The 433,324-nt window shown below is 61.3% G+C and carries 370 protein-coding genes, 4 tRNA genes, 6 pseudogenes and 1 riboswitch (1 of these 381 cut by a window edge); of the genes and pseudogenes, 190 read left to right on the forward strand and 190 right to left on the reverse strand.

The annotated features are described in order from the left end of the window. Window positions 1–2 carry a 2-nt sliver of a peptidoglycan-binding protein LysM gene (gene lysM, locus LCU97_RS15360; RefSeq protein WP_232777075.1) on the forward strand. Its footprint begins 448 nt before the window's first position, so a 2-nt sliver of its 450-nt coding sequence is all that appears in the window; its start codon lies off the left edge, out of view; its stop codon straddles the left edge of the window (only 2 of its three bases are visible, at window positions 1–2). A 96-nt stretch (window positions 3–98) separates the two neighbouring features. Here lysM and yrfG read toward each other — a convergent pair whose 3' ends face one another. Continuing rightward, entirely contained in the window at window positions 99–761 is a 663-nt protein-coding gene (yrfG, locus tag LCU97_RS15365) for a GMP/IMP nucleotidase (RefSeq protein ID WP_053147967.1), read from the reverse strand. 88 nt (window positions 762–849) lie between these two features. On the opposite strand from yrfG, the gene nudE reads away from it, so the two are divergent. Then, a complete protein-coding gene (gene nudE / locus LCU97_RS15370; protein WP_053147966.1) occupies window positions 850–1,416 on the forward strand; it encodes an ADP compounds hydrolase NudE in 567 nt (188 codons plus the stop codon). Beyond that, complete coding sequence (gene cysQ, locus LCU97_RS15375; protein WP_053147964.1) at window positions 1,413–2,240, forward strand: 3'(2'),5'-bisphosphate nucleotidase CysQ; 828 nt, start codon at window positions 1,413–1,415, stop codon at window positions 2,238–2,240. Before nudE ends, cysQ begins: the two co-directional genes overlap by 4 nt. A 21-nt stretch (window positions 2,241–2,261) precedes the next feature. Here cysQ and LCU97_RS15380 read toward each other — a convergent pair whose 3' ends face one another. The 7 genes from LCU97_RS15380 to rfbB all read right to left on the reverse strand — a co-directional run bounded on the left by LCU97_RS15380 (window position 2,262) and on the right by rfbB (window position 9,399). Continuing rightward, window positions 2,262–2,717, reverse strand: a complete 456-nt coding sequence (locus LCU97_RS15380) for a thioesterase domain-containing protein (protein WP_232777077.1) — start codon at window positions 2,715–2,717, stop codon at window positions 2,262–2,264. Window positions 2,718–2,753: 36 nt separating this feature from the next. Continuing rightward, window positions 2,754–4,145: a sigma-54-dependent transcriptional regulator gene (locus LCU97_RS15385; protein WP_053147960.1), complete on the reverse strand. Its 1,392-nt coding sequence runs from the start codon at window positions 4,143–4,145 to the stop codon at window positions 2,754–2,756. Further along, window positions 4,142–5,950 (reverse strand): sensor histidine kinase, encoded by a 1,809-nt coding sequence (locus LCU97_RS15390; RefSeq protein WP_232777079.1) that lies wholly within the window; start codon window positions 5,948–5,950, stop codon window positions 4,142–4,144. The genes LCU97_RS15385 and LCU97_RS15390 overlap by 4 nt, the downstream gene beginning before the upstream one ends. 74 nt (window positions 5,951–6,024) lie before the next feature. Continuing rightward, the gene (gene rfbD, locus LCU97_RS15395; protein WP_232777080.1) at window positions 6,025–6,906 is read right to left on the reverse strand and encodes a dTDP-4-dehydrorhamnose reductase; all 882 of its coding nucleotides are present in this window, start codon (window positions 6,904–6,906) and stop codon (window positions 6,025–6,027) included. Further along, a complete protein-coding gene (gene rfbC / locus LCU97_RS15400; RefSeq protein WP_053147955.1) occupies window positions 6,903–7,448 on the reverse strand; it encodes a dTDP-4-dehydrorhamnose 3,5-epimerase in 546 nt (181 codons plus the stop codon). The genes rfbD and rfbC overlap by 4 nt, the downstream gene beginning before the upstream one ends. After that, window positions 7,445–8,320 (reverse strand): glucose-1-phosphate thymidylyltransferase RfbA, encoded by an 876-nt coding sequence (gene rfbA, locus LCU97_RS15405; RefSeq protein ID WP_053147954.1) that lies wholly within the window; start codon window positions 8,318–8,320, stop codon window positions 7,445–7,447. The genes rfbC and rfbA overlap by 4 nt, the downstream gene beginning before the upstream one ends. Then, window positions 8,317–9,399, reverse strand: coding sequence for a dTDP-glucose 4,6-dehydratase (gene rfbB, locus LCU97_RS15410; RefSeq protein ID WP_232777083.1), 1,083 nt, complete (start codon window positions 9,397–9,399; stop codon window positions 8,317–8,319). The genes rfbA and rfbB overlap by 4 nt, the downstream gene beginning before the upstream one ends. Window positions 9,400–9,610: 211 nt before the next feature. Here rfbB and LCU97_RS15415 point away from each other — a divergent pair, with 211 nt between their 5' ends. The 9 genes from LCU97_RS15415 (at window position 9,611) to LCU97_RS15455 (ending at window position 19,403) form a co-directional block, all read left to right on the forward strand. After that, complete coding sequence (locus LCU97_RS15415) at window positions 9,611–12,523, forward strand: aminotransferase (protein ID WP_232777085.1); 2,913 nt, start codon at window positions 9,611–9,613, stop codon at window positions 12,521–12,523. Window positions 12,524–12,829: 306 nt separating this feature from the next. Next, window positions 12,830–13,708 (forward strand): N-carbamoylputrescine amidase, encoded by an 879-nt coding sequence (gene aguB, locus LCU97_RS15420; RefSeq protein ID WP_053147949.1) that lies wholly within the window; start codon window positions 12,830–12,832, stop codon window positions 13,706–13,708. Between the two features lie 3 nt (window positions 13,709–13,711). After that, window positions 13,712–14,818 (forward strand): agmatine deiminase, encoded by a 1,107-nt coding sequence (gene aguA, locus LCU97_RS15425; protein ID WP_232777087.1) that lies wholly within the window; start codon window positions 13,712–13,714, stop codon window positions 14,816–14,818. A gap of 244 nt (window positions 14,819–15,062) precedes the next feature. Then, entirely contained in the window at window positions 15,063–15,263 is a 201-nt protein-coding gene (locus tag LCU97_RS15430) for a hypothetical protein (RefSeq protein WP_053147946.1), read from the forward strand. A 413-nt stretch (window positions 15,264–15,676) separates the two neighbouring features. Beyond that, window positions 15,677–16,963, forward strand: a complete 1,287-nt coding sequence (locus LCU97_RS15435; RefSeq protein WP_053147944.1) for an OprD family porin — start codon at window positions 15,677–15,679, stop codon at window positions 16,961–16,963. A gap of 236 nt (window positions 16,964–17,199) precedes the next feature. Then, a complete protein-coding gene (locus tag LCU97_RS15440) occupies window positions 17,200–17,946 on the forward strand; it encodes a 2OG-Fe dioxygenase family protein (RefSeq protein WP_053147943.1) in 747 nt (248 codons plus the stop codon). A gap of 13 nt (window positions 17,947–17,959) precedes the next feature. Then, window positions 17,960–18,397 carry a GNAT family N-acetyltransferase gene (locus LCU97_RS15445; protein WP_172679594.1) on the forward strand — a complete coding sequence of 146 codons (438 nt, stop codon included), beginning with the start codon at window positions 17,960–17,962 and terminating at the stop codon, window positions 18,395–18,397. Further along, the gene (locus LCU97_RS15450; protein WP_053147941.1) at window positions 18,394–19,107 is read left to right on the forward strand and encodes an AzlC family ABC transporter permease; all 714 of its coding nucleotides are present in this window, start codon (window positions 18,394–18,396) and stop codon (window positions 19,105–19,107) included. The genes LCU97_RS15445 and LCU97_RS15450 overlap by 4 nt, the downstream gene beginning before the upstream one ends. Beyond that, a complete protein-coding gene (locus tag LCU97_RS15455; RefSeq protein WP_053147939.1) occupies window positions 19,086–19,403 on the forward strand; it encodes an AzlD domain-containing protein in 318 nt (105 codons plus the stop codon). Before LCU97_RS15450 ends, LCU97_RS15455 begins: the two co-directional genes overlap by 22 nt. Here LCU97_RS15455 and LCU97_RS15460 read toward each other — a convergent pair. Then, complete coding sequence (locus tag LCU97_RS15460; protein WP_053147937.1) at window positions 19,320–20,246, reverse strand: LysR family transcriptional regulator; 927 nt, start codon at window positions 20,244–20,246, stop codon at window positions 19,320–19,322. The two genes, LCU97_RS15455 and LCU97_RS15460, sit on opposite strands and share 84 nt — an antisense overlap. Before the next feature lie 267 nt (window positions 20,247–20,513). Here LCU97_RS15460 and LCU97_RS15465 point away from each other — a divergent pair, with 267 nt between their 5' ends. Beyond that, window positions 20,514–20,924: an MbcA/ParS/Xre antitoxin family protein gene (locus tag LCU97_RS15465; protein ID WP_053147935.1), complete on the forward strand. Its 411-nt coding sequence runs from the start codon at window positions 20,514–20,516 to the stop codon at window positions 20,922–20,924. Then, window positions 20,924–21,601, forward strand: a complete 678-nt coding sequence (locus tag LCU97_RS15470; protein ID WP_232777088.1) for an RES family NAD+ phosphorylase — start codon at window positions 20,924–20,926, stop codon at window positions 21,599–21,601. Before LCU97_RS15465 ends, LCU97_RS15470 begins: the two co-directional genes overlap by 1 nt. A gap of 76 nt (window positions 21,602–21,677) precedes the next feature. On the opposite strand, the gene LCU97_RS15475 is transcribed toward LCU97_RS15470, so the two are convergent. Continuing rightward, window positions 21,678–23,285, reverse strand: coding sequence for a methyl-accepting chemotaxis protein (locus LCU97_RS15475; RefSeq protein WP_053147931.1), 1,608 nt, complete (start codon window positions 23,283–23,285; stop codon window positions 21,678–21,680). Window positions 23,286–23,613: 328 nt separating this feature from the next. Here LCU97_RS15475 and LCU97_RS15480 point away from each other — a divergent pair, with 328 nt between their 5' ends. Further along, window positions 23,614–24,582 carry an alpha/beta fold hydrolase gene (locus tag LCU97_RS15480; RefSeq protein ID WP_232777089.1) on the forward strand — a complete coding sequence of 323 codons (969 nt, stop codon included), beginning with the start codon at window positions 23,614–23,616 and terminating at the stop codon, window positions 24,580–24,582. Between the two features lie 171 nt (window positions 24,583–24,753). On the opposite strand, the gene LCU97_RS15485 is transcribed toward LCU97_RS15480, so the two are convergent. Both LCU97_RS15485 and LCU97_RS15490 read right to left on the reverse strand, forming a co-directional pair. Next, window positions 24,754–25,032 carry a DUF3077 domain-containing protein gene (locus tag LCU97_RS15485; RefSeq protein WP_232777090.1) on the reverse strand — a complete coding sequence of 93 codons (279 nt, stop codon included), beginning with the start codon at window positions 25,030–25,032 and terminating at the stop codon, window positions 24,754–24,756. A 365-nt stretch (window positions 25,033–25,397) separates the two neighbouring features. Further along, window positions 25,398–26,387 carry an Abi family protein gene (locus LCU97_RS15490; protein ID WP_053147927.1) on the reverse strand — a complete coding sequence of 330 codons (990 nt, stop codon included), beginning with the start codon at window positions 26,385–26,387 and terminating at the stop codon, window positions 25,398–25,400. Between the two features lie 529 nt (window positions 26,388–26,916). On the opposite strand from LCU97_RS15490, the gene LCU97_RS15495 reads away from it, so the two are divergent. Beyond that, window positions 26,917–27,558: a BRCT domain-containing protein gene (locus tag LCU97_RS15495; protein ID WP_232777091.1), complete on the forward strand. Its 642-nt coding sequence runs from the start codon at window positions 26,917–26,919 to the stop codon at window positions 27,556–27,558. Window positions 27,559–27,703: 145 nt separating this feature from the next. Here LCU97_RS15495 and LCU97_RS15500 read toward each other — a convergent pair. From LCU97_RS15500 to LCU97_RS15530, 7 genes are all read right to left on the reverse strand, one after another. Further along, a tRNA-Thr gene (locus LCU97_RS15500) sits at window positions 27,704–27,779 on the reverse strand. A 54-nt stretch (window positions 27,780–27,833) separates the two neighbouring features. After that, on the reverse strand, window positions 27,834–28,679 hold the full coding sequence (locus LCU97_RS15505; protein WP_053147917.1) for an FkbM family methyltransferase: 846 nt from the start codon (window positions 28,677–28,679) through the stop codon (window positions 27,834–27,836). Between the two features lie 312 nt (window positions 28,680–28,991). After that, on the reverse strand, window positions 28,992–30,245 hold the full coding sequence (locus tag LCU97_RS15510; protein ID WP_232777092.1) for a methyltransferase: 1,254 nt from the start codon (window positions 30,243–30,245) through the stop codon (window positions 28,992–28,994). Beyond that, on the reverse strand, window positions 30,226–30,915 hold the full coding sequence (locus LCU97_RS15515) for an ABC transporter permease (RefSeq protein WP_232777093.1): 690 nt from the start codon (window positions 30,913–30,915) through the stop codon (window positions 30,226–30,228). Before LCU97_RS15515 ends, LCU97_RS15510 begins: the two co-directional genes overlap by 20 nt. Beyond that, window positions 30,912–31,607, reverse strand: a complete 696-nt coding sequence (locus LCU97_RS15520) for an ABC transporter permease (protein WP_232777094.1) — start codon at window positions 31,605–31,607, stop codon at window positions 30,912–30,914. Before LCU97_RS15520 ends, LCU97_RS15515 begins: the two co-directional genes overlap by 4 nt. A 75-nt stretch (window positions 31,608–31,682) precedes the next feature. Beyond that, entirely contained in the window at window positions 31,683–32,435 is a 753-nt protein-coding gene (locus tag LCU97_RS15525) for an ABC transporter substrate-binding protein (RefSeq protein ID WP_053147908.1), read from the reverse strand. A 13-nt stretch (window positions 32,436–32,448) separates the two neighbouring features. Further along, entirely contained in the window at window positions 32,449–33,222 is a 774-nt protein-coding gene (locus LCU97_RS15530) for an ABC transporter ATP-binding protein (RefSeq protein ID WP_053147905.1), read from the reverse strand. A 392-nt stretch (window positions 33,223–33,614) separates the two neighbouring features. Here LCU97_RS15530 and LCU97_RS15535 point away from each other — a divergent pair, with 392 nt between their 5' ends. After that, on the forward strand, window positions 33,615–34,064 hold the full coding sequence (locus LCU97_RS15535) for a hypothetical protein (protein WP_053147903.1): 450 nt from the start codon (window positions 33,615–33,617) through the stop codon (window positions 34,062–34,064). A 9-nt stretch (window positions 34,065–34,073) separates the two neighbouring features. On the opposite strand, the gene LCU97_RS15540 is transcribed toward LCU97_RS15535, so the two are convergent. The 11 genes from LCU97_RS15540 to panM all read right to left on the reverse strand — a co-directional run bounded on the left by LCU97_RS15540 (window position 34,074) and on the right by panM (window position 43,919). Beyond that, the gene (locus LCU97_RS15540; protein WP_232777095.1) at window positions 34,074–34,520 is read right to left on the reverse strand and encodes a hypothetical protein; all 447 of its coding nucleotides are present in this window, start codon (window positions 34,518–34,520) and stop codon (window positions 34,074–34,076) included. Between the two features lie 40 nt (window positions 34,521–34,560). Further along, window positions 34,561–36,795, reverse strand: coding sequence for an ATP-binding protein (locus LCU97_RS15545; RefSeq protein ID WP_232777096.1), 2,235 nt, complete (start codon window positions 36,793–36,795; stop codon window positions 34,561–34,563). Then, window positions 36,792–37,397 carry a biliverdin-producing heme oxygenase gene (locus tag LCU97_RS15550; protein ID WP_053147897.1) on the reverse strand — a complete coding sequence of 202 codons (606 nt, stop codon included), beginning with the start codon at window positions 37,395–37,397 and terminating at the stop codon, window positions 36,792–36,794. Before LCU97_RS15550 ends, LCU97_RS15545 begins: the two co-directional genes overlap by 4 nt. Window positions 37,398–37,465: 68 nt before the next feature. Further along, window positions 37,466–38,536: a PDDEXK nuclease domain-containing protein gene (locus LCU97_RS15555; RefSeq protein WP_232777279.1), complete on the reverse strand. Its 1,071-nt coding sequence runs from the start codon at window positions 38,534–38,536 to the stop codon at window positions 37,466–37,468. A 248-nt stretch (window positions 38,537–38,784) separates the two neighbouring features. Beyond that, window positions 38,785–39,186 (reverse strand): hypothetical protein, encoded by a 402-nt coding sequence (locus LCU97_RS15560; protein ID WP_053147895.1) that lies wholly within the window; start codon window positions 39,184–39,186, stop codon window positions 38,785–38,787. A 67-nt stretch (window positions 39,187–39,253) separates the two neighbouring features. After that, window positions 39,254–39,583, reverse strand: coding sequence for a DHCW motif cupin fold protein (locus LCU97_RS15565; RefSeq protein WP_232777098.1), 330 nt, complete (start codon window positions 39,581–39,583; stop codon window positions 39,254–39,256). A 124-nt stretch (window positions 39,584–39,707) separates the two neighbouring features. After that, window positions 39,708–39,783, reverse strand: a tRNA-Phe gene (locus LCU97_RS15570). Window positions 39,784–39,885: 102 nt separating this feature from the next. After that, a complete protein-coding gene (locus tag LCU97_RS15575; protein WP_053147893.1) occupies window positions 39,886–40,158 on the reverse strand; it encodes an oxidative damage protection protein in 273 nt (90 codons plus the stop codon). After that, entirely contained in the window at window positions 40,155–41,222 is a 1,068-nt protein-coding gene (gene mutY, locus LCU97_RS15580) for an A/G-specific adenine glycosylase (RefSeq protein ID WP_053147891.1), read from the reverse strand. The genes LCU97_RS15575 and mutY overlap by 4 nt, the downstream gene beginning before the upstream one ends. Then, window positions 41,219–43,447: an AsmA family protein gene (locus LCU97_RS15585; RefSeq protein WP_232777099.1), complete on the reverse strand. Its 2,229-nt coding sequence runs from the start codon at window positions 43,445–43,447 to the stop codon at window positions 41,219–41,221. The genes mutY and LCU97_RS15585 overlap by 4 nt, the downstream gene beginning before the upstream one ends. A gap of 73 nt (window positions 43,448–43,520) precedes the next feature. Continuing rightward, window positions 43,521–43,919, reverse strand: a complete 399-nt coding sequence (panM, locus tag LCU97_RS15590; protein ID WP_232777101.1) for an aspartate 1-decarboxylase autocleavage activator PanM — start codon at window positions 43,917–43,919, stop codon at window positions 43,521–43,523. A 264-nt stretch (window positions 43,920–44,183) separates the two neighbouring features. Here panM and LCU97_RS15595 point away from each other — a divergent pair, with 264 nt between their 5' ends. From LCU97_RS15595 to hisF, 6 genes are all read left to right on the forward strand, one after another. After that, window positions 44,184–45,845: an OFA family MFS transporter gene (locus tag LCU97_RS15595; RefSeq protein WP_053147884.1), complete on the forward strand. Its 1,662-nt coding sequence runs from the start codon at window positions 44,184–44,186 to the stop codon at window positions 45,843–45,845. A gap of 276 nt (window positions 45,846–46,121) precedes the next feature. Then, a complete protein-coding gene (gene hisB, locus LCU97_RS15600) occupies window positions 46,122–46,715 on the forward strand; it encodes an imidazoleglycerol-phosphate dehydratase HisB (protein ID WP_024778052.1) in 594 nt (197 codons plus the stop codon). Further along, a complete protein-coding gene (gene hisH, locus LCU97_RS15605; protein ID WP_053147882.1) occupies window positions 46,715–47,353 on the forward strand; it encodes an imidazole glycerol phosphate synthase subunit HisH in 639 nt (212 codons plus the stop codon). The genes hisB and hisH overlap by 1 nt, the downstream gene beginning before the upstream one ends. Then, window positions 47,353–47,607 carry a DUF2164 domain-containing protein gene (locus LCU97_RS15610; protein WP_232777103.1) on the forward strand — a complete coding sequence of 85 codons (255 nt, stop codon included), beginning with the start codon at window positions 47,353–47,355 and terminating at the stop codon, window positions 47,605–47,607. Before hisH ends, LCU97_RS15610 begins: the two co-directional genes overlap by 1 nt. A gap of 42 nt (window positions 47,608–47,649) precedes the next feature. After that, on the forward strand, window positions 47,650–48,387 hold the full coding sequence (hisA, locus tag LCU97_RS15615) for a 1-(5-phosphoribosyl)-5-[(5-phosphoribosylamino)methylideneamino]imidazole-4-carboxamide isomerase (protein WP_038605771.1): 738 nt from the start codon (window positions 47,650–47,652) through the stop codon (window positions 48,385–48,387). A gap of 9 nt (window positions 48,388–48,396) precedes the next feature. Then, on the forward strand, window positions 48,397–49,167 hold the full coding sequence (gene hisF, locus LCU97_RS15620; protein ID WP_053147878.1) for an imidazole glycerol phosphate synthase subunit HisF: 771 nt from the start codon (window positions 48,397–48,399) through the stop codon (window positions 49,165–49,167). Between the two features lie 24 nt (window positions 49,168–49,191). Here the strand turns inward: hisF and LCU97_RS15625 are convergent, their stop codons facing one another. Further along, window positions 49,192–50,703, reverse strand: a complete 1,512-nt coding sequence (locus tag LCU97_RS15625) for a trypsin-like serine peptidase (RefSeq protein ID WP_232777104.1) — start codon at window positions 50,701–50,703, stop codon at window positions 49,192–49,194. A gap of 212 nt (window positions 50,704–50,915) precedes the next feature. Between LCU97_RS15625 and LCU97_RS15630 the strand changes: the two genes are divergently transcribed. Further along, the gene (locus LCU97_RS15630; protein ID WP_053147874.1) at window positions 50,916–51,662 is read left to right on the forward strand and encodes a substrate-binding periplasmic protein; all 747 of its coding nucleotides are present in this window, start codon (window positions 50,916–50,918) and stop codon (window positions 51,660–51,662) included. A 9-nt stretch (window positions 51,663–51,671) separates the two neighbouring features. Here the strand turns inward: LCU97_RS15630 and LCU97_RS15635 are convergent, their stop codons facing one another. The 4 genes from LCU97_RS15635 to gpmI form a co-directional block, all read right to left on the reverse strand. Then, window positions 51,672–52,454 (reverse strand): divergent polysaccharide deacetylase family protein, encoded by a 783-nt coding sequence (locus tag LCU97_RS15635; RefSeq protein WP_053147872.1) that lies wholly within the window; start codon window positions 52,452–52,454, stop codon window positions 51,672–51,674. A gap of 1 nt (window position 52,455) precedes the next feature. Continuing rightward, window positions 52,456–53,772 (reverse strand): S41 family peptidase, encoded by a 1,317-nt coding sequence (locus LCU97_RS15640; RefSeq protein ID WP_053147870.1) that lies wholly within the window; start codon window positions 53,770–53,772, stop codon window positions 52,456–52,458. A gap of 32 nt (window positions 53,773–53,804) precedes the next feature. Continuing rightward, window positions 53,805–55,091: a murein hydrolase activator EnvC family protein gene (locus LCU97_RS15645; protein ID WP_232777105.1), complete on the reverse strand. Its 1,287-nt coding sequence runs from the start codon at window positions 55,089–55,091 to the stop codon at window positions 53,805–53,807. Between the two features lie 206 nt (window positions 55,092–55,297). Continuing rightward, window positions 55,298–56,827 carry a 2,3-bisphosphoglycerate-independent phosphoglycerate mutase gene (gpmI, locus tag LCU97_RS15650; protein WP_053147867.1) on the reverse strand — a complete coding sequence of 510 codons (1,530 nt, stop codon included), beginning with the start codon at window positions 56,825–56,827 and terminating at the stop codon, window positions 55,298–55,300. A 152-nt stretch (window positions 56,828–56,979) separates the two neighbouring features. On the opposite strand from gpmI, the gene LCU97_RS15655 reads away from it, so the two are divergent. From LCU97_RS15655 to secB, 3 genes are read left to right on the forward strand one after another with little or no spacing between them, the layout of a single operon-like run. Further along, on the forward strand, window positions 56,980–57,393 hold the full coding sequence (locus LCU97_RS15655) for a rhodanese-like domain-containing protein (protein WP_053147865.1): 414 nt from the start codon (window positions 56,980–56,982) through the stop codon (window positions 57,391–57,393). Window position 57,394: 1 nt separating this feature from the next. Continuing rightward, window positions 57,395–57,649: a glutaredoxin 3 gene (gene grxC / locus LCU97_RS15660; RefSeq protein WP_053147863.1), complete on the forward strand. Its 255-nt coding sequence runs from the start codon at window positions 57,395–57,397 to the stop codon at window positions 57,647–57,649. 37 nt (window positions 57,650–57,686) lie between these two features. Then, window positions 57,687–58,169 (forward strand): protein-export chaperone SecB, encoded by a 483-nt coding sequence (secB, locus tag LCU97_RS15665; protein ID WP_053147861.1) that lies wholly within the window; start codon window positions 57,687–57,689, stop codon window positions 58,167–58,169. A 132-nt stretch (window positions 58,170–58,301) separates the two neighbouring features. Here the strand turns inward: secB and trmL are convergent, their stop codons facing one another. Continuing rightward, window positions 58,302–58,757 carry a tRNA (uridine(34)/cytosine(34)/5-carboxymethylaminomethyluridine(34)-2'-O)-methyltransferase TrmL gene (gene trmL / locus LCU97_RS15670; RefSeq protein ID WP_053147859.1) on the reverse strand — a complete coding sequence of 152 codons (456 nt, stop codon included), beginning with the start codon at window positions 58,755–58,757 and terminating at the stop codon, window positions 58,302–58,304. Here trmL and LCU97_RS15675 point away from each other — a divergent pair. Next, window positions 58,756–59,193: a hypothetical protein gene (locus LCU97_RS15675; RefSeq protein ID WP_053147857.1), complete on the forward strand. Its 438-nt coding sequence runs from the start codon at window positions 58,756–58,758 to the stop codon at window positions 59,191–59,193. The genes trmL and LCU97_RS15675 overlap by 2 nt on opposite strands. A gap of 490 nt (window positions 59,194–59,683) precedes the next feature. Here LCU97_RS15675 and ntrC read toward each other — a convergent pair whose 3' ends face one another. The 6 genes from ntrC to glnA all read right to left on the reverse strand — a co-directional run bounded on the left by ntrC (window position 59,684) and on the right by glnA (window position 65,750). Beyond that, window positions 59,684–61,120: a nitrogen regulation protein NR(I) gene (ntrC, locus tag LCU97_RS15680; protein WP_053147855.1), complete on the reverse strand. Its 1,437-nt coding sequence runs from the start codon at window positions 61,118–61,120 to the stop codon at window positions 59,684–59,686. Beyond that, complete coding sequence (gene glnL, locus LCU97_RS15685; RefSeq protein WP_053147853.1) at window positions 61,117–62,202, reverse strand: nitrogen regulation protein NR(II); 1,086 nt, start codon at window positions 62,200–62,202, stop codon at window positions 61,117–61,119. The genes ntrC and glnL overlap by 4 nt, the downstream gene beginning before the upstream one ends. Before the next feature lie 232 nt (window positions 62,203–62,434). Then, window positions 62,435–63,055 carry a DUF4124 domain-containing protein gene (locus LCU97_RS15690; RefSeq protein ID WP_053147851.1) on the reverse strand — a complete coding sequence of 207 codons (621 nt, stop codon included), beginning with the start codon at window positions 63,053–63,055 and terminating at the stop codon, window positions 62,435–62,437. Further along, complete coding sequence (locus tag LCU97_RS15695) at window positions 63,052–63,570, reverse strand: DUF4124 domain-containing protein (RefSeq protein ID WP_053147848.1); 519 nt, start codon at window positions 63,568–63,570, stop codon at window positions 63,052–63,054. The genes LCU97_RS15690 and LCU97_RS15695 overlap by 4 nt, the downstream gene beginning before the upstream one ends. 98 nt (window positions 63,571–63,668) lie before the next feature. Continuing rightward, window positions 63,669–64,229 carry a chorismate mutase gene (locus LCU97_RS15700; RefSeq protein ID WP_082339663.1) on the reverse strand — a complete coding sequence of 187 codons (561 nt, stop codon included), beginning with the start codon at window positions 64,227–64,229 and terminating at the stop codon, window positions 63,669–63,671. 114 nt (window positions 64,230–64,343) lie between these two features. Then, window positions 64,344–65,750, reverse strand: coding sequence for a glutamate--ammonia ligase (gene glnA / locus LCU97_RS15705; RefSeq protein WP_053147846.1), 1,407 nt, complete (start codon window positions 65,748–65,750; stop codon window positions 64,344–64,346). Between the two features lie 326 nt (window positions 65,751–66,076). On the opposite strand from glnA, the gene thiI reads away from it, so the two are divergent. Together thiI and typA are read left to right on the forward strand one after the other, a co-directional pair. Then, window positions 66,077–67,531, forward strand: a complete 1,455-nt coding sequence (gene thiI, locus LCU97_RS15710; protein ID WP_232777106.1) for a tRNA uracil 4-sulfurtransferase ThiI — start codon at window positions 66,077–66,079, stop codon at window positions 67,529–67,531. A gap of 138 nt (window positions 67,532–67,669) precedes the next feature. Next, a complete protein-coding gene (gene typA, locus LCU97_RS15715; RefSeq protein ID WP_053147843.1) occupies window positions 67,670–69,490 on the forward strand; it encodes a translational GTPase TypA in 1,821 nt (606 codons plus the stop codon). 182 nt (window positions 69,491–69,672) lie between these two features. Here typA and LCU97_RS15720 read toward each other — a convergent pair whose 3' ends face one another. Next, entirely contained in the window at window positions 69,673–70,110 is a 438-nt protein-coding gene (locus LCU97_RS15720) for a YkgJ family cysteine cluster protein (protein ID WP_053147841.1), read from the reverse strand. A 254-nt stretch (window positions 70,111–70,364) separates the two neighbouring features. On the opposite strand from LCU97_RS15720, the gene LCU97_RS15725 reads away from it, so the two are divergent. The 7 genes from LCU97_RS15725 (at window position 70,365) to LCU97_RS15755 (ending at window position 81,774) form a co-directional block, all read left to right on the forward strand. Then, complete coding sequence (locus LCU97_RS15725; protein WP_053147839.1) at window positions 70,365–72,815, forward strand: glycogen/starch/alpha-glucan phosphorylase; 2,451 nt, start codon at window positions 70,365–70,367, stop codon at window positions 72,813–72,815. Between the two features lie 292 nt (window positions 72,816–73,107). Beyond that, on the forward strand, window positions 73,108–76,749 hold the full coding sequence (locus tag LCU97_RS15730) for a DUF2339 domain-containing protein (RefSeq protein ID WP_232777108.1): 3,642 nt from the start codon (window positions 73,108–73,110) through the stop codon (window positions 76,747–76,749). Window positions 76,750–76,808: 59 nt separating this feature from the next. Then, on the forward strand, window positions 76,809–78,116 hold the full coding sequence (locus LCU97_RS15735; protein ID WP_408636404.1) for a DUF3999 domain-containing protein: 1,308 nt from the start codon (window positions 76,809–76,811) through the stop codon (window positions 78,114–78,116). A 213-nt stretch (window positions 78,117–78,329) separates the two neighbouring features. Then, entirely contained in the window at window positions 78,330–79,196 is an 867-nt protein-coding gene (locus tag LCU97_RS15740) for a 2OG-Fe(II) oxygenase family protein (RefSeq protein ID WP_053147833.1), read from the forward strand. After that, entirely contained in the window at window positions 79,193–79,915 is a 723-nt protein-coding gene (locus LCU97_RS15745) for a TylF/MycF/NovP-related O-methyltransferase (protein WP_053147831.1), read from the forward strand. Before LCU97_RS15740 ends, LCU97_RS15745 begins: the two co-directional genes overlap by 4 nt. A 254-nt stretch (window positions 79,916–80,169) precedes the next feature. Continuing rightward, entirely contained in the window at window positions 80,170–81,180 is a 1,011-nt protein-coding gene (locus LCU97_RS15750; protein WP_053147829.1) for a class 1 fructose-bisphosphatase, read from the forward strand. A 3-nt stretch (window positions 81,181–81,183) separates the two neighbouring features. Further along, window positions 81,184–81,774, forward strand: coding sequence for a DUF924 family protein (locus LCU97_RS15755; protein WP_232777112.1), 591 nt, complete (start codon window positions 81,184–81,186; stop codon window positions 81,772–81,774). A 7-nt stretch (window positions 81,775–81,781) separates the two neighbouring features. On the opposite strand, the gene LCU97_RS15760 is transcribed toward LCU97_RS15755, so the two are convergent. From LCU97_RS15760 to LCU97_RS15770, 3 genes are all read right to left on the reverse strand, one after another. Beyond that, window positions 81,782–82,114: a type II toxin-antitoxin system RelE/ParE family toxin gene (locus tag LCU97_RS15760; RefSeq protein ID WP_053147826.1), complete on the reverse strand. Its 333-nt coding sequence runs from the start codon at window positions 82,112–82,114 to the stop codon at window positions 81,782–81,784. After that, window positions 82,111–82,383, reverse strand: coding sequence for a type II toxin-antitoxin system Phd/YefM family antitoxin (locus LCU97_RS15765; RefSeq protein WP_053147824.1), 273 nt, complete (start codon window positions 82,381–82,383; stop codon window positions 82,111–82,113). The genes LCU97_RS15760 and LCU97_RS15765 overlap by 4 nt, the downstream gene beginning before the upstream one ends. Before the next feature lie 137 nt (window positions 82,384–82,520). Continuing rightward, on the reverse strand, window positions 82,521–84,413 hold the full coding sequence (locus tag LCU97_RS15770; RefSeq protein WP_218186699.1) for a methyl-accepting chemotaxis protein: 1,893 nt from the start codon (window positions 84,411–84,413) through the stop codon (window positions 82,521–82,523). A 284-nt stretch (window positions 84,414–84,697) separates the two neighbouring features. On the opposite strand from LCU97_RS15770, the gene bamE reads away from it, so the two are divergent. Both bamE and LCU97_RS15780 read left to right on the forward strand, forming a co-directional pair. Next, window positions 84,698–84,952 carry an outer membrane protein assembly factor BamE domain-containing protein gene (bamE, locus tag LCU97_RS15775; RefSeq protein WP_053147820.1) on the forward strand — a complete coding sequence of 85 codons (255 nt, stop codon included), beginning with the start codon at window positions 84,698–84,700 and terminating at the stop codon, window positions 84,950–84,952. A 31-nt stretch (window positions 84,953–84,983) separates the two neighbouring features. Next, a complete protein-coding gene (locus LCU97_RS15780) occupies window positions 84,984–85,553 on the forward strand; it encodes a lipocalin family protein (protein WP_232777114.1) in 570 nt (189 codons plus the stop codon). 119 nt (window positions 85,554–85,672) lie between these two features. Here the strand turns inward: LCU97_RS15780 and LCU97_RS15785 are convergent, their stop codons facing one another. Continuing rightward, window positions 85,673–87,037, reverse strand: a complete 1,365-nt coding sequence (locus LCU97_RS15785) for a formimidoylglutamate deiminase (protein ID WP_232777116.1) — start codon at window positions 87,035–87,037, stop codon at window positions 85,673–85,675. Window positions 87,038–87,180: 143 nt separating this feature from the next. On the opposite strand from LCU97_RS15785, the gene hutC reads away from it, so the two are divergent. From hutC to mdoH, 15 genes are all read left to right on the forward strand, one after another. Then, window positions 87,181–87,891 carry a histidine utilization repressor gene (hutC, locus tag LCU97_RS15790; RefSeq protein ID WP_232777280.1) on the forward strand — a complete coding sequence of 237 codons (711 nt, stop codon included), beginning with the start codon at window positions 87,181–87,183 and terminating at the stop codon, window positions 87,889–87,891. Further along, entirely contained in the window at window positions 87,888–88,457 is a 570-nt protein-coding gene (locus tag LCU97_RS15795) for a HutD/Ves family protein (RefSeq protein ID WP_232777118.1), read from the forward strand. The genes hutC and LCU97_RS15795 overlap by 4 nt, the downstream gene beginning before the upstream one ends. A gap of 376 nt (window positions 88,458–88,833) precedes the next feature. Beyond that, complete coding sequence (hutU, locus tag LCU97_RS15800; RefSeq protein WP_053147810.1) at window positions 88,834–90,522, forward strand: urocanate hydratase; 1,689 nt, start codon at window positions 88,834–88,836, stop codon at window positions 90,520–90,522. Window positions 90,523–90,669: 147 nt separating this feature from the next. Then, window positions 90,670–92,136, forward strand: coding sequence for a purine-cytosine permease family protein (locus tag LCU97_RS15805; protein WP_232777120.1), 1,467 nt, complete (start codon window positions 90,670–90,672; stop codon window positions 92,134–92,136). A 70-nt stretch (window positions 92,137–92,206) separates the two neighbouring features. Next, window positions 92,207–93,175, forward strand: a complete 969-nt coding sequence (locus LCU97_RS15810) for an ABC transporter substrate-binding protein (protein ID WP_232777121.1) — start codon at window positions 92,207–92,209, stop codon at window positions 93,173–93,175. A gap of 71 nt (window positions 93,176–93,246) precedes the next feature. After that, window positions 93,247–94,098 carry an ABC transporter permease gene (locus tag LCU97_RS15815; RefSeq protein ID WP_053147803.1) on the forward strand — a complete coding sequence of 284 codons (852 nt, stop codon included), beginning with the start codon at window positions 93,247–93,249 and terminating at the stop codon, window positions 94,096–94,098. Further along, entirely contained in the window at window positions 94,095–94,925 is an 831-nt protein-coding gene (locus LCU97_RS15820; RefSeq protein ID WP_232777122.1) for a quaternary amine ABC transporter ATP-binding protein, read from the forward strand. The genes LCU97_RS15815 and LCU97_RS15820 overlap by 4 nt, the downstream gene beginning before the upstream one ends. Window positions 94,926–95,065: 140 nt before the next feature. Then, on the forward strand, window positions 95,066–96,589 hold the full coding sequence (hutH, locus tag LCU97_RS15825) for a histidine ammonia-lyase (protein WP_232777124.1): 1,524 nt from the start codon (window positions 95,066–95,068) through the stop codon (window positions 96,587–96,589). 116 nt (window positions 96,590–96,705) lie between these two features. Beyond that, on the forward strand, window positions 96,706–98,238 hold the full coding sequence (gene hutH, locus LCU97_RS15830) for a histidine ammonia-lyase (RefSeq protein ID WP_232777126.1): 1,533 nt from the start codon (window positions 96,706–96,708) through the stop codon (window positions 98,236–98,238). Between the two features lie 235 nt (window positions 98,239–98,473). Continuing rightward, a complete protein-coding gene (gene hutI, locus LCU97_RS15835; protein ID WP_232777128.1) occupies window positions 98,474–99,676 on the forward strand; it encodes an imidazolonepropionase in 1,203 nt (400 codons plus the stop codon). A gap of 11 nt (window positions 99,677–99,687) precedes the next feature. Continuing rightward, window positions 99,688–100,491: an N-formylglutamate deformylase gene (gene hutG / locus LCU97_RS15840; protein WP_232777129.1), complete on the forward strand. Its 804-nt coding sequence runs from the start codon at window positions 99,688–99,690 to the stop codon at window positions 100,489–100,491. Window positions 100,492–100,647: 156 nt separating this feature from the next. Then, window positions 100,648–101,619 (forward strand): prolyl aminopeptidase, encoded by a 972-nt coding sequence (pip, locus tag LCU97_RS15845; protein WP_053147792.1) that lies wholly within the window; start codon window positions 100,648–100,650, stop codon window positions 101,617–101,619. After that, entirely contained in the window at window positions 101,616–102,053 is a 438-nt protein-coding gene (dtd, locus tag LCU97_RS15850) for a D-aminoacyl-tRNA deacylase (RefSeq protein ID WP_232777131.1), read from the forward strand. Before pip ends, dtd begins: the two co-directional genes overlap by 4 nt. A gap of 350 nt (window positions 102,054–102,403) precedes the next feature. Beyond that, complete coding sequence (locus LCU97_RS15855; RefSeq protein ID WP_172679589.1) at window positions 102,404–104,146, forward strand: glucan biosynthesis protein G; 1,743 nt, start codon at window positions 102,404–102,406, stop codon at window positions 104,144–104,146. Further along, a complete protein-coding gene (gene mdoH, locus LCU97_RS15860) occupies window positions 104,139–106,709 on the forward strand; it encodes a glucans biosynthesis glucosyltransferase MdoH (protein ID WP_232777133.1) in 2,571 nt (856 codons plus the stop codon). The genes LCU97_RS15855 and mdoH overlap by 8 nt, the downstream gene beginning before the upstream one ends. Before the next feature lie 133 nt (window positions 106,710–106,842). Here the strand turns inward: mdoH and LCU97_RS26865 are convergent. From LCU97_RS26865 to ubiE, 11 genes and pseudogenes are all read right to left on the reverse strand, one after another. Beyond that, window positions 106,843–106,929, reverse strand: a pseudogene (locus LCU97_RS26865) (DUF6124 family protein); the annotation flags it as partial. 159 nt (window positions 106,930–107,088) lie between these two features. After that, a complete protein-coding gene (locus tag LCU97_RS15865) occupies window positions 107,089–108,993 on the reverse strand; it encodes a methyl-accepting chemotaxis protein (protein WP_072397957.1) in 1,905 nt (634 codons plus the stop codon). A gap of 99 nt (window positions 108,994–109,092) precedes the next feature. Further along, window positions 109,093–109,800: a 16S rRNA (uracil(1498)-N(3))-methyltransferase gene (locus LCU97_RS15870; RefSeq protein ID WP_053147782.1), complete on the reverse strand. Its 708-nt coding sequence runs from the start codon at window positions 109,798–109,800 to the stop codon at window positions 109,093–109,095. Beyond that, a complete protein-coding gene (tatC, locus tag LCU97_RS15875) occupies window positions 109,797–110,603 on the reverse strand; it encodes a twin-arginine translocase subunit TatC (RefSeq protein ID WP_072397959.1) in 807 nt (268 codons plus the stop codon). The genes LCU97_RS15870 and tatC overlap by 4 nt, the downstream gene beginning before the upstream one ends. Beyond that, window positions 110,600–111,025 carry a Sec-independent protein translocase protein TatB gene (gene tatB / locus LCU97_RS15880; RefSeq protein WP_053147778.1) on the reverse strand — a complete coding sequence of 142 codons (426 nt, stop codon included), beginning with the start codon at window positions 111,023–111,025 and terminating at the stop codon, window positions 110,600–110,602. The genes tatC and tatB overlap by 4 nt, the downstream gene beginning before the upstream one ends. 10 nt (window positions 111,026–111,035) lie before the next feature. Then, window positions 111,036–111,323 carry a twin-arginine translocase TatA/TatE family subunit gene (locus LCU97_RS15885; protein WP_053147776.1) on the reverse strand — a complete coding sequence of 96 codons (288 nt, stop codon included), beginning with the start codon at window positions 111,321–111,323 and terminating at the stop codon, window positions 111,036–111,038. Between the two features lie 24 nt (window positions 111,324–111,347). After that, the gene (locus LCU97_RS15890) at window positions 111,348–111,680 is read right to left on the reverse strand and encodes a phosphoribosyl-ATP diphosphatase (protein ID WP_053147774.1); all 333 of its coding nucleotides are present in this window, start codon (window positions 111,678–111,680) and stop codon (window positions 111,348–111,350) included. After that, window positions 111,673–112,071 carry a phosphoribosyl-AMP cyclohydrolase gene (gene hisI, locus LCU97_RS15895; protein WP_003196931.1) on the reverse strand — a complete coding sequence of 133 codons (399 nt, stop codon included), beginning with the start codon at window positions 112,069–112,071 and terminating at the stop codon, window positions 111,673–111,675. The genes LCU97_RS15890 and hisI overlap by 8 nt, the downstream gene beginning before the upstream one ends. Window positions 112,072–112,152: 81 nt before the next feature. Continuing rightward, window positions 112,153–113,757 (reverse strand): ubiquinone biosynthesis regulatory protein kinase UbiB, encoded by a 1,605-nt coding sequence (gene ubiB / locus LCU97_RS15900; RefSeq protein ID WP_053147770.1) that lies wholly within the window; start codon window positions 113,755–113,757, stop codon window positions 112,153–112,155. Further along, window positions 113,754–114,378 (reverse strand): annotated as a pseudogene (locus LCU97_RS15905) (ubiquinone biosynthesis accessory factor UbiJ). Before LCU97_RS15905 ends, ubiB begins: the two are co-directional and overlap by 4 nt. Next, window positions 114,378–115,148 carry a bifunctional demethylmenaquinone methyltransferase/2-methoxy-6-polyprenyl-1,4-benzoquinol methylase UbiE gene (ubiE, locus tag LCU97_RS15910; RefSeq protein WP_053147769.1) on the reverse strand — a complete coding sequence of 257 codons (771 nt, stop codon included), beginning with the start codon at window positions 115,146–115,148 and terminating at the stop codon, window positions 114,378–114,380. The pseudogene LCU97_RS15905 and the gene ubiE overlap by 1 nt, the downstream one beginning before the upstream one ends. Window positions 115,149–115,289: 141 nt before the next feature. On the opposite strand from ubiE, the gene LCU97_RS15915 reads away from it, so the two are divergent. The 3 genes from LCU97_RS15915 to LCU97_RS15925 all read left to right on the forward strand — a co-directional run bounded on the left by LCU97_RS15915 (window position 115,290) and on the right by LCU97_RS15925 (window position 117,165). Continuing rightward, window positions 115,290–115,565 (forward strand): polyhydroxyalkanoic acid system family protein, encoded by a 276-nt coding sequence (locus LCU97_RS15915; RefSeq protein ID WP_232777135.1) that lies wholly within the window; start codon window positions 115,290–115,292, stop codon window positions 115,563–115,565. Window positions 115,566–115,826: 261 nt separating this feature from the next. Further along, window positions 115,827–116,249, forward strand: coding sequence for a phasin family protein (locus LCU97_RS15920; RefSeq protein WP_053147766.1), 423 nt, complete (start codon window positions 115,827–115,829; stop codon window positions 116,247–116,249). Window positions 116,250–116,259: 10 nt separating this feature from the next. Then, a complete protein-coding gene (locus LCU97_RS15925; protein WP_232777137.1) occupies window positions 116,260–117,165 on the forward strand; it encodes a phasin family protein in 906 nt (301 codons plus the stop codon). A gap of 101 nt (window positions 117,166–117,266) precedes the next feature. On the opposite strand, the gene LCU97_RS15930 is transcribed toward LCU97_RS15925, so the two are convergent. From LCU97_RS15930 to LCU97_RS15975, 10 genes are all read right to left on the reverse strand, one after another. Beyond that, window positions 117,267–117,887, reverse strand: coding sequence for a TetR/AcrR family transcriptional regulator (locus LCU97_RS15930; protein ID WP_053147763.1), 621 nt, complete (start codon window positions 117,885–117,887; stop codon window positions 117,267–117,269). 57 nt (window positions 117,888–117,944) lie between these two features. Then, the gene (phaC, locus tag LCU97_RS15935; RefSeq protein WP_053147762.1) at window positions 117,945–119,627 is read right to left on the reverse strand and encodes a class II poly(R)-hydroxyalkanoic acid synthase; all 1,683 of its coding nucleotides are present in this window, start codon (window positions 119,625–119,627) and stop codon (window positions 117,945–117,947) included. Window positions 119,628–119,733: 106 nt separating this feature from the next. After that, complete coding sequence (phaZ, locus tag LCU97_RS15940) at window positions 119,734–120,591, reverse strand: poly(3-hydroxyalkanoate) depolymerase (protein WP_053147760.1); 858 nt, start codon at window positions 120,589–120,591, stop codon at window positions 119,734–119,736. Between the two features lie 240 nt (window positions 120,592–120,831). Continuing rightward, window positions 120,832–122,511 carry a class II poly(R)-hydroxyalkanoic acid synthase gene (gene phaC, locus LCU97_RS15945; protein ID WP_053147757.1) on the reverse strand — a complete coding sequence of 560 codons (1,680 nt, stop codon included), beginning with the start codon at window positions 122,509–122,511 and terminating at the stop codon, window positions 120,832–120,834. Between the two features lie 274 nt (window positions 122,512–122,785). Continuing rightward, entirely contained in the window at window positions 122,786–123,163 is a 378-nt protein-coding gene (locus LCU97_RS15950) for a gamma-butyrobetaine hydroxylase-like domain-containing protein (RefSeq protein WP_053147756.1), read from the reverse strand. Between the two features lie 123 nt (window positions 123,164–123,286). Then, window positions 123,287–124,624 carry an ATP-dependent protease ATPase subunit HslU gene (gene hslU, locus LCU97_RS15955; RefSeq protein ID WP_232777139.1) on the reverse strand — a complete coding sequence of 446 codons (1,338 nt, stop codon included), beginning with the start codon at window positions 124,622–124,624 and terminating at the stop codon, window positions 123,287–123,289. A 54-nt stretch (window positions 124,625–124,678) separates the two neighbouring features. Continuing rightward, on the reverse strand, window positions 124,679–125,209 hold the full coding sequence (hslV, locus tag LCU97_RS15960) for an ATP-dependent protease subunit HslV (RefSeq protein WP_007968352.1): 531 nt from the start codon (window positions 125,207–125,209) through the stop codon (window positions 124,679–124,681). Between the two features lie 208 nt (window positions 125,210–125,417). Continuing rightward, the gene (locus tag LCU97_RS15965; protein WP_053147752.1) at window positions 125,418–126,122 is read right to left on the reverse strand and encodes an SPOR domain-containing protein; all 705 of its coding nucleotides are present in this window, start codon (window positions 126,120–126,122) and stop codon (window positions 125,418–125,420) included. A gap of 1 nt (window position 126,123) precedes the next feature. Beyond that, complete coding sequence (gene argS, locus LCU97_RS15970) at window positions 126,124–127,860, reverse strand: arginine--tRNA ligase (RefSeq protein WP_232777141.1); 1,737 nt, start codon at window positions 127,858–127,860, stop codon at window positions 126,124–126,126. Window positions 127,861–128,008: 148 nt separating this feature from the next. Further along, entirely contained in the window at window positions 128,009–130,228 is a 2,220-nt protein-coding gene (locus LCU97_RS15975; protein ID WP_232777143.1) for a primosomal protein N', read from the reverse strand. Between the two features lie 204 nt (window positions 130,229–130,432). Between LCU97_RS15975 and rpmE the strand changes: the two genes are divergently transcribed. From rpmE to LCU97_RS15990, 3 genes are all read left to right on the forward strand, one after another. Further along, entirely contained in the window at window positions 130,433–130,654 is a 222-nt protein-coding gene (gene rpmE, locus LCU97_RS15980; RefSeq protein WP_053147746.1) for a 50S ribosomal protein L31, read from the forward strand. Between the two features lie 41 nt (window positions 130,655–130,695). Beyond that, on the forward strand, window positions 130,696–131,481 hold the full coding sequence (locus LCU97_RS15985; RefSeq protein WP_232777144.1) for a thermonuclease family protein: 786 nt from the start codon (window positions 130,696–130,698) through the stop codon (window positions 131,479–131,481). 180 nt (window positions 131,482–131,661) lie between these two features. Then, the gene (locus LCU97_RS15990; protein ID WP_053147743.1) at window positions 131,662–132,930 is read left to right on the forward strand and encodes a malic enzyme-like NAD(P)-binding protein; all 1,269 of its coding nucleotides are present in this window, start codon (window positions 131,662–131,664) and stop codon (window positions 132,928–132,930) included. A gap of 147 nt (window positions 132,931–133,077) precedes the next feature. Here the strand turns inward: LCU97_RS15990 and LCU97_RS15995 are convergent, their stop codons facing one another. Further along, window positions 133,078–135,522, reverse strand: coding sequence for a penicillin-binding protein 1A (locus LCU97_RS15995; RefSeq protein ID WP_232777281.1), 2,445 nt, complete (start codon window positions 135,520–135,522; stop codon window positions 133,078–133,080). Window positions 135,523–135,731: 209 nt separating this feature from the next. On the opposite strand from LCU97_RS15995, the gene LCU97_RS16000 reads away from it, so the two are divergent. The 11 genes from LCU97_RS16000 to hemE all read left to right on the forward strand — a co-directional run bounded on the left by LCU97_RS16000 (window position 135,732) and on the right by hemE (window position 151,554). Continuing rightward, complete coding sequence (locus tag LCU97_RS16000; protein ID WP_053147738.1) at window positions 135,732–136,796, forward strand: pilus assembly protein PilM; 1,065 nt, start codon at window positions 135,732–135,734, stop codon at window positions 136,794–136,796. After that, complete coding sequence (locus LCU97_RS16005; protein WP_053147736.1) at window positions 136,796–137,362, forward strand: PilN domain-containing protein; 567 nt, start codon at window positions 136,796–136,798, stop codon at window positions 137,360–137,362. Before LCU97_RS16000 ends, LCU97_RS16005 begins: the two co-directional genes overlap by 1 nt. Further along, window positions 137,359–137,982 carry a type 4a pilus biogenesis protein PilO gene (pilO, locus tag LCU97_RS16010; protein ID WP_053147734.1) on the forward strand — a complete coding sequence of 208 codons (624 nt, stop codon included), beginning with the start codon at window positions 137,359–137,361 and terminating at the stop codon, window positions 137,980–137,982. Before LCU97_RS16005 ends, pilO begins: the two co-directional genes overlap by 4 nt. Further along, window positions 137,979–138,524, forward strand: a complete 546-nt coding sequence (locus LCU97_RS16015) for a pilus assembly protein PilP (protein ID WP_053147732.1) — start codon at window positions 137,979–137,981, stop codon at window positions 138,522–138,524. The genes pilO and LCU97_RS16015 overlap by 4 nt, the downstream gene beginning before the upstream one ends. Next, on the forward strand, window positions 138,521–140,608 hold the full coding sequence (gene pilQ / locus LCU97_RS16020) for a type IV pilus secretin PilQ (RefSeq protein ID WP_053147730.1): 2,088 nt from the start codon (window positions 138,521–138,523) through the stop codon (window positions 140,606–140,608). Before LCU97_RS16015 ends, pilQ begins: the two co-directional genes overlap by 4 nt. Window positions 140,609–140,612: 4 nt before the next feature. Further along, complete coding sequence (aroK, locus tag LCU97_RS16025; protein ID WP_053147728.1) at window positions 140,613–141,131, forward strand: shikimate kinase AroK; 519 nt, start codon at window positions 140,613–140,615, stop codon at window positions 141,129–141,131. 145 nt (window positions 141,132–141,276) lie between these two features. Beyond that, the gene (aroB, locus tag LCU97_RS16030) at window positions 141,277–142,377 is read left to right on the forward strand and encodes a 3-dehydroquinate synthase (RefSeq protein WP_232777145.1); all 1,101 of its coding nucleotides are present in this window, start codon (window positions 141,277–141,279) and stop codon (window positions 142,375–142,377) included. Window positions 142,378–142,387: 10 nt separating this feature from the next. Continuing rightward, on the forward strand, window positions 142,388–143,983 hold the full coding sequence (locus LCU97_RS16035; protein ID WP_232777146.1) for an AAA family ATPase: 1,596 nt from the start codon (window positions 142,388–142,390) through the stop codon (window positions 143,981–143,983). A gap of 351 nt (window positions 143,984–144,334) precedes the next feature. Continuing rightward, a complete protein-coding gene (gltB, locus tag LCU97_RS16040; RefSeq protein ID WP_232777148.1) occupies window positions 144,335–148,783 on the forward strand; it encodes a glutamate synthase large subunit in 4,449 nt (1,482 codons plus the stop codon). Window positions 148,784–148,816: 33 nt separating this feature from the next. Beyond that, on the forward strand, window positions 148,817–150,235 hold the full coding sequence (locus tag LCU97_RS16045) for an FAD-dependent oxidoreductase (protein ID WP_039592434.1): 1,419 nt from the start codon (window positions 148,817–148,819) through the stop codon (window positions 150,233–150,235). A gap of 251 nt (window positions 150,236–150,486) precedes the next feature. After that, window positions 150,487–151,554 carry a uroporphyrinogen decarboxylase gene (hemE, locus tag LCU97_RS16050; protein ID WP_053147719.1) on the forward strand — a complete coding sequence of 356 codons (1,068 nt, stop codon included), beginning with the start codon at window positions 150,487–150,489 and terminating at the stop codon, window positions 151,552–151,554. Between the two features lie 88 nt (window positions 151,555–151,642). Here the strand turns inward: hemE and LCU97_RS16055 are convergent, their stop codons facing one another. Then, window positions 151,643–152,917, reverse strand: coding sequence for an MFS transporter (locus LCU97_RS16055; RefSeq protein WP_232777149.1), 1,275 nt, complete (start codon window positions 152,915–152,917; stop codon window positions 151,643–151,645). Window positions 152,918–153,036: 119 nt separating this feature from the next. On the opposite strand from LCU97_RS16055, the gene LCU97_RS16060 reads away from it, so the two are divergent. Next, a complete protein-coding gene (locus LCU97_RS16060) occupies window positions 153,037–153,933 on the forward strand; it encodes a LysR family transcriptional regulator (RefSeq protein ID WP_232777150.1) in 897 nt (298 codons plus the stop codon). A gap of 83 nt (window positions 153,934–154,016) precedes the next feature. Here LCU97_RS16060 and LCU97_RS16065 read toward each other — a convergent pair whose 3' ends face one another. From LCU97_RS16065 to LCU97_RS16160, 20 genes are all read right to left on the reverse strand, one after another. Next, window positions 154,017–158,102 (reverse strand): dermonecrotic toxin domain-containing protein, encoded by a 4,086-nt coding sequence (locus LCU97_RS16065; protein WP_232777151.1) that lies wholly within the window; start codon window positions 158,100–158,102, stop codon window positions 154,017–154,019. Window positions 158,103–158,246: 144 nt separating this feature from the next. Then, window positions 158,247–159,473, reverse strand: a complete 1,227-nt coding sequence (locus LCU97_RS16070) for a beta-ketoacyl-ACP synthase (RefSeq protein ID WP_053147709.1) — start codon at window positions 159,471–159,473, stop codon at window positions 158,247–158,249. After that, window positions 159,473–160,201: a 3-oxoacyl-ACP reductase FabG gene (gene fabG, locus LCU97_RS16075; protein ID WP_053147708.1), complete on the reverse strand. Its 729-nt coding sequence runs from the start codon at window positions 160,199–160,201 to the stop codon at window positions 159,473–159,475. The genes LCU97_RS16070 and fabG overlap by 1 nt, the downstream gene beginning before the upstream one ends. After that, a complete protein-coding gene (locus LCU97_RS16080; protein WP_232777152.1) occupies window positions 160,198–160,665 on the reverse strand; it encodes a hotdog family protein in 468 nt (155 codons plus the stop codon). Before LCU97_RS16080 ends, fabG begins: the two co-directional genes overlap by 4 nt. Then, window positions 160,662–161,858, reverse strand: coding sequence for a beta-ketoacyl-[acyl-carrier-protein] synthase family protein (locus LCU97_RS16085; protein ID WP_232777153.1), 1,197 nt, complete (start codon window positions 161,856–161,858; stop codon window positions 160,662–160,664). Before LCU97_RS16085 ends, LCU97_RS16080 begins: the two co-directional genes overlap by 4 nt. Beyond that, window positions 161,855–162,358 (reverse strand): hypothetical protein, encoded by a 504-nt coding sequence (locus LCU97_RS16090; RefSeq protein ID WP_053147701.1) that lies wholly within the window; start codon window positions 162,356–162,358, stop codon window positions 161,855–161,857. The genes LCU97_RS16085 and LCU97_RS16090 overlap by 4 nt, the downstream gene beginning before the upstream one ends. Further along, a complete protein-coding gene (locus tag LCU97_RS16095; RefSeq protein WP_232777154.1) occupies window positions 162,355–163,083 on the reverse strand; it encodes a class I SAM-dependent methyltransferase in 729 nt (242 codons plus the stop codon). Before LCU97_RS16095 ends, LCU97_RS16090 begins: the two co-directional genes overlap by 4 nt. Window positions 163,084–163,093: 10 nt before the next feature. Further along, a complete protein-coding gene (locus LCU97_RS16100; RefSeq protein WP_232777156.1) occupies window positions 163,094–164,341 on the reverse strand; it encodes an NAD(P)/FAD-dependent oxidoreductase in 1,248 nt (415 codons plus the stop codon). A gap of 42 nt (window positions 164,342–164,383) precedes the next feature. Next, window positions 164,384–166,735 (reverse strand): MMPL family transporter, encoded by a 2,352-nt coding sequence (locus LCU97_RS16105; protein ID WP_232777157.1) that lies wholly within the window; start codon window positions 166,733–166,735, stop codon window positions 164,384–164,386. Beyond that, window positions 166,719–167,312, reverse strand: a complete 594-nt coding sequence (locus LCU97_RS16110) for a LolA family protein (protein WP_053147694.1) — start codon at window positions 167,310–167,312, stop codon at window positions 166,719–166,721. The genes LCU97_RS16105 and LCU97_RS16110 overlap by 17 nt, the downstream gene beginning before the upstream one ends. Continuing rightward, on the reverse strand, window positions 167,309–167,734 hold the full coding sequence (locus LCU97_RS16115; protein WP_053147692.1) for an acyl-CoA thioesterase: 426 nt from the start codon (window positions 167,732–167,734) through the stop codon (window positions 167,309–167,311). Before LCU97_RS16115 ends, LCU97_RS16110 begins: the two co-directional genes overlap by 4 nt. Further along, a complete protein-coding gene (locus tag LCU97_RS16120; protein ID WP_232777159.1) occupies window positions 167,727–169,271 on the reverse strand; it encodes an HAL/PAL/TAL family ammonia-lyase in 1,545 nt (514 codons plus the stop codon). Before LCU97_RS16120 ends, LCU97_RS16115 begins: the two co-directional genes overlap by 8 nt. Beyond that, window positions 169,252–170,190, reverse strand: a complete 939-nt coding sequence (locus LCU97_RS16125) for an LpxL/LpxP family acyltransferase (RefSeq protein WP_232777161.1) — start codon at window positions 170,188–170,190, stop codon at window positions 169,252–169,254. The genes LCU97_RS16120 and LCU97_RS16125 overlap by 20 nt, the downstream gene beginning before the upstream one ends. Further along, window positions 170,187–170,921 (reverse strand): glycosyltransferase family 2 protein, encoded by a 735-nt coding sequence (locus LCU97_RS16130; protein WP_053147687.1) that lies wholly within the window; start codon window positions 170,919–170,921, stop codon window positions 170,187–170,189. Before LCU97_RS16130 ends, LCU97_RS16125 begins: the two co-directional genes overlap by 4 nt. Continuing rightward, window positions 170,914–172,593, reverse strand: a complete 1,680-nt coding sequence (locus LCU97_RS16135) for an acyl-CoA synthetase family protein (RefSeq protein ID WP_232777163.1) — start codon at window positions 172,591–172,593, stop codon at window positions 170,914–170,916. Before LCU97_RS16135 ends, LCU97_RS16130 begins: the two co-directional genes overlap by 8 nt. After that, entirely contained in the window at window positions 172,590–173,135 is a 546-nt protein-coding gene (locus LCU97_RS16140; RefSeq protein ID WP_232777165.1) for a COG4648 family protein, read from the reverse strand. The genes LCU97_RS16135 and LCU97_RS16140 overlap by 4 nt, the downstream gene beginning before the upstream one ends. After that, complete coding sequence (locus tag LCU97_RS16145; protein ID WP_053147681.1) at window positions 173,132–173,386, reverse strand: acyl carrier protein; 255 nt, start codon at window positions 173,384–173,386, stop codon at window positions 173,132–173,134. The genes LCU97_RS16140 and LCU97_RS16145 overlap by 4 nt, the downstream gene beginning before the upstream one ends. 9 nt (window positions 173,387–173,395) lie before the next feature. Next, window positions 173,396–173,653, reverse strand: coding sequence for a phosphopantetheine-binding protein (locus LCU97_RS16150; protein WP_053147679.1), 258 nt, complete (start codon window positions 173,651–173,653; stop codon window positions 173,396–173,398). Next, on the reverse strand, window positions 173,634–174,443 hold the full coding sequence (locus LCU97_RS16155) for a lysophospholipid acyltransferase family protein (RefSeq protein WP_053147677.1): 810 nt from the start codon (window positions 174,441–174,443) through the stop codon (window positions 173,634–173,636). The genes LCU97_RS16150 and LCU97_RS16155 overlap by 20 nt, the downstream gene beginning before the upstream one ends. Further along, window positions 174,419–175,147: a beta-ketoacyl synthase chain length factor gene (locus tag LCU97_RS16160; RefSeq protein WP_053147674.1), complete on the reverse strand. Its 729-nt coding sequence runs from the start codon at window positions 175,145–175,147 to the stop codon at window positions 174,419–174,421. Before LCU97_RS16160 ends, LCU97_RS16155 begins: the two co-directional genes overlap by 25 nt. A gap of 346 nt (window positions 175,148–175,493) precedes the next feature. On the opposite strand from LCU97_RS16160, the gene LCU97_RS16165 reads away from it, so the two are divergent. Beyond that, window positions 175,494–176,264: a ParA family protein gene (locus LCU97_RS16165; RefSeq protein WP_053147673.1), complete on the forward strand. Its 771-nt coding sequence runs from the start codon at window positions 175,494–175,496 to the stop codon at window positions 176,262–176,264. A gap of 60 nt (window positions 176,265–176,324) precedes the next feature. Here the strand turns inward: LCU97_RS16165 and trxC are convergent, their stop codons facing one another. Then, window positions 176,325–176,759, reverse strand: coding sequence for a thioredoxin TrxC (gene trxC, locus LCU97_RS16170; RefSeq protein WP_232777166.1), 435 nt, complete (start codon window positions 176,757–176,759; stop codon window positions 176,325–176,327). A 148-nt stretch (window positions 176,760–176,907) separates the two neighbouring features. Between trxC and LCU97_RS16175 the strand changes: the two genes are divergently transcribed. Further along, a complete protein-coding gene (locus tag LCU97_RS16175) occupies window positions 176,908–177,186 on the forward strand; it encodes a hypothetical protein (RefSeq protein ID WP_053147669.1) in 279 nt (92 codons plus the stop codon). A gap of 56 nt (window positions 177,187–177,242) precedes the next feature. Here the strand turns inward: LCU97_RS16175 and selO are convergent, their stop codons facing one another. The 7 genes and pseudogenes from selO to LCU97_RS26885 all read right to left on the reverse strand — a co-directional run. Further along, window positions 177,243–178,706 (reverse strand): protein adenylyltransferase SelO, encoded by a 1,464-nt coding sequence (selO, locus tag LCU97_RS16180; RefSeq protein WP_232777167.1) that lies wholly within the window; start codon window positions 178,704–178,706, stop codon window positions 177,243–177,245. Window positions 178,707–178,744: 38 nt separating this feature from the next. Next, complete coding sequence (mscK, locus tag LCU97_RS16185) at window positions 178,745–182,107, reverse strand: mechanosensitive channel MscK (protein WP_053147665.1); 3,363 nt, start codon at window positions 182,105–182,107, stop codon at window positions 178,745–178,747. 35 nt (window positions 182,108–182,142) lie between these two features. Further along, window positions 182,143–183,885, reverse strand: a complete 1,743-nt coding sequence (locus LCU97_RS16190) for a potassium/proton antiporter (protein WP_053147663.1) — start codon at window positions 183,883–183,885, stop codon at window positions 182,143–182,145. Window positions 183,886–184,097: 212 nt separating this feature from the next. Beyond that, window positions 184,098–184,712, reverse strand: coding sequence for a methyl-accepting chemotaxis protein (locus tag LCU97_RS26870; protein WP_408636405.1), 615 nt, complete (start codon window positions 184,710–184,712; stop codon window positions 184,098–184,100). After that, window positions 184,686–185,453: pseudogene (locus LCU97_RS26875) on the reverse strand (PAS domain-containing protein); the annotation flags it as partial. The pseudogene LCU97_RS26875 and the gene LCU97_RS26870, both read right to left, overlap by 27 nt. 265 nt (window positions 185,454–185,718) lie before the next feature. Further along, entirely contained in the window at window positions 185,719–186,591 is an 873-nt protein-coding gene (locus tag LCU97_RS26880; RefSeq protein ID WP_408636406.1) for a methyl-accepting chemotaxis protein, read from the reverse strand. Window positions 186,592–186,621: 30 nt separating this feature from the next. After that, window positions 186,622–187,344: pseudogene (locus LCU97_RS26885) on the reverse strand (MCP four helix bundle domain-containing protein); the annotation flags it as partial. Between the two features lie 256 nt (window positions 187,345–187,600). On the opposite strand from LCU97_RS26885, the gene LCU97_RS16205 reads away from it, so the two are divergent. Both LCU97_RS16205 and LCU97_RS16210 read left to right on the forward strand, forming a co-directional pair. Further along, complete coding sequence (locus tag LCU97_RS16205) at window positions 187,601–187,831, forward strand: hypothetical protein (RefSeq protein WP_053147657.1); 231 nt, start codon at window positions 187,601–187,603, stop codon at window positions 187,829–187,831. Beyond that, window positions 187,828–188,130, forward strand: a complete 303-nt coding sequence (locus tag LCU97_RS16210) for a cell division protein ZapA (protein WP_232777171.1) — start codon at window positions 187,828–187,830, stop codon at window positions 188,128–188,130. Before LCU97_RS16205 ends, LCU97_RS16210 begins: the two co-directional genes overlap by 4 nt. 202 nt (window positions 188,131–188,332) lie before the next feature. On the opposite strand, the gene LCU97_RS16215 is transcribed toward LCU97_RS16210, so the two are convergent. After that, window positions 188,333–190,135 (reverse strand): acyl-CoA dehydrogenase, encoded by a 1,803-nt coding sequence (locus tag LCU97_RS16215; protein WP_053147654.1) that lies wholly within the window; start codon window positions 190,133–190,135, stop codon window positions 188,333–188,335. Between the two features lie 273 nt (window positions 190,136–190,408). Continuing rightward, a complete protein-coding gene (gene putA / locus LCU97_RS16220; RefSeq protein ID WP_232777172.1) occupies window positions 190,409–194,362 on the reverse strand; it encodes a trifunctional transcriptional regulator/proline dehydrogenase/L-glutamate gamma-semialdehyde dehydrogenase in 3,954 nt (1,317 codons plus the stop codon). A gap of 12 nt (window positions 194,363–194,374) precedes the next feature. On the opposite strand from putA, the gene LCU97_RS16225 reads away from it, so the two are divergent. Together LCU97_RS16225 and putP are read left to right on the forward strand one after the other, a co-directional pair. Continuing rightward, a complete protein-coding gene (locus tag LCU97_RS16225) occupies window positions 194,375–194,650 on the forward strand; it encodes a hypothetical protein (RefSeq protein WP_232777174.1) in 276 nt (91 codons plus the stop codon). A 174-nt stretch (window positions 194,651–194,824) separates the two neighbouring features. Beyond that, complete coding sequence (putP, locus tag LCU97_RS16230; RefSeq protein ID WP_053147651.1) at window positions 194,825–196,309, forward strand: sodium/proline symporter PutP; 1,485 nt, start codon at window positions 194,825–194,827, stop codon at window positions 196,307–196,309. A gap of 95 nt (window positions 196,310–196,404) precedes the next feature. Here the strand turns inward: putP and LCU97_RS16235 are convergent, their stop codons facing one another. Next, window positions 196,405–196,899, reverse strand: coding sequence for a DUF2165 family protein (locus LCU97_RS16235; protein WP_053147649.1), 495 nt, complete (start codon window positions 196,897–196,899; stop codon window positions 196,405–196,407). 271 nt (window positions 196,900–197,170) lie between these two features. Here LCU97_RS16235 and LCU97_RS16240 point away from each other — a divergent pair, with 271 nt between their 5' ends. The 3 genes from LCU97_RS16240 (at window position 197,171) to LCU97_RS16250 (ending at window position 200,862) form a co-directional block, all read left to right on the forward strand. Continuing rightward, the gene (locus LCU97_RS16240) at window positions 197,171–199,198 is read left to right on the forward strand and encodes a type VI secretion system Vgr family protein (protein WP_232777176.1); all 2,028 of its coding nucleotides are present in this window, start codon (window positions 197,171–197,173) and stop codon (window positions 199,196–199,198) included. A gap of 8 nt (window positions 199,199–199,206) precedes the next feature. Beyond that, window positions 199,207–199,926 (forward strand): DUF4123 domain-containing protein, encoded by a 720-nt coding sequence (locus tag LCU97_RS16245; RefSeq protein ID WP_232777178.1) that lies wholly within the window; start codon window positions 199,207–199,209, stop codon window positions 199,924–199,926. Between the two features lie 96 nt (window positions 199,927–200,022). Further along, a complete protein-coding gene (locus tag LCU97_RS16250; protein ID WP_232777180.1) occupies window positions 200,023–200,862 on the forward strand; it encodes a 23S rRNA (adenine(2030)-N(6))-methyltransferase RlmJ in 840 nt (279 codons plus the stop codon). A 149-nt stretch (window positions 200,863–201,011) separates the two neighbouring features. Here the strand turns inward: LCU97_RS16250 and msrA are convergent, their stop codons facing one another. The 5 genes from msrA to aceE all read right to left on the reverse strand — a co-directional run bounded on the left by msrA (window position 201,012) and on the right by aceE (window position 210,629). Then, window positions 201,012–201,659, reverse strand: a complete 648-nt coding sequence (gene msrA / locus LCU97_RS16255; protein ID WP_053148168.1) for a peptide-methionine (S)-S-oxide reductase MsrA — start codon at window positions 201,657–201,659, stop codon at window positions 201,012–201,014. 79 nt (window positions 201,660–201,738) lie between these two features. Continuing rightward, complete coding sequence (locus LCU97_RS16260) at window positions 201,739–204,438, reverse strand: putative bifunctional diguanylate cyclase/phosphodiesterase (protein ID WP_053147640.1); 2,700 nt, start codon at window positions 204,436–204,438, stop codon at window positions 201,739–201,741. A gap of 193 nt (window positions 204,439–204,631) precedes the next feature. Beyond that, entirely contained in the window at window positions 204,632–206,026 is a 1,395-nt protein-coding gene (locus tag LCU97_RS16265; RefSeq protein ID WP_232777182.1) for an alkaline phosphatase D family protein, read from the reverse strand. Window positions 206,027–206,334: 308 nt separating this feature from the next. After that, on the reverse strand, window positions 206,335–207,972 hold the full coding sequence (gene aceF / locus LCU97_RS16270) for a dihydrolipoyllysine-residue acetyltransferase (RefSeq protein ID WP_053147636.1): 1,638 nt from the start codon (window positions 207,970–207,972) through the stop codon (window positions 206,335–206,337). A gap of 11 nt (window positions 207,973–207,983) precedes the next feature. Then, complete coding sequence (gene aceE, locus LCU97_RS16275) at window positions 207,984–210,629, reverse strand: pyruvate dehydrogenase (acetyl-transferring), homodimeric type (protein WP_053147634.1); 2,646 nt, start codon at window positions 210,627–210,629, stop codon at window positions 207,984–207,986. A gap of 382 nt (window positions 210,630–211,011) precedes the next feature. Between aceE and glnE the strand changes: the two genes are divergently transcribed. From glnE to LCU97_RS16350, 15 genes are all read left to right on the forward strand, one after another. Further along, window positions 211,012–213,963: a bifunctional [glutamate--ammonia ligase]-adenylyl-L-tyrosine phosphorylase/[glutamate--ammonia-ligase] adenylyltransferase gene (gene glnE / locus LCU97_RS16280; protein ID WP_408636398.1), complete on the forward strand. Its 2,952-nt coding sequence runs from the start codon at window positions 211,012–211,014 to the stop codon at window positions 213,961–213,963. Window positions 213,964–214,130: 167 nt separating this feature from the next. Beyond that, window positions 214,131–215,165 carry a lipopolysaccharide heptosyltransferase II gene (gene waaF / locus LCU97_RS16285; RefSeq protein ID WP_053147630.1) on the forward strand — a complete coding sequence of 345 codons (1,035 nt, stop codon included), beginning with the start codon at window positions 214,131–214,133 and terminating at the stop codon, window positions 215,163–215,165. A 1-nt stretch (window position 215,166) separates the two neighbouring features. Continuing rightward, window positions 215,167–216,225 (forward strand): lipopolysaccharide heptosyltransferase I, encoded by a 1,059-nt coding sequence (gene waaC / locus LCU97_RS16290; protein WP_053147628.1) that lies wholly within the window; start codon window positions 215,167–215,169, stop codon window positions 216,223–216,225. Then, window positions 216,225–217,349 (forward strand): glycosyltransferase family 4 protein, encoded by a 1,125-nt coding sequence (locus LCU97_RS16295; protein WP_053147626.1) that lies wholly within the window; start codon window positions 216,225–216,227, stop codon window positions 217,347–217,349. Before waaC ends, LCU97_RS16295 begins: the two co-directional genes overlap by 1 nt. Beyond that, the gene (gene rfaP, locus LCU97_RS16300) at window positions 217,346–218,152 is read left to right on the forward strand and encodes a lipopolysaccharide core heptose(I) kinase RfaP (RefSeq protein ID WP_053147623.1); all 807 of its coding nucleotides are present in this window, start codon (window positions 217,346–217,348) and stop codon (window positions 218,150–218,152) included. Before LCU97_RS16295 ends, rfaP begins: the two co-directional genes overlap by 4 nt. Next, entirely contained in the window at window positions 218,152–218,886 is a 735-nt protein-coding gene (locus LCU97_RS16305) for a lipopolysaccharide kinase InaA family protein (RefSeq protein WP_232777183.1), read from the forward strand. Before rfaP ends, LCU97_RS16305 begins: the two co-directional genes overlap by 1 nt. Next, window positions 218,883–219,635, forward strand: a complete 753-nt coding sequence (locus LCU97_RS16310; RefSeq protein WP_232777184.1) for a lipopolysaccharide kinase InaA family protein — start codon at window positions 218,883–218,885, stop codon at window positions 219,633–219,635. Before LCU97_RS16305 ends, LCU97_RS16310 begins: the two co-directional genes overlap by 4 nt. Continuing rightward, window positions 219,635–221,086, forward strand: coding sequence for a lipopolysaccharide kinase InaA family protein (locus LCU97_RS16315; protein WP_232777186.1), 1,452 nt, complete (start codon window positions 219,635–219,637; stop codon window positions 221,084–221,086). The genes LCU97_RS16310 and LCU97_RS16315 overlap by 1 nt, the downstream gene beginning before the upstream one ends. A 216-nt stretch (window positions 221,087–221,302) precedes the next feature. After that, window positions 221,303–223,060 carry a carbamoyltransferase family protein gene (locus LCU97_RS16320; protein ID WP_053147611.1) on the forward strand — a complete coding sequence of 586 codons (1,758 nt, stop codon included), beginning with the start codon at window positions 221,303–221,305 and terminating at the stop codon, window positions 223,058–223,060. Next, on the forward strand, window positions 223,044–224,174 hold the full coding sequence (locus tag LCU97_RS16325; protein ID WP_232777187.1) for a glycosyltransferase: 1,131 nt from the start codon (window positions 223,044–223,046) through the stop codon (window positions 224,172–224,174). Before LCU97_RS16320 ends, LCU97_RS16325 begins: the two co-directional genes overlap by 17 nt. After that, complete coding sequence (locus LCU97_RS16330; RefSeq protein ID WP_232777188.1) at window positions 224,174–225,070, forward strand: antimicrobial resistance protein Mig-14; 897 nt, start codon at window positions 224,174–224,176, stop codon at window positions 225,068–225,070. Before LCU97_RS16325 ends, LCU97_RS16330 begins: the two co-directional genes overlap by 1 nt. Then, window positions 225,067–226,482 carry a PIG-L deacetylase family protein gene (locus LCU97_RS16335; RefSeq protein WP_053147603.1) on the forward strand — a complete coding sequence of 472 codons (1,416 nt, stop codon included), beginning with the start codon at window positions 225,067–225,069 and terminating at the stop codon, window positions 226,480–226,482. Before LCU97_RS16330 ends, LCU97_RS16335 begins: the two co-directional genes overlap by 4 nt. Before the next feature lie 84 nt (window positions 226,483–226,566). Continuing rightward, window positions 226,567–227,523 carry a glycosyltransferase family protein gene (locus tag LCU97_RS16340; protein WP_053147601.1) on the forward strand — a complete coding sequence of 319 codons (957 nt, stop codon included), beginning with the start codon at window positions 226,567–226,569 and terminating at the stop codon, window positions 227,521–227,523. Window positions 227,524–227,579: 56 nt separating this feature from the next. Then, a complete protein-coding gene (locus LCU97_RS16345) occupies window positions 227,580–228,344 on the forward strand; it encodes a glycosyltransferase family protein (protein ID WP_232777189.1) in 765 nt (254 codons plus the stop codon). Window positions 228,345–228,392: 48 nt separating this feature from the next. After that, a complete protein-coding gene (locus LCU97_RS16350) occupies window positions 228,393–229,496 on the forward strand; it encodes a glycosyltransferase (RefSeq protein WP_232777190.1) in 1,104 nt (367 codons plus the stop codon). Here the strand turns inward: LCU97_RS16350 and LCU97_RS16355 are convergent. Next, on the reverse strand, window positions 229,482–230,087 hold the full coding sequence (locus LCU97_RS16355) for a BUD32 family EKC/KEOPS complex subunit (RefSeq protein WP_232777283.1): 606 nt from the start codon (window positions 230,085–230,087) through the stop codon (window positions 229,482–229,484). The genes LCU97_RS16350 and LCU97_RS16355 overlap by 15 nt on opposite strands. Window positions 230,088–230,194: 107 nt before the next feature. Between LCU97_RS16355 and LCU97_RS16360 the strand changes: the two genes are divergently transcribed. From LCU97_RS16360 to hldE, 4 genes are all read left to right on the forward strand, one after another. Continuing rightward, window positions 230,195–231,367 (forward strand): O-antigen ligase family protein, encoded by a 1,173-nt coding sequence (locus tag LCU97_RS16360; RefSeq protein WP_053147595.1) that lies wholly within the window; start codon window positions 230,195–230,197, stop codon window positions 231,365–231,367. A gap of 14 nt (window positions 231,368–231,381) precedes the next feature. Beyond that, entirely contained in the window at window positions 231,382–233,187 is a 1,806-nt protein-coding gene (gene msbA, locus LCU97_RS16365; RefSeq protein ID WP_053147594.1) for a lipid A export permease/ATP-binding protein MsbA, read from the forward strand. A gap of 38 nt (window positions 233,188–233,225) precedes the next feature. Beyond that, window positions 233,226–233,834: an adenylyl-sulfate kinase gene (cysC, locus tag LCU97_RS16370; protein WP_232777191.1), complete on the forward strand. Its 609-nt coding sequence runs from the start codon at window positions 233,226–233,228 to the stop codon at window positions 233,832–233,834. A 91-nt stretch (window positions 233,835–233,925) separates the two neighbouring features. Beyond that, entirely contained in the window at window positions 233,926–235,347 is a 1,422-nt protein-coding gene (gene hldE, locus LCU97_RS16375; RefSeq protein ID WP_053147590.1) for a bifunctional D-glycero-beta-D-manno-heptose-7-phosphate kinase/D-glycero-beta-D-manno-heptose 1-phosphate adenylyltransferase HldE, read from the forward strand. Between the two features lie 51 nt (window positions 235,348–235,398). On the opposite strand, the gene LCU97_RS16380 is transcribed toward hldE, so the two are convergent. From LCU97_RS16380 to LCU97_RS16395, 4 genes are all read right to left on the reverse strand, one after another. Next, window positions 235,399–236,364 carry a hypothetical protein gene (locus LCU97_RS16380; protein WP_053147588.1) on the reverse strand — a complete coding sequence of 322 codons (966 nt, stop codon included), beginning with the start codon at window positions 236,362–236,364 and terminating at the stop codon, window positions 235,399–235,401. Window positions 236,365–236,397: 33 nt separating this feature from the next. Beyond that, window positions 236,398–237,210 (reverse strand): aldo/keto reductase, encoded by an 813-nt coding sequence (locus LCU97_RS16385; protein WP_053147586.1) that lies wholly within the window; start codon window positions 237,208–237,210, stop codon window positions 236,398–236,400. Further along, window positions 237,207–238,382 (reverse strand): NAD(P)/FAD-dependent oxidoreductase, encoded by a 1,176-nt coding sequence (locus LCU97_RS16390; RefSeq protein WP_053147584.1) that lies wholly within the window; start codon window positions 238,380–238,382, stop codon window positions 237,207–237,209. Before LCU97_RS16390 ends, LCU97_RS16385 begins: the two co-directional genes overlap by 4 nt. Before the next feature lie 86 nt (window positions 238,383–238,468). Continuing rightward, window positions 238,469–238,801: a DMT family transporter gene (locus tag LCU97_RS16395; RefSeq protein WP_053147582.1), complete on the reverse strand. Its 333-nt coding sequence runs from the start codon at window positions 238,799–238,801 to the stop codon at window positions 238,469–238,471. Between the two features lie 103 nt (window positions 238,802–238,904). On the opposite strand from LCU97_RS16395, the gene LCU97_RS16400 reads away from it, so the two are divergent. Then, window positions 238,905–239,795 (forward strand): LysR family transcriptional regulator, encoded by an 891-nt coding sequence (locus LCU97_RS16400; RefSeq protein ID WP_232777192.1) that lies wholly within the window; start codon window positions 238,905–238,907, stop codon window positions 239,793–239,795. 22 nt (window positions 239,796–239,817) lie between these two features. Continuing rightward, a complete protein-coding gene (waaA, locus tag LCU97_RS16405) occupies window positions 239,818–241,092 on the forward strand; it encodes a lipid IV(A) 3-deoxy-D-manno-octulosonic acid transferase (RefSeq protein ID WP_232777193.1) in 1,275 nt (424 codons plus the stop codon). A gap of 144 nt (window positions 241,093–241,236) precedes the next feature. Here waaA and LCU97_RS16410 read toward each other — a convergent pair whose 3' ends face one another. Further along, window positions 241,237–242,676, reverse strand: coding sequence for a TolC family outer membrane protein (locus LCU97_RS16410; protein ID WP_053147577.1), 1,440 nt, complete (start codon window positions 242,674–242,676; stop codon window positions 241,237–241,239). 151 nt (window positions 242,677–242,827) lie between these two features. Continuing rightward, a riboswitch (TPP riboswitch) is annotated at window positions 242,828–242,933 on the forward strand. Between the two features lie 160 nt (window positions 242,934–243,093). Between LCU97_RS16410 and thiC the strand changes: the two genes are divergently transcribed. Continuing rightward, on the forward strand, window positions 243,094–244,983 hold the full coding sequence (gene thiC / locus LCU97_RS16415) for a phosphomethylpyrimidine synthase ThiC (protein ID WP_053147575.1): 1,890 nt from the start codon (window positions 243,094–243,096) through the stop codon (window positions 244,981–244,983). Window positions 244,984–245,154: 171 nt separating this feature from the next. Beyond that, on the forward strand, window positions 245,155–246,447 hold the full coding sequence (gene cytX, locus LCU97_RS16420) for a putative hydroxymethylpyrimidine transporter CytX (protein WP_053147573.1): 1,293 nt from the start codon (window positions 245,155–245,157) through the stop codon (window positions 246,445–246,447). Here the strand turns inward: cytX and LCU97_RS16425 are convergent. Next, window positions 246,416–247,162 (reverse strand): RsiV family protein, encoded by a 747-nt coding sequence (locus LCU97_RS16425; protein ID WP_053147571.1) that lies wholly within the window; start codon window positions 247,160–247,162, stop codon window positions 246,416–246,418. The genes cytX and LCU97_RS16425 overlap by 32 nt on opposite strands. A 214-nt stretch (window positions 247,163–247,376) precedes the next feature. On the opposite strand from LCU97_RS16425, the gene LCU97_RS16430 reads away from it, so the two are divergent. The 9 genes from LCU97_RS16430 (at window position 247,377) to LCU97_RS16470 (ending at window position 257,983) form a co-directional block, all read left to right on the forward strand. Then, complete coding sequence (locus LCU97_RS16430) at window positions 247,377–247,994, forward strand: NUDIX domain-containing protein (protein WP_053147569.1); 618 nt, start codon at window positions 247,377–247,379, stop codon at window positions 247,992–247,994. After that, window positions 247,985–248,437 (forward strand): DUF1249 domain-containing protein, encoded by a 453-nt coding sequence (locus LCU97_RS16435; RefSeq protein WP_003186471.1) that lies wholly within the window; start codon window positions 247,985–247,987, stop codon window positions 248,435–248,437. The genes LCU97_RS16430 and LCU97_RS16435 overlap by 10 nt, the downstream gene beginning before the upstream one ends. 114 nt (window positions 248,438–248,551) lie before the next feature. Then, a complete protein-coding gene (cpdA, locus tag LCU97_RS16440; RefSeq protein WP_053147567.1) occupies window positions 248,552–249,367 on the forward strand; it encodes a 3',5'-cyclic-AMP phosphodiesterase in 816 nt (271 codons plus the stop codon). Window positions 249,368–250,147: 780 nt separating this feature from the next. Next, window positions 250,148–250,504 carry a DUF6124 family protein gene (locus LCU97_RS16445; protein WP_053147565.1) on the forward strand — a complete coding sequence of 119 codons (357 nt, stop codon included), beginning with the start codon at window positions 250,148–250,150 and terminating at the stop codon, window positions 250,502–250,504. A 701-nt stretch (window positions 250,505–251,205) separates the two neighbouring features. Further along, window positions 251,206–251,814, forward strand: coding sequence for a YqiA/YcfP family alpha/beta fold hydrolase (locus LCU97_RS16450; RefSeq protein WP_232777195.1), 609 nt, complete (start codon window positions 251,206–251,208; stop codon window positions 251,812–251,814). Between the two features lie 41 nt (window positions 251,815–251,855). Then, window positions 251,856–253,760, forward strand: a complete 1,905-nt coding sequence (gene parE, locus LCU97_RS16455) for a DNA topoisomerase IV subunit B (RefSeq protein ID WP_053155683.1) — start codon at window positions 251,856–251,858, stop codon at window positions 253,758–253,760. Next, window positions 253,760–254,746: an esterase-like activity of phytase family protein gene (locus LCU97_RS16460; protein ID WP_232777196.1), complete on the forward strand. Its 987-nt coding sequence runs from the start codon at window positions 253,760–253,762 to the stop codon at window positions 254,744–254,746. The genes parE and LCU97_RS16460 overlap by 1 nt, the downstream gene beginning before the upstream one ends. 82 nt (window positions 254,747–254,828) lie before the next feature. After that, window positions 254,829–257,099: a DNA topoisomerase IV subunit A gene (parC, locus tag LCU97_RS16465; RefSeq protein ID WP_053155679.1), complete on the forward strand. Its 2,271-nt coding sequence runs from the start codon at window positions 254,829–254,831 to the stop codon at window positions 257,097–257,099. A gap of 173 nt (window positions 257,100–257,272) precedes the next feature. Then, on the forward strand, window positions 257,273–257,983 hold the full coding sequence (locus LCU97_RS16470) for a PqiC family protein (RefSeq protein WP_053155677.1): 711 nt from the start codon (window positions 257,273–257,275) through the stop codon (window positions 257,981–257,983). A gap of 251 nt (window positions 257,984–258,234) precedes the next feature. On the opposite strand, the gene LCU97_RS16475 is transcribed toward LCU97_RS16470, so the two are convergent. Continuing rightward, window positions 258,235–259,740 carry an AhpA/YtjB family protein gene (locus LCU97_RS16475; protein WP_232777197.1) on the reverse strand — a complete coding sequence of 502 codons (1,506 nt, stop codon included), beginning with the start codon at window positions 259,738–259,740 and terminating at the stop codon, window positions 258,235–258,237. A gap of 133 nt (window positions 259,741–259,873) precedes the next feature. Here LCU97_RS16475 and serB point away from each other — a divergent pair, with 133 nt between their 5' ends. Next, entirely contained in the window at window positions 259,874–261,088 is a 1,215-nt protein-coding gene (gene serB / locus LCU97_RS16480) for a phosphoserine phosphatase SerB (RefSeq protein ID WP_053155674.1), read from the forward strand. Window positions 261,089–261,151: 63 nt separating this feature from the next. Here the strand turns inward: serB and LCU97_RS16485 are convergent, their stop codons facing one another. The 4 genes from LCU97_RS16485 to LCU97_RS16500 form a co-directional block, all read right to left on the reverse strand. Beyond that, a complete protein-coding gene (locus tag LCU97_RS16485) occupies window positions 261,152–262,909 on the reverse strand; it encodes a molecular chaperone (protein ID WP_232777199.1) in 1,758 nt (585 codons plus the stop codon). Between the two features lie 135 nt (window positions 262,910–263,044). Continuing rightward, a complete protein-coding gene (gene asd, locus LCU97_RS16490; protein WP_232777201.1) occupies window positions 263,045–263,905 on the reverse strand; it encodes an archaetidylserine decarboxylase in 861 nt (286 codons plus the stop codon). 22 nt (window positions 263,906–263,927) lie between these two features. Continuing rightward, the gene (locus LCU97_RS16495) at window positions 263,928–264,743 is read right to left on the reverse strand and encodes a rhodanese-like domain-containing protein (RefSeq protein ID WP_053155667.1); all 816 of its coding nucleotides are present in this window, start codon (window positions 264,741–264,743) and stop codon (window positions 263,928–263,930) included. A 42-nt stretch (window positions 264,744–264,785) separates the two neighbouring features. Continuing rightward, a complete protein-coding gene (locus LCU97_RS16500; protein ID WP_232777203.1) occupies window positions 264,786–266,324 on the reverse strand; it encodes an HDOD domain-containing protein in 1,539 nt (512 codons plus the stop codon). A 155-nt stretch (window positions 266,325–266,479) separates the two neighbouring features. On the opposite strand from LCU97_RS16500, the gene motA reads away from it, so the two are divergent. Then, the gene (motA, locus tag LCU97_RS16505; protein ID WP_014336292.1) at window positions 266,480–267,331 is read left to right on the forward strand and encodes a flagellar motor stator protein MotA; all 852 of its coding nucleotides are present in this window, start codon (window positions 266,480–266,482) and stop codon (window positions 267,329–267,331) included. 3 nt (window positions 267,332–267,334) lie between these two features. After that, on the forward strand, window positions 267,335–268,378 hold the full coding sequence (gene motB / locus LCU97_RS16510; RefSeq protein ID WP_053155663.1) for a flagellar motor protein MotB: 1,044 nt from the start codon (window positions 267,335–267,337) through the stop codon (window positions 268,376–268,378). Between the two features lie 72 nt (window positions 268,379–268,450). Here motB and rsgA read toward each other — a convergent pair whose 3' ends face one another. Then, on the reverse strand, window positions 268,451–269,482 hold the full coding sequence (gene rsgA / locus LCU97_RS16515; RefSeq protein WP_053155661.1) for a small ribosomal subunit biogenesis GTPase RsgA: 1,032 nt from the start codon (window positions 269,480–269,482) through the stop codon (window positions 268,451–268,453). Between the two features lie 107 nt (window positions 269,483–269,589). Here rsgA and orn point away from each other — a divergent pair, with 107 nt between their 5' ends. Together orn and LCU97_RS16525 are read left to right on the forward strand one after the other, a co-directional pair. After that, the gene (gene orn / locus LCU97_RS16520; RefSeq protein WP_053155659.1) at window positions 269,590–270,132 is read left to right on the forward strand and encodes an oligoribonuclease; all 543 of its coding nucleotides are present in this window, start codon (window positions 269,590–269,592) and stop codon (window positions 270,130–270,132) included. A 151-nt stretch (window positions 270,133–270,283) separates the two neighbouring features. Continuing rightward, window positions 270,284–270,895 carry a trimeric intracellular cation channel family protein gene (locus tag LCU97_RS16525; protein WP_053155657.1) on the forward strand — a complete coding sequence of 204 codons (612 nt, stop codon included), beginning with the start codon at window positions 270,284–270,286 and terminating at the stop codon, window positions 270,893–270,895. On the opposite strand, the gene queG is transcribed toward LCU97_RS16525, so the two are convergent. Further along, window positions 270,877–271,956, reverse strand: a complete 1,080-nt coding sequence (queG, locus tag LCU97_RS16530) for a tRNA epoxyqueuosine(34) reductase QueG (RefSeq protein WP_053155655.1) — start codon at window positions 271,954–271,956, stop codon at window positions 270,877–270,879. The two genes, LCU97_RS16525 and queG, sit on opposite strands and share 19 nt — an antisense overlap. A gap of 63 nt (window positions 271,957–272,019) precedes the next feature. Here queG and LCU97_RS16535 point away from each other — a divergent pair, with 63 nt between their 5' ends. The 13 genes and pseudogenes from LCU97_RS16535 (at window position 272,020) to LCU97_RS26895 (ending at window position 287,005) form a co-directional block, all read left to right on the forward strand. Further along, on the forward strand, window positions 272,020–273,519 hold the full coding sequence (locus tag LCU97_RS16535) for an NAD(P)H-hydrate dehydratase (RefSeq protein WP_053155653.1): 1,500 nt from the start codon (window positions 272,020–272,022) through the stop codon (window positions 273,517–273,519). Further along, window positions 273,507–273,977, forward strand: a complete 471-nt coding sequence (gene tsaE / locus LCU97_RS16540) for a tRNA (adenosine(37)-N6)-threonylcarbamoyltransferase complex ATPase subunit type 1 TsaE (RefSeq protein ID WP_053155651.1) — start codon at window positions 273,507–273,509, stop codon at window positions 273,975–273,977. The genes LCU97_RS16535 and tsaE overlap by 13 nt, the downstream gene beginning before the upstream one ends. Next, on the forward strand, window positions 273,977–275,407 hold the full coding sequence (locus LCU97_RS16545) for an N-acetylmuramoyl-L-alanine amidase (protein WP_269802952.1): 1,431 nt from the start codon (window positions 273,977–273,979) through the stop codon (window positions 275,405–275,407). The genes tsaE and LCU97_RS16545 overlap by 1 nt, the downstream gene beginning before the upstream one ends. Then, on the forward strand, window positions 275,404–277,317 hold the full coding sequence (gene mutL, locus LCU97_RS16550; RefSeq protein WP_053155647.1) for a DNA mismatch repair endonuclease MutL: 1,914 nt from the start codon (window positions 275,404–275,406) through the stop codon (window positions 277,315–277,317). The genes LCU97_RS16545 and mutL overlap by 4 nt, the downstream gene beginning before the upstream one ends. Further along, window positions 277,317–278,288, forward strand: coding sequence for a tRNA (adenosine(37)-N6)-dimethylallyltransferase MiaA (gene miaA / locus LCU97_RS16555; RefSeq protein WP_053155645.1), 972 nt, complete (start codon window positions 277,317–277,319; stop codon window positions 278,286–278,288). The genes mutL and miaA overlap by 1 nt, the downstream gene beginning before the upstream one ends. A gap of 91 nt (window positions 278,289–278,379) precedes the next feature. Beyond that, window positions 278,380–278,640 (forward strand): RNA chaperone Hfq, encoded by a 261-nt coding sequence (gene hfq / locus LCU97_RS16560; protein WP_053155644.1) that lies wholly within the window; start codon window positions 278,380–278,382, stop codon window positions 278,638–278,640. A gap of 12 nt (window positions 278,641–278,652) precedes the next feature. Continuing rightward, window positions 278,653–279,954: a ribosome rescue GTPase HflX gene (gene hflX / locus LCU97_RS16565; protein ID WP_232777204.1), complete on the forward strand. Its 1,302-nt coding sequence runs from the start codon at window positions 278,653–278,655 to the stop codon at window positions 279,952–279,954. A gap of 85 nt (window positions 279,955–280,039) precedes the next feature. Beyond that, the gene (gene hflK / locus LCU97_RS16570) at window positions 280,040–281,203 is read left to right on the forward strand and encodes an FtsH protease activity modulator HflK (protein ID WP_053155640.1); all 1,164 of its coding nucleotides are present in this window, start codon (window positions 280,040–280,042) and stop codon (window positions 281,201–281,203) included. Further along, window positions 281,203–282,072, forward strand: a complete 870-nt coding sequence (gene hflC, locus LCU97_RS16575) for a protease modulator HflC (RefSeq protein WP_053155638.1) — start codon at window positions 281,203–281,205, stop codon at window positions 282,070–282,072. The genes hflK and hflC overlap by 1 nt, the downstream gene beginning before the upstream one ends. Window positions 282,073–282,386: 314 nt before the next feature. Beyond that, the gene (locus LCU97_RS16580; protein ID WP_232777207.1) at window positions 282,387–283,574 is read left to right on the forward strand and encodes an ATP phosphoribosyltransferase regulatory subunit; all 1,188 of its coding nucleotides are present in this window, start codon (window positions 282,387–282,389) and stop codon (window positions 283,572–283,574) included. Window positions 283,575–283,628: 54 nt separating this feature from the next. After that, window positions 283,629–284,921, forward strand: a complete 1,293-nt coding sequence (locus LCU97_RS16585) for an adenylosuccinate synthase (protein ID WP_053155634.1) — start codon at window positions 283,629–283,631, stop codon at window positions 284,919–284,921. A 1,124-nt stretch (window positions 284,922–286,045) separates the two neighbouring features. After that, a pseudogene (locus LCU97_RS26890) lies at window positions 286,046–286,099 on the forward strand (hypothetical protein); the annotation flags it as partial. A gap of 201 nt (window positions 286,100–286,300) precedes the next feature. Further along, window positions 286,301–287,005, forward strand: a complete 705-nt coding sequence (locus tag LCU97_RS26895) for a methyl-accepting chemotaxis protein (RefSeq protein ID WP_408636408.1) — start codon at window positions 286,301–286,303, stop codon at window positions 287,003–287,005. A gap of 192 nt (window positions 287,006–287,197) precedes the next feature. Here the strand turns inward: LCU97_RS26895 and LCU97_RS16595 are convergent. Both LCU97_RS16595 and LCU97_RS16600 read right to left on the reverse strand, forming a co-directional pair. Continuing rightward, window positions 287,198–287,284: transfer RNA gene (locus LCU97_RS16595), tRNA-Leu, on the reverse strand. A 176-nt stretch (window positions 287,285–287,460) separates the two neighbouring features. Further along, window positions 287,461–287,547, reverse strand: a tRNA-Leu gene (locus tag LCU97_RS16600). A gap of 226 nt (window positions 287,548–287,773) precedes the next feature. Here LCU97_RS16600 and rnr point away from each other — a divergent pair. The 12 genes from rnr (at window position 287,774) to LCU97_RS16660 (ending at window position 305,100) form a co-directional block, all read left to right on the forward strand. Then, complete coding sequence (gene rnr / locus LCU97_RS16605; RefSeq protein ID WP_053155632.1) at window positions 287,774–290,389, forward strand: ribonuclease R; 2,616 nt, start codon at window positions 287,774–287,776, stop codon at window positions 290,387–290,389. Then, the gene (gene rlmB, locus LCU97_RS16610; protein WP_053155630.1) at window positions 290,386–291,147 is read left to right on the forward strand and encodes a 23S rRNA (guanosine(2251)-2'-O)-methyltransferase RlmB; all 762 of its coding nucleotides are present in this window, start codon (window positions 290,386–290,388) and stop codon (window positions 291,145–291,147) included. Before rnr ends, rlmB begins: the two co-directional genes overlap by 4 nt. A gap of 213 nt (window positions 291,148–291,360) precedes the next feature. Further along, a complete protein-coding gene (gene rpsF / locus LCU97_RS16615) occupies window positions 291,361–291,789 on the forward strand; it encodes a 30S ribosomal protein S6 (protein WP_053155628.1) in 429 nt (142 codons plus the stop codon). 28 nt (window positions 291,790–291,817) lie between these two features. Next, window positions 291,818–292,048, forward strand: coding sequence for a 30S ribosomal protein S18 (gene rpsR, locus LCU97_RS16620; RefSeq protein ID WP_002551829.1), 231 nt, complete (start codon window positions 291,818–291,820; stop codon window positions 292,046–292,048). A gap of 36 nt (window positions 292,049–292,084) precedes the next feature. Then, window positions 292,085–292,978, forward strand: coding sequence for a YybS family protein (locus LCU97_RS16625; RefSeq protein WP_053155626.1), 894 nt, complete (start codon window positions 292,085–292,087; stop codon window positions 292,976–292,978). 18 nt (window positions 292,979–292,996) lie between these two features. Next, window positions 292,997–293,443 (forward strand): 50S ribosomal protein L9, encoded by a 447-nt coding sequence (gene rplI / locus LCU97_RS16630; RefSeq protein ID WP_003186385.1) that lies wholly within the window; start codon window positions 292,997–292,999, stop codon window positions 293,441–293,443. A gap of 122 nt (window positions 293,444–293,565) precedes the next feature. Next, window positions 293,566–294,963 carry a replicative DNA helicase gene (gene dnaB, locus LCU97_RS16635; RefSeq protein ID WP_053155624.1) on the forward strand — a complete coding sequence of 466 codons (1,398 nt, stop codon included), beginning with the start codon at window positions 293,566–293,568 and terminating at the stop codon, window positions 294,961–294,963. 231 nt (window positions 294,964–295,194) lie between these two features. Further along, entirely contained in the window at window positions 295,195–297,495 is a 2,301-nt protein-coding gene (locus LCU97_RS16640; protein ID WP_053155622.1) for a YgiQ family radical SAM protein, read from the forward strand. A 216-nt stretch (window positions 297,496–297,711) separates the two neighbouring features. After that, window positions 297,712–301,005, forward strand: a complete 3,294-nt coding sequence (locus tag LCU97_RS16645; RefSeq protein ID WP_232777210.1) for a transglutaminase family protein — start codon at window positions 297,712–297,714, stop codon at window positions 301,003–301,005. A gap of 208 nt (window positions 301,006–301,213) precedes the next feature. Beyond that, window positions 301,214–303,700, forward strand: a complete 2,487-nt coding sequence (locus tag LCU97_RS16650; protein ID WP_232777211.1) for a circularly permuted type 2 ATP-grasp protein — start codon at window positions 301,214–301,216, stop codon at window positions 303,698–303,700. Further along, window positions 303,700–304,593, forward strand: coding sequence for a transglutaminase family protein (locus LCU97_RS16655; RefSeq protein WP_053155616.1), 894 nt, complete (start codon window positions 303,700–303,702; stop codon window positions 304,591–304,593). Before LCU97_RS16650 ends, LCU97_RS16655 begins: the two co-directional genes overlap by 1 nt. 129 nt (window positions 304,594–304,722) lie before the next feature. Next, window positions 304,723–305,100: an NUDIX hydrolase gene (locus tag LCU97_RS16660; protein WP_053155614.1), complete on the forward strand. Its 378-nt coding sequence runs from the start codon at window positions 304,723–304,725 to the stop codon at window positions 305,098–305,100. A 24-nt stretch (window positions 305,101–305,124) separates the two neighbouring features. Here the strand turns inward: LCU97_RS16660 and LCU97_RS16665 are convergent, their stop codons facing one another. Beyond that, complete coding sequence (locus LCU97_RS16665) at window positions 305,125–305,712, reverse strand: LOG family protein (RefSeq protein ID WP_232777212.1); 588 nt, start codon at window positions 305,710–305,712, stop codon at window positions 305,125–305,127. A gap of 341 nt (window positions 305,713–306,053) precedes the next feature. Between LCU97_RS16665 and azu the strand changes: the two genes are divergently transcribed. Beyond that, the gene (gene azu / locus LCU97_RS16670; protein WP_053155691.1) at window positions 306,054–306,500 is read left to right on the forward strand and encodes an azurin; all 447 of its coding nucleotides are present in this window, start codon (window positions 306,054–306,056) and stop codon (window positions 306,498–306,500) included. A gap of 120 nt (window positions 306,501–306,620) precedes the next feature. On the opposite strand, the gene nadE is transcribed toward azu, so the two are convergent. From nadE to LCU97_RS16685, 3 genes are all read right to left on the reverse strand, one after another. After that, window positions 306,621–307,448 (reverse strand): ammonia-dependent NAD(+) synthetase, encoded by an 828-nt coding sequence (nadE, locus tag LCU97_RS16675; protein WP_053155610.1) that lies wholly within the window; start codon window positions 307,446–307,448, stop codon window positions 306,621–306,623. Between the two features lie 4 nt (window positions 307,449–307,452). Further along, entirely contained in the window at window positions 307,453–308,679 is a 1,227-nt protein-coding gene (pncB, locus tag LCU97_RS16680; protein WP_053155609.1) for a nicotinate phosphoribosyltransferase, read from the reverse strand. Between the two features lie 147 nt (window positions 308,680–308,826). Further along, window positions 308,827–309,735, reverse strand: coding sequence for a LysR family transcriptional regulator (locus LCU97_RS16685; RefSeq protein WP_053155607.1), 909 nt, complete (start codon window positions 309,733–309,735; stop codon window positions 308,827–308,829). A 177-nt stretch (window positions 309,736–309,912) separates the two neighbouring features. On the opposite strand from LCU97_RS16685, the gene amaB reads away from it, so the two are divergent. From amaB to LCU97_RS16725, 8 genes are all read left to right on the forward strand, one after another. Further along, the gene (gene amaB / locus LCU97_RS16690) at window positions 309,913–311,403 is read left to right on the forward strand and encodes an L-piperidine-6-carboxylate dehydrogenase (protein ID WP_053155604.1); all 1,491 of its coding nucleotides are present in this window, start codon (window positions 309,913–309,915) and stop codon (window positions 311,401–311,403) included. A 150-nt stretch (window positions 311,404–311,553) separates the two neighbouring features. After that, window positions 311,554–312,837 carry an L-pipecolate oxidase gene (amaA, locus tag LCU97_RS16695; RefSeq protein ID WP_232777213.1) on the forward strand — a complete coding sequence of 428 codons (1,284 nt, stop codon included), beginning with the start codon at window positions 311,554–311,556 and terminating at the stop codon, window positions 312,835–312,837. Between the two features lie 365 nt (window positions 312,838–313,202). Then, window positions 313,203–314,339 carry an ABC transporter substrate-binding protein gene (locus LCU97_RS16700; protein WP_232777215.1) on the forward strand — a complete coding sequence of 379 codons (1,137 nt, stop codon included), beginning with the start codon at window positions 313,203–313,205 and terminating at the stop codon, window positions 314,337–314,339. A gap of 195 nt (window positions 314,340–314,534) precedes the next feature. Then, window positions 314,535–315,449: an ABC transporter permease subunit gene (locus LCU97_RS16705; RefSeq protein WP_053155599.1), complete on the forward strand. Its 915-nt coding sequence runs from the start codon at window positions 314,535–314,537 to the stop codon at window positions 315,447–315,449. Between the two features lie 2 nt (window positions 315,450–315,451). Then, complete coding sequence (gene livM, locus LCU97_RS16710; protein ID WP_053155597.1) at window positions 315,452–316,756, forward strand: high-affinity branched-chain amino acid ABC transporter permease LivM; 1,305 nt, start codon at window positions 315,452–315,454, stop codon at window positions 316,754–316,756. Beyond that, window positions 316,749–317,621, forward strand: a complete 873-nt coding sequence (locus tag LCU97_RS16715) for an ATP-binding cassette domain-containing protein (protein WP_053155689.1) — start codon at window positions 316,749–316,751, stop codon at window positions 317,619–317,621. Before livM ends, LCU97_RS16715 begins: the two co-directional genes overlap by 8 nt. Then, complete coding sequence (locus LCU97_RS16720) at window positions 317,618–318,334, forward strand: ABC transporter ATP-binding protein (RefSeq protein WP_053155595.1); 717 nt, start codon at window positions 317,618–317,620, stop codon at window positions 318,332–318,334. Before LCU97_RS16715 ends, LCU97_RS16720 begins: the two co-directional genes overlap by 4 nt. Before the next feature lie 754 nt (window positions 318,335–319,088). Further along, on the forward strand, window positions 319,089–319,856 hold the full coding sequence (locus LCU97_RS16725) for an SDR family oxidoreductase (RefSeq protein WP_053155593.1): 768 nt from the start codon (window positions 319,089–319,091) through the stop codon (window positions 319,854–319,856). Between the two features lie 89 nt (window positions 319,857–319,945). Here LCU97_RS16725 and LCU97_RS16730 read toward each other — a convergent pair whose 3' ends face one another. The 7 genes from LCU97_RS16730 to LCU97_RS16760 form a co-directional block, all read right to left on the reverse strand. After that, a complete protein-coding gene (locus LCU97_RS16730) occupies window positions 319,946–321,085 on the reverse strand; it encodes an AGE family epimerase/isomerase (protein ID WP_232777216.1) in 1,140 nt (379 codons plus the stop codon). A gap of 179 nt (window positions 321,086–321,264) precedes the next feature. Next, window positions 321,265–321,837: a HupE/UreJ family protein gene (locus LCU97_RS16735; RefSeq protein ID WP_232777217.1), complete on the reverse strand. Its 573-nt coding sequence runs from the start codon at window positions 321,835–321,837 to the stop codon at window positions 321,265–321,267. Window positions 321,838–321,879: 42 nt separating this feature from the next. Then, window positions 321,880–322,494: an urease accessory protein UreG gene (gene ureG / locus LCU97_RS16740; protein ID WP_053155587.1), complete on the reverse strand. Its 615-nt coding sequence runs from the start codon at window positions 322,492–322,494 to the stop codon at window positions 321,880–321,882. Between the two features lie 9 nt (window positions 322,495–322,503). Then, window positions 322,504–323,178, reverse strand: coding sequence for an urease accessory protein UreF (locus LCU97_RS16745; protein ID WP_232777218.1), 675 nt, complete (start codon window positions 323,176–323,178; stop codon window positions 322,504–322,506). Next, window positions 323,175–323,675, reverse strand: coding sequence for an urease accessory protein UreE (gene ureE, locus LCU97_RS16750; protein WP_053155584.1), 501 nt, complete (start codon window positions 323,673–323,675; stop codon window positions 323,175–323,177). Before ureE ends, LCU97_RS16745 begins: the two co-directional genes overlap by 4 nt. Before the next feature lie 215 nt (window positions 323,676–323,890). After that, window positions 323,891–324,523, reverse strand: coding sequence for a TetR family transcriptional regulator (locus LCU97_RS16755; protein ID WP_053155582.1), 633 nt, complete (start codon window positions 324,521–324,523; stop codon window positions 323,891–323,893). Window positions 324,524–324,677: 154 nt separating this feature from the next. Continuing rightward, window positions 324,678–325,067, reverse strand: a complete 390-nt coding sequence (locus LCU97_RS16760; RefSeq protein ID WP_053155580.1) for a hypothetical protein — start codon at window positions 325,065–325,067, stop codon at window positions 324,678–324,680. A gap of 356 nt (window positions 325,068–325,423) precedes the next feature. Here LCU97_RS16760 and LCU97_RS16765 point away from each other — a divergent pair, with 356 nt between their 5' ends. Continuing rightward, window positions 325,424–327,499, forward strand: coding sequence for an AsmA family protein (locus tag LCU97_RS16765; protein ID WP_232777219.1), 2,076 nt, complete (start codon window positions 325,424–325,426; stop codon window positions 327,497–327,499). 110 nt (window positions 327,500–327,609) lie between these two features. On the opposite strand, the gene LCU97_RS16770 is transcribed toward LCU97_RS16765, so the two are convergent. Together LCU97_RS16770 and LCU97_RS16775 are read right to left on the reverse strand one after the other, a co-directional pair. Further along, window positions 327,610–328,140 carry a ferritin-like domain-containing protein gene (locus LCU97_RS16770; protein WP_053155577.1) on the reverse strand — a complete coding sequence of 177 codons (531 nt, stop codon included), beginning with the start codon at window positions 328,138–328,140 and terminating at the stop codon, window positions 327,610–327,612. Between the two features lie 88 nt (window positions 328,141–328,228). Beyond that, complete coding sequence (locus tag LCU97_RS16775) at window positions 328,229–329,152, reverse strand: LysR substrate-binding domain-containing protein (RefSeq protein WP_232777220.1); 924 nt, start codon at window positions 329,150–329,152, stop codon at window positions 328,229–328,231. Between the two features lie 136 nt (window positions 329,153–329,288). Between LCU97_RS16775 and LCU97_RS16780 the strand changes: the two genes are divergently transcribed. From LCU97_RS16780 to LCU97_RS16805, 6 genes are all read left to right on the forward strand, one after another. Next, window positions 329,289–329,927, forward strand: coding sequence for an FMN-dependent NADH-azoreductase (locus LCU97_RS16780; protein ID WP_232777221.1), 639 nt, complete (start codon window positions 329,289–329,291; stop codon window positions 329,925–329,927). Continuing rightward, window positions 329,927–330,232 (forward strand): DMT family transporter, encoded by a 306-nt coding sequence (locus tag LCU97_RS16785; protein ID WP_053155571.1) that lies wholly within the window; start codon window positions 329,927–329,929, stop codon window positions 330,230–330,232. The genes LCU97_RS16780 and LCU97_RS16785 overlap by 1 nt, the downstream gene beginning before the upstream one ends. A 69-nt stretch (window positions 330,233–330,301) precedes the next feature. Further along, window positions 330,302–331,192 (forward strand): esterase/lipase family protein, encoded by an 891-nt coding sequence (locus tag LCU97_RS16790; RefSeq protein ID WP_053155570.1) that lies wholly within the window; start codon window positions 330,302–330,304, stop codon window positions 331,190–331,192. 97 nt (window positions 331,193–331,289) lie between these two features. Further along, on the forward strand, window positions 331,290–331,625 hold the full coding sequence (locus LCU97_RS16795; RefSeq protein ID WP_053155568.1) for a PsiF family protein: 336 nt from the start codon (window positions 331,290–331,292) through the stop codon (window positions 331,623–331,625). Between the two features lie 214 nt (window positions 331,626–331,839). Continuing rightward, window positions 331,840–332,853 carry an AI-2E family transporter gene (locus LCU97_RS16800; RefSeq protein WP_232777222.1) on the forward strand — a complete coding sequence of 338 codons (1,014 nt, stop codon included), beginning with the start codon at window positions 331,840–331,842 and terminating at the stop codon, window positions 332,851–332,853. A gap of 115 nt (window positions 332,854–332,968) precedes the next feature. Then, on the forward strand, window positions 332,969–333,304 hold the full coding sequence (locus LCU97_RS16805; RefSeq protein ID WP_232777224.1) for a thioredoxin family protein: 336 nt from the start codon (window positions 332,969–332,971) through the stop codon (window positions 333,302–333,304). 46 nt (window positions 333,305–333,350) lie between these two features. Here the strand turns inward: LCU97_RS16805 and LCU97_RS16810 are convergent, their stop codons facing one another. Beyond that, window positions 333,351–334,616 (reverse strand): Hsp70 family protein, encoded by a 1,266-nt coding sequence (locus tag LCU97_RS16810; RefSeq protein WP_232777225.1) that lies wholly within the window; start codon window positions 334,614–334,616, stop codon window positions 333,351–333,353. Window positions 334,617–334,913: 297 nt separating this feature from the next. Here LCU97_RS16810 and LCU97_RS16815 point away from each other — a divergent pair, with 297 nt between their 5' ends. After that, entirely contained in the window at window positions 334,914–335,852 is a 939-nt protein-coding gene (locus LCU97_RS16815) for a DnaJ C-terminal domain-containing protein (protein ID WP_053155562.1), read from the forward strand. Between the two features lie 48 nt (window positions 335,853–335,900). Continuing rightward, window positions 335,901–336,200: a chaperone modulator CbpM gene (locus tag LCU97_RS16820; protein WP_053155560.1), complete on the forward strand. Its 300-nt coding sequence runs from the start codon at window positions 335,901–335,903 to the stop codon at window positions 336,198–336,200. 172 nt (window positions 336,201–336,372) lie between these two features. Here the strand turns inward: LCU97_RS16820 and ureC are convergent, their stop codons facing one another. From ureC to LCU97_RS16890, 14 genes are all read right to left on the reverse strand, one after another. Beyond that, window positions 336,373–338,073, reverse strand: a complete 1,701-nt coding sequence (gene ureC, locus LCU97_RS16825) for an urease subunit alpha (protein ID WP_232777228.1) — start codon at window positions 338,071–338,073, stop codon at window positions 336,373–336,375. 194 nt (window positions 338,074–338,267) lie between these two features. Then, window positions 338,268–338,573 (reverse strand): urease subunit beta, encoded by a 306-nt coding sequence (locus LCU97_RS16830; protein ID WP_053155556.1) that lies wholly within the window; start codon window positions 338,571–338,573, stop codon window positions 338,268–338,270. After that, window positions 338,570–339,103, reverse strand: a complete 534-nt coding sequence (locus tag LCU97_RS16835) for a GNAT family N-acetyltransferase (protein ID WP_232777229.1) — start codon at window positions 339,101–339,103, stop codon at window positions 338,570–338,572. Before LCU97_RS16835 ends, LCU97_RS16830 begins: the two co-directional genes overlap by 4 nt. A 6-nt stretch (window positions 339,104–339,109) precedes the next feature. Beyond that, window positions 339,110–339,643, reverse strand: a complete 534-nt coding sequence (locus LCU97_RS16840; RefSeq protein ID WP_232777232.1) for a GNAT family N-acetyltransferase — start codon at window positions 339,641–339,643, stop codon at window positions 339,110–339,112. 9 nt (window positions 339,644–339,652) lie between these two features. Then, window positions 339,653–339,955: an urease subunit gamma gene (locus tag LCU97_RS16845; protein ID WP_053155549.1), complete on the reverse strand. Its 303-nt coding sequence runs from the start codon at window positions 339,953–339,955 to the stop codon at window positions 339,653–339,655. 148 nt (window positions 339,956–340,103) lie between these two features. Further along, the gene (locus LCU97_RS16850) at window positions 340,104–340,946 is read right to left on the reverse strand and encodes an urease accessory protein UreD (RefSeq protein WP_232777233.1); all 843 of its coding nucleotides are present in this window, start codon (window positions 340,944–340,946) and stop codon (window positions 340,104–340,106) included. A 30-nt stretch (window positions 340,947–340,976) separates the two neighbouring features. After that, window positions 340,977–341,675, reverse strand: a complete 699-nt coding sequence (gene urtE, locus LCU97_RS16855; protein WP_053155544.1) for an urea ABC transporter ATP-binding subunit UrtE — start codon at window positions 341,673–341,675, stop codon at window positions 340,977–340,979. A 34-nt stretch (window positions 341,676–341,709) separates the two neighbouring features. Next, window positions 341,710–342,579, reverse strand: a complete 870-nt coding sequence (gene urtD, locus LCU97_RS16860; protein WP_053155542.1) for an urea ABC transporter ATP-binding protein UrtD — start codon at window positions 342,577–342,579, stop codon at window positions 341,710–341,712. After that, window positions 342,576–343,655 (reverse strand): urea ABC transporter permease subunit UrtC, encoded by a 1,080-nt coding sequence (gene urtC, locus LCU97_RS16865; protein ID WP_053155540.1) that lies wholly within the window; start codon window positions 343,653–343,655, stop codon window positions 342,576–342,578. The genes urtD and urtC overlap by 4 nt, the downstream gene beginning before the upstream one ends. Then, window positions 343,655–345,157: an urea ABC transporter permease subunit UrtB gene (gene urtB, locus LCU97_RS16870; protein ID WP_053155538.1), complete on the reverse strand. Its 1,503-nt coding sequence runs from the start codon at window positions 345,155–345,157 to the stop codon at window positions 343,655–343,657. Before urtB ends, urtC begins: the two co-directional genes overlap by 1 nt. Before the next feature lie 159 nt (window positions 345,158–345,316). Continuing rightward, a complete protein-coding gene (urtA, locus tag LCU97_RS16875; protein ID WP_232777234.1) occupies window positions 345,317–346,582 on the reverse strand; it encodes an urea ABC transporter substrate-binding protein in 1,266 nt (421 codons plus the stop codon). Between the two features lie 247 nt (window positions 346,583–346,829). Next, window positions 346,830–347,840, reverse strand: coding sequence for a FecCD family ABC transporter permease (locus LCU97_RS16880; RefSeq protein WP_053155535.1), 1,011 nt, complete (start codon window positions 347,838–347,840; stop codon window positions 346,830–346,832). Then, window positions 347,837–348,784 carry an ABC transporter substrate-binding protein gene (locus LCU97_RS16885; RefSeq protein WP_053155533.1) on the reverse strand — a complete coding sequence of 316 codons (948 nt, stop codon included), beginning with the start codon at window positions 348,782–348,784 and terminating at the stop codon, window positions 347,837–347,839. Before LCU97_RS16885 ends, LCU97_RS16880 begins: the two co-directional genes overlap by 4 nt. Continuing rightward, window positions 348,781–349,569, reverse strand: a complete 789-nt coding sequence (locus tag LCU97_RS16890; RefSeq protein WP_232777236.1) for an ABC transporter ATP-binding protein — start codon at window positions 349,567–349,569, stop codon at window positions 348,781–348,783. The genes LCU97_RS16885 and LCU97_RS16890 overlap by 4 nt, the downstream gene beginning before the upstream one ends. A 209-nt stretch (window positions 349,570–349,778) precedes the next feature. Here LCU97_RS16890 and LCU97_RS16895 point away from each other — a divergent pair, with 209 nt between their 5' ends. Continuing rightward, window positions 349,779–350,183 (forward strand): hypothetical protein, encoded by a 405-nt coding sequence (locus LCU97_RS16895; RefSeq protein ID WP_232777238.1) that lies wholly within the window; start codon window positions 349,779–349,781, stop codon window positions 350,181–350,183. 532 nt (window positions 350,184–350,715) lie between these two features. Here the strand turns inward: LCU97_RS16895 and LCU97_RS16900 are convergent. From LCU97_RS16900 to LCU97_RS16945, 10 genes are all read right to left on the reverse strand, one after another. Continuing rightward, complete coding sequence (locus tag LCU97_RS16900; protein ID WP_232777239.1) at window positions 350,716–352,095, reverse strand: PepSY-associated TM helix domain-containing protein; 1,380 nt, start codon at window positions 352,093–352,095, stop codon at window positions 350,716–350,718. Window positions 352,096–352,240: 145 nt separating this feature from the next. After that, window positions 352,241–354,349 (reverse strand): TonB-dependent copper receptor, encoded by a 2,109-nt coding sequence (locus LCU97_RS16905; RefSeq protein ID WP_232777241.1) that lies wholly within the window; start codon window positions 354,347–354,349, stop codon window positions 352,241–352,243. Window positions 354,350–354,433: 84 nt separating this feature from the next. After that, the gene (locus LCU97_RS16910; RefSeq protein WP_053155687.1) at window positions 354,434–354,826 is read right to left on the reverse strand and encodes a DUF2946 domain-containing protein; all 393 of its coding nucleotides are present in this window, start codon (window positions 354,824–354,826) and stop codon (window positions 354,434–354,436) included. A 54-nt stretch (window positions 354,827–354,880) separates the two neighbouring features. Then, entirely contained in the window at window positions 354,881–355,357 is a 477-nt protein-coding gene (locus tag LCU97_RS16915) for a copper chaperone PCu(A)C (RefSeq protein WP_232777242.1), read from the reverse strand. Window positions 355,358–355,403: 46 nt separating this feature from the next. Next, entirely contained in the window at window positions 355,404–355,802 is a 399-nt protein-coding gene (locus LCU97_RS16920) for a DUF2946 domain-containing protein (RefSeq protein WP_232777243.1), read from the reverse strand. 158 nt (window positions 355,803–355,960) lie between these two features. Continuing rightward, window positions 355,961–356,284 carry a helix-turn-helix domain-containing transcriptional regulator gene (locus tag LCU97_RS16925; protein ID WP_232777244.1) on the reverse strand — a complete coding sequence of 108 codons (324 nt, stop codon included), beginning with the start codon at window positions 356,282–356,284 and terminating at the stop codon, window positions 355,961–355,963. A 153-nt stretch (window positions 356,285–356,437) separates the two neighbouring features. Further along, window positions 356,438–357,163: a cobalt-precorrin-6A reductase gene (locus tag LCU97_RS16930; RefSeq protein WP_232777245.1), complete on the reverse strand. Its 726-nt coding sequence runs from the start codon at window positions 357,161–357,163 to the stop codon at window positions 356,438–356,440. Then, window positions 357,160–358,257 (reverse strand): cobalt-precorrin-5B (C(1))-methyltransferase, encoded by a 1,098-nt coding sequence (locus tag LCU97_RS16935; protein ID WP_232777246.1) that lies wholly within the window; start codon window positions 358,255–358,257, stop codon window positions 357,160–357,162. Before LCU97_RS16935 ends, LCU97_RS16930 begins: the two co-directional genes overlap by 4 nt. Further along, entirely contained in the window at window positions 358,250–359,461 is a 1,212-nt protein-coding gene (gene cbiE, locus LCU97_RS16940; RefSeq protein WP_232777247.1) for a precorrin-6y C5,15-methyltransferase (decarboxylating) subunit CbiE, read from the reverse strand. Before cbiE ends, LCU97_RS16935 begins: the two co-directional genes overlap by 8 nt. A gap of 223 nt (window positions 359,462–359,684) precedes the next feature. Further along, window positions 359,685–360,590, reverse strand: coding sequence for a zeta toxin family protein (locus tag LCU97_RS16945; RefSeq protein ID WP_053155515.1), 906 nt, complete (start codon window positions 360,588–360,590; stop codon window positions 359,685–359,687). Between the two features lie 251 nt (window positions 360,591–360,841). Between LCU97_RS16945 and cobG the strand changes: the two genes are divergently transcribed. From cobG to LCU97_RS16970, 5 genes are all read left to right on the forward strand, one after another. Next, entirely contained in the window at window positions 360,842–362,161 is a 1,320-nt protein-coding gene (gene cobG, locus LCU97_RS16950; protein ID WP_232777248.1) for a precorrin-3B synthase, read from the forward strand. Continuing rightward, the gene (locus LCU97_RS16955; protein WP_053155511.1) at window positions 362,154–362,780 is read left to right on the forward strand and encodes a precorrin-8X methylmutase; all 627 of its coding nucleotides are present in this window, start codon (window positions 362,154–362,156) and stop codon (window positions 362,778–362,780) included. Before cobG ends, LCU97_RS16955 begins: the two co-directional genes overlap by 8 nt. Then, complete coding sequence (locus LCU97_RS16960) at window positions 362,780–363,511, forward strand: precorrin-2 C(20)-methyltransferase (RefSeq protein ID WP_053155508.1); 732 nt, start codon at window positions 362,780–362,782, stop codon at window positions 363,509–363,511. Before LCU97_RS16955 ends, LCU97_RS16960 begins: the two co-directional genes overlap by 1 nt. Then, window positions 363,508–365,208, forward strand: coding sequence for a precorrin-3B C(17)-methyltransferase (gene cobJ, locus LCU97_RS16965; RefSeq protein WP_232777249.1), 1,701 nt, complete (start codon window positions 363,508–363,510; stop codon window positions 365,206–365,208). The genes LCU97_RS16960 and cobJ overlap by 4 nt, the downstream gene beginning before the upstream one ends. Window positions 365,209–365,505: 297 nt before the next feature. Further along, window positions 365,506–372,573 carry a TcdA/TcdB pore-forming domain-containing protein gene (locus LCU97_RS16970; protein WP_232777251.1) on the forward strand — a complete coding sequence of 2,356 codons (7,068 nt, stop codon included), beginning with the start codon at window positions 365,506–365,508 and terminating at the stop codon, window positions 372,571–372,573. Between the two features lie 31 nt (window positions 372,574–372,604). Here LCU97_RS16970 and LCU97_RS16975 read toward each other — a convergent pair whose 3' ends face one another. Further along, the gene (locus tag LCU97_RS16975) at window positions 372,605–373,255 is read right to left on the reverse strand and encodes a hypothetical protein (protein WP_232777252.1); all 651 of its coding nucleotides are present in this window, start codon (window positions 373,253–373,255) and stop codon (window positions 372,605–372,607) included. Window positions 373,256–373,468: 213 nt separating this feature from the next. On the opposite strand from LCU97_RS16975, the gene LCU97_RS16980 reads away from it, so the two are divergent. Then, window positions 373,469–374,308 carry a hypothetical protein gene (locus tag LCU97_RS16980; RefSeq protein ID WP_232777254.1) on the forward strand — a complete coding sequence of 280 codons (840 nt, stop codon included), beginning with the start codon at window positions 373,469–373,471 and terminating at the stop codon, window positions 374,306–374,308. A 14-nt stretch (window positions 374,309–374,322) separates the two neighbouring features. Here LCU97_RS16980 and LCU97_RS16985 read toward each other — a convergent pair whose 3' ends face one another. The 8 genes from LCU97_RS16985 to prmA all read right to left on the reverse strand — a co-directional run bounded on the left by LCU97_RS16985 (window position 374,323) and on the right by prmA (window position 384,640). Beyond that, window positions 374,323–374,919, reverse strand: a complete 597-nt coding sequence (locus tag LCU97_RS16985; protein ID WP_047227382.1) for a MarC family protein — start codon at window positions 374,917–374,919, stop codon at window positions 374,323–374,325. A 62-nt stretch (window positions 374,920–374,981) separates the two neighbouring features. Continuing rightward, complete coding sequence (locus LCU97_RS16990; RefSeq protein WP_232777256.1) at window positions 374,982–377,753, reverse strand: hybrid sensor histidine kinase/response regulator; 2,772 nt, start codon at window positions 377,751–377,753, stop codon at window positions 374,982–374,984. A gap of 99 nt (window positions 377,754–377,852) precedes the next feature. Further along, a complete protein-coding gene (gene purD, locus LCU97_RS16995; RefSeq protein ID WP_232777257.1) occupies window positions 377,853–379,148 on the reverse strand; it encodes a phosphoribosylamine--glycine ligase in 1,296 nt (431 codons plus the stop codon). A 153-nt stretch (window positions 379,149–379,301) separates the two neighbouring features. Then, on the reverse strand, window positions 379,302–380,909 hold the full coding sequence (purH, locus tag LCU97_RS17000) for a bifunctional phosphoribosylaminoimidazolecarboxamide formyltransferase/IMP cyclohydrolase (RefSeq protein ID WP_232777258.1): 1,608 nt from the start codon (window positions 380,907–380,909) through the stop codon (window positions 379,302–379,304). Window positions 380,910–380,992: 83 nt separating this feature from the next. Then, on the reverse strand, window positions 380,993–381,313 hold the full coding sequence (fis, locus tag LCU97_RS17005) for a DNA-binding transcriptional regulator Fis (RefSeq protein ID WP_025211617.1): 321 nt from the start codon (window positions 381,311–381,313) through the stop codon (window positions 380,993–380,995). Next, complete coding sequence (dusB, locus tag LCU97_RS17010) at window positions 381,310–382,317, reverse strand: tRNA dihydrouridine synthase DusB (RefSeq protein ID WP_053155491.1); 1,008 nt, start codon at window positions 382,315–382,317, stop codon at window positions 381,310–381,312. Before dusB ends, fis begins: the two co-directional genes overlap by 4 nt. Window positions 382,318–382,501: 184 nt before the next feature. Then, on the reverse strand, window positions 382,502–383,731 hold the full coding sequence (locus LCU97_RS17015) for a DUF3426 domain-containing protein (protein WP_232777259.1): 1,230 nt from the start codon (window positions 383,729–383,731) through the stop codon (window positions 382,502–382,504). A 30-nt stretch (window positions 383,732–383,761) separates the two neighbouring features. Then, the gene (gene prmA, locus LCU97_RS17020) at window positions 383,762–384,640 is read right to left on the reverse strand and encodes a 50S ribosomal protein L11 methyltransferase (protein ID WP_232777260.1); all 879 of its coding nucleotides are present in this window, start codon (window positions 384,638–384,640) and stop codon (window positions 383,762–383,764) included. A 197-nt stretch (window positions 384,641–384,837) separates the two neighbouring features. Here prmA and LCU97_RS17025 point away from each other — a divergent pair, with 197 nt between their 5' ends. Further along, window positions 384,838–388,803 (forward strand): dermonecrotic toxin domain-containing protein, encoded by a 3,966-nt coding sequence (locus tag LCU97_RS17025; protein ID WP_232777261.1) that lies wholly within the window; start codon window positions 384,838–384,840, stop codon window positions 388,801–388,803. Between the two features lie 59 nt (window positions 388,804–388,862). Here the strand turns inward: LCU97_RS17025 and accC are convergent, their stop codons facing one another. The 5 genes from accC to LCU97_RS17050 all read right to left on the reverse strand — a co-directional run bounded on the left by accC (window position 388,863) and on the right by LCU97_RS17050 (window position 395,055). Further along, complete coding sequence (gene accC / locus LCU97_RS17030; protein WP_053155482.1) at window positions 388,863–390,218, reverse strand: acetyl-CoA carboxylase biotin carboxylase subunit; 1,356 nt, start codon at window positions 390,216–390,218, stop codon at window positions 388,863–388,865. A 17-nt stretch (window positions 390,219–390,235) separates the two neighbouring features. Further along, window positions 390,236–390,700: an acetyl-CoA carboxylase biotin carboxyl carrier protein gene (gene accB / locus LCU97_RS17035; protein ID WP_053155480.1), complete on the reverse strand. Its 465-nt coding sequence runs from the start codon at window positions 390,698–390,700 to the stop codon at window positions 390,236–390,238. Between the two features lie 48 nt (window positions 390,701–390,748). Beyond that, window positions 390,749–391,201: a type II 3-dehydroquinate dehydratase gene (aroQ, locus tag LCU97_RS17040; protein ID WP_053155478.1), complete on the reverse strand. Its 453-nt coding sequence runs from the start codon at window positions 391,199–391,201 to the stop codon at window positions 390,749–390,751. Between the two features lie 185 nt (window positions 391,202–391,386). Then, window positions 391,387–393,333: a methyl-accepting chemotaxis protein gene (locus LCU97_RS17045; RefSeq protein WP_053155476.1), complete on the reverse strand. Its 1,947-nt coding sequence runs from the start codon at window positions 393,331–393,333 to the stop codon at window positions 391,387–391,389. A 51-nt stretch (window positions 393,334–393,384) separates the two neighbouring features. Beyond that, window positions 393,385–395,055 (reverse strand): diguanylate cyclase, encoded by a 1,671-nt coding sequence (locus LCU97_RS17050; protein WP_232777262.1) that lies wholly within the window; start codon window positions 395,053–395,055, stop codon window positions 393,385–393,387. 272 nt (window positions 395,056–395,327) lie between these two features. On the opposite strand from LCU97_RS17050, the gene LCU97_RS17055 reads away from it, so the two are divergent. The 6 genes from LCU97_RS17055 to LCU97_RS17080 all read left to right on the forward strand — a co-directional run bounded on the left by LCU97_RS17055 (window position 395,328) and on the right by LCU97_RS17080 (window position 401,888). Then, complete coding sequence (locus LCU97_RS17055) at window positions 395,328–396,395, forward strand: DUF2333 family protein (protein ID WP_053155472.1); 1,068 nt, start codon at window positions 395,328–395,330, stop codon at window positions 396,393–396,395. A 3-nt stretch (window positions 396,396–396,398) separates the two neighbouring features. Beyond that, window positions 396,399–396,956, forward strand: a complete 558-nt coding sequence (locus tag LCU97_RS17060; protein ID WP_232777263.1) for an NUDIX hydrolase — start codon at window positions 396,399–396,401, stop codon at window positions 396,954–396,956. Window positions 396,957–397,126: 170 nt separating this feature from the next. Further along, complete coding sequence (locus LCU97_RS17065) at window positions 397,127–397,498, forward strand: translation initiation factor Sui1 (protein ID WP_053155468.1); 372 nt, start codon at window positions 397,127–397,129, stop codon at window positions 397,496–397,498. Window positions 397,499–397,628: 130 nt separating this feature from the next. Then, complete coding sequence (gene speA, locus LCU97_RS17070) at window positions 397,629–399,542, forward strand: arginine decarboxylase (RefSeq protein ID WP_053155466.1); 1,914 nt, start codon at window positions 397,629–397,631, stop codon at window positions 399,540–399,542. A 244-nt stretch (window positions 399,543–399,786) separates the two neighbouring features. Continuing rightward, a complete protein-coding gene (locus tag LCU97_RS17075) occupies window positions 399,787–401,094 on the forward strand; it encodes a type VI secretion system Vgr family protein (protein WP_232777264.1) in 1,308 nt (435 codons plus the stop codon). After that, window positions 401,091–401,888 carry a DUF4123 domain-containing protein gene (locus LCU97_RS17080; RefSeq protein WP_232777265.1) on the forward strand — a complete coding sequence of 266 codons (798 nt, stop codon included), beginning with the start codon at window positions 401,091–401,093 and terminating at the stop codon, window positions 401,886–401,888. The genes LCU97_RS17075 and LCU97_RS17080 overlap by 4 nt, the downstream gene beginning before the upstream one ends. Window positions 401,889–401,892: 4 nt before the next feature. Here LCU97_RS17080 and LCU97_RS17085 read toward each other — a convergent pair whose 3' ends face one another. Beyond that, window positions 401,893–403,242 carry an MATE family efflux transporter gene (locus tag LCU97_RS17085; protein WP_232777266.1) on the reverse strand — a complete coding sequence of 450 codons (1,350 nt, stop codon included), beginning with the start codon at window positions 403,240–403,242 and terminating at the stop codon, window positions 401,893–401,895. 220 nt (window positions 403,243–403,462) lie between these two features. After that, window positions 403,463–403,756, reverse strand: a complete 294-nt coding sequence (locus LCU97_RS17090; RefSeq protein WP_053155457.1) for a hypothetical protein — start codon at window positions 403,754–403,756, stop codon at window positions 403,463–403,465. A gap of 166 nt (window positions 403,757–403,922) precedes the next feature. On the opposite strand from LCU97_RS17090, the gene LCU97_RS17095 reads away from it, so the two are divergent. The 4 genes from LCU97_RS17095 to LCU97_RS17110 are packed head-to-tail and all read left to right on the forward strand — an operon-like array spanning window position 403,923 to window position 406,193. Then, window positions 403,923–404,228 (forward strand): MazG-like family protein, encoded by a 306-nt coding sequence (locus LCU97_RS17095; RefSeq protein WP_053155455.1) that lies wholly within the window; start codon window positions 403,923–403,925, stop codon window positions 404,226–404,228. After that, window positions 404,225–404,974 (forward strand): methyltransferase domain-containing protein, encoded by a 750-nt coding sequence (locus LCU97_RS17100; RefSeq protein WP_053155453.1) that lies wholly within the window; start codon window positions 404,225–404,227, stop codon window positions 404,972–404,974. Before LCU97_RS17095 ends, LCU97_RS17100 begins: the two co-directional genes overlap by 4 nt. Window positions 404,975–404,997: 23 nt before the next feature. Continuing rightward, on the forward strand, window positions 404,998–405,615 hold the full coding sequence (locus LCU97_RS17105) for a DUF4136 domain-containing protein (RefSeq protein ID WP_053155452.1): 618 nt from the start codon (window positions 404,998–405,000) through the stop codon (window positions 405,613–405,615). Window positions 405,616–405,635: 20 nt separating this feature from the next. Then, window positions 405,636–406,193, forward strand: a complete 558-nt coding sequence (locus LCU97_RS17110; RefSeq protein ID WP_232777267.1) for a DUF4136 domain-containing protein — start codon at window positions 405,636–405,638, stop codon at window positions 406,191–406,193. Between the two features lie 107 nt (window positions 406,194–406,300). Here LCU97_RS17110 and LCU97_RS17115 read toward each other — a convergent pair whose 3' ends face one another. Beyond that, window positions 406,301–407,155 (reverse strand): MaoC family dehydratase, encoded by an 855-nt coding sequence (locus LCU97_RS17115; RefSeq protein WP_232777268.1) that lies wholly within the window; start codon window positions 407,153–407,155, stop codon window positions 406,301–406,303. 2 nt (window positions 407,156–407,157) lie between these two features. Then, the gene (locus LCU97_RS17120; RefSeq protein WP_053155446.1) at window positions 407,158–408,510 is read right to left on the reverse strand and encodes a 3-oxoacyl-ACP reductase; all 1,353 of its coding nucleotides are present in this window, start codon (window positions 408,508–408,510) and stop codon (window positions 407,158–407,160) included. A 167-nt stretch (window positions 408,511–408,677) separates the two neighbouring features. On the opposite strand from LCU97_RS17120, the gene LCU97_RS17125 reads away from it, so the two are divergent. Next, window positions 408,678–409,955, forward strand: coding sequence for an acetyl-CoA C-acetyltransferase (locus LCU97_RS17125; protein WP_232777269.1), 1,278 nt, complete (start codon window positions 408,678–408,680; stop codon window positions 409,953–409,955). Here LCU97_RS17125 and LCU97_RS17130 read toward each other — a convergent pair. Continuing rightward, window positions 409,942–410,970, reverse strand: coding sequence for a bile acid:sodium symporter family protein (locus tag LCU97_RS17130; protein WP_232777270.1), 1,029 nt, complete (start codon window positions 410,968–410,970; stop codon window positions 409,942–409,944). The genes LCU97_RS17125 and LCU97_RS17130 overlap by 14 nt on opposite strands. 78 nt (window positions 410,971–411,048) lie before the next feature. Between LCU97_RS17130 and LCU97_RS17135 the strand changes: the two genes are divergently transcribed. After that, entirely contained in the window at window positions 411,049–411,840 is a 792-nt protein-coding gene (locus LCU97_RS17135; RefSeq protein ID WP_053155440.1) for an AraC family transcriptional regulator, read from the forward strand. A gap of 217 nt (window positions 411,841–412,057) precedes the next feature. Further along, window positions 412,058–412,951 (forward strand): PA4780 family RIO1-like protein kinase, encoded by an 894-nt coding sequence (locus LCU97_RS17140; RefSeq protein ID WP_053155438.1) that lies wholly within the window; start codon window positions 412,058–412,060, stop codon window positions 412,949–412,951. Between the two features lie 101 nt (window positions 412,952–413,052). On the opposite strand, the gene cueR is transcribed toward LCU97_RS17140, so the two are convergent. From cueR to LCU97_RS17155, 3 genes and pseudogenes are all read right to left on the reverse strand, one after another. Continuing rightward, window positions 413,053–413,478 carry a Cu(I)-responsive transcriptional regulator gene (gene cueR / locus LCU97_RS17145; protein ID WP_053155437.1) on the reverse strand — a complete coding sequence of 142 codons (426 nt, stop codon included), beginning with the start codon at window positions 413,476–413,478 and terminating at the stop codon, window positions 413,053–413,055. Then, window positions 413,475–415,637, reverse strand: a pseudogene (locus LCU97_RS17150) (heavy metal translocating P-type ATPase); the annotation flags it as partial. The pseudogene LCU97_RS17150 and the gene cueR, both read right to left, overlap by 4 nt. Window positions 415,638–415,772: 135 nt before the next feature. Next, window positions 415,773–416,153 (reverse strand): hypothetical protein, encoded by a 381-nt coding sequence (locus LCU97_RS17155; RefSeq protein ID WP_053155435.1) that lies wholly within the window; start codon window positions 416,151–416,153, stop codon window positions 415,773–415,775. Window positions 416,154–416,302: 149 nt separating this feature from the next. Between LCU97_RS17155 and LCU97_RS17160 the strand changes: the two genes are divergently transcribed. Both LCU97_RS17160 and LCU97_RS17165 read left to right on the forward strand, forming a co-directional pair. Beyond that, a complete protein-coding gene (locus tag LCU97_RS17160; protein ID WP_053155433.1) occupies window positions 416,303–416,500 on the forward strand; it encodes a heavy-metal-associated domain-containing protein in 198 nt (65 codons plus the stop codon). A 95-nt stretch (window positions 416,501–416,595) separates the two neighbouring features. Continuing rightward, entirely contained in the window at window positions 416,596–417,789 is a 1,194-nt protein-coding gene (locus LCU97_RS17165) for a multidrug effflux MFS transporter (protein ID WP_232777271.1), read from the forward strand. Between the two features lies 1 nt (window position 417,790). On the opposite strand, the gene LCU97_RS17170 is transcribed toward LCU97_RS17165, so the two are convergent. Further along, the gene (locus tag LCU97_RS17170) at window positions 417,791–417,958 is read right to left on the reverse strand and encodes a hypothetical protein (protein ID WP_172679656.1); all 168 of its coding nucleotides are present in this window, start codon (window positions 417,956–417,958) and stop codon (window positions 417,791–417,793) included. Between the two features lie 150 nt (window positions 417,959–418,108). Further along, on the reverse strand, window positions 418,109–419,122 hold the full coding sequence (locus LCU97_RS17175; protein WP_053155430.1) for a zinc-binding alcohol dehydrogenase family protein: 1,014 nt from the start codon (window positions 419,120–419,122) through the stop codon (window positions 418,109–418,111). Window positions 419,123–419,233: 111 nt separating this feature from the next. Between LCU97_RS17175 and LCU97_RS17180 the strand changes: the two genes are divergently transcribed. The 3 genes from LCU97_RS17180 (at window position 419,234) to LCU97_RS17190 (ending at window position 422,607) form a co-directional block, all read left to right on the forward strand. Then, on the forward strand, window positions 419,234–420,163 hold the full coding sequence (locus LCU97_RS17180; protein WP_053155428.1) for a LysR family transcriptional regulator: 930 nt from the start codon (window positions 419,234–419,236) through the stop codon (window positions 420,161–420,163). A gap of 243 nt (window positions 420,164–420,406) precedes the next feature. Then, window positions 420,407–421,141 carry an ArsR/SmtB family transcription factor gene (locus LCU97_RS17185; protein WP_232777272.1) on the forward strand — a complete coding sequence of 245 codons (735 nt, stop codon included), beginning with the start codon at window positions 420,407–420,409 and terminating at the stop codon, window positions 421,139–421,141. Window positions 421,142–421,227: 86 nt separating this feature from the next. After that, window positions 421,228–422,607 (forward strand): MFS transporter, encoded by a 1,380-nt coding sequence (locus LCU97_RS17190; protein ID WP_053155424.1) that lies wholly within the window; start codon window positions 421,228–421,230, stop codon window positions 422,605–422,607. Between the two features lie 117 nt (window positions 422,608–422,724). Here LCU97_RS17190 and LCU97_RS17195 read toward each other — a convergent pair whose 3' ends face one another. Next, entirely contained in the window at window positions 422,725–423,678 is a 954-nt protein-coding gene (locus LCU97_RS17195; protein ID WP_053155423.1) for an adenosine deaminase, read from the reverse strand. Between the two features lie 208 nt (window positions 423,679–423,886). Between LCU97_RS17195 and LCU97_RS17200 the strand changes: the two genes are divergently transcribed. After that, window positions 423,887–424,978, forward strand: a complete 1,092-nt coding sequence (locus tag LCU97_RS17200; RefSeq protein ID WP_053155421.1) for a calcium:proton antiporter — start codon at window positions 423,887–423,889, stop codon at window positions 424,976–424,978. Window positions 424,979–425,068: 90 nt separating this feature from the next. On the opposite strand, the gene LCU97_RS17205 is transcribed toward LCU97_RS17200, so the two are convergent. From LCU97_RS17205 to LCU97_RS17225, 5 genes are all read right to left on the reverse strand, one after another. Further along, window positions 425,069–426,427 carry an 8-oxoguanine deaminase gene (locus tag LCU97_RS17205; protein ID WP_232777273.1) on the reverse strand — a complete coding sequence of 453 codons (1,359 nt, stop codon included), beginning with the start codon at window positions 426,425–426,427 and terminating at the stop codon, window positions 425,069–425,071. A 248-nt stretch (window positions 426,428–426,675) separates the two neighbouring features. After that, window positions 426,676–427,362, reverse strand: a complete 687-nt coding sequence (locus tag LCU97_RS17210) for an SDR family oxidoreductase (RefSeq protein ID WP_232777274.1) — start codon at window positions 427,360–427,362, stop codon at window positions 426,676–426,678. Between the two features lie 421 nt (window positions 427,363–427,783). After that, a complete protein-coding gene (locus LCU97_RS17215; protein ID WP_053155417.1) occupies window positions 427,784–428,365 on the reverse strand; it encodes an IMPACT family protein in 582 nt (193 codons plus the stop codon). 7 nt (window positions 428,366–428,372) lie between these two features. Beyond that, the gene (locus LCU97_RS17220) at window positions 428,373–429,023 is read right to left on the reverse strand and encodes a TetR/AcrR family transcriptional regulator (protein WP_232777275.1); all 651 of its coding nucleotides are present in this window, start codon (window positions 429,021–429,023) and stop codon (window positions 428,373–428,375) included. A gap of 132 nt (window positions 429,024–429,155) precedes the next feature. Beyond that, on the reverse strand, window positions 429,156–430,076 hold the full coding sequence (locus LCU97_RS17225) for a LysR family transcriptional regulator (protein WP_053155413.1): 921 nt from the start codon (window positions 430,074–430,076) through the stop codon (window positions 429,156–429,158). Between the two features lie 121 nt (window positions 430,077–430,197). On the opposite strand from LCU97_RS17225, the gene LCU97_RS17230 reads away from it, so the two are divergent. Beyond that, the gene (locus LCU97_RS17230) at window positions 430,198–431,547 is read left to right on the forward strand and encodes an aspartate aminotransferase family protein (protein WP_053155411.1); all 1,350 of its coding nucleotides are present in this window, start codon (window positions 430,198–430,200) and stop codon (window positions 431,545–431,547) included. 72 nt (window positions 431,548–431,619) lie between these two features. Next, window positions 431,620–433,113, forward strand: coding sequence for a CoA-acylating methylmalonate-semialdehyde dehydrogenase (locus LCU97_RS17235; RefSeq protein ID WP_232777276.1), 1,494 nt, complete (start codon window positions 431,620–431,622; stop codon window positions 433,111–433,113). The last annotated feature ends 211 nt before the right edge of the window (window positions 433,114–433,324 follow it).

A 433,324-nucleotide genomic window follows, 5' to 3' on the forward strand; every position in this document is an offset into this window, starting at 1 on the left:
AGATCCCGGGACCGCGTCGCCTTCATCGCGAGCAAGCCCGTCCCAGGGTTTTTGGGCGTCCAGGGGAGCGAGCCTGCTCGCGACAGAGCGACATCGTTCTAAAGCCCTGCGATCAAATCACGGTAATCCCCCAGCGCCTCGAACTCCCCCGTATCCTTCGGCCCTTTGCGGCTGTCCGGTTCACTGACCGCCAGCAGATGCGCCACGCCGAAATCCCTGGCGCTGCGCAGTACCGGCAAGGTGTCGTCGATAAACAGGCTGCGGGCCGGGTCGAAGTTCAGGTCGGCGTGCAGCGCGTCCCAGAATTGCGGGTTTTCCTTGGGAAACCCGTAATCGTGTGAACTGATCAAGCGCTCGAAATAAGGCGCCAGTTCGATGCGTTCCAGCTTCAGGGATAACGAATCGCGGTGGGCGTTGGTGATCATCACCACGCGTTTACCGGCTCGTTGGATTGCCGCCAGAAATGTATCGGCATCCGGGCGCAAGGCGATCAGGTGCGCGGTTTCCAGTTTCAGCTCACGCACCGGCAGCTTCAGCTCGGTGCTCCAGAAATCCAGGCAGTACCATTGCAATTGCCCGGCGTTGCGCTCGAACAGCGGTTGCAGCTCCATTTCGGCCATGGCCCGGCTCACACCGTGTAGCTCGGCGTAGCGCTGAGGCAGGTGTTCCATCCAGAAATGATTGTCGTAATGCAGGTCCAGCAGGGTGCCGTCCATGTCCAGCAGAACCGTATCGATCTCGTGCCAGGGCAACAAGGCCATAAAACTTCTCCAGCGGTAATCGGATATCCGACACAAACAATCAGAATAGGCCGGGTATAGTAGCTCGCTATCGCCCAGGGAGCCGTTTATGCGCCAGAAGCCCACCATACTCGATCGACGGATCGTCGCCACCAGCCGCCTGTTTTGCGTGGAAGAATTGAAACTGCGTTTTTCCAATGGTGTGGAACGCACCTATGAGCGTTTGGCGGGCAAGGGCACGGGGTACGGGGCGGTAATGATCGTGGCGATGCTCGATACAGAGCATGCGGTGTTGGTGGAAGAGTATTGCGGCGGTACCGATGCCTATGAATTGTCCCTGCCAAAGGGGCTCATCGAACCCGGGGAAGATGTGCTGGCGGCAGCTGAGCGGGAGCTCAAGGAGGAGGCCGGGTTCGGCGCACGGCAATTGGAACACCTGACCGAACTGTCCCTCTCGCCCGGTTACATGAGCCAGAAGATTCAGGTCGTGCTGGCAACCGATTTGTACGAAGAGCGGCTGGAGGGCGACGAGCCAGAGCCGATGCGCGTAGACAAAGTCAATCTGCGCGAACTGTCGGCCCTGGCGCAAAACCCCCAATTCACCGAGGGCCGCGCCCTGGCGGCGCTGTATCTGGCGCGTGACCTGCTGACCCAGCGAGGAGCATTCCTGGCATGAACTACCCCCACCCTTTGATGGCCCCTGTAGTCGAGCTGGCGCTGAAGGCCGGTGAGGCGATTCTGCCGTTCTGGCGGGCCAACGTGCAGGTCGATCACAAGGCCGACGAGTCGCCGGTTACCGCGGCGGACATGGCCGCTCACGATGTCATCGTGGCCGGGCTGAAGGCGCTGGCTCCCGAGATCCCGATCCTCTCCGAAGAGGATGCCGATATTGCCCAGGGCCTGCGTGCAGGTTGGCAACGCTGGTGGCTGGTGGACCCGTTGGACGGGACCAAGGAGTTCATTTCCGGCAGCGAGGAATTCACCGTCAATATCGCCCTGGTCGATCAGGGGCGCGTGGTGTTTGGCGTGGTGTCCATGCCTACCACGGGCCGCTTCTATGTTGGCGGCGCCGGGCTTGGAGCGTGGCGTGGCGACAAGGGGAGCGAGCCGTTATCGATCGGTGTGCGCACTACGCTGGCGCCAGGCGAGACGTTCACGGTGGTGGCCAGCCGTCGACACACCAGTGCGGAACAGGAGCGCCTGTTGAGCGGCTTGAGCGAGAGCCTGGGGCAATTGCAACTGACCAATATCGGCAGTTCGTTGAAATTCTGCCTGGTGGCTGAGGGAGCGGCGGATTGTTACCCACGGTTAGCGCCCACTTCCCAGTGGGATACGGCCGCCGCCCAAGGTGTGCTCGAGGGCGCCGGTGGCGAGGTGCTGGATCTGAGTGGTGAACCGTTCTGTTATCCAGCCCGTGAATCGCTGTTGAATGAATCGTTCCTGGCGTTGCCGGCGAGAGCAGCGTGGCGTGGGAAGCTATTGGCGCTGGCTTGCTCTTGAACCGATCCTGTGGCGAGGTATTCAGCGGTGGAGCACATACTGCCCCTCGAATCGAACCGCCGCTTCATCGCTGGCATCATTCAACACCTGCGTCTGTAAAGTCAGCCGCGCCCGTCCATAACGCCGGTAAGTGCCCAAAAAGCGTTTCCAGACCTGTTCATCAGGCGCGTCGCAGACGACGGTCGCGTCGCCGGTGACCGGCAGCGGATAGCTGATCTGTCCTTCCTGAATCACGATATGTCCATCCTCGATGCCGTCTTCGCGCAGGGCCAGGTGCAACCAGCCCCAGCCGCCCAGTACCGCGCCGCAATACAGGCTGCCGCCGAACATGGTGCTCTTGTGGTTGACGTTGGCCGCAAGTGGCAGGAACAGGCGAAGTTGCCGGGCGTGCCAATCGAGCACCTTGAGACCCATGTCCCGGGTCAATGGGATGTCGTGGTGCAGAATCGATTCCAGGTAACGACTGTCGCGGTTCATTGCAGGCCTCTTGCGTGAAAGAAGGAGGACGATGACTCAATCGGACTCATCGGCCGCGCCCTGACTGCTGTCGCCGAAGGTCAGGCCATGTTTGCGCAGCTTATCGTGCAAGGTCTTGCGCGGAATGCCCAAGGCTTCGGCGAGACTGCGCACCGAGCCGTGGGGACGAGCCAGTTCGGCGGCGATCAGGGTTTTCTCGAAGTTTTCCACCTGCTCGCTCAGGCCGCCGTTGACGATCGCCACGGGCGTGCCCGGGGCGCCGTCCGGCGCACTGTTGTCCAGAGCCAGTTCCAGGCCCAGGGCAAAGCGCTCGGCGGCGTTTTGCAGTTCCCGAACGTTGCCCGGCCAACTGTGGCGCAGCAACAGTGCCCGTTGCGCCGGTTGCAGTTCATGAGGTGGCAGGCCGTGGCGGGCACTGGCTTCGTCGGCGAAGTGCTGGAACAGCATCAGTGCATCCTCGCCTCGCTCGCGCAACGGCGGTATGCGCAGCGGCGCGACATTCAGGCGGTAATACAGGTCGGCACGAAAGCGGCCTTGATCGGCGGCCTGACGCAGGTCTTCCTTGGTGGCGGCAATGACGCGTATATCCAGCGGGATCTGTTGATTGCCTCCCAATCGCTCCACCACCCGTTCCTGCAACAGGCGCAGCAGCTTGACCTGTACATCCAGGCTCATGCTTTCGATTTCATCGAGAAACAGCGTGCCGCCATTGGCGAACTCGAACTTGCCGATGCGGCGTTTTTGCGCACCGGTGAAAGCGCCCGGTTCGTGGCCGAACAGCTCGCTTTCCACCACCGATTCGGCCAGGGCCCCGGCGTTGATCGCCACGAATGGGCCGTTGCGTCGACTCGAGAGGTCATGCAGCGCACGGGCGACCACTTCCTTGCCGGCCCCGGTTTCACCCAGGATCAAAACGTCGGCGCGGGTCGCCGCCAGTGCGCCGATCTGCTCGCGAAGGCGCAGCATCGGCACCGACTGGCCGACCAGCCGGGCACTGAGCTCCTGACGGTCGCTGAGGGCCAGGCGCAGGCTGCGGTTGTCCAGTACCAATCGACGCAGGGCCAGGGCCCGGCGCACGCTGTCGAGCAGGTGATCGCTGGCGAAGGGTTTTTCCAGAAAATCGTAGGCACCGGCGCGCATGGCCTGGACCGCTAGCGGCACATCGCCGTGGCCGGTAATCAACAGTACCGGCAGCTCCGAATCCTGGGCGTGGAGCTGGCTCAGCAGTTCGAGGCCGTCGATGCCCGGCATGCGGATGTCGCTGACCACCACGCCCGGCCAGTCACGTGGCAGCTGTTGCGCAAGATTCCTGGCCTCGGGCAGAGGCAGGACTTTCAGGCCGGCCAGGTCGAGGGTCTGGCTCAGCGCCTGGCGCAGATGGGGATCGTCATCGATCAACACCACCTCAATCCGGTTATCGATGGTCATACGCTACGGTCCTCGGACGGTTGCAGGCTCACTCCGGGCGCGCCGGCGCGCAGCTTGAGGGTGATCAGGGCGCCGCCCTCCTTGTGGTTGGCGAACGACAGTTCGCCGCCGAAGGCGCGCATCAGGGTTTCGCAGATTGCCAGCCCCAGGCCGAGCCCCTGGGTACGGGTCTTGGTGGTGTAGAAGGGTTCGCTGGCGCGGCCCAGGGCTTCCATGCAAAAGCCTGGGCCGTTATCGCGGATATACAGGATGACGCCGGTTTCGGTGGCCTGGGCACTGAGCCAGAGCTTACGCGGCGGACCTTTTTCGGTCAGGGCGTCGAGCGCGTTGGCCAGCAGGTTGCCCAGTACCTGGCGCAAGCGGGTTTCACCGGCTTCGACCCACAGCGTGGCGGCCGGAAGGTCACGGATCAGCTCTACCTCCATGGTGCGCCGGCGTTTGGCAAGCAGCGCCAGGGCGTCGTCGAGCGCCGGCTGCAGGGCGACGCTTTCCGGGGCATGGCGGTCGCGGCGGGCAAAGGCACGCAGGTGGGCGATGATCGAGGCCATGCGCCCGGTCAGCTCGCTGATCTGCTTGAGATTGCCGCGGGCATCCTCGGTACGCTGGTGGTCGAGGAGGATCTCAGCGTTTTCGGCATAGCTTCGAATCGCTGCCAGCGGCTGGTTGAGTTCATGGCTGATGCTGGCCGACATGGTGCCCAGGGCAGAGAGTTTGCCGGCCTGTACCAGGTCGTCCTGGGCGCGGACCAGTTCCTGCTGTGCGTGCTCGCGCTCCAGCACTTCTTGTCTCAGCCGCCGGTTCAGTCCTTCCAGGTCGCTGGTGCGTTCGGCCACGCGGCCCTCCAGCTCATGACGTGCCTTGGCTTCGAACGCGATCCGATCCAGGTAATGACGCCTGCGCTGCATCATCAAACCGAGCAACGACATCAGCACCAATAGTGCCGCGCCGCCGGTGGCGACCACGGTGCGCACCGGGCGGTCGATCAGTGTGCGCGGCGCCAGAATGCTCACACTCCAGCCTGTCTCGTCGATAGACTGGGTTTGTGTCAGCCAGGCGTTGGCATCCAGGTTCAATGGCTGGGGATCTCGGGTCGGGTAAGGCTGCACGGCGCTGATGGCGATGCGTTCCTGATCGTTCAAGGGACGGGTCGCGCGGAATCGCCATTCCTGCCGTGAAGTCAGGATGACCACGCCGTTGTGGTCGGTGACCAACAGTTGCTCCGGCGTCTTGCCCCACAGGCTTTCGGTGTGGTCCAGATCGACCTTGACCACCAGTACGCCGATGACTTTTTCATGGTCGCGCACCGCGGCGGCAAAAAAGTAACCCCGCTTGCCCGACGTGGTGCCCAGGCCGAAGAAGCGGCCCAGGCGGCCGGCCATGGCTTCGATGAAATACGGCCGGAAGGAGAAATTGCGCCCGACGAAGCTGTCGTGCTTGTCCCAGTTCGACGCCGCCAGGGTCTTGCCGGTAGGATCCATCAGATACATCACTTCTGCGCCGCTCTGGCCAGAGATGTTCTTGAGCAACCGATTGGCGTTGCTTTGGGTCACGCTATCGTCTGGAGCCGATAACGCCGCGCGCAGGGCGGGTAGATCACCGAGAATCTGCGGCAGCACTTCATAGCGATGCAGGGTGCCCAGCAGGTTGGCCACATAGAGATCCAGGGTCTGGCGGTTCTGTCCGGCCAGTTCGCTGCGGTAATACCGTTCGGCCAGATGTTCCAGCGGCCATAGCAAGGGTGCCAGGCACAGCGCCAACAGGGCCAGGCTGCGCCAACGGGGTCTGCGGGGAAGAGTGGAATTCATAAACGTGCGCCTGTAGGAACAGGTGCATTATGCCCGGGCTTGTACGAAAAATACCCGCATGCGACGTACAAAGCCTAGGTTTGTCCGGCGAGGCACTGGTGCAGTGCAATTCGCCAGTTCGGTTGACTCACTTTCCATTCCTGGAGCAGGCGTGTGCAATCGAGCCGTGAGTTCAGCGGACGATGGGCCGGCGTCGGATAGGCACTGGAGGGAATGGGGTCGATCACGGCACAAGGCTTTTGCTGCTCGACCAGATGTTCGCCGATGGCCTGGGCGAAGCCGTACCAGGAGGTTTCGCCCCTGGCCGTCAGATGGTAAGTGCCCCAGGCCCCAGGCTGCCCGACCCGCCAGCGTTCGATGAGCTTTGCGGTGCTTTCGGCGATGGTGGCGGCCCAGGTCGGCGCTCCGACCTGGTCGGCCACCACCTGCAGATTTGGTTTTTCCTGCAGCAAGCGCTGCATGGTCAATAGAAAGTTGCGGCCGTGGGTGGAATACACCCAGCTGGTGCGCAGTATCAGGTGCTGACCTGCTGCTCGACGGATGGCTTCTTCACCGGCCAGCTTGCTGCGCCCATAGACACTCAAGGGATTGGGGATGTCCTCCTCGGTGTATGGCTCGCGCTTGTGACCATCGAAGACATAATCGGTGGAGTAATGGATCAACGGGACGCCCAGGGTGACCGCTGTTTCAGCCAGGATCCCAGGGGCGGTGGCGTTGATGGCAAACGCCAGCTCCGGCTCGCTCTCGGCCCGGTCGACGGCCGTATGGGCCGCGGCATTGATGATCAGGTCCGGTCCCAGGAGGGGGATGGCGGAGCGCAGGTCATCCGGGCGTGTGAGGTCGAGCTGGCCACTGCCGCGCACGATCAGCTCAGCGGTGTCCGCCAGGCGCGATTGAAGCGCCTGGGCCAGTTGGCCGTTTTGGCCAATGATCAAGATGCGCAGGGAGGCTTTCATGGAAACAGATCGGCCTCGTTCAGGAATTTTCCGTTCTGGTCTTTGGGCGACAGGGTCGGGGTGCCCTGCAGTTCCCAGTCGATGGCCAGTTGCGGGTCGTCCCAGCGAATACAGCGTTCGGCCGACGGGGCATAGTAGTCAGTGGTCTTGTAGAGAAAATCCGCCGATTCGCTCAGTACGACGAAACCGTGGGCAAACCCTGGCGGAATCCACAATTGCCGTTGGTTCAGCGCTGACAGACGTACGCTGGCCCATTGGCCGAAAGTGGGCGAATGGCGCCGAATATCCACCGCGACGTCCAGCACTTCACCTGCGGTGACCCGCACGAGTTTCCCCTGGGGCTGTTCGATTTGATAATGCAGGCCGCGCAGCACGCCCCGGCTTGATCGCGAATGGTTGTCCTGGACGAACTGCAGGGTGCAGCCTGTGGCATCGGCAAACGCTCGGGCATTGAAGCTCTCGTAAAAGAAGCCGCGATCATCACCGAAGACTTTCGGCTCGATGATCAGCACTTGCGATAATCGCGTGGCGATGACGTTCAACGTGACTCTCCGGCGATTTTGAACAGATATTGGCCATAGCCGGTCTTGCCGAAATATTCGGCGCGCTCAAGGAGATGCTCACGGCTGATCCAGCCCTGTTGATAGGCAATCTCTTCCAGGCACGCTACCTTCAGGCCCTGACGATGCTCGATGGTCTGTACGTACTGCGAGGCTTCCAACAAGCTGTCGTGGGTGCCGGTATCCAGCCAGGCGAAACCCCGGCCGAAACGCTCGACGTGCAGGTCACCGCGTTGCAGATAGGCGTTGTTGACGTCGGTGATTTCAAGCTCGCCTCGTTTGGAGGGTTTGATGCCCTTGGCAATCCGGATCACGTCGTTGTCGTAGAAATACAGGCCGGTCACCGCGTAGCTGGATTTAGGCGTGGTCGGTTTTTCTTCGATGGAAATGGCATGGCCTTCGGCGTCGAAGTCGATCACGCCAAAACGCTCGGGGTCCTTGACCCAATAGCCGAATACGGTCGCGCCACGTGGTCGATTGACGGCGGTTTGCAACTGTTCGCTGAAACGCTGGCCGTGAAAGATGTTATCGCCCAGGATCAGGCACACCGGGTCGTTGCCAATGAATTGTTCACCGATCAGGAACGCCTGGGCGAGCCCGTCCGGCGAAGGTTGCTCGGCATAACTGAACTGCACGCCGAACTGGCTGCCGTCGCCGAGCAGGTTTCGGTATTGCGGCAGGTCCTGCGGCGTGGAAATCACCAGGATCTCCTTTATGCCGGCCAGCATCAGCACCGAGATCGGATAGTAGATCATCGGTTTGTCATAGATCGGCAGGAGCTGCTTGGAAACGCCCAGGGTGATGGGGTGCAGTCGAGTGCCGGAACCGCCCGCCAGAATAATGCCCTTCATCATGCAATCGACTCCTTGCCGTCGAGCGAGCCCAGGCGCTCGCCCTGGTAGCTGCCGTCCTGGACACGTCGGCACCACATCAGGTTTTCAAGGTACCACTGCACGGTTTTACGCAGGCCGGTGGCAAAGGTTTCCTGTGGCGTCCAGCCCAGTTCCCGTTCGATCTTGCTGGCATCGATTGCGTAGCGCAGGTCGTGACCGGGGCGATCCTTGACGAAGGTGATGAGATCGGCATACCGCTCGACGCCTTCGGGCTTGTGTGGCGCAAGTTCTTCCAGCAGCGCGCAGATGTTGCGTACCACATCGATGTTTTTCTGTTCGTTGTGGCCGCCGATGTTGTAGGTCTCGCCGACGCTTCCTTCGGTCACGACCTTCAGCAGCGCCCTGGCATGATCTTCGACGTACAACCAGTCCCGTACCTGTTGTCCATCGCCATACACCGGCAGGGGCTTGCCCGACAGCGCGTTGAGGATCACCAGCGGGATCAGCTTTTCGGGGAAGTGAAACGGGCCATAGTTGTTCGAGCAATTGGTCAGCAGCACAGGCAAACCGTAGGTGCGCTGCCACGCCCGGACCAAATGGTCAGACGCCGCTTTGCTGGCCGAATAGGGCGAGCTGGGGGCATAGGCAGTGGTTTCGGTGAACAGATCGTCCACGCCATGCAGGTCGCCATAGACTTCGTCGGTGGAAATATGATGGAACCGAAATATGCGCTTGCGGGGTTCGGGGAGGGCCTGCCAATAGGCGCGGGTCGCTTCCAGCAGGCTGTAGGTGCCTACGATGTTGGTCTGGATGAAGTCCGCCGGGCCATCGATGGAGCGATCCACGTGGGACTCGGCTGCCAGGTGCATGATTGCGTCAGGCTTGAACCGCTCAAGCACTGCGCTGACAGTCGGTTGATCGACGATATCGGCCTGTACGAATTCATAGCGACTGTCATGATCGATACTGCTCAGCGATTCGAGGTTGCCGGCGTATGTCAGCTTGTCGAGGTTCAGGACGTGATGTCCCGTATCGTGGATCAAATACCGTATAAGGGCCGAGCCGATGAAGCCGGCACCGCCAGTGATGAGAATGCGCATCCGGTTAAGCCTTTTCCATGAGGCGACAAAGCATGGAGCATAGCTTGTCGAGGTGACGTAGGCGATGCCAGCCGGATGATTCGAGTGGTTTCCTTGAGCAGTGGAATCTCTGGAGCCGGTCGGTGCGGCATGTTGTTTGCGCACAGGGGTTGCTTATCCCCTGACTCAATGGCGAGATAGGCATTCAACAAACCACCCCAGGGGTCGTTCTATGCCACTCGCCACGTTGGTTCACCGTGCCAGTTTGCCAAGCCCACAGCTCAGCGCCGATCAGGCGGTGGTGCTGCTGCGCTCGAATTACGGACTCAGCGGTGACCTGCGACCCCTTGGCAGTCAGCAGGACCTCAATTTCCGCGTCGACAGCGAACGCGGGCGATTTGTACTGAAGATTTGTCATGGCGACTATGCCATTCAGGAGTTGCAGGCTCAGCATGCAGCCCTCAAGCAACTGGCCGGACACGGTGCCGTGAAGGTGCCGCAGGTCATTGCCGCCAGCAACAGCCAGGATCTGTTGACGCTCGATGTGGACGGGCAGGCGGTGCATGTCCGGTTACTGGAGTACATTGACGGTCAACCACTGACCCGGCTCAAACACCTCGGGCCTGAGTTGGTAAGCGGCCTGGGGCGCTTGTGTGCGCAAATCGACCTGGCCCTGGCCTCGTTCGACCATCCCGGCCTGGAGCGTACCCTGCAATGGGACCCTCGCCATGCCAGCGCCTTGATCGAGCATTTGTTGCCCGTCATCCCGGATGAGCAACGGCGCAGTCTCGTCGCCGAGGTCGCGCAACAGGCCGAGCGACGCTTGCATCCGCTCAAGGCCCGCCTGCCGGTGCAGGCGATACACATGGACCTCACCGATGACAACGTGGTCTGGCAACGTGATGCCCAGCGCCAATGGCAGGTTCAGGGGGTCATCGATTTCGGCGATCTGATCCGTACCTGGCGCATCACTGACCTGTCCGTGACTTGCGCGGCGTTGCTGCATCACGCTGATGGCGATCCATTCTTCATTCTGCCGGCGGTCCAGGCTTATCACGCGGCCAATCCCCTGCAGCATGAGGAACTGTTGGCACTTTGGCCATTAATCGTGGCGCGTGCGGCTGTGTTGGTGCTCAGTGGTGAACAACAGGCCGCCGTCGATCCGGATAATGTCTACAGTCGCGATAACCTGGAACATGAATGGGAGATCTTCCGGGTTGCTCATTCGGTGCCGTTCGAGCTGATGGAGGCGGCGATCCTGGCTGCCGTTGGCCACAGTTTGCCCCCGGTTGCCAGCGAGGGCTTCGCGCCGCTGTTGCCGACCCTGGTGGGCCGTGAGTTTGCCTTGATCGATCTGGGTGTACTGAGCCCGCACTTCGAGGCCGGGAACTGGGAGGCTCCAGGTATCGACCGACGCCTGCTGAGCGAGGCCGCCACCGTCCATGGGCTGGCCGCCAGCCGTTACGGACAATACCGGTTGTCCCGCACCCGGCCGGACAGTGCTGTGGAACCGGATACCTTTGCGTTGCATGTGGAACTGCATATACCCCAGGGCACGCCGCTGGAATCGCCGTTCGCCGGGGTGGTTCACAAGACCGTCGACGGCATGTTGCAACTGGACAGCGCCCAATTGAGCGTGCGGCTCTGGGGCGTGTCGTCGCCGTTGCATTCGGGCGCCGCCCTGGTGAAGGGGCAGGTGCTGGGTGAAGCGACCGGCCCGTTGCTGGTCCAGTTGTGCCGAGGCGCGCAACTCAATCCGCCGCTTTTTTGCACGCCATCCCGGGCCGCGGCCTGGCAGGCATTGTGCCCGTCGCCCTCGGTGTTGCTGGGGCTGGCGTGCGATGCCGAGGCAGAAGTGGACGCCAAGACGCTGCTGGCCCGTCGCGACGCGAGCTTTGCCCGGACGCAGAAGCACTACTACGTCGATCCACCGCGCATCGAGCGTGGCTGGCGCAACCATCTGATCGACATGCAGGGGCGCTCCTATCTCGACATGCTCAACAACGTCGCGGTACTGGGACATGGCCACCCGCGCATGGCGGCGGTGGCCGCCCGGCAATGGTCGCTGCTCAATACCAACTCGCGTTTTCACTATGCATCGGTCACCGAATTCTCCGAACGCTTGCTAGCGCTGGCGCCGCCGGGCATGGACCGGGTGTTCCTGGTCAACAGCGGCACGGAGGCCAATGACCTGGCGATCCGTCTGGCCTGGGCCTACAGCGGTGGTCGGGACATGCTCAGTGTGTTGGAGGCCTACCATGGCTGGTCGGTTGCGGCCGATGCGGTATCGACATCCATCGCCGATAATCCCAAGGCGCTGAGCAGCCGTCCGGACTGGGTGCACCCGGTCACCGCGCCCAACACCTATCGCGGTGAGTTCCGCGGTCCGGACACCACGCCGGACTACGTGCGTAGCGTCGAGCACAACCTGGCCCGGATCGCCGAGCAGAAGCGTCAATTGGCGGGGTTCATCTGCGAGCCGGTGTACGGCAATGCCGGCGGCATCGCGCTGCCCCCTGGCTATCTAAAACAGGTCTACGCCCTGGTACGCGAACGGGGTGGCGTGTGCATCGCCGACGAGGTACAGGTCGGCTACGGGCGCATGGGCGAGTTTTTCTGGGGCTTCGAAGAGCAGGGCGTAGTGCCGGACATCATCACCATGGCCAAGGGCATGGGCAACGGCCAGCCCTTGGGTGCGGTGATCACCCGGCGGGAAATCGCCGAGGCGCTGGAGGCGGAAGGATATTTCTTCTCGTCAGCCGGTGGCAGCCCGGTGAGTTGCCAGATAGGCATCGCCGTGCTGGACGTCATGGAGGAAGAAAAACTCTGGGAAAACGCCCGGATGGTGGGCCGCCATTTCAAGGCACGGCTGCAAGCCTTGATCGACCGGCATCCCTTGGTGGGCGCTGTGCATGGCTCGGGGTTTTACCTGGGGCTGGAGCTGATCCGCAATCGCGACACCCTGGAGCCGGCCACCGAAGAAACCGCGGCATTGTGCGATCGCCTGCGGGAGCTGGGTATCTTCATGCAACCGACCGGTGACTACCTGAACATCCTCAAGATCAAGCCTCCGATGGTCACCACGCGCCAGAGCGTGGATTTCTTCGTCGATACACTGTCGAAAGTGCTGGACGAAGATCTATGACCGTTCAACAGGGCTGACGCCCGCACCAGGGCTTGCCCGTGACGGCAGCGGACTGATCGATCTTCAGGATCGACGGTCCATTGCCTGCGCGGGCAAGCCCGCTCCCCGAACAATCAAGCTCTTAAGTCGATATTTGTCGATTTAAGTCTGCGGATATAGGTCTCAATTAAAATAATATGCTTCTAAAGCCGATTTTTATCGGCTATAAAGTCTCCCGTGAATCGGTGCCTCTGCTCGCGCCTGGGTTCACTCTTCCATCATCGATCGAAGCCAGACTCGGCCCTGCCTGCCACCAGGAGATGATTCATGAGTCGTATCGTTACCGTTGCCGCCACTCAGATGGCCTGTACCTGGGACCTCGAAGCCAATATCGAAAACGCCGAGAGGCTGGTACGTGAAGCTGCGACCAAAGGTGCCCAGATCATTCTGATCCAGGAACTGTTCGAGACTCCCTACTTTTGCCAGAAGCCGAACCCGGACTATTTGCAACTGGCGACCACGGTGGAAGAGAACGTCGCCATCAGGCATTTCCAGAAGTTGGCGAAGGAGTTGCAGGTCGTGCTGCCCATCAGCTTTTTCGAGCTGGCCGGACGGGCACGCTTTAACAGCATCGCGATCATCGATGCTGACGGTCGGAACCTGGGTATCTACCGCAAGAGCCACATCCCGGACGGCCCTGGCTATCATGAGAAGTATTATTTCAACCCAGGCGATACCGGCTTCAAAGTGTGGAACACCCGTTACGCCAGGATCGGCGTGGGGATCTGCTGGGACCAATGGTTCCCCGAGTGCGCCCGCAGCATGGCGCTGCTGGGTGCGCAAATCCTGTTTTATCCGACAGCCATCGGCAGTGAGCCCCACGATGCCACTATCTCGTCCCGCGACCATTGGCAGCGGGTGCAACAAGGCCATGCCGGCGCCAACCTGATGCCGCTGGTGGCCAGCAATCGTATCGGCAACGAAGAGCAGGATGGCTATGACATCACCTTTTACGGCTCGTCATTCATCGCCAATCAGTTCGGTGAGAAGGTTCAGGAACTGAGCGAAACCGAGGAGGGTGTGCTGGTGCACAGCTTTGACCTCGACGAGCTGGAACACATTCGCAGTGCCTGGGGCACTTTCCGGGATCGCCGGCCGAACCTGTACGGTCCGATCAAAACCCTCGACGGCTCACTGGAGTCCTGATTCATGACAACTTCGCATAGCACGCCCCGCACGGATGGTTTCCATATGCCCGCCGAATGGGCGACCCAGACGCAGGTCTGGATGATCTGGCCCGAACGTCCGGACAATTGGCGCCTGGGTGGCAAGCCTGCGCAGGCTGCTCACGTCGCGGTGGCCAAGGCCATCGCCCGTTTCGAACCGGTCACCGTGGCGGTGTCTGCGGCTCAGTACGAAAATGCCCGGGCGCGCCTCGATGTGCCGAATATCCGTGTGGTGGAAATGTCCAGCGACGACGCCTGGGTCCGGGATACCGGCCCGACGTTCGTCATCAATGACAACGGCGAAGTACGCGGCGTCGACTGGGACTTCAACGCCTGGGGTGGTTTCGACGGTGGCCTGTATTCGCCGTGGAACCGGGACTCGCAAGTGGCCAGCAAGATCCTGGAGATCGAGCGCAGCCCGCGTTATCGCACCGAGGGTTTCGTGCTGGAAGGCGGTTCGATCCACGTCGATGGCGAAGGCACCCTGATCACCACCGAGGAGTGCCTGCTTAATCGCAATCGCAACCCGCACTTGAGCCGCGAGGAGATCGAGGCGGTACTCAGTGCGCAACTGGCGGTGAATAAGATCATCTGGTTGCCCGACGGCCTGTTCAACGACGAAACCGACGGCCATGTGGATAACTTCTGCTGCTACGTGCGTCCGGGTGAAGTCTTGCTCGCCTGGACCGATGATGAGAAGGATCCGAACCATGCCCGTTGCCATGCGGCCATGAAGGTGCTCGAAAACAGCACCGATGCCAAGGGGCGCCCGTTCATAGTGCACAAGATGCCGATTCCGGGGCCGCTCTATGCCACCGAAGAAGAGTGCGCCGGCGTGGATGCGGCGGAAGGCTCCCAGGAACGCAATCCGACGGTGCGACTGGCCGGTTCCTACGTAAACTTCCTGATCGTCAACGGCGGCATCATCGCGCCGAGCTTTGACGACCCTATGGACGCCAGGGCAAAAGAGATCCTGCAGAATCTGTTTACAGAGCACGAAGTGGTCATGGTTCCGGGTCGGGAGTTGTTACTGGGGGGCGGGAATATCCATTGCCTTACTCAACAGCAACCGGCGCCACACACAAAATGAGTGGCGATGTAACAGCTGGGTGATATTCACCTCGCCGGCGCTGCGCCGAGGTTTTTGGATCCATTCCAGCGAGCCCGCGTCCCTATTGGGGGTGCGGGCTTTTTTGTGTCCTGGTGTCGCGGGCGCCGATAGATTGGCATAGCTCTTGTATCTGCACACCGGCAGTTCTGGGGAGCGGAGCTGAGTTGTTTTGTCATAAACCTTGGATAGATTAGCCGCTCATCAACCAGGAGAGGGCGCTGGAATGAATATGATAGGCGAGAGCGCATGCCATCCCTTGGCCGTTAATGGTGAGTCGCTTCAAGTCTTGGCGCAGTGGTTGAAGTCCAATGGAACGCGTCAGATCAGAGAGCCTGATCCGCGTCGGATGATCATGGAGCGCTACCCCGCTGGCCTGTTCAGCGAGGCGGAGCTGGAGGCGTTGTGGGATGTGATGCAAGGATAGGAATTCGACGGATTGATAAGAAGCGCTGGCCGGCATGGCAGCGCTTTTTTTTATGCCGGGTGTCGGGAGCTGCTTTCGCTGATTGGTTGAAACATGCCTTGACGACGCAGGCATCGACCGACGCGTCAGTGGCCTGCGGTCCGGATGGCTGTTCCAGTTAACGTGTTCTTATACTTTTTTTGCCTGATTAAAGACGATTAACGAAATTGACACATTGTTGAGGGCGCGAATAGGATTCGCCCACGCCTGTGGCTAACAGCCATGATTCTTAAATAATAAAAAGGCCCGACACGATCACTCGTGGGCGGGCCTTTTCATTATTTTCCAGGAGCAAGAGTCCGAAAAAAGAGCGCAACAAGCGCCGTTTCGGTTGTCGGTTGCAGTGCGTATCAACCCGCACAAGGAAAATAAATATGTTGAACAAGCGCATCAGTTTGATCGCACTGGGGATTTTGAGCACCACTCACGCCATGGCCAACGACCAGGCAGAGTCCAAGGGTTTCGTTGAGGACAGCAGCCTGAAAGTGCTGTTGCGCAACGCCTACATCAATCGCGACTACAAGGACGGCAACCGGGACAAGGCCGAATGGGGCCAAGGTGTAATTGGTACGTTCTCGTCTGGTTTCACCCAAGGCACCGTGGGGGTGGGCGTGGATGCCTTCGGCCTGTACGCGCTGCGCCTGGACGGCGGCAAAGGTCGCAGCGGTGCGCAAGGCATCGACTTCTTCAAACAAGGTGACAGCGGCAACGCGGCGGATGACCTGTCCAAGTTCGGTGCTGCGGTGAAATTCCGTGTTTCCAATACCGTGCTGGCCTATGGCGACCAGATGCCGGCCCTCCCGGTGTTGAGCTACGACAACTCACGCCTGCTGCCGGAAAGCTATACCGGTACGCTGATCACTTCCAAGGAGATCAAGGGTCTGGAACTGAATGCCGGACGTTTCACCGCCGAATCGCGCAAGAGCGCCGAAGGCCGTGACAGCGGAGGGCTGAAGTCGATCAACGTGTTGGGCGGCAGCTATCAGTTCACCGAGCAGTTCAAGGCGTCGTTGTATGCGTCGGACGTCGAAGACGTGTTGAAAAAACAGTACGTGAACGCCAACTACGTGTTCCCGCTGGCCAAGGATCAGTCCCTGACCCTGGACTTCAACGGCTATCGCACCCAGTTGGATAACAGCTACGTTCGCGAAAACAACGTCACCGGCGATGACAACAAAATCTGGAGCCTGGCTGCGACATTCGCCACCGGGCCACACAGTTTCACCCTCGCCCATCAGCGCAGCACGGGCGACAGTAACCTGGGCTACGCCTATGGCGGCTATCAGCGTGGACAGAACCGTGTAGGCGATGGTGGCAATACAATCTACCTGGCCAACTCCTACTGGTCGGACTTCAACGCCGAGGACGAGCGTAGTTGGCAGTTGGGCTACGGACTGGATTTCACCACCTTCGGCATACCGGGCCTGACCTACAACGTTGCTTACGTGCGCGGCGATAACATCACCACGTCCACCAGCGAAGGCGGGACCGAGCGCGAAATCTTCAACCAATTCAAGTACGTGGTCCAGAGCGGCCCGGCCAAGGACCTGAGCGTCAGGTTGCGCAGTTCGGTGCTGCGTGTTTCGCAGAAATCCAGTGAATACAACGTCAGTGGTAACGAGCTGCGGGTATTCGTGGATTATCCGATCAACGTCTTCTGATAGCAGGTCGCTTCAGTTGGATTGAAAAGACCCCCGAAGCCGATTCGGGGGTCTTTTTGTCTTTTGGCGCCAGAAATATCACTGAAAACGACCATTTTCCCGATAAAAAGATCGTTTCCACGGGCATTCAACCAAGGTTTCAAGCAACGCTTGAAATGCCTCAAATTCTTTCTCATGGACGTAAATTCTGCACCTACTAGATTAGGCCGCTCAATGCAGTGGAGACCTGATAAAAAATGATCGTTCTGAACAGGGAAGTGGGCGAAGCGCTTCGACGTGACAAATACGTTAACGTCCGCGGTGGAGACTTCAATCTCTACGGTCATTTCGGCGATTTTGTCCGGCTGACCAAAAGCTGGGAAAACATGGAGCCCGACAGTTATTACGGCCAGGCCGAGTCAGGCATGCGTTTTCGTCGTTACAGCGACTTCGAATACGACCCGAAGACCCGTGAACTCAAGCAACTCGAACACCGGGCCTACATCCAGTCCAAGGCCAACAACAGTTATGTCGGTGGGTTGGAGCGGCACTTCCAGGACTTTTCCGACGAGGTGATCAACTCGCCGGTGATGCGCAGCCTGATCGACACGGACTTCGAGGTCTACAAGAACGTCCTGCCACAGGAACTGCATGATGAAATCTGGCAGTGCCAGATTCATCAGATCCGCATCGAGATCAAGCCGGGCAAGCAATTGGAGATTACTCCCGAAGGAATCCACTGCGACGGCTACCCGTTCAGTGGCGTGCACTTCTGGGGCCGTCATAACGTGACAGGCGCAGAGAGCCGGTTGTACACCGCCCAGGAAGAGCAACTGGCCGCGATTACTTACGAAGACATTCTCGACACGACGTTCTTCCTGGATCGCGACATGCGCCACTATGTCACCCCTGCCCGCAACGTTCACAGCCATGAAATGGCGTTCAGGCAGATCCTGGCGATCTCCTTCTCGCGGCCCGGGACCGCTTTCGACATTGTTCGCTGAACAGCTGGAAACCATGGACGATCCGGTGCAGCAGGTCCTGCTGCGCCGGGCGATGGTCAGGGACGCCGAACGAATGGAGCAGTTCTTTCGCGGTTTCGACGAAGTGTCGTTCTGCGAATGGCAGGATGCCCGATTTTTGCGTGGAGTACTTCTCCAGGAGACCACCACTGCCTACCTGGCCATCGATGCCCGCGGTGAAGTGGTTGGCGCGGTGATTGGCGGCAGGCTGGGTACCCGCGGCACCATCAACCACCTGGCGGTGAGTCCAGGCTATCGCACCCGAGGCCTGGGTCAGCGTTTGGTGGAAGCGGCATCGGCCGACATGAAACGGGTAGGCGTGCTACGCATGTTCCTGTTCGTCGATGATGCTAACCTGGCCGGCAAGCGTTTCTGGGCGGCACAGGGGTTCTACGAACCCCGGGGTGAAATCACTTTCGAGAGGGATCTATGAGCAAGACTTCCAGCCAGCCGCTGGCGGTCGAACCACAAGCCTCGCGCACCTTCGCTGAAGCCAGTCCGGTGGTAGCGGGTTATTTTACGGTGTCGTTCGTGTTCGGTCTGATGGCGGTCAACGCCGGGTTGCCTTTGTGGCTGCCAGTCGCGATGTGCCTCTTCGTCTATGCGGGCGCTTCGCAGTTCGCCGCGCTGGCGTTGCTTTCCAGCGGGGCGTCGCTGACCACCATCGTGCTCACTACATTCCTGATCAATGCGCGGCACATGCTGATGTCGGTCTACATGGCCAAGGCCCTGCGTGCGCTGGGCCTGAGTCGTTTCGAGCGCTGGTGCTATGCTTCCGGGCTCACGGACGAATCGTTTGCCTTCCACAGCGTCAAGCTCGGTAGCGGGGCACCCGTGAGTGTGCGATACCTCATCGGCTTCAACCTCTTCTGTCACACCTCATGGGTGCTCGGGGGCTTGTTGGGCGCCGTTTGTGCACAGTACGCCGCGCATCTGATCAAGTATCAGCTCGACTATGCGCTGACGGCAATGATGCTCTATGTGCTGGTTTCGTTGTGCAACACCCGCAACAAACTGATCGCGGCCCTGGCAGCCGTTGTCTGCATGGGCGTGTTGAGCCTGTTGGGCAGTTCACCGTTCAACGTCTTTATTGCCACTTTCGTTGGCTGCGGGGTGGGCGTATGCCTGACCAAACGTTCCTGATCCTGGTGGTGGCCCTGATGATGGCCGTGACCTTCCTGCCCCGTGCCTTGCCGTTGCAGGTCAATACGGAACACTGGCCGCCCTTCGTCGCCCGTGCGCTGGAATACCTGCCGGTGGCGATCGTCGCTGCCATCAGCATCACCCCGCTGCTGATCAAGGATCAGCAGATACAACTGGACCGCCCAGAGTTCTATGCCGCGATTCCTACGCTGTTATGTGCGTATTTCAGCCGTAACCTGTTTCTCAGTGTGGCGGTGGGCACGGCGGCGTATATCGCGCTCGGTTCGTTCATGTAGCTTCAGGTCCACAACGTCGTGTAGCGCCTGGCTGGACAGCTCCGGATTGTTCACGGCCAGGCGGACCTCGAGAAAGTCCTCGAAGTCCGGGAAAATTGCCAGGCCGTTATGCAACGCCGCCTCTCTGGAGACCAGTCCCAGCCCATCGAGCTGCGTGATCAAGGACAAGGTCAGCGTTTCACTGCAGGAATACACCATCCGCTGGCTCGAGCCATAGTCGCCCAGGCCGGCATCGAGGAAACGAAGGAAGCTGTGGGAGTACGGACATTCCTGTGCCGGACGTACCTGAAACCTGTCGCCAATCGACCCCAGAGAATCGTCCTCGCCGCCGCAATGAGCGCCTACCACTCGCACTTGTACATCCGGCATCGTGATGCTGGGAAAGCCACTCTGCTGCGGCCCGATCAGGATCGCCAGGTCAAAACCTTCGTTCTTGAGCTTGCTCAGATTCTCCATTGACTCGGCGTAACTGAACTCCAACTGGAATTGAGGAAAAACGGCAATCAACCGATCTATCAGTCGTCGATTGAATTCCGCCGCGAGAGTGGTATTCAGCGCCACTTTAAGTGTGCGTTGCCGAGGTTTCTTGAGTGCGGCGACCTTCTCTTCCAACTGTCGCGTGGCCACCAATACCTGATCCATGAAGGGAGTCAGTTCCGAGCCTTGGCTCGTCAACGTCAACCCCTTGTTCGAACGCCGGAACAATCGAAAACCGAACTGCTCCTCTACCTTGTTCAATTGCGCCGCCAATGCTTGCACCGTGAGGCACGAATGCTCCGCTGCCGCCGACAAAGAGCCGGTCTGCACGATGCGCATAAGGTTGCGTAAGGTTCTGCTATCCATGAGGTAATGCCCTCTGCGTAAGTGGGCTCGCTGTTGTTATGTACCTGACCCGGGTACAGGCTGTACAGGTGGCTATCATCATGCACCTCGCCGCGGTTGTCGCGATTTTGTGGCGAAAAGCCTTGGCAGGCGATGGTTGGAGCTTATGCGCAATTCATTTTTTTTGCCGGTTCGGTACTTTGTTTGTCCGTTTACGAATTAAATATTAAATTATGTCCGTATATGTACTACTCTTGCGGTATCACGGTAACAACGGAGTCTCATCCCATGGCAACGCCCTCCATTACTTTCAATGCACAGCAACAGCTAGAGTCTCCGGATGCCGGTCGGGTCGCCTTGAAGTTTTTCTTCAATCTCATGGCGCTGTGGGGCTGTAGTGTCGAGCAACAGCGCACGTTGCTGGGCAAGGTAGGAAACACGACCTTCTACAAATACAAGCAACTGCCGGCCAACATACGCTTGCCGCGTGACACTCTGGAGCGCATTTCCTATCTCATGGGTATTCACAAGGCATTGAGTATTATCTTCAGCAACAGCCGGGATCGTGCATACCAATGGGTCAGCACGCCCAACACCGCTGCGCCATTCAATGGCCAGTCGGCGTTGTCCTATATGTTGGCCGGACGGGTGGTAGACATTGCAGATGTGCGGCGATACCTCGATGGAGTGCGCGGTTGATGATGCCTCCACTGGCGGACCCGCAATGGACGCGCGCCTATCGCATCGTCAACAGCTGCTTTCCACCGATTACGCTGTTCGAAGACGTGCTGGACCCGGACGATTTGCCAACGGCCTACGCCTTGGAAGCATTGACCAATGACCGGTTGATGGAGGAAGCGGGGGTGCTGTCCCGTGTACGTCCAGAAGATCGTGTTTCCGGGCCGGGTTCCTCGCCGGTCATGGCGGCGTTTACCCACATCGGCAAGAGCAGCCGCTTCAGTGATGGCACTTTCGGCGTCTATTACGCCGCCAGCAGCCAGGAAGCCGCCATTGCCGAAACTTGCTATCACCAGGCGCGATTCCTGGGAGCGACCAACGAACCGGACCTGGAGTTGACCATGCGTACCTACGTCAACCAGGTCATCAAGCCGCTCCATGACATCCGCCATGATTACCCGCACCTGCACAACCCGGACCCCGACGCCTACGGCCCGTCCCAGGTATTTGCCCGGCAATTGCGTGAAAGCCTGTCCTGGGGCCTGCTCTATAACAGCGTTCGCCTGCCTGGCCATGAGTGCGTCGCCGCGTTTCGCCCGCCCGCGGTTTCAATTCCGGTCCAGGGTAAACATATCCGATATGTCTGGAGTGCCCAGAAGCGCGAGATTTCGTTTGTGTTCGAGGTGAACCGGGTGTGAGTCGCCGTTGGCCCTGCGACATCCCGCGGTGGCGAAGAGCGGATGCCCTCGCCACAAGAATCGAGCCAGGCTGCCATCAGATCTTGAATTGCTGCACCGAGGCTTGCATCGATCCAGCCGCATCGTTGAGCTGGTCCGCCGTTTGCGTCAGGTTGTGAATCGAGCGGGTATTTTCCCGTGACTGTTCGGCAATCGATTCCACCCGCTGCGCCATCTCATCACTGGCTTTCGATTGTTCGGCAATGGTCAGGGATATTTCTTCCACCACTTCAGCGGCATGCCGGGCGCCGGTGCGTATTTCGCTGATGGATACGCCAGCCTGCTGAGCCAGGTTTACGCCTTCATCGACGCTGCTTACGCACGCCTGCATATTCGCTACCGCATCCCGCGCGTTGGCCTGGATGCGTTCGATCATCGCGGTGATTTCCTGAGTGGATTGGGTGGTGCGCGCCGCCAGATTTCGTACTTCATCGGCCACCACCGCGAAACCGCGACCGGCTTCGCCAGCGCGGGCGGCTTCGATGGCGGCGTTCAATGCCAGCAGATTGGTTTGCTCGGCGATGCCCTTGATCACCTGGATGATGGAATGAATATCTTCGGACGAAGCATCCAGCGCAGTGATTTTGACGGAGGACTGGTTCACCACCTCGGCAATGCGGCTCATGCCTTCCACTACCCCGAGAATCACCTGCCCGCCGCTGCTGGCAAGGTGTTCGGATTGTGCGGAAATCGTTCGTGCGTTGTCGGCATGTTCATGGATCTGGCTGATATTTGCCATCATCTGTTCCATGCTTGCCGCCATGCTGGTGGCACTCTGGGCCTGGTTGTCTGCGCTGGATACAATCTGCCGCGCGGTATCGCCCAAGGTTCGGGACGTGCCATGCAGTTCATCGCTCTGGCTGCGGATCGTGGCGATCATCTGGCGCAGGTTGGCCTGCATCTGCTCGATCACACCTTGCAATTGTCCCAGCTCGTCGTTGCCATGTGCGCCCATCGACCGCTGCAGGTCCCCTTGGGAAATCGCCTGGGTGTTGAGAATGATCTTGTTCAATGGCGTAAGCACAGCTTTGAGTAAGCTCCATGACAAGAGCACCAGCGCCACGCAGGTGGTCAGCAGTGTCACGATCAACCAGCGTTCCGAGGCATGGATGCTTTGATCCTGATGCTGGCGGGACGAATGGGCCTGGTTTTCGATCAGCTCACTCACGACCTCGTTGCGCTCTTCAAGGGCCGAAAACGCTTGGTCGAACTCCGCCCGTAACGCACGACCATCCTGGGCGCCACTCAAGGCTTTGCCGATGACCTGCCTGGCCCTGTCGATGTAGGTTTCGACCTGGGGCTTCAACTCGACGATCGCTTGCGCCACCTCTTGCGGCAGCTTCGCCTCGGCGTTCTCGGCAATGACCTTGCGCATCCGCGCTGTGTGCTCATCGAACGCTTCGGTGACCTCCCTGGCCGCCCCGGCATCGCCCGGCGCCACGAGCAACGCCGCCAACACATCGGCGCGGATGGCGTCGTGCATCATGTCCGCCTCCATGTGTTTGCGCATGGCGGAAATACTGGTCTCGTTCTGCGCCAGGGCTTCGGTCATGGCGTGATATCCCCACAACCCGATGCCACCGAGCAACAGCGCAAAGAACAGACTGACCAACCCCGAGCCGATGACCTTGGTGCGAATTTTCATCGCCGAATGCTCCTGAGGTGAGGATTTTTGGGCAAGTGTAGTTGAGCGTCAGCGGGGCCTCGTGTTCGGGGCGTGCTGTTATTCCATGGGTATCGGCGGGGAAAATGATTAGCTGAATGCGGTGCGGCATCCTATCGGCGCAGGGACTTACTCCCGGAACGCCAAAAGCCATTCGTCGAGACTGTCATTTCTGACAGTAGCCATCCTGTCGAAAAAGCACTCAGGCTAGAGCAGGAAAATCGAACTTCACGGTTCCCGATTAACCGCAACGTACCTGCTCAGCCTGGGTGCAGCATAGGAATTCAATCGGCCTACGGTGGTGCCAAAAATGAGAAAGCTCATTATCTCCGCTATTTCATTGGCTATCTCGGGAATGTCCGCTCAGTTGCAAGCCGCAACGCCGACAGCTGACCCCCAGAGCGTTGTCATTGATGGCGCAACGTTTAAAAGTGAGTATGCGAACGTGAACGGCATTCGCATGCATTATCTAGTGAGCGGTAATGGCGACAAGCCGGTCTTGTTGGTGCACGGTTTCCCGGGAAGCTGGCGCAGTTGGGAGGCGTTAATGGGGAGGCTGGCGCGCGCTGGCTATACCCCCGTGGTTCCGGACTATCGTGGTGCCGGGGAAACAGAAATTTCGACAAGTGGCTATGACAAAAAAAACATGGCGCTGGATCTGCATGAATTGATTAAAGCGCTGAAGATGAAGCAGGTGGATATTATCGGCCATGATATGGGCTTGATTGTCGCCTATGCCTATGGCGCGCTTTATCCGCAAGAAACCAAGCATATCGTGTTGATGGATGGATTTATCCCGGGAATTCCTGGATGGGAAACTCCTTATAACGGCAACCCTGCGGCCGGCATCCCAAGTAAATGGCATTTCCGCTTCTTTGGACCTACCGCAGTCGCAATGATCCAGGGAAAGGAAAAAATCTACCTGGACATGTTTTTTGATGGTTTCGTCTATAAAGGCAATCCTTCCGTATCCAACGAGGTACGCGAAGCCCTGTTAAAAGATTACTCCCGGCCCGGTCGCATGGAGGCGGCATTCAAGCTCTATTCTGCTTGGGTGGAACATGATGCCAATGACAACCAGGCGTTCGCTGAAAACAAACTGACCATCCCGGTGCTGACCATTGGTGGAGGCAATTCGAGAGGCAAGACGTTATCCGAGCAGGTCCAGCATATTACGACGCAACCTCATTCCCTGATCCTGCAAAACACCGGGCATTGGGTACTTGAGGAAAAAACAGAGGCTACCAGCGAAGCGATTCTGGATTTCTTGCGAAAGTAGCGGGTCGCGATATCGACGGACGAACGACTTTTTACTGAATGCACCGTAACTCCCCGTGGCGAGGGAGCTTGCTCCCGCTGGGGTGCGAAGCAGCCCTTCTTCACCCGCGCTCACAGGACTCTCAGACGCAACGCTGCTCGCCCAACTGAGCAGCGCCGCCCTACCTCGCACCTAAGCGGAGTAACTCCCCGGCGCTTCCAGCACCTTCACCACATCATCAATAACGGCCTTGCTCATGTCCTGCAAATAGCACGACGCCCAGGCATAGCGATCCGTGTCGCGAATCATCGCGGCGTCTTCAGCCAGAAGCTTGGCGACGTGGAGTAGATCGGAGGCATGGGATAGGGCTTCGCCGATAGGGACGCCGCTGTTGACGCGAAAGAGTGGTCGGTCGGAGTGGAACGAGAAGGGGGTTAGGCCTACGGTTTTTAAGTCTTGCGGGTTTGGCATTGTCTGGCTCCTTGACTATGAGAGCCGCAACCGTCCTTTCCTACGGGATTGGGTGGCGGCCATGCACGGGGTAGGAAAACCGGGAATCAAGGTACCCGGCACACCCGAAGGTGTCCCGCGCACAGCCGCCATGAAGCATTATCGCAGACACAAAAAAAGCGCCTGCAATAATAAGCGGGGCGCATTTGCTGCGCCTTGATTACTTCGGGTTTCCTACGCCCGGTCGCTGAATTGGCAGCGACCTCCGAAGCGTAGCGGGCAAGTGGCTAAGCTGCAATCGTGGCGCGATGCTGGCGTGTCCGGTTCAGGTAGTTTGGTGGCTATTGAGATGGGAGAGTGAGAATGAAACCCGCACTTCTAGCTTCTTATTCCAAGCACCATTGTTGCTGGCGTTTCCACTCATTGGGAAATCCCATGAGCCTCAAATAAGCCAGTTCCTGCTGGTCCATGATTTCGGCCAAGCGAAGCTTCCACTGACTGTCTGGACTGATCAAGTCGGTTAGGTAGGCCAACATTGTCAATACGATGTAGAGGCGCTGCTTAGGCTGGGGCCGGCCGACAGGTGCATTTGGGACGACCCACTCTTTGGGCAAGGCTGGTCGAATCGAGAGCTCTCGGTTCCAGAGTCGAGAATGATGGGCGCAGCAATTTCGAATGAAAGTCAAGGTGTGCAGCCAAGAGGCCAATACGTCGAAGGGCAGATTGAATCTGGCGGCGATAGCTTTCTTATCGGCACTTCTACCTATGGCATTGAAGAGAGTAGATACCGTCCCAAGGCTGAGCTCTTCCAGAATCGCCCAAGCAGGCGGCAACTCAGGGTGAGCATAGGTCGCTCCGTAATATCGAAAATAGTTATCGCGCATGCGGTTTTCTATGCGCTGCTGCTGGAGCCCTTCGGCCTGTCGGCCATTTTTTATGCGCTCAATCTCACGCCTCAGTTTGTTGCGCTCCTTATTCAATTGCTCCCGCAAGGGACGCAACAGATCGAGATGGGCGTATGACGAGGAGAAGGCCGACGCGTCAGCAATCCAGTCGGGCCCATATTTAGGGCACATGTGATTGCTGATAGTCGCTCGTATGGCGACTTCGACACGTTCGATGGCATTCATGGTTATGCGTCGCAACGAACCATCGAAGCGGTAGATGTCGACGACTGCTTTGAGCGTGCTGCCGGGCTTGAAGGTATGTTCAGCGTCTGTCTCCTGGAAGGGACGCATGTAGGGGCTCAGACGAAACAGCGTGACCACTTCGAGAAAACGCATGGCCCGTTCGTCGTTGGCGACGTGCAGGCCTCGTTGCTTTAGCAGTTCCAATTGCTGTTCTACGCTGAGAGCCGGCTTGTCGAAGGGCCTCATGTAGTTTTCTCCAGGCAAAAAAAACCCGCACGATTTGAGCTTGCTGACTGGGTCAACCTAGGCTTGGCGGGTGTGTTGGGGTGCATTATAGGTAGCTGAAGAAGGTCGTCAACTTAAGGGTGAGGTGAAATTGTAACGGGTACTGGAGCACGCAGATTTTGGGTGCGGACTGAGCGTGCTCGCAGGGCATTGATCCGGCAAATCATGAGTGGATTTAACGGCCTAATCGCGAGCAGGCTCGCTCCCACAGGTTGGGAGTGCCAGAAACAACGAAGCCCCTGCATTTCTGCAGGGGTTTTGTTTTGTATGGTGGCACCAGACGAACGGTTGTTTGCTGTGAGGCCCCGATTTTGGCGGGACTGGAATTTGGTGGATTTTTCGACGTACCTCAAAGGGTATCTATAAGGAAAAGGGGACGGATTTATTTTGCTGCTTAGAGAGTCGAGTAGCCACGCAAAGGAATGCTAGTTTTGATTACTGCATTTTCACAAAGCATCGAGCCAACCCACCCCCAAAGGACACCCCCGCCATGGACCTGCACAATGAATTCGAAAACAGTAAATTGTTCCACAGCGCCCGTATTGATCGACGTGCCGCCGACGCCTTGGTGGGATTGGCAGCAGGGATTACCGCGGACGGCGTCGTAAACACCTCTGAGGCGATTTTTCTGAAGCAATGGCTGGAGAACAATCTCGCGCATCTCAACGACCCGGTGATCAATCTGCTTTATTCACGTCTGGCGTCCATGCTTCAGGACGACGCTCTGGACCCGGATGAGTCTCTTGAGCTGCTTAACATCCTGCGTAGCTTTTCTGGCGTGGGCATCGAGCGTGCGAAGGCCGGCGAAACGCTCCCCATTGCTTCTACCGACCTTCCATTCAATTCACCGGCCCCTGATCTGGTATGGGACGGCCGGATGTTTGTATTTACCGGTGTCATGGCCTTTGGGCCGCGTAAGGACTGTCAGGCGTTAGTCGAGGAACGGGGTGGTTTGATTGGCGGAGCCGTGAGTAAGAAAGTGCATTACCTAGTGGTTGGCAGCGTGGGTAATGAGCAGTGGCGCCACAGTACCTACGGAACGAAGATTATAAAGGCCGTGGAGCTGCGAGAGGCGGGTTCATCGATTGCCATTGTGGGTGAGGATCATTGGCAAAAGATGTTGTTTGGTTGAGGTTGTGACCTAAGAGGCGCAGCCCTGTCTTGGCCGGCAGATCGTCAGTGAATTTGACGGCCTCATTGTGAGCAGGCTCGTTCCCACAGGTTGGATGTGCCATAAACAACAAAGCCCTCGCATTTCTGCGAGGGCTTGTTTTGTATGGTGCCGGCACCAGGAATCGAACCCGGGACCTACTGATTACAAGTCAGTTGCTCTACCAACTGAGCTATACCGGCGTGTGGGCGACGATTATAGCCATTGGGGGATTTCTGTAAACCCCTGAATTCTGACTATTTTTGCATGAGCCGTGGCAAGGGGTGGGGCAGGAGGTGGCGTAATTTGCGCAGGGCTCGCCAAGTGAGGCTGTTCTGGATGGCTGCCAGTTGGGCTTCGGCCTCCTCGGCGCGTTGCAGGGCGGTGGCGAGTTGCTGTTCGGTGTCGCTTAGGGGATGGCTGAATTTGTGACCTTTGCAAAACCGGAAACCATCGAGGTTGCATGGGGGAATGTCGAAGGCAGGTTTCAGGGCCAGGTGCTCTTCGGCGAGGTAGTAGGTGTTGATGCCGTCGAACAGGATGGACTGATAGCCGGCATCGGTGACGAGGGTTTCCCAGGTCTGGTCGCGGGCCCATGGGGTTTCGATCAGGATGATCCAGGGACGCCAGCGGGTGAAATCCATGCCTCGCAACACGGTTTCTTCGTGGCCTTCGACGTCGATTTTCAGAAAATGGATGGGGCGGTCCGAGGCGTATTGTTCGCAGATCGAGGCCAGGGTACGGGACAGGACGGTCTGTTCGCGCACATCCATGCCTGCGTCGCGGTGTTGCTGGGCGACGCTGGCTTCTACGGTGGATAAGCCCGTGTCGGCAATGGTGTAGAAGGTCAGGCTTTCGGCGTTTTCGCCGGCCACGCATTGCAGGTTGATGTCGTTGGGGCGCTCCTGGCAGAGCGCATCGTAGTAAGCCGACACCGGTTCGATGTTGATCCCACACCAGCCATGGTCATAAAAGGCGCGGGTAACGGAGTCGTCTGTCGGATGGTTGGCGCCGACGTCGAGGTAAAAGCCGTTTTGCACCGACTGAAGGGCGCGCCACAGACGTATGTCTTCGAAATTTTGTGCGTAGGAAATGAACGTCACGACCGGTCCTTGAGTGCGTTGGCATGTGTCAATGAGGATACGTGCGGCTTGTTGTATAGCACGGGCGGGTTGGACGCAATTACTGACGCGGACCAGCACTGAAATCGGCGGTTATGTCGTTTTGCTTGGGCGCTTATGCACAACGGGATGGACGGGTGGGCGGCAACTGGGAGATTTTTGTGACCACTTTCTCATTTCGTCGCAAATGCCTGTTTTCATGGTTTTTTATCCATGTGAACAAAAAATGACCAGCTAAGGAGCGGTCAGGAAAATCGCGGATTTCTTGGATCCATGTTTATTTCATCAACAGAGTTATCCACAGGGTGTTTCGTCTCGGCAACGCTCTGCCAGTAGCATCAGATTCCTCGGTGTCAGCGGCGTTTCGCAGAACGTGCCGAGGCGTACGTCGTAGCCTTTTTGCGTTAGGAAAAGTGCCCGGTCCAGCACCAGCCAAAGCTCAAGCGGCCGTCGGAATAGGCCTCGGACCAGTTCCAGATTACGCACCTCGGCCAGGCGTTGATAGCCAGCTGCTTCCAGCGCAACCCAATCAGGCGAGTCGACTGTGGATAAGTCTTTGAGCGCGGCCAGATCAATGCAGTATTGGGCGAAGGATTTTTCCAGCCAAACGCTGGGTAAGGACGGCGTGGGCAAGTAGTCGACACTGCCGCGAAGTTGACGTTGCAGCAGATCGAAGCCCAGGCGCCAAGCCATGGACTGGTCTCGTTGCCGTCGTACGCGAGCGCCGGCGGTGACGGTTTCGGTCATCGGCAGGCTGAGATCGTCGAGGGACAATTGTAGGGCAGAGCCCTTGGCGGCGTCGGACAGTGCTTGGTAATGCTCGGTGCTGATGCGGTTATAACAGCACGGCGCAATCGCCAGTTGTGCACAGCCGGCGGCATTCGCCAAGTGCATCAGTCGTACATGCAGCTCGCCGCAGGCATGCAGCGCCACCGGCGTGTGTTCAGGTCGGATCGCCTGAACGGCATCCGCCGCCAGGACGTCTCGCTGCAGATGCGTGGCTGGCAACTGATGGCGTTGGCTCAGTTGCTGGCCGCCGGCGACCAGGAACGGGTCGTATTCCAGGCAGGTCAGTTGTTGTTCGCCACGCAGTAGGCGCCGACCGAGGTGGCCTTTGCCCGCGCACCAGTCCAGCCAGTGGGTCGGTTCGCTGGCGAAGTGCAGACGGCTGGCGAAGGCTTCGATCTGCTGCCATTTGCGGCCGGGAACATTGACGTTGAGGCGATGAGCGGGCGCTTCCAGCGTGTTGGCTGGCAGTTCCGCGACCGTACTCAGTGTCCGGGACATGGTCGCCAGTTCGCGGAAGGGCGCTGGCGCGTCCTCAATGAACCATGGCTGATGGTGGTCGTGTTCCGCATCCTCCAGCGAACGCTGGCGTAGCCATTGGGCCAATTCCGGGTAGGCGCTTTCCCAGGGCAGTTGCAGATAAGTGAATGGACGTGGTTTCCACAGTGCCTGATGCGCTGTAAGAAAAGCATCCAGCGCCGTGAAGCGGGCGAGCAGTATCTCGCCCGTCAGAACGCCATTGTCAGCGCCCTTGGCAGGCATCGACGCGCAACCAGCGCTCCAGCTGCTTGAAGCCTTGTACCAGCAGGAATGCCATCAATAGATAAAACATGCCGGCCGCGAAGAAGATCTCCACCGGCAAGTAAGTCCGGGCAATGATCGTGCGGGCCATACCGGTAAGCTCCAGCAGGGTCACAGTGCTTGCCAGGGCGCTGGCCTTGAGCATCAGGATCACCTCGTTGCTGTAGGCCGGCAGGCCGATTCGCGCGGCGCGGGGCAGGATGATGTAGAGCAGCGCCTTGGGCCGCGACATGCCCAGGGCTCGAGCAGCCTCGATCTCGCCACGCGGGATGGCCTGGATTGCACCCCGCAGGATTTCGGCGATGTAGGCGGCAGTGTGCAGCGTCATGGTAGCCGTAGCGCACCAGAACGGGTCCCGCAGGTAAGGCCAGAAAGTGCTGCTGCGCACGGCATCGAATTGCGCCAGTCCGTAGTAGACGAGGAACAGTTGGACCAGCAGCGGCGTGCCTCGGAAAAAGAAGATATAGGCGTAGGGCAGCGCTCGTACGTACCACAGCCGGGAAGAGCGGGCGATGCCCAGCGGAATCGCCAGTAGCAGGCCGGCGAGCACGGCAATGGCCACGAGCTCCAGCGTCAGGGTTGCGCCCTGGGCCAGCTTCGGCAGCCACTTGATGATAACTTCCCAGTTCATTGGGTGCTCCTGGCAAAGCCGCGGGCGGCGCGTCGTTCCAGCAAATGCATGCCGGCCATGGCCAGGATCGTCAGGCCCAGGTACATGAAGGCGGCGACCATGTAGAAGGTGAACGGTTGCTTGGACACGGTCACGCCTATTTGCGTGTGGCGCATGATTTCTTCCAGGCCGATCACCGAGACCAGTGCGGTGTCTTTCATCAGGATCATGAACAGGTTGCCCAGGCCGGGCAGGGCAATGCGCCACATCTGCGGCAGGATCAATCTGGTGAAGATCCGCCATTTCGACAGGCCCAGCGCCACACCCGCTTCACGGTGGCCCTTGGGAATCGCCAGGATAGCGCCGCGAAACACTTCCGTGGCGTAAGCGCCAAAGCACAGCCCCAAGGCAATCACGCCGGCGGCGAAGGCATCGAGGGCGAGGTCGGGATTGCCGAAATGTTCGCCCAATGCACGCATCAGGTTGACGGAGCCGAAATAGATCAGCAGCACCCAGAGCAGCTCCGGGACACCGCGGACCAGTGTCGAGTAAGTGCCGCCCAGCCACTGCAATGGCTTGTACGGGGAAGTCTTGGCCAGGGCGCCGAGCAGGCCGAGCAACAGCCCCAGGCACAGGGCCGAGAGCGCCAGCTTGACGGTCATCAGCGCGCCGGCGGCGAGCGCCGGGCCGAATCCGTAGAGATCGATCATCATGGGTGTGTGTTCATATCGCGGCAGGCTTTGCTAAGGGCCGATGCTGCGGTGCAGCACCGGCCGGGCACGTCAGCATCAATAGATGTTGAACGGGAAGTACTTGTCGTTGATCTTTTTATAGGTGCCGTCGGCCACGATTTCCTTCAATGCGGCATTGAGCTTGTCGCGCAGTGGGTCACCCTTGCGCACGGCGATACCGATCTTGTCACTTTCCACGACAGGATCGCCCTTGAACTCGTAAGCACGGCCGGCGTCGGTCTTGAGCCAGTCGTAGTTGACGTATTTGTCCGCCAGGATCGCGTCGACGCGGCCGGAGGTCAGGTCCAGGTAGGCGTTTTCCTGAGTGTCGTAGAGCTTGGCGGTGATGTCGCTGCCCAGTTCATCTTCCAGCCAGGTGCCAGCCAGGGTGGCTCGCTGTGCGCCAATGATTTTGCCCTTGAGCGAGTCTTTATCGGTTTTGAATTCGACGTTTTTCGGCGCGATGAACTGCAATTTGTTGGAGTAGTACGGGTCGGTGAAGTCCACGGCCTGCTTGCGCTCGTCGGTGATCGACAGTGAGGAGATCAGGAAATCGAACTTCTTGGCGTTCAGGGCAGGGATGATGCCGTCCCAGTCGGAGGTCACCACTTCGCATTCGACTTTCATCTTCGCGCACAAGGCATCGCCGATGTCCTTGTCGAAGCCCACGACCTGGCCGCTGGCGTCCTTGTTGTTGAACGGTGGGTAGGCGGCTTCGATGCCCATGCGCAGCTTTCCATCCGCCATGACGTTAGCCGAGAACACCAGGCCGGCGGCTGCGGCCAGGAGAAACTTCTTGTAGATCTGCATATGTAGTGCTCCGTTAGCGGTTGCTGGACATGAATTGTTTGCAGCGCGCCGAAAGCGGGTTTTCGAAGACCTGCTGTGGCGATCCCTGTTCCTCGACCAGGCCCTGATGAAGGAATACCACTTCGCTGGAAACCTGGCGGGCGAAGCCCATTTCATGGGTCACCAGCAGCATGGTACGGCCTTCCTCGGCCAGGGCGCGGATCACATTGAGTACTTCCTGGACCATTTCCGGATCAAGGGCGGAGGTGGGCTCATCGAATAGAATCACTTTGGGCTGCATCGCCAGGGTACGTGCGATGGCCGCACGCTGCTGCTGGCCGCCGGACAATTCGGCAGGGTAGGCGTGGCGCTTGTCGGCGATGCCGACCTTGGCCAGCAGGGCCTCGGCCACTTCGACGGCTTCGGCCTTGCTCTGGCCGAGCACGCGGCGTGGGGCTTCGATGATGTTGTCGAGCACACTCATGTGCGGCCAGAGATTGAAGTTTTGAAACACAAAACCGATCTCGCTGCGCATACGATTGATCTGTTTGCCGTCGGCGGCCACCAACTCACCGTTTTTCGCAGGCTTGAGTTTGAGCTCTTCCCCAGCCACCAGAATTTGGCCCTGGTTGGGGTTCTCCAGCAAATTGATGCAGCGCAGGAATGTGGACTTACCGGATCCGGACGAACCCAGGATCGAGATCACATCGCCGTCGCGGGCGGTCAGCGAGACGCCCTTGAGCACCTCCAGCTGTCCGTAGCGTTTGTGCAGGTTGCGGATTTCAAGCGCGGGCGTGGCCTGGGCCATGTGCGGTCCTCATGATATGTGCTCCCTTGCTGTTGGCGGCCTTCCTGGCGAGGCGGCCAAGCTAGCATGCGTCCGAATGGTCGCCAACAGCGTTGCGGGTGGTAAACCGATGATGCGTGGCAGGTTGTCGCATCGGCGCAGCAGACTGTCGCGCCATCAACAACCGAACGGTCGTTTGACTCCGTTTACCGACGAAAAAGCCTGGGGGAGTTGCGTAAAAAAAGGCGCGATGGTGCCAGCTTTGGGTTGGGGTGGGAAGGGTTAATCGGATGAGCGTAGCCGCATTAGAAAAACTGGCACTTCTGGTAAGTCCCAATGAATCTAAACCCAGGCACATAACCACAATCAAAAGAGAACTCATGTGAGCCGTTTCCATCACTGGAGTCCTCGCCATGAAGCCCATCCATTTCTTTATATTGCCTCTCATCGCATTGGGCGCGCTGTTGCTGCCCATCACACTCAATGCCACCAACCTCGCGCCCATCGACAACTCAGGCGTGCAAGTCCAACCGCTCCAGCAGAACGGCATTACTTATCTGTCTGGTGGCATCGGTGAGGATGAAGCGCGTGCCATCGGGCAGGCACAGGGTTACAACCTGCACATGACGTTTTCGGTCGGGCCTGAGAGCAAATACATCCCGGACGTGGACGTCACTGTCCAGAATGCGTCGGGACAAACGCTGTTGACGCTTGAGGACGCGGGCCCGCTGGTATATGTGCAGCTACCGCCGGGCAAGTACAAGGTCGTGGCGACGCGTAACGGCGAGGAGCGCCGCGACACCGCTGATGTAGACAGCGGCGCCGTTCGTAACTTGGTGTTTCATTGGGACGGCGACGAATAGCCGAGCGGCTTATTCGCTGGCGGGGCCTTCCATTGACTGGCGATAGCGGTCCAGCGCCTCGCTGAAGTCCTTGATGAATTCCGGGGTGCTGAGCCAGCGCTGGGCCGTTTCACGATCCATATCATCGGCCCACATGCGGTAGTCCACCAGCATGTCGGCGGCCAGGTTGGTGGCTGCCATGCTTTTGTTTTCAGCGTTCTTCAGGTCCAACAGACCTGGACGTTCAGTGATCATCACGCTCAGGGACGACAGCAGTGTGTCGAGCAATTCGCTTCGACCTATAGCCTCGGCTTCGCGCAGTTTGGCGAACAACTCCAACACATAAACGGGTGGCTGTGCGGTGGCGTAGGCCGGATCACCGTACATCGGAATCGCTTTGCGACCGGTCATGCGGATCTGCTTGGCTTTGTCCTTTGCGCGTTTGGCGCGCTTTTGCTGCTTGTTCAATGAGGCCATCGGGCTTCGGTTTCCAATTCGTTAAAAAGTGATGCCTGGCTCAGTTGACTCTCGGCACGGTAAAGCGGAATTCGCTGCCCTTGCCCGGCTGGCTTTCGGCGTGCAGTTTACCGCCATGGGCCTGGACAATCCCTTTGGAAATGTACAACCCCAGTCCGGTGCCGTTGGGGTTGCCTTCCTTGATTGTCCAATAGCGATCAAAAATATGAGGCAACTGCTCCGGCGCGATGCCTTGGCCGGAATCGCGGACGCTGAACACGATTTCATCGCCCATCGACATCGCGCTGATGCCAATGACACCTTCTTGGGGTGTGAACTTGATGGCGTTTCCAATCAAGTTGGACAGCACTTGGAACAATCGCTCGGGGTCAGCCTTGATTTTCAGGTCGGGTTCGGCGTGGAACGAGATATCGATGGCCTTGGCGTTGGCCAGCGGTGTCAGGAGCGAGCAGGCGTCGTCGAATATCTGGCTGACTTCCATCGGCTGGGGATTGATGGTGTAACGCCCGGCGTCAATACGCGAGGTATCGAGCAGGTCCTCCAGCAGCGCGTTCATGCGGCTGGTCGCCTGTTGCATGGTATCGATGGCCGAGGCAATTCGCTTCGAACTGTGGGAGCCGTCGGAGCTGAAGGACTTCTGCATCATGCCGCAGAGCATGGAGATGGCCGTCATCGGACTGCGCAGGTCATGGGAAACCACTGCCACCAGCTCATCGCGAGCTTGCACGGCCTGACGTTCCTTGAGCACCTGCCGGGCCAGATCGTTTTCCAGGGCCGAACGCCGCAGGTCGTTGGCGGCGAAGAGGTCGCCATGGCTCCATTTGGCGCTGATGCCGGCCATTTCGACTTTCCAGATTTCGAAGGACGTCCGGGGTCGCAGGCGCAAGCCGGTGTTGCTGTCTTCCAGGTCCAAGGGTTTTTGCGGATCACCGCTCCAATGGATGGTTTCCTTCACTTCGGGCCGAAACCACAACACGCCGTTTTCCACTGGCTTGGGCAGGTGAATTGCCAGCACACCGCTTGCCACGTCCTGGTAACCCAGGGCTGGCGAGTAAACGCTGCCCAACTGATGGTGGGAGAATACCGGTTGACCGCTTTCAAGAATCCATTGGTGCAGCGCCCGGATCTGCTCCGGTTCAGGACACCGGCCGTGACGGTGCAGCTTGTTGTCTTCGAAAATCGCGACTCCGCTGGCCCCGGTCAGGTCCATCAAGCGATGTGGTTCGTGGGACAAACCGTCGAAGACGTTATCGCTGGACTCGGCCATGGCTTTGGCCAGTATGTCGAGATCGTCAAGCTTGGCGTCTCGTTGGCGGCTCAGCGCCAGGGCCTCCATGGCACTGATCTGCAGCGACAGCACCTGGCCGATGGTCTGGCAGGCTTTGCGCATCTCATGGGGGACAAGCAGGGGCTGACGGTTGCCGCAACTGATCAGCCCCCATAAGCGTTCACCATCCATCAGCGAGATGCTCATGGAGGACAGCACCCCCATGTTCTTCATGTATTGCCGGTGGATCGGCGAAACACTGCGCAGGGTTGCAAAGCTCAAATCCAACGGCGTCTGCGTATCGGGACGCAGCTCGGGAACCAGCGGTACCGGCGTGTACTCGGCGTTGGGGATGATTCGCAACCAGTTGGTGCGATACAGCTCACGGGCCTGCTCGGGAATATCCGATGCCGGGAAGAACAGTCCTTTATAGAGTTCCATCGAGGGTGCGCTGGTTTCGGCAATGACCTGCCCATGGCCTTCTTCTTCGAAGCGATAAATCAGCACGCGATCGTAGCCGGTCATGGCCTGGATTTCCCGAACGCTGATGTCGTACAGGGCCTGGAGGGTTTTCGCGCCTTGCAGACGCTGCAGCATGCGGCCCATGTTGGCCTCCCCGTTGACGCCTTCGGGGCGGTAGTCGCTCAGGTGTTGCTCCATTTCGACGATCAGGACACCCTGATGGCGATGGACCAGGGCGTCGAAACGCTGCTGGTTCACCAGGATTTCCAGAGGGGCGTTGTCGTCTCCTGCCTCGACGCGACAGGCGTCACGGATGGCTTCGGCTTGTTTCGACCCGAACAGTTCGTCCAGCGTCTGCCCCAACAGTCGGTTGGCATCATGGCCCATCAGCTGCGTTACGTTGGCGCTGATCTGGCGGATCACGAAGTCGGGTTCGGACAACATCAACAGCACGCCGTGAGGCTGAATGGCCCCGGGGAAGCGAATCGGTTCGTCTGCGCAATTGGCCAGCAGTTCTTCGAAGGCTTCTTGGTTTTCCGGGTTCATAACAGGACCTCCTGGCTGTCCAGCCAGCGTTCAAAGCAGGTAAATGTCGCCTTGGCGGCGCGTGTGACTTCGAGCGTCTGGGCGCTGCCAAGGTTCCTGTCACCCAGGTAATCGAGAAAATCCTTCCAACGCCGCCCGGTCAGTTCGCCGTACACATCGAGAAACGCCGCACCGCTGGAAGCGTCCAGATCAAGCTGTTCGGCTACCCGGCGCCGCAGGATCTGCCCGCCCAAGGTTGCCCCTTCCAGCACATAGGACACGCCGAGCGCGGCGGTGCGAGACTCTATCTCGGGCAGTAGGTGGCAGGTGGGCAGCGCCTCGATGGCGGCGTCATCCAGGCCCAGCGCCACGAGATCCGCCCGCAGGACGGGGAGCTTGATTCGCAGGGACTGATCCAGTCCGGTCGGTGTCAGCGACAGGACATGCAGGCGTTGTTCCAGCGGCTGGTAAAAACCGTAGTAGGCCGCCATCAAGCGCCGGTAGAACTCAAGATCCAGGCCAGCGGAGAAAAACGGCAGACGTTTTTCCAGGGCGACGTGGAGCTCGGCGGTTTCGGTCCGCAATGCCTGGATCAGAGAGGAAGATGATGCAACCGTTGGCATGCGGAAAAGGACTCTTGAGGTGAGGCGTTGCTGAAAAAGCGCATCAAAGCTTACAGGGGTTTTTAAAGTTAGCGGTCATCAGGCGTCGACTTTCGCCTTTCGTTGTCGTGCCGCTCCCCAAGCCGCGCCCGCTCGCGATCCAGCTCAATGCGCAACTCTTCTTCCGTGGGTAGGACCAGTTTGTATTGGCTGGCGAATAATTGTTCATTGCCTCGCAAGACGGAATAACGCACCACTGACTCATCCTTCTGGGCACAGAGGATGATACCGACGGTGGGTTTGTCGTCGGGGCTGCGCTTCAGGTCGTCGTAGAGGCGCACGTACATATCCATCTGCCCGATGTCCTGGTGGCTCAGTTCGCCGCGCTTGATGTCGACGATCACGAAGCATTTGAGCAGGTAGTTGTAGAAGACCAGGTCCAGGTAGAAGTCCTTGCTATCGGTGCTGATACGTTGCTGACGGGCTATGAAGGCGAAGCCCTTGCCCAGTTCAAGAAGGAAGCCCTGTAGTTGATCGATGAGGGCCTGTTCCAGATCGGTTTCCAACAGGATGCCGGCGTTGGGCAGCCCGAGAAATTCCAGGACGACCGGGTCCCTGACGATATTCCTGGGGCCAAGGTCGAGGGATTTGAGATGGGTGTCGGCCTCCTGCTGCACTGCCGGACGATCGCGGCTCGCCAGCAGGCGTTCGTAGTAAAAGGTGCCAATCTGGCGTTCGAGGGCGCGAGTGGACCAGTTCTGCATGGCCACTTCGTTCATGTACCAATGACGGGCATTGCCATCTTCTATGCGTAAAAGCGTACGGTAATGGGTCCAACTCAATTCGGTACGCACTGCGTTCCAAATCGGAAACTTTTGATAGAAGTCTCTCATGTGGCGCAAGTTGCGCTCATCGAACCCTTTCCCGAACCTCCCCGTTAGCACCTTCGCCAGCGTCGCCAGCAGTCGGGTCCCATAAGCCGCCCGCTCCGCGCCTCCCTGTTCGAATTCAATGATGTGCCGGCCGATCTGCCAGCACGTTTGCACCTGGAGGGTGTCGACGGCGCGCAGGACCTTCTGGCGAGCCTGGCGGATCAGTTCACCGAGTTCGTTGATCAGGGGAGCGAGTTCTGGGTCGTCTTGAGGCAGTAGGGGAGTTATCGAAATGGCAGCCGTAGTGTTGGGCGGCCCAAGAGAATGCTCTAACGGTCGTTTCGATGATGCAGGGCGATGCTGTTTGGCCTGGAGGAATCATTGCAAACTTATGCAGGACCGGGATGACGGGGCGGCCGGGTGGTGAAGTCTGTGTTGTAGGACATAGACCTGGAGAATGTCATCCAGGCGTTCGAGGGGCTGCTGCGCAGCCCAGCGGGGATGAACCCCCTCGCCACAGGACGATATTTGCAGTTTCAGCTGTTCGCCAAGGCTTGGGACGCGGCGACGTAATCAGCCTGGAATTGCGGGCTCTCGACCCAGTCCAGTGCCGTCTGCTCGTCGACACCCGTGGTCATGCGTCGATATTCGATCAAGGCGGTAATGATAAAGTCGGTGGCTTCCTCTTCGCCTTCCTGCTCCAGCACGAGTGCCAGCAAAGGGTGGCCCAGGAAAACTGCGCACATGGCCTGTTGGCTGACCTTTTCGGCAGCGCGCATGACTTGGAACAGCTCCGACAGGTCCACAGTCTCCAAGTCGATGCGCTCATCATTCGGGTCCAGGAAATCGTTCGGCGCAGCGGCGCGCTGGATCCGGTTCTTCTTGGCTTTCGCCTTGGCGCGCTGGTTTCGCTTCTGCTGTTTGTCTGGCGATGACATGGGTCAGATTCCTGCCATGAGAAATAAGGCCACCTATCCTACAGCTTCACGGCGAGGGCTTCGAATCTCAATCCACCACGAACAAGGTGGCCCCCACCGAAGTTGATGAACGATGAGGCTCGGCCTGGTCGGCTACCTGGTAGCTCATGCCGGGCTTGAGCACGAATTGCCGACCGTCTTCCAGCTCGGTGTTCAGCTCCCCTTTGAGGCAAAACAAGATGTGACCTTTGGTACACCAGTGGTCGGCCAGATACCCCGCTGTGTACTCCACCATTCGCACCCGGATGTTCCCGAATTGCCGGGTGCGCCAAAAAGCGCTTCCGGTGACGCCTTTGTGTTCGGTGGGTTCTAGGGTTGACCAGTCGGTGGTGCCGAAGGGGATGCCGGTGATGTCCATGTTGACTCGTCGGGTTGGGAAGGGGAGGCAGTGACGAGAAATGTAGCCGAGTCGATGGAGGGGAGGGAAGAAAACTCCGGACAATAAAAAACCCGATCAATTGCTTGATCGGGTTTTCGGTATTTGGTGCCCAGAGACGGAATCGAACCGCCGACACGGGGATTTTCAATCCCCTGCTCTACCGACTGAGCTATCTGGGCAACGGGGCGCATTAAACGGGTTTTTCGGGGGGGCGTCAAGCACGTTATCGAAAAATATTTAATTATTACCGTCGCTTACGATTCGCCCCGGCGTCGAGCAGCTTATTCGGACGGCGGCACGTAGCCTTCGGCCTTGGCGTATTCTTCGCCGGAAAAGAACTTGTCCATCTCGCCCTGGATGTATTTGCGGTCCTCGGCATTCATCATGTTCAGGCGTTTTTCGTTGATCAGCAGGGTCTGGTGTTTCTGCCAGTCCGCCCAGGCCTTGGCCGAGACATTGTCGTAGATGTCCTGGCCCTTGGCGCCAGGGAACGGAGCACGCTCCAGGGCGGGCAGTTCTTCTTTGTACTTGCGGCACATGATGGTGCGGGTCATGACGATTCTCCTGCATTCAATACGACGGCCGCGCGTTCGAGCAAGGTTTTGACCGGGGCGGCAAGGCCCAGGCGCGGCGGGGTGGCGAGGTTATACCAGAGCCAGTCGGCCTCGGCCACGTGATGGCCGGTTTCCCTGACCCGGACCAGCCAGGGTTCGATCGCCAACTGGAAATGGCTGAAGGTGTGAACCAGGCTCGGCAGTTCCTGTTGCTTGCCCAGCTCCAGCGAATGCTGCAAGGCCAAGTGCTGCAGGTCTTCAAGGTCGTCGAGTTCCGGCAGGCTCCACAAGCCACCCCACAGGCCGGTGGAGGGGCGACGGTAAAGCAGGATCGCGCCTTCACGGTTGGCCAGCATCGGCATCAAGGTACGTTTCCTGGGGACTTCCTTGCGAGGCTTGGGTATCGGGTAGCGGGTTTCCAGGCCCAACATGTGAGCTTCACAGCCGACTTTCAGTGGGCAGAGCAGGCAGCTGGGTTTGCTGCGGGTGCAGAGTGTTGCACCCAGGTCCATCATCGCCTGGGTATAGGCATTGACCCGATCCTGGGGCGTGAAGCGCTCGGCAGTGGCCCACAGTTGTTTCGCTACCTTGGGTTCGCCCGGATAGCCTTCCTGGGCGGTGAAGCGCGCCAGCACCCGTTTGACGTTGCCGTCCAGGATCGGCGCCCGCAAGCCCATACTGATGCTGGCAATGGCACCGGCGGTGGACAGGCCGATCCCCGGCAACTCAGTAAGCTTCTCCACGTCCCGGGGGAATTCGCCGCCGTACTGGTCGACGACGATCCTGGCGGTTTTCTGCAGATTGCGTGCGCGGGTGTAGTAGCCCAGCCCGGTCCACAGGTGCAGCACTTCATCCTCCGGCGCGGCGGCCAGGGCCTGTACCGTGGGCAGCGAGGCCATGAACCGGTCGAAGTAATTGAGCACGGTGCTGACCTGGGTCTGCTGCAACATGATTTCCGAAACCCACACCCGGTATGGGGTGATGTCTTGTTGCCAGGGCAAATCGTGGCGCCCGTGGCGATCGAACCAGTCCAGGACGGCGGTGGAAAACTGCTCGGCTCTCATCGCTTGAACAGTCCCTTGAGCGCATCCTTCAGCTCGGGGCTGACTTTGTCTCCCAGCTTCTCGTCGATCTTGTCGCCGAGACGGTCGCCTGCCAGTTTCGCCGCGACCTTGCCCAGGCCGTCGTTGTCCAGGCGGCAGGCCTTGGCGCCGAGCTCCAGCGGGCCGCGGCAGCGCAACGGCCATTCGACATCGACGTAGCGTTCGTTGACCTGGCAGGCCGGGTCGGGCATGTCGCTCTTGTCGCCTTCGACGATGACGCCAACCCGGTAATCCATGCCCAGCACCCGCAGGTCGATATCGCCGTTGCCGTTCACGGTCATGCCAGGGATGCGGACTTTCAGGTCCGGGTTGCTGGCAACGCCATTGTGGAACACAAGGTTACCGTTGAGCTGCTGGAACGGCGTGTCCTTGCCCCGGGGTTCGCCACTGAGGTTCTTGCGGTTCAGCAGGGCGATGCCTTTGCACAGCTGCTGTTCGAGGTTGGCATTGAGCAGCACGCCATCATTGATGACGAAACCGGCATTGCCGTTGAGGCTTTCGATCAGCGCCTTCTGGCTGTTGCCGCTGGCGGTCACTGCACTGTTGAGCGTCACCAGGCCTTTGACTGGTGGATTCTTGCCTTGGCTCTCGATGATTTTTTCGGCCGGTACCCGATTGATCCGGGTTTGCAGGTTCAATTGCGGCGTGGCCTGGCGTACGTCGAGGGTGCCTTTGGCTTCGAAGTTGCCGCTATACAGATCGCCCCGCAGGTTCTCCAGGGTCAACAGGCCACCCTGGCCGGTAGCCTTGAGGGCGGCATTCTGGATTGGCAGTTTATCCAGCGTCAGTTGGCCAAAGGTCAGGTCGGCATCGATGTCCAGTTTGCTCAAGCGCTCCACCGGAAACAGCCGGTCGTTGCTCCAGGCACCTTGGGTCGGCGAGCTTGGCAGGGGCGTGCTGCCCGCGCCCGCCATGGCACTGGCTTCGGTGTTGTTGACTTCCGCCTCGCGAGCAGCCTTGGCACTGTCGGTCTCGGCGGATTTCGGTGGCAGATAGCGGTCGACGTTGAATGTGTCGGCCTTGAGCTGCGCACGCAAGGACTGCTTGGCGAAATCCTGCACAGCGATGCGGCCGCTGAAGGTGCTGTCGTCGATCTTCAGATTGATGTCATTGAGTTCGACGCTACTGGGCGTACCGGCAATGCGGCTGGCCAGTTCCACTTTGGTCAGACTGCCCTCGGCCATGGTTGGCAGCTTTTGGCCAATGCTGTCGACAAAGTTCGCCAGGTCGAATTGGGCGATCGATACGCCGCCGTTCAGTTGCGGGGTCTTGTCGAGGTCGTTGACCTTCAGTTCGCCCAAGGCACGCAACTGGTTCAGGGACAGCTTGATGCCGGTCCATTCGGCCACGTTGGCGGCCTTGTCCAGGAATAGCTGGCCCTGGGCGTTGAAGTTCAGGGTCTTGCCCTGCAACGGATCCCCCGTGACTTCGCCGGACAATTTGAGGTCTTCGAACTTGTAGCGCTTCAAGGCACGTTCAAAGCGCAGTTCGCCGTTGACTTCGGTGCGCACGCGCACGGCAGGCTGGTTGCTGGAAAGAAAGGCAGTGAGTTTGACCGGAATATTGGTGGAGTCGTGGACCGGCCCGGTGCTCAGCTGGATGCTTTCGGCGCTGAACTGCTTGCCGGTTTGCTCGTCGGTGTATTCGACCCTGGCGTTGTTCACGGTCAGGCTGTCGATGTCCAGCCGGGTCGGCTGCGCAGGTTTTTCCGTCGGGGTGCTGGCGGGCGGGGCGGGTTGGTCGGCCGGTGCAGGAGCGCTCGCCGTCGTGGCGGCCGGTGCCGGCACTTTGCCGATGTCTTCCCAATTGCCGTGGCCACTCTTGTCGCGGTTGAGCCGCAGGTTCAGGCCTTCGACCCGGACATCGCTCATTTGCACTTCTTTGCGCAGCAGAGGAATCACGCGTACCGAAAGGCCGAGCATCTGCAGATCGGCAAAAGGCTGTGTCGGGTTGGCCAGCGTGGCGACGCTGGCGTCGTGCAATTCAAGACCCAGCCATGGAAACAGGCTCCAGCCGATATCGCCATTGAGGGTCAACTCAATGTGGGCCTTGTCGCGGGCAATCTGGCGGATCTCTTCCTTGTAGTCGTTGGGATCAAAGAGGTGGGTCAGGGCAAAGCCCAGGGCCACAATGATCAGCAACAACCCGAGAAGTACCAGACCCAGGATTTTGCCGAACGCTTTCATGGGCGAATCCTTGTAGGTTGAGTTCAAAATTTAGCCTTGGAGTATAACGCCGTGGATTTGTGTTCGGCTTTAGTCAGCACTCATCCAGCGGCAGTTTCAATTTCGCCGCCAGGGCCTGGGCTATCAGATGCCCGGCCGGGGCCCGCAGTCTTAGCTGGGCGCCGTCTTGCAGGGCCAACCTCTGCGCTTCGCTCACGAGTCGTTCAGCCACGCCACGGCGGCGAGTGATGTTTCGTATGCACATCTGAGACAAGTGCCAAGCGTCCTGGTGCCGTTGCAGGCGAGCGGCGCCGAGTAACCGGTCATTGAAGCGTGCCGCGATCAGCGAGCCCTCTTCCAGGCAGGTGTGGATCAATTGGGCGGCGTCGCTGAACGGCTCCAACAACCAGGAGGGGGCATCCTGAAAGATTTTTTGCAGGTCCTGTTGATCCTGACGTGTGGCTTCGCTCACGTGTTCGACGACGATGGGCATGGAAATTCCTGAGAAATAAAAAAGATCTGCGCCCTACAGAAAGCCGACAACGGCGCGATAAGACAGGTGGCATGAAAAAAGGTGATATCACTTTGGTTTTTCTGTCACGAGCAAATGGTAACCTTTACCCGTTCGCCCGTCCTTCTGCGACTTGATGTCGCACCAAAATGGAGCTTCACCGGAAAATACAGTCGTGCCTGCGTGCAATGAAGGCTGAGGGTGATGCGTGGCTGGCGAACCATTCTAACAACTGGGGGATACACAATGAGCACGAGCATTACGGCGGACGGCGTTGCCGACCAGCCAGCATTCCTCTCCAAGGAACGCATTATTGCCAAGCCCGGCTTCAACCGCTGGTTGGTGCCACCGGCCGCACTGGCCATTCACCTGTGCATCGGCATGGCCTATGGCTTTTCGGTGTTCTGGCTGCCACTGTCCAAGGCGCTGGGCATCACCAAGCCCGTGGCCTGCGCGCCGGATATGAGTTTCATCTCGCAAGTCTTTTCGTCCCAATGCGACTGGCCGATCTCGATGCTCGGCTGGATCTACACCTTGTTCTTCATCTTCCTGGGTTGCTCGGCAGCCATCTGGGGCGGCTGGCTGGAACACGCCGGACCGCGCAAGGCAGGTGTCGTGTCGGCCTTGTGCTGGTGCGGCGGACTGCTGATTTCCGCGCTGGGTATTTATACCCACCAGATCTGGCTGATGTGGGTCGGTTCCGGCGTGATCGGTGGTATCGGCCTGGGCCTGGGCTACATCTCGCCCGTCTCCACCCTGATCAAATGGTTCCCGGACAAGCGTGGCATGGCAACCGGCATGGCGATCATGGGTTTCGGTGGCGGCGCGATGGTTGGTGCTCCGTTGGCTGCAGCGCTGATGAACCACTTCGCTTCGCCGACTGACGTGGGCGTTTGGCAAAGCTTCCTGGTCATGGCTGCGATCTATTTCGTGTTCATGATCGGTGGTGCCTTGTCCTACCGCGTTCCGCCGACTGGCTGGAAACCTGAAGGCTGGACCCCAGCCCCGAAAAAAGCCGCCAATGCGATGATCACCCATCGCCATGTTCACGTGAACGTTGCCTGGAAAACCCCGCAGTTCCGTCTGGTATGGCTGGTGCTGTGCCTGAACGTGTCTGCCGGTATCGGTATCCTGGGCATGGCTTCGCCACTGCTGCAGGAAGTGTTTGGCGGCAAATTGCTCGGCAACGACCTGCCCTTTGGTCAACTGGACGCCGCGCAACTGGGCCAGATCGCTGCCATCGCGGCCGGCTTTACCGGTCTGTTGAGTCTGTTCAACATCGGTGGGCGCTTCTTCTGGGCATCCTTCTCGGATTACCTGGGCCGTAAAAACACCTATTTCGTGTTCTTCGCCTTGGGCGTTGCTCTGTATGCGTTGATTCCGAACCTCGGGCACCTGGGCAGCGTCGCGCTGTTCGTGGCGGCGTTCTGCATCATCCTGTCGATGTACGGCGGCGGCTTCGCCACTGTTCCGGCCTACCTGGCCGACCTGTTCGGTACGCAGATGGTGGGCGCGATCCACGGTCGTCTGCTGACCGCCTGGGCCGCGGCAGGCGTGCTGGGTCCGGTACTGGTGAACTACCTGCGTGAATATCAATTGAGCATCGGCGTTGAACGTGCCGCGGCCTACGACATCACGCTGTACATCCTCGCCGGCCTGCTGGTGCTGGGCTTCCTGTGCAACCTGATGGTTCGCCCGGTCGCCGACAAATACTTCATGACCGACGCCGAACTGGCCGCCGAACAGGCGCTGGGTCATGACAAAGGCGCCGACAGCACCACTTCGCTGGAATGGAAAGCCGCACCAGGCACCAAGCCGCTGGCGGTCGCTGCCTGGCTGGTGGTGGGCATTCCGTTGGCGTGGGGTGTGTGGGTGACCCTGCAGAAGACGGCGGTGTTGTTTCACTAACGCATAGCTGAAGCAAACGCTGCGATCCTGTGGGAGCGGGCTTGCTCGCCAAAGCGGTATGTCAGTTAACGATGATGTGGACTGATACACCGCCTTCGCGAGCAAGCCCGCTCCCACATTTGTTTCCGGGTGGTGGCAAAACTGCTTGTATGGACATGTCTATCCCCGACGACGGGGCATCCAGCCCGTCAGCGATATCACCGTTCGTGTTTCTGTTTGCCGCTCGCGCCTCTATAATGGCTGCCTTTTTCGCCCAATGATTTTGCGGAGCTGGTGATGGCCGAACGTAAGGCGTCTGTCGAGCGCGATACTCTGGAAACCCAGATCAAAGCCTCGATCAACCTGGATGGCACCGGTAAGGCCCGGTTTGATATCGGCGTGCCTTTCCTTGAGCACATGCTGGACCAGATCGCCCGTCACGGGCTGATCGACCTGGACATCGTCAGCAAGGGCGACCTGCATATCGACGACCACCACACAGTGGAAGACGTCGGCATCACGCTGGGTCAGGCCTTTACCCAGGCCATCGGCGACAAGAAGGGCATCCGTCGTTACGGTCATGCCTATGTGCCTCTCGATGAGGCGCTGTCGCGTGTGGTCATCGACTTCTCCGGCCGTCCCGGCCTGCAAATGCATGTGCCGTACACCCGTGCCACCGTTGGCGGCTTCGATGTCGACTTGTTCCAGGAGTTCTTCCAGGGCTTCGTCAACCACGCGAATGTCACCCTGCACATCGACAATCTGCGTGGGCACAACACCCACCACCAGATCGAAACCGTGTTCAAGGCGTTCGGCCGCGCACTGCGCATGGCCGTAGAGCTGGATGACCGCATGGCCGGCCAGATGCCTTCCACCAAAGGCGTCCTGTGATGCAGACCGTCGCGGTTATCGACTATGGGATGGGCAACCTGCACTCGGTGGCCAAGGCCCTCGAACACGTGGGTGCCGGCAAGGTACTGATCACCAGCGATGCCGAAGTGATCCGCGAAGCCGACCGGGTGGTCTTCCCCGGCGTCGGTGCGATTCGCGACTGCATGGCCGAGATCCGTCGCCTGGGCTTCGACTCGCTGGTACAGGAGGTCAGCCAGGACCGCCCGTTTCTCGGCATTTGTGTAGGCATGCAAGCCTTGCTGGAGCGCAGCGAAGAGAACTCCGGCGTCGATTGCATCGGCATGTTCCCCGGCCAGGTGAAATTCTTCGGCAAGAACCTGCATGAAGAGGGTGAGGACCTGAAGGTCCCGCACATGGGCTGGAACGAAGTGAAGCAGGCGGTGGACCATCCGCTGTGGCACAACATTCCGGACCTGGCCCGCTTCTACTTCGTACACAGTTACTACATCGCGGCCGGCAATGCGCGGCAGGTGGTGGGCAGCGGTCATTATGGCGTCGATTTCGCCGCCGCCCTGGCTGATGGTTCGCGTTTCGCCGTGCAATTCCATCCCGAGAAGAGCCATACCCATGGCCTGCAGCTGTTGCAGAACTTCGCGGCGTGGGACGGTCGCTGGTAATGGCACGCAAGAAGCCGTCGATCCTCACCCTCACGCCCGAGCAGGAAAGTGAGGCGAACCGCAAGATCCAGCGGTTCATGGAGGAGCGTTTCGAACTGGACCTGGGCTCGTTCGAAGCGGCGGAAATTCTTGACCTGTTTACCCGCGAAATTGCTCCGCACTACTACAACAGGGCGATTTTCGACGTGCAGACGCACCTTAAGGAAAGGTTCGAAAGCATCGAAAGCGACCTGTGGGCGCTCGAGAAAAACTGATTTCCGAGCCAAGCTGAACATTCGTATTTGAAGGTTTGCCAGATGCTGATTATTCCCGCTATCGATCTCAAGGACGGCGCTTGCGTACGTCTGCGTCAGGGCCGGATGGAAGACTCCACGGTGTTCTCCGATGACCCGGTGAGCATGGCTGCCAAGTGGGTGGAGGGCGGTTGCCGTCGTCTGCATCTGGTGGACTTGAACGGCGCTTTCGAAGGGCAACCGGTCAACGGCGAAGTGGTCACGGCCATTGCCAAGCGCTATCCGAACCTGCCTATCCAGATCGGTGGCGGTATTCGCTCGCTGGAAACCATCGAGCACTACGTCAAGGCCGGCGTGAGCTACGTGATTATCGGCACCAAGGCCGTGAAGGAGCCTGAGTTCGTCGCCGAAGCCTGTCGCGCTTTCCCGGGCAAGGTCATCGTTGGCCTGGACGCCAAGGACGGTTTCGTCGCCACCGACGGCTGGGCCGAAGTCAGCAGCGTGCAGGTAATCGACCTGGCCAAGCGTTTCGAGGCCGACGGCGTGTCCGCCATCGTTTACACCGATATCGCCAAAGACGGCATGATGCAGGGCTGCAACGTCCCGTTCACCGCCGCCCTGGCTGCCGCCACGAAGATCCCGGTCATAGCATCCGGCGGCATCCACAACCTGGGCGACATTAAGGCCCTGCTCGACGCCAAGGCGCCTGGCATCATCGGGGCGATCACCGGTCGTGCGATCTACGAAGGCACCCTGGACGTCGCCGAGGCCCAGGCCTTCTGCGATTCCTATAAAGGCTGAGGACTGACCATGGCGCTGGCCAAACGCATCATCCCTTGCCTGGACGTGGACAACGGCCGGGTGGTCAAGGGTGTCAAGTTCGAGAACATCCGTGACGCCGGCGATCCGGTGGAAATTGCCCGTCGCTACGACGAGCAGGGTGCGGACGAGATTACCTTCCTGGACATCACGGCCAGCGTAGACGGCCGCGACACCACGCTGCACACCGTCGAACGCATGGCCAGCCAGGTGTTCATTCCCCTGACCGTGGGCGGTGGCGTGCGCACCGTGCAGGACATCCGCAACCTGCTCAACGCCGGCGCGGACAAGGTGTCGATCAACACCGCCGCGGTGTTCAACCCAGAGTTCGTCGGCGAAGCGGCCCAGCGTTTCGGTTCGCAATGCATCGTCGTGGCCATCGACGCGAAGAAGGTGTCCGGCCCGGGCGAAACCCCGCGCTGGGAGATCTTCACCCACGGTGGCCGCAAGCCCACCGGGCTCGACGCCGTTGAATGGGCGAAGAAGATGGAGGGGCTGGGCGCCGGTGAGATCCTGCTGACCAGCATGGACCAGGACGGTATGAAGAATGGCTTCGACCTGGGCGTCACCCGCGCCATCAGCGATGCCCTGGGTATCCCGGTCATTGCGTCCGGCGGTGTCGGCAACCTGCAGCATTTGGCCGACGGGATCATCGAGGGCCATGCCAGCGCAGTATTGGCGGCGAGCATTTTCCACTTCGGCGAATACACCGTGCCCGAGGCCAAGGCCTATATGGCGCAGCGCGGTATCGTCATTCGTTAGTGCAATCGAACCCGGTTTCCTGCGTCAATGGGCAGCCGGGATCGCATCGCGGGGGGCGCTCGCAGAGCTCAGGATATCGACCCTCGGTTCGGATGGCTGCCCCGAACGGTCATAAGCGATAGTGCAGAATTTCAGCGGCAGTTCTTCATCTATAAACCAGAAGTCCAGGTATGTATGGGTGGCGTACTGGTCTTTTTCTGCGCAATCAGTCTCGTCCACCGAGCCAAACTTGACGGCATAGGTTCGATATTCTTCATTGCGCGCCAGTTCTACTCCAACGCCGGTGCTGATGGCTAATTCAGGCCGCGCCACGGGAAGATCTTCCAGCACTTCGACAGGAAGGGAAAGGGCGTTCTTGATGAGCCCGAATTCAGCTTCCTGGGCGGCGGAATCCACCCCCACGATACACAGGAAGTAAAAGCCGGGCCGGGTGCCAATCGAGGAATCGATAAATGCGTTGCTGGAACTGATTGCATCACTGTAATGATGACCATTTTCGCAGTCCTTCGCGGTGCGAACGGTTTTGTGACGGTAAAAGGCAGTGCTGATGGAAAATCGGTAATCCCATGTCGGGGACTCAATTGTCCCGTCATCCCTTGTTTTAACTCGCTTGTATCTTTCCAGCCCCTTCGAGTCTGCAGTCACGGTAAATGCTGGATAGAGGGGGCAAGAGGCTATCGCGTCACTGGTTATACGGCCCCGTATGAAACAACTATTTAGAAACGCTATCGGGTTGCCATATACATTGTTTGGAATGGCTTTGTAGGCCTCTCCAACCCGCATACAAGGCGCATGCTCCTGGCAGGGTGCGAATCCGCTGGCCAGGTTTCCGGTGTTCACGACGCCAATGATTTCGTTGGAGTGGCGTCCAAGAATCGGTGCTCCCGAACTCCCTCCCGCTATGTCCTGGCAGCGAGTCATCACGTTGTTTCGCCATACCCATGGCCCTTCGACAATTTCTTCGGCCGACTGCAGCGTGCAGGCCGCCATGCGCAATGTGGCGTTTTCGAAACCCAGCGGGGCACTCACAATCAGGACGTCAGTTCCGTTGTCGGGTTTTTGCCGGGCCAATTCCAATGGTTGTATGCCTGCCTTGAGCAGTATCTGCAGGCTGACATCCAATTCAATGATCGCCAGGTCCACGCCTTGCATGCTTCGCCACGCCACTTCCTTCAACGCATAGGTTTTATAAAGGGGCGTGTCGGCGAAGTAGTCGAACTGCATGACTCCACTGAGCCGTTTATGAGTAACGATGTTTCCGTTGCCTTTCTCGATACAGTGCCCTGAAGTGAGTACATAAGCGGGCGTTGGTTCGACTACAGAGGCATCCCTGGTATCCAGAAGCGTTGCGGTGCAGGCGCCGTTGATATAAAGGCGTCCGATACCTCGCCAATGGTTATGGGTTTCACCGGCATTCTCAAGGACCTTGGAAGCCGTGAAGTTTTGCAGCTCTTCACCATAGTCTTTGCTGTAGGCATTGTCTGGCTCGACCAGCGAGCAGAGCGCGGCGATAAGCAGTGAGAGGATCGATTTCATCGAGTGGTTCCTGTAATCAATTAGATAAAAGAGCGTTGTGGCCGACGTCTTTAATTAATCAGGCAGGGACCGAGAGTAGGTGGTAGATAAATACCTCAACTGTGAGGAAGGTGATTCGTATCCTGGACGGTTCAGTGAGAATTCAAAGTGCGGTGGACACGATGGCGTGCTCAAGGCACTCTTGGGTTCACCATGGATTGCGGTAGTCCGACATGTTCAAACGCTTCGTTCTAGCCTTTGCAGGCGCCACGTTGCTGCTCGCAGGTAGTGCCCGCGCCGCCGATACATCATTGGTGCTGCTGACCGAGAACTTCCCGCCGTACAACATGGCGAAGAATGGCAAGAACTTCGCGCAGGACGAAAATATCCACGGTATCGCCGTGGACATCGTCCGCGAGATCTTCAAACGCGCCGATATCAGCTACACCCTGACGCTGCGTTTTCCCTGGGAGCGAATCTACAAGCTCGCCCTGGAAAAACCCGGTTATGGTGTGTTTGTCATGGCGCGATTGCCGGAGCGCGAGAGGCTGTTCAAATGGGTTGGCCCTATTGGCCCGGACGACTGGATCATGCTCGCCAAGGCGGACAGCAAAATTGCCCTGGACTCACTGGAGCAGGCGCGACGCTACAGGATCGGTGCCTACAAGGGCGATGCGATTGCCGAGACGTTGGCCAAGCAAGGGCTGAATCCGATTGTGGTCCTGCGCGACCAGGACAACGCCAGGAAACTGCTCAACGGGCAGATCGACCTGTGGGCCACTGGGGACCCGGCCGGGCGATATCTGGCGCGTCAGGAAGGGGTGAGTGATCTCAAGACCGTATTGCGATTCAACAGCGCGGAGCTGTACCTGGCCTTGAACAAGGATGTATCCGACGAGATCGTTGCCCGCCTCCAGGCGGCCCTGGATGAGCTGCGCAAGGAAGGTAAAGTGGATGCGATCATGGCGCGGTATCTATAAGACCAAGCGCTACCGATAAACCCCATCTTTCCCATGTCCGATCATGGCCCGGTTGCTGCGCAGGCTGATCATCGACTTGATATCGATCCATTCCACCCCCTGAGCCTGGAGTTTGGGTAGCTCGCGTTCGAGCACCGCCAGGGTCTGCGGGTAGGGATGACCGATCATGACGGCCGAGCCCTGTCGCCGGGCCAGATCAATCGCGATTTGTAATTGATGGGCGATGGCGGCTTCGGTGCGTTCATCATCGAGGAACACATCCCGAGACACACTGGCCAGGCCGATTTTCTGCGCTTGGGCGGCTGCAACGGTCTGGGCGCTGGTGCGGCTGTCGACGAAAAACTTGTGGCGCTTTTGCAAGTCGGCCATCAACCACGCCATGGCCTGGGGCTGGGCGGTCATGCGGCTGCCCATGTGGTTGTTGATCCCGCTGGTGTAGGGCACCGCAGCAAACGCAGCGTCGAGACGCTTGCCCAGTTCCTCGATGGATAGCTCCGGATGCCAGGCGAACGGCCCCGTGGCCGGGTCCATCGGCATGTGCAGCATGACGATTTTGCCGGCGCGATGGGCTTCGCGAGCGAACTCGGCCGCGTGGGGCGTATCGGGCATGATCGCCGCGGTCACCGGGCCGGGCAGGGCCAGGACCCGGCGGTCCCGAGGCAGGTTCTGCCCCAGGTCGTCGATGATCAGACTCAGGTAAGCCTTGTGCGGGGAAGTGGGTGGCGTGTCGGGCGCCGCAAGAGCGGCGCCGGCCACACAGCACAACAGGCCAAGGAGGAACCGCAGGCGCATCTCAGCGGCCGGAAGTGATATTCAGTCCCTTGAGCAGGCTCAGGGCCTGGGCCAGCTGATAATCGTCGTCCTGTGGCATCGGCTTCGCCTTGGCGCCGGAGCCGGTCGGTTTATCGGCACCGCCGTTGCCATTGCCCAGGTGACCTTGCAGGTCGGCTTCCTTGAAGTACTCGCTGTCCTGCTCGCTGGTAATCTTGGCCTTGCGCACTTCGATGTCCGGGACAATTCCCTGGGCCTGGATAGAGCGGCCATTGGGCGTGAAGTACAGCGCGGTGGTGATCTTCAGGGCGCGATCGTTATTGAGTGGCAATACGGTCTGCACCGAGCCCTTGCCGAAGCTGGTAGTGCCCATGACAACACCGCGCTTCTGATCCTGCAGGGCACCGGCGACGATTTCCGAGGCCGAAGCGCTGCCGCCGTTGATAAGCACCACCAGCGGCACGGCTTCGCTCAGGTCGTTGCCAGTGGCCGAGAAGCGCAATTCGGAGTTGGCGATACGGCCTTTGGTATAGACGATCAGGCCCTTGGTGATGAAGTGGTCCACCACTTCCACCGCCGCTTGCAGCACGCCGCCGGGGTTGTTGCGCAGGTCCAGGACCAGGCCGTTGAGTTTCTTGCCGTTGTCCTTGCGCAGCTTGGCCAGGGCCTTGGCGACTTCTTCACCGGTCTTGACCTGGAACTGGGTGATGCGGATGTAGCCATAACCCGATTCCAGCAACTGGCTCTTCACGCTTTTGACCTGGATGACCGCTCGCGTCAGGGTGACATCGAACGGCGTGCCGCCGTCGCGAACCAGGGTCAGGGTGATCTTCTGGCCGATCTTGCCGCGCATCTTGTCCACGGCTTCGGTCATGCTCTGGCCGCGGGTGGGTTGGCCGTTGATCTTGACGATGAAGTCGCCGGCCTGGATGCCTGCCTTGGAGGCAGGCGTGTCGTCGATGGGCGAGACCACTTTGACGAAGCCGTCTTCGCTGCCAACTTCGATGCCCAGGCCGCCAAACTCGCCGCTGGTGCTTTCCTGCAACTCGGCAAAGTCCTCCGGCCCGAGGTAGGCCGAGTGCGGATCGAGGTTGCTGAGCATGCCCTTGATGGCGTTTTCCAGCAGCATCTTGTCATCCACCGGCTCGACGTAGGCAGCCTTGATCCGGTCCATGACTTCAGCAAAGGTACGCAATTCGTCCAGCGGCAGCGGGGCCTTGGTGGTGGCAGCCGTAGCTGCGGTGGACGATGGGGCCGGTTCGGCGGCGAACGCCAGGGGCGCGCCGATCACAAGGGCGATCGTCAGGGCCAGCGAGGTGAGGCGGGACAAGTGCAGCATGTCGAACGAACTCCTTAATTGGATGGGCACGCTTATCCTTGCGCACGACACCATTGGGCCGGATCGCTGGGGCGACCCTGCTGACGAATAGCAAAATACAGTGCTGGCGTATCCTGCCCGCCACTGTTGCCGACCGTGGAAATGGACTCGCCGGCTTTTACCACATCGCCGGCGCTCTTGAGCAGCGTCTGATTGTGGCCGTACAGGCTAAGGTAACCGTTGCCGTGATCCAGGATTACCAGCAGGCCTGCGCCGCGCAGCCAGTCGGCGAAGACCACGCGCCCGCCGTGAACGGCATGGACCTGGCTGCCGGCGGAGGCACTGATCATCACGCCGTCCCACTTTGTACGGGTATCGTCGCCGCGGGTTTCACCAAAGCGTGCAAGTAATCGACCATTGACCGGCCATGGAAGTTTGCCTCGGGCGGAAGCGAAAGCGCCGCCGAAGGTTTCTCCTTCACTGGAAACCAATGCGCCAGGGCTTGACCTGGATGGCTTGCGGGGCTCATCGCTGGTGTCGGCCTGTGCCTCACGTAAACGCTTTTTTTCGGCTTCCTGCTGGGCGATCAGCGCTTTCTGACGCGCTTCTTCCGCCTCCCGAGCCTGGCGGGCCAGGGTTTCCTCGATGGTCTTCAATACCTTGGCCAGCTCGGCCTGATCCTGCTCACGGGCCTTGAGCTTGCTATCGCGGGCCTTTACGTCATCGTTGAGCCTGGCCAGGACCACCTGGCGCTCCTTGCGAACCTTGTCGAGTTCCTCGCGCTGGGTGTCGAGGCTGCTTTTCTGCACCAGCAACTGGGCCTGTTGCAGCTCGATCTCCTTTTCGACATTGGCCAGTTGGCGCAGGGTCTCGTTGAAGGTCTTGAGTTGCTCCAGGCGCGCCTGGCTCAGGTAGTCGTAATAGGTGAGGGTACGGGCGAATTTCTCGGGATTCTGCTGGTTGAGCAGCAGCTTGAGGTACTCCTGACGGCCGTTCTGATAAGCCGCCCGGGCCTGGATGGCGATCAGCTTCTGCTGTTCAGTGCGCGCGCTCTGGAGTTTTTTTTTCTCTCCATCGAGTCGCTGCAGCTCGGATTCGCTTTTCTTCAGCTCTTTCTGCAGGGCCTCGACCTGCTTCTCCAGCTTGCCCATTTCCGTTTCAGTGCCGCGCAGGTCTTTCTGCACGCCGGCTTTTTCTTCCTGCAACTTGCCCAGCAGTTTTTTCAGCTCGGCAATGTCCTGGCGCGTTGCCTCCAACTGTTGTTGGGTTTGCGTGCGTTCGTCGGCGAAGGCCGGTTGGAGCAGGCAGGTCAGAACGAGGGCTATCAGGACGCGGAGCATAGGGGCGGGCGGCACCAGGGTAAGGGACGGCTTAGTATGCCCGCCCCACGCTGCAAAAAAAACGCCCATTTGGGGCTGTGTGATAACTGGCCGGAAAAACACTACAAACCCCCTGTGGAAGCGGGCTTGCTCGCGAATGGGGCTGCCAGTCCTATCTGGCCTAGCGCATTCGCGAGCAAGCCCGCTCCCACAGGGGATGTGTTTACTCAAACCAGAATCGAAGTCCCGGTCATTTCCGCCGGTTTTTCCATGCCCAACAGCATCAGCATGGTCGGTGCCACGTCGGCCAGTACACCGCCCTCGCGGACCTTGAAGTCGCGCTTGCCGACATAAATGAACGGGACCGGCTCGGTGGTGTGGGCGGTATGGGCCTGGCCGGTGGATTCGTCGGACATCTGCTCGACGTTACCGTGGTCGGCCGTGATCAGCGCTTCGCCGCCGACCTTTTCCAGAGCATCTACGATGCGACCGACACAGGTGTCCAGGCATTCCACGGCCTTGACCGCCGCCTCGAAGACGCCGCTGTGGCCGACCATGTCGCCGTTGGCGTAGTTGACCACGATCACGTCGTAGCGCTGGTTTTCAATGGCGTCGACGATGCGGTCGGTCACCTCCGGAGCGCTCATCTCCGGTTGCAGGTCGTAGGTGGCGACTTTCGGCGACGGGATCAGGATGCGCTCTTCGCCCGGGAACGGTTCTTCACGGCCGCCGGAGAAGAAGAACGTCACGTGGGCGTATTTCTCGGTTTCGGCGATGCGCAGCTGGGTCTTGCCGTTTTTCGCCAGGTAGTCCCCCAGCACGTTCTCCAGGCTGCCGGCGGCGAAGGCCGACGGGGCCGGGATGCTGGCGGCGTATTGGGTCAGCATCACGAAACCGGCCAGTTTCGGCTGGCGGGCGCGTTCGAACTCCTTGAAATCGTCTTCGACGAAAACACGGGTCAGCTCGCGGGCACGGTCGGCGCGGAAGTTCATGAACACCACCGCGTCGCCGTCCTCGACCTTGACCGGCGCGCCAATGGTGGTGGCCTTGACGAACTCATCGCTTTCGCCGCGCTCGTAGGCGGCCTCCAGGCCTTCCTGGGCGGTGGCGGCGCTGAATTCGGCGTTGCCATCGACGATCAGGTTATAAGCCTGGGCGACGCGATCCCAACGGTTATCGCGGTCCATGGCGTAGTAACGACCGACGATACTGGCGATACGGCCCTTGCCGAGGGATTGGAAGGTGTTGTCCAGCAGCTCGATCGACGAGGCGGCGCTTTTCGGTGGGGTGTCGCGGCCGTCGAGGAAAGCGTGCAGGTAAATGTTCGTGGCGCCACGCTTGGCGGCCAGTTCGGCCATGGCAACCAAGTGATCCTGATGGCTGTGCACGCCGCCATCGGACAGCAGGCCCATGAAATGCACAGCCTTGCCGGCGGCCACGGCTTTATCCACAGCGGCGCATATGGTCGGGTTCTCGAAGAACTCGCCGTCGCGGATCGCTTTGGTCACCCGGGTGAAGTCCTGGTAAACCACGCGACCGGCGCCGAGGTTCATGTGGCCGACTTCAGAGTTGCCCATCTGTCCGTCCGGCAGGCCGACATCCATGCCGCTTCCGGAGATCAGGCCGTTCGGCACGCTGGCCCAGAGGCGGTCCAGCACAGGCTTTCTGGCGGCGTACACGGCGTTGGATTCGTGGCTGTCACTGTGACCGAAGCCGTCGAGAATCATCAGGACCAAAGGTTTAGGCGTGGTAGTCATGGAATCCACTCGTGGCGGGTTGAAAGAAGACGATGCAAAAGGGACGGGCAGTTTAAAGGTAAGTTCCGATGCCGTCACCGCCGGGCGGGGTTTGGCCGGCCTTGCGTGCTGTGTATACTGGCCGACATTTTAACGCCCTGGAACCTCCTTCGATGGTTGCTCACCTGATTCAATTTGCCACTAACCACTATATTCTTGTCGGCATCTTCGTCGTTCTGCTGGCATTGCTGATTGCCCATACAATGCAGGGCGGCGGCCGTAGCCTGAGCACAGGCGAACTGACCGCGCTGGTCAACAAGGATGCGGGCGTGGTGGTGGATATCCGTCCGGGCAAGGATTTTGCCGCTGGCCACATCGTCGGCGCGGTGAATATCCCTCAGGACAAGCTGGCCGCGCGTATCGGCGAGCTGGAAAAACACAAGGCCAAGACCATTATCCTGGTCGATGCCATGGGCCAGACCGCCGGTACCCATGCCCGCGAACTGATGAAGTCCGGCTTCACCGCCGCCAAGCTGTCCGGTGGCGTGGCAAGCTGGAAAGCCGACAACCTGCCCCTGGTGAAGTGAGATGACCCACGTCGTTGTCTATTCCAGCGATTACTGCCCCTATTGTTCCAGGGCCAAGTTCCTGCTTCAGAACAAAGGCGTGGCCTTCGAAGAGATCAAGGTCGACGGCAAGCCGCAACTGCGCGCCGAAATGACCCGCAAGGCCGGACGCACGTCCGTGCCGCAGATCTGGATCGGCAACACCCACGTGGGCGGTTGCGACGATCTGTATGCCCTGGAGCGCGCCGGCAAGCTCGACGCGATGCTCCAGGCTTGAACCCCTACCAAGAACCTGAATGTAAGAAGGATCTGCGATGACTGACCAACAGAACACAGCTGCCAGCGAAGAAGAAGCCGCACCGCAATTCTCCTTGCAGCGCATCTATGTACGCGACCTGTCCTTCGAAGCCCCGAAAAGCCCGGCGATCTTTCGCCAGCAGTGGGAGCCGAGTGTAGGCCTGGACCTGAACACCCGTCAGAAAGCCCTGGAAGAAGACTTCCATGAGGTGGTGCTGACGTTGTCCGTCACGGTCAAGAACGGTGAGGAAGTGGCGTTCATCGCCGAAGTGCAGCAGGCCGGGATCTTCCTGATCAAGAACCTGGACGCAGCTTCGATGAGCCACACTCTGGGCGCGTTCTGCCCGAACATCCTGTTCCCGTACGCTCGCGAAGCCCTGGACAGCCTGGTGACCCGCGGTTCGTTCCCGGCCCTGATGCTGGCGCCGGTGAACTTCGATGCCCTGTACGCGCAAGAATTGCAGCGCATGCAGCAGGAAGGCGGCGCGACCGTTCAGTAATTCCACCCTGAGCGTTTACGCAAGTCCATTGTGGGAGCGGGCTTGCTCGCGAACGCGGAGTGTCAGGCGACATTAATGCCTACTGACACTCCCTATTCGCGAGCAAGCCCGCTCCCACATTAGTTATGAGTGTTACTTGAAACCATTCTGCCGCCAGGCCTCATAGACCGCGACCGCCACGGTGTTGGAAAGGTTCAGGCTGCGGCAGCCTTCGCGCATCGGCAGGCGCAGGCGTTGCTCCGCCGTCAGAGCGTCCAACACTTCAGCCGGCAGCCCCCGGCTTTCCGGACCGAATACGAACGCATCGCCCGGGATGAAGCTGACGTCGTGGAAGGGGCGCGAACCCTTGGTGGTGAAGGCGAAAAGGCGCGGATGCCCGAGGCTTTCCAGGCAACTGGCGAGGTTTGCATGGCGCTGCAAGGTGGCATACTCGTGGTAGTCCAGGCCGGCACGGCGCAGGCGTTTATCGTCCATCTCGAAGCCCAGCGGTTCGATCAGATGCAAATGACAGCCGCTGTTGGCGCAGAGCCTGATGACGTTGCCGGTATTCGGTGGAATTTCCGGTTGAAAAAGGATGACGTGAAACATGCACGGCTCCGCAGATGAAGATGAGCGGCATTCTACGCCGCAAACCGACCGCCGTTCGACGCAAATGCCTCGGGTATTGGCTTCGCTGGCGATTTTCGGCTTGATGATCGGTCTGATGATCGGGCGCCTGACCAATCCCGAGCCAAGCGTGCTGCAGCAGATCGAGGTGGCGGATGGCGTGCTGGTGGCCTGGTTCAGCGACGAAGCCAGGTTGCATGGAGAAATCATTGACGGCTCCGTAGCGCTGCTGTTCGAAGCAGAGGGTCAGGCGCAGAAGGGACAGTTGAAATTCAACGGCAAGGATGTGAACTGGCGTGTTCGGTTGAGTGACAAGGGGCTGTTGCTGACGTTGGTGGCGGCGCGTCCGTTGCGCGCCCAGTGGGCCGGCAGCGAGGTGGATGGCCGCTGGCGGCTGGAGGTCCGTCTCCAGGAGTAATAAAAGAGGGAATCCCCGGCCTGCCTGTACCAAGGACCCCAAAACGGGAGGGCTCGCGGTCGGCGCTCAGCCCTGGGCGTAAAGAAGGGAAACCTTGACCTGCCTGTATCAAGGCCCCCAAAACGTTGGGCTCGATGAGCCCTGAATAAAATGGGGAATCCCCGGCCTGCCTGTACCAAGGTCCCCGAAACTGGGTAGTGATTGGGTTATTGCAGGGGGCGTGCCAGATTTAGATGAACTGCCACAGAAAATTTGGTGTTCAGGCTCAGAGCCCCGTATTACGGGGCTTTTACCTGGTACCGGGCTTTTTTTTCTACATGAGTCTTAGGCGGCTGGCTTAAAGCGCGTGCGCAATTGCGATTCGTAGTGCATTAGAGCGGTGCACGAACCTTGATGTGGGAGCAGGCTTGCTCGCGAAGAGGGTATGTCAGCCGACATCGATGCGAACTGACACGCCGCCTTCGCGAGCAAGCCCGCTCCCACAGGTTCTTCAGCCCTCATCCCCCTCATCATCATCCCCACCATCGACCTTCATCCCCAATTCCTTGATCTTGCGGGTCAAGGTATTGCGGCCCCAGCCCAGCAGCACGGCAGCGTCGCGGCGGCGGCCAGCGGTGTGTTTGAGGGCGGTTTCGATCATGATCCGCTCGAAGCTCGGGACGGCGCTGTCCAGCAGGCTCGACTGGCCACGGGTCAGCGCCTGGTCGGCCCATTGGCGCAAGGCCTGTTCCCAATTGGTCACCGGTGCCGAGTCCTGTGGCAGGCTCAACAGTTCCGGTGGCAGGTCGCCGATGTGCACTTCGCGCCCCGACGCCATGACCGTGATCCAGCGGCAGGTATTCTCCAGCTGGCGCACGTTGCCGGGCCACGGCAGGTTCTTGAGGTATTCCTCGGTCTCGCTCTTGAGCAGCTTGGGCTCCACCGCCAGTTCCTGGGCTGCGCGGCTGAGGAAATGCCTGGCCAGGGTCGGGATGTCTTCGCGACGATCCGCCAGACGCGGGATATGGATGCGAATCACGTTCAGGCGATGGAACAAGTCTTCGCGGAATTTTCCGGCGTGGACCAGGGTTTCCAGGTTCTGGTGGGTCGCGGCGATAATGCGCACATCGACCTTGACCGGCGTGTGGCCGCCCACTCGATAGAACTCTCCGTCGGCCAGCACGCGCAGCAAGCGGGTCTGGGTGTCGGCCGGCATGTCACCGATTTCATCGAGGAACAGCGTGCCGCCGTCGGCCTGCTCGAAGCGCCCGCGACGCAGGTTGGCCGCGCCGGTGAATGCGCCCTTTTCGTGGCCGAACAGTTCGGATTCCATCAAATCCTTGGGAATCGCCGCCATGTTCAGCGCAATGAACGGCGAGGCCGCCCGCGGGCTGTGGCGGTGCAGGGCGTGAGCGACCAGTTCCTTACCCGTGCCCGATTCACCATTGATCAGTACGGTGATGTTGGAGTGGCTCAGGCGGCCGATGGCGCGGAAAACCTCTTGCATCGCTGGCGCTTCGCCAATGATTTCCGGAGTCCGGGCCAAGGCTGGCACTTCTTCCAGACCTTGCTGTTCCTGGGCATGCTGGTTGGCGCGCTTGACCAGCGACACCGCTTCATCGACATCGAACGGCTTGGGCAGGTACTCGAAAGCGCCGCCCTGATAGGACGCAACGGCGCTGTCCAGGTCGGAGTGGGCGGTCATGATGATCACCGGTAGCCGCGGGTGCTGCTCGCGAATCCGGGCCAGCAGGTCCAGGCCACTGGCGCCGGGCATGCGAATGTCGGAGATGATGACGTCCGGCTGCTGACGGGCCAGGCGGCTCATGACTCCATCGGCACTGTCGAAGCTCTGGGTGGTCATGCCTTCCTGTTGCAAGGCTTTTTCCAGGACCCAGCGGATAGAACGGTCGTCATCGACGATCCACACGGTTTCACTACGGCTCATGTCGATGTGGCTCCTTGTTCCAGTGGCAGGAAGATCGAAAAGGTGGTGTGGCCAGGGTGGCTCTCACATTCGATCAGGCCCTGATGCTGACTGATGATGTTCTGGGTAATGGCCAGGCCCAGCCCGGTACCGTCCGGACGGCCGCTGACCATGGGAAAGAAGATGGTTTCCTGCAGCTCCGGGGGGATGCCCGGGCCGTTGTCGATGATTTCGATCTTGGTCACCAGGCGATGGCGCACGTGGCCAATGGTGAACTGGCGCATGGCGCGGGTGCGCAGGCTGATGCGGCCCAGGCGCAGTTCGTTCTGGCTGCTGATGGCCTGCATCGCGTTGCGCACGATATTCAAAACGGCCTGGATCATTTGCTCGCGGTCGATCAGGACGTCGGGAATACTCGGGTCATAGTCGCGCACCAAGGTGATGCAGCCCTGGCTTTCCGCTTCCACGAGGCTGCCAACGCGCTCCAGCACTTCGTGGACGTTGCACATCGCCAGTGAGGGCAGCTTGTTCGAACCGAGCATTCGGTCCACAAGATTTCGCAAGCGGTCCGCTTCCTCGATGATGACGTTGGTGTAGTCCTTGAGGCTTTCTTCCGGCAGCTCCCGGGAAAGCAACTGTGCCGCGCCGCGAATCCCGCCAAGAGGGTTCTTGATTTCATGGGCCAGGCCACGCACAAGCATCTTGCTGGTTTCCTGCTTGGACAGCTGGGCCTCTTCCTTGGTGATGCGCAACAGGCGGTCACGAGGATGGACCTCGAGCAGCAACAGAGTCGCGCCGTTGTTCAGGATCGGTGTCACCGCATAGTCCACGGTCAGGGTCTGGCCGGTCAGGGCGGTGAGCATTGCTTCGCGCTTGGTGAACGGATGGGCTTGCTCTACGGCCTGGCGCAGGGAATTGAGCGCCTCGGCCGACTCAGTGAACAGCTCACTGATAAATTGCCCATGGCTGCGTTGGCCGCTGACGGCCAGGAGCATTTCCGCCGCCGGGTTCATGTACTCGAGGCGCAGTTCGGCGTCGAGCAGGATGGTCGCGGTGGTGAGGTTGTCGAGCAACAAGCGGTGTAGTGCGTCGCTAATGGTCATCAGGACCTCTTTTGAAGCGTAGCAAGCACGCGTATGACGCGCTGGTGCCAAGGAAAATGCAAAAACCAAACCAAGGCTCCGAAAAGAAGCGTTTAGAGCCTTAATGGGCTGGATTTCGCCCAGTTACGTGGCGTTCTGCCAGTTTTTTCGGGTACTTTCGAACCAAAAAGGGCAGGCCGATGGGAAGGCTTGCAACTTTTTGCACCAATATAGTGCGCAAGCTTGATGGGCGCTAAAAGAATGGAAGGATGCTGCTCTTTTCTTCTTCGGGCTTGTCGGCCAGGGGGCATTCCGGACGTTGACCATAATCGGCCATGGCGCAGGGCTTGACGCGGCGCTTCTGCGCCAGGGACATGCGCTGCATGTGGAAAGGCTGGTTGGCGGTACGTTCGACGATACGGTCCTGCTCATCGAGGATTTCCACCGCAAGGTGATGAGTGCCGCGATCAACGTTGCTCAAGGCAAATACCGGGCTTGGTCCGGGTTCGCCCGTGGGTTGGCCGTCCAGCAGCAGGCGGTAGCGGTGGCCTTTTTTCAGTCCCGGTTCGCTGGTAGCCGTGACGATAAGCTCGCCGGCGGTGCTGCGTATCGTGGCGTCCGGCTCGGGAATTAACAGTCGGAGCATCTCGTAATGAAACACGGGCCTGGGCGGCTCGTCGGAGGTCGGTGCCGGTGCGGTGCTGACGGGTGGGGTTGGCATCCGGTTGCCGGGCGGCAGTTGGACTTTTTTCGCGTTGCCGGGGCGCGGTTGATCGGTAAAGACCCGATTACCCTGGGCGTCGATGTAAGTGTAGACCTGTGCGAGCCCCGGCAGGGCGACCAGGGCCAGGCCCAGGAGCATCCAGCGGATCATGGCCGGTGCACCCGTTGTACCGTGAACGTGACGGTTTCGCTTTGTTGCACGACAGTGTCTGCGTCGATGACCTGGACCGCCAGGCTGTGCTCGCCTCGGTCGATATTCACTAATTGCAGCCGCGGCACATTGGTCGGCTGGCCATAGGGCTGGCCGTCCAACAGAAGTCTGAACCGATGTGGGCTTTGCAGGCGTGGCTGGGCTCGGACGCCCACGGTAAAGGTGCCGTTGTTGGCGCGCAGGGCTTCTTCGGTGGGAATGTCTGTCAGCTCCAGCGTTTGGTAGGCGTTGCGCGGCTTTTCGTTGATTGCAGGGGGCGTCGGAGTATCCGGGCTGCTCGGGCCCTGGGGTTCGATGCTGTTGAGCGGTGGCAGCTCGACCGCCTGGGCCGGCACTCCCTCAGGCGGCTGGTTGCTGTAGGCGGTGTTGCCGTTGGCGTCGGTGTATTTGTAGATCTGCGCCGCCGCAGGCAACGCCAACAGCAACAACAGAACGCCTGGAAAACCACGACCCATAAAATCAACCGAGAAATGAAAGTGTTGGATTCCAGCATAGGTCAGGAAGGGCGGTTGGCCCAAGTCGTTGCGCATTGACCCAGAGGGAATGGGTTGGGTCAGGCTTTTGGTGGTGTGATGCACAACTCCGCCGTGGCGCGGATCAGGGCGAGCCGGCGTATCGGGTGCTGCTTGTTATGGTGGGTGGCTCGGGCGATCCATCGCGGGCATTGTGGGTCGGTGCGGTAAGGGGAGAAATCGGCCAGTTGCTGCAGCAGACGTTTTTGCAGGCGGTCGAGTTGCGGGCGGATCTGGTTCACCAGGTCGGCGCGTGGCATGTCCGGGGCCTTGCCCTCCATGGCCCAGTCGGACAAATCGACGTACTGCACGAATTTGTTGGCTTCTATTTGAGCTGCAAAGAACGTCTCCACGGTTTCGGCCGTCAGCTTGTAGACCGGCGCCTGGGCGACAGCGGCGGCGATGACTTCGCGCTCGCGCTGACGGTCTTCCACTGGCTTATGGCTGTCCCATTTGCTCAAGGCCACCTGATCGGCGATGGCGATGCGTTCGCCAATGGCGTTAAGCAGCGGGGTAAGGGCATCGGGGGCTGGGGTGGCGTTGGCGGCGGTGGCCATCAACGCCGCTGAGAGGGCAAGGCAGAGCTTGGAGCGCAAAGTCATGGATGATCTCTCGTTTGCTGGGGGTGACGCATGATGCACGTATATTGCGCCCACAAAAAAGGCCTCCCGAAGGAGGCCTCTCTTGATTCACGCCGCCTGGGCGACGCTACCGGATCAGCAGCTGTAGTACAGCTCATATTCCAGTGGGTGTACGAAGGTGCGAACCTTGATTTCTTCTTCGCTTTTCAGTGCGATGTAAGCGTCGATGAAGTCATCGCTGAATACGCCGCCCTTGGTCAGGAACGCACGGCCCTTGTCCAGCTCTTCCAGGGCTTCTTTCAGGCTACCGCAAACCTGTGGGATTTCCTTGGCCTCTTCAGGCGGCAGGTCATACAGGTTTTTGTCGGCGGCATCGCCAGGGTGGATCTTGTTCTGGATACCGTCCAGACCGGCCATCATCAGTGCAGCGAAGGCCAGGTACGGGTTGGCAGCCGGGTCCGGGAAGCGTGCTTCGATGCGGCGCGCTTTAGGGCTGTTGACGTAAGGAATACGGATCGAGGCGGAACGGTTGCGAGCCGAGTAGGCCAGCATGACCGGAGCTTCGAAGCCAGGAACCAGACGCTTGTAGGAGTTGGTCGACGGGTTGGTGAAGCCGTTCAGGGCCTTACCGTGCTTGATGATACCGCCGATGAAGTACAGGGCAGTGTCCGACAGACCGGCATAGCCTTCGCCTGCGAAGGTGTTCTTGCCGTCCTTGGAGATCGACATGTGAACGTGCATGCCCGAACCGTTGTCGCCGTACAGAGGCTTCGGCATGAAGGTCGCGGTGCGGCCATAAGCGTCGGCAACGTTGTGTACAACGTATTTCAGGGTCTGGACTTCGTCAGCCTTCTTGACCAGCGTGTTGAACTTCACGCCGATTTCGTTCTGGCCGGCAGTCGCCACTTCGTGGTGGTGAACTTCGACGGTCTGGCCCATTTCTTCCAGTGCGTTGCACATGGAGGTACGGATCTCGTGGTCGAAGTCGAACGGTGGAACCGGGAAGTAACCGCCTTTCACGCCTGGACGGTGGCCTTTGTTACCGCCTTCCACGTCCTGGTCGGACATCCACGAACCTTGTTCGGAGAAGATTTTGAACATGGAACCGGAGATGTCGGACTTGAACTTGACCGAGTCGAAGATGAAGAACTCAGGCTCTGGACCGAAGAAAGCGGTGTCGCCGATACCGGTGGACTTCAGGTATTCCTCGGCACGGTGGGCGATGGCGCGTGGGTCGCGGTCATAGCCTTGCATGGTCGAAGGTTCGATGATGTCGCAGACCAGGATCAGGGTCGGTTCTTCGGTGAACGGATCCAGGACCGCGGTTTCGTCGTCCGGCATCAGGATCATGTCGGAAGCTTCAATGCCTTTCCAGCCAGAGATGGAGGAACCGTCGAACATCTTGCCGATTTCGAAGAAATCGTCATCCAGCGCATCACGGGCCGGCATGGTCACGTGATGTTGAGTGCCTTTGGTGTCAGTGAAGCGCAGATCAATCCACTTGACGTCATGATCTTTGATGAGTTGAACCGACTTCGACATATGTCCTCCGGGTGGCTTCGGGCGGTAATGGTGTGCCCTGAATATGAGTGATGCCGGCGCGAATACTCGGCCAAGGCAACCTGCCTCACAAGGGAGCAAATTGCATGCCAGTGCCCCAGCATGGGTTTTTTGCACCAAACCCACGCTTTCAGAGAGCCGAAAACGGGGATTGTCGGACAATCACGCACTGTAATGTGGCGATCATCAGTGTAGGTGATCCATTTTGGTGCATTAAAACCGACTGCATATTAACTGGTTAAACCTTGAGCAATTTCCGCTATAATCCGCGCCCCCCTTTTTCGGCTGGCCGTTCGCGCGCTGTTTTCATGAAACTAATCGTAAAAGTCTTCCCCGAGATCACCATCAAGAGCCGCCCTGTCCGGACGCGTTTTATCCGTCAGTTGGCCAAGAACATTCGCGCCGTGCTCCGTGATCTGGACCCGGTCGTGGTGGTGAACGGCGTGTGGGACAACCTCGAGCTGGAAACGCGCGTCAGCGAACCCAAGGTCTTGAAGGAAATGACCGAACGCCTGAGCTGCATGCCGGGCATCGCGCATTTCCTGCAGGTCGATGAATATCCGCTGGGGGACTTCGACGACATCGTCGCCAAATGCAAGCTTCATTATGGCGATGCGTTGGCCGGCAAGATTTTTTCGGTGCGCTGCAAGCGTGCCGGCAAACACCCGTTCAGTTCCATGGACGTGGAGAAGTACGTCGGCAGCCAGCTGCGCCGGCAATGCGGTGCCGCCGGTATCTCCCTGAAAGAACCGCAGATCGAAGTGCGCATCGAAATTCGCGACCAGCGGTTGTTCGTGATCCACAGCCAGCACGACAGCATCGGCGGCTATCCGCTGGGCGCGCTGGAGCAGACGCTGGTGCTGATGTCCGGTGGCTTCGACTCCACAGTGGCGGCCTACCAGATCATGCGTCGCGGGCTGATGAGCCATTTCTGCTTCTTCAACCTTGGCGGGCGTGCCCATGAACTGGGCGTAATGGAAGTGGCGCACTTTATCTGGAAGAAGTACGGCAGCTCCCAGCGCGTGTTATTTGTGAGTGTGCCGTTCGAGGAAGTCCTGGGCGAGATTCTCGGGAAAGTCGACGACAGTCATATGGGCGTCATTTTGAAGCGTATGATGTTGCGTGCCGCGTCGAGCATCGCTGACCGCCTGCACATCGACGCGCTGGTCACCGGCGAGGCGATTTCCCAGGTGTCGAGCCAGACGCTGCCGAACCTGTCGGTCATCGACTGTGTCACCGAAAAACTGGTGCTGCGCCCACTGATCGCGAGCCACAAGCAGGACATCATCGACACGGCCGAAGCCATCGGCACCGCCGATTTTGCCCGCCACATGCCGGAATATTGCGGGGTCATTTCGGTCAATCCGAAGACGGCTGCCAAGCGCGGGCGCGTGGAGCATGAAGAGAAAGAATTCGACATGGCGGTGCTCGATCGTGCAATCGAAAACGCCAGGCTGGTGCCGATCGATCGGGTGATCGATGAATTGGGCCAGGACATCCAGGTTGAAGAAGTCGGCGAAGCGCTGGCCGGCCAGATCGTCATCGACATCCGTCACCCGGATGAAGCTGAGGATGACCCGCTGAGCGTCGCCGGCGTCGAGGTAAAAACGATGCCGTTCTATGCAGTGAACGCGCGTTTCAAGGAACTGGACCCTACTCGCCAGTACCTGTTGTATTGCGGCAAAGGCGTGATGAGTCGCCTGCATGCTCACCATTTGCTCAGTGAGGGGCATGCCAATGTGCGCGTTTATCGACCGAGCTAAGTGCCCGGGGCTGTTTGCCTGTGGCCTGCGTCACCGGCCCCCCGACGCCGCCGGCAAGCTGTAACGGCTTTGTCGGACTCAACGTAAATCGCTGCCACGACCTGTCAGCACACCGAATCCTCTGATCGAGATACACAAGTGATCGAAAATCTACGCAACATCGCCATCATCGCCCACGTTGACCATGGTAAGACCACCCTGGTTGACAAACTCCTGCGCCAATCCGGCACCCTGGAGCGCAACGAGCTCAACGACGAGCGCGTGATGGACTCCAACGACCAGGAAAAAGAGCGCGGTATTACCATCCTGGCGAAAAACACCGCTATCAACTGGAACGGCTACCACATCAACATCGTGGACACCCCCGGCCACGCCGACTTCGGCGGTGAAGTAGAGCGCGTGATGTCGATGGTCGACTCCGTGCTGCTGCTGGTGGATGCCCAGGACGGCCCTATGCCGCAGACCCGCTTCGTGACCAAGAAGGCTTTCGAAGCCGGCCTCAAGCCGATCGTCGTGATCAACAAGGTCGACCGTCCGGGCGCGCGTCCTGACTGGGTTCTGGACCAGATCTTCGACCTGTTCGACAACCTGGGTGCCACCGACGAACAACTGGACTTCCAGGTCGTCTACGCCTCGGCCCTGAACGGCATTGCCGGCCTGGACCACACCGCCATGGCGGAAGACATGACCCCGCTGTACCAGTCGATCGTCGACAACGTCCCAGCGCCTGCCGTTGACCGTGACGGTCCGTTCCAGATGCAGATCTCGGCCCTGGACTACAACAGCTTCCTGGGTGTGATCGGTGTTGGCCGTATCGCTCGTGGTCGCATCAAGCCAAACACCCCGGTGGTGGCGATCGATGTCGACGGCAAGAAGCGCAACGGCCGTATCCTGAAATTGATGGGTCACCACGGCCTGCACCGCGTGGACGTCGAAGAAGCGGCAGCCGGCGATATCGTCTGCATCAGCGGCTTCGAAGAGCTGTTCATCTCCGACACCCTGTGCGATCCGAACGCTGTCGAGGCGATGAAGCCTCTGACCGTGGACGAGCCGACCGTTTCCATGACCTTCCAGGTCAACGACTCGCCGTTCTGCGGCAAGGAAGGCAAGTTCGTGACCTCCCGCAACATCAAGGAGCGTCTGGACAAGGAGCTGCTGTACAACGTGGCACTGCGCGTTGAAGAAGGCGACTCGGCCGACAAGTTCAAGGTTTCCGGCCGTGGTGAGCTGCACCTCTCGGTACTGATCGAAACCATGCGTCGCGAAGGCTTCGAAATGGCCGTAGGCCGTCCGGAAGTGATCATCCGCGTCGTTGACGGCGTCAAGCAGGAACCGTTCGAGAACGTCACCATCGACATCCCTGAAGAATCCCAGGGCAAGGTGATGGAAGAGATGGGGCTGCGTAAGGGCGACCTGACCAACATGTCCCCGGATGGCAAGGGCCGTGTGCGCCTGGAATACAACATCCCGGCGCGTGGCCTGATCGGCTTCCGTAACCAGTTCCTGACCCTGACCAACGGTGCCGGCATCCTGACCTCGATCTTCGATCGCTACGACACCATGAAGTCCGGCCACATGTCCGGCCGTCAGAACGGTGTTCTGGTATCGGTCGAAACCGGCAAGGCGCTGACCTACTCCCTGGAAACCCTCCAGGCACGTGGCAAGCTGTTCGTCGAGCACGGCCAGGAAATCTACAACGGCCAGATCGTCGGTCTGAACAGCCGTGACAATGACCTGGGCGTCAACCCTACCAAGGGCAAGAAGCTCGACAACATGCGTGCTTCGGGTAAAGACGAAACCATCGCCCTGGTTCCACCTGTTCGCTTCACCCTGGAACAGGCCCTGGAATTCATCCAGGACGACGAACTGTGCGAAGTGACACCGAAGTCCATCCGTCTTCGCAAGAAGATCCTGGACGAAGGCGAGCGTACCCGCGCTGCCAAGAAAGCCAAGGCTTGATCGTTTAGCCCCGGCTGAATGAAAAACGCCCCCGGTCGTGAGATCGGGGGCGTTTTTTTATGCCTGGGGTTTATGCAGTGACCGGCAGGCCGCTTTCGCGAGCAAGCCCGCTCCCACAGGCTCAGCGCTGTCCTTGTGGGAGCGGGCTTGCTCGCGAAGACGGTAGGTCAGGCGCTAAATAGTCAAAACCGATCCAGCGTCCGCGAATTACGCTCGCGCTCCACTTCCTTGGGCTTGTACGCGCAATACCCCGGCCGCGGCCCGATGCGCGGGTGGTTGCGGCAGGTGTCCGGGCGTTTCTCGTAAATGGTGCACAGCCGGCTCTTGCGGTCCAGATAAAGGCAATCGTTGTTGCTCATGCGCTGGAGCGTGAAGATCTCGGACTTCTGGTTGTAGCGTTCGACAATCCCTTCCTTTTGCAGGCGCTTGGCGATGTTTTTCGGCGGGTCGCCCAGCTCGAACTCATCGACGATGCCGATCCGGATCAGGTCCTTGATCTTGACCTCGACCGGCAGCGTGCAGCAGCTCGACACACAGGAGCCGCACATCGGGGCGGAATATTTGGCCCAGGTATCGAGTCGGTCGATCTCCGCGGCGGCGATCAGGTTGGGCTTCATCATCGAGGTTTACCAGCATGCGTCAGGGCGCGCGATCATACCGGGACTGGTGAAATTTTGAACGACCATCCGCCGATTTTTTTTCGATCCCGACCACCCCCTCCAGTAGCGGCACGGCCCCTGCATTCATTCGCCCATCCGGCAATTCCCTGGCGACGATTCTCCGGCGCGTGGGGAAAACCACCGAACCAAGCGCCTGCGCCGTCTGTCAGACCGTCTAGGCTCAGACAATTCCCTGTTCGTTCGAGGTCTTATCCATGACTCAAGAACCGCTTGTTCGCGAAGCTGAAGTGGCCGCATTTCGCGACGCTGTGTTGACCAAACTCACTTATGCCGTCGGCAAGGACCCCGATCATGCGTTTGATCACGATTGGTTCGAAGCCATTGCCCTCGCCGCCCGCGACCATATGGTCGAGCACTGGATGGACCACACGCGGCAGATCTACCGCAAGGGCCAGAAGCGTGTTTATTACCTCTCCCTGGAATTTCTCATCGGGCGCTTGCTTTACGACAGCCTGAGCAACCTCGGCCTGCTGGATACCGCTCGCGAAGCGCTGACGGAGCTGGGCGTGGACCTGGAACGCATCCGCACGCTCGAACCCGATGCCGCGCTGGGCAACGGCGGCCTCGGCCGATTGGCGGCGTGCTTCATGGAAAGCATGTCCACCCTGGGCATCGCCGGGCACGGCTACGGCATCCGCTATGAACACGGCCTGTTCCGCCAGGCCATCGTCGACGGCTGGCAGCAGGAGCAGACCGAGCATTGGCTGGACTTCGGCAACCCGTGGGAGTTCGAACGGCCGGAGGTGGTCTACCCGATCGGCTTCGGCGGCAGTGTCGAGACGGTGACCGACGACACCGGCAAGACCCGACAGGTCTGGACGCCAGGGGAAACCGTGCGGGCCATTGCCTATGACACCCCGGTGGTGGGCTGGCGCGGTGCCAGTGTCAACACCTTGCGTCTGTGGCGCGCCCGGGCCGTGGAAGATCTGCATCTGGAGCGTTTCAATGCCGGCGACCACTTGGGCGCCGTGGCCGAAGTGGCACGGGCCGAAAGTATTTCCCGCGTGCTCTACCCGGCCGACAGCACCGAGGCCGGGCAGGAATTGCGTTTGCGCCAGGAGTATTTCTTTGTCGCCGCCTCGCTGCAGGATCTGCTGCGCCGTCATCGCAACATGCATACCTCGGTGTTGACCCTGGGGGATCACGCAGCGATCCAGCTCAACGACACCCACCCCTCCATCGCCGTGGCCGAGTTGATGCGCCAACTGGTGGACGTCTATGACGTGGCCTGGGACGCCGCCTGGCAGATCACCCAGGACACGCTGTCCTATACCAACCACACGCTGCTGCCCGAAGCATTGGAAACCTGGCCGGTGGGGCTGATGGAGCGCATGCTGCCCCGGCACATGCAGATCATCTACCTGATCAACGCCCAGCACATCGATTCGCTGAGGGCCAAGGGCGTGCATGATTTCGACGTGCTGCGCTCGGTCTCGCTGATTGAAGAAGACAACGGTCGTCGGGTGCGCATGGGCAACCTGGCCTTCCTGGGCTCCCACAGCGTCAACGGTGTGTCCGGACTGCACACGCAGTTGATGCGCAGTACGGTGTTTTCCGAGCTGCACAAGCTCTACCCGGAGCGGATCAACAACAAGACCAACGGCATTACTTTCCGCCGCTGGCTGTTCCAGGCCAACCCGGAACTGACCTCGATGATGGTCGATGCGCTGGGCCCGAGCGTGCTCGACAATCCCGAGGAACGCCTGATCGAACTGGAGCCGTTCGCCGATAAGCCGGCATTCCGCAAACTGTTCGCCGAGCAGCGCCTGCACAGCAAGAAGGCCCTGGCCTACCTGATCCACGAGCGGCTGGGGATTGCCGTAAACCCGGCGGCGATGTTCGACGTACAGGTCAAGCGAATCCACGAGTACAAGCGTCAGTTGCTCAACCTTATGCACACCGTGGCACTGTACCAGGCGATCCGCGCCGAACCGGAGGTGGACTGGGTACCGCGGGTGAAGATCTTCGCCGGCAAGGCCGCCGCCAGTTATCACCAGGCGAAGCTGATCATCAAGTTGACCAATGACATCGCCCGGGTGGTGAACAACGACCCGACCGTGCGTGGTCTGCTCAAAGTGGTGTTCCTGCCCAACTACAACGTCAGCCTGGCCGAGAGCATCATCCCGGCGGCGGACTTGTCGGAGCAGATTTCCACCGCCGGCTTCGAAGCATCCGGTACCAGCAACATGAAGTTCGGCCTCAACGGCGCGCTGACCATCGGTACCATGGACGGCGCCAACGTGGAAATGCATGAGCGCGTGGGCGGCGAGCACATGTTTATCTTCGGCCTGACCGCCGAGCAAGTCGAGGCCCGCAAGCGCAACGGCGAATTCAGCGCCGCGCCGGACATCGCCGCCTCCCATCGCCTCAACGACGTGTTGCAGGCGATCCGTGGCGGGGTGTTTTCCCCGGACGATCCGATGCGCTACACCGGGCTGGTGGATTCGCTGGTGGACTACGACCGCTTCCTGGTCTGCGCCGATTTCGACTCGTACTGGCATGCCCAGGCCAAGGTCGAGGAGCGCTGGCACGACTCCAAGCAATGGTGGCGCTCGGCAGTGCTCAACACGGCGCGCATGGGCTGGTTCTCCTCCGACCGGACCATCCGCGAGTACGCCACCGACATCTGGAAGGCGTTGGAATAGCCTTAGCTGTCAGAAATGTGAGCGAAGCCCAACGACGGTTGGGCTTCGTCGATATACTAGGCGCCAGTTTCGCCGGGCTTTGTGGCGGGATTCAGAGATTGGGGATGCCCCCCATCCATTGTGGGAGCGGGCTTGCTCGCGAAAGCGGTGTGCCAGGCTGAGTTGAAGTCGCCTGACACACCGCTTTCGCGAGCAAGCCCGCTCCCACAGGATTATTGGGTTGTTCCACTAGACTGATCCAGGCACAAATGCCCCGGTCATGCCCGCAACGGGCCGCTTAGGGATATCAACCATGCAATGGATCTTGACGCTGTTGGGCCTGGCTCTTGGCTGGGTGGTGGATGAGTCGCTCGCCGATGCGCTGATAGGCGCGTTGGTGGGGCTTGGCATCGCCCAGGTGTTTCGTATCAGGTACCTGGGATCCGAGGCCGCCCGGCAGCAGGTTTTGCTGCAAGCGGCCCAGCAAGAGCTGATCACGCTGGAGGCGCGTCTGGCGGTGCTGGAGCGCGGCACGTTGTATGCTGCCCCTGATCCCGCGACGGCGCCCCCAGTCACCGCGGCCCAGGTCACCGCGCCCCAGGTCCCCGAGCCTGTCGCCCGCACCGAACCGGAGCCGGAACCCGAGCTGGTCTGGGAACTGCCGCCCGATCTTGCGCCCGAGCCGGCGACGGCCACGCAGGCCAGCCAGCCATTGCCCGACAACGTCTGGACCCCGGCACCTGCTCGCTCCAGGCGCGAGTCCCGTGAATTCGAGCCAGTGGAACCGATTGCCGCGCAACCGGCAGCGCCACGGGGCCCGAATTTCATCGAGCGCGCCATAGCCGGTGCGCGCAACTGGTTGTTTGGCGGCAATACCGTGTTGCGGGTCGGCGTGGTGCTCTTGTTCCTCGGCCTGGCGTTCCTGCTGCGTTATGCCACCGAAGGCATGGTGGTGCCGATCGAGCTGCGTTACGCCGGCGTCGCGGCCAGTGCGCTGGGCCTGTTGGGTCTGGGCTGGTGGCTGCGCCAGCGCAATGGCAGCTATGCGCTGATGCTCCAGGGTACCGGCATTGCGGTGCTGTACCTGACCGTGTTCGCCGCCATGCGTCTGCATCCGCTGCTCGACTCGAAGGCAGCCCTGGGCATGCTGGTGGCGGTCACGGTGTTCTCGGCGATCCTGGCGGTGACCCAGAATGCCTTGGGCCTGGCCGCGGTGGCCGCTCTGGGTGGGTTTGCCGCGCCGATCCTGACCTCCACTGGGAGCGGCAATCACGTTGCGCTGTTCAGCTATTTCATTCTGCTCAACACTGGCATTCTCGCCATTGCCTGGTTCAAGGCCTGGCGCCTGCTCAACCTGATCGGCTTCGTCGGTACTTTCGGTATTGGTGTCGCCTGGGGCCTGCGCTCCTACACGCCGGAGCTGTTTTGGAGCACCGAGCCATTTCTGATCGTATTCTTCGTGATGTACCTGGCGATCGGTCTGCTGTTCACCCGTCGCAAGCTGCTGGAAACCGCGGGGGCGCCCGACGGTGACAGCCGGGAGGCATTGCTGCGCTGGTCGGCGCGCAACGGCGACTATGTGGACGGAACGATGCTGTTCGGGCCACCGCTGGTGGGGTTCGGCCTGCAGTATGCGCTGGTGCAGCACCTGGAGTTTGCCGCGGCGTTCAGTGCCCTGGCCCTGGGCGCGATCTACATGGGTCTGGCGCGGATATTGATGGGGGGGCGAGCCTTGCTGCTGGCCGAAACCTGCCTGGCCCTGGGGGTGATTTTCGCCAGCCTGGCTATTCCCCTCGGCCTCGATGCCCGCTGGACTTCGGCAGCCTGGGCCGTGGAAGGCGCCGGGATTTTCTGGTTGGGGTTGCGTCAACACCGGCCATTGGCACGCGCTTTTGCGCTGTTGTTGCAATTGGGCGCGGCGCGGGCCTTCCTCGGCGAGTTGAGCTTCGGCGAAAGCAGCCTGCTCGATGCCCCTGCGCTGGGCGCCTTGATGATCGGTGGCGCGCTGCTGTTCAGTTTCCTTCAATTGCGCAAGGCTGCGCCCGAGCATACCCATGGCTGGGAGCGTCAGGGGCAGCCGGTTCTGGCGGTGTTGGGCCTGAGTTTCCTCTATCTGCTGGCACCGTTGTTTTTCTTCACCCATGGCACTGCGATCACCTGGGCGCTGGCGGGGTTGGCGACGCTATTCGTCGGCCTGCGCCTGCAATCGCGCAGTTTCCTGTTCACCGCGTTTGCCGTGCAGTTGTTGGGTGGTGCGTTGTTCCTGATGCGCTTGCGCGGTGCCGAGGGCGATTCGGCAGCGGTGTTCGACGCCGGCTGGAGCGGTTTGCTCAGTGCCTCGCTGATCGGCCTGGCGTTGATCGGCGGCATGTTGCTGGCGGCGCGTGACGATATGGTGCGCAAGGACGCACGTTTGCTGCGTGGGTTGTCCGTTGTATTGCTGGCAGGGCTGGTGCTGATCAACCTTGCGGTGCTGTTCGTCCTTCCCTGGCAGACGGCGAGTGGCGTATGGGCCGTCAGTGGCCTGTTTATCATTTGGTTGAGCTTGTACCTGAAGCAGCGCATGAGCTTTGTATTCGGTCTGTTGCTGCAATTGGTGGGCGGTGCGGCATTCCTGCTGGCAGGGCCGGCCTTGCTGGGTACGCTCGATGTCGAAGGCTTGCGGCCCCTGGCGCACAGCGGCTTCTGGACGCCGCTGGTGCTGGGGCTGGTGGCGCTGATCGGTGCGTGGCGACTGCAACGGGGTCAATCGGACACTGTCTTTGACGTATCGAGCTTGCAGCGCTTGTCCGAGTTGTTGCTGGTCTGGGGCGCCGGCTGGTGGGCGCTGGCGTGGCTCAGCGAAGTGCTGCGCTTCGCCCCGGTGAACCTGCAAGGCAGCCTGTTACTGGTGGTCGCGGCGCTCAGTGTGGCGGTGTGGAGCGTCCTGGCCCAGCGTTTGAAATGGCCATCCCTGGGGTTGCTGTGCACTTTGCTGATTCCGGCGGCGGGCTGTGTGTTGGTCGCGACCTGGCACAGCCGTTATCACCCGGCGGCGGATTTCGGCTGGCTCGCTTGGCTGGTGGTGTTCGGCGTGCATTTCCTGTCGCTCAGACGCCTGGCTTCGATGCTGCCGGCCCAGGCCCGTAGCACAGCTCATGTGCTCGGCTGCTGGCTGCTGATCGGTGTGCTGGCGCTGGAGCTGCGTTACGGCTTGCTGCTGTTGTCCGAGCAATACAACGCCTGGCGCTGGTTGGGTTGGGCGATCCTGCCGAGCCTTTACCTGGTGCTGATGGCCGCGCCGCGGGCCTGGCCTTGGCCAATATCGGCGCAGTCGCGGGAATATCGCGTCTACGCGGCGGCGCCCCTGGCCCTGCTGATGCTTGGCTGGTTCTGGCTGGCCAACACCTTCAGCGACGGCACCGCTGAACCCTTGCCCTACGTGCCGCTGCTGAACCCGCTGGAGCTGGGCTTGCTGTTTGCCTTGTTTGGCGTCTACGTATGGGTCCGCAGCGCAGTGGGGCAACTGACGGTCCGTTGGGCGTATGCCGATCAGGTCGCCCAGTTGATCGCCGGCGTGTCGCTGTTCGCGTTTTTCACCGCCGTGGTAATGCGCAGTGCTCACCATTGGATGGGGATACCGTTCGAATTGGATGCGTTGCTTGAATCCATGTTCGTACAGGCTGGGCTGTCCATCGTCTGGACCCTGATTGCCCTGGGCCTGATGATCGGCGGGCATCTGCGGCATCGCCGGGAGGTATGGCTGATCGGCGCGGCGTTGATTGCCGTGGTGGTGGCCAAGCTGTTCTTTGTCGAGTTGAGTAACCGTGGCGGTCTGGCGCGGATCGTGTCGTTCATCGGCGTGGGGGTACTGTTGCTGGTGGTGGGCTACTTCGCGCCGCTGCCGCCCAAGCGTCCGGAAACGGCTTCGCCTACCGAGCCGCCGATGCCTGTCAGTGAGGGAGTGTCATCTTGAGTCGCAAGTTGAGTCGGATCGGACTGGGTGTGGTCGGGTTATGGGTAGCATTGTCGGCCATGGCCCAGGAAAAGCCGGCGGACTTCGCCCACCAAGTGCCGTTGGCCTTGAGCGGTGAAGGGCCTTGGTATCGTCTCCCGTTGCCCCTGGAGGTCCAGCTGCAAGCGCGACAGACCGACCTGAGCGACCTGCGGGTATTCAACGCGGCCGGGCAGGCCCAGGCCTATGCGCTGGTCCGCGAAACGGCCCAGAGTCGCGAAAATCGCACTCTCACCGACGTGAAATGGTTTCCGCTGTACAACGCCGCCGATGACAACGAACGCGCGCCCAGCGTGCGGGTGCAATCGAACGCCAACGGTACGCTGGTGGAGGTCCAGCCATCCAGCCGGCTCGAAGCGGGGGAAGAAGAGCTGCGCGGATGGCTGCTGGATGCCAGCGCGATCAAGGCGCCCTTGCAACAGTTGATTCTGGACTGGACCAGCGAACGCGACGGCTTCCAGCGGTTTACCATCGAAGCCAGCGACGACTTGCAGAACTGGCAGGCGTGGGGCGAAGGCCAAGTGGCACGGCTGACCTTTGCCGATGAGCGGGTCGAGCAACATGAGGTGAGCCTGCCGGGACAATCGGCCCGCTACCTTCGACTGCTGTGGGATTCGCCATCCTCCGCGCCGGTGCTGACCTCGGCGCAGTTGCAAAGCGCCAGTCGCGAAAGCCTGCCGTTGCCGCTGGTCTGGTCACAGCCTTTGGCCGGCACCACCACGAAGGCCGGTGAATACACCTGGCAGTTGCCCATGGGGTTGAATCTCGAACAGGTGCAGGTGGAACTGAGCCAGGCCAACAGCCTGGCCCCGGTAACACTGGCCGGCCGACGTGAGAGCAGCCATTCCTGGCAGCCGATGACCAGTGGCTTGCTGTATCGCCTGACCCAGAACGGCCAGGACGTGGTGCAAAACCAACTGCAGTTGGACGGTCAGACCGTGCAGCAACTGAAGCTGACCGTGGACGAGCGGGGCGGCGGCCTTGGCGACCAGGCCCCGACGCTGCGTTTTGCGGTGCGTCCGAGCCAGGTGGTGTTTCTGGCGCGTGGAGAAGGGCCGTTCAGCCTGGCGCTGGGCAGCGCGACCGTGAAGGCGGCCAGTCTGCCCTTGTCTACACTGGTGCCCGATTACCGGCCGTCGCGGCTGGCGAGCCTGGGCGTAGCAACAGTAAATGGGGCCGCGACTTCGACGCCGGCAACCGAGACGGCACCGGCAGTCGTCGGGACGGACTGGAAGAAAATCGGCCTGTGGGCTGTGCTGGTGCTCAGTGTGCTATTCCTCGGGGCGATGGCATACAGTCTGCTGCGCAAGCCGCCGGTCAAATCCTGACCCGATTTGGCCCCCTCAGGGTCCAGTGTTTTTTCATAGCCAATGGAGTCCGGTAGGCTAAACAGAAATAAGGATCGCTGCCTTGCTTCGCTCGATGCGCCCGGGTCCATACCGGGCGCACGGCTTTTTGGTCGGGCCGATGCGGGACCACACTTCAGTTTGTCCGCATCGTGCCGATTCTTAGGAAGGCTCGATGTATTCAGGAGGGGACCCGTGAATCTGTACATCAATCAGCTTCAGAACAAAGCTGACTTCAAAGAGGCTATTTACGCAGGCGACATCTTCCTGAACACTCAATTGCGCATTGCCAGAGAGTTGTGCGCGTTCGCCCAGGAAAGCATCACTGCCGCCTTCAACGGCGAGACTAATCATCAAGCCTTGCACACATTGATGCCGGTAGAAGAGTTCGTGGCGCTGGTTACACGCCTCAAGGGGCAGTTCACCAACAGCTTGCGCGTTAAAGAGTTGATCCAGGGTTTCATTTATGAAATCGGCGCTGACCCTCGCGAGTTTATTTTCGACGTGCCCCGGATCCGTGTAGTACCCAATTATGACTACCTGCACGCTGGCGTCAGCTATGCCTATAAACCCCACCGTGATACTTGGTACGGTGGGGTCGATTGTCAAATCAACACATGGATGCCGGTACACACCATCAGTGCCGACCAGACCATGATGATCAATGGGGGCTATTTCGATGTCCCTGTGGAAAATACTTCCAAGGACTGGAGCCTGTCTGACTGGATCAGCAACCAGCGTCATCGGGCCAAGGAAAACCTCAAGGAAGAAGCCCGGGTACACCCGGTTCCGCTGGAGCAGATCAATACTTCGTCGGAGCTGCGCGTAGCCGGCAATATGGGCGACATGCTGGTTTTCTCAGGTTCGCACCTGCACGGCACCGTTCCCAACTACACTCAACTAACCCGTTTCAGCGTGGATTTTCGCTTGATGCATCTTGACGATCTCAAGCACAAGCGCGGTGCGATCAACGTAGACAGCGCTTGTCCGGACGTTGGTGCAGGCTTCAAAGATTATTTCCACGCTCACGACTTCTCGAATTTCCAAGGAATCCAGCAATGACCAAGCGCCGCATTACGCCCGCCGAGGCTCAGTACAACGAGACTCGTGCCAATGTCTTGAAACGGGTGGACGCCGAGTATGTGGCCGACGCGCCATTTGTCTTTGCCCATCGCATTGGCGTTACCGCTGCGCTGTCGCGCATGGAACTGTTCAAGAAGGTCGCCGAAATACCGGGGGCGATCATCGAATGCGGCGTGTACAAGGGCAACTCGTTGATGCTCTATATGCACCTTTCAATGATCCTGGAACCCTATGCGATCAATCGCTCGATCATCGGCTTCGACACCTTCGAGGGGTTCCAGAGTATCGACAAGAAAGAAGACCCGGCGGACGTCAATGAAACCATGTTCTCCGACACCGACCAGTCCTTGATCCAGGAAATGATCGATGCCAACGACCTGTTGCGCCCGGTCAACCGCATCCCGCGCTGTGAATTGGTCAAGGGAGACATTGTCAAAACCGTGCCGGAATGGGTCCAGACCCGCCCTGACCTGGTGGTAGCGATGCTGATCCTCGACACCGACCTGTACGAATCAACCAAGGTCGCTCTGGAAACGTTCCTGCCGTATATGCCAAAAGGTGCGATCGTGGTGCTCGACGAAGTTGCCTACCGTAACTTTCCAGGAGAAACCAAAGCCTTGCGCGAAGTGCTCGATCTGAACAAGATCGAACTCAAACGTCTGCCGTTCGATTCGTGTGTGGGTTACTTCCACGTTTGAGAACACTTCGGCCTTTGCTTCGGTCGAGCGGCTTGTGACTTGGGGCATACAGAAGTCGGAGCGGATAGTCTGCAAGCTCCAGCCAGGATCGGGTACCTCCATGTTGATGGGGGTCCGATTTTTCCGTATTGCAACGGATGGCGATTGCCATCTCGTGAACTCAATCCCCCATATCCCGTCTCATAGGAGGAATTAAGTCCCGACTCGCGCTAAACTGCGCAGGTTTTTCCGCCCCCTATTCTTCGGAGCCGTCCATGTCCCGCGTTACCTTGAGTCGCTATTTGATTGAGCAGACCCGCAGCAACAACACCCCTGCCGATCTGCGCTTTTTGATCGAAGTGGTGGCGCGTGCGTGCAAGGAGATCAGCCACGCCGTATCCAAAGGCGCCCTGGGTGGTGTCCTGGGCAGCATGGGCACGGAGAACGTACAGGGCGAAGTGCAGAAGAAGCTCGACGTGCTGTCCAACGAAATCCTGCTCGAAGCCAACGAGTGGGGCGGTCACCTGGCCGGCATGGCGTCCGAGGAAATGGACAATGCCTACCAGATCCCGGGTAAGTACCCCAAGGGCGCCTACCTGCTGGTGTTCGACCCATTGGACGGCTCGTCGAACATCGACATCAACGCACCGGTCGGTACCATTTTCTCGGTACTGCGCTGCCCGAACGAGTACCTGAGCCAGAACGAAGCCCTGAACGAAAAGGCCTTCCTGCAACCAGGCACCGCACAGGTAGCCGCCGGCTACGCGATCTACGGTCCTCAGACCATGCTGGTACTGACCCTGGGCGACGGCGTGAAAGGCTTCACCCTGGATCGCGAGATGGGCAGCTTCGTACTGACTCACGAAGACATCACCATCCCTGAAACCACCCAGGAATTTGCTATCAACATGTCCAACCAGCGTCACTGGGAAGCCCCGGTGCAGCGCTACGTGAGCGAGTTGCTGGCGGGTGAGGAAGGCCCGTTGAAGAAGAACTACAACATGCGTTGGGTCGCCGCGATGGTCGCCGACGTACACCGCATCCTGAACCGTGGCGGCCTCTTCATGTACCCACGCGACAGCCGCGAACCGACCAAGCCGGGCAAGCTGCGCCTGATGTATGAAGCCAACCCGATGTCGTTCCTGGTGGAGCAGGCCGGTGGTGCTTCCACTGACGGCCATCAGCGCATTCTCGACATCCAGCCTGAAGGCCTGCACCAGCGCGTTGCGGTATTCCTGGGATCGAAAGAAGAAGTGGCCCGCGCCACGGCCTACCACAAGGAATAAACCATGGCCCAGCCCTGGCAGCCGTTGCTCGATTGGTGGTTCGGTTCAGCCGAGGCGCCGGACGATATAGCCGCTGAAAAGGGCAAGCTGTGGTTCGGCAAGGGCCATGATCGCCAGGCGCGGGAGCGTTTTGGCGATCAGGTCGAACAGGCGCTGGCCGGCGAATTGACCGACTGGGCGCAACGCCCCGAAGGTTGGCTGGCCCTGGTATTGCTGCTCGACCAATTGCCACGAATGATCTTTCGCGACACCCCCAAAGCCTTTGCCGGGGACCTGCGCGCCCAAGCGCTGGTGGCCCAAGGCATGGCGGCGGGTTTCGACCGACAACTCAAACCCATCCAACGCGTCTTTATCTACCTGGTGCTCGAGCACTGCGAAAACCTGGCCGTGCAGAACGAGGCCGTGTCGCGATTTATCGACCTGGTTCGTGAGCAGCCGGACGCGGCAGTGTTCGAAGACAATCTCGATTATGCCGAACGGCACCAGAAGATCATTGCGCGGTTTGGGCGGTTTCCCCATCGCAACGCGGTGCTAGGAAGGGAATCCACGGCGGAGGAAGTGGAATTCTTGAACAGGCCTGGTTCGCGCTTTTAATGGCGGCTTATGGATGACCTCGAAGCAACCGTTTCATGAGTAACGCGGGCAGGCTTTTGCGGCTATCGGCAATGATATGGATGTAAATCGTTTGGCCTCGCACTTCATAAATGATCCTGTTCATTCCTGACAGGACCTGCCGATACTGACCAAAATTCAGCTTTTCTATTTCGTCCGGGATCGACCCCGCATAAGGGAGTGTCGCCAAATGACGGATCGCAGTCTTAAGACTGGCAAGGGTGCTTTGCCATGTTTGAACAGAAAACCGTTCGGTCAGATAAATACGCAGTTCTTTGAGATCGGTCTCAGCCGATTGAAGGATTACGATCTTCAAACTCATCGTTCGTCGGCCGCGTCCAATTCAGCGAAGACATCCTCGACATCCCGGTACTTACCCTCCTCGATTTCCTTATTACCCATAGCCAACAGCTTTAATAGCGCCATGGTGTCTTCTTGCTCTTCGAAGCTTTTTACATCCATGACCACGAGCTTGGCTTCGCCATTTTGAGTGATGACTAACGGCTCCCTGGTTTCTGTGATGCTCTTTACGACTTCGGCGGTATGGCTTTTCAAATAGCTGATAGGTTTGATTTGGGATGACAACTTCATGATGGGAACCTCTCAAAACTGAGTGGACTGAGTTTAGTCCTAATTCAGTCCTGCGTCAGGTCGTGTTGTCTAAACGGTCCCCAGCGGGATTGGCCCCTATCGCGAGCGAACTCTCGATAGGGGCCAATCCAGGCGCTTTAAATCCGGAAACTCCCCACCAATTGCTTCAACCGCGCCGCCTGCTGTTCCAGGTCGGAACAGGCGCGCAACGTGGCTTGCAGGTTTTCCACGCCTTCCTGGTTCAGCGTGTTGATCTCGCTGATGTCGACGTTGATCGACTCCACCACGGCGGTCTGTTCTTCGGTGGCGGTCGCCACGGACTGGTTCATGCCGTCGATTTCACCGATACGCTGGGTCACGCTGCCCAGCCGTTCGCCGGCCTGGTTGGCGATGTCGACGCTGCCTTCGCTCTGGCGCTGGCTGTCGGTCATGGTCAGTACCGCTTCCCGTGCACCGACCTGCAGTTCTTCGATCATCTTCTGTACTTGCTGCGCTGAATCCTGGGTGCGGTGGGCCAGGTTGCGCACCTCATCGGCCACGACCGCAAAGCCGCGCCCGGCTTCACCGGCCCGGGCTGCCTCGATGGCGGCGTTCAAGGCGAGCAGGTTGGTCTGTTGCGAAATGCTGGTGATCACTTCAAGAATCTGGCCAATGTTCACCGTGTTGCTGTTCAGGGTTTCGATGTTGCCGCAGGAGTCACTGATCTTCGCCGAGAGCTGTTGCATCGCGCTGATGGTTTTGTCCACCACTTGCTGGCCGTCTTCGGCCAGGCTGCGGGCCTCGCTTGAGTGCTGCGAGGCGAGGGCGGCGTTCTGGGCAATTTCCTGGGCGGCGGCGCCGAGCTGGTTGATGGCTGCGGCCACGCTGCTGGTGCGCGAGGCTTGTTGATCAGAGTTGAACATCGATGAATTGGAGGCACTGACTACGCGCAAGGCAACTTCGTTGACCTGGCCGGTGGCCGAAGCCACTTCACGGATCGACGTATGGATACGCTCGACAAAGCGGTTGAAAGATGTGCCCAACGCGCCGAATTCATCGTGGCCGTGGATGGTCAGGCGCCGGGTCAGGTCGCCTTCGCCTTCGGCGATGTCATGCATGGCGCGACCCATGGTCAACAGCGGTTGCATCAACACGCGGATCAACATGCCCAGCAGGGCGATGATGAACACCACGGCAATGGCCATGGCAATCAACGCCGAGGTGCGGAACTCGCTGAGCATCGCCAGCGCCGTGTCCTTGTCGAGCACCAGCGCTACGTACCAGTCGGCGCCCGGCACGCCGTTGACGCGGGTGAAGGACATGAACTGGGTCTTGCCGTCGAGTTCGACTTCCTTCATGCCCGGGCTGACCTGCGGCGTACCGTTGGGGTAGGCCTCGGCCAGTGTCTTGAGCACCCGCTTGCTATCGGGATGGATCAGGATCTTGCCATCGGCGCTGACGATGAACGCATGACCGTGGCCGCCGAAGTTCAGGGAGTTGATGATTGCGCTGATGCTCGACAGGTCGATGTCCGCACCGGCCACGCCGATCATCTGGTTCTGATGTTTCACCGGGGTGGCCACGGTGATGACCAGTTTGCCCGACGAGGCGGCGATGTAGGGTTCGGTGACGATGGTTTGCTGCGCGCCGTTGGCGGCCTTGTACCAGCCTCGGGCGCGAGGATCGTAGTCGGCGGCGCGATTGCCGGCCGGTACCGAGAACATCACGCCGTCGGTGCCGCCGAAATAGCTGAGCTGGAAATTACCCGTGTAGGCCGGCAGGTCGATGGCGCGTTTGAGGCTGGCGGCGCTGCTGCCGTCCGTTGCGATCTGCTGGGCCAGCGATTGCAGCAATTGGATGCGACCTTCTACCCACGTCTGAATGTTTCGGCTGGTCAGGCTGCCGAGTTCCTGCATCGACGTCTCGGTGCTCGAATGCAGGCTCTGGCGCTGACGATAGTCGTTGAACAGGATGAAACAGGCGAATGCAACGGCCACCACGAGGGCGGCAGCCAGCAGAATTTTGTGGCTGAACTTCATGTTTCTGGTCATTAATAACGCTACCGCACTGGAGCTGGTCAGGAAGGGGCGCCAATTTGCCATAACGCAGGGCACAGCGCTGTTCTTTTTATCGGCCTGGAAGCGCCAGGGATCAGGCGCCGGCGGGGCAATCCCGACGAAATGCACGACGGCATCACAAACTGATTGATTTGCCGACGAAATACCCCCTTTTTGTTCAATAAATACAAGGTTCGTCGGGGAACCAGACAAGGGTTTTCTCTTCTAAGCTTCTGGTTGGCACCCTGCCACCTCCCTTCCGCTCCAGGAGTTACCCGATGTCCCTGCGATCTATCGCGTTGTTGTCTTTGTGCGTCTTGTTGGCCGCGTGCAGCAAAGTGAACCAGGAAAACTATTCCAAGCTGTCGGCTGGCATGTCCAAGGCCGAAGTCGAAACGTTACTGGGGAAACCGACCGATTGTTCGGGCGCGCTCGGCATGTCCAGTTGCACCTGGGGCGACCAGAAAAGCTTTATCAGCGTGCAATATGCCGGTGACAAAGTGTTGATGTTTTCCGGCCAAGGCCTGAAGTAAACCGAGGCCATGGGCCTGCGGGAGAAAAATAATGAAGCGGTTATTGTTAGTGCTTTTGGCTGGCCTGGTATTGGCCGGCTGTGCCACTTCTGGCGAAGACCCGTTGGCGCCCAAGACCGTCAACAGTGTCAATTTGAAGCGTTACCAAGGGACTTGGTACGAGTTGGCCCGCCTGCCAATGTATTTCCAGCGCAACTGCGCGCAATCCGAAGCTCATTACACACTCAAGCCTGACGGCGACCTGGGGGTGCTCAATCGCTGCCTGACCTCGGACTGGCAGTGGGAGGAAGCCAAGGGCACCGCCACCCCACAAGTACCTGGCAAGACCGACAAGCTCTGGGTCAGGTTCGATACCTGGTTCTCGCGGATCCTGCCGGGTGTGGCGAAGGGTCAATACTGGGTGCTATACATCAGCGACGATTACAAGACAGCCATCGTAGGCGACCCGAGCCGCCGCTACATGTGGCTGTTGTCCCGTACTCCGACAGTCAAGGTCGACGTGCGTGAAGAGCTGCTGAGCAGGGCGCGTCAGCAGGGCTACGACACGACTCGACTGATCTGGCGTGCGTCGGATCGGCAGATGGCCAAGACGTCGGATTGAGGGCCTGAAAATATCCAATGTGGGAGCGGGCTTGCTCGCGAAGACGGTCTATCCGTTAATGTCTATGTCGACGGATACACCGCATTCGCGAGCAAGCCCGCTCCCACGTTTTTTACGCGTCAACCCAGGAGTTCGCGTAACACCTGGGCAAACGCCCGGGCGCTTTCCTCTTCCCCGGCATGCCGTCCGTCGCATACCACCCACTGCCCGCCGACCATCACGTCGCGCACCTGGCGATCCCCGCCGGCAAACAGCCAACGATTGAGAATTCCATCGCCACTTGCCGTCGCCAGGTACGGGTCGTTGCCATCGAGCACCAGCCAGTCGGCGCGTTTGCCGACGCCGAGTCCGCCGACCGGTTGGCCGAGGGCTTGGGCACCGCCCTCCAGGGCGGCATCGAACAGGGTGCGGCCGACCATCGGTTGATCTGGCCGATATAAGCGGTTGCGTCGCTGATCCCGCAGGCGCTGGCCGTATTCCAGCCACCGCAGCTCTTCCACCACGCTCAACGACACATGACTGTCGGAGCCGATACCCAGGCGTCCGCCCTGGGCCAGGAAATCCACCGCCGGGAAGATGCCGTCGCCAAGGTTGGCTTCAGTCGTGAGGCACAGACCGGCAATCGCCCGGCTTCTGGCCATGAGGCTGACTTCACGAGCGTCGGCATGGGTGGCATGCACCAGGCACCAACGCTGATCGACGTCGACGTTTTCGTATAACCATTGCAGCGGACGGGCGCCGCTCCAGCTCAAGCAGTCGTCGACTTCCTTCTGTTGTTCGGCAATGTGGATGTGCACCGGGCAATCGCGGTCGCTCGCCGTCAAAACCTCATGGATTTGCCCAGGTGTTACGGCGCGCAGGGAATGGAAGCACAGCCCAAGGGCCTGGTTCGGCCGTCCAGCCAGAAGGGGCTGCAAGCGCGACTGAAGCGACAGATAGTTCTCGGTGCTGTTGATGAAACGTCGTTGTCCGTCATTCGGCGCCTGGCCACCAAAACCGGAGTGGCTATAGAGCACCGGCAGCAGCGTCAGGCCGATACCGGCGGTGCTGGCCGCCTGGCTGATGCGCAGCGCCAGTTCCGCGGGGTCGGCGTAAGGCGTGCCGTCGGTATCGTGATGCACGTAATGAAATTCGGCGACCGAGGTGTAACCGGCCTTGAGCATTTCGATGTACAGCTGTCGGGCAATGGTGCCGAGCTGGTCCGGACTGATTTTTCCGACGAGGCGATACATCAGGTCGCGCCAGGTCCAGAAACTGTCGTTGGGGTTGCCCGCGACTTCCGCCAGCCCGGCCATGGCCCGCTGGAATGCATGGGAATGCAGGTTCGGCATGCCCGGCAAGAGCGGCCCCTTCAGCCGTTCGGCGCCGTCTGCGTGGGAATCGGCCTGGACACGAGTCAGAACGCCGTTGGCGTCGACCTCAAGACGTACATCATTGGCCCATCCACTAGGCAGCAGCGCGCGTTCGGCAAAAAAAGCGGGCATGGTCAAACCTCATCGTGTGTAATTTGTATATACATATACAGACGTTTGCCTGGCCGGTAAACTCCGGCAAGCTAGCAATCTTATTTGCAGAACAGGGAACCGCCGTGCCGACTCCGCCTGCCAAACCACCAATCGCCGCGAACATGGGTGACAGTCCGGCGCCCTTGTACGCCCGCGTCAAACAAATGATTACCCAGCAGATCGACAGTGGAAACTGGCCGCCGCATTACCGCGTGCCATCGGAAAGCGAATTGGTCAGCCAGTTGGGCTTCAGTCGCATGACCATCAACCGCGCCCTGCGGGAAATGACTGCCGATGGCCTGCTGGTGCGCATGCAGGGTGTCGGTACGTTCGTGGCCGAACCCAAGAGCCAATCCGCGCTATTCGAAGTGCATAACATCGCCGATGAGATCGCCTCCCGTGGCCATCGCCACACATGCAAGGTCATTACCCTGGAAGAGGAGGCCGCAGGTTCCGAGCGCGCCCTGGCCCTGGAAATGCGCGAAGGCCAGAAGGTGTTCCACTCTCTGATCGTGCATTTCGAGAACGACATTCCGGTGCAGATCGAGGACCGTTTCGTCAACGCACTGGTGGCGCCGGATTACCTCAAGCAGGATTTCACCCTGCAAACGCCTTATGCCTATCTGAACCAGGTGGCGCCATTGACCGAAGGCGAACATGTGGTGGAAGCGATTCTCGCCGAGCCGAGCGAATGCAAGCTGCTGCAAATCGAGCAGGGCGAGCCATGCCTGTTGATCCGCCGTCGTACCTGGTCCGGGCGCCAGCCGGTAACTGCCGCGCGCCTGATCCATCCCGGTTCGCGTCATAGCCTGGAGGGTCGGTTTCACAAATGAGTCAGATGAATATTCTGCGCGCCGCGAATTACCCTCGCATGCCATGGAAGAACGGCGGCGGCAGCACCGAAGAAATCACCCGTGATGCTGGCACTGGCCTGGATGGTTTCGGCTGGCGCTTGTCGATTGCCGATATCGGTGAGTCGGGTGGTTTTTCCACTTTCGCCGGTTATGAACGGGTCATCAGCGTGTTGCAGGGCGACGGCATGACGCTCAATGTCGATGGTCGAACCACGCGACCGCTGCATCCGCTGGACGCCTTTTCATTCAGCGGCGAGAGCCATGTGCATTGCACGCTGCTGGGCGGGCCGATTCGCGACTTCAACCTGATCTATGCACCGCAACGTTACCGCGCGCGGGTGCAATGGATGAAGAATGAGCAGCGTTTTTTCAGCGAGGCGGGGACGGTGCTGGTATTCAGTGCGGATCCGGCGTTGTGCGTCAGGGTCGACGAATTCGACGCGGCACTGGGCCTCTACGATTGTCTGCAATTGAGCGGTAACACCGGACTGCTGGAAATTTCCACGAGCGGGCAGTGCTGCGTGATTGAACTGACAGCCCATTGATATCCGCCGAATAGTTTTGTGGCAAAGGGAGCAGGCTCCTCGCCACAAAAGCTGTGTGTTGTTCCCACTACGCGCACCAACTTGTTACCGAATGCCCCAGCGTGGCGCAAAGCCGCGCTTGTGTGACGCTCATTGTTCCTGCTGAAAACCCCCGCCCGAAATTTTCATTCAGCTCGCCGGCCCAAGCGCCACGGGCCTCGCAGCGATTTCGTGAATCAACCGCGAGCAGCTCCTGAATAAAGTTGGCCGCTTGATTGCATATGCTTGTACATACAAGTAAAGACGTATGTGTATGAGTGCCTGCATTCAGCGCTGCGTCCCAAGAAATAGCTGCCCTGCCCGGGCTGGTCTGGATTGATCGCTGAGGAGTTTTGCTGTGACCGACGCTACCCGCAAACCTGAAAAATACCGTGACGTTGAAATCCGTGCCCCTCGCGGTAATACGCTGACCGCCAAGAGCTGGCTGACCGAAGCGCCGCTGCGCATGTTGATGAACAACCTCGACCCGGAAGTCGCCGAAAATCCCAAGGAACTGGTGGTCTACGGTGGCATTGGCCGTGCGGCACGCAACTGGGAGTGCTACGACAAGATCGTCGAAAGCCTGACCAACCTGAACGACGATGAAACCCTGCTGGTGCAATCCGGCAAGCCGGTAGGCGTCTTCAAGACCCACAGCAACGCGCCTCGCGTCCTGATCGCCAACTCCAACCTGGTCCCTCACTGGGCCACCTGGGAGCACTTCAACGAGCTCGACGCCAAGGGCCTGGCCATGTACGGCCAGATGACCGCCGGCAGCTGGATCTACATCGGCAGCCAGGGCATCGTCCAGGGCACCTACGAAACCTTCGTCGAAGCCGGTCGCCAGCATTATGACTCCAACCTCAAGGGCCGCTGGGTGCTGACCGCCGGCCTTGGCGGCATGGGTGGTGCACAGCCGCTGGCCGCCACGCTGGCCGGCGCTTGCTCGCTGAACATCGAGTGCCAGCAGGTGAGTATCGATTTCCGCCTCAAGACCCGTTATGTCGACGAGCAGGCCACCGACCTGGACGACGCACTGGCCCGTATCGAGAAATACACCGCTGAGGGCAAGGCGATTTCCATTGCGCTCTGTGGCAACGCCGCCGAAATCCTCCCGGAATTGGTCCGTCGCGGTGTGCGTCCGGACATGGTCACCGACCAGACTAGCGCCCACGATCCGCTCAACGGTTACCTGCCGGCCGGCTGGACCTGGGAAGAATACCGTGCCCGCGCCAAGACCGAACCGGCTGCCGTGGTGAAAGCCGCCAAGCAATCCATGGCCGTCCACGTGAAAGCCATGCTGGCCTTTCAGAAAATGGGCGTTCCGACCTTTGACTATGGCAATAACATCCGCCAAATGGCCCAGGAAGAGGGCGTTGAAAACGCCTTCGACTTCCCGGGTTTCGTTCCGGCCTACATCCGTCCGCTGTTCTGCCGTGGCATCGGCCCGTTCCGCTGGGCTGCGCTGTCGGGCGACCCGCAGGACATCTACAAGACCGACGCCAAGGTCAAGGCACTGATCCCCGACGACGCCCACCTGCACAACTGGCTGGACATGGCGCGCGAGCGCATCAGCTTCCAGGGCCTGCCGGCACGGATCTGCTGGGTCGGCCTGGGCCAGCGCGCCAAGCTGGGCCTGGCGTTCAACGAAATGGTGCGCAGCGGTGAGCTGTCGGCCCCGATCGTGATTGGTCGCGATCACCTGGACTCCGGTTCCGTGGCGAGCCCCAACCGCGAAACCGAATCCATGCAGGACGGTTCCGATGCGGTCTCCGATTGGCCGTTGCTCAACGCCTTGCTCAACACTGCCAGCGGCGCGACCTGGGTGTCGCTGCATCACGGTGGCGGCGTCGGCATGGGCTTCTCCCAACACTCGGGCATGGTGATCGTCTGCGACGGTACCGACGAAGCCGCCGAACGTATTGCTCGCGTACTGCACAACGACCCGGGCACCGGGGTGATGCGCCATGCCGATGCCGGTTACCAGATCGCCATCGATTGCGCCAAGGAACAGGGGCTGAACCTGCCGATGATCACTGGCAAATAACCGAACTCCTCTGTGGGAGCGGGCTTGCTCGCGAAGGCGGTTTTACATCCGACGCATGTATTGAATCGCCCACCGTATTCGCGAGCAAGCCCGCTCCCACAGGGGGAGGCGGGTCCACAATCCAGAACAATCCACAGAGGTTGAACCATGGCTGTCAGTAGCACACGCGCAAGCAGCAAGCCGTTGATCGAGAAACGTTCGATCGACTACATCCCGGAAGCGGAGCGACATGGCCGGCTGTTGAGCCAGTTCACCCTTTGGATGGGGGCCAACCTGCAAATCACGGCCATTGTCACCGGTGCGTTGGCGGTGGTGCTGGGCGGCGATGTGTTCTGGTCGTTGATCGGTTTGCTGATCGGCCAAGTGCTCGGTGGTGGCGTCATGGCATTGCATGCGGCGCAAGGCCCCAAGCTTGGCCTGCCGCAGATGATCTCCAGTCGGGTGCAGTTCGGTGTGTATGGCGCGGCCATCCCGATCGTGCTGGTGTGCCTGATGTACCTGGGTTTCACCGCCACGGGCACCGTGCTTTCCGGCCAGGCGCTGGGGCAGTTGTTTGGCGTCAGCGACAGTGTCGGCATCTTCATTTTCGCCAGCGTCATCGTACTGGTCACGGTGCTCGGGTATCGGGTGATTCACTTCATCGGCCGTGTCGCCAGCCTCATTGGCGTGATTGCCTTTGTTTACCTGTTCGCTCGCCTGATCACTCAGGTGGACGTTGGCGCCCTGTTGCAAATCCGTCATTTCAGTTGGAGCAGCTTTTTGCTCGCGGTGTCGCTCGCGGCCTCCTGGCAGATCGCCTTCGGCCCCTATGTGGCGGACTACTCGCGTTACCTGCCGAGCAAGACGTCTTCGGTGAAAACCTTTTTTGCCGCAGGCGCAGGTTCAGTCATTGGCGCACAGGTGGCGATGATCCTCGGCGTGTTTGCCGCCGCCTCGGCCAACGGGCAGTTCGCCGGTCACGAAGTGGCCTACATCGTTGGCCTGGGCGGTACCGGCGCCACCGCTGCGCTGCTGTACTTCAGCATCGCGTTCGGCAAGGTCACGATTTCCACGCTGAACTCCTACGGCAGTTTCATGTGCATCGCGACCATCATCAGCGGCTTTCGTGGCCACCTGAACGTCACGCGCTTGCAGCGTCTGGTCTTCGTGCTGTTCATCGTCGGCGCCGCAACCCTGATCGCGCTGCTCGGCCAGCACTCGTTCCTCGGTGCGTTCAAGTCTTTCATCCTGTTTTTGCTGGCGTTCTTTACGCCTTGGAGCGCCATCAACCTGGTGGACTACTACTGCATCACTCGCGAGCGCTATGACGTACCGGCACTGGCTGATCCGAACGGTCGCTACGGTCGTTGGAACTTCCTCGGGATCAGTGTTTATGCGCTGGGTGTACTGATTCAACTGCCGTTCATCGCCACCAAGTTCTATACCGGTCCGCTGGTGGCCGCGATGGGGGGCGTGGACATTTCCTGGATCATCGGTCTGGTGGTCCCGGCGGTGTTGTATTACGTCGCAGCCAGGAAGTGGCACAGCGCTGTACCCGATCGATTGATCCTGCCGGTCGAGCAGGACGCGGTTGACGCACAACCGAGCAGGGCGGGCCGCATCCAAGCGGTCTGATGGGACGTTGACAGGGCTGGATGCCTCTTGACTGCCGTAAGCCAACTCAAATGATTAGGAGCGTCATACAATGAAATCGAACAAGACCCTGCTGACCACCTTGCTTTCCATGGGCCTGTTGGCCAGTGCTGGCGCCACGCAAGCGGCCGGTTGGTGCGAGTCGGGCAAACCGGTGAAGTTCGCCGGTCTGAACTGGGAAAGCGGCATGCTGCTGACCGACGTCCTGCAAGTGGTGTTGGAAAAAGGCTACGGCTGCAAAACCGACAGCTTGCCGGGTAACTCCATTACCATGGAAAACGCCCTGAGCAGCAATGACATTCAGGTATTCGCCGAAGAATGGGTGGGCCGTAGCGAGGTCTGGAACAAGGCCGAGAAGGCTGGCAAGGTGGTCGGCGTCGGCGCCCCGGTGGTGGGTGCCATCGAAGGCTGGTACGTGCCACGGTATGTGGTCGAAGGCGATGCCAAGCGCAAGCTCGAAGCCAAGGCGCCAGGCCTGAAGAACATCGCCGATCTGGGCCAGTACGCCGCCGTGTTCAAGGACCCGGAAGAGCCGTCCAAGGGCCGCTTCTACAACTGCCCGGCCGGTTGGACCTGCGAGCTGGACAACAGCGAAATGCTCAAGAGCTACGGCTTGGAAAAAACCTACACCAACTTCCGTCCAGGCACCGGCCCGGCCTTGGATGCCGCAGTGTTGTCCAGCTATAAGCGTGGCGAGCCGATCCTGTTCTACTACTGGTCGCCAACGCCACTGATGGGCCAGGTGGACCTGGTGAAGCTGGAAGAAAAGCCGGGCGTGGACAAGAGCGTGACCATCAAGGTCGGTCTGTCCAAGACCTTCCATGACGAGGCTCCGGAGCTGGTGGCGGTGCTGGAAAAGGTCAACCTGCCCATCGATATCCTGAACCAGAACCTGGGCCGCATGGCCAAAGAGCGGATCGAGTCGCCGAAACTGGCGAAGATCTTTCTGAAGGAACATCCTGAAGTCTGGCATGCCTGGGTCAGCGAAGACGCTGCCAGGAAAATCGACGCGGCTCTGTAGGTCGAGCATTGCCCGGCCAACCCGAGGGCTGGCCGGGACGTTCACCGCATCCACCTGATCGAGAGTCTCTTATGTTTCCCGAAAGCTTTACCTTTTCCATCGCCGACTGGGTCAACGGTTGGGTCGACGCCCTGGTGACAAATTATGGCGATGTGTTCCGGCACATCTCCGACACCTTGCTGTGGGCCATCGTCAATCTTGAAGGCTTGCTGCGCCTGGCGCCCTGGTGGCTGATGCTGGCGATTGTCGGTGGCGTTGCCTGGCACGCGACCCGCAAGGTCGTGGCCACGGCGGTGATCGTCGGCCTGCTGTTCCTGGTCGGCGCGGTGGGTCTGTGGGACAAACTGATGCAGACCCTCGCCCTGATGCTGGTGGCGACGCTGATCTCGGTATTGATCGGCATCCCGTTGGGCATTCTGTCGGCGCGCAGCAATCGCCTGCGTTCGGTGCTGATGCCGCTGTTGGACATCATGCAGACCATGCCGAGCTTCGTGTACCTGATTCCGGTGTTGATGCTGTTCGGCCTGGGCAAGGTCCCGGCGATTTTCGCCACGGTGATCTACGCCGCGCCGCCACTGATTCGCCTCACCGACCTGGGCATTCGCCAGGTGGACGGCGAAGTGATGGAAGCCATCAACGCCTTCGGCGCCAACCGCTGGCAGCAGCTGTTCGGCGTGCAACTGCCCCTGGCCCTGCCGAGCATCATGGCCGGGATCAACCAGACCACCATGATGGCCCTGTCGATGGTGGTCATCGCCTCGATGATCGGCGCCCGTGGCCTGGGTGAAGACGTGCTGGTGGGCATCCAGACCCTCAACGTCGGACGCGGCCTGGAAGCCGGTCTGGCTATCGTGATTCTCGCTGTGGTCATCGACCGCATTACCCAGGCCTATGGTCGTCCTCGGCATGAGGTGAGCAAATGAGCAACGCAGCCATCAGCAAGATCGAAGTCAAAAACGTCTTCAAGATTTTTGGTAACCGCTCCACCGAAGCCCTGGAGCTGATCCGCCGGAACAAGACCAAGGACCAGGTCCTGGCCGAAACCGGTTGCGTGGTCGGTGTGAACGACTTGTCGCTGAGCATCGGCACTGGCGAGATCTTTGTGATCATGGGCTTGTCCGGGTCCGGTAAGTCCACTCTGGTGCGGCACTTCAACCGGCTGATCGACCCCACCAGCGGGGTGATCCTGGTGGACGGCGAAGACATCCTGCAACTGGACATGGACGCCTTGCGTGAATTCCGCCGGCACAAGATCAGCATGGTGTTCCAGAGCTTCGGCCTGCTGCCCCACAAGAACGTGCTGGACAACGTCGCCTACGGCTTGAAGGTGCGCGGCGAGAGCAAGCAGGTATGCGCCGAGCGCGCGCTGCACTGGATCAACACCGTGGGCCTGAAAGGCTACGAGAACAAATACCCGCACCAGCTCTCCGGTGGCATGCGCCAGCGCGTGGGCCTGGCCCGGGCCCTGGCGGCGGACACCGACATCATCCTGATGGACGAAGCCTTCAGCGCCCTCGACCCGCTGATCCGCGCAGAGATGCAGGACCAGTTGCTGGAGCTGCAGAAGACCCTGCACAAGACCATCGTCTTCATCACCCACGACCTCGACGAGGCCGTGCGCATCGGCAACCGCATTGCGATTCTCAAGGACGGCAAGCTGATCCAGGTCGGCACGCCAAGAGAGATCCTGCACTCGCCGGCGGATGAGTATGTCGATCGGTTCGTGCAACGCAGGGCTGCGGTGGTTTAGAGAACTCTGGTGACTGGGCGGGCCTCTTCGCGAGCAAGCCCGCTCCCACAGGGGACCACATTCCAATGTGGGAGCGGGCTTGCTCGCGAAGGCGTCAGTAAAGCTGCATCAATGTTCAGGTTGTAAGCATGAGGTTAAAGATGTCCCAGGCTGAAAAAATCATCATCGCCGACACCCCGCTGCGCTGGCAGGACGTAGTCGCCGTCGCCCGCTTCGGGGCCGAGCTCGAGCTGTCGGCACAGGCCTGGGCGCGGATCGACAATGCCCAGGCCATCGTGCAGCGCATCGTTGAAAGCGGCGAGCGCGCCTATGGCGTCAACACTGGCCTGGGGGCTTTGTGCAATGTCTCGCTCAAGGACGAACAACTCAGCCAGCTGTCGCGCAACACGCTGCTTAGCCACGCCTGCGGGGTAGGTGCGCCGTTGGCCGATGAACAGACCCGGGCGATTCTCTGCGCCGCCATTCTCAACTACAGCCAGGGCAAGTCCGGCATTCATCGGCGGGTGGTCGAGGCGTTGCTGGCGCTGCTCAATCGCGGCATCACCCCGCAAGTGCCGTCTCAGGGCTCGGTGGGTTACCTGACCCATATGGCCCACATCAGCATTGCGCTGCTGGGTGTCGGCCAGGTGAGCTATCGCGGGCAAATCGTCCCGGCGCAACAAGCCCTGGCCGCGGAAGGTCTGCAACCGGTGCAACTGGGCGCCAAGGACGGTTTGTGCCTGGTCAACGGCACGCCTTGCATGACCGGGCTCAGTTGCCTGGCCCTGGCCGATGCGACGCGACTGGTGCAATGGGCCGATGTGATCGGTGCCATGAGCTTCGAGGCCCAGCGTGGCCAGATCGCGGCGTTCGACGCCGAGATCATCGCCCTCAAGCCGCACCCTGGCATGCAACAGGTCGGAGTCAATCTGCGGGCCTTGCTCGACGGCAGCGAAGTCATTGCTTCGAGCCTGGGCATTCGCACCCAGGATGCGTTGAGCATTCGCTCGATTCCCCAGGTGCACGGCGCCGCTCGTGATCAGTTGGCCCATGCGCGGCAACAGATCGAAACCGAACTCAACGCCACCACCGACAACCCGCTGTTGCTCGGCACGCCGGACAATTTCCGGGTGATGTCCCAGGCCAATCCCCACGGCCAATCGGTGGCGATGGCTGCCGACCTGCTGACGATTGCCATGGCGGAAATCGGCTCCATCGCCGAGCGCCGGCTTGACCGGCTGATCAACCCACACGTCAGCGGACTGCCGGCGTTCCTGGTGGCCAATCCTGGCGTGAACTCGGGGATGATGATCGTGCAGTATGTCGCCGCCTCGCTGTGCGCGGAAAATCGCCAGTTGGCGCAGCCGGCGGTAGTCGACAACTTCGTCACCTCGGGCTTGCAGGAAGACCACCTGAGCATGGGCACCAATGCCGCGCTGAAACTGCACCGGGCGCTGGAAAACTGTACGCAGATCCTCTCCATCGAGTACCTGCTGGCGGCCCAGGCCTTTGAATTTCTCAAGACGCAACGCTTCGGTGCCGGCACCGACGTTGCCTGGAAGCTGCTGCGCGGGCGCGTCCCGGCCTATGACCAGGATCGTTGGCTGGCTCCGGATATCGCCAGCGCCGCCGCGCTGCTGAAAGACCCGGCCGTGCTGCACAACGCCTTACCGAATTTGAATTGATCAAAAAACCGCCAGCGTGCCAAGGCATCCATCGCCCATGAAGCGAGGATGACGGATAACGGAACATTCCGGAGCGACTGGCGGGTGAATAACAACACTCTCAAAAGGAGCATGAAATGACAGCTTTGAACCTGATCCCCGGCCAACTGAGCCTGGCTCAGTTGCGTGAGATCTATCAGCACCCGGTGACCTTGAGCCTCGATGCCAGCGCTTCGGCGCAGATCGAAGCCAGTGTCGCGTGCGTGGAGCAGATCCTCGCCGAGAATCGCACCGCCTATGGCATCAACACCGGTTTTGGTCTGCTGGCCTCGACCCGCATCGCCAGCGAAGACCTGGAAAATCTGCAACGCTCCCTGGTGTTGTCCCATGCCGCCGGCGTGGGCGAGCCGATCAGCGATGCGCTGGTGCGGTTGATCATGGTGCTCAAGGTCAACAGTCTGAGCCGGGGTTTTTCCGGCATCCGCCGGCAGGTAATCGATGCGCTGATCGCGCTGGTCAATGCCGAGGTTTATCCGCACATTCCGCTCAAGGGCTCGGTGGGTGCATCCGGCGACCTGGCGCCGCTGGCCCACATGTCCCTGGTGTTGCTGGGCGAGGGCAAGGCTCGCTACAAAGGTGAATGGCTGCCGGCCGTCGAGGCGCTGAAAGTCGCTGGCCTCGCACCGCTGACGCTGGCGGCCAAAGAGGGCCTGGCACTGCTCAACGGCACCCAGGTGTCCACCGCGTTCGCCCTGCGCGGCCTGTTCGAAGGCGAGGACCTGTTCGCCGGCGCCCTGGCCCTGGGCAGTCTGACGGTGGAAGCGGTGCTGGGTTCGCGTTCGCCATTCGATGCGCGCATCCACGCTGCCCGCGGTCAGAAAGGCCAGATCGACGCCGCCGCCGCGTATCGCGACCTGTTGGGCGAGCGCAGCGAAGTCTCCGACTCGCACCAGAACTGCGACAAGGTCCAGGACCCATACTCGTTGCGCTGCCAGCCGCAAGTGATGGGCGCCTGCCTGACCCAGTTCCGCCAGGCCGCCGAAGTTCTGGTGATCGAAGCCAACGCCGTGTCGGATAACCCGTTGGTGTTCGCCGCCGAAGGCGACGTGATTTCCGGTGGCAACTTCCACGCCGAGCCGGTGGCGATGGCTGCCGACAACATGGCCCTGGCGATTGCCGAAATCGGCTCCCTGAGCGAGCGCCGCATCTCGTTGATGATGGACAAGCATATGTCGCAACTGCCGCCATTCCTGGTGGGCAATGGCGGGGTGAACTCAGGCTTCATGATCGCCCAGGTCACTGCTGCCGCGCTGGCCAGTGAGAACAAGGCACTGGCCCACCCTCATTCGGTGGACAGTCTGCCGACCTCGGCCAACCAGGAAGACCACGTCTCCATGGCCCCGGCCGCTGGCAAGCGCCTGTGGGAAATGGCGGAAAACACCCGTGGGATCCTGGCGGTGGAATGGCTGGCGGCGTGCCAGGGACTGGACCTGCGCGGCGGCTTGAAAACCTCTGCGAAGCTGGAGCAGGCCCGCAGCCTGCTGCGCAAGGCGGTGCCGTTTTATGAGAAAGACCGCTTCTTTGCGCCGGACATCAATGCCGCCAGCGAGTTATTGGCGAGCCGGTGCCTGAACGAGCTGGTCACAGCACAATTGTTGCCGAGCCTGTAACGGCCTCATCGCGAGCAGGCTCGCTCCCACAAGGATTCGATGTTGAGCCCCATTTTGATTGACACCAGAGAGCCCTGTGGGAGCGGGCTTGCTCGCGAAAGCGCAGGGTCAGCTTGCACCAATGTCGTCTGTGCCACCGTCTTCGCGAGCAAGCCCGCTCCCACAGGTTCCGGGCGGTTCTTGTGGGAGCGAGCCTGCTCGCGATTCGATTTTGAATGAAACGAGGAGACTCGGGATGAAAACCCTCTGGCAGAACTGCCACGCCGCCACCATGGCCCAGGGCGTCTACTCGATCATCGAAGACGCCGCCATTGTCACCCAGGGCGAACATATCCAATGGATCGGCCCCCGTGCCCAGTTGCCGGCCGGCGACTACCCGGCAGTCCACGACCTCAAGGGCGCCTGGGTCACGCCGGGACTGATCGACTGCCACACCCACACGGTGTTCGGCGGCAATCGCAGCGGTGAGTTCGAGCAGCGCCTGCAAGGTGTCAGCTACGCCGAAATTGCGGCCGCCGGCGGGGGCATCGCCAGCACCGTGCGCGCTACCCGCGCCGCCAGCGAAGACGAGCTGTTCGCCAGCGCCGCCAGACGCCTGAAGAGCCTGATGCACGATGGCGTAACCACCGTAGAAATCAAGTCCGGCTACGGTTTGAACCTGGTCAATGAGCGCAAGATGTTGCGGGTGATCCGCCGCCTCGGCGCCGAGCTGCCGGTCAGCGTACGCAGCACTTGCCTGGCGGCTCATGCGTTGCCGCCGGAATACAACGAGCGCGCCGACGATTACATCGAACATATCTGCACCGAGATGCTCCCGGCCCTGGCGGCCGAGGGGCTGGTGGACGCTGTAGATGCTTTTTGTGAGTACCTGGCGTTCTCCCCGGCACAGGTCGAGCGAGTATTCGTCACCGCGCAACGACTGGGCCTACCGGTGAAGCTGCACGCCGAGCAACTGTCGTCGCTGCATGGCTCAAGCCTGGCCGCCCGTTATCAGGCGCTGTCTGCCGATCATCTGGAATTCATGACCGAGGATGACGTCCAGGCCATGGCAGAAGCCGGCACGGTGGCCGTGTTATTGCCGGGGGCGTTTTATTTCCTGCGCGAAACCCAACTGCCGCCGATGGACGCCTTGCGCAAGCACGGCGTGAAAATCGCCGTGGCCAGCGACCTCAACCCCGGCACCTCGCCGGCGCTGTCGTTGCGCTTGATGCTGAACATGGCCTGCACTTGTTTGCGCATGACCCCGGAAGAAGCCCTCGCCGGGGTGACGATTCATGCCGCGCAGGCCTTGGGCATGGCCCGGACCCACGGTTCGCTGGAGGCCGGCAAGGTGGCGGACTTCGTTGCCTGGCACATCGACCGCCCCGCCGACCTTGCGTACTGGCTCGGCGGCGAACTGGAAAAACGCGTCGTGCGTCACGGCGTTGAACTCGATTGAGGAGAACGGTTTTGGAAAAGGTCCTGAATTTCAAGCAAGGGCGCGTGCCGCTGCTGATCAGCATGCCTCACGCGGGCCTGCGCCTGACTCCGGCGGTACAGGCCGGGTTGATTCCCGAGGCCCAGAGCCTGCCGGACACCGACTGGCACATCCCCCGGCTCTATGACTTCGCCGCCGAGCTGGGTGCCAGTACGTTGTCCGCCGAGTATTCCCGGTTCGTCGTCGACCTGAACCGCCCATCGGACGACAAGCCGATGTACGTCGGCGCCACCACCGGTCTGTACCCGGCGACCCTTTTCAACGGCGTGCCGTTGTTTCGCGAAGGGCTGGAACCGTCAGCCGAAGAGCGGGCGACCTATTTGCAGCAGATCTGGATGCCATATCACCAGGCCTTGCAACAGGAACTGGCGCGACTCAGGGCCGAGTTCGGCTATGCGTTGCTGTTCGATGCCCACTCGATCCGCTCGGTGATCCCCCATCTGTTCGAGGGCAAGCTGCCGGACTTCAACCTCGGTACCTTCAACGGCGCCGCCTGCGACCCGTTGCTTGCCGGCCAGCTCGAAGCTATCTGCGCCCGCCACGACGCGTACACCCACGTGCTCAATGGACGGTTCAAGGGCGGACACATCACGCGGCATTACGGCAACCCCGCCGAACACATCCATGCGGTGCAACTGGAACTGTGCCAGAGCACCTACATGGAAGAGTTCGAACCGTTCAACTACCGGCCCGACCTGGCTGAGCCGACCCAGGTGGTGCTCAGGGAACTGCTTGAGGGCTTGTTGGCGTGGGGATGCCAGGCTTACAAGCGCTAACCCGTGGGGGCAGGGCTTGCTCTCCCATGCCTTACCCCTCGACATGTTTTGACTGCCAGGGGACATGCTCATTAAGGTGATTCGGGTTTATGATGCCGGACGGCAGACTAAATAGAAGTCCCCACAGGGATGAATCGACCCCTTACGGAGCGCGCAATGCAGACTTTGTACCCGCAGATCAAACCCTATGCCCGGCACGATCTGGCTGTCGATGACACGCATACGCTCTATGTCGACGAAAGCGGTTCACCGGAAGGTCTTCCGGTGGTGTTCATCCATGGCGGCCCGGGGTCGGGTTGCGATGCGCAGAGCCGTTGCTACTTCGATCCGAACCTTTACCGCATCGTCACCTTCGACCAGCGTGGTTGTGGTCGCTCCACTCCCCATGCCAGCCTGGAAAACAATACGACCTGGGACCTGGTCGAAGACCTGGAGCGCATCCGTAAGCATCTGGGCATCGATAAATGGGTGCTGTTCGGCGGCTCCTGGGGCTCGACCCTGGCCCTGGCCTACGCCCAGACCCATCCGGAACGGGTACACGGCCTGATATTGCGTGGGATCTTTCTCTGCCGTCCGCAGGAAATCGAATGGTTCTATCAGGCCGGCGCCAGCCGCCTGTTTCCCGATTACTGGCAGGACTACATCGCGCCCATTCCCCCGGAGGAGCGCGACGACCTGCTCAGCGCCTTCCACAAACGCCTGACCGGTAACGATCAGATCGCCCAGATGCACGCGGCCAAGGCCTGGTCCATCTGGGAGGGCCGGACGGCGACCCTGCGCCCGAACCCGCTGGTGGTCGACCGTTTCTCCGAACCGCAGCGGGCGTTGTCGATCGCCCGTATCGAATGTCACTACTTCACCAATAACGCGTTCCTCGAGCCCAACCAGCTGATTCGCGACATGGGCAAGATCGCCCATTTGCCAGGGATCATCGTGCACGGTCGCTACGACGTGATCTGCCCGCTGGACAACGCCTGGGAACTGCACCAGAACTGGCCCAACAGCGAGCTCCAGGTCATCCGCGATGCCGGCCATGCCGCTTCGGAGCCGGGCATTACCGATGCGTTGGTGCGCGCCGCCGCGCAGATGGCCCGGCGCCTGCTCGACCTGCCGCCCGAAGAAGCATGAAGGGCCTGTTGCAACGGGTTCGCGGCGCCCGGGTCGAGGTCGGGGCAGAGGTCGTGGGCGCCGTGGATCAGGGCTTGCTGGTGCTGGTGGCGGTCGAGCCCGAGGACACCCGTGTCAGCGCCGACAAGCTTTTGCACAAGCTGCTCAATTATCGGGTGTTCAGTGATGCCGAAGGCAAAATGAACCTGTCCCTGGCGGACGTCGGTGGCGGGTTGCTGCTGGTTTCACAGTTCACCCTGGCGGCGGACACCAAAAGCGGCTTGCGGCCGAGTTTTTCGACGGCTGCACCGCCAGCCTTGGGCGAAGAGTTGTTCAACTATCTCGTCACCCAGGCGAAACAGGTGCATAGCATTGTGGCATCAGGTAGATTCGGCGCCGACATGCAAGTGCATCTGGTCAATGATGGCCCGGTAACCTTTTTGTTACAGGTCTGAAAGCGTTTGAAACACCTTTTCGGTCCGATTTCGAGGCTAAACAGGGAGTTTTCTCGATAAATACTTTGTTGCCCCTGATGCGTTGTCACGCGGCCTGCTAGATAATCGCGCGCTACGGGGGATCGGCGTTCGCCGGTCCATTTGACTTAGGTAGAGACTTGTCCTGGACCGTTTGGGGAATCATTTTGTCCCATCGGAGTCGGAACAATGCTCGCCAACTTGGCAAGAGTGCTTCGCAAGGTCGGTTTTTCAATGCCGTTACCAAGCGGATACCTTAACTGGCCGTTGGTTTTTTGATCTGTTTTCGGCGAGGGTTGCTCGTGATTGTTAGTCCCTGTAATGCACCAAAAATGTCTGCCAAACGGTTTAGAAACGCTCTGGTAGCGGGTTCTGCCCTGTTGTGCCTGCTCGGCGCGGGCCAACTGTGGGCATTCAGCCTGGATGATGTATCGGCGAAGGCTCAGGAACTGGCCGGGCAAAAATTCGAAGTCCCGCGCAGCAACCTGCCAAACGAATTTCGCGATATGAAGTTCGCCGACTATCAGAAAATCCGTTTCCGCACCGAAAAAGCTGAGTGGGCTGACCAAAAGACACCATTCAGGCTGTCGTTCTATCACCAGGGCATGCATTTCGACACACCGGTGAAAATCAACGAGATCACCGCGACTAACGTCGAAGAGATCAAGTATGACCCGACGCGCTTCGATTTCGGTGACGTGCAGTTCGATCCAAAGGCCACCGAACAGCTGGGCTACGCGGGTTTCCGCGTGCTGTACCCCATCAACAAGGCCGACAAGCAAGACGAAATCATGACCATGCTGGGCGCGAGCTATTTCCGCGTCATTGGCAAGGGCCAGACTTATGGCTTGTCCGCTCGTGGCATGGCCATCGACACCGCCTTGCCATCCGGCGAGGAATTCCCGCGTTTCCGTGAGTTCTGGATCCAGCGTCCGAAACCGACCGACAAGCACCTGGTGATCTTTGCCCTGCTGGACTCGCCACGGGCCACCGGCGCCTATCGCCTGACCCTGCGTCCAGGCACCGATACCGTGGTCGATGTGAAGGCACGGATGTTCCTGCGTGATCGTGTCAGCAAGCTGGGCGTTGCCCCGCTCACGAGCATGTTCCTGTTCGGCGCCAACCAGCCGTCCAAGGTGCTCAATTATCGCCGCGAGCTGCACGACTCCAATGGCCTGTCGATCCATGCCGGCAACGGCGAATGGATCTGGCGTCCGCTGAACAACCCGAAACACTTGGCCGTGAGCAACTTCTCGGTAGAAAACCCGCGTGGTTTCGGCCTGCTGCAACGTGGCCGCGACTTCAGCCAATACGAAGACCTGGACGATCGCTACGACAAGCGTCCGAGCGCCTGGATCGAACCCAAAGGCGACTGGGGCAAGGGCACTGTGGATCTGGTAGAGATTCCGACCGCCGATGAAACCAACGACAACATCGTTGCCTTCTGGAGTCCGGAAAAACTGCCTGAGCCTGGTCAGCCGCTGGACTTCTCCTACCGCCTGCACTGGACCCTCGACGAGGCCAGCCTGCATTCGCCGGACAGCGCCTGGGTCAAGCAGACCCTGCGTTCCACCGGTGACGTGAAACAGTCCAACCTGATCCGCCAGCCGGACGGCAGTGTGGCCTACCTGGTGGATTTCGAAGGGCCTTCCCTGCAAGCGCTGCCGGAAGATGCAGAAGTGCGCAGCCAGGTGAGCGTCGGCGACAACGCCGAGGTCGTCGAGAACAACGTTCGCTACAACCCTGAAACCAAGGGCTGGCGCCTGACCTTGCGCCTGAAGGTCAAGGATCCTAAACAGGCTACCGAAATGCGTGCGGCGCTGGTCCGTCCGCTGACGCCTGTCGAAGCCCCTGCCGCGTCGCATGCCGTGACTACGACCCTTGCCAAGGCAGACAAGGTCGCCAAGCAGCAGAGCGAAAAAGAGAAAGAAAAAGAGCAGCAGCAAGCCAAAGAAGAAGCCAAGGCCGTCAAGGCGTCCACCGCCGTAGAGGCGACCCCAACCCCGCAGGAACCGGAACCGACTGAACAAGTCCTGACCGAAACCTGGAGCTATCAGTTGCCAGCCGATGAGTAATACGCCAGTACAGCCAGAGACGCTCAGCGAATACCTGGCCCATTTGCCAATGACCGACGAGCAGCGCGCCGAGCTGGCGGGCTGCTCATCCTTCAGCGAACTGCACCAGCGGCTTTCGTCCTCGACCTTCGATGAGCCCGGCGAAGCGGCGCAGGCTTCAGTGGGGCGTCGTCTGACCTTGAGCACAGCCGAAGAGCTGGAGGACGCCGAAATGCTGGCGCTCGACGCCAGTGGTCGGGTGTGCCTGAAGGCGACACCACCAATTCGACGGACCAAAGTCGTGCCGGAGCCCTGGCGTACCAATATCCTGGTGCGTGCGTGGCGGCGTATTACCGGCCGTACCAACCCGCCGAAGCCACCGAAGGACGCCCGCGTGCTGCCCGAGGCGCGCTGGCGTACCGTGGGCTCGACACGGCGCTACATCCTGTTGCTGCTGATGCTCGGCCAGACCATTGTCGCCGGTTGGTACATGAAAGGCATCATGCCGTATCAGGGCTGGTCGCTCGTGGACCTGGACGAAGTCCTGCACCAGCCGTTGTCGCAAACCGCCACGCAAGTGCTGCCGTATGCGCTGCAGACCAGCATCCTGATCCTGTTCGGTATCCTGTTCTGCTGGGTATCGGCCGGTTTCTGGACCGCCCTGATGGGCTTCCTGGAACTGCTCACCGGACGCGACAAGTACCGTATCTCCGGGGCCAGCGCCGGCAACGAGCCGATCCCCAAGGACGCCCGTACCGCGCTGGTCATGCCGATCTGCAACGAAGATGTGCCTCGGGTGTTTGCCGGTTTGCGGGCAACCTTCGAGTCGGTAGCCGCCACTGGCGACCTGGATCGTTTCGATTTCTTCGTGCTCAGCGACAGTAACGAAACCGACATCTGCGTGGCCGAGCAGCAAGCCTGGCTGGACGTCTGCCGCGAGGCTGGCGGCTTCGGCAAGATCTTCTACCGTCGTCGCCGTCGTCGCGTGAAGCGCAAGAGCGGTAACCTCGACGATTTCTGCCGTCGTTGGGGCAGCGATTACAAGTACATGGTCGTGCTTGATGCCGACAGCGTCATGAGCGGCGAATGCCTGACCAGCCTGGTGCGCCTGATGGAAGCCACGCCGGACGCCGGCATCATCCAGACCGCGCCGAAGGCTTCGGGCATGGACACGCTGTATGCGCGCATGCAGCAATTCGCGACACGGGTCTACGGTCCGCTGTTCACCGCCGGCCTGCACTTCTGGCAGTTGGGCGAATCCCATTACTGGGGACACAATGCGATCATCCGCATGAAGCCCTTCATCGAGCATTGCGCCCTGGCGCCATTGCCCGGCAAAGGTGCCTTCGCCGGTGCGATCCTGTCCCACGACTTCGTCGAAGCAGCACTGATGCGCCGTGCCGGCTGGGGCGTGTGGATTGCCTATGACCTGCCGGGCAGCTATGAGGAATTGCCGCCGAACCTGCTGGACGAACTCAAGCGTGACCGTCGCTGGTGCCACGGCAACCTGATGAACTTCCGGCTCTTCCTGGTCAAGGGCATGCACCCGGTACACCGTGCGGTGTTCCTGACCGGGGTGATGTCCTACCTGTCGGCGCCACTGTGGTTCTTCTTCCTGGTGTTGTCCACCGCGCTGCTGGCGGTCAATACGCTGATGGAGCCGCAGTACTTCCTCGAACCGCGCCAGTTGTATCCGCTATGGCCGCAATGGCATCCGGAGAAGGCCATCGCGCTGTTCTCGACGACCATCGTGCTGCTGTTCCTGCCCAAGCTGCTCAGTGTCGTGCTGATCTGGGCCAAGGGTGCGAAGGAGTTCGGTGGCAAGTTCAAGGTGACGCTGTCGATGTTGCTGGAGATGCTGTTCTCCATGCTGCTGGCACCGGTCCGGATGATCTTCCACACCCGTTTCGTATTGGCCGCGTTCCTCGGCTGGGCCGCCACCTGGAACTCGCCGAAACGTGACGACGACTCGACGCCCTGGAGCGAAGCGGTCAAGCGCCACGGTCCGCAGACCTTGCTGGGCTTCCTCTGGGCGTTGCTGGTGATCTGGCTGAACCCCAGCTTCCTGTGGTGGCTGGTGCCGATCGTCGGCTCGCTGATGCTGTCGATCCCGGTCTCGGTGATCTCCAGCCGCGTGGGCCTGGGCTTGAAGTCGCGCGATGAAAGCCTGTTCCTGATCCCGGAGGAGTACGCTCCGCCGCAGGAACTGTTGTCGACCGACCAGTATGCCCATGAGAACCGCTGGCATGCGCTGAACGACGGTTTCATTCGGGCGGTCGTCGACCCACAGCAAAACGCCTTGGCGTATGCCTTGGCCACATCGCGGCACGGCAAGGCCGAGCCGATCGAATGGCTGCGGGGCGAACGCGTTCGCCATGCCTTGAAGGTTGGTCCGGCCGGCCTCAGCAATGCCGAGCGCCTGGCGCTGTTGAGCGACCCGGTGGCCCTGTCCCGCCTGCATGAGCAGGTCTGGAGCGAGAGCCATCCCGAGTGGCTGGCAGCGTGGCGTGAGTCGGTCAATGCCGATCCTCATGCGCCGTTGCTACCGCTTCAGCCGGTCAGTGCCCAGCCTCAACTGGCCTGATGCACAAAAAGCCCCGCTTCTGAAAGGAAGCGGGGCTTTTTGTTGGGTCCAGGATTTGGAGCGCACCGGTGGATGTGGCGAGGGAAACCATCCCTTCGCCAAATCCGCACCTGGCTTCCCCTGGCCAGTCAGACTATGGTCGAGGGTCGACGCTATCCAGCGCCCGGTTTGCCAGCAAACTACCGAGCTCGATCAGTTGCTGGATGCCCAAGGCAACATGGCATTCACCATACATCCCTGTGGGAGCGGGCTTGCTCGCGAAAGCGGTGGGTCGGTTTGCGGGGGATGTTGGATGTGCCGGCATCTTCACGGGCGAGCACGCTTCCCATAGGAGGAACCGGGCAAGGGCGCCCAGGACGGGCGCCTCGCTACGAGGGGATCAGACCTTGAATCTCCCCACCAGCGTCTGCAAGTGCACGCCCAATCGCGCCAGTTCGGCACTGGAGGCAGCAGTTTCTTCGCTGGACGATGCCGTTTGCTCCGAGACATCGCGCACGTTGAGCACGCTGCGGTTGATCTCCTCGGCCACGGCGCTCTGCTGCTCGGCGGCGGCAGCGATCTGCTGGTTCATCGACTGGATGGCCGAGACCGTGCGGGTAATGTTTTCCAGGGAACCGCCGGCGCGGCGGGTCAGTTCGACGCTGCTGTCGGTCAGGCTGCGGCTGTTGTCCATGATGGTCGCGACCTGCTCGGTGCCGTTCTGCAGCCCCAGGATCAGCTCTTCGATTTCCTCGGTGGACTTCTGGGTGCGCTGGGCCAGGCTGCGGACTTCATCGGCGACCACTGCGAAACCACGTCCGGCTTCACCGGCGCGGGCGGCCTCGATGGCGGCGTTGAGCGCCAGCAGGTTGGTCTGCTGGGCCACGGACTTGATCACGTCCAGCACGCTGCCGATCTTGTCGCTTTCGCGCTTCAAGTCGCCCATGGCGGCGGTGGAGTTGCCGACTTCCAGCGCCAGACGCTCGATCTGGGCGATGGCTTCGCCCACCACCTTGTCGCCTTCACGAGCCTGCTGGTCGGCGGCGACGGCAGCCTCCGAGGCTTCCTCGGCGTTGCGTGCCACTTCCTGCACCGTGGCGGTCATTTCGTGCATGGCGGTGGCAACCTGATCGGTCTCCACTTTCTGGCTGTTGACGCCGGCACTGGTTTGCTCGGTCACGGCCGAAAGCTGTTCGGCGGCGCTGGCGATCTGAGTGACGCCTTCGCCGATGCCCCCGATCAGTTGCCGAAGGCCCACGGTCATGCTTTGCATGGCCCGTTGCAGCTGGCCGAGTTCGTCGCGGCGATCGGAGGTGAGGTTGTGGGTCAGGTCACCGGCGGCCACGCGTTCGGCCACCGTCAGCGTCTGGGCCAGCGGGCCGACGATCTGCCGGGTAATGAAGGTGGCGGCAATCACCCCGAACAGCAACGCCAACGCGGCAGCGGCAATCAGGACGGTCTTGGCCTGGGCCGCGTCGTGGTCACGCACGGCGGTCTGGGATACGGTCAGTTTCTGGCTGGCGTCGATCAACACCTGGCCTTGCTCGGTCATGCGCTGTTGCGCGGCGGCGTTGTCGATCTGCGAGTCGCGGAACTGGGCCACGGCCGCGCGATAGAGATTGAACGAGTCGTTGGCCTGCTGCAGGTTGGCGGCGTGTTCGGCTGGCAACTGATCGGGCAGGCGTGCAAGCAACTTCAGGACGTTATCGATGGCGTCGAGGGCAGGTTGCTGGGCATCGCTCTTGCCACTGTAGGTGTAGCCGCGAACCTGGTAGCGCGCTTGCTGGATCGCTTTGCTCAGGGTGACCACGCTATTGAACTGAGTGACATCGCCAGCTTGCAGCGCCGCTTTCTCCACTTCGGCGACGCGGGCCACGGCGTTGTCGGCGCTGGCGCCCAGCTTGCTGCGTGCATCTTCACGGTTGACGGTGGCGCGGGTCATCAGGGCAAAGGCGCCCTTGTATTCGGCGACGGCGGCCAGTTGCTTGTCGATCAGCGCCACATCGGCCGGTTGTTCGATCAACTGGCGGGCGGTATTGAGCCCGGCTTCCAGCTTGCCAAGCAGGTCGTTGACCTGCTGCGGCCCTTTCTCGCCCCGTGTGGTGTTGTAGTCGATGCTCGCCAGGTTCAGGTCCTTGCTCAAGTCGTTGAGACTGGCAATGAACCCCAGCTTGTCGCCTCGGCTGATGACATTGCCCAGGCTGCTCCAGCCGGTGAAGGCAATCATCAACGTGAGGAACAGCACCAGGCCAAAGCCTGCGCCGAGTTTGCGATTAACGCTTACATTTCCAAGCCATCGGAACATGCTGTCACTCCCCTGGAGCATCGAATTGGTTTTATGGGGACTGTATCGGCGGTTCGGGAGGGATCTGTAGAAATGAACTGAAGATCGTGAAACGGGGGGTCAGAACAGCCGAGCGAGCAGCGCCGTGACCGCCGTCTCGACCCGCAGGATTCGCTCGCCCAACTGCACCGGTTGCAGGCCGGCCTTGGCCAGCAGGTCGACTTCGTAGGGGATCCAGCCGCCTTCCGGGCCGATCGCCAGGGTGATGGGTTCTGCCAGCGCCCGGGGGCAGGGGGGGTAGTTACCCGGATGACCGACCAGGCCCAGGGTGCCATTGGTCAGGGCCGGCAGGCGGTCTTCGACGAAGGGCTTGAAGCGTTTCTCGATGATGACTTCAGGCAGCACGCTGTCCCTGGCCTGCTCCAGGCCGAGGATCAGCTGTTCGCGAATGGCCTCCGGCTCCAGGAACGGGGTCTGCCAGAAGCTTTTTTCCACCCGATAGCTGTTGACCAGGATCACCCGTGGCACGCCCATGGTGGCGACGGTCTGGAATACCCGCCGGAGCATCTTCGGGCGCGGCAGTGCCAGTACCAGCGTCAGTGGCAGCTTGGCCGGTGGCGGCTGGTCCAGAGTGACTTGCAGCTCAGCCTCGCGGGCTTCCAGGCGCAGCACCTGGGCGGAGCCCATCAACCCTCCGATGCGCCCGACCCGTAGGCTGTCGCCAACGGCACTGCGATGGACTTCCTGCATGTGGGTCAATCGACGGTCGCGCAGGACGACCCGGTCCGGCCCGATGAAGTCGGCCTCTTCGAGCAGCAGCAGGTTCACGCTTGGGTCGCTGGCGGCTGGTCGTTATGGTCGTCGGCCGATTGTTCGTCCGCCTCGTCGTCCGGATGCTCGCTGCGCTTGCGCACCAGACCACCGAACAGCACGCCGACCTCGAACAGCAGCCACATCGGGACCGCCAGGAGGGTCTGGGAGAAGATGTCCGGTGGCGTCAGGATCATGCCGACCACGAAGCAGCCGATGATCACGTACGGACGGATCTTCTTCAGGTACGCCACGTCCACCACGCCGATCCAGACCAGCAGCACCACCGCCACGGGAATTTCGAACGCCACGCCGAAGGCGAAGAACAGCGTCATGACGAAATCCAGGTAGCTGGTGATGTCGGTCATCATCTCGACGCCGGACGGGGTCGCGGCGGCGAAGAACTTGAAGATCAGCGGGAACACCAGGAAGTAGGCGAAGGCCATCCCGGTGTAGAACAGCAGGATGCTGGACACCAGCAGCGGTACGGCGATGCGTTTTTCGTGCTTGTACAGGCCTGGCGCAATGAAGCCCCAGATCTGATGCAGGATCACGGGAATCGCCAGGAACAGCGAGACCATCATCGTCAGTTTCAACGGCGTCAGGAACGGCGACGACACGTCGGTGGCGATCATCGTCGCGCCTTCCGGCAGGTACTGGCGCAGCGGCGTGGAGACGAAGGTGTAGATCTGCTGGGTAAAGGCAAACAGCCCGGCGAAGATGATGAATACCGCCGCGACACAGCGCAGCAGGCGGGTGCGCAACTCGGTGAGGTGCGATACCAGCGGCATTGGCTGGTCGTTCTCTGGGATATCGCTCATGGGGCTCGCGGCGGCAAAGTAGGGTCGTTGGGAGCGGCGGACGCTGGCACCGTCGGGGCAGGTTCCGTCGATCTTGCGGGCTCGGCCACTGCCGGCGCGGTGTCACCCACCTGGGGCTGGGCCTGGGGTGCGTTCGCCGGCTCGACTGCCGGCTGGACCGGCGTTGGCTCCTGCTGGGTCGGTGTGAAGATCTTCCGCGCTTCCTGCTCGAGGGACAGAATGTGTTCGTTGTGAAGCTGCCGACGGATGTCGTCGGCACCGATTTCACGCTCAACTTCCTGTTTGATCGCATTGAAGCTGCGCTTCAGGCGGCCGATCCACAGGCCGGCGGTGCGCGCAGCACCCGGCAGGCGCTCGGGGCCCAGCACCAGCAGGGCGACGAGGCCGACGAGCAGCAGTTCAGTGAAGCTGATCCCAAACATTAGTCAGTGCTCACGAGTCTTTGCGGGTCGGCTCTTCGACTTTCTGTGCCTGCACATCGATGGTGTGTGGCGCATTCACCGGCTGGGCCGCCTGGGGGTGTACCGGCTGGGTCGGCTGCACGGGTTGGGCGGGAGCGGCTGTCGGGTCGGCCGGTTTCTCGTCATCGTTCATGGCCTTGCGAAAGCCCTTGATCGACTCACCGACATCGGTGCCGAGGTTCTTCAGTTTCTTGGTGCCGAACACCAGCACCACGACGACCAGGATGACGAGCCAGTGTTTCCAGTCAAAAATACCCATGTGGCTATTCCTCTCAAAAGTTGATCAGGCGGACGGGCGCGAGGCTTTCTCGACATGCCCGGACAGACCGAAGCGACGGTCCAGTTCATCCAGTACGGCCTGCGGGTGCTGCCCCAGTTGGGCCAGCATGACCAGGCTGTGGAACCACAGGTCGGCGGTCTCGTAGATCACATCGCTGCAGTCGCCGCTGATGGCGGCGTCCTTGGCGGCGATGATGGTTTCGACCGATTCCTCGCCGACTTTTTCCAGAATCTTGTTCAGGCCCTTGTGGTACAGGCTGGCGACATAGGAGCTCTCGGCGGCGGCGCCTTTGCGCTCTTCCAGCACCTGGGCCAGGCGGGTCAGGGTGTCACTCATGGGTATGTCCTGAATAAATGGCGTGCGGGTCCTTGAGCACCGGGTCGACGGTTTTCCAGTCGCCGTTCTCGAAGACGCGATAGAAGCAGCTTTGACGGCCGGTGTGGCAGGCAATCTCGCCGACCTGTTCGACCATCAGGATGATGACGTCGCCGTCGCAGTCCAGGCGCATTTCGTGCAAATGCTGCACATGGCCGGATTCTTCACCCTTGCGCCACAGCTTGCCACGGGAACGTGACCAATAGATGGCGCGGTTCTCGGCAGCGGTCAGGGCCAGTGCTTCGCGATTCATCCAGGCCATCATCAGCACGCGCCCGGTCTTGTGATCCTGGGCGATGGCCGGCACCAGACCGTCAGCGTCCCATTTGATCTCGTCCTGCCAGTTTTTCATCTTCGACTCCGACCATGGGCCTCGCGCTTCAAGATGGCGGGCCCAACGTTGAAACAGTGTGCCAGTGCGAGCGGGTGCTGGCTATCGGCGAACGACCAGATACAAACCGACCGCCACCATGATAATCGCGGGCCAATGCCCCAATTCGTTCAATGGCCCCCCAGCGGCTACTGCCGCGCCGCCGCCCAGATGAGCGGCGCCGAGCAGGCGCAGGAACCAGTCGTCCTTGCGCTGTTTCCACGGCGGTGACGGGTCCTGGGCATGGGGCTGGGACATGCGTTCGAGCAGGTCGCGGGTCATGTTGGCCAGGTGCGGGATCTGTTCGAACTGGCTCTGTACGTTGCCCAGCAAGGCTTTGGGGCTGACGCGCTCGCGCATCCAGCGTTCCAGGAAAGGCTGGGCGGTGTTCCACAGGTCCAGGTCCGGGTACAACTGACGACCGAGCCCTTCGATGTTCAGGAGGGTTTTCTGCAACAGTACCAGCTGCGGCTGGACCTCCATGTTGAAGCGACGCGCGGTCTGGAACAGGCGCATCAGCACCTGGCCGAAGGAAATATCTTTTAACGGTTTTTCGAAGATCGGTTCGCACACGGTGCGGATCGCCGCTTCGAATTCGTTGAGCTTGGTCTCGGCCGGCACCCAGCCGGAGTCGATGTGCAATTGCGCGACACGGCGGTAGTCACGCTTGAAGAACGCAAACAGGTTGCGGGCCAGGTAGTCCTGGTCTTCGGGAGTCAGGCTGCCGACGATGCCGCAGTCGATGGCAATGTACTGCGGGCTCCAGGGCTGCACGGTGCTGACAAAGATGTTGCCCGGGTGCATGTCGGCATGGAAGAAGCTGTCACGAAACACCTGGGTGAAGAAAATCTCCACGCCGCGCTCGGCCAGCAGCTTCATGTCGGTGCGCTGGTCGGCCAGGGTGGCCAGGTCGGTGACCTGGATGCCGTAGATGCGCTCCATCACCAGCACTTTCGGCCGGCACCAGTCCCAGTAGACTTGCGGCACATAGAGCATGGGCGAGCCTTCGAAGTTGCGGCGTAACTGGCTGGCGTTGGCCGCCTCACGCAACAGGTCGAGTTCGTCGTAGATGGTTTTCTCGTAGTCCGTGACCACGTCCACCGGATGCAGCAGCCGTGCATCGGCCGATAGCCGCTCGGCGGCGCGGGCGAGGATGAACAGCCATGCCAGGTCTTGGGCGATCACCGGCTTGAGGCCTGGCCGGATGACCTTGACCACGACCTCTTCGCCGCTCTTGAGCTGGGCGGCATGGACCTGGGCCACCGACGCCGAGGCCAGCGGTTCGACGTCGAAGCGGCTGAAGACCTCGCTGATCTTCTTGCCCAGTTGCTCCTCGATCAGCGCCACCGACAGTTTGGAATCGAACGGCGGTACGCGGTCCTGCAACAGCATCAACTCGTCGGCGATGTCTTCGGGCAACAGGTCGCGCCGGGTGGAAAGGATCTGGCCGAACTTGATGAAGATCGGCCCCAGGTCCTGCAAGGCCAGGCGCAGGCGTGCGCCGCGGCTCAGGTCCAGCGTTCGACGAGGGAACCAGCGCCAGGGCAGCACGAAACGCAGTGCCAGCAGAAACCAGGGCAATGGCAGGGCGAACAGCAGGTCATCGAGGCGGTAGCGGATCACGACGCGCTGGATGCGCAACAGACGGCGGACGGCAAGCAGCTTCATGCGTTATCGCTTGGTTTCAAGGGATCGGGAAAGGCGCTCGAAGCGCGCCTCGAGTCGTTCCAGATCGAGTTTGATCCGGTCCAGTTCACTAAAACGAGCTTCGGCTTCGCGTTTGCCCACGAGCGTACGCGATTCTTCGGCCAGGTATTCACTCAAATTCTGTCCCAGGCTGGCAAACCCCTGCCGGTACCAGCGCGTGCGGCTGCGCAGATGACCACTGAGCAACTGGGTGGCCACTGGGCCGAGCCAGCGGGAGAGCTCATATTCCCAGTCCAGTTCCAGATCCTGGAGAATCGCCGCTAGCTCCAGCAGCACGCCGCTGTCGCCGTCCAGTTCCACATCGGGACTGTGCAGCACCGCTGTCTTGTCCTTGCTCAAAGCCAGATTCAGCAGGCTCGATGCCGGGGCGCGCAGCGTGCAGTCCGCTTCGGCTTCCCAGTGGGCGGCGAGCATCAGGCCCTCGTCACTGGGCAGGATGAACAGTCGCAGGGCCGGGCTGCGGCAATCCACGGCAATCACTTTGCCGCTCAGGTGCGTCAGGCGCGCCAGCGCCGTGCTGTCCAGGCGCAATACCCGGTTGATGCCGAGTTCGACACTGGCGAGCAGGCCGGTGAGCAGCATCAGGGCTTGATACCGCGGTGCAGGGCCACGATGCCCGAGGTCATGTTGTGGTAGGTCACACGGTCGAAACCGGCCTCGACCATCATCGACTTCAGGGTTTCCTGGTCCGGGTGCATGCGGATCGATTCGGCCAGGTAGCGATAGCTGTCCGCATCGTTGGTGATCAGTTTGCCCATCAACGGCATGAAGGCGAACGAATAGGCATCGTAGGCCTTGGACATCAGCGCATTGGTCGGCTTGGAGAACTCCAGCACCAACAGGCGGCCACCGGGCTTGAGCACACGCAGCATCGAGCGCAGGGCGTCCTCCTTATGGGTGACGTTGCGCAGGCCGAAGGCGATGGTCACGCAGTCGAAATGGTTGTCGGGGAACGGCAGCTTCTCGGCGTCGGCCTGGACGAACTCGACATTGCCGGCCACACCCAGGTCCAGCAGGCGGTCACGGCCGACCTTGAGCATGGACTCGTTGATGTCGGCGAGTACCACCTGGCCGGTCGGCCCGACGATGTGGGAGAATTTTTTCGTCAGGTCGCCCGTGCCGCCGGCGATGTCCAGCACGCGATTGCCGCTGCGCACGCCCGACAACTCGATCGCGAAACGCTTCCACAGACGATGCATGCCACCCGAGAGCAGGTCGTTCATCAAGTCATATTTGGCGGCTACCGAGTGGAAAACCTCAGCGACTTTTTCCGCCTTCTGGCTTTCCGGCACGTTCTTGAAGCCGAAGTGAGTGGTGGGTTCGGCATCGCTGCCTTTGCGCTGATCAGTCATATCGCTGTCACCAAAAAAGAATGCGGGACATTCTAATCCCCGGTGAAGGGCTTTGTCTTGGCAAGGCTGAAGGTAAGATGGACCACCGCCGGGACGTTTTGACGCAGTCCCGGTAATTGCGGATATATCAGGAGTCAGCAGATGGCCAGAATCAGTGTTGAGCGTGCCCACGACCTGGGCAAGGAAGCGGCCCGCGCGAAGGCCGACCAGTTGGCGCAGAAATTATCCGACAGCTACGGCCTGAAGCCGCGGTGGTCTGGCGACACGCTTGAGTTCAAGGGCTCCGGAGTCGAAGGCCAGGTGGAGGTCGGCGAGGACTTGATTCGCGTCGATGTGAAGCTGGGCCTGCTGATGTCGGCCATGAGCGGCATGATCAAGACGGAAATCGAAAAGGCGCTGGACAAGGCGCTGGCCTGATCGATCGAAGGGCTTGTCGCTGTCTTGAGTTTTCCACTGGACCTTGTGGGAGCCGGCTTGCTCGCGAAGGCGCCGGATCAGTCGGCATCGACATTGAATGATCCACCGCATTCGCGAGCAAGCCCGCTCCCACCGGATATCATTGCACCCGGGAACTGCGTCAGTTGTTAGGGTGTTGTTTCTAAAAATTCTCACTACTTTGTGCCTGAGCCCGTCCGTGTGCGGGCAGTTCCTCCCATCTGTCTTCCCGTGAGGTGCACCATGGCCAAAGTTATTCTGAAGAAAAAAACCGACGTTGAATCCTCCACGCTGAGCGACGTGAAAACCTACGCGCGCAAGATCTGGCTGGCTGGCCTGGGCGCCTATGTCAAGGTGGGCCAGGAAGGCAGCGAGTACTTCCAGGAGCTGGTCAAAGCGGGTGAAGTTGTTGAAACCAAAGGCAAAAAGAAAATTTCCGGCAAACTTGAAGCGGCCAACAGCGAACTGATCGAGGCCAAGGCCGAGGTCAGCACTTTCAAGTCCAGGGTCGAATCACAACTCGATAAAGTCGAGAAGGTATTCGACGCCCGTGTTGCAAGTGCCTTGAATCGTATCGGCATTCCGTCTAAACATGACGTTGAGGCACTCTCTGCCAAGCTCGATGAGCTGACGGCATTGCTCGAACGTGTGGCGCGTAAACATTAAGGAGAACGGGATGGCTGGCAAAAAAAGCACCGAAAAAGAAAGCAGCTCGTGGGCCGGGAAGATTGAAAAATATTCCCGCAAAATCTGGCTTGCTGGTTTAGGCGTGTACTCGAAGATCGACACTGACGGCAGCAAACTCTTCGAGTCCCTGGTTAAGGACGGCGAGAAGGCCGAAAAACTCACCAAAACGGCAGTGGCCAAGCAAGTCGATGCTGCCAAGGACACTGCCGGGTCTGCCAAGTCGCGAATGAGCGGCGTGAAGGAAAGTGCGTTGGGCAAGTGGGGCGAACTGGAAGGGGCTTTCGACAAGCGCCTCAACAGTGCTATCTCTCGCCTGGGCGTGCCCAGCAGCAGTGAAGTCAAGGCGCTGCACAGCAAGGTCGACGCATTGACCAAGCAGATCGAAAAACTCACCGGGGCCAAGGTCACACCGGTGGCGGCCAAGACGGCAGCGGCCAAACCGGCCACCAAGACGGCAGCCAAGCCACTGGTTAAAGCCGCGGCAAAAACCGCTGCTAAACCTGCGGTGAAGGCAGCGGCCAAGCCAGCGGCAAAAACCGCCGCGGCCAAGCCTGCAGCCAAAGCGGCGGCCAAGCCGGTAGCAGCAGCCAAGGCAGCTGCGAAACCTGCCGCCAAGGCAGCCGCGAAACCAGCGGCGAAAACCGCTGCGGCGAAACCTGCAGCGGCCAAACCGGCAGCAAAACCAGCGGCCAAGCCAGCCGCCAAACCTGCCGCCGCGAAAAAACCTGCCGTGAAGAAAGCGGCCACGCCAAAGGCACCGGCGGCAGCGGCCAAACCGGCGACCCCGACGAGCACAGCGAGTGTAGCGAGTACGGCAAACTCCGCCTCGGCTCCGACCCCGGTTGCCACCCCGACTCCAGCGCCGGTTCCATCGACGCCAACCAGTCAGTCCTGATTTTTCAGGGCACACAAGAAAACGCCCGGCCTGTGAAGGTCGGGCGTTTTTGTTCGTGATGCGTGTCCCTGTGGAAGCGAGCCTGCTCGCTCCTACAGGGACTACTCGTCGTCTTCGAGATAGCGCAACGCCAGCCGCTCGGTCGCCACCTTGGCCGCGAGTGGCAGATGCGGAGCCACCAGCATCATGATCTGGTAGACCACCAGCCGGACGTCGGCCTCGCGGTCCAGAACCCGTTGATAGTCCAGCGAGAACAGCAACGTCAGAGTGATCTGCTCCACCAGTTGCCCCAGGGCCTGGGTATCGCTGACCAGCAGTCCACGCGCCTTGAGCTGCGCCAGCAGCGAGGCCAGGGTACGTTTCAGAGCGTTGAGCAATTGGCGGATGCCCTTGGCCAGTTTCGGCAGGCGTCCGGCCAGGTTCGATAAGTCCTGGAACAGGAACCGGTACTGGGCCAGGCGCTCGACGATCAGGTGCAGGAACAGCCAGTAATCCTCCGGCGCCAGATGCGCATCGGCGGGCGGGTCCAGCAGTGGCGACAGCTCGCTCTGGAATCGCTCGAACAACGCGAGAACCAGCGGCTCCTTGCCATGAAAGTGGTAGTAGAGGTTACCCGGGCTGATGCCCATTTCATTGGCGATTTCCAGGGTGGAAACGTTTGGCTCGCCCTTGTCGTTGAACAACTGCAGGGCACACTCAAGAATACGGTCGCGGGTTTTCATCCGATCTTCTTAATGATAGAGACGTGCCACGGTCCTTTCCCCGCCCAGGGCGAGAGGTCAGCGCACACGCACATAGGTGCCGGGCGCCGCTTCCATGGGCGGATAGTTCGCGCTGCCCAGGCTTGTCAGGGTTTCGTTCCGAGCACCGGAGCGCTCCTGAATCCAGCCCAGCCATTGCGGCCACCAACTGCCCTCGACGTGTTTTGCATCGTAGTACCAGGCCCGTGGATCGCCGCTCAGTTTCGGGTTTTCGATGTAGGTGGCCTTGGGGTTGCCCGGCGGGTTGATGATGCTCTGGATATGGCCGCTGTTGGACAGCACGAAGCGTCGGTCACCCCCCAACAGAAGCGTCGAGCGATACACCGCGTCCCAGGGCGTGATGTGGTCGTTGATACCGGCCACGCTGAAGCTGTCCACGGTGACCTTTTGCAGGTCGATCGGCGTGCCGCACACTTCCAGCCCGCCGGGGTGAGTCAATGGGTTGTGCTTGAAGAAATCCAGCAGGTCGCCGTGATAGGCCGCCGGCAGCCGCGTGGAGTCGTTATTCCAGTAGAGGATGTCGAAAGCCGGTGGCTCCTTGCCCAGCAGGTAATTGTTGATGAAGTAGTTCCAGATCAGGTCGTTGGGCCGCATCCAGGCGAAAACCCTGGCCATTTCGCGGCCATCGAGAATGCCTTTCTGGTAGGAGCGGCGCTTGGCGGCTTCGAGGGTCTGTTCGTCGATGAACAGCGTGGCCGGACTGTCGATCTCACTGTCCAGCAGGCTCACCAGGTAGGTGGCGCTGGCGACCCGACGCAGTTGGCGCTTGGCCTGGAGAACGCCTTGCAGGGCCGCAATGATCAGCCCACCGGCACAAGCTCCCATCAGGTTGACATCGCGTGAGCCGGTGATCGCCCGGCAGGCGTTCATGGCTTCTTCCGTTGCCTCGACGTAGCTGGACAGGCCCCATTCGCGGTGGCGCACATCGGGGTTGCGCCAGCTGATGATGAACACCTGCAAATCGTTTTTCAGGGCGTATTGAACCAGGCTATTGGAAGGGCTCAGGTCGAAGACATAGAACTTGTTGATTTGCGGTGGCACGATCAGCAACGGCTTGGCGTATTGCTTTTCGCTCATGGACTTGTATTGGATCAATTCCAGAAACTCGTTGCGAAACACCACCGCGCCAGGCGAGGTCGCCAGGTTTCTGCCGACCTCGAACGCCTGGGGCGTGACCTGTCGTGGCAGGCCATCGTTGTGCAACAGGTCATCCACCAGATGGCTGACGCCGCGAACCAGACTGTTGCCGCCCGTATTGAAGAATTCCTTGATGGCCAGCGGATTGAGCAGGGTATTGGAGGGCGAAACGGCGTCATTGAGCAGGGCGAAGGCGAAGTGAGCGCGAGCACGATCATCGGGGCTCATGTCGCATTCGTCGATCCAGCACTTCACCTGTTTCTGCCAGCTCAGGTAGGCCTGGAGGCTGCGACGATAAAACGGATTCAATTGCCAGGTCGGATCGGCGAAGCGCTTATCGTTGGGGCTGGTGGGGTGCAGGGTCTCGCCCAACAACACACGCCCCAACTGGCTGCCCAGTTTCAATGCATGACGGGCGCTGTGCACCGGGTTGCGCAGGCCGTGGGCGGCTACGCTGCGCAAGGTAGACAGCAGATCCCTGCCTCGCAGGCCAGTGACCGCACTTTGTGCGTTCATGAAGTGGGCAGGGGTGGGCATTGAACCTTTCGCTGGCTTGTCGCGCATGAGTCAACTCCTTTAAACCCTAAAAACAAACACACCGAACCAGACAACATAGTCGCTGTTTCGGAAGTTGCGCGTTCCGGCTTCCTGCCGGGCGCGACGAGCGGCGTCAACCGCTACCCCGCGCGGAGGGATGCGGGTGCATGACCGCCCGCTGACGTTCTTCCTGCAGGAATTTCATGATGATGGGCGCCACGGCCTCGGCGCGGGTAATCAGGAACAGGTGCCCGTCATCGATGATGTGCAATTGGGAATTGGGGATACGCCAGGCCAGCAGGCGCATGTTGATCAGCGGAATCAGCGGATCGTCGTCGCCGGCCAGGATCAGGGTCGGCTGATGGATCTTGTGCAGCCAGTGGATGCTGGTCCAGCCCAGCCCCGCGAACAGTTGCCAGTAATAACCGAGCTTGCCGGCCGAGCGTACCCGGGCCGCATGGCTGGTCGCCAGGTTCGGGTCGCGACGGAACGAGCCGCCGTAGATCAGTGGAGCGATGCGCAGTACGTGCGATGGCTGAACATAGCGACGAGGGCTCGCCATCATCCACAGCACCTTGGGTTTGCCCGGCACCATTACCGCGCCGGCGGCGGTAGCGGCCAATATCAACTTCTTGCAGCGTTCCGGGTAGTCGTGGGCGAACTGCTGGGCCAGGGCGCCGCCCCAGGACACGCCGACCACGCTGACCTGCCCGTAGTCGAGATAATCGAGCATCCGTGCGGCAAGCTTTGCCAGCCCGGGAAAACGATAGGGCCGGCTGGGCGTCGACGAGCCGCCAACGCCGGGCACGTCGAAGGCGATGACCTCCAGGTCCGGGTCCAGGGCCTCGATGAACGGAAATACCAGCTCCAGGTTGGCGCCGATACCGTTGAAGATCAGCAGAGGCGTCAAGTGAGGCTTGCCGGGACGTACCGCGGTGCGCAGGGTCTGGCCATCCAGATCGACGGTACGAAAGATGTACGGTTGCGGCATGCTTCAAGCCCTGTGGGTCATGTCTGGGATACCTGTGTTCGGTCTGAAAGACCGAGTCGCTGCCTTCGCGAGCAAGCCCGCTCCCACAACGGGTTGGTGTGAGCCTGGCCTCCCGGTTCACATCGATCCGACTGTGGGAGCGGGCTTGCTCGCGAAGAGGGCCTTGCATTCAATCTCAATGTCGGCTGCGGGAGTACTTTCGTGAGCAAGCCCACCCCCGCGCCAGACGAGCAGCAGCCCTCACCGCTCATGCACATAAGTACCCGGCGCCGCCTCGCCCGCCACATAGGTCTTGTTGCCCAGCACGGTCGGGGCCTTTTTCAGCTTGCCCGAGCGCTCGGCTTGCCAGGCTTGCCAGTGCAGCCACCAGGAGTCGGTATGCTTGGTGGAGTTTTCCTGCCAATCCTCGGGGTTGGCCGGCAGGTCTTCGCCGGTCATGTAGCGTGACTTGGGATTGCCCGGTGGGTTGAGAATGCTCTGGATATGACCGCTGCTCGACAGCACGAAGTCCACTTTGCCGCCAAACAGCTGTGCCGACTTGTAGCAGGACTTCCAGGGGGTAATGTGGTCGTTGGTGCCGGCCAGGGCAAAGATGTCGCAGGTGACCTGCTTGAGGTCAATCGGCGTGCCGCACACTTCAAGCGCGTTGGGGCGAGTCAACGGGTTGGTCTTGAACATTTCGATAAGGTCGCCGTGGAATGCCGCCGGTAGCCTCGTGGTGTCGTTGTTCCAGAACAGGATATCGAATACCGGCGGTTCGTTGCCCAGCAGGTAGTTGTTGACCCAATAGTTCCAGATCAGGTCGTTGGGCCGCATCCAGGCGAAGACCTTGGCCATGTCGCGGCCTTCGAGCACGCCGGCCTGATAGGAATGACGCTTGGCGGTCTCCAGGGTCTGTTCGTCGACGAACAGCGCTACGTCGGTGTCCAGCGTGGTGTCGAGCACGCTCACCAGCAGGGTCAGGGCGTTGACTTTTTTCTCGCCGAGGGCGGCGTAGTGGCCCAGCAGCGCGGTGCAGGTGATGCCACCCGAGCACGCGCCGAGCATGTTCACATCCTTGCTGCCGGTGATGGCCGTGACCACATCCACCGCTTCCTTGAGCGCCTCGATGTAGGTCGACAGGCCCCACTCGCGCTGTTCCTTGGTGGGGTTGCGCCAACTGACGATGAAAGTCTGCACGTTGCTGCGCAGGCAGAAGCGGGCCAGGCTCTTGTCCGGGCTCAGGTCGAAAACGTAGAACTTGTTGATCTGTGGCGGCACCACCAGCAGCGGTCGTTCGTGGACCTGCTCGGTGATGGGCCGGTACTGGATCAGCTCCAGCACGTCGTTGCGAAACACCACGGCGCCTTCGGTCACGCCCAGGCTTTTGCCCACTTCGAATGCGCCCATATCGACCTGGCTCGGCATTCCGCCGTTGTGCACCAAGTCCTTGGCCAGGTGGGACAGGCCATCGAGCAGGCTCTTGCCACCGGTTTCGAAGAAACGCTTGACGGCCGCCGGGTTGGCCGCGGTATTGGTCGGCGCCATCGCTTCGGTCATGAGGTTGATGACGAAGTGCCCGCGGCTGATGTCCTGGGGCGGGAGATTGCTTTCATCGATCCAGGCGTGCAGCTCCTTGCGCCACGCCAGGTAGGTTTGCAGATAACGCTTGTAGAGAGGGTTCTGGCTCCAGGCCGGATCGGTGAAGCGGCGGTCGTCGCTCGAAGGCTGCAGTTCGGATTTACCGAACAGGACTTTCTTGAGTTCGACGCCAAAATGGGCAACGTGCCTGGCACTGTGCAGCGGTTGCTTGAGGGTCTGGGTCAGCACCATTCGGGCAGAGGCCAGCAGGTCTTTCCTGCGCAAGCCGACGACGGGGTTCAAGCCAAGGGTATTCTCCGAAGCCTGGTTCTTCAGGTCATCGTTGTTCTTGTTGCTCATCTACGACGCTCCATTGTCAGACGAGTACCCGGACCATGCCGTAAAGCCACACAGCCAATACCAGGTACGCTGCTCGGGTGACCGTTAATTCCGCATCGAGATCAATGAGGAAACATGTGCAAAGAAACTCCCCGGTTCCTTTGCAGGGAACTTGCCAGCTCCATTGGTTACCCGAGTTTAATTTTTTTCGCAAGCAGGCCAGTCATTGACGCTGCTGCGCGGGCATTGAAGCAGATGAGTCTAGAAAATTCGCCCTAAAGCGCCAGCCCTTGAGCTAGAGCATCAGCTTGACGACGGACTCGTTGGGATCGCGGGTTTTACCGGCGGCCTTGAGCTCGGCGAGATAATCGTTCCACAGGTCTTCCTGACGCACCGCCAACTGGTACAGATAGTCCCAGGTGAACAGTCCGCTGTCATGGCCGTCGTCGAAGGTCAGTTTCAGTGCGTATTGGCCGGCCGGTTCGATCTTGGTCAGGCCGACGCCAAGCTTGCCGTATTGCAGGATGGGTTTGCCGTGGCCCTGGACCTCGGCGGAAGGCGAGTGCACTCGCAGGAATTCGGCGGGCAGGTGGTACTCCTCGTCCGGCGCGTACTTCAGCGTCAGGGTCCTGGAGGCCTTGTGCAGGTTGATGGCGGTGGGGAGTTTGGTCATGGCCTGTGATCCGTAGGGTATGGCGCGTCCACTTGTCTCCCTGTGGGAGCACGACTTGCCGGCGATGGCGTACTGACAGACGCCATCGCCGGCAAGCCGTGCCCCCACAGAGAAGACGCCGGGTTACAGGATATACCGCGACAGGTCTTCGTTCTGCGCCAATTCACCCAGGTGGCTGTTGACGTACTCGGCGTCGATCCGGATCGGCGTTTCGCTGTGGGCGCTGGCCAGGTCGCCGGCGCTGAACGAGACTTCCTCGAGCAGGCGTTCGAGCAGCGTGTGCAGGCGACGAGCACCGATGTTCTCGGTCTTCTCGTTGACCTGCCAGGCAATCTGCGCCAGACGCTTGATACCTTCCGGTGCAAACTCGATGTCCAGGCCTTCGGTCTTGAGCAGTGCACAGTACTGTTCGGTCAGCGACGCATGGGGCTCGCTCAGGATGCGTTCGAAGTCTTCCGGAGACAGCGCCTTGAGTTCGACACGGATCGGCAGGCGGCCTTGCAGCTCCGGTACCAGGTCGCTCGGCTTGCTCAGGTGGAACGCGCCGGAGGCGATGAACAGGATGTGATCGGTCTTGACCATGCCCAGCTTGGTGTTGACCGTGCAGCCTTCGATCAATGGCAGCAGGTCGCGTTGCACGCCCTCGCGGGATACATCGGCTCCGCCGACGTTGCCACGCTTGGCAACCTTGTCGATTTCGTCGATGAACACGATGCCGTGCTGTTCGACCGCTTCCAGGGCCTTGGCCTTCAACTCTTCTTCATTGACCAGGCGGCTGGCTTCTTCATCGCGCACCAGTTTCAGCGCTTCCTTGACCTTGAGCTTGCGGCTTTTCTTCTTGCCCTTGCCCATATTGGCGAACAGGTTTTGCAGCTGGTTGGTCATTTCTTCCATGCCCGGCGGCGCGGAGATGTCGACGCCGGTCATCTCGGCCACTTCGATCTCGATTTCCTTGTCGTCCAATTGCCCTTCGCGCAGGCGCTTGCGGAACAACTGGCGGGTGTTGGAATCCTGGGTCGCGGCGGTATCGGCGTTGAAACCCATGCGCGCCGGAGGCAGCAGCGCGTCGAGGATGCGCTCTTCGGCGGCGTCTTCGGCGCGGTGGCGTACCTTGGTGATTTCCTGCTCGCGCAGCAACTTGATGGCGGCGTCGGCCAGGTCGCGGATGATCGACTCGACGTCACGGCCGACATAGCCGACTTCGGTGAACTTGGTGGCTTCGACCTTGATGAACGGCGCGTTGGCAAGCTTGGCCAGGCGACGGGCGATTTCGGTCTTGCCGACGCCGGTCGGGCCGATCATCAGGATGTTTTTGGGGGTTACTTCGACGCGCAACTCTTCGGGCAATTGCATCCGGCGCCAGCGGTTACGCAGGGCAATGGCGACGGCGCGCTTGGCATCGTCCTGGCCGATGATGTGGCGGTTGAGTTCGTGGACGATTTCGCGGGGAGTCATGGACATAATAATTGGCGGTCCTCAAACAAGAATGAGCCGTGGCGCTGGGCCTGGACAGGCTTACTCCGCGAGATCCTGCTCCTCAATGGTTTGGGTATGGTTGGTGAAGACGCAGATGTCGCCGGCGATGCCCAGGGCAGTCTCGACGATTTCACGGGCAGACAGGTCGGTTTTTTTCAGCAGGGCGCTGGCCGCGGCCTGGGCGTAGGCGCCGCCGGAACCCATGGCGATCAGGCCGTCTTCGGGCTCAACGACGTCGCCATTGCCGGTGATGATCAGCGAGGCGTCCTTGTTGGCGACCGCGAGCATGGCTTCGAGGCGGCTCAGGGAGCGGTCGGTGCGCCATTCCTTGGCCAGCTCCACGGCGGCGCGAATCAGGTGCCCCTGATGTTTCTCAAGCTGGCCTTCGAAACGCTCGAACAGGGTGAAGGCATCGGCGGTAGCGCCGGCAAAACCGGCGATGACCTGGCCGTGGTACAGGCGACGGACTTTCTTCGCGTTGCCTTTCATCACGGTATTGCCCAGTGAAACCTGGCCGTCGCCGCCCATGACGACTTTGCCATGACGGCGGACTGAAACGATGGTGGTCAAGGGAAGAGTCTCCACGCAGCGGGGCGAAAATGCCCGGATGAAAACTCATATGGGGGTAGTGTGGTTTTTTTCAACTGCGGGGCGGGGGTGCTGACAAGCGGTTCGCCTTACCTGTGGGAGCAAGGCTTGCCCGCGATGAAGTCAAAGCGGTTCGCCCTTGGGGCCGGAGGCGGCTGCATCGCGGGCAAGCCTTGCTCCCACAGTATGTTCAGCGGCTCTGGCGTTGTTGTAACAACAGATTGCTGAAACCGCTGCCGGCCAGTTGCTTCTGGGCCTTGGTCAGCTCCTCGCGATTGCTGAACGGGCCAACCAGCACCCGATACCAGGTTTCGTCCTTCACGGTCCCGGACTCCACCGACACGGATTGGCCCAGCAGGATGATCTGCGCCCGGACCTTGTCGGCATCGGCTTCCTTGCGGAATGAACCGGCTTGCAGGAAGAACTTCGTCACCGGGGCGGCTTTCTGCACGGGTGGGGCCGGTGGCGGCGTGATGCCGGCCAGGGCGGCTTGGGCACGGGCGGTGTCGATCTTCGCCGCTTCAGCCGGAGTGACCGGCGTGGCAGGCACCTGCGGCACTTGCGGTGTCGGCAGGGTTTTCTCCGGTACGGCCTCGGGCGGCACGATGACTTCCGATTCCGGCAACAAGGTATAGAAGTCGTACTTCGGCTTCACCGGTTGTGTGGGGCTCGGCGGGGTCTTGTTGGCCTCGGCAATCCGCGTGGCCTTCTGCTGCTCTTGCTTGACGCGCTTGACGTCATCGCCCTGACCCGGTTCCAGCTTCATCAGGAAAACAATGAAAGCGCCAACCGTCAGGCCGATAGCCATCCACAACCAGCCCGGAATCGGCTTTTTGGCCGGGGGCTGGTAACGACTGGCGCCGCGCTTGGGTGCAGGTTTTTTCTTGGCGGCCAACTTACATGCGCTCCAGGGTTTCCAGGCCCAGCAGTTCCAGGCCCTGCTTGAGCGTGCGCGCAGTCAGCGCGGCAAGGCGCAGGCGGCTTTGCATTTGCTCGGGGGTATCGGCATTGAGGATCGGGCAATTCTCGTAGAAGCTGGAGAACAGGCCGGCCACGTCATACAGATACGCACACAGGGTATGCGGCGTGCCTTTGTCGGCCACGTTATTGAGCACTTCGCCGAACTGCGCCAGTTTCGCCGCCAGTTCCTGCTCCTGGGCCGCTTCGAGCACGATCCGCCCTTCGACTTCATCGAAGCCCTTGCCGAGCTTGCGGAACACGCCGGCCACGCGGGTGTAGGCGTACAACAGGTACGGAGCTGTGTTGCCTTCGAAGTTGAGCATCAGGTCGAAGTTGAAGCTGTAGTCGCTGGTGCGGTGCTTGGACAGGTCGGCATATTTCACCGCATCGATGCCCACGACCTTGGCGATCTGGCGCAGCTCGTCTTCGGCCAGGTCCGGGTTCTTGCCCTTGACCAGCGCATAGGCGCGCTCCTGGGCTTCGGTCAACAGGTCGATCAGCTTCACCGTGCCGCCGTCGCGGGTCTTGAACGGACGGCCGTCGGCGCCGTTCATGGTGCCGAAGCCCATGTGTTCCATTTCCATCGGGCGCGGTACGAAGCCGGCCTGACGGGCCACTTCGAACACTTGCTGGAAGTGCAGGGCCTGACGCTGGTCGACGAAGTACAGGACCCGGTCCGCCTTGAGCACACCGTTGCGATAGCGCACGGCCGCGAGGTCGGTAGTGGCATAGAGATAGCCGCCGTCGGCCTTGACGATGATCACTGGCAGCGGCTCGCCGTCGGCGGTCTTGAACTGGTCGAGGAACACGCACTGGGCGCCGTTGCTCTCCACCAGCATGCCCTTGGCCTTGAGGTCGTTGACCACGTTGATCAGGTCATCGTTATAGGCGCTTTCGCCCATGACGTCGGCCATGGTCAGTTTGACGTTCAGCAACTCGTAGATTTTCTGGCAATGGGACAGCGAGATGTCCTTGAACCGGGTCCACAGCGCCAGGCACTCGGCATCGCCGGCCTGCAACTTGACCACCAGGCCACGGGCACGGTCGGCGAACTCCGGGGATTCGTCAAAGCGCTGCTTGGCGGCGCGGTAGAAGTTCTCCAGGTCCGACAGTTCATCGCTGGTAATCGGGTTTTCCTGGAGATAAGCCATCAGCATGCCGAACTGGGTGCCCCAGTCGCCCACATGGTTCTGACGGATCACGGTGTCGCCAAGGAACTCCAGCACCCGGGCCACGCCGTCGCCGATGATGGTCGAGCGCAGGTGGCCGACGTGCATTTCCTTGGCGAGGTTGGGGGCCGACAGGTCCACCACGGTGCGCTGCAGCGGGCCGGCCTTGCGCACGCCGATGCGCTCGTCGGCCAAGGCCGCGTCCAGGCGCGAGGCCAGGGCCTGAGTGTTCTGGAAGAAATTGATGAACCCGGGGCCGGCGATCTCCGCTTTGGCGACGTTTTCGTCGGCCGGCAGCGCGGCGATGATTTTCTCGGCCAGGTCCCGCGGCTTCATGCCGGCCGGCTTGGCCAGCATCATGGCGATGTTGCTGGCAAAATCGCCGTGGGTCTTGTCGCGGGTGTTTTCGACCTGAATCGCCGGCGACAGGCCTTCTGGCAACACACCTTCAGCGACGAGTTGGGTGATGGCTTGCTGGATGAGCTGGCGAATGGTGTCTTTCATGGTCTTCTCTTTCAACCGCAGGCGCGGCGGCGCTTCGATGCGCTGGTGGAAAAACTGGGCATTATCCGTGGCGAAGGCGGGCTTGCCAACTGTAGCGGGTCGGTTGGGGCTGTGTGGTGATTATTCGGGCCTCATCGCAATTTTGAATTCAATACAAATCCACCGGATCCACATCCAGCGACCAGCGCACCGCCCGCCCACTGGGCATTTGTTCCAGCACCAGCAGCCAGGCACTCAATAGTCGGTGTAGTGACGCCCGGGCATTGGCCTGTAATAACAGCTGCGCCCGATAGCGTCCGGCCCGCCGCTCCATCGGAGCCGGCACTGGGCCCAACAGTTCGATCCCGGTGAGGTTCTGTTCCGCCAGCAAACGCTCGGCCTCGCTGCACGCGTCGTCGAGGAAGCCTTCGGCCTGTCCCGGTTTATGGGCTTCGGCCCGCAACAGTGCCAGGTGGGCAAACGGTGGCAGGCCGGCGCTGCGGCGTTCGCTCAGGGCCTGCTCGGCGAAAGCGAAATAGCCTTCTTCAGACAGTTGTATCAGCAGAGGGTGGTCCGCCAGATGGGTCTGGATGATCACCCTGCCCGGCTCCTCGGCGCGCCCGGCCCGGCCGGCAACCTGGACAATCAACTGCGCCATGCGCTCGCTGGCGCGGAAGTCACCGGAGAACAGCCCTCCGTCGGCGTCGAGGATCGATACCAGCGTCACCCGGGGGAAATGATGTCCCTTGGCGAGCATCTGCGTGCCCACCAGGATGCACGGCTGGCCTTTCTGGATGGTGGCGAACAACTGATTCATCGCGTCTTTGCGCGATGTGCTGTCGCGATCCACCCGCAGCACCGGGTAATCGGGAAACAAGATGCCCAGCCGTTCTTCGGCGCGCTCGGTGCCGGCGCCTACCGGCCGCAAGTCCACTTTGCCGCATTGCGGGCAATGCCTTGGCACGCGTTCGGTGTGTCCGCAATGGTGGCAGCGTAATTCACCGTAGCGTTGATGCACGGTCATCCGGGCGTCGCAGCGCTCGCAGCCGGACATCCAGCCACAGTCGTGACACAACAGGGTCGGGGCGAACCCCCGGCGATTGAGAAACACCAGGACTTGCTGTCCGGCAGCCAGGGTCTGGCCGATGGCTTGTTGCATCGGCCCGGAAATGCCGCTGTCCAGTGGCCGGCTTTTTACGTCCAGGCGCAGGAAGCGCGGTTGTTTGGCGCCGCCGGCCCGTTCGTTCAGGCGTAACAGGCCGTAGCGGCCGGTGTAGGCGTTGTGCAGGCTTTCCAGGGACGGCGTCGCCGAACCGAGGACGATGGGGATGTTCTCCTGGCGGGCGCGTACCAATGCCAGGTCACGGGCGTGATAGCGCAGGCCTTCCTGCTGTTTATAGGAGCCGTCGTGTTCTTCGTCGATGATGATCAGGCCGGGATTTTTCATCGGCGTGAACAGGGCCGAGCGGGTGCCGATGATGATGTCGGCCTCGCCATCCCGTGCCGCGAGCCAGGCTTCGAGGCGCTCGCGGTCGTTGACCGCCGAGTGCACCAGGGCGATCCGGGCGTTGAAGCGTTGTTCGAAACGCGCCAGCGTTTGCGGGCCGAGGTTGATTTCCGGAATCAACACCAGGGCCTGCTTGCCCGCTTCAAGGGTCTGGCGGATCAGCTGCAGGTAGACCTCGGTCTTGCCGCTGCCGGTGACGCCGGCCAGCAGGAAGGCATGGTAGCTGTCGAACCCGGCGCGAATCGCCTCGCAGGCGGCCCGTTGTTCGGCATTGAGCGGCAGTTCCGGCTGGGCCAGCCAATGTTCGTGGCGCACGCCCGGCGCGTGCCGGCGTACCTCTACCTGGACCAGCTCTTTTGCCAGCAGGAGGTCGAGGCTGTCCTTGCTGAGCATCAGCTTGCTCAGCAAGGCGTGGGCCACACCATGGGGATGCTGGGCCAGGGTCGCCAGGGCTTCGCGCTGACGAGGCGCGCGGGCGATGCGCGGGTCGTCCGTCGACGCCCCCGGCGCCACGGACCAGAACCGCTCCTGGCGCGCCTCCGCCGGTTCGCCCTGGCGCAACAGCACCGGCAGCGCCCAGCTCAAGGTGTCGCCCAGGCTGTGCTGGTAATACTGGGCCGTCCACAGGCACAGCTTGAACAGTGACGCCGGCAGCGGTGACGTGGCATCGAGCAGCGCAAGGGCCGGTTTGAGCTTGTCGGCCGGGACCTCGCTATGGTCGGTGACTTCCACCAGGATGCCGATCATTTCGCGTCGACCGAATGGCACCCGCAGGCGCATGCCGGGTTGCAACCGGGCGCGTGGGACCCCGGCCGGAGCGCGGTAGTCGAACAGGCGGCGCAGGGGCGAAGGCAGGGCGAGGCGCAGGATGGCGTCGGGCACGCGGGGGGTTCTCGGTACGGACACGTTCAAAGGCTGGGCACAAATCCCAACACTGGAATGGTGCTTGAGGCGGGGAGCCTAGCAGACGGTTGGTACAAGGCATAGCTTGCGTCATTGTCGATGTCTGGTAGAATCCGCGCCCTAATTACGTGCGGTATTCAACAATAGTGTTGGGTGGCGGCACGCTAGCCTGAGGAAAACATCATGAAAGCCGATATCCATCCAGAATACCCAGCCGTTGCCGTGACCTGCAGCTGCGGCAACAAGTTCGAAACCCGTTCGACCTACGGCAAAGCCCTGGCGATCGACGTTTGCAACGAATGCCACCCGTTCTACACCGGTAAGCAAAAGACTCTGGACACCGGTGGCCGCGTTCAGAAGTTCGCCGACCGTTTCGGTGCTTTCGGCGCTACCAAAAAGGCCTGAGGCTGATCATTTTGGAGGCTCGTTCCGGCGGCTCCAGATTGATGAAAAAGGCGTCCCTGGTGGGCGCCTTTTTTGTGTCTGCGATTTGGCTGAGCGGGGCCGAAGCCTTCTGTCCGGCGCCGGCGGGCCTGGTCCGGGCGAAGGTCCAGCGGGTGGTCGATGGCGACACCCTGCGCCTGGCAGATGGCCGAAGCGTGCGCATGATCGGTCTCAACAGTCCCGAGCTGGGCCGTCAGGGCCGCTCCGACGAGCCCTTCGCCGTTGCGGCCCGGCGTCGTCTCGAAACGCTGGTGGCTGCCGGCGACGGGCAAGTGGGCCTGCTTCCCGGCCGGGAGGGCCGGGATCGCTATGGGCGCACTTTGGCTCACGTCTATGGTGCCGACGGCAAAAACCTCGAAGCGCAACTGCTCGCCGAGGGCCTGGGTTTCCAGGTGGCGGTGGCGCCGAATACCGACTTGGCGGACTGCCAGCGGACCGCCGAGCGTCAGGCCCGTGAAGCGCGCCTAGGGCTCTGGAAGCGTTCGCCGGTGCTCAAGGCGCAGCAGGTCGGGGCGCCTGGTTTCGCAGTGCTCAGCGGTCGCGTGAATTCCGTCAGGCGCAATCGTGGCGGTGTTTGGCTCCAATTGGAGGGGGCGGTTGTACTGCATGTTGCTCCCAATTGGATAAGCCGTTTCGATATGGCTTCGCTTGAGCGTCTGCTGGGGAAGCAGATCGAGGCGCGCGGCTGGGTGGTGGATCGGTCGAGGCATGGGGCGCTCGAACCGGGACGGGATCGCTGGTTATTGCCTTTGACTGATCCGGCGATGCTGGTCGCTCTACCTCGATAAAAATTGTAGACATTTTCCAGTTTAATTGTATGCATCAAGCCCTTGTGTTTAGCGGCTCTTGGCCCAAAGTCGTAGGGCAGGCCGCTTGACAAGGGTGACCGGCCAGTCTTGTAGGGACTTTGCGAGGGGCGTATCCTCGGCGGTCCGTCTGTCCAACACAGTAAAAAGCGGAATGCCCACATGTCTGATCTGAAAACTGCCGCTCTCGAATATCACGCTAATCCTCGTCCAGGAAAGCTGAGTGTCGAGCTCACCAAGGCCACCGCTACTGCCCGCGATCTGTCGCTGGCCTACAGCCCCGGCGTAGCCGAACCCGTACGCGAAATCGCTCGCGACCCGGAACTGGCCTACAGATACACCGGCAAGGGCAATCTGGTTGCAGTCATTTCCGATGGCACCGCGATCCTCGGCCTGGGTGACCTCGGTCCACTGGCTTCCAAACCGGTCATGGAAGGCAAGGGCGTGCTGTTCAAGCGCTTCGCCGGTATCGATGTGTTCGACATTGAAGTCGACTCCGAGAGCCCGCAAGCCTTCATCGACACCGTCAAGCGTATCTCCATCACTTTCGGCGGCATCAACCTGGAAGACATCAAGGCTCCCGAGTGCTTCGAGATCGAGCGCGCTCTGATCGAGCAGTGTGACATTCCGGTGTTCCACGATGACCAGCACGGCACCGCGATCGTGACTGCGGCCGGCATGATCAACGCCCTGGAAATCGCCGGCAAGACTCTGCCGGAAGCCAAGATCGTCTGCCTGGGTGCCGGCGCTGCGGCCATCTCCTGCATGAAATTGCTGGTGAGCATGGGCGCCCGGATCGAAAACATCTTCATGGTCGACCGTACCGGTGTGATCCACTCCGGCCGTACCGACCTGAACCAGTACAAGGCGGTCTTCGCCCACGCCACTGACAAGCGCACCCTGGCTGAGGCGCTGGACGGCGCCGACGTGTTCGTCGGTCTGTCGGGTCCGAACCTGCTGAGCCCGGAAAACCTGTTGCGCATGGCGCCGAACCCGATCGTGTTCGCCTGCTCGAATCCGGACCCGGAAATCTCCCCGGAGCTGGCTCACGCCACCCGCAGCGACGTGATCATGGCCACCGGCCGTTCGGACTATCCGAACCAGGTGAACAACGTGCTGGGCTTCCCGTTCATCTTCCGTGGTGCCTTGGACGTTCGCGCCAAGCGCATCAACGAAGAAATGAAAGTCGCGGCCGCCAACGCTCTGCGCGAGCTGGCCAAGCTGCCGGTTCCCCAGGAAGTGTGCGACGCCTATGGCGGCATCAAGCTGGAATTCGGTCGTGAGTACATCATTCCGAAACCAATGGACGCCCGCCTGATCACCCTGATCTCCGACGCCGTGGCCAAGGCCGCGATCGAGACCGGCGTGGCGACCCTGCCGTATCCGAAGAACTACCCGCTCAAGAGCGTGGATGACGTGTTCAACGGTTAAAAGCAGCCGCCCATAAAAAAACCTGGCCTCGGCCAGGTTTTTTTATGGGCTTCGAGCGGCAAGCTTCAAGCTGCATGAGAAGCGAGGCCTACCGCGCTTGCTTTGGCTTTACTTGAAGCTTGCGGCTTGAAGCTCGCCGCTGCTTCCCTAGAACAAATCAATCGGCGCCGCTTCGTCCGCCGGCAGCGGGCTGCCTGGCGCGACGCCGTTGCCCAGCTCGTTGACCGATGGCGGGGTGTCTTCGCTCTTGAACAGTTCGAAATACGCCCCTGGGGTGCCTGGCGTGGCCGCACGGCCGCTGGCCGGGTCGACCCGCAGGCTGAGGATGCCTTCCGGCTCCGGTTGGGTATGGGGCGGTTTGTCCTTGAGGGCGGCGCCCATGTAACTCATCCAGATCGGCAATGCCACGGTGCCACCGAACTCGCGACGACCGAGGCTTTCCGGTTGATCGAAACCGGTCCAGACAGTGGTCACGTAATCGCCGTTGTAACCCGAGAACCAGGCATCCTTGGATTCATTGGTGGTGCCGGTCTTGCCCGCCAGGTCGGTACGGCCCAGGGCCAATGCACGGCGGCCCGTGCCGAGCTTGATCACGTCCTGCAGCATGCTGTTGAGGATGTAAGTGGTACGGCCATCGACAATACGTTCGGCGATGGCTGGTGCCTGTGGTACCGCCGGGGCGGTCGCGGCTTCACCCGGGGTAGCGTTCACCGTGAACGTTTCTGTGGCTGGCGCCGCAATGCCGTCGCTGGCCTGCTCGCCTGTTGGTACCCGTGGCGGATTGGCAACGAACAGGGTCTCGCCGTTACGGCTTTCGATCTTTTCGATGATGTACGGGGTGACCTTGTACCCGCCATTGGCAAAGGTGCTCCAGCCCGTGGCGATTTCCATCGGCGTCAGGGTCGCCGTGCCCAGGGCCAGGGACAGGTTGCGCGGCAGGTCCTGCTTGTTGAAGCCGAACCGGCTGATGTAATCGATGGTGCGATCCACGCCCAGCGCCTGCAGCAGGCGAATCGACACCAGGTTGCGGGACTTGTACAGCGCTTCGCGCAGACGGATCGGACCGAGGAACGTGTTGGTGTCGTTCTTCGGTCGCCAGACCTTGTCGAGGTACTCGTCGACGAACACGATCGGCGCATCGTTCACCAGGCTGGCGGCGGTGTAGCCGTTATCCAGGGCCGCGCTGTAGACGAACGGCTTGAAGCTCGAGCCGGGCTGGCGCTTGGCCTGCAAGGCGCGGTTGTAGTTACTCTGCTCGAAGGCGAAGCCACCCACCAGCGAGCGGATCGCGCCGTCTTGCGGGTCGAGGGATACCAGTGCGCCCTGGGCCGCCGGGATCTGGCTGAATTTGAGCGCATTGTCCGGTTGGCGTTGCACCCGGATCAGGTCGCCGACCTGGGCAACGTCCGATGGTTGCCGGGGAGCGGCGCCCATGCTGTTGGTGTTGAGAAACGGGCGTGCCCACTTCATCGATTCCCAGCTTACATGCTCTTCCAGCTCGCCGTTGCGGGTCAGGACCTTGATGCCGTCCTTCCCCACCTCGGTGACGATTGCCGGCTCCAGCCCGCTGATGGCGCGTTGCTTGGTCAGTTCCAGGGCCCAGGCTTCGCGAGTCTTGCCCGGCAAGCGCGATTCAGGCCCACGGTAGCCGTGGCGCTGGTCGTAGGTCATCAGGCCTTCGTGCAGCGCGGTGTTGGCCATTTCCTGAAGGTTGCTGGGCACTGTGGTGGTTACGCGAAAACCTTCGGTGTAGGCATCGCTGCCGTAGCGACCGACCATCTCGGCGCGGGCCATTTCGGCGATATAAGGCGCATTCACTTCCGGCGTCGGTACGTGATAGCTGGCGTTCAAGGGCTCGTTGATCGCGGCGGTGTACTCGGCTTCGCTGATCTTGCCGAGCTTGTACATGCGCCCCAGGATCCAGTCGCGACGCTCCTTGCTGCGTGCGGGGTTGGCCAACGGGTTGAAGCGCGACGGCGCCTTGGGCAGGCCGGCAATCATCGCCATCTGCGCCAGGCTCACGTCGCGGATCGACTTGCCGTAGTAGACCTGTGCAGCCGCTTCGATGCCGTAGGCGCGGTTGCCCAGGTAAATCTTGTTCACGTACAGCTCGAGGATCTCGTCCTTGGTCAGCTGTCGCTCGATTTGCAGGGCCAACAAAATCTCAGTGGTCTTGCGCGAGAAGCTGCGCTCGCTGGTCAGGAAGAAATTCTTGGCCACCTGCATGGTGATGGTACTGCCGCCGGACTGGATGTGCCCGCTCTTGACCAATTGGCTCGCGGCCCGCATCAGGCTACCGGGATCGACGCCGTAATGATTGGCGAAGTTGTCGTCTTCAGCACTTAGTAACGCATTGATGAAATTGGGCGGAATGTCGGCGAAACGGATCGGTGTGCGGCGCATTTCGCCAAATTCGGCGATCAGTTTGTTGTCGCTACTGTAGACCCGCAGAGGAATCTGCAACTGAATACTTCTCAGCGCCTCCACAGACGGCAATCCCGGACTAAGGTAAAGAAACGCACCGCTCAGACCCAGGAGCAGTCCGCAGAAAACGGCGACGATGGACCATCCGAAAAATTTCAGCAGACGAATCAAGGCTTTTGGATATCCAGGCAAAGAATGAAAAAGGCGCCAGGTGCAGGGGAAGGACCCGAGCGTGCAACAAAGCGAAAAAAAGCGCTGCGCATTATAAGCATTTTTTTTCGTCGGGAACGCCATCCGGACGTCCGTCGGGCCGGCGTGATTGAACGCAATGCGTATTAGAGAGTCCGTAACTCACGGATAGTCATAGGGAATTGGTAGTGCTGCGACTCTTCAATAAAAAAGCCCATGCGTTGCTGGGGATAGATATCAGCTCCACGTCGGTGAAACTGCTCGAGTTGAGCCGCCAGGGTGACCGATACCGTGTCGAGTCTTACGCGGTCGAGCCGCTACCGGCCAATGCCGTGGTCGAGAAAAACATCGCCGAGCTCGAAGGGGTGGGCCAGGCGCTGTCCCGGGTGGTGGCCAAGGCCAGAACACCCTTGCGCAGCGTGGCGGTGGCCGTGGCGGGATCGGCTGTCATCACCAAGACCATCGAGATGGACGCGGGGCTGTCCGACGATGACATGGAGAACCAGCTCAAGATCGAGGCCGACCAGTACATTCCTTATCCGCTGGATGAAGTGGCCATCGATTTCGAGGTCCTGGGCGTGTCACCGCGTAACGCCGAGCGGGTCGAGGTGCTGCTGGCCGCCTGTCGCAAGGAAAACGTCGAGGTGCGCGAGGCTGCGCTGGCGCTGGCCGGGTTGGCGGCACGGGTGGTTGACGTCGAGGCCTATGCACTGGAGCGTGCCTTCGGCCTGCTGGCTACGCAGTTGGCCGCTTCCCAGGAGCGATTGACGGTGGCGGTGATCGACATTGGCGCCACCATGACCACCCTGAGCGTGCTGCACAACGGTCGAATCATCTACACCCGCGAGCAATTGTTCGGCGGTCGGCAACTGACCGAGGAGATCCAGCGCCGCTACGGCCTGACATTCGAGCAGGCGGGGCTGGCAAAGAAACAAGGGGGGCTGCCCGACGATTATTCCGGTGAGGTACTGCAGCCCTTTCGCGAAGCCTTGGTGCAGCAGGTATCGCGCTCGCTGCAGTTTTTCTTTGCGTCGGGCCAGTACAGCGCGGTTGACCACATTCTGCTGGCAGGCGGCACGGCGTCGATCACGGGGCTGGATCGGCTGATCGAGCAGCGCCTGGGCACGCCTACCCAGGTAGCCAACCCGTTCACCAACATGGCCCTTGGCAGTCGGGTCAACGCCGGAGCCCTGGCCAGCGATGCACCCGCGCTGATGATTGCCTGCGGACTGGCCCTCAGGAGCTTCGACTGATGGCGCGGATCAACCTGCTTCCCTGGCGCGAAGAGCTGCGCGAAGAACGCCGCAAGCGCTTTTTACTGGCGTTGGCGGGGGCGTTTGTCGGCGCGGTGGGCGTGATATTGATCGCTGTCCAGTACCTTGACAGCGCCATCGATTACCAACTGGCCCGTAACAGCCACATCTCGGAGCAGATCGCGGAGCTGGACGAGCGCATCAAGCAGATCAGTGAATTGAAAGCCCGTCGCCAGCAACTGCTGGAGCGCATGCGCATCATTCAGGACTTGCAGGGTAATCGGCCGGTCAGTGGGCGTATCTTCGACCAGCTGGTGCGTACGTTGCCCGATGGGGTGTATTTCACCGAGGTGAAGATGGAAGACCATACGCTCTCCATCAAGGGCGCCGCGCAGTCGAACAACCGGGTCTCTGACCTGATGCGCAACCTGGACGCATCTGACCTCTTCGATGCCCCGAGCCTGACGGAGGTAAAGGCAACCACGGCCGGCCAGCTCGACCAGGCCAATGTGTTCCAGTTGACGGTTCGCCAGACCCGTCCGGTCGACATGGAGGAGGCCCAATGAGACCGGCGGAGTGGTTCGACGCGCTGCGCAAGATCGATATCAGCGACCTGGACACCAACAACATCGGTTCATGGCCAATGCCGGTCAAATGGCTGGCCGGTGTCCTGCTGGTGATCCTGGTTCTGGGCCTGGGCTATAAAATTGCGCTGAGCGACCTGGAAGATCAGCTGCAGCAGGTGCGCGGGGAGGAAGGCACCCTCAAGGCGCAGTTCGCGGGCAAGGCCCATATGGCCGCGAACCTCGAGCGCTACACTGAACAGATGAAGCAGATGGAGGCGTCGTTTGGCGTACTGTTGCGGCAGTTGCCCAGCGACACCGAGGTGCCCGGCCTGTTGGAGGACATCACCCGTACCGGCCTGGGCAGCGGCCTGGAATTCGAAGAGATCAAATTGCTGCCCGAGGCCACCCAGCCGTTCTACATCGAGCTGCCGATCCAGATTACCGTGACCGGGGGTTACCATGACCTGGCGACCTTCGTCAGCGGCGTTGCCGGATTGCCCCGTATCGTCACGCTGCACGATTTCGACATCGCCCCCATGGAGCCCGGCGGGGGAGCGAAACTGCGCATGAGCATCCAGGCCAAGACCTACCGCTACAACGAGCAGGAGGCGCAGCCATGATGTCGCTTCGCTGCTTAGGCCTGTTAGCGGGGCTGGTCGTCCTGGCGGGCTGCAACGGCGGCGATGGCTTCGACGACCTGGACGCCTACATGAACGAGGTGCGCCTGCGCCCGCCCGGCAAGATCGAGCCGATGCCCATATTCAAGCCCTACGAAACCTTCACCTACAGCGCCGCCAACCTGCGCAGCCCGTTTTCCCGGCAGGTCCCGGTGGACCAGGCCGGCAGGCAACAGGGCTCGCGCAATGTCCGACCCGATCCCAACCGGGTCAAGCAATACCTGGAAGGCTTCAATATCGAGCAGTTTGAAATGGTCGGTACGATCGCCAATGCCGGCGGCTCCTTCGCGCTGCTGCGTGGCGCCGGGGGGGTGCATCGGCTCAAGGTCGGTGACTATCTGGGACGCAACGACGGGAGGATCGTCGCCATCAGTGCCACTCAGGTCGATGTGGTCGAGATCGTACCTGACGGTGAGGGGGGCTGGCTGGAGCGACCACGGACCATTCCTTTGAAAGAGCACTCATTAGTGGAATCCCAACAATGAACAGGATTTTGACAGCCTTCGGTATTTCGCTAGGGATAGCGCTGATGTCGCCGATGGTTCTCGCGGCCAGCCTCAAGACGCTGGACGTCGCGGCGTTGCCGGGGGACCGCGTCGAGTTGAAGCTCAGCTTCGACGGGCCGCCGCCGACGCCTCGCGGCTACACCACCGAGCAACCGGCCCGCATTGCCCTGGACTTGCCCGGGGTTACCAATCAACTGGCTCGCAAGACCCATGACCTGGGCGGCGGCAATGCCCGTAGCGCTACTGTGGTCGAGGCGGGGGATCGCACCCGGCTGATCATCGGTCTTACGCAACTGGCGCCCTATAACGCCCGGGTCGAGGGCAACAACCTGTTCGTGGTGGTCGGAAAGGGTGCTGCTCCCAGGACCACCGTCCCCAGAACGGCTGCTCAGCCCCAAGGGACGGCCATGACCAGCGCTGCGCCTGCCAGGCGCAACGCGCCGGTGGGCCGGGCCATTCGTGGCGTGGACTTCCAGCGAGGGACCCAGGGCGAAGGCAATGTCGTGATCGACCTGTCGGATCCATCCATTGCCCCTGACATCCAGGAGCGTGAAGGCAAGATCATCCTCTCATTCGCCAGGACCCAACTGCCCGAACCGCTGAGGGTGCGCCTGGATGTCAAGGATTTCGCCACTCCGGTGCAGTTCGTCAATGCCAGTGCCGGATCGGACCAGGCCACCATCAGCATCGAGCCCGGTGGCACCTATGATTACTCGACCTACCAGACCGACAACCGGCTGACCGTCAGCGTCCGGCCGATGACCGTGGAAGACCTGCAGAAACGCAACAGCGATCGTGCTGCCTATAGCGGAGAGAAGCTGTCCCTCAATTTCCAGGACATCGAGGTGCGTTCGGTCCTGCAGCTGATCGCCGACTTCACCAACCTGAACCTGGTGGCCAGCGACACGGTGCAGGGCGGCATCACCCTGCGCCTGCAGAATGTGCCGTGGGACCAGGCCCTGGACCTGGTGCTCAAGACCAAGGGGCTGGACAAGCGCAAGGTCGGCAATGTGTTGCTGGTGGCCCCTGCCGACGAAATCGCGGCCCGCGAGCGCCAGGAGCTGGAGTCTCAAAAGCAGATCGCCGATCTTGCACCGTTGCGGCGCGAGCTGCTGCAGGTCAACTATGCCAAGGCAGCGGACATCGCCAAACTGTTCCAGTCGGTGACCAGCGCCGAGGCAAAGGCCGATGAGCGCGGTACCATCACGGTCGACGAGCGAACCAACAACATCATTGCCTACCAGACCCAGGACCGGCTCGATGAACTGCGACGAATCGTCGCCCAGCTGGATATCCCGGTGCGCCAGGTGATGATCGAGGCACGTATCGTCGAGGCCAACGTCGATTACGACAAGAGCCTGGGGGTGCGCTGGGGTGGTTCGATACAGAACAAGGGTAACTGGAACGCTTCCGGGGTCAGCACCGGGGACTCCACCACCATCGGCACACCGGGCAGCACCAGCACCAACCAGCCGTTCGTGGACATGGGGGCGTCGGGCAACACATCGGGAATCGGCATCGCGTTCATCACCGACAATGTCCTGCTGGACCTGGAACTGACCGCCATGGAGAAAACCGGAAACGGGGAAATCGTCTCCCAGCCCAAGGTGGTGACATCCGACAAGGAGACGGCGAAAATCCTCAAGGGCACGGAAATTCCCTATCAGGAAGCCAGTTCCAGCGGCGCTACCTCGGTGTCGTTCAAGGAGGCCTCGTTGTCGCTGGAGGTGACACCACAGATCACCCCGGACAATCGCATCATCATGGAGGTCAAGGTCACCAAGGATGAGCCCGACTACCTGAACAAGGTGCAGGAAGTGCCACCCATCAAGAAAAACGAGGTCAACGCCAAGGTGCTGGTCAATGATGGCGAAACCATTGTGATTGGCGGCGTTTTCTCAAATACTCAGAGCAAGGTTGTAGATAAGGTGCCATTTCTTGGCGATGTGCCGTATCTTGGCCGCCTTTTCCGGCGTGATGTGGTTTCGGAGAAAAAATCCGAGCTGCTGGTATTCCTCACTCCGCGTATCATGAACAACCAGGCGATTGCTGTGAGTCGTTGATTCTGTGCGAAATTTGATTCTTGTTGGGCCGATGGGCGCTGGAAAAAGCACCATCGGCCGTTTGCTGGCCAAAGAGCTGCGCCTGCCTTTCAAAGATTCCGACAAGGAAATTGAATTGCGCACGGGCGCCAATATCCCATGGATCTTCGACAAGGAAGGCGAACCGGGCTTTCGTGATCGTGAGCAGGCGATGATCGCCGAGCTGTGCGCATTCGATGGCGTGGTGCTGGCCACCGGTGGGGGCGCGGTGATGCGCGAGGCCAATCGTCGGGCGCTTCACGCGGGCGGACGAGTGGTCTACCTGCATGCTTCCGTCGAACAGCAGGTCGGTCGTACCGCCCGGGATCGCAATCGTCCTCTGTTACGCACCGCCGATCCGGCCAAGACCCTGCGGGACTTGCTGGAACTGCGCGATCCGCTGTATCGCGAGATCGCCGATGTGGTGGTGGAAACCGATGAGCGGCCACCGCGTATGGTGGTGCTGGACATTCTCGAACGCCTGCAGCAGTTGCCCCCCCGTTAATGCTCCACGGGAAATGCGCTATCCTCGGCGTCTCGTCTTGGCTGCCAGGGGCGCGTCGAAGGCCATTGAATGCGTCATGGCGAGCACTGTGGACTTTCGTTAATTGCAGGCAGGACGCCTGATTCCATCTTCAGCGTGGGGAAACATGCAGACACTTAAGGTCGACCTGGGCGAGCGCAGCTACCCGATTCACATTGGCGAAGGCTTGCTGGACCAGCCGCAGTTGCTGGCGCCGCATATCGCCGGGCGGCAGGTGGCGATCATCTCCAATGAAACCGTCGCCCCGTTGTATCTGGAGCGTCTGGCGCGCAGTCTGTCGGCTTTTTCGGTCATTTCCGTCGTACTGCCCGACGGAGAAGCCTTCAAGAACTGGGAAACCCTGCAACTGATCTTCGACGGCCTGCTGACGGCACGACATGACCGTCGCACCACGGTCGTGGCCCTGGGGGGCGGCGTGATCGGCGATATGGCCGGTTTCGCCGCCGCCTGCTACCAGCGTGGGGTCGATTTCATCCAGATTCCCACCACGTTGTTGTCGCAGGTCGACTCCTCGGTGGGTGGCAAGACAGGGATCAACCATCCGCTGGGCAAGAACATGATCGGCGCTTTCTATCAGCCCAACGTGGTGCTGATCGATACCGCGACCCTGAAGACTTTGCCTGCTCGCGAACTGTCTGCAGGACTGGCGGAAGTCATCAAATATGGCCTGATCTGTGACGAGCCATTCCTGGGGTGGCTCGAAGAGAACGTAGACCGCCTGCGTGCGCTGGACCAAACGGCCCTGACGTACGCCATCGAACGCTCCTGCGCCGCCAAGGCCGCCGTGGTAGGCGCCGATGAGCGGGAGTCGGGTGTGCGCGCCACGCTCAACCTGGGCCACACTTTCGGCCACGCCATCGAGACCCATATGGGCTATGGTGTCTGGCTGCACGGCGAGGCGGTCGCAGCCGGCACGGTCATGGCTCTGGAAATGTCCGCGCGCCTGGGCTGGATCAGCCAGCAGGAACGTGATCGCGGCATTCGCCTGTTCCTGAGAGCCGGGCTGCCGGTGGTTCCGCCCGAGGAAATGACCGAAGCCGATTTTCTCGAACATATGTCTGTCGACAAAAAAGTGATCGACGGTCGTCTGCGCCTGGTGCTGCTGCGCCGCATGGGCGAAGCGGTAGTGACCGACGATTATCCGAAAGAGGTTCTACAGGCCACGCTGGGAGCGGATTACCGTGCCCTGGCTCAGCTTAAAGGTTAATAAGATTCCGATGACTAGTTTGCATGCCGACGAGGCTTTCCTCGGCCATTTCCAGTTGAGTCACGACCCTTTCGCTCCACGGGTCCCGGGCTTCAAGTTCTTCCCGGCCCAGCGCAAGCCAGTGCTGGGGCAATTGCATCATCTGGCGCGCTACAGCCAGTTGTTGCTCGTGGTCACCGGTCCCCAGGGCAGTGGCAAGACGTTGCTGCGCCAGGCCCTGGTGGCCAGTACCAACAAGCAATCGGTACAGAGTGTGGTGGTCTCGGCCCGAGGAGCTGGCGACGCCGCTGGCGTGTTGCGTCAGGTGGCTCAGGCGTTGAATGTCGCCCAGGCCGAAATCGGCGCGATTCTCGAGCAGATCGTGCAGTTGGCGCTGACCGGGCAGGAAGTCTATCTGCTGGTGGACGATGCCGAGCAGCTCGACGAGTCCGCCCTCGGGGCCTTGCTCGAGTTGGCGGCCGGCGCGCCGGAAGGTCGTCCCCATGTGTTTCTCTTTGGCGAGCCGTCGCTGATCGCCGGCCTGGAGCAGTTGCAGCTCGAGGAAGAGCGCTTCCACATCATCGAACTGGCGCCCTACACCGAAGAAGAAACCCGCGAATACCTGGCTCAGCGCCTGGAGGGGGCAGGCCGGGGTATCGAACTTTTCACCGCCGATCAGATCTCTGAGATTCACGAAAGCTCCGACGGCTGGCCTGGCAACATCAATCAGGTCGCCCGCGATGCTTTGATCGAAATCATGATTGCCAGCCGCTCAGCGGTGAAGCGTCCAAGTATGGGGTTCAACATGCCGAAGAAACACGTATTGGCGATTTCCGCGGTGGTCGTGGTCGCCATCGCGGCTGCCTGGCTGATGCCGGGGCGCAACAAGGCGCCGTCCACGGGCGCACCGGCCAACGAACAGGCGCAGCTGCCCCTGGGCCAGGGTGCGCCACAACCCAACGGTGGTGCCCCGGCGGTGGAATTTGCCGGAAGTACCCAGCCGATGCCGCTGCCGTTGGTCGGCCAGTCGCAACCGGTGATGCGCGGCCCCCTGGCCGAAGCGGCCGGCGGAATCACCGAGGGCGACGACGGTACTGCGCCACCGATCGACGACAGCAGCGACACGCCGCCCACCGTGACCACCACCGCGCCGCCCGTAGGTGTGCCGGCGGGTCCGGCGCCAACGCCAACGCCAACGCCTGCTCCCGCACCAGCCGCCAAGCCGGCGCCTGCTCCCACCCAGGTAGCTACCGCCAAGCCAGCGCCGGCCCCCACACCCGCTGCCAAGCCCGCACCGACGCCGGCCGCCAAGCCTGCCACTACCGCGGGCAAGGCCACAGGGGGGAACTGGTACGCAGGCCAGGCACCGGGCAACTATGTGGTGCAGATTCTCGGCACCAGCTCCGAATCTGCTGCGCAAAACTTCGTCAAGGAGCAGGGCGGCGAGTACCGTTATTTCAAGAAAGTGCTCAACGGCAAGCCGCTGTATGTCATCACCTACGGCAGCTTCGCCAGCCGCGATGCAGCCGTTTCCGCCATCAAGGCCTTGCCAGCGAAGGTTCAGGCTGGTAAACCTTGGCCTCGCACTGTCGCCAGCGTCCAACAGGAACTGGCAGCAACTCGCTGAAGATTCGGCGGCCTTACCCAGGCCGCCTCTCCCGGCAACCTCAACATTTCCGCAAGGGCGGGCGACCTTTCCAGGCCGCGCGCCTTGTGGTGTCTGCGTCATAGTAGCGTTTGAGTCGCAGCGGTCGAACCCAAAAAAGTTTTGACTAGCACAGCGTATAGCTTTAAACCTTTCACAAATGCGACATGGATTTGCGACAGTTCGTCGTCAAATTTGTGGGCGTCTGTGTCGGCATGTACAATGACCACCCTTTTGCCCCCGCAAAGCCGGCGTACGTTCGGCGCGATATGCAACTGGTTGAATTGAAAAGAAATTTGTCTCGATAAGAGGCAGCCTGGTGAGAAAGTGTCTATGAAAGCAGGTCTGTACCAACCCGATGAGTTCAAGGATAACTGCGGTTTTGGCCTGATAGCCCACATGCAGGGCGAACCCAGCCATACCCTTTTGCAAACCGCCATTGAGGCCCTGACCTGCATGACCCACCGCGGTGGGATCAACGCTGACGGCAAGACCGGCGACGGTTGTGGCTTGCTGATTCAAAAGCCTGACGAGTTCCTGCGTGCCGTTGCCCAGGAAACGTTCGGTGTAACCCTGCCCAAGCAGTACGCCGTGGGCATGGTTTTTTTCAACCAGGATCCGGTGAAGGCCCAGGCGGCTCGCGAAAACATGAATCGTGAGATCCTGGCCGCCGGCCTGCAATTGGTGGGTTGGCGCAAGGTGCCGATCGACACCAGCGTCCTGGGTAGCCTGGCCCTGGCGCGCCTGCCGCAGATCGAGCAAGTGTTCATCGCCGGCGAAGGCCTGAGCGACCAGGAAATGGCGATCAAGCTGTTCAGCTCCCGTCGTCGTTCGTCCGTGGCCAACGCCGCCGACACCGACCACTACATCTGCAGCTTCTCCAACAAGACCATCATCTATAAAGGCCTGATGATGCCGGCGGACCTTACCGCCTTCTATCCGGACCTGAGCGACGAGCGCCTGAAGACCGCGATCTGCGTGTTCCACCAGCGCTTCTCCACCAACACCTTGCCGAAATGGCCGCTGGCCCAGCCGTTCCGCTTCCTCGCCCACAACGGCGAGATCAACACCATCACCGGCAACCGCAACTGGGCCCAGGCCCGTCGCACCAAGTTCGCCAATGACCTGATGCCGGACCTGGACGAACTTGGCCCACTGGTCAATCGCGTAGGTTCGGACTCTTCGAGCATGGATAACATGCTCGAACTGATGGTGACCGGCGGCATCGACCTGTTCCGTGGCGTGCGCATGCTGGTGCCGCCGGCCTGGCAGAACGTCGAGACCATGGACCCGGACCTGCGGGCTTTCTACGAGTACAACTCCATGCACATGGAGCCGTGGGACGGCCCGGCCGGTATCGTGATGACCGACGGTCGCTACGCCGTGTGCCTGCTGGACCGTAACGGTCTGCGCCCGGCGCGCTGGGTCACCACCAGCAACGGTTTCATCACCCTGGCTTCGGAAATCGGTGTCTGGAACTACCAGCCCGAAGACGTCATCGCCAAGGGCCGTGTAGGCCCGGGCCAGATCTTTGCCGTGGACACCGAAACCGGTCAGATCCTCGACACTGACGCTATCGACAACCGCCTCAAGTCCCGTCATCCCTACAAGCAATGGCTGCGCAAGAATGCCCTGCGCATCCAGGCGACCATGGAAGATAACGACCATGGCTCGGCGTTCTACGATGTCGATCAGCTCAAGCAGTACATGAAGATGTACCAGGTCACGTTCGAAGAGCGCGACCAGGTGCTGCGTCCGTTGGGCGAGCAGGGCTACGAAGCGGTCGGCTCCATGGGTGACGACACGCCGATGGCGGTGCTGTCGCAGCGCGTGCGCACGCCGTACGACTACTTCCGCCAGCAGTTCGCCCAGGTGACCAACCCACCGATCGACCCGCTGCGCGAAGCGATCGTCATGTCGCTGGAAATCTGCCTGGGCGCCGAGCGCAACATCTTCCAGGAATCGCCGGAGCATGCCTCGCGGGTGATCCTGAGCTCGCCGGTCATTTCCCCAGCCAAGTGGCGTTCGTTGACCAACCTTGACCGCCCAGGCTTTGCGCGCCAGGTCATCGACCTGAACTACGACGAAAGCGTCGGCCTGGAAGCGGCCATCCGCAATGTCGCCGATCAGGCTGAGGAAGCCGTGCGCGCCGGTCGCACCCAGATCGTGCTCAGCGACCGCCACATCATGCCGGGCAAGCTGCCGATCCACGCTTCGCTGGCCACCGGCGCGGTGCACCATCGCCTGACCGAAAAAGGCCTGCGCTGCGATTCCAACATCCTGGTGGAAACTGCCACCGCTCGCGATCCGCATCATTTCGCGGTGTTGATCGGCTTTGGTGCTTCGGCGGTGTATCCGTTCCTGGCCTATGAAGTACTGGGTGACCTGATCCGTACGGGTGAAGTGCTGGGTGACCTCTATGAGGTGTTCAAGAACTACCGCAGGGGCATCACCAAGGGGCTGCTCAAGATCCTGTCCAAGATGGGTATCTCGACCATCGCGTCGTATCGCGGTGCGCAGTTGTTCGAGGCCATCGGCCTGTCCGAGGAGGTGTGCGAGCTGAGTTTCCGTGGCGTGCCGAGCCGCATCAAAGGCGCGCGTTTCGTCGACATCGAAGCCGAGCAGAAGGCGCTGGCCGCAGAAGCCTGGAGCCCACGCAAGCCGATCCAGCAGGGCGGCCTGCTGAAGTTCGTCCATGGTGGCGAATACCACGCCTACAACCCGGACGTGGTCAACACCCTGCAGGCCGCCGTGCAGCAGGGTGACTACGCCAAGTTCAAGGAATACACGTCGCTGGTGGACAACCGTCCGGTGTCGATGATCCGCGACCTGCTCAAGGTCAAGACCCTGGACACGCCACTGAACATCAGCGAAGTGGAGCCGCTTGAATCGGTGCTCAAGCGCTTCGATTCCGCCGGTATCTCCCTGGGGGCGTTGTCGCCTGAAGCCCACGAAGCCCTGGCCGAAGCCATGAACCGCCTCGGTGCGCGTTCCAACTCCGGCGAAGGCGGTGAGGACCCGGCGCGCTACGGCACCATCAAGAGTTCGAAAATCAAGCAGGTCGCCACCGGCCGCTTCGGTGTGACACCCGAGTACCTGGTCAACGCCGAGGTGCTGCAGATCAAGGTTGCACAAGGGGCCAAGCCCGGCGAGGGTGGCCAGTTGCCGGGCGGTAAGGTCAACGGCTTGATCGCCAAGCTGCGTTATGCCGTGCCTGGCGTGACGCTGATCTCGCCGCCGCCGCATCACGACATCTATTCGATCGAAGACCTGTCGCAACTGATCTTCGACCTCAAGCAGGTGAACCCGAAGGCCCTGGTCTCGGTGAAACTGGTAGCGGAGGCCGGTGTCGGCACCATTGCCGCCGGTGTCGCCAAGGCCTATGCCGACCTGATCACCATCTCCGGCTACGACGGCGGCACCGGTGCTTCGCCGCTGACTTCGATCAAGTATGCCGGTGCGCCGTGGGAGCTGGGCCTGGCGGAAACCCACCAGACCCTGCGCGGCAACGACCTGCGTGGCAAGGTCCGGGTGCAGACCGACGGTGGCTTGAAAACCGGCCTGGACGTGATCAAGGCCGCCATCCTCGGCGCCGAGAGCTTCGGCTTCGGCACCGCGCCGATGATTGCCCTGGGTTGCAAATACCTGCGCATCTGCCACCTGAACAACTGCGCCACCGGCGTGGCGACCCAGAACGAGAAGCTGCGCAAGGACCACTACATCGGCACTGTCGACATGGTGGTGAACTTCTTTACCTACGTGGCCGAAGAAACCCGTGAGTGGCTGGCGAAGCTGGGCGTGCGCTCGCTCGAAGAACTCATCGGCCGTACCGATCTGCTGGAAGTGATCGAGGGCCAGACCGCCAAGCAGCATCATCTGGACCTGACCCCGTTGCTGGGCAGCGAGCATATTCCGGCGGACAAACCACAGTTCTGCCAGGTGGACCGCAACCCGCCGTTCGACAAGGGCGAGCTGGCCGAGAAGATGGTCGCGATGGCCGCTTCGGCGATCAACGACCTGAGCGGTGCCGAGTTCGAACTGGACATCTGCAACTGCGACCGTTCCATCGGCGCGCGGATCTCCGGCGAAATCGCTCGCAAGCATGGCAACCAGGGCATGGCCCAGGCGCCGATCACGTTCCGCTTCAAGGGCACTGCGGGCCAGAGCTTCGGCGTCTGGAACGCCGGTGGCCTGAACCTGTACCTGGAAGGCGACGCCAACGACTATGTTGGCAAGGGCATGACCGGCGGCAAGCTGGTCATCGTTCCGCCCAAAGGCAGCGCCTATAAGACTCAGGACAGTGCCATCATCGGCAACACCTGCCTGTACGGCGCCACCGGCGGCAAGCTGTTCGCCGCCGGCACTGCGGGCGAACGTTTCGCCGTGCGCAACTCCGGGGCCCACACGGTGGTGGAAGGTACAGGTGATCACTGCTGCGAATATATGACCGGTGGTTTTGTCTGTGTACTGGGCAAGACCGGTTATAACTTCGGCTCTGGCATGACCGGCGGTTTCGCCTATGTGCTCGACCAGGACAACACATTCGTTGACCGGGTCAACCACGAACTGGTGGAAATCCAGCGGATCAGCGGCGAGGCCATGGAAGCCTACCGCAGCCACTTGCAACGCGTACTGGACGAGTATGTCGAGGAAACCCAGAGTGAGTGGGGGCGTGAACTCGCCGAAAACCTCGACGACTATGTGCGTCGCTTCTGGCTGGTCAAGCCCAAGGCTGCCAACCTCAAGTCGTTGCTTTCCAGCACCCGTGCCAACCCGCAGTGATATGCGCCTGAAGAGTTTGATGAGGTTTTAATAATGGCTGAACGTCTGAATAACGACTTCCAGTTCATCGATGTCGGGCGCAAGGATCCGAAGAAGAAACTGTTGCGTCAACGCAAGAAAGAGTTCGTGGAAATCTACGAGCCTTTCAAACCCCAACAGTCGGCCGACCAGGCCCACCGTTGCCTGGGTTGCGGTAACCCGTACTGCGAATGGAAGTGCCCGGTGCACAACTTCATTCCCAACTGGTTGAAGCTGGTGGCCGAGGGCAACATCCTCCAGGCCGCCGAGCTGTCTCACCAGACCAACACCCTGCCGGAAGTCTGCGGCCGGGTGTGCCCGCAGGACCGTCTGTGCGAAGGTGCGTGCACCTTGAACGACGGTTTCGGCGCAGTGACCATCGGTTCGGTGGAGAAGTACATCACCGACACCGCGTTCGCCATGGGCTGGCGCCCGGACATGTCGAAGGTCAAGCCGACCGGCAAGCGGGTCGCCATCATCGGTGCCGGCCCGGCGGGCCTGGGCTGTGCCGACGTGCTGGTGCGCGGCGGCGTGACCCCGGTGGTGTTCGACAAGAACCCGGAGATCGGTGGCCTGCTGACCTTCGGCATCCCTGAGTTCAAGCTGGAAAAGACCGTGCTGAGCAATCGTCGCGAAGTCTTCACCGGCATGGGCATCGAGTTCCGCCTGAACACTGAGGTGGGCAAGGACGTGACCATGGAACAACTGCTCGAGGAATACGATGCGGTGTTCATGGGCATGGGCACCTACACCTACATGAAGGGCGGTTTTGCCGGTGAGGACCTGCCGGGCGTGTATGACGCGCTGGACTTCCTGATCGCCAACGTCAACCGCAACTTGGGCTTTGAAAAGTCGCCGGAAGATTTCGTCGACATGAAGGGCAAGAAGGTCGTGGTCCTGGGCGGTGGCGACACGGCGATGGACTGCAACCGGACTTCGATCCGCCAGGGCGCCAAGTCGGTGACCTGCGCCTACCGTCGTGACGAAGCCAACATGCCCGGCTCGCGCAAAGAGGTAAAGAACGCCAAGGAAGAAGGCGTGAAGTTCCTCTACAACCGCCAGCCGATCGCTATCGTCGGTGAAGACAAGGTCGAAGGTGTGAAGGTGGTCGAGACCCGTCTCGGCGAACCGGACGCCCGTGGCCGTCGTAGTCCCGAGCCGATCCCGGGCTCGGAAGAAATCATCCCGGCCGACGCCGTGGTGATCGCCTTCGGCTTCCGCCCGAGCCCGGCGCCGTGGTTCGAGCAGTTCAGCATCCAGACCGACAGCCAGGGCCGCGTCGTGGCACCTGAGCAGGGCCAGTACAAACACCAGACCAGCAATCCGAAGATCTTTGCCGGTGGCGATATGGTGCGTGGTTCGGACCTGGTGGTGACGGCGATTTTCGAAGGCCGTAATGCGGCGGAAGGGATTCTGGATTACCTGGGCGTCTGATTCGCTCCCGGGCTGAAATGCAATACAAATGTGGGAGCGGGCTTGCTCGCGAAAGCAGTAGATCGGTTGATAAATATGTCGCCTGACACACCGCTTTCGCGAGCAAACCCGCTCCCACAAGTGTTTTGTGGTGTTGCGCAGATTGGGTCCCACCGCGACAAATTGCCCCGATAGATAAAAGGCACGGCTCTCGCCGTGCCTTTTGCGTCGCGCTCTGAGAAAATGCCCGCACTTTTTTTCCGGATGCCGACATGACTGCCCTGAAGAACGACCGTTTCCTTCGCGCCCTGCTCAAGCAACCCGTTGACGTCACCCCGGTGTGGATGATGCGCCAGGCCGGTCGCTACCTGCCCGAGTACCGCGCCAGCCGCGCCAAGGCCGGCGACTTCATGAGCCTGTGCATGAACCCGCAGTTCGCTTGCGAGGTCACGCTGCAACCGCTCGATCGCTACCCGCAGCTGGACGCGGCGATCCTGTTCTCGGACATTCTCACCATCCCCGACGCCATGGGCCAGGGCCTGTACTTCGAGACCGGTGAAGGCCCGCGTTTCAAGAAAGTTGTCAGCACCCTGGCTGACATTGAAGCCTTGCCGATCCCCGATCCGCAAAAGGACCTGGGCTACGTCATGGACGCGGTCAGCACCATCCGCCGTGAACTCAACGGTCGCGTGCCATTGATCGGCTTCTCCGGCAGCCCCTGGACCCTGGCGACCTACATGGTCGAGGGCGGTTCGTCCAAGGACTTCCGCAAGACCAAGGCCATGCTCTACGACAACCCGCAAGCCATGCACCTGTTGCTGGACAAGCTGGCGCAGTCGGTCACGTCCTACCTCAACGGCCAGATTCTGGCCGGCGCGCAAGCGGTGCAGATCTTCGATACCTGGGGCGGCAACCTGTCGGCGGCGGCCTACCAGGAGTTTTCCCTGGCTTATATGCGCAAGATCGTCAGCGGCCTGATTCGCGAACATGAAGGGCGCCGGGTACCGGTGATCCTGTTCACCAAGAATGGCGGCCTGTGGCTGGAGAGTATCGCTGACGCCGGCGCCGACGCCCTGGGCCTGGACTGGACCTGTGACATCGGCAATGCCCGTGCGCGGGTTGGCGACAAGGTGGCCCTGCAAGGCAACATGGACCCGACCGTCCTCTACGCCAAGCCTGAAGCCATTCGTGCCGAGGTTGGTCGAATCCTGGCCAGCTACGGCAAGGGCAGCGGCCATGTGTTCAACCTGGGTCACGGCATTACGCCGGAAGTCGACCCGGAACACGCCGGTGCTTTCCTGCGGGCGGTCCATGAATTGTCGGCGCAGTATCACGACTGATTACAACGCCTGGAAAAAGATCGCGGCCTGCGTCCGCTTCTACTCAGAGTGAATCTGTAGAAGCGGACGCAGGCCGCGATCTTTTGTTTCAGGCGCTTATATTTTCCAAGGGTGGCAGCTTCGCCAGTTTCACCGCTACCAGCAACGCCACCATCAGCAGCGTGGCAATGAACAGGCCGATGCCGTTCCAACCGCCAAGGTGCCAGGCCACGCCGCCTGCAGTACCCGCGACGCTCGACCCAGCGTAATAGCTGAACAGATAAAGTGACGAAGCCTGGCCCTTGGCTTTAAGGGCGCGGCGACCGATCCAGCTGCTGGCGACCGAATGTGCACCGAAGAAGCCGAAGGTGAACACCAGCATACCCACGATCACCACCGACAGCTGCGTCACCATGGTCAAGGCGAGGCCAGCCAGCATCAGTGCGATCGTCACCCAGAGCATCTTGCGCCGGCCGACCTTGTCAGCCAGCGCACCGACTTTCGCCGAACTGTAGATTCCCGACAAGTACACCACCGACAGCAACCCGACGAACGCCTGATCCAGATGATAAGGCGCGGCCAGCAGTCGGTAGCCGATGTAGTTGAACAGCGTCACGAAGGCGCCCATCAAGACAAAGGCTTCGAGGAACAACAACGGCAAACCGGCATCGCGAAAGTGCAGGGTGAAACCGTCCAACAGGCTGCGTGGATGCAGCGAGCGTGGGCGGAAGTTGCGCGACTCGGGCAGGATCCGCCAGAACACCGCCGCGGCAATCAGTGCGAGGCCGCCGATCACCAGCATTGCGGTATGCCAGCTGACGAAATCGATCAACACACCAGCGATCAGCCTCCCGCACATGCCGCCGATGGCATTGCCGGCGATATACAGTCCCATCGCCAGGCCGATGTGCCTGGGGTGGATTTCTTCGCTCAGGTAGGTCATCGCGACCGCTGCCAGCCCGCTCAATGACAACCCCACGAGGGCGCGCAATACCAGCACGCCGTGCCAGGTCGGCATCATCGCGCTGGCAATCGTGCACAGCGCCGCAGCGAACAGTGCGGCGACCATCACCGGTTTGCGGCCGATGCGATCGGAAATCGGACCGGTGATCAACAGGCCGATGGCGAGCAGGCCGGTCGCCACCGACAGGATCAGGCTGCTCTGGGCGGCATTGATGGAAAACTCCGCCGACAACAACGGCATCATCGGCTGCACGCAATACAACAGGGCGAAAGTCGCGAAGCCCCCGCAAAACAGCGCGAGTACCGTGTGCATGAACATCGAGGAGCCTTTTTCGATGTAGATGTCTTTCAGTTCGGAAGCGGCTTCGTCCTGTACGCGAGGAGGAATTTCATGGGTCAGCGGAGCGACAACGGTTTTCACGATGAACCTCGGGAGAGCACGGCCAGGCAGGCAATGAAAAAAGCATATAGCCGGCTAATGTTTCTATCCAATATATTGTTCGACCTGTTTAAGACGTTTGGCGACTTATTGGAATGCCTATGGAATTGCGTCATCTGCGTTACTTCATTGCCGTGGCCGAAGAACTGCATTTCGGCCGTGCCGCGCTGGCGCTGGGTATCTCCCAACCACCCTTGAGCCAGCAGATCCAGGCGCTGGAACAGGAGATCGGTGCGCGCTTGTTCGAGCGCACCAATCGTCGGGTCGAGCTGAGCGAGGCTGGGCGGTTGTTCCTTGAAGAGGCGCGTCGTGTGTTGGCCCAGGTCGATAAGGCGGCCGACGTCGCCCGCCGCGCTCAGTTGGGTGAGCTGGGGGAGCTGAAGATCGGCTTCACCTCCTCTGCGCCGTTCAATTCCACCATTCCCCAGGCGATTTTCACCTTCCGCCAACGTTATCCCGCTGTGCATCTGACCCTGCGGGAAATGAGCAGTACCCAAGTGGCCGACGCACTGATGGACGAAACGATCGAGGTCGGCATCATGCGTCCGTTGCCACTGCCCGATAGCCTGGGCGTCATTGAATTAAGTCACGAGCCGTTGGTGGCCGTGCTCAGCGCCAAACATCCACTGGCCCAGGGCAACGAAAAAGGGCTGTTTCTCTCGGCGTTGGCCCAGGAGCCCTTCGTGTTCTTTCCCCGCAGCTACGGCAGCGGCCTGTATGCACAACTTCTGAACCTGGCACGAGACGCCGGTTTCAGTCCGCATTTCGCCCAGGAAGCTGGCGAAGCCATGACCATCATCGGTCTGGTGGCGGCGGGGCTGGGCGTCTCGGTGTTGCCAGCGTCCTACCAGCGGATGCGAATCGATGGCGTGATCTATCTACCGCTGCTCGATCCTGCGGCAGTCTCGGCGGTGTGGTTGGTACAGCGCAAGGACCAGCGTTCGCCGATGGCGAAGGGGTTCGTGGCGTTGTTGACCAGCGATACCGAAACCTCCTGATCTGTCTATATCATCGTCGGAGATCCTCATTCGCCAACAAGCCCCCAGCCTGCAGGGACTTGTGTTTGCTCGCTTATTGTTATTCAACCCTCCCAGACCGTCGCAGGTTTATTGACGTGATAGTCATAAAAACCCTGCAGCGTCCAGGTATCACCCTTGCGTTCGAACGCCGCACGCCACGCACCTCTGCCGCTTCCGGGGGAGAGCTGGGCCATGTCATACCAATAATATTTGTTGATTCGCTTGGTGGTTGCCCTGCCGGCACGAATGTCGTCCATGATCTCCGTGATCTTGGTCTTGGCCGCGTCCGGGAAGCTGTTATAGGACATCTGTGTTTCCGCCAGAGTGCTTGCGCTTACGATGAACTTGTCCTTGACCGGCGATGTTTCCGGCGGGGTTGCAGGCGTGCTGGTGGCCGGGGTCTTGCCAGGCACTTTTTTCGAAGGGACCCGGGTCACCACCTCGATATCGAAGGTGTCGTAGTTCGAGAGCTCTCTTGTAAACCTGGTGATGTCCTCTTGGGTAACCAGTAATGTTTTTCTCAGTGACTTACCTTTTTTGACGATGAGATAGGGAATCTTGTTGTTCCGAATTTCCGTCAGAAGCCCGGGCTTGTGTAGTTTTTTCATCTCTTCCCTGAAGATTTCCAGCTTCTTGCTTTTGTACACCGCAAAGTTTTCAGGCGTTTCCTTGTACTTTATCTTTGCGGCGTCGACTTCAGGTCCTTCCCCGGGGAAGTCGATCCCCAGCTCGGTCCAGACTCTTTGTTCGGCGGCGGCAACCACGTCATGGATATCCGCCTGTATCTTGGTCATCGCGGCTTTCTTCTTGCCCTGTTCGGGAATGATCGTGACGAACAGTGCACCGGTGAGGTTGTCGGGCAGGGATGACATCATCATCTTGAAATTGCCTTCACTGTCGAAAAGCTCGCGCCTGAGCGGCAGTGTCATGTCGAAGATGCGGATTTTCTGGGTCGAGTTGAGTTGCAGGCCTTGGGATTCGAGATCCTTGGTGCAGTAATCGACTGCCTGCCACACGTTGTATTTGTACATCAGATTTTCGTGTGACGTTTTGTGGGGCGTGAAGCTGCGCAGTCCTTTGTTTATGGCGTCGATTCGCGAGCGATAGACGTTTATATCGCTTATGCCCATTTCACTCATGCTCTCGTGCACGATACGCTCGGCCAGTTCGTCGGGCATCGAGTAGATGACTTTCCTCGCTATGGAAACCACGTTGCGGGAGGGCCAGTGATGATCCACCAGAACCCCTTCGACCAAGACGTTGTAGATTTTGCGCTGCGCTGTCTCCGGGGGCCGACTGAACGGATTCTGCAGGTTTCCGCCACCGAGCAGTCGCAGCGGTTCCTGGAGTTGCCAACGACCGTTTTTCCAGGCCACCCTTCGTTGGTTCGACCGATTGCTGGACGCGTAGATAATCTGCTCACCCTCCTGTATCGCTGTCTTGCAATAGTCCTTGCCCAGCTTCAAGTAACCTTGCCCGCTGGCGTCCCGATACCGGTCACGACCTTCGGGCACCCATCCCTTGCGGTTGAAGCCTTTCAGAACGAAGGGTTCCAGCTCGGGGTCCGGCATGCGAGGCAGCGAGGACAGCATCGGGCGCCCCATGCTGTGACGGCGCGCCGCGCCGGCCATGATCAGATCCTGTCCGGCCTCTGCCAATACTTCGCCCAGCCCGCTGATAAAGTCTTGCGCCCACTGGCTGAAGCTGCCGCCTTCATCCTGGACCGCCGATACCGCGGCGCCACCCGCCATGGTCGGCAGGATCGCGCGGCCCAGCACTCCGCCCAGGCGGCCGGCGTAAAACATGGACATTGCGCCGGTCAATAACGCGACACCCTTGCGACGTCCGTCCTGTGCCGCGGCGCTGTCGCGTTCGGCATTGCTCACGGTCAGCGAGCCAGCGGTCTGGAGCGCGTGGGTGATCTGGGTCTCATGCAGTGCCTTGAACAGGTTTTCCTTGACCACGGGCGAATAGACATTCGACGCAAAGTCATCCTGGACCCTGTGTTTTATCCACGAGAAGCTCGGTTGCGTGATCTTCTTGATTTTCTCGTTGAGCGTCAGGTTTTCCGATGCCGGGACCAGGCTGGCCAATTGATCGGCCTGTTCCAGCAGTGGCAGTTGCGATATCAGCCAGCGGGCCATCTCCAGCGTGGCGGTAAGCGTCTGCACCAAGGCTGTTTCCAGCGCTCGATCACTGTTCGCATCGACGTCCCTGAACGTCTTGCCGTCCGGTGCCCCGGGGGTGTACAGCGTCAGCGAGGGGCGGCTCGCCAGTGTCTTGACCCCGAATACAAGGATTTCCTTCAGCACGTTGCGGCCCCATTGAATCTGCCGGACCACCACCTCGTGGCCGTTGACCTGCCTGCGGCCTTGCGGTTCCGGGCTGTCCAGCGCGGTCAGCACCAGGTTGAGTCCGGTCTTGTCCTTGTCATGCCTCAGGTCGCCGGAGATATGGGCGGCCCAAGCCTGGGCGCGCATCTGTTTGGCTTTCAAAGCCATCCATTGCGGCTGGTGGCTGCGCGCTGCCAGTTGCAGTTCGGCCGGCAGCCGGGCGCCCACGTTCGCCCGCTCGATGATATGTACGATCTGCGCGAAGCTCAGTGGTCCTTCTACGGTCACGTGAGCGGCATTGCGTTCGTCCGGGGTCAGATTGGACATTGCCCACTGCGTCATGGAACGGCAGTCATCGACTATGGCTTTGACCTTGTCCAGCGCTACGCCTGAGCCAAATGGCGATTCACCTGTCGGAGCGTGTGGATCGAGGACCTGCTTGCGGATACTCAGGATGATTCGGTCTGGGTCGGCCGGGGCGTGCTTTTCCTTGATGAACCGGGCAAGCAGTTCACGAGTCCGTTCCTGGAGCGCGTCCTGGGTGGCCAGGGTCACCGGGTCCGGTTGTGGCGACACGTCTTCCAGGGTTTTCTGCAGATCCTGTACCGCCCTCCACCACGCCACGCGGTCGCTGCCAGTGACGTTCGGATTGCCATGCAGCCAGTCATCCAGTTTTTTCTGGTTCAGTCGCAGTTCGCGCTCGTCCATGACACCCGCCAGGTCCAGCCTGTCGCCGATGCTCGCCGCGGCGTCCATCCTGGTGACCCATCCGCTGAGTTTTTCGCCTTCGGCCGGGCCGCCCAGCAAAACATCATTCAGGGCTGCCTTCTGGGTCGCCCGCAGGTCCGCGACCAGATGGGCGAGGAAGTTCTCGGCCACAGGGGTGGTGCCCACCCTGTCAGCGGCGCCAGCGTCCTTTTTCAGGCCGGCTTTCAGTGCTGCCAGGTCCCCGTGGATCTCCAGCGGGTCGCCCGGGCTGTACAACACTGCGTGTCCCGGATGGTCGTTGCTGTCGTGTTGGGTCAATGCGATGGCGGAGCTCAGCGGTACGCTGAATCCCCATCCCTCGGGCGTAATGTCCAGCACGTAGACGCCAGGTCGCAGACGCTCCGGGAGGCTGGCGCGAGATGTCGCGTCCGGAGCCGCCAGCCCCAGGTCCGCCACCGCCTTATGCATCTGCGGGCTCAGCGTCCCGTCCAGGAGATGAAGATCGGCCTGGGCCTTGAGTTGTGTACCGAATTGCAGCGCCAGCCAGTCGCCGACGTGACGTCCCTGGCTGAACGCGGCGGGTTTGGACCAGAAGTCATCCAACGCTTGCGCCAGTAGCTGCCCGAAGGAAGCCGTCAGGGTGCTGACCATTCGCCTGAGTGCCTCCTTTGCGCTACGGCTGTTCAGCACTGGCGGCATTTGCGTGGTTTCGCCCTGGTTCACAAGGACATCAATGTCGTCCGGTTCGAGGAAAAATTCGTACGTATCGACCTTGCCGGCGATGGCCCGCCAGACCAGCGTGTCGAGGTCCACCGTGTCCGTCACCCGGCGTGTGGCGGGCCCTTCAGTGGTGCGCTCGGTTGGAGGGATAGCCTCTTCTCGTCGTGTGTAGACTGCCAGTTCATGGACATTCACCTCGTCCGCCAAGGTGGGAAAGGTGTGTTTGAACCAGTAGTCCAGATGCTGCTTCGCTATTTGCGAAGCCCGTGGAATGGCATCGTTCAAGCGGATCATCTGCTGTTGCGATGCCGTGAGTCGGTTCGTCAACGCAGCGCTATCGACCTGGGGCGGGCTGACAGACGGAGTGGATGGATTGTTGTCCTGCATGTGCTCTTCCTGAGTTGTTTTCGGAAGAGCAACCTATTGGAGTGGCGCCACCAGCGTGCGGTATATAGATACCGCACCTGGCGGCGCGAGGCGGCTTAAGAAAGGAATGAACTTTGTCTCCCACAAGTCAAGTCTGACCAGGGTTCAACGCCAACGACGGAAAATCAGCGACGTGTTGACCCCGCCAAAGGCAAAGTTGTTGTTCATCACGTATTCGTGGCTCATCGAGCGGAATTCGTTGCGCAGGTAGTCGAGCTTGCCGCACTGGGGATCGACTTCGTCCAGGTTGAAGGTGTGCACATAGCGGTCGCGGTTCATCATTTCGATGCTGAACCAGGACTCCAGCGCCCCGCAGGCCCCCAGCGTATGGCCGAGAAAGCTTTTCTGCGAGCTGATGGGCATGTGTTCGCCGAACAGGCTGCTGGTGGCCAGGGTTTCGGCGATGTCGCCCTGCTCGGTGGCGGTGCCGTGGCCATTGACGTAGCCGATGGCGGCGGGTGCAAGGCCGGCGTCTTCCAGGGCCAGTTCCATGGCCCGGCGCATGGTGGCCTGTTCAGGGCGGGTGGCGTGCTGGCCGTCGGCGTTGCTGCCGAAGCCGACGACTTCGGCATGAATGCGAGCGCCACGGGCCAGGGCATGTTCCAGTTCTTCAAGGACCAGCATGCCGGCGCCTTCGCCGATCACCAGGCCATCGCGGTCCTTGTCATAGGGGCGCGGGCTGGTGTTGGGCGCATCGTTCTTCAGGCTGGTGGCGTAGAGGGCATCGAAGACCATCGCTTCGGTCGGGCACAGCTCTTCCGCGCCGCCGGCCAGCATCAATGGCAACCGGCCGAACTTGATCGCCTCGTAGGCATAGCCGATGCCATGGCTGCCGCTGGTGCAGGCGCTGGACGTGGGGATCATCCTCCCGGTAAGCCCGAAGAAGATGCTGATATTGGCCGCCGTCGTATGGGGCATCATCCGCACGTAGGAATTGGCGTTCAGCCCTTCGGCCACGCCGTTGAGCAGCATGTTGCCGAATGCCTTGACCTCGTCAGTGCTGCCGGTGGACGAACCGCAGGAAACGCCCATGCGCCCGTCCTTGATCGACTCATCATGCAACAGGCCAGCGTCGGCCAGGGCTTGTTCCGCGGCACTCACCGCCATCCGGGAAACCCGGCCCATGCTGCGCAATTGCTTGCGTGTCCAGTGGGCGGGGACCTGGAAATCATCCACAGGCCCGGCCAGGCGCGTATTCAATTCGGTGAAACGATCCCACTCATGCATGCGCCGGATGCCGCTGCGGTTGGCGGCGAAGTTGGCGGCGATGGTCTCCCAGTCGCTGCCTACGGAGGTGATGCCGGCCATGCCGGTGACGACGACACGCTTCATCAGCACAAGCCTCCGTTGACGGCCAGGACCTGTCGGGTGATGTAGCCGGCCTCGGCGGACATCAGGAAGTTCACCGCGCCGGCCACTTCTTCGGGGGTGCCCATGCGTTGAGCGGGGATCATTTTCATCAATTCATCCACGGGCACGTTTTCATCGAGCATAGCGGTATCGATCAGGCCGGGCGCGACGCAGTTGACGGTGATCTTGCGCTTGCCCAGTTCGATCGCCAACGCCTTGGCCGCGCCGATCAATCCGGCCTTCGAGGCGCTGTAATTGACTTGGCCACGGTTGCCGATCAGCCCCGAGACCGAGGTGATGCAGACGATCCGTCCGGCAGCGCGACGACGGATCATCGGCATCATCACCGGGTGCAGCACGTTGTAGAAACCGTCGAGATTGGTGCGCAGCACGCTGTCCCAGTCCTCTTCGGTCAAGGCAGGGAAGGCTCCGTCGCGGGTCAGGCCGGCGTTGAGTACCACGCCGTAGTAGGCGCCGTGAGTCTCGACATCCGCTTCGAGAATGGCCTTGCAGGCGGTGCGGTCGGAGACGTCGAATTGCAGCACCCGGGCGTTGCGGCCCAAGGCCTGGATTTCAACCTGGACGGCGTCGGCCTCGGCGCGACCGCTGCGGCAATGCAGCACGATGTCATGCCCGGCCTGGGCCAGGCGCAAGGCGATGGCGCGGCCGATACCACGGCTGGAGCCGGTGACCAGTACGGATTCAGTCATGGCTGGTTTCCTGTTGCGGACGGTTCATGAAGATAGTGGGCCGCCTGGGGTGGGCGGAATACGTTCAGCCGGGCGCTGGCATGAATGCCGGGTGCCTCGATATGGCACTCGAATACACCCATGCCGTTGTCGTCTTCCAGGGACCGCATGCCATGGATGCTCAGTTCGCTGCCGGCTGGAAAATATTCGACGTTGCACTCGAACTTACGGGTGCCGAGCAAAAAGCCCAGCGCCACGGTATCGCCACGCTGGCGCGCATGACAACCGGCGAAGGCCGCGACGCTCTGGGCCATCAGCTCGATGCCGACCCAGGCCGGCATTGCGCCATTGTCGAGATTGAACAGACCGCCGTGCTTGACGGTGGCATGGGTAAGGATCTGTTCATCATCGAACGCCACGACGCGGTCGATAAGGATCATGTCACCCGCGTGGGGCAGCAGCTCGGCGAGCGGCCAATCGATCATGGGGCGTCTCCGATAATCAGGCTGACGTTGTTGCCGCCGAAGGCGAACGAATTGCTCATCAGGCGACGGGGCACGGTCGGGTCCAGGCGACTGTGGGCGTCGGTCCAGGCCAGGGGCGGCAGGTCGGGATCGGCCTGGCCGTCCCAGACGTGCGGCGGCAGGGCCCCTGCGGTGTTTTCGGCGCTCAGGCACAACCAGCAGAATGCCGCTTCCAGCGCCCCGGCAGCGCCGAGCGTGTGGCCGGTCATGGGCTTGGTGGAGGAACAGGGCACGCCCGCTGCGAACAGTCCGGCCACTGCGAGGCTTTCCATGGCGTCGTTGTGTTGCGTGGCGGTGCCGTGCAGGTTCAGGTAGTCGATCTGGCTGGCCTCGAGACCTGCGCAGCGCAAGGCTTTTTCCATGGCCTGGCGCGCACCGCGACCGTTGGGTTCCGGGGCGGAAATATGGTGGGCATCGGAGCTGGCACCGTCGCCCAGCAGGGCAATGGGTGCACCTTCGCCTGGCGTCTTGCTCATCAGAAACAATACGGCTGCTTCGCCGATGTTGATGCCGCTGCGGTTCACCGAAAACGGATTGCAGCGTTCCTGGGAGACTGCTTCGAGTGCCGAGAACCCGTTGAGGGTCAACTTGCACAGGCTGTCCACGCCACCGCAGAGCACCGCGTCGCACAGGCCCAGGTCGAGCAGCCGCCGGGCGCTCATCAAGGCTCGGGCGCTGGACGTACAGGCCGTGGAGATCACATAGGAAGGACCGCTCAGGCCAAGCCAGTCGGACAGGAAGTTGGCCGGCGCGCTGAGTTCCTGTTGCTGGTAATCGTAACCAGCGGGAAAGTGTTGCTCGCGCAGGTAATGGGCGATGCCATGGCTGGCTTCGTCGATCCCCGAGGTGCTGGTGCCCAGGACAATGCCGATGCGGGCGCGACCATAGGCCTGGATGGCTCGGTCGATCTCGGGGCGAATCTGCAAACCGGCCTCCAGCAGCAGCTGATTGTTGCGACTGCCATGGGCCGCGAGGACGTGGGGGATTGGCGCCAGTTCACCCGCTACAGCCGCCACCGGCAACGCCCGTTCGGCCACCCAGCCTTCCTCGACCCGCAGGCCCGAGCAATCGCCGGCGAACAGATTGCGGACAACGCTGTGTTTATCGCGGCCCAGGGCACAGATCACACCGAGGGCATTCAAATAGGCGGTCATGGGGTGCTCTCGGTCAACGACGTGATGCGGTAGCGCGGGCCTTGGGGCAGGCTCAGTTCAAAATCCAGCGGCTGCTTGTAGCGCACCTGCCAACGGGAATCCAGGGTTCGTTGCTGTGGTTGTTCCTGTCGCCGGGCCGCGGGGTAATTATCGAACAGTTCGGCTTCGGGCGTCAGGGCAAACAACAGCGCGGCGAACAGTTCCCGGGCCTCGGCATTGGGCGGCAGCAGCCCATCGGCCTGCCACTGGCCATCGACCAGGCGTTGCCGGGCCTGGGGAATCCCCAGCGGGTCCATCATCGACCAGCGAATGCCGGCGCCTTCGCGCTGGATCACCAGCAGCCAATCCTGGCGTTGCCCGGCCAGTTGCCGCTCGATGTGCAATTGCAGCGGCAGGGCCAGGGTTGGCGTGCGCTCAGGCAGAGGCGCGTGGCTGGCGCAGGCGCCGAGCAGCAACAGCCAGCCGAATAACAGGACGTGCAAGAGTGGGGTCCGCTTCATCCGGCAGCCTCTTCGACCGGTTTGCGGGCCACCACGTTGACCAGGGTTTCCTCCCGCTGGCCGAACGGCTTTGGACGACGCAGGCCAACGCGCTCCAGTAAGCCGAAGTCCCTGGCGCGGCTCCACCACAAGTAGGGATAGGACACGTTGCATTCTTCGAACTGGAACCCCTGGCGGCGGATCATTTGCAGGTACTGCGCCGCGCTTTTCTGTACATGCATGGGATGACGGAACAGCCAGCGGATCACCCAGGTATCGATATAGGCCTCGGTGGACTCGGCGAACATCAGGTAGCCGCCGGGCTTGAGCACGCGATGGAACTCGGCAAGGGCTTTTTCCTGCTCCACCAGATGATGGAAAGTCTGGTGACAGAACAACAGGTCGACGCTGGCATCCGGTATCGCCAGCACCGCGCAGTCGCTGCCGATCAGCTCCACGGCCATACCCTGGCGCTCGGCTTCTTCGGCACTCAGGGCGAGGCTATGGGGATCGGCGTCGACCCCGATCAGCCGTTGCGGCGCGAATACCTGGCGCAGGTACTGGAACGACTTGCCCTGTCCGCAACCGGCGTCCAGCAGCACCGGGTTGGCGGGCAATGGATGGTCGAACAGGCTGCGCAAGTCATTGATCGCCACCCGCAACACATGGTGCTGCCAAGTATGGCTGCGCAGGAACCAGAAGCCGAAGCGGGTTTCTTCGACGTAGCTGTCGCTCAGGTAGCTCATGGTCGCGCCCTCATGGCGCCGTGCTCGCACAGATTTGCGAGAGCATGCGCAGCCGGCGCTTGGGTTCGCTGACGAACGGATTGCGCTCATCCCAGGCATAGCCGGCCAGGATCGAACTGATCATGCGACGGATATCCGCCGAGCCTTCGGTGTAATAGATCACGTCCTGGAAGGTGCCGGCGTACCAGCCTTCGACGTAGCAGCGGAAGGTATCGACACCGCGCTTGAGCGGTTCGGCGAACTCGCCTTGCCAGTCCACGCTTTCACCCTGTAGCTGGCGATGAAGCACGCCGGCGGCCATGCTCGCCGAGCGCATGGCGATGGTCACGCCGGAGGAAAACACCGGGTCGAGGAATTCGGCGGCGTTGCCCAACAGGGCAAAGCCTGGACCGTGCAAGGTTTTCACGTTGGCGGAGTAGCCGCCAATGGTCCGCGCCGGGGTGTCCCAGACCGCATGGGCCAGCACACCGGACAGGCTGGGGGTTTCGTCGATGAAGCCGCGCAGGCAGGCATCAAGGTCGTCGGTGCGGCCGGCGAAATGTTCCGCCGCCGCGACCACACCCACCGAGCAGCGCCCGCCGCTGAACGGAATGGTCCAGAACCATATGTCGCGTTTGCTGGGGTGAGTGGTGATCAGGATCTTTTCACGGTCGAACGCCGGAGCATCGATCCGGTCCTCGATGTGCGTGAACACCGCTTGGCGTACCGGGAAATTCGACGGTGCTTCCAGATCCAGCAGGCGCGGCAGGACCCGGCCATAGCCGCTGGCGTCGAGCACGAATTGCGCCTCGACGCGGTACTCGCTGCCGTTCTCGCGCAGCACTCCCAGTTGCGGTTTGGCGAGGGTGAAGTCGGCGCTGGCGATGGCTTCGCCATAACGGATCTCCACCCCTTGCAACGCCGCCTGGTCGGCCAGCAGTTTGTCGAAGTCTGCGCGCTGGACCTGGAAGGTAGTGGGTTTGCCTTCACTGAAAGTGTCACCGAAATCGAACGCGCTGTAGCGCTCGCCCCAGACGAAGGCCGCGCCGTTCTTGCGCTGGAAACCGGCGGCATTCACCGCCTCCAGCATGCCAGCCTCTTCGACGAAGTCCAGGCAATGGGACAACAGGCTCTCGCCGATGGAGAAGCGCGGGAAATGCTGGCGCTCGATCACCAGAACATCGTGGCCCTTGCGCTTGAGCAGCGCGGCGGCGATGGCGCCGGAAGGGCCTGCGCCGATGATGACGACCTGGCGACGTTCCATTTCAATCGTAGACATTTGGACTCCTTGCCGGGGCGGCGATGTTCGAATGAGTAGCCTTCACGGGGTCGATTCCTGCGCGGGCATTCGGTGTGCCTGGCGTGCGGCCCATGGCGCCAGCAGGAAACTGAATGTCAGCCCCAGGCTGACCGCCAGGCCGAAGTTGCTCACCGCCGGTGTGCTGGAAAGCGCCAGCAAGCCGAACGACAGCCAAGTGGTGACCGCCGCCAGCAGCGTGCCCAGCAGACTTACGGCGGCGCCGCCGATCTGTTCGCGCATCAGGATCGCATAGTCGACGCCGATGGCCGTGACCAGCAACAGGCCGAACAGGCTGAACAAGGTCAGCGGCTGTCCCAGCCAGCCGAGGCTCGCCAGGCTGCACAGCGCTGCCAGCAGAGGCAGGGCGACGATGCGCAGGGCTGCGCCGACACCGAAGGGCCAGACCAGCAACAGCGCGATCAGTACGCAGGAGGCCAGCTTCAACTCGGCGGCGCTGATTTGCGTGGCGGCGAACACCCGGTTCAGGTCCCCGAGGCGATCCACCAGCTGTACGCCGGGCAAGTCCACCGCCTGTACCCGCAGCAGCGCAGCATCGTTCAAGCCCTGCAGGCTGACCACTGCAGCCACGCCCTGCTCTGCGTCCAGCCCCGTCGGACCGAGCCAGAGCGTGCGATACGGCTCGGCCAGCGGCCCGCTGAGCGCGGCGTCTATATCGGTAACGGGCAGGGCCTGCAATTGCGCCAGTTCCGCCTGCAACGCGCTGACTGGCACGCCCAGGTCTAGCAGTGGTTGCCAGAACGCCGGCAGTCGGGCCAGGGCTTCACGGACTTTCTGCTGTTCGGCGGGCGCGCTGACCAACTGATTCAGCGACAGGTAGCCCTGGAGTTTTTCCAGGCCGACCAATTGGTCCAGGCGCTCGTTGAGTGCGGTCTGGCGTTCCAGCAGTTGAGCCTGATCCTCGGCGCGGATCAGGAAGAACTGGCTGGTGGGTTGGAAACCGGTGATGCGGGCGATGACCTGGGCTTCCTCGGTCAAGTGTCGAGGTGTGCCGATCCACTGCCGGATATCGTTTTTCGTGGTCAGGTGCCAAAGCCCTCCGGCGCAGAAGATCAGCAGCAGCGCCAGCAGGATCGGTGTGCACACCCGCGCCAGCAGCGCCTGGCGAAGTTCGAGCAGGCGTTCGCAGAGCCGCAACGGCCACTGGGCCGGACGCAGTTCCACACCGTTGAGCAGCGCGGGCAGCAGGCAGACCGCCGTCAGGTAGGCCCCGGCCAACCCGGCGGCGGAAAAGATCGCGATCTGGGTCAGCGCCGGGAACGGTGTCCAGGCCAGGGCCAGGTAACCGATGCAGGTGGTCGCCAGGCTCAGGCTCAGTCCCGGCAGGGTCAGACGCAGGGCCGGCCAGCTGCGCCATGGCTTGAGGCTCCAGCTCTTGGACAGGTAATGCAACGGATAATCCACCGCCACGCCGATCAGGCTGGAGCCCAGCACCAGGGTCATGACATGCATGCGCCCGAACAGCGCCACGCAGGCCACCGCGCCAAACAGCATGCCCACCAGCACGGGCACGAACGCCAGCCAGACCCGCAGGCGACGAAAGGCCAGCAACAGCAGCAACAGGATGCCGACCGTTGCGCCACCGCCGACCCAGGTGATTTCCCGCGAGGCCTGCTGCTGCCCGTTGGCGGCGTACAGCAGGCCACTGGCGGCCAGCAATTGCCCCTGTGCCTGGCCGGCCTGGTCGCGGCTGCGTTGCAACAGCTCGGCCACTTGCAACGGCAGATTCATGTCGAAGGCATTGCCATGGGTGCGGGCCCGCAGCATTACCCAGTGTTTGCCGTCGGCTTCGGCCACCAGTGCACCGCTGGCCACGTCCAATTGCACCGCGCCGCGTTGGGGCTGGCTGTTCTGGATTCGGGTGGTCAGGCCCAGCCAGTCGTCCTGGCTCGGCACCAGGCTGAAGCCGTTGAACGGGTCGAACAGGGCCTGCACCCGTTGCTGGATGAAGGCCTGGGGCTGTTCGATCAATTGCTGCCGGTCTGGCGCCGAGAGCATCGCCAGCCGCCCGTTGAGCAATTGCGTGCGCAACGCCGGCAGATCGGCTTGCAGGGTCCATTGGACCTTGTCGAACAACCCGCTGGCCTGCCATTGCTCGCCGAGGGACTGCGCCAGGGCGATAGCCCGTCGGCGATCACCATGGCCCACCAGCACCAGTACTTCGCGGTTCAGCGGCTCCTGCATACGCTGTTCGGCGATGAGCTCCAAGGCGTCGGGGGAGGTGCCCGGCACCAATTCCATGAGGTTGGCCGACAATGGCGCGCCGTTACGCCACTGCCAGCCGGCCAGAGCCAAAACCGCCAGCAGCAGGATCAGGAACAGCCGCGGCAGCGTGCGTTCACTCGGCAAAATCATGTTGCTCCGCTTCGCTCAAGGGCTGCGCGCTGGTGCTGTCCTGCATGCGCAGCACAGTGCTGTCGCCTTGGGTTTCCAATAATTCGATGCGCTGCACCAGCTCACCGCCGTCGATGTTGATCTGGTTGAAGACTTGTTTGAGCAACACCGAGCGTGGGGTCAGGGTGAGCTTCCATTGCTGCGGCGTACCCGACAGGCTCAGCTCGAAATCCCGTTGCAGGCCACTGCTGTCGCCCTGCAATACGGCCAGGAACAGGCGGTTCTGCTCGGCGCCGGCGCTCTTGTTGGGCAGCATCTGCCAGGTGTTGCCTTCGCGCCGGGCAATACCTTGGGCAGTGATCCGGTAGTCCTGTTGCAGCGGGGTTTGCAAAAGCCATAGCAGGCCGTGCTGTTTGGCCAGGACAAAACGCCCCTTGCTGGTGAGGGGCTGGGGCAGGGCGCGCAGGTGTTTTTCCTGGATGAATTGTCCGTGGATCACCTCCGGACGGGCCAATTGATCGCTCAACTGTTGCAAGTCGAAAGCCTGGGCCAGGGGCGCCAGGCCGCACAGCCACAACCAGAGGGACAGGCGCTTCATGGCAGTTTCCTTTCTACGGCGTCGACAAAGACCCGGGGCGAGGCCAGCAGCATTTCGCGAGTCGCGATGTCCACCGCCACTTGCACCGAACTGGCGCGGGTCAGGCGTTCGCCGGTCGCTGCGTCGCTGATCAGGTAATGGATCTTCAAGCGGTTCTCCCACTCCACCAGGCTGGCGCGCACGGTCAGCACCTGGCCGAACACGGCGCTGCGCACATAGCGCAACTGCAAGTCGATCACGGGCCAGGCATGGCCGGATTCGAGCATGTCGTTGTAGTTGTGGCCGATCAGGTCGAGCAACGCACAACGGGCCACTTCCAGGTATTTGACGTAATGGCCGTGCCAGACCACGTTCATCGAATCGACATCGAAAAACGGCACCACGACCTGGGTATCGACATGCAGCACGCCCTGACTACGCATGCAGCCTCCAATGCTGTCCGGCGATGCGTTGCAGGCATAGACGCAGTTCGCCTTCCAGGGCGCGGTCTTCGATGACGGGCGGGAAATCCTCGGCCAACTGCGCGTGCATGGCGGCCAAGGCGGGTGGCAGCGGTCGGGCGTCTTCGGCGCGGCTGCGCAGCCATACGCCCTGGTTGGCCGCCAGCAGCGTCGCGGCGGCGACCTGCTCGGTCAGCTCCAGCACGCGGATTGCGTCCCGGGCGGCGATGGTGCCCATGCTGACCTTGTCCTGGTTGTGACATTCGGTGGAGCGTGAGAAGACGCTGGCCGGCAGAGTGTTTTTCAAGGCTTCGGCGGTCCAGGCGCTGGCGCCGATCTGCACGGCCTTGAAGCCATGGTTGAGCATCGCCCGCTCGGCGCTGGCGCCGGACAGGTTGCTGGGCAGGCCATGGTTGTAGCGTTCGTCCACCAGCAGGGCGAGCTGGCGGTCCAGCAGGTCGGCAACGTTGGCCACCAGATTCTTGAGGCTGTCCATGGCGAAGGCAATATGCCCGCCATAGAAATGCCCGCCGTGCAGCACACGTTCGGCTTCGGCGTCGATGATCGGGTTGTCGTTGGCGCTGTTGAGTTCGGTCTCGATGAACGACCGCAGCCAGCCCAGGCTGTCGGCCAGCACGCCGAGCACGTGGGGCGCGCAGCGCAGGGAGTAGCGATCCTGCAGACGGTGCAGCGGCGCGGTCGGAGCGTCGATCGCCAGGTCCTGGCGCAGCCACGCGGCCACTTGCGTCTGCCCCGGATGGGGCTTGGCGGCGAACAGGCGCTCGTCGAAGTGTTCCGGGTTGCCTTGCAGGGCGACTACGTTCAGCGCGGTGATGCGGGTGGCCAGTTGCAGCAGGTAGTCGGCCCGGGCGAAGGCTAGGCAGGCCAGGCCGGTCATCACGGCGGTGCCGTTCATCAGCGCCAGGGCTTCCTTGGGGCGCAGCACCAATGGGGTCCAGCCCAGCTCGCGGTGCACGTCGGCGGCCGAGCGGCGCTCGCCACGGAACATCACTTCGCGTTCGCCGGACAGCGTCGCGGCGATGTAGGACAGTGGCGTCAGGTCGCCGCTGGCGCCCACCGAACCTTCTTCGGGGATCAACGGCAGGATGTCATGTTCGAGGAAGCCCTGAAGCCGCTCCAGCAGTTCCACCCGCACCCCGGATACGCCGTGGCACAGCGACTGCAAACGCGCCGCCAGCACCGCGCGCGTGGCCTGGGCGTCCAGCAACTTGCCCAGGCCACAGCCGTGGAACGTGTACAGGTGACGCGGCAGGGCCTCGACGTGGTGCAGTGGCACGGCCACGACGCAGGAGTCGCCATAGCCGGTGGTCACGCCGTAGATCACGCCTTCCTTGTCCAACAAGGAGTCGAGGAACTGCGCGCCCTTGGCGATGCGCTGGCGGAACCCAGGATCGTCCTGCAGTTGCGTCGGCGCCTGACGGTTGGCCAGGGCCAGCACGTCTTCGATGCGCAAGGGGCGTTCGCCGAAGGTTACCGGCTCAAGAGTGGGCATCGTCATCGGTCTTCCAGAAAGGATAAAAGTTGAACCACTGTTGCGGGGCTTCGAGGCAATACCGCGCCAAGCGCTCGGCGTATTGGCCGGCCCAGTGGGCGATCACTTGCTCGCGGTCACCGCGCTTCCACACAACGGCCTCGGCGAACGGTTCGAGGGTGACCCGATAACGCCCCTCGTGCTTGAGGCACATCAGCAGGTTGGCCGGGCATTTCAACAGGCCGGCCAGCAACCAAGGTCCTTGGGGAAACGCGGCGGGAGAGCCCATGAAGTCCACGGTCACGCTACGACCGCCGTGCAGCGGTACGCGGTCTCCGGCGATGGCAAGCCATTCGCCGCGTTCCAGGCGCTCGCTCAGTTGCAGCATGATCACCGGATTCAGCTCGCTGACCTGGATCAGTCGCAGGTGTGTGGCACCGGCCTCGCCCAGCAATCGGTTGAACTGCTCGGCGTGCTTGGTGTGCACCAGCACATTCATGGTCACCTTCTCGCCGAGCTCGGCCAGGGCCCGGCACATTTCGAGGTTGCCCAGGTGAGCCCCCACCAGCATCTGCCCCCGTTCGCCGCGCAGATGGTTGCGCAACAGCGCCGTGTCGACGATTTCGATCTGTTCGATGCCGAGTTTGCCGTTCCAGACGTCGAGCTTGTCCAGCAGGGAATCGGCGAACGCCATGAATTGCCCGAAGACTCGCCAATGTGTCGGACGTAGCTCGGTACGGCCGCTCCAGTCGGCCAGGCGCCGCTGGTACTGCCACGCCGCATGCCGGGCGCTGCGGCCGAAGATGAAGAAGTACAGAACGATGCCGTACAGCAACGGGCTCAACAGTCGGCGGCCCAGTACCCTGGCGGCGAACGCCGTGAACTTCATCAGCCAGAAACTGCCGCGTTCCTGGCGATCGGCCCAGTGCTGCTGGTCGGTACTCATGTCCGCCACCGTCGCCAGAGAATCAGCGGCAGGCGCACCAGCATGCCGAAGAACAGCCGGGTGTGCATGCGGGTAATCAGTACGTTGTCGTGGAACAGGCGGAAATGCGAGACGCCGTCCTGCGGATAGTGAACCCGGGTGCGCAACCAGCGCATCGGCTGCTTGCGCCACGCCAGACGTACCAGGACGTCCGAATCGAAATCCATGCGCTTGCCGATATTCGCCGAGCCAATCAGCGCCAGGGTCGCAGGCAGGGGATACACCCGGAAGCCGCACATGGAGTCGCGGATTTGCAGGGACAGGCTGTTGATCCACACCATGACGTGGGTCAGGTAACGGGCGTACAGGCGGCCTTTGGGCACGCTGGCGTCATACTGAGGATAGCCGCAGATCAGCGCATCGGGGTAAGCGCGGGACTCGTCAATGAAGAGCTTCACGTCGCCCAGGTCATGCTGCCCATCAGCGTCAACCTGCAAGGCGTGGCTGAAACCCAGGCGCGAGGCTTCCCGCAGGCCTGTCATCACCGCGCCGCCCTTGCCCTGGTTGACCGCCAGCCGGACCAGGTAGACCTGCTTATTCTCGGCCAACTGTTCCAGCACCGCAGCGCAGGCCGGGCTGCTGGCGTCATCCACCAGCACACAGGGCAGGTTATTGCCGAGCAAGGCCTGGACCACCGCCGCGATGGCGGTTTCATGGTTGTAGACCGGGATGACGGCGCAGGGGTTATGCATCAGCCACTCCCAACACTATTCGCCCGCTTGAGCAGGTTGCCGTGTCATTGCGGTAAGCGAAATAGAGCTTGCCGCGTTCCCGGTCAAAGCGCAGGTGCAGTTGGACCTCATCGCCGGGGCGAATCAGTTGCTGGAATTTCAGCACTTCCATGCCGACGAAGCGGGGGGGCAGGTCCAGCAGCTGTCGGCCAAGGCTCAGGGCCCAGTCGACCTGGACTACGCCGGGCAACACCGGCGCGGTGGGAAAATGCCCGCTGAAGTACGCCAGGTCCGGGGGAACCGCCAGTTGCAGGCTCCATTCACCGTCGGCTTCAATTTTCTCCAGCACTTCGGCGGCTTTCGGACGTGGCGCCAACAGCAGGGCTTCGACGTCGGCCTGGGGCAGTTTGCCCTGGGCATTGAAGGGCAACTGCCGCAACCAGCGCCAGCGTCGGGGCAGTGCCAGGGGCTCGCAGTGGCCGCTCAGGTGTTGGCGCAAGGCCTCGGTGATGGCGCGTCGTCCCAGGCTACGCAGAGTGTGGAGGCCGGTTTCGTTCAGTACTACCAGGGCGCCGAGAGAAGCACGATTTTCCTGTACCACCCCGAGCCGTGCTTCGCTGACCCATTCGTGGGCTAGCAGGGCCTGTTCAAGCATCGGCAGGGAGATGCGTTTTTCTTCGAGCTTGACGATGCGGTCCAACCGGCCAAGCAGTTCGAAGCGTCCGTCGGCCGCGATCCGTACCGCGTCGGCGGTGTGCTCCACATGGCCGGGCGGCAGATAGGGCGAAGCGATCAACAACGCACCGTCGCGGTCCTGGCTCAGCTCGACGCCGGCAAAGGGCAGCCACCCTTCGTCGCCCTGGCGCCAGGCGATACCACCGGTTTCCGAACTGCCGAATATTTCCGTCGGCCATTGCCCAAGGCGCTGTTGCAGGCGTTGGGCAGCCTCTGTCGGCAACGCGCCGCCGGAAGAAAATACCCGGCGCACGCCGCTCAGGGCTGGCCAATCGAGGTTGTCGCCCATGCGCTTGAGCAGCGCCGGGCTGGCGACCCAGGCGAAGGCCGGGTGCTCACGGCTGGCGCGTTGCAGGTCTTCCGGGAAAGCCACTTGCCGGCGCACGAAAGGGCGACCCGCGCACAACGGCCAGAGCACCCGGAACAGCAAGCCATAGATGTGCTGGGCGGCAACACTGCCAATGATGCAGGCCGGCCCGAGGTCGGCGCCCCAGAGCTGTTCCAGGGCCTGTACTTCCTGGCTCAGCTGTCGCAGGTTTTTCTCGATGCGCTTGGGCTCGCCGCTGGAACCGGAAGTGCACAGGGTCAGCCAGCACAGCTCCGGATCCAGTTCGGCGGGGGGCAGCGGTGCTTGCTGCACATCACGGGGATGGGCGTCGCCGGTTTGGTCGGTCAGCCACAAGTCGACATCCGCTGACCAGCGTTGGCGGGTCTGTGCCTGCAGGTCAGCGGGCAGCAGCACGTGTGCTCCGGCGCGCCAGGCGCCGAGCAGGGCGATGGCCAGGTCGGCGGCATCTTCCAGGTGCACGGCCACATGCCGTACGTCCCTGGCCCGCAGGCCCGAGGCCAGGCGCAGTGCCTCGTCCCGCAATTGCGAGTGATTCATGACCGGATCGACTGCCATGAGGCGTTCCGGTCGAGCGTCGAGCAACATCTGCTCAAGCGTTATCCAATTCATGGGCGGCCTCTTACCCGTTGTCGTATGAGCCATTCAATGGCAAACAGCAGCCCCATCAATCCGTAGGAAATCAGGCCTGTATACAACATCCACCAACTCAGTGGCGCCCAGAGGGTCAGGGCGGCGGCGAATAAACCGTTACACAGGAAAAACACACACCAGACCACCGTGACCTGGCGGGTATAAACCACCGCTTTTGCCGACAACTGCGGCTCGCGCAGGCGGGCGATGCGTTCGATCATCGGCGGGCCGTACTTCAGGCTCAGAATAAACAGCCCGAGCATGAAAGCGCTGATCAGCACCGGGTACCAACGCAGCAGGAGCGGGCTGTCGAACAAGGCGAGCAACACGCAGAACACGATCGCCGTCACCGCCATCCAGCGTGTGCCGGGTCCGCCTTTTCCGAGCACTGAGCGGGCCAGCCAGAGGCTACCCAGCAGCAGGCCGAACTGCCACGGAGCGTAGTGCTCCATGCCGAAATACACCGCAAAGGGGTAAAGCAGGCCTGCCAATAGCAGGCCGAGGCCAATCAACCGGCTCATGCGGCCGGTTGGACCAGTCGATAGACCGCCTCGACCACATCGTTGACGGTGCGCACGGACTTGAATTCTTCGGCGGCGATTTTCTTGCCGGTCTGGCGCTTGATGTGGTCGATCAGATCGACCGCGTCGATGCTGTCGATCTCCAGGTCCTGGTACAGGTTCGCTTCCAGTGTCACACGCTCCGGTTCCAGCTCGAAGAGCTCGACCAGGGCATCGCGCAGGGTGTTGAAAATGTCATCACGAGTTTGCATGGTCCGGTCTCAAGCGCGTTTTGCGGTGACGAAGGCAGCAAGGCTTGCCACATTGCTGAAATGGTTGCGGGTGTCCTTGGCGTCGGCATCAATCTTGATGCCCCACTTTCTCTGGATCGCCAGGCCAAGCTCCAGGGCATCCACCGAGTCCAGGCCCAGGCCTTCGCCAAACAGGGTCTGGTGATCGCCGATATCGTCGACACTGATGTCCTCAAGGCCGAGGGCGTCGATGATCAGCTGTTTGATGTCACGGTGCAGATCGCTCATCTTCGGCGAGCTCCTTGATGTAATAGTGATGCAAAAAATCGTTGAGCCTGCGCGAAGCCTGGGGCGCAGGACCGAGCGCGGCGAATGCCTGTGGATCTATATCGGCCCCCACATGGAAACTGAAGTGCACGCGGCGTTGGGGGATGCGGTACCAGGGTTCGGCTTTGGTCAGGGTGGTGGGGCTGACCTTGATCGTCACGGGCGTGAGAATTTTCGCACCCCGCAGGGCGATGGCCGCTGCGCCCCGATGAAAGGCCGGCGCCTGGCCGGGCTGGGTCCGTGTACCTTCCGGAAACACGATAAGGGTCTGGCCATCCCTCAGGGCATCGCTGGCGGCATCGAGCATGTCCATACTGCCGTCGTTGCTGATGTATTGGGTCGAACGCAACGGGCCACGGGTAAAGGGGTTGTCCCACAGGCTTTTCTTCACCACGCAGTTGGCATCGCGCACCAGCCCGATCAGGAACACCACGTCGATCAGCGACGGGTGGTTGGCAATGATCATCTGCCCGGGGCGGCCAAGCTTTTCCGCGCCGTCGATCCGGTAGGTGAGCACGCCGGTGCGGGCCATGAAGCGGATGAAGAACCAGAACAAGCGTCCAACCGTGCGCCGAGCCCGTTGCCGGTGGGCCTGGGCATCGCCAGGCCAGCGGGCCAGCAGCGGAAACACCAGCAGGCGCAGGCACAGCCCGCCCAACCCGAACAAGGTAAAACTTGCCGCGGTGGCGAGCAGGCGCCAGTAATAGGCGTCGCGGTGTTTTCCTGTCACCGGTTGCGTTGCCAGGTCCATACACGATTCTTCCAGGCATGTTGGCAGGTGGTTTCGTTGTTCAGCAGCGTACGCACCAGATCAAGGGCATGGGGCCATTCGCTGCCTTGCGGTTGGGCGTGCGGGGATGACAAGGTCAGTTGCCAGTCGTCGCCCCGGGTCAGTAAAAGCCCTACCGCATAGGGAAACGGCACATCGTCCACCCAGGGTGAATACACCTGGGGCGGCTGTTCTTCGGCAATGACCAGCAATACTGCCTGCGCGCCTTCATTCAACAGCGCGACGGCTTCCAACACGCCATGTTCCAGCCCGTCGCCGGTCGCGGCCAGGGCGGTCATCTCGCTGGTTTCGCCGCGCATGATCGACCACAGGCCGATCACCGCGTTATGCACCGACAGGCTGAACTGCGTCGGTGACAACGGCTGGTCGATGGCCAGGTCCTTGAGAATCTCAAAAGTGCGTGGGGTTTCACCGTGGCGGGAAATAAAGACCAACGGCAGGTCCGGTCGATTTTCTGCCAGGGGCCAGCCGACACTGAAGGCCATCCGCGCCAGGCGGCTGAGTCGCCGACGCTGCATGGCCGGCAGGAACGAGACGTCAGGGGCGCCGTCGCCTGGGGGCAGCATGACCGGCTGTCGGCTCCACGCCTGCCAGTCGTCCACGCTTTCGAGCCCTGGGGCCCAGGCGCGCCATTGGGCGATGTTGAAATCGATCACAGAATTCATCCCACCCCTGCGGGCTTTTATTGTCACGGTTCAGTGGTTTGACCCGCGTCCAACCCTGCATGATCTTGCGACCCAAGTGGCGCGCATTATCCCGGTGCGGTTGGCTTGTAGCAAATAATGGTTACATTGGCGTGCAGGGAGATTTGAAAGGTCACCCCGGCCTCAGAGACATCATTGTCGCGATTATGACGAGCCTGTCTGTCAGCTGCTTCCGTAAGACTCTGGGCGAATTGACGCCTCCTATTCGGAAAAAGCCACTAACGCGGTAGTCCATCCATTTCGAAGGTAGCGAAGCGAGGGCTTGCCCTACTACACTCGGGAATCTTTGATACACGGAGGTTTTGCCATGCGGCGTGTGGTGTTCAATCAGAAAGGTGGCGTGGGCAAGTCCAGCATCGCCTGCAATCTGGCGGCAGTCAGCGCCAGTGAAGGGTATCGCACGCTGTTGATAGACCTGGATGCCCAAGCCAATTCCACTCAATACCTGACCGGTCTCACCGGCGACGACATTCCCATGGGCATCGCCGATTTCTTCAAGCAGACGCTGTCGTCCGGGCCTTTCTCGAAGAAGAACAAGGTCGACATTTACGAAACGCCGTTCGACAACCTCCATGTCGTCACTGCCACCGCCGAGCTGACGGATTTGCAGCCCAAGCTGGAGGCGAAGCACAAGATCAACAAACTGCGCAAACTGCTCGACGAATTGGACGAGGATTACGACCGGATTTATCTGGATACACCGCCAGCATTGAATTTCTATGCGGTTTCAGCGTTGATCGCCGCCGATCGGGTATTGATCCCCTTCGACTGCGATAGTTTCTCCCGTCAGGCGTTGTATGGTCTGCTGTCGGAAATCGAAGAACTCAAGGATGACCATAACGACAGCCTTGAGATCGAAGGCATCGTCGTCAATCAGTTCCAGGCACGCGCCAGCCTGCCGCAGCAGATGCTGGATGAACTGATCGCCGAAGGCCTGCCGGTACTGCCGGTGTACTTGAGTAGCTCGGTACGCATGCGCGAATCCCACCAGGCAAGCTTGCCGTTGATCCACCTGGACGCGCGGCACAAGCTGACCCAGCAGTTTGTCGAGCTGCATGGGTTGTTGGAAAACGCTTGATTTACGGCCGATGCGGGCCTCTGTGGGAGCGGGCTCGCTCCCACAGGAGCTGGTGTGTTTTCAAATGCCCTGGCTACGCAACCAGCCCATCAGCTGCGGCAAGGGCAACGCGCCGCTCTGGCGCGCAACCTCCCGGCCGTTTCTGAACAGGATCAGGCTGGGAATCGAGCGAATCCCCAATTGCGCCGATAGCTGCTGATTGGCTTCGCTGTCGAGCTTGGCCAAGCGGCATTTACCCATCAGTTGCGCGGCGGCCTGCTCAAACACAGGCGCGAAAGACTTGCAGGGTCCACACCAATCCGCCCATACGTCGACCAACAGCGGCAGGTCGCCTTTGATCTGACTGGCATAGTCGCCTTGTTTGAGTTCGAACGGTTTATCCAATAGCACCGGGGACTTGCAGCGTCCGCACTTGGGCCCGTCTGCCAGACGGTCGGGGGGCAGGCGATTGAGGCCGTTGCACTGGGGACAGGGAATCAGCATAGGGTCAGGCATGACGGGCCTCCAAAAGACGGTGATGAGCCTGATCTGGTGCCGTCGGCGTGGATTATCAAGGGTTGCCATTCATCAGATACGTTGCACGGATGGCGCGCCCGGACCTCAAAAAAACACCGCGTATCCATTCGCAACCCATGGAGGTCCCATGAGTCATCCAAGAAATGATGCCCTTGACGAAGTAAGGGGCAACCCCAACGACGACGGCTTCGTACTTGGCACGGCCGGTCGCGACGAAGACCCGAACGCCGCCCCTGCCTATGCAATTGACCGTCGTCATGAGCGGGACGAGCTTACCCCGGAGGATGCCCGCGGCATGCCGGGCTACCCTGAGAAAAAGCCACCGACCGAGCCGACCGAGAACGATGGCGCCGAGACGGAATCTGGGATCGAGACCCCTGAACAGGGAAACGACAAAGTGGGGTAAGCGACCCCCATCCGGTCACAGCCGCCGATGGTCTGGCTTGATGCCGTGCAGCCTGTTCAGGACGAGCAGCTGATTTCCAGGTGCTTGCCCCACTCGGGCGGACGTTGGGCGTACGCGTCCATGCCCGGTTGCTCTTCGAACGGGTTGCTCAGCACGCTGTGCAAGCGGCGCACTTCGTCGTAGTCGCCAGACTCGGCGGCGTCGATGGCGTTCTGTGCCAGGTAGTTTCGCAGTATGTACAGCGGGTTGACCGCATGCATGCGAGTACGGCGCCGCTCTTGATCGATGGCGCCTTCGCGGTTGACCCGGGCGATGTAAAGCTCACCCCAGGCGTCGAAACCCTTGAGGTCGACGAAGTCATCGCGCAGGGTGGCGATGGCCTGGCCGGGCGCCTGGTCTCCCAGGCGGCGGAAGAACAGGCTGTAGTCGACGCCGCTGTTCTGCATCAACTGCAGGAGCCGTTCAACCAGTTTCTGGTCATCCTCTTCGGCGCGGGTCAGGCCGAGGCGGCGACGCATCAAATCCAGATAGTGGGCCTGGTACAACGGCAAATACAAACCGAGGGTCTCGCGCAGGGCCTCGACGCTGATGAAGGGCGTCAGGGCCTGGGCCAGGGCACTGAGATTCCATTGGCCGATGGGCACCTGGTTGCTGAAGGAGTAGCGGCCCTGGTCATCGGAGTGGTTGCAGATGAAATTGGCGTCGAAATCGTCGAGGAAGGCGAACGGTCCAAAGTCGAAGGTAATGCCCAGAATCGACATGTTGTCGGTGTTCATCACCCCGTGGCAGAAGCCATAGGCTTGCCATTTCGCAATCAGTTCAGCGTTGCGCTCGACGATTTCTCGAAACATTGCCAGGTACGGCTCCGGCTGCTCGCGGCACTCGGGATAGTGCAGGTTCAACACATGCTCGGCGAGCGTCGCATGCAGCTCGGGCTTCTTGGTGTAGTAGAAGTATTCGAAATGGCCAAAACGCACGTGGCTCGGTGCCAGGCGCAGCACCATGGCGGCGCGTTCCTGTTTTTCACGCCACACGGGGGTGTCCGAACCGATCACGCACAACGCCCGCGTAGTGGGGATGCCCAAGGCATGCAGCGCTTCGGAGGCGAGGAACTCGCGGATCGAGGAGCGCAGCACCGCGCGTCCGTCGCCCATCCGCGAAAACGGTGTTTGCCCGGCGCCCTTGAGGTGCAGGTCCCAGTGCTGGCCGGCTTCGTTGTACACCTCTCCCAATAACAGTCCGCGGCCATCGCCCAGTTGCGGGTTGTAATGGCCGAATTGGTGCCCGGAATACACCATCGCCCGTGGCTCGGTTTCGGCCCACAGCTTATGCCCGCCGAACAGCTCGGCGAACAATGGCGCCTGGGCTTCGGCCGGGTCCAGGTCCAACAGCGCCATGGCGGCCGGGCTGGCGACGACCAGTCGGGGGTTGTCGATGGGTTCAGGCAGGACATGGGCCGAGAAACCGTCGCCCAGGCGGGCGAAGCGGTTATCGAAGGTCAGGGTTTCCAGCGTTTTCATGGCCATCTCCGGCGCGATGCCTGCTGGCACCGGCGCGATCAGTCGAGTGTATCGTGCGGCGGTTCCGGCACCGGTTTGATGTTGGCTACGGTCGAGGGCACGGCCGTGATGGTTTTCTTGTCGGGCTCGGCGGGTACCAGTTTGTATTCCTGGCCCTGGAGGTTCTTCAGGTAGATCTCCATCTGCCGGAAGGAGATATTGATGTGCTCCTTCTTGAACTCACGGTTGATGAAGCGGTTGATCTCGTCCAGTACCGGGTTGCGGTCACCGAGGTCGCGCACATGCATGCGCAGCTCATGATCGAGGGTGCTCTCGCCGAAGTTCAGGAAATACACGATCGGTTCCGGCTCCTTCAGCACCCGCGGGTTCTCCCGGGCGGCCTTGAGCAGCAGCTCGCGGACCCGATCCAGGTCGGAGCCATAGTCCACGCCCAGTTTCAGGGTGACCCGGGTGACGGTGTCGGTCAGCGACCAGTTGATCAGTTGCCCGGTGATGAAGGTCTTGTTCGGGACGATGATGTCCTTGCGGTCGAAGTCGGTAATGGTGGTGGCGCGAATGCGGATCTTGCTCACCGTGCCCGACAGGTTGCCGATGGTGATGGTGTCGCCGATCCGCACCGGGCGCTCGAACAGGATCATGATCCCGGAGATGAAGTTGGCGAAGATTTCCTGCATGCCGAAGCCCAGGCCTACCGACAGCGCCGCCACCAGCCATTGCAATTTGTCCCAGCTCACGCCCAGGGTGGACAGGGTGGTGACGAAGCCGACGCCGGCGATTACATAGGACAGCAGCGTGGTGGTGGCATAGGCGCTGCCCTGGGCCAGGTTCAGCTTGGACAGCACGAACACTTCCAGCAGGCCTGGCAGGTTGCGTGCCAGGGCGAAGGTGATACCGATGATGATCAACGCGCCCAGCATGTCGCCGATGCTGATGGGCACCATGCTCATATTGACGCCGGTGCCGCTGGTGTATTCGTAGAGCGTGATATTGTCCAGGTACGAGAACACGCTGATCAGGTCCGACCAGACCCAGTACAGTGCGGCGATGAAACCACCCAGCAGGGCCAGGCGGATCAGGCGCAGGGACTGTTCGTTGACTTTCTCGATATCCAGTGTCGGTTCCTCGACCACTGCTTCGCCGTCGCCGGCTTCCTTGGCCGCCTGGCGCTTGGCCAGGGCCCGCTGATAGGCCAAACGCCGTGCGGCGACCGACAGACCTCGCACGAAGGTCGCCTCGATCACCAGCCAGAACATCAGCAGGTACAGGGTGTTGATCAACCGGTCGCTGAGTTTGAGGGCGGTGTAGTAGTAGCCGAAGCACACCGCCACGAACAAGGCGATCGGCAGGGCGGTGAAAATCACCCCTAGAGCCTTGCGGAACAGTGAGGTATTGCGGTGCGTCGGGCTGCTGAGCAACAGGCGACTGAGCAGCCAGGCCATCAGGGCATAGCAGGTCAGTACCACGGGCATGCCCAGGACGTCGTCGGCCAGGGTCGACGGTTGCAACTCGGCCACAGCCACCACGGCCACCAACGCCAGTACCACCAGACCTAGGCGACGGATCCAGCCCTGGAGAAATTCGACCTGGGGTTTCTCCCAACGGAAATGCAACTCGGCCACGCCACCGGGGGCCAGTATCCGATAGGCGGTGTAGAACACCAGCCAGGCCTGGCCAATCTGCAACAGCGCGGCGCCGAGGTTGGCGTTCTGGCCGCGGGCGTCGATCTGCAAGGCATAGCCACACAAGGCCAGTGCCAGGGCCACCGGCATTGCCAGCAGGATGTTGATCAGGATCGCCTGGGGCGTATGCCACTGGCTGTCGCGCTTGAAGTGGCCAACGTCCTGGTGAACCTTGTTCAGTCGGGCATAAAGATGCTTGCGTCGCCACAGCAGTGCGCCAATCAACAACGCCAGAGGCAGGAACAACAGTGGTCGTTGTGTCAGGCCATCGGCCAGCTCACTGAGGCTCGATGCCCAAGGCAGCGAGTCGATCTGTTTTTCCAGGCGGTTCGGTACGCCGCGCATCCATTCGAAATCCAGGGGTTTGTTGCTGGGTATCCAGAACATCTGTTCTTCGAGGGTCGCCCGCAGGTTTTGCGCGGTGCTGAGCAATTGCTTCTGGTTGAGCTGCAAGGTGATGGATTCGTTGAGCACCGCGCTCAACTCGCGGTTCAGGCGTTCCAGCAGGTCGATTCGGGTCAGGGCCAGGTCCAGCAGGGTCTTGCGCAGCTGCGGCGTAACCTGCTCCGACGGCTGGGATGCCAACAGGCTATCGACGTAGGCGCTCGGATTGTTCAGAAGCTCACGTTGCTGGCTGACTTCGAACTGGTACAGGCGGATATCGGCGATCTGGTCGGCCAGGTTCTGGTCCAGCTTGAGACGCGGCAGCGTCTGGCGTTGTTTGTAGAGAATCTTGGAGAGCAGGAGACTGCCCTTGAGCACGCTGATCTGCTCGTCCAGGGCCGCGTCGGTCTGGGTGACGCTGTCCAGTAGTTGCTTGGTTTGCAGGTTCTGCTGGGTGACTTCATTAAGGCGGTCGGTGCTTTTGAGCAAATAATCGGAAAGCTTGAGGTTGGCCGCGCTTTCGGTGGCCAGCAGGCTACTGCCGCCAGCCTTCTGTGCTTCGATGGATTGCTGGGTCACCGTCTCCTGGGACTGGGCCAGGCGCTTCTGGTTGATCAGGTTCTGCAGGTCCTGGATTTCCTGCTCCATGCGGGCGATTTTTTCCATCAGCAAGTCGTGCTGGCCGTTGCCCAGGTCTTGCAATTGGCTGTTGCCGGCCAGCTCCTGACGCCGCAACGGGATCAGCGCGTTAAGGGCCGCCAGCTCGGCGTTGAGTTGGTCGCGCTGTTCGCTGCTCAGGGTTTTTCCGGCGTCTCTTCCCGCCTTGAGGGTGGCATTGATCTGCTGGATACGGGTCTGGCTGTTGGCGATCTCGGCCTGGGCCCGCTCGGGACGAGTCTGGGCGGTGATGATCAGGCTGTTGGCGTCTGCGAGGGCCTTTTGCAGATCGCTCTGCTGGGTGGAGCGATCCGTCAGCATTTGTTCGAGCTGGGGAATCGGCAGGTTCGCGTAGCGCTGCGCCACGGGCACCACGGGTGTGTTTTTCAGTCGTGCCAGCTCGCGCTGGTTTTCAATGTTCTGCTTGGGAGCGCTGGCCAATTGCTGTTTGAGGGCCTGCAGCTTCTGCTCGTATTCAGCCTTGCTGGCGAGTTGGGCCAGGGTGCCTTGCAGCACCGCTTGCAAGGCCTTTTGGTCGGCCTCCGGCAGTTTACGGTCGGCGATCTTGTCCAGGCTGGCCTGCACCGATTCGCTCGTAGGCGGTTCAGCGGCCTGCAGTGGGCAGATGGAAAGACTCAGGCCCAGCAGGGCAATGGCGAAAAAGGAGCGCAGGGTAGGCATAGAGACCGGTCAAGCAAATAAAGAATGGGAGCAGTTTAGAGGAACAAGCCGGGGCCCGGGCGACTTCCTTCGGGGAATCTGACGCCCACTTTACCGATCTTGTTCCCGTCCATGGCCGCGACAGTCCACAAGGTGTTGTTCCACTCCACCTGGTCGCCGACTACTGGCGCACCGCCAACTTTCTGGGCGATGAAACGTCCCAGGGACATGTCCGGGTCGATGCCGTCGAGTTTCAATCCGTACAGTGCCGCAACCGCGGCCAGCTGGGCGTCTCCTTCGAGTACGAAGTCGCCGAAGAAGCGCAGATCGAGGCCTCGTTGTGGTGCCTGGCTGAACAGTTTTCCAAGGGCCGGCAAGTCGTGTTCATGGCCGATGACACACAGCAAATCATTGACTTCCAGCACCGTACTACCCGACGGATGGAGCAATTGCTGGCCTCGAAACAGTGCCGCGATCCGGGTTCCGTCCGGCATTTTAAGGTCGCGCAAGGGCGAGCCGATGCACCACTTCTCTGCACCGAGCCGATAGATGAACAGTTCCCACTCGCTGGTGACGTGCACTTCCAGCGCGGCGCGGGATATCGGCAGGGGCTCGGGCGGGACGGTGACATGCAGCAGCTTGGCGACCCAGGGCAGGCTCGTACCCTGCACCAACAAGGACACCAGCACGATAAAGAACGCCAGGTTGAAATACAGTTGGGCATGGGGCAGCCCGGCCATCAGCGGGAACACCGCCAGGATGATCGGAACTGCGCCGCGCAGACCGACCCAGGAAATGAAGGCTTTCTCGCGACCGTGGAAAGCCCGGAACGGCATCAGGCCCACCACGACCGACAGGGGCCGTGCAAACAGGATCATCCACAGCGCCAGGCCCAGGGCAGGCAAGGCAATCGGCAACAGGTCATGGGGGGTGACCAGCAGACCCAGCACCAGGAACATGCCGATCTGCGCCAGCCAGGCCATGCCGTCGAGCATGTGCAGGATGCCGTGGCGGCTGCGCACCGGGCGGTTGCCCAGCACCAGGCCGCACAGGTACACCGCCAGGAAGCCACTGCCGTGCAGCGCGTTGGTCAAGGCAAACACGGCCAGCCCGCCGCTGATGACGAGGATCGGGTAGAGGCCGTTGGCCAGGTTGATCCGGTTGACCAGTTGCAGCATCAACCAGCCACCGCCCAGGCCGATCACCGCGCCGATGCCGAACTCGCGCACCAGATGCCCCAAGAGGCTCCAGTGTAGGCCGGTTTCTCCGCTGGCGAGCATGCCGATCAGGGTAACGGTCAGGAACACCGCCATGGGATCGTTGCTGCCGGACTCGATCTCGAGGGTAGCGCTTACCCGCTCGTTCAGGCCTTTGCCGCCCAGCAGCGAAAACACGGCCGCGGCGTCGGTCGAGCCGACAATGGCGCCGATCAGCAGGCCCTGGATCAGATTCAGGTTGAACAGCCACGCGGCTGCGAGTCCCGTCAGCCCGGTGGTGATCAGCACGCCGATGGTGGCCAGCGACAATGCCGGCCACAACGCCACCCGGAAACTGGAGACCCGTGTGCGCAAGCCACCGTCCAGCAGGATGACGGCCAGTGCAAGGTTGCCGACCAGGTAGGCCGTTGCGTAGTTATCGAAAAGAATGCCGGCGCCATCGACCCCGGCCACCATGCCCACGGCCAGAATGATCACCAGGATGGGGATGCCCAGGCGGGATGAAAGGGAACTGACCAGAATGCTCGCACCCACCAGCAACGCGCCGATCAAGAACAGGCTGTTGATGGTCGTCGCAGTCAAAGGCAGTACTCCGGGAAACTGAAAGACGGGCACAGGCTGACCATGCAGCCCGCGTGCCAGCGATTCTAACCTGTTGAAATGCGATGCTGTCAAAAAGGTTTTGTGTCCGTCAGACACGCCTTCAGGATCCCCGCGTCTGATTCTGTATAAGGGAACAGAGCCAGACCGCGTGGATCCCGGCCATCGAGAGCCAAGGAGCCGAACGCTCCTTCTCAGCCAACCCAGCCAACTGCCGTTTTCGGAATGACCTCGGACTCGTCGAGCTTGGATGCAAACATGCTCACGGCTTCGAGTGCGTCTGTCGTCCCGGTGCGGATCTGTACGATGACCGATCCGGCCTGGTCCGCCAGGGTCACACCGCGCAGGGCGCCTTCGTGGGTGACGTTCATGCTGGTGACGGCTTCGCGGGTTTCGGAAAGGATCATGCCGATCATCTCGGCAATCTCCGCTGTCGAGCGGCTTGTACGCCCTGCCAACTGGCGGACTTCATCGGCGACCACCGCGAAGCCCCGGCCCTGGTCACCGGCCCGCGCCGCTTCGATGGCTGCATTGAGGGCCAACAGGTTGGTCTGGTCGGCGATGCCGCGGATGGTGTTGACGATGGCGGTGATCTCCTCCGAGCGCGATCCCAGTTGTCCGACAAGACGCGCGGACGCGCCGATATTGTCGGCGATCTGACGCATTTCCTTGGCTGTCTGGTGGATAACCTCGGCGCCCTGTTCGGCCACCCGCTCGGTCTCGGCGGAGATGTGGTAGGCGCGTGAGGCGCCGCGAGAGTCTTCCTCGAACTTTTCGACTCGTTCGGTGATGTCGCTGGCGAACTTCACGACCTTGCATAACTTGCCTTCGGCATCGTAGACCGGGTTGTAGCTGGCTTCGAGCCAGACGACCTTGCCGTGCTTGCCTAGACGCTTGTATTGACCGCTGAAGAATTCACCCGCATTCAAGCGCCGCCAGAAATCACTGTATTCCTGACTGTTCACCAGGTTTGGCTCACAGAACATCCGGTGATGTTTGCCCTGGAGTTCGGCCAGGGAGTAGTTCATGGTCTTCAGGAAGTTGTCGTTTGCGGTCAGGATGTGGCCGCTGAGGTCGAATTCGATCACCGCCATGGCGCGGTCGAGGGCTGCCAGCTTGCCTCGGATTTCCGCCTCGTTGGCGACCTTGGCAGTGACGTCCAGGGCGTACTTGACCACTTTCACCACGCGATTGTGCTCATCGACCACGGGGTTATAGCTGGCTTCCAGCCATACCATCTGGCCGCGCCCGCTGCGCCGTTGGAAAGTCCCGGAAACGAACTGACCGGCGCGCAACTGGTTCCAGAATTCGCGGTACTCGGCGCTGCCTGCCAGAGCAGGGCTGCAGAAATCGCGGTGTGACAGGCTGGCCAACTGTTCTGCGCGGTAGCCCATGGTTTTCAGGAAATTGTCGTTCGCACGGAGCACTTTGCCGTCGGGACTGAACTCGACCACGGCCATCGACCGTTCCAAGGCGCCTACCAGTCCCTTGTATGTCGTTAATTCGGCTGTCCTAGCCGTCAGTTCACTTTTTAGAGTTGTATTAAACATGACGTACCCTCGGCGAACCCGGAGATGACCGGACCATATCTCGCTATCGACATGCCGATGGCGGAACTGAAGGGGCAGGCGTAATCATGTTTCGGCGTCAAAAAATGCCGAATACAGTGATCAGGTTCTATAGGGGACCCTGGCAAACAAACGAAGGTGTTCCCAGGCTGGGTGCGGGAGCGCCGCCAGGAACGCTCCGCGGGCTGGAAGACAGCCGCGGAGCGAGGCGAGGCATGCCCACGTCAGACGTGGGAATGCTCAAAGGTCAGAGGCTGAAGCGCCCTACCATGCTGTTCAGGTCCACCGCCAGGCGCGACAGTTCGGCGCTGGCAGCGCTGGTCTGATTGGCGCCGGTGGCCGATTGCACCGACAGGTCGCGGATGTTCACCAGGTTGCGGTCGACTTCCCGGGCCACTTGGGCCTGTTCTTCGGCAGCGCTGGCGATCACCAGGTTGCGCTCGTTGATCTCGACGATGGCTGTGTTGATCGTGTCCAGGGACATGCCGGCGCCACGTGCAATATTCAGAGTCGACTCGGCACGTTCGGTGCTGTTGCGCATCGAGTCCACAGCCTGCTCGGTGCCGCTCTGGATGCTGCCGATCATGCGTTCGATTTCGCTGGTCGACTGCTGGGTGCGATGGGCCAGGGCACGGACCTCGTCCGCTACCACGGCGAAACCACGACCGGCCTCACCGGCCCGTGCCGCCTCGATGGCTGCGTTCAGGGCCAGCAGGTTGGTCTGGTCCGCCAGGCCACGAATCACGTCCAGAACCTTGCCGATGTCACGGGACTCGTCGGCCAGGTTGCCGATCAGTGTGGCGGTGCTCTGCACGTCGGCGCTCATGCGTTCGATGGCGCCAACCGTTTCCTGCACCAGATCCCGACCGTCGCCGGCGGAGGTGGTGGCATTTCTCGAGGCTTCGGAGGTGCTGACCGCGTTGCGCGCCACTTCTTCCACGGCGCTGGTCATTTCGTTCACCGCCGTAGCGGCCTGTTCGATTTCGTTGTTCTGCTGGGTCAGGCCCCGAGCGCTTTCGTCGGTGACGCTGTTGAGTTCTTCCGCGGCGGAGGCCAGTTGCGTGGCCGAGCCGGAAATACGCTGCAAGGTGTCCCGCAGTTTTTCCTGCATGGTCGACATCGCCCGCAGCAGGCGACCGGCTTCGTCGCTGCCATCGACAGTGATCGGCCGGGTCAGGTTGCCCTTGGCGATTTCTTCGGCGGCGTCCAGGGCATTGGCGATCGGGCGAGTAATGCTGTTGGTCAGCAGCCAGGCGAACAACAGGGTCAGGCCGGTGGCGATAACCAGCAGCGTGACGACCCAGTTGAATGCCATCGAATATTGCTGCGTTGCGCCTTGGTTCAGGGATTCGGCTTGCAGGTTGTTGATTTCCACCAAGCGGCCGATGGCCGCGTTGACGGCATCGGAATTACTCAGCAGTTCGGTGTTGAGCAAGGCGCGCAAGTCATCGATCTGGTTGTTGCGCGACAGGGTTTTCATCCGATCTTCAAGCTGACGGTACTGGCCCAGCAGTTGTACCAATTGGTCATAGGCGGCGCGTTCATCCGCAGCGCTGATGAGTTTTTCATACGCGGCCTGGGCAGTGTGCAACTGTTGGTTGCGCTGATCGAACAGCTCATAGGTTTTCTGTTGGATGTCCGCTTCACGGTTGACCAACAAGCGATAGGACAGCACTCGCAGGCGCAGCGAGAGCTGGGTGAACTCGTTGAGGGCCTTGATGCTGGGCACGCTGTTCTCGACGATATTCTCGCCGGAGGTGCGGATCTTGCTCATCTGGCTCAGGGCAAATACCCCGAGGGCCAGCATCAGGGCGCCGATCAGGGCAAACCCCAGGAACGCCCGTGGCGCGATATTCATATTACGTAGAGACATGGGAAGTACCGGGAAAAGCGCGTCCGTGCGGAGCTGTGGCGGGTATGTACAGACTTATCGGACATACGAATGAAGTCTTGAGTGGGGTGGGGCCTTTTGTCGCAGAGCATCCCGGCAAAGCGACGAAGGGTAGGAACCAGACTCCTCGTTCACAGTCTTTACGACTCGCCAGCGAAGTACCGCCGCCGCTGGACCGTGGCATTGGCGGTCACTTTTCTTTATCGTACGCGCCCCCTGAAAAAGCCTGGAAATCAATATGTTGGAAACATCCCTCAGCCAGCTGGAGCAACTGGTCAACGACCTGGTGCAACAGAACCGTCATCTCGCCGGCCTGAATGAAACCCTGAGCGCGGAGCTTGCCAGGGCCAAGGACGAAAACGAGAGCCTGCAACTGAGCCTGATGGAACAGGAAGAGCTGCACGGTGCCACCGCCGCCCGTATCCAGGCGCTGATCGAGCGCGCCAGCACCGGCCCTGTCAGCGCATGAAGCAGGGTGTCAATGGGGTGACTGTCATCTCTATCCTGGGAGAGGACTATTCGATCAAGGCCCCGGCCGGGCAGGAGCAGGCTCTGCTGGACGCCGCAGCGATGCTCAAGACGGCCCTGGCCGATACCAAGCGCAAATACCCGACACTGATCGGCGATCGGCTGTTGGTGTTGACGGCCATGAACCTGTGTTCGCAGCAGATTGAAATGCAGAAGCAGCATGAGGCCGAGCTCGACCGTTACCAGGAGCAGGTCAGCGCCACGGTGGATGTCATTGCCAAGACGATCCAGCAGGCCTGAATGGATCGAGAATGACTGTGGGAGCGGTCTTGCTCGCGAAGGCGGTGTGTCAGCAGGCACATATGTAGCTGACACACCGCTTTCGCGAGCAAGCCCGCTCCTACAGTGGATTTGGATGGCCGCTCAATCAGTGTTTACAGCAGAACTACTATGGGAGCGAGCCTGCTCGCGATAGCGATTTGAGTCCGTTGCAAAAGCCGGATCAGAACCACTCATCCCGCATCCCCAGGCACGTATCGTCCCGCGCCTCGAGCAATGCCAGCTCATGGTGGCAACCGGGAACTTCCCAGGTCAGGAAGTACCGCGCCGCTTGCAGCTTGCCTTTATAGAAGTCGCTGTCCGCGGCGTTGCCCCTGGCCAGCCCTTCTACGGCACGAATGGCTTGTTCCAGCCAGCGCCAGCCGATCACCATGTGGCCGAATACCTTGAGGTACAGCGCCGAGTTGGCGAGGCTGCTGTTGACCTTGCCTTGAGCCAGGTCCGTCAGCAGGCCAAGGGTGACCGTTTGCAGGTTCGCCACCAGGGTTTCCAGCGGCTGGCGCAGTGGCGTCAGTGTATCGTATGCCTGGGCGCGTTCGGTGGTGTCGGCTACCAGGCGGATCAGTTGCTTGAGCCCGGCGCCGCCATTCTGCGCCAGCTTGCGCCCCAGAAGGTCCAGGGACTGGATACCATGGGTGCCCTCGTGAATAGGGTTCAGGCGATTGTCGCGGTAATACTGCTCTACCGGGTATTCGCGGGTGTAGCCATGACCGCCGAGAATCTGGATCGCCAGCTCGTTGGCCTTCAGGCAAAACTCCGAGGGCCAGGATTTGACGATTGGAGTCAGCAAGTCCAACAGTTCATGGGCACGCCGGCGTTCGGCATCGCTCTCGAGTGTGGTGGTGTCGTCGAACAGTCGCGCCGCGTACAGGCCCAGGTCGAACGCGCCTTCCACATAGGCTTTCTGGGTCAGCAGCATGCGGCGCACGTCGGCGTGCTGGATGATCGCCACGGGGGCGGTGGTCGGGTCCTTGCTGTCGGGCAACCGACCCTGGGGACGCTCGCGAGCGTATTCCAGTGAATACAGGTAGCCGGCGTACCCCAGCATTACCGCGCCCATGCCGACGCCGATCCGTGCCTCGTTCATCATCTGGAACATGTAGCTCAGGCCATGGTGCGGTTTCCCCACGAGGTAACCGACACAGTCGCCATTGTCGCCGAAGTTCAGTGCTGTGGAGGTGGTGCCGCGCCAGCCCATCTTGTGGAACAACCCGGCCAGCAGCACGTCGTTACGCTTGCCGAGGCTACCGTCGTCGTTGACCAGGAACTTGGGCACGATAAACAGCGAAATCCCTTTAACGCCGGGCGGCGCGTCCGGCAGTTTCGCCAGGACCATGTGCACGATGTTTTCCGACAGCGGATGATCACCGCCGGAGATGAAAATCTTGTTGCCCTTGAGTCGATAAGTGCCGTCGGGTGCGGGTTCGGCACGGGTGCGGATATCCGACAGTGAAGAGCCCGCGTGGGGTTCGGTCAGAGCCATGGTGCCGAAGAAGCGACCGTCGATCATCGGTTGCAGGAAGCGGCGCTTCTGCGCCTCGTCGCCGAAGCTTTCGATCAGGTTCGCCGCGCCCATGGTCAGGAACGGATAAGACGTCGATGCGGCATTGGCCGATTGGAAATGCGCGAAGCAGGCCTGGGACAGCAGCGTCGGCAATTGCATGCCGCCTGCCTCGAAACTGCGCGCAGCGTTGAGGAAGCCTGCCTCCAGGAAGGCGTCCACCGCGGGTTTCACTTCCGGAATCAGGATGGCCTGACCGTCTTCGTAGCGCGGCTCGTTCTCATCGTTCTTGCGGTTGTGCGGCGCGAAATATTTCTCGGCGATGTTGCGGGCCGTACCAATGGCCGCGTCGAAGGTTTCGCGGGTGTGCTCGGCGAACCGCTCGCGCTGGGTCAGACCCTCGGCGTCGAGGACTTCATACAGCTCGAAAGCCAGGTTGCGGGAACTGAGCAGCGTCTCGGACATGGCGGCCTACCTTTCTTTGGAATGGGCCGAGTCTAGGCGGGGGAATAGAGGTTGAACAGGATGATTGACGACAGTGATGCAGCGGTGAGGGTGACACTAATCCAATGTGGGAGCGAGCCTTGTGGGAGCAAGGCTTGCCCGCGATGAAAGCGCCGCAGTCCTCTTGAGTACTGCAGTGCCTGGATCGCGAGCAAGCTTTGCTCCCACAGAGTCCTCCCTACAAGGGGGATTCGATTGCCAGGCACCCTTTGCGGATGCCTGGCTTGCAGTGGTTTAACCGATCGTCATCAAGCTGGCATTACCACCCGCCGCCGCGGTGTTGACGCTCAACGCCCGCTCGATCACCAGGCGCTCCAGCGCAATGCCGGTTTCGCCCTGGGACAAGCCGTGGACCCCGACGATGGCGCCGGCACGCTTGGCCACTTGTTGGCAGACGCTGCGCAACTGGTCCGAGTCGCCGTGATGCAGGACAGCGTCGAACACCACGTCATCCTTGGTCCAATCGGAAACGCGTTGGACACGTGCCTGAATATCCTTGGGCAAGCGTGCGAACAGTGCCTTGGTGGTATCGGTTTCCGGCCACACGACCGAGCCGCCCACGGCCAGTACGGCCGCCAGTTGCGTCAGCAGGTCACCTTCCACCTCGGCCAGGCACAGCACATGTTCGCGCGGCAGAATGGCGTAGCTGTTGCGTTCACCGGTCGGGCCGGTCAGCTGGCGGGTGATACCGCTTTGCGATTGGGCTGCGAACTGCACGCACAGGGCGCTCAGTTCGGCGAGCTTCTGGCTGTCGGCCCAGGCTTGCAGGGCGGTCAGCGGTTTGCTCATGGCCTCGCGCAGGCGCAGGTCCGGCGCGCTGACGGCATCGGCGCGAACGAAGGATTGCTGGATCGCATCGGTAGGACGAGTCGACAGCAGGCGGTACAGGTACAGCGGACCACCGGCCTTGGGCCCGGTGCCCGACAAACCTTCGCCACCGAACGGTTGCACGCCAACCACGGCACCCACGATGTTGCGGTTCACGTAGACGTTGCCGGCATGGACGTTATCGATCACCTTGGCGATGGTTTCATCGATACGGGTATGCACGCCCAGGGTCAGGCCATAGCCGGAGGCGTTGATCTGGTTGATCAACTGATCCAGCTCCTTGCGCTTGTAGCGCACCACGTGCAGCACTGGGCCGAAGATCTCGCGCTGCAGCTCATCGAAGCTTTCCAGCTCGATCAGGGTCGGCATCACGAACGTGCCGCGCTTGCACTCTTCACTGTCGGCAATTGCCATCTGGTAAACGGTGCGACCTTTGTCGCGCATGGCCTGGATATGTTTCTCGATGCCGGCCTTGGCTTCGGCGTCGATCACCGGGCCAATGTCCACCGACAGGCGCTCCGGGTTACCCAGGCGCGATTCGGCCATGGCGCCCTTGAGCATTTCGATGACGCGGTCAGCGGAGTCTTCCTGCAAGCACAGCACGCGCAGGGCCGAGCAGCGCTGGCCTGCGCTGTCGAAGGCCGACGACACCACGTCGATGACCACTTGTTCGGTCAGGGCCGAGGAGTCGACGATCATGGCGTTCTGGCCGCCGGTTTCAGCGATCAGCGGGATCGGACGACCCTGGCTGTCCAGGCGACCGGCAATGTTGCGTTGCAGCAGGCGAGCGACTTCTGTGGAACCGGTGAACATCACCCCCTTGACCCGCTCGTCACCCACCAGGCGGGCGCCGACGGTTTCGCCACGGCCCGGCAGCAGTTGCAGCACACCTTCCGGGATACCGGCTTCGAGCAGCAGGCGCACGGCCTGGGCGGCCACCAATGGCGTCTGTTCGGCTGGCTTGGCCAATACCGGGTTACCGGCGGCCAGGGCAGCGGCTACCTGGCCACTGAAAATGGCCAGGGGGAAGTTCCACGGGCTGATGCAGACCACCGGGCCCAATGGGCGGTGGGCATCGTTGGTGAAGTCATTGCGTGCCTGCACCGCGTAGTAGCGCAGGAAATCCACGGCTTCGCGAACTTCGGCAATGGCGTTGGCGAAGGTCTTGCCGGCTTCACGGGCCAGCAGGCCCATCAATGGCTGGATCTCGCCTTCCATCAGATCGGCGGCGCGCTCCAGGATCGCGGCGCGCTCGGCCGGTGGCGTGGCCTGCCAGATCGGCGCGGCGTTGAGCGCGCACTGAATGGCATTGTCGACATCAGCCACCGTGGCTTCCTGCACATGGCCGACCACGTCGCGGTGATCGGCTGGGTTCAGGACCGGGGTCGGTGTTTCTTCACTGGCGGCGCAACCGAGCATCGGCGCGGCTTTCCAGTCGTTATGGGCGGTCGCCAGCAGGGCGCAGGACAACGAGGCCAGGCGATGTTCGTTCGCCATGTCGATGCCGCTGGAGTTGGCGCGCTCGCTGCCGTACAGGTCGCGTGGCAGGGGAATGCGCGGATGCGGCAGGCCGAAACCACCTTCCAGAGTCGCCATCTGCTCAATGCTGGCGACCGGGTCGGCCACCAGTTCCTGAATGGAAATCGACTGGTCGGCAATGCGGTTGACGAAGGAGGTGTTCGCGCCGTTTTCCAGCAGGCGACGCACCAGGTAAGCCAACAGTGTTTCATGGGTGCCGACTGGAGCGTACACGCGGCACGGACGGTTCAGCTTGCCTTCGGAAACCTTGCCTACAACCTGTTCGTACAGCGGCTCACCCATGCCATGCAGGCACTGGAATTCGTACTGGCCCGGGTAATAGTTCTGACCGGCGATGTGATAAATAGCCGACAGCGTATGGGCGTTGTGCGTGGCGAACTGCGGGTAGATGGCTTCTGGTACCGACAGAAGCTTGCGGGCGCAGGCGATGTAGGACACGTCGGTGTACACCTTGCGGGTGTAGACCGGATAGCCTTCCAGGCCTTCGACCTGGGCGCGTTTGATCTCGCTGTCCCAGTACGCGCCTTTTACCAGGCGGATCATCAGGCGATGGCGACTGCGGCGCGCCAGGTCGATGACGTAGTCGATCACATACGGGCAGCGCTTCTGGTAGGCCTGGATCACGAAACCGATGCCGTTCCAGCCGGTCAGTTGCGGCTCGAAGCACAGGCGCTCCAACAGATCCAGGGACAGTTCGAGGCGGTCGGCTTCTTCGGCGTCGATGTTCAGGCCGATGTCGTATTGCTTGGCCAGCAGGGTCAGCGACAGCAGGCGTGGGTACAGCTCATCCATGACGCGCTCGTACTGGGCGCGGCTGTAACGCGGGTGCAGGGCCGAAAGCTTGATGGAAATGCCAGGGCCTTCATAAATCCCACGACCGTGGGAGGCTTTGCCGATCGAGTGGATGGCTTGTTCATACGAGGCCAGGTACTTCTGAGCGTCGTGCTCGGTGAGTGCGGCTTCACCCAGCATGTCGTAGGAGTAGCGGAAACCCTTGGCTTCGAATTTGCTCGCGTTGGCCAGGGCTTCGGCGATGGTCTCGCCGGTGACGAACTGCTCGCCCATCAGGCGCATGGCCATGTCGACGCCCTTGCGGATCATCGGTTCGCCGCTCTTGCCGATGATGCGGCTCAGGGAGGAGGTCAGGCCTGCTTCATTATGGGTAGCGACCAGCTTGCCGGTCAGCAGCAGGCCCCAGGTCGCGGCGTTGACGAACAGCGACGGGCTGTTGCCCAGGTGTGGCTGCCAATTACCGGTGCTGATCTTGTCGCGGATCAGTGCATCACGGGTACCTTTGTCCGGGATGCGCAGCAGCGCTTCGGCCAGGCACATCAACGCCACGCCTTCCTGGGACGACAGGGAGAATTCCTGCAGCAGGCCCTGGACGATACCGGCGCGACCACCGGCACTCTTCTGGTTACGCAGTTTTTCTGCGATCGAAGCGGCCAGCTTGTTAGTGGCTTCGGCCATCTCCGCCGGCAGGCGAGCCTGTTCGATCAACATCGGTACCACTTCGGGTTCCGGTCGTCGGTAAGCGGCAGTGATGGAGGCACGCAGCACCGATTGCGGCAGGATGCTTTCGGCAAACTCCAGGAAACATTGGTGAGCATGGTCAGGCTGGACATCGCCAGCCTCGTCATTGTCGACGCGGGTCGAACCGTTCAGCTCGGTCAGGGTTGCACCACCCTCGAGTTTTTCCAGGTAATTGAAAATTGCCTGCTTGATCAGCCAGTGCGGCGTGCGATCAATCGAGGTAGCGGCCGCTTTGAGGCGTTCGCGGGTCAGGTCATCGAGTTTGACCCCAAGAGTGGTGGTAGCCATATTTTTATCCTCATGTTTACCACGTATCGCGTGGCATCAGCTGGCGGCAAGATTAGCCCCGAGCTGCATGAGGTGCAACCGGGTGCAACCCTTTTTTTGACGAAACATCAGGCTGCTCATCAGGAAGTGAGCGCTGATCTCGTTGCGCTGCACCGGCTTAGTGCATTGGCTTATAGCGCGACTGTCTCCACTGCACAAAAAGGGAGCAAAAAACACGGTTCGGATGGAAAAACCGATCAGGTGCAACTTATTCGAGCGAAACAGGTTGCACCTTATTTGATTTGTTGAATAGCATTCGCGGCCAAGGTGCAACCGGTTTCGAGCCGAGGGGCATCGGCTGATGGCTTTCCTGGGGAAACATCAGTCATAAATTCGCGGGTCTGCTAATCGTCGCTACAACATCTGTGTTGTCGGCGCTTTCAACTGCCACCGCTACATAAAAACAAAGCCAGGGCGTAACTCATGAGTGTAAGCAATCCCACCCTGATCACCTTCGTGATCTATATCGCAGCCATGGTCCTGATCGGCCTGATGGCTTATCGATCCACCAACAACCTTTCCGATTACATCCTGGGCGGCCGCAGCCTGGGCAGCGTCGTGACCGCATTGTCCGCCGGTGCCTCCGACATGAGCGGCTGGCTGCTGATGGGCCTGCCTGGTGCCATCTACATGTCCGGCCTGTCGGAAAGCTGGATCGCCATCGGCCTGATCGTCGGTGCCTACCTGAACTGGCTGTTCGTGGCTGGTCGCCTGCGGGTCCAGACCGAGCATAACGGCGATGCACTGACCCTGCCGGACTACTTCTCCAGCCGTTTCGAAGACAAGAGCGGTGTGCTGCGTATCATCTCCGCGGTGGTGATCCTGGTGTTCTTCACCATCTATTGCGCCTCCGGCATCGTGGCCGGTGCCCGTCTGTTCGAAAGCACTTTCGGCATGTCCTACGAGACAGCGCTGTGGGCCGGTGCCGCGGCGACCATCGCCTACACCTTCGTGGGTGGTTTCCTGGCCGTGAGCTGGACCGACACCGTACAAGCCACCCTGATGATCTTCGCCCTGATCCTGACGCCGATCATCGTGCTGCTGGCCACCGGCGGCGTGGACACCACGTTCCTGGCCATCGAAGCGAAAGATCCTTCGTCCTTCGACATGCTGAAGAACACCACCTTCATCGGTATCATCTCGCTGATGGGCTGGGGTCTGGGCTATTTCGGCCAGCCTCATATCCTGGCGCGTTTCATGGCGGCGGATTCGGTCAAGTCGATCGCCAATGCCCGTCGTATCTCCATGACCTGGATGATCCTGTGCCTGGGCGGCACCGTGGCCGTGGGCTTCTTTGGCATTGCCTACTTCTCGGCGCATCCCGAGGTGGCCGGTCCCGTGACCGAAAACCCTGAGCGCGTATTCATCGAGCTGGCCAAACTGCTGTTCAACCCATGGCTTGCCGGTGTCCTGCTGTCGGCCATCCTGGCGGCGGTGATGAGTACCCTGAGCTGCCAGTTGCTGGTGTGCTCCAGCGCCCTGACCGAAGACTTCTACAAGACCTTCCTGCGCAAGAATGCTTCGCAGCTGGAACTGGTCTGGGTCGGCCGTGCCATGGTGTTGCTGGTGGCTTTGATCGCCATCGCCATGGCCGCCAACCCGGAAAACCGCGTTCTGGGCCTGGTGAGCTATGCCTGGGCCGGTTTCGGTGCTGCCTTCGGTCCGGTTGTCCTGATCTCCGTCATCTGGAAAGGCATGACCCGTAACGGTGCACTGGCCGGTATCCTGGTGGGTGCACTCACCGTGATCGTCTGGAAGCACTTCGAATTGCTGGGCCTGTATGAAATCATCCCGGGCTTTATCTTCGCCAGCCTGGCCATCTACTTCGTCAGCAAGATGGGCTCGCCTACCGCCGGTATGGTGCAGCGCTTCGAAGCGGCCGAGAAAGATTTCCGCCTGAACAACTAAACAAGGCTTTCGGCGAGGCCTGGACGGCTCGCTCGAAGGTTGGATGAAAAAAACGGCCCGGCTCCAGTGGAGGTGGGCCGTTTTCATTTGCGCGGTCAGTCCACCGTGGCGTCGGGCTGGTTGAGGAAGATCAGTACACCCAGCAGCGCCATGTAGAACCTGAACGCAGCGTCCTGGCCATTCCAGATTTCGGATTGCCACATCAGAAACCATTCCCCTCCGACCACCATGAAGCCAAAGAACCAGACGAGGAATCCCGTCGTCAGGCCGGCGATGCTCCAACGTTTGGCCCGTGTGAATATCGCGCCCTCGGCCTTGCGCGCCTGCCACAGTTTCAGTGCCCCGTAGCCGAGCAGCCCGGCAGTGAACGCTTCGCCGAGGATGATCAGCCAGTAGGCGCCATGCCACAGCCATGGCTGGACGATAGCCCGATAGCGGGCGGCGTTGTCCGGGAAAGTGGTGTCCATGCTCAGCACGTGCTGGACGAAATTGAAGTTGGAGCGGTAGTCGGTGATGTTGTTGAACACGGTCAGGAAAGCGAATGTGGCGAGTGCCAGGGTCATTGCGATTTTTGCGTAGCGAGTCGTCATGCGGTGCGTCCTTTGCTTTTTTTGCGACGAAGGGAACGTTATCACGCCGTGTTGCAGTCCCGAGGCTCGTCAGGTTGTAAGACGCCGCTGATTCAATCGTACGACGGGTTCCGTAGGCTGCTACGCAAAGGATGTCTATCGGAAAATGCAGCACATGCTGCGGCTTTTATCTCCCCAGATGTAAGGCAATTCTGTTTTTCCTGACCTCCAGCCCGCTCTCCATGTGACTCATGCAGAATCGTCCACCTACATTTTTGCAGAGAGACATCGGATGTTCGCGTCTGCCAACCAACCGCGTTTCACGCTGACGCTCGACGACGGACCGAATGAGTTCAAGGTGCTTGAGTTCACGGGCGAGGAGGGCATCAGTCAACCCTATTGCTTCGATGTAGAGCTGGTGAGCGAGCGAGGGGATCTGGCGTTGGAGGCATTGTTGCATCGCCAGGCTTACTTGGGGTTCGACCACTTGGGGCGCGGGATTCATGGCCAGGTTTACAGCGTGGCCCAAGGCGATCCGGGGAAGCGCCTGACTCGTTACCAGATCAGCCTGGTGCCACGCCTGGCTTACCTGCGCCATCGCATCAACCAACGGATTTTCCAGCACCTGAGCGTGCCTTCGATCATCGCCAGGGTGCTGAAGGATCATGGCATCCATGGCGATGGGTTCCAGTTCAGCCTCGGTGGTGAGTACCCCGAACGTGAATACTGCGTGCAATACGGTGAAAGCGATCTGGCCTTTATCGAACGGTTGTGTGCCGAGGTGGGGATCCATTACCACTTCCGGCACAGCCCCGACGGCCACTTGCTGGTATTTGGTGATGACCAGACCGTCTTCCCCCGCCTGCCCGAGCCGACGTTGTATCTGCCGGGCAGCGGCATGGCCGCCGGGGAAGCGGCGATCAAGCGCCTGGCGGTCCGGCTCGAGACACGCACCAACGCGGTGACGCTGCGCGACTACGATTTCCGCCAACCCGGCCTGCTGTTGCAAACCCACCAGGATAGCCAGCAGCAGCCGGCGCTGGAGGAGTATCGCTATCCCGGTCTTTTCTCTGATCGCGAGCATGGCACGCATTTGGCCCGGCGTGCACTGGAGCGCCATGGCGCCGATTCCCGACTGGCCGAAGGCCGCGGTGATCAGTGCGCCCTCGCCAGCGGACATTTCATGCAGATCGCCGGGCATCCACAGGTGCAGTGGAATGATCTATGGCTCCTGACACACCTCACTCATCGGGGCCGTCAGCCGCAGGTGCTGGAAGAGACGGTCACGGATAGCGCGGATGAGTTCCAGGGCTACAGCAATACTTTTTTTGCGACGCCGTGGGACGTATTTTTCCGCCCCTCGCTGCATTACGAAAAACCCTCGGCCCGTGGTTATCACCCCGCGGTGGTGACGGGACCCGTCGACAGCGAGATCCATTGCGACGAGTTCGGACGGGTCAAGGTGCAGATGACTTGGGATCGCGAAGGCCAGCGGAACGAGCATTCCAGCTGCTGGCTGCGGGTGGCCTCGGGATGGGCCCATGATCGCTATGGCGGTGTGATGATTCCCCGGGTCGGCATGGAAGTGCTGGTGGGCTTCATCGACGGGGACGTGGACAAGCCCCTGGTGGTCGGCTGTTTGCCCAACGGAGCCAACCCATTGCCGTTGGATCTGCCAGCGGACAAGACCCGCAGCATATTGCGCAGCCAGAGCAGCCCTGGCGGAGGCGGCTACAACGAATTGCGCATCGAGGATCGCAAGGGGGCCGAAGAAATCTATCTGCGGGCACAACGGAACTGGACCCAGCATGTACTTCATGACCAACGGGTGCAGGTCGATCATGAGCGCAGTGTGGTCGTCGCCGGTACGGCTCGGCATGAGCTCGGGGCCGATGACCTGCACATCGCCCGTGGTCGCCGCCAGGTTGAAATCGGGCACGACGATCACTTGCTGGTCAGCGGTGACCGGCACATCCGGGTGACCAGCCAGACCCTCGGTGCCAGCCAGCATTTCCACGTCAGCGCCGGTCAGCAAGTGGTGCTGGAAGGTGGGGCCAGTGCAACCATCCAGGCGGGCGGGCACTGGATTAACATCGGCGCGGGCGGGATTTTCAGCAGCGTGCCGATCCAGGTCGGTGGGGCGCCTGTGGCCGTGATGAAGGCCGCGCCGGGTTCGCCGGGCAAGGCCGAGACACTGGTGGCCGCGGTGGCGCCCCGGTTGTCCCTCGCGCAGATGCTCAGCCTGCAAGGTCCGGCACCGTTCTGCGAGGAGTGCGAACGTTGCAGGAGCGGTATTTGCGATACCGGGGGATGCTTATGAGCTGCCGCATGTCTCCCTACGAATGGCTTGAGCGGCATCCGTTGCAAACATCCGAGCAGCTCTTCGCGATCTTCGGTAACGCCAGCACCGCCATGTCGTTGGCAGCCTGGAGGCGTTCGACGATGGTCACGCCCAGCCCGATCTGGGCCGATACGCCCTATGCCGGCTGGGAAGCGGTCATGCCTTATGTGGGAGTGGTCCCTGTGGACGGTGAGTTCCTTCGTTGGGTGGCGAACACCGATTCGCTCGATTGGGGCTGGCTGGCGGTGTCCTCCGTCGATCAGCAAACCCTTGCCGAGCATTTGCGCGGGCTCACCCAGGTGCTTTTGCCGGGCGGCAGCCCTGTGTTTTTCCGCTTCTGGGATGGGCGGTTTCTCCAGCCGATCCTTCAATCCGACGAGGTCGATGCCGGCCAGTTATTGCCTGTCGTCAGTCGTTGCCTTATCAACGGCCAAGCCCTGGCGATCATGGGAAATGCCCGGCAGCCGGGACGAGCCTTCCCCTGGTGGGAAGTCCCTGCCGTTCTGTTGAACGCGTTGGCCGAGGGTACGCAAGACTGCCTGCTGGCTAACCTGCTCAGGTGGCTCGACGAAGAGCATCCGTATCTGTTCGAGCGGGTCGATGAGCGGATCCTGCGCCGTAAGATCGAACACTTTTTTGACGAGTATGAGCCGGTCAATGGGCCCAAGGCGCCGTTGCACGCTTATCTGTTACAGGAGCTGGGCTGAGGGTCATTGGGGCGGTCGGCGCTCGTCCGCTCGGCTGCGAACCCCTGACGTCCGATGCGCTTCAAGGTAAACTCGTCGCCCTTCGCAGGAGCCGCCATGAATTATCGCCACGCCTTCCACGCCGGCAATCACGCCGATGTGTTCAAACACCTGACCCTGACCCGCCTCATCGCCCTGATGTCGCGCAAGGAACAGCCGTTCGCCTACGTCGATACCCATGCGGGCATCGGCCTGTACGACCTGCAGGGCGACCAGGCCAATCGGACCGGTGAATACCTGGAGGGCATCGCACGGTTATGGGGGCAGGACGACTTGCCGGCACTGACCGCTGATTACATGAACGTGCTGCACGACATGAACCCGGACGGGCAGTTGCGCTACTACCCGGGGTCTCCGGAGCTGGCACGGCGCCTGACCCGGGCGCAGGATCGGGTGTTGCTCAACGAGAAGCATCCCGAGGACGGTGTGCTGCTCAAGGACAACATGAAAGGTGACCGTCGGGTGGCGGTGCACCTGGGTGAAGGTTGGCATGTGCCCCGGGCGTTGCTGCCAGTGGCGGAGAAACGTGGCCTGATGTTGATTGATCCGCCGTTCGAGAAGCTCGACGAGATGCAGCGCTGTGCCGCCTCCCTCAAGGATGCCATTGGCCGGATGCGCCAGACGGTGGCCGCGATCTGGTACCCGGTGAAGGACCAGCGAATGTTGCGCCGTTTCTACCAGGACCTGGCCGGTACCGGTGCGCCGAAGCTGTTGCGAGTGGAGTTGCTGGTGCATCCGTTGGCCACGCCCAACAGCCTGAACGGCTCTGGCCTGGCGATTGCCAACCCGCCGTGGGGGCTTGAGGAGGAGTTACGGGAGCTGCTGCCTTGGTTGTCGAAGAAACTCGGGCAGACCCAGGGTGGGTGGCAGATGGATTGGTTGATTGCAGAAAGCTGAATGGCAATCAGATGTAATGATGGCATCCGAGGGGGCGCCTTCGCGAGCAAGCCCGCTCCCACAATAGGCCAGTGCTGATCACAAAAATGCGGTCGGACACAAAGCCCATGTGGAAGTGGGCTCGCTCGCGAAGCTCTTCAAGCTTGAAGTCAGATCGGGCAGGTCACGCCCGTGCCACCAATCCCGCAATACCCTTCCGGATTCTTCGCCAGGTATTGCTGGTGATAAGCCTCGGCATAGTAGAACGTCGGCGCTTCGTCGATTTCGGTGGTGATTTCCCCGAGGCCGGCCTTGGTCAGTTCGGCCTGGAAAACTTCCTTGCTCTTTTTCGCCGCTGCCAGCTGTTCTGGCGTGGTGCAGTAGATCACCGAGCGGTACTGGGTGCCGATGTCGTTGCCCTGGCGCATGCCCTGGGTCGGGTTGTGCAGTTCCCAGAACATCGCCAGCAGTTGCTCATAGCTGACTTTCTCCGGCTCATAGACCACCAGCACCACTTCGCTATGGCCGGTCAGGCCCGAGCAGACTTCTTCATAGGTGGGGTTGGGGGTAAAGCCGCCGGCGTAGCCCACAGAAGTGCTGTAGACCCCTTCACGTTGCCAGAAACGCCGTTCCGCGCCCCAGAAGCAGCCCAGGCCAAAGATTGCGAATTCAACATTGCCGGGAAATGGGCCGAGCAGTGGGTTGCCATTGACGAAATGTTCATCCGGAACCTTGATCGGGGTTTCACGGCCAGGCAGGGCTTGTTCTTGAGTAGGCAGCACGTTTTTGTTCACCAGGATTTCCGAGCGCAAGACCATTCATCAGTCCTCTCAGTCAGATTGAGTTGAGCGAAGTTAGATAATAAGACTGTCAGTGTGCCCGAGTGTTACATCGCTGTCAGGCAATTGGGCCGCGCGGATAGCGTTTGAGCTTCTCGACCAGCTCTCCTCCGGGGATTGGCCGGTCGAACAGGTAGCCTTGGCCGACGTCGCAGCGGTGGCGGCGCAGGAACGCCAATTGCTGCGCGGTCTCGATGCCCTCGGCCACGACCTTGAGCTTCAGGTTGTGGGCCATGGCGATCACGGCCGAGGTGATTTCCATGTCGTCCTGATTGTCCGGGATCTCATGGATGAAGCTGCGATCGATCTTGATGATGTCGATCGGGAATTTTTTAAGGTAACTCAGGGATGAATAACCGGTGCCGAAATCATCCATGGCCAGGGTCAGGCCCAGCCGCTTGAGCTGGTCGAGTTGCTGGTGGGTGTCTTCGGTGGCTTCCAGCAGCAGGCCTTCGGTCAGCTCCAGTTCCAGCAGGTGTGCGGGCAGTTGTTCTTCCTTGAGGATACTAGCGATCGAGGCGACCAGGTCCGGGTCGGAGAACTGTTTGGGCGACAGGTTGATTGCCACTTGCAGGTTGCCCAGCCCGGAGGCGGTCAGTTGCTTGCTCATCCGGCAAGCCTGGCGGGCGATCCACTTGCCGATGGGGATGATCAGGCCGGTTTCTTCGGCCACGCTGATGAACTGGTCGGGGCGGATCATGCCCTTTTCCGGATGATTCCAGCGCAGCAGCGCTTCCATGCCCAGCAGGCGGCCGCTACGCAGGCACAGCTTGGGCTGGTAGAACACGTCCAGTTCGTTTTGGGTCAGGGCGCGGCGCAGGTTGTTCTCCACGAACAGCTTGTAGCTGGCCTCGGCATTCAGTGCCTCGGTGAACACCTGGACCTGATGCTTGCCGTTGGCCTTGGCCTTGTGCAGGGCGAGCCCGGCGTTGCGCATCAGGGTCTGGGGGTCGCGGCCGTGCAGCGGCGCACAGGCCAGGCCCACGGAGCCGGTCACGCTGATCAGCTGGTTGTCGACGAACATCGGCTTGTCGAGGGTCATCAGCAGTTGACTGGCGACTTGCTGGCCGGCCTCAAGGTCGGTGTCGTCCAGCAGTACGGCAAATTCATTGCTGGCGAAGCGCGCGAGGCTACCGCCCGGGCTCAGGCTGTTGCGCAGGCGCCGTGCCAGGCTGATCAGCAATTTGTCGCCGGTCTGGTGGCCGAGGCTGTCATTGATGCGCTTGAAGTTATCGATGTCCACCAGCAGCAGGCTGATGGGTGAGTCGCTATCCCGTGCGAAGCGTTCGTCCAGGTTGCGAATGAACGCAGGGCGGTTGCCCAGGTTGGTCAGGTTGTCGGTGTAGGCCAGGCGCTCGATGCGCTGCTGGGCGAGCTTGGCCTGGGTAATGTCTTCGTAGATGCCGATGTAGTGGGTCAGCTCGCGATTATCGCCATACACCTTGGAAATCGACAATTGGCCCCAGTACGGTTCCAGGTTCTTGCGCCGGCTCTTGAATTCGCCTTGCCAGCTGTTGCTTTGCGCCAGGGCCGAGGGCGCGTCGAACAGCAGTTCGCTGAGGTTTTCCAGGGCTGGCAGTTCGGACAGGCGCTGGCCGTGAACCTCTTCGGTGGTGTACTGGGTGATGGCGGTGAAGCTGGGGTTAACGTATTCCACCACGCCGTCGCAGTTGACCAGCAGAAACGCGTTGGCGCTTTGTTCCACGGCACGCTGGAACAGATGCAGGGCGCTGGTGGCAATGCGTCGGTTGTGGTTGTTGATAACCTGGGCGAACTGGTCCGCCAGCTCGCCGGCAAAGGCTATCTCGTCCGACTGCCAGGCGCGGGTGGCGCCCACCTGTTCCAGGCACAGGACGCCCACCACCTGGCCGTCGATCCGCACGCTGGCATCGAGCATGGCGTTGACGTTGCGCGCGCGCAGGTTTTCAGCCATTTCCCGGGTGCGTGGGTCGCGTGTCGCGTTGTGGGCGTCGATGGCGCGGCAGGTCTGCAAGGCCTCCATGTAATTCGGATACTCGTTGGCATCGATTACATCCGGGCGAAAGTATTCCTGGGTTGCGCGGTTATAGGCCGAAATGGGCACCAGCTTGCCGTCTTCCAGATTCCAGATGCTGGCGCAGTCGATCTGGTAAATGTCGCAGGCACTGCGAGTAATGAGTTCGGCGGCTTCCAGCAGGGAATTGTTGGCGCTGTAGCGTTGGCGGGTCAGCAACAGGATCAGGTCCTGCTGTGCGCGTACCCGGTCCAGGTGCTGGAGCTGTTCTTGCTGAGCGCGCTGGTTCAGCTCCAGGGCGATTTGCAGGCGCGAGTTCTGGGTTTCCAGATCCAGGGCCGGCGCCGGAGTCGACGGCTCGCTTTGCAGCAGGTTGTCTACCGCCAGCAGGTAGCCACGCAGCAGATGGCGGTTGTGTTGCTTGTAGGCTTCACCCATCTCCAGCAGGTTCATGGGGCCTTTGGCGGTGTGCAGCGTGTAGCGAACCAGATAATGCGGGGCCTCGGCCAGTTGCTGCTGGATCGCGTCGTGCAATTGATAGCGCGCTTCGGGCTCCATCAGGCTGGCATAGGGTGAACTGACCAGCGAGCAAAGCTCCACGGCCGGTACGCCGAAGTAACGTTCGCAATTGGGATCGAGGAACAGCAGCGCCCAGCTCGCTTCATTCAGCCGTTCGAAACGCAGCATACCGAGCCGCGAGGGCACCGGTAATTGCGTCACTACCTCGGCCGCCATACGGCTGGCGGCATCGGGTTGGCTTTTCATGGGGAAACTCGCTTCGAAAATGCTGATCGCGCCGGGCTGACGCCCTCGTTCTCAAGGATTGCCGCAAGGTTGCATCATTGCGACACTGGCTGACAAGAGAGATGAAGGCCAAGTGCTATAAACCTTATCGGCCAATCGGCGGATTTCTCCAGTCCTCCGGTCGATCAGAGGGCGCCGCAAGAGCAACCGTTTGTCAGCGCAACGGGATGTCGACCGTATGCAGGGGCCCTGCGTCGCCGTCGTAGAACGTGACTTGGACGCTCTGGGCCGCGACCTGCAGGTGGGCGAAGTTATCCTGGCCGATCACAGGGCTGGTCAGCTCATAGCGGTATTCACCGTTTCCGGTTCGGGCCATGGCGTTATCGAAAATAAAATCCGATGCCGACGCGTATGGCAGCAGTTCGCTGTTGTAGAACGGCGAGGAAACGATGGTGTGCACCTCGAAATCGGCATCCTCGCTATGGCCCAGACGACTGGTCATGGAGCCATGTACATCGCCGGACACGAATATCACGTTCCTGATCTTCCGTTTACGAATGTGTTCCAGAAGCCGCAGGCGCTGTTGCGGGAAGGCCTGCCAGGCATCGCCGTCATTACGCTTGCTGTCCGGGTAGAACATGACGCTGGTCACGATGAATTTGACTCGGGCTGTGCTGTTGTTGAGCCATTCAAGCAGTGCCCGCTCCTGTTCTGTATCCAGGATCCGTCGGTCTTGCGGTGACAGATTGCGCTGGGTCCGGCTATCGGTAACGAACCATTCGATATCGCCATGGGCAAGTTCATACCAATAATGCTTCAGCGACCTGTTCAATGCTCCGTCGCTCATTAGTTCATGGGCGGGACTATGACTGACTTGATAAAGTCGATAAGCGCTCATGGCATTCGCGTACAGGATTTCATCGTGGAGTTGTTTGTTGGCGGGCCAGTTATCTTCGATTTCATGGTCGTCGAGAATCATGTAGGTCGGTACGCTGGACATCAACTTTCCGATATGGGGTTGGGAAAACACTGTGCGGTATTTGAACAGAATGTCTTTATAGGTTCGATCCGGCGCGACGATATTCAGGTCGTCGAGATAAACCTGGTCCCCTGTCATCAGGACCCCGCGGATGGGAGGATCGGCCCGGTCCACGACGCGCTGGATTCCGGCAAAGGTCCGGTCCCCCCGTTCAGGGGTCGATGGGGTACCGGCGGTGATTCTCAAATAGCGACACGAACCCACGATATAGCCGTGTAGCGCGCTGTTTTCACGGGGCAGAGTCCGTAGGCAATAGATGTTTTCGGGCCATCGTACTGGCTGTTTCTGAAGAAGTTCCAGGGAAAGGTTCGGACTTTCCGGGGTGAACCAACCCGCTTGATATTGGTAGAGGCTGTCTGCCTGGAGGCCCGTCAATACGATGACATCGGACATGTCACGGTGGGCATGCAGCTGGATAAAGCGGCCTTTTGACCACTCTCTGTCACCCTGAAGCCTGTAACGCAGTCCAGCGTATACCGGATTGTTATTGTATTGATCGCCGCGCAGGAATATCCGTGCATGATCGGTTGTAGTGTGACCAACAATAGGGCCGACAGTGGGTTTGAACATAATTCGAATCCATTCGAAAACAATGTTTGAGGAAGTTTGGTGTTCAGCCGTGCAGAGGCCATGCTAAAGCCCGACGTGGCATTGTTTTTCAAAGGGAAGGGGACAGATGTTGTCGGCCATAACCAACAGGAAACGTAGCCATTTATGTTCTTCAGAGTAGGAAAAGTGGGTAGTGCTTTTCCCGTTGCGCAGTCGAGTGTTTATGGCGCGCAAAAAAAAAGCCCCGCCAAACGGGCGGGGTTGAGGTACGAGCGTGGCGCTCGGAAACAGCGGTCTGGAGGGCCCTCCGGTGAAGGAGGGCCGTCCGGTTACAGCAAGATGGTGCGGATGTCGCCCAGCAGGTCACTCAGGCGCTTGGTGAAGCGTGCAGCGGCGGCGCCGTTGATCACTCGGTGATCGTAGGACAGCGACAGCGGCAGCATCAGCTTGGGCTGGAAGGCCTTGCCGTCCCAGACAGGCTGGATGGTGGCCTTGGAGACGCCCAGGATCGCCACTTCCGGCGCGTTGACGATCGGCGTGAAGCCGGTGCCGCCAATGTGGCCGAGGCTGGAGATGGTGAAGCAGGCGCCCTGCATGTCGTCGGCGGTGAGCTTCTTGTTCCGGGCCTTGTCGGCCAGGGCAGCGGCTTCGCCGGCCAGTTGCAGCAGGCTCTTCTGGTCGACGTTGCGGATGACCGGTACCAGCAGGCCTTCCGGAGTGTCGACGGCAAAACCGATGTGCACGTACTTCTTGCGGATCACAGCCTTGCCGCTCGGGGCCAGGGAACTGTTGAAGTCCGGCAGTTCCTTGAGCAGGTGCGCACATGCCTTGAGCAGCAGCGGCAGCACGGTCAGCTTCACGCCGGCCTTTTCCGCCACGGCTTTCTGCGCGACGCGGAAAGCTTCCAGCTCGGTGATGTCGGCCTGGTCGAACTGGGTCACGTGCGGGATGTTCAGCCAGCTGCGATGCAGGCTCGACGCGCCGATCTGCATCAGGCGGGTCATGGCCACTTCTTCGGTTTCGCCGAAGCGGCTGAAGTCCACCGCCGGGATCGGCGGGATGCCCGCGCCGCCGGTGGCGCCTTCGGCAGGGGCGTTCTTGGCCTTCTGCATCATGGCTTTGACGTGAGCCTGCACGTCTTCCTTCAACACACGACCGTGTGGGCCGCTTGGGCTGACAGCCGACAGCTCGACGCCGAATTCACGGGCCAACTGACGCACGGCAGGACCGGCATGGACTTTGGCACCGCTTGGCGCAGGCGCGGCGGCCGGTGCTGGCGCAGCGTCGACCTTGGCGGCTGGCGCGGCAGCCGGGGCCGGAGCGGCTTCGGTCTTGGCGGCAGCAGGTGCAGGGGCTGGCGCTGGGGTAGCGGGTGCAGCGGCACCGGCTACTTTCAGCTTCAGGATCAGGTCACCGGTGCCGACTTCGTCTTCCAGCTTGATCTCGACGCTTTCCACCACACCGGCGGCCGGCGACGGGATTTCCATGCTGGCCTTGTCGGATTCCAGGGTGATCAGCGACTGGTCGGCTTCGACGGTGTCGCCGGCCTTGACCAGTACTTCGATGATCTTGGCCTTGCCCGACGAACCGATGTCCGGGACATGAATGTCCTGGACAGTAGCGGCAGCCGGCGCGGCGGCCGGGGCAGGTGCCGCCTCGGCAGCCGGTGCAGCGGCAGGCTTCTCAGCCGCCGGGGCAGCAGCGGGTGCGGCCGCCTCAGGCGCCGCAGCGGCGCCCTCGACTTCCAGTTCCAGCAGCTCGTCGCCTTCTTTCAGGCGATCGCCCAGCTTCACTTTCAGGCTCTTGATGACACCGGCCTTCGGCGCAGGCACTTCCATGCTGGCCTTGTCCGATTCAAGCGTCAGGATGCTCTGGTCGGCTTCGATACGGTCGCCGACCTTCACAAACAGTTCGATTACTTCACCTTCACCGCTGCCGATGTCAGGTACGCGAATGAGTTCGCTCACGAAAATTCTCCTCAGCAGTCCAGTGGGTTGCGTTTTTCCGGATCGATGCCGAACTTCGCGATGGCTTCGGCCACCACTTTAGGTTCGATATCGCCACGGTCAGCCAGGGCTTCCAGGGCTGCCAACACAACGAACTTACGGTCGACTTCGAAGAAGTGACGCAGCTTCTTGCGGCTGTCGCTACGGCCGAAACCGTCGGTGCCCAGCACCTTGAATTCCTTGGAAGGAACCCACTGGCGGATCTGCTCGGCGAACAGCTTCATGTAGTCGGTAGAGGCGATGACCGGACCCTTGCGACCGTTCAGGCATTCTTCGACGTAGCTCAGCTTTGGCTTCTGGCCAGGGTGCAGGCGGTTGCTGCGCTCTACGGCCAGGCCGTCGCGACGCAGTTCGTTGAAGCTGGTGACGCTCCAGACGTCGGCGCCGACGTTGAACTCTTCGCGCAGGATCTTCGCCGCTTCACGCACTTCGCGCAGGATGGTGCCGGAGCCCATCAGCTGGACGTGGTGCGCCGCTTCGCGGGTGTCTTCCTCGAGCAGGTACATGCCCTTGACGATGCCTTCCTCGACACCGGCCGGCATGGCTGGCTGCTGGTAGGACTCGTTCATCACGGTGATGTAGTAGAAGACGTCCTGTTGCTCTTCGGTCATCTTCTTCATGCCGTCCTGGATGATCACCGCCAGCTCGTAGCCGTAGGTCGGATCATAGGTGCGGCAGTTCGGGATGGTGCCGGCCAGCATGTGGCTGTGACCGTCCTCGTGCTGCAGGCCTTCGCCGTTCAGCGTGGTGCGGCCGGCGGTACCGCCGATCAGGAAGCCACGGGTGCGGCTGTCGCCGGCGGCCCAGGCCAGGTCGCCGATACGCTGGAAGCCGAACATCGAGTAGAAGATGTAGAACGGCAGCATCGGCTGGTTGTGGCTGGAGTACGAAGTACCGGCGGCAATGAAGGAGCTCATGGCGCCCGCTTCGTTGATGCCTTCTTCGAGGATCTGGCCCTTCTTGTCTTCGCGGTAGAACATCACCTGGTCTTTATCGACTGGCTCGTAGAGCTGGCCGACGGACGAGTAGATGCCCAACTGGCGGAACATGCCTTCCATACCGAAGGTACGGGCTTCGTCCGGGATGATCGGGACGATGCGTGGGCCGATTTCCTTGTCCTTGACCAGTTGCGCGAGGATCCGCACGAAGGCCATGGTGGTGGAGATTTCGCGGTCGCCCGAACCATCCAGGATTGCCTTGAGGGTTTCCAGCGGAGGCGTCGGGACGCTGAAGCTCTTGGCGCGACGCTGCGGCACGAAGCCGCCCAGCGCGGCACGGCGCTCGGCCAGGTAACGGGCTTCGGCGCTGCCTTCTTCGGGCTTGAAGAACGGCAGGTTTTCCAGCTCGCTGTCCTTGACCGGAATGTCGAAGCGGTCGCGGAACAACTTCAGGCTGTCGACATCGACTTTCTTGGTGTTATGCGCGGTGTTCTTCGCTTCGCCGGCACCGGTGCCATAACCCTTGATGGTCTTGGCCAGGATGACGGTTGGCTGCTCTTTGTGGTTGACCGCCTGATGGTACGCCGCGTAGACCTTGTACGGGTCGTGGCCGCCGCGGTTGAGTTTCCAGATCTCGTCGTCGGACAGATCGGCAACCATGGCCTTGAGTTCAGGCGTGTTGAAGAAGTGCTCGCGGACGAACGCGCCGTCCTTGGCCTTGTAGTTCTGGTATTCGCCGTCGATGACTTCGTCCATGCGACGCTGCAGGATACCGTCGACGTCCTTGGCCAGCAGTGGGTCCCAGAAACGGCCCCAGATGACCTTGTTGACGTTCCACTGGGCACCACGGAACACGCCTTCGAGTTCCTGGATGATCTTGCCGTTGCCGCGAACCGGGCCGTCGAGGCGCTGCAGGTTGCAGTTGATGACGAAGATCAGGTTGTCCAGCTTCTCGCGGCCAGCCAGGGAGATCGCACCCAGGGATTCCGGCTCGTCGCACTCGCCGTCGCCCATGAAGCACCAGACCTTTTGCTTGCCCGGCTGGATGAAGCCACGGGCTTCCAGGTACTTCATGAAGCGTGCCTGGTAGATCGCCTGGATCGGGCCCAGGCCCATGGAAACGGTCGGGAATTGCCAGAAGTCAGGCATCAGCCAAGGGTGCGGGTACGAGGACAGGCCGTTGCCGTCCACTTCCTGGCGGAAGTTGTTCATCTGCTCTTCGCTGATGCGACCTTCCATGAACGCACGGGCATAGACGCCTGGCGATGCGTGACCCTGGAAGTAGATCAGGTCGCCGCCGTGTTCGTCGGTCGGGGCCTGGAAGAAATAGTTGAAGCCGATGTCATACAGCGTCGCGCTGGAGGCGAAGCTGGAGATGTGACCGCCCAGGTCAGAATCTTTCAGGTTGGTTCGCATGACCATGGCCAACGCGTTCCAGCGTACCAGCGAGCGAATGCGGCGTTCCATGAACAGGTCGCCAGGCATGCGTGCTTCGTGGGTGACGGGGATCGTGTTGCGGTACGGCGTGGTGATGGCATAGGGCAATTGCGAACCGCTGCGGGTCGCGAGTTCGCCCATGCGGGTCATCAGGTAGTGAGCGCGGTCTTCGCCTTCTTTGTCGAGAACCGATTCCAGGGCGTCCAGCCATTCCTGGGTTTCGACGGGATCGAGGTCTTGCATGGCTTGCTCCAGGGCGGAAAGGCTACCAGAATCGGTTGCCTGAGTTTGCGACTGGCCTTGTGGGCAGACGATATAAATTCTTGGATTGCCGAAGGTTGTCTCGGCGGCGTGTAGTTTTACTACAAATCGTCGGCCGTTTCAGCCATCCGAATGTATATACGAGTAGTAAAACTACACATGAAAGGCTTTTGGCCCCTCGTTTCGTTGTGAGAATAATCGTTACTGTTGGTCTTGAGCTAACTCGAACAGGTAAAAACTTGATGTCGGCTGCCAATAAAATCAGATTTTCAGCTATTTATCATCTTTGTTCGACAGTCGATCAGGTAGTGTCTATGGGAAAAACACTACATCCAGCCTTTCCCGCGCCGATCAAGGATAGACCATGAGCCTGCCTCTGCTTGCCCAAATACCGGAAATGGTGCCGGGAATTCTCCAGTCTTTGGTCAGTCGTGCCGAGCAGTCGTTCCGTGCGGTGGTCGGTTCACTGGATGATGACCATGGGCTGTGTGCCTGGACGCCGGAGCGCTGGATCGAATTCCAGCGCGTCGCGGCCGCCAGCGATTTTGTCATCGAACAGAGTCTTCGTGATCCGATGATGCTGCTGGAGTTGGTGCGCAGCGGCGAGCTGGACCGCAGCCTGGTCGCCGGGGAAATGTGCGCGCAGATCGGCGCCGCGGTCCAGGCCGCCGAGACCGAGGATGAACTCGGTCGGGTCCTGCGCCGCCAGCGCACCCGCCAGCAGGTACGGATCATCTGGCGTGACCTGAATCGCAAGGCGGACCTGGTCCAGACCTGTCGCGACCTCTCGGACATGGCCGACGCCTGCATCGACCAGGCTTACCAATGGCTGTACCAACGCCTCTGCCAGCAGTTCGGCACACCCACCGGACGGCGCAGCGGCGCGCCGCAGCAGATGGTCATCCTGGGCATGGGCAAGCTTGGCGCGGTGGAGCTGAACCTGTCATCGGACATCGACCTGATCTTCGCCTATCCCGAGGGCGGCGAAACCGTCGGCGTGAAGCGAGCGCTGGATAACCAGGAGTTCTTCATCCGCCTGGGCCAGCGCCTGATCAAGGCCCTGGACCCGATGACCGTCGACGGTTTCGTGTTCCGTGTCGACATGCGCCTGCGACCCTACGGCTCGGCCGGTGCCCTGGTGCTGAGTTTCAACGCGCTGGAACAGTATTACCAGGACCAGGGACGAGACTGGGAACGCTACGCGATGATCAAGGCGCGGGTCGTGGCCGGTGATCAGGTGGCCGGTGCGCAACTGCTCGACATGTTGCGCCCATTCGTCTATCGGCGTTACCTGGACTTTTCCGCCATCGAAGCGCTGCGCACCATGAAGCAACTGATCCAGCAGGAAGTGCGGCGCAAGGGCATGGCCGACAACATCAAGCTGGGATCGGGCGGCATCCGCGAAGTGGAATTCATCGCTCAGGCGTTCCAGTTGATCCACGGCGGTCGCGACCTGAGCCTGCAGCAGCGTCCGTTGCTCAAGGTACTGGCGACGCTCGAAGGCCAGGGCTATCTGCCGGCCAAGGTGATCGACGAGCTGCGCCAGGGCTATGAATTCCTTCGTTATACCGAACACGCCATCCAGGCCATTGCCGATCGCCAGACCCAGATGCTCCCGGACAGCCCCCAGGATCAGGCGCGCATAGCGTTCATGTTGGGTTTTGCCGACTGGGCGGCGTTCCATGAGCAGTTGATGTACTGGCGTGGCCGCGTGGCCTGGCATTTTGGTCAGGTCATTGCCGATCCGGATGAAGAGACGGGGAGCGAAAGCGAAGTGGTGGTGGGCGGCGAATGGTTGCCGTTGTGGGAAGACAGCCAGGACGAAGGGGCTGCGTGCCGTCAGTTGGAGGAGGGCGGATTCATCGATGCGCCCAAGGCGTTGAGGGCCTTGGCGATCCTGCGCGGCAGTCCGCAATTACGCGCCATGCAGCGTCTGGGACGCGAGCGTCTGGATGCATTCATCCCGCGTCTGTTGGCCCAGGCGGTTGAGCATGACAATCCCGACCTTGTACTCGAGCGCGTGCTGCCGCTGGTGGAGGCTGTCGCCCGTCGTTCGGCCTATCTGGTACTGCTGACGGAAAACCCGGGAGCCCTGAGACGTTTGCTGACGCTGTGCGCGGCGAGCCCGTGGATCGCCGAGCAGATCACTCGCTTCCCATTGCTGCTCGATGAGTTGCTCAATGAAGGGCGTTTGTTCAAGCCGCCCCTGGCGCCGGAACTGGCGGCGGAGTTGCGCGAGCGTCTGACGCGAATTCCCGAGGACGACCTGGAACAGCAGATGGAAGCCCTGCGGCATTTCAAGCTGGCGCACCGCCTGCGCGTGGCGGCGTCGGAGATTGCCGGCAGCTTGCCGCTGATGAAAGTCAGTGACTATCTGACCTGGCTGGCGGAGGCGATTCTCGAACAGGTATTGGCCCTGGCCTGGCGCCAGACCGTGGCCAAACATGGTGTGCCATTGCGCACCGATGGCAGTTTGTGCGATCCGGGATTCATCATTGTCGGTTATGGAAAAGTCGGCGGCCTGGAGTTGGGGCATGGTTCCGACCTGGATCTGGTGTTCATCCACGACGGCGATCCCCAGGCGGAAACCGACGGACCGAAACCCACCGACGGGGCACAGTTCTTTACCCGGCTTGGCCAGCGCATCATTCACTTGCTGACTGCCCAGACCAACTCCGGGCAGCTTTATGAAGTGGATATGCGCCTGCGACCATCCGGTGCGTCGGGGTTGCTGGTCAGCTCTCTCGGTGCGTTCGCCCGTTATCAGGAGAACGAGGCGTGGACCTGGGAGCATCAGGCGCTGGTTAGGGCCCGGGTGCTGGTGGGTAGCCCGGACGTGGGCCAGGCGTTCGAGAAAGTCCGTGCCCAGGTGCTCGGGCGCAAGCGTGATCTGCCGACGCTGCGCCAGGAGGTCAGCGAGATGCGTGCCAAGATGCGCGATAACCTTGGCAGCAAGGCCACCGCCGCCGGAACCGCGCCAAATGCCTTCGAGGCCACGGCGCCCTTCGACCTCAAGCAGGACGCGGGAGGTATCGTCGATATTGAATTTATGGTGCAATACGCGGCCCTGGCGTGGTCCGAGCAATACCCGTCGCTGCTGCGTTACACCGATAACATTCGCATCCTCGAAGGGTTGCAGGAGGTCGGGCTGATGCCGTCCGAGGACGCCACTTTGTTGCGCGAGGCTTATAAAGCCTACCGCTCCGCCGCTCACCGCCAGGCCTTGCAGAAAGATGCCGGGGTGATCACCGGCGACCAGTTCGTTGAAGAGCGCCGGCAAGTCATGCGCATCTGGCATGAGTTGGGGTTGAATTGAGTACTGATTGAATGTGGGAGCGAGCCTGCTCGCGATGGCGCAATGTCAGGCAACATGGATGTCGGAGGTAATGGCCCTTTCGCAAGCAAGCCCGCTCCCACAACGGGGTTGCAGTGTTTTTTGAGGCGGGGAGGCGTAGGCCTCCCCGTATCGTTTTTGGAAGCCACATGAATATTCTGATCGTTGGGCCCAGTTGGGTCGGTGACATGGTGATGGCACAGACACTGTTCCAGTGTCTCAAGCAGCGCCATCCGCAATGCGAAATCGACGTCCTGGCCCCGGAATGGAGCCGGCCGATCCTTGAACGCATGCCACAGGTGCGCAAGGCCTTGAGCTTTCCGCTCGGCCATGGCGTGCTGGAACTGGCAACCCGTCGGCGTATCGGCAAATCCCTGGCTGGTCAATATGACCAGGCGATCCTGTTGCCCAACTCATTGAAGTCGGCCCTGGTGCCATTCTTCGCCGGTATCCCGAAACGCACTGGCTGGCGTGGCGAGTTCCGCTACGGGCTGCTCAATGATGTGCGCACGCTGGACAAGGACCGCTATCCACTGATGATCGAGCGGTTCATGGCCCTGGCCTACGAGCCGGGGACCGAGCTGCCGAAACCCTATCCGCGCCCAAGCCTGCAAATTGATCCGTTGACCCGAGAAACGGCGTTGACCCGATTCGGCTTGAGCCTTGACCGTCCGGTGCTGGCTTTGTGCCCGGGTGCTGAATTCGGCGAATCCAAGCGCTGGCCGGCGGAGCATTACGCCCAGGTTGCCGAGGCGAAGATCCGTGAAGGCTGGCAAGTCTGGCTGTTCGGTTCGAAAAAGGATCACCCGGTGGGTGAAGACATTCGCTCGCGACTGATTCCCGGCTTGCGAGAGGAGTCGGTGAACCTCAGTGGCGAAACCTCCCTGGCCGAAGCCATCGACCTGCTCTCCTGCGCCGATTCCGTGGTGTCCAACGACTCCGGGCTGATGCACGTGGCGGCGGCCTTGAACCGTCCATTGGTGGCAGTCTATGGCTCCACCTCGCCAGGCTTTACCCCACCGTTGGCCGACAAGGTCGAAGTGGTGCGCCTGGGCATCGAATGCAGCCCGTGCTTCGACCGCACCTGCCGCTTCGGTCATTACAACTGCCTGCGCCAGCTCATGCCACCGGCGGTGAACGATGCCCTGGCGCGTTTGCAGGGCACCCCGGTGGAGGTCCAGTAACTTGCGGGTATTGTTGATCAAGACCTCTTCGCTGGGCGATGTGGTCCACACCCTGCCAGCATTGACCGACGCGGCGCGAGCGATCCCTGGCATCCGGTTCGATTGGGTGGTGGAAGAAGGCTTCGCCGAAATTCCCACCTGGCACCCGGCCGTGGGCAAGGTCATCCCTGTGGCGATCCGTCGTTGGCGCAAGAACCTCTGGCAAACCGTCAAGAGCGGCGAATGGCGACGCTTCAAACACAGCATGCGTGCCGAAAAGTACGATCTGGTGATCGACGCCCAGGGCTTGCTCAAGAGCGCCTGGCTGACCCGCTACGTCAAGGCCCCGGTGGCGGGCCTGGACAGACACTCGGCCCGCGAACCCCTGGCCGCACGCTTTTATTCCCGTCGATTGGCGGTGGCCCGTGGTCAACATGCGGTCGAACGGGTGCGGCAATTGTTCGCGTTGGCGCTGGGGTACGACTTGCCGCAGACCCTGGGCAACTATGGCCTGAGCGTCGATAAGCTGGTGGAACTGCCGCGCCAATATCCTTACGTGGTGTTCCTGCATGGCACCACCTGGGAGTCCAAACACTGGCCGGAGCTTTACTGGCGTCAATTGGCCGAGCGCATGGGCCAGCTCGGCGTGGTAGTGAAGTTGCCATGGGGCAGCGCGCCGGAAAAGGCCAGGGCCGAGCGTATCGCCAAAGGACTGCGCAATGCCCTGGTGCTGCCGAAGCTGAACCTGGGCGGAATGGGCAAGGTACTGGCCGGCGCCCAGGCCTGTGTGGCCGTGGACACCGGATTGGGACACCTGGCCGCCGCCCTGGACGTGCCGACCATTTCCCTGCTCGGCCCCACCAACCCGGTACTGACCGGTGCCTATGGCAAGGGCCAGATCCATCTCGCCAGCGATTTCCCTTGTGCGCCGTGCATGCAGAAACAATGCACCTACCCGCCGACCGCCGAAGATGCGCGTCGGTTCGACCTGAAACGCGAGCAGCCCCTGTGCTTCACGCGTCTGAATCCCGAGCGTGTCGCCAGCCACCTGAGCACGTTATTGGCTGAGGAACCACGCTGATGCAATTGGCTTTTGTCCTTTATAAGTACTTCCCCTTCGGTGGCCTGCAACGCGACTTCATGCGCATTGCGCTGGAGTGTCAGCGGCGCGGGCATCAGATTCGCGTCTACACGCTGATCTGGGAAGGTGACGTCCCACCGGGCTTCGAAGTGCTGGTCGCGCCGGTCAAGGCGCTGTTCAACCACCGTCGCAACGAGAAACTCAGCGCATGGATGGAGGCTGATCTTGCCAAGCGCCCGGTGGACCGCTTGATCGGCTTCAACAAGATGCCCGGCCTGGACGTGTACTACGCCGCCGATGGCTGCTTCGAAGACAAGGCGCAGAACCTGCGTAACTCCTTGTACCGACGCTGGGGCCGCTACCGGCATTTTGCCGAGTACGAGCGGGCCGTGTTCGCCAAGGATGCCAAAACCGACGTACTGATGATTTCCGAAGTCCAGCAGCCGCTGTTCATCAAGCACTACGGCACACCGCTGGAACGCTTTCATCTGCTGCCACCGGGTATCGCCCAGGACCGCCGTCGGCCTGTCGATGCCGACGAGATTCGCGCGGCGTTCCGTGCCGAGTTCGAACTTGCCGAGGATGACCTGCTGCTGGTGCAGATCGGTTCCGGGTTCAAGACCAAGGGGGTGGATCGCAGCCTCAAGGCCCTGGCTGCGCTGCCGCCCGAGCTCAAAAAACGTACCCGGCTGTTTGTAATTGGCCAGGACGACCCCAAGGTATTCCAACTGCAGGGCGCCGCGTTGGGCCTGGGTGACAATGTGCGGTTCCTCAAGGGGCGCAGTGACATCCCTCGGTTCCTGTTGGGCGCCGACCTGTTGATTCACCCGGCGTACAACGAAAACACTGGCACCGTTCTGCTTGAAGCATTGGTGGCCGGGCTGCCGGTGCTGGTCAGTGCGGTGTGCGGGTACGCCCATTACATCGCCGAGGCCGACAGCGGCCTGGTGTTGGACGAGCCGTTCGAACAGGCCCAGCTCACCGGGTACCTGGAGCGAATGCTGAGCGACGCCGAGGCGCGGGCGGCCTGGAGCCGCAACGGTCTGGCGTTCGCCGAAACGGCGGACCTCTACAGCATGCCGCAGCACGCGGCCGACGTGATTCTGGCGGAGCACGCACAATGAAAGTGATGTTGGCCGAACCGTTCAAGAGCCTTTGGGCCGGGCGCGATGCGTTCGCTGAAGTCGAGGCGCTCAAGGGCGAGGTCTACCGTGAACTGGAAGCCCGGCGCACCTTGCGCACCGAGGTGAACGGCCGCGGCTTTTTCGTCAAGATCCACCGGGGCATCGGTTGGGCCGAGATCGTCAAGAATCTGGTCACTGCCAAATTGCCGGTCCTCGGCGCGGGGCAGGAATGGGCCGCCATCCAGCGTTTGCAGGAAGTCGGTGTGCCTACCATGACCGCCGTCGCGTATGGCGAGAAGGGTAGCAATCCGGCGGACCAGCATTCGTTCATCATCACCGAGGAGCTGGCCCCCACCGTCAGCCTCGAGGATTTCAGCATCGACTGGGTCCGCCAGCCGCCGGAGCCTGCCCTCAAACGTGCCCTGATCGCTGAAGTGGCGCGCATGACCGGCATGATGCACCGTGCCGGCGTCAACCATCGCGACTGCTATATCTGTCATTTCCTGCTGCACACTGACAAGCCGGTCACCGCCGCAGATCTCAAATTGTCGGTAATCGACCTGCATCGCGCCCAGACCCGTCCGGCCATCACCCCCCGCTGGCGCAACAAGGACCTGGCGGCGCTGTATTTCTCGGCACTGGACATCGGCTTGACCCGTCGCGACAAGCTGCGTTTTCTCAAGGGTTATTTCCAGCAGCCGCTGCGCCGGATCCTGGCTGACGAAGCGCTGTTGTTGCGCTGGCTCGAAGGCAAGGCCAACAAGCTCTATGCACGCAAGCAGCGATATGGGGATGCGCTCTGATGTCGGGTTGGAATCTGGAGCCTGTCTACGCGGAACTGGCGCAGGATTTCGGCAGCCTCGACGCGGTGTTCGCCCTTGAGGGTGAGCGGCTGACCCGCGATCCGCTGTCGGAGGTGATCCGGGTGCGGCGCAACGGTGTGAACTACTATGTCAAGCGCTACACCGGGGCTGGCAAGGGCTTGCGGCGTTACCTGGGCAAGCCCCGGGTCAAATCCGAATGGCAGAATCTCAAGCGTTTCGCCAAATGGGGAATTCCCACGGCGCAAATCGTCGCCTGGGGGCTGGAGCGACATGGCGCAGCCTATGCCCGTGGCGCGATGATCACCCGTGAATTGCCCCATACCGAAGACCTCTCGGCCCTGGCCGAACGTCACGACCAGCGTTTGACCGATCGCGCATGGGTCGACAAGGTGAGCCTGCAACTGGCCGGATACACGCGGACCATGCATGAACATCGTTTCACCCATAACGATCTGAAATGGCGCAATCTGTTGGTAGACGACCAGTCGCGACTGTTCCTGATCGACTGCCCCAACGGCGATTTCTGGCGTGGCTTCTGGCTCAAATACCGCATCACCAAAGACCTGGCGTGCCTGGATAAGGTGGCCAAGTATCACCTGTCCGCCACCCAGCGCCTGCGCTTTTACCTGCAATATCGCCAGCATGACCGGCTCGATGCGTGCGATAAGAAACGCATCCGCCACGTAGTGAGATTTTTCGAGGGGCGTGAATGACTGATTTTCTGGCCGCCGAAGACCGGCCATTACTGGCGCGTCACGGCCTGGACAGCTTCGAGGCCCTGTGGGCCCGGCAATTGGATGCGGTGGACGAACCCAACACCTCGGGTGGAGGCTGGAGCAGCGTATTCCGGCTCGAACTGGAAGGGCAGGGGTATTACCTCAAGCGCCAGAGCAATTACCTGACCCGGACCTGGTCCCACCCTTTCGGCGAGCCGAGTTTCTCGCGGGAGTTTCGCAATATCAGCCGCTATCGCGAGTTGGGAATCCCTGCCCTGCAAGCGGTGTTCTATGGCCAGCGCAAGGTGGATGGCGACGTACGGGCAATTCTGTTGACCCGCGCCCTCGACGGCTGGGATGACCTGGAATCGCTGTTACAGCGCTGGCCGGCCCTGGCGTCGGCGCAACGTGTCGCCATCCTGAAGGCCTGTGGTTTATTGGCGCGGCGCCTGCATGGCATGCGCCAGATTCACGGTTGTTTCTACCCCAAGCACATCTTTTTGCAGGCGAGCACGAACGGCTATCAAGCACAGTTGATTGACTTGGAGAAGACCCGACCGCTGCTTTTCGGTCAGCGCGACCGGGTCAAGGATCTGGAGCCCTTGCTGCGGCGCGCACCCGTCTGGAATGACAACGAGGTGCGTCAGCTGCTGTCTACCTATCTGGACCAACCGAACGAGGGCGCGCTGGTCGAAAGTTGGATGAACCGCCTTGTCGCCAGGCGCAGTCACAAGGAAGCCCACTGATGCAATTGTCCGAACTCAAAGATGCCGGTCGCAGTCCAGTGCTGCCATTGAGCCTGGAATTGGCGGACGCCGCCGGACCGGCGCAACTGCAACTGCTTTCTCTGCTGCGGGTACTGCCGGGGCAGCGTTATGTCGGCGCCGGTGTGTGGCGCGGCCGACCGGTGCTGGCCAAACTGCTGGTGGGCAGCAAGGCCGCCCGGCACTTCCAGCGTGAACGGCAAGGTGTCCGCCTGCTGGCTGAACAGGGTCTGACCACGCCGCTGCTGCTCGCCGATGGCCTGAAGGACGGCGAGGGCGGCTGGCTGCTGTTCGAGTTGCTCGAAGGGGCCGAGAGCCTGGGCGACGCCTGGAAGCAGGTCGAGCATCTGCCATTGTTGGCCGATGAACAGACAGACGTGCTGGCCGAAGCCTTGGGTGCCATCGCACAACTGCACAGCAAGGGCTTGTGGCAGGAAGACCTTCATCTGGACAATCTGCTGCGCCATGGCGGCAAGCTCTATCTGATCGACGGTGCCGGCATACGCGCCGAAACCCCCGGGCAAGCTTTGTCGCGACAGAAAGTGCTGGAGAACCTCGGGGTGTTTTTTGCCCAACTGCCCAAGGCCATCGAACCGTTCAACGAAGAACTCCTGGTGCATTACCTGCTGAGCAACGCCGAACATGCGCTGCCCATGGAGGCGCTGCAAAAGCAGATCGACAAGGTGTACGGCTGGCGGTTGAAGGACTTTCTGGAAAAGGTCGGGCGCGAGTGCAGCCTGTTCAGCGTGCAGCGCGGCCCGTTTGGTCTGAGAGCAATCCGTCGCGATGAAGAAGTCGCCATGGCACCGGTGCTGGCGCAGGCCGACGCCTTGCTTGACCGGGGGCATCTCTATAAGACCGGGGGCGCGGCGAGCGTCGGCAAGGTCGAGGTGGACGGTCGTCCTCTGGTGATCAAACGCTACAACATCAAGCACTTCGCTCATTGGCTCAAACGCTTCTGGCGCCCCAGTCGCGCCTGGCATTCCTGGCGCGAGGGTAATCGCCTGGCCTTCCTCGGCATCGCCACGCCCAAGCCCCTGGCGTTGCTGGAAAAGCGTTTCCTGTGGCTGCGCCGGAGCGCTTATATGGTGACCGAACATCTGTCGGGGCCGGACATCATCGAGCGCTTTGCTCCTTACGTGGAAAGTGGCGAGGCGCCTGAACCTGAACTGCTTGCCCTGGATCGTTTGTTCGCCGATCTCATCCGCGAACGCATCAGCCATGGTGATCTCAAGGGGCATAACCTGTTCTGGCAACACGACCGCTGGGCGCTGATCGACCTGGATTCCATGTGCCAGCACCGCTCCCACGCGAGTTTCGCCCCGGCTTACGCCCGGGATCGGGCGCGGTTCATGCGCAACTGGCCTGAGGGGAGTGGGTTGTATCGGGTGATTGATGAGCGGTTGCCCAAGGAAATCTCCAGCGAATCCTGAAGCGGACCTGCTCGCGAAGAGGACGTATCAGGCGTCTGGCCCTTCAAGCAAGGCCCGGTTTTACAGGCGCCCAGGTACCAGCCGCTCACCGCTAGCGGCTTACCGCCGCTTTTAAGCTATAATCCCGCCCTTTAGCTGCCCAACGCCCCTGGCGAGCGGCACATCAATTTTTCGAGGCGCTTGTCGCCCGCATGCAGACATAAGAGGCTAGACCCTGTGGCATTGACGATTCTTGGCCTGTCCGGCGCCCTTAGCCATGATCCTTCCGCCGCGCTGTACATCGACGGCAAGCTGATCGCGGCGGCTGAGGAGGAGCGCTTCGTACGCGATAAACATGCAAAGAACCGCATGCCCTACGAGTCGGCGAAGTTCTGCCTGGAGCAGGCAGGCATCAAGCCGTCCGACGTCGACGTGGTGGCGATTCCGTTCGCCCCGATCAGCCTGTTCGGCGAAGCGCGCTGGCACTACGCCAAGCGCTACTGGTACGCACCGGATCGCGCCCTTGATGCGATCCTGATGGGTAACCGTCGCTACAAGCGTTATCGTCGCAAGATCGTCTGGTGCCTGGAACAACTGGGCTTCGACCCGAAAAAAGTCAAGATCGAACCGGTGGAGCACCACCTGGCCCACGCCTCCAGCGCCTACCACTGCTCAGGCTTTCAGGAAAAAACCGCGATCCTGGGCATCGACGGCAAGGGTGAGTACGCCACGACTTTCTTCGGCTACGGCGAAAACGGCAAGATCCACAAGATCAAGGAATTTTACGATCCGGATTCCCTCGGTGGCCTGTACGGTGCGATCACTGAGTTCCTTGGCTTCGAAATGCTCGACGGCGAGTTCAAGGTCATGGGCATGGCGCCTTATGGCGATGCCAGCAAGTACGATTTCTCGCGCCTGGCTTCGTTCGAGAATGGCCAGTTGGTGATCAATACCGACTACGCCAACGTGATCGGCCTGCGTCGCTATAAAGAGAAGGGCAAGGGCTTTTATTTTTCGCCGAAGCTGATCGAGTGGCTGGGCCCGAAACGTGAAGGCGACATCGCCGACGAGCCATATATCCACTACGCGGCCAGCATGCAGGCGCTGTTCGAGAAGCTTGCGTTGCAAATGATCGATCATTACCTGGGCGACATCCTCAAGGAAACCGGCAAGTTGGCGTTCGCCGGCGGCTGCGCCTTGAACGTCAAGCTGAACCAGAAGATCATCGCCCGCGATGACGTCAAGGAACTGTTCGTACAGCCGGCGTCCGGTGATGCCGGCACCGCGGTGGGCGCGGCGGCCTATGTGTCCCATGCCCGTGGCGTGCCCGTGGAGAAGATGGAGCACGTCTACCTCGGCCCGGCCTACAGCAATGAAGATGTGATCGCCGCGTGCGCTCGTCACCCGAGCAAACCGGCCTGGCGCAAGATCGACAACACCCCCGAGCGCATTGCGAAAATCATGGTCGACGGTAACCCGGTGGCCTGGTTCCAGGGACGCATGGAGTTTGGTCCGCGTGCCTTGGGTGGCCGTTCGATCATTGGTTGCCCGAGCGCTACCGGCGTGGCTGACCGCATCAACGAACAGATCAAGTTCCGTGAGCGCTGGAGGCCGTTCTGCCCGTCGATGCTCGACACCGTTGCGCCGCAGATGATCAAGGTCGATCACCCCGCGCCTTTCATGACGTTCACTTTTGAAGTGGCCGAAGAATGGAAAACCCGCGTGCCGGAAGTCGTCCATGAAGATGGCACTTCCCGGGCCCAGGTGCTCAAGCGCGAATACAACCCGCGCTACTACGACATGATGAAGGCGCTCGAGGTGCTGACCGGCAACGGCGTGTCCCTGAACACGTCGCTCAACCGCCGTGGCGAACCGATGATCTGCTCGCCGACCGACGCGTTGAATATGTTCTACGGTTCCGATCTGCAATATCTGATCATGGAAGACATTCTGGTGGTCAAAGACGGCGTGGACGCTTATGACACGCTCGGCTGAGCGACATGTGCTGCAGTTCTGCCACGGTTATGACGGGCCGTTCCTCGACTGCGCCCGTCAATATGCCAGCCTGTTCGCGGGCACTGGCTATCGCGTGACCACCGTGTTTCTCACTGGGGCGGCCGATGCCGAGGTCGCCGCCGGCTGTGCCTCGGACGAGGTGCTGTTCATGGAGTACAGCTCCAGTGCCGTGCGCGGCCTGAAGCTGGGTGCCATCGGCGATCTGCGCAGGATCGCCGCTTCGCGCAACTTCAGTTTCTGCATTGCCCATCGCTTCAAGCCGATCTACATCGCTATGCTCGGTACCGGCCTGCCGGTGATTGGCGTGCACCATGCCTTCGGGGACTACCAGCGGCGTACCCGCCGGTTGTTCGCCCACATTTTTCGCAAGCGCCTGAGTTTGCTCGGGGTCTCCGACGCGGTACGCGACGACATGCGCCGCTGCCTGCCGAAGTGGCCATCCAGCCGGATCCAGACCCTCTACAACCGCATCGATCTCGACGCCACCCAGGCCAGCCTGGTTTCCCGGGAGGAAGCGCGGCAGACCCTCGGGTTGGATTCGAATGCCTGGATCGTCGGCAACGTCGGGCGCCTGCACCCGGACAAGGACCAAGCCACGTTGCTGCGGGGTTTCGCCGCAGCATTGGCTTATCTACCGGGTAACAGCCAATTGGCGATTCTCGGCAAGGGGCGCCTGGAGCGGGATCTTCGCGATCTGGCACTGGAATTGGGCGTTGCAGACCGCGTCCTGTTCCTCGGCCAGGTGCCCGAGGCTCGTCGTTATTTCCGCGCCTTTGATGTGTTCGCCCTGAGTTCCGATCACGAACCATTCGGCATGGTGTTGCTCGAAGCCATGGCGGCCGGCGTGCCCCTGCTGGCTACGGCCTGCGGTGGGGCGAAGGAAGTGGTCGAGGGTGTCGGTATCCTCTTTCCGCTGGGCGACGCCGAGCACTTGGCCCAAGGGCTGCAGCACCTGGCGGCCATGGACGACATGCAGCGTCGCCAATGCGCCGAATTGATGCGTGATCGCCTGCGTGAGCGCTTCTCGGATCGCGCTGTACGCGAGGCTTTCTGGCGCTTGCCCCAAGTCATCGAACTGGCACCGGGGGCCTGATGCTCAATCGATTCCAAGGCTGGCGCGAGCGCGGCTGGACGGCGGTAGACGCTTCGGTTTATGCCCAGGCCTGGCAACGCTTTGGCGGAAGTGTGGCGACCCATCCGTTGGTGGTCGAGCGTCTGGCGGCCCTGGCCGATATTCCCGTGCGCTACCTGGCCTATGAGCATGAGGGTGAGCTCAAGGCCGCAATCCCGACCTGGGGGCGCGACCTGGCCTTGTCCAAGGACGTGCTCAAGCGCAGCGGCAAAAAAGGCTTGTTCGACCTGGGCAATGCTGAGCTGATCCTGCCGGCCGCAGCCGATGCCCAGGCGCCGTTGCGCCATCGCGGACGTTACCTGTCGGCCCTCAATGAGGGGCGTTTCAGTGGCTTGAAGCCGCAACAGGAACAGCTGGCCATGGCGCGTACACCGGAAGAGCTGTCCAAGAAGTTTCGCTATAACCAGCGCCGCGAGTTGCGCTTGCTGGAAGAGGCCGGCGGAGTGGTGCGGCCGGTCGAGACATTCTCCAGCGAGGAACTGGCCGCGATCTACTGTGATCTGTTCCTGCGTCGCTGGGGCTTTGCGGCTACCGGGGCCGAGCGCATGGCCGAGGTGATCGAGCTGCTGCGCGAGCTGCTGATCGGCTCGGTGATCCTGCTCAACGATGCGCCGATTGCCATTCAACTGGTCTATCGCGTTGAAGCGCCCGAGTGGATCAGTGTTGAATACATCAACGGCGGTGTCGACCCGCAGACCCGTGCGTTCAGCCCTGGCAGTGTGTTGAGCTTCCTTAATACGCAAAGCGCCTGGGAACAGGCTCGTGCCATCGGCAAGCCAATGCGCTTTTCCTTCGGCCGGGCGGACCGCGAATACAAGGACCGCTGGTGCAACCCGGTGCCGGTGTTTACCGTATGAATGCCTCCACGAGTCGCAAGCAGCAATTACTCAAGCGCCACCGTCGCAACAAGCGTATCGGACTGATGTTCGCGCTCGTAGTGCTGGTGATGTCGGGGATCGTGGTGGCCTGGTGGCTACCGTTGGTGCTGGCAGTGTTGGGCTGGATTGCCCATGAAGCATGGTTCGCCGATCATCTGTTCTATTCGCCCAGGGACGACTATCAGTACAGCTTCCCGCCGTTCACCCAACAACCCAAGGTGCATCTGAATGCCGGGCGGTTGCGACTGGATGAAGGGGTAATGCTGGACGAGGGGGCAACGCTGGTCCTGGCGCTGCGAATCAAAAGCAACTGGCTGGGGCGCTTCATCGACCCGGTCGTCGAGTTGTCGGGCGGTGAACATCCGGATCGACAGACTTTCGAGCGCGGGGTCAACGGCCTGCGCTATCTCAATCTCAGCGAGCAGGGGGACGTGCTGTCCCGGGGTGAGCTGCGTCTGCGCGGGCGTTTCTGCCGGGTCCAGGGCGAACCGAAGCTGTGGTCCTTTGCGGCGGCGCAGATGAAGCATCAACGGGTCATGGTCATCGCCCCCCATGCCGATGATGCCGAGTTGGCGGCGTTCGGCTTGTATAGCCGGGCCGACGACACCTGGATCGTGACACTGACCGCTGGCGAAATCGAAGCCGAGCATTACCGCAAGATGGGCCTGGACAGCATCGAGGCGGCACGCCTCAAGGGCCGTTTGCGTGCTTGGGACAGCATCGCCGTGCCACGCTGGGCCGGGGTGCCGCAGGCCAATTGTGTGCAATTGGGTTACTTCTGCCTGCAACTGGCAGCCATGCAAGCCGCGCCGGGCCATCCCCAAGGGTCGCGCGAGGCGGACCTGAGCGATACCCGGCTGTTTCGTCAATTGAACCCATTCACCTTGCCTGGCGATGTCGACGGCGCGCCGACCTGGAACAATTTGCTGGCCGACCTGCGCGAGCTGATCATCAGGGCCCGCCCCGACGTCGTGGTCTTGCCGCACCCGACGCTCGATCCGCATCCCGATCATGTCTGCGCCCATGATGCCGTGACCCAGGCCCTCGAGGGCCTGGAGTGGCAGCCCGCGGTCCTGTTGGGCTATGCCAATCACCTGCACGACAATGACCGCTGGCCCATGGGCGATGCGGGTGCCGGTGTTGCACTGCCGCCGTATTTCGATCCGGTCCGGCCGATGCATCCCATCAGCCTTGCATTGGATTTGGCCGGCCAGCGTGACAAGGCCATGGCGCTGGGCATGATGCATGATCTGCAACCGCCAGCGCCGTTCAAGCGACGTCTGCGTCGTCATATCCAGCGGATACTGGCCGGACGCGGGGGGTCGCCGTATGGCGAGAATGAGTTTTTTCGCAAGGCTGTGCGTCGCCATGAACTGTTCTGGCGGCTGTAGAAGGCCACGGCGGGAGAGTGTTGTGTTCCGACGCACAAAGGCTCCCGGTTATTTCTCAAGTCGTTTGGTACCGCAAGGAAGACGATGAAAGTTCTGTTTCTGGTGCAGAAAGAACAGCGGGCCATCCTGGACCGGCTCTATGAAGGCGTGGCCGCTCATTGCGAGTGTGACCTGCGCTGGCTCGATAGCCAGGAGCAACGCAACCTGCGGAGCTATTTCCGACGTCACGTCGATGTATCGCGCTACGACCGGATCGTCTTCTTCCTGCGCTTCAAGCAAGAGATCCGTCAGACCCGGTTCATCCGTACGATCCCCAACCTGGTGATCCTCGAACACGACGCCTACCAGAACTACATCCCATGCAAATACACCGGTAAGTTCAGTGCCCACTATCGCCGCCTGCCTTGGGCGAGGGTGATCAGCTCCGGCTTCATGGTCACGGAACGCCTGCGAAGCGAAGGTTTCGATGCGGTATTCGTGCCAAAGGGCTACGATCAATCCTTGCTGCAGGATCTGGGGCGCGAACGGGATATCGAACTGGCTTTCGTGGGCAGCACCAACAGCGTCGCCTACAGTGGCCGCAAAGCGCTGTTGGACGAGCTGGGGCGTGTCGAGTCATTGGTGGTGACTCGCACCAAGTCTGGCGAAGAATATTGCGAGACTCTCAATCGCATCCGTTTTTTTGTCAGCGCCGATGTGGGCATGGGGGAGTTCATGATCAAGAACTTCGAAGCCATGGCCTGCGGCTGTGTGTTGTTGGCGTTCGATCAAGGGGCTGACGAAGCCCGCGCACTGGGGTTGCAGGATATGCAGAACGTGGTGTTGTATCGCGACATCCCGCAGCTTCAGGAGAAGCTTGCCCAGCTTCGCGCCGATCCTGAACTGGCTCGGAATATCGCGTATAACGGACAGAAGCTGGCGCTGGAGCAATTCAGTTTCGCACGTATAGGCCAGAAGATCGTCGAAGCGCTGGTGCCGCCACTGCGACCCCGTGCGCCGTTGAGCCTGCTGGAAAGATTGCGCCTGAGGCTGGGCGTTTGACAGGAACCGTTCAGCCATCCCACATCGGGATGGCATCTGACTAAGTGGTATTTCAGGTGCAGTTTTCCAACGAGAGTGACATCACCCTGGTGGTAACCAGTTGCGGTCGACTCGATCTGCTCAAGCGGACGCTGGAGAGCTTCGACCGTTTCAATACCGCGCCGATTCGAGAGGTCTTCATCACCGAAGACGCTGGCGATGAAGGCGTGCATGCCGTTATCCCGGTGCACTGGAAAGACCGTTGTACAGTGTTTATCAATCGGCCGAAGCTGGGGCAGTTGGCCTCGATCGATCTGGCCTACGGGCATGTCAAGACGCCTTATATCTTCCATTGCGAGGACGATTGGGAATTCTATCGCCCTGCCTTCGTGGAGGATTCACGCGCGATCCTGGAACAACGACCCGATATTCTCCAGGTGTGGCTGCGTAACTATGTTTACGACTTGTGTGTACACAGTCCTTACATACGCCTGGGCGAGCGTGAGCTCATCCGGGGGGTGGCCTGCTACCCGCTGATCTCCGACAAACCCGAATGGCAAGGCTTTTCCCTCAATCCTGGCCTTCGCCGGCTCAAGGAATACCGGTTGTGTGCTCCATTTGCCGGCTTCGGTGGCGAGAAAGCCCTGTCGCTGCGCTATGCACAACTGAACTTGACGGCGGTCACATTGGAAGGGGATGCTGTTTTGCACACAGGATTCGGCGTCCACGTGGAAGTCCCCGTGGAACGTCAGCGCAAGGAGCGCCGCAGGCGTCGCGAGCAAGCCAAGTTGTCCCTGGTCCTTTTGCTCGGAGTCTGCATTGGTTGGCTTATCAATTATTAGATGCCTCGCAGCACGAATCCTGGAGCGCGATGAAAGGTTTGCTGCTCAATGAGCATTATTAATGTCATGTGGGCGGGCGGTTCGCCGTTCGCTTCGGTACACAAGGTTCACCACCAGATACTTTCGCGGATCGAGCCGTCAATGCCCATCAAGACATGGCTCTTGCAGGGCTCGGGAGCTGCCTGCAAGGTCAATGTGGGACAGGCCAGGGAGTGGCATCTCTCGTCTGCCCGGCTCAAGGGACGGCATATCTGGCGGTTGTTCAAACCCTTGATGCGCAGGCGCTTCCGCCAGGCGTTGCTCGACAGCGATGCACGTGTCGTATTGCTCGACGGCCTTGGCGTCGCCCGTACCTTGTTGCCGGTCCTGAAGGACATGCCACAGATCCGCGTCGTAGTGATCTTCCATGGTGTGACACGACTCAACGCCGAAGGCCGTGAATTGCTGCGCGGGTTCCCTGCCTCGCGCTTGAGCCTGGTGGCGGTCTCACAGACCCTGGCAGCTGCCCTCCGGGATGACCTCGCAATGTCGGTGACGGTGCTGCGCAGCGCTTTCGATCCGAAGGCCTTCCGGTCCGCGCTTGTGCCGCGCGAAGAAGCCTGTGCTCGATTGGGGGTGCCGTTGGCCGATCTGAGGGTCTTTGGCGCCGTCGGGCGACTGGTGGATGACAAGGGGTTCGCATGCCTGCTGGAAGCGTTTGCCCTGGTCGCGCAAAGCCAGCCTGACTGGCGCCTGGTCATCGTTGGGGAAGGGCCGCAGCGCGAGGCGCTGCAGGCGCGAATCGTCCAGCCGGATCTATTGGGCAGGGTGGTGCTGACGGGGCATCTGGATAATGTTGCAACACTTTACACGGCATTCGACTGGGTGCTGATCCCGTCCCTTGATGAAGGCCTGGGCTTGATCCTGCAAGAAGCGGTCATGGCCGGTGTTCCGGTGTTGGCCAGTGAACTGCCGGTGTTCCGTGAACAATTGGGCGATGCAGGTTGGTACGCCCCGGTGAACGACGCCAAAGCCTGGGGGGAAGCGCTCCGGCGGATCTCGCAGGCTTCGGCCGCCGTGGTCGCGTCAGCCCAGTATCAGGCGCTGGCCCCCGATGAGGCCTGGCTGAATTTCAGCCAGACCGCCCGGCAATTGTTCTCAGGCGGGCAATAGAGCGTTTTCCAGCGCCTGCATCGGAAAGCTCCCGTTCAGGTTCTCTCTGGCAATATAACGAGCGAAATGCTGCAAATTGCGGCGTGCCAGGTAGCGCGGCAGCGGAGAGCGCAGGAAACGCATGTCGGCCACATCGATCAGCCCCAGTTCGTTGCCCGGGGTAACCACGATGTTGCCCAGGTGCAGCGAGCGGAAATAAATACCGCTGGCATGCAGGCTGCGGATCAGGTCGACCAGCGCAGGCAGGGTTCGTTGCCAGCTGAAATCTTCCTGGTTCGATAATTGACGCAGGGTTTTTCCGGGAAGCGGCCGATAGAGAACGGCAGTCATGCCGGGCTTTGGCAACTTGTAGAAGGCCAGTACATCGAGGGTCGGTACGCCGAGTTGCTGCAAGCGGGTCGCGTTCTGGATGAATCGAGCCGAATAAGGCCGTAGAAGGGCCGAAGAAAAAAGCCGCTTGCGGCGAAATAACTTGAGAATATTGCCATCCTGTAACAGATAGACTTTTGGGCCGTAGCTGTCGGCCTCCAGAATACTGGCGCCTTCAATCAATTGATTCAAAGCGGCTTGGGGAAGCCGAGTGGATTGCATCGTAGGGAAACCTTGTTGAAAGAGCCGGTACCATGGCGGGCCATGATGCCCAAAACTTTTCGTTTTAACCATGCCGGTTTGGCGGGTGAGCCGTATTAGGAGCGAAGATGCAAGCGAGACGCTGGGCGCAGGGCTGGATGGCTTTTGGCTTATTATGGTTTTTGCTGGCAATCGCCCTGGCACCGACCAACAAGATTTATCAGCAGGGTCTGGTCGTCTTTGTCTGGTTACCGGTAATCGTGCTCGCCTGGCCGGCCCGTGATCGGCTGGCGCAGCTGTGGCATGCCCAACGTCTGATCTATACGACATTGCTTGCGCTGGCGATCTGGGCGCTGATTACCTTGCTCTGGGCTCACGCACCGGAGCCGGCGCGCGAAGCCAAGCGGTTGCTCTATATCCTGGCGTTTCTGCTGTTCTTCCCGATCCTGGCCGACGGGCAGCCAGATCGAGTGATTCGCATCATGCAGTGGGGAGGTGTTGGACTTGCGCTGACAGCCCTGATGGCAATCATTTATTTCTACGGAATCAAAAACAATCCCTGGGTGGCGCGCTTGGGGGGATTGGGCGAACTGGCCCATCCGATTCTGGGTGGCTATGTAATCGGACTGGCGGTGATCTGGATGCTGCACTGGATACCGCGTTCCATCGGATTTCAGATCGTCTATGGGGTGGCCCTCGCGTTGCTGGGCGTATTTGTCGTGATGAGCCAGAGTCGCGGTGCGGCGCTGGCCCTGCTACTCAGCGTACTGGCCATGCCGATCTACTGTCGGGACCGGCGCACCCGCTTTATCGCCGCGACGGCTCTGGTGCTCGCCATGTTGACCTTCTGGCTGCTCGAACCGTTGGTCCTGGCACGCGGTGCTTCCTACCGACCCGAAATCTTCATGTCGAGTCTGCGCATGATTGCCGAGCGCCCATGGGGTGGCCTGGGACTGGCGGGAGACTACCGGGTTTCCGTCGGCCGCATTTCCTTTGAACACGCGCACAACCTGTTCAGCCATGTCGCCATCCAGCTTGGTTTGCCGGGATTGGTGTTGTGGTGCATCGTCTGGTTCGCCGTGCTGCGAGAAGCCTGGCGGGCTCGCGAAACGCTGCTGGGCCGTGGCGTGCTCGGTATGTGGATATTCTCGTTCCTGGCGATGCAGTTCGACGCCGCGAGCCTGACCGGGACTCCGCGCGCCGAATGGTTCATCAGCTGGTTGCCGATTGGTTTGGCCGGCCTTTTGACCTGGACGCGGGTCATGCCGGATGGCTGTGATAAAATTCCGCGTTCTTCCTAACAGTGAGCTCTACGATGAGTGATGCACCGCCCAAAGCGGAACAGGATTCCAGCCTGAAAATCTATTTTCGGCTGCTGGGATACGTCAAACCCTACGTGGGCATCTTTTTGCTGAGTATCGTGGGTTTCGTCATATTTGCTTCCACCCAACCCATGCTGGCCGGGATCCTCAAATATTTCGTCGATGGCTTGAGCAACCCCGATGCGGTGCTCTTTCCCAACGTGGCGTACCTCAAGGACTTGAAATTGCTGATGGCGGTGCCATTGCTGATCATCCTGATCGCCGCCTGGCAGGGCCTGGGGTCGTTCCTGGGGAACTACTACCTGGCCCGGGTTTCCCTGGGGCTGGTACACGACTTGCGGGTGGAGCTGTTCAACAAATTGCTGGTGCTGCCCAACCGCTATTTCGACACCCACAATTCGGGGCATCTGATCTCCCGCATCACATTCAACGTGACCATGGTCACCGGTGCCGCCACCGATGCCATCAAGGTGGTAATCCGCGAAGGCCTCACCGTGGTGTTCCTCTTCGCTTACCTGGTCTGGATGAACTGGAAACTGACTCTGGTGATGCTGGCGATCCTGCCGCTGATCGCCTTCATGGTCAGCAATACCAGCAAGAAATTCCGTAAGCAGAGCAAAAAGATCCAGGTGGCCATGGGCGACGTGACGCACGTGGCGTCCGAAACCATCCAGGGCTACCGCGTCGTGCGCAGCTTCGGTGGCGAGGCCTACGAAGAGCAGCGCTTTGCCCAGGCCAGCCAGGGCAACACCGACAGGCAACTGCGCATGACCCGCACTGGCGCGGTCTATACGCCGATGCTGCAGTTGGTCATCTACACCGCCATGGCGGCCCTGATGTTCCTGGTGCTGTTCCTGCGCGGCGATGCGACGGCCGGCGATCTGGTGGCCTATATCACTGCCGCCGGCCTGCTGCCCAAGCCGATTCGCCAGCTTTCGGAAGTCAGCTCCACGATCCAGAAAGGCGTGGCTGGCGCCGAGAGCATTTTCGAACAACTGGACGTCGAACCGGAAGTCGACAACGGCACGGTCGAGCAGGAGCGCGTCAGTGGTCGCCTCGATGTGCGCAACCTGAGCTTCACCTACCCCGGCGCCGAGCGCGAGGTGCTCAAGGACATCAGCTTTACCGCGGCCCCCGGACAGATGATTGCGCTGGTCGGTCGTTCGGGCAGCGGCAAGTCGACCCTGGCGAGCCTCATCCCGCGCTTCTATCACCATGAAATCGGCCAGATCCTGCTCGACGACGTGGAAATCGAAGACTATCGCCTGCGCAATCTGCGCCGGCATGTTGCCCAGGTAACCCAGCATGTCACGCTGTTCAACGACACGGTGGCCAACAACATCGCCTACGGTGACCTGGCCGGCGCGCCCCGGGCCGACATCGAGAAAGCCGCCCGGGATGCCTATGCCATGGACTTCATCGAGCAGTTGCCCCAAGGGCTGGATACCGAAGTCGGAGAGAACGGTGTGCTGCTCTCCGGCGGACAGCGCCAACGCCTGGCCATCGCCCGGGCATTGCTCAAGAACGCTCCGCTGTTGATTCTGGACGAGGCTACCTCGGCGCTGGACACCGAGTCCGAGCGGCATATCCAGGCCGCGCTGGATCAGGTGATGAAAGGTCGCACGACACTGGTCATTGCCCACCGCCTGTCGACTATTGAAAAGGCTGATCTGATTCTGGTGATGGACCAGGGCCGCATCGTCGAGCGTGGCACCCACGGCGAACTGCTCGCCCAGAATGGCTACTACGCGCGTCTTCACGCCATGGGCCTGGATGCGCCCGCCCAGGATATCGCCTGATACGGAGTGCTGGCCGCGCGACTACGGGAGACTGGCTTATGGATGAGACGTCAAAGGTATCGATGCAACAGGCGCAGATCCGCCCCTGCGCGCTGGCGCTTACGCCCGGGGACCGGGCCACGCTGAAGTCTCAGCGCCCCTGTTGCATCTGGTTGACCGGGTTGTCGGGAGCCGGCAAGTCGACCCTGGCCAATGCGTTGGAAGTGCAGCTCAATCGGCAGGGCTTGCATACCAGTCTGCTTGATGGCGATAACCTGCGCCGGGGGCTGTGTCGGGACCTCGGAATGGACGATGAGGCCCGCAAGGAAAATGTCCGGCGCATTGCCGAAGTGGCACGGCTTATGGTCGATGCGGGCCTGATTGTCATCGTCGCGGCAATTTCGCCGTTCCGTGCCGATCGGGACGCGGCCCGGCGACTGTTTTCCCCGGACGAGTTCGTGGAAGTGTACGTGAGCACGCCTTTCGAGGTCTGCGCCGAGCGAGATCCCAAGGGGCTGTACCGCGAGGCGCGCGCTGGACGTATCAAGAATTTCACAGGGCTCGACAGTCCCTACGAAGCGCCCTTGGCGCCTGAATGCGAAATCAATACCTGCGAAGTGGAGTTGTCCCAGGCCTGTGACCGGCTTGCGGCCTTGCTGCCAACGTAATTAAGGGAGCGGCTTGCGACTGCCATGGACGAGCCTATCTCCACCCTGTGCTAATATCGCGCCCCTGTTCATTTTGTATGTGGGATGCTCCATGAAGTTGTCGATGCCGCGATTCGATCAAGCCCCTGTCCTGGTGGTCGGCGATGTCATGCTCGACCGCTATTGGCATGGCGGTACCTCACGGATTTCTCCCGAGGCACCGGTGCCGGTGGTCAAGGTCGAGCACATCGAGGATCGTCCCGGTGGCGCGGCCAACGTCGCGTTGAACATTGCCGCGCTCGGCGCCCCGGCCTCCCTGGTTGGCGTCACCGGCGACGACGAGGCCGCCGACAGCCTGGCCAATAGCCTCAAAGGCGCTGGCGTGCGGGCGAGATTCCAGCGCGTCGCGCATCAGCCGACTATCGTCAAGCTGCGGGTCATGAGCCGTCACCAGCAACTGCTGCGGATCGATTTCGAAGAACCGTTCGCCACCGATCCCCTGGCCCTGGGGGCCGAGGTCGACCAGATGCTCGACGGCATCAAGGTGCTGGTGTTGTCCGACTACGGCAAAGGCGCGCTGAAAAATCATCAGGCGTTGATCCAGGCCGCCCGTGCCCGTGGTATTCCGGTACTGGCCGATCCCAAGGGCAAGGATTTTTCCATCTACCGTGGCGCGAGCCTGATCACGCCGAATCTCAGTGAGTTCGAAACCATCGTCGGCGGTTGTGTCGATGAGCATGAGCTGGTAAGCAAGGGCGCACAGTTGATGCAGGACCTGGACCTCGGTGCGCTGCTCGTGACCCGTGGCGAGCATGGCATGACCCTGCTGCGTCCCGATCACCCGGCCTTGCACCTACCGGCTCGCGCTCGGGAAGTGTTCGATGTGACGGGTGCTGGCGATACCGTGATTTCTACCCTGGCCGCGGCGATTGCCGCCGGCGAGGAACTGCCTCATGCAGTGGCCCTGGCGAACCTGGCGGCGGGCATCGTCGTCGGCAAGCTCGGTACGGCGGCCATCAGTGCCCCGGAACTGCGTCGCGCCATCCAGCGTGAAGAAGGCTCCGAGCGAGGCGTGCTCGGCCTGGAGCAGTTGCTGCTGGCGGTCGACGATGCGCGTGCCCATAACGAGACCATCGTGTTCACCAACGGCTGCTTCGACATCCTGCATGCCGGCCACGTGACCTACCTCGAGCAGGCCAGGGCTCAGGGCGATCGCTTGATCGTTGCGGTCAATGACGATGCTTCCGTGAGCCGTCTCAAGGGGCCGGGGCGTCCGATCAACAGCGTCGACCGACGCATGGCTGTCCTGGCCGGTCTTGGTGCAGTGGATTGGGTGATCAGCTTCAGCGAAGGCACACCGGAAAACCTGCTGCGCGAGGTCAAGCCGGATGTGCTGGTGAAAGGCGGCGACTACGGGATCGACCAGGTCGTGGGGGCGGACATCGTCACCGCGTACGGCGGTACCGTGAAAGTGCTGGGGTTGGTGGAAAACAGCTCGACGACCGCGATTGTGGAAAAAATCCGCAATAACTGAAGTGCCCCGCAGACGGATCGATGGGAGCGTGGCTCCCACTGATCCATCCTTCTAACGGGCCGCCTTGCGCGGCACGATCTTCTTGAGCAATTGCCGGGCCTTGCCCTTCAATAGCGTCAGCCCGGACTCCTTGCCCACTGGCGTCAGCCCTTGCTGGCGCAGCCAGTCCTTCCAACGAATCCGTTCATCTCGCACCAGCCAGCCGTCCTGCCTGGCAAAACTTTCCGCCAGGTACAGCCCTCGGGTGCTGGCGGGATACAACTGGTCTTTTTTCAGGGTGTACAACTCGGGCAAGGGCTGTCCGTCGTGCAGTGGCATCAGGTAAAGATCGGGGCGCTTGCGATCCAGCCTCGCAACCAGTTGGTCGCCTTCCAGGCGCTCATCGACATGAAACAGGCTCAGCGACTTGGCTTCCCTGGGCACATCCAGGCGCAAATCGTAGATCAGCTGCAGCGATGCCGTTGGCAGATGCACATAGGCCCGTGGCCGCTCGATCAACTGCAGGTTGGCGCTACGCACCGGGCGCGCCGAACCGGACAGCGGGGCCAGGCGGAACGGCAAGGCTTCGCGATAATGCAAGGCGGCGGCGTAGGGGGCCGGCAGCCAAGTGTCGTTGAAGCGTCCGCCAAGCCAACCTTCGGGGGTTTCCAGGAGACACTCCTCCGCCACTTCCTGAATGGCGGTGAGCAGCGGCAGGTTCAGTTCGTGAGCCGGGACGTAGCCGGAAATCAGCTTGAGCACTACATCGCCGCGATCCTGCCGTCGCTGGCGCACCAGCACCCAATAATCACGGTTCTGCCAATGCAGGGTCAGACGCACCGAGACACCCAGGTTTGCCAACTCCAGGGAGAAGCGTTCGGCATCGGCGACCGTTACGGGACGGCGGCGTTGCAAAGTCTGGGCAAAGTTCAGCGGCATCCCGACGCTCTGGTACGTGAGGCCTTCGGGTGTCGCTTCGACGAACAGGGGCAGGGTCTTGAAGTTGCTGGGGTTTTTTCTGATAAGCGTACGCGGCATGTCGGCTCCTGCTTCATACCGCGAAATGCGGTGTCAGTTTTCTCGTAGGACCGTGGCGACGGTCGCGACGTTATGGGCGAGGTGCAGCGGATTGATGGTGCCGACAATAGCACTGGCGACACCCGGATGCGCAAACAAGAGTTCGAAACTGGCGCGGACCGGATCCATCCCCGGGGTCAGGCAGACATGGCCGCTGGCCAATGCCTTTTTCACCAGGATCGCCTTGCCGTGATCGTTAGCGTAGTCAATGACCGCTTTCTCGCTGCGTTCGTTCAAGTTGTAAGTCACCATCGCGCAATCGCCTTGCTCCAGAGCCTTCAGGCCACCGTCGACGGTTTTGCCGGAAAAGCCGAAGCCACCGATCTTGCCCTCGCGCTTGAGGGCCGCGAGGGTCGGGTAGACCTCGCTGTCGTTGAGGATCGCCAGGTCGTTGCCATCGGAATGCACCAGTACCAGGTCGATGTAATCGGTTTCCAGGCGCTGGAGGCTGCGCTCCACCGAAAAGCGGGTGTGGGCGGCGCTGAAATCGTGGCGCGACTGACCGTTGCTGAACTCTTCGCCGACCTTGCTGACAATCACCCAGTCCTGGCGTTGGCCACGCAACAGTGGGCCGAGACGTTCTTCGCTGCGGCCGTAGGCCGGCGCGGTGTCGATCAGGTTGATGCCCAGGTCGCGCGCCAGTTTGAGCAACATGCGCGCTTCGTCATCATCGGGAATCCGGAAACCGTTGGGGTATTTGACGCCTTGATCGCGACCTAGCTTGACAGTGCCCAGGCCCAAGGGCGAAACCATCGGGCCACCATGGCCCAGCGGGCGGTGGAGATCGTGCAGGGTTGGCTGGCTCATGGCAGCAATTGCTCCCAGGCAGGTACGCCCATGGGTGGTTTCGGCAGGTCCGGCAGTGGGGCCGGATGGCTTGGCACGATGCCGTCTCGTTGCAGTGACGCGATCACCCGGTCGGCAAAATCCGGAGCCAGGGCCAGCTTGGTCGGCCAACCCACCAGCAGGCGGTTCTGCTCGGCCAGGAAGGCATTGTCCGGACGGGTCAAGCCCGATTGCAGTGGTTCGGCACGATCCACTCGCAGCGTGGCCCATTGCGCCGTGCTGAGATCGATCCAGGGCAGCAATTGACCGAGCTCCTTCTGGGCCGTGGCGATTTGCGCGGCGGAGTCGCGGGCCACGCCATCGGCTTCGGCAATGTCGCCACCCAGGTACCAGACCCATTGGCCATCAGCGGCCGGGTGCGTGGTGACCGTGATGCGTGGCTTGGGGCCGCCCCCGAGGCAGTGGGCGTAAAGTGGCTTGAGGCTGGGGCCCTTGACCAGGACCATGTGCAGCGGCCGGCGCTGCATGGCCGGCTGATCGAGGCCCAGGGCGGCAAGCAGGTCGGCGGTGCCGGCCCCGGCGCTCAATACGATGCGTTGGGCGCGGATCTCACGGTCGTCAACCATCAGGCCCACCAGTTCGTCGCGTTCGCGCAGCGGTTCGATGCGCTGACCGGCGAGCAGTCCATCGCCGGCCAGTTCTGCCAGGCGCGCGATCAGGCTGGGGACATCCACCACCAGTTCGGCCAGGCGATAGACCTTGCCCTTGAAGCGTTTGTCCTGCAGGGCTTCGGGCAGTTGCTCGCCCTTGACCTGATCGACGCGCCCACGCACGGCCTTACTGGCAAAGAAGCTGGTGAGGTTGCCGGCCAGGGTGCCGGGCGACCACAGGTAATGGGCTTCCGACAGCAGCCGCACGCCCGACAGGTCCAACTCGCCGTCGCCGCTCAGGGCTTGGCGCCAGCGGCGCGGCATGTCGGCGATAGCCTCCGAGGCGCCGGTCAGCGCGCCATGCAGCGCGTACTTGGCGCCGCCATGAATGATGCCCTGGGACTTGACGCTCTGCCCGCCACCCAGGCTGGCGCTTTCCACCAGTACAGTCGAGAAACCCTGGCGGCGCAGGCGTGCGTTCAGCCAGAGGCCGGCGACTCCGGCGCCGACTATCAGCACGTCGGTGGAAATAACGGATGGCATGCAGCGACCTCGGAGCGGATAAAGCTGCAAGTTTCAAGCTTCAAGCTTCAAGTTACAAGCCAGAGCGTCAGCCTGTGCTTGCAGCTTCAATGCCCTGCCGTTTTCGAAAAAAGCTGGATCACCACAACCCCCAACACAATCAGCGCCATTCCCAGCATCGCCGGCACGTCCAGCTTCTGCCCGTAGAGGAACAGGGCGGCGACACTGACCATCACGATACCCAGCCCGGCCCAGACCGCATATGCCACGCCCACCGGAACGGTGCGCACCACCAGGGTGAGCATCCAGAAGGCGGTAGCGTACCCGACGATGACCAGTAACAGCGGCAGCGGCGTGCTCAACCCTTTGATCGCTTTCATGGAAACGGTGGCAATCACTTCGGCGCAGATGGCGATGGCCAGGTAGTAGTAAGCGTTCATGGGCGATTCCTCGTGGTCTGATGCGCTTTCGATGGGATCATTCTAGGGAACGCCCAGATGGGGTAAAGTCATTACCTATCTGTATTCGAGATGGGTTGGGGCAATGAACGTTCAGTGGAACCTGGAGCAATTGCGGCTGTTTGTCGGCGCCGCCGAGAAGCGTTCGTTTTCGGCCGTGGCCCGGGATCAGCGCAAGGCCCAATCGGCTATCAGCAGCGCGATTGCCATGCTGGAAACCGACCTGGGGGTGAGCTTGTTCGAGCGCAGCAGCGGTCGTCAGCCAAAGCTCACCGAAGCCGGGGAGGCGCTGCTGGAAGAGGCGCGGGAAGTGCTGCGCCAGTGCGAGCGCCTCAATGGCCGGGCCCTGGCCCTGATGCGGGGACAGGAAGCACGGCTGCGCCTGGCCCAGGACGAAGCGATGCCTTACCAGCCGGTTATCGACAGCCTGGCGGCCCTGGCCGAGCGATTTCCCACCCTGGAAGTGCAACTGGCCAGCGCCGCCCAAGGTGATGTGGCGCGCAAACTCGTGGAGCGCCGTGCCGACCTTGGGCTGTTGTTTCGTCATGACCAGATTCCCGACGCGCTGGAGCGCCGAGTGCTGGGCAGTGTCGAGATGGTGACGGTGTGCGGGCGCGACCACCCCATGGCGGCGCTCGACTACGTCAGTTGCCTGGAAATGGCCCGGCACCGGCAGTTGCTCATGGCGACCCAGTCCAGTGTTTATCCCGGCAGCGAGCAGGCCAGCCCGCACGTCTGGCGCGCCGACAGTTTCTATGTCCTGGCCGAATGGTTGAGGAGTGGCCTGGGTTGGGCCTGGCTGCCACGCCACGTGGTGCAATACCCGGCGTATCAGGGAGAGATGATCGAACTCAACAGCGAATGGACCCCGCCGGCTCTGGTGGTGGAGCTGGTCTGGCGTCGCGACGAACCCCTGGGCCCGGCCGGACGCTGGCTGGCGGAACGTTTTGCCGTGCAGTTGCAGGCGATCGGCTGAAAACCCGATAAACTCCGCCGCCATGAACAGAACTCTCTATAGCGCATTGTTTTACCTGGGGCTGCCACTGGTAGCGATTCGGCTGTGGCTGCGGGCTCGCAAGGCGCCGGCGTATGCCCGGCGCATCGGCGAGCGATTCTCCTGGGGGCTGCCGGTCATGGTGCCGGGTGGCATCTGGGTCCATGCCGTGTCGGTGGGCGAAAGCATTGCCGCCGCGCCGATGATCCGTGCCTTGCTGCAACGTTATCCACAGTTGCCGATCACCGTCACCTGCATGACGCCTACGGGGTCGGAGCGAATCCAGGCGTTGTTCGCCAACGAGCCGCGTATCCAGCATTGCTATCTGCCTTACGACTTGCCCTGTGCCGCGAAGCGTTTCCTCGACCGGGTTCGCCCGACGCTGGCGGTGATCATGGAGACCGAGTTGTGGCCCAATCACATCCATCAGTGCGCCAGGCGGGGTATTCCCGTGGCCTTGGCCAACGCCCGGTTGTCGGAACGCTCGGCGCGTGGCTACGGGCGCTTTCCGAGGCTTACCCGGCCGATGTTGGCCGAGATGAGCTTGTTCGCCGTCCAGACCGACGCCGAGGCCGAGCGTTTCCGTCAACTGGGTGCCCGTGACGAAACCATCGCGGTGACCGGTTCCATCAAATTCGACCTGACCATCGACCCGCAACTGCTCGAAAGCGCCAGTGCCCTGCGCCGACAATGGCAGGCGACGGAGCGTCCGGTGTGGATTGCCGCAAGCACCCATGAAGGCGAAGACGAAGTGGTGCTGGCCGCCCACCGCCGATTGCTCGCCAGCTATCCCGATGCGTTGCTGATCCTGGTGCCCCGTCATCCCGAGCGTTTCGACTCGGTGTACCGACTCTGTGAAAGCGAAGGCTTTGCCACGATTCGCCGCTCCGGAGCCCAGCCGGTGACTGCGCAGTCCTCGGTGCTGCTGGGCGACACCATGGGCGAGCTGTTGTTTCTTTATGCGCTGGCCGATAGCGCGTTCGTCGGTGGCAGTCTGGTGCCCAACGGCGGACACAATCTGCTGGAGCCGGCGGCGCTGGCCAAGCCTGTGCTGAGTGGCCCACACCTGTTCAACTTTCTTGAAATCGCCGCGCAACTGCGCGCCGCCGGGGCCTTGCAGGAAGTCGAGGATGCCGAAAGCCTGGCCCTGGCTGTGCAACGCCTGTTCGAACTGCCCCGCGATGCCCAGCGTATGGCCGAGGCGGGGCTTGCGGTGATGCGTACCAATCAGGGGGCGCTGCAGCGGTTGCTGGATGGGTTGGGGCTGTTGATCGACTGACGGTCAGTGGGAGCAAGACCTGTGGGAGCAAGGCTTGCCCGCGATGGATGCAACCCGGTCTTTGCTCAAACCGCAGTGTTTGCATCGCGAGCAAGCTTTGCTCCCACAGGCATGGATTCCTCCAGCCTCGTTCCTATAGGTTTTTCACTGAGCCGGCCTTGAGCGCAGTTGCTCCGCCGCTGCCTGCGCCAAGTCCGGTGGCAGGAAGTCCTTGTCCGGGTTGTAATCAGGCTTGAGGTAACGCGACAGGTCCTGCAAGTCGGCCGGGCTCAGGGTGCCGGCGGCTTGCTTGAGGCGCAGGTTATCGAGGATGTAGTCGTAGCGGGCGTTGTTGTAGTTGCGCACCGAGGTGTACAGCTGGCGCTGAGCGTCGAGCACATCGACGATATTGCGCGTGCCCACCTGATAACCGATTTCCGTGGCTTCCACCGCGCTCTGGTTCGAAATGATCGACTGGCGTCGGGCCTGGACCTGCTCAACATCGGTGTTCACCGCTCGATGCAGGTTGCGGGTGTTCTCCACTACCTGCCGGCGTAGGCCTTCGCGCTGCTGTTCGGTCTGGGTCAGTTGCGAGTAGGACTCGCGGACCTGGGAGCTGGTCAGGCCGCCGCTGTAGATGGGGATGTTCAGTTGCAGGGCCAGGGTGCGCTGCTCGACATCGCCACCATACGGCCGGCCAATCGGGTTCGGATTACTGAAGCCCAGCGCATCGTTGTCGCCTTTCTCATATTTCGCCACGGCATCGAGGGTCGGAGCGTGACCGGCCTTGCGCTGGCGCAGGGTGTCTTCGGCGGCGTCGACGGCATGGTTGCTGGCCAGCAGGTTGAGGTTCTGTCTGGCGGCAGTGTCGACCCAGGCTTTGGCGTCGTTCGGGGTCGGTGGCAGGATTGGCAACGTGTGGACGATGCCCTGGATCGAGTTGTACTGACGGTTGGTCAGGGTGATCAGCGCTTCGAACGCATCCTCGACCTGGCGCTGGGCGAGGATCCGGTTGGCCCGCGCGGTATCGTAGCTGGCCTGGGATTGCAGTACGTCGGTCTTGTCCGACAGGCCCACGTCGAAGCGCTCGTTGGACTGGTCGAGCTGGCGCTTGAACGCTGCTTCCTCGGCCTTGGTCGAGGCCAGGTTGTCCTGGCTTCGCAGCACATTGAAATAGCTCTCGGCGCTCTGCAGGATCATGTTCTGTTCGGTGGCGGACAATTGCAGCGCCGCTTGTTCGTTCACCGACTTGGCAGCCTGGAACTGGAACCAGCGGTCGGCACGGAACAGCGGCTGGGACAGCGTCGCCTGGTATGAACGGGCACTGCGGGTAGCGATGGCGGCGGGCTGATCGATATCGGTGCGAACGTTGGCGACTTCTGCGCCGCCGGACAGGTTGGGCAACAACCCGGCGCGGGCCTGGGGCACCACTTCTTTCTGAGCTCCGTACTGGGCACGGGCGGCGGCCAGGTCGGCGTTGTTATCGACTGCTTCCTGGTACACGCTCACCAGATCGGTTCTGGTGGATAAGGGCGCTTCGGCAGCCCAGGCCATTCCGTTGGACGCACAAGACACGGCGAGGGCCAGTGAGAGTTTGCGCAGCATGAGGCGATCCCTAGACAAATGAGTGCGCACAAAAGGCGCGGCGTAGCGAGTGTAGTTGTGCGCACGCACGGCAACAATCCTGTATTTGCGCCATTCATCACGCCTTTTGCCGCGGCGATGGCGTTCTCTCGTGGTTGTGTCTAGACTGGCCGGGTTCTTGTCGGGGTGCCTTGCTATGAGGCTGAGATCGAATAATTTCGGATCCCGTTGAACCTGATCAGGTTAGCGCCTGCGTAGGGAACAAGATTTCTCGTCACCCGGCGAGTCCTCTTGTGCTTCGTCCGGGGTGTTGTTCGACAATCGAACACGTCTTGCATCAAGCACAGCATCCGCACAACCGTGCCGGGATGCGTCCATTCGTAACAGGTTCGCTCCGACAAAAATCCACTGCCTGGATGTGTGTCTGGAGAGCCCGTGATGACGACAAAATCAAAAAACGCGATCAACCTCAGTGATTCGGCCCAGGTCGATCAGCAATCGGTTCAGCCCTTTACCCGCTCGCAAAAAATCTACGTCCAGGGCAGCCGCCCGGACATCCGCGTGCCCATGCGCGAGATCAGCCTCGACGTGACCCCCACCGACTTCGGCGGCGAGATCAACGCGCCAGTGACCGTGTACGACACTTCGGGTCCCTACACTGATCCGAACGTGATCATCGATGTGCGCAAAGGCCTGGCCGACGTGCGCTCGCCGTGGATCGAAGCCCGTGGCGACACCGAGCGCCTGGCGGGCCTGAGCTCCAACTTCGGCCAGCAGCGCCTGGCCGACCCCGAACTGACCAAGCTGCGCTTCGCCCACGTCAATAACCCGCGTCGCGCCAAGCCGGGCGCCAACGTCAGCCAGATGCACTATGCGCGCAAGGGCATCATCACCGCCGAGATGGAATACGTCGCCATCCGCGAAAACATGAAGCTGGAAGTAGCCCGCGCAGCCGGACTGCTGGACCAGCAACACGCCGGCCACAGCTTCGGCGCCAGCATCCCGAAGGTCATCACCCCGGAATTCGTGCGTGACGAAATCGCCCGTGGCCGTGCGATCATCCCGGCCAACATCAACCACACCGAACTGGAACCGATGATCATCGGCCGCAACTTCCTGGTGAAGATCAACGGCAACATCGGCAACAGCGCCCTGGGTTCGTCCATCGAAGAAGAAGTGGCGAAACTGACCTGGGGCATTCGCTGGGGCTCGGACACGGTGATGGACCTGTCCACCGGCAAGCACATCCATGAAACCCGCGAGTGGATCATCCGCAACTCGCCGGTACCCATCGGCACCGTGCCGATCTACCAGGCCCTGGAAAAAGTCGGTGGCGTGGCCGAGGACCTGACCTGGGAGCTGTTCCGCGACACGCTGATCGAACAGGCCGAGCAGGGCGTCGACTACTTCACCATCCATGCCGGCGTGCTGCTGCGCTATGTACCGATGACCGCCAAGCGCGTCACCGGCATCGTCAGCCGTGGCGGTTCGATCATGGCCAAGTGGTGCCTGGCGCACCACAAGGAAAACTTCCTCTACACCCATTTCGAAGACATCTGCGAAATCATGAAGGCCTACGACGTCAGCTTCTCGCTGGGCGATGGCCTGCGTCCGGGCTCGATTGCCGACGCCAATGACGAAGCGCAGTTCGGCGAGCTGGAAACCCTCGGCGAGCTGACCAAGATTGCCTGGAAGCACGACGTGCAATGCATGATCGAAGGCCCGGGCCACGTGCCGATGCAATTGATCAAAGAGAACATGGACAAGCAGCTCGAATGCTGCGACGAGGCGCCGTTCTACACCCTTGGCCCGCTGACCACCGACATCGCGCCGGGCTACGACCACATCACCTCCGGTATCGGCGCGGCAATGATCGGCTGGTTCGGCTGCGCCATGCTCTGCTACGTGACGCCGAAAGAACACCTGGGCCTGCCGAACAAGGATGACGTGAAGACCGGGATCATCACCTACAAGATCGCCGCTCACGCCGCAGACCTCGCCAAAGGTCACCCCGGCGCGCAGATCCGCGACAACGCTCTGAGCAAGGCGCGCTTCGAATTCCGTTGGGAAGACCAGTTCAACCTCGGCCTGGACCCGGACACCGCCCGCTCGTACCACGACGAAACCCTGCCGAAGGACTCGGCCAAGGTGGCGCACTTCTGCTCGATGTGCGGACCGAAGTTCTGCTCGATGAAAATCACCCAGGAAGTCCGGGAGTACGCGGCCAACCAGCGCATCGAAGCGGTGGATGTGGACGTCGCCCAGGGGATGGCCGAGCAGGCCGAGCGGTTCAAGCAGGAAGGCAGTCAGCTTTACAAGAAAGTGTGATGTAGGGCTGAGGGCGGTGGTGATCTCGCCGCCGTCTTCGCGAGCAAGCCCGCTCCCACAGTGGATTGCTGGTGTGCACCGAAGGTGTGTTCACAGCAGGTGCACTGTGGGAGCGGGCTTGCTCGCGAAAGCGATTATCAAAACGACAAATATTCTGCAGAGATAACCCCCTTGAACATCCAACCCAGCACTTACTCCCCAGACACACCAGTCCCCCTGGACAAACGCGTCTTCGGCGCCCGAGATCTGTTCTCCCTCTGGTTTTCCCTGGGCATCGGCCTCATGGTCCTGCAAGTCGGCGCCTTGCTTGCGCCGGGCCTCGGGCTGAGCGGTTCGTTGCTGGCGATTTTCCTCGGCACGTTGGTGGGCGTCCTGCTACTGGCGGCCGTTGGCGTGATCGGCAGCGACACCGGCCTGTCGGCCATGGCCGCCCTCAAACTCAGCCTCGGCAGCAAAGGCGCGAGCGTGCCGGCGGTGTTGAATCTGTTGCAACTGATTGGCTGGGGCTCGTTCGAAATCATCGTCATGCGCGACGCCGCCAGCCTGCTCGGCGCCCGGGCTTTCAGCGAAGACAGCCTGGGCGCGAACCCGTTGCTGTGGACCTTGTTCTTTGGCGCGCTGGCGACCTTGCTTGCCGTGAGTGGACCGCTGACGTTCGTGCGCAAAGTGCTGCGCAAATGGGGTATCTGGTTGCTGTTGGGGGCCTGCCTGTGGCTGACCTGGAACCTGTTCGCCAAGGCCGACCTGGCGGCATTGTGGGCTCGGGCGGGCGACGGCTCGATGTCACTGGCGGTGGGATTCGATATCGCGATTGCCATGCCTTTGTCGTGGTTGCCGCTGATTGCCGACTATTCACGTTTCGGCAAGCGCGCCACAAATGTCTTCGGCGGCACCGCCCTGGGCTTTTTCATCGGTAACTTCTGGCTGATGAGCCTGGGCGTCGCCTACACCCTCGCGTTTGCGCCAAGCGGTGAGGTCAATGCATTGCTGCTGGCCCTGGCGGGCGCCGGATTGGGCATTCCGTTGCTGTTGATTCTGCTGGACGAATCGGAAAACGCCTTTGCCGACATTCATTCGGCGGCGGTGTCCAGCGCAATGCTGTCGGGGGTGAAGGTCGAGCACCTGGCCTTGGCCATTGGTGTCATCTGCACGCTGATCGCCTGCTTCGCGCCGTTGGCGCAGTACCAGAACTTCCTGTTGTTGATCGGCTCAGTGTTCGCGCCGCTGTTCGGGGTGGTGCTGGTGGATCATTTCATCCTGCGCAAGCGCAGCGGCCAAGTGGCTTCGACTGCGTTGCGCTGGCCGGCGCTGCTGGCGTGGTTGGGCGGAGTGAGCACTTATCATCTGCTCGCCAACGTCTATCCGGACGTTGGCGCAACCCTGCCATCGCTGGTCCTGGCAGGGTCGCTGCAACTGGTGCTGGGCCGGGCGTTCAGCTACGGCCGGGAAACAGCTCGGGCTTGAGGATGCCGTTGAGGCGCGGGTAAGGAATCTTCAATTCGATATGACCCAGGGCGTAGGGCGCGATGGTGCTCGTTTCGTACTTGAGGATCACCCCGCCGTAGGTCAGCGCAACGTTCTGGGTTTTCTTGAAGGGCCACTGCTTGATGAACTCGGGCTCCTGATCCAGTTTGGTGCTGATCAGCCAACTGTTGTGGGCGACCTGGACAGCTTTCCAGAAGGCCTCTTCCTGACCCGGTAGCAACATGTCCGACAGGGTCAGCACTTTATGTTGCTGGCGCGAGTAGTTGATGAAACCGCGCCCCGGCGTTCCGTGCTCGCCGCCGGTGGCCAGATAGCTGGAAAGCTCGATGATCACCAGTCCGTCATGTTGCTCCCGTACCTTGGCCTGCAAATAGCTGCTGGTGCCAGGGGCGGCGCTGCGCAGGAATTGCTCGCGGTAGGCTGTCAATGTCGGCGCCACCGGAGCATCGGAAGTGGTACGCGTCATTTCCAGCAGGCGTTTTTCGATGATGCCATCCAGGGCCGGCTCGGCGGGAAAGCGCAGGGTATCGATGTTCACCAGGGGGCAGTCGGTGCTGGCGCAACCGGGTTGCAGCTGCTCGGAGGCATCGCGGGTGCTCTCCAGCGGAGCGCGATAGTTGGGCTGGAACAGGCTTTGACAAGCGCCCAGGGCCAGGGCGACGAGGGCCACTGAAACGAATTTGAAAAGCGACATGGGTGTCCTTCATGAAACTGGGAAAGGCGGAAAGCTCCCCGCTTCGACTGCCAGCAGGGCAATCAGTTCGCCACTAAACTCATTAGAATTCTTTCACCCCCTGCCGTCCATCCCGGTGAGAGGAAAGGGGCTGCATCAAAGGGGGTGGGCGCGTTAGGATGGCGCGAAGCCGAGGTAGGAACCTCGCATCGATCCGCTCCATACGAGGACTGTCATGACTGATTTCGCCAACGCCACACCGACCGCCGTGGACATCGTCAAGCGCGAAAACTGCTATCAGGGTTTCTACAAACTCGATCGCGTCCATCTGCGTCACGAATTGTTCGCTGGCGGCATGAGCCGTGAAATCAACCGTGAACTGTTCGTGCGCCACGATGCGGTGTGCGTATTGCCCTACGATCCGCAGCGCGATGAGGTGGTGCTCATCGAGCAGTTTCGCGTAGGCGCCATGGGCAAGACGGTCAATCCCTGGCTGGTGGAGCTGGTGGCCGGCCTGATCGACAAGGATGAACAGCCGGAAGAAGTTGCTCATCGTGAGGCACAGGAGGAAGCTGGGCTTGTCTTCACCGCGTTGTGGCCCATGACCAAGTATTTTCCATCGCCGGGGGGCAGCAATGAGTTCGTGCATCTCTACCTGGGACGTTGCGACAGTGCTGGGGCGAGTGGCTTGCATGGTCTTGAAGAAGAGGCCGAAGACATCCGCGTGAAGGTCTGGGCCTATGAAGATGCATTGCAGGCGGTACGCGACGGACGTATCTGCAATGCGGCCAGCATCATTGCCTTGCAATGGCTGGCCTTGAACCGCGATGAAGTGAGGGGGCTATGGTCCTGAACAAGCTGCGCGATCGCTATCGCGTCGATCTGGTGGGGTTGCAGGCGGCCTGTGAGGCCAACTACGCCCGCCTGATGCGCTTGTTGCCGGACATGCGTAACGACCCCGCGCCGCGCCGCATCGCCGTGACCCACGGCGACCAGATGCTTGGCGTGCTGGCCCTCGAAGTGTTGCAAACCTGTCCGTACACCACCACGTTGCAGGTGCGCCAGGAGCACAGCCTGCCCTGGTTGCCGGTGCCGCAACTGGAAGTTCAGGTCTACCACGATGCACGCATGGCCGAAGTGGTCAGCGCTGAACATGCACGACGCTTTCGCGGCATCTATCCTTATCCCAATGCCTCGATGCACCAGCCGGACGAGAAGGCCCAGTTGAACCTGTTCCTGGGCGAGTGGCTGAGTCATTGCCTGGCGCTGGGTCATGAGTTCGAAGTGGTTCGCTAGCTTTGCCGGTTGCGGGTTGTGAACCGGTTCCGGTTCGCGGGTTTCCCCTTTCGATCATCCCCAGCATAATTGCGACTTCATCCAATGGCGTGATCGCGCCTGGGAGCGAGCGATTTGCCGAGCGTATCCACCTTGACCACCGCCGATGCGGCGTTGTTGGTCCAACTGTCCGACACCCATTTGTTCGCCGAGGCCGACGGCGAGTTGTTGGGCATGAACACCCGTGACAGCCTGCGGGCCGTGATCGACCTGGTCCTGGGACAACAACCGGACATTGACCTGTTGCTTGCCACGGGTGACTTGTCCCAGGACGGTACGCGGCAATCCTATGAGGCGTTCCGGCAGATGAGCGGGCGGATCGGCGCGCCGGCGCGTTGGCTTCCGGGCAATCATGATGAACCGCGGGTAATGCTGGAAGCTGCGGTCAAGAGCACGTTGCTCGATCCGGTGGTGGACGTTGGCAATTGGCGCGTTACGTTGCTGGACTCTGCGGTGCCAGGTTCGGTGCCGGGGTTTCTGGCCGAGGAACAATTGATTCTGTTGGCCAATGCCTTGAGCGAGGCGCCGGAGCGGCATCATCTGGTGTGTTTGCATCATCATCCGGTGTCGATTGGCTGCCCCTGGATGGAGTCCATCGGGTTACGTAACCCCGAGGCGTTGTTCGCGGTGCTGGATCGGTTTCCTCAGGTGCGGGCTGTGCTTTGGGGGCATGTGCACCAAGAGATCGACCGGGAGCGCAATGGGGTGCGGTTGTTGGCTTCGCCTTCGACCTGTATTCAGTTTGAGCCTGGTTCTGTGGATTTTGCGGTGGATGAGCAGGCGCCGGGGTATCGGTGGTTGCGGCTTTGGCCGGATGGGCGGTTGGAGACGGGGGTTGAGCGGGTGGTTGGGTTTTCGTTTTCTGTTGATTACGAGTCCAACGGGTACTGACCTGCTCGCTCACTGATCAACCTGTGGGAGCGAGCCTGCTCGCGATGGCGGCCTCATCGAGTACATATCCATTTCTGTGGTAACGGCCACCTATGGTTCCGCCCTTACGGCGGGTCACTTTTGGCAAACGCCCCAAAAGTAACCAAAAGGTCTGTGCCCCACCACTGGGCACCTCGCCAAGGCGAGGTGTTCCCTCTCTCCGGCATTACTCCGTGGGCCCGCCGCGAAGGGCCATCCATGGCCCAGCGCGGCTATCCCGGCATCCATGCCGGGATGCCCACTACGCAATGCCTGCGTTCGGCCCTTGTGGTTAATGGGGCGTCTCAGATCAAAAGCCAAAGCAAAGCAAAGCGAGGCGGCCTGATGGCCGACCTGACTCTTCCGGTTCTAACCCAATCAAACTGTGGGAGCGAGCTTGCTCGCGATGGCGGCTTTACAGTCGACCTAAATCTGTGGGAATGGTCGGACACACTTTTGATTCAGGAAGATTTTTCCGACGAGTTCTGGCGGTTGCCGGGTGGGAAGGGCTCTCTTTACTCTCGGGCCGTCGCTGCCAATTCAGCGACCGGGCTTGGAAACCTGACCAGTAAACAGCGCAAATGCGCTCCTCATAACGTAAGCTTGCGTCCGTTTTCGCACGATTCGTTATGGCGGCTGTGCGCGGGAGACCTTCGGGGTCTGCCGGGCTCGTTTACCCTGGTTTTCCAACCTGCGTACGGCTGCCACCCCCTCGCTTGGAAACGAACGTGGCAGCTCCAACCAGTAAACGGAATGCCACATATGATCAAAGTTACTCCCAATCCTCCAGAAACCGCCTCTACCTCAGCCGACGTCGGCTCCGATTCGAAGAAAATCGATGAAGTCACCGAACGCGTCCTGAACCATTACCTCGACCCAAAACCCCAACCCAAGAAAAAACCAATACCCGGCCAGCTGTTCACTGTCGTGGAGGGCCTGGACAGTGAAACGCTCTTGGCTAACCTCAGTGAGACGCTGGCCTCCGCCAACGCCCTGCTCAATGATCTGACCTTTGACCTGGACGGATCACGTCGGCATATCGCCTCGGGTGTCCAGCAGATGATCGAACTCAGTGAGTTATTGGCGAGTCGGGCATTGGATATCGTTGATCCGCGCTGACGTCGAACCATTCGACATTGAAGCAACCTGACCCACCGCTATCGCGAGCAGGCTCGCTCCCACAGTTGGATCGCAGGGCAACCGGGAGAAACAGGCCGGCTGTCAGATCGTCTCGCGAGCAAGCTTTGCTCCCACAGGTGGTGGCTATCGGTACAGGCCGCTTCGCTCTTGCTCTTGCTCTTGCTCTTGCTCTTGCTCTTGCTCTTGCTCTTGCTCTTGCTCTTGCTCTTGCTCTTGCTCTTGCTCTTGCTTTGGCTTTTGATCTTGGACGCCCCGTTAACCACAAGGGCCGAACGCAGGCGTTGCGTAGTGGGCAACCCGGCATGGATGCCGGGTTAGCCGCGCTGGGCCATGGATGGCCCTTCGCGGCGGGCCCACGGAGCAATGCCGGAGTGAGGGAACACCTCGCCTTGGCGAGTGCCCAGTGGTGGGGCAGAGCGCTTTTGGTTACTTTTGGCGCTTTTCCAAAAGTGACCCGCCGTAAGGGCGGAACCCTAAGCAGCCGTTACCGCAGCAATGGATATGTACCCGGTCAAAAAATCCACACAGACCGACACAAAGCCATCGCGAACAGGCTCGCTCCCACAATTGGATCGACGTACAACCGACAGAGATGGGCAGCTATAAGAAGGCAAATCCCCCCAAACCGCCACAAACTCCCTGTAAACTCCGGCCTTTGCCCCCACACACAGGAAGTTGGCATGCCGGCCTCGATCCTCTACATCCACGGCTTCAACAGCGCCCCCGCCTCGACCAAGGCCCGCCAGCTCATCGACGTGATGACCCGCCTGGGCCTGGCCGACCGACTGCAAGTGCCGGCACTGCATCACCACCCCCGCGAAGCCATGGCCCAACTGGAACAGGCGATTGCACAACTGGGCCGTCCACTGCTGGTCGGCAGCTCGCTCGGCGGCTACTATGCGACTCACTTGGCCGAGCGCCACGGCCTCAAAGCCCTGTTGATCAACCCAGCCGTCAGCCCTCATCGGATGTTCGATGGCTACCTGGGCCCGCAGAAGAATTTGTATACCGACGAAACCTGGGAGTTGACCCATGACCACGTCACGGCCCTGGCCGAGCTGGAAGTGCCGGCGCCCCGGGATCCGCAGCAGTTTCAGGTATGGTTGCAAACCGGTGACGAAACGCTGGATTATCGCCACGCCCAGCAGTACTACCGCGCCTGTGCCCTGCGCATCCAGGCCGGTGGCGATCACAGTTTCCAGGGATTTGCCCAACGATTGCCGGCGTTGTTGAGTTTTGCCGGTATTGGCGCCGATCTGTACCAGGCGATCGACTTCACATCGCTGTGAGCCATCGCCCCTTTTTATTTGAACACTGACGACGAGACCCCATGGCCACTCCCAGCGCTAGCTCCTATAACGCAGACGCCATCGAAGTCCTCTCGGGCCTCGACCCGGTGCGCAAGCGCCCCGGCATGTACACCGACACCAGTCGGCCGAACCACCTCGCCCAGGAAGTCATCGACAACAGCGTCGACGAAGCCTTGGCCGGGCACGCCAAATCGGTGCAGGTCATCCTGCACGCCGATCATTCGCTGGAAGTCAGCGACGACGGTCGTGGCATGCCGGTGGATATCCACCCCGAAGAAGGCGTGTCGGGCGTCGAGCTGATCCTCACCAAGCTCCACGCCGGCGGCAAGTTTTCCAACAAGAATTACCAGTTCTCCGGCGGTCTGCACGGGGTGGGTATTTCCGTGGTCAACGCCCTCTCGACCCAGGTCCGGGTGCGGGTCAAGCGCGATGGCAACGAGTACCAGATGACGTTTGCCGATGGCTACAAGGCCACCGAGCTGGAAGTGGTCGGCACCGTCGGCAAGCGCAACACCGGGACCAGCGTGTATTTCGCGCCGGATCCCAAGTATTTCGATTCGCCCAAGTTTTCCGTCACTCGCCTCAAGCACGTCCTCAAGGCCAAGGCTGTGTTGTGTCCGGGATTGCTGGTCAGCTTCGAGGACAAGGCCACGGGCGAAAAGGTCGAGTGGCATTACGAGGACGGCCTGCGCTCCTATCTGGTGGACGCGGTCAGCGGCTTCGAGCGCCTGCCCAACGAGCCGTTCTGCGGTAGCCTGGCCGGCAACAAGGAAGCCGTGGATTGGGCGCTGCTGTGGTTGCCCGAAGGCGGCGAAAGCGTCCAGGAAAGCTACGTCAACCTGATCCCGACGGCCCAGGGCGGCACTCACGTCAACGGGTTGCGCCAGGGGTTGCTGGATGCCATGCGCGAATTCTGCGAGTTCCGCAACCTGCTGCCCCGTGGCGTGAAGCTGGCGCCGGAAGACGTCTGGGAACGCATCGCCTTCGTGCTGTCGATGAAGATGCAGGAGCCGCAGTTCTCCGGCCAGACCAAGGAACGTCTGTCGTCCCGTGAGGCGGCGGCGTTCGTGTCCGGCGTGGTCAAGGACGCCTTCAGCCTGTGGCTCAATGCCAACCCGGAAACCGGCCTGGCCCTGGCGGAGCTGGCGATCAGCAACGCCGGTCGTCGGCTCAAGGCCAGCAAGAAGGTCGAGCGCAAACGCATCACCCAGGGGCCGGCATTGCCGGGCAAGCTCGCCGATTGCGCCGGGCAGGATCCGATGCGTTCCGAGCTGTTCCTGGTGGAAGGTGATTCCGCCGGTGGCTCGGCCAAGCAGGCACGGGACAAGGAATTCCAGGCAATCCTGCCGCTGCGGGGCAAGATCCTCAATACCTGGGAAGTGGACGGCAGCGAAGTGCTGGCGAGCCAGGAAGTGCACAACATTGCCGTCGCCATTGGCGTCGATCCCGGCGCGGAGGACATGAGCCAGCTGCGTTACGGCAAGATCTGCATCCTCGCCGACGCCGACTCCGACGGCCTGCACATCGCAACCTTGCTGTGCGCCTTGTTCGTCCAGCATTTCCGCCCATTGGTGGATGCCGGTCACGTCTACGTCGCGATGCCACCGCTGTACCGTATCGACCTGGGCAAGGATATCTACTACGCCCTGGACGAAGCCGAGCGTGACGGGATTCTCGACCGCCTGGTGGCCGAGAAGAAACGTGGCAAGCCGCAGGTCACCCGATTCAAAGGCCTGGGCGAGATGAACCCGCCGCAACTGCGGGAAACCACCATGGACCCGAACACCCGCCGGCTGGTGCAGCTGACCCTGGATGATTTCGCTGCCACCACGGAGATCATGGACATGCTGCTGGCGAAAAAACGCGCCGGTGACCGCAAGTCCTGGTTGGAGTCCAAGGGTGATCTGGCCGAGGTGCTGGCCTGATGCGCAAGGGGTTCGCCCTGGCGTTGTGGCTGTGGGCGGGGTGGGTTGTCGCCGCGCCAGCGCCTGAGCTGAAGTTGTTGTCCGAGCATGCCGTCGAAGGCATGCTCGGCGGCAATTTGTCTGGATTGACCTTGTGTGGCGACGAGATGTGGACCGTGTCGGATCGCGACGATGACCGCATTTATCGGCTGGACATATCTGATGCAAAGGTCTGGCAGGCCCAGGCGCTGATTCTCGACGTGCCGCCAGTGCCGGACAGCAGCCTGCCCTGGGGGTTGCGTTCGCGGACTTGGGCGGCGTCGTTCCTGCGCGGTGGCGAGCTGGACTTCGAGGGCATCAGTTGCGACAGCGCCGGCAATCGCTATGTGGTCAGCGAGTCTCATGCCGCGGTGCTGCAAGTGCCACCGTCGGGCGACGTCTCCTGGTTGAAGATCGCACCGGCAATGATCCGAGAGGCACGGGCCAGTGGCATGCTGTTGCATTTCAATGCACTGTTCGAAGGCCTGGCGGTCAATCCCGCCGGCGACCGGCTATGGCTGGCCGCAGAGCGCGAGCGCCGCGGCCTTTTACAGATCAAGCGTCAGCAAACGGTGTGGGACTGTGATGGCAATTGCGTGTTGCTGAGTGAGGCGGGGCAGGAAATGCAGCCAACACAATTCCCTGACGCCAAACCGGTTTCGCGGGATTTTGCCGATCTGTCACTGTTTGAGGGCAAGCTCTTTACCTTGGAGCGCAACGCGTATCAGATCTGCCGGCGTAACCCGCAGACCGCCAATGTGGAGCGCTGCTGGTCGTTCGCCGCCGAGGCGTTGCAGGACCATCGTCGTTACGCTCAAGCCTACGGTCTGGCCGAAGCGCTGGTGGTGGACGCCGAAGGCGCCTGGATCGGCCTGGATAATAACGACGGGGCACGGGCCGACGGCGAAGAACGACCGATCGTCTGGCGTTTTGCCGCACCCGAGGGTGGCTGGAGTGCCTCGCCATGAACCGGCACATCCCCTACACATTTGAATTTACCCTGCGCGGCGGCATTCCCGCCGCGCCAGACAATGAACTGATGAGGCCCGCATGAGCGACATTCTTGCAGACAGCTTGGACGGCGTAGAGCGCCGATCGCTGGCTGACTTCACCGAAAATGCCTACCTCAATTACTCCATGTACGTGATCATGGACCGCGCCCTGCCGCACATCGGCGACGGCTTGAAGCCGGTTCAGCGGCGGATCGTCTATGCCATGAGCGAGTTGGGGCTAGACGCCGACGCCAAGCACAAGAAGTCGGCGCGGACTGTCGGCGACGTGCTCGGCAAGTTTCACCCCCATGGCGACTCGGCGTGCTACGAGGCCATGGTGCTGATGGCCCAGCCGTTCAGCTACCGCTACACACTGGTGGACGGCCAGGGTAACTGGGGTGCGCCGGACGATCCGAAGTCCTTCGCCGCGATGCGTTACACCGAGGCGCGGCTGTCGCGTTATTCCGAAGTGCTGCTCAGCGAACTGGGGCAGGGCACGGCGGACTGGGGGCCGAACTTCGACGGTACCCTCGATGAACCCCTGGTGTTACCGGCGCGTTTGCCGAATATCCTGCTCAATGGCACCACGGGCATTGCCGTGGGCATGGCCACTGACGTGCCGCCCCACAACCTGCGGGAAGTCGCCACCGCCTGCGTGCGCCTGCTGGACGAGCCGAAAGCCACGGTGGAGCAGCTGTGCGAGCATATCCAAGGGCCGGACTACCCGACCGAGGCGGAAATCATCACGCCTCGGGCGGATTTGTTGAAAATCTATGAAACCGGTCGTGGTTCGGTGCGTATGCGCGCCGTGTACCACATCGAGGACGGCGACATCATCGTCACCGCGCTGCCGCATCAGGTGTCCGGGGCCAAGGTTCTGGAACAAATTGCCGCGATGATGCAGGCAAAACCATCCAAAGCGCCGCAAGTGGCCGACTTGCGCGACGAGTCCGACCATGAAAATCCGTGCCGCATCGTGATCATTCCGGTCAACAGCCGGGTCGATCATGAGGCGTTGATGCAACATCTCTTCGCCAGTACCGATCTGGAGTCCAGCTACCGGGTCAACATCAACATCATTGGCCTGGACGGCAAGCCGCAACTGAAGAATCTGCGGGCGCTGCTGGTGGAGTGGCTGGAGTTTCGCGTTAAAACAGTGCGCCGCCGCCTGCAATTCCGCCTGGACAAGGTCGAGCGCCGCCTGCATCTGTTGGACGGCTTGCTGATCGCCTATCTCAACCTGGACGAAGTGATCCACATCATTCGTACCGAGGATCAGCCCAAGGCCAGGCTCATCGAGCGTTTTGCCCTGAGCGAAGTCCAGGCCGACTACATCCTGGACACCCGCTTGCGGCAATTGGCACGGCTGGAAGAGATGAAGTTGCGCGCCGAGCAGGATGAGTTGCTCAAGGAGCAGGCCAAGCTGCTCGCCCTGCTGGGCAGCGAAGCCAAGCTCAAGAAGCTGGTGCGCAGCGAGTTGCTCAAGGATGCCGAAACCTACGGTGACGACCGTCGCTCGCCTATCGTCGAGCGCGCCGAAGCCAAGGCGTTGAGCGAACATGACCTGTTGCCAAATGAGAAAGTGACCGTCGTACTGTCGGAGAAAGGCTGGGTGCGCTCCGCCAAGGGTCACGATATTGACGCTGCGGGGCTTTCCTATAAGGCCGGGGATGGTTTCAAGGCCCTGGCGCCTGGGCGCTCGAACCAGTTTGCGGTGTTCATCGACTCGACGGGGCGCAGCTATTCGGTCGCCGCCCATACCCTGCCGTCGGCTCGGGGCCAGGGCGAACCGCTGACCGGTCGATTAACTCCGCCAGCGGGTGCAACTTTTGAATGCGTGCTGATGCCTGATGATAACGGGTTGTACGTTATCGCGTCGGACGCCGGCTACGGTTTCGTGGTCAAGGGCGAGGATCTGCAAGCCAAGAACAAGGCGGGCAAGGCCCTGTTGAGCCTGCCGAACAACGCCAGGGTCATTGCACCGCGATCGGTCGCCGACCGGGATAACGACTGGCTGGCTTCGGTGACGACCGAAGGCCGTTTGCTGGTCTTCAAGATCAGCGACCTGCCACAGCTGGGGAAAGGTAAAGGCAACAAAATAATCGGCATTTCCGGCGAACGGGTTGCGAGCCGTGAGGAATTTGTCACGGATATTGCAGTATTACCGGAGGGTGCCACGCTTGTGCTGCAGGCTGGAAAGCGTACGCTTTCATTGAAAGCGGACGATCTTGAGCATTACAAGGGTGAACGCGGTCGCCGGGGCAACAAGCTTCCGAGGGGTTTCCAGCGAGTGGATGCGCTGCTCGTCGAAAACCTGAATCAGGCGTAACAGAGGCCTCGGTCTGCGATTAAAAGCCGCAGATCGGTGCTTTCGCGCTGGAGTCGGAACGCATATTCACGGATGATAGGCCCTTTCAAGCGCCGGCGTGGCCGAGCGTTCTTCATAATGACCGAGTATTTTTTCACTGTGGTAAGCCTTGTGGCCGCCACCTGGACGGAACGATGACTGCTCTGCGCCTCCCTATTCTCTGGCTCGCCGGTCTGCTTGGCCTGGCGGGCTGCAGCGTCAATCAACCGGTGTCGCTGTATCAACTCGACAGTGGGACCCCGGCCCAGCCTGCGCAAAGCACAGGTATGGCTGTGTTGCTGGGTCCTGTGTTGATCGCTGATTACCTGCAACGCGAAACCTTGCTGCAACGCCAACCCGATGGCAGCCTGCAGGCCGCCACCGACGGTCGCTGGGCCGGAAGTCTTTCCTCGGACATCGACCAGTTGCTGCTGCGTCAGGTAGCCGGGCATCTGGACAGTCAGCGCGTCGTTCTGGCACCAGCTACCCAGGGCTTCACCCCGGATGTCCAGGTGCTGCTGTCAATTACCCGCCTGGACTCAGGCAAGTCGCAACCGGCAGTGCTCGACGCTCAATGGCGGTTGATCGACCGTCGCGGCAAGGTCCGCGAGAACCGTATCGTTCATTTGCAGGAGCAGCATGCCGGTACGACCGCTGCCCAGGTCCAGGCTCAAGGCGTTCTGGTACAACGCCTGGCCGAGCAGCTATCGACGGCGCTCAAGCCTTTGGCCAACCAGCCTCCGATCGTCGAAGCGCCAACGCGCAAGCCAGCTCCGACCCAGGCCAAGCCTGTCGAGCCGGAGAAGTCCCCGAAGATTCCGATGGCCTTGCCGATTCGTACGGATATGGAAGTGTTCAGGTTCTGAGGATTGGACTGGATACATGACAAAGCCCGCGTTGAAGCGGGCTTTGTTGTTTCTGGGTGGTGGATTTCTGATGTCTGTGCCGGCTCTTCGCGAGCAAGCCCGCTCCCACAGAGATCTCCAGTGGACGCGGATTCTGTAACCCCCTTGGATCCCTTGTGGGAGCGAGCCTGCTCGCGATTGGGAGGCCGCAGACAACAAAAAAGCCCGCAGGCAATCACTCATCTGCGGGCTTCGTCGTACCAGCTACTGGATCAGGCCTGGCGCTCGTGCATCCGCGCCAGTTGCCGCTCCAGCAAGGACGGATAGGGTTCCATCAGCCGTTCCACGCAGCAGGCGCCTTCAGGGCTGGCGATAGGACGGATACGGGTGCGCTGGCGGATCAGGGCGTCGTCGTTGATCTTGCGCTCCACCAGCAGCAGGTTGCGGCTGTGCTGTGACAAGGCCAGGGCATCCTGGGCTGTTTCGGTCAGCAACAGATCAATCTGGCTCAGGCCGAACAGCCCCTCGCCCAAAGTCAGGCCCAATTGCAGTTGCAGGGTGATACCACTGTCGGCCACTTCGATCTGCAACTGATGACCCAGCGCCCGCAGCAGTTCTCCGCAGCAGATGGCGTTGGTCAGATAGTCGTCGCCGCTGTCTTCGGTGTGGAACAGCATCAGGGTGCTGCCATCGTTCAGGGTGTGCAACTCACCCTGGTAAAGCGAGGCGGCCTGGTCGAGGCAATCGCGATAGCGTTCGAGCAGTTCTTTCAGGCGCGCCTGGGGCAGGCGGCGCAACTGGTCCTGGGCGCCCAATTGCACGGCCAGTACGGCGCTGTGCTGTGGCTGGTTCGAGGCCACGGCCCGGGCGGCCGGTCGCGGTTCCCCGGCAATCGATTCGTCCCGCAAATCGGCGAAGGCGTCGTCCTCGTCGTCCTCAACCGTGCGCACCACGTGGCGTGGGGCAGCCTTGGCCGCAGGCATTGGCGGGCTTTCGTCGAAGCCGGGATCGCGCAGGTTGCGTACTTCGAAACCGGGCTCGTCATCGTCGAGGTCGATCTCTTCAGGCTCCGGTACGGGCTCGGGCTCCGGTGCGAAGCTGGCGTGCAGCTGTCGGGCGAGGTCGCCGATTTCGTCCTGGCGTTGGGTGGCCGGCGTATGTTCGTCGATGTCCCGCAGCCAGAGGCGCAATTGCAATAACGGCGTGGAAAGGTGCCGTCCCAGGCGCAGGCTCAAGGCCAAGGCCAGGGCCAACAGTATCGCGCTGAGAATGCCCATGCTTTGGAGACTGATGGTCATTGGTTGCTGGAACTGGTCCATGTCCAGGCTGATGCGCAGTTGCCCGGCGGTCACGTCCTGGAAGGTGATCTTGCTCTGGTACATGCCACCGGACTCGCCCAGCAGGCCCGGCTTGGGACGCTGGCCGGCTTCGGCGAGGATGCGGTTGTCCACGCTGTAGATGGCGGCGTGGGCCACCAATTTGTTCTTGGTCAGGTTGTTGAGCAGCACATTGAGGCTGAGGATGTCATTGGACACCAGCAACTCGGTAGCGGACGTGGCGGTCTGGGTGGTCAGGCTCTCACCCAGGGCGTCGGCCTGTTCGTGCATCGCCTGCTTGAACTGCAAGCCCATCACGCAGGCATAGATGACCAGGGCCAGGGCGACCAGGATCACGTTATGGCTGGCGATGCGCAATGCGATCGGCACGCGACGGTGGCGCAGTGCACGGAAGATCAGCAGGAAGAAATTGTCGGTCTTGACTGGCGTGGGCCGGTTCACTGAGCTCGGCTCTTTGTCCGTGAAATTGACGCGCAGTATAGCGACAGGCCCATGACCGGCAAAGCACTGGCGGTGCCCGATGGTCACCGAAAGTGGGTAGAATGCGGTTTTTTTCCACCTGCGGGGGTGCGCCTTGCGCGAAATCGTCCTGATAAACATCACTGGCAGCGACCGTCCGGGTCTGACTGCGGCCATTACCGGCGTCCTGGCCCAAGGTGGTGTAAACATTCTCGACATCGGCCAGGCGGTGATTCACGACACGCTATCTTTTGGCATCCTGGTTGAAATCCCGGACGCCGAACAGGGCAAGTCGGTGCTCAAGGACATCCTGTTCACCGCTTACAAACTCGACCAACAGGTGCGTTTCACGCCGGTATCCGAAGCGGATTACCAGCATTGGGTCGCGGGCCAGGGCAAGCAGCGTCACATCGTCACCCTGCTGACTCGCAAGGTCACCGCCGAGCAATTGCAACGTGTCAGTGCGATCACCGCCAAATATGGCCTGAACATCGACCACATCGACCGACTGTCCGGGCGGATGCCGCTGGACACCCCGGCCGACAGGGGCAAGGGGTGCATCGAGTTTTCCGTGCGCGGCGAGCCGGCCGATCCCCAGGCGCTGCGTGCCGAGTTCCTCAGCGTTGCTCAGGAGCTGAACGTCGATATCGCCTTCCAGGAAGATTCGCTGTTCCGTCGCAATCGCCGCCTGGCGGTGTTCGACATGGATTCGACCTTGATCGAGGCCGAGGTCATCGATGAACTGGCGAAAGCGGCCGGCGTGGGCGACAAGGTGTCGGCCATCACCGAGCGAGCCATGGCCGGTGAGCTGGATTTCCGTGCCAGCTTCAAGGAGCGCCTGGCGTTGCTGCAAGGTCTGGACGTCAGCGTGTTGGACTCCATCGGTGCGTCACTGCGCTTGACCGAAGGCGCCGAGACCCTGTTCGCCGAGCTCAAGCGCCTGGGCTACAAGACAGCGATTCTGTCCGGTGGCTTCACCTATTTCGCCAGGCAGTTGCAGGCCAAGCTTGGCATCGACTACGTGTTCGCCAACGAGCTTGAAGTGGTGGACGGCAAGGTGACCGGCGTGGCTGTGGAGCCGATCGTCGATGCCCAGCGCAAGGCGGACCTGCTGCGCGAACTGGCTGAGAAAGAAGGCCTGCGCCTTGAGCAGACCATCGCCGTGGGCGACGGTGCCAACGATTTGCCGATGCTGGCGATTGCGGGCCTGGGTGTGGCGTTCCGCGCCAAGCCGCTGGTCAAGCAGTCGGCCCGGCAGGCGATCTCGACCCTGGGGCTGGATGGGGTGTTGTATCTGCTGGGCTTCAGGGATCGCGACGGGCAGCTCTAACCGCCCTGCGCATTCCCGTGGGCGAGGGAACAAACTCCCTCGCCACGGGGTATGTGTTCAAGCCTAAAGCGATTTCCACAACGAATCGAAATCCCCCTCGGAGTCACCCTTCCCGGTGGGCTCCGAATCCTCCTGGTGATAGGCGAACTGGTTGAAGCTATGGGTGCTGGTTACCCGGCGGTCCAGTCCGGCCCGGTGTTCCTGGCCATTGGTATTGATCACCACCTTTTGCCCTTCCTGGAAGGGCAGGCGTGGGGCGATCATGGTGGGTGGCAGGTCGATGGCGCTGATCTCCGGCAGCAGCAGGCCCCGTAAATAATGACCTTGCTCATCCGGCTCCCGAACCAGCTGCAAGCCGCAAGGCTGGGCATAGGGTGCGACCAATTCGATGCCCATTTGCATGGCGCCGTTGCGCACCTGGCGGATCCAGCGCACCACGGCAATGCTCCAGGCCTGATCGTTGGCGTCCCGGATGCCGACCATTTCCCCGGCTTGCAATTGTTCCGGTACTTCCTTCGGCCAACCGAGGCAGTAACCCCCGGGGCTATGGTTGATGATCGGCAGCTCGTAGGTTGGGAAATGGTGCCGGTGGTCCGAGCCGCTGCCATCTTCGTCGGACGGGTTGGCCGGATACTCGATTTCTTCGTAGGGCAACAGGTCGCTGTCCCCGGCGGGCGCGGCGTCGAAGGCCTGTTTCCAGGTGTCGTTGGTCTTGCTTGTGGACGCTTCGAATCGGGCCTTGCGTGTGGTGGGGCTCTTTAGAATTTCGCTGAAAGAGCGTTCGCCGCCGAGGTAGTAATGCAGCGCGCTCATGCCCACGCACAATGTCAGCGTGCCATTGCCCTCGGTACGCTGGAAGCTGCGCTCGACGGCCTCGCCCCAGGCCGCCTGCAGGTGTTGCAAGGTATCGGCACTCATTCCGCCAGGTACCGGCAAGGTGTGGTCGGCAGGTTGCTGCAGATGGAGGGCGATGGCGCGTACCAGCGGTTGAGGATCGAACCCCAGCAGGCCTGGCTGTTGCTCGGCCCTGAATTTGGAGCGGTAGCGAGGCCCGACATCGAGTTCCGGTGCGACGGCAAACAAACTGGAGGCCGAGTTGGCCGGGTCCAGCTTGATCGACTGGCTCCACGTTTCAAGCACTTCGGCCAATCGGGCTATCTGACCCTGGCGCAGCTGATTGCTGCGTGATGCGCCCAACAGCAGGGCAACAACATAACTTTGCTCCGGACTCAGTTGCTGGACCTGACTGGCCAGCTCGTCGCTGACGCCCTGATGCTGCAACCGATGCTGGCAGGCGATCCGGTACAACTGGTGCAAGTCGAGCCATAACCCTTCAGGCACCGGGCTGTACAGCTCGGTGGCGCGCATCAGCGGGCCGTTAAGGGCATGTATCGCACGTTGCAGTGCGGTGCTCAGCAGGCGGGCGCGGTCCTTGGTGAATTTCGGTGCGATGCGCGCCACGATCTGTTTGTAGCCCATCGCCAGATGACTTTGCAGGGCCTGGCACAGGTTGACGATTTTGCGCGAACGGTCGTCCAGCACGATAGCTTGCTGCAGGAAGTGCCGCTCCAGGTGCTTGCAGACGTAATACACCTCGGGGCGCAGCAATTCGAGCAACTGCAGGCGGTTTTCGCTGGGTGTGAGCATCAGGTTGAGTTCGCCGATGGCCTGGTATAGCAGGCGGGCCGTTTCGCCGATATTGGCCTTGGGCAGGTTGGCGATCCAGCGTTTGAGGTCGCGCGGTGTGGCATCGCAGAACGACAGGCGTGATTGCGTCGGGGTCAAGACGCGCAATAGCTGGAGAGGGCGGGTCTCATTCATGCCGTGGACGGGCTCCGGCTGAAAACGAAAAGGATGCCTTCAACTCTAGCAGGTGTGGCCGAAAGAGGTGCTCGATCTGTACTGGATAGACCTGTGGGAGCGATCAGGCTCGCCCCCCACAGGGTGGTCGGTGACTCAGGCCTTGGGCAAAGCCAGGCCTTGGCCCATCCGCACCGGCGAACCGGCCACCAGCTCCTCGGCCCATTTCACCTGGCCCGGTCCGAACAGGACGATGGCAGTGGAACCCAGCTTGAAGCGGCCCAGTTCGGCACCTTTTTCCAGATGGATCGGCGCACGGGCGGCTTCGTCGTAGCGGAAGGTCTTGAGCTCGCGCTTGGGGGGCGTGACCAGACCGGCCCAGACGGTTTCGATGGACGCCACGATCATCGCGCCCACCAGCACCACGGCCATGGGGCCGCGCTCGGTGTCGAAGATGCAGGCTACGCGTTCGTTACGGGCGAACAGTTCCGGAACGTTTTCGGCGGTGGTCTGGTTGACCGAAAAGATCCGCCCCGGAATGTAGACCATCTCCCGCAGCGTGCCGGCCAGCGGCATGTGCACGCGGTGATAATCCTTGGGTGACAGGTAGATAGTGGCGAAATCGCCGCCCATGAACGGCGCTGCATTGGCCGAGTCGCCGCCCAGCAGTTCCAGCACGCTGAAGCTGTGGCCCTTGGCCTGGAACACCCGACCGTGCTCGATCGGGCCGAGCTGGCTGACGGCGCCGTCGGCGGGGCTGAGGATCGCGCCAGGCGTTTCGTCCAGCGGGCGGGCGCCGTCCTTCAGGGCGCGGGTGAAGAAGGCGTTGAAATGCTCGTACGCAGTCAGGTCCTCCACCAGGGCTTGGGACATGTCCACTTGATAGCGCTTGGCGAACCACGCGGTGAATGCGTTCTTGAACCAGCGCACGCGGCATTCGGCGATGCAGCCGGCCAGCCGCGACAGCAGGTGGTGAGGCAGCAGGTACTGGGTGAGGATAAACAAGCGGTTTTTCATTAATCGTCCTTTTTGGGAACCTTCAAAGCTCGATAGGGGTATCGGGGTGGTTGCCCCATTCGCCCCAGGAGCCGGCATAGCCTTTGACCCGTGGGTAGCCGAGCGCCTTGGCCACCAGATAGGTGAAGCCGGAGCGGTGGTGAGTCTGGCAATGGGTGATGATTTCTTTGTCCGGTGTGATACCCAGGCGCTCGAGGATCTGGGGCATGTCCCGGCGGATACGCAGGTTGCGTGCCGAGTCCATGCCAGCGGTCCATTCGAAATTGATCGCGCCCGGGATGTGTCCGCCTCTGGCCGCCACGACTTTTTCCCCGGTGTATTCCAGCGGGCCGCGTGCGTCCCAGATCGCCAGGTCGGCGGCGCCGAGACGGCTCTGCAAATATTCGCGGGTGGCGGTGGGCTCGTCGTGCAGCGTGAGCGCCACCGGGCCGCCAGCGCTGGCCGGTACTTCGGTGGTCACCGGCAGGCCTTCGTCCAGCCACGACAGCAGGCCGCCGTCGAGGTAGTGATAGTTCGAGTGGCCGATGACATCCAGCAGCCAGATAAAACGCCCGGCCCAGCCGCCGCCTTCGTCGTCATAGACCACGTAGACCGCATCCGGGTTGTGCCCGAGCTCGCCAAACAGCGTTTCGAGATCGGCCTTTGCCGGCAACAGGCCTGGCGCCGGGGGCTGGCCCAGTTGCGTACGCTTGGGATCGACAAAGCGCGCGCCGGGAATGTGGCCGGTGCTGTAGCGGGCGACGCTGGTCAGGTCCACCAGAATCAGTTCGCGGGCGTCGAGGCGCGCAAGCAGGTCGCTCGGTTCGATCACCAGCGGCAAGCCAGAGAAGTCAGGCATGTGAGGTCTCCTGGAGCGCAAAGGGAAAGGATTGTACCAAGTTCAACGGCCGCGGTTGGTAAAGGTATGCAGGGCCCGCTCGATACATTGCACGGTTTTGCCGAAGGCCTGGACTGTCACGTCCGAAAACGGTCCGCCGCCCTGGTCCACGACCACCAGCATGATGACCCGGCCATTGCAGGTCAGTGAGCGCAACAGCAGGTGCTCGCCCTTGAACAGGCCGCGCAGGACCGGCGGCAACAGTGCCGAAAACTGGGCGTTGTTTTCAGGGTTCAGGCGAACCTGTGCCTGTTGTGCCAGCAGCCGCTGTAAGACCTTGCTCTGGCCGATGGGAAAACTCATGGACGTTGCCTCGCTGGGCAGGCCGGCGGTCTGGTGTACCCGCACATTGGTCTGGCTGCGGTCGGCCATCAGGATCATCACCCGGCGCATGCCGCACGCCGCCAGGGCGTCGCGGGCGGCGGTGGTCAGGTGCATGGCGTTGCTGAAGGGGCTCGGTTCCACCAGCAAGGCGGTGCATTGTTGGCGCCACCGGGCCAGGTCGACGGTGCTGGAGGGGGAAGTCGACGATCGTCCGGAGGGGATGCGGCGGCTGCCGGGGGGCCAGATCAGGGCCGCCGCCGGGTGCCAGAGGTCTGGCATGCTGTGCTGACGGGCGCTGATGGCTGCTTGTTGGTGCAGTTGCTGCTGGATCTCCTCAACAGGAATTTGCAGGTACAAGCCTGTGAGGTATTGCCAGCGTGCGCTGTGGGCGTCGTCCCAGGCATGGTGCGCCGAAAGCGCCAGGCCATTAGCCAGCAGCACGGTGTTGGCCGGTTGATTGAGCCAGCGCCGCAGGGTCGGGTCATCGTCCAGGCGATTTTGCTGACGCAGTGGATGTTCGCTGTCCCGGGCGATGCGCAAGACTTTCACCAGCTCGTGACGTTCGTTGAGCAGCAACCGATAACCCTGTGCTACCCAGATCGGAAGGCGCCAGGCTTCTACCATCGCCAGGCAGATGTTCAACAGGCCGACGCCGAACAGCTCGCGCTCTACCTCGCTGGCCTGCTGGCCCTGATGGAGAACCCGCTGCTCCCATTCCCCCAGCAGGCGCGGATGCGTCAGCGCCATGGGCCAGAGTGGCGAGAGGAACAACAGGCTGCCCCAGTGAATGTCCTGCCACAGCCGCGCCAGGCGACTGGCGAAAAAACCATTGGCTTGTTGGGTGGCGTGTTGGCTTATCAATTGCAGTTGGCGCAGCGCGACGGGAATTTCTCTCTCAGGCAGCGAGGGCAGGCGTACCAGCAGCTCCTCGGTGCGCTTGAGGCCGAGACGGTTGATGGCCACTTCCAGATTTTCCGCGGGCTCGGCGAGGTTGCCATGGGTGTGATGGTTGGCTTCGCGGATGACGCTCAGGGCGAGGGCGGGGCTGTCCTGCATCAGCTCGGCGATATCGCGCAACGAGCGGTTGCTGTCGGCGACGGCCTTGCAGACCAGGTCGTGACTGGCCTGCGGCACCGGCAGATGGACGCCCGCGAGCAGCTTTACCCAGCCTTCGAGCGTGGTCGGTCGCGGAGTTGGAACTTTCGTTTCGTTAGCCATGGCTGGACGTGATCATCCCATGCTGCAACAGGGCAAAATTGGCTTTTCGCCAGAACTGGCTATAGTCTGGCGCAGTTTTGCCGATAAGGAGAAGAAGAGATTTTCCAGCTTCCGAATATGACCTTGAACCCGACTTAAATAAGTACTTTCTATCTATGGCTAAAATTATCGGCATCATTGTCGTGTTCGCGAGCGTGCTCGGCGGATACGTGCTCTCCCATGGCAAGATTGCCGCCCTGATCCAGCCCTTCGAGGTGCTGATCATCGGTGGTGCGGCCCTTGGCGCATTTTTGCAGGCCAACCCCGGCTACATGACCATGCACGTGCTCAAGAAATCCCTGAGCATGTTCGGTTCGCGCTTCAGTCACACTTTCTATCTGGAAGTGCTGGGCCTGATCTACGAGATCCTCAACAAGAGCCGCCGCGAAGGCATGATGGCGATCGAAGGCGACATCGAAGACGCCGCCGCCAGCCCGATCTTCGCCAAGTATCCCTCCGTGCTCAAGGACGCCCGGATGACGGCGTTCATCTGTGACTACCTGCGCATCATGTCGTCCGGCAACATGGCTCCCCATGAGCTGGAAGGCCTGTTCGACATGGAACTGTACAGTCTCAAGGAAGACCTGGAGCACCCGTCCCACGCCGTCAACGGTATCGCCGACGGTATGCCCGGCTTCGGTATCGTCGCTGCGGTATTGGGCATCGTGGTGACCATGGCCTCCCTGGGCGATGGCGACCAGAAGTCCATCGGCCTGCACGTGGGTGCGGCGCTGGTCGGTACCTTCTTCGGTATCCTGGCTGCCTACGGGTTCTTCGGCCCGTTGGCTCATTCCCTGGCCCACGATGCCAAGGAAGAGCTCAACGTCTATGAAGCCATCAAGGCGTCCCTGGTGGCCTCGGCCTCGGGCATGCCGCCATCGTTGGCGGTGGAGTTCGGTCGCAAGGTCCTGTATCCGGCGCACCGTCCAAGCTTCGCCGAGCTGGAACAAGCGGTTCGCGGTCGTTAAGTTATGGAAAATAACCAGCCGATCATCGTAAAACGCGTCAAGCGCATCGCCGGGGGGCATCACGGCGGCGCCTGGAAAATCGCGTTCGCCGACTTCGCGACGGCGATGATGGCGTTCTTCCTGGTGCTGTGGCTGCTGTCCACCGCGACTCCGGAACAGAAGATCGCCATCGCCGGCTACTTCAAGGACCCGGTCGGTTTTTCCGAAAGCGGCACGCCGTACATCATTGACCTGGGCGGTTCTCCGGTCCTGGCGCCGGAAAACACCCTCAACCCCGAAGTCAAATCCCAGCCTCAGCCCGACAAGGCAACGGTCGATGCCAATGAGGCCGAAGGCATGGCCGAGCAGGTCGAGCGCGAGCGTCTGGAGCTGCTTCTCCAGGAATTGCAGAACAAGGTCGAGGAGAACCCCCAGCTACAGAAGTTCAAGGACCAGATCCTGTTCGAGATCACGCCGAACGGCTTGCGCATCCAGATCATGGACGCCGAGAACCGGCCGATGTTCGACTCCGGCAGCGCGCGCCTGAAGCCTTATTTCGAGGACATCCTGCTGGCCATGGCCGACACTATCAAGGCGGTGCCGAACAAGATCAGCATCAGCGGCCATACCGATGCCACGCCTTATATCGGCAAGGGCGACTTCGGTAACTGGGAGTTGTCTGCCAACCGCGCCAACGCGGCCCGTCGTGCGCTGGTGGCTGGCAGTTATCCGGACGAGCAGGTGGCGCGGGTGGTCGGTTATGCCTCGTCGGCGTTGTTCGACCGCAAGGACCCCTTCAACCCGGTGAACCGGCGTATCGACATCGTGGTGCTGACCAAGAAGGCCCAGCAGGCCATCGAAGGCTCCCAGACCGATGAACCGTCGTCAGATCCTGCCCAGGGGCAGGGCGCCCCAGGCGAGGCGCCACCGGCCGCGACGCCGGGTGCGGCGGTTGATCCGAACGCCTTGCCGGCAGATCAGCAGCCGGTACCGGCCCATGAACTGCGCGAGCGTCTGAACCTGTTCGAGGATGCCGCGCCGAAGCCGGCCGCAGCGCCCGCGCAGTGAGCCCAAATAAAAAAGCCGCGATTATTCGCGGCTTTTTTATGGGTGCCCGCCACAGAAAGGCATCCTGCCGGGTCAGTAGCTGCTTTCCGGCAAACTGGCAATGATCGAGCGATAGCTGTTCATCCGCTGCTGCTGCACCCGACCTTCTTCCAATGCCTTGAGCAGGGCGCAACCCGGCTCGCGGTCGTGTTTGCAGTCGCGGAATCGGCAAGTGCCGATCAGGTCATTGAACTCGATGAACCCGGCCTCTACGTCAGCCCGGCTGACATGACCCAGGCCGAATTCGCGAATGCCCGGCGAGTCGATCAGCTCACCACCGCCTGGGAAGTGGAACAGGCGCGCGGTGGTGGTGGTGTGGGTGCCCTGGCCGGACAGTTCGGACAACGGCCCGACACGGGTTTCAACGTCTGGCAGCAGGCTGTTGACCAATGAAGACTTGCCGACACCCGACTGGCCGACGAACACGCTGATGCGCCCGTCCAGTTGCCGTTGCAATTGTTCCATGCCGTTGCCGTGGTGGGCCGAGACCTCCAGTACCGGGTAGCCCAATTGGCGATAGACCGCCAGCAAGGCGTTCAATGCCGGGGCGTTGTGCTCATCGATCAGGTCGAATTTATTGAGCAGCAACAGCGGGCGGATGCCAGCGTGTTCGGCCGCTACCAGGTAACGGTCGATCAGGTTGGCATGGGGTTCGGGCATTGGGGCGAACACGATCACAATCATGTCGACGTTGGCTGCCACCGGCTTGAGCTGGCCGCGGCTGTCGGGACGGCACAGTTCGGTATGGCGCGGCAATTGGGCCACGATCACACCGATACCCTGGTTGCCGGCCCGCCAGACCACCTGATCGCCCGTCACCAGGGCCGGCAGGTTGGCTCGCAGGTGGCAGCGGAACACTTGTCCGGCCAGTTCGCCTTCCTGGGCCTCGACCTCGACTTGTACACCGAAGTGGGCGATCACCAGCCCGGTCTGTTCCGGGCCCAGATCGCCGCCTTCCAGCGCCTGCACCGCGCTGGATTCACGTTTGGCGGCGCGGGCTGCGCGCTCGCCCTGGATCTTTTCGATGCGCCAGTTCTGGCGGCGATTGAGTTGGCGTTTGGCCATGGGTGTTCCGTATCGAAGAATGCAGCTATTGGATAAAACGGCGGCGAGTTTAGCACGCCCAATGGCCTGCCTAGGCTAAACTGCGCAGCTACGCCGAGGAGCCCCCCATGCAAAATCCGCAAAACCTGATCTGGATCGACCTGGAAATGACGGGTCTGAATCCTGATACCGACGTCATCATCGAAATGGCCACTATCGTCACCGACAGTGATCTCAACACCCTGGCCGAAGGTCCGGTGATCGCGATCCACCACAGCGATGAAGTCCTGGCCCGCATGGATGAATGGAACACTCGCCAGCACGGTGGTTCGGGCCTGACCCAACGGGTGCGCGACAGCAAGATCAGCATGGCCGAGGCTGAAGCCCAGACCATCGCCTTCCTTGAGCAGTGGGTGCCCAGAGGCAAGTCGCCGATCTGCGGCAACAGCATCTGCCAGGACCGTCGCTTCCTCTATACCCATATGAAGTCCCTGGAAAGCTACTTCCATTACCGCAATCTGGACGTTTCCACCCTCAAGGAACTGGCCGCCCGCTGGGCGCCACAGGTGCGCGACAGCTTCCAGAAAGGCGGCAGTCACCTGGCACTGGACGACATCCGTGAGTCCATCGCCGAGTTGCAGCATTACCGCAAGCATTTCATCAAGTTCTAAACAGCACCCCAGTGACTGGCGAGATTGCTTTTGTGGCGAGGGAGCTGTCTGGATCAAGGACAGGGGGTTCAGGTAGAGGCCGTTGCCTTGCCCTCTTTTGGTGCTGGCGCTAAATGGCTAGACTGCGCGCCTTCCTGCCAGGACCGCCGCCATGTTGCTGATGCTTTATCTGATCGCCATCACCGCCGAAGCCATGACCGGCGCCCTGTCCGCCGGGCGGCGTGGCATGGACTGGTTTGGCGTGGTGTTGATCGCTTGTATCACGGCCCTGGGTGGCGGCTCGGTGCGCGACGTTTTGCTGGGCCATTACCCGCTCACCTGGGTCAAGCATCCGGAATACCTGGTGCTGACCACCGCGGCGGCGATGCTGACGGTGTTCCTGGCGCGCTGGATGCGTCATCTGCGCTCGATGTTCCTGGTGCTCGACGCCGCGGGCCTGGTGGCGTTCACACTGATCGGTTGCATGACCGCCCTGGAAATGGGCCATGGCATGCTGGTGGCGTCTGTCAGCGGTGTGATCACTGGTGTATTCGGTGGCATCCTGCGGGACATTTTCTGTAACGATATTCCACTGATCTTTCGTCGCGAACTGTATGCCAGCGTTTCGTTTGCCGCGGCATGGTGCTACTTGCTGTGCGTGTACCTGCAATTGCCGAGCGAGCAGGCAATTCTCATCACGCTGTTCGGCGGGTTCCTGCTGCGGCTCCTGGCGATCCGCTTCCACTGGGAAATGCCGAAGTTCGTCTACAACGACGAGGTTTGATGCCCGTTGTGTTGACGCAGCGCCCATTCCACATGTTCACGTACCAGTGGCGAAGGATGATCGCGCCGCGCTTGCAGCGCCTGCAGTACCGGAATCGTTGAGGGTGCATTGCCCAGGCCCACCGCCAGATTGCGCAGCCAGCGCTCATAGCCTGCCCGGCGCAGCGGCGAGCCTTCGGTGCTCTTGAGGAAGGTGTCCTCGTCCCACAGGAACAGTTCGGCCAGCCCGGCGTTGTCCAGGTTGTGACGGGGCTTGAAGTCGCTCTCCCCGGACGGTCGGGCAAAGCGATTCCATGGACAAACGATCTGGCAGTCATCACAGCCAAACACCCGGTTGCCGATCAACGGACGCAGTTCTTCCGGGATAGCGTTCTTCAACTCGATCGTCAGGTAGGAAATGCAGCGGCGGGCATCCAGCTGGTAGGGGCCGACAAAGGCGTTCGTGGGGCAGATATCCAGACAGGCGGTGCATTTCCCGCAGTGTTCGGTGGCGTGCGGTGGATCGACCGGCAACGGCAGGTCGACGAACAACTCGCTCAGGAAGAAATAACTGCCAGCCTTGCGGTTCAGCACGAGGGTGTTCTTGCCGATCCAGCCGAGGCCGGCCTGTTCGGCGATGGCTTTTTCCAATACAGGGGCGCTGTCGACAAAGGCGCGGTAACCGAAAGGGCCGATGACCGCCTGGATTTTTTCTGCCAATTGTTGCACGCGTTTACGGATCAATTTGTGGTAATCGCGGCCCAACGCATAACGCGAGACGTAGGCTTTTTCCGGTTGGCCGAGCATATGCGCCATTTGCGTATCGCCCGGCAGGTAGTCCATGCGCAGGGATACTACGCGCAACGTGCCCGGCACCAGCTCCTCGGGGTGCGAGCGTTTGCTGCCATGGGCGCCCATATAGTCCATTTCGCCGTGGTAGCCGGCCTCGAGCCAGCGTTGCAAATGTTGCTCGTGCTCGGCGAGGTCCAGGCCGCTGATGCCGACCTGCTGGAAGCCCAGCTCGCGGCCCCAGTCCTTGATGGATTGGGCGAGGACGGAGAGATCTGTGGAAGTGGCAGGCATGTGGCGAGAGAAACCGGAGCTGAGATGCGTATAATTCTGCCAGACATCGGAGCCCGAAGACGCATGCCGCACATTAAAGATGATTTTCCCGACGCGCTGTACAGTGCCGCGCAGATCCGGGCCCTCGACGCACAGTTGATCGCGGCAGGTACCACCGGCTTCGAATTGATGCAGCGCGCCGCCCGTGCCACTTGGCGGGCGATCGTCCGGCGCTGGCCAAAGGCCGCTGAGCTGACCGTGATGACAGGCCATGGCAATAACGCCGGCGATGGATTTCTGGTGGCGACCCTGGCCCGCCGTGCCGGCTGGTCGGTGCGAGTGCTGACGGTAGGCGAGCCCCGTCGCCTGCAGGGCGACGCTGCCATTGCCCATGCCGAGGCCGTGGCGGTGGGCGTGCCGCTTGAGGCATGGACCGACGAATCCGAGTTGCGTGGCGTGCTGCTGGACGCCTTGCTCGGCACGGGCTTGAGTGGCGATGTGCGTGAGCCCTATGTGCGAGCAATCGACACGATCAACGTCAGTGGGCTGCCGGTCACCGCGGTCGATATCCCTTCCGGTCTGTGCAGCGACACCGGACGTGTGCTGGGTACGGCGGTCACGGCTGACCTGACGGTAACGTTCATTGGCCTGAAGCAGGGCCTGTTTACCGGCGATGCGGCGGACCGAGTCGGTGAGCTGGTCTTCGACGACCTGCACGCCGATCCGGATCTCGTTGAGTCGGCACCGTTCAGTGCACGATTGCTCTCACAAAAAAATCTCCCCCGTCTGACGCCTCGCGCACCCACTTCCCATAAAGGCTCGTTCGGTCACGTCCTGTTGATCGGCGGCGATCGAGGATTTGGCGGAGCGATCCTGATGAGCGCCGAAAGCGCCCTGCGTTGTGGCGCAGGGATGGTTTCCATGGCAACCCGCAGCGAGCATGTCTCGGCGGCGCTGACGCGTTTGCCGGAGGTCATGGCGCAGGGTACTCATTCGGCGAATCAGTTGATGGGCCTGTTGGAGCAGGCTGACGTGCTGGTGGTCGGACCTGGATTGGGACAAGCCGCCTGGGGGCGCAGTCTGTTGTCGGCGGTGGCCAATGCACCATTGCCACAAGTGTGGGACGCCGACGCGCTGAACCTGCTGAGCACCGGTGCTGTCCGCTTGCCCGAGCACTGCGTGATCACTCCGCATCCGGGGGAGGCGGCACGGCTGCTGGCGATTTCCACGGCCCAGGTGCAGGCCGACCGGCCGGCAGCGGCCCTGGCGTTGAGCAAGAAATACACCGCCACGGTGATCCTCAAGGGCGCCGGCAGCCTGATTGCCAGCCCGGACGGTCGCCTGGCCGTTTGCAGTCAGGGCCATCCGGCCATGGCCACCGCCGGCCTGGGGGACGTGCTGGCTGGCGTGGTCGGCGCCTTGCTGGCCCAAGGCATGGAAGGCTTCGAGGCCGCGTGCCTGGCGGTCTGGCTGCATGCCAATGCCGGTGCGCAAGCCGGCCGGTCGGGCCGAGGCCTGGCGGCGACCGATCTGATCCCGGCCATTCGTCAGTTGTTGGAGGAGCAATCACCTTGCCTGAAGTAACCCTGTATGTGGCTGACGAGCAAGCCATGGCGCAATTCGGTGCCCGCATTGCGCGTACTACGGCAGGCCACGGCCTGATTTTTCTCGAAGGCGACCTTGGCGCGGGCAAGACCACTCTGTCACGGGGCATCATTCGCGGCCTCGGGCATGTTGGCGCGGTAAAAAGTCCTACGTTCACACTGGTAGAGCCCTACGAAATCGGTGATATCCGCGCCTTCCATTTCGATTTGTATCGGTTGGTGGACCCTGAGGAGCTTGAGTTTCTCGGCATCCGTGATTATTTCGAAGACGATGCCTTGTGCCTGATCGAATGGCCCTGCAAGGGTGCAGGCTTTTTGCCAAAGCCTGACCTGACCATTACCATTGGCGCGCAGAATGGCGGGCGTTCGGTGAAACTGACCCCGCAAGGCTCGCGTGGCGAGTCGTGGTGTGCCGAGTTGGCACTGGAAACTAATTGATGATGGGGTTTGGTATGCGCTTTCGCGCGGTGGTTGCTGTCGTAGGACTGTTGCTTACGGCACTGGCCGTCGATGCTGTGGCTGAGACGAAGGTCAACAGCGTTCGCCTCTGGCGAGCGCCGGACAATACTCGGCTGGTGTTCGACCTGACGGGCCCGGTACAGCACAGCGTATTCACCCTGACCGCCCCGGATCGCCTGGTGATCGACATCAATGGCGCGTCCCTGGGCGCGCCGCTGAACGTGGCCACCGCCAACACACCGATTACCGCGATGCGTTCGGCGCAGCGCACGCCGACCGACCTGCGGGTGGTCATCGACCTGAAAAAAGCCGTGACCCCGAAAAGCTTTACCCTGGCCCCCAATGCCCAGTACGGCAACCGACTGGTGGTGGATCTGTTCGACAACCCGGCCGATGCCGCACCGCCGCCACCGCCCCCCTCCAATGTCGCCACGGTTCCAGCGGTACCGGTGACGCCTGCCGAACCGGCTATCAAGCTGCCACCGGCCCCGGCCGGAAAGCGTGACATCATTGTGGTAATCGACGCCGGCCACGGTGGCGAAGACCCGGGAGCCTCGGGCTCGCGTGGGCAGCGGGAAAAAGATGTGGTGCTGTCCATCGCTCGCGAACTGCAACGCCAGGTCAACGGCATGAAAGGCTTCCGCGCCGAATTGACCCGTACCGGCGACTACTTCATTCCATTGCGCGGCCGTACCGAGATCGCCCGCAAGAAGGGGGCCGACCTGTTCGTCTCCATTCATGCCGACGCTGCCCCTTCGGCGGCGGCGTTCGGGGCCTCGGTGTTCGCGCTGTCCGACCGTGGCGCCACCTCCGAGACTGCCCGCTGGCTGGCCGACAGCGAAAACCGTTCCGACCTGATTGGCGGTGCCGGCAACGTCAGCCTCGACGACAAGGACCGGATGCTTGCTGGCGTGTTGCTCGACCTGTCGATGACAGCCTCGCTGACGTCCAGCCTGAACGTCGGCCAGAAGGTCCTGAGCAACATCGGTCGTGTCACGCCGTTGCACAAGCAGCGCGTCGAGCAGGCTGGGTTCATGGTGCTCAAATCGCCGGACATCCCGTCGATCCTGGTGGAAACCGGTTTCATCTCCAACGCCAACGAAGCCTCCAAACTGACGTCTTCCAGTCATCAGCAGGCGCTGGCCCGGTCCATCAGCAGTGGCGTGCGGCAATTCTTCCAGCAGAATCCGCCGCCGGGCACCTACATCGCCTGGTTGCGTGATTCCGGCAAGATCGCCCAGGGCCCACGGGACCACCGGGTCACCCCTGGCGAAACCCTGGCGATGATCGCCGTTCGCTACCAGGTGTCGCCCGCGCTCTTGCGCAGCGCCAACAACCTCAAGAGCGACGAGCTCAAGATCGGCCAGACCCTGACCATCCCCGGCAATGAAGTGGCGGCCCAGCAATGAGTGATGAAGTGATTGGCGGCAACGCCCGCATCGAGCTGCTCAGCCCCCGGCTGGCGAACCAGATCGCCGCTGGCGAGGTCGTCGAGCGCCCGGCGTCGGTCATCAAGGAACTGCTGGAAAACAGCCTCGATTCCGGTGCCCGGCGTATCGATGTGGATGTCGAGCAGGGCGGCGTCAAGCTGCTGCGGGTGCGCGACGACGGCGGCGGTATTCCCGCCGATGACCTGCCGCTGGCACTGGCGCGTCACGCCACCAGCAAGATCCGCGACCTGGAAGACCTCGAACGCGTCATGAGCCTGGGGTTCCGTGGCGAGGCTCTGGCATCCATCAGTTCGGTGTCGCGCCTGACCCTCACCTCGCGCACCCGTGACGCCGACCAGGCATGGCAAGTCGAGACTGAAGGCCGGGACATGGCTTCCCGGGTCCAGCCCGCCGCCCACCCGGTGGGCACCTCGGTGGAAGTGCGCGACCTGTTCTTCAATACCCCGGCCCGACGCAAGTTCCTGAAGGCCGAGAAAACCGAATTCGATCACCTGCAAGAAGTCATCAAGCGCCTGGCCCTGGCGCGTTTCGACGTGGCCTTTCATCTGCGCCACAACGGCAAGACCATCCTCAGCCTGCATGAGGCTCGTGACGATGCAGCCCGCGCCCGGCGCGTGGCGGCGGTGTGCGGCTCGGGTTTCCTGGAGCAGGCATTGCCCATCGAGGTGGAGCGCAATGGCTTGCACCTGTGGGGCTGGGTCGGGTTGCCGACCTTCTCCCGCAGCCAGGCGGATTTGCAGTACTTCTATGTGAACGGCCGGGCCGTGCGCGACAAGCTGGTGGCTCACGCGGTACGCCAGGCTTATCGCGACGTGCTGTTCAATGGTCGGCATCCGACCTTCGTATTGTTCTTCGAGGTCGATCCGTCGGTGGTGGACGTCAACGTGCACCCGACCAAGCATGAAGTGCGCTTTCGCGATGGGCGCATGGTGCACGATTTTCTTTACGGCACCCTGCACCGTGCCTTGGGCGATGTGCGCCCGGAAGACCAGTTGGCTGCGCCGGCTGCGGTGGCGGGCATGGTTCGCCCGACCGGCCTGGAAGCTGGCGAGTTCGGTCCCCAGGGCGAGATGCGCCTGGCAGCCAATACCTTGCTGGAGCAACCTCAATCCCAACCGAACTACAGCTCGGCGGGTAGCGGCGCAGGCAGCGGCTATCAGTATCAATACACCCCGCGTCCACAATCGAACGTGCCGGTCGCCGAAGCCCAGGCGGCCTATCGGGAGTTTTTCAAACCCCTGCCTGAAACCGGCGCCGCGACGCTGCCCGATGGGCAGGGCGATGTTCCACCGCTGGGCTATGCCCTGGCGCAGCTCAAGGGTATCTATATTCTCTCGGAAAACGCTCAGGGCCTGGTCCTGGTGGACATGCACGCGGCCCACGAGCGGATCATGTATGAGCGGCTGAAGGTCGCCATGGCCAGCGAAGGCCTCAGCGGCCAGCCGTTGCTGGTGCCTGAATCCCTGGCCGTGAGCCAGCGCGAAGCCGATTGCGCCGAAGAGCATGTGAGCTGGTTCCAGCGCCTTGGCTTCGAATTGCAGCGCCTGGGCCCGGAAACCCTGGCGATCAGACAGATCCCTGCGTTGCTCAAGCAGGCCGAGGCCAATCGCCTGGTCAGCGATGTGCTGGCGGACTTGATGGAGTACGGCACCAGCGACCGGATCCAGGCGCACCTGAACGAACTGCTCGGCACCATGGCCTGCCACGGCGCAATTCGCGCCAACCGGCGCCTGGCCCTGCCGGAAATGAACGGCCTGCTGCGGGACATGGAAAACACCGAGCGCAGCGGTCAATGCAACCATGGCCGGCCGACCTGGACCCAACTGGGCCTGGACGACCTGGACAAACTGTTTCTGCGCGGTCGTTGATGAGCCAGTTGCCACCCGCCATATTCCTGATGGGGCCGACCGCCGCCGGCAAGACCGACCTGGCCATCGAACTGACCAAGGTCTTGCCTTGCGAGTTGATCAGTGTCGATTCGGCGCTGGTCTACCGGGGCATGGACATCGGCACCGCCAAGCCATCGAAAGAACTGCTGGCCGAGTTCCCCCATCGGTTGATCGACATCCTCGACCCGGCCGAAGCCTACTCGGCCGCCGATTTCCGTCGCGACGCCCTCCAGGCCATGGCCGAGATCACCGCGCGGGGCAAGATCCCGTTGCTGGTGGGCGGCACGATGCTGTATTACAAAGCGCTGGTCGACGGGCTGGCCGACATGCCAGCGGCGGACCCCGAGGTGCGCGCACAGATCGAAGAAGAGGCTGAACGCCTTGGCTGGCAGGCGTTGCATGAGCAATTGGCGGCCATTGACCCGGTGTCGGCAGCCCGTATTCACCCCAACGATCCGCAGCGGCTCAGCCGGGCCTTGGAAGTTTATCGGGTCAGCGGCCAGAGCATGACCGCCCTGCGCCAGCGACAATCTGCGCAAAGTACTGAAGCAGCCGCTTCGGGACTGCAACAATTGCCCTATACTGTCGCGAGTCTGGCCATCGCTCCGGCGAACCGGCAAGTGCTGCATCGGCGAATTGAACAAAGATTCACATTAATGTTGGAACAGGGATTCATCGACGAGGTCGTAGCCCTGCGTGAGCGAAGTGACCTGCATGCCGGGTTGCCGTCTATACGTGCGGTGGGTTATCGACAAGTCTGGGATTACCTGGACGGCAAGCTGACGTCAGCCGAGATGCGGGAGCGTGGAATCATTGCCACGCGCCAGCTGGCCAAGCGCCAGTTCACCTGGTTGCGCAGTTGGACTGACCTGCATTGGCTCGACAGCCTCGATTGCGACAATCTGCCACGCGCCTTGAAATACCTCGGGACCATCTCCATATTGGGCTGAGTCCTTGCAATTGCCGTCTATCCTTGGGGGTGTGACGGCCCAAGCCATCTGATTCCGTTTTTTATTATTGATCCTTAAAGGAGTGCGGCACATGTCAAAAGGGCATTCGCTACAAGACCCTTACTTGAACACTTTACGTAAAGAGAAAGTTGGGGTGTCCATCTATCTGGTCAACGGGATCAAGCTGCAAGGGACGATCGAGTCTTTCGACCAGTTCGTTATCCTGCTGAAGAACACCGTCAGCCAAATGGTCTACAAACACGCTATCTCGACAGTCGTGCCGGTTCGTGCAATTCGTCTGCCAAGCGCAACCGAATCCGATGGCGGTGACGCTGAGCCGGGTAACGCCTGATAGGAGTCTCCTTTGTTCTTTGAGCGCCACGGTGGTGGTGAGCGGACTATTCTCGTTCACTTGGAAGGACAGGACCCTGAGGCGCGCGAAGATCCGCAGGAGTTTCAGGAATTGGCACTTTCGGCCGGCGCCGAGACCGTCGCGTTTTTCAACGTGCCGCGTCATCGGCCAACCGCCAAGTTCCTGATCGGCAGTGGCAAGGTCGAGGAGTTGCGCGACCTGGTCAAGGCCGAACAGGTCGATCTGGTGATTTTCAATCACATCCTCACGCCCAGTCAGGAACGCAACCTCGAACGTGTCTTCGAGTGCCGCGTGATTGATCGAACCGGGCTGATCCTCGATATTTTCGCCCAACGCGCCCGTACCCATGAAGGCAAGCTCCAGGTCGAACTGGCCCAGCTCGAGCACATGAGCACCCGGCTGGTCCGTGGCTGGACTCACCTTGAGCGGCAAAAGGGCGGTATCGGCCTGCGTGGCCCGGGTGAAACCCAGCTGGAAACCGACCGGCGTCTGCTGCGGGTCCGCCTGCGCCAGATCAAAGGGCGCCTGGAAAAGGTCCGCAGCCAGCGCGAGCAGTCGCGCCGTGGCCGCAAGCGCGCAGACATCCCGACGGTTTCGCTGGTGGGCTATACCAACGCCGGCAAATCCACGTTGTTCAATAATGTGACCGAATCGGACGTCTACGCCGCCGACCAGTTGTTCGCCACCCTCGACCCGACCTTGCGCCGGCTTGACCTGGACGACCTCGGGCCGATCGTGCTGGCCGACACCGTAGGCTTCATCCGGCACCTGCCGCACAAGCTGGTCGAAGCTTTCCGGGCTACGCTCGAAGAGTCGAGCAACTCCGACCTGCTGCTGCATGTGATCGACGCCGCCGAGCCGGATCGTATGTTGCAGATCGAACAGGTCATGGTGGTGCTGAGCGAGATCGGAGCCCAGGACTTGCCGATCCTCGAGGTATACAACAAACTCGATTTGCTCGAAGGCGTGGAGCCGCAGATCCAGCGCGATGCCGATGGCAAGCCGCAGCGGGTCTGGTTGTCGGCCCGGGACGGTACCGGCCTCGATCTGCTCAAACAGGCCGTGGCCGAGCTGCTGGGCGACGACCTGTTTGTCGGCACCTTGAAGCTGTCGCAGCGTTTCGCCCGGCTGCGTGCCCAGTTCTTCGAGTTGGGGGCGGTGCAAAAAGAAGAACACGACGAAGAAGGCACCTGCCTGCTGGCGGTACGCCTGCCTCGATCGGAGCTGAACCGTCTGGTCAGTCGCGAAGGGCTGCAACCGATGGAGTTCATCGAGCAACACACTTTGCAATAAAAGCCTGAGAACGCTGTGTCAGGCATTCTGTAGCATTGGTCGGCGCGCCGTGGGTGCGTCTTTGCTTTATCAGATGGAGAGCGCTATGGCTTGGAATGAGCCGGGTGGCAACTCGAATAATCAGGATCCCTGGGGTGGCAAGCGTCGAAACAATGGCGATCGCAAGGGGCCTCCGGATCTCGACGAGGCCTTCCGCAAGCTGCAGGAAAGCCTGAACGGTTTGTTCGGTGGTGGTAAGAAACGCGGTGACGACGGCGGTCGGCCAGGCAAGGGCGGCGGTTTTGGCCTGCTCGGCATCGGCCTGGTCGTGCTCGCGGCTGTCTGGCTGTACAGTGCGGTCTATGTCGTGGACGAGCAGGAGCAAGCCGTGGTGCTGCGCTTCGGCAAGTACTACGAAACCGTCGGCCCGGGCCTGAACATCTATTTCCCGCCGATCGATCAGAAATACATGGAGAACGTCACGCGTGAGCGTGCCTACACCAAGCAGGGCCAGATGCTGACCGAAGATGAAAACATCGTCGAGGTTCCACTGACCGTGCAGTACAAGATCACCAACCTGCAGGACTTCGTGCTGAACGTCGACCAGCCGGAAGTCAGTCTGCAACATGCGACCGAAAGTGCCTTGCGCCACGTGGTGGGTTCCACCGCCATGGACCAGGTGTTGACCGAGGGTCGTGAGTTGATGGCCAGCGAAATCAAGGAGCGCCTGCAGCGGTTCCTCGACACCTATCGCACCGGCATTACCGTCACCCAGGTCAACGTGCAGAGCGCCGCGGCGCCACGCGAGGTCCAGGAAGCGTTCGACGATGTGATCCGTGCCCGAGAGGACGAACAGCGTTCGCGCAACCAGGCCGAGACCTACGCCAACGGCGTCGTGCCCGAAGCTCGTGGTCAGGCCCAGCGCATCATCGAAGATGCCAACGGCTATCGCGACGAAGTGGTTTCCCGTGCCAAGGGTGAGGCTGACCGCTTCACCAAGTTGGTGGCCGAGTACCGCAAGGCGCCTGAAGTGACCCGCCAGCGTCTGTACCTGGACACCATGCAGGAAGTCTTCAGTAACACCAGCAAAGTCCTCGTGACCGGCAACAAGAACGGCCAAAGCAACCTGCTGTACCTGCCGCTGGACAAGATGATCGAGAGCGGTCGTACCACCAGTGTGCCGCCGGCCGGCATGGCGCCCGCCAACAATGAAGCGAATACCCGCCCGGCGGTTGAGCAACAGCAAGCACGTACCAGGGAGAGTCGCTGATGAGCAATAAATCGCTGATCGCCCTTATTGTCGGCGTCGTCGTGGCGATCGCTGCCTGGAACTGCTTCTACATCGTGTCCCAGACCGAGCGTGCGGTGTTGCTGCAATTCGGTCGCGTGGTGGAGACGGATGTCCAGCCAGGTCTGCATGTGAAGGTGCCGTACGTCAACAAGGTGCGCAAGTTCGACGCCCGCCTGATGACACTGGATGCGCCGACGCAACGTTTCCTGACGTTGGAAAAGAAAGCGGTCATGGTCGATGCCTACGCCAAATGGCGCGTGAAGGATGCAGAGCGCTTCTACACTGCGACGTCCGGCCTCAAGCAGATCGCTGACGAACGCCTGTCCCGTCGCCTGGAGTCGGGCCTGCGTGACCAGTTCGGCAAGCGCACGCTGCATGAAGTGGTATCCGGTGAGCGTGATGCGCTCATGGCCGATATCACCCGTTCGCTGAACGCGATGGCGGAGAAGGAGCTGGGTATCGAAGTGGTCGATGTCCGCGTCAAGGCCATCGACCTGCCGAAGGAAGTGAACCGCAGCGTGTTCGAACGGATGAGCACCGAGCGCGAGCGTGAAGCCCGCGAACACCGCGCCAAGGGTAACGAGCTGGCCGAGGGCATCCGTGCCGACGCCGATCGTCAACGTCGCGTGCTGCTGGCTGAAGCCTATCGTGAATCGGAGGAGGTTCGCGGTGATGGTGATGCCCAGGCCGCTGCGATCTACGCCAAGGCCTACGGTCAGGATCAGGAGTTCTACGCGTTCTACCGTAGCCTGAACGCTTACCGTGAAAGCTTCGGACGTAAATCCGATGTGCTGGTTCTGGACCCGAGCAGCGACTTTTTCCGCTACCTGGAAAAGACCAAGCCTTGATGCAGCGTTGACTCGAGACACTCCGCCTGGCGGCTAAAGCGTCGGGCGGGGTGATCCTTTGGGAAAACGAGTGTATGATGCGGCAGCCGGGAAATTCCCGGCTTTTTTGCGTCTGCACGTTCGATTGCGGTTATCGGTGGCAGGCGTCGGGTTGAACGACTCGACAGGTTTTTCGAGGAAAGTGCTGGACGAGGCCGATTCCGGGTCATTCGTCACGTCGCTCTTGCGCGTTGTTTGTGCATGGGCCGAGCATTTTCTGCTTCACTCAAGGCTTGCCCGAAGGCTGGCCGCCCGGACCATAGGGGAATGGCGTAATGGCAACGGTAGACCGCTGGCTGCTGCCAGATGGCATCGAAGAAGTACTGCCACCGGAAGCTGCGCGTATCGAAGTAGCGCGTCGGCAGGTGTTGGATCTGTTCCAGAGCTGGGGTTACGAATTCGTCGTCACCCCTCATATCGAGTACCTGGAATCCCTGCTGACCGGCGCGGGCCAGGACCTGGACTTGCGTACCTTCAAGGTCGTTGACCCGCAGTCGGGCCGGCAGATGGGCTTTCGGGCCGACATCACGCCGCAAGTGGCACGTATCGACGCTCACACCTTGCGCCGGGAAGGGCCGAGTCGCCTGTGCTATGCCGGTAGTGTGTTGCATGCCCAGCCCCGTGCCTTGTCATCTTCCCGTAGCCCGATCCAGTTGGGTGCCGAGTTGTACGGTGATGCCAGCCCGAGCAGTGACGTGGAAGTCATCAGTCTGATGCTGGCCATGCTGCAACTGGCCGACGTACCGGATGTCCATATGGACCTCGGCCATGTTGGTATCTATCGCGGCCTGGCCCGTGCGGCCGGCCTGTCCGGTGAAGTGGAACAGCAGTTGTTCGACGCTTTGCAGCGCAAAGCCATCGACGAAGTCATCAGCCTGACCGAAGGACTCCCCGCCGATCTGTCCGACATGCTGCGAGCACTGGTGGACCTGTGCGGTGGTCGTGAGGTGCTGACCGCTGCCCGCGAGCGCCTGGCCCACGCGCCAGCGGCCGTCCTGGCAGCCCTGGATGACCTGCTGGCGATTGCCGAGCGTCTGTCGGTACGTTTCCCGGAGCTGCCCTTGTACTTCGACCTGGGCGAGTTGCGCGGTTATCACTATCACACCGGCGTGGTGTTCGCGGTATTCGTACCGGGCGTGGGCCAATCCATCGCCCAGGGCGGTCGTTACGACGACATCGGCGCCGACTTCGGCCGCGCCCGTCCGGCGACCGGCTTTTCTACCGATTTGAAAACCCTGGTGACCCTGGGGCGTGCTGAAGTCGAGTTACCGTCCGGCGGTATCTGGATGCCTGACAGTACGGATGCGGCTCTTTGGCAGGCGGTCTGCCAGTTGCGCAGTGAGGGTCAGCGTGTCGTCCAGGCGTTGCCTGGGCAGCCTTTGGCCGCCGCCCGTGAAGCGGACTGCGACCGACAATTGATTCAGCACAACGGGCTTTGGCAGGTACTGCCGCTGGCTTCTTGAGTTTTCCTGCCGGCCGCGGCCGGCACCAAGTTTGCGCGAATGAGGACAAGTGTTATGGGTAAGAATGTCGTAGTCCTGGGCACCCAGTGGGGTGATGAGGGCAAAGGCAAGATCGTCGATCTGCTGACCGAACATGCTGCCGCCGTAGTGCGCTACCAGGGTGGCCACAACGCAGGTCACACCCTGGTGATCGACGGTGAGAAAACCGTCCTGCACCTGATTCCATCGGGCGTGCTGCGTGAAGGCGTACAGTGCCTGATCGGCAACGGTGTCGTAGTGGCTCCCGACGCGTTGCTGCGGGAAATCGTCAAGCTGGAAGAGAAAGGCGTACCGGTGCGCGAGCGTCTGCGTATCAGCCCATCCTGCCCGCTGATCCTGTCCTACCACGTTGCGCTGGACCAGGCCCGTGAAAAGGCCCGTGGCGAGATGAAAATCGGTACTACCGGGCGCGGTATCGGCCCTGCCTACGAAGACAAAGTGGCTCGCCGCGGCCTGCGCATCGGCGACCTGTTCCACCGCGAGCGTTTCGCCGCCAAGCTGGGCGAGTTGCTGGACTACCACAACTTTGTCCTGGTCAATTACTACAAAGAGCCGGCCATCGACTTCCAGAAGACCCTGGACGAGTGCATGGAGTACGCCGAGCTGCTCAAGCCAATGATGCTCGACGTCACGGCCGAGCTGCATGAGCTGCGTCGCGCCGGCAAGGACATCATGTTCGAAGGCGCACAGGGTTCGCTGCTGGACATCGACCACGGTACCTACCCGTACGTCACCAGTTCGAACACCACCGCAGGCGGTATCGCCACCGGTTCGGGCTTCGGTCCGATGTATGTGGATTACATCCTGGGCATCACCAAGGCCTACACCACGCGCGTGGGTTCGGGTCCGTTTCCGACCGAGCTGTTCGATGACGTCGGTGCCTTCCTGGCCAAGCGCGGTCATGAGTTCGGTGCCACCACCGGGCGTGCCCGTCGTTGCGGCTGGTTCGATGCCGTCATCCTGCGCCGCGCCATCGATGTCAATAGCATCTCGGGCCTGTGCCTGACCAAGCTGGACGTATTGGACGGCCTGGAAACCATCAATATCTGCGTGGGCTACAAGAACCAGGACGGCGCTGTCATCGACGCACCGACCGACGCTGACAGCTACATCGGCCTGGAGCCGGTGTACGAACAGATGCCGGGCTGGACCGAGTCCACCGTGGGTGCCAAGACCCTGGACGAGTTGCCAGTGGCGGCTCGCAACTATATTCAGCGTCTCGAAGAGCTGGTCGGCGCGCCGATCGACATTATTTCGACAGGGCCGGATCGCAACGAAACCATCGTTCTGCGTCACCCGTTCGGTTGATAAGTCGTTGATGTAAAAAACAAAGGACCCTTGATTGGGTCCTTTGTCATTTCTGGCTGCCGCGCGGCACGACACTTGCTATGAATCTCCATTATTGGCGCTTCTTTGGACGTGCCATCAATTTAATGGCGTTGGTAGAGGGATTTCACGTGTCGGCCGTTCTCTCACTGTTACAAAGCCGTTTGCTACGGCCTGTGTTCGTTACGCTTGGTATCGCCCTTTTGGTGCAAGTGCTGGTGGCCGTGGCGCTGACCCGGAGCACGGTCACGGCGCTGGAGGCTGACCTGAGTTCGCGCCTGGGGGCCGATAGCCAGAAGCTTTCCAGTGAGCTGGAGCAGGCTGGGCGCGAGGTGACCTCAAGCCTGGACAGCCTGTCCGCCAGTACGCGTCAGCGCCTGAATGCCGGCTTGTCTGTGCGCTTGAAGGAAGAGCAGGCGCAGTTGCGTGGCACTCTGGAAAAAGATCTGCGAGAGTCCGCCAATGATATGGCGCAGCTCCTTGCCTCCGTCGCTCCTCGGGCCATGTGGGACAGCGACATCCCGACGCTCTCCGAATTCGCCCGCCGGGCGCAGCGCAATCCCAACGTATTGTTCGTCATCTATGACGATGCCAATGGCGAGCACCTGACCCGTTATCTGAACCGGGAGAACGCGATCAACAAGGCTTTGCTGGAAAAGGGCAAGGGCGAGCGGGCGTTGGACAAAGTGCTGGATGCGGCGAAAAACGATCCCTCTGTCTATTACATCGAGGCGCCGATCAACCCCAATGGCGTGGAAATCGGCAAGGTGTTGATGGGGGTTTCCACTGCATCGGTGGAAACCGACCTGAAGGCGCTGGACCAGCGTTTCTCGGCGTTGATTGCCAGCAGTGATCAGTTGGTCGGCGACAGCCTCAAGGGGGCGGCGGCCGACAGTGCCACCGCTATGCGTGGCCGGTTGCAGTCGGCGCAGGCCACTGCCACCGAAATGCAGACTAATACCGCCAGCACCGTGCAAGAGGCCGCGAATACCTTGCGCTGGCGCATCGGCCTTGGCCTGGCGCTGGTAGGCTTTGGCGTGCTGGTACTGTTGGCCGTGGTCCTGGGGCGTCGGGTTGTCAATCGCTTGCGGTTGTTGATCGCGGCAATGAACGATCTGGCGGCGGGCGAGGGGGATCTGACCAAGCGCGTGCAAATCAACAGCAAGGACGAGATTGGCGACATGGCCTCGGCGGTCAATCGCTTTGTGGACAAGTTGCAGCCCATCGTACGGGAGGCGGGTGAGGTGGCCCAGCGCACGGGGCTTGAGATCGGCGCGATGACGCTGCGCAATTCCGGCGCCGACGCGGCGGCCGGGATGCAACGCGATGAAGTCGCCGAGAGCCTGCAAGCCTTGTCGCAGATGGCCGACGAGGCTCAATCGGAAAGCCAGGCAATGCAGGCAGCCTTGCAGCAAGTGGTGGAGATTCGCCAGGCCACCGATGAGAACACTCGGACATCGGCCAAGGTCGGCAGCCTGATCGAGGCGCTGGCCGGGCAGGTGGACACCGGGGCCAAAGTCATCGAGCGACTGGCTCAGCAGAGCGAGCAGATTGAAGTGGTGCTGACCGTGATCCACGGCATCGCCGAGCAGACCAACCTGTTGGCCTTGAACGCGGCTATCGAAGCGGCGCGGGCCGGGGAGACCGGGCGGGGGTTTGCGGTGGTGGCGGACGAGGTGCGGGCGCTGGCAAGCAAGACCCAGAGTTCGACTGGCGATATCCAGGCCCATATCGTGGCGTTGCAACAAGGTGCCCGCGAAGCGGTGGCTGCGATTGGCCAGGCCGGGCGCCAGGCCAATGAAGGGTTGTTGGTCTTGCGAGACAGTGCTCGCTTGCAGCAGTCGGTGCAAGCCTCCGTGGAGCAGGTGCACGCGGCCATCGGTCTGGCGACCCAGGCGGCAGCTCATCAGGCCCAGGGTGCACAAGCCGTGCGCGGACGGGTGGAAACCATTCATGCCCAGGCCGAGAAAGCCGCCCAGGCCGTGGTCGAGACAACGGCCAGCGGTAAGGTGCTGGACAGCCTGGCGGCACAGTTGAAGGCGAGCCTGGGGCAGTTCCGGGCCTGATTGCTGGCCGGGCAGACCTCATCGCGAGCTGGCTCGCTCCCACATTGGTCCGATTAACATTGGGGATCAGCTGTGGAAGCGTGCCTGCTCGCGATAGCGGTTCTGACCGTGAATCACAGAACCCTGAAACGCAAAAAACCCGCTTTCGCGGGTTTCTGTCAGGTTCAAGGCTTGGCGCCTTGAAGCTTGAATTGGTGCCCAGAAGAAGACTCGAACTTCCACGACCTTGCGGTCACCAGCACCTGAAGCTGGCGTGTCTACCAATTTCACCATCTGGGCAGCATCTTCAGCGTTGCCGCTGTTGATGTGGCGCACTATACGGAGCGCCTTTTGATCTGTAAACCCCTGTTTTTGTTTTAGTAATTGCGAAATCGGATTTTCAGGAGGGGTAAAACGAAAAAACCCGCTTTCGCGGGTTTTTGGTAGCTGGCAGACCGAGGGTCTGTCGCTGAAAATGGTGCCCAGAAGAAGACTCGAACTTCCACGACCTTGCGGTCACCAGCACCTGAAGCTGGCGTGTCTACCAATTTCACCATCTGGGCAGCATCGGCAACGTGTGTGCGTCGTCGATGGCGCGCACTATACGGAGCGTGTTTTTAACTGTAAACCCCTCTTGATAAAAAAAACGGGAAATTTCGCGAGCGGTGCGATCTCAGGCACCAAAGGCGGGTCAAAAAAATTCTGAAAGGCCGCCGAATGCCTGAAATTTCCCGTTTCATTACGCCTATGCCAAACTAACCCGCATATAGACAAGGTGAAAACTCTCTAATGGCCGATTGGCAATCCCTCGATCCCGAGGCCGCTCGTGAAGCGGAAAAATACGAAAACCCTATTCCCAGCCGCGAACTGATCCTGGCGCATCTCGCCGACAGGGGGTCGCCCGCCAGCCGCGAACAGTTGGTCGAAGAGTTCGGTCTGACCACCGAAGACCAGCTCGAAGCCCTGCGCCGCCGTCTGCGCGCCATGGAGCGCGACGCTCAACTGATCTACACCCGACGTGGCACTTACGCACCGGTGGACAAGCTCGACCTGATCCTGGGGCGTATTGCCGGGCACCGCGACGGTTTCGGCTTCCTGATTCCGGACGATGGCAGCGACGACCTGTTCATGAGCCCGGCTCAGATGCGCCTGGTGTTCGACGGTGACCGTGCGCTGGCCCGTGTGTCCGGCCTGGACCGCCGCGGTCGCCGTGAAGGTGTGATCGTCGAGGTGGTGTCCCGCGCCCATGAGAGCATCGTTGGTCGCTACTTCGAAGAAGGGGGCATCGGCTTCGTCGTCGCCGACAATCCCAAGATTCAGCAGGAAGTGCTGGTCACTCCGGGCCGCAACGCCAACGCCAAGATCGGTCAGTTCGTCGAAGTGAAGATCACCCACTGGCCAACCCCGCGCTTCCAGCCGCAGGGCGATGTGATCGAGGTGGTCGGTAACTACATGGCGCCGGGCATGGAGATCGACGTTGCCCTGCGTACCTATGACATCCCTCACGTCTGGCCTGAAGCGGTCCTGAAGGAAGCCGGCAAGCTCAAGCCGGAAGTCGAAGAGAAAGACAAAGAGAAACGCATCGACCTGCGCCACCTGCCGTTCGTCACCATCGACGGCGAGGACGCGCGGGACTTCGACGATGCGGTCTACTGCGAAGCCCGGCCGGGCAAACTGCGCCTGTTCTCCGGTGGCTGGAAGCTGTACGTCGCCATCGCCGATGTGTCCAGCTACGTGAAGCTCGGTTCGGCGCTGGATGCCGAGGCCCAGGTGCGTGGCAACTCGGTGTACTTCCCTGAGCGCGTCGTACCGATGCTGCCTGAGCAACTGTCCAACGGGCTGTGCTCGCTCAACCCCCACGTTGATCGCCTGGCCATGGTCTGCGAGATGACCATCTCCAAGACCGGCGAAATGACCGACTACTGCTTCTACGAAGCGGTCATCCATTCTCACGCCCGTCTGACCTACAACAAGGTCAGTGCAATGCTGGAAACGCCGAAACTGGCCGAGGCGCGCAAGTTGCGTGGCGAATACACCGACGTGCTGCCGCACCTCAAGCAGCTTTATGCGCTGTACAAGGTGCTGCTGGCGGCTCGGCATGTACGCGGTGCGATTGATTTCGAAACCCAGGAAACCCGGATCATCTTCGGCTCCGAGCGCAAGATTGCCGAGATTCGTCCGACCGTGCGCAACGACGCCCACAAGCTGATCGAGGAATGCATGCTGGCGGCCAACGTGGCTACCGCACAATTTCTGCAAAAGCATGAGATCCCGGCGTTGTATCGGGTCCACGACGGCCCGCCGCCGGAGCGCCTGGAAAAGCTGCGGGCGTTTCTCGGTGAACTCGGTTTGTCCCTGCACAAGGGCAAGGAAGGTCCGACGCCCAAGGATTACCAGGCGTTGCTGGCCGGTATCAAGGATCGCCCGGATTTCCATCTGATCCAGACCGTCATGCTGCGCTCGTTGAGCCAGGCGGTATACACCGCCGACAACCAGGGTCACTTCGGTCTCAATTACGAAGCCTACACCCACTTCACTTCGCCGATCCGCCGTTATCCCGACCTGCTTACGCACCGGGCGATCCGCAGCGTGATCCACTCGAAGATGAATACCCCGCACGTCAAGCGTGCCGGCGCGATGACGATTCCGAAAGCACGTATCTACCCGTACGACGAGGCGGCCCTGGAGCAACTCGGCGAACAGTGCTCGATGAGCGAGCGGCGCGCCGACGAAGCCACTCGCGACGTGGTGAACTGGCTCAAGTGCGAATACATGAAGGATCGCGTGGGCGAGTCGTTCCCGGGCGTGATTACCGCCGTGACCGGTTTCGGCCTGTTCGTCGAGCTGACCGATATCTATGTCGAAGGCCTGGTACATGTCACCGCGCTGCCGGCCGATTACTACCACTTCGACCCTGTGCATCACCGTCTGGCGGGGGAACGTACCGGTCGCAGCTTCCGTCTGGGCGATACCGTCGAGGTGCGGGTGATGCGCGTCGATCTCGACGAGCGCAAGATCGATTTCGAGATGGCGGAAAATACCCTCAAGGCGCCGATCGGTCGCAAGAAGCGCGGTGCCGAGACCGTTGCGCCTGCGGGCAAGGCCACGGCTGAACCTGCGTCGTCCAAGCCTGCTCGGCGTGGCGCGAAGGAAAAAGCTGTCGAAGCGTATCGCCCGAGCGATGCCGCGGCGAAAAACGCCGAGGTTCGCAAGAGCCGTGAGATGAAGAAGGCGTTGCTGGCCGAAGCCAAGACCGGTGGCAAGGCGTCGTCTGGAGCGAAATCTGGACGGTCCACTGCGGACAAGGCAGCCAGCAAGCCGAGCAAACACCGTAAGGGCCCGTCGAAAGCGGGCTCGGCCCCAGCCAAAAGTGGCGGGGCGCGTAAACCCAAGGCCAAATCATGAGTCAGTTGGAAAAAATCTACGGCGTGCATGCCGTGGAAGCGTTGCTGCGTCATCATCCCAAGCGGGTCAAGCAGATCTGGCTGGCCGAAGGCCGTAGCGAGCCACGGGTCCAGACCCTGGTTGAACTGGCCAACGAAAATCGCGTGGCGATCGGCCAGGCCGAGCGGCGCGAGATGGATGCCTGGGTCGAAGGCGTGCACCAAGGGGTGGTGGCGGAAGTCAGCCCGAGCCAGGTCTGGGGAGAGGCGATGCTCGACGAGCTGCTCGACCGTACCGAGGGTGCCCCTCTGCTGCTGGTCCTGGATGGCGTGACCGATCCTCACAATCTGGGTGCCTGCCTGCGTTCGGCGGATGCCGCCGGGGCGCTGGCGGTGATTGTGCCCAAGGACAAGTCGGCGACATTGACGCCGGTGGTGCGCAAGGTCGCCTGCGGGGCCGCGGAAGTCATCCCGCTGGTGGCCGTGACCAACCTGGCGCGTACCCTGGAAAAACTCCAGCAGCGCGGCTTGTGGGTGGTAGGCACGGCGGGGGAGGCCGAGGTCAGCCTATATGACCAGGATCTGACCGGCCCGACGATCCTGATCATGGGCGCCGAAGGCAAGGGCATGCGCCGCCTGACCCGTGAACATTGCGACTACCTGGTCAAGCTGCCGATGGCCGGTAGCGTCAGCAGCCTCAACGTTTCGGTCGCGACGGGTGTGTGCCTGTTCGAGGCGATGCGCCAGCGTGGGGCCAAGGCGGCTGCCAAGAAGCCTTGAGGTCAGGCCCAATCAAACTGTGGGAGCGGGCAGATACAGTGACTGTTCAAATAATCACCAATTACCTTGCGCCTCCCTCGCCCCTTCTCTACAATTGCGCCCCTTGCTGTGATGGCAGGCACTTATGTGTCTAGCGTCCACAAGTCCATAAGTGTCATTCACTCCTTGTCTGACCGTTTTTGAGCGGCAGGCTACAACCCGTAAGGAGCATTCATGCGTCATTACGAAATCATCTTTTTGGTCCACCCGGATCAAAGCGAGCAAGTCGGCGGCATGGTTGAGCGTTACACCAAGCTGATCGAAGAAGACGGCGGCAAGATCCACCGTCTGGAAGACTGGGGCCGTCGTCAACTGGCCTACGCAATCAACAATGTTCACAAGGCTCACTACGTGATGCTGAACGTTGAGTGCACCGGCAAGGCCCTGGCCGAGCTGGAAGACAACTTCCGCTACAACGATGCAGTGATCCGTAACCTGGTCATCCGTCGCGAAGAAGCCATCACCGGCCAATCCGAGATGCTCAAGGCTGAAGAAAACCGCAGTGAGCGCCGTGAGCGTCGCGACCGTCCTGAGCATGCTGACAGCGCCGAAGGCGATGACAGCGATAGCGACAGCGACAACAGCGACAACGCTGACGAGTAATCCACGGACCTTCTAAGGAGCCAATCACATGGCACGTTTCTTCCGTCGTCGTAAATTCTGCCGCTTCACCGCTGAAGACGTGAAAGAGATCGACTACAAAGATCTCAACACCCTGAAAGCCTACGTATCCGAGACCGGCAAAATCGTTCCAAGCCGCATCACCGGTACCAAAGCTCGTTATCAGCGTCAGCTGGCCACCGCTATCAAGCGCGCCCGCTTCCTGGCCCTGCTGGCCTACACCGACAGCCACGGCCGCTGAGACCGGGCAGTCGACACGTAGCAAAGGATTGAATGCATGCGCGCCATAGCTGAGTTCATCATGCGCGGCCGTATGCAGGCCACTCTGGTAGTGGCTGGATGTGCGGCATTGCCGTTGTTGTATTGGTTGGGTGCTGCCGCCGGGAGTCTGGTACTCCTGCGGCGCGGACCGAGGGACGCCCTTGGCGTTCTTGCTCTGGGATTGCTGCCGGCCTTGCTCTGGTGGCTGACTTCCGCTGACCCGCGGGCACTGATGGTGCTGCTGGGGTCTTCGGCGCTGGCGTTGGTGTTGCGCGCAAGCGAATCCTGGAACCGCGTGCTGCTGGTCAGCATAGCGCTGGGAGTGGTGTTTTCAGTGGTGCTCGGGGCGGCTTTCGCGCCCCAGATCGAGATGCTGTCGCAGGCTTTGATAAAAATCCTGCCCGAAGCCCTCGGCGAGCTCTACCGACAGATGACGGTAGAGGAGCAAGCGCGCTTTGCGTCCCTGGTTGCCCCGGTCCTGACCGGCCTGATTGCGGCCTTGTTGCAAATCGTCAGTGTGCTGAGCCTGATTATCGGGCGCTACTGGCAGGCGTTGTTGTACAACCCGGGTGGTTTTGGTCGCGAATTTCGCGCCATCCGTTTCCCGCTTGGGCTGGCGATGTTGCTGCTGGCGGGCATGCTTCTGGGGCCGAACTTCGGTCCACAGATGGCCATGCTCACGCCGTTGTGCAGCGTACCGCTGGTCTTCGCTGCCCTGGCCCTGATTCACGGGCTGGTGGCGCAGAAGCGACTGGCCAGGTTCTGGCTGGTGGGGTTGTACGTCACGTTGTTGCTGTTCATGCAGCTGATCTATCCGTTGCTGGTGGTCCTGGCCATCGTCGACAGCCTGATTGATTTTCGCGGTCGTATGGCGCCGAAAGACGCCGACAACGCGAACGGTGAAGGTTAAAAGTTAGAGGATTTTCACATGCAACTGATCCTTCTGGAAAAAATCGCCAACCTGGGCAACCTGGGCGACAAAGTAAACGTTAAGGCCGGTTACGGCCGTAACTACCTGCTGCCTTTCGGCAAGGCCACCGCTGCGACCGCTGCCAACCTGGCTGCGTTCGAAGAGCGTCGCGCCGAGCTGGAAAAAGCCGCTGCAGACCGTAAGGCATCGGCTGAAAGCCGTGCTGCCCAACTGGCCGAGCTGGAAGTGACCATCACTGCCACCGCTGGCGACGAAGGCAAGCTGTTCGGTTCGATCGGTACTCACGACATCGCTGACGCACTGACCGCCTCTGGCGTTGAAGTTGCCAAGAGCGAAGTTCGTCTGCCGAACGGCACCATCCGCAACGTAGGTGAATTCGACGTAGCCGTGCACCTGCACGCCGAAGTTGAAGCCACCGTACGCGTTGTTGTGGTAGCAGCCTAAGCAGCACCTGTCGGCTGGCACCCTCGGGTGCGAGCCGGTAACATCGGGCACGATCCTGTTTACAGGGTCGTGCCCTTTGTCTTTCTGCAACCCCTGCTTTTATCACCAGAATCCCAGTGGCCATGAACGAAATTACCGCCCCAGAGCAATACGATCTGCAAACCGCTGCCCTGAAGGTGCCGCCACATTCCATCGAGGCCGAACAGGCCGTGCTCGGTGGCCTGATGCTGGACAACAACGCCTGGGAACGCGTGCTCGATCAAGTCTCCGACGGCGATTTCTACCGCCATGACCACCGCCTGATTTTCCGCGCCATCGCCCGGTTGGCCGACCAGAACCTGCCAATCGACGTGGTCACCTTGGCCGAGCAACTGGACAAGGAAGGCCAGACGTCCCAGGTCGGTGGCCTCGGTTACCTGGGCGAGCTGGCGAAAAACACGCCGTCCGTCGCCAACATCAAGGCCTATGCGCAGATTGTCCGCCAGCGGGCGACCTTGCGTCAGTTGATCGGCATCAGTAATGAAATTGCCGACAGCGCATTCAACCCCGAAGGGCGGACCGCTGAAGAGATCCTCGACGAAGCCGAACGGCAGATCTTCCAGATCGCCGAGGCGCGGCCAAAGACCGGTGGCCCGGTCGGCGTCAACGACCTGCTGACCAAGGCCATCGATCGCATCGACACCCTGTTCAACACGGCGGACGCGATCACCGGCCTGTCCACCGGCTATACCGATCTCGACGAGAAAACCAGCGGCCTGCAACCGGCCGACCTGATCATCGTGGCCGGTCGTCCCTCGATGGGTAAGACCACTTTTGCGATGAACCTGGTGGAAAACGCCGTGTTGCGCAGCGATAAGGTCGTCTTGGTCTATTCTCTGGAGATGCCAGGTGAATCCCTGATCATGCGTATGCTCTCGTCCCTGGGGCGCATCGACCAGACCAAGGTCCGTTCCGGCCAACTGGAAGACGACGACTGGCCGCGCCTGACCTCGGCGGTCAACCTGCTCAATGACCGCAAGCTGTTCATCGACGACACCGCCGGTATCAGTCCGTCGGAAATGCGCGCCCGAACCCGTCGCGTGGCGCGTGAGCACGGCGAAATCGGCCTGATCATGATCGACTACCTGCAACTGATGCAGATTCCGGGTTCCAGTGGCGATAACCGGACAAACGAGATTTCCGAGATTTCTCGTTCCCTCAAGGCCCTGGCCAAGGAGTTCAACTGCCCGGTGGTGGCACTTTCCCAGTTGAACCGCTCCCTGGAACAGCGTCCGAACAAGCGCCCGGTGAACTCCGACTTGCGGGAATCCGGAGCGATCGAGCAGGACGCCGACGTCATCATGTTCGTGTACCGCGACGAGGTGTATCACCCCGAGACAGAGCACAAGGGTATCGCCGAAATCATCATCGGTAAGCAGCGGAACGGCCCGATCGGCTTTGTCCGCCTGGCGTTCATCGGTAAGTACACGCGCTTTGAGAACCTCGCGCCGGGTAGCTATAACTTCGATGATGACGAATAAGACCTTGTCTTTTTGAAGGGCTGCAATGCTCCTTGTGGGAGCGGGCTTGCTCGCGAAAGCGGTGGATCAGTCGACATCGATGTTGGATGTCCGACCGCTTTCGCGAGCAAGCCGCTCCCACATTTGATTTGCGTCAAGCTCCATCATTTCCGACCATAGTCGTCGGAATTGGTTATTTTTTGTGCTATATTCCGCGCCCGCGATTTTTCATCCTTTATACCGGTCATCGACATGCAAGCAGCCAAGCCGTTATTTGACTATCCCAAGTACTGGGCCGAGTGTTTCGGCCCGGCGCCGTTCCTGCCCATGAGCAGGGAGGAGATGGATCAGCTTGGCTGGGATTCATGCGACATCATCATCGTGACCGGCGATGCCTACGTCGATCACCCGTCGTTCGGCATGGCGATCATCGGTCGGCTGCTGGAGGCCCAGGGTTTCCGGGTGGGAATCATTGCCCAGCCGAACTGGCAGTCCAAGGACGACTTCATGAAGCTTGGCGAGCCCAACCTGTTTTTCGGTGTCGCGGCCGGCAACATGGACTCGATGATCAACCGTTACACCGCCGACAAGAAAATCCGTTCCGATGACGCCTACACCCCCGGTGGCCTGGCGGGCAAGCGGCCGGATCGTGCGAGCCTGGTTTACAGCCAGCGTTGCAAGGAAGCCTACAAGCATGTGCCGATCGTGCTCGGCGGGATCGAGGCGTCCCTGCGTCGCATTGCCCATTACGATTACTGGCAGGACCGGGTGCGCAACTCGATCCTGATCGACGCCAGCGCCGATATCCTGCTTTATGGCAACGCCGAACGGGCCATTGTCGAAGTGGCGCAGCGCTTGTCCTATGGTCAGAAAATCGAAGATATCACCGACGTACGCGGCACGGCTTTCATCCGCCGTGACACGCCCAAGGACTGGTACGAAATCGATTCCACCCGTATCGACCGTCCGGGCAAGATCGACAAGATCATCAACCCGTACGTGAATACCCAGGACACCGCTGCCTGCGCCATCGAGCAGGAAAAGGGCCAGGTCGAAGACCCGAACGAAGCCAAGGTCGTGCAAATCCTGGCGAGCCCGAAGATGACCCGCGACAAGACCGTAATCCGCCTGCCGTCGGTGGAAAAGGTGCGCAACGACCCGGTGCTCTACGCCCATGCCAACCGGGTGCTGCATCTGGAAACCAACCCTGGAAACGCCCGGGCGCTGGTGCAGAAGCATGGCGAGGTCGATGTCTGGTTCAACCCGCCGCCCATTCCCATGACCACCGAGGAAATGGACTACGTCTTCGGCATGCCTTACGCACGTGTTCCGCATCCGGCGTATGGCAAGGAGAAAATTCCAGCCTACGAGATGATCCGTTTCTCGGTGAACATCATGCGCGGCTGCTTTGGCGGCTGCACGTTCTGCTCGATCACCGAGCACGAAGGCCGGATCATCCAGAACCGCTCCGAAGAGTCGATCATCCGCGAGATCGAAGAAATCCGTGACAAGGTGCCGGGTTTCACCGGTGTCATTTCCGACCTCGGCGGCCCGACCGCGAACATGTACCGCATCGCCTGCAAGAGTCCGGAAATCGAATCCGCGTGCCGTAAGCCGTCCTGCGTGTTCCCGGGCATTTGCCCGAACCTCAACACCGACCATTCTTCGCTGATCCAGTTGTATCGCAGCGCCCGGGCATTGCCGGGGGTGAAGAAGATCCTTATCGCGTCCGGCCTGCGCTACGACCTGGCGGTCGAGTCGCCGGAATACGTCAAGGAACTGGTGACCCACCACGTCGGTGGCTACTTGAAGATCGCCCCGGAACACACCGAGGAAGGTCCGCTCAACCAGATGATGAAACCGGGTATCGGCACTTATGACCGGTTCAAGCGGATGTTCGAGAAGTTCAGTAAGGAAGCCGGGAAAGAGCAGTACCTGATTCCGTATTTCATCGCCGCCCACCCAGGCACGACCGACGAAGACATGATGAACCTGGCGCTGTGGCTCAAGGGCAATGGGTTCCGTGCCGACCAGGTGCAGGCGTTCTACCCGTCGCCGATGGCCAGCGCCACGGCGATGTACCATTCGGGCAAGAACCCGCTGCGCAAGGTCACTTACAAGAGCGACGGCGTCACCATCGTGAAGAGCGAGGAGCAGCGCCGTCTGCACAAGGCTTTCCTGCGCTATCACGACCCCAAGGGCTGGCCGATGTTGCGTGAGGCACTGACCCGCATGGGCCGCGCCGACCTGATCGGGCCGGGCAAGCATCAGCTGATTCCGCTGCACCAGCCAGCCACCGACAGCTACCAGAGTGCCCGCCGCAAGAACTCGACGCCGGCGGGTAGCCACAAGGTGGGCAAGGAAACCACCCGGATCCTGACCCAGCACACCGGTCAGCCACCACGCGCCAGTGACGGTGGCAATCCGTGGGACAAGCGCGAGCAAGCCAAGGCCGCGGCCTTCGCTCGCAACCAGAAGGCGGCCAAGGAGCGCAAGGATGCCGCGAAGGGCAAGGGACCCAAGCCGGCGCGCAAGCCTGTCGTGCCGCGCTGATCCTTGAGCGATAAAGTAAAACGCCAGCCTGAGAGCTGGCGTTTTACTTTCTGGCGCGGCGCTAAGCCATTGCCCGGTTCCTATGGCAGGAATACGGGCGTCATGGGTTTTTAGTGCTCTACTGTCCTGTGCAGACGAAAAAAGTGTCCGGCTTGCCCGCATGGCATAAGTCTTGCCCCGCTTTCGATAACGCTCCAGGCCCGCAGGAGGCACGCCGTGTCGATCCATGTCGCTTTGCATCACGTCACGCATTACCGCTACGACCGTGCCGTCGAATTGGGCCCGCAGATCGTTCGCCTGCGCCCGGCGCCCCATAGTCGTACACGCATTCTGTCTTATGCCTTGAAGGTTTCGCCCGATAAGCACTTCATGAACTGGCAACAGGATCCCCAGGGTAATTACCTGGCGCGACTGGTGTTTCCCGAGAAAACCCGGGAACTGCGGATCGAAGTCGATCTGCTGGCGGAAATGGCGGTGTTCAATCCATTCGATTTCTTTCTCGAGCCCTACGCCGAGCAGATTCCGTTTACCTATGCGGCTGATGAAAAGCACGAGCTGATGCCTTACCTGGAGAAGCTGCCGCTGACACCTCGTTTCAAGGCTTATCTGGACAGCATCGAGCGGGCGCCGTTGCCGGCGGTGGATTTCCTGGTGGGGCTCAACCAGCGGCTGAGCAAAGACATCGACTACCTGATTCGCATGGAGCCGGGCGTGCAGACGCCGGAGCACACCCTTGAACGAGGGTCTGGCTCCTGTCGCGATTCGGCCTGGCTGTTGGTGCAGCTCCTGCGCCACCTTGGGCTGGCCGCGCGTTTCGTTTCCGGTTACCTGATCCAGTTGACCGCCGATGTCAAAAGCCTCGATGGCCCTTCCGGCACGGAAGTGGATTTCACGGATCTGCATGCCTGGTGCGAGGTCTACCTGCCGGGCGCTGGCTGGATTGGCCTGGATGCGACGTCCGGGCTGTTTGCCGGCGAAGGACATATCCCATTGGCCTGTAGTCCTGATCCGTCCTCGGCGGCCCCCATCACGGGCCTGGTAGAACCTTGCGAGTGCGAATTCAGCCACGAAATGGCTGTGGAACGGATCTGGGAAGCACCCCGGGTGACCAAGCCTTATACCGACGAGCAGTGGCTGGCGATCCAGGCGTTGGGCCAGCAGATCGATGCCGATCTGCTGGAAGGCGATGTGCGGTTGACCATGGGCGGCGAGCCAACATTTGTTTCCATCGATGACCCGGACGGTGCCGAGTGGAACACCGCCGCGCTCGGACCCGACAAGCGCAGGCTCTCCGCCGAGTTGTTTCAGCGGCTGCGCAAGCACTACGCACCCCGGGGGCTGGTGCATTTTGGTCAAGGCAAATGGTACCCCGGCGAGCCGCTGCCACGCTGGTCGCTTAATTGTTATTGGCGGGGTGACGGGGTGCCGATCTGGCACAACGACGCCTTGATTGCGGATGAGCAGCAGGATTACGGTGCCGATGGTGGGATGGCCGGGCGATTTCTGACGAGCGTCGCTGAGCGTTTGAAAATCCCTACGCGCTTCGTATTCCCTGCCTACGAAGACAACTTCTATTACCTCTGGCGTGAAGGCACCTTGCCCTTGAACGTCACCGCGCAAGACCCGCGCCTGGAAGATGCCCTGGAGCGGGCACGGCTGCGCAAGGTATTCAGCCAAGGCCTGGATAAGATCATCGGCCAGGTCCTGCCGCTGGCGCGCACCGCCAAGGGTGATCAATGGCAAAGCGGCCGCTGGTATCTGCGGGACGAACATTGCCGGCTGGTGCCGGGAGATTCGCCCCTGGGCTATCGCCTGCCCCTGTCGTCCCAGCCTTGGGTGAAGGCGGCGGAGTATCCCTTTATCCATCCCACCGACCCGAACCAGGATCTGCCCGGGCTGCCGGACGCCGCGCAGTTGGCCGACCATGGCGAGGCGGTTGTCCACCAGGACCGGGCGCCCGCCATCGACGAGTCGGCCGACTGGCTGACCCGCACGGCATTGTGTGCCGAAGCGCGGCAAGGGCGGTTGTATCTGTTTATGCCGCCGCTGGAGCGGGTCGAGGATTATCTGGAACTGGTCGCCGCCATCGAGGCGACGGCCGAGGAACTGCAATGCCCGGTGCTGCTGGAAGGCTACGAGCCGCCGAGCGATCCGCGCCTCGGTAATTTCCGCATCACGCCCGATCCGGGTGTGATCGAGGTGAATGTGCAGCCATCAGCGACCTGGGATGAACTGGTGGAGCGCACCGAGTTCCTCTACGAGCAGGCGCGACTCACCCGGTTGACCACCGAAAAATTCATGATCGATGGCCGGCACACCGGTACCGGTGGCGGTAACCATTTCGTACTGGGCGGTGCGACGCCCGGTGATTCTCCCTTTCTGCGGCGCCCCGACCTGCTGCGCAGCCTGATCAGTTACTGGCATAACCACCCTTCATTGTCGTATCTGTTTTCTGGATTGTTCATCGGCCCGACGTCCCAGGCACCACGGGTGGACGAAGCGCGCAACGACGCGTTGTATGAGCTGGAAATCGCCTTCGCACAAATGCCGCAGCCCGGCGAAGAATGCCCACCCTGGTTGGTGGACCGGTTGTTGCGCAATCTGCTGATCGACGTGACCGGCAACACCCACCGCGCTGAATTCTGTATCGACAAGCTTTACTCACCGGACGGTGCTACCGGGCGCCTCGGCCTGTTGGAGTTGCGTGCATTTGAAATGCCGCCTCATGCGCGCATGAGCCTGGCCCAGCAACTGCTGTTGCGCGCGCTGGTGGCACGGTTCTGGCGCGAGCCTTACGCACCGGCAAAGCTGGCGCGCTGGGGCACGGAACTGCACGACCGGTTCCTGTTGCCGCATTTCATCGAGCAGGATTTTGCCGACGTCATTGCTGAGCTGAATGTCGCCGGTTACCCGTTGCGGGCCGAATGGTTCGCTGCGCATCTGGAGTTCCGTTTCCCCAAGGTGGGCGATTACGCGGTGGGCGGTGTCGAGCTGCAACTGCGCCAGGCCCTGGAGCCCTGGCATGTGCTGGGGGAAGAGGGGGGCGGAGGCGGAACCGTACGCTATGTGGATTCATCCCTGGAGCGCTTGCAAGTCAAGCTCAGCGGCATGGCGCCGCAACGCTATCTGTTGACCTGCAATGGCGTGCCGGTGCCGCTGCAACCCACGGGCCGGGTCGGCGAGTTCGTGGCCGGGGTGCGTTTTCGCGCCTGGCAGCCGGCCAGTTGCCTGCAACCGACCATCCCGGTCCATGCGCCGCTGGTCTTCGACTTGCTCGACACCTGGGGGCAACGCTCCATGGGCGGTTGCCAGTACCACGTGGCCCATCCGGGCGGGCGCAATTACGACAGCCTGCCGGTGAATGCCAACGAAGCGGAAAGCCGGCGGATGGCGCGTTTCTTCCGTGTCGGACATACGCCGGGGAAACTGTCGATACCCAGCGTGGTGGTGGATGACGAGTTTCCGCTGACGCTCGATCTGCGGCGTTTTCATGGGGCCACAAAAAGCTAAGCGTACATCCAGTGGCGAGGGAGCTTGCTCCCGCTGAGTGCCTAGCGCTCACAACAAAAGGGCCGCTTCGCAGCCCAGCGGGAGCAAGCTCCCTCGCCACGATAGTTCCTGACAGAAAATGGCTGCCAGACCCGACACAAAACACATCTATCCGGCCGTCATCTGCTTGCGCTAGTCTGATCTTTCATTGCCGTCTGCCGAGCTTTCCATGCCTGACCTGCTTGACCGTTACCCGCTGACCACGGGCACCTACCACGAACTGTTGGACGACAGCGGTGCGGTCCGTCCCCACTGGCGGCGACTGTTGGATCAGTTGCAGCGCAGTACCCCGACCCAATTGGCCCAGCGCCAGGCATTACTGGCGCGGCAAATCCAGGAAAACGGCGTCACCTATAACGTCTATGCGGACCCGAAGGGGGCCGATCGGCCATGGGAGCTGGACCTGCTGCCCCATGTGATCGACGCGCAAGAATGGAAGCATCTGTCGGCGGGCATCGCCCAGCGTGCGCGCTTGCTCAACGCGGTGTTGGCCGACCTGTATGGGCCACAGCGGCTGATCAGTGAAGGGCTGTTGCCGGCGGAACTGGTATTCGGGCACAACAATTTTCTCTGGCCCTGCGAGGGCATCACACCGCCGGACGGGACCTTCCTGCATCTGTACGCGGTGGACCTGGCGCGCACGCCCGACGGTCGCTGGTGGGTAACGGCGGACCGCACCCAGGCACCTTCCGGAGCCGGTTATGCATTGGAAAACCGCATGATCGTCTCCCGGGCCTTCCCCGACCTGTATCGCGACCTGAACGTGCGGCACCTGTCCGGTTTCTTCCGTACATTGCAGGAAACCCTGGCGCGCCAGGCGCCCAGCGATGGCGAGCCGCCGCTGGTGGTGCTGCTGACGCCGGGGCGGTTCAACGAAAGTTATTTCGAGCATCTGTACCTGGCGCGCCAGCTCGGTTACCCGCTGGTGGAAGGCGGTGACCTGACGGTTCGGGACGCCACGGTGTACCTCAAGACCCTCAGCGGGCTGCGTCGGGTCCATGCCATCATGCGTCGGCTCGACGATGATTTTTGCGATCCCCTGGAGTTGCGCACCGACTCGGCCCTTGGGGTGCCGGGATTGCTGGAGGCGGTGCGCCAGGGCCGGGTGCTGGTGGCCAATGCCTTGGGCAGCGGCGTGCTGGAGTCGCCGGGCCTGTTGGGGTTCCTGCCGAAGATCAACCAGTTCCTGTTTGGCGAGCAATTGCTGCTGCCGTCCATTGCCACCTGGTGGTGCGGTGAACCACCGGTCCTGGCCCAGGCCTTGGAAAAACTGCCTCAATTGTTGGTCAAGCCGGCGTTTCCTTCCCAGAGTTTCAAGCCGGTACTGGGGCGTGACCTGACCGAGGCGCAGCGCGCGCAATTGGCCGCACGCATGCAGGCACGGCCCTACGCCTATGTCGCCCAGGAACTGGCGCAGTTGTCCCAGGCACCGGTGTGGCAGGCTGAGGAGGGCCAGATCCAGCCACGGGCCATTGGCATGCGGGTGTATGCGGTGTCCGCAAAGGATGAGTATCGGGTGTTGTCGGGTGGCCTGACCCGCGTGGCCGCCAAGGCCGACGCCGAAGTGGTATCGATGCAACGCGGCGGCGCCAGCAAGGACACCTGGGTACTGGGGGAGCAGGCGCCCGGTGGCGAGCAATGGAAAGCCCAGCGAACCGTGGGCGTACACGATCTGGTCCGGCGCGATCCCTACCTGCCGTCCCGGGTGGTGGAAAACCTGTTCTGGTTCGGTCGTTATTGCGAACGCTGCGATGGCAGTGCGCGGCTGTTGCGGATCATGCTGGCGCGTTATGTCGATGGCGATGATCCGCAAGCCCTGCAGTCGGCGGTATCCTTGGGGGAAAGCCTGATGCTGCTGCCCGAAGAAGGCGAATTGCCTGAGCGGTTGCTGGCGGCGTTGCTGGGGGAGGATTGGTCGTTCAGCCTGCGTTCCAACCTTCAACGCTTGCAATGGGCGGCGTCGCAGGTACGCGGCAAGCTGTCCCGGGAGAACTGGCAGGCGCTGGTGGAATTGCAGCGCGAAGCCTTGGAGCTGGAAACCGGAGAGCCGGACTTCGGCGAGCTGATGGATTTTCTCAACCGCTTGGTGATGTCCTTGGCGGCGTTGTCCGGCTTCGCCCTCGACGACATGACCCGCGATGAGGGCTGGCGCTTCCTGATGATCGGGCGGCGCCTGGAGCGTCTGCAGTTTCTCAGCAGCAGCCTGTCGGCGTTCCTGCGGGGCGAGGCCGTGTTCGATCAGGCGGGGCTGGAATGGTTGCTGGAATTGGGCAACAGCAGCATCACGTATCGCTCCCGTTATCTGGCGGTGGCCCAGTTGATCCCGGTGCTCGACCTCTTGCTGCTGGATGAGCAGAACCCCCACGCGGTGCTCTTCCAGTTAAAACTGGTGGCCCGAACACTCAAGCGTCTGAACGATGACTTCGGCGCCCCCCGGGACACCGCGTTGCCGGAGCTGGTGATGCGCCTGTCGCGCTTCGACCTGCGCTGCCTCGAAGATCCGCTGTTCGGCGAAGCCAGCCTGCGCGCTGCGCTCGATGGTTTGGCCGACCTGTTGCAGGAGATCGCCGATGTCAGCGGCCAGGTGTCGGATCGCCTGGCCTTGCGCCATTTTGCCCATGTCGACGATGTCAGCCAGCGCACGGTGTCCGTCTGATGAACGCTCGTTACCAGATCTTCCATGACACCCATTACCACTACGACAGCCCGGTGTCCCTGGCCCAGCAACTGGCCCATCTGTGGCCGCGTACCTGTGACTGGCAGCGTTGCACCGAGCAGCAGCTGACGATCAGTCCGGAGCCGACGACCCGGCGCGACGAACGGGATGTCTTCGGCAATCCGCTGACTCGCCTGGCGTTCGAACGGCCCCACGACGAGTTGCTGGTCAACGCACGCTTGAGCGTCGAGGTGCTGGCCCGCCCCGAACCGGATTTCCGCCTGTCGCCGGCCTGGGAAGCGACCTGTAGCGCGCTGACCTACAGCAGCCGACCGCTGTCAGCCGCAGTGCTGGAGGCCTGTCGCTACCGTTTCGAGTCGCCTTATGTGCATCTCAAGCGCAGCTTCGTCGATTTCTCCGAAAGCTGCTTCCCGCCGGGACGCCCGCTGATGGCTTGCGTTCGGGCACTGATGGAAAAGATCTTCGACGAGTTCACCTTTGATGCCGAAGCGACCCAAGTGGCGACCCCATTGGTGGAGGTGCTGGAGCGGCGGCGAGGCGTTTGCCAGGACTTTGCCCACCTCATGCTGGCGTGTGTGCGGTCCCGTGGGCTGGCGGCGCGTTACGTCAGCGGCTACCTGCTGACCCAGCCACCTCCCGGCCAGCCACGGCTGATTGGTGCCGATGCGTCCCACGCCTGGATCTCGGTGTTTTGCCCGGTATTGGGCTGGGTGGACTTCGACCCGACCAACAACGTGCAGCCGGCTTTGGAGCATATCACCCTGGCCTGGGGCCGGGATTTTTCCGATGTATCGCCGTTGCGCGGGGTGATTCTGGGGGGCGGTAGCCATGATCCCGAGGTGCGGGTGACGGTGATGCCAGTTGAATCGTAAGAGAAACGCTTTGTGGGAGCGGGCTTGCTCGCGAAAGCGCACTGTCAGTCAATGATGATGTAGCTGACTCACCGCCTTCACGAGCAAGCCCGCCCCCACAGGTATGTATTGAATAGGGAGGAAAGCCCCATGTTTCCGGTCTCCATCAAAGGCGTGCTGCAATCTCCCGAAGGGTTGATCGTGCTTATGCTCAATGAGCGGGATGAGTGGGAGCTGCCCGGCGGGCGAATCGAAGTGGGCGAGACGGCGCCGCAATGCCTGGCGCGGGAAATCGTCGAGGAGTTGGCGGTCGAGGTCAGCGTGGGGGAGCCGCTGGACTCCTATCTGTTCGAAGTCATTCCCGGCAAGCACGTCTTCATTTCCACTTACCGCTGCCAGTTGCTGGGCGGTTTCGTGCCGACGATCAGCCATGAGCACAAAGAGATCGGACTCTTCGAGCCGGGCCGGTTACCGGCCAATCTGCCGGAAGGCTATCGCCAGTCGGTTGCCAAAGCGTTGGGGGGGTGAGGGCCGGTGTCGGCCCCCGGCTTTTCAGTCGGTTTTTTGTCCGACCCATTTGGGTGGTACCGACGGCTGCCATTCATCCAGCGCGTCGAGCAGGTCCCGTGGCGATTCGCTGACTTGCAGCATGTCGCGATGAGCTGCGCGGACGAAGCCTTCCTCGACGATGTGATCGAGAAATCCGGTGAGTTTGCTGTAGAAGCCGTTCACCTCCAGCAACCCCAACGGTTTACCGTGATAGCCGAGCTGGCCCCAGGTCCAGACTTCGAATAATTCTTCCAGTGTGCCGAGGCCGCCGGGCAGCGCGATGAAGGCGTCGCTGAGTTCAGCCATGCGGGCCTTGCGAGCGTGCATACCATCGACCACTTCCAGGCGTGTCAGGCCACTGTGGCCGATCTCTTTATCCTTCAGGCTTTGCGGGATGATACCGATGACTTCACCGCCGGCCGCCAGGGCGGCATCGGCGACAATGCCCATCAGGCCCACGGCACCGCCGCCATAGACCAGGGTCAGCTTTCGCTCCGCCAAGGCCCGGCCCAGGGCTTGGGCCGCTTCGCGATAAGCCGGGTTGGCGCCGGTGCTGGCGCCGCAAAATACACAAACAGACGCTAAGGACATGCTTTACTCCAGGATCGATAACCGCTCCAGAGTAAAGTCTGTATAGAAGATTGCGAAGGCTTAGATCTCGCGACGGGGTTTTTCATAGGTGCCACTGGCGCCACAGGCGTACGCGGCGAGCAGGCTGCAAATCAGGCTGTTGAAGTTCATGGTGATCGCTCCTCTAAGGTGATGAGGCCGATCATAGAGCGGTGCAGTACGTATGACCGGTTGATTGTATCCATCAGGCTGATAGCCTTAAGTTGTATACAGTTTTTGATTCAGGTCATAGGAACTTGTCTGAAATTCAGGCAGTCTTCCCCTTTGAAGGAATTTTGTTAACCATGCCTTGGAGATTCATGATGTTCGCCAAACTTGTAGCAGTATCCCTGTTGACACTGGCCAGCAGCCAACTGATGGCAGCGGAGTGCAAGACCACCATCGACTCGACTGACCAAATGTCCTTCAGCGCCAAGGACATTGTGATCGACAAGAGTTGCAAGACGTTCACGGTTGAATTGAAGCACACCGGCAAATTGCCAAAGAACGTCATGGGTCATAACTGGGTGCTGAGCAAAGCGACTGACATGCCGCTGATTGCCTCCGATGGTATGAGCGCGGGTGTCGATGGAAACTACCTGAAGGCCGATGATGCCCGCGTCATCGCCCACACCAAGCTCATTGGCGGCGGGGAAACGGATTCCGTAACCTTCGACGTTTCGAAACTCAAGGCAGATGAAACATACGGTTTCTTCTGCTCGTTCCCTGGCCACATCTCCATGATGAAAGGCACCGTTACGCTGAAGTGAGTGCTCCAGATACAAGAAAGCGCCCGAGCAGGGCGCTTTTTTTTTGCGCAATTTCTGAAGTCGGCACCCATCCAATGTGGGAGCGAGCAGGCTCGCTCCCACAGGAAAGGACGTCGCCCGTTACGGCGCGTACGGCAACACCCGCTTGTGCTCGGTCTTGCGATAGGTTTCGCAAATGATCCTGGCCGCTTCCTCCCGTATCGTCTTGCCATGCAGGAAGGCATCGATCTCGCCGTAGGTCACTCCGTGGGCGGCCTCGTCGGGCTTGCCCGGAGACAGGTCTTCGAGGTCGGCGGTAGGGACCTTTTCCACCAGCGACTCCGGCGCACCGAAGTCACGGGCAATCGCCCGGACCTGGTTTTTCACCAGGCCGCTCAACGGCGCCAGGTCACAGGCGCCGTCGCCGAACTTGGTGAAGAAACCCATCACGGCTTCGGCCGCATGGTCGGTGCCGATCACCAGGCCTTGTTCGGCGCCGGCGATAGTGTATTGCGCAACCATGCGCATCCGCGCCTTGGTATTGCCCAGTACGAAGTCCCGCGAGCCCGGTCCCTTGCCTTCGAAGGCCAGGATTTCCTTGGCCAGGGCCTTGACTGCCGGCCCGATGTTGACGGTATGGCGCTCGTCCGGCTCGATGAAGTCCACACAGGCCTGCGCTTCATGCTCATCGAACTGGGTTTCGTACGGCAGGCGCACGGCGATGAACTTATAGGCCGCGTTGCCGGTTTTCTCCCGCAGTTCGCGTACGGCACGCTGGGCCAGCAGGCCGGCGGTCAACGAGTCGACGCCGCCACTGATCCCCAGCACCAGACTCTTGAGCCCGGAGTTGACGAGGCAATCCTGAATGAAGGCTACCCGGCGAGCGACCTCGGCCTTGAGGGCCGCGTCATCGGCGAACGGTGGCTGAACCTTGAGCTGTTCAGCAATCTCACGCTGTACGGCTTGCATGAATTCACTCCTTGCTTGATCTGTCAGAAAGGGCGGCAGGTACTTGGAAAACATGTCGCATGTAGGCGACGAAATTCGGATCCTTGCAGTGGGTCTTGCCGGGCTCGTCTGAAATCTTGGCCACGGGTTGCCCGTCACAGCTGATCATTTTAAGCACGATACTCATGGGCTCAACGCCTGGAATATCACAGGTCAGATTGGTGCCGATACCAAAGCTCACATTGATGCGACCACGCAATGCCCGAAATATCTCCAGGCATTTGGGCAGCGTCAGACTGTCGGAGAACACCAGGGTCTTGCTCATCGGATCGATACCCAGCTTGTGGTAGTGGGCAATGGCTTTCTCGGCCCAGATCACCGGGTCGCCCGAGTCATGCCGCAGGCCGTCGAACAGCTTGGCGAAGAACAGATCGAAGTCGCCGAGGAAGGCGTCCATGGTGATGCAGTCGGTCAACGCGATGCCCAGCAGGCCACGGTACTCGCGTACCCAGCAATCGAGAGCAGCGATCTGGCTGTCGATCAGCCGTGGGCCCAGTTGCTGATGGGCCATGATCCATTCATGGGCCATGGTGCCCAAGGGCTTCATGTCCAGCTCACGGGACAGGTGCACGTTGCTGGTGCCGACGAAGCGCCCGGGGAAATCGTGCTTGAGCACGTTCACGACTTCTTCCTGGGTACGGTAGGAGAACCGGCGACGGGTGCCGAAGTCGGCGACCTGCAGTTCGGACAACTCGTCGGCGCTGGCGTTGGCGGTCAGCCAGTCGAACTTGCGGTACAACTGTTCCCGCGCTTGCTCCAGGACGACTTCACGATAGCGGTAGCGATTGCGCACCTCGCTGACGATGGACAGCAGCGGCACTTCGAACAGGATGACGTGCAGCCACGGCCCACGCAGGCGGATGAACAGCTCGTTGTTTTCGATGCCGGTGTGCACGTAGCGCAGGTTGAAGCGGAACAGCCCGAGAAAACGCAGGAAGTCTGGCTTGAGGAAGGTGATGCGCTCCAGGAAACCCAACTGGTCGGCGCTCAGGTTCAGCTCGGCGAGCCGTTCGATCTGGAAACGGATCTCCGCCAGGTACGGGCGCAGGTCTTCGCTGTTGCGGCAACGAAATTCCCATTCGACTTCGACGTTGGGGTAGTTGTGCAGCACCGCCTGCATCATCGTCAGCTTGTAGAAGTCGGTGTCGAGCAGGTTCTGCACGATGCGATCGGCAAACACACTCTCGCTCATGGTGGGGTCTCCAGACAGGTCGCCGCAATCGGCAGCGGGCGGACAACGGTTATGGATGAAGTGCCTAGTGGCGCATAACCGGGATGGATATTGCCAGTGATTTATCGTCACAGACATCTTCTGTGGCGAGGGTTGTACTGGATGAGGTTAATGCGCCAGATCCGGATTGCCGATCTGCTCCAGCATCCACTCCACGAAGAGTTTTACCTTAGGCACTTCCGCCGAGTGTTCGGGGTACGCCAGGTAGTAGGCGTTGGTGCTGGGCATCGCATGTTGCCACGGGATGACCAGCTTGCCGTCAGCCAATTCTTCTTCCACCAGGAAACGCGGCAGCAGGGCGACACCGCAGCCGACCTGCGCGGCACGAATGCACATGTAGAAGGTTTCGAAACGCGGTCCGTGATAACTGTGTTCGGTGTGATAACCCTGGTCGTCGAACCAGTCATGCCAGGCCTGGGGGCGCGAGGCGTTTTGCAGCAGCACCAGGTCCGTCAGTTGTGTCGGTTCGGTGAAAGGCTTGTCTGGCAGGCTTCCTGGCGCGCAGACCGGTACCAGTTGTTCGCCGAACAGCTTCAGCGATTCGGTACCGGGGCGTGAGCCCTGGCCGAAGTAGAACGCCAGGTCGCTACGGCCTTGTTGCAAGTCATCGGCTTCCTGCTCGCTGCACAGATCCAGGTGAATCGTCGGATGCCGCAGGCGCCAGCCCTTCAGGCGTGGGACCAGCCAGCGTGCTCCGAAGGTTGGGGGCGTCGAGACTCGCAGGACTTCGGTATCGCCGCCGTAAGAGCGCAGGTAATGGGTAGACATTTCCACCTGCGAGAGGATCTTTCGAACCTCCCCCAAGTACAAATTCCCGGCCGGCGTCAGTTGCAGGCGTCGACGCACGCGGCGAAACAGCAGATGCTGCAAGAGCTCTTCAAGCTGTGCGACTTGCTTGCTGACCGCGCTCTGGGTCAAGTGCAGTTCCTCGGCTGCGCGGGTGAAGCTCAGGTGACGAGTCACTGCTTCGAAGCACTGCAACGCCGTGATCGACGGCAAATAGCGTTTGTTGAGCATGATGAGGCCTTGTTTCCTGTCGCTCGGCGTGCCGCATGACGGGCAGCATGAATAAACGGAATGATATCTCGCTTAAAGGTCGTTTGTTGGCAAGTCTCGGGCCAGCTAAAACTACAGGTCTGATCAGCCGTGCAGGTTCGGCTGCCAATCCTTTTTCTTTTGCTTGAGGAATTAACCATGGTTGCTGCATTGCTTGATCGTTTGGGCGTCGCCCCGGCCCTGTACCAGAACGGCACGCAGGCGGTGCATTCGCCCATCGATGGCGGTCGCATCGGCGCCGTGAACTGGGAAGGTGCCGCTGAAGTCGAGCAACAGGTCAGCCGCGCCCAGCATGCCTTCGACCTGTGGCGCAAGGTGCCGGCCCCGCGTCGCGGTGAGCTGGTGCGTCAGTTTGGCGACCTGCTGCGCGAATACAAAGCCGATCTTGGTGAACTGGTGTCCTGGGAGGCCGGCAAGATCACCCAGGAAGGTCTGGGCGAAGTACAGGAAATGATCGACATCTGCGACTTCGCCGTCGGCCTGTCCCGCCAGTTGTACGGCTTGACTATCGCTTCCGAGCGTCCGGGCCATCATATGCGCGAAACCTGGCATCCGCTGGGCGTGGTCGGCGTCATCAGCGCCTTCAACTTCCCGGTGGCGGTGTGGGCCTGGAACACCACGCTGGCGCTGGTCTGTGGCAACGCGGTGATCTGGAAACCGTCGGAGAAGACGCCCCTCACCGCCCTGGCCTGCCAGGCGTTGTTCGAGCGCGTGCTGAAGAACTTCAGCGACGCGCCGCCGTACTTGAGCCAGGTGATCATCGGCGGCCGCGATGCCGGCGAGGCGTTGGTGGACGATCCGCGCGTGGCGTTGATCAGCGCCACCGGCAGCACTCGCATGGGGCGCGAAGTCGCGCCGAAGGTCGCGGCACGCTTCGCGCGCAGCATCCTGGAGCTGGGCGGTAACAATGCCATGATTCTTGCTCCGAGCGCCGATCTGGACATGGCCGTACGTGCCATCCTGTTCAGCGCCGTCGGCACCGCTGGCCAACGCTGCACCACCCTGCGTCGCCTGATTGCCCATGAGTCGGTGAAAGAAGAAATCGTCACCCGTCTCAAGGCCGCTTATTCGAAGGTGCGCATTGGCCATCCATTGGAAGGCAACCTGGTCGGGCCGCTGATCGACAAGCAAAGCTTCGACAACATGCAGGACGCCCTGGAACAAGCCCTGAGCGAAGGCGGTCGGGTGTTTGGCGGCCAGCGCCAACTTGAAGACACGTTCCCGAATGCCTATTACGTGTCGCCCGCTATCGTCGAGATGCCCGAGCAGAGCGACGTGGTCCGCCACGAAACTTTTGCGCCGATCCTGTATGTGATCGGCTACAAGGATTTCGCCGAGGCGTTGCACCTGAACAACTCGGTGCCACAGGGCCTGTCGTCCTGCATTTTCACCACTGACGTGCGTGAAGCCGAGCAGTTCATGTCGGCCGTGGGCAGCGACTGCGGCATCGCCAACGTCAACATCGGCCCGAGCGGCGCGGAAATCGGTGGCGCGTTTGGCGGCGAGAAAGAAACCGGCGGCGGTCGCGAATCCGGCTCCGACGCCTGGCGTGCCTACATGCGCCGCCAGACCAACACCGTGAACTATTCGCTGGAGTTGCCGTTGGCGCAGGGGATTACCTTCGACTGAAGTCCGTCAACGAAAATCCCTGGGAGAGCGAGCCTGCTCGCGATGGCGGCGTACCATGCAAGATTTGTGTGGCTGATCTACCGCCATCGCGAGCAGGCTCGCTCCCACATTGACCTCTGTGTTTGTTAGGTTTCTGTCTGGAGTCTGGCAATGCCGTTACGCGAAGAATGTCTGTGGGAAGCACTGACGCCGCAACGACCCGAGAATGGGTCGCTCACCGGTGAAATCACCGTCGATGTCTGTGTGATCGGTGCGGGTTTTACGGGGCTGTCGGCGGCGGTGCATATGTTGGAGCAGGGTAAGCGCGTCGCGGTGCTGGAGGCCCATCGGGCCGGGCATGGCGGCTCGGGGCGCAACGTCGGGCTGGTGAACGCTGGCCTGTGGATCCCGCCGGACGATATAGAAGCCGGATTCGGCGAAGCGGTGGGCAGCCAACTCAACCGTATGTTGGGGGCCGCGCCGGCGCTGGTGTTCAGCCTCATCGACAAATACAGAATCGATTGCCAGTTGCGCCGTGAAGGCACCTTGCACATGGCCCACAATGCCCGGGGCGAGACGGACTTGCGCAGTCGTGAAGAGCAGTGGAAACGCCGTGGCGCCCCCGTGGAATTGCTCACCGGTCAGGCCTGTGTCGAGGCCACCGGCACGACGAAAATTGCTGCGGCGTTGCTCGATCGCCGTGCCGGCACGCTCAACCCGATGGCCTATGCCAGCGGGTTGGCCAAGGCGGCCAAAGACCTGGGAGGGCAACTGTTCGACCATTCGCCGGTTACGCGATTGGAACGCCAGGGCCAGCGCTGGTCGGTGCAGACCGCCCAGGGCTCGGTGTTGGCCGAGCGGGTGGTGATCGCCTCCAATGCCTATACCGAGGGCGATTGGACCGAGCTGCGGCGCAATTTCTTTCCTGGCTATTACTATCAGGTCGCTTCCGTCCCGCTGACCGACGAGGCGGCGCGCCGCATCCTGCCGGGCGGCCAGGGGTCGTGGGATACCCGTCAGGTCCTGAGCAGCATTCGCCGGGACAAGGACGGGCGCTTGTTGCTGGGCAGCCTGGGCAATGGCAACCGCAAGCCCACCTGGTTCCTCAAGGCGTGGGCCGACCGGGTCCAGCAGCATTACTTCCCTTATCTCAAGGCGGTGGAGTGGGAATGCACCTGGACCGGTTGCATCGCGTTCACCCCCGATCATCTGATGCGCCTGTTCGAACCGGCTCCGGGGTTGGTGGCCGTGACCGGTTACAACGGACGGGGCGTGACCACCGGCACGGTGGTCGGCAAGGCCTTCGCCGATTATCTGTGCCATGGTGACGCGAAGTCGCTGCCGATTCCGTTTACTCCCATGCAGCCCGTGACGGGGGCGGGGCTGCGCAGTTGCCTGTATGAGGCGGGGTTCTCGCTGTATCACGCGGGCCAGTGCCTGCGGATCGTCATTTGAGTGTTGAAAATTGTTGCCGGGGCCGGCGTTTTCCGGCGTAGCGTCTAGCCTGTTATGGTGCGGGTTGTAGCAATCGCGCACCGACAGTGTGCAGTTCGGTGACGCAGGTTGTTACAGGCTGGTTGCACGTCGTTTTAGTGAATGGTTGCAATGATGGCTCAAGGAGGGTTGCGCTAATTTTTATCGATGGTTGCACCTCGTGCGGTTTAGACGGTTGCACGCCCTATGAAAAAGGGCTCAAAACAGTCGAGATAACAATAAAACAGCGACTTTTTTCAGAATAAAAAACCGATGGCACGGCCCTTGCTCTGAGCTTTTCAGTGAAGTCGCAGTGCCAACTAAAAAAAACCTTGGAGCACCACCTCATGTCCCAGACGTTTTACAAGAAAGGCTTTCTGGCCCTCGCAGTCGCTACTGCGATGGGTGTTTCTGCGTTTGCTCAAGCCGACATCAAGTTCGGTGTAGCGGGTCCGATGACTGGCGCCAACGCGGCATTTGGCGAGCAGTACATGAAGGGGGCACAGGCAGCGGCGGACGAGATCAACGCCAAGGGTGGCGTGAACGGCGAGAAGATCGTGCTGGTGGCAGGTGATGACGCCTGTGAACCGAAACAGGCCGTGGCCGTGGCCAACCGTTTCGTCGACCAGGACAAAGTGGCCGGCGTGGTGGGTCACTTCTGTTCCTCGAACACCATTCCGGCCTCTGAGGTATACGACGAAGCCGGCATCATCGCCATCACCCCCGGTTCCACCAACCCGCAGGTTACCGAGCGTGGCCTGAGCGCCATGTTCCGCATGTGCGGTCGTGACGACCAGCAAGGCATCGTGGCCGGCGACTACATCGTCGATGTGATCAAGGGCAAGAAAGTCGTGGTACTGCACGACAAGGACACCTACGGCCAGGGCCTGGCGGACGCGACCAAGGCACAACTGGAAAAACGCGGTGTGAAGCCTGTGCTGTACGAAGGCCTGACCCGTGGCGAAAAAGACTTCAGCGCCGTGGTCACCAAGATCCGTGCGGCTGGCGCCGACGTGGTCTACTTCGGTGGCCTGCATCCAGAGGCCGGTCCGCTGGTCCGCCAGTTGCGTGAGCAAGGCCTCAAGGACGTGAAATTCATGTCCGACGACGGCATCGTGACCGACGAACTGGTTACTACCGCCGGTGGCGCGCAATACGTCGATGGCGTGTACATGACCTTTGGCGCGGACCCGCGTCTGCTGCCTGACAGCAAGGCCGTGGTGGACGCTTTCCGCGCCAAGGGAACGGAGCCGGAAGGCTACACCCTGTATGCCTACGCTTCGGTTCAGGCCCTGGCCGCCGGTTTCAACGGTGCCAAGTCCAACAAGGGCGAAGACGCAGCCAAGTGGCTCAAGGCCAATCCCGTCCAGACCGTGATGGGTAAGAAGGAGTGGGACGCCAAGGGTGACCTGAAAGTCTCCGACTACGTGGTTTATCAGTGGGACAAGGACGGCAAATACCATCAGCTGGAAAAACAGAAGTAATCTGAATGGATGATGGCCCGTGGCGAAGGCGCGAGCCCACGCCACGGAGCCGCTGTTCATCCTTCACGGGTTCCTTGCCACGAGCCCGTCTGTCTTTCTTCCGAGAGCTGCGCGCACATCGTGCAGCGTCGGCGGCTGAACCCCGGTCCGTCGCGGCGGTGTGCGTGCAATCTCTCAAATGCGTGAGATTGCGTTATGGATGGTATTTTCCTGCAGCAACTGATCAATGGCCTGACCCTCGGGTCGGTCTATGGTCTGATCGCCATCGGCTACACAATGGTCTACGGCATCATCGGCATGATCAACTTCGCCCACGGTGAGGTTTACATGATCTCTGCGTACCTCGCGGCGATCAGTCTGGCTCTGCTGGCTTACTTCGGTATCGAATCCTTCCCGCTTATGATCCTTGGCACGCTGGTGTTCACGGTCGTGGTCACCGGAGTATACGGTTGGGTCATCGAACGCGTCGCCTACAAACCCCTGCGCAACTCCACCCGCCTGGCGCCACTGATCAGTGCCATCGGCATCTCGCTGATCCTGCAGAACTATGCACAGCTCAGCCAGGGCGCTCGCCAACAAGGCGTGCCCACTTTGCTCGAAGGCGCCATGCGGGTCGACATCGGCACCGGCTTCGTCCAGTTGACCTACACCAAGATCTTCATCCTGGTCGCGGCATTCGCCGGGATGGCCTTGCTGACCTACATCATCAAGTACACCAAGCTGGGACGCATGTGCCGTGCTACTCAGCAAGACCGCAAGATGGCCTCCATTCTGGGGATCAACACTGACCGGGTGATTTCCTACGTGTTCATCATCGGTGCGGCCATGGCGGCCCTGGCCGGTGTGCTGATCACCATGAACTACGGCACGTTCGACTTCTATGCCGGCTTCATCATCGGCATCAAGGCGTTCACCGCGGCGGTACTCGGCGGCATCGGCTCCCTGCCTGGGGCGATGCTCGGCGGGATCATCCTCGGGATCTCCGAGTCGCTGTTCTCCGGTCTGATCAACTCCGACTACAAAGACGTGTTCAGTTTCTCGCTGCTGGTGCTGATTCTGATTTTCCGTCCCCAAGGCCTGTTGGGTCGCCCACTCGTGGCGAAGGTATAAGTATGTCTGCTGCCAATAAACCGCTTGATATCAAACAAAGCGTCATCGACGCGATCCTGGCCGGCCTGATCTCGCTGATCGTGTTCGGGCCGATCGTCGGCGTGGTGCTCGACGGCTACAGCTTCAATCTGCAACCGGCCCGCGTCGGCTGGCTGGTGGCGATCGTAATGATCGGGCGTTTCGCCTTGAGTCTGTTCCTGCAAACACCCAAGGGCCTGAAGGTACTCCAGGGGTTCGAAAGCACCGGCTCTGGCGTGCATGTATTGCCACCGGACTACAAGTCGCGCCTGCGCTGGATCATCCCGGCGTTGATCGTGATCGCCATCGTGTTCCCGTTCTTCGCCAACAAATACGTGCTCACCGTGGTCATCCTCGGGTTGATCTACGTGCTGCTGGGCCTGGGCCTGAACATTGTGGTCGGCCTGGCGGGGCTGCTGGACCTGGGCTACGTGGCGTTCTATGCCATCGGTGCCTATGGCCTGGCGCTGGGTTATCAATACCTGGGGCTGGGGTTCTGGACGGTGCTGCCGTTGGCCGCCATTGCGGCGGCGATGGCCGGGTGCATATTGGGCTTCCCGGTCTTGCGAATGCACGGTGATTACCTGGCCATCGTGACCCTGGGGTTCGGCGAGATCATCCGTCTGGTGCTCAACAACTGGCTGTCGTTCACGGGTGGACCAAATGGCATGCCGGTGCCGTCGCCAACGATTTTCGGACTGGAGTTCAGTCGCAGGGCAAAGGATGGCGGGGTGCCTTTCCATGAGTTCTTCGGCATCGACTACAACCCCAACTTCAAGTTTCTGTTCATCTACATCGTGCTGTTTATCGTCGTGCTGCTGGTGCTCTACATCAAGCATCGCCTGACCCGCATGCCGGTCGGGCGTGCCTGGGAGGCCCTGCGCGAAGATGAGATCGCCTGCCGCTCCATGGGCCTGAACCATGTGTTGGTCAAGCTCTCGGCGTTCACCATCGGTGCTTCCACTGCGGGCCTGGCCGGTGTGTTCTTCGCCAGTTACCAGGGGTTCGTCAACCCGTCGTCGTTCACCTTCTTCGAATCGGCGCTGATCCTGGCGATTGTGGTATTGGGCGGCATGGGCTCGACGGTGGGGGTGGTCATTGCGGCATTCGTGCTCACGATTACACCGGAGTTGTTACGCAGCTTCTCCGAATACCGAGTGCTGTTGTTCGGCTTCCTGATGGTGTTGATGATGATCTGGCGCCCCCGTGGCCTGATCCGGATCAGTCGCGCCGGGGTGGCGCCGCGTAAAGGTGCCATAGCGCATGACGGAGGGCAGCGCCATGAGTGAAGTCGTACTCCACGTTGAAAACCTGATGATGCAATTCGGGGGCATCAAGGCCCTCAGCGACGTCAGTCTGCAAGTCAAACGCAACTCCATCTTCGCCCTGATCGGCCCCAACGGTGCGGGCAAGACCACGGTGTTCAACTGCCTGACCGGTTTCTACAAGGCGACAGGCGGCAAGATCGAGCTTAACGTGCGCGGCGAGCGGACCAACGTGATCCAGCTGTTGGGCGAAGCGTTTCGCCCGACGGACTTCGTGTCGCCGAAATCCTTTGCCAGTCGGCTGTATTACAAAATGTTCGGCGGCACTCACCTGGTGAACCGTGCCGGCCTGGCGCGTACGTTCCAGAACATTCGTCTGTTCAAGGAAATGTCGGTGGTTGAAAACCTGCTGGTGGCCCAGCACATGTGGGTCAATCGCAGTCTGGTGGCCGGCATCCTCAACACCAAGGGCTACCGCAAGGCTGAAAGCGATGCCCTGGACCACGCCTTCTACTGGCTGGAAGTGGTGGATCTGGTGGATTGCGCGAACCGTTTGGCCGGGGAGCTTTCCTACGGCCAGCAGCGGCGCCTGGAAATCGCCCGGGCGATGTGCACCCGTCCGCAGATCATCTGCCTCGACGAACCGGCCGCCGGCCTCAACCCTCAGGAAACCGAAGCGCTGAGCGCGATGATCCGGCTGCTGCGCGACGAGCACGATCTGACCGTGGTGCTGATCGAACATGACATGGGCATGGTAATGAGCATTTCCGACCACATCGTGGTGCTGGACCACGGCAACGTAATCGCCGAAGGCGGTCCCGAGGCAATTCGCAACGATCCGAAGGTGATTGCGGCCTACCTGGGTGCCGATGAAGAGGAGCTGGTATGAGTGGGCCAATCCTCGAACTCAAGGAACTGGATGTGTTCTACGGGCCGATCCAGGCCCTGAAGAAAGTCTCGATGCACATCGAGGCGGGCGAAACCGTGAGCCTGATCGGCTCCAACGGTGCCGGCAAGTCGACGCTGCTGATGTCGATCTTCGGCCAGCCGCGGGCGGCGGGTGGGCAGATCATCTACCAGGGTGTGGACATCACCCACAAATCGTCCCACTACATCGCTTCCAACGGCATCGCCCAGTCGCCGGAAGGGCGGCGGGTATTCCCCGACATGACGGTCGAGGAAAACCTGCTGATGGGCACCATCCCCATCGGTGACAAGTACGCCGGCGAAGACCTGCAACGCATGTTCGAGCTGTTCCCGCGGCTCAAGGAGCGGCGCAACCAGCGTGCAATGACCATGTCCGGTGGAGAGCAGCAAATGCTCGCCATTGCTCGGGCGTTGATGAGCCGGCCGAAGCTGTTGCTGCTCGATGAGCCGAGCCTGGGGTTGGCGCCAATCGTGGTCAAGCAGATCTTCGCGACTCTGCGTGAACTGGCGGCCACCGGCATGACCATCTTCCTGGTGGAACAGAACGCCAACCATGCACTCAGGCTCTCGGATCGGGCCTATGTGATGGTCAACGGCGAAATCCGACTGACCGGGACGGGCAAGGAGCTGCTCGCCAATGAGGAGGTTCGCAACGCGTACCTGGGCGGTCATTGAGGTCGATGCGGTCATGAAAAACCGGCGAGTGATCGCCGGTTTTTTCTTCTTCAGAACACCATCGCCCCCACAGAGTTTTTCTTGGTGCCGGGCAATTGTGGACAACAATCCCAACCCCCCTGCGAAACCGCGACATAAAGTCACTGCAAACAGTTGTTTTGTCACGGTTTTGACTTGTCCCCGTTTGTTGTGGAACCGGCTGTGGGTAACGTGGGAGTAGCTGGCTGGAAGCCTTTGAATCCGTGGCTTACAGCGTGGTGGTTGTTTTTTGATCAGGTGTTTTCAGCCAAGCTGAAGTGACTGTTGTCAACTTTTTTTCAGGCTCGAGGATCGCTGTCCATTTCTGTGCGCAAGCCTGTGGATAACTCTGTGATTAAACTCTGGAAAGACCGCTCGGAGGGCCGTAGTTGCTGGCTTGGAGCCATCTCTCTATCAGCCAACGGCTTATAGCAGATAACTGGAACTGCACAACCTGACTTGTGCGGTCAAGAGAAAATATTTTCCAAATACCTCTCAAAGCCTTATGCACAGCGGCCTGCAGCGTTTTGACTTGCCCCCGATTACTGTGGATCTGCCTGTGGATAAGATGCGGGCAAAGTGCTGCGGCCCTTGTGCAGCAAGGCCAAGCGCGATTTGCTCATTTAATGATCAGTTTTCTCCAGGGATCACATGAACGGTGTTCAGTTGCCGCTTACCAGCGGGCCGGGCATCCTATGGGCCGATTCCATTCAATGGCTCAAGCAAGGAGAACACGATGTCCAACACCCTGTTTATCACCGGCGCGACGTCCGGATTTGGTGAAGCCTGCGCCCGTCGTTTTGCCGAGGCCGGCTGGAAACTGGTGCTGACAGGCCGTCGTGAAGAGCGTCTCAAGGCCCTGTGTGCCGAGTTGTCGAAACAGACCGAAGTCCATGGCCTGGTATTGGATGTGCGCGACCGCAAGGCCATGGAGGATGCAATCGCCAACCTTCCGCCGTCCTTTACGACGTTGCGGGGCTTGATCAATAATGCCGGGTTGGCCTTGGGCGTGGATCCGGCGCCCAAGTGCGACCTCGATGATTGGGACACGATGGTCGACACCAACGTCAAGGGATTGATCTACAGCACGCGCCTGCTGTTGCCGCGCCTGATCGCCCACGGCCGTGGTGCCGGAATCATCAACCTGGGTTCCATCGCCGGTAACTATCCGTATCCGGGCAGCCATGTCTATGGCGCGAGCAAGGCGTTCGTCAAACAGTTCTCGCTGAACCTGCGCTGCGACCTGCAGGGCACCGGGGTGCGGGTGAGCAATATCGAGCCGGGCCTGTGTGAAAGCGAGTTTTCCCTGGTGCGCTTCGGCGGCGATCAGGAGCGCTACAACGCGACTTATGCCGGAGCCGAGCCGATCCAGCCGCAGGACATCGCAGAGACGATTTTCTGGGTCCTCAACACCCCGGCGCATATCAACATCAACAGCCTGGAGCTGATGCCGGTCAGCCAGACCTGGGCCGGGTTTGCCATTGAGCGGCATAACAAGGCCTGAAGAACGCGTGTTGTTCATCGCGGGCAAGCCTTGCTCCCACAGGAATCCAGCGCTCAGCATGTGGGAGCAAGGCTTGCAGCGGTAGCGATCTACCGGTCAGTCAGGTAGTCGGCCAATCCGCGATAACAGGTCATCAAGTGATAGGGCGTGGTCGATGGCATGTCCTGGCGGCTGACGAGGCCAGCGCCGTCCAGGCATTCATGCCAGCCTCGCGGATGCAGGAAATGTTGCTGCAAGGCTCGTAGCTGACGCTGTAGCGATGGCTGGCTCTCCGGCCGCAGCGTCAATGCCCGAAGGTATTCGGCCTGGGCCCAGATGCGCTGGGTGGCGTCGCGTGGGGCAGCTTGCGGGTGGGGGGCGAGCATCGCGCACACCGCACCGGATTGCGGGTCCACGCCTTGTTGCTCGGTTTGTTCGAAGCTGTGTTCCAGCGCTGTGTGCAATGTGCCGCCGCTCAGCAAGGGCGACGAGGCCAGCAGGTAATACCACTCGAACTGGTGCCCCGGCTCGTACCAGTTATCCACAGCCCCGAGGGGCTTTTCCATCATGACGCGCTGCTGCGGGTCGGTGAAACGCTTGAACATGCCATCACACAACGCCAGCAATGCCTGCCGGACGCTGGCGTCTTCGCGAATCTCAAGGACCGCAAGAAATGCTTCGGCCAGGTGCATCAATGGGTTCTGCAAGGGGCCCGAACCGATTGATGACCAGTCGCGGCCAAGACTGGCTTCGTAGAGACCGTCCGGGCTGGCAAAGCGCTGCTCGACCACTTGCAGGGCGGCATTGAGCACCGACTCCACCAGGGGGTCGTGAACCTTGGACCAATAATGGGCACAGGCGAACAGGATAAAGGCGTGGGTATAGAGATCCTTGCCCGAGTCCAGCGGCGCGCCCTGTGGGTCGATGCTGTAGAACCAGCCGCCATGCTCGGCGTCATGGAAATGCCGTTGCAGCGAGCGGAACAGCGCCGCTGCCCGCTCTTCGGCCCGGGGTACTTCGCCGATCAGGCTGGCGAACACATACAACTGCCGTGCGCAGGCCATCGCCCGATAACGCTGGGGCGGCAAGGGCGAATGCCCTGCGTCCAGCGATTCATAGGGCAATGCCAGCTCGGCGTTCCAGCCGGGCCCTTGCCACATCGGTACGATCACCTCATGAAAGTGCTGGTGCACCGCGGCGAACAGGCGGGTCAATTCGGGTGAGGGCACAGGGCGGGAGGCATCAGGCATGGGTCGACATCGTCACGACGGAGGGGCGGTTGCGCGACATGGTAGCAGAGTGACCGGCTTCAGAGAGATGGCGCCCTCAAGTCCGTCATCGCGAGCAGGCTCGCTCCCACAGGGACGGTATACGCCCATCAAATGTTGGAGCGAGCCTGCTCGCGATGAGGCTCGGGCAAACGGTAAATTCAACCCGCCAGCAACCAGAACCCGGTCGCCGCCGAGGCCGCCCCGGCCAGTCGTACCAGCGGAGCCGCTGCCCGTGGCAACACGCGAACCACGGCGAAACCAGCGCCATGCAGTGCCGCCGTGGCCGCGACGAAACCTGCCGCATAAGCCCAGGGGTTCGACATTTCCGGCAGTTCCAGGCCATGGGCCACACCGTGGAACAACGCAAATAGCGCCGTGGCCACGATTGCCAGGCTCAACGGTGGGCGCACAGCCAAGGCCACTGCCAGGCCCAAGGCCAGCACCGAAGCGGCAATCCCGCTTTCCAGTGCTGGCAGATCCAGGCCTTCGAAACCCAGCAGGCCGCCGATTAGCAGGGTCCCGACGAACGTACACGGCAGCGCCCAGCGCGCCGCCCCCTTTTGTTGCGCAGCCCACAGGCCGACGGCCAGCATGGCGAGCAGGTGATCCAGGCCCCCGATGGGGTGACCGAGGCCGGCCATCAGGCCATTGTCGCCATGACCGGGATGGGCGAAGGCCATGGCCGGGGCCAGCAGCAAGGCGAGGGCGCCGAAGAGGCGTTTGAATGTCATGGAAATGCTTCCTTGTCGATCATTGAAAAACGGATATGAAAATCAGGCCGCGGTCAGCAGGCCCTGACGCTCGATGAAGGCGATGATGTCATCCAGGCCCTGGCCGGTTTTCTGGTTGCTGAATACGAATGGCTTGCCGTTGCGCATCCGCCTGGTGTCGCTGTCCATCATTTCCAGGGAGGCGCCTACCAGGGGCGCCAGATCGATTTTGTTGATCACCAGCAGGTCGGATTTACAGATGCCCGGTCCACCCTTGCGCGGCAGCTTGTCACCCGCCGATACGTCGATCACGTAGAGAGTCAGGTCCGACAGCTCAGGGCTGAAGGTCGCCGACAGGTTGTCGCCGCCCGATTCCACCAGGATCAGGTCCAGCCCCGGGAAACGCCGGTTCAACTGGTCCACCGCTTCCAGGTTGATCGAGGCATCCTCGCGAATGGCAGTGTGCGGACAGCCACCGGTCTCCACGCCGATGATCCGCTCCGGCGCCAGGGCTTCATTGCGCACCAGAAAGTCGGCGTCTTCGCGGGTGTAGATGTCGTTGGTGACCACCGCCAGGTTGTAGCGCTCACGCAAGGCCAGGCACAGGGCCAGGGTCAGGGCGGTTTTACCGGAGCCGACCGGACCGCCGATACCGACGCGCAAAGGTTGTGTATTCATGTGGGTCTCCTAGGAACGGAACAGGCGGCTGTACTGGCGCTCGTGGGCCATGCAAGCCAGGGACAGGCCAAACGCGGCGCTGCCGTAATGTTCGGGGTCGATGTTCGAAGCGTTGTGCTGGGCCTGTTGCAGCAGTGGCAGCAGTTCGCTGGTCAGGCGCTGGGCGGCTTGCTGGCCCAGGGGCAGGGTTTTCATCAGCACCGCCAATTGGTTTTCCAGCCAGCTCCACAGCCAGGCGGCGAGGGCGTCGTGGGGGCTGATCCGCCAGGCCCTTGCGGCCAAGGCCCAGCCCAGGGCCAGGTGCGGTTCGGTGCGTTGCTCGAGAAAATGCCGCGCGGCGGCGTCGAGCTCCGGCAGGCCGCTGAGCAGTTGCTGCAGCGAATAGCCCATCTGCCGGCTCTCCTGATAGAGCTCGCGGGTTTCCCGGCTGGCGCGATGGGCGTCGCAGTGCTGCGCCAGGGCCGCCCAATCAGCCGCCGCAGCCGCGGTGCAATGGGCGAGCAACAAGGGCGCCTCGAAGCGAGCCAGGTTCAGCAGCAGTTGATCGCCGATCCATCGGCGTGCCTCGTCGGGTGTCGTGATCTGGCCGTTGTCCACCGCCATCTCCAATCCTTGGGAATAGCTGTAACCGCCTATCGGCAGTTGCGGGCTGGCCAGACGCAGCAGCGCCCAGGCGGGATTCATGGGCGCACGCCGAACTGATGCAAGCGCGGTGCGTAGTTGAAGTCTTCATCGCCGTGCCGCGAGTGGTGATGGCCGCCTCCATAGGCGCCGTGTTCCGGCTGGAATGGCGCTTCGATGGCTTCGGCACTGGCGCCCAATTGTTCGAGCATCGCCTTGAGCACGTAATCGTCCAGCAGGCGCAGCCAGCCGTCGCCCACTTGCAAGGCGACGTGGCGGTTGCCCAGATGATAGGCCGCGCGAGTCAGCTCGAAGGCGTTGGCGCAGGTCACGTGCAGTAACTGTTCGGGGCGGGCGCAGACCCGCACGATGCGTCCATCCTCGGCCTGCAGGCATTCGCCGTCATGCAACGGCGGCTGCCCTCGCTCCAGGAACAACCCGACATCCTCCCCCTCGGCACTGAAACAGCGCAGGCGGCTTTTGCTGCGGGCATCGAACGTCAGGTGCAGCTCCGCGTCCCAGCGGGCTTGAGTGTCGATTCTGCGATGAATCACCAGCATCGGAGAGCTTCCAGCAATGAACAGTGCTGTGTTTAGAGCAAGGGGCTTGCCAACCGAAGGGGGCGTAGGAAATAGCCGAGAGATACCCAAGGCGCTGGTTTCAGCGGGGGTTATATTTCGTTCCGAACTGGTGCGCTCGGCGAGCCTTGCGCACTGTTTTGTGGCGCGTTACGAGCCGTGGGAGCGAACAGGCTTGCCCCAAGGGGGCATCCGGATTACTCGATGCTTCCCAACCCTTGCCAATGCTTGAGGCCGATGAAGATGAACCGCAATTGCTGGGTGATCTTCGCCTGGGGCGTGAGGTGATCGGGCAAGGCTTCGTCGGGTGGGTCGATGATGTCGGGCAGGGTGGCGAATACGCTCTTGACGATGAGGTCGGCGATCACGCTCAACCCGGCCGGGTTCAGGTGCTGCAACTTGGGCATCAACGCCAGGTCGGCGGCCAGGTCCGAACTGATGCCTTCGCGCAATTTTGCAATGGCGTGGCGCACGGGTAGGGAGCCGCCGTACTGCTCGCGGGCAAGGAACAGGAACTGGGACCGGTTGGCTTGTACCACGTCAAGGAAGATCCGCACCGACGCATCGATGATGCCGCCCATGACAAACTCGTTATGACGTACCAACCGGATGGTTTCACGGAAGGTCTGGCCCACTTCGCTGACCAGCGCCAGGCCCAGTTGGTCCATGTCGTCGAAATGCCGGTAGAACCCGGTAGGCACGATGCCCGCCGTCCTGGCGACTTCCCGCAGGCTCAGGCTGCCGAATCCACGGCCGCACTCCATCAAATGACGGGCCGCATCCATCAGGGCGTTTCGGGTCTGTTGTTTCTGTTCGGCGCGAGGCAGCATCGCAAGGCTGGCTTCTGATTCTCAGGAGCGACGCACTCTAGCAAATCGGCTTTGCCGACGTCGAACGGTAGAAGGGGCGAGCGGGAAAACGTGCGCTGCAGAAAGTCAAAAGCCCGATTGCTGGAATCGGGCTTTTTTTCCGGCCACCATGGGCTCAGCTCGCTGTGCCGTTGCGTTGGATCACGCGGTCACCGCCGTCTGAGGCAAGCAGTTGACCTTGTGGGGTGTGCTCGTAGCCGCCTTCTACCAAGCCTTTTTCTTCCAGGCGATCACGACCACGACTGCCTTCGGCGAGGGTCTCACCCAGTTTGGTGCGGTCGGAGCCACCTTCGGCCAACGATTCACCCAGTTTGGTCCGGTCGGAGCCACCTTCAGCGAGTTTTTCGCGCTGGGTGGTACGGTCGGAGCCGTCCGCGGCAACAGTCTGGCTGTAGACCGAGTGGCTATCCTTGACCTGTGGTGTGGCTTGTTCGGAAGCTGGCAGGGCGAAAGCAGTGGAGGCCAGCAGTGAAAGGGACAGACTCATCAGTAATTGGCGTTTCATGATCGTTGCTCCTCGGGAGGGCTGAAAAGTGGGTACGAGGGCAATGCTACTCTCGATAAGTCGATATAAAAGTTCATAAACGCAATGGTAATAATCAACGGAATTGATTGTTCCGAGGGGAGGCTCTAGAACGGGCCTTTCGGAGGTGCGGTTTTGCACTGCGGTGGGTATTTTGTACTCACTGGTGCCGCATAAATGTGCGGGAGCGGTAACAGCTGTTGGCGGTTCGGTCAGGATTTTCACCCAGGGTGCTAAACCTGTCGGCCGTTTCGCCAGTCTCATCATTAACGAGCCGACTACAGGTTCGATTTTCCAAGCGTCGCGGTTCGGGCGCTGATTTGTCAGGAGCCTTGTGCATGACGCGCACTTCAAAAATCCTCGCCTGGACCTTTGCCAGTCTTCTCGCTCTGTTGGCGGTACTGGTACTGATCATCGCGTTCTTCGATTGGAACCGGATTAAGCCGCCCCTCAACGCCAAGGTTTCCGAGGAGCTGCATCGTCCCTTCGCCATCAACGGCAACCTGGCGGTGATCTGGCAGCGCGAGTCGCAAGAAGAAGGCTGGCGAGCGTGGGTGCCGTGGCCCCATGTGGTGGCCGAGGACTTGAGCCTGGGTAACCCCGACTGGTCGAAAACGCCGCAGATGGTCACCCTCAAACGCGTTGAGCTGCGTATCTCGCCCCTGGCCTTACTGGCGCGTCGAGTATCGATTCCCCGTATCGACCTGACCGGCCCCGACGCCAATCTGCAACGCCTGGCCGACGGGCGCGCCAACTGGACGTTCCAGTTCGACCCCAAGGATCCGGAGGCCGAGCCCTCCAACTGGGTCGTTGACATTGGCGCCATTGGCTTCGACAAGGGCCATGTCACGCTGGATGACCAGACCTTGAAAACCCGGCTCGACCTGCTGATCGATCCGCTGGGCAAGCCGATTCCCTTCAGCGATATCGTCGGTGACAAGACCGCCAAAAAAGCCCGGGACCAAGGTGCGACTCCGCAGGATTATGCGTTCGCCTTCAAGGTCGACGGGCAGTATCACGGCCAGGGGCTTACCGGCTCCGGCAAGGTCGGCGGCCTGCTGGCCCTGCAGGATGCATCGCGGCCCTTCCCCCTGCAGGCCCAGGCGAAGATCGCCGACACCCGCGTCGAACTGGCCGGCTCCCTGACCGATCCGATGAACCTCGGCGCTCTGGATTTGCGCCTGAAGCTGGCCGGCAACAGCCTGGCCCACTTGTACCCGTTGACCGGCGTGACCCTGCCGGACTCGCCACCTTATTCCACCGACGGGCACCTGATCGCCAAGCTCCACGAACCCGGCGGTGCGCTGTTTCGCTATCAAGCGTTCAACGGCAGGATCGGCGACAGCGATATCCATGGTGACCTGGCGTATGTCGCCAGCGACCCCCGACCGAAACTCAGTGGCACGTTGGTGTCCGACCAGTTGCTGTTCAGCGATCTGGCGCCCCTGATCGGCGCCGATTCCAACAGTGAGCAAAAGGCCCGTGGCGGTGCCAGCAAACAACCATCGGACAAGGTCTTGCCCGTCGAAGAGTTTCGCACCGAGCGCTGGAGCGCGATGGATGCCGACGTGGAGTTTACCGGTAAGCGCATCGTCCATAGCGCGCAGTTGCCATTCACTGATCTTTACACGCACTTGGTGCTCAACGACGGTCAATTGAGCCTCGAACCGTTGCGGTTCGGCGTGGCGGGCGGCCGGCTTGATGCGCAGATCCGTCTCAACGGCCACACCCAGCCTCTTGAGGGACGGGCAAAGCTGACGGCCAGGGGCTTCAAGCTCAAGCAACTGTTCCCCGGTTTCGAGCCGATGAAAACCAGCTTTGGCGAACTGAACGGCGATGCCGATATCGCCGGGCGCGGCAATTCGGTGGCGGCGCTGCTGGGCACTTCCAATGGCACGTTGAAGATGCTCATCAACGACGGTGCGATCAGCCGGGAGCTGATGGAGCTGGCGGGGTTGAACGTCGGCAATTACGTAATAGGAAAAATCTTCGGCGACAAGGAAGTGAAGATCAATTGCGCCGCGGCGGACTTCGACATCAAGACCGGTCTGGCGACGACTCGCCTGTTCGTGTTCGACACGGAAAACGCGATCATCTACATCGACGGCACGGCGAACATGGCCACCGAGCAACTGGACCTGACCATCACGCCGGAGTCCAAGGGCTGGCGGCTGATTTCCCTGCGCTCACCGTTGTACGTCCGGGGCAAATTCGCCAAGCCTTCCGCCGGCGTCAAGGCCGTGCCGCTGATGCTGCGCGGCGCCGGGATGGTCGCGCTGGGTGTCATTGCGGCGCCGGCGGCAGGACTGCTGGCATTGGTTGCGCCAAGCGGAGGCGAACCGAACCAGTGCGCACCGTTGCTGGAGCAGATGAAGGCCGGCAAGGCACCGGTGACGGTGAAGCCGACGCGTTGACCCTGGGATTGTGGTGATACGGATGACCTCTTCGCGAGCAAGCCCGCTCCCACATTGGAACGCGGATACATGTGGAAGCGGGCTTGTTCGCAAAAGGACCCGCACTGAGCTCAGAGATCGGCCAGGATATCGGCCATATCATCGGCGTGCTCTTCTTCCTGGGCGAGGATGTCTTCGAAGATGCGCCGGGTGGTGGGATCCTTTTCACCGATGTACTGAATAATTTCCCGATAGCTGTCGATGGCGATCCGCTCGGCCACCAGGTCTTCGTAGACCATTTCCTTGAGGGTGTTGCCCGCCACGTACTGGGCATGGGAGTACCGGGTCAACAGGTCGGGGTTGAACTCCGGCTCGCCGCCCAGTTGCACGATGCGTTCGGCCAGTTTGTCGGCGTGTTCGGCTTCCTGGTTGGCGTGTTCGAGGAATTCGCTGGCCGCCATGCTGGCTTTCAGGCCGGTGGCCATGAAGTAGTGGCGCTTGTAGCGCAGTACGCACACCAGCTCGGTGGCCAGTGCCTCGTTGAGCAGGCGCACGACTTCCTGTCGATCGGCGTTGTAGCCCTCGGTCACCGCGCCGTTCTGGACATTCTGCCGTGCCCGTTCGCGCAGGGTTGTCACATCGGATAGGTGCATGTCGCTCATCTCGTTCTCCTGGTGGCTGATCCGGTGGGAATGTCGCGCTCTGTGGCGCGATCTCTTGACGTGGGAGTCACGAGCGAGACAAAAAGTTTTATGAAAATGCCCGCATGGCCCTGGAGGGTTGTGCGCCGGACAGGCGGGCCTCTTCCTCCAGCCATTGAAAAAACGCCCGTACGGGCGGATGGCGTTCTCGGCCTGGCACGCATAACGCGCTGTAGCCGGCACCATCGACTTGGACATCGGGGCGATAACCCACCAGCAAGCCGCTGGCGACGCTTTCGGACACCAGGATGTTGCTGGCCAGTACCAGGCCCTGCCCGGCAATCGCCGCTTGCAGGGCATAGTGTTCCTCGTCGTATTCACGCATGCAGGGCTGTCGGGTGAGCCAGGTTTCCCCGGCCTGGGCGCACCAGGCATCCCAGCCGTGGGCGTACAGCTTGGAATTGTGCCAGCGCACGCTGATCAGTGTCGGGGTCTGTCGGGCCGCCAATGCCACCTGCGCGGGGGCGCCATACACGCCGAAGCTTTCGTCGAACAGGCACAGACCGTACAGGTTCGGGTAGTCATCGAGGCTATAGCGCACCACCAGGTCGACGCTGGCGTCCTGATGCAGGTCGATTACTTCGCAATGGGTGTCCAGGCGCACATTGATGTTCGGATGACGCGCATAGAACCGGCCCAGGCGCGGCACCAGCCAGAGGGCGGCAAACGCCGCGGTGGTGGAGAGCGTCAGGTGAGTGTTGCTGCGTTGCGGGCGCAAGGTTTCGACGCTTTGCGCCACCTCCAGCAGTGCGCCATGCAGACTGTGAAACAGCCGCTGTCCGCCATCGGTCAGCCGCACCTGTCGCGGCAGGCGTTCGAACAGTTGCACGCCGAGCCAGGTTTCCAGGGAACGGATCTGGTGGGAAATGGCCGTGGGCGTCACCGACAGCTCCTCCGCCGCAGCCTTGAAGCTGAGCAGGCGCGCGGCCGATTCGAAGCTGCGCAGGGCGTTGAGGGGCAAGTTGGCGAACATGGGTAATCTCCGCGTGAGCGTTGAGATGAGTTCAATTCATCCAGGTGAACTAACCCTCATTTGAGTGCGCGTGGCGATGAGCTTCAAGCTGCAAGCCACAAGCAGTCCCAGTGTAGTCTCAAACAAGGAGATTCAGATGAGTAAGGTTCTTGTGGTACACGGCAGTCCCCGTGGTGAACGCTCCCATTCCCGGCGTCTGGCCGAAACCTTCGTGTCGGCGTGGCAGACCGCCCATCCACACTGCCAGGTGACCCGCCGCGAGGTCGGACGCACGCTGATTTCCCCCGTCAACGAAGCTTTCATCGCGGCGGCGTTCTACCCCGAACCCCAGGCCCGACCATTGAGCATGCAGGCGGATCTGGCCCTGAGCGACGCGCTTGTCGCCGAATTGCAGGCCCACGACCGACTGGTGATCTCCGCCCCCATGCATAACTTCAGCGTGCCCAGCGGGGTGAAAGCGTGGATCGACCAGATCGTGCGGATCGGTCTGACGTTCAACCACAGCCTGGACAATGGCGTGTCGCATTACGAACCGCTGGTACGGGACAAGAAAGCCTTGATCGTGACCAGCCGTGGGGATTTCGGCTTCGGTCCCGGAGGGCCACTGGAGGCGATGAACCACGCCGACACGTTGCTGCGCACCGTCCTGGGCTTTATCGGCATCACTGATGTGACGGTGGTGGCCGCCGAAGGCGAAGAGGCGGCCGAGCGCAGCTTCGCTCAATCCTGCACCGAGGCCGAGCAGCGCCTGCTGGCGCTGGCGCGGACTTTCTGATGGCCTGGGTCTTCCTGCTGGTTGCCGCTGGGTTCGAAGTAGCCTTCGCCATGGGCATGAAGTACGCCGAAGGCTTCACCCGATTCTGGCCGTCGCTGATCACTGTGGTGGCAGCGGTGGGTGGGATCGGGTTCCTCACCCTGTCCATGCGCGAGCTGCCGGTGAGTGTCGCCTACCCGATCTGGACTGCCATCGGTTCGCTGGGTACGGTGTTCCTGGGGTTCATGTTGCTGGGAGAGAGCCTGACGCTGGTGAAAATCGTCTCGGTGGGGCTGATCGTTGCGGGGGTGAGCGGGCTGAAGTGAGGCGGGTGTCATAGACTGGTCATCATCGACGCCGATGCTGGCTCACCCCATCACAAGGATGTCCGCTCTATGCCGCAACAGTGTGCCACTCGCTACCCGCTGGTGCTGGTCCCGGGAATGCTCGGGTTCATTCGCCTGGTGTTGTACCCGTACTGGTACGGGATCGTCACGGCGCTGCGCCAACGGGGGGCCGTGGTGGTGGCGGTGAAGGTTTCGCCGCTGCACTCTTCCGAGGTGCGCGGCGAACAGTTGCTGGAGCAGATCGAGCAAATCCTGCGTCAGACCGGCGCGCAAAAGGTCAACCTGATCGGTCATAGCCAGGGCGCCCTTACGGCCCGGTACGCGGCGGCCCGGCGTCCGGACCTGGTGGCGTCGGTCACCTCGGTGGCCGGTCCCAATCATGGCTCGGAGCTGGCCGATTACCTGCAGATCCATTACCCACCCGAGCGTGCCAGCGGCCGGCTGCTCAGGGCCTTGCTGCGCTTGATCAATGCGTTGATGAGCCTGTTGGACACCGGTTATCGCGGGCCGAAGCTGCCGGTGGATGTCCGGGCCTCCCATGAATCCCTCACCACCGCCGGAGTAGCGCTGTTCAACCAGCGTTATCCACAGGGGCTGCCCGACACTTGGGGCGGGCAGGGGCCGGAAGAGGTCGATGGCGTGCGTTATTACTCGTGGTCCGGGACCCTTCAGCCTGGCAAGACCGACAAGGGGCGCAACCTGTTCGACGGCACGAATCGCAGCTGCCGGCTGTTCGCCCGCACCTTTGTGCGCGAGGCGGGGCAGTGCGATGGCATGGTCGGACGATTCAGTTCGCATTTGGGGACGGTGATTGGCGACGATTACCCGATGGACCACTTCGACATCGTCAACCAATCGCTGGGGTTGGTGGGCAAGGGGGCTGAGCCGATCCGCTTGTTTGTCGAGCATGCAGAGCGGTTGAAGGCGGCGGGGGTGTAGGCAGTCAGGACGAACCGATCTAAAGGAAGGTGTAAAAAGCTTTGTCTACACTGCAAAACATCGCCGTACCCTTCGGGTGACAATCAGGAGAAGCCCCATGAAACTTCCGCGTGTCCCTTTGCTGACGATCGGTTTGTTGCTGTGTTCCCAGGGCTTCGCCGCAACGGAGCAACAAACCAGGATGACCACCTGCAATGCCGACGCCACCGCCAAGGCGCTCAAGGGTGACGAGCGCAAGGCGTTCATGAGCAATTGCCTCAAGGCCAAGCCGCCAGAGGTGCAGGGAACACCTCAGGAGCGCATGAAGACCTGCAATGTCGACGCCACCGCCAAAGCACTCAAGGGCGATGAGCGCAAGGCGTTCATGAGCACTTGCCTCAGGACCAAACCGCCTGAAGTGCATGGCGGGACGGTTCATCAGCCCGAACAATAAGTAGCGCTTGAGCCTGCAAGGGGCTCATCGTGAGCAGGCTCCCACATTGGATTGGTGTGAACCGGTCCCTGTGCGAGCCCGCTCGCGCAGGGACCGCACAGACGCTGTAAAAACATCTGAACCGCGCCAAGGATCGGCCGATAGAATCTCTAGTGCTGTCCGCTGAAGGCTGGCAGACTGCCGATCCTTTCACACCGTTTTATCCCGAGGCTGTATGCCAACGTTTTCTCAGCGTCATGTGTTGTTGGTGATCAGTTGGGTGATCATTTTTGGTGGGTTGCTGCTGGTGTTGCCGTTGCGGCTGTTACCGAGTTTGCTGGCGGGATTGCTGGTGTTCGAGCTGGTCAACATGCTCACACCGCAGCTGCAGCGGTTGATCGAAGGCCGGCGTGCCCGCTGGCTCGCGGTGGCGTTGCTGGGCACGCTGGTGGTCAGTGTCCTGACGTTGATTTTTGCTGGTGCGATCAGCTTCCTGTTGCATGAAGCGGAAAATCCCGGTGCATCCCTGGACAAATTCATGGCGGTGGTCGACCGCGCCCGGGGGCAACTGCCGCCGTTCATCGACGCCTACCTGCCGGCCAGTGCCGCCGAGTTCCGGGTGGCGATTGGCGACTGGATGAGCAAGCACCTGAGCGACCTGCAACTGGTGGGCAAGGACGCAGCCCACATGTTCGTGACGTTGCTTATCGGCATGGTGCTGGGCGCCATCGTCGCCTTGCAGCGTGTTCCCGACCTGACCAAGCGCAAGCCCCTGGCGGCCGCGCTGTTCGATCGCCTGAACCTGCTGGTCAAGGCGTTTCGCAACATCGTCTTCGCCCAGATCAAGATTTCCCTGCTCAATACGTTCTTCACCGGGATTTTCCTGGCGGTGGTGCTGCCGCTGTTCGGGATCAAGCTGCCGCTGACCAAGACGCTGATCGTGATGACGTTCCTGCTGGGGCTGCTTCCGGTCATCGGCAACCTGATGTCCAACACCCTGATCACCATCGTTGGCCTGTCGCTGTCGATCTGGGTCGCGGTGGCGGCGCTGGGTTACCTGATCGTGATCCACAAGGTCGAGTACTTCCTCAACGCACGCATCGTTGGCGGGCAGATCAGCGCCAAATCCTGGGAACTGCTTATGGCGATGCTGGTGTTCGAGGCGGCGTTCGGCCTGCCGGGAGTAGTGGCGGGACCGATCTACTATGCGTACCTCAAGAGCGAGTTGAAGCAGCTGGGAATGGTTTGAAAACCTTGTCCGTTCGTCCGCACTGTCAGGTCCGACAGTAGATACGGAACAATGGAATTGTTTAGCTCCTCAAGGCGAAGAATTCACTTCGCAGCGCGTTTCAAGGGAGCTCAACATGACTTTGAAAACGGTAAACACGACGACTTTCGAAGCGCTGGTCTTGACGTCATCGTTGCCGGTCATCGTGCTGTTCGGCACGAAAGGCAAGAAAAGTTCCGACCAGATGACGGCCAGCCTGGAGACGGCCGCCCAGTCACATGTTAGCGAAATCACGTTTCTTGAAAAGGCCTTCGAAAAAGACGGCAGCATCGAGACGGACCCGCAATACGATGTTCAGTCCGCCCCTACCACCCTGTTTTTCAAAGATGGAAAACTGGAGCGGACCGTCGTCGGTTTTTACCTGTATGAGGGCGTTTTCAAGGCCTGGGTCGATGAACTTGCGCAAGCTTGAGGGGCAATGGGTCGCCTCGTACCTGTCACGAGGCGAGCCCTGGCGTTCAGCCGTACCGCTTCATCGCCTCGATGGCCAGCCCGCTGCCGATGCTGCCGAAAATATTGCCTTCCACATGCCGCGCCCGGGGCAGCATCGCCGCGACGCTGTTGCGCAGCGCCGGGATGCCGCTGGAACCACCGGTGAAGAATACGGTGTCGACCTGATCGATACCGACGTTGGCATCGCTCAACATTTGCGTGGCGCTCTCGCGTACCCGCTCCAGCAGGCCTTCGATGGCCGTCTCGAACAAGGCCCGGCTCAGGTCCACGCTCAGGCCCGGTTCGATCCGATCCAGTGATACGTGTCGCTGGTCGGCGTGGGTCAGCTGAATCTTGGTTTCTTCCACTTCCATCGCCAGCCAGTGTCCGGCGCGCTGCTCGATCAGCTTGAACAACCGGTCGATGCCGCCGGTATCCTCGATGTCATAGCGCATGCTGCCCAGGGCCAGGGTGGACTTCTGCGAATACACCGCGTTGATGGTGTGCCAGGTCGCCAGGTTCATGTGGTGGCTGGTGGGCATGTAAGCGCCGCTTTTCATGCGGCTGCCATAGCCGAACAACGGCATCAGACCGGCCAGGGACAACTGCTTGTCGAAATCGGTCCCGCCAATATGCACGCCGCCGGTGGCCAGGATGTCATCGTGACGGTTGTCGCGAGTACGACGCTCGGGCGACAGGCGCACCAGCGAAAAGTCCGACGTACCGCCGCCGATGTCGACGATCAGCACCAGCTCTTCTTTGTCGATGGTCGATTCATAGTCGAACGCTGCCGCGATGGGTTCGTACTGGAACGAGACTTCCTTGAAACCGATGGCGCGGGCAACGTCTGCCAGGGTGTTTTGCGCTTCCTGGTCGGCCAACTCGTCGTCGTCGACAAAGAACACCGGACGCCCCAGCACGACTTCATCGAACGCGCGACCGGCAGTGGCTTCGGCGCGCTTTTTCAATTGGCCGATGAACAGCCCCAGCAGATCCTTGAACGGCATCGCCGTGCCCAGCACGCTGGTGTCGTGCTTGATCAGCTTGGAGCCCAGCAGGCTCTTGAGCGAACGCATCAGCCGGCCTTCGTAACCTTCCAGGTATTCGTGCAGGGCCAGGCGGCCGTAAACCGGACGGCGTTCCTCCTGATTGAAAAAAACCACCGAAGGCAGGGTGATCTTGTCGTCCTCCAGCGCAATCAGCGTTTCCACGCCGGGGCGCAGCCAGCCGACGGTGGAGTTGGACGTGCCGAAGTCGATGCCGCAGGCACGGGCCGGGGATGCGTTTTTCATGTCTTTCAGGTTCCGGTCGAAAAAACGGCCGCGCAGTGTATGCCAGTACCGCCCGGATTCGAAGGCCGGTTGTCCGCTAATTCATGGGCCGCGACCTTGAAAGCCACGGTTTTGCCCCCACACTTGCAGGCATCAACCTGGCGGGCCACAGGGCGGATGCAAGAACCGCCGCCGGCTGCCGATAAACTTCTGATGCGCCGTCCGGTCACAACCTTGAGATCGGTCAAACCCGGTGTCCGGTCATCCGGGCATGCTGTGCGTGGCGGTGCGACATCGATAACGGATGGTGATGCTTAGATGGACTTCAAAGACTATTACAAGATTCTGGGTGTGGAGCCGACGGCTGACGACAGCACGATCAAGGCCGCCTATCGCAAACTGGCGCGCAAATACCACCCGGATGTCAGCAAGGAAAAGGACGCCGAGACCAAGTTCAAGGACGTTTCCGAAGCCTATGAAGCGCTGAAAAGCGCCGACAAGCGTGCCGAATACGACGACCTGCGCCGCTACGGCCAGCACGGCCAGCCGTTCCAGGGACCGCCGGGCTGGCAAAGCCGTGGCGGTTTCGGAGGCCAGGACGGCGGGGATTTTTCGGATTTTTTCAGTTCGATCTTCGGCAACCGCGGGTCGGGTTTCGGTGGCGGACAATCAGGTCGCAACGCCGGCCGTCGGGGGCAGGACGTGGAACTGGAATTACCGATTTTCCTGGAAGAGACCCTGTCCAACGAGTCGAAGAAGGTCAGCTACCACGTGCCCCAGCACAATGCGGCGGGGCAGCACGTCAGCAATACCAGTAAAAGTCTGAACGTGAAGATCCCCCTGGGGGTGACTGACGGCGAACGCATCCGCCTCAAGGGCCAGGGCGCGCCGGGTGTCGGTGGCGGCGCCAATGGCGACCTGTACCTGACCATTCGCTTCGCACCACACCCCAAGTTCGACGTCGAAGGCCAGGATCTGATCATCACGTTGCCGCTGGCGCCCTGGGAGTTGGCCCTGGGCACCGAAGTGGCCGTCCCGACCCTCACCGGCAAGATCAACCTCAAGGTGCCGGCCGGCAGCCAGAACGGCCAGCGCATGCGCGCCAAGGGCCACGGCTTGCGCAACAAGGCGGGCGAGCGGGGCTACCTGTTCGTGCAGCTCAAGGCTGTGATGCCCAAGACCAATGACGATTCGGTCAAGGCATTGTGGGCGGAGCTGGCGAAAAAAGCCGCGTTCGATCCGCGGGCGAATTTCTGATTGTTTGAAGGCTAGACTCGACAGTCAAGGCATTGGGAGAAGCAGACCATGAACAACCCGATCGTTGAACTGAACCTGACGGAATTCTGCGAGGCCGCCGCGCTGGCGGATGTCCATGTGATCGAGATCGTCGAGCACGGCATCCTCGAGCCCCACGGCAATGCCCCGGCGGAATGGCGTTTCACCGACTACGAACTGGTCCTGGCGCGGCGTGCGGCCAAGCTGCGGCAGGACCTGGACCTTGAATGGGAAGGCGTCGCCCTGGCGCTGGATCTGTTGGAAGAGGTGCAGCAGCTGCGTACCGAGAACCGCATGCTCAAGCAGCGGTTGGGGCGGTTGGTGGGCTGAATCAGGAGCAAAGCAGCTGCGGGATACCCGTGGGAGCAAAGCTTGCTCGCGATACCGGCGCCTCAAGGCTTGAAAACGGAGTTGAGCCCATCGCGGGCAAGCCATGCTCCCACAGGCCTTGCTCCCACAGGTATCGCACCCACAAGGCCTTCCCAGCAGGGCTGCACGTCAGTCAGAACAGAAAATACCGCTGCGCCATCGGCAGCACATCGGCCGGTTCACACCATAGCAGCACGCCGTCGGCCTTGACCTGATAGGTCTGCGGGTCGACGTCGATGGTCGGCAGGTAGTCGTTATGGATCAGGTCGGTCTTCTGCACGTCGCGGCAACCTTTGACCACGGCGATTTTCTTTTTCAAGCCCAGTTGTTCCGGCAGCCCCGCTTCGGCGGCGGCCTGGCTGATGAACGTCAGACTGGTGGCGTGGCGTGAACCGCCGAAGCTGGCGAACATCGGCCGGTAGTGCACCGGCTGCGGCGTCGGAATCGAGGCATTGGCGTCGCCCATCAGGCTGGCGGCAATCGCGCCACCCTTGAGGATCAGGGTCGGCTTGACGCCAAAAAACGCCGGGCGCCACAGCACCAGGTCGGCCCACTTGCCCACTTCGATGGAGCCTACTTCATGGCTGATGCCGTGGGTGATCGCCGGGTTGATGGTGTACTTGGCGATGTAGCGTTTGATGCGGAAATTGTCGTTGCCTTCGCCGTCACCGGGCAGGGCGCCGCGCTGTCTTTTCATTTTGTCGGCGGTCTGCCAGGTGCGGGTGATGACTTCGCCGACCCGGCCCATGGCCTGGCTGTCGGAGCTGATCATCGAAAACGCCCCGAGGTCGTGGAGGATGTCCTCGGCGGCGATGGTTTCGCGGCGGATGCGGCTTTCGGCGAACGCCACGTCTTCGGCAATGCTGGGATCCAGGTGGTGGCAGACCATCAACATGTCCAGGTGCTCGTCGATGGTGTTGCGGGTGAACGGGCGGGTCGGGTTGGTGGAGCTGGGCAGCACGTTGGCGAAGCCGCAGGCCTTGATGATATCCGGCGCGTGACCGCCGCCGGCGCCTTCGGTGTGGTAGGTATGGATGGTGCGGCCCTTGAATGCCCCCAGGGTGGTTTCCACGAAGCCGGATTCGTTGAGGGTGTCGGTATGGATCGCCACTTGCACATCGTACTGGTCGGCGACGCTCAGGCAGTTATCGATGGCCGCCGGGGTGGTGCCCCAGTCTTCGTGTAACTTCAGGCCAATGGCGCCGGCCTTGACGTGCTCGATCAACGGCTCTGGCAGGCTGGCATTGCCCTTGCCGGTGAGGCCGATGTTCATCGGGAAAGCATCGGCAGCCTGGAGCATGCGCGCCAGGTGCCAGGGACCCGAGGTACAGGTGGTGGCATTGGTCCCGGTGGCCGGGCCGGTGCCGCCGCCGATCATGGTAGTGACGCCGCTCATCAGCGCTTCTTCGATCTGCTGGGGGCAGATGAAATGGATGTGGGTGTCGATACCGCCGGCGGTGAGGATCATGCCTTCGCCGGCGATCACTTCGGTGCTGGCGCCGATGGCGATGGTCACGTGGGGCTGGATGTCCGGGTTGCCGGCCTTGCCGATGGCCGCGATGCGCCCGTCCTTGAGGCCGACATCAGCCTTGACGATGCCCCAATGGTCGATGATCAGTGCGTTGGTGATCAGGGTGTCGACGACTTCGGCGGCGAGCAACTGCCCCTGGCCCATGCCATCGCGAATCACCTTGCCGCCGCCGAACTTCACTTCTTCGCCATAGGTGGTGAAGTCCTTTTCCACTTCGATCCACAGCTCGGTGTCGGCCAGACGGACCTTGTCACCGACGGTGGGGCCGAACATATCGGCGTAGGCTTGTCTTGAGATCTTCATGTGCTTGCCTTGGAATTCAATGTCAATTTGTGAAGCTAAATCTGTGGGAGCACAGCTTGCTGGCGATGAACGATGACGCGGCCTGACAAGAGAGGGCGTCTCTTGTATCGCGATGGCAGCATCATTGCCCCAGGTCGAACCGCGCCAGCTTCATCGCGGGCAAGCCTTGCTCCCACAGGCCTTGCTCCTACAGGTTAAAGGTCACCCATCACCCGTCCGGCAAACCCAAACACCCGCCGCAACCCGGCCAGTTCGACCAGCTCGACTTCCCGGCTCTGGCCCGGTTCGAAGCGCACGGCTGTGCCAGCCGGGATGTTCAGGCGCATGCCGCGGCTGGCGGCGCGCTCGAAGGTGAGGGCGTCGTTGGTTTCGAAAAAGTGATAGTGCGAGCCGACCTGGATCGGCCGGTCGCCGCTGTTGGCAACGGTCAGTGTCAGGGTGCGGCGGCCAGCGTTCAGTTCGATGTCGCCGGGCTGGACCTGGTATTGGCCTGGAATCATTGTGGTTGCCCCAAGAGCTTGTAATAGATAGCGGTCGGGGTGTACGTCCCGTCCGGGCTTTGGCAGTAGTCGGGCAGTTCACCGACGCGGGTGTAGCCCATGGCGCGGTAGAACGCCTCGGCGTCGGAGCCGGCCTGGGTGTCGAGGTACAGCAGGCCGCGCTTGTGCTGGCGCGCGCCGAGTTCCAGGGCGCTCAGCAGTTGCTGGCCCAGGCCACGGCGACGGGCATCGCCGCGCACCAGCAGCTTTTGCACTTCGGCGCGGTTGAGGCCATTGGGTTTCTGGCACAGGGCGAGTTGGACACTGGCCTGCACTTGCTCATCCTTGACCACCACCCACAGCAACAGGCTGCCCTGGTTGAGGCCGGCCTGTACCTCATCGAAATGGGCGCGGGCCTGGGTCGCATCCAGGTCAGCCATGAAGCCGACGCTGGCGCCGTTGCCCACGGCGTCGAGCAACAGATCGATCAGGCCCTGGCGATAATGCGCAAAGCTTTCAGCGTGGACTCGGCGCAACTGGGCGGCGTTCATCGGGGTTCACTCCTTGTCGACGGCAGGCGCGGGCGCCCCTGGGTTGAGCATCAACTGCATGAAGGTCAGGTCGAGCCAGCGACCGAACTTGGTGCCCACCTGGGGCATCTGCCCGGTGGTGACGAAACCGGTCCGCTCGTGCAGGCGAATCGAGGCCGTGTTGCCACTTTCGATGGCGGCCACCATGACATGCTTGCCACAATCCCTGGCGCGCTCGATCAGCGTCGCCATCAACAAGGGTCCGAGGCCATTGCCTCGTTGGTCGCTGCGCACGTACACGGAGTGTTCGACGGTGTGGCGAAAGCCATCGAAGGGGCGCCAGTCGCCGAATGAAGCGTAGCCGAGTGTGTTTTCATCGGTATCGACCACCACCAGCACCGGATAGCCCTGGGATTGTCGGGCGTCGAACCAGGCCTGGCGATTAGCCAGGTCCACCGCCTGTTCGTTCCAGATGGCGGTGGTATTGAGCACCGCATCGTTGTAGATGTCGCGGATGGCCGGCAGATCGGCGAGGCGGGCGTCACGGACGAAGTAAGTCATGGCGTGCCCTCAGGCAATGGGCTGGTGGACGGTGACCAGTTTGGTGCCGTCGGGAAACGTCGCTTCGACCTGGATCTCCGGAATCATCTCCGGGATGCCTTCCATCACTTGCTCACGGGTCAGCAGTGTCGTGCCGTAATGCATCAGCTCGGCCACGGTCTGGCCGTCGCGGGCGCCTTCGAGCAAGGCTGCGGAAATGAAGGCCATGGCCTCCGGGTAATTGAGCTTCAGGCCACGGGCCAGCCGTCGTTCGGCAACGAGGCCGGCGGTGAAGATCAACAATTTGTCTTTTTCGCGTGGGGTCAGGTCCATGTGCAATCCATCAAAGGCAGATAAACATTTCGGGCTATGTACGGTTTCTTGTGGGAGCGGGCTTGCCCGCGAAGACGATGTGTCAATCGAATTAAATAGTGAACGACGTGAGTCCGCATTCGCGAGCAAGCCCGCTCCCACAAGGGATTCATGTGCTCCAGATTCTTGGGGGCAACGCCTCCCTACCGAGTAAGGCCGGGCGCAGATGCCGCCACAGTTCAATCAGCCACCCCCGCGCCAGCAACGCCTCGCTCGCCAGACACCGTGCTACCAGCAGGCCAGGCAACTGCGTCAGGTCACCGCGCACGGGGTGCCCTAGAGAGCGACACTGTTCCAGCAACTCGCTGCCAATTTCACCGGTTACAAGTAGCGTGGCGAATACCGGCTCACCGCCCAGTCCGATGGGGGAGTCGAGCAGGCCGTCGCCGCCGACAATGCGCTGGCGTTCGTGCCAGAGCAACTGTCCGTCGCGGCGAATGTCCAGCCGCGATTGGAAGTGCCCACGATCAAAGCGCTCGCCGCTGGCGGGGCGACCCAAGGCAACCATGTCCCAGTAGAACAAGCGCCCATCACCGTGCAGGTCGATGCTGGTGCTGAGTTCGGCCTGGGCCGCGCTGAACACGATGGTTTCCTGGGGCAGCCATTCCAGGGTCGCGCCGGGAGCTACGTTCAAGGTCAATTGCTGACAGGCAGGGCCGGCGGCGCGGTACCACTTGGCAGCGCCGGGACTGGTCAACTGCGCCCAGGCGCCAGGGCCTACGTTGGCGGAAATATCCAGGCGGTCACCGCCGGCGATCCCGCCCGGTGGATGGACAATGATGTGCTGGCAAACCTCGGGGCCTTCGGCGTACAAATGCTTCTGCACCCGCAACGGACCTTGGTGGCGGCGTTGTACCGGGCGCGTGCAATCGCCGAACCGGGCGTAGCCAAGTTCCAGCTCGGCGTGCCAGCTCGGCGTAAACAGGGGCGGCGAAGATAAAGGTAGATTCATGATTTCTGATGATTATCGGGACGCTCAAGACTAGATCGTAACCAGTCCGCGCACACCCTCGGCTTCCATATTTTCGCCACGTCCCTGTTGCACGATCTCGCCCCGGGACATCACCAGGTATTGATCGGCCAGCTCGGCGGCGAAATCGTAGAACTGCTCCACCAGCAAAATCGCCATGTCGCCCCGGGCTGCCAGTTTTTTGATGACGGCACCGATTTCCTTGATCACCGACGGCTGGATGCCTTCGGTGGGTTCGTCGAGGATCAGCAACCGTGGCCGGCTCGCCAGCGCCCGGCCAATCGCCAGTTGCTGTTGCTGGCCGCCGGACAGGTCACCGCCACGACGCTGTTTCATTTGCAGCAGCACCGGGAACAGCTCGTAGATGAACGCCGGCACTTCTTTGGCTTCGGAGCCGGGGAAGCGCGACAGGCCCATCAGCAGGTTTTCTTCCACCGTCAGCCGGCCGAAAATCTCCCGGCCCTGGGGCACGTAGGCGATGCCGGCGTGAACCCGCTGGTGGGGTTTGAAGGTGGTGATCGGCTTGCCCTCCCAGCTCACCGCACCTTCCCTGGCCGGCAACAGGCCCATCAGGCACTTGAGCAGGGTGGTCTTGCCCACGCCATTGCGCCCCAGCAGGCAAGTGACTTCACCGATCTTCGCGTCGAACGACAGGCCCCGCAGGATGTGGCTGCCGCCGTAGTATTGGTGCAGCTTGTCGACTTGCAGCATCTTCCAGATTCTCCTCAAACTCCTGTGGGAGCGATCAGCGACCGAGGTACACCTCGATCACTCGCTCATCGGCCTGCACCTGCGCCAGTGACCCCTCGGCCAGCACGCTGCCCTGGTGCAGCACGGTAACGTGATCGGCAATCGCGCCGACAAAACCCATGTCGTGTTCCACCACCATCAGCGAATGCTTGCCCGCCAGGGACTTGAACAGCTCGGCGGTGAAGTCGGTCTCGGCGTCGGTCATGCCCGCCACGGGTTCGTCGAGCAGCAACAGTTGCGGGTCCTGGACCAGCAGCATGCCGATCTCCAGGAATTGCTTCTGCCCGTGGGACAACAACCCGGCGGTTCGATTGGCCGATGGGGTGAGGCGGATGGTTTCCAGCACTTCATTGATGCGGTCGTGTTGCTCGCCCGTCAGTTTCGCCCGCAGGCTGGCCCACACCGACTTGTCGGTTTTCAGCGCCAACTCCAGATTCTCGAACACACTCAGGGCTTCGAATACCGTGGGTTTTTGGAACTTGCGGCCGATGCCGGCCTGGGCGATCTGCACTTCGCTCATGGCGGTCAGGTCCAGGGTTTCGCCGAACCAGGCCTTGCCGTGACTGGGTCGGGTCTTGCCGGTGATCACGTCCATCAGCGTGGTCTTGCCCGCGCCGTTGGGGCCGATGATGCAGCGCAGTTCGCCGACGCCAATGTACAGGTTCAGATTGTTCAGGGCCTTGAAGCCATCGAAGCTGACGCTGATGTCTTCCAGGGTCAGGATGGTGCCGTGGCGGGTGTTCAGGCCTTCGCCGGCAGCCTGACCAAGGCCGATGGCGTCGCGGCTGCTGCCGGCGTCCTTGTTGGGTTCCGGCGGATAGAAAGCCGGTTCGAGCATGAACTGAGCCGTGGGTGTGATCCTCATGATTCGCCCCTTTTCTTCAGCAATCCGATTACGCCCCTGGGCAGGTACAGCGTTACGACGATGAACAGCGCACCGAGGAAAAACAGCCAGTATTCAGGAAACGCCACGGTGAACCAGCTCTTCATGCCGTTCACCACCCCGGCGCCCAGCAGCGGGCCGATCAAGGTGCCGCGACCGCCAAGGGCCACCCACACGGCGGCTTCGATGGAGTTGGTCGGCGACATCTCACTGGGGTTGATGATGCCTACTTGCGGCACATACAGCGCGCCAGCCAGGCCACACAACACAGCGCTCAACACCCAGACGAACAGCTTGAACCCTCGCGGATCGTAGCCGCAGAACATCAGGCGGTTTTCCGCGTCGCGCAGGGCGGTCAGCACTCGGCCGAACTTGCTGCGGGCCAGGCGCCAGCCGATGAACAGGCTGGCCGCCAACAACAGCACGGTCAGCAGGAACAGCACGGCGCGAGTACCTGGCTCGGTGATACCGAAGCCCAGGATCGTGCGGAAGTTGGTGAAGCCGTTGTTGCCGCCGAAGCCGGTTTCGTTGCGAAAAAACAGCAGCATCCCGGCGAAGGTCAGGGCCTGGGTCATGATTGAGAAATACACGCCCTTGATCCGTGAACGAAAGGCGAAGAAGCCGAACACCAGCGCCAGCAAACCGGGGGCCAGCACCACCAGGCCCAGGGCCCAGAGGAAGCTGTCGGTGCCGGTCCAGTACCAGGGCAACTCGGTCCATGACAGAAAGGTCATGAATGCCGGCAATCCGTCGCCCGCGGCCTGGCGCATCAGGTACATGCCCATGGCGTAGCCGCCGAGGGCGAAGAACAGGCCATGACCCAGGGAAAGCAGACCGGCATAGCCCCAGACCAGGTCCAGCGCCAGGGCGACGATGGCGTAGCAGAGAATCTTGCCCACCAGCGTCAGCGTGTAGGCCGAGACATGCAGGACGCTGTCTGGCGGCAGCAGCGACAGCAGCGGCAGGCTCAGCAGCAAGACCAGGATCAGCGCACCGACGACGACGGTGACTTTGGGGCCGGCTTTTTGCGCGGCGGTGAGCATCAGGGGCTGGTTCATCAGTCGATTACCCGTCCTTTGAGGGCGAAGAGGCCTTGCGGACGCTTCTGGATGAACAGAATGATCAGCGCCAGGATCAGGATCTTGCCCAGCACCGCGCCGATCTGAGGTTCGAGGATTTTATTGGCGATGCCCAGGCCGAACGCGGCGGACACGCTACCGGCCAACTGACCGACGCCCCCCAGGACCACTACCAGGAACGAGTCGATGATGTAGCTCTGGCCCAGGTCCGGGCCGACGTTGCCGATCTGACTCAGGGCCACGCCGCCGAGCCCGGCGATGCCCGAGCCGAGGCCGAAGGCGAGCATGTCCACGCGACCGGTGGGCACGCCGCAGCAGGCGGCCATGTTGCGGTTCTGGGTCACGGCGCGGACGTTCAGGCCCAGGCGGGTCTTGTTCAGCAACAGCCAGGTCAGCCCTACGACGAACAGCGCGAAGGCGATGATGACGATGCGGTTGTACGGCAGCACCAGGTTTGGCAACACCTGGATCCCGCCCGACAACCAGGCCGGGTTGGCGACTTCGACGTTCTGCGCACCGAACACCAGACGCACCAATTGGATCAGCATCAGACTGATGCCCCAGGTGGCGAGCAGGGTTTCCAGCGGACGCCCATAGAGGTGACGAATCACCGTGCGCTCCAGAGCCATGCCAATGGCGGCGGTGATGAAAAACGCCACCGGCAGGGCGATCAGCGGGTAAAACTCGATGACGTTCGGGGCGAAGCGCTGGAACAGCATCTGCACGACATAAGCGCAGTAGGCGCCGAGCATCAGCATCTCGCCGTGAGCCATGTTGATCACCCCCAGCAAGCCGAAGGTGATCGCCAGGCCCAACGCCGCCAACAGCAGGATCGAACCCAGGGACATGCCACTGAAGGCTTGACCCAGCAGTTCGCCCACCAGGAGCTTGCGCTTGACCTGGCTGAGGCTGGTTTCGGCGGCGGTGCGTACGCCGGCATCGGTTTCGACGCCGGGTTCGAGCAGGCCTTCGAGGCGGGTACGAGCCAGCGGGTCGCCGGTTTCACCCAGCAGCCGGACGGCGTTCAGGCGCACGCTCGGGTTGGTATCCACCAGTTGCAGATTCGCCAGGGCCAGGCTCAGGGCGGCGTGCACATCTTCGTCCTGTTCACCGGCCAGTTGCCGGTCGAGGAAAGCCAGCTGTGCCGGACGGGCGCTTTTCTGCAACTGCTGCGCGGCGCCCAGGCGTACACGGGCATCGGCAGCCAGCAATTGATGGCTGGCCAGGGCGGTTTCGATCAGCCCTCGCAAGCGGTTGTTCAGGCGCAGGGTCTTGGGTTGGCCGTCGACGGTCAACTGGCCTTGTTGCAAGGCATTGACCAGCTCGACGCGCTCAGGCTCGGGCTGCGCCGCCCAGGTTTCCAGTAGTCTGGCCTGCTGGGTCGGGTTGGCGGCGACGAAATCCTCGGCGTCGCCGGCATAGGCGACCGCGGGTAATAGCAGCACCAGGGCGAGGATGATGCGGTACAGGGCAGTGGGCATATGTCAGGCCTTGCGCAGGGCTTTTTTGTGGGAGTGGGCTTGCTCGCGATGCGGTGTGTCAGGCGACTCAAATGTTGAACATGAGTCCGCATTCGCGAGCAAGCCCGCCCCCACAAGGATTGTGTGTCGGCCCGGGGATTGGGGCCAACACCCATGGGCTCAGTTGCTCTTCACCGCATAGTCAGGCTTCTTGTCGTTGCCGGCGATGAAGGGGCTCCACGGCTGGGCGCGGATCGGGCCTTCGGTCTGCCAGACCACGTTGAACTGACCGTCGGCCTGGATCTCGCCGATCATCACCGGCTTGTGCAGGTGGTGGTTGGTCTTGTCCATGGTCAGGGTGTAGCCCGACGGTGCGGCGAAGGTCTGGCCGGCCAGGGCTTCGCGCACCTTGTCGACGTCGGTGGACTTGGCTTTTTCCACCGCTTGCGCCCACATGTGGATACCGACGTAGGTGGCTTCCATCGGGTCGTTGGTGACGGCCTTGTCGGCGCCGGGCAGGTTCTTGGCCTTGGCGTAGGCTTTCCATGCCTCGACGAATTTCTTGTTCGCCGGGTTATCCACCGACTCGAAGTAGTTCCACGCCGCCAGGTTGCCGATCAACGGCTTGGTGTCGATACCGCGCAGTTCTTCTTCGCCCACGGAGAACGCCACCACCGGAACGTCGGTGGCTTTCAGGCCTTGGTTCGCCAGCTCCTTGTAGAACGGCACGTTGGAGTCGCCGTTGACCGTGGAAATCACCGCCGTCTTGCCGCCGGCCGAGAATTTCTTGATGTTGGCGACGATGGTCTGGTAATCGCTGTGACCGAACGGGGTGTAGACCTCTTCGATGTCCTTGTCCGCCACGCCTTTGGAGTGCAGGAACGCACGCAGGATCTTGTTGGTGGTACGTGGATAAACGTAATCGGTGCCCAGCAGGAAGTAGCGCTTGGCACTGCCGCCTTCTTCGCTCATCAGATATTCCACCGCCGGAATCGCCTGTTGGTTCGGTGCTGCGCCGGTGTAGAACACGTTCGGCGACATCTCTTCGCCTTCGTATTGCACCGGGTAGAACAGCAGGCCGTTGAGTTCTTCGAACACCGGCAACACGGATTTACGCGATACCGAGGTCCAGCAACCAAACACCACGGCAACCTTGTCCTGGGTCAGCAACTGCCGGCCCTTCTCGGCGAACAGCGGCCAGTTCGACGCCGGGTCCACGACCACCGCTTCCAGTTTCTTGCCGTTCACACCGCCCTTGGCGTTGATCTCGTCGATGGTCATCAGCGCCATGTCCTTGAGAGACGTCTCGGAAATCGCCATGGTCCCGGACAACGAATGCAGGATACCGACCTTGATGGTTTCGGCGGCCTGGACGGTCCAGGCCATGCCCATCGCGGCAATACTGGCCGAGAGTGTGAAAGCCTTGATCAAGCTACGACGTTTCATTGTGCGATCTCCGTGACTTTATGAGTGTTCTTGGTGGGCAGATGCGGACGCTGAACGGGGCTTTTGCAAGGGGTGTGCCCGGTTGGGGAGAGGCTTTGAAACAAGGGGATGGCGCAGGGAATGGACAGGGTGGTGCACCAGGAGTGCTCGTCATGCGATGGCTGGTGCGACCTGACGCGCCACATTGGGGCGTGTTGATTGCGGTCATTGACGCTCCCACAATGGGGGTGTGTGCAAGCCTTGAAAGTCAGCGCCGCCGCATCAAACCGATGAAGAACAACCCGCCGATGGCCGCGGTGGCGACACCAATCGGCAGGTCCTCGGGGGCGATCAGGGTGCGGGCGGCGACATCCACCCAGATCAAGAACAGGCTGCCCAGCAGCACGCACGCTGGAAGTAGCCGACGATGCTCGGCACCCACCAGGCGCCGGGCAATGTGCGGCACCATCAGCCCGACAAAACCGATCGAGCCGCTGATGGACACCAGCACGCCGGTCATCAGCGAGGCAATCAGAAAGATCCACAAGCGCACTCGCGCTGCGTTCAGCCCCAGGGTCACGGCGGTCTGCTCGCCGGCCATCAATGCATTCAGCGGCCGGGCCATGCCCAGCAGCAACACCAGCCCCAGCGATACGCTGACGGCCGGCACCGCCAGCAGCTCCCACCGCGCCAGGCCCAGGCCGCCGAGCATCCAGAACATCACGGCAGAGCTGGCGCGATGGTCCCCCAGGAACAGCAGTAAATTGGCCGCCGCCATCATCACGAACGACACCGCCACCCCGCATAGCAACAGGCGGTCGCTTTCCAGGCGACCCTGGCGGCTGGCAACGGCCAGCACCAAAAACATGCTCAGCAACGCGCCGACGAACGCGGCCAGGGGCAGGGTCAGCAGACCGACGATTTCGCCGACATGCAGCACCACGATCACTGCCCCCAGGGTTGCGCCAGACGTGACGCCCAATAGGTGTGGATCAGCCAGCGGATTGCGCGTCACCGCTTGCAGCACCGCGCCGATCAACGCCAGCCCCGCGCCCACCAAGGCCCCGAGCAACAGGCGCGGCACACGGATCAGCCAGACGATGTTTTCCTGGCCGGGCGGCCAGTAGGCGTCGCCGATACCGAAAGCCTTGTTCAACAGAATGTCCCAGACCACGGCCACCGGTACCCGCGCCGGGCCGAAGCCCAGGGACACCACGCAGGACACCAGCATCAACACGCCGAGCAGCACCAGCAATGCGCCATAGCGACGAGCGCTCATAGGGCGTGAAAACCCTTCGCCAGGGTCTGCACCGCCAGAACGTTATCGATCCCCGGCGTGGCCTGGACGTAGGGAATCACAATGAAACGGCGATGCTTGATCGCGTCCACCGATTGCAAGGCCGGGTTGTCCAGCAGGAACTGTTGCTTTTGCTCGGCGCTGATTTCGCCGTAGTCGACGATCACGATGACCTGGGGATTGCGCTCCACCACGTTTTCCCAATTAACCCGGGTCCAGCTGGTTTCCAGATCATCCAGGATGTTGCGCCCACCGGCCGCGTCGATCAGTGCCTGGGGCATGCCGAGCCGGCCGGAGGTCATGGCGCGGTCTTCACCGCTGTCGTACAGGAACACCCGAGGTCGATCAGGCGGCAACTGCTTGCGGACCTCGGCCACTTGGGCCTGCATCGTCGCAATCAGTGCTTCGGCGCGATCCTGCACATCGAAGATCTTCCCCAGGTTGCGCAGGTCGTTATAGGTGTCTTCCAGCGAAGCCGCCGGACGCTTCATGACGAAGGCGCAGGATTCGGTCAGCTCGTATACGTTGATGCCCAGCGGTTGCAGGGTCTGTGGCGTCAGGTCGCCGCCCACCCGCATGCCGTAGTCCCAACCGGCGAAGAAAAAATCCACGTTGGCACTGAGCAGGGTTTCCACCGAGGGGTACTTGGCCGCCAGTTCCGGCAGGCCATCGAGGATCTTCGCCATCTCGGGCGTCACGGCCTTCCAGCCACTGATGCCGCTATAGCCCACCATGCGCGGTTTGAGCCCGAGGGCGAGCATCATCTGAGTCATGTTGATGTCATGGCTGACGGCATGCCGGGGTGCTTCGTTGAACACCACCTGACGGTTGCAGCTCTGGATCGTCAATGGATAGCGGGTGGCTTCGGCCAGGGACTGAGCGCTGCACAGCAGCAGTGGCAACAGTAGCAGGGAACGCAGGGTCATGGTTGGGTTATCCAGGTGATTCGTGGGTAGCCGGCCAGGGGATGTGCGTCCACCAGGGCGTCGATGCCGAACACGTCGCGCAACAGCGCGGCGGTCAGGACGTCCCGCGGTGTACCGCTGGCGACGATGTGGCCGTGGTCGATGACGTACAGCCGGTCACAGAAGGCGGCTGCCAGGTTCAAGTCGTGAAGGCTGGCGAGGGTGCCGATGCCGAGGCCTTTGATCAGTTGCAGCAAGTGCAGTTGATAGCGGGGGTCGAGGTGATTGGTCGGCTCATCGAGGATCAACAGTTGCGGCTGCTGGGCTAGGGCACGGGCCAGGATGACACGTTGCTTTTCGCCGCCCGACAGGGTGGCGAAGCCATGGTCGCCGAAGCCTTGCAGCCCGACGGCTGCCAGGGCCTGGAGTACCAGGCGCCGGTCTTCATGGTTATCGCCATCGAACAGGCCCTTGTGGGGTGTACGACCCATGGCGACCACTTCTTCCACCGTCAGGCCAAAGGCGTCGGGAAATTCCTGCAACACCACGGCGATACGCTGCGCGCACCAGCGCGATGACTGTCGCCAGATATTGCGATGGTCGAGCGTCACCTCACCGCTTTCCAGCCGATTGAAGCGATAAGCGCAGCGCAACAGGCTGGTCTTGCCGCTGCCGTTGGGACCGATCAAACCGACAAACTCCCCGGCCGCCACTTGCAGCGTCACGTCACGCAGCTGGAATTGGTGATGGCAGTGGCCCTGGCCCAGGGGTGTCCAGGCGAGGTGGGTGAGGGACAGGGAGGTCATGCATCTACTCAAGTCATGTGGGGCGCGCGCATCCCACAGGGTTGTGTTCGCGTTTTTCCAATAGCGGGCGCGATTGTAATGGTTCGCGCCGCTTTCCGTTAACGCGCCGTCTTCAACCACAGGATTAGATTGGCTCCGGTTGACAGGTCGCCCTGCAACCGGGGGCAGTGATTGCGTTGTAGCTTTGCCGTCTAAAAAAGAGAAAGGTAATGCCTAATCAGTTAAATGCACTGTCATTTATTACAGTTTATCTGGCTGCGGTTGGCTTCTACTCTGGAGTCTCCACTACTCATCATGAGGATGAATCGATGAACCGCTTGATAAATGGACTTACCCTGGCAGCATTGCTGGCAGGTATTCATCAAATCGCGCTGGCGGATGATTGCACCGAGGGGTGGCGAAAAAGCTCGGCCGCCCAGAGTTGCGGGGCGCAAGGCCAAGGAATAGGGGGCGGCTGGGCCGATATCAAGGATGAAGGCAACGGGCAGTGCTTGCTTCATACCTGGTGCACGGTAGGCCCAACCCACAATGGCATGCCGAATTCCTTCCGTGGCACGCCCGATACGCTGTCCAAGCTGCAAAATATCAACGGAGTGCTCAAGGTCGCTCCATGACTTTGAAAGGAGTCGAGGTCCGGCGGCGCGGAATCAGCGTTGACTCCGCGTTTGCCGTTTTGCCCCGAATGCTGTCGCTCGCGACCGAAGTAGTCTGAAGCGGCATTGGTATTAATAACGACCGCAAGGCCTGTCGGATGCGGGTCAGCCTGCTTCTCCCTCAAGCGAGGTTGAAAGCCATGACAATGTCCAGGTTTCGGGTGCTTGTCGGCGCGCTGGCTTTCTGGTGTCTGTTCATCCGCCCTGCTGCTACTTCCGAGCTTTCCTGCGAGCAGGCATGGGGGGCCAACCCGATCAGCTCCAGCTGCAAGGCGACGGTGAGCGCCGTGGAGGGGCGCCCACCTCGCGCGATGATCGAGCCTCAGGGCAACGGGCAATGCCGGATCACAGTGACGTGCAGAAACGCCTACGGTGGAGGCACGCCCAACGAGGTCGAAGGGGTCAGCGTCATCGAGGTGAAAAGTCTTCACATCTGCAACGGCATCCTTCAACAGGAGTCCTGTGGGGACCTGTTTCGACCCTGATCGTTTTTTCATCGTACGGCATCGCTGTTGGTGCCTGGCGACCAGCGCGAAATCAACACGCGGTCGACGATCCAGATCACCACCAGCGAAGCCCCCACCAGCGGGAACATCACCGCCAGAGCCAGCATGATGAACACCCCGGTCTTCCAGGTCGGCAAGTCATGACGCAACGGCGGCACGCCGAATCTTCCCTCGGGCCGACGCTTCCACCAGATCACCAGGCCGCTCACGGCGCTGAACAGGATCATCAGGCAGATCAGCAGCACGATGATCTGGTTCAGCGGGCCGAACATCTTGCCCTCGTGGAGCATCACGCCGGTTTCGGTGGCGCGGGCAACCACGCTGTAGTGCTCCCAGCGTACGTCCGCCAGGACTTTGCCGGTGTACTGATCCACGTGCAGGGTCGCATCGTTGCGCGGGTCGTCGGCGAAGACGGAAATTGTGAACACCCCGGTGGAAGTCTTTGGCAGCGTAATGCTGTAGCCGGGCGTCACGTTGCGTTCGCGGGCGATGTCCTGCACCGCTTGCAGGCTGACGGTCGGGGCGGCGGGACCTGCGTGCATGTCGCCATGGTTCATGTGCTCGGCATGGTCGCCGGACATCGGCATCGGGGTGTTTTCCACGGCCCAGGGCACGGTCTGGCGATGAGCATTGTTGAGGCTGCGCGCCTCGACGTCGGACTTGGGCACGTCGTTCCACATGGCCGCTGGGAAGCGGTTCCAGAGGTCGGCGTATTGCTTGCCCCAGAAGCCGGTCCAGGTCATGCCGCTGAGCAGCATCACCAGCAGGAATGCGGCGCCCCAGAAGCCTGCGACGACATGCAGGTCGCGCCAGAACACCCGACCACGCGCCGCCCAACGGGGCCACAACACCCCTGCCGACGACTGGCCGCGAGGCCACCACAGGTAGAGCCCGGATACCAATAGCACCACGCCCCAGCCGGCGGCCATTTCCACCAGCCGGTCACCGACGGTGCCGATCAGCAACTCGCCATGGATTGCCCGGGCCATGGCTTGCAGGTTGTTCTTTGCATCCTGCTCGCCCAGCACGTCGCCATGGTAGGGGTCGATGAACACGTTCAGTTCCCGGCCCTTGTCGATGACGACGAACTGCGCGCTGCGCTCGGCGCTGATCGGCGGCAGGTACTGTTTGACCTGGCCTTCGGGGTAGGCCTGGCGGACCTGCTTGAGCAGGTCGTCGGCGGTCATCGCGTGATGCCCGGCCGGGACGTTCAGCAGGTCGCCGTACATCAACGGATCGAGTTGTGGCTTGAACAGATAGATGATGCCGGTAAGGGCCAGCATCACCATGAAGGGCGCCACGAATAGCCCGGCATAGAAATGCCAGCGCCAGGCCAGGTTGTAGAAATTCGTTTTCGGTTGGCTCATCGAAAAGCGCTCCGCAGGGCTAATTGGGTTGTTATGTTTTTTGCGGTTGCCAGGCAACCGATCGCGGGCAAGCCTTGCTCCCACAGGTTTTGTTGACACAGGAATGAAGTAATCCCTGTGGGAGCAAGGCTTGCCCGCGATGCTGTCAGAAACTCATGTCCACCTTGGTCCAGAAGGTGCGCCCCGGTTCGTTGATGGCTTGCGGGTCGCTCGCCGGGTAGCCGAACCCGGCGTTGCCGGCCAGGTTCAGGTGTTCGGCGTAGGCCTTGCCGAACAGGTTGTCGACGCCGCTGCTGACCTTCCAATGCGAGTTGATGCGGTACGCGCCGTTGAGAGAGAACACGCCGAAGCCCGAGCTCTTGCCATAGTCCTTGCCCACCACGTTGCCCTTGTTCTCGTCGACACGGTTCTGCGCCGCCACCACGCGCCACAGGGCGCCGGCGCTCCAGCGCTCTTCGCTGTAGGTCAGGCCCAGGCGCGCATCCAGCGGCGGCATTTGCGCCAGGGCGCTGCCGTCGCTGCTGTTCTTGCCCCAGGCATAGGCCAGGGTGGCGTCGGCTTTCCAGTGCTCGGTCAGCTTGTAGGCCGCGCCCAGCTCACCGCCCATGATCCGGGCATCGATGTTCTCGGCCCGGGAAGTCGTCCCCATCATGCCGGGGGTGTAATCGAACAGGATGTAGTCGCGTACCTGCCCGACATAACCCGACGCCCAGGCCTCCAGGGTTTCGCTCTTGTACTGCAGGCCGAAATCCAGCTGCGTGGTTTTCTCCGGCTTGATCGAGTCGAAAGCATTCACCGAGCCACTGGGGCCGGTGTTTGGCGAGAACAGCTCCCAGTAATCCGGAAAACGTTGTGCGTGGCCCAGGCCGGCATAAAGGGTAGTAGGGCTGTCGGCCAGATCATGTTCGTAACGTACGAAACCGCTGGGCAGTGTGTCGGCGCGGGTTTCGTCGGCGGTGGGGTTGGGGCGGGACGACATGCCGGAGCCGATACTTTGCCGGTAATCCCTGGCCGAGGCGCGGTCGAGGCGGGCGCCGGTGATCAGCCTGTCGCGGTCGGCGGCGTACCACGTCAGTTCGCTGAACACGCCGTAGTTGTGGAAATCGGCGTCCTTGGTGCGGGGCAGGTCCTTGTAGGTATCGATGCCCATGCTGCTGCGCTGGCGATGTTCGTTGGTCTGGGCGTCCAGGCCGCTGATCAACTGCACGTCGGCCCAGCGCCAGGTGGCCTTGATCCGTGTACCGAGGGTCCGGCGATCAACGTTAGAGGCCATTGGCCCGGCCATCATTCCGGTGCCGGATGGTGTGCGCAGCGTGTAGTTGTCCATCACATGGTCGGCGTAGTTGTAGTAGACCTGTGCCTCGATCTTATCCAGCACCTCGCCCAGGTTTGAACGTTCGAAGCGCAGCCCCAGACTTTCGCGTTTGAACTGCGAACCATCCATGCCGCGCCCCGCATAGCGCGCTTCGCCGTCGCCCTTGCCGGCGGTCAGTTCCAGCAGGGTATCGGCATCCGGCGTCCAGCCGAGGGTGACGTCGCCGTTCCATTTGTCGTAGCGCGACGGCACCGTGTCGTTATTGCCGTCGCGGTAATCGTCCGAGTGGGCGGTGTTGCCGATCACCCGGACATAACCCAGCGGACCACCGGCGGCAGCATCCAGCACTTTGTCGAAGCGGCCGTTGGAGCCAGCCAGCACGCTGGCGTTGACCCGGCTGCCGAGCTCGCCGAACTGCTCCGGTTCGCGGTCGAACAGGATGGTCCCGGCGGATGAGCCAGGGCCCCAGAGTACGGTTTGCGGGCCTTTGATGACGGTGAGCCTGTCGTAGGTTTCCGGTGATATGTAGGACGTCGGCGCGTCCATCCGCCCGGGACAGGCGCCCAGCAACATGCTGCCGTTGGTGAGGATATTCAGTCGCGAGCCGAACATGCCCCGCAGCACCGGGTCGCCATTGGTACCGCCATTACGCACCAGGGCGAAGCCGGGAATGGTCTTGAGGTAGTCACCGCCATCGCTGGCCGGTACCGGCTGGCGCGGGTCCTTGGGGTTGGTGACGACCGTCAGGGGCGAACTGGGGGCGATGGCGGTAATGACCGTCGGACTCAATTCTTCGACCAGGCCCTCGTGATGGTCGTGTTCCTCGGCCAGTGTGTGGGGGGCGAGCAGAAGGCCGCATAACGCGGCGAGCGCGGAGCGTAAAGGGTGGCATCGAACCTGGGCGGTGCCCAATGCGATGCCGGCGGAAAACCTGGACATGATGATTCCATCGAACAGACGTAAACGACACGGTCGGGCAACCTGGGGCTGTCTTGTGCGACCGGGTGAAAGTAAGTGTCGGATCTACGCGTCGAAGGGTGGTGCGCGGGTGCGGGCACCCGGGAAGAACGACGTCCGGGCATGGCCCAGGCGGGGGGAGGGGCTGGTGTAGGTAGTGGTCGTTGGGGTATCGAAAGCGGTGAAGGATTGTCCACCCGGCAGGGCGGGGCAATTGAACAGCAAACTGCAATAGCCGCACTTCTCCCACAGCGCATGGTGTTCGCTCCGGGGCTGGCAGTGTTCGGCCGCCGGGGCTTCATGGGTCGCATGGGCACTCGGTGACATGTCCATCGGCATGGACATATCCATGGACACGGCCATGGGTTGACCCATCGGCATCGACTGAGAAATCAGCGGACCGATGAAGATCATCAACATGGCAAACAGGCTGATCCAGCTGCCGCGTGCCAGGCTCATCGACTGGCGGCGGGGTTTGGCTGGCCTGGTGCGGGGAAGACCCATGGGCAGGTATCAGTGCGTGTGGGTTTCGACCTGGGTGCCGTCGGAGGCTTTTTTCTGCACCGCAACCTCAACGGTGATGTCCCCGGCTTTCTCGAAATGCAGGGTCATGGGGAAACGCTTGCCGTCGCTCAGCGGGCTGCGGTCCTTCAGTTCAAGCAACATCACGTGATAGGCCATCGGCGCGAAGGTGACGGTGGCGCCCGGAGCGATCTCGACGACAGGCACGGGTTGCATCTTCATCAGGTCGTCCTGCTTCACATGCTCGTGAAGCTCGGCCTTGCCGGCGATGGGAGCGTCGACGCTGAGCAGTTTATCGGCGGTGGTACCGGTGTTGTGGATCACGAAATATGCGGCCACGGTCGGCGCGTTCGGCGGCAGTTCCTGGGACCAGGGATGGCCGATTTCGAGCTGGCCCACCTTGTATTGGTGAGCTTGGGCGAAGCCAACGGGAAGCAGCAGGGCGAGCAGAATAAGTTTCTTCAACATGACAATTCTCCGGAACGATTCAAGGCGCAGATGTTTGCGAAAGGAATCAGGCCAGAGGTGAAGCACGGGGATTGAGGCTCGGCCATTGCTGGCGTGGCGTAGGACTGTCCAGTGCCGGGGGGATGACACCGCCCTGGACCGGCCGGGCATCGAGATACAACTGCGGGGCTTGACCGGCGAGCGCCACCGACGCTGGCGAACCCGAGCAGCACCAGCAATGCTGCATCGTCGAGTGGTCGTCCTTCGACGGCGTGCCCTGCTCGAACTTGCCCAGGGAGATCGCCACCATCTTCGTGCCGCTGGACGAACAGAAGCTGCCCCACAACAGCTGCTCGACCGGCGCATTCATGCTCGCCCCGGCGGCGCCGGACAGCGGCATGGCAAGCATGTTGAACAGCACTGCGAAGCAGGCGATCCAGGCAAATGCAAGCCGTTGTCGGGACATGGGGCAATCCGCTCGGTTGGGCGATCAGGTGGCGGTATTTAGCCTGATCGGGGGGCAGAAGTAAAAAAGGCGTGTGCGGTGTAGGGTCGCAGGGTTTGGGTTAACAGTAGCAATAGATTAGGCGCGGGGGATGTCGCGACGGTGCGATATCGTATATTTCAATGCGCCGGCACAGCATGTACCTGCATATTGACCCTCAGTGTTGTGCGTATCACCGCAAAAATTGCTGCCAGATTGTCCATGCTTGGGTTGCCCTTGGCCGAGAGCATTCGATGCAAGCTTTTGCTGGGTTTAGAGGTTTCCTTGGCCAGCTCTTCGAAACCAACGGTAGCATTGACGAGATCACGGAGAATCATCCTAGCCATCTCCGGCTCTCCATTTAGAAACAGGGTGGCGGCCTCATCCAGCAGGATCTGAGCGAATTCAGGATCACGCTGCGCGCGTTCGGCAATTGTATGTTTATAGCTTCGAGTTAGAGCCATTGCGTTACTTGTACGCCGCTTGGTTGTCCAGACTGGAATACCAGCGCTGGAACGGGCTTGTATCGTTGTCTTGTATGTATTCTTCGAGTGTGATCACGTTCGGCCTTGAAGGTAACAAATAGGTTACTGTTCATGCAAGGCCGCGATCTTGGCTCATAAGCTTGAAGGCGCCAACGCCGTATATGTTTCTTCAAGCGTCAAAAACACCCTGTCCACCCCTGGCAACACCGGCCGTTTCAACACCAACACCGGCACCCCACGCTCCCGCGCCACCTCCAGCTTCGGCTCAGTAGCCGTGCTTCCGCTGTTCTTGCTGATCAGCACATCGATCTGTCGCCGCTCGAACAATACGCGCTCGTCTTCGAGGTGAAAGGGTCCGCGTGCGCCGATGACTTCGCATCGTTCGTTACCGGGGTAGACGTCCAGGGCGCGCAAGGTCCAGAACTGCTCTGGCGGGATTTCGTGCAGGTGTTGCAGCGGTTCGCGGCCCAGGGTGAACAGGGGGCGGCGAAAGGGTTTCAGGGCCTGGATCAGTTCGGCCCAGTCGGCCACGTCGCGCCAGTCGTCGCCGGCCTGGGGCTGCCAGGCCGGACGGCGCAGGGCCCAGCAGGGAATGCCGCAGACGCGGGCTGCGTGGGCGGCGTTGTGGCTGATCTGCGCGGCGTAGGGGTGGGTGGCGTCAAGCAGCAGGTCGATGCCTTGTTCGCGGATGAACTGCGCCAGCCCTTCGGCACCGCCGAAGCCGCCGACGCGCACCTGGCAAGTCAGGTCCGTCGGGACGCGGCCGATGCCCGCCAGGCTGTAGATGTGTTGCGGTCCTAGCGTTCGGGCGATGGCCAGGGCTTCAGTGATGCCGCCCAACAGTAGGATACGTTTCATTTCAGTGATCCTGCATGGCCGACGATGCCGCCCTGGCGGTCGATGGCGAAGACTTCCACCTGGACCTCGGCCGGTACGATGCTGCGGACGAAGGCCAGGGCGTGCTCGCATACCACGTCGCCGAGGACGATGCCGGCGGCGCTGGCCATCGCCAGGGCTTGCTGGCTGGTGTTGGCGTCGCGGATACCTTGTTGCAATGCTTCATCGGCGCCGATACTGGCTGCCCAGTCAGCCAGTTGGGGCAGGTCAATGCTTGAGTGACGGCTATGCAAATCCATGTGGCCGGCGGCAAGCTTGCTGATCTTGCCAAAGCCACCGCACAGGCTGAGTTTTTCCACCGGGACCTTGCGCACATGCTTGAGCACGGCACCGACGAAATCGCCCATCTCGATCAGGGCGATTTCCGGCAGGTTGTAGACCCGGCGCATGGTGTCTTCGCTGGCGTTGCCAGTGCAGGCGGCGATGTGCAGGTAGCCGTTGGTCTTCGCCACGTCGATGCCCTGGTGGATCGAGGCAATATAGGCCGCGCAGGAAAAAGGCCGGACGATGCCGCTGGTGCCGAGGATCGACAAACCGCCGAGAATCCCCAGCCGAGGGTTCATGGTTTTCAGCGCCAAGGCTTCGCCGCCCTCGACATTGACCGTGACCTCGAAGCCGCCGGCGTAGCCGGTTTCCACCGCCAGCCGACCGAGGTGATCGCTGATCATCTGGCGCGGCACCGGGTTGATCGCCGGCTCACCGACCGCCAGCACCAGGCCGGGGCGTGTCACGGTACCGACGCCGCGCCCGGCCAGGAAACGTACCCCCGGCTCGGTCAACAGGCGCACCTGGGAAAACAGCAATGCGCCGTGGGTAACGTCCGGATCGTCACCGGCATCCTTGATTGTGCCGGCCTCGGCGCCCTGTTCGGTCAGCCGACAGAACTCCAGGCGCATCTGCACCTGTCTGCCCTTGGGCAGCACGATTTCCACGGCATCGGCACAACTGCCGCCCAGCAACAGGCGCGCCGCCGCGAGGCTGGTGGCCGTGGCGCAACTGCCGGTGGTCAGGCCACTGCGCAGGGGGGCAGGTTGTTCGGCGGTTTCGTCACGCATCGAGAGGTTTTACCAGCTCCAGCAGGGTGATCGGCAGCGCCTGGCGCCACGTGTCGAACTCGCCCAGTGGTTGGGCCTGGGCGACGTGAATGCGGGTCAGTTCGCCGCCGTGACGTTCGCGCCAGTCCATCAGCGTCATCTCGCTTTGCAGGGTCACGGCGTTCGCCACCAGTCGTCCGCCGGGCTTGAGCCGGTCCCAGCAGGCGTCAAGCACGCCTTCGCGGGTCACTCCGCCACCGATGAAGATGGCGTCCGGCGGCTCCAGCCCTTCGAGGGCCTGGGGCGCTCGCCCACGAATCAATTGCAGGCCCGGCACGCCGAGGGTGTCGCGATTCCGCTCGATCAACCCTTGGCGCCCTTCGTCGGCTTCAATCGCCAGGGCCCGGCAACTGGGGTGGGTGCGCATCCATTCAATGCCGATGGAGCCGCTGCCAGCGCCCACGTCCCACAGCAATTCGCCTGGTAGCGGGGCGAGGCGGGCCAGGGTGATTGCGCGCACGTCGCGCTTGGTCAATTGGCCGTCGTGTTCGAACGCGCTGTCCGGCAGACCGGCCAGACGAGACAGGCGCGATGTGTGGAGCTCGGCCCGGCATTCGACGGCGATCAGGTTCAGGTCGGCGATGGTCGGGTCGGACCATTGCGCGGCGCAGTTTTCGATGCGTCGTTCCGCCGGGCCGCCGAGGTGTTCAAGCACGGTCATCGGGCTGGGGCCGAAGCCGCGTTCGCGTAGCAGCGCTGCCACCGCGGCCGGGCTGTGCCGGTCATTGCTCAATATCACCAACCTGACGCCTGTGGACAAATGGGCGTTGAGCACGGCCAGGGGACGCGCAACCAACGACAGAGTGACCACGTCCTGCAATGGCCAACCCATGCGTGCCGCCGCCAGCGAACAGGAGGATGGGGCAGGGAAGACTTGCATCTGGTCAGTCGGGAGCTGTCTGGCCAGGCTGGCGCCCACGCCGTAGAACATCGGGTCGCCGCTGGCCAGCACGCACACCGGCTCTCCCCGCCGCGTCAGCAGCGTTTCGAGGGAAAACGGGCTGGGCCATGGCTCCCGTTCGCCGCGGATGCATGCAGGCAATAGCGCCAGCTGACGGGCGCTGCCGACGATGCGCGAGGCTTGCAGCAAGGCGTGGCGGGCCGCGCGGCCCAGACCTTTGAAGCCGTCTTCACCGATGCCCACGATCGTCAGCCAGGGGGTCATCTTTGTTCCTCGTGTGGATGGGGTTGTCCTGCGTGCCTGTCAGGCTGCGAACCGGGCCGCCATCATACCGCGAACCTGTGGGAGCGAGCTCTGCTCGCGATAGCGGCCTGTCATTCGACATCTGCATCGACTTATTCACTGCCATCGCGAGCAGGCTCGCTCCCACTGGATTTGCGCGGCGATCCCAAGGCGCGGCGGCGCATTCGACACTACTGTTCCTGGCTCATCGATAGACATACCTGAGGATATAAGCGTACAGGTCATTGAAAACAGACTCGGGCACATGGTCAGCGTGAATCTGCGCCTTGGACAACGCCAGGTGGCATTCCTTGACCATTTCCTCCCGATCACCAATGAGGTGGAGGCGATTATTGACGATGGGCTCGAAAACACTTGTGTAGGCTACCTTGGAACCACTGATGACCACGGCGCCGCCTGACCTTTGGCTATAGAGGCTCTGGACGCGCAGGACACGTTCTTTCAAGGGGCCGAACCCGCGTTCATACAGGAAAATCTGCGAGCCGCTGACCGCCTTGGCGGCCGTCTCGAAGGCGTGGATGGTCGCCTGGGCGTTACCGAGGCTGGCGTTCAGCGCCGAGAGCGGGACAAACCGTTCCATTTCCTGCTTTTCCAGGCTCTTGAGTGCGCGCTGGATGCTCGACAGGTGGGCGAAGGCTTTCTTGCAGGCGATGATGTGGGTTTCGAACTGATACCCGGCAGCCGTCGCCGCCGGGGGGAAGGCGGCGAAATCAAGGCTGTCGAACGCACACTCCATGATGATGTTGTATTTGCATTGGAAAGCTTTCTCGAAGATTTTCGTGCCGATGTCCCGGACGAATGCTTCCGTATGTTCATAAGCGTGCAGTACGCCGTGCTTGATCATCCGGGCGTACTGCGGATGTTTCTCACGGTACTCGGGCAGGTACAGGCGTACGTAGTTGTCGTAGCGTCCGGTGGGCAGAAGGCTTTTTTCCAGCAGGTAGGTTTTACCCGAGCCTTGGGACCCGGCGGTAATCAGCATTTTGGGAACCGTTTCGGCCGTGATGCCCTTCAACAGCGTGGCAATGATCTCGTCATACGCCGCGGTGACCTGCGCGGGGGTGTAGGCGTAATTCAGGGTAGATGACATTCCTTGATTTCCTTATCGAGGATCGGTGTTAAGTGAGGCCTTGCTCCTTGAATGAAGCGGGTCTGCCGGTTTTGTTCAAACAGGCCTTGATTGCAAGATATGTAGACCGCCGCAGAACCTTTGCGGGACGGGTCTGCCTATTTGTCACTGCGCATGACTGAAACCGACCGGCAGGCTTTTCATGACGCCCGTCAAAGCAGGCATAATGGCGGTCCTTCGCCGATGCGGCGCGCTGATCGACCGGTTTTCCCTTGAACGAACATCCATCCTCCTGCGTCATACGCCCCACGGGTTGTCCGGGGTTGTTGCGTGTCGTCCAGGCGCTGGACGGTGGGATTTGCCGGATCAAGCTCGACGGTGGGTCCATTCAATCGGTTCAGGCCGACACCGTGGCGTCGGCGGCCGAGCGGTTCGCCGGTGGGGTCATCGAGGCGACCAATCGCGCCAACCTGCAGATCCGTGGGATTGGCGCCGCGCAGGATGCGCTGATCGAACAGTTGCTGGCCGCTGGATTGGGGCCCCATACCCCGGCTGGCGACGATGTCCGAAACCTGATGCTCAGTCCCTCGGCCGGGATCGATCGGCAGATGCTGTTCGATACCCGACCGTTGGCCGCGCAGATCCTGCTCACCTTGCAAATCCACGAACGCTTCCATGAGCTGTCGGCGAAATTCGCCGTGCAACTGGATGGCGGTGAAGCCATGGCGATGCTCGAACATCACCATGACCTGTGGTTATCAGCGCTTATCCACCGCGGTGAGCCCTGGCTGGCTTTCGGGCTGGCTGGCTCGCCGCTGGATAAACCGGCCGGGAAGGTGCCCCTGGCCCAAGGGCATGCCCTGGTGGTGATGGTGCTGGAGTCGTTCCTCGACCTGGCCCGCCCGGATCAGACACGCATGCGGCATTTGCTGGCCGAAATCCCAGAGGATGAATTTATCGTCCTGTTGGCCCGTCGCGTGGCGCTGCAACCTTGCCTCGACTGGCAGCGGGGCGCGTCCGTCGATGGATTGCACATCGGCATTCATCCCCAGCATGACGACCGGGTCTACGTTGGCGCCCAGGCTCCTCTCGGCCGGCTCGATACCGCCATGTTGCGGGGAGCGGCGCAGTTGGCTCTGGAGAAGGGGGACGGCAGTCTTCGCTTCACGCCCTGGCAAAGCCTGCTACTGCCCAACGTCGGCGCCCATGACGCGAAGCAGGTGCTGGCGCGGCTGGGTGAGCTGGGCCTGGTGTGCTCGCCCGATGAACCCCTGGCGAACCTGATCGCCTGCACCGGCTCCAGCGGCTGCGGCAAGGCCCTGGCCGATACCAAGGCCGATGCCCGGCAACTGGCTGAACGGCTGCAACGCCACGGGCAGGCCTTGAAAATCCATCTGACCGGCTGCCCTCGTTCCTGCGCGGCGGCTCATGTCGCGCCCGCCACCTTGCTGGCAGTCGGACCCGGTCGCTACGACCTCTATTTTCGCGATGCCACGCTGCCGGGGTTCGGCGCGTTGCAGGCGCACAACCTGACGATTGAAGCGCTCGGCCACTGGTTCGATGCTCACCCCCGGAGTCCCCTTGATGCTTGATTACATCCGCGACGGTCAGGAGATCTATCGCAACTCCTTCGCGATCATTCGCGCCGAGGCCAACCTGTCGCGTATCCCGCCCGACCTGGAAAAACTCGCCGTGCGGGTGATCCATGCCTGTGGCATGGTCGAGGCCGTCGACGGCCTGCAGTTTTCCGACGGCGCGGGTACGGCCGGGCGTCAGGCACTGGCTGCTGGCGCACCGATCCTGTGTGACGCGCGCATGGTATCCGAGGGCGTGACCCGCGCTCGCCTGCCGGCCAATAACCCGGTGATCTGCACCCTGCGCGACGAGCGTGTGCCGCAACTGGCCAATGAACTGGGCAATACCCGTTCGGCAGCTGCCCTGGAGCTGTGGCGCCCGTATCTGGAAGGCAGCGTCGTGGTGATCGGCAACGCGCCGACCGCGCTGTTTTATTTGTTGGAAATGCTCGATGCCGGCGCGCCGAAACCGGCGTTGATCCTCGGTTTTCCGGTGGGCTTTGTCGGTGCCGCCGAGTCCAAGGCGATGCTGGCGGCCAACAGCCGCGGCGTGCCGTTCGTGATCATGCAAGGCCGGCTGGGTGGCAGCGCCATGGCCGCCGCCGCCGTCAACGCCCTCGCTACGGAGATTGAATGATGCAGCAGCCTGGACGTCTGATCGGCCTCGGCGTAGGTCCCGGTGACCCGGAGCTGATTACCCTCAAGGCCCTGCGCCTGCTACGCGAATCTCCCGTGGTGGCGTACTTCGTCGCCAAGGGCAAGAAGGGCAACGCCTTTGGCATCATCGAGGGCCATTTGCAGACAGAGCAAACGTTGTTGCCGCTGGTCTACCCGGTGACTACCGAAGCGCTGCCGGCGCCGCTGTCGTACGAACAGGTGATCGCCGATTTCTACGACACCGCCGCCGAACACCTGGCCATGCACCTGGATGCCGGTCGCGACGTCGCGGTGATTTGCGAGGGCGATCCTTTCTTCTACGGCTCCTATATGTATCTGCACGATCGTCTGGCCGAGCGCTACGAGGCCGAAGTCGTTCCCGGCGTGTGCTCGATGCTCGGCGGCGCCTCGGTGCTGGGCGCGCCGCTGGTGTATCGCAACCAGAGCCTGTCGGTGCTGTCCGGCGTGCTGCCCCATGACGAGCTCAAGCGCCGCCTGGCCGATGCCGATGCGGCGGTGATCATGAAGCTGGGGCGCAATTTTCCCAAGGTCCGCCAGGTACTCGGCGAGCTGGGTCTGGACGGGCGGGCGCTGTACGTCGAACGGGCAACCATGGCCAATCAGAAAATCGTGCCGCTGGATGAAGTGGAGCCGATGTCCTCGCCGTATTTCTCGCTGATCATCGTGCCGGGTGAACGGTGGCAGGGATGACGTTCAAGGCTGCGGCAATCGTTATCCTTGGGCCGGGCAGTCTTGCAACGGCCCGGCGGATTCAACAGCGTTATCCCGACGCCTTGATCCACGGCCTGGCCGGGCGGGTCGAGGGGACGGACCGGCAATACCAGGAGTTCGGCGCGACGTTGCGCGAACTCTATCGCCAGGACTCGCCGATCATTGCTCTGTGCGCGGCGGGCATCGTCATTCGCACCCTGGCGCCGTTGCTGTTGGAAAAGGGCGTCGAGCCACCTGTGCTGGCAGTGGCGGAAGACGGCAGCGCCGTAGTGCCGCTGTTGGGCGGCTTGGGCGGCGTCAATGTCATGGCCCGGGAGATTGCGGCCTGCCTGCAAGTCGCCCCGGCGATCACCACCAGCGGTGAATTGCGCTTTGGCACGTGCCTGCTCAATCCGCCGAGCGGTTACCGCCTCGACGACCTGGAGCAAGGCAAGCGTTTCGTGTCCGACCTGCTGGCCGGCGAGCCGGTACGCATCGAAGGCGCCGCCCCTTGGCTGGACCAGGCGCAGTTGCCCCAGGACGAGCGGGCGCGCCTGGCGATTCGCATCGATTGCAGCGCGACCGTTCCGGTGGTCGACGAGCTGCGTATCTATCCTCGCCAGGTAGTTGTGGCGCTGAAGGCCGGCGTGGTGAATGTTGCCACTGCCATCGACGACGCTTTGCGTCAGGCTGGCCTCGCGGTGCAATCGCTGGCGTGCCTGTTGGCAGTGGACACTGAGATGGCAAGTGCGGAGTTGCATCAGGTGGCCTCGGCTCTGGGCGTGCCGCTGCGTTTTGCGGCGGCCGGGGACGATATCGCGCAATGGTTGAGCGAGGCTCTGGGCCAACCGGCTTCGCTGCAAATCGTCAATGACGTCGCCATTGCCGTGGCCGAACAGCCCCTCGATCCGCAACGGATCGGACGCGGGCGCGGACGCCTGGCGGTGATCGGCCTCGGCCCGGGGGCGGCTGATCTGATGGTGCCGGCCGTGCGGGCCGAACTGGATCGCGCTACCGATGTGCTGGGCTACGAAACCTACGTCCGCATGGCGGGGCCGTTCCGGGACGATCAGGTGCAGCATTGCACCGACAACCGTGAAGAAATGCAGCGGGCGCGACATGCCTTTGAACTGGCGGCCCGGGGACGCTCCGTGGTGGTGGTATCGTCGGGCGATCCGGGCGTGTTCGCCATGGCCGCAGCGGTGCTGGAAGCCTTGCATGAGTCGACGGATGTCCATTGGCACAACGTCGACCTGCAAATCCTGCCCGGCGTCTCGGCCTCTCTTGCCACGGCGGCCCAGGCCGGTGCGCCTTTGGGTCATGATTTCTGCGTGATGTCGCTGTCGGACAATCTCAAGCCCTGGTCGATCATCGAGAAGCGCCTGGACCTGGCGGCGCAGGCCGACCTGGCCCTGGCGTTCTACAACCCGATCTCCCGGTCGCGGCCATGGCAATTGGGGCGGGCGCTGGACATCGTCGCGCAGCATCGCACGCCTGATACTCCGGTGGTCCTGGGGCGCGACATCGGTCGTCCGGGCCAGACCCTGAGGGTCACCACCCTGGGACAACTGGCCCCGGACCAGGTGGACATGCGCACCATGGTGCTGGTGGGGTCCTCCACCACGTGTGTGTTCCCCCGCGCTGAAGGGGGCGACTGGGTGTATACGCCGCGCTGGTACGGCAGCAAACCTCGTTGATTCGATTCGGCAGCCCGTTCGGGCTGCCATAACCGCTGCATTCGTCTGTGTCCTTTTAGAGTCGCTCGATAAGTGTTGTCACTTGTGGATGGCGTGCGCTTGCCACTTTGAGTTTGTTTTTTATTTGGAAATTTATTGGGTTTGAGTGGCGCCTTGATCGTGAGTTACTTTTATTCAAGGTCATCGAGAAATTTATTTTCCGAACGTTAACGTGCAGGTGCCGGGATGCACTTGTGGATGACTGTTTTTCGATGCAGGCCCCGGCCTGTTTACATGCAATAAATGGAAGTATTGTTCATGAGTGGAACCAGGTTTACATCGCTGCGTGGTTACGTCGATTTTGTCGGTTTGTTGAAGTTGAAGGATATTGAACAGGCTTTGGTCCCGTATAAAGGCACCGATCGGTACGATGCAGTGCTGCGTTATTACTTTGGCTGTATAGCCGCGCTGGATGCGCCTGGCATGCTGGAACCGTTGGGGCTGCTCAAGCATGCGCTGGGGGCGCTGCAACGGGGCGGCAGACGTCGCCGCACGGCGGAACTGGAGCCGTCGGGTGGCACCACGGCGGTTGATCTGACGTACATCCACGACACTGTGGAAGATTATGAAGAACGTTTGCATCACAGCGTCGAGCAACTGAAGATACCGGCCACTGAAGTGCCGAAGAAATTGCACTTCGTCTGGCTGGGGGGCGGCATCGGTGCCATTCAGCGCGACTATATAACTGTCTGGAAAAAGGTGATGGCCGGCGAGGGCTATCAACTTAATCTCTGGTATGACAGCGATGCGTTATTGGCGTATGAAACCAACCGGATCATTATTGAGGCCGCCAAGGCCGATGCAATGGTCAATGGCGCACAAGATATTATCGATCCCTCCGAGTTGGGCGACCGCTATGAAGAGCGGGTCATCGTCTTGAAACAACAAATGTTCGCGCACATTAAAAAGTTCGTGGAAAACGGCGGCAGCGCCGATGACGCGAGGATCGACCTGCTGGTCCGGGCCTATGGTGAGGACAAGGCGCGGCTGACTGCTCTGAAGGCCGCTAACCGGCTCAGTCTATCGGCTGTGTCCGAAGGAAATCTGGCGTTGCGCGACCTTGCCCGCGGTGATGTGCCGCTGCACCTGAACGATATTTACGAGCGCGAGATCAGCCTGCGTTGCAATCTGGCTTCGGGTTCCGATGTGGTGCGTCTCGAAGCGTTGTTCAACGAAGGCGGCAGCTATGCCGATGTCGACAACTTGCCGCCGTTGCAGGAAAAACTGGGCGGGGTGGACATCCGCGGGTTCAAGACCGATGCACGCCTGGGCGTGCTGCAATTGTTGCTCGACCGCAATCCCGAATGGATGCCCGGCCGTCAGACGTTGCGTCACCAATACACCGACTATCTGGGGCAGATCCCGTCGGAGAATATCGAGGCGCTCACGCGTTTTGCCGACGGCAAGCCGGAGCTCAATCAGGTTTTTCGCACCCCGGTGGAGCGTCTTGCGCGCCCCTATGAACTGCGTGCCGTCGCTGAGCAGAACTCCCTGAGCAATGCTTTCCTGATGGCCCACCCGGGAGCGGCGATGATCGAGACGGTGCTCGAACGTTTCCGGCTCAATTATGAGGTCGTCGACGCCACCGCTCGCCTGGCCGACGAGCAAAACGTCGCGCTTATCGATGTCGACACCATGGCCGGTCTGGCGCAGCAAGCCGCGACCGAGGTGTTTGGTCCGCTGCATGAGCTGCCTTCGGAAGCGGAGATGGCGGTGTCCTTCCTCGTGCAGGCCGCCGCGACGTATTACAGCGACGGCATTCGTCCCCAGAGCGAAGTAACGATCTACCTGACCGGGCCTGGCGCTATGCGCGAGGGTATGGCCGATTATCAGCGGGCGAACTTCACGCCTCGCAGTGCCGAGAACTGGCGGGCCGAAATCGCCATTCCAGCCGTTGCCACAGTCAACCGCGCTACCGAAGAAGAGCAGGATCATTCCTGGAAAGAGAACGAAAGCGACACCCGACATTGGCTCGATAGCGAGAAGAAACGCTGGCAGGAAGGCCGGTTCAAGGCCCGTTACGCCGGTGAGCTGGAGGAGCTGCTCAAATACCGCACGCTCCAGTTCGATGAAGGCTGGCCGTTGATGGAAGGACGCCATGTGCTGTCCACCGACCTGCTGCAGCATCTGGCCGATCAGTTGGGTGCACCTTTCATGGCAATGATGGGGCGCAGCCATACCGGTGTGGTGGCCTTCGACCAGCCAATACCGCTGAGTTTCGAGGCGCGCCAGTCGATCCGCACTCAAAGCGCCAGCCTGCTGCCCCCAGCGTCATTGGGTGATCCACAGACGCAACGGCTTTCTGTCGCCGAACTCTTGGACCGATTCGCCAAGGGCAGTTTTGAAGCGGCACAGTTGAGTCCGCTGCAGCGTCTGCTCCTGGGGACCTTGATCGGTGCACAGTCGCTGGATAACCGCAGCTTCGACGCCGTTCGCCCGCAGCTCGATAACCTGGCCAATAACCTGGGTGAACGAGGTACCGCCGGCAGTTATGCGGTGATCGAGCAGGCGTTGTACCAACAGCGCGCACCGGCATTCCTGGCCGGGCTGGCCTACCCTGTCGACTACCCGGCCGTGCATGCTGAAACCGCTTTGGGATTGAAGAAAAACGCCTTGGAGCAGCCGTTGACGTTGCGCCAATGGGGGCAGCGAGTGACTCGGATCCAGCGGCTGGCGAAGCTTGAATACCGTGTGCGGGTCATTGAGCGCCTCGGTGTCGTCCTGGATGGCTTTGAAGCCGACGCGATAAAGCTGGTGCCGCAGGACCTGCTGCTCCAGGGCGAAGGCGACAGGGTGGGCGGGCGCTGTTATCCACTGAGCCTGGTCATGGCGGCCGCGTTGTCGACGGACAAGGCCGCGGTGAACACCCTGCGCGAGCGATTCTACCTGGGGGTCATCGAGCCCGAGGCCAGCGATTGCGTGACCTTCCTGCAAGGGGTGGAAGCCTTGCGTGATGTTCAAGCGAGCGAGGTCGGTGTGGCACTTGCGCGCTCGGACCTGAAGGCGGTGGTGGAAGTCCTGCAAGCCAGGGCGACCACCAGTACGCTGATGCTCAACTCGGATAACCACGCCATGCTGGTGGGCAGGACCTTCGAGGGCGAACGCAGCACCTATCATTTCTACGATCCGAATTTCGGTCTTTTCGAGTTCACCCATGCCACGCGGTTCAGGCAGGCACTGGAGCGATTTTTCCTCGAGCAGGGAATGGCCGCTCACTACGCCGCCTACGGAGAGGCGACACGGCCGACCTTCGATCTGTTCGAGTTGGACGGTGCGAAAATCTCGAAGATCGCATTGCCTGACGCCATCAAGGTTTCGCAATTGCTACAACCCGGTGCCTTGCCCGGGCAGAGGCTACGCCCTGTGCAACAACGCTTGGCCAGTGCCCGTGGACAATCGCTGATCAACAATCCCCGGCTCGGCAGTTGCCTGCTGGCACTGGACGGCCACTGGTGGGGCCAACAGATCGCGCAGGTGACGACGCGGCTCTGGCAGCAGAATCCGGCGGCCTCCCTACGGGTTCCTCTGTTCGAAACCCTGGAGATTGCGCCGGACGGTACGTACCGGGTGAGCCTGATCGATCCGCAAAACCCCGAAAAGTTGGTTCGAGTCATCTCGGATGATCATCGGCTCCTGCGTATCAAGAATTACCTTTCGGAGCGTTTCCTGGCATTGGCCAATAAACCCGCCTTTGCGAGCGATCCTGCCGAAGTGGGCAGCGTTCATACCCTCAACGCTGGCTTCACCATCCAGGCACTGATGATTGCGCTCAAAGAGCATGAGGGGCCTGATCGGCCGCTGTCCCTGGCGGTACGGTTGCATGCCTACGTCAATTACGCGCAGTTGGTGCACGGCAATGTGGTCGATGTCGCGGGCCTGGTCGGTCTGGTCCGACAGGCGCTGGCCGAAGAGAAGTTGATCGCGCGCACCGTCGCTCCGGTGGTCAAGGCTGCCGTGGGGCCCAGTGTGAGCGAAGCCACCGGCGGCGTGCTGCAACTGGCGAATGTCGGTTTCGACATCTATCAACTGGCGACAGCAACCGACGAGGTCGCCCGGGCCCAATTCGGCACTCAACTGGCGTTCGACTCGGCCGGCCTGGTGCTGTCGGCGGGAGCGCTCGCCGCCGGCTCCACGACCGCCGGAGCGGTTCTCGGGGGCGCGGCGGTGATCCTCGGCGGGCTGGCGGTGGGACTGGCAGCCTTGGCCCAGGGATTTGCAAGCATTGCCGAGGAGGCCAGGCAGGTGGGGCTGTTTTTCGATGAGGTGACCAAGGCGCATCTGCAGGCCTATCGGTTTGATGCCCACGGCAAAACCTGGTTGCCGCGTCCCTCGTTGATCATCCAGACCTTGGATCTGGCCCGTGGCCGACTTCAGCTGGACAGTCCCAGGCTGTATCCGTTACGGGATCATTTCGGTGTGCCGACCTTCGATCCTGACTACGAACGAGCGATCGACATCCGGCGAGAGCTGGGGCTGACGGATCGAGTCAGGTATATGCCGCCCGCCTCCGAGGCAATTGTGCTGCCTTGCGTGCCGCAAACCTGCTACCGCTATGAATACAAGGCGTTGCCATTCGCCGGGTTGCGCCATGACACCGGATTCGACACGGCACGGCGCCTGGAGAAGAGGAAGGCCGATGGTGGATGGCTGTTCCTGTTTTCGTTCTATTCGTTCCCGAGCGATTACATCCTCTACCGGATGGTCCCGGACTATCGGCCGACCGTGATCGACATCATGCTCGACGCTCAAGAGCGCTCACTGGTGGTGCCTGCTCTTCCCGCCATCTGGCACGGAAAAATCAACTACCGGGTCCGTGGTGCCGGCGGACGTTGCAACTTATTGCTCAGTCCCGGCGCGAACCTGACGTTCGAGGCGTTGAGGTTGCAGAAGTCGACCTGGGTGCTGGATGCTCCTTGGGCTCGCGAGAGTGAAGTCCGCTTGGAGGAACAGGCCAAGTTGTTCATTGGCGACATCGAGGTGACGCTCACAGGGGACGGCCATCACGAAGTGCTGCTCCGGCTTACCGACAATCGGATACTCAGGGTTGAGCCGGTGACCGGCAGGCTCACCCTCATCGAGCAGGACATGCCATCGGGCGTGGATCGACAGGCCCTGCAAGCGCACCTGAAGGCTCTGGTTCAAGAACACCGCCTGGCGTTGCCTTACACACCGATCCATCGCTACCTGATTCCGTTCGAGAAGCCGGATGAACCCCGGTACATCACCGCCTGGTACGACGCCAGGGAAGACCGCTTCCTGTATATCCGCAACGACCTGCCGGGCGCCGAGGATGCCTCGCTGGGCGCGGTGGCCGGCGGCTATGCCTACTTCTTCGAGCCGCAGAGCCTGCTGATCTGGCAAGTCGACGCGCTCACCGGGTTGTTGAGCCATCGCTATTGGCTTTGGGCCGCGAGCGAGACGGCGACTGTCATCAAGGTCGTCGAGGCGGACGCGCAGGGTGTGATTCATGTGGTGCAGGAGATCACCCGCAATGACCAGACAACCGAGCAACTGGTCTATGTGATCCATGAGGGACAGTTGCTGCTGAGTTCGGTAACGCGAGATCTGGACCCGACGCTGGAATCCATTTTCAGCGCCAGTGAGACGCTGGCCGACTGGACGCAGGTGCTGGGCAACGCTTATCCGGTTACGCCCTATGCCGGTCATGACGATACCTTCGTCACGGTCAACTGGCGCCCGGCACCGTTTGTTTCCGTTTGCTGGAAGATTGAAGAGTCACTACGGGACATGGCCTGGGTTCGCGGCAGCGACCAGTTGATCATCCGTCCCTCACCGGGACGCAATCGTTATCGTGGATGGTCGGACTCGATCAAGAACATGACGGACCTGACACTGCTTGCGCCAGCTGACGGCAGCGACGTATTTGTCATCTATGACAGGCTCAAACAAGAACTCTGTCGCAGGCAGCGCTCTCTGGTGGAGGGCAAAGGACAGTGGTCCAGCCGGTTCCATCGACCGGACAAGCTGGAAAATGTCATTGCTGTCGAGGCTGGGTATCTGGCGCTGACTACTGATGGTTTGTTCTACAACCTGACGGATCGGGGAGACCTGGAGTTGGGAGGCGTGACTGAGTCCTGGTTCAAAGACCGGCCGCAGTGGTGGTCCGAACTGGCTTCACTGGCCCGGCGCAGCCCAGACGAGCGCCTGGCCCTTATCGGCTTGAGCAACTTCAATGGCGACGCGAAGCTGTGCGCCTGGTGCGTCGGGAGCCGGGTGTTGTTGGCCGAACCGGGTCATGGCAAGGAAGTGCGCTTGCTGGGAGTAACCCCGGATGGAGAGGCGGCCTGGTTGTTCGATATTTCGAGTGGAGAGGTCTATCGCCAGGGTTTTATCGACCCGCAGCGGCTGGCATCGGCCTTCGGAACAGGTTCACGATTATTGCAGGCTGATGCGCTACCCGTTGCGCAACGCGAATGGGCACCCTGGCAATTTGTCGAACTGACGGTCGAAGGGGCGGGGCTGCGTGGCGTGACATTCGAAGGCGTGGTGGTCTCGCTGCGGGATCGGGAGCCGGCGTTGATGACCGGTGTCACGCTTGAGTGGGTCGCCGCTCAGGGAGGACGCGAGCGCGAGGCGCTCAAGCGCCTGATGGACTATCCATCCCATAGTTCACTGCTGTCGGTGGAGGATCCTGAAAACCTGAAATGGTTCGTCACTCAGAGCAAACGCATGATTCGTATCCCACGGACCGCGATTCCGGGATCCTTCGAGGTGCTTGGAACCCAGCGCGAAAGTAACGTATTGATCCATCAGAACAGCAATGGACAACTGCTGACTTACCCGGGCATGGAGCTCGCGGGTTCCCTCAGCTACGTGCAGCGCGATGGCGAAGTCATGGTCGTCGAGGGGCAGATCGATGACTTCCTGCCCCTGATGCCGGATGGTGTCACGACGCTGGTCCTGCGCATGGGGCGGGGGATGAAGAGCTTTCGGCTGTCGAAGGCGGCCTGGCTGAGGCTCGAGGCGGTCGTGCTCAACTGTCGGCATACCCTTGAAAGCACGGCGACAGGGCCCGGTAAGATGATCTGGGAGCTGGATGAGCCAGACAGGTTGCTGTTGAGTATTGTTGACGAGCATCTGGTGATCATAGACCCGGACAATGGTCACAGCATCATCTTCCGAGAGGCGTATGCCAGGGACATCAGCTTGCGGGGTGACGTCGTGCTCAGCTTCAAGGGCCATGGAGATTATGCCGTTTCGAGGTTGATACAGCGGATGGACACCCGGCAGAACGCCCAGGGTGGCTTAACGCTGAAAGCGTTGCTGGGCGTTGCGGAAGTTGTGGAAAACAGCCTCGCGGATTAAGAGCAGCGAGCGGCTGACTCATTCACTGGGTTCATGAGGCGATTCTTCTCAGGTTGAATCGCCTCATGAACTGCTCGTTCAGTTTGTTTTTTATAAGTGCTCTTTTCCGGTCCAGTTCATTTCTGTCCAGTCGCAGAAAGGCTCGCTGTTGGACGACTGTGGCCGAACGTCTTTCCCAGTCCCAGAACAGAAATCGGTGCCTCTTTATAGCGACACTCAATTCTAATTTGTAGACGGCAATATTCAGGTTGTTCTGTGCATCGTAGCGGGCAGGGATAATCTGAAAAATCTCGCCTTCGCTGGTTTCTCTGTCGAAAGACAGCATTGCGGGGGGATCGGTTCTTAATGCGTCGAGGGTATCGATCATCGCATTCGCTTGCCGTGAATCTCTCATGGCTTGGGCGCTCTGGACCAGGAAATCGGCCACGGAGCCCGACACGATGTGTTGTGTACGGGTAAGGATGGAGTCGCCATATATCGACCAGCCGAGGAAATTCAAGGTGCGGGCGTATTCTTCGAACCAGCCTCTGGACTCGGTGTAGCGGTTATGACCCAGATCAGCCGATCGAGTGGCGATGTTGTGGCAGTCGGCGATGTCGTTATGGTCTTGCAGGGCAAGGGTTCCGATATAAGAGAACAGATTGGGGCCTGTGATCAGTCCGGTCAGTGCTTCGTTGTTCAAGGGTAAGTCTCCGTCGTGGTTGTTATGCATAAATACAACGGTGAGCGGAGAGTGTGTATATGGGTGATCGTCTAAATTAAAACCGGATATTTTATCGTGGGGATAAAGCCAAGGTTACATATGCTGTAATGGGGTTTTGTTGTGGTTTCTCCGAATAATAAATTAGATTGTTGTTGTCCGCGGGAGCGGTCATTAATTAACAAAGGAAGTTATATGAAAGCGTTTGAAAGTGAAGTTAGTGTTGCCCAGAGTATCGAGTTGATCGGCGCCCGTATCAACAGGCGCAAGGCTCTGACCTCCACCATGACCACCACCACCACCACCAGTCGGCGCGTGCGTCGATCCGCCGAACTGACTGACAGCCCGACCAGGGACCTGGATGCACTGATGCTGGGGGATGCCTTGTTGGGCTATGGCAACAACATGTCGCTCACCAACATGGCGATTATGGAAAACCTCATGACCATGGCAATCATGGAGGCCAACTTCGAGGTGCCTGGCGGCAAGAACACCCTGGCGTGGTACGACTCGTTTATCCGCTGCCTCCATGACCTGGGCTGTTTTGTGGCCGATGACGGCTATACCCGTTACTCCGAGAGTTCCCAGCGTGTGGACATGGACTTCGTGATCAGCGATATCGTCAAAGGAATCATCGATGGGGTGAAGGCCAGCGTTCCGGCGGCAGCGGTGCTGGGCGCCGTGGTGAATACCACGATCGACGGTCTGAAGCAGGATCAGCCCACCCTCAATTTGTTCAACAGCCAGGTCAAGACGCCCGAGGGAGCGCGTCTGTCAGTCATTCCCTGCGAACAATTGGCCAACGGCATCCTGATTGCGTCGTCCGCTTCGATCAGGCAGACCGGATCTTCGAATAACGGCGGCGTTCTGTTTGTGAACTGGCAATCTTCGGCACGGGAAATTTTCCGTGGCAAATCCTACGTGACCTTCAATCCGGCGCGTTATGAAGACTTCCGCCAGGACATCGAAGAGTACTTGGGAGAGCACCGTAGGGAAGTCCTGAAAAAACGATTCAATCGTCGCCGGCAGGCCTGAAGGGAATCGTCGCGCTAAGGCACCAGGTAGCCTCTCACCCCGGTGAAGATAATCTGCGCGGCCAACGCACAGACGAACAACCCCATCAGGCGACTGACGATCTGCAAGCCCTGGTCCCCGAGGATCCGCTCGATGCGGCTGGACAGGTAGAGCACCACGCCGACCGTGAAGCTGGCCAGGGCGATGCTGATGATAGCCATGAGTTTGTCGTCCCAGTGCGGCTGGCTCACGCCCATTACCAGCAAGGCGCCGATGGTGCCGGGGCCGACGGTCAAGGGAATGGTCAGCGGGACGATAGTCACGTCCTGCTGAACATTATCGGTCTGTACGGCCGACTTGCCTTGGGCCATGCCCAGCGCCGAAATGAACAGCACGCTGCCGGCACCGATGCGGAACGCATCCACGGTGATACCGAACACACTGAAAATCACCCGCCCGAACAAATACAGCAAGACGCTGGAAACCAGCGTCGCGATCGCGACCTTCCAGGCCAGGCGCCGTTGTTCCTTGCGTGAATAACCGCGGGTCAGGCCGATAAAACAAGACAACACGAAGAACGGGCTATAGAGCACCAGCATCTTCAGATAAACGCTGAACAGCACATGGAGCATGGTCGAGGCTCAAGGCGGAGGAGGACGACGGGAGTCTATCAGGCGATGTGACGTCTGTCGGCTCAGGACGTTTGCGCGGTGCGGTTCTGCTGCTCGCGTTGGGCGACCCAATGTTCGATCAACTCCCGCAACTGCGACAGCTCTACCGGCTTGGCCATATGACCATCCATTCCCGCCTGGCGTGCCCGCTCCTTGTGCTCGGCCAGGATATGCGCGGTCAAGGCGACCACGGGCGTGCGGGTCCGCTGGTTGCCCATTTCCCAGGCACGCAGTTGCTGGGTTGCGGAGAAGCCGTCGAGGATCGGCATCTCGCAGTCCATCAGGACCAGGTCGTAGCGACGTTCCTTCATGGCCTTGAGAGCTTCTTCGCCGTTGCTGGCGGTGTCGGGTTGCAGGTTGAGCTTGCCGAGCATGCCACGGATAACCTTGGTGGAAATGCTGTTGTCCTCGGCCACCAGGATGCGAAAGTCGCTGGGGACTTTAACCGGTGCGGTAGGGCCTGCATTCGATGGCAAGCTGGGGCCATGCCCCCTGTTGCGCTGGTTAAGCTCGTCGGCCAGTGTGGTCTTGAGGGTATAGCCGGCGACCGGTTTGGCGAGAATGCGCTTGATCCCGCTGTTGCGCGCCACGATCTTGCTCGGTGCGTTACTGATGCCGGTGAGCATGATCAACAGGATGTCGTGGTTCAGGCTGGGGTCTTCCTTGATCTTGGCCGCCAGTTGCATGCCGGTCATGCCGGGCATGTTCTGGTCCAGCAGGACCACGTCGAAATAATCGCGCAAGTGCGCCTTGGTGCGCAGCAGCGCCAGCGCTTCCTTGCCCGAAGGCACCGCGCTGACGTTCAGGCCCCATGCGCTGCACTGCTGCACCAAAACCTTGCGGCAGGTTTCGTTGTCATCGACGACCAGCACTCGTGCTCCTTGCAGCGGGCTATCGAGGTCGGAGGTCGGATGCTCGAGGCGATCAGGATCCAGCGGCAGGGTCAGCCATAAGGTGCTGCCCTGCTGGCCGCTTTTGATGCCGAATTCGCCGTGCATCAGCATGATCAGCTGACGGGCGATGACCAGCCCCAGATTGCCGCCCAGGCGCGTGGCCGAGAGGAAGTTCTTGCTGTGTAACTCGGCGTGCATCAGCGTATCGCGTTCCTCGGCGTCCATGGGCGACCCGTTGTCCTGCACAGCGATGCGCAGGCGCGGCTGGTTGCTGCGCTCGTCGAGGGCCACGACGATCAGGACTTCGCCTTCGTCGGTTTTCTTCAGGGCATTTTCCAGCAGGCTCAGCAACGCCTGGCGCAGCCGCGTCGGGTCGCCGCTGATGACCCGCGGCACCTGGGGCTGGATGAAGCTGATCAGTTCCACGTTCTGCTGTTCGGCCTTGGCGCGGAAGATGCTCAGGCAATCCTCGATCAAGGCGTTGAGGTCGAACTGTACGTCGTCCAGTTCGATCTGGCCGGACTCTAGCCGAGAGATATCGAGGATCTCGTTGATGAGGGTCAGCAATTCGTTGCCGGCGCTGTGAATGGTCTGCACGTAGTCGCGCTGCTTGACCGACAGGGGCGTGCCCAACAGCAGTTCGGTCATGCCCAGTACGCCGTTCATCGGGGTACGGATCTCATGACTGATCTTGGCCAGGAACTCCGCCTTGGCATTGATCTCGGCATTGCTCGCCGCCAGGTCGCGGCTGATGCTGAAGCGGCTCTCGTTGATCGAACGCTGGAGTTCGCCCAAGGCTACGCTCATCAGCAGGCCGCTGATGCAGATGAAAACCATCAACGTGACGATCAGGCCTTGGGGCGCAACTTCCGTAAGGCCTTGCAAGGCCGGCAGGATAATCAGCGTGCCCAGGTTGAAAACCACCATGGCCGCGACGAACAGCCGGGCCGGGCGATAGCCCTTCTGCCAGTGCCAGGCACTGACGAACAACATGCTCAGGCCGGCCAGGGCCACCAGCGCATAGGTCATGATGTTGAGCGGCAGCGTGTTGACGAACAGCAGCAACAGGCAGCACAGCATGATGAACACGATGTCCCCCAGCAGCAACCGGTTCAGCGGGTGCGGCCCCAGGGGGGCGAAAAAACGGTAGGCGAACATCAGGCCGCAGGGCGCGGTCAACAGCAGGGCCAGGTAAGCGCCCGGTGTCTGCACCGCTGGCCAGTCCGGCAGCCAGCCCCCGGCCAGGTTCAGCAGCAGTACCAGGCTCAACATCAACAGCCCCTCGCACGCTGCCAGCCACAGGCAACTGCGCGAGCGGGTATAGGCGTAGCGGGTGAGGTTGTGCAGGATCAGCATGGCGATGCAGCCGAACAATAGCCCGTAGATCAGGGTCTGGTTCTGATCGGCGGCGGCCATGATCGCGGGTTGCAGGGTGATGTACGGGCGCAGTTCGTGTCGGGACGCCAGCCTCAGGTAGACGTCCAGCGGCTTGTCGCTACGAGGCAGGGCCAGCATGAAATCGCTGCTGGGCACGGAAGATTCGGTGCGAGGCTGGGCATTGCCGCCGATCTGTTGGTCGATCAGTGCGTCGCCGTCCAGCACATAGAGGTTGAGGCGCGACAGGTCGGGGGCGAAGATGCGCAGGATCTGTTCATGATTGTCGGGTGCCAGCCGGAAACGCACCCATAGCGCGCCCCCCGGTTCGGCCGCCCTGAGGCGGTCCAGATCGATGGGGCTGAATTGATTGGTGTAGCGGGCGGAGCGGATGTCGCTCAGCTTCAGGTCGCCCTGTTCGTCGAGCAATGCCGCCCAGCCACTGCCTGGCGCGGCCTGGGCCGGGAGCATGCAGAGCAGTGTCAGCAGGGTGACGGTAAAGCCTATGGCAATCCTGAGCCAGCGCACGGCGAAATCCCTTCAAAGGTTGAGGCCAGATTATAACTATGCGCGGTGCCCCGGCAGACAGGCAAGGGCCACACGCCCCTGCCTGGCTGAAAGGCCGGGTTATTGCAGATCTTCGCCACGCTCGCGGGCAATGGCACGATAGCCTATGTCCTTGCGGTAGAAACAGCCTTCCCAATCGATTCCGGCAGCCAGCCTGTACGCCTGCTGCTGAGCGGCGCCGACGCTGGCGCCCATGGCGGTGGCGCACAGTACGCGACCGCCGGCGGTGACGATCTGGCCGTCCTTCAACGCGGTACCCGCGTGGAAAACCTTGCCTTCCAGCTGGGCAACGGCATCCAGACCACTGATCGCGCTGCCCTTGGCATAATCGCCTGGATAACCACCAGCGGCCAGAACGACGCCGACGCTTGGACGTGGATCCCACTGGGCCTCGACCTTGTCCAGCGCCTGGGCCAGGGCGGCTTCGACCAGCAGCACCAGGCTCGATTGCAGGCGCAGCATCACCGGCTGGGTTTCAGGATCGCCGAAACGGCAGTTGAATTCGATGACTTTTGGGTTACCAGCCTTGTCGATCATCAAACCTGCATAGAGAAAACCAGTATAGACGTTGCCTTCTTCGGCCATGCCACGCACGGTCGGCCAGATCACCTGGTCCATCACTCGCTGGTGCACCTCGGCGGTAACCACCGGCGCCGGGGAGTAGGCGCCCATGCCGCCGGTGTTCGGGCCGCTGTCGCCGTCGCCGACGCGCTTGTGGTCCTGGCTGGTGGCCATTGGCAGGACATTCTTGCCATCCACCATGACGATGAAACTGGCTTCTTCGCCGTCGAGGAATTCCTCGATCACCACGCGAGAACCGGCGTCACCGAAGGCATTGCCGGCGAGCATGTCGCGCACGGCTTCTTCGGCCTCGGCCAGGGTCATGGCGACGATCACGCCTTTGCCCGCGGCCAGGCCGTCGGCCTTGATCACGATCGGAGCGCCTTTTTCCCGCAGATACGCCAGGGCGGGTTCGATTTCAGTGAAGTTCTGGTAATCGGCGGTCGGGATCTTGTGGCGCGCCAGGAAATCCTTGGTGAAGGCCTTCGAGCCTTCCAACTGCGCGGCGCCGGCTGTCGGGCCGAAGCAGTCCAGGCCGCGGGCGCGGAACAGATCGACAACCCCGGCGACCAGCGGCACTTCGGGACCGACGATGGTCAGTGACACGTTCTTTTCAGCGAAATCGGCCAGTTGTTCCAGGGCCAGCACATCGATGGCGACGTTCTCGCACTTGGCTTCGATGGCCGTACCGGCATTGCCCGGCGCCACGAAGACCTTCTGTACACGCGGATCCTGGGCCACTTTCCAGGCCAGGGCGTGTTCACGGCCGCCGCTGCCAATGATCAAAACATTCATTTCAAAAACCTCGGATGACGCTGATTCTGTGGAGCACTGCTGAGGTGCTTTTCTGTGGGAGCGAGCCTGCTCGCGATGGCGGTGTGTCAGCTGACTACAATGCTGGCGGATCCGACGCTATCGCGAGCAGGCTCGCTCCCACAGGGGCCGTTGTTAGTGGCGGAAATGGCGCATGCCAGTGAACACCATCGCAATGCCGGCCTCATCGGCGGCTGCGATGACTTCTGCATCACGCATCGAACCACCCGGCTGGATCACAGCGGTGATCCCCACCTTGGCCGCATTGTCGATGCCGTCACGGAACGGGAAGAACGCATCGGAAGCCATGACCGCGCCCTTGACCTGCAAGCCGGCATGTTCAGCCTTGATCGCGGCGATACGGGCCGAGTTCACACGGCTCATCTGGCCGGCGCCGACGCCGATGGTCTGACGGTTCTTGGCGTAGACGATGGCGTTGGACTTGACGTATTTGGCGACTTTCCAGGCGAAGATCAGGTCGTTGATTTCCTGCTCGCTCGGCGCACGCTGGGTCACGACTTTCAAGTCTTCGCTGCCGATCATTCCGATGTCACGGCTCTGTACCAGCAGGCCCCCGTTGACACGCTTGTAGTCCCAGGCCGGTGCACGGTCGGCCGACCACTGGCCGCAAGCCAACAGGCGCACGTTGGCCTTGGCAGCGACGATGGCGCGGGCTTCTTCGCTGACCGAAGGGGCGATGATCACTTCGACGAACTGACGCTCGACGATGGCCTTGGCGGTCTCGGCGTCCAGTTCACGGTTGAAGGCGATGATGCCGCCGAAGGCCGACTCGGTGTCGGTGGCGTAGGCCAGTTCGTAGGCCTGGCGGATGCCGCCTTCGGCGTCCGGGCTCACGGCCACGCCGCACGGGTTGGCGTGCTTGACGATCACGCAGGCAGGCTTGACGAAGCTCTTGACGCATTCCAGCGCAGCGTCGGTGTCGGCCACGTTGTTGAACGACAGCTCCTTGCCTTGCAACTGGGTGGCGGTGGCAATGCCGACCTCGGCCGGTTTGGCCTCCACGTAGAACGCCGCGCTTTGGTGCGGGTTCTCGCCGTAGCGCATTTCCTGGGCCTTGATGAACTGGGTGTTGAAGGTGCGCGGGAATTCGCTGCGGCCTTCGGTGCTCAGGGTTTCTGCAGCCTGGTCCACGGTGCCCATGTAGTTGGCGATCATGCCGTCATAGGCGGCGGTGTGTTCGAAGGCCTTGAGCATCAGGTCGAAACGCTGTGCGTAGGTCAGGCCACCGGCCTTGAGGTTTTCCAGGACGTTGGCGTAGTCGCTGGCGTTGACCACGATGGCCACGTCCTTATGGTTCTTGGCTGCCGAGCGGACCATGGTCGGGCCGCCGATATCGATATTCTCGATGGCGGTCGGCAGGTCGCAGCCAGGCTTGCTGATGGTGGCTTCGAACGGGTAGAGATTGACCGCCACCAGATCGATCGGCTTGATGTCGTGTTCGTTCATGATGGCATCGTCAATGCCGCGACGGCCCAGGATTCCGCCATGGATCTTTGGATGCAGGGTCTTGACACGACCGTCCATCATTTCCGCAAAACCGGTGTAGTCCGCGACTTCCACTGCGGCGACGCCATTGTCCTGCAGCAACTTGAAGGTCCCGCCGGTGGAAAGAATCTCGACGCCCAGCTGTTGAAGCTCGCGGGCGAATTCGAGGATCCCGGTCTTGTCGGAGACGCTGATCAAGGCGCGGCGGATCGGCAGGCGGGTGGTCTGGTCGGTCATTTCAATTTCCATCAAAAGCAAGGGAAGTCAGCAAAAAAGGCGACCGTTTTTTACGCGGGCGCCTTTCTGGTTTGATTGAATGCTTACAGCAGATCGTACTGCTTGAGTTTCTTGCGCAGGGTACCGCGGTTCAGACCCAGCAGCTCACTGGCCTTGGTCTGGTTGCCCTTGACGTAATTCATCACGCTTTCGAGCAGGGGTGCCTCGACTTCGGAAAGCACCAGGTTGTACACATCCGTGACGGCAGCGCCCTCAAGGTGGGCGAAATAATTGTGCAGCGCCTTTTCGACGCTCCCGCGAAGGGTCTGACCCTCTTCGCTGGGCGTATTGAGGTGCTGTTTCAAATTCACGTTGTCGCTCACGGGTGTTATTCCACTCACTAAAGTCTCGGTCATCATCGTCATGCGGCCACCCCTTCGTCCCCTGTCAGGCTCTTGTAACGTTCAGCGAAGAAGGCCTGAACGTCGGCGCATTGTGCTTGCGTACCATCCAAACGATTGAAGCGGGCGCGAAACTCCCTGGCGCCCGGCAGGGTTGCGAGATACCAGCCCACATGCTTGCGAGCGATGCGTACGCCCATGACTTCTCCATAGAAGGCATGCAGCGCGGCCAGATGCTCCAGCAGAATACGTTCCACCTCGGACAATTGCGGCGCAGCGAGCTTTTCACCGGTGCGCAGGAAATGTTCGATCTCACGGAAAATCCATGGCCGCCCCTGGGCAGCCCGGCCGATCAACAGGCCGTCGGCACCGGTCGCGTCCAATACATACCGGGCCTTCTCGGGTGAATCGATGTCGCCATTGGCGAAGACCGGAATCGACACCGCCTGCTTGATCGCGGCAATGGTGTCGTACTCGGCCTCGCCGGTGTACAGGTCTGCACGGGTGCGGCCATGGACCGCCAGCGCCGTGATCCCTTCCTGTTCGGCGATCTTCGCCACCGTCAGGCCATTCCTGTTGTCCCGGTCCCACCCGGTGCGGATCTTCAGGGTCACCGGTACATCGACCGCGGCAACGACCGCTCGCAGGATCTCGGTAACCAGGGTTTCATCTTTCAACAACGCGGAACCGGCGGCCTTGTTACAGACCTTTTTGGCCGGACAGCCCATGTTGATGTCGATGATCTGCGCGCCCAACGCCACATTGGCCCGGGCCGCCTCCGCCAGCATCCGCGCATCGCCACCGGCAATCTGTACCGAGCGGGGCTCGGGATCGCCTGTGTGGATCATGCGCAGACGCGATTTGCGGGTGTTCCACAGCGTCATGTCGCTGGTGACCATCTCCGAAACCACAAGACCGGCGCCCAATCGTTTGCACATCTGACGAAAGGGCTGATCAGTGACGCCCGCCATGGGGGCGAGAACCAGACCGTTCTGCAATGTATATGGGCCGATGCGTACCGCCGACATAGGACTTCCCTGAAGTGGGGCCGGATCATGAGACTTCGAAAAAGGGTTGGCATGATACCCGCTCTCGATGACTGGATAAAGATGGAATTGGATAAAATCTGAACAGCTGGTTTGTTATCGCCAGCGGTTTGGTCTGGCTGGGCCAGGTCAGAAAGCTGCCGTCAAACGACTGACCCTGGCCGCGTCACTCGGGCGAGTGGAAGCTCAGGCTGTAGTTCACTGCTTTAGGCCCGGGGTCCAGGATGTCCAGCGCGATATGGATGGGCGTCTGGGGCGGCATTTCGCCGCGGCCTTCGAGATCGCCGCCCAAGTATTCCACTGGTTTGAAGCGGCGGCTGGCGATCAAGTGCCCGTTGAGGTCGGCGAACCGTAGCTCCAACAGCGGGAACGGTTGGGAGAAGGGCGCACGATTGTAGATGATCGCGTCCACGACCAGGGCACCGCTGAATTCCGGATGGCTGCGCACCACCAGATTGCTGCTTTTGATTTTCGCGATGTCGACCTTGGAGGGCACATCACAACCGATGACCGGGCAGATTTGCAGGAACCAGGGGCGATACTGGTCCTGGCGGGCCATTTCCTCGAAGTGATAGGCAATGTACTGGCCGGCCAGGGCCGCCGCAGCCAACAGTATCAGCAGGCTCCATAGCAGGCGCCGCCCCCAGGGCGAGCGGCGTTTGCGCCAGTCCAGTTGCAGCGGATCGTCGTCCAGGTCTTGCAGGACCTCGGCACGTATCCCGGGCTCCTGGCGCTCGCGCTTCTTGCGCGACGGCAGCGCTTGCTCCGGCTCCTCGTCGAGATCATCCGTGGCGGACAGGCGCTCAAGGTGTTCGCCTGGTTCGTCCACGGGTTCAAGGCGTAGCGGGGCGACAGGTTCGTCGTCTGGCTCCAGGGGTTCAAGGGCCAGCGTCAGAGAAGGTTCGGTGCGCGGCGGCCGGGCCGGCTCGTGGGGCGAGAACGGCTCGACGGGTGCCTGGATGGCAGTTTCGAAGCGTTCGGCGGGGGACTCGCTGTACAGACTGTCCGGCCAGGACTCCTGCCCATCGGAGAGGGAGTCGCGTTGCGCGCTCAGACTGTCTTCGCGGCGCCGACCGGTATTGCCCGGTGCCCGTTTGTCGCGCCGTTCCAGGCGAGCCAGTTCCTTGTCCAGGTCATCGAGGTCCAGTTCGGCGGCGGTCCACTGTTTCTGGCTGATTGCACGGTGTGGCGTTTCGGCGGCGGCAGGCTTGGTCGGCGGAGCAATGGGGGCAGCGGCTTCCTTGGCGGCTCGTTGCTCCAGCAGCTGTCGTGCGGCATTGAACACCTGCAGGCACGAGCCGCAGCGAACCACCCCGCGCGCCACGCTCAATTGAGTATGGCTGACGCGAAAACTGGTATGGCAATGCGGGCACTGGGTGACGAAACTGTCGGTCATGCGGCAATCCGGTGAATACAGGCGGCCATTCTAGCGCCGACGTCCGGTGATGCGCACCCAGCCATCACGATTGGCTATCGGGTCCAGATCGAAGTCCGCGGCATAAGCAGCGGCAACCTCTTCGCCCTGTTCGGCGAGAATGCCTGACAGTGCAAGGCGTCCGCCCGGCTTGACCAGGCTCGACAGTTGCGGCGCCAGGGATACCAACGGTCCGGCCAGGATATTGGCCACCAGCACGTCAGCCTGGACGGGCGGCAAATCCTGCGGCAGATAAAGCGGGAGTAATTCAGGGGCGATGTTGTTGCGTCCGGCGTTGTCGCGAGACGCCTCCAGGGCCTGGACGTCAATGTCCGTGCCGACCGCTTCCCTGGCGCCCAGCAGAAGCGCGGCAATCGCCAGGATTCCCGAGCCACAGCCGAAATCGAGTACGTTGCAGCCTTTCAGGTCCTGGCCATCGAGCCATTCCAGGCACAACGCGGTGGTCGGATGGGTGCCGGTACCGAACGCCAGGCCCGGATCCAGCAGCAGGTTGACCGCGTCTGGCTCGGGTGCGGCATGCCAGCTCGGCACGATCCACAGGCGCTGGCCAAAGCGCATCGGCTGGAAGTTGTCCATCCAACTGCGTTCCCAATCCTGGTCTTCGATCACTTCGCTGTGATGTTCCGGCAGAGGGCTGCCGGTCAGCAGTTCGAGATGGGCCAGTACGGTGGCCGCCTCGGTGCCGCCTTCGAACAGCGCCAGCAAGTGGGTATGGGCCCACAGCGGGGTGGTATTGAGTTCCGGTTCGAAGATCGGCTGGTCTTCGGCATCCATGAAGGTTACCGACACGGCGCCTGTTTCAAGGAACGCATCTTCGTAGGTTTCGGCTTGTTCCGGGCTGATGGCCAGGCGTACTTGCAGCCAAGGCATGGCGGGCACCTTTGGAAATAAATCTACTGGGGCAGCCCCAGGGCTGCGAAAGCTGCGCAGTGTACGCCAGCTTGCCGTCAAAGTGGATAAGCGCGTCTCGTCGTCTGCCGGCGGTTGGCGCACCGATATACATATGTATGGCCAGGGCGTGTTGGCCGATGGATAAGGTGGCTGTCCACACAACAGGGAGGAATGTGATGGACAACACTGCCGAACAGCAAGGGAAGGCGAACGGCACGGGGCCGATACCTTTCCCCCAAGCGCAAACAGCACAAGCGATCCTGCACAGACTGACGCGATGGCAAGCCGAGATCGACGGGCGATTGAATACCCAGATGACCTTCCTGGAAATATTGCAGGAGCATCTGCTGGTCGAACTGCGTACGCACTTCTACCAGGGCAACATCGACCCACGCTTCATCGACAATCTGGTCGACACAGTGCTGCAACGGATGATCGACCAGCAGCCGTTGGTCGTCGATGAAGAGCTGAACACACCCTATCGCTGGCCCGAAGGGGCCGATCGCGGATTTGCGGTCGAGCGTCAGGAAGTCATTGTGCAGACTGTGGAAGGGATCGCCTCGGGCTGCCTTCATCACTACAAGGATTATCTGCGACGTCACTGGCGAGCGAGCGGAGGCGATGCTTCGCTCGAGGAAGTGATCCGGCAGAAGCTCGATGACCACATCGTGCAGGTCGACGTGACCTTTCAGCCAGGCCAGTTGGTGGGAGTGGACGTCGATGAGCTTCGGGAAAAGCTCGACGTATTGCACGACTCATGGCGCCGAAGCTGTGGCTTGGTCGAGCTGGCGACACCTGAGGAGCGCCGCAATCTCGAGGCACTCGCTCGCTTGCAATTGCCTGGTTGGTTGCGAGCGCTGGACGAAAGCGAGCGCAAGGAACTCGAAACCCTTCAGGACCGCACTGCCCAGGCGACGGCGATGGTGGATGAGCTGCTTGAGGGGCTGGCTTCGCGACGGGCTTTCGCCCAGCATTTGGCCAAGGACTACGTCAGGAATGAATTGGATATGGAGATTGAGCCGGACCGTATCCGGGTGCAGTTGCAATGGCGAACCGTCATTGATCAGCCTGTGCAGGCCTACAGTTTGAGCGAGCTGCTGGCGGCGGGGCCGTTGAGGCAGGACAGCGTATCGGTGCTCTTGGTGGAAAATGGCGCCATGCTGCGCAACCAGCCTCTTTCACCGGCATTTATCACTCAATTGTTGGCGCAAGTGGATGTCCCGGCCGAATACCTGCGAGCCCTGGCCAGCCGCTATGGCCGTGAAGACTTGAGAGACGCCCTGTTCGACTGGCTCGCGGCACGGCTTGTGCAAAGTGCCTTCATTGCGCGGTGCGCGGGTCATTTGAAGGCGGTTCACCATGATGCGGTGCGAGCCCTGTGGGAAAACGACGATTCGGTACGGTCCTCAAGCGCCCTGAAGGTGAGCGGTCTGGTCCTTCCGAATGGGCTCAAGTGTGTCGATCTGCTCCTGTTCCATCGCCAGGACCTCCAGGGTGATCTGCTGCTGTATGCCCCTGACAAGCCGGATGGCCAGGAGTGGGTCGAGTTGCCCTCACTTTGGGCGGTGAGCGTGGAAATCGGCGCCTGGACCCGAACCGAGGCGGGGCGCGAATATCTGATCCAGCGAATCTCCCCGTCCGGTCGTGATGAGGCGCGGGAGTACTTCGCCAAAGTGGTGGACAGACCGGCCTCATGGGACTCGACCAAGGACCCCAGAGGCGCGGTGAGCGGCTTGAAGGCCTGCCTGCAAGATAACGTTGCAACTGGCCTGGACAATCACCTCGCGCAAGTGGCGCTGGACGAATCACCCCCCTGGTACAGCGCATTATCTGCTGACTCGCGGCGCACCCTCAGCAGTCTGAACCAGGAGCTTCTGGTCCACCAACAGCGCTTCGACAAACTGCTGGCCGGCTACGAAGTCTTCGCGGACTTTGCCAAACGCATCGTCACGCAGGCGATTGCACCGTACATGCGGAGCAAGGGGCTGCACGATCCGGTCGATCCGACGACGGTTCTCATCGATTACAACCCGGGCCTGGCCGATGGCAGGACGCAGGTCGCCAGCCTGCTGGATCTTGTCATTCACGGGTATGACGACAATTCGGGTATCGATAATCCCCGCAAGGGCGTGCGCTCCTCGGTCGGGCAGGACCTGAGCCGGGTGCGCAGTGCGGAACTCGCCTCCTATATCCGGCGTGCATACGTGGGCGAGCAGTATGTACGGGAGATCCGCGCCAGGTTCCTCGATGCCGGTGCCCCTGAATATGCCCAGCGTCGCAATGCCTGCCGCAACCTATTGCTGACCAGGATGGACCGCGACCTGCGCCTCGCAGCGGGAAAATCCCAGCTCAATGCAGATGAATTCTGGTGGCTCACTCGACAGGTCACCCTGTTGAGCGAGCCGGTACTCGGATCAGGCCCGGTGTATTCGGGGGCCGTGGTGCAGCGCGAAGGCGTCATCAGGTTTTCCATTGGCGGCCATATCGTCATGGGCGTCTATGTCTTTACCTACTTCGATCCGAAGGGTTGCGCCTGGTTGTATACCCCCGACGCACCGGACGGTGTCCTTTTCCGCCAATACCGGGACTTTTCCGGCAAGGTCGCTGCGCGCCTGCATGACTACGTATTGCAGCGCACGGCGCTGGGTGCCCGCACGGCCGTCAGACGCTCGCTGGCGGCATTGGCTGCCTCGGGTGTGGGCGTCGATACATTGCGCGAATTCAATCGAGTGGTGGATGTCCGGGCCGAGTTCGATGGCTACATCGAGCGGGCTGTCTCCGATGTGGAGGACATTACCAAGAGCCGCGCCGAGGTGATCAGGGCGCAGGTCGTCAAGGGGCTGCTGTTTGCCTCCGCACCAGTGTGTCTGGTTTATCCTCCCTTTGCGTTGCTGCTGGACGTTGCCTTTATTGCCGTCAGCGTCAAAGAGGCCACCCACGCTCACGTGCAGGGCGACACGGACCGTGCGCTGGGGCGCTGGCTGATGGCCTCGTGGGGCGTCTTGTTCGCTGCGTTGGGGGTGGGCGCCATCGCCACCTTGCTGGGACGTACCGCCGGGGGCTTGAAGTCTGTCTTGAATCCGATGGCGTTGTCCGCCCGGCGCTTGAGAGACGCGGCGTCGGCGATCGCCAGGGAAACCGGGCCGGTCAACCAGGCCATCCGCTTCAAGCCGAAACAGGCGGTTGGCAAGACACCTGAGAATTTGCAGTGGGTGAACGAGGGTATTTTCCAGGGGACCTATCGCAGCCCGCCCAGTGCATCGCAACCGCGCAGCCGCTATTTCATACGCCATAAAGGCAGGTATTACCAAGTACAGGAAAGCGTTCACTTCGGTGGTCTGTGCCTGGTGGATGCCAGTCGTCCCGGCGCCTTTTACAAGCTGCCCATGCGCAGGATGGCGGATGGAAAGTGGGTTCACAACAAAGTCGGCCTGAGAGGTGGCAATGACGAGGTGCGCAATCTCGGAAAGGTGGGGGATCTGCGGGAGGCGTTTCCCGGGCATGTTTTTCCGGACGTCTCAAGGGGCGCCTTGCAGGGCGAGGCTGTGGTGGCGAAGTTCAGCGAGGCGGTGGCCGACAATTATCTGTTCTCGCTGAATGCGCAGACCTGCGTAATCGCTTCGTTGTACAACCCGGCCACCAGGGTGGGCGCGGTCATTCATTTCGATCACAACATCCGCGCATTGATCGAACGCAGTATCAAGGACGTGATATCGCGCCTGGGTGGAAGTGCCAGGGAGATCCGGGTGACCCTGGCGGGCGGGGATTGGTTGACGGGGGCCGATATTGGCGGGCGGGTCAGGTCCATCATGAGGCGCCAGGGATTGAAGCCGACCTGGGATCACTGGTCGTATTCTTCCTGCCTGGGGAGTAACTATGGCGTGTCGCTGGATTTGCGCAGCGGTATGGCGTCGGTGTTCAAGACATCGCGCAGCCAGGTCGAGCGCTATTACATTCCGGTGCTGGCGAGGGCGAAGAAGAGCTCCGACCCGGTATCGGTGCGCGCGCGTGGGTTCATGACACGCATGCGCAGCGAACCGCTGGTCGCCAATGCCAATGGCGTTGTCCAGACCTCGCAGGGCAGGCCGGCGACCGCGTCGCAGATTCAAGCGCACGCATTCCCGACGGTGGTGTTGAGCTGACCGGCACGTAAAAAAAGACCCCGGCCACTGGCCGGGGTCTTTTCACATCGCTTGGAACATCATTCCTGGTGGGCCAGCTTGTGTTCCAGGTAATGGATGTTGATGCCGCCTTCGCAGAAGCCTTTATCGCGGGTCAGGTCGCGGTGCAGCGGGATGTTGGTTTTGATCCCGTCTACCACGATCTCGTCCAGCGCGTTGCGCATGCGCGCCATGGCTTCGTCACGGGTTGCCCCGTAAGTGATCAGCTTGCCGATCAGCGAGTCGTAGTTCGGTGGAACCGCATAACCGCTGTACAGGTGCGAGTCGACACGAACGCCGTTGCCGCCCGGAGCATGGAAATGCTTGACCGTGCCTGGGCTTGGCATGAAGGTTTTCGGGTCTTCGGCATTGATCCGGCATTCCAGCGCGTGACCGCGGATGACCACGTCATCCTGGGTGAACGACAGCTTGTTGCCGGCGGCGATGCTGAGCATCTCCTTGACGATGTCGATACCGGTGACCATTTCCGAAACCGGGTGCTCCACCTGAACACGGGTGTTCATTTCGATGAAGTAGAAGCGACCGTTCTCGTACAGGAACTCGAAGGTACCGGCGCCACGGTAGCCGATGTCGATACACGCCTTGACGCAGCGTGCCAGGACTTCCTGGCGAGCCTTTTCGTCGATGCCCGGAGCCGGCGCTTCTTCGAGGACCTTCTGGTGACGACGTTGCAGCGAGCAGTCACGGTCGCCCAGATGGATGGCGTTGCCCTGGCCGTCGGACAGTACCTGCACTTCGACGTGGCGTGGGTTGGTCAGGAATTTTTCCAGATAGACCATCGGGTTGCCGAACGCCGCGCCTGCTTCGGAGCGGGTCAGTTTCGCCGAGGAAATCAGGTCTTCTTCCTTGTGCACCACGCGCATGCCACGACCACCGCCGCCGCCAGCGGCCTTGATGATCACCGGATAACCGACTTCGCGACCGATGCGCAGGGCGGTTTCCTCGTCTTCAGGCAGCGGGCCGTCGGAGCCCGGAACAGTCGGTACGCCGGCGGCGATCATGGCGTGCTTGGCCGAAACCTTGTCGCCCATCAGGCGGATGGTTTCGGCTTTCGGGCCGATGAAGGCAAAACCGGAGTTCTCGACCTGTTCGGCGAAGTCGGCGTTTTCCGCCAGGAAGCCGTAGCCCGGGTGAATGGCGGTGGCTCCGGTCACTTCGGCAGCGGCGATGATCGCCGGGATGTGCAGGTAGGAATGCGCAGCCGACGCCGGACCGATGCAGACGGATTCGTCTGCCAGGCCAAGGTGCATCAATTCCTTGTCGGCCTTGGAATAAACGGCGACGGTCTTGATGCCCATCTCTTTGCAGGCGCGCAGGATTCGCAGGGCGATTTCACCGCGGTTCGCGATCAGGACTTTTTCCAGCTTCGCAGTCATCAAAGGCTCTCCGCGGTTCAAACGATGGTGAACAGCGGTTGGTCGTACTCAACCGGCTGGCCGTCTTCAACGAGGATGGATTCGATCACACCGCTGGTTTCAGCTTCGATGTGGTTCATCATCTTCATGGCTTCGACGATGCACAGGGTGTCGCCTTTCTTCACAGTCTGGCCGACTTCAACGAAGGACGGCGAGGTCGGGGAAGACTTGCGATAGAACGTGCCCACCATTGGCGAGCGGGCAACGGTGCCGTTGAGCGCAGGCGCGGCGGCAGCGGCAGGAGCAGCGGCGGCGGCAACAGGCGCGGCCGGAGCCGGAGCAGCTGCCGGAGCCTGCATGGGGGCCGGAGCGTAATACTGCTGGGCTGGAGTCTTGCTGTGACGGCTGATGCGTACGGACTCTTCGCCTTCCTTGATCTCGAGCTCGTCGATGCCGGACTCTTCCAGCAATTCGATCAGTTTCTTAACTTTACGGATATCCATGAATCATCAACTCCCAAGGGTCGGTCAGGGGCGTTTAACGCTTGTTGTTCAAGCTTTTGCCTGTCTTTCAAGCTGCTCTAGGGCGGCCTCCAGGGCCAGTCGGTAACCGCTGGCGCCAAGGCCGCAGATCACTCCTACCGCTACATCGGAGAAATAGGAGTGATGGCGGAAAGGTTCGCGTTTGTGCACGTTGGACAAATGCACTTCGATGAATGGGATGCTCACCGCCAGCAGCGCGTCACGTAATGCGACGCTTGTATGTGTAAAAGCTGCGGGATTGATCAGAATGAAGTCCACGCCTTCGTCACGGGCGGCATGGATGCGGTCGATCAATTCGTATTCGGCGTTGCTTTGCAGATAGAGCAAGTGATGGCCGGCGGCGCGGGCCCGTTGTTCCAGATCCTGATTGATCTGAGCCAGCGTGAGGGAACCATAGATACCCGGTTCGCGGGTGCCAAGCAGGTTCAGGTTGGGTCCGTGCAGGACCAATAGGGTCGCCATCTGCTGTTCCTTGTTATCCGTGAGCAGGTGTCAGAACCCGGCGACTATGCCGCAAAGCCTTTATGACTGTCCAGTTCTCGGCAATAGCCGGCACGATGAGCGATGTTTACGCAAAACTTGTGACCGTGCTCCAGGAGCCGGTCATCCGAGGCGCAAAAGCCTGAATTGTCAGCCCTTGCCGCGAATCAGACGCGGAAGGCTTGCACGGCGGTGTGCAGGCGTCCACCCAGGACCAACAGGTTGTCACCCTGTTCCCGGCCCTGGCCGATGCGCAACAGGTTTTCACCGCCCAGTTGGTGGATCCGTTCGCTGTGATCGCGGATTTCGCTGACGGCGCCGCTCTGTTGGGCGGTGACGTCGGCGATGCGTACCGCAGTGTCGGCAATGGTCTGGATGGCCTCGACGATTTTATCCAGCGCACCGTCGGCCGCCTGGGCCTGATTGGCGGTGGCTTCGGCATGCTCGACCTGGGCGCGCATGCCGTCCACCGACTGACGCGCGGCCAATTGCAGGCGGGCGATCAAGGCCTGGATTTCGGCCGTGGCCCCCGCGGTCCGCTGCGCCAGCGAACGCACCTCCTCGGCCACCACCGCAAAACCCCGGCCCATTTCACCGGCGCGGGCGGCTTCGATGGCGGCATTGAGGGCCAACAGGTTGGTCTGGTCGGCAATCGAGCGAATCACCGTCAGCACGCCGCCGATGGTGGCGGACTCCTCGGCCAGTTGCTCGATCATCTGCGCGTTGCCTTGCACTTCGCCCACCAGCGCATGCAGGCCCGTAAGGCTCAGGCCGATGACTTTCTGCCCCTGTTCGACGGCGTTTCCGGCGCTGCGGCTGGCCTGCGCGGCCTGGCTGGCGTCACCGGCCACTTGTTGGATGGTTGCCTCCAATTCACCGAGAGAGTCACGGATCAGGGCTGTGTCGCTGGCCTGGTGCTCCGCACCGCTGTGCATTTCTGCACTCAACTCGGCCAGGGTCCGGCTGCTGCCGGCGACCTGTTCGGCATTCAGGTGTATGGTCCCCACCAGGTCCGTCAGGAAAGCGCGGAGCCGATTGAGCGATGCTTCGATATCCTGCAACTCGCGATTGCTGGCGCCGACATGGATATCATGGCTGAAGTCGCCTTCGGCCCAGGTCGAGAGCGCTGGCGCCAGGTGTGTCAGGGTTCGGGCGAGACGTCGTTGCAACGTATCGATGAGCAATGCGATCAGCAGTATCAAGCCGATCATCACACCCTGGATCAGTCGGACCTCACCCTGGATCTGCCCGTGCTGGGCGCGCACGGCGGGCTCCATGACATTGATTGCCTCCTGCACTTGGGCGGTTTTCAGGTGCGTGGCATTACTCAACTCGGTGCGTTTCTGAACCAGCGCCCGCGTACGTCCCAGTTCTGCCGGGTATCGGCCAAGCAGGCCGTTGAGTTCGCGCTTGAGAGCAATGCCGGCGTCTTCGGCGACCGACTTCTCCTGGGTTTCCAGCCCCATCAGCGCGGCGAAGTCGTCGCTGCCGGATTCGTTGCTGGCCGTAACACCGAGCAGTGGCAGGTTGTCGAGCAGTTCGGCCTGGGTGCGGATATTGGCCAGCTCCCGTTCGACATCGGCGGCCAGTTCACTGCGGCCGCTGCTGACCATTTTTTCCCGCGTGAGTGACAACCGGCCCAGGTATTGCGAGGCGGCGAACAAAGGCGTCAGGTACGCCGGGGCGCCGTTGGCGTATTGGGCGAGACGGTCCAGGTTGGCGCTCAGCTCGCGTTCGGCCTGCAACAACAACGCCTGGGGATCGCCGGCCAGCTTGCCGGCGGCCAGCAGGTCGGTCTTGCTGAACTCATCGAGACCCGAAAGGCTCGGGCGTAATGCCTGGGCCAGTTCCGGTGGAAACTGATCCAAATCCTTTTGCAGTGTTTCCAGGGCCTGGGTGGCGGCACTCAAGCGCAAGGCGTCGCCGCTGGCGAGGTAATCATCGATGTTGCCCGCCACTTCACCCTGGAATTGCCGCGACAGTCCCAGATAACGCTCCATTAATAAGTACGGGCGTTCCAGGGCGGTTTGCGACCACCAGAGCGTGGCGCCCAGGCCCAGGCACACGGTTACCAAAAGGAGGGTGTTGAGGTTTGTCAGCAGCTTCAAGCGCATCGGGGTCTACCGGGGGCAGAATCGTAAGTGCCTGAATTTATTGCGCTTGAGTTACAGGTTTATGACTGAATCGGTGGATTCGGATGAAAAGATGGCACTTTGCTTTGACTGGCGCGCGCTCTGTACCCGGTTACGACCGGCATGCTTGGCGCGATATAGCGCTTCATCCGCCTGACTGGCCATCATCAGGCTGTCGGACATTTCGCTCATCTCCACCACCCCGGCACTGAATGTGCACCACAGGTCCTGAGGCTGGGCAGGGTAGTGGATTTCGGCAAAGCGCTGGCGGATTTCATCCAGCACCGTGCAAGCAGCGTCGATGTCGGTGTCTGGCATGACAATGGCAAATTCTTCGCCGCCATAACGGCCAATGAAATCGGTCTTGCGCAGGCGCTGCTTGAGGAACAGCGCGAGGCTTTTGATCACCCGGTCACCCATGGGGTGGCCGTGGCTGTCGTTGACCCGTTTGAAATGGTCGATGTCCAGCATGGCGAAGCTCAGCGGCTTGCCTTCGCGACGCGCACGGAAGCAGCAGTCTTCGAGCAGTTGCAGGATATGGGTGTGGTTGTACAGGCCGGTGAGGCTGTCGCGCACCATCCGCGCCTTGAGGTTGCGGGCCCGGGCCGCGCGATTGCGCACCGTGGTGATCAAGTGCCGGGGCTTGATCGGCTTGGTCAGGAAGTCGTCGCCACCCTCGCTCATGGCGTCGAGCTGTTTGTCCAGGTCGTCTTCGGCGGACAGGTAAATGATCGGCACGCTCACGTAGCGGTCATTGTGGCGGATCACCTTCGCCAGTTCAGTGCCGGTGCAGGCGGGCATGTACATGTCCAGGATGATCAGGTCGGGTTGGAAGTCCGCCAGTTCCGCCATGGCCTGGATCGGCTCGGTCAGCGTGCGGGTCACGATGCCGGCGCTGTTGAGCAGGCGCTCGGTGTGCAGGGCCTGGGCGCGGGAGTCGTCAATGATCAGCACTTTATAGGGCTCGTACTGGGCGACACAGGTCAGCACTTCGATCTTTTCCAGCAGGCTCGAGGCTTCCAGGGTGCCGGTCAGGAATTCCTGTCCACCGGCCCGAACCGCCGCCAGGCGTGTCGGTGTGTCGGTTTCCAACAGGCTGAAGAACAACAATGGCAATGGCTGCTCCAGGCCTTGCTGGGCTTCGGCGGCCAGTTTCAGGCCAACCCCAGGGCCACTGAAGTCCACATCCATGACGATCGCCGCCGGCAAGCGCTCGACCATCGAGGCGCGAAATGCCGCGACACTGTCCAGCGCCTGGGCGCTGAGGCCGAAGAATTCCAGCTGCTTGGCCAGTCGCTCGGCGCGGTCATGATCCTGCAGCAACACATAGATGGGCTTGCGCAGCGGCGGCAGGAAGGTTTGTTCGAGCTGGTCGCCGTGGCGCAGGCCTGTGCGGGACAGCCGTTGCATCAGCCGGTTGATTTCGGTGATCAGATGACTGCTCAGCCGCCCGCGATTGGCATCCACCGCTTGCAACGACTGGCTGATGCCTTGGGCAAGCTGGGAGTGCTCCGGCTGTTCGAAACGCTCGGCGAAGCGCAGCAGGCGCAGATTGGCTTCGCTGAGCTCCGACAGGTCGGTGCTTGACCATTCGCTGCGTTGCAGGCGTTGCCATATCTCCAGGATCTGGCGAGCCTGGTGAATTACCCGCTGGGCAAAGTGGTGCTTGAGGCGCTCACGGCTGGGGTCTTCTGGCTCGGTCATATCCTGACTACTAGTTAGGGTGCATGCTGAGGTCGACTGGTGGCTCTATGCTAGCACCTCTTTTCCCTCGCATGAGTGTCATACGTCAATAATCTGCCTCAAGACTCAATTCAGTTTCTGACCGATCGGTCGCATAGGCCGACGGCTGCGCTTCCTTTATAGTGACGGTCCGATTGCCTCGCCGTGTCAGCCTGTTTACGTGCCTCAGATCAGGCACGATGGCGTAGGGTTGTGGTCGAACCGTGAACTCAAGTGATTGAAGGGACATCGCCATGCTGGACTGGAAAAACCGCGCGGGCAGCGCACCTGAACGGGCCGCCGAGCCAAAATCGGACACCCGCAGCTACCTGGGCGGGCTATTCTTCAGCCGTGCGCTGGGCACGCTGGTGGGCCTGTACCTGTTGGTGACCATCGCCATCGGCTGGTACTGGAGCCAGGAGCCCGCCCTGTTTCCCGTGCAGCAGAGTGCCCAGGCGGCGGCCGAGAAGGACGGTCGGCAAATGGTGGTGGGCTACACCACCGTCGAGACCCTCAAGAGCGTGGCCGGTACCTTGCTGACCAAGCCGGGCGGCTACATCTCCAATGACCGTTTCCCGCCAGGCCTGTGGATGGACAACATGCCGAGCTGGGAATATGGCGTGCTGGTGCAGGTTCGCGACTTGAGCCGCGCCTTGCGCAAGGACTTCGCCCGTTCCCAGTCCCAGTCTGCCGAAGACGCCGATCTCGCCAAGGCAGAGCCGCGTTTCAACTTCGATAACCGCAGCTGGGTGTTGCCTTCCAGTGAGTCGGAATATCAGGAAGGTATCAACTCGCTGAGCCGCTATCAGGCACGCCTGTCCGATCCCTCCCAGAAGAGCGCGCTGTTCTATGCTCGCGCCGATAACCTGAACAACTGGCTGGGCGACGTCGGCACTCGCCTGGGGTCGCTGTCCCAGCGCCTGTCGGCCAGCGTCGGCCGGGTCAAGCTCAATACCGCGTTGAAAACCGAAGTCCCGGCGCCGGGCCAGGTGCCGCAGGTCGACGAAGAAGTGGTCGAGACTCCGTGGTTGCAGATCGACAACGTGTTCTATGAAGCGCGTGGACAGGCCTGGGCCTTGTCTCACCTGCTGCGCGCCATCGAAGTGGACTTCGCCGATGTATTGGCGAAGAAAAACGCCACTGTCAGCGTGCGGCAGATCATCCGGGAGCTGGAAGCGTCCCAGGAACCGGTCTGGAGCCCGATGATCCTCAATGGCAGCGGCTTCGGTGTGCTGGCGAACCATTCGTTGGTCATGGCCAACTACATCTCCCGGGCCAACGCGGCGGTGATCGACTTGCGGCAATTGCTGAACCAGGGCTGATCCATGAACGAAAGCACCCGGGAGGCCGCCCATCGAGAGGCTTCGGATGCCGAGCTGATCGCTTGGGTCGATGAGCATGACAACCTGCTCGGCAGCCTGGTGCGCTCGGAGCTGCGCGAGCGCGGTCTGATCGGACGTGGCACCTACATCATGTTGTTCAACTCGGCCGGTGAACTGTGCGTTCACCGGCGAACCCTGAGCAAGGCCATCTACCCCGGTTTCTGGGATGTGGCGGCGGGCGGAATGGTGCAGGCGAACGAGAGCTATGCCGAATCGGCCGCCCGTGAGCTGGAAGAGGAATTGGGCGTGAGCGGCGTGCCACTGACCGCCCACGACCATTTCTATTTCGAAGACCCCGGCAGTCGCCTATGGTGTTCGGCGTTCTCTGCGGTGTGGGACGGCCCGCTGATTCTGCAGCCGGAAGAGGTCCTCGAAGCGTGTTTCATGCCAGTCGAGCAGGTGCTCGAAGACATCCGGAACAAGCCCTATTGCCCGGACTCCCTGGCAGCCCTGGAGCGCTATTTGCGGGCCCATGGCAACGGCGTCGCAAAGAAGCAGTAAATTGGCGCCGATTGGCCCTTAGCAATTGGAGTTTTTGCCGTTACACTGCGCGACTTTTCAAGCTGGACCGGCGTCTGCGGGTCCAGTAGCGCTGCCCCTGCCTGAGTGGGGCTTCGCGGTCGGGGCACTGTTTGTCCTGGCCAGTCTTTGTCCTCCCGAGAGGATTGCCGGTGGCCAAAAAAGCCGCATCCTTCGCCGCCCTGGGCGGCCTGGTATTTTCTACCGACGCCGGTCGTCATTGCCCTGAATGCCGCCAGCCGGTGGACGCCTGCACCTGCAAACAGAACGTCATTCCCGCCGGTGACGGTATCGCTCGCGTGCGCCGTGAAAGCAAGGGGCGCGGCGGCAAGACGGTGACTACGATCACCGGCGTGCCGTTGGCCGAAGACGCGCTCAAGGAACTGGCCACCACGTTGAAGAAACGCTGTGGCACCGGGGGCGCGTTGAAGGACGGCGTCATCGAGATCCAGGGCGATCACGTCGAGCTGTTGCTGGCCGAACTGGCACGGCACGGTTTCAAGGCGAAAAAATCCGGCGGCTGAACGGCTTTCTAAACTCAGCTCGGTGAGCAAGGTCTACCCTGCTGACAGGCAATTCGTCATCTTCACTCTCCAGACTGCGCCGGCCTCTGACCGGATGGCGCATTTTTGACTTCTTTCATAGGGGACTTCGATGTCCGTACGACGCACACGCAAAGACGATGGCAGCCAATGGACAGTTGCGGACAGCCGCAGTGTTTACGGGATTCGCCATTGGGGGGCCGGGTATTTCGCGATCAATGACGCCGGTCGCGTAGAAGTCCGTCCGAACGGTCCCGGCAGTTCGCCCATCGACCTGTTCGAGCAGGTCGACCAACTTCGCCGGAGCGGCCTCTCGCTGCCTCTGCTGGTGCGCTTCCCCGACATCTTGCAAGACCGCGTGCGCCAGCTCACCGGCGCCTTCGACAGCAACATCGCGCGCCTGGAATACCAGAGCAAGTACACCGCACTCTATCCGATCAAGGTCAACCAACAGGAAGCGGTGATCGAGAACATCATCGCCACCCAGAACGTGTCCATTGGCCTTGAGGCCGGCTCCAAGCCCGAGCTGCTGGCGGTGCTGGCTCTGGCGCCCAAGGGTGGGACCATCGTCTGCAACGGCTACAAGGACCGCGAGTTCATCCGCCTGGCGCTGATGGGCCAGAAGCTGGGTCACAATGTGTTCATCGTCATCGAGAAAGAGTCCGAAGTCGGCCTGGTGATCGAAGAAGCGGCGTCGCTCAAGGTCAAGCCACAGGTGGGCCTGCGGGTGCGCCTGTCGTCCCTGGCTTCGAGCAAGTGGGCCGACACCGGTGGCGAGAAATCCAAGTTCGGTTTGTCGGCGGCGCAACTGCTGTCGGTGGTCGAGCGCTTCCGCGCCGCCGGCCTGGACCAGGGCATTCGCCTGTTGCACTTCCACATGGGTTCGCAGATCGCCAACCTGGCGGACTACCAGCACGGTTTCAAGGAAGCGATCCGTTACTACGGTGAGCTGCGCAATCTTGGCCTGCCGGTGGATCACATCGACGTCGGCGGTGGCCTGGGTGTGGACTATGACGGTACGCATTCGCGCAACGCCAGTTCGATCAACTACGACATGGACGACTATGCCGGCGTCGTGGTCGGTATGCTCAAGGAGTTCTGCGACGCCCAGAGCCTGCCGCATCCGCACATTTTCTCCGAGAGCGGCCGTTCCCTGACCGCCCACCACGCCATGCTGGTGGTGCAGGTGACCGACGTGGAGAAACATCACGATGACGTGCCGGTCATTGAAAACAAGGAAGCGTTGCCGGAAACCGTGCAATGGCTGGTGGACCTGCTGGGGCCGACCGATATCGAAATGGTCACCGAAACCTACTGGCGCGCTACTCACTACATGAGCGACGTGGCCGCCCAGTACGCCGATGGCAAGCTGACCCTGGCGGAAAAAGCCTTGGCCGAGCAGTGCTACTTCGCCGTATGCCGTCGCCTGCACAACTCGTTGAAGGCCCGCCAGCGTTCCCATCGCCAGGTGCTGGACGAACTCAACGATAAGCTCGCCGACAAATACATCTGCAACTTCTCGGTGTTCCAGAGCCTGCCGGACACCTGGGCCATCGGCCAGGTGCTGCCGATCCTGCCGCTGCATCGTCTCGACGAAGAACCGCTGCGCCGCGCCGTGCTGCAAGACTTGACCTGCGACTCCGATGGCAAGATCAAGCAGTACGTTGACGAGCAGAGCATCGAGACCAGCCTGCCGGTCCATTCCCTCAACCCCGGTGAGGACTATTTGCTGGGTATCTTCCTGGTGGGCGCCTACCAGGAAATCCTCGGCGACATGCACAACCTGTTCGGTGACACCGACTCGGTGAACATCTACCAGAACGCCGACGGCAGCGTGTACCACGCCGGTATCGAAACCCACGACACCATCGAAGACATGTTGCGCTACGTGCACTTGTCGCCGGAGGAGTTGATGACTCACTACCGCGACAAGTGCGCCAGCGCCCGCATCAGCGCCACCGAGCGTACGCAGTTCCTCGACGCGTTGCGCCTGGGGCTCACGCGTTCGTCCTATCTGTCTTCTTGAGGTTGTTTGATCAATAATTGAGCGCCCTCCGGGCTGTCAGAAAAATACGCTGCACAGTGCAGGTTTTTTCGGATAGTCCTGAAGGGCGTTCTTATTTGTGCCGCTGTTATTTCGGCTGATCGGCTCATTTAACCGCTGCTGTCCTCATTTCATGTAGTCCCTTTCCTAACTTGTACTTCGGCTCTCTACTCCGCCATGGCTCTCAGCGAGAATCCCCGGCCGCCCCTCCTGTAGAGATACGCCGATGTCCGATCCAGCCAACGAACCGTTATTTCGTCTGGAGATAGCCGGTTTGCCCGAATCCCTTGTCGTTTCGGCCTTCCAGGGTAGCGAAGCCATCAGCGAAGCGTTCGCCTATGAGGTCGAACTGCGGCCCGTTGACATGCCCCTGGATCTTGCTGGCCTGTTGTACCGTAGCGCCTGGTTGAGCTTCGGAGGCTCGGGCCGGGGCATACACGGTCAGATTCACGAGCTTGTGCAGCACCGCCTCGACGCCGGTTGCCGGGTGCGCATCGGGCCGAAGCTGGCGTGCCTGGCGCAGCGCTTCAGCCAGCGGGTATTCAATGCCTGCACGGCCCCGCAGATCATCCGCCAGGTACTCAAGGGCCACGGTATCGGAGGCCGCGGCCTGTGCCTGGATCTGCAGCGGGATTACCCACCGCTGGACTTCTGTACCCAATATCGGGAATCGGACCTGCAATTTCTCCAACGCATATGCGCCCAGGCTGGCATTCACTTTCATTTCGAACACATGCGTGACACGCATTGCCTGGTATTCGCGGACAGTCCCGGCAGTTTTGCCCCGGCCAAGGAGATGGCCTATGGCATCGAGCCCCGGGTACCCGGAGTTCGGGAGTTCAGCGTGCAAACCGTCGCTTCGGGGGAGCAGGTTGCCGAGGGCCGTAGCGATCTGATGGGCCTGCATTGTGGTCAGGGCCTGTCGTTGACGGCGCATCCTTTTGACGACTGGAATCAGCGTTGGCTTTTGACGAAGGTCGAGCATCGCGGCGATGCCAATGGCTACGGCAATCATTTCCGCGCCATTGCCGGTGGACAATCGTTTGTGGCGGACAGCCCTCCCACACCGCGAATGCCGGCCCTGCAGCGCGGCTGGGTGGTGGCGGTGGACGCACCGGCATCGCGGCGCCTAGGGCGAGTGGCGGTGCAATTCGACTGGGTCTATCAGGGCGAAGGGGCCAGCCCAAGTCATTGCTGGCTGCCCTTGGCGCCTGATCTGGCCGCTGGTGGCGTGAGCAGCCTCGGCGAGGGGACGGAAGTGTTGGTGAGTTTTATCGAAGGCGACCCGGATCGCCCCATGATCAGCGCCTTTCTCGACGATTCGGGTTGCCCACAAACGGCGGGCGAGACCGCCGGGGAAGCCCCTTTGCGCGAACCTGACTGGCCGTCGGAAGCCGACCCGGTGTTGCTGGCTGCGATCCGGGCGGCCGAGCCGCTGGTGCTGCTGTGCCTGTTGCCTGGGGGTGGCAGCTTCAGTCCTTGTGGTCGGCCGGTGTGTACTTGTCGGCTGATCACCCAAGGCGCCGTCCCATGAGTGTTGTCGCCATGTCCGGATCAACGCCTCAATGGCTGTTGCTCGATCTTGCGGGCGCACCGATGGCGGCGCGGCTTCTACAAGAGCAGTTCGCCGATGTCCGGCGCTTTGCCTTGTTCGAAGACACCGAATGGCATGGGCTCAGGGAGCACGGCCCGCTGCTGGTGGATCTGCAGCAATCAACGGCGCTGACCGGCCTGTGTCAACTGGATGCGGGTTCCTGGCCGGGATTGTTGTTGGTAAGCGCATCGCCCGTTACACAGCTGCTGGCGCATCTGCGACGGATGCTGACGGTGACCCTGGGCATGCATCACAAAGCGCTGCTGAGTTATTACAACCCTCACACCGCCAGCTATTTCTTCGACGGGTGCGACCCGGCTGAGCTCAGCTGCTGGCTGGGGCCTATCGACCTGCTGCGCTGGTTCGGCGGCACCTGGGCCGACCGGGCCATCGGCAGTCAGGGCTGGCAACAGCTCTCCAATCCCGGGCTCTTGGTCGACGTACTGGAAAATGAGCACAGCCTCAGCGCCCGTCAACAGAACCAATTGCAACGATGCCTGTTGGAGCGTCATGCCTGGCAATGGTCGTGTGATACCGGGCGCGATTACCGGACGCTCTGGGATTATCTGGAGCATGGATTGGCGCTGGGGTTTACCGAGCGCGAGGTGTTGGATGGCTGGTTGTGGCTGCGTCTGCAAAATCCCGATGCCCGGTCGGTGCCGGAACTCAAGGGCGACTCGCAGCACGAACGTCTCGATTATCTGCGTCGGCTGTGGCAGGGCGATGAAGGTTGATGCGTCAATCGACTCGGGCGCCAAGCCAGAGCTCGCGCCGATGTAAACGCCACGCGAAACCGCCGAGGGTCAGGCTGCGCACCGCCATGAACAGCAGGAAGGTAATCCACAGCCCATGGTTGCCCAGACCTTGCAGTGTCCAGGCGAGGGGCAAGACCAGCAACAGGGTCAGCAACATGCCGTTGCGCATCTCCCGGGCCCGGGTGGCACCGATAAACAAGCCGTCGAGCACATAGCTCCACACGGCGATCAGCGGCAAGGCCGCCAGATAAGGCAGGTAGCGATAGGCGGTATCGCGCACATCGGGGATGTCGGTCTGCATATCGATAAACAGATGACCGGCGAACAGGAACAGCAGCGCAAAGCCAACGCTTGCAATCAATGACCAACCGCAGGCCACCACTAATGAGCGGCGCAGGGCCAGGCGGTCGCGAGCACCAATGGCATGGCCGCACAACGCTTCGACGGCGTGGGCGAGTCCGTCCAACGCGTGGGCAGTCAGCAGCAGCCCGTTGAGTAGCAGGGCATTGGCCGCTACCGTCGCATCCCCCAGGCGGGCGCCCTGCACAGTGATCAGGAAAAACACTGACTGCAACGCGAGACTACGAATGAAGATGTCGCGGTTTACCGCCAGCAACGGGCGCCAGTTCCGCCACAGGCCCAGGGCTGCCCAGGCCACCTGCCCCGGCCAGGCCCGCAGTGTCTTGCGGGCCAGTGCCAGGCCCAGCAGCGCTCCGGTCCATTCGGCAATCACCGAAGCCCGGGCGGAACCGGCAACACCCCAGTCCAGGCCGAGCACGAACCACAGGTTCAGGGCGATATTCACCAGGTTCGTGGTCAACAGGATCGCCAACGGCGCCCGTGCATTCTGCGCACCGAGGAACCAGCCCACCAGCGCATAGCCGGCCAGCGCGGCCGGGAGGCCGAAGAGTCGTGTATAGAAGAAGTCCCGGGTCAACTGATCGAGCTCGGTCGACGGCTGCATGAAGTGCAGGGCCACGCCGCTCAATGGCACGCCGAGCGCACCCAGCAACACCGCCAGCCCCATTGCCAGCAACAAGCCCTGCAACAACACCTGCCGCAACGCTGCTCCATCTGCGCGCCCGGCCGCCTGCGCCGCGAACCCGGTGGTGCCCATGCGCAGAAATCCCATGGCCCACGCCAGCACCGTATACAAACTGCCCCCGACCGCCACCGCGCCCAACTGATGGGCATGGGGCAGATGGCCGATGACAGTGCTGTCCACCAACGCCACGAGCGGTACGGAAATGTTCGACAGAATCATCGGCGCGGCCAACGCCCAGACCCGTCGATGGGTCAGGCGATCGCGCCAATCGGTAATCAGCTTGGACATGCAGGCTCCTCGATGGAGCGCGATTGTAGCCGCTCTCGCCACAATGCTGTCCGACTCTCAAGCCAAGGCTGTGTACGAAATTGTTTGAAACGCAGGTTAGGCAAGGCAAAAACCGGCGAGGAACGGCCGGGGTCGCGCTCGACTTGACTGGTTGTCAATGAGCATTCCGAGCCGGTTTTTAACGCCGCATAACCAAGTTTCAAACGATTTCGTACATAGCCTAGTGAATGATCCAACTCAACACCCACAGCCCCAGCACCAGCCAGATAATCCCCAGCACGATCGAGGCCCGCATGAAGGCGCGGATGGCCGAGTAGAGCATCAGCAACCCCAGGATCAGCGCGATGATGCTGATGATCGAGGTGTCCATGCCCAGCGCGCGGGACAGGCCGTCGACGAAGTTGCTGCCGGCATTGGCCAGGGTGTTGAACAGGCCGCTGAGCAGATCGACGATAAAGCGGATCACCGAACCGAGTGCCTGGCCGAGCCATTCGAAAAAGCTTTCTACCTGCATGTGTGCGTCCTGATGAAAGAAGTTTGAGTCGAGCCCTTTTGGCGCGTGATCGTAGGAGTTGTCCAAGGCCTCGATCGTTCGATTATGGAGTAAATCCCCGCTTCGTATCGAGACGCTTGCCTTCCCTTGTCTTCCCCCCGAAGCTATGGGCATTCAGGAGAGCCCGATGAACCTTGTTGAACTGACCGAACGCCTGCACGCCATTCGTGACCGTAACGACTGGCGGCAATTTCACAGCCCGAAGAACCTCGCCATGGCCGCCAGCGTGGAAATGGCCGAGCTGGTGGAGATCTTCCAATGGTTGACCGAGGACCAGTCGCGCCAGTTGCCGGCGGACAAACTGGCCCACGCCGGGCAGGAGGTCGGGGATATCGTGCTGTACCTGTTGCTGTTGTGCAGCGAACTGGGCTTGGACATGGACGCCGTCGTGCGCAACAAGCTGGCCGACAGCGAGCGGCGGTTCGGCCAATGAGCGACCGTCATTTCGACCAGCTCGCTACGCGTTTTGCCGAAAAGATCTACGGCGGGGCCAAGGGTGCGATTCGTCTGGCGGTGCTTCAGGCCGACCTGATCGAGACGTTGCCGGAGCGTCCGCTGCGGGTGCTGGATATCGGGGCCGGGCTGGGGCATATGTCGTTGTGGCTGGCCGAGCGCGGTCATCAGGTGACCCTGGCCGAGCCGGCCGAACCCATGCTCGAAGGCGCGCGCCAACGGTTTGCCGATGCCGGCCAGGGCGCTACGTTCATTCAGGCGCCATGGCAGGATCTGCCGGGGCGGCTCACCGAGCGTTACGACCTGGTGCTGTGCCACGCGGTGCTGGAATGGCTGGCCGAGCCCCACGCGATCCTGCCGGTGCTGCACCAGTTGACCGTGCCGGGTGGTTGGCTGTCCCTGGCCTTCTACAACCGCGACGCGCTGGTGTACCGCAACCTGCTCAAGGGTCATTTCCGCAAGTTGCGCAAGAATGACATGGCTGGTGAAAAGCAGAGCCTGACGCCGCAACAACCCCTTGATCCACGGGAATTGGCGGCGCAACTTGAGGGCCTGTGGCAGGTCGAAAGTCAGAGTGGCGTACGGGTTTTCCATGACTACATGCCTGTGGAGTTCCAGGGCCGCGTCGAGCTGGCACAATTGCTGGAAATGGAGCTGGCCCACCGTCGCCATCCGGCGTTTGCCGGGCTGGGGCGCTATCTGCACTGGATCTGCCGTCCGCTCTGATCGCAGAGAAATCGGAGAGCAAAATGAAAGGTCGTTCAGGGGTATTGGTGTTGTGCCTGGGGTTGGCCGCCTGTCAGGGCAGCAACCCGTATGTCGCCACTTCCAGACCGCTGCCCCCGGCACCGCCCGAAGCCGCCACGGTGTTCGACCGCAGCGCCTACCCCGCGCCGCCGCGTGACTATGGACGCTATCGCAGTTGGGCCTGGCTCAACGGCCGGCTACCGCCGGGCACCGCGTGGGCGGATTCGGCCCAGGTGGCCGAGGCGGTGAGCAACGCCCTGGATCAGCGAGGCCTGCGTCCGCTGCATGACAACCGGCCGGCCGACCTGTTCGTCAGCGCCGACCTGCGCCTGGAAACCCGGCTGCGCCAGGTTCGCGATGACTACGACTCGGGTTACTACGGCGGCTACGACCGTTACAACCGCTATGGTCCGGGGTATGGCATGTACCACTCGGTCCCGGTGGTGCGTACGTATCAGGAGCAGGTCGTGGTAGTCCGTGTGGAACTGTTCGACGCCCGTACGGGGCAGCCGGTATGGAGCTCCAGTGCCGAGACCAGCCAGCGTGGCAGTCAGAGCGAACGCACCGATGCCATTCGCGACGCGGTGGAAAAAGCCCTGTCGGCTTATCCGCCCAGTTGATTACGTAACGGAGAAGAATCATGTTCCGCCGTCTCGCTTTACTGGTCTTTGCCGTCTTGCTCAGCGCCTGTGCGGGTAAGCAGGTCAATCACGACTTCGACACCAGCCGCGATTTCGCGGCCTACCGCAGTTGGAGCTGGAAAGATCCGGCGTTGCAATATCGCCCCGATGATCCACGGATCAAAAGTGACCTGACGGAACAGCGGATCCGCCAGGCGGTTGCCGATCAACTCGACCAGCGTGGCTTGCGTCCGGCGCCGTCGGGCGGGCGAGGCGATGTGCTGGTCCAGGCCTACCTGATCGTCGAAGACCGCCAGCAACAAGTCACCACGAACTACGGCGGTGGCTGGGGCGGTCCCTGGAATGGTTATTGGGGCGGGCCGATGTACAACGAAACCCGCAACATCAGCTACAAGGTGGCCACGGTGCAGATCGATTTGCTCGATGGCAAGGACGGCAAGCTGGTGTGGCGCGGCAGTGACGAGCAACTGCTCAGCGATTCCCCCAAACCGGCTGATCGCAGTGCCGCAGTACGTGAAACGGTCGGGCGGATCCTCTCCAACTACCCACCGCGATAATGGACTGAACCTGTAGGAGCAAAACTTTCGCGATGAACGATTAAACGGTTCGTTCCTATCGCGGGCAAGCCTTGCTCCCACAGTTTCCCACACAGGATTGGCCCGACTCAGGCAACCGGCCGCCAGCTACCCGCCATGTGCTCCAACTCTCCGGCCCCCACCAACCGCAAGTGACCACTGGACCCCGCCGCGCTCGCCAGCAATGTCACTTCGCTGGGCAGGCGAACAGGTTTCTTGAAGGTCACGTCGATCTCAAGGTTGGCTTCGGGCAGGTGATCATCCAGCGCTGCCAGGGTTCGGGCCTTGTTCCACAAGCCATGGGCGATGGCCGTGGGAAAGCCGAACAAGCGGGCGCTGATGCCGCTCAGGTGGATCGGGTTGTAGTCGCCTGACACTTTGGCGTACTGCCGGCCGATATCGGCGGGTGCGCTCCAGTGCGCCACCTCGGTCAGTGCCGGACGCTCCTGCTCCTCGGGCTCGACCAATGCACCGTCTAGTTGCACGCCTTTGCAGAGCATCTCGCTCTCGGCTTCCCACAACGGCCCCAACTGATCATCGAGGCGGGTGACGAGGCTGAACACCGCCCCTTTTGGGTGGGCGTTGAGGTTTTCGACATTGACGCTGGCCCGCACCTGGCCGACGCCGCCCATGGGGCGCAAGACGCGGATGCGGTTGCTCAAGTGCACCAGTCCCAACAGCGGGAACGGAAAGTCCCGGTCGGTGAGCAGTTGCATTTGCAGGGCGAACGCCATGACGTGGGGGTAGGTCGGGGGCAGCAACCCGTTATCGACGAAACCGCAGACCTTGCGGTAGGCCGCCAGGCGTTGCTGATCGACCTGGAGCGACTGGCGCAGTCCCACCGTCGGCAGCGTCGTGCCGGTGACCTTGCGGCGCGTCGCGGCTTTTGTGTAGAGCCCGGACATGTTCGGCGCGCCACTGACCTCGTGCCATTGCGTCGTCATGGTCATGCTCCCAGCAGGCTTTGCCCGCACACCCGCAGCGCCTGTCCGGTGACGGCACCCGTGCCCGGTTGCGCAAGCCATGCGACAGCTTCGGCGACGTCCTGGGGCAAGCCGCCCTGGCCCAGGGAACTCATGCGTCGCCCGGCTTCGCGCAAGGCGAAGGGGACCTCGGCAGTCATTCGGGTCTCGATGAAACCCGGAGCCACGGCGTTGATGCTGATCCCCCGTGCCTGCAGGGTCGGTGCCCAGGCCTGGGCCAGGCCGATCAGCCCGGCCTTGCTCGCCGCATAGTTGGTCTGGCCGCGATTGCCGGCGATACCACTGATGGACGCCAACAGAATCACCCGGCCATTGTCCCGCAGGGTGCCGCTGTCCAGCAGCGCCTTGGTCAGCACTTGCGGCGCATTGAGATTGACCGCCAGCACCGCGTCCCAGAATTCCGGCGTCATGTTCGCCAGGGTCTTGTCCCGGGTGATGCCGGCGTTGTGCACCACGATGTCGACGCCGTCGGGCAGGTGTTCGATCAACCGGGCAGCGGCGTCTTCGGCGCAAATGTCCAGCGTGACGCCGCGCCCGCCCAGGCGAGCGGCCAGGGCTTCGAGGTCGGTCTTGGCCGGCGGGACGTCCAGCAGGATCACATCGGCGCCGTCACGGGCGAGGGTTTCGGCGATGGACGCGCCGATCCCGCGGGCGGCGCCAGTGACCAGCGCCCTGAGCCCGGTAAGCGGTCGTGTCCAGTCCTGGACTTGGGCATCACAGGCCTTGAGGCGAATGACCTGTCCGGAAACGTAGGCGCTTTTAGGCGAGAGGAAAAACCGCAGCGCGCCTTCCAGTTGAGCTTCGGCGCCGTCACCGACATATAGCAACTGCAAGGTGCCGCCGTGACGCAGTTCCTTGGCCAGTGACCGGCTGAACCCCTCCAGCGCCCGCTGGGCACTGGCGGCGAACGGATCGTCAAGGGTTTCCGGGGCCCGTCCGAGGATGACGACGTGGGCGCTGCGGTCGAGGTTCTTCATCAACGGCTGGAAAAACTCCCGCAACTGCTTGAGCTGATCGACCTGAATCAAATGACTGGCGTCGTACACCACGGCCTTGATTTTCGGGCCGTGGCCGGGGATCCACTCGGTGGCCAGCGTCGGTTCGCCGCCGTAGACGAAAATGGCATCGGTCAGGCGCTTGGCGAACGTGCCGACCTGTGCGGTCAACGGCCCACCGCCCAGCAGCAGCGCGCCTTCGATCGGGCGCAGCCGACCGGCCTGCCAGCGTTCAAGACGTACCGGCGATGGCAAGCCGAGCGCCCCGACCAGGCGCAGGCCGATGGCCGAGTTGGCGAAGTCGATATAACGGTCAGACATGGAACACTCTCCGGCTGATGAGCTTCCAAGTGTGGACCATGATTGGTATTCGGTCGTTCGATCCACCAAATAAAGCCTACGCTAGGCAGATGTGGGAGCGAGCCTGCTCGCGATAGAGACGCAACGTACTTATATCCAGACGCATTCGAACACACGGGGATTTCTTCATGACACAGCCACGCCGCGTCGCGATCATCGGTGGAAACCGCATTCCCTTCGCCCGTTCCAACGGGTCCTACGCCACCGCCAGCAACCAGGCAATGCTGACAGCGGCCCTCGAGGGGCTGATCGAGCGCTACAACCTGCATGGGCTGCACATTGGCGAGGTCGCTGCCGGGGCGGTGCTCAAGCATTCCCGGGACATGAACCTGACCCGTGAATGCGTGCTCGGCTCGCGATTGTCGCCCAGTACCCCGGCCTACGACGTGCAGCAGGCCTGTGGTACGGGATTGGAAACGGTACTGCTGGTTGCCAACAAGATCGCCCTGGGGCAGATCGACAGCGCTATTGCCGGTGGCGTGGACACCACTTCGGATGCACCGATAGGCGTCAATGAAGGGTTGCGCAGGATTCTGCTGCAAGCCAATCGTGCGAAGACCACCGCCGACAAAATCAAAGTGTTCCTACAGTTGCGCCCTCAGCACCTGGTCCCCGATCTGCCCCGCATCAACGAGCCACGCACCGGCCTGAACATGGGGCAACACTGCGAATTGATGGCCCAGACCTGGCAGATCTCAAGGGAGGAACAGGATCAGTTGGCCCTGGAAAGCCATCAGAAAATGGCGGCGTCCTACGCCGAAGGCTGGCAGAACGACCTGATGACGCCGTTTCTCGGCCTGACCCGGGACAACAACCTGCGCCCGGACCTGACCCTCGAAAAACTCGCATCCCTCAAGCCGGCCTTTGAAAAAAGTGCCAAGGGCACGATGACGGCGGGTAACTCCACGCCGCTGACCGATGGCGCTTCGTTGGTGTTGCTGGGCAGTGAAGAGTGGGCCAGGGCCCAGGGACTGCCGATCCTGGCGTACCTGCGTGATGGCCAGACCGCCGCGGTGGATTTTGTCCACGGCGCCGAAGGATTGCTGATGGCGCCTGCCTACGCAGTGCCGAAATTGTTGGCGCGCAATGGCCTGGCGTTGCAGGACTTCGATTACTACGAAATCCACGAGGCCTTCGCCGCTCAGGTACTGTGTACACTGAAAGCCTGGGAGGATCCGGACTATTGCAAGACACGTCTGGGCTTGGACGCCCCGCTGGGCGCCATAGACCGTAGTCGCCTGAATGTGAAGGGCAGCTCGCTGGCCGCCGGGCATCCGTTTGCCGCCACGGGCGGGCGAATCGTCGCCAACCTGGCCAAGTTGCTCGATGCGGCGGGAAAAGGCCGGGGGCTGATCTCCATCTGCGCGGCCGCCGGTCAGGGCGTGACGGCGATTATCGAGCGCTGAGCACCGCTTCGTTCTGTCGGTTGACCAGGGCCCGCTGACGGCTGGCGTAGCGTTCGGCCAGAATCGAACAGACGATCAGTTGCAGCGGGTGGTAAATCATGATCGGCAACAGAATCAGGCCAAGGCCGGGATGCTTGCCAAAGATCAGTGCCGCCATTGGCACGCCAGCGGCCAGGGATTTCTTGCTGGCGCAGAACACTGCGGCAATTTCGTCGGCATTGTTGAACCGTAGGGCCCGGGCGGTGCGAGTGGTTGTCCAGAGAATGATTGCCAGCAACACGGCACTTCCCAGTACGGCGCTGAACAGCACGCCGTTGCCTTGTTGCCGCCAGATCCCGGACACCATGGAATTGCAGAACGCCGCGTAGACCAGCAGCAGGATCACCAGCTTGTCGATGACGCTGGTGTAGCGTTTGTAGCGGCCAAAAAAACCGGCCAGCCAGCGCCGCAGAAACTGTCCGAGCACCAGCGGTAACAGCAACATCATGCACAGGTCCAGCAGAGTCGAGCCCAGGTCGATGCCGTCGGCGCCGCGCCCGACCACCAGACTGACCAGCAGCGGTGTGAGGAAAATCCCCAACACGCTGGACAGGCTCGCGTTGAGAATCGCCGCCGGTACGTTGCCGCCCGCACTGCCCGTCAAGGCCACCGAGGACGAAATGGTCGAGGGCAGGGCACACAGGTAGAAGAACCCCAGCATCAGCAGTGACGGTACATGACTGCCCAGTAGCACGTTGCTCACCCACCAGATCAACGGGAACACCCCAAAAGTGAAGCCCTGCACCATCAGGTGCAGCCGGATGTTTTTCAGGCCGTGGCGGATCTGTTCGCCCGACAGGTTGACCCCGTGCAGGAAGAACACCACGAAGATGCCGACGTTGACCACCCACTCGGCATGCATTGCACCGCCGGTGGCGCCAAAGGTCGGGAAAAAGTACGCCAGCAGCGTGGCGAGCAGCATGCCGCAGAGGAACCAGTCGGTCACCAGGCGCTTGAGGTGTCTGAACATGTGCATAAGGCACCGAAGTTGTAAGTAAAGGTGACTTAGCCTAACGTCGGCACTGACAGCCGTCTTGCGACATAAGGCCAATCAATGCCGACTAACGGACACCAGCGGCTCGAACGTCGTATTCCCGATCTGACGCAACTGCCCAGGCCGGTCTACGCCCGTGTCGAAAGCCTGAGCGCCGGTTCCTGGACTCAAGCCCATCGCCATGACTGGGTGCAGTTTTCCTACGCCATCAGCGGCGTACTTGGCGTGCACACAGCCGCAGGCAGTTTCTTCGCGCCGCCTCAATGGGGCATCTGGATTCCGGCGGACCTGGAACATCACGTCGTGACGTCCACCCGGGCGGAAATGCGCAGCCTGTATGTCCGTCGCCAAGCCTGCCCGTGGGATGACGGACGCTGCCGGGTCCTGGAGGTCACGCCGCTGGCCCGCGAGCTGATCAAGGGGTTCTGTCAGTTGCCGGTCGAGTACCCGCAGGGCGATACGCCCGAGTCGCGACTGGTGCAGGTGTTGCTGGACCAATTGGCGACACTTCCAGAAGTGGGTTTTTCCCTGCCGTTGCCCCGGCATTCGCGCTTGCTGGGATTGTGCAACGAGTTGATCGAGCAACCTGAACAGAACGTTACCCTGCAAGCCTGGGCCGAACGCCTGGGAACCTCGGAAAAAACTCTGATGCGAATGTTCCAGCGTGAAACAGGTCTGAGTTTTCGGGCCTGGCGCCAGCGCATGCGGTTGTTGTCGTCCCTCGGTTCGCTGGAAGAGGGGGACAGCGTGACCGGCGCGGCGCTGTCGTGCGGGTATGACTCTACATCCGCTTTCATTGCGGCGTTCAAGTCAATGTTCGGATTTACACCGGGCGAGTTGTTCAAGCGCTGAGTCCAGCGCCGGGATTGTCAGTTCTTGTCGCAAATAACCTCGGCGTCAGATTGGCAGTGCCGGCGCTGCTCTCGGCTATGATTCGACTCGGTCGATATCCGGCACAGTGTGTGCATCGCCGGTTCACAGGTCGGCAACCCCTCCCCGTGGAGGAAGGATTGCCGTATAACGGCTGTCATTCGCGTGTTTGGTCACAAAGGACCCAGAATAAAAGCTGATGAAGACTCCAAAACGCATTGAACCCCTGATCGAGGACGGTCTGGTCGACGAAGTGCTGCGCCCACTCATGAGTGGTAAAGAAGCAGCTGTCTATGTGGTGCGCAGCGGCAATGAGCTACGTTGCGCCAAGGTCTACAAGGAGGCGAACAAGCGCAGTTTCCGTCAAGCGGCCGAGTATCAGGAGGGTCGCAAGGTCCGTAACAGCCGGCAGGCCCGTGCCATGGCGAAAGGCTCCAAGTTCGGGCGCAAGGAGGCCGAAGACGCCTGGCAGAACGCTGAAGTCGCGGCGCTGTTTCGCCTGGCCAATGCCGGGGTACGTGTGCCCAAACCGTATGATTTCCTCGAGGGCGTGCTGTTGATGGAGTTGGTGGCCGACGAGTACGGCGACGCGGCTCCGCGACTGAACGATGTGGTCCTTGAGCCGGATCAGGCCCGTGAATACCACGCCTTCCTGATCTCGCAGATCGTGTTGATGTTGTGTGCCGGCCTGGTGCACGGTGACCTGTCGGAGTTCAACGTACTGCTCGCGCCGACAGGCCCGGTGATCATCGACCTGCCGCAGGCGGTGGATGCCGCCGGTAACAACCATGCCTTCAGCATGCTTGAGCGCGATGTGGGCAACATGGCGTCCTACTTCGGTCGTTTCGCGCCGGAGCTCAAGCGCACCCGCTATGCCAAGGAGATGTGGGCGCTTTACGAGGCCGGGACCTTGCATCCGGGTAGCGTGTTGACGGGTGAGTTCGACGAGCCGGAGGCGTTGGCGGATGTCGGTGGAGTCATGCGCGAGATCGAGGCCGCCCGCCGGGACGAAGAGCGTCGCCAGGCCATGCGCGCCGCCGAAGATGCGCCGCCGGGCAAGACCGAAGAACCGCCTCCGCCCTGGATGCAATGATCGGTCAGCGCAAAGCTTATCCTTCTGGCGCAAGACCCACCCTGTAGGCGCCGAGCTTGCTCGCGATGACGGTGGGTCAGTTTGCATGGATGTTGCGCGGGTCATCCCGAGCAAGCTTTGCTCCCGCCTTCAGAACTGCACCCGGACGCCAGTTCCTTGAGGATCGGACAGTCCGGGCGGTGGTCGCCATTGCAGTGTTCCACCAAGTCCTGGAGGGTGTCGCGCAGTCCGGCCAGTTCGCGGATTTTCTGGTTCAGGTCGTCGATGTGCTGGCGGGCGAGAGCCTTGACGTCGGCGCTGGCCCTTTGACGGTCCTGCCAGAGCGTCAACAGCTTGCCGACTTCTTCCAGGGAAAACCCCAGGTCCCTGGAGCGCTTGATGAACGCCAGTGTGTGCAGGTCGTCAACACCGTAGATCCGGTAGCCGCTGTCGGTGCGATGGGCTGCCTTGAGCAGGCCGATGGATTCGTAATATCGGATCATCTTCGCGCTCAGGCCGCTCTGGCGGGCCGCTTGGCCGATATTCATCGCTTGTCCTCCTGGTCCTCGGGTGTCCAGAATTTCAACAGTAACGCATTGCTCACCACGCTGACGCTCGACAACGCCATGGCCGCACCGGCCAGCACCGGGTTGAGCAGGCCGAATGCCGCCAACGGAATGCCAATCAGGTTATAGACGAACGCCCAGAACAGGTTCTGGCGGATCTTTGCGTAGGTCTTGCGGCTGATCTCCAGCGCTGCCGGTACGAGTCGCGGATCGCCGCGCATGAGGGTGATGCCGGCGGCATGCATTGCCACGTCGGTGCCGCCGCCCATGGCAATGCCGATGTCAGCGGCAGCCAGCGCTGGTGCGTCGTTGATACCGTCGCCGACCATTGCCACCACGGCGTTTTTCTTCAGCTCGATGACGATGGCGGATTTGTCCCCCGGCAACACTTCGGCATGCACATTGGCAATGCCCAGCGCCTGGGAAACCACCTTGGCGCTGCCTCGGTTGTCGCCGGTCAGCAAGTGGCTGGTGATATGACGTTCATCCAGGGCCCGCACCGCAGCGAGTGCGCCCGGCTTGAGGGTGTCGCCAAAGGCGAACAGACCCAGCACCCGTGGCGTTGTGCTTTGCTCGATCAGCCAAGACAAGGTCCGACCTTCCGTTTCCCAGGCTTGGGCCGACTCGGCCAGGGCCGCGGGTTCAAGGCCCGACTCTTCCAACAAGCGCCGATTGCCCAACGCCAGGCGCCGGCCCTCCAGGCTACCGGCAATGCCACGTCCGGCCAGGGCCTGACTGTCGCGGATAGCCGGCACGTCCAGGCCACGCTCGGCGCAGGCGTCCAGCACTGCTTTGGCGAGGGGGTGTTCGCTGCCGCGCTGCAGGGCGCCTGCCCATTGCAGCAGCGTGGTTTCGTCACCGTCGAGGGCGGCCAGGTGGGCGATGCGCGGCGTGCCGGATGTGAGCGTCCCGGTCTTGTCGAACACCACCGAACTGACGTCATGGGCACGCTCCAACGCCTCGGCGTCCTTGATCAGGATCCCGTGGCGCGCGGCTACGCCGGTGCCAGCCATGATCGCCGCGGGTGTCGCCAGGCCCAGGGCACAGGGGCAGGCGATCACCAATACGGCGACGGCATTGATCAGCGCGGTTTCCAGTGGGGCGCCGTACAGCCACCAGCCGATCAGCGTTGCCAGGGCCAGCAACAGCACCACCGGCACGAACACCTGACTGACTTTATCCACCAGTTTCTGAATCGGTGCCTTGGCCGCCTGGGCGTCTTCCACCAGGCGGATGATGCGCGCCAGGACGGTTTCCGTGCCCAGTGCCAGGGTACGCACCAGCAGTCGGCCTTCGCCGTTGATGGCGCCGCCGGTGACCTTGTCGCCGGGGCCCTTGGGCACCGGCAGGCTCTCACCACTGATCAGCGCCTCATCGGCGTGGCTTTGGCCTTCCAGGACTTCACCGTCAACGGGAATGCGTTCACCGGGTTTGACCAATACCACGTCGTCCAGGCGCAAGGCACTGATCGCAACGTCGCGTTCCTGGCCTTCGACCACCTGTGTCGCACGTTCCGGCCGCAGGGCTTCGAGGGCCCGGATGGCGCTGGCGGTCTGCCGCTTGGCGCGGCTCTCCAGGTATTTGCCCAGCAATACCAGGGCAATCACCACCGCCGAAGCTTCGAAATACAGATGTGACGAACCGACGAACGCCCATTCGTAGACGCTCAAGCCATAGCCGGCGCTGGTACCCAATGCCACCAGCAGGTCCATGTTCCCGGCCCCGGCGCGTACCGCCTTGAACGCCGCGACATAAAACCGCGCACCGAAGATGAATTGAACCGGCGTCGCCAGGGCGAACTGCACCCAACCCGGAAGCATCCAGTGCACGCCCAATGGCTGCAGCAGCATTGGCAGTACAAGTGGCAGCGACAGCAGGATCGCCAATATAAGCACCAGACGCTCATGGTTCAGGTGAAGGGGCTGGGTGTCATGGGGTTGTTCGTCCTGCCAGACGCTGGCGTCGTAGCCGGCGCGCCTGACTGCGTCGATCAGGATTTGCGGATCGAGCCGTTCGAGCAATTCAACGTGGGCCCGCTCATTGGCCAGGTTGACGCTGACCCGGTTCACGCCGGCCACTTTGCCCAGGGCGCGCTCCACACGCCCGGCGCAGCTGGCGCAGGTCATGCCGGTGATGGGCAGGTCGACGGTGGTGGATTCGGACATCGGTCGGGCTCCCTGTAGTGAATGGCTACAGGATCAACCTTGCCATGCGGGCAAGGTCAAGCGCCAATCCGAAGACTTGCACAGGCCCGCTCCCACATGGATAGGGTTGTGTCAGTAACCGAGCCCGGTCTTCCTGAGGTACATCCCTTGCTCGTTCATGGCGATACGGTACTTCAGGATGTCGCCGGCCTTGAGGGTAATTTCCTGCGAACCCGGTGCGAGCATGCCCGGACCGCAACCTGGCGTCTGGCCTGGCAACAACTTCAGGCGCAAAGAGAACCGGCCGGCCGGCAAATTGAAGGAGGTACTGCCCTCCTGAAACAGCCTGGCAGTGAGTTGATCATTGATATAAATACCAATCTCGCAAGAGCTGGAAACTTCCAGGCGCTCGCGGGAGACGATCACCACGCCGAAATCCTCGTCGGCTGATGCCGAGGGGGCCACCGCTGAAAAAACCAACATGCAAAACAGGCTGAACGTTGACCAGCGCATGGCTGAACCTCCGGTGTTGAATCCTTGATGTGTGCAGCTTGGCTGAGCACGTTGCCGATTGCCAGCCCGGCAGATTTCGTCAGAACTTGACCTTGCCATGATGGCAAGCTTGAAACTGCCGCCAACGTCAATTGCCAGGAGTCATTTTCATGCAAACATTCAATGTCCAGGGCATGTCCTGCGGTCACTGTGTCAAGGCTATCACCCAGGCTGTGCAGGCCAGGGATCCAGCGGCCGATGTGCAAGTCGATCTCGGCGCCAAGACTGTGCGGGTCCAGAGTTCGTTGCCGGCCGATACGTTGGCCGAGGTCATCAAGGAGGAAGGGTACGAAGTCCGTCCTGCCTGAATTATTTTAATCGTTAGCGACCTATCGGAATGTTCAAGGGCGCCCGGCATGGATAGACTGTCGGGCTGCTGACTGACGCCTGAACGGGACGCCCGATGAACCTTCGTATCATTCTGATTCTTGGCGCCTTGAGCGCCTTCGGTCCTTTGGCGATCGATTTCTATCTGCCCGCCTTCCCGGCCATGGCAACCGCCTTCGGCACCGATGAGAAACACATCCAGCTGACATTGGCGGCCTATTTCCTCGGGCTGTCCATCGGGCAATTGGCCTACGGGCCGGTGGCCGATCGCTTCGGACGGCGCATTCCGCTGTTGACGGGCGTCGGATTGTTCACACTGGCGTCCGTGGCTTGCGCCTATGCACCAAGCCTTGAATGGCTGATTGGCGCCCGTTTCATCCAGGCCCTGGGCGGATGTGCCGGCATGGTGATTTCCCGCGCGGTGGTCAGCGACAAATGCGATGCGGTCGGCTCGGCCAAGGTGTTTTCCCAGTTGATGCTAGTGATGGGGCTGGCGCCGATCCTCGCGCCGATGCTCGGCGGATTGCTGGTGAACCTGTACGGCTGGCAATCGATCTTTATCGGCCTGACCCTGTTCAGTGCGCTGGCGGCCACGGCCGTGGCCTTGTGGTTACCCGAGAGCCTGCCGGCACACGTGCCCCGGCAACCGTTATCCGGGGCTTTGCGCCAATACGGTCGACTGCTGACCGACTCGGTCTTCTTGGGGCATGCCCTGACGGGCGGTATCGCGATGGCAGGGATGTTTGCTTACATCGCCGGTTCGCCATTCGTATTCATCAGGCTTTACGGGGTGCCGGCCGAACACTTCGGCTGGTTGTTCGGCACCAATGCGGCGGGTTTCATCCTGGTGGCGCAGGTCAACGCTCGATTGTTGTCCAGGCGTGGCCCGGCCTTTCTGCTGACCCGTGTGGTGTGGGTTTACCTGGCGGCTGGGCTGAGCCTGCTGGCTGTCAGTGCATTACAGCCTGCGCGGCTGTGGCCGCTGTTGATTCCACTGTTCATCTGCATCGCCAGCCTGGGTTGTATCATTCCCAATGCATCGGCTTGCGCCATGAGCGGGCAGGGTGCTCGGGCCGGCAGCGCTTCGGCGATGCTGGGGTGTCTGCAATTTTCCGTAGCTGCCGGGGCGGCCGCGTTGGTGGCGGCATTGCATGACGGCACCGCCGTACCGATGGCGATGGTCATCAGTCTTTGCGGACTGTTGGTGGTGGGCGCGGCGATGCTGACCCGGCGCCTGCAAAAAGCCCGGGTCGTCGATCGCCAGGGCTGATTCAGCCAGCCGCGCGCTGCTGTTCGGGGAAGTGGTGTGGCGCGTGAATCCGCGCTTGCAGGGTGCTGGCAAAAGCTTTGGCTTCGGCCTCGGTACGGAAGGTGACGGCGTGCTGGTCAAGACGCACTTGCCATTGGGATTTTGCCACTTCTTTTATCAGGATCTTCATTGCTGACCTCCTCACGTAAAAGATTGCGTTGCAAAGGCCTCGAGTGTAGACCGGAATGCGATCGCAATTGTGACAAGGGTCAATTCTCGGACTGACGGTGCAATTGCCTGCGGGAGCAAAGCTGCTCCCACAGGCCCTGGTTCTGCTGGATCAAAACCCTTCGAGCACGATCTTGCCCTTGGCCTTGCCGCTTTCCAGCAATGCGTGGGCCCGGCGCAGGTTTGCGGCGTTGATGATGCCGAAGTGCTCGCCAACCGTGGTCTTCAGCGTGCCGGCGTCGATCAGTGTGGCGACGCGGTTGAGCAGATGATGTTGCTCAATCATGTCTGGCGTTTCGAAGAGCGAGCGGGTGTACATGAACTCCCAGTGCAACGACAGGCTTTTGCGCTTGAGTTTGGACACATCCAGCGCCTTGGGGTCGTCGATCAGCGCCAGTTTGCCCTGGGGCGCCAGCGCTTCGACCAACTGGTCCAGATGCTGGTCGGTCTGGGTCAGGCTGGCAACGTGGGTCACCTGCGCCTGGCCGGCTTCCTTCAGCACCGCGCTCAATGGCTGGCTGTGGTCGACCACCAGGTCCGCTCCCAGGCTGCGTACCCAATCTTGTGTCTGAGGGCGGGAGGCGGTGCCGATGACCTTCAATCCGGTGAGTTGGCGGGCCAACTGCGTCAGGATCGATCCGACGCCGCCCGCAGCGCCGACAATCAGCAGGCTCTGGTTCTTGTCATCCGCGCCTTCCTGGATCTGTAGCCGCTCGAACAGCAACTCCCAGGCGGTAATGGCCGTCAACGGCAATGCGGCCGATTCGGCGAAACCAAGGCTTTCGGGCATGTGGCCGACAATACGTTCATCCACCACGTGCAGTTCGCTATTGCCACCCGCCCGGGCGATGGAACCGGCGTAAAAGACCCGGTCGCCGGCCTTGAACAACGTGACGTCGCTGCCCACGGCCTTGACCACGCCGGCCACGTCCCAGCCCAGCACCTTGGCGGCATCGCCTTCAGGCTGGACGTTCTGGCGCACTTTGGTATCCACTGGGTTGACCGAGATGGCTTTGACTTCCACCAGCAGATCCCGTGGGCCGGCGACGGGTTCCGGCAGTTCGATATCTTGCAGCGATTTCACGTCGCTGATGGGCAACGAATGATAGTAGGCAATGGCTTTCATGCAGTGGCTCCGTGAGTGAGTGGGATGCCGCCATGGTTAGCTATTTATCGCCACGATAAAACCGGCTAAAAAGACAGGCTCTTTCAATATTTTTTTGATAATGGAGTCGCCATGCTTCGATTCGATGACCTGCAGCTGTTTGTCCGGGCGGCGGATCTGGGCAGTCTTTCCGCAGCGGCCAGGGTGATGGATCTGTCGGCGGCGGTGGCCAGTGCCGCGTTGAAGCGGATCGAGCAACATCTGGGCGCCCGGCTGTTGGCCCGTTCGACCCGCAGCTTGCGCTTGACCGCCGAGGGGGAGGGATTTCTCGAATATGCCAGGGCCGCGTTGAGCAGCCTCGACGAGGGGCGGCGGCTTTTGACCAGCAGCCAGGACCGGGTCAGTGGCGTGCTGCAGTTATCCGCACCCTCTGACCTGGGACGCAACCTTTTGTTGCCCTGGCTGGACGAATTCCAGCGCGAACACCCGGGGTTGACGGTGCGGCTGTTGCTGGGCGATCGCATCGCCGACCTTTTCAAGCAACCCGTCGACATCGCGCTACGCTATGGCGAGCCGGAGGATTCGAGCCTGGTGGCCCTGCCGGTCGCGGCGGATAACCGCAGGGTGCTGTGTGCCTCACCGGATTACCTGGCTCGCCACGGCGAACCTCGCCAGTTGGAGCAACTGGCCCAGCACAATTGCCTGTTATACATGCTCGGCACCCGGGTTCATGACCATTGGTGCTTTCAAGACGGTAAACGGGAAGTGAGCCTCACCGTCACTGGTGATCGTTTCAGCGATGACGCCGACGTGGTCAGGCGCTGGGCGGTGGCTGGCGCGGGCATCGCTTATAAGTCCTGGCTGGATGTTTCAACCGATGTGCTGGCCGGCCGCCTGAAGATCCTGCTGCCGAGCCTGCTCTGCGAGCGTGCACCGCTGAATCTGCTGTGCGCTCATCGGGCTCAACTGAGCAAGCCCATCAACCTGCTGCGGGAAATGCTCCAGGCCCGTTGTGGTCAGTTGACCGCGCAATTTCCGCGTTTGGCGGCGGACGACCAATAGTCGCGGGCAAATAGAGAATTTTCCCTCACGAACAATCGCCTCCAAAGGTTTCCGGAGGACAGGAAAGCTTGGGCGCCACGCTTATACTAGCGGCCGCCTGAATCGGCGCGGCACCGGGGAAGTACTGTCCCGTCGACGCATCGATACCACCGGTTCCGGTGGTCGAGCCGCTTTGGGCGGCGCCTTATGACGGGTCATCCGGCCCCAGAGCAGTAGACGAATGATTCAACAGGGAGTGAATACATGGAACATGCACCTTGCATCAGCCAGATCGCCACGCTGCTGGCCGACCCAAAGCGCAGCGCAATGATGTGGGCGTTGATGGACGGTACGGCCCGGCAGGCTGAAGAGCTGGCGTTACTGGCCGGGTTATCGCCGTCCTCGGCCAGTGCTCATCTGGGACGCCTGTCGGCCGGTGGTCTGTTGAAAGTCGAAGCACGGGGGCGCAAGCGGTTTTTCCGCCTCGCGGCGCCGGAGGTCGGCGCGGCAGTCGAGGCATTGGCCAGCGCCACCCTGGCCAGTACGCCGCGACAGATCCCGGAGGTCTTCAAGCGTGGCGTGATGTCGACCAGAACGCCGTCGGCCCCCGCGTCGCTGTTGCGAGCCAGGCTCTGTGACGATCATCTGGGGGGAACCCTGGCGGCCGACCTGTATCAGCGCCTGCTGGATGCCGGCTGGATTGAGCAGTGTGACCAACGGGTGATCGTCACTCACAAGGGGGCCAGTCTGTTGGCCGGGCACGGCCTGTTCATTCAGGCCCTGGCCCATCGCAACGCCCGCACCGCCTGCGCGTGTCCGGACTGGAGCGAACGCCGTCCGCACCTGGGGGGCGCCCTGGGGGCGGCATTGCTGCAGTTGTTCATGCAGTCCGGCTGGTTGAGCCTGCCCAACGATTCGCGAGCCTTGCAGGTAACAGCGCTCGGCCAGCAGGAAATTCACCGATTCGCCAGGCAGGATACGTTGGAAATGGCGCTCTAGGGCCATCGACAGGTCGTATTCAGCATCAGGCACCCGCGAGGTTCGCGCACACTCGGCCCGGTGATCATCGGACTGGGGAAAACCATATGAACACTCACGGCTACAGCGCGGCCGAACGCCTGGAACGGCTGCCCATCAGCGGCTATCACCGGATTATCTTCATCATTATCGCCCTGGCGTTTTTCTTCGACTCCATGGACCTGGCGATGATGACGTTCCTGCTGGGTTCGATCAAAGCCGAGTTCGGCCTGAGTACAGCCCAGGCGGGGCTGCTGGCCAGTTCCAGCTTCTTCGGCATGGTAGTGGGAGCGTCGCTGTCGGGCATGCTGGCTGACCGGTTCGGGCGCAAGCCGGTGTTCCAATGGAGCATCGTGCTGTGGGGCCTCGCCAGCTACCTGTGCTCCACCGCTCAGGATATCGAGACACTGACGCTGTTTCGCATCCTCCTAGGAATCGGCATGGGTATGGAGTTTCCGATTGCCCAGTCGATGCTCTCGGAGCTGATCCCGGCCAGGCAACGGGGACGTTATATTGCCTTGATGGATGGCTTCTGGCCCCTGGGCTTCGTGGCGGCGGGAGCGCTGTCGTATTTCCTGCTGCCGGTGATTGGCTGGCGTGACATTTTCCTGGTACTGGCGGTGCCGGCGATATTTGTCCTGGTGATTCGCTTCTTCATCCCCGAGTCGCCGCGTTGGCTGGAGCAAGCCGGGCGGGACGACGAGGCGGATGTCGTGTTGCAACGGATCGAGGACAAGGTCCGGGCATCGCTGGGACGCCAGGCGCTGCCGGAGCCTGTCCGGCTCCCGAGGCTGGCGGATACGCCTGGCACGTTCTTTTCGGCTCTGGCGCGGATCTGGTCGCCGTTGTATCGCCAGCGCACGATGATGATCTGGAGCGTCTGGTTCTTTGCCCTGCTCGGTTTCTATGGGTTGACCTCGTGGCTCAGTGCTCTCTTGCAGCAGTCGGGGTTCGCCGTGACCCAGTCGGTGTATTACACCGTGCTGATTTCCCTGGGCGGTATTCCGGGGTTTCTGATGGCGGCCTGGCTGGTGGAGCGTTGGGGGCGTAAACCGGTGTGTGTCATCACCTTGTTGGGCGGTGGTGTGATGGCCTTTCTCTATGGGCAGAGCGCGGTGTTTGGCGGCAACGTCGGTCTGCTGATCGGCTCCGGATTGCTCATGCAATTCTTCCTGTTTGGCATGTGGGCAGTGCTCTACACCTACACCCCGGAACTGTATCCCACCTCGGCACGGGCTACGGGGTCGGGATTTGCCTCGGCGGTCGGTCGCATCGGTTCGTTGCTGGGGCCATTGGTGACCGGGTTGCTGTTTCCCATCACCGGGCAGGGCGGTGTGTTCGCCTTGGGGGCGTTGTGCTTTGCCGTGGCGGCAGGGGTGGTCTGGTTGTTCGGGATGGAGACGCGGGGCAAGACGTTGGAGGAGTTGAGCGAGGGCTCGGCCGGGTAAGCACCAGTCTCCTGTAGGAGCGGGCTTGCTCGCGAAAGCGGTGGGTCAGCTGCATCAATGTTGAATGTGCTGGCGCATTCGCGAGCAAGCCCGCTCCCACAGGATGGCGCGTGAGGCTTAAGGTTTCACCAACCGCGCATCCAGGCTGTTCTGCGCCAGGCGTCTGGCCTGGTCCTGGGTCATGCCCAGGTGTGTATGCAGGGCGTGGAAGTTTTCGGTGACGTAACCGCCGAAGTACGCCGGGTCATCGGAATTGACGGTCACCTTCACGCCGCGCTCGAGCATGTCGAGGATGTTGTGTTGGGACATGTCGTCGAACACACACAGCTTGGTGTTGGACAATGGGCACACCGTCAGCGGAATCTGCTCGTCGATGATCCGCTGCATCAGCCGCTCGTCTTCGATGGCCCGGACACCATGGTCGATGCGCTGGATCTTCAGCAGGTCGAGGGCTTCCCAGATGTACTCGGGTGGTCCTTCTTCGCCCGCATGGGCCACGGTCAGGAAGCCTTCATGGCGAGCCCGGTCGAACACCCGCTGGAACTTGCTTGGCGGATGCCCCATCTCCGAACTGTCCAGGCCCACGGCCACGAAGGCATCGCGGAACGGCAGCGCCTGGTCGAGGGTCTTCTCGGCCTGCTCTTCGCTCAGGTGGCGCAGGAAACTCAGGATCAGGCCACTGGTGATGCCCAGTTGCTGCTCACCGTCCTTGAGGGCGGCGGCGATGCCGTTGAGCACCACTTCGAAGGGGATGCCTCGGTCGGTGTGGGTCTGCGGGTCGAAGAACGGTTCGGTGTGGATAACATTCTGCGCTTTGCAACGCAGCAGGTAGGCCCAGGTCAGGTCGTAGAAATCCTGGGAGGTGCGCAGCACATCGGCGCCCTGGTAATACAGGTCGAGAAACTCCTGCAGGTTGTTGAAGGCATAGGCCTTGCGCAGGGTGTCGACATCGCTCCAGGGCAGGGCGATCTTGTTGCGTTCGGCCAGGGCGAACAGCAGCTCGGGCTCCAGCGAACCCTCCAGGTGCAGGTGCAATTCAGCCTTGGGCAGGGCGTTCAGCCATTCGTACATGCTCTTTTCTCATCAGTGAATCAATGGCGGCATTCTACAGAGGCTGACGGTAATGTCTGGTAAAACCTGACCGGCTGATCCACTTGAGAGCCGGACCTGCCTGCGACGAGTTTTTCGCAGCCCGACAAGGGCACCTCACACCGGACGAAACGTTCACGGCCCCCCACAGTCTAGTAGGTCATGACCCACCGACGGTGACTGGCTCGCGATGTTCATGTTGATCAAGCAAGAAACGCTGCTGTTGCTGGCGCTGCTCGCGGCGTTGGTCGCCTACCCGTTGGAGCACTGGCTGTTGGGCAGCGGGCGGATCGTAGCGTTGGCGGGCGGGTTGATACTGATCGGCTTCATCGTCGCCGCCTCGATGCGCGTGGCCCATCATGCCGAATTGCTGGCGGAAAAGGTCGGCGATCCTTACGGCACGATGATCCTGACCCTCTCGGCGGTGCTGGTCGAGGTGGTGATCCTGGCGATCATGATGAGCAACGAAGCGTCGCCGACCCTGGTGCGGGACACGATCTATTCGGCGGTGATGCTCGATATCAACGGCATCCTCGGGCTGGCCGCGCTGATGGGCGGGCTCAAGCATGGCGAGCAGGCCTATAACGACGATTCGGCGCGCACCTACAGCGTGATGATCCTCACCGCCATGGGCGTGTCGATGGTGGTGCCAGAATTCATTCCTCAGGAAAACTGGAAGCACTATTCCGCCTTCACCATCGGCGCGATGATCGTGCTGTACACCCTGTTCCTGCGCATGCAGGTGGGGCCCCACAGTTATTTCTTCAGCTATAGCTACCCGGAAAAACGCCGCAGGAAAGAGCCGCTGGAAACCGAGCCCGAGCCCATCAGCCTGACGTTTTCCATCGCCGCGCTGGTGTTTGGCGTGGTGGTGATCGGCGCGCTGGCCGAAGTGATGTCCAAGGCCATCGACCTGGGATTGGAGGGTTCCGGCGCACCACCGGTGGTCACGGCCATTCTGGTGGCGGCCATTTCCGCCGCGCCGGAAATCCTCACTGCCCTGCGCGCCGCACTCGCCAATCGCATGCAGTCGGTAGTGAACATCGCCCTGGGGGCTTCGTTGTCGACGGTGATCCTGACGGTACCGGTGATGGAGGCCATGGCGCTCTATACCGGCCAGCCGTTCCAGATGGCAATGACGCCGGTGCAGACGGTGATGATTTTCATCACCCTGATCGTCAGCGCCATCAACCTCAACGATGGCGAGACCAATGCCATAGAAGGCATGACTCACTTCGTGTTGTTTGCGACGTTCATCATGTTGTCCTTGCTGGGGCTTTAGAAGCATCGCGGGCAAGCCTTGCTCCCACAGGTATGTCTGGAGGGTATCTCCATCCTTGTGGGAGCAAGGCTTGCCCGCGATGACGTCCGATCAGGTCCCTGCAATCAACGCCCGCGCCGCCTGTCTGTGATCGGCAATCAATCCTTTCAAGTCCAGCCCTTCGACCTGACCGTTTATGACCCGCCATTGGCCGCCAATCATCACCCGGTCCGCACGGTCCGCGCCGCACAGCAGCAGTGCTGAAATCGGGTCGTGGCTGCCGGAAAATCGCAGCTCATCGAGCTTGAACAACGCCAGGTCCGCCTGTTTGCCCTCCGCCAATTCACCGATGTCGCTGCGTCCGAGCAACTGTGCCGAACCTCGGGTTGCCCAACCCAGCACCCGCTCCGGTGTGATGGCCTGCGCGCCATAGCGCAGGCGCTGGATGTACAACGCCTGGCGGGCTTCGAGGATCATGTTCGAGGCATCGTTGGATGCGGAGCCATCCACCCCGAGGCCAAGCGGGGCGCCAGCGGCGGTCAGGTCGATGGTGGGACAAATGCCCGAGGCCAGGCGCATGTTGGAACTGGGGCAATGACAGATGCCGGTGCCGGCGGCGCCGAGGCGGATAATTTCATCGGCATTGAAATGAATACCGTGGGCCAGCCAGGTACGTGGGCCGAGCCAGCCGACACTGTCCAGATAATCCACGGTTCGCAGGCCGAAGCGTTGCAGGCAGAAGTCTTCTTCGTCGAGGGTTTCGGCCAAGTGCGTGTGCAGGCGGATATCGAGGCTGTTCGCCAGCTCGGCGCTGGCGCTCATGATCTCGGGGGTGACTGAAAAGGGCGAACAGGGCGCCAGGGCAATCTGAATCTGCGCACCGTCTCCACGCTCATGGTAACGATCGATCAACCGTCGACTGTCGTCGAGAATCACCTGGCCTTGTTGCACGGTCTGCTGTGGCGGCAAGCCCCCGTCGGCTTCGCCCAGGCTCATGGAACCGCGGGTCAGCATCGCGCGCATGCCCAGCTCACGGACGCTTTGTACCTGTACGTCGATGGCGTCTTCCAGGCCTTCGGGGAACAGATAATGGTGATCGGCCGCCGTGGTACAGCCCGACAGCAGCAACTCGGCCAGTGCCACTTTGGTTGCCAGGGCAAGTTTTTCCGGCGTCAGCCGCGCCCAGACCGGATAGAGGGTTTTCAACCATGGAAACAAGGGCTGATTCACCACCGGTGCCCAGGCACGGGTCAGCGTCTGATAGAAGTGATGATGGGTATTGATCAACCCCGGCAGGATCACATGTTCACGTGCGTCGAAAACGCTGTCGCAGGGGTGGGTTGGGTGCTGGCCGGCGCTCAGGAGTTCCACGATGACACCGTCCTGCAGGACGAGGCCGCCACGGGCATCGAGCTCGTTGGCCGTGAAGATGGCGAGGGGATTTTTTAACCAGGTGCGGGTCGCAGGCATGATGGCCGGCTCCTCTGAAAATGGGTTCAGGTTAGCCAGCTCAGTGATGCCCTGTCTGCTGATCCAGGGTCGCCGTTGGGGGCGAGGTGCCGAGTTTACTCAGGTTGCCGGACAGGTTTCCAGTGCCGGGCCAAATGCTTTTGTGGGAGCGGGCTTGCTCGCGAAGGCGTCAGTGCATTCGACATGGGTGCAAGCTGACCCACTGCTTTCGCGAGCAAGCCCGCTCCCACAAGGGATATGCGGCGTGTTTACCAGGGAATGGTTTCGCCTCTGTAGTTGACGAAGTGATGCCCGCCCTTACCGGCAAACGCGTTGACCTGATCGACCAGACCGCGTGTGCTGGTTTCGACATCGATGTCCGCTCCTTCGCCACCCATGTCGGTTTTCACCCAGCCCGGATGCAGCGACAGGACGGTCAATGCCTGGTCGCCCAGTTGAATGACGAAACTGTTGGTCATTGAGTTGAGGGCGGCCTTGCTCGCCTTGTACAGCGCCAGCTCCGGTGCGTCGGGCATGGTCACGCTGCCGAGCACCGAACTCATGAACGCCAACACGCCGCTGCCATCGCGGATCTGGCCAACGAAGCGCTGGGCCAGGTTGATCGGCGCCACCGCGTTGGTGAAGAACAATTGGCCGACTTCGGCCAGCGTTGCGCCGCCGGGGGCCTGATTATCAGGGCCTTTGACGCCAGCGTTGACGAACAGCAGGTCGAAGGTTTCATCCTTGAGCTGTTGGCTCAGGGCGATGACGGCATGCTGGTCGTCCATGTCGAGCTTTTCAATGCGCACCGGGCCCAAGGCCTTCAGGGCTTCTGCCTTTTGCGGATTGCGAACGGTGGCGGTCACGTTCCAGCCATCGTCCAGTAGCGTTTTCACCAGGCCGAGGCCCAGACCACGGGAAGCGCCAATGATCAATGCATGTTTTGCCGAATTCATGGGTAGCGTCCTTGGAAGAAAAGACATCGTGGATTCAAGGACCCGGAGCATACCCCAGGCTTGCGGTTCTATGCTCCCCAAACGAGCGGTTAAAAAATGAGCAACTCCCTGGGAAGCCTGTCTTTACTGGCGCAGCGGCAGGCATGAACGGGTTATCCACAGCTTGCTCCACAGTTATTGTGCGCAAGCCGAGCGCTTGGGCATAAGCGCTGGGCGGCTTTCTTCTAAAGGCGATAAACCGCTGCAACCAGTTGTTTTATTGACTGATTTGTGAATAGGTGAGAGCCCTGGATAAAAAATGAGCATCCTTCTAGAACCCGCATGACAGCAGGGTTACAGGCGGGTGTGCTCAGGTTATCCACAGCCGGGTGCACAGAGGATGTGGGCAATTAAGGATGTGTTCGCCGTGCTTCTGACTGCATCATCGCGCCAATAGAATGCGTCCACGGCTCAAATCAGCCAGCTGTTTTTGCAACGTGTCGATTTGGCTTTCGCCTACCGCCAGCTGCAACTCCACGCCGTTGGCGGTAAACCCTTCTGTGTTCACTAGTCCGCCACATTCGGCCACGCGCAGTTTCACCAAGGCCAGTTCGGAGAACCCGCAAGTACAGTGCAGCGTCACACGGCTGATCAGCTCGACTTTCACGGCGCCTTGCAGGCATTTGTTCGCGCCGCCGCCGTACGCCCGGGCCAGTCCGCCCGTGCCCAACTGGATTCCGCCATACCAGCGAATCACCAACACCACGACCTGATCGCAATCCTGGGCTTCGATGGCGGCCAGGATCGGCCGTCCGGCGGTGCCGCCCGGTTCTCCATCGTCGTTGCTGCGGTACTGGGCGCCCAGTTTCCAGGCCCAGCAATTGTGCGTCGCGTTCAGGTCGCTGTGCTGATCAATAAAGGCCTGGGCCTCTGCCGGGCTACTGATGGGGGCGGCGAAGGTGATGAAACGGCTTTTGCGAATTTCTTCGCGGTACTCGCAAAGGCCGGCAAGCGTAAAAGGCATGGGAATCTTAAAGAGTGGGTGTCAGGCCGCAGCCCTTGAGGATGATGCGGATCAGGTTATCGCCGGCATCGATCATGTCTTGTTTGGTCAACTTGCTACGGCCGGTCACGCGGCAGATCTGGGTAGCGAAGTCGGCGTAGTGCTGGGTGCTGCCCCACAACAGGAAGATCAGGTGCACCGGGTCGACCGGGTCCATCTTGCCCGCATCGATCCAGGCCTGGAGCACGGCCGCGCGGCCCTTGAACCAGGTGCGGTAGTCCTGGTTGAAATACTCGGTCAGGCACTCACCGCCGCTGATCACTTCCATGGCGAAGATCCGTGAGGCCTGAGGCCGGCGGCGGGAGAACTCCATCTTCGCACGGATGTAGCGGGTCAATGCTTCGGCCGGGTCGTCCTCGGCGGTGAGGGTGTTGAAGGTGCTGTCCCACAGTTCAATGATGTTGCTCAGTACGGCCACGTACAGCCCGAGCTTGTTGGTGAAGTAATAATGCAGGTTCGCCTTGGGTAATCCGGCATTCAAGGCGATGGTGTTCATGCTGGTGCCCTTGAAACCGTGGCGGGCGAACTCATCTTCAGCCGCCTTGAGGATGGTCTCTTCGTTCTTCTGACGAATGCGGCCGGTGGGCTTGCCACCGTGGGCTGGGACTTCGAAGGTCATGGACGTTTCCGGGCTGGGTCTGTGGGGCAAGCAAAAGCGTTGATAGCGCACCGGCAATGATCCGACAAGTGCCGTTGTGACAAAAGCCTTGCAACGATAATTGAGCAATGTCCCTTATCGCATTTGCGGGCGTCAGCGAGTCGCCGCAAGACTCTCAAGAAAACTCTCGAGCACCAAGTGAGGGCGACGGCCCTTGCGCGTCACCGAGGCCAGGCTCAGGTCATAGAACCGCTCCCTGGGTTTCAGGGCGCGCAATCGGCCTTGCTGGACCCAGAGGTTGGCGTAGTGATCCGGCAGATAGCCGATGTAGCGTCCGGTGAGAATCAGGAAGGCCATCCCTTCGCGGTCCGATGCGCTGGCGGTGCAGTTGAGTGCCTGGTAATGGGCCTGGATTTCGGCTGGCAGGCGGAACGTCGGCGCAATCGCATCCTGGTCGTTCAGGCGCGCTTCGTCGAGTTGCAGGTCGTCCACGTAAAACAGTGGATGTCCGACGGCGCAATACAGCAATGAGCGTTCACTGTAGAGCGGCTGATACTCCAGCCCGGAGAGCGCACTGGCCTGGGGCACCACACCGACATGCAAGCGGCCGTCGAGGACTCCCTGCTCGACTTCGTTGGGGGGGATCATGCGAATCTGGATCTGCACGTCGGGCCCACGCTCCTTCAACTGAGCCAGAGCATGAGTGATGCGCATGTGGGGCAGGGTGACGAGATTGTCGGTCAGGCCGATGGTCAGTTCGCCACGCAAATGCTGATGCAGGCCGTTGACCTCGGTGCGAAAGCTTTCCAGTGCACTCAATAATTGCAGCGCCGATTGATACACCTCCCGACCTTCCTCCGTCAGCGAAAAACCGGCTCGCCCACGTTGGCACAGGCGCAGCCCGAGCCGTTGCTCAAGATCGTTCATCTGCTGGCTGATGGCCGATCGGCCAATGCCAAGTACGGTTTCCGCCGCAGAAAACCCACCGGATTCCACTACGCTACGAAAGAGGCGCAGCAAGCGAATGTCGAAATCGCTGACTTGGGCCAGCGGATCGGGGCGGCGAACGCTCATAGTTTAGTGAACCGCTGACTGAAGGTTAGAAAAGTTGAATTTCACCGACTTTATCCCCGTGGCAACGTAGCTGCAATGCACTTCTGACTCCATGCTGTCTATACCTTGCGAGGTTTTGTCGATGAACATGCCCGAACACGCTGGTGCTTCCCTGGCCAGCCAGCTCAAGCTCGATGCCCACTGGATGCCTTACACCGCCAACCGAAATTTTCTGCGCGATCCTCGTCTGATCGTCGCGGCCGAAGGCAGCTGGCTGGTCGATGACAAGGGGCGCAAGGTGTACGACTCGCTGTCCGGGTTGTGGACTTGTGGCGCCGGGCACACCCGCAAGGAAATCCAGGAAGCGGTGGCCAAGCAGCTGGGCACTCTGGATTATTCGCCGGGCTTTCAATATGGCCACCCACTGTCGTTCCAGCTGGCGGAAAAAATCACCGCTCTGACGCCGGGCAACCTCAATCATGTGTTCTTCACCGACTCGGGCTCCGAATGCGCCGATACCGCGGTGAAAATGGTCCGCGCTTATTGGCGCCTCAAGGGCCAGGCGACCAAGACCAAGATGATCGGCCGCGCCCGCGGTTATCACGGTGTCAACATTGCTGGCACCAGCCTGGGGGGTGTGAACGGCAACCGCAAGCTGTTCGGCCAGCCCATGCAGGACGTCGACCACCTGCCCCACACGTTGCTGGCGAGCAATGCTTATTCCCGTGGCATGCCGAAGGAGGGCGGCATTGCCCTGGCCGATGAGCTGCTCAAGCTGATCGAGCTGCATGATGCGTCCAATATTGCCGCCGTATTCGTCGAGCCATTGGCCGGATCTGCCGGTGTGCTGGTGCCGCCTGAAGGTTATCTCAAGCGTCTGCGGGACATCTGCGACCAGCACAATATCCTGCTGGTATTCGATGAGGTGATTACCGGTTTCGGCCGGACCGGTTCGATGTTCGGCGCGGATAGCTTTGGCGTCACCCCCGACCTGATGTGTATCGCCAAGCAAGTCACCAACGGTGCGATTCCCATGGGCGCGGTCATCGCCAGCACCGAGATCTACCAGACTTTCATGAACCAGCCGACCCCCGAGTACGCGGTGGAATTTCCTCACGGCTATACCTATTCGGCACACCCGGTGGCGTGCGCGGCAGGGCTTGCGGCGCTGGACCTGCTACAAAAGGAAAACCTGGTACAGAGCGTGGCCGAAGTTGCGCCGCATTTCGAGAATGCGCTGCATGGCATCAAGGGGGCGAAGAACGTCATCGACATCCGCAATTTTGGCCTGGCGGGCGCGATTCAGATTGCTCCTCGGGACGGCGATGCAATCGTGCGTCCGTTCGAAGCGGGCATGGCGCTGTGGAAGGCGGGGTTCTACGTCCGATTCGGCGGCGACACCCTGCAGTTCGGGCCGACGTTCAACAGCAAGCCACAGGACCTGGATCGGTTGTTCGATGCGGTCGGTGAAGTGCTAAACAAGCTGGACTGACGTTTTCTTCCTTATAACCTTCAATAATGGGTGTCCAGGCATGGACGCCCGTGGATAAATTCCGGAGTCCCCATGAGCCTCATCCCGCATCTGATCAATGGCGAGCTGTTGAGTGACAGCCCTCGTACGGCTGACGTGTTCAACCCGTCCACCGGCCAGGCGATCCATAAAGTGCCATTGGCCGACCGAGCCACCATCCAGCAGGCCATCGACGCTGCACATGCGGCTTTCCCGGACTGGCGCAAAACGCCGGCGGCCAAGCGTGCCCAGGTGATGTTTCGTTTCAAGCAACTGCTGGAGCAGAACGAGTCGCGTATTGCGCAACTGATCAGCGAGGAGCATGGCAAGACGTTGGAAGATGCGGCCGGTGAGCTCAAGCGTGGTATCGAAAACGTCGAGTTCGCCTGTGCCGCCCCGGAGATTCTGAAGGGCGAATACAGCCGCAACGTAGGACCGAACATCGACGCGTGGTCGGATTTTCAACCGCTGGGCGTGGTGGCGGGTATCACTCCGTTCAACTTCCCGGCGATGGTCCCGCTATGGATGTACCCGCTGGCGATCGTTTGCGGCAACTGTTTCATCCTCAAACCCTCCGAGCGCGATCCGAGCTCGACCTTGCTGATTGCGCAACTGCTTCTGGAAGCCGGGCTGCCCAAGGGCGTATTGAGCGTGGTGCATGGCGACAAGGTTGCGGTGGATGCGCTGATCGAAGCGCCGGAAGTGAAGGCGCTGAGTTTTGTCGGTTCGACGCCGATTGCCGAATACATCTATGCCGAGGGCACTCGGCGTGGCAAGCGCGTCCAAGCGCTGGGCGGAGCGAAGAACCACGCGGTGCTGATGCCGGATGCGGACCTGGACAATGTGGTCAGTGCCTTGATGGGGGCTGCCTATGGTTCCTGCGGCGAACGTTGCATGGCTATTTCGGTGGCTGTCTGTGTCGGGGACCAGGTGGCGGATGCGCTCGTGAGCAAGCTGGTTCCGCAGATCCAAGCGCTGAAGATTGGCGCCGGCACCTCGTGCGGTCTGGACATGGGGCCGTTGGTGACTGGACAGCATCGCGACAAGGTCAGCGGTTATATCGAGGACGGTGTGGCATCGGGTGCGACTCTGGTGGTCGATGGTCGTGGCTTGAGTGTGGCCGGGCACGAAGAAGGTTTCTTCCTCGGAGGTTGCCTGTTCGATCGCGTGACGCCCGAGATGCGCATCTATAAGGAAGAGATCTTCGGGCCGGTGCTGTGCATTGTTCGGGTCAATAGCCTGGAAGAGGCCATGCAACTGATCAATGATCACGAATACGGCAACGGCACTTGCATCTTCACCCGTGATGGTGAGGCGGCGCGGCTGTTCTGCGATGAGATCGAGGTCGGCATGGTGGGCGTCAACGTACCGTTGCCTGTGCCAGTGGCCTACCATAGCTTCGGCGGTTGGAAGCGTTCGCTGTTTGGCGATCTGCACGCCTACGGCCCGGATGGCGTGCGTTTCTATACTCGACGCAAGGCCATCACTCAGCGCTGGCCGCAGCGCGCCAGTCATGAGGCTTCGCAGTTCGCGTTTCCCAGCTTGTAATTGTAAACACAGAGGCCGGCGCCATAGGGCGCTGGCCTCTGTGTTTTCAAGGCTTTTAACCGATATGACAGAATTATGAAAATAGCTGTTGACGGCAGATTCTGAGTCTCTATAATTCGCCCCACTTCCGGCGCAGTCGAAACGGAAAACTCCTTGAGATTCAATGAGTTAAGTAGGTTTCGGCGATGCAGGGCTTCAGGTCATCGAAGCG

It is taken from the genome of Pseudomonas uvaldensis, from assembly GCF_021271205.1.
Lineage (GTDB): Bacteria > Pseudomonadota > Gammaproteobacteria > Pseudomonadales > Pseudomonadaceae > Aquipseudomonas > Aquipseudomonas uvaldensis.

Excerpts from the sequence above, each read along its gene's own strand:
- yrfG (WP_053147967.1), bottom strand. The coding sequence starts at position 761 with ATGGCCTTGTTGCCCTGGCACGAGATCGATACGGTTCTGCTGGACATG.
- nudE (WP_053147966.1), top strand. The coding sequence starts at position 850 with ATGCGCCAGAAGCCCACCATACTCGATCGACGGATCGTCGCCACCAGC.
- cysQ (WP_053147964.1), top strand. The coding sequence starts at position 1,413 with ATGAACTACCCCCACCCTTTGATGGCCCCTGTAGTCGAGCTGGCGCTG.
- LCU97_RS15380 (WP_232777077.1), bottom strand. The coding sequence starts at position 2,717 with ATGAACCGCGACAGTCGTTACCTGGAATCGATTCTGCACCACGACATC.
- LCU97_RS15385 (WP_053147960.1), bottom strand. The coding sequence starts at position 4,145 with ATGACCATCGATAACCGGATTGAGGTGGTGTTGATCGATGACGATCCC.
- LCU97_RS15390 (WP_232777079.1), bottom strand. The coding sequence starts at position 5,950 with ATGAATTCCACTCTTCCCCGCAGACCCCGTTGGCGCAGCCTGGCCCTG.
- rfbD (WP_232777080.1), bottom strand. The coding sequence starts at position 6,906 with ATGAAAGCCTCCCTGCGCATCTTGATCATTGGCCAAAACGGCCAACTG.
- rfbA (WP_053147954.1), bottom strand. The coding sequence starts at position 8,320 with ATGATGAAGGGCATTATTCTGGCGGGCGGTTCCGGCACTCGACTGCAC.
- rfbB (WP_232777083.1), bottom strand. The coding sequence starts at position 9,399 with ATGCGCATTCTCATCACTGGCGGTGCCGGCTTCATCGGCTCGGCCCTT.
- LCU97_RS15415 (WP_232777085.1), top strand. The coding sequence starts at position 9,611 with ATGCCACTCGCCACGTTGGTTCACCGTGCCAGTTTGCCAAGCCCACAG.
- aguB (WP_053147949.1), top strand. The coding sequence starts at position 12,830 with ATGAGTCGTATCGTTACCGTTGCCGCCACTCAGATGGCCTGTACCTGG.
- aguA (WP_232777087.1), top strand. The coding sequence starts at position 13,712 with ATGACAACTTCGCATAGCACGCCCCGCACGGATGGTTTCCATATGCCC.
- LCU97_RS15430 (WP_053147946.1), top strand. The coding sequence starts at position 15,063 with ATGAATATGATAGGCGAGAGCGCATGCCATCCCTTGGCCGTTAATGGT.
- LCU97_RS15435 (WP_053147944.1), top strand. The coding sequence starts at position 15,677 with ATGTTGAACAAGCGCATCAGTTTGATCGCACTGGGGATTTTGAGCACC.
- LCU97_RS15440 (WP_053147943.1), top strand. The coding sequence starts at position 17,200 with ATGATCGTTCTGAACAGGGAAGTGGGCGAAGCGCTTCGACGTGACAAA.
- LCU97_RS15445 (WP_172679594.1), top strand. The coding sequence starts at position 17,960 with ATGGACGATCCGGTGCAGCAGGTCCTGCTGCGCCGGGCGATGGTCAGG.
- LCU97_RS15450 (WP_053147941.1), top strand. The coding sequence starts at position 18,394 with ATGAGCAAGACTTCCAGCCAGCCGCTGGCGGTCGAACCACAAGCCTCG.
- LCU97_RS15455 (WP_053147939.1), top strand. The coding sequence starts at position 19,086 with ATGCCTGACCAAACGTTCCTGATCCTGGTGGTGGCCCTGATGATGGCC.
- LCU97_RS15460 (WP_053147937.1), bottom strand. The coding sequence starts at position 20,246 with ATGGATAGCAGAACCTTACGCAACCTTATGCGCATCGTGCAGACCGGC.
- LCU97_RS15465 (WP_053147935.1), top strand. The coding sequence starts at position 20,514 with ATGGCAACGCCCTCCATTACTTTCAATGCACAGCAACAGCTAGAGTCT.
- LCU97_RS15470 (WP_232777088.1), top strand. The coding sequence starts at position 20,924 with ATGATGCCTCCACTGGCGGACCCGCAATGGACGCGCGCCTATCGCATC.
- LCU97_RS15475 (WP_053147931.1), bottom strand. The coding sequence starts at position 23,285 with ATGAAAATTCGCACCAAGGTCATCGGCTCGGGGTTGGTCAGTCTGTTC.
- LCU97_RS15480 (WP_232777089.1), top strand. The coding sequence starts at position 23,614 with ATGAGAAAGCTCATTATCTCCGCTATTTCATTGGCTATCTCGGGAATG.
- LCU97_RS15485 (WP_232777090.1), bottom strand. The coding sequence starts at position 25,032 with ATGCCAAACCCGCAAGACTTAAAAACCGTAGGCCTAACCCCCTTCTCG.
- LCU97_RS15490 (WP_053147927.1), bottom strand. The coding sequence starts at position 26,387 with ATGAGGCCCTTCGACAAGCCGGCTCTCAGCGTAGAACAGCAATTGGAA.
- LCU97_RS15495 (WP_232777091.1), top strand. The coding sequence starts at position 26,917 with ATGGACCTGCACAATGAATTCGAAAACAGTAAATTGTTCCACAGCGCC.
- LCU97_RS15510 (WP_232777092.1), bottom strand. The coding sequence starts at position 30,245 with ATGCCTGCCAAGGGCGCTGACAATGGCGTTCTGACGGGCGAGATACTG.
- LCU97_RS15515 (WP_232777093.1), bottom strand. The coding sequence starts at position 30,915 with ATGAACTGGGAAGTTATCATCAAGTGGCTGCCGAAGCTGGCCCAGGGC.
- LCU97_RS15520 (WP_232777094.1), bottom strand. The coding sequence starts at position 31,607 with ATGATGATCGATCTCTACGGATTCGGCCCGGCGCTCGCCGCCGGCGCG.
- LCU97_RS15525 (WP_053147908.1), bottom strand. The coding sequence starts at position 32,435 with ATGCAGATCTACAAGAAGTTTCTCCTGGCCGCAGCCGCCGGCCTGGTG.
- LCU97_RS15530 (WP_053147905.1), bottom strand. The coding sequence starts at position 33,222 with ATGGCCCAGGCCACGCCCGCGCTTGAAATCCGCAACCTGCACAAACGC.
- LCU97_RS15535 (WP_053147903.1), top strand. The coding sequence starts at position 33,615 with ATGAAGCCCATCCATTTCTTTATATTGCCTCTCATCGCATTGGGCGCG.
- LCU97_RS15540 (WP_232777095.1), bottom strand. The coding sequence starts at position 34,520 with ATGGCCTCATTGAACAAGCAGCAAAAGCGCGCCAAACGCGCAAAGGAC.
- LCU97_RS15545 (WP_232777096.1), bottom strand. The coding sequence starts at position 36,795 with ATGAACCCGGAAAACCAAGAAGCCTTCGAAGAACTGCTGGCCAATTGC.
- LCU97_RS15550 (WP_053147897.1), bottom strand. The coding sequence starts at position 37,397 with ATGCCAACGGTTGCATCATCTTCCTCTCTGATCCAGGCATTGCGGACC.
- LCU97_RS15560 (WP_053147895.1), bottom strand. The coding sequence starts at position 39,186 with ATGTCATCGCCAGACAAACAGCAGAAGCGAAACCAGCGCGCCAAGGCG.
- LCU97_RS15565 (WP_232777098.1), bottom strand. The coding sequence starts at position 39,583 with ATGGACATCACCGGCATCCCCTTCGGCACCACCGACTGGTCAACCCTA.
- LCU97_RS15575 (WP_053147893.1), bottom strand. The coding sequence starts at position 40,158 with ATGACCCGCACCATCATGTGCCGCAAGTACAAAGAAGAACTGCCCGCC.
- mutY (WP_053147891.1), bottom strand. The coding sequence starts at position 41,222 with ATGAGAGCCGAGCAGTTTTCCACCGCCGTCCTGGACTGGTTCGATCGC.
- LCU97_RS15585 (WP_232777099.1), bottom strand. The coding sequence starts at position 43,447 with ATGAAAGCGTTCGGCAAAATCCTGGGTCTGGTACTTCTCGGGTTGTTG.
- panM (WP_232777101.1), bottom strand. The coding sequence starts at position 43,919 with ATGCCCATCGTCGTCGAACACGTGAGCGAAGCCACACGTCAGGATCAA.
- LCU97_RS15595 (WP_053147884.1), top strand. The coding sequence starts at position 44,184 with ATGAGCACGAGCATTACGGCGGACGGCGTTGCCGACCAGCCAGCATTC.
- hisB (WP_024778052.1), top strand. The coding sequence starts at position 46,122 with ATGGCCGAACGTAAGGCGTCTGTCGAGCGCGATACTCTGGAAACCCAG.
- hisH (WP_053147882.1), top strand. The coding sequence starts at position 46,715 with ATGCAGACCGTCGCGGTTATCGACTATGGGATGGGCAACCTGCACTCG.
- LCU97_RS15610 (WP_232777103.1), top strand. The coding sequence starts at position 47,353 with ATGGCACGCAAGAAGCCGTCGATCCTCACCCTCACGCCCGAGCAGGAA.
- hisA (WP_038605771.1), top strand. The coding sequence starts at position 47,650 with ATGCTGATTATTCCCGCTATCGATCTCAAGGACGGCGCTTGCGTACGT.
- hisF (WP_053147878.1), top strand. The coding sequence starts at position 48,397 with ATGGCGCTGGCCAAACGCATCATCCCTTGCCTGGACGTGGACAACGGC.
- LCU97_RS15625 (WP_232777104.1), bottom strand. The coding sequence starts at position 50,703 with ATGAAATCGATCCTCTCACTGCTTATCGCCGCGCTCTGCTCGCTGGTC.
- LCU97_RS15630 (WP_053147874.1), top strand. The coding sequence starts at position 50,916 with ATGTTCAAACGCTTCGTTCTAGCCTTTGCAGGCGCCACGTTGCTGCTC.
- LCU97_RS15635 (WP_053147872.1), bottom strand. The coding sequence starts at position 52,454 with ATGCGCCTGCGGTTCCTCCTTGGCCTGTTGTGCTGTGTGGCCGGCGCC.
- LCU97_RS15640 (WP_053147870.1), bottom strand. The coding sequence starts at position 53,772 with ATGCTGCACTTGTCCCGCCTCACCTCGCTGGCCCTGACGATCGCCCTT.
- LCU97_RS15645 (WP_232777105.1), bottom strand. The coding sequence starts at position 55,091 with ATGCTCCGCGTCCTGATAGCCCTCGTTCTGACCTGCCTGCTCCAACCG.
- gpmI (WP_053147867.1), bottom strand. The coding sequence starts at position 56,827 with ATGACTACCACGCCTAAACCTTTGGTCCTGATGATTCTCGACGGCTTC.
- LCU97_RS15655 (WP_053147865.1), top strand. The coding sequence starts at position 56,980 with ATGGTTGCTCACCTGATTCAATTTGCCACTAACCACTATATTCTTGTC.
- grxC (WP_053147863.1), top strand. The coding sequence starts at position 57,395 with ATGACCCACGTCGTTGTCTATTCCAGCGATTACTGCCCCTATTGTTCC.
- secB (WP_053147861.1), top strand. The coding sequence starts at position 57,687 with ATGACTGACCAACAGAACACAGCTGCCAGCGAAGAAGAAGCCGCACCG.
- LCU97_RS15675 (WP_053147857.1), top strand. The coding sequence starts at position 58,756 with ATGCACGGCTCCGCAGATGAAGATGAGCGGCATTCTACGCCGCAAACC.
- trmL (WP_053147859.1), bottom strand. The coding sequence starts at position 58,757 with ATGTTTCACGTCATCCTTTTTCAACCGGAAATTCCACCGAATACCGGC.
- ntrC (WP_053147855.1), bottom strand. The coding sequence starts at position 61,120 with ATGAGCCGTAGTGAAACCGTGTGGATCGTCGATGACGACCGTTCTATC.
- glnL (WP_053147853.1), bottom strand. The coding sequence starts at position 62,202 with ATGACCATTAGCGACGCACTACACCGCTTGTTGCTCGACAACCTCACC.
- LCU97_RS15690 (WP_053147851.1), bottom strand. The coding sequence starts at position 63,055 with ATGATCCGCTGGATGCTCCTGGGCCTGGCCCTGGTCGCCCTGCCGGGG.
- LCU97_RS15695 (WP_053147848.1), bottom strand. The coding sequence starts at position 63,570 with ATGGGTCGTGGTTTTCCAGGCGTTCTGTTGTTGCTGTTGGCGTTGCCT.
- LCU97_RS15700 (WP_082339663.1), bottom strand. The coding sequence starts at position 64,229 with ATGACTTTGCGCTCCAAGCTCTGCCTTGCCCTCTCAGCGGCGTTGATG.
- glnA (WP_053147846.1), bottom strand. The coding sequence starts at position 65,750 with ATGTCGAAGTCGGTTCAACTCATCAAAGATCATGACGTCAAGTGGATT.
- thiI (WP_232777106.1), top strand. The coding sequence starts at position 66,077 with ATGAAACTAATCGTAAAAGTCTTCCCCGAGATCACCATCAAGAGCCGC.
- LCU97_RS15720 (WP_053147841.1), bottom strand. The coding sequence starts at position 70,110 with ATGATGAAGCCCAACCTGATCGCCGCCGCGGAGATCGACCGACTCGAT.
- LCU97_RS15725 (WP_053147839.1), top strand. The coding sequence starts at position 70,365 with ATGACTCAAGAACCGCTTGTTCGCGAAGCTGAAGTGGCCGCATTTCGC.
- LCU97_RS15730 (WP_232777108.1), top strand. The coding sequence starts at position 73,108 with ATGCAATGGATCTTGACGCTGTTGGGCCTGGCTCTTGGCTGGGTGGTG.
- LCU97_RS15735 (WP_408636404.1), top strand. The coding sequence starts at position 76,809 with ATGGCCCAGGAAAAGCCGGCGGACTTCGCCCACCAAGTGCCGTTGGCC.
- LCU97_RS15745 (WP_053147831.1), top strand. The coding sequence starts at position 79,193 with ATGACCAAGCGCCGCATTACGCCCGCCGAGGCTCAGTACAACGAGACT.
- LCU97_RS15750 (WP_053147829.1), top strand. The coding sequence starts at position 80,170 with ATGTCCCGCGTTACCTTGAGTCGCTATTTGATTGAGCAGACCCGCAGC.
- LCU97_RS15755 (WP_232777112.1), top strand. The coding sequence starts at position 81,184 with ATGGCCCAGCCCTGGCAGCCGTTGCTCGATTGGTGGTTCGGTTCAGCC.
- LCU97_RS15760 (WP_053147826.1), bottom strand. The coding sequence starts at position 82,114 with ATGAGTTTGAAGATCGTAATCCTTCAATCGGCTGAGACCGATCTCAAA.
- LCU97_RS15765 (WP_053147824.1), bottom strand. The coding sequence starts at position 82,383 with ATGAAGTTGTCATCCCAAATCAAACCTATCAGCTATTTGAAAAGCCAT.
- LCU97_RS15770 (WP_218186699.1), bottom strand. The coding sequence starts at position 84,413 with ATGACCAGAAACATGAAGTTCAGCCACAAAATTCTGCTGGCTGCCGCC.
- bamE (WP_053147820.1), top strand. The coding sequence starts at position 84,698 with ATGTCCCTGCGATCTATCGCGTTGTTGTCTTTGTGCGTCTTGTTGGCC.
- LCU97_RS15780 (WP_232777114.1), top strand. The coding sequence starts at position 84,984 with ATGAAGCGGTTATTGTTAGTGCTTTTGGCTGGCCTGGTATTGGCCGGC.
- LCU97_RS15785 (WP_232777116.1), bottom strand. The coding sequence starts at position 87,037 with ATGCCCGCTTTTTTTGCCGAACGCGCGCTGCTGCCTAGTGGATGGGCC.
- hutC (WP_232777280.1), top strand. The coding sequence starts at position 87,181 with ATGGGTGACAGTCCGGCGCCCTTGTACGCCCGCGTCAAACAAATGATT.
- LCU97_RS15795 (WP_232777118.1), top strand. The coding sequence starts at position 87,888 with ATGAGTCAGATGAATATTCTGCGCGCCGCGAATTACCCTCGCATGCCA.
- LCU97_RS15805 (WP_232777120.1), top strand. The coding sequence starts at position 90,670 with ATGGCTGTCAGTAGCACACGCGCAAGCAGCAAGCCGTTGATCGAGAAA.
- LCU97_RS15810 (WP_232777121.1), top strand. The coding sequence starts at position 92,207 with ATGAAATCGAACAAGACCCTGCTGACCACCTTGCTTTCCATGGGCCTG.
- LCU97_RS15815 (WP_053147803.1), top strand. The coding sequence starts at position 93,247 with ATGTTTCCCGAAAGCTTTACCTTTTCCATCGCCGACTGGGTCAACGGT.
- LCU97_RS15820 (WP_232777122.1), top strand. The coding sequence starts at position 94,095 with ATGAGCAACGCAGCCATCAGCAAGATCGAAGTCAAAAACGTCTTCAAG.
- hutH (WP_232777124.1), top strand. The coding sequence starts at position 95,066 with ATGTCCCAGGCTGAAAAAATCATCATCGCCGACACCCCGCTGCGCTGG.
- hutH (WP_232777126.1), top strand. The coding sequence starts at position 96,706 with ATGACAGCTTTGAACCTGATCCCCGGCCAACTGAGCCTGGCTCAGTTG.
- hutI (WP_232777128.1), top strand. The coding sequence starts at position 98,474 with ATGAAAACCCTCTGGCAGAACTGCCACGCCGCCACCATGGCCCAGGGC.
- pip (WP_053147792.1), top strand. The coding sequence starts at position 100,648 with ATGCAGACTTTGTACCCGCAGATCAAACCCTATGCCCGGCACGATCTG.
- dtd (WP_232777131.1), top strand. The coding sequence starts at position 101,616 with ATGAAGGGCCTGTTGCAACGGGTTCGCGGCGCCCGGGTCGAGGTCGGG.
- LCU97_RS15855 (WP_172679589.1), top strand. The coding sequence starts at position 102,404 with ATGTCTGCCAAACGGTTTAGAAACGCTCTGGTAGCGGGTTCTGCCCTG.
- mdoH (WP_232777133.1), top strand. The coding sequence starts at position 104,139 with ATGAGTAATACGCCAGTACAGCCAGAGACGCTCAGCGAATACCTGGCC.
- LCU97_RS15865 (WP_072397957.1), bottom strand. The coding sequence starts at position 108,993 with ATGTTCCGATGGCTTGGAAATGTAAGCGTTAATCGCAAACTCGGCGCA.
- tatC (WP_072397959.1), bottom strand. The coding sequence starts at position 110,603 with ATGAGCGATATCCCAGAGAACGACCAGCCAATGCCGCTGGTATCGCAC.
- tatB (WP_053147778.1), bottom strand. The coding sequence starts at position 111,025 with ATGTTTGGGATCAGCTTCACTGAACTGCTGCTCGTCGGCCTCGTCGCC.
- LCU97_RS15885 (WP_053147776.1), bottom strand. The coding sequence starts at position 111,323 with ATGGGTATTTTTGACTGGAAACACTGGCTCGTCATCCTGGTCGTCGTG.
- LCU97_RS15890 (WP_053147774.1), bottom strand. The coding sequence starts at position 111,680 with ATGAGTGACACCCTGACCCGCCTGGCCCAGGTGCTGGAAGAGCGCAAA.
- hisI (WP_003196931.1), bottom strand. The coding sequence starts at position 112,071 with ATGAAAAACTGGCAGGACGAGATCAAATGGGACGCTGACGGTCTGGTG.
- ubiB (WP_053147770.1), bottom strand. The coding sequence starts at position 113,757 with ATGAAGCTGCTTGCCGTCCGCCGTCTGTTGCGCATCCAGCGCGTCGTG.
- ubiE (WP_053147769.1), bottom strand. The coding sequence starts at position 115,148 with ATGACTGATCAGCGCAAAGGCAGCGATGCCGAACCCACCACTCACTTC.
- LCU97_RS15915 (WP_232777135.1), top strand. The coding sequence starts at position 115,290 with ATGGCCAGAATCAGTGTTGAGCGTGCCCACGACCTGGGCAAGGAAGCG.
- LCU97_RS15920 (WP_053147766.1), top strand. The coding sequence starts at position 115,827 with ATGGCCAAAGTTATTCTGAAGAAAAAAACCGACGTTGAATCCTCCACG.
- LCU97_RS15925 (WP_232777137.1), top strand. The coding sequence starts at position 116,260 with ATGGCTGGCAAAAAAAGCACCGAAAAAGAAAGCAGCTCGTGGGCCGGG.
- LCU97_RS15930 (WP_053147763.1), bottom strand. The coding sequence starts at position 117,887 with ATGAAAACCCGCGACCGTATTCTTGAGTGTGCCCTGCAGTTGTTCAAC.
- phaC (WP_053147762.1), bottom strand. The coding sequence starts at position 119,627 with ATGCGCGACAAGCCAGCGAAAGGTTCAATGCCCACCCCTGCCCACTTC.
- phaZ (WP_053147760.1), bottom strand. The coding sequence starts at position 120,591 with ATGCCGCAACCGTACATCTTTCGTACCGTCGATCTGGATGGCCAGACC.
- phaC (WP_053147757.1), bottom strand. The coding sequence starts at position 122,511 with ATGAGCAACAAGAACAACGATGACCTGAAGAACCAGGCTTCGGAGAAT.
- LCU97_RS15950 (WP_053147756.1), bottom strand. The coding sequence starts at position 123,163 with ATGACCAAACTCCCCACCGCCATCAACCTGCACAAGGCCTCCAGGACC.
- hslU (WP_232777139.1), bottom strand. The coding sequence starts at position 124,624 with ATGTCCATGACTCCCCGCGAAATCGTCCACGAACTCAACCGCCACATC.
- argS (WP_232777141.1), bottom strand. The coding sequence starts at position 127,860 with ATGAAAGACACCATTCGCCAGCTCATCCAGCAAGCCATCACCCAACTC.
- rpmE (WP_053147746.1), top strand. The coding sequence starts at position 130,433 with ATGAAAGCCGATATCCATCCAGAATACCCAGCCGTTGCCGTGACCTGC.
- LCU97_RS15985 (WP_232777144.1), top strand. The coding sequence starts at position 130,696 with ATGAAAAAGGCGTCCCTGGTGGGCGCCTTTTTTGTGTCTGCGATTTGG.
- LCU97_RS15990 (WP_053147743.1), top strand. The coding sequence starts at position 131,662 with ATGTCTGATCTGAAAACTGCCGCTCTCGAATATCACGCTAATCCTCGT.
- LCU97_RS16005 (WP_053147736.1), top strand. The coding sequence starts at position 136,796 with ATGGCGCGGATCAACCTGCTTCCCTGGCGCGAAGAGCTGCGCGAAGAA.
- pilO (WP_053147734.1), top strand. The coding sequence starts at position 137,359 with ATGAGACCGGCGGAGTGGTTCGACGCGCTGCGCAAGATCGATATCAGC.
- LCU97_RS16015 (WP_053147732.1), top strand. The coding sequence starts at position 137,979 with ATGATGTCGCTTCGCTGCTTAGGCCTGTTAGCGGGGCTGGTCGTCCTG.
- pilQ (WP_053147730.1), top strand. The coding sequence starts at position 138,521 with ATGAACAGGATTTTGACAGCCTTCGGTATTTCGCTAGGGATAGCGCTG.
- aroB (WP_232777145.1), top strand. The coding sequence starts at position 141,277 with ATGCAGACACTTAAGGTCGACCTGGGCGAGCGCAGCTACCCGATTCAC.
- LCU97_RS16035 (WP_232777146.1), top strand. The coding sequence starts at position 142,388 with ATGACTAGTTTGCATGCCGACGAGGCTTTCCTCGGCCATTTCCAGTTG.
- gltB (WP_232777148.1), top strand. The coding sequence starts at position 144,335 with ATGAAAGCAGGTCTGTACCAACCCGATGAGTTCAAGGATAACTGCGGT.
- LCU97_RS16045 (WP_039592434.1), top strand. The coding sequence starts at position 148,817 with ATGGCTGAACGTCTGAATAACGACTTCCAGTTCATCGATGTCGGGCGC.
- hemE (WP_053147719.1), top strand. The coding sequence starts at position 150,487 with ATGACTGCCCTGAAGAACGACCGTTTCCTTCGCGCCCTGCTCAAGCAA.
- LCU97_RS16060 (WP_232777150.1), top strand. The coding sequence starts at position 153,037 with ATGGAATTGCGTCATCTGCGTTACTTCATTGCCGTGGCCGAAGAACTG.
- LCU97_RS16065 (WP_232777151.1), bottom strand. The coding sequence starts at position 158,102 with ATGCAGGACAACAATCCATCCACTCCGTCTGTCAGCCCGCCCCAGGTC.
- LCU97_RS16070 (WP_053147709.1), bottom strand. The coding sequence starts at position 159,473 with ATGAAGCGTGTCGTCGTCACCGGCATGGCCGGCATCACCTCCGTAGGC.
- fabG (WP_053147708.1), bottom strand. The coding sequence starts at position 160,201 with ATGACTGAATCCGTACTGGTCACCGGCTCCAGCCGTGGTATCGGCCGC.
- LCU97_RS16080 (WP_232777152.1), bottom strand. The coding sequence starts at position 160,665 with ATGATCGATTGGCCGCTCGCCGAGCTGCTGCCCCACGCGGGTGACATG.
- LCU97_RS16085 (WP_232777153.1), bottom strand. The coding sequence starts at position 161,858 with ATGACCGCCTATTTGAATGCCCTCGGTGTGATCTGTGCCCTGGGCCGC.
- LCU97_RS16090 (WP_053147701.1), bottom strand. The coding sequence starts at position 162,358 with ATGAAGCGGACCCCACTCTTGCACGTCCTGTTATTCGGCTGGCTGTTG.
- LCU97_RS16095 (WP_232777154.1), bottom strand. The coding sequence starts at position 163,083 with ATGAGCTACCTGAGCGACAGCTACGTCGAAGAAACCCGCTTCGGCTTC.
- LCU97_RS16100 (WP_232777156.1), bottom strand. The coding sequence starts at position 164,341 with ATGTCTACGATTGAAATGGAACGTCGCCAGGTCGTCATCATCGGCGCA.
- LCU97_RS16105 (WP_232777157.1), bottom strand. The coding sequence starts at position 166,735 with ATGATTTTGCCGAGTGAACGCACGCTGCCGCGGCTGTTCCTGATCCTG.
- LCU97_RS16110 (WP_053147694.1), bottom strand. The coding sequence starts at position 167,312 with ATGAAGCGCCTGTCCCTCTGGTTGTGGCTGTGCGGCCTGGCGCCCCTG.
- LCU97_RS16115 (WP_053147692.1), bottom strand. The coding sequence starts at position 167,734 with ATGCGTAGTCAGGGCGTGCTGCATGTCGATACCCAGGTCGTGGTGCCG.
- LCU97_RS16120 (WP_232777159.1), bottom strand. The coding sequence starts at position 169,271 with ATGACGATGCCCACTCTTGAGCCGGTAACCTTCGGCGAACGCCCCTTG.
- LCU97_RS16125 (WP_232777161.1), bottom strand. The coding sequence starts at position 170,190 with ATGAGTACCGACCAGCAGCACTGGGCCGATCGCCAGGAACGCGGCAGT.
- LCU97_RS16130 (WP_053147687.1), bottom strand. The coding sequence starts at position 170,921 with ATGCATAACCCCTGCGCCGTCATCCCGGTCTACAACCATGAAACCGCC.
- LCU97_RS16135 (WP_232777163.1), bottom strand. The coding sequence starts at position 172,593 with ATGAATTGGATAACGCTTGAGCAGATGTTGCTCGACGCTCGACCGGAA.
- LCU97_RS16140 (WP_232777165.1), bottom strand. The coding sequence starts at position 173,135 with ATGAGCCGGTTGATTGGCCTCGGCCTGCTATTGGCAGGCCTGCTTTAC.
- LCU97_RS16145 (WP_053147681.1), bottom strand. The coding sequence starts at position 173,386 with ATGCAAACTCGTGATGACATTTTCAACACCCTGCGCGATGCCCTGGTC.
- LCU97_RS16150 (WP_053147679.1), bottom strand. The coding sequence starts at position 173,653 with ATGAGCGATCTGCACCGTGACATCAAACAGCTGATCATCGACGCCCTC.
- LCU97_RS16155 (WP_053147677.1), bottom strand. The coding sequence starts at position 174,443 with ATGGACCTGGCAACGCAACCGGTGACAGGAAAACACCGCGACGCCTAT.
- LCU97_RS16160 (WP_053147674.1), bottom strand. The coding sequence starts at position 175,147 with ATGAATTCTGTGATCGATTTCAACATCGCCCAATGGCGCGCCTGGGCC.
- LCU97_RS16165 (WP_053147673.1), top strand. The coding sequence starts at position 175,494 with ATGCGGCGTGTGGTGTTCAATCAGAAAGGTGGCGTGGGCAAGTCCAGC.
- trxC (WP_232777166.1), bottom strand. The coding sequence starts at position 176,759 with ATGCCTGACCCTATGCTGATTCCCTGTCCCCAGTGCAACGGCCTCAAT.
- LCU97_RS16175 (WP_053147669.1), top strand. The coding sequence starts at position 176,908 with ATGAGTCATCCAAGAAATGATGCCCTTGACGAAGTAAGGGGCAACCCC.
- selO (WP_232777167.1), bottom strand. The coding sequence starts at position 178,706 with ATGAAAACGCTGGAAACCCTGACCTTCGATAACCGCTTCGCCCGCCTG.
- mscK (WP_053147665.1), bottom strand. The coding sequence starts at position 182,107 with ATGCCTACCCTGCGCTCCTTTTTCGCCATTGCCCTGCTGGGCCTGAGT.
- LCU97_RS26880 (WP_408636406.1), bottom strand. The coding sequence starts at position 186,591 with ATGTCGACCATGCAGGAAAAACTGCGGGACACCTTGCAGCGTATTTCC.
- LCU97_RS16205 (WP_053147657.1), top strand. The coding sequence starts at position 187,601 with ATGTTGGAAACATCCCTCAGCCAGCTGGAGCAACTGGTCAACGACCTG.
- LCU97_RS16210 (WP_232777171.1), top strand. The coding sequence starts at position 187,828 with ATGAAGCAGGGTGTCAATGGGGTGACTGTCATCTCTATCCTGGGAGAG.
- LCU97_RS16215 (WP_053147654.1), bottom strand. The coding sequence starts at position 190,135 with ATGTCCGAGACGCTGCTCAGTTCCCGCAACCTGGCTTTCGAGCTGTAT.
- putA (WP_232777172.1), bottom strand. The coding sequence starts at position 194,362 with ATGGCTACCACCACTCTTGGGGTCAAACTCGATGACCTGACCCGCGAA.
- LCU97_RS16225 (WP_232777174.1), top strand. The coding sequence starts at position 194,375 with ATGTTTACCACGTATCGCGTGGCATCAGCTGGCGGCAAGATTAGCCCC.
- putP (WP_053147651.1), top strand. The coding sequence starts at position 194,825 with ATGAGTGTAAGCAATCCCACCCTGATCACCTTCGTGATCTATATCGCA.
- LCU97_RS16235 (WP_053147649.1), bottom strand. The coding sequence starts at position 196,899 with ATGACGACTCGCTACGCAAAAATCGCAATGACCCTGGCACTCGCCACA.
- LCU97_RS16240 (WP_232777176.1), top strand. The coding sequence starts at position 197,171 with ATGTTCGCGTCTGCCAACCAACCGCGTTTCACGCTGACGCTCGACGAC.
- LCU97_RS16245 (WP_232777178.1), top strand. The coding sequence starts at position 199,207 with ATGTCTCCCTACGAATGGCTTGAGCGGCATCCGTTGCAAACATCCGAG.
- LCU97_RS16250 (WP_232777180.1), top strand. The coding sequence starts at position 200,023 with ATGAATTATCGCCACGCCTTCCACGCCGGCAATCACGCCGATGTGTTC.
- msrA (WP_053148168.1), bottom strand. The coding sequence starts at position 201,659 with ATGGTCTTGCGCTCGGAAATCCTGGTGAACAAAAACGTGCTGCCTACT.
- LCU97_RS16260 (WP_053147640.1), bottom strand. The coding sequence starts at position 204,438 with ATGAAAAGCCAACCCGATGCCGCCAGCCGTATGGCGGCCGAGGTAGTG.
- LCU97_RS16265 (WP_232777182.1), bottom strand. The coding sequence starts at position 206,026 with ATGTTCAAACCCACTGTCGGCCCTATTGTTGGTCACACTACAACCGAT.
- aceE (WP_053147634.1), bottom strand. The coding sequence starts at position 210,629 with ATGCAAGACCTCGATCCCGTCGAAACCCAGGAATGGCTGGACGCCCTG.
- glnE (WP_408636398.1), top strand. The coding sequence starts at position 211,012 with ATGAGCCTGCCTCTGCTTGCCCAAATACCGGAAATGGTGCCGGGAATT.
- waaF (WP_053147630.1), top strand. The coding sequence starts at position 214,131 with ATGAATATTCTGATCGTTGGGCCCAGTTGGGTCGGTGACATGGTGATG.
- LCU97_RS16295 (WP_053147626.1), top strand. The coding sequence starts at position 216,225 with ATGCAATTGGCTTTTGTCCTTTATAAGTACTTCCCCTTCGGTGGCCTG.
- rfaP (WP_053147623.1), top strand. The coding sequence starts at position 217,346 with ATGAAAGTGATGTTGGCCGAACCGTTCAAGAGCCTTTGGGCCGGGCGC.
- LCU97_RS16305 (WP_232777183.1), top strand. The coding sequence starts at position 218,152 with ATGTCGGGTTGGAATCTGGAGCCTGTCTACGCGGAACTGGCGCAGGAT.
- LCU97_RS16310 (WP_232777184.1), top strand. The coding sequence starts at position 218,883 with ATGACTGATTTTCTGGCCGCCGAAGACCGGCCATTACTGGCGCGTCAC.
- LCU97_RS16315 (WP_232777186.1), top strand. The coding sequence starts at position 219,635 with ATGCAATTGTCCGAACTCAAAGATGCCGGTCGCAGTCCAGTGCTGCCA.
- LCU97_RS16325 (WP_232777187.1), top strand. The coding sequence starts at position 223,044 with ATGACACGCTCGGCTGAGCGACATGTGCTGCAGTTCTGCCACGGTTAT.
- LCU97_RS16330 (WP_232777188.1), top strand. The coding sequence starts at position 224,174 with ATGCTCAATCGATTCCAAGGCTGGCGCGAGCGCGGCTGGACGGCGGTA.
- LCU97_RS16335 (WP_053147603.1), top strand. The coding sequence starts at position 225,067 with ATGAATGCCTCCACGAGTCGCAAGCAGCAATTACTCAAGCGCCACCGT.
- LCU97_RS16340 (WP_053147601.1), top strand. The coding sequence starts at position 226,567 with ATGAAAGTTCTGTTTCTGGTGCAGAAAGAACAGCGGGCCATCCTGGAC.
- LCU97_RS16350 (WP_232777190.1), top strand. The coding sequence starts at position 228,393 with ATGAGCATTATTAATGTCATGTGGGCGGGCGGTTCGCCGTTCGCTTCG.
- LCU97_RS16355 (WP_232777283.1), bottom strand. The coding sequence starts at position 230,087 with ATGCAATCCACTCGGCTTCCCCAAGCCGCTTTGAATCAATTGATTGAA.
- LCU97_RS16360 (WP_053147595.1), top strand. The coding sequence starts at position 230,195 with ATGCAAGCGAGACGCTGGGCGCAGGGCTGGATGGCTTTTGGCTTATTA.
- msbA (WP_053147594.1), top strand. The coding sequence starts at position 231,382 with ATGAGTGATGCACCGCCCAAAGCGGAACAGGATTCCAGCCTGAAAATC.
- cysC (WP_232777191.1), top strand. The coding sequence starts at position 233,226 with ATGGATGAGACGTCAAAGGTATCGATGCAACAGGCGCAGATCCGCCCC.
- hldE (WP_053147590.1), top strand. The coding sequence starts at position 233,926 with ATGAAGTTGTCGATGCCGCGATTCGATCAAGCCCCTGTCCTGGTGGTC.
- LCU97_RS16380 (WP_053147588.1), bottom strand. The coding sequence starts at position 236,364 with ATGCCGCGTACGCTTATCAGAAAAAACCCCAGCAACTTCAAGACCCTG.
- LCU97_RS16385 (WP_053147586.1), bottom strand. The coding sequence starts at position 237,210 with ATGAGCCAGCCAACCCTGCACGATCTCCACCGCCCGCTGGGCCATGGT.
- LCU97_RS16390 (WP_053147584.1), bottom strand. The coding sequence starts at position 238,382 with ATGCCATCCGTTATTTCCACCGACGTGCTGATAGTCGGCGCCGGAGTC.
- LCU97_RS16395 (WP_053147582.1), bottom strand. The coding sequence starts at position 238,801 with ATGAACGCTTACTACTACCTGGCCATCGCCATCTGCGCCGAAGTGATT.
- LCU97_RS16400 (WP_232777192.1), top strand. The coding sequence starts at position 238,905 with ATGAACGTTCAGTGGAACCTGGAGCAATTGCGGCTGTTTGTCGGCGCC.
- waaA (WP_232777193.1), top strand. The coding sequence starts at position 239,818 with ATGAACAGAACTCTCTATAGCGCATTGTTTTACCTGGGGCTGCCACTG.
- LCU97_RS16410 (WP_053147577.1), bottom strand. The coding sequence starts at position 242,676 with ATGCTGCGCAAACTCTCACTGGCCCTCGCCGTGTCTTGTGCGTCCAAC.
- thiC (WP_053147575.1), top strand. The coding sequence starts at position 243,094 with ATGACGACAAAATCAAAAAACGCGATCAACCTCAGTGATTCGGCCCAG.
- LCU97_RS16425 (WP_053147571.1), bottom strand. The coding sequence starts at position 247,162 with ATGTCGCTTTTCAAATTCGTTTCAGTGGCCCTCGTCGCCCTGGCCCTG.
- LCU97_RS16430 (WP_053147569.1), top strand. The coding sequence starts at position 247,377 with ATGACTGATTTCGCCAACGCCACACCGACCGCCGTGGACATCGTCAAG.
- LCU97_RS16435 (WP_003186471.1), top strand. The coding sequence starts at position 247,985 with ATGGTCCTGAACAAGCTGCGCGATCGCTATCGCGTCGATCTGGTGGGG.
- LCU97_RS16445 (WP_053147565.1), top strand. The coding sequence starts at position 250,148 with ATGATCAAAGTTACTCCCAATCCTCCAGAAACCGCCTCTACCTCAGCC.
- LCU97_RS16450 (WP_232777195.1), top strand. The coding sequence starts at position 251,206 with ATGCCGGCCTCGATCCTCTACATCCACGGCTTCAACAGCGCCCCCGCC.
- parE (WP_053155683.1), top strand. The coding sequence starts at position 251,856 with ATGGCCACTCCCAGCGCTAGCTCCTATAACGCAGACGCCATCGAAGTC.
- LCU97_RS16460 (WP_232777196.1), top strand. The coding sequence starts at position 253,760 with ATGCGCAAGGGGTTCGCCCTGGCGTTGTGGCTGTGGGCGGGGTGGGTT.
- parC (WP_053155679.1), top strand. The coding sequence starts at position 254,829 with ATGAGCGACATTCTTGCAGACAGCTTGGACGGCGTAGAGCGCCGATCG.
- LCU97_RS16470 (WP_053155677.1), top strand. The coding sequence starts at position 257,273 with ATGACTGCTCTGCGCCTCCCTATTCTCTGGCTCGCCGGTCTGCTTGGC.
- LCU97_RS16485 (WP_232777199.1), bottom strand. The coding sequence starts at position 262,909 with ATGAATGAGACCCGCCCTCTCCAGCTATTGCGCGTCTTGACCCCGACG.
- asd (WP_232777201.1), bottom strand. The coding sequence starts at position 263,905 with ATGAAAAACCGCTTGTTTATCCTCACCCAGTACCTGCTGCCTCACCAC.
- LCU97_RS16495 (WP_053155667.1), bottom strand. The coding sequence starts at position 264,743 with ATGCCTGACTTCTCTGGCTTGCCGCTGGTGATCGAACCGAGCGACCTG.
- LCU97_RS16500 (WP_232777203.1), bottom strand. The coding sequence starts at position 266,324 with ATGGCTAACGAAACGAAAGTTCCAACTCCGCGACCGACCACGCTCGAA.
- motA (WP_014336292.1), top strand. The coding sequence starts at position 266,480 with ATGGCTAAAATTATCGGCATCATTGTCGTGTTCGCGAGCGTGCTCGGC.
- motB (WP_053155663.1), top strand. The coding sequence starts at position 267,335 with ATGGAAAATAACCAGCCGATCATCGTAAAACGCGTCAAGCGCATCGCC.
- rsgA (WP_053155661.1), bottom strand. The coding sequence starts at position 269,482 with ATGGCCAAACGCCAACTCAATCGCCGCCAGAACTGGCGCATCGAAAAG.
- orn (WP_053155659.1), top strand. The coding sequence starts at position 269,590 with ATGCAAAATCCGCAAAACCTGATCTGGATCGACCTGGAAATGACGGGT.
- LCU97_RS16525 (WP_053155657.1), top strand. The coding sequence starts at position 270,284 with ATGTTGCTGATGCTTTATCTGATCGCCATCACCGCCGAAGCCATGACC.
- queG (WP_053155655.1), bottom strand. The coding sequence starts at position 271,956 with ATGCCTGCCACTTCCACAGATCTCTCCGTCCTCGCCCAATCCATCAAG.
- LCU97_RS16535 (WP_053155653.1), top strand. The coding sequence starts at position 272,020 with ATGCCGCACATTAAAGATGATTTTCCCGACGCGCTGTACAGTGCCGCG.
- LCU97_RS16545 (WP_269802952.1), top strand. The coding sequence starts at position 273,977 with ATGATGGGGTTTGGTATGCGCTTTCGCGCGGTGGTTGCTGTCGTAGGA.
- mutL (WP_053155647.1), top strand. The coding sequence starts at position 275,404 with ATGAGTGATGAAGTGATTGGCGGCAACGCCCGCATCGAGCTGCTCAGC.
- miaA (WP_053155645.1), top strand. The coding sequence starts at position 277,317 with ATGAGCCAGTTGCCACCCGCCATATTCCTGATGGGGCCGACCGCCGCC.
- hfq (WP_053155644.1), top strand. The coding sequence starts at position 278,380 with ATGTCAAAAGGGCATTCGCTACAAGACCCTTACTTGAACACTTTACGT.
- hflK (WP_053155640.1), top strand. The coding sequence starts at position 280,040 with ATGGCTTGGAATGAGCCGGGTGGCAACTCGAATAATCAGGATCCCTGG.
- hflC (WP_053155638.1), top strand. The coding sequence starts at position 281,203 with ATGAGCAATAAATCGCTGATCGCCCTTATTGTCGGCGTCGTCGTGGCG.
- LCU97_RS16580 (WP_232777207.1), top strand. The coding sequence starts at position 282,387 with ATGGCAACGGTAGACCGCTGGCTGCTGCCAGATGGCATCGAAGAAGTA.
- LCU97_RS16585 (WP_053155634.1), top strand. The coding sequence starts at position 283,629 with ATGGGTAAGAATGTCGTAGTCCTGGGCACCCAGTGGGGTGATGAGGGC.
- LCU97_RS26895 (WP_408636408.1), top strand. The coding sequence starts at position 286,301 with ATGGCCGACGAGGCTCAATCGGAAAGCCAGGCAATGCAGGCAGCCTTG.
- rnr (WP_053155632.1), top strand. The coding sequence starts at position 287,774 with ATGGCCGATTGGCAATCCCTCGATCCCGAGGCCGCTCGTGAAGCGGAA.
- rlmB (WP_053155630.1), top strand. The coding sequence starts at position 290,386 with ATGAGTCAGTTGGAAAAAATCTACGGCGTGCATGCCGTGGAAGCGTTG.
- rpsF (WP_053155628.1), top strand. The coding sequence starts at position 291,361 with ATGCGTCATTACGAAATCATCTTTTTGGTCCACCCGGATCAAAGCGAG.
- rpsR (WP_002551829.1), top strand. The coding sequence starts at position 291,818 with ATGGCACGTTTCTTCCGTCGTCGTAAATTCTGCCGCTTCACCGCTGAA.
- LCU97_RS16625 (WP_053155626.1), top strand. The coding sequence starts at position 292,085 with ATGCGCGCCATAGCTGAGTTCATCATGCGCGGCCGTATGCAGGCCACT.
- rplI (WP_003186385.1), top strand. The coding sequence starts at position 292,997 with ATGCAACTGATCCTTCTGGAAAAAATCGCCAACCTGGGCAACCTGGGC.
- dnaB (WP_053155624.1), top strand. The coding sequence starts at position 293,566 with ATGAACGAAATTACCGCCCCAGAGCAATACGATCTGCAAACCGCTGCC.
- LCU97_RS16640 (WP_053155622.1), top strand. The coding sequence starts at position 295,195 with ATGCAAGCAGCCAAGCCGTTATTTGACTATCCCAAGTACTGGGCCGAG.
- LCU97_RS16650 (WP_232777211.1), top strand. The coding sequence starts at position 301,214 with ATGCCTGACCTGCTTGACCGTTACCCGCTGACCACGGGCACCTACCAC.
- LCU97_RS16655 (WP_053155616.1), top strand. The coding sequence starts at position 303,700 with ATGAACGCTCGTTACCAGATCTTCCATGACACCCATTACCACTACGAC.
- LCU97_RS16660 (WP_053155614.1), top strand. The coding sequence starts at position 304,723 with ATGTTTCCGGTCTCCATCAAAGGCGTGCTGCAATCTCCCGAAGGGTTG.
- LCU97_RS16665 (WP_232777212.1), bottom strand. The coding sequence starts at position 305,712 with ATGTCCTTAGCGTCTGTTTGTGTATTTTGCGGCGCCAGCACCGGCGCC.
- azu (WP_053155691.1), top strand. The coding sequence starts at position 306,054 with ATGTTCGCCAAACTTGTAGCAGTATCCCTGTTGACACTGGCCAGCAGC.
- nadE (WP_053155610.1), bottom strand. The coding sequence starts at position 307,448 with ATGCAAGCCGTACAGCGTGAGATTGCTGAACAGCTCAAGGTTCAGCCA.
- pncB (WP_053155609.1), bottom strand. The coding sequence starts at position 308,679 with ATGAGCGAGAGTGTGTTTGCCGATCGCATCGTGCAGAACCTGCTCGAC.
- LCU97_RS16685 (WP_053155607.1), bottom strand. The coding sequence starts at position 309,735 with ATGCTCAACAAACGCTATTTGCCGTCGATCACGGCGTTGCAGTGCTTC.
- amaB (WP_053155604.1), top strand. The coding sequence starts at position 309,913 with ATGGTTGCTGCATTGCTTGATCGTTTGGGCGTCGCCCCGGCCCTGTAC.
- amaA (WP_232777213.1), top strand. The coding sequence starts at position 311,554 with ATGCCGTTACGCGAAGAATGTCTGTGGGAAGCACTGACGCCGCAACGA.
- LCU97_RS16700 (WP_232777215.1), top strand. The coding sequence starts at position 313,203 with ATGTCCCAGACGTTTTACAAGAAAGGCTTTCTGGCCCTCGCAGTCGCT.
- LCU97_RS16705 (WP_053155599.1), top strand. The coding sequence starts at position 314,535 with ATGGATGGTATTTTCCTGCAGCAACTGATCAATGGCCTGACCCTCGGG.
- livM (WP_053155597.1), top strand. The coding sequence starts at position 315,452 with ATGTCTGCTGCCAATAAACCGCTTGATATCAAACAAAGCGTCATCGAC.
- LCU97_RS16715 (WP_053155689.1), top strand. The coding sequence starts at position 316,749 with ATGAGTGAAGTCGTACTCCACGTTGAAAACCTGATGATGCAATTCGGG.
- LCU97_RS16720 (WP_053155595.1), top strand. The coding sequence starts at position 317,618 with ATGAGTGGGCCAATCCTCGAACTCAAGGAACTGGATGTGTTCTACGGG.
- LCU97_RS16725 (WP_053155593.1), top strand. The coding sequence starts at position 319,089 with ATGTCCAACACCCTGTTTATCACCGGCGCGACGTCCGGATTTGGTGAA.
- LCU97_RS16730 (WP_232777216.1), bottom strand. The coding sequence starts at position 321,085 with ATGCCTGATGCCTCCCGCCCTGTGCCCTCACCCGAATTGACCCGCCTG.
- LCU97_RS16735 (WP_232777217.1), bottom strand. The coding sequence starts at position 321,837 with ATGACATTCAAACGCCTCTTCGGCGCCCTCGCCTTGCTGCTGGCCCCG.
- ureG (WP_053155587.1), bottom strand. The coding sequence starts at position 322,494 with ATGAATACACAACCTTTGCGCGTCGGTATCGGCGGTCCGGTCGGCTCC.
- LCU97_RS16745 (WP_232777218.1), bottom strand. The coding sequence starts at position 323,178 with ATGAATCCCGCCTGGGCGCTGCTGCGTCTGGCCAGCCCGCAACTGCCG.
- ureE (WP_053155584.1), bottom strand. The coding sequence starts at position 323,675 with ATGCTGGTGATTCATCGCAGAATCGACACTCAAGCCCGCTGGGACGCG.
- LCU97_RS16755 (WP_053155582.1), bottom strand. The coding sequence starts at position 324,523 with ATGCTGCCTCGCGCCGAACAGAAACAACAGACCCGAAACGCCCTGATG.
- LCU97_RS16760 (WP_053155580.1), bottom strand. The coding sequence starts at position 325,067 with ATGAAACGCCAATTACTGATGAGTCTGTCCCTTTCACTGCTGGCCTCC.
- LCU97_RS16765 (WP_232777219.1), top strand. The coding sequence starts at position 325,424 with ATGACGCGCACTTCAAAAATCCTCGCCTGGACCTTTGCCAGTCTTCTC.
- LCU97_RS16770 (WP_053155577.1), bottom strand. The coding sequence starts at position 328,140 with ATGAGCGACATGCACCTATCCGATGTGACAACCCTGCGCGAACGGGCA.
- LCU97_RS16775 (WP_232777220.1), bottom strand. The coding sequence starts at position 329,152 with ATGTTCGCCAACTTGCCCCTCAACGCCCTGCGCAGCTTCGAATCGGCC.
- LCU97_RS16780 (WP_232777221.1), top strand. The coding sequence starts at position 329,289 with ATGAGTAAGGTTCTTGTGGTACACGGCAGTCCCCGTGGTGAACGCTCC.
- LCU97_RS16785 (WP_053155571.1), top strand. The coding sequence starts at position 329,927 with ATGGCCTGGGTCTTCCTGCTGGTTGCCGCTGGGTTCGAAGTAGCCTTC.
- LCU97_RS16790 (WP_053155570.1), top strand. The coding sequence starts at position 330,302 with ATGCCGCAACAGTGTGCCACTCGCTACCCGCTGGTGCTGGTCCCGGGA.
- LCU97_RS16795 (WP_053155568.1), top strand. The coding sequence starts at position 331,290 with ATGAAACTTCCGCGTGTCCCTTTGCTGACGATCGGTTTGTTGCTGTGT.
- LCU97_RS16800 (WP_232777222.1), top strand. The coding sequence starts at position 331,840 with ATGCCAACGTTTTCTCAGCGTCATGTGTTGTTGGTGATCAGTTGGGTG.
- LCU97_RS16805 (WP_232777224.1), top strand. The coding sequence starts at position 332,969 with ATGACTTTGAAAACGGTAAACACGACGACTTTCGAAGCGCTGGTCTTG.
- LCU97_RS16810 (WP_232777225.1), bottom strand. The coding sequence starts at position 334,616 with ATGAAAAACGCATCCCCGGCCCGTGCCTGCGGCATCGACTTCGGCACG.
- LCU97_RS16815 (WP_053155562.1), top strand. The coding sequence starts at position 334,914 with ATGGACTTCAAAGACTATTACAAGATTCTGGGTGTGGAGCCGACGGCT.
- LCU97_RS16820 (WP_053155560.1), top strand. The coding sequence starts at position 335,901 with ATGAACAACCCGATCGTTGAACTGAACCTGACGGAATTCTGCGAGGCC.
- ureC (WP_232777228.1), bottom strand. The coding sequence starts at position 338,073 with ATGAAGATCTCAAGACAAGCCTACGCCGATATGTTCGGCCCCACCGTC.
- LCU97_RS16830 (WP_053155556.1), bottom strand. The coding sequence starts at position 338,573 with ATGATTCCAGGCCAATACCAGGTCCAGCCCGGCGACATCGAACTGAAC.
- LCU97_RS16835 (WP_232777229.1), bottom strand. The coding sequence starts at position 339,103 with ATGAACGCCGCCCAGTTGCGCCGAGTCCACGCTGAAAGCTTTGCGCAT.
- LCU97_RS16840 (WP_232777232.1), bottom strand. The coding sequence starts at position 339,643 with ATGACTTACTTCGTCCGTGACGCCCGCCTCGCCGATCTGCCGGCCATC.
- LCU97_RS16845 (WP_053155549.1), bottom strand. The coding sequence starts at position 339,955 with ATGGACCTGACCCCACGCGAAAAAGACAAATTGTTGATCTTCACCGCC.
- LCU97_RS16850 (WP_232777233.1), bottom strand. The coding sequence starts at position 340,946 with ATGAATCTACCTTTATCTTCGCCGCCCCTGTTTACGCCGAGCTGGCAC.
- urtE (WP_053155544.1), bottom strand. The coding sequence starts at position 341,675 with ATGCTGCAAGTCGACAAGCTGCACCAATACTACGGCGGCAGCCACATC.
- urtD (WP_053155542.1), bottom strand. The coding sequence starts at position 342,579 with ATGAGGATCACACCCACGGCTCAGTTCATGCTCGAACCGGCTTTCTAT.
- urtC (WP_053155540.1), bottom strand. The coding sequence starts at position 343,655 with ATGAACCAGCCCCTGATGCTCACCGCCGCGCAAAAAGCCGGCCCCAAA.
- urtB (WP_053155538.1), bottom strand. The coding sequence starts at position 345,157 with ATGCCCACTGCCCTGTACCGCATCATCCTCGCCCTGGTGCTGCTATTA.
- urtA (WP_232777234.1), bottom strand. The coding sequence starts at position 346,582 with ATGAAACGTCGTAGCTTGATCAAGGCTTTCACACTCTCGGCCAGTATT.
- LCU97_RS16880 (WP_053155535.1), bottom strand. The coding sequence starts at position 347,840 with ATGAGCGCTCGTCGCTATGGCGCATTGCTGGTGCTGCTCGGCGTGTTG.
- LCU97_RS16885 (WP_053155533.1), bottom strand. The coding sequence starts at position 348,784 with ATGACCCTGCGTTCCCTGCTACTGTTGCCACTGCTGCTGTGCAGCGCT.
- LCU97_RS16890 (WP_232777236.1), bottom strand. The coding sequence starts at position 349,569 with ATGACCTCCCTGTCCCTCACCCACCTCGCCTGGACACCCCTGGGCCAG.
- LCU97_RS16895 (WP_232777238.1), top strand. The coding sequence starts at position 349,779 with ATGCCTAATCAGTTAAATGCACTGTCATTTATTACAGTTTATCTGGCT.
- LCU97_RS16900 (WP_232777239.1), bottom strand. The coding sequence starts at position 352,095 with ATGAGCCAACCGAAAACGAATTTCTACAACCTGGCCTGGCGCTGGCAT.
- LCU97_RS16905 (WP_232777241.1), bottom strand. The coding sequence starts at position 354,349 with ATGTCCAGGTTTTCCGCCGGCATCGCATTGGGCACCGCCCAGGTTCGA.
- LCU97_RS16910 (WP_053155687.1), bottom strand. The coding sequence starts at position 354,826 with ATGAGCCTGGCACGCGGCAGCTGGATCAGCCTGTTTGCCATGTTGATG.
- LCU97_RS16915 (WP_232777242.1), bottom strand. The coding sequence starts at position 355,357 with ATGTTGAAGAAACTTATTCTGCTCGCCCTGCTGCTTCCCGTTGGCTTC.
- LCU97_RS16920 (WP_232777243.1), bottom strand. The coding sequence starts at position 355,802 with ATGTCCCGACAACGGCTTGCATTTGCCTGGATCGCCTGCTTCGCAGTG.
- LCU97_RS16925 (WP_232777244.1), bottom strand. The coding sequence starts at position 356,284 with ATGGCTCTAACTCGAAGCTATAAACATACAATTGCCGAACGCGCGCAG.
- LCU97_RS16930 (WP_232777245.1), bottom strand. The coding sequence starts at position 357,163 with ATGAAACGTATCCTACTGTTGGGCGGCATCACTGAAGCCCTGGCCATC.
- LCU97_RS16935 (WP_232777246.1), bottom strand. The coding sequence starts at position 358,257 with ATGCGTGACGAAACCGCCGAACAACCTGCCCCCCTGCGCAGTGGCCTG.
- cbiE (WP_232777247.1), bottom strand. The coding sequence starts at position 359,461 with ATGACCCCCTGGCTGACGATCGTGGGCATCGGTGAAGACGGCTTCAAA.
- LCU97_RS16945 (WP_053155515.1), bottom strand. The coding sequence starts at position 360,590 with ATGTCATCTACCCTGAATTACGCCTACACCCCCGCGCAGGTCACCGCG.
- LCU97_RS16955 (WP_053155511.1), top strand. The coding sequence starts at position 362,154 with ATGCTTGATTACATCCGCGACGGTCAGGAGATCTATCGCAACTCCTTC.
- LCU97_RS16960 (WP_053155508.1), top strand. The coding sequence starts at position 362,780 with ATGCAGCAGCCTGGACGTCTGATCGGCCTCGGCGTAGGTCCCGGTGAC.
- cobJ (WP_232777249.1), top strand. The coding sequence starts at position 363,508 with ATGACGTTCAAGGCTGCGGCAATCGTTATCCTTGGGCCGGGCAGTCTT.
- LCU97_RS16970 (WP_232777251.1), top strand. The coding sequence starts at position 365,506 with ATGAGTGGAACCAGGTTTACATCGCTGCGTGGTTACGTCGATTTTGTC.
- LCU97_RS16980 (WP_232777254.1), top strand. The coding sequence starts at position 373,469 with ATGAAAGCGTTTGAAAGTGAAGTTAGTGTTGCCCAGAGTATCGAGTTG.
- LCU97_RS16985 (WP_047227382.1), bottom strand. The coding sequence starts at position 374,919 with ATGCTCCATGTGCTGTTCAGCGTTTATCTGAAGATGCTGGTGCTCTAT.
- purD (WP_232777257.1), bottom strand. The coding sequence starts at position 379,148 with ATGAATGTTTTGATCATTGGCAGCGGCGGCCGTGAACACGCCCTGGCC.
- purH (WP_232777258.1), bottom strand. The coding sequence starts at position 380,909 with ATGACCGACCAGACCACCCGCCTGCCGATCCGCCGCGCCTTGATCAGC.
- fis (WP_025211617.1), bottom strand. The coding sequence starts at position 381,313 with ATGACGATGATGACCGAGACTTTAGTGAGTGGAATAACACCCGTGAGC.
- dusB (WP_053155491.1), bottom strand. The coding sequence starts at position 382,317 with ATGTCGGCGGTACGCATCGGCCCATATACATTGCAGAACGGTCTGGTT.
- LCU97_RS17015 (WP_232777259.1), bottom strand. The coding sequence starts at position 383,731 with ATGACCGACAGTTTCGTCACCCAGTGCCCGCATTGCCATACCAGTTTT.
- prmA (WP_232777260.1), bottom strand. The coding sequence starts at position 384,640 with ATGCCTTGGCTGCAAGTACGCCTGGCCATCAGCCCGGAACAAGCCGAA.
- LCU97_RS17025 (WP_232777261.1), top strand. The coding sequence starts at position 384,838 with ATGGACAACACTGCCGAACAGCAAGGGAAGGCGAACGGCACGGGGCCG.
- accC (WP_053155482.1), bottom strand. The coding sequence starts at position 390,218 with ATGACTGCGAAGCTGGAAAAAGTCCTGATCGCGAACCGCGGTGAAATC.
- accB (WP_053155480.1), bottom strand. The coding sequence starts at position 390,700 with ATGGATATCCGTAAAGTTAAGAAACTGATCGAATTGCTGGAAGAGTCC.
- aroQ (WP_053155478.1), bottom strand. The coding sequence starts at position 391,201 with ATGGCGACCCTATTGGTCCTGCACGGACCCAACCTGAACCTGCTTGGC.
- LCU97_RS17045 (WP_053155476.1), bottom strand. The coding sequence starts at position 393,333 with ATGCGCTTGAAGCTGCTGACAAACCTCAACACCCTCCTTTTGGTAACC.
- LCU97_RS17050 (WP_232777262.1), bottom strand. The coding sequence starts at position 395,055 with ATGACCGAGCCAGAAGACCCCAGCCGTGAGCGCCTCAAGCACCACTTT.
- LCU97_RS17055 (WP_053155472.1), top strand. The coding sequence starts at position 395,328 with ATGCTGGACTGGAAAAACCGCGCGGGCAGCGCACCTGAACGGGCCGCC.
- LCU97_RS17060 (WP_232777263.1), top strand. The coding sequence starts at position 396,399 with ATGAACGAAAGCACCCGGGAGGCCGCCCATCGAGAGGCTTCGGATGCC.
- speA (WP_053155466.1), top strand. The coding sequence starts at position 397,629 with ATGTCCGTACGACGCACACGCAAAGACGATGGCAGCCAATGGACAGTT.
- LCU97_RS17075 (WP_232777264.1), top strand. The coding sequence starts at position 399,787 with ATGTCCGATCCAGCCAACGAACCGTTATTTCGTCTGGAGATAGCCGGT.
- LCU97_RS17080 (WP_232777265.1), top strand. The coding sequence starts at position 401,091 with ATGAGTGTTGTCGCCATGTCCGGATCAACGCCTCAATGGCTGTTGCTC.
- LCU97_RS17085 (WP_232777266.1), bottom strand. The coding sequence starts at position 403,242 with ATGTCCAAGCTGATTACCGATTGGCGCGATCGCCTGACCCATCGACGG.
- LCU97_RS17090 (WP_053155457.1), bottom strand. The coding sequence starts at position 403,756 with ATGCAGGTAGAAAGCTTTTTCGAATGGCTCGGCCAGGCACTCGGTTCG.
- LCU97_RS17095 (WP_053155455.1), top strand. The coding sequence starts at position 403,923 with ATGAACCTTGTTGAACTGACCGAACGCCTGCACGCCATTCGTGACCGT.
- LCU97_RS17100 (WP_053155453.1), top strand. The coding sequence starts at position 404,225 with ATGAGCGACCGTCATTTCGACCAGCTCGCTACGCGTTTTGCCGAAAAG.
- LCU97_RS17105 (WP_053155452.1), top strand. The coding sequence starts at position 404,998 with ATGAAAGGTCGTTCAGGGGTATTGGTGTTGTGCCTGGGGTTGGCCGCC.
- LCU97_RS17110 (WP_232777267.1), top strand. The coding sequence starts at position 405,636 with ATGTTCCGCCGTCTCGCTTTACTGGTCTTTGCCGTCTTGCTCAGCGCC.
- LCU97_RS17115 (WP_232777268.1), bottom strand. The coding sequence starts at position 407,155 with ATGACGACGCAATGGCACGAGGTCAGTGGCGCGCCGAACATGTCCGGG.
- LCU97_RS17120 (WP_053155446.1), bottom strand. The coding sequence starts at position 408,510 with ATGTCTGACCGTTATATCGACTTCGCCAACTCGGCCATCGGCCTGCGC.
- LCU97_RS17125 (WP_232777269.1), top strand. The coding sequence starts at position 408,678 with ATGACACAGCCACGCCGCGTCGCGATCATCGGTGGAAACCGCATTCCC.
- LCU97_RS17130 (WP_232777270.1), bottom strand. The coding sequence starts at position 410,970 with ATGCACATGTTCAGACACCTCAAGCGCCTGGTGACCGACTGGTTCCTC.
- LCU97_RS17135 (WP_053155440.1), top strand. The coding sequence starts at position 411,049 with ATGCCGACTAACGGACACCAGCGGCTCGAACGTCGTATTCCCGATCTG.
- LCU97_RS17140 (WP_053155438.1), top strand. The coding sequence starts at position 412,058 with ATGAAGACTCCAAAACGCATTGAACCCCTGATCGAGGACGGTCTGGTC.
- cueR (WP_053155437.1), bottom strand. The coding sequence starts at position 413,478 with ATGAATATCGGCCAAGCGGCCCGCCAGAGCGGCCTGAGCGCGAAGATG.
- LCU97_RS17155 (WP_053155435.1), bottom strand. The coding sequence starts at position 416,153 with ATGCGCTGGTCAACGTTCAGCCTGTTTTGCATGTTGGTTTTTTCAGCG.
- LCU97_RS17160 (WP_053155433.1), top strand. The coding sequence starts at position 416,303 with ATGCAAACATTCAATGTCCAGGGCATGTCCTGCGGTCACTGTGTCAAG.
- LCU97_RS17165 (WP_232777271.1), top strand. The coding sequence starts at position 416,596 with ATGAACCTTCGTATCATTCTGATTCTTGGCGCCTTGAGCGCCTTCGGT.
- LCU97_RS17170 (WP_172679656.1), bottom strand. The coding sequence starts at position 417,958 with ATGAAGATCCTGATAAAAGAAGTGGCAAAATCCCAATGGCAAGTGCGT.
- LCU97_RS17175 (WP_053155430.1), bottom strand. The coding sequence starts at position 419,122 with ATGAAAGCCATTGCCTACTATCATTCGTTGCCCATCAGCGACGTGAAA.
- LCU97_RS17180 (WP_053155428.1), top strand. The coding sequence starts at position 419,234 with ATGCTTCGATTCGATGACCTGCAGCTGTTTGTCCGGGCGGCGGATCTG.
- LCU97_RS17185 (WP_232777272.1), top strand. The coding sequence starts at position 420,407 with ATGGAACATGCACCTTGCATCAGCCAGATCGCCACGCTGCTGGCCGAC.
- LCU97_RS17190 (WP_053155424.1), top strand. The coding sequence starts at position 421,228 with ATGAACACTCACGGCTACAGCGCGGCCGAACGCCTGGAACGGCTGCCC.
- LCU97_RS17195 (WP_053155423.1), bottom strand. The coding sequence starts at position 423,678 with ATGTACGAATGGCTGAACGCCCTGCCCAAGGCTGAATTGCACCTGCAC.
- LCU97_RS17200 (WP_053155421.1), top strand. The coding sequence starts at position 423,887 with ATGTTCATGTTGATCAAGCAAGAAACGCTGCTGTTGCTGGCGCTGCTC.
- LCU97_RS17205 (WP_232777273.1), bottom strand. The coding sequence starts at position 426,427 with ATGCCTGCGACCCGCACCTGGTTAAAAAATCCCCTCGCCATCTTCACG.
- LCU97_RS17210 (WP_232777274.1), bottom strand. The coding sequence starts at position 427,362 with ATGAATTCGGCAAAACATGCATTGATCATTGGCGCTTCCCGTGGTCTG.
- LCU97_RS17215 (WP_053155417.1), bottom strand. The coding sequence starts at position 428,365 with ATGCCTTTTACGCTTGCCGGCCTTTGCGAGTACCGCGAAGAAATTCGC.
- LCU97_RS17220 (WP_232777275.1), bottom strand. The coding sequence starts at position 429,023 with ATGACCTTCGAAGTCCCAGCCCACGGTGGCAAGCCCACCGGCCGCATT.
- LCU97_RS17225 (WP_053155413.1), bottom strand. The coding sequence starts at position 430,076 with ATGAGCGTTCGCCGCCCCGATCCGCTGGCCCAAGTCAGCGATTTCGAC.
- LCU97_RS17230 (WP_053155411.1), top strand. The coding sequence starts at position 430,198 with ATGAACATGCCCGAACACGCTGGTGCTTCCCTGGCCAGCCAGCTCAAG.
- LCU97_RS17235 (WP_232777276.1), top strand. The coding sequence starts at position 431,620 with ATGAGCCTCATCCCGCATCTGATCAATGGCGAGCTGTTGAGTGACAGC.